Annotated in this window: 416 protein-coding genes, 1 tRNA gene and 16 pseudogenes (1 of these 433 only partly in view); 184 read left to right on the forward strand and 249 right to left on the reverse strand. The window is 62.2% G+C overall.

From position 1 onward, the window contains the following. Positions 1 to 714: 714 nt before the first annotated feature. The 3 genes from BC1002_RS22995 to BC1002_RS23005 all read right to left on the reverse strand — a co-directional run bounded on the left by BC1002_RS22995 (position 715) and on the right by BC1002_RS23005 (position 3520). Entirely contained in the window at positions 715 to 1107 is a 393-nt protein-coding gene (locus tag BC1002_RS22995; protein WP_013092386.1) for a DUF3331 domain-containing protein, read from the reverse strand. A 144-nt stretch (positions 1108 to 1251) separates the two neighbouring features. Further along, a complete protein-coding gene (locus tag BC1002_RS23000; RefSeq protein WP_013092387.1) occupies positions 1252 to 2277 on the reverse strand; it encodes a LysR family transcriptional regulator in 1026 nt (341 codons plus the stop codon). Positions 2278 to 2770: 493 nt separating this feature from the next. Further along, positions 2771 to 3520, reverse strand: a complete 750-nt coding sequence (locus tag BC1002_RS23005) for an SDR family NAD(P)-dependent oxidoreductase (protein ID WP_013092388.1) — start codon at positions 3518 to 3520, stop codon at positions 2771 to 2773. A 110-nt stretch (positions 3521 to 3630) separates the two neighbouring features. Here BC1002_RS23005 and BC1002_RS23010 point away from each other — a divergent pair, with 110 nt between their 5' ends. From BC1002_RS23010 to BC1002_RS23020, 3 genes are all read left to right on the forward strand, one after another. Next, a complete protein-coding gene (locus BC1002_RS23010; RefSeq protein WP_013092389.1) occupies positions 3631 to 4584 on the forward strand; it encodes a LysR family transcriptional regulator in 954 nt (317 codons plus the stop codon). Between the two features lie 146 nt (positions 4585 to 4730). Beyond that, positions 4731 to 10229 carry an ATP-binding sensor histidine kinase gene (locus BC1002_RS23015; protein ID WP_013092390.1) on the forward strand — a complete coding sequence of 1833 codons (5499 nt, stop codon included), beginning with the start codon at positions 4731 to 4733 and terminating at the stop codon, positions 10227 to 10229. 388 nt (positions 10230 to 10617) lie between these two features. Next, positions 10618 to 12102: a catalase gene (locus BC1002_RS23020; protein ID WP_013092391.1), complete on the forward strand. Its 1485-nt coding sequence runs from the start codon at positions 10618 to 10620 to the stop codon at positions 12100 to 12102. A 278-nt stretch (positions 12103 to 12380) separates the two neighbouring features. Here the strand turns inward: BC1002_RS23020 and BC1002_RS23025 are convergent, their stop codons facing one another. The 4 genes from BC1002_RS23025 to BC1002_RS37860 form a co-directional block, all read right to left on the reverse strand. After that, positions 12381 to 13277, reverse strand: coding sequence for a LysR family transcriptional regulator (locus BC1002_RS23025; protein ID WP_013092392.1), 897 nt, complete (start codon positions 13275 to 13277; stop codon positions 12381 to 12383). A 961-nt stretch (positions 13278 to 14238) separates the two neighbouring features. Continuing rightward, positions 14239 to 14658: a cupin domain-containing protein gene (locus tag BC1002_RS23030; protein WP_013092393.1), complete on the reverse strand. Its 420-nt coding sequence runs from the start codon at positions 14656 to 14658 to the stop codon at positions 14239 to 14241. Positions 14659 to 14728: 70 nt separating this feature from the next. Further along, complete coding sequence (locus BC1002_RS23035) at positions 14729 to 15208, reverse strand: carboxymuconolactone decarboxylase family protein (RefSeq protein ID WP_013092394.1); 480 nt, start codon at positions 15206 to 15208, stop codon at positions 14729 to 14731. Between the two features lie 843 nt (positions 15209 to 16051). Then, a complete protein-coding gene (locus tag BC1002_RS37860; protein WP_157874736.1) occupies positions 16052 to 16222 on the reverse strand; it encodes a hypothetical protein in 171 nt (56 codons plus the stop codon). Here BC1002_RS37860 and BC1002_RS36595 point away from each other — a divergent pair. Next, positions 16212 to 16400 (forward strand): annotated as a pseudogene (locus BC1002_RS36595) (ATP-binding protein); the annotation flags it as partial. The gene BC1002_RS37860 and the pseudogene BC1002_RS36595 overlap by 11 nt on opposite strands. A 57-nt stretch (positions 16401 to 16457) precedes the next feature. On the opposite strand, the gene BC1002_RS23040 reads toward BC1002_RS36595, so the two are convergent. From BC1002_RS23040 to BC1002_RS36600, 8 genes are all read right to left on the reverse strand, one after another. After that, positions 16458 to 17264, reverse strand: a complete 807-nt coding sequence (locus BC1002_RS23040) for a c-type cytochrome (RefSeq protein ID WP_013092396.1) — start codon at positions 17262 to 17264, stop codon at positions 16458 to 16460. Then, positions 17261 to 18895, reverse strand: coding sequence for a b(o/a)3-type cytochrome-c oxidase subunit 1 (locus BC1002_RS23045; protein ID WP_013092397.1), 1635 nt, complete (start codon positions 18893 to 18895; stop codon positions 17261 to 17263). Before BC1002_RS23045 ends, BC1002_RS23040 begins: the two co-directional genes overlap by 4 nt. Beyond that, on the reverse strand, positions 18882 to 19457 hold the full coding sequence (locus tag BC1002_RS23050) for a cupredoxin domain-containing protein (protein WP_013092398.1): 576 nt from the start codon (positions 19455 to 19457) through the stop codon (positions 18882 to 18884). The genes BC1002_RS23045 and BC1002_RS23050 overlap by 14 nt, the downstream gene beginning before the upstream one ends. A gap of 2 nt (positions 19458 to 19459) precedes the next feature. Beyond that, positions 19460 to 19636, reverse strand: coding sequence for a hypothetical protein (locus tag BC1002_RS38495; protein WP_013092399.1), 177 nt, complete (start codon positions 19634 to 19636; stop codon positions 19460 to 19462). A gap of 65 nt (positions 19637 to 19701) precedes the next feature. Beyond that, positions 19702 to 21048, reverse strand: a complete 1347-nt coding sequence (locus BC1002_RS23055; protein WP_013092400.1) for a c-type cytochrome — start codon at positions 21046 to 21048, stop codon at positions 19702 to 19704. Beyond that, positions 21045 to 21656 carry a c-type cytochrome gene (locus BC1002_RS23060; RefSeq protein WP_238538022.1) on the reverse strand — a complete coding sequence of 204 codons (612 nt, stop codon included), beginning with the start codon at positions 21654 to 21656 and terminating at the stop codon, positions 21045 to 21047. The genes BC1002_RS23055 and BC1002_RS23060 overlap by 4 nt, the downstream gene beginning before the upstream one ends. A 237-nt stretch (positions 21657 to 21893) precedes the next feature. After that, positions 21894 to 22715, reverse strand: a complete 822-nt coding sequence (locus BC1002_RS23065; RefSeq protein ID WP_013092402.1) for a cysteine hydrolase family protein — start codon at positions 22713 to 22715, stop codon at positions 21894 to 21896. A 259-nt stretch (positions 22716 to 22974) separates the two neighbouring features. Continuing rightward, positions 22975 to 23379 (reverse strand): DUF3331 domain-containing protein, encoded by a 405-nt coding sequence (locus tag BC1002_RS36600; RefSeq protein WP_013092403.1) that lies wholly within the window; start codon positions 23377 to 23379, stop codon positions 22975 to 22977. A gap of 687 nt (positions 23380 to 24066) precedes the next feature. Here BC1002_RS36600 and BC1002_RS23070 point away from each other — a divergent pair. Beyond that, positions 24067 to 25104 carry a LysR family transcriptional regulator gene (locus tag BC1002_RS23070; RefSeq protein ID WP_013092404.1) on the forward strand — a complete coding sequence of 346 codons (1038 nt, stop codon included), beginning with the start codon at positions 24067 to 24069 and terminating at the stop codon, positions 25102 to 25104. A 137-nt stretch (positions 25105 to 25241) separates the two neighbouring features. Here the strand turns inward: BC1002_RS23070 and pdxR (BC1002_RS23075) are convergent, their stop codons facing one another. Further along, the gene (gene pdxR / locus BC1002_RS23075; protein ID WP_013092405.1) at positions 25242 to 26765 is read right to left on the reverse strand and encodes a MocR-like pyridoxine biosynthesis transcription factor PdxR; all 1524 of its coding nucleotides are present in this window, start codon (positions 26763 to 26765) and stop codon (positions 25242 to 25244) included. A gap of 104 nt (positions 26766 to 26869) precedes the next feature. Here pdxR (BC1002_RS23075) and BC1002_RS37865 point away from each other — a divergent pair, with 104 nt between their 5' ends. Then, on the forward strand, positions 26870 to 27328 hold the full coding sequence (locus tag BC1002_RS37865) for a hypothetical protein (protein ID WP_157874737.1): 459 nt from the start codon (positions 26870 to 26872) through the stop codon (positions 27326 to 27328). On the opposite strand, the gene BC1002_RS23080 is transcribed toward BC1002_RS37865, so the two are convergent. Beyond that, a complete protein-coding gene (locus tag BC1002_RS23080) occupies positions 27325 to 28068 on the reverse strand; it encodes an SDR family NAD(P)-dependent oxidoreductase (protein ID WP_013092407.1) in 744 nt (247 codons plus the stop codon). The two genes, BC1002_RS37865 and BC1002_RS23080, sit on opposite strands and share 4 nt — an antisense overlap. Before the next feature lie 650 nt (positions 28069 to 28718). After that, positions 28719 to 29381, reverse strand: coding sequence for a response regulator transcription factor (locus tag BC1002_RS23085; RefSeq protein ID WP_013092408.1), 663 nt, complete (start codon positions 29379 to 29381; stop codon positions 28719 to 28721). Positions 29382 to 29673: 292 nt separating this feature from the next. On the opposite strand from BC1002_RS23085, the gene BC1002_RS23090 reads away from it, so the two are divergent. From BC1002_RS23090 to BC1002_RS23110, 5 genes are all read left to right on the forward strand, one after another. Then, the gene (locus tag BC1002_RS23090) at positions 29674 to 30051 is read left to right on the forward strand and encodes a response regulator (protein WP_013092409.1); all 378 of its coding nucleotides are present in this window, start codon (positions 29674 to 29676) and stop codon (positions 30049 to 30051) included. Between the two features lie 288 nt (positions 30052 to 30339). Then, entirely contained in the window at positions 30340 to 30912 is a 573-nt protein-coding gene (locus tag BC1002_RS23095; protein ID WP_013092410.1) for a YbhB/YbcL family Raf kinase inhibitor-like protein, read from the forward strand. A gap of 617 nt (positions 30913 to 31529) precedes the next feature. Next, on the forward strand, positions 31530 to 32528 hold the full coding sequence (locus tag BC1002_RS23100) for a bestrophin family protein (protein WP_013092411.1): 999 nt from the start codon (positions 31530 to 31532) through the stop codon (positions 32526 to 32528). Positions 32529 to 32858: 330 nt separating this feature from the next. Beyond that, positions 32859 to 33695: an alpha/beta fold hydrolase gene (locus BC1002_RS23105; protein ID WP_013092412.1), complete on the forward strand. Its 837-nt coding sequence runs from the start codon at positions 32859 to 32861 to the stop codon at positions 33693 to 33695. Positions 33696 to 33849: 154 nt separating this feature from the next. Beyond that, the gene (locus tag BC1002_RS23110) at positions 33850 to 34308 is read left to right on the forward strand and encodes an MEKHLA domain-containing protein (RefSeq protein WP_013092413.1); all 459 of its coding nucleotides are present in this window, start codon (positions 33850 to 33852) and stop codon (positions 34306 to 34308) included. Between the two features lie 176 nt (positions 34309 to 34484). On the opposite strand, the gene BC1002_RS23115 is transcribed toward BC1002_RS23110, so the two are convergent. Beyond that, entirely contained in the window at positions 34485 to 35240 is a 756-nt protein-coding gene (locus tag BC1002_RS23115) for an SDR family oxidoreductase (protein ID WP_013092414.1), read from the reverse strand. Positions 35241 to 35631: 391 nt separating this feature from the next. On the opposite strand from BC1002_RS23115, the gene BC1002_RS23120 reads away from it, so the two are divergent. Beyond that, positions 35632 to 36564: an MBL fold metallo-hydrolase gene (locus BC1002_RS23120; protein ID WP_013092415.1), complete on the forward strand. Its 933-nt coding sequence runs from the start codon at positions 35632 to 35634 to the stop codon at positions 36562 to 36564. A 197-nt stretch (positions 36565 to 36761) separates the two neighbouring features. Here BC1002_RS23120 and BC1002_RS23125 read toward each other — a convergent pair whose 3' ends face one another. Continuing rightward, entirely contained in the window at positions 36762 to 37874 is a 1113-nt protein-coding gene (locus BC1002_RS23125) for a hypothetical protein (protein WP_013092416.1), read from the reverse strand. 218 nt (positions 37875 to 38092) lie between these two features. On the opposite strand from BC1002_RS23125, the gene BC1002_RS23130 reads away from it, so the two are divergent. Further along, a complete protein-coding gene (locus BC1002_RS23130) occupies positions 38093 to 39292 on the forward strand; it encodes a GGDEF domain-containing protein (protein WP_013092417.1) in 1200 nt (399 codons plus the stop codon). A gap of 22 nt (positions 39293 to 39314) precedes the next feature. On the opposite strand, the gene BC1002_RS37870 is transcribed toward BC1002_RS23130, so the two are convergent. After that, positions 39315 to 39554, reverse strand: a complete 240-nt coding sequence (locus tag BC1002_RS37870; protein WP_157874738.1) for a hypothetical protein — start codon at positions 39552 to 39554, stop codon at positions 39315 to 39317. 88 nt (positions 39555 to 39642) lie between these two features. On the opposite strand from BC1002_RS37870, the gene BC1002_RS23135 reads away from it, so the two are divergent. Continuing rightward, complete coding sequence (locus BC1002_RS23135; RefSeq protein ID WP_013092418.1) at positions 39643 to 40335, forward strand: cytochrome b/b6 domain-containing protein; 693 nt, start codon at positions 39643 to 39645, stop codon at positions 40333 to 40335. A gap of 44 nt (positions 40336 to 40379) precedes the next feature. On the opposite strand, the gene BC1002_RS23140 is transcribed toward BC1002_RS23135, so the two are convergent. Continuing rightward, the gene (locus BC1002_RS23140) at positions 40380 to 40841 is read right to left on the reverse strand and encodes a CHRD domain-containing protein (RefSeq protein WP_013092419.1); all 462 of its coding nucleotides are present in this window, start codon (positions 40839 to 40841) and stop codon (positions 40380 to 40382) included. A 337-nt stretch (positions 40842 to 41178) separates the two neighbouring features. On the opposite strand from BC1002_RS23140, the gene BC1002_RS23145 reads away from it, so the two are divergent. Continuing rightward, positions 41179 to 42387, forward strand: a complete 1209-nt coding sequence (locus BC1002_RS23145; protein ID WP_013092420.1) for a GGDEF domain-containing protein — start codon at positions 41179 to 41181, stop codon at positions 42385 to 42387. Between the two features lie 121 nt (positions 42388 to 42508). Here the strand turns inward: BC1002_RS23145 and ilvD are convergent, their stop codons facing one another. The 8 genes from ilvD to BC1002_RS23175 form a co-directional block, all read right to left on the reverse strand. Further along, positions 42509 to 44371 carry a dihydroxy-acid dehydratase gene (gene ilvD, locus BC1002_RS23150; RefSeq protein ID WP_013092421.1) on the reverse strand — a complete coding sequence of 621 codons (1863 nt, stop codon included), beginning with the start codon at positions 44369 to 44371 and terminating at the stop codon, positions 42509 to 42511. Positions 44372 to 44680: 309 nt separating this feature from the next. Next, on the reverse strand, positions 44681 to 45826 hold the full coding sequence (locus BC1002_RS23155; protein ID WP_013092422.1) for a branched-chain amino acid ABC transporter substrate-binding protein: 1146 nt from the start codon (positions 45824 to 45826) through the stop codon (positions 44681 to 44683). A 60-nt stretch (positions 45827 to 45886) separates the two neighbouring features. Continuing rightward, a complete protein-coding gene (locus tag BC1002_RS37875; RefSeq protein ID WP_157874739.1) occupies positions 45887 to 46132 on the reverse strand; it encodes a hypothetical protein in 246 nt (81 codons plus the stop codon). Positions 46133 to 46177: 45 nt separating this feature from the next. Further along, a complete protein-coding gene (locus tag BC1002_RS23160) occupies positions 46178 to 46609 on the reverse strand; it encodes an NUDIX hydrolase (protein WP_013092423.1) in 432 nt (143 codons plus the stop codon). Next, positions 46606 to 47280, reverse strand: a complete 675-nt coding sequence (locus tag BC1002_RS23165; RefSeq protein ID WP_013092424.1) for a LysE family translocator — start codon at positions 47278 to 47280, stop codon at positions 46606 to 46608. The genes BC1002_RS23160 and BC1002_RS23165 overlap by 4 nt, the downstream gene beginning before the upstream one ends. Before the next feature lie 148 nt (positions 47281 to 47428). Next, on the reverse strand, positions 47429 to 47590 hold the full coding sequence (locus BC1002_RS39020; RefSeq protein ID WP_238537954.1) for a hypothetical protein: 162 nt from the start codon (positions 47588 to 47590) through the stop codon (positions 47429 to 47431). 206 nt (positions 47591 to 47796) lie between these two features. Further along, positions 47797 to 48777: a substrate-binding domain-containing protein gene (locus BC1002_RS23170; protein WP_013092426.1), complete on the reverse strand. Its 981-nt coding sequence runs from the start codon at positions 48775 to 48777 to the stop codon at positions 47797 to 47799. After that, positions 48774 to 50138: a leucine-rich repeat-containing protein kinase family protein gene (locus tag BC1002_RS23175; protein ID WP_013092427.1), complete on the reverse strand. Its 1365-nt coding sequence runs from the start codon at positions 50136 to 50138 to the stop codon at positions 48774 to 48776. The genes BC1002_RS23170 and BC1002_RS23175 overlap by 4 nt, the downstream gene beginning before the upstream one ends. A gap of 299 nt (positions 50139 to 50437) precedes the next feature. Between BC1002_RS23175 and BC1002_RS23180 the strand changes: the two genes are divergently transcribed. Next, positions 50438 to 51061: a methylated-DNA--[protein]-cysteine S-methyltransferase gene (locus BC1002_RS23180; protein ID WP_013092428.1), complete on the forward strand. Its 624-nt coding sequence runs from the start codon at positions 50438 to 50440 to the stop codon at positions 51059 to 51061. Between the two features lie 134 nt (positions 51062 to 51195). Further along, complete coding sequence (locus BC1002_RS23185) at positions 51196 to 51501, forward strand: hypothetical protein (RefSeq protein WP_013092429.1); 306 nt, start codon at positions 51196 to 51198, stop codon at positions 51499 to 51501. A gap of 6 nt (positions 51502 to 51507) precedes the next feature. On the opposite strand, the gene BC1002_RS23190 is transcribed toward BC1002_RS23185, so the two are convergent. The 7 genes from BC1002_RS23190 to BC1002_RS23215 all read right to left on the reverse strand — a co-directional run bounded on the left by BC1002_RS23190 (position 51508) and on the right by BC1002_RS23215 (position 58728). Next, positions 51508 to 52764, reverse strand: coding sequence for a Zn-dependent hydrolase (locus BC1002_RS23190; protein ID WP_013092430.1), 1257 nt, complete (start codon positions 52762 to 52764; stop codon positions 51508 to 51510). Between the two features lie 4 nt (positions 52765 to 52768). Next, positions 52769 to 53797: a helix-turn-helix domain-containing protein gene (locus tag BC1002_RS23195; RefSeq protein ID WP_013092431.1), complete on the reverse strand. Its 1029-nt coding sequence runs from the start codon at positions 53795 to 53797 to the stop codon at positions 52769 to 52771. A gap of 357 nt (positions 53798 to 54154) precedes the next feature. After that, complete coding sequence (locus BC1002_RS37880; protein ID WP_157874740.1) at positions 54155 to 54331, reverse strand: hypothetical protein; 177 nt, start codon at positions 54329 to 54331, stop codon at positions 54155 to 54157. Next, positions 54328 to 54801: a hypothetical protein gene (locus BC1002_RS23200; RefSeq protein WP_013092432.1), complete on the reverse strand. Its 474-nt coding sequence runs from the start codon at positions 54799 to 54801 to the stop codon at positions 54328 to 54330. Before BC1002_RS23200 ends, BC1002_RS37880 begins: the two co-directional genes overlap by 4 nt. A 111-nt stretch (positions 54802 to 54912) precedes the next feature. Continuing rightward, the gene (locus BC1002_RS23205; protein ID WP_013092433.1) at positions 54913 to 56478 is read right to left on the reverse strand and encodes a methyl-accepting chemotaxis protein; all 1566 of its coding nucleotides are present in this window, start codon (positions 56476 to 56478) and stop codon (positions 54913 to 54915) included. A 304-nt stretch (positions 56479 to 56782) separates the two neighbouring features. After that, on the reverse strand, positions 56783 to 57322 hold the full coding sequence (locus BC1002_RS23210; protein ID WP_013092434.1) for a MarR family winged helix-turn-helix transcriptional regulator: 540 nt from the start codon (positions 57320 to 57322) through the stop codon (positions 56783 to 56785). Between the two features lie 287 nt (positions 57323 to 57609). Beyond that, on the reverse strand, positions 57610 to 58728 hold the full coding sequence (locus tag BC1002_RS23215; RefSeq protein ID WP_238537955.1) for a porin: 1119 nt from the start codon (positions 58726 to 58728) through the stop codon (positions 57610 to 57612). A gap of 968 nt (positions 58729 to 59696) precedes the next feature. Here BC1002_RS23215 and BC1002_RS23220 point away from each other — a divergent pair. Continuing rightward, on the forward strand, positions 59697 to 60671 hold the full coding sequence (locus tag BC1002_RS23220) for a Bug family tripartite tricarboxylate transporter substrate binding protein (RefSeq protein ID WP_013092436.1): 975 nt from the start codon (positions 59697 to 59699) through the stop codon (positions 60669 to 60671). A gap of 598 nt (positions 60672 to 61269) precedes the next feature. On the opposite strand, the gene BC1002_RS23230 is transcribed toward BC1002_RS23220, so the two are convergent. The 5 genes from BC1002_RS23230 to BC1002_RS23250 all read right to left on the reverse strand — a co-directional run bounded on the left by BC1002_RS23230 (position 61270) and on the right by BC1002_RS23250 (position 65655). Continuing rightward, positions 61270 to 62625, reverse strand: a complete 1356-nt coding sequence (locus BC1002_RS23230) for an MFS transporter (protein ID WP_041735124.1) — start codon at positions 62623 to 62625, stop codon at positions 61270 to 61272. Positions 62626 to 62720: 95 nt separating this feature from the next. Further along, positions 62721 to 63701: a TRAP transporter substrate-binding protein gene (locus BC1002_RS23235; protein ID WP_013092438.1), complete on the reverse strand. Its 981-nt coding sequence runs from the start codon at positions 63699 to 63701 to the stop codon at positions 62721 to 62723. Positions 63702 to 63868: 167 nt separating this feature from the next. Then, positions 63869 to 64390 carry a DoxX family membrane protein gene (locus BC1002_RS23240; RefSeq protein ID WP_013092439.1) on the reverse strand — a complete coding sequence of 174 codons (522 nt, stop codon included), beginning with the start codon at positions 64388 to 64390 and terminating at the stop codon, positions 63869 to 63871. A gap of 23 nt (positions 64391 to 64413) precedes the next feature. Further along, a complete protein-coding gene (locus BC1002_RS23245; RefSeq protein ID WP_013092440.1) occupies positions 64414 to 64917 on the reverse strand; it encodes a hypothetical protein in 504 nt (167 codons plus the stop codon). Between the two features lie 474 nt (positions 64918 to 65391). Then, the gene (locus BC1002_RS23250; protein WP_013092441.1) at positions 65392 to 65655 is read right to left on the reverse strand and encodes a DUF4148 domain-containing protein; all 264 of its coding nucleotides are present in this window, start codon (positions 65653 to 65655) and stop codon (positions 65392 to 65394) included. 628 nt (positions 65656 to 66283) lie between these two features. Between BC1002_RS23250 and BC1002_RS23255 the strand changes: the two genes are divergently transcribed. Then, positions 66284 to 67372, forward strand: coding sequence for a porin (locus BC1002_RS23255; protein WP_013092442.1), 1089 nt, complete (start codon positions 66284 to 66286; stop codon positions 67370 to 67372). Positions 67373 to 67883: 511 nt separating this feature from the next. On the opposite strand, the gene BC1002_RS23260 is transcribed toward BC1002_RS23255, so the two are convergent. The 14 genes from BC1002_RS23260 to BC1002_RS23330 all read right to left on the reverse strand — a co-directional run bounded on the left by BC1002_RS23260 (position 67884) and on the right by BC1002_RS23330 (position 81914). Beyond that, positions 67884 to 68072 (reverse strand): hypothetical protein, encoded by a 189-nt coding sequence (locus tag BC1002_RS23260; RefSeq protein ID WP_013092444.1) that lies wholly within the window; start codon positions 68070 to 68072, stop codon positions 67884 to 67886. Between the two features lie 12 nt (positions 68073 to 68084). Beyond that, positions 68085 to 68621 carry a hypothetical protein gene (locus BC1002_RS23265; protein WP_013092445.1) on the reverse strand — a complete coding sequence of 179 codons (537 nt, stop codon included), beginning with the start codon at positions 68619 to 68621 and terminating at the stop codon, positions 68085 to 68087. A gap of 311 nt (positions 68622 to 68932) precedes the next feature. Beyond that, positions 68933 to 69448 carry a hypothetical protein gene (locus BC1002_RS23275; RefSeq protein WP_013092447.1) on the reverse strand — a complete coding sequence of 172 codons (516 nt, stop codon included), beginning with the start codon at positions 69446 to 69448 and terminating at the stop codon, positions 68933 to 68935. A 68-nt stretch (positions 69449 to 69516) separates the two neighbouring features. Beyond that, a complete protein-coding gene (locus BC1002_RS23280) occupies positions 69517 to 70689 on the reverse strand; it encodes a mandelate racemase/muconate lactonizing enzyme family protein (protein WP_013092448.1) in 1173 nt (390 codons plus the stop codon). A 62-nt stretch (positions 70690 to 70751) separates the two neighbouring features. Further along, positions 70752 to 72092 carry an MFS transporter gene (locus tag BC1002_RS23285; protein ID WP_013092449.1) on the reverse strand — a complete coding sequence of 447 codons (1341 nt, stop codon included), beginning with the start codon at positions 72090 to 72092 and terminating at the stop codon, positions 70752 to 70754. A gap of 38 nt (positions 72093 to 72130) precedes the next feature. Continuing rightward, on the reverse strand, positions 72131 to 73711 hold the full coding sequence (locus tag BC1002_RS23290; protein WP_013092450.1) for an FAD-dependent oxidoreductase: 1581 nt from the start codon (positions 73709 to 73711) through the stop codon (positions 72131 to 72133). Positions 73712 to 73746: 35 nt separating this feature from the next. After that, complete coding sequence (locus BC1002_RS23295) at positions 73747 to 74805, reverse strand: aromatic ring-hydroxylating oxygenase subunit alpha (protein WP_013092451.1); 1059 nt, start codon at positions 74803 to 74805, stop codon at positions 73747 to 73749. Between the two features lie 242 nt (positions 74806 to 75047). Further along, entirely contained in the window at positions 75048 to 75893 is an 846-nt protein-coding gene (locus BC1002_RS23300) for an amidohydrolase family protein (RefSeq protein ID WP_013092452.1), read from the reverse strand. Between the two features lie 51 nt (positions 75894 to 75944). Then, positions 75945 to 77048 carry a zinc-dependent alcohol dehydrogenase gene (locus tag BC1002_RS23305; RefSeq protein ID WP_013092453.1) on the reverse strand — a complete coding sequence of 368 codons (1104 nt, stop codon included), beginning with the start codon at positions 77046 to 77048 and terminating at the stop codon, positions 75945 to 75947. A 26-nt stretch (positions 77049 to 77074) separates the two neighbouring features. Further along, complete coding sequence (locus BC1002_RS23310; protein WP_013092454.1) at positions 77075 to 77869, reverse strand: amidohydrolase family protein; 795 nt, start codon at positions 77867 to 77869, stop codon at positions 77075 to 77077. Positions 77870 to 77876: 7 nt separating this feature from the next. Then, a complete protein-coding gene (locus tag BC1002_RS23315; protein ID WP_013092455.1) occupies positions 77877 to 79130 on the reverse strand; it encodes a Rieske 2Fe-2S domain-containing protein in 1254 nt (417 codons plus the stop codon). A 59-nt stretch (positions 79131 to 79189) separates the two neighbouring features. Then, on the reverse strand, positions 79190 to 79495 hold the full coding sequence (locus tag BC1002_RS23320; protein WP_013092456.1) for a hypothetical protein: 306 nt from the start codon (positions 79493 to 79495) through the stop codon (positions 79190 to 79192). A 9-nt stretch (positions 79496 to 79504) separates the two neighbouring features. Further along, positions 79505 to 80689, reverse strand: a complete 1185-nt coding sequence (locus BC1002_RS23325; RefSeq protein ID WP_013092457.1) for an acyl-CoA dehydrogenase family protein — start codon at positions 80687 to 80689, stop codon at positions 79505 to 79507. A gap of 82 nt (positions 80690 to 80771) precedes the next feature. Next, a complete protein-coding gene (locus BC1002_RS23330) occupies positions 80772 to 81914 on the reverse strand; it encodes a WD40/YVTN/BNR-like repeat-containing protein (RefSeq protein WP_013092458.1) in 1143 nt (380 codons plus the stop codon). A 273-nt stretch (positions 81915 to 82187) separates the two neighbouring features. On the opposite strand from BC1002_RS23330, the gene BC1002_RS23335 reads away from it, so the two are divergent. The 7 genes from BC1002_RS23335 (at position 82188) to BC1002_RS23365 (ending at position 87922) form a co-directional block, all read left to right on the forward strand. Continuing rightward, entirely contained in the window at positions 82188 to 83147 is a 960-nt protein-coding gene (locus BC1002_RS23335) for a PDR/VanB family oxidoreductase (RefSeq protein ID WP_013092459.1), read from the forward strand. 58 nt (positions 83148 to 83205) lie between these two features. Next, positions 83206 to 84219, forward strand: coding sequence for an amidohydrolase family protein (locus BC1002_RS23340; RefSeq protein ID WP_013092460.1), 1014 nt, complete (start codon positions 83206 to 83208; stop codon positions 84217 to 84219). Between the two features lie 27 nt (positions 84220 to 84246). Next, entirely contained in the window at positions 84247 to 85251 is a 1005-nt protein-coding gene (locus BC1002_RS23345; RefSeq protein WP_013092461.1) for a DODA-type extradiol aromatic ring-opening family dioxygenase, read from the forward strand. A gap of 14 nt (positions 85252 to 85265) precedes the next feature. Then, the gene (locus BC1002_RS23350; protein ID WP_013092462.1) at positions 85266 to 85928 is read left to right on the forward strand and encodes an RraA family protein; all 663 of its coding nucleotides are present in this window, start codon (positions 85266 to 85268) and stop codon (positions 85926 to 85928) included. A gap of 2 nt (positions 85929 to 85930) precedes the next feature. Continuing rightward, positions 85931 to 86608 carry an RraA family protein gene (locus tag BC1002_RS23355; RefSeq protein WP_013092463.1) on the forward strand — a complete coding sequence of 226 codons (678 nt, stop codon included), beginning with the start codon at positions 85931 to 85933 and terminating at the stop codon, positions 86606 to 86608. Then, positions 86605 to 87276, forward strand: a complete 672-nt coding sequence (locus BC1002_RS23360) for a 4-carboxy-4-hydroxy-2-oxoadipate aldolase/oxaloacetate decarboxylase (protein WP_013092464.1) — start codon at positions 86605 to 86607, stop codon at positions 87274 to 87276. The genes BC1002_RS23355 and BC1002_RS23360 overlap by 4 nt, the downstream gene beginning before the upstream one ends. Before the next feature lie 100 nt (positions 87277 to 87376). Then, entirely contained in the window at positions 87377 to 87922 is a 546-nt protein-coding gene (locus BC1002_RS23365) for a flavin reductase family protein (RefSeq protein ID WP_013092465.1), read from the forward strand. A gap of 105 nt (positions 87923 to 88027) precedes the next feature. Here the strand turns inward: BC1002_RS23365 and BC1002_RS23370 are convergent, their stop codons facing one another. The 3 genes from BC1002_RS23370 to BC1002_RS23380 form a co-directional block, all read right to left on the reverse strand. Further along, positions 88028 to 88729, reverse strand: a complete 702-nt coding sequence (locus BC1002_RS23370) for a GntR family transcriptional regulator (protein ID WP_013092466.1) — start codon at positions 88727 to 88729, stop codon at positions 88028 to 88030. Positions 88730 to 89298: 569 nt separating this feature from the next. Further along, the gene (locus BC1002_RS23375) at positions 89299 to 90006 is read right to left on the reverse strand and encodes a dienelactone hydrolase family protein (protein ID WP_013092467.1); all 708 of its coding nucleotides are present in this window, start codon (positions 90004 to 90006) and stop codon (positions 89299 to 89301) included. A 537-nt stretch (positions 90007 to 90543) separates the two neighbouring features. Next, complete coding sequence (locus tag BC1002_RS23380; protein ID WP_041735128.1) at positions 90544 to 91650, reverse strand: porin; 1107 nt, start codon at positions 91648 to 91650, stop codon at positions 90544 to 90546. 369 nt (positions 91651 to 92019) lie between these two features. Here BC1002_RS23380 and BC1002_RS23385 point away from each other — a divergent pair, with 369 nt between their 5' ends. Continuing rightward, positions 92020 to 93528, forward strand: coding sequence for an MFS transporter (locus BC1002_RS23385; protein WP_018434889.1), 1509 nt, complete (start codon positions 92020 to 92022; stop codon positions 93526 to 93528). Between the two features lie 141 nt (positions 93529 to 93669). Here BC1002_RS23385 and BC1002_RS23390 read toward each other — a convergent pair whose 3' ends face one another. From BC1002_RS23390 to BC1002_RS23405, 4 genes are all read right to left on the reverse strand, one after another. Further along, positions 93670 to 94500: a peptidylprolyl isomerase gene (locus tag BC1002_RS23390; protein ID WP_238537956.1), complete on the reverse strand. Its 831-nt coding sequence runs from the start codon at positions 94498 to 94500 to the stop codon at positions 93670 to 93672. 63 nt (positions 94501 to 94563) lie between these two features. Then, complete coding sequence (locus BC1002_RS23395) at positions 94564 to 96837, reverse strand: beta-glucosidase family protein (RefSeq protein ID WP_238537957.1); 2274 nt, start codon at positions 96835 to 96837, stop codon at positions 94564 to 94566. Positions 96838 to 97398: 561 nt separating this feature from the next. Next, on the reverse strand, positions 97399 to 98748 hold the full coding sequence (gudD, locus tag BC1002_RS23400; RefSeq protein WP_013092472.1) for a glucarate dehydratase: 1350 nt from the start codon (positions 98746 to 98748) through the stop codon (positions 97399 to 97401). A gap of 130 nt (positions 98749 to 98878) precedes the next feature. Then, positions 98879 to 100210, reverse strand: a complete 1332-nt coding sequence (locus BC1002_RS23405) for an MFS transporter (protein ID WP_013092473.1) — start codon at positions 100208 to 100210, stop codon at positions 98879 to 98881. A gap of 416 nt (positions 100211 to 100626) precedes the next feature. Between BC1002_RS23405 and BC1002_RS23410 the strand changes: the two genes are divergently transcribed. Further along, positions 100627 to 101337 (forward strand): FadR/GntR family transcriptional regulator, encoded by a 711-nt coding sequence (locus tag BC1002_RS23410; protein WP_013092474.1) that lies wholly within the window; start codon positions 100627 to 100629, stop codon positions 101335 to 101337. Between the two features lie 516 nt (positions 101338 to 101853). After that, complete coding sequence (locus BC1002_RS23415) at positions 101854 to 102081, forward strand: hypothetical protein (protein WP_013092475.1); 228 nt, start codon at positions 101854 to 101856, stop codon at positions 102079 to 102081. A gap of 188 nt (positions 102082 to 102269) precedes the next feature. On the opposite strand, the gene BC1002_RS23420 is transcribed toward BC1002_RS23415, so the two are convergent. Next, complete coding sequence (locus BC1002_RS23420; protein ID WP_013092476.1) at positions 102270 to 104498, reverse strand: NADP-dependent isocitrate dehydrogenase; 2229 nt, start codon at positions 104496 to 104498, stop codon at positions 102270 to 102272. 328 nt (positions 104499 to 104826) lie between these two features. Continuing rightward, on the reverse strand, positions 104827 to 106140 hold the full coding sequence (locus BC1002_RS23425) for an MFS transporter (RefSeq protein ID WP_049870286.1): 1314 nt from the start codon (positions 106138 to 106140) through the stop codon (positions 104827 to 104829). A 196-nt stretch (positions 106141 to 106336) separates the two neighbouring features. Between BC1002_RS23425 and BC1002_RS23430 the strand changes: the two genes are divergently transcribed. Further along, entirely contained in the window at positions 106337 to 107398 is a 1062-nt protein-coding gene (locus BC1002_RS23430) for a LacI family DNA-binding transcriptional regulator (RefSeq protein ID WP_013092478.1), read from the forward strand. Between the two features lie 47 nt (positions 107399 to 107445). Here the strand turns inward: BC1002_RS23430 and BC1002_RS39025 are convergent. The 8 genes and pseudogenes from BC1002_RS39025 to BC1002_RS23465 all read right to left on the reverse strand — a co-directional run. After that, positions 107446 to 107646: pseudogene (locus BC1002_RS39025) on the reverse strand (type II toxin-antitoxin system PemK/MazF family toxin); the annotation flags it as partial. 4 nt (positions 107647 to 107650) lie between these two features. Beyond that, on the reverse strand, positions 107651 to 108535 hold the full coding sequence (locus tag BC1002_RS23435) for an alpha/beta fold hydrolase (RefSeq protein WP_013092479.1): 885 nt from the start codon (positions 108533 to 108535) through the stop codon (positions 107651 to 107653). Positions 108536 to 108617: 82 nt separating this feature from the next. Beyond that, entirely contained in the window at positions 108618 to 109880 is a 1263-nt protein-coding gene (gene mhpT, locus BC1002_RS23440; protein ID WP_013092480.1) for a 3-(3-hydroxy-phenyl)propionate transporter MhpT, read from the reverse strand. A 99-nt stretch (positions 109881 to 109979) separates the two neighbouring features. Further along, entirely contained in the window at positions 109980 to 111011 is a 1032-nt protein-coding gene (gene mhpE / locus BC1002_RS23445; protein WP_013092481.1) for a 4-hydroxy-2-oxovalerate aldolase, read from the reverse strand. A 22-nt stretch (positions 111012 to 111033) separates the two neighbouring features. Next, positions 111034 to 111984, reverse strand: coding sequence for an acetaldehyde dehydrogenase (acetylating) (locus tag BC1002_RS23450; protein WP_013092482.1), 951 nt, complete (start codon positions 111982 to 111984; stop codon positions 111034 to 111036). A gap of 28 nt (positions 111985 to 112012) precedes the next feature. Next, positions 112013 to 112819, reverse strand: coding sequence for a 2-keto-4-pentenoate hydratase (locus BC1002_RS23455; RefSeq protein ID WP_013092483.1), 807 nt, complete (start codon positions 112817 to 112819; stop codon positions 112013 to 112015). A gap of 17 nt (positions 112820 to 112836) precedes the next feature. Further along, the gene (locus BC1002_RS23460) at positions 112837 to 113787 is read right to left on the reverse strand and encodes a 3-carboxyethylcatechol 2,3-dioxygenase (protein WP_013092484.1); all 951 of its coding nucleotides are present in this window, start codon (positions 113785 to 113787) and stop codon (positions 112837 to 112839) included. 1 nt (position 113788) lies between these two features. Next, a complete protein-coding gene (locus BC1002_RS23465) occupies positions 113789 to 115642 on the reverse strand; it encodes a bifunctional 3-(3-hydroxy-phenyl)propionate/3-hydroxycinnamic acid hydroxylase (protein ID WP_013092485.1) in 1854 nt (617 codons plus the stop codon). 222 nt (positions 115643 to 115864) lie between these two features. On the opposite strand from BC1002_RS23465, the gene BC1002_RS23470 reads away from it, so the two are divergent. Continuing rightward, positions 115865 to 116704, forward strand: coding sequence for a DNA-binding transcriptional regulator (locus tag BC1002_RS23470; RefSeq protein WP_013092486.1), 840 nt, complete (start codon positions 115865 to 115867; stop codon positions 116702 to 116704). A 96-nt stretch (positions 116705 to 116800) separates the two neighbouring features. Here BC1002_RS23470 and BC1002_RS37885 read toward each other — a convergent pair whose 3' ends face one another. The 4 genes from BC1002_RS37885 to BC1002_RS23485 all read right to left on the reverse strand — a co-directional run bounded on the left by BC1002_RS37885 (position 116801) and on the right by BC1002_RS23485 (position 120237). Continuing rightward, entirely contained in the window at positions 116801 to 116956 is a 156-nt protein-coding gene (locus BC1002_RS37885; protein WP_013092487.1) for a Two-component sensor kinase domain-containing protein, read from the reverse strand. A gap of 50 nt (positions 116957 to 117006) precedes the next feature. Next, positions 117007 to 118047 (reverse strand): ABC transporter substrate-binding protein, encoded by a 1041-nt coding sequence (locus tag BC1002_RS23475; RefSeq protein ID WP_013092488.1) that lies wholly within the window; start codon positions 118045 to 118047, stop codon positions 117007 to 117009. A gap of 124 nt (positions 118048 to 118171) precedes the next feature. After that, positions 118172 to 119557, reverse strand: a complete 1386-nt coding sequence (locus BC1002_RS23480; protein WP_013092489.1) for a sensor histidine kinase — start codon at positions 119555 to 119557, stop codon at positions 118172 to 118174. Positions 119558 to 119559: 2 nt separating this feature from the next. Continuing rightward, complete coding sequence (locus tag BC1002_RS23485) at positions 119560 to 120237, reverse strand: response regulator (protein WP_013092490.1); 678 nt, start codon at positions 120235 to 120237, stop codon at positions 119560 to 119562. Positions 120238 to 120516: 279 nt separating this feature from the next. Between BC1002_RS23485 and BC1002_RS23490 the strand changes: the two genes are divergently transcribed. The 8 genes from BC1002_RS23490 (at position 120517) to BC1002_RS23525 (ending at position 128441) form a co-directional block, all read left to right on the forward strand. Next, positions 120517 to 121536 carry an ABC transporter substrate-binding protein gene (locus tag BC1002_RS23490; protein WP_013092491.1) on the forward strand — a complete coding sequence of 340 codons (1020 nt, stop codon included), beginning with the start codon at positions 120517 to 120519 and terminating at the stop codon, positions 121534 to 121536. A 39-nt stretch (positions 121537 to 121575) separates the two neighbouring features. Then, positions 121576 to 122370 (forward strand): ABC transporter ATP-binding protein, encoded by a 795-nt coding sequence (locus BC1002_RS23495; RefSeq protein ID WP_013092492.1) that lies wholly within the window; start codon positions 121576 to 121578, stop codon positions 122368 to 122370. A gap of 16 nt (positions 122371 to 122386) precedes the next feature. Further along, complete coding sequence (locus BC1002_RS23500) at positions 122387 to 123250, forward strand: ABC transporter permease (RefSeq protein WP_013092493.1); 864 nt, start codon at positions 122387 to 122389, stop codon at positions 123248 to 123250. Between the two features lie 285 nt (positions 123251 to 123535). After that, on the forward strand, positions 123536 to 125011 hold the full coding sequence (locus BC1002_RS23505; protein ID WP_013092494.1) for a tetratricopeptide repeat protein: 1476 nt from the start codon (positions 123536 to 123538) through the stop codon (positions 125009 to 125011). Between the two features lie 53 nt (positions 125012 to 125064). Beyond that, complete coding sequence (locus BC1002_RS23510) at positions 125065 to 125547, forward strand: glycoside hydrolase family 108 protein (protein WP_013092495.1); 483 nt, start codon at positions 125065 to 125067, stop codon at positions 125545 to 125547. Further along, positions 125547 to 126239, forward strand: coding sequence for a hypothetical protein (locus tag BC1002_RS23515; protein WP_013092496.1), 693 nt, complete (start codon positions 125547 to 125549; stop codon positions 126237 to 126239). The genes BC1002_RS23510 and BC1002_RS23515 overlap by 1 nt, the downstream gene beginning before the upstream one ends. A gap of 150 nt (positions 126240 to 126389) precedes the next feature. Then, positions 126390 to 127940, forward strand: a complete 1551-nt coding sequence (locus tag BC1002_RS23520) for an alkaline phosphatase family protein (RefSeq protein ID WP_013092497.1) — start codon at positions 126390 to 126392, stop codon at positions 127938 to 127940. Positions 127941 to 128126: 186 nt separating this feature from the next. Continuing rightward, positions 128127 to 128441 (forward strand): DUF4148 domain-containing protein, encoded by a 315-nt coding sequence (locus BC1002_RS23525; RefSeq protein WP_013092498.1) that lies wholly within the window; start codon positions 128127 to 128129, stop codon positions 128439 to 128441. 280 nt (positions 128442 to 128721) lie between these two features. On the opposite strand, the gene BC1002_RS23530 is transcribed toward BC1002_RS23525, so the two are convergent. Together BC1002_RS23530 and BC1002_RS23535 are read right to left on the reverse strand one after the other, a co-directional pair. Next, on the reverse strand, positions 128722 to 128970 hold the full coding sequence (locus tag BC1002_RS23530) for a hypothetical protein (RefSeq protein WP_013092499.1): 249 nt from the start codon (positions 128968 to 128970) through the stop codon (positions 128722 to 128724). A gap of 103 nt (positions 128971 to 129073) precedes the next feature. Continuing rightward, complete coding sequence (locus tag BC1002_RS23535; RefSeq protein WP_193373046.1) at positions 129074 to 130120, reverse strand: phytoene/squalene synthase family protein; 1047 nt, start codon at positions 130118 to 130120, stop codon at positions 129074 to 129076. Positions 130121 to 130335: 215 nt separating this feature from the next. Here BC1002_RS23535 and BC1002_RS23540 point away from each other — a divergent pair, with 215 nt between their 5' ends. The 3 genes from BC1002_RS23540 to tehA all read left to right on the forward strand — a co-directional run bounded on the left by BC1002_RS23540 (position 130336) and on the right by tehA (position 133432). Next, entirely contained in the window at positions 130336 to 131871 is a 1536-nt protein-coding gene (locus BC1002_RS23540) for an ATPase domain-containing protein (protein WP_013092501.1), read from the forward strand. Between the two features lie 5 nt (positions 131872 to 131876). Then, positions 131877 to 132227, forward strand: a complete 351-nt coding sequence (locus tag BC1002_RS23545) for a response regulator (protein WP_013092502.1) — start codon at positions 131877 to 131879, stop codon at positions 132225 to 132227. A 179-nt stretch (positions 132228 to 132406) separates the two neighbouring features. Beyond that, a complete protein-coding gene (gene tehA / locus BC1002_RS23550; RefSeq protein WP_013092503.1) occupies positions 132407 to 133432 on the forward strand; it encodes a dicarboxylate transporter/tellurite-resistance protein TehA in 1026 nt (341 codons plus the stop codon). 75 nt (positions 133433 to 133507) lie between these two features. Here tehA and BC1002_RS23555 read toward each other — a convergent pair whose 3' ends face one another. Next, complete coding sequence (locus BC1002_RS23555) at positions 133508 to 133999, reverse strand: DUF4126 family protein (RefSeq protein WP_013092504.1); 492 nt, start codon at positions 133997 to 133999, stop codon at positions 133508 to 133510. A 340-nt stretch (positions 134000 to 134339) separates the two neighbouring features. Here BC1002_RS23555 and BC1002_RS23560 point away from each other — a divergent pair, with 340 nt between their 5' ends. Beyond that, on the forward strand, positions 134340 to 135218 hold the full coding sequence (locus BC1002_RS23560; RefSeq protein ID WP_013092505.1) for a LysR family transcriptional regulator: 879 nt from the start codon (positions 134340 to 134342) through the stop codon (positions 135216 to 135218). A 4-nt stretch (positions 135219 to 135222) separates the two neighbouring features. Here BC1002_RS23560 and BC1002_RS23565 read toward each other — a convergent pair whose 3' ends face one another. Further along, the gene (locus BC1002_RS23565) at positions 135223 to 135474 is read right to left on the reverse strand and encodes a hypothetical protein (RefSeq protein WP_013092506.1); all 252 of its coding nucleotides are present in this window, start codon (positions 135472 to 135474) and stop codon (positions 135223 to 135225) included. A gap of 40 nt (positions 135475 to 135514) precedes the next feature. Continuing rightward, positions 135515 to 136036, reverse strand: a complete 522-nt coding sequence (locus BC1002_RS23570) for a lecithin retinol acyltransferase family protein (RefSeq protein WP_013092507.1) — start codon at positions 136034 to 136036, stop codon at positions 135515 to 135517. Between the two features lie 451 nt (positions 136037 to 136487). On the opposite strand from BC1002_RS23570, the gene BC1002_RS23575 reads away from it, so the two are divergent. Both BC1002_RS23575 and BC1002_RS23580 read left to right on the forward strand, forming a co-directional pair. Continuing rightward, complete coding sequence (locus tag BC1002_RS23575; protein WP_013092508.1) at positions 136488 to 136775, forward strand: hypothetical protein; 288 nt, start codon at positions 136488 to 136490, stop codon at positions 136773 to 136775. A 5-nt stretch (positions 136776 to 136780) separates the two neighbouring features. Next, entirely contained in the window at positions 136781 to 137551 is a 771-nt protein-coding gene (locus tag BC1002_RS23580; RefSeq protein ID WP_013092509.1) for a PP2C family protein-serine/threonine phosphatase, read from the forward strand. Positions 137552 to 137596: 45 nt separating this feature from the next. On the opposite strand, the gene BC1002_RS23585 is transcribed toward BC1002_RS23580, so the two are convergent. The 9 genes from BC1002_RS23585 to BC1002_RS23625 all read right to left on the reverse strand — a co-directional run bounded on the left by BC1002_RS23585 (position 137597) and on the right by BC1002_RS23625 (position 150289). Then, positions 137597 to 138952: a sigma-54 interaction domain-containing protein gene (locus BC1002_RS23585; RefSeq protein WP_013092510.1), complete on the reverse strand. Its 1356-nt coding sequence runs from the start codon at positions 138950 to 138952 to the stop codon at positions 137597 to 137599. Beyond that, positions 138949 to 142017: a peptidase domain-containing ABC transporter gene (locus BC1002_RS23590; protein ID WP_013092511.1), complete on the reverse strand. Its 3069-nt coding sequence runs from the start codon at positions 142015 to 142017 to the stop codon at positions 138949 to 138951. Before BC1002_RS23590 ends, BC1002_RS23585 begins: the two co-directional genes overlap by 4 nt. A gap of 39 nt (positions 142018 to 142056) precedes the next feature. Next, on the reverse strand, positions 142057 to 142809 hold the full coding sequence (locus BC1002_RS23595) for a peptidylprolyl isomerase (RefSeq protein WP_013092512.1): 753 nt from the start codon (positions 142807 to 142809) through the stop codon (positions 142057 to 142059). Between the two features lie 37 nt (positions 142810 to 142846). Further along, positions 142847 to 144220 carry a beta-barrel domain-containing protein gene (locus tag BC1002_RS23600; RefSeq protein ID WP_013092513.1) on the reverse strand — a complete coding sequence of 458 codons (1374 nt, stop codon included), beginning with the start codon at positions 144218 to 144220 and terminating at the stop codon, positions 142847 to 142849. Continuing rightward, a complete protein-coding gene (locus BC1002_RS23605) occupies positions 144198 to 146807 on the reverse strand; it encodes an FHA domain-containing protein (RefSeq protein WP_013092514.1) in 2610 nt (869 codons plus the stop codon). Before BC1002_RS23605 ends, BC1002_RS23600 begins: the two co-directional genes overlap by 23 nt. A 239-nt stretch (positions 146808 to 147046) precedes the next feature. After that, a complete protein-coding gene (locus BC1002_RS23610; protein ID WP_013092515.1) occupies positions 147047 to 148459 on the reverse strand; it encodes an efflux transporter outer membrane subunit in 1413 nt (470 codons plus the stop codon). 312 nt (positions 148460 to 148771) lie between these two features. Then, complete coding sequence (locus tag BC1002_RS23615) at positions 148772 to 149050, reverse strand: hypothetical protein (RefSeq protein ID WP_013092516.1); 279 nt, start codon at positions 149048 to 149050, stop codon at positions 148772 to 148774. Between the two features lie 251 nt (positions 149051 to 149301). After that, positions 149302 to 149739 carry a DUF4399 domain-containing protein gene (locus tag BC1002_RS23620; RefSeq protein ID WP_013092517.1) on the reverse strand — a complete coding sequence of 146 codons (438 nt, stop codon included), beginning with the start codon at positions 149737 to 149739 and terminating at the stop codon, positions 149302 to 149304. 46 nt (positions 149740 to 149785) lie between these two features. After that, a complete protein-coding gene (locus tag BC1002_RS23625; protein WP_013092518.1) occupies positions 149786 to 150289 on the reverse strand; it encodes a DUF4399 domain-containing protein in 504 nt (167 codons plus the stop codon). Between the two features lie 312 nt (positions 150290 to 150601). Between BC1002_RS23625 and BC1002_RS23630 the strand changes: the two genes are divergently transcribed. Then, complete coding sequence (locus tag BC1002_RS23630) at positions 150602 to 152638, forward strand: SUMF1/EgtB/PvdO family nonheme iron enzyme (protein WP_013092519.1); 2037 nt, start codon at positions 150602 to 150604, stop codon at positions 152636 to 152638. 28 nt (positions 152639 to 152666) lie between these two features. Here BC1002_RS23630 and BC1002_RS23635 read toward each other — a convergent pair whose 3' ends face one another. Next, positions 152667 to 154820 (reverse strand): serine/threonine protein kinase, encoded by a 2154-nt coding sequence (locus BC1002_RS23635; protein ID WP_013092520.1) that lies wholly within the window; start codon positions 154818 to 154820, stop codon positions 152667 to 152669. 628 nt (positions 154821 to 155448) lie between these two features. On the opposite strand from BC1002_RS23635, the gene BC1002_RS23640 reads away from it, so the two are divergent. The 4 genes from BC1002_RS23640 (at position 155449) to BC1002_RS23655 (ending at position 157513) form a co-directional block, all read left to right on the forward strand. Further along, positions 155449 to 155667, forward strand: a complete 219-nt coding sequence (locus tag BC1002_RS23640; RefSeq protein WP_013092521.1) for a hypothetical protein — start codon at positions 155449 to 155451, stop codon at positions 155665 to 155667. 346 nt (positions 155668 to 156013) lie between these two features. Continuing rightward, positions 156014 to 156223, forward strand: a complete 210-nt coding sequence (locus BC1002_RS23645; protein WP_013092522.1) for a hypothetical protein — start codon at positions 156014 to 156016, stop codon at positions 156221 to 156223. A gap of 228 nt (positions 156224 to 156451) precedes the next feature. Then, positions 156452 to 156607, forward strand: coding sequence for a DUF3309 family protein (locus BC1002_RS36615; protein WP_013092523.1), 156 nt, complete (start codon positions 156452 to 156454; stop codon positions 156605 to 156607). Positions 156608 to 156712: 105 nt separating this feature from the next. Next, positions 156713 to 157513 (forward strand): SDR family oxidoreductase, encoded by an 801-nt coding sequence (locus tag BC1002_RS23655; RefSeq protein ID WP_013092524.1) that lies wholly within the window; start codon positions 156713 to 156715, stop codon positions 157511 to 157513. Between the two features lie 265 nt (positions 157514 to 157778). Here the strand turns inward: BC1002_RS23655 and BC1002_RS23660 are convergent, their stop codons facing one another. Beyond that, on the reverse strand, positions 157779 to 158408 hold the full coding sequence (locus tag BC1002_RS23660; protein WP_013092526.1) for a LysE family translocator: 630 nt from the start codon (positions 158406 to 158408) through the stop codon (positions 157779 to 157781). A gap of 336 nt (positions 158409 to 158744) precedes the next feature. On the opposite strand from BC1002_RS23660, the gene BC1002_RS23665 reads away from it, so the two are divergent. Beyond that, entirely contained in the window at positions 158745 to 159218 is a 474-nt protein-coding gene (locus tag BC1002_RS23665) for an Lrp/AsnC family transcriptional regulator (protein WP_013092527.1), read from the forward strand. A 23-nt stretch (positions 159219 to 159241) separates the two neighbouring features. Here the strand turns inward: BC1002_RS23665 and BC1002_RS23670 are convergent, their stop codons facing one another. The 4 genes from BC1002_RS23670 to BC1002_RS23685 all read right to left on the reverse strand — a co-directional run bounded on the left by BC1002_RS23670 (position 159242) and on the right by BC1002_RS23685 (position 162272). Further along, positions 159242 to 160030 (reverse strand): alpha/beta fold hydrolase, encoded by a 789-nt coding sequence (locus BC1002_RS23670; RefSeq protein WP_013092528.1) that lies wholly within the window; start codon positions 160028 to 160030, stop codon positions 159242 to 159244. An 87-nt stretch (positions 160031 to 160117) separates the two neighbouring features. After that, positions 160118 to 160462: a DUF4148 domain-containing protein gene (locus tag BC1002_RS23675; RefSeq protein ID WP_013092529.1), complete on the reverse strand. Its 345-nt coding sequence runs from the start codon at positions 160460 to 160462 to the stop codon at positions 160118 to 160120. A 40-nt stretch (positions 160463 to 160502) separates the two neighbouring features. Further along, positions 160503 to 160850: a DUF4148 domain-containing protein gene (locus BC1002_RS23680; RefSeq protein ID WP_013092530.1), complete on the reverse strand. Its 348-nt coding sequence runs from the start codon at positions 160848 to 160850 to the stop codon at positions 160503 to 160505. A 378-nt stretch (positions 160851 to 161228) separates the two neighbouring features. Continuing rightward, a complete protein-coding gene (locus BC1002_RS23685; protein ID WP_013092531.1) occupies positions 161229 to 162272 on the reverse strand; it encodes an alpha/beta fold hydrolase in 1044 nt (347 codons plus the stop codon). Between the two features lie 224 nt (positions 162273 to 162496). On the opposite strand from BC1002_RS23685, the gene BC1002_RS37890 reads away from it, so the two are divergent. The 5 genes from BC1002_RS37890 (at position 162497) to BC1002_RS23705 (ending at position 166461) form a co-directional block, all read left to right on the forward strand. Further along, positions 162497 to 162652 carry a hypothetical protein gene (locus BC1002_RS37890; RefSeq protein ID WP_193373047.1) on the forward strand — a complete coding sequence of 52 codons (156 nt, stop codon included), beginning with the start codon at positions 162497 to 162499 and terminating at the stop codon, positions 162650 to 162652. Between the two features lie 167 nt (positions 162653 to 162819). Further along, the gene (locus BC1002_RS23690) at positions 162820 to 163536 is read left to right on the forward strand and encodes a cytochrome c biogenesis CcdA family protein (protein ID WP_013092532.1); all 717 of its coding nucleotides are present in this window, start codon (positions 162820 to 162822) and stop codon (positions 163534 to 163536) included. A 1-nt stretch (position 163537) separates the two neighbouring features. Continuing rightward, complete coding sequence (locus tag BC1002_RS23695; RefSeq protein ID WP_013092533.1) at positions 163538 to 164077, forward strand: thioredoxin family protein; 540 nt, start codon at positions 163538 to 163540, stop codon at positions 164075 to 164077. 303 nt (positions 164078 to 164380) lie between these two features. Then, on the forward strand, positions 164381 to 164770 hold the full coding sequence (locus BC1002_RS23700) for a hypothetical protein (RefSeq protein ID WP_013092534.1): 390 nt from the start codon (positions 164381 to 164383) through the stop codon (positions 164768 to 164770). 368 nt (positions 164771 to 165138) lie between these two features. Beyond that, complete coding sequence (locus BC1002_RS23705; protein ID WP_013092535.1) at positions 165139 to 166461, forward strand: metal-dependent hydrolase family protein; 1323 nt, start codon at positions 165139 to 165141, stop codon at positions 166459 to 166461. 58 nt (positions 166462 to 166519) lie between these two features. Here the strand turns inward: BC1002_RS23705 and BC1002_RS23710 are convergent, their stop codons facing one another. Next, a complete protein-coding gene (locus BC1002_RS23710; RefSeq protein WP_013092536.1) occupies positions 166520 to 168736 on the reverse strand; it encodes a beta-glucosidase family protein in 2217 nt (738 codons plus the stop codon). A gap of 685 nt (positions 168737 to 169421) precedes the next feature. Here BC1002_RS23710 and BC1002_RS23715 point away from each other — a divergent pair. From BC1002_RS23715 to BC1002_RS23740, 6 genes are all read left to right on the forward strand, one after another. Next, positions 169422 to 170600, forward strand: a complete 1179-nt coding sequence (locus BC1002_RS23715; protein ID WP_013092537.1) for a M23 family metallopeptidase — start codon at positions 169422 to 169424, stop codon at positions 170598 to 170600. Positions 170601 to 170682: 82 nt separating this feature from the next. Next, positions 170683 to 171270 (forward strand): helix-turn-helix domain-containing protein, encoded by a 588-nt coding sequence (locus tag BC1002_RS23720; protein ID WP_013092538.1) that lies wholly within the window; start codon positions 170683 to 170685, stop codon positions 171268 to 171270. Further along, positions 171267 to 171794, forward strand: a complete 528-nt coding sequence (locus BC1002_RS23725; protein ID WP_013092539.1) for a GNAT family N-acetyltransferase — start codon at positions 171267 to 171269, stop codon at positions 171792 to 171794. Before BC1002_RS23720 ends, BC1002_RS23725 begins: the two co-directional genes overlap by 4 nt. Before the next feature lie 104 nt (positions 171795 to 171898). Further along, positions 171899 to 172354, forward strand: coding sequence for a MarR family winged helix-turn-helix transcriptional regulator (locus BC1002_RS23730; protein ID WP_013092540.1), 456 nt, complete (start codon positions 171899 to 171901; stop codon positions 172352 to 172354). A gap of 59 nt (positions 172355 to 172413) precedes the next feature. After that, a complete protein-coding gene (locus BC1002_RS23735; protein WP_013092541.1) occupies positions 172414 to 172611 on the forward strand; it encodes a hypothetical protein in 198 nt (65 codons plus the stop codon). Further along, the gene (locus BC1002_RS23740) at positions 172608 to 173249 is read left to right on the forward strand and encodes a trimeric intracellular cation channel family protein (RefSeq protein WP_013092542.1); all 642 of its coding nucleotides are present in this window, start codon (positions 172608 to 172610) and stop codon (positions 173247 to 173249) included. Before BC1002_RS23735 ends, BC1002_RS23740 begins: the two co-directional genes overlap by 4 nt. Positions 173250 to 173301: 52 nt before the next feature. Here BC1002_RS23740 and BC1002_RS23745 read toward each other — a convergent pair whose 3' ends face one another. The 11 genes from BC1002_RS23745 to BC1002_RS23795 all read right to left on the reverse strand — a co-directional run bounded on the left by BC1002_RS23745 (position 173302) and on the right by BC1002_RS23795 (position 182467). Then, complete coding sequence (locus BC1002_RS23745) at positions 173302 to 174270, reverse strand: type II secretion system F family protein (RefSeq protein ID WP_013092543.1); 969 nt, start codon at positions 174268 to 174270, stop codon at positions 173302 to 173304. A 28-nt stretch (positions 174271 to 174298) separates the two neighbouring features. Further along, the gene (locus BC1002_RS23750) at positions 174299 to 175276 is read right to left on the reverse strand and encodes a type II secretion system F family protein (protein ID WP_013092544.1); all 978 of its coding nucleotides are present in this window, start codon (positions 175274 to 175276) and stop codon (positions 174299 to 174301) included. 52 nt (positions 175277 to 175328) lie between these two features. Beyond that, the gene (locus BC1002_RS23755; protein ID WP_013092545.1) at positions 175329 to 176690 is read right to left on the reverse strand and encodes a TadA family conjugal transfer-associated ATPase; all 1362 of its coding nucleotides are present in this window, start codon (positions 176688 to 176690) and stop codon (positions 175329 to 175331) included. A gap of 36 nt (positions 176691 to 176726) precedes the next feature. Further along, positions 176727 to 177938 (reverse strand): CpaE/TadZ family protein, encoded by a 1212-nt coding sequence (locus BC1002_RS23760; protein ID WP_013092546.1) that lies wholly within the window; start codon positions 177936 to 177938, stop codon positions 176727 to 176729. Positions 177939 to 177959: 21 nt separating this feature from the next. Further along, positions 177960 to 178274, reverse strand: a complete 315-nt coding sequence (locus BC1002_RS23765; RefSeq protein ID WP_013092547.1) for a hypothetical protein — start codon at positions 178272 to 178274, stop codon at positions 177960 to 177962. A gap of 21 nt (positions 178275 to 178295) precedes the next feature. Next, positions 178296 to 180200 carry a type II and III secretion system protein family protein gene (locus BC1002_RS23770; RefSeq protein WP_013092548.1) on the reverse strand — a complete coding sequence of 635 codons (1905 nt, stop codon included), beginning with the start codon at positions 180198 to 180200 and terminating at the stop codon, positions 178296 to 178298. Between the two features lie 100 nt (positions 180201 to 180300). Next, entirely contained in the window at positions 180301 to 181131 is an 831-nt protein-coding gene (cpaB, locus tag BC1002_RS23775) for a Flp pilus assembly protein CpaB (RefSeq protein ID WP_013092549.1), read from the reverse strand. Between the two features lie 36 nt (positions 181132 to 181167). Further along, complete coding sequence (locus BC1002_RS23780; RefSeq protein ID WP_013092550.1) at positions 181168 to 181710, reverse strand: A24 family peptidase; 543 nt, start codon at positions 181708 to 181710, stop codon at positions 181168 to 181170. 30 nt (positions 181711 to 181740) lie between these two features. Next, positions 181741 to 181911, reverse strand: a complete 171-nt coding sequence (locus BC1002_RS23785) for a Flp family type IVb pilin (protein ID WP_013092551.1) — start codon at positions 181909 to 181911, stop codon at positions 181741 to 181743. A gap of 69 nt (positions 181912 to 181980) precedes the next feature. Beyond that, positions 181981 to 182151 carry a Flp family type IVb pilin gene (locus tag BC1002_RS23790; protein WP_013092552.1) on the reverse strand — a complete coding sequence of 57 codons (171 nt, stop codon included), beginning with the start codon at positions 182149 to 182151 and terminating at the stop codon, positions 181981 to 181983. A gap of 100 nt (positions 182152 to 182251) precedes the next feature. Next, complete coding sequence (locus BC1002_RS23795) at positions 182252 to 182467, reverse strand: hypothetical protein (protein WP_018435758.1); 216 nt, start codon at positions 182465 to 182467, stop codon at positions 182252 to 182254. A 618-nt stretch (positions 182468 to 183085) separates the two neighbouring features. On the opposite strand from BC1002_RS23795, the gene BC1002_RS23800 reads away from it, so the two are divergent. From BC1002_RS23800 to BC1002_RS23815, 4 genes are read left to right on the forward strand one after another with little or no spacing between them, the layout of a single operon-like run. After that, positions 183086 to 184372: a glycosyltransferase family 87 protein gene (locus BC1002_RS23800; RefSeq protein ID WP_013092554.1), complete on the forward strand. Its 1287-nt coding sequence runs from the start codon at positions 183086 to 183088 to the stop codon at positions 184370 to 184372. A gap of 13 nt (positions 184373 to 184385) precedes the next feature. After that, positions 184386 to 185447: a glycosyltransferase family 2 protein gene (locus BC1002_RS23805; RefSeq protein WP_013092555.1), complete on the forward strand. Its 1062-nt coding sequence runs from the start codon at positions 184386 to 184388 to the stop codon at positions 185445 to 185447. A gap of 17 nt (positions 185448 to 185464) precedes the next feature. Next, the gene (locus tag BC1002_RS23810) at positions 185465 to 186214 is read left to right on the forward strand and encodes a class I SAM-dependent methyltransferase (protein ID WP_013092556.1); all 750 of its coding nucleotides are present in this window, start codon (positions 185465 to 185467) and stop codon (positions 186212 to 186214) included. Beyond that, on the forward strand, positions 186211 to 186585 hold the full coding sequence (locus BC1002_RS23815; RefSeq protein WP_013092557.1) for a GtrA family protein: 375 nt from the start codon (positions 186211 to 186213) through the stop codon (positions 186583 to 186585). The genes BC1002_RS23810 and BC1002_RS23815 overlap by 4 nt, the downstream gene beginning before the upstream one ends. Positions 186586 to 186608: 23 nt before the next feature. Here BC1002_RS23815 and BC1002_RS23820 read toward each other — a convergent pair whose 3' ends face one another. From BC1002_RS23820 to BC1002_RS23835, 4 genes are all read right to left on the reverse strand, one after another. Beyond that, positions 186609 to 187844: a YbfB/YjiJ family MFS transporter gene (locus BC1002_RS23820; RefSeq protein ID WP_013092558.1), complete on the reverse strand. Its 1236-nt coding sequence runs from the start codon at positions 187842 to 187844 to the stop codon at positions 186609 to 186611. A 264-nt stretch (positions 187845 to 188108) separates the two neighbouring features. Next, complete coding sequence (locus BC1002_RS23825) at positions 188109 to 188972, reverse strand: MurR/RpiR family transcriptional regulator (RefSeq protein ID WP_013092559.1); 864 nt, start codon at positions 188970 to 188972, stop codon at positions 188109 to 188111. 96 nt (positions 188973 to 189068) lie between these two features. Continuing rightward, positions 189069 to 190151 (reverse strand): ABC transporter ATP-binding protein, encoded by a 1083-nt coding sequence (locus tag BC1002_RS23830; protein WP_013092560.1) that lies wholly within the window; start codon positions 190149 to 190151, stop codon positions 189069 to 189071. Positions 190152 to 190215: 64 nt separating this feature from the next. Next, positions 190216 to 191001 (reverse strand): SDR family oxidoreductase, encoded by a 786-nt coding sequence (locus BC1002_RS23835; protein WP_013092561.1) that lies wholly within the window; start codon positions 190999 to 191001, stop codon positions 190216 to 190218. Positions 191002 to 191320: 319 nt separating this feature from the next. On the opposite strand from BC1002_RS23835, the gene BC1002_RS23840 reads away from it, so the two are divergent. From BC1002_RS23840 to BC1002_RS23850, 3 genes are all read left to right on the forward strand, one after another. Further along, the gene (locus BC1002_RS23840; protein ID WP_013092562.1) at positions 191321 to 192553 is read left to right on the forward strand and encodes an ABC transporter substrate-binding protein; all 1233 of its coding nucleotides are present in this window, start codon (positions 191321 to 191323) and stop codon (positions 192551 to 192553) included. A 174-nt stretch (positions 192554 to 192727) separates the two neighbouring features. Further along, a complete protein-coding gene (locus BC1002_RS23845; RefSeq protein ID WP_013092563.1) occupies positions 192728 to 193618 on the forward strand; it encodes a carbohydrate ABC transporter permease in 891 nt (296 codons plus the stop codon). Next, on the forward strand, positions 193615 to 194466 hold the full coding sequence (locus BC1002_RS23850; RefSeq protein ID WP_013092564.1) for a carbohydrate ABC transporter permease: 852 nt from the start codon (positions 193615 to 193617) through the stop codon (positions 194464 to 194466). The genes BC1002_RS23845 and BC1002_RS23850 overlap by 4 nt, the downstream gene beginning before the upstream one ends. 47 nt (positions 194467 to 194513) lie before the next feature. On the opposite strand, the gene BC1002_RS23855 is transcribed toward BC1002_RS23850, so the two are convergent. Beyond that, a complete protein-coding gene (locus BC1002_RS23855) occupies positions 194514 to 194807 on the reverse strand; it encodes a DUF1330 domain-containing protein (RefSeq protein WP_013092565.1) in 294 nt (97 codons plus the stop codon). Between the two features lie 101 nt (positions 194808 to 194908). Next, positions 194909 to 195940 carry a nitrilase-related carbon-nitrogen hydrolase gene (locus BC1002_RS23860; protein WP_013092566.1) on the reverse strand — a complete coding sequence of 344 codons (1032 nt, stop codon included), beginning with the start codon at positions 195938 to 195940 and terminating at the stop codon, positions 194909 to 194911. A gap of 45 nt (positions 195941 to 195985) precedes the next feature. On the opposite strand from BC1002_RS23860, the gene BC1002_RS23865 reads away from it, so the two are divergent. Together BC1002_RS23865 and BC1002_RS23870 are read left to right on the forward strand one after the other, a co-directional pair. Then, complete coding sequence (locus BC1002_RS23865; RefSeq protein ID WP_013092567.1) at positions 195986 to 196882, forward strand: LysR substrate-binding domain-containing protein; 897 nt, start codon at positions 195986 to 195988, stop codon at positions 196880 to 196882. Positions 196883 to 196996: 114 nt separating this feature from the next. Beyond that, the gene (locus BC1002_RS23870; protein WP_013092568.1) at positions 196997 to 198148 is read left to right on the forward strand and encodes a peptidyl-alpha-hydroxyglycine alpha-amidating lyase family protein; all 1152 of its coding nucleotides are present in this window, start codon (positions 196997 to 196999) and stop codon (positions 198146 to 198148) included. Between the two features lie 66 nt (positions 198149 to 198214). Here BC1002_RS23870 and BC1002_RS23875 read toward each other — a convergent pair whose 3' ends face one another. From BC1002_RS23875 to BC1002_RS23910, 8 genes and pseudogenes are all read right to left on the reverse strand, one after another. Beyond that, positions 198215 to 198655, reverse strand: coding sequence for a hypothetical protein (locus BC1002_RS23875; RefSeq protein ID WP_013092569.1), 441 nt, complete (start codon positions 198653 to 198655; stop codon positions 198215 to 198217). Positions 198656 to 198871: 216 nt separating this feature from the next. Then, positions 198872 to 199291: pseudogene (locus BC1002_RS23880) on the reverse strand (fibronectin type III domain-containing protein); the annotation flags it as partial. A gap of 278 nt (positions 199292 to 199569) precedes the next feature. Beyond that, positions 199570 to 199992, reverse strand: a complete 423-nt coding sequence (locus BC1002_RS23885) for a hypothetical protein (protein WP_013092571.1) — start codon at positions 199990 to 199992, stop codon at positions 199570 to 199572. Positions 199993 to 200021: 29 nt separating this feature from the next. Then, positions 200022 to 201971 (reverse strand): putative bifunctional diguanylate cyclase/phosphodiesterase, encoded by a 1950-nt coding sequence (locus tag BC1002_RS23890; RefSeq protein WP_013092572.1) that lies wholly within the window; start codon positions 201969 to 201971, stop codon positions 200022 to 200024. Positions 201972 to 202220: 249 nt separating this feature from the next. Further along, on the reverse strand, positions 202221 to 203162 hold the full coding sequence (locus BC1002_RS23895; RefSeq protein ID WP_013092573.1) for an ABC transporter substrate-binding protein: 942 nt from the start codon (positions 203160 to 203162) through the stop codon (positions 202221 to 202223). A gap of 115 nt (positions 203163 to 203277) precedes the next feature. Next, positions 203278 to 204306, reverse strand: coding sequence for an ABC transporter permease (locus BC1002_RS23900; protein WP_013092574.1), 1029 nt, complete (start codon positions 204304 to 204306; stop codon positions 203278 to 203280). 13 nt (positions 204307 to 204319) lie between these two features. Continuing rightward, positions 204320 to 205837, reverse strand: coding sequence for a sugar ABC transporter ATP-binding protein (locus BC1002_RS23905; RefSeq protein ID WP_013092575.1), 1518 nt, complete (start codon positions 205835 to 205837; stop codon positions 204320 to 204322). A 90-nt stretch (positions 205838 to 205927) separates the two neighbouring features. Next, the gene (locus BC1002_RS23910) at positions 205928 to 206689 is read right to left on the reverse strand and encodes a GntR family transcriptional regulator (protein WP_013092576.1); all 762 of its coding nucleotides are present in this window, start codon (positions 206687 to 206689) and stop codon (positions 205928 to 205930) included. Between the two features lie 189 nt (positions 206690 to 206878). Here BC1002_RS23910 and BC1002_RS23915 point away from each other — a divergent pair, with 189 nt between their 5' ends. From BC1002_RS23915 to BC1002_RS23935, 5 genes are all read left to right on the forward strand, one after another. After that, positions 206879 to 208174, forward strand: coding sequence for an L-fuconate dehydratase (locus BC1002_RS23915; RefSeq protein WP_013092577.1), 1296 nt, complete (start codon positions 206879 to 206881; stop codon positions 208172 to 208174). 80 nt (positions 208175 to 208254) lie between these two features. Continuing rightward, a complete protein-coding gene (gene gcvA / locus BC1002_RS23920; protein ID WP_013092578.1) occupies positions 208255 to 209166 on the forward strand; it encodes a transcriptional regulator GcvA in 912 nt (303 codons plus the stop codon). 103 nt (positions 209167 to 209269) lie between these two features. Next, the gene (locus tag BC1002_RS23925; protein ID WP_013092579.1) at positions 209270 to 209743 is read left to right on the forward strand and encodes a RidA family protein; all 474 of its coding nucleotides are present in this window, start codon (positions 209270 to 209272) and stop codon (positions 209741 to 209743) included. Positions 209744 to 209770: 27 nt separating this feature from the next. Further along, the gene (locus BC1002_RS23930) at positions 209771 to 210967 is read left to right on the forward strand and encodes an aminotransferase class V-fold PLP-dependent enzyme (RefSeq protein ID WP_013092580.1); all 1197 of its coding nucleotides are present in this window, start codon (positions 209771 to 209773) and stop codon (positions 210965 to 210967) included. Between the two features lie 78 nt (positions 210968 to 211045). Further along, positions 211046 to 212065 carry a D-cysteine desulfhydrase family protein gene (locus BC1002_RS23935; protein WP_013092581.1) on the forward strand — a complete coding sequence of 340 codons (1020 nt, stop codon included), beginning with the start codon at positions 211046 to 211048 and terminating at the stop codon, positions 212063 to 212065. Positions 212066 to 212187: 122 nt separating this feature from the next. On the opposite strand, the gene BC1002_RS23940 is transcribed toward BC1002_RS23935, so the two are convergent. Next, a tRNA-Leu gene (locus BC1002_RS23940) sits at positions 212188 to 212272 on the reverse strand. 149 nt (positions 212273 to 212421) lie between these two features. On the opposite strand from BC1002_RS23940, the gene BC1002_RS39795 reads away from it, so the two are divergent. The 3 genes from BC1002_RS39795 to BC1002_RS23950 all read left to right on the forward strand — a co-directional run bounded on the left by BC1002_RS39795 (position 212422) and on the right by BC1002_RS23950 (position 214335). After that, positions 212422 to 212580, forward strand: a complete 159-nt coding sequence (locus tag BC1002_RS39795; protein WP_375791794.1) for a hypothetical protein — start codon at positions 212422 to 212424, stop codon at positions 212578 to 212580. Positions 212581 to 213157: 577 nt separating this feature from the next. After that, a complete protein-coding gene (locus BC1002_RS23945) occupies positions 213158 to 213826 on the forward strand; it encodes a cytochrome c oxidase assembly protein (RefSeq protein ID WP_238537959.1) in 669 nt (222 codons plus the stop codon). Further along, positions 213823 to 214335, forward strand: a complete 513-nt coding sequence (locus BC1002_RS23950) for a CopD family protein (protein WP_013092584.1) — start codon at positions 213823 to 213825, stop codon at positions 214333 to 214335. Before BC1002_RS23945 ends, BC1002_RS23950 begins: the two co-directional genes overlap by 4 nt. Here the strand turns inward: BC1002_RS23950 and BC1002_RS23955 are convergent. Then, complete coding sequence (locus BC1002_RS23955; RefSeq protein WP_013092585.1) at positions 214299 to 214811, reverse strand: DUF2231 domain-containing protein; 513 nt, start codon at positions 214809 to 214811, stop codon at positions 214299 to 214301. The genes BC1002_RS23950 and BC1002_RS23955 overlap by 37 nt on opposite strands. 108 nt (positions 214812 to 214919) lie before the next feature. Between BC1002_RS23955 and coxB the strand changes: the two genes are divergently transcribed. The 5 genes from coxB (at position 214920) to BC1002_RS23980 (ending at position 220099) form a co-directional block, all read left to right on the forward strand. After that, complete coding sequence (gene coxB / locus BC1002_RS23960; RefSeq protein ID WP_238537960.1) at positions 214920 to 215549, forward strand: cytochrome c oxidase subunit II; 630 nt, start codon at positions 214920 to 214922, stop codon at positions 215547 to 215549. Next, a complete protein-coding gene (gene ctaD, locus BC1002_RS23965) occupies positions 215546 to 218083 on the forward strand; it encodes a cytochrome c oxidase subunit I (protein ID WP_013092587.1) in 2538 nt (845 codons plus the stop codon). Before coxB ends, ctaD begins: the two co-directional genes overlap by 4 nt. Further along, positions 218080 to 218415 carry a hypothetical protein gene (locus tag BC1002_RS23970; protein WP_013092588.1) on the forward strand — a complete coding sequence of 112 codons (336 nt, stop codon included), beginning with the start codon at positions 218080 to 218082 and terminating at the stop codon, positions 218413 to 218415. The genes ctaD and BC1002_RS23970 overlap by 4 nt, the downstream gene beginning before the upstream one ends. 194 nt (positions 218416 to 218609) lie before the next feature. After that, positions 218610 to 219380, forward strand: a complete 771-nt coding sequence (locus BC1002_RS23975) for a tetratricopeptide repeat protein (RefSeq protein WP_013092589.1) — start codon at positions 218610 to 218612, stop codon at positions 219378 to 219380. A gap of 20 nt (positions 219381 to 219400) precedes the next feature. Continuing rightward, a complete protein-coding gene (locus BC1002_RS23980; protein WP_013092590.1) occupies positions 219401 to 220099 on the forward strand; it encodes a hypothetical protein in 699 nt (232 codons plus the stop codon). Positions 220100 to 220332: 233 nt separating this feature from the next. Here BC1002_RS23980 and BC1002_RS23985 read toward each other — a convergent pair whose 3' ends face one another. Beyond that, entirely contained in the window at positions 220333 to 221688 is a 1356-nt protein-coding gene (locus tag BC1002_RS23985) for an MFS transporter (protein ID WP_013092591.1), read from the reverse strand. A gap of 306 nt (positions 221689 to 221994) precedes the next feature. Between BC1002_RS23985 and BC1002_RS23990 the strand changes: the two genes are divergently transcribed. Next, the gene (locus BC1002_RS23990; RefSeq protein WP_049870255.1) at positions 221995 to 223059 is read left to right on the forward strand and encodes an extracellular catalytic domain type 2 short-chain-length polyhydroxyalkanoate depolymerase; all 1065 of its coding nucleotides are present in this window, start codon (positions 221995 to 221997) and stop codon (positions 223057 to 223059) included. A 27-nt stretch (positions 223060 to 223086) separates the two neighbouring features. Here the strand turns inward: BC1002_RS23990 and eutA are convergent, their stop codons facing one another. The 5 genes from eutA to ehuA all read right to left on the reverse strand — a co-directional run bounded on the left by eutA (position 223087) and on the right by ehuA (position 227090). Next, on the reverse strand, positions 223087 to 223860 hold the full coding sequence (gene eutA / locus BC1002_RS23995; RefSeq protein ID WP_013092593.1) for an ectoine utilization protein EutA: 774 nt from the start codon (positions 223858 to 223860) through the stop codon (positions 223087 to 223089). A 3-nt stretch (positions 223861 to 223863) separates the two neighbouring features. Then, positions 223864 to 224523: an ectoine/hydroxyectoine ABC transporter permease subunit EhuD gene (gene ehuD / locus BC1002_RS24000; RefSeq protein WP_013092594.1), complete on the reverse strand. Its 660-nt coding sequence runs from the start codon at positions 224521 to 224523 to the stop codon at positions 223864 to 223866. A gap of 4 nt (positions 224524 to 224527) precedes the next feature. Further along, positions 224528 to 225187 (reverse strand): ectoine/hydroxyectoine ABC transporter permease subunit EhuC, encoded by a 660-nt coding sequence (gene ehuC / locus BC1002_RS24005; RefSeq protein WP_013092595.1) that lies wholly within the window; start codon positions 225185 to 225187, stop codon positions 224528 to 224530. Between the two features lie 74 nt (positions 225188 to 225261). Beyond that, complete coding sequence (gene ehuB / locus BC1002_RS24010) at positions 225262 to 226104, reverse strand: ectoine/hydroxyectoine ABC transporter substrate-binding protein EhuB (protein ID WP_013092596.1); 843 nt, start codon at positions 226102 to 226104, stop codon at positions 225262 to 225264. Between the two features lie 83 nt (positions 226105 to 226187). Then, a complete protein-coding gene (gene ehuA, locus BC1002_RS24015) occupies positions 226188 to 227090 on the reverse strand; it encodes an ectoine/hydroxyectoine ABC transporter ATP-binding protein EhuA (protein ID WP_013092597.1) in 903 nt (300 codons plus the stop codon). Between the two features lie 331 nt (positions 227091 to 227421). Here ehuA and doeA point away from each other — a divergent pair, with 331 nt between their 5' ends. The 8 genes and pseudogenes from doeA (at position 227422) to BC1002_RS37900 (ending at position 233699) form a co-directional block, all read left to right on the forward strand. After that, positions 227422 to 228642: an ectoine hydrolase DoeA gene (gene doeA / locus BC1002_RS24020; RefSeq protein WP_013092598.1), complete on the forward strand. Its 1221-nt coding sequence runs from the start codon at positions 227422 to 227424 to the stop codon at positions 228640 to 228642. 64 nt (positions 228643 to 228706) lie between these two features. Next, positions 228707 to 229798, forward strand: coding sequence for an alcohol dehydrogenase family protein (locus BC1002_RS24025; RefSeq protein WP_013092599.1), 1092 nt, complete (start codon positions 228707 to 228709; stop codon positions 229796 to 229798). Between the two features lie 223 nt (positions 229799 to 230021). Continuing rightward, the gene (locus BC1002_RS24030; RefSeq protein ID WP_013092600.1) at positions 230022 to 230471 is read left to right on the forward strand and encodes a hypothetical protein; all 450 of its coding nucleotides are present in this window, start codon (positions 230022 to 230024) and stop codon (positions 230469 to 230471) included. After that, entirely contained in the window at positions 230464 to 231027 is a 564-nt protein-coding gene (locus tag BC1002_RS24035; RefSeq protein WP_013092601.1) for a lysozyme family protein, read from the forward strand. The genes BC1002_RS24030 and BC1002_RS24035 overlap by 8 nt, the downstream gene beginning before the upstream one ends. Before the next feature lie 1171 nt (positions 231028 to 232198). Beyond that, positions 232199 to 232603 (forward strand): hypothetical protein, encoded by a 405-nt coding sequence (locus tag BC1002_RS24040; protein WP_041735144.1) that lies wholly within the window; start codon positions 232199 to 232201, stop codon positions 232601 to 232603. A 125-nt stretch (positions 232604 to 232728) separates the two neighbouring features. Beyond that, positions 232729 to 232932, forward strand: a pseudogene (locus tag BC1002_RS39035) (hypothetical protein); the annotation flags it as partial. Then, positions 232932 to 233141, forward strand: a complete 210-nt coding sequence (locus tag BC1002_RS37895; RefSeq protein ID WP_157874743.1) for a lysozyme family protein — start codon at positions 232932 to 232934, stop codon at positions 233139 to 233141. The pseudogene BC1002_RS39035 and the gene BC1002_RS37895, both read left to right, overlap by 1 nt. Before the next feature lie 213 nt (positions 233142 to 233354). Next, a complete protein-coding gene (locus BC1002_RS37900) occupies positions 233355 to 233699 on the forward strand; it encodes a hypothetical protein (RefSeq protein ID WP_157874744.1) in 345 nt (114 codons plus the stop codon). Positions 233700 to 233843: 144 nt separating this feature from the next. Here BC1002_RS37900 and BC1002_RS24050 read toward each other — a convergent pair whose 3' ends face one another. The 7 genes from BC1002_RS24050 to ehuR all read right to left on the reverse strand — a co-directional run bounded on the left by BC1002_RS24050 (position 233844) and on the right by ehuR (position 242171). Further along, the gene (locus BC1002_RS24050) at positions 233844 to 235241 is read right to left on the reverse strand and encodes an aspartate aminotransferase family protein (RefSeq protein WP_013092603.1); all 1398 of its coding nucleotides are present in this window, start codon (positions 235239 to 235241) and stop codon (positions 233844 to 233846) included. Between the two features lie 44 nt (positions 235242 to 235285). Further along, positions 235286 to 236809, reverse strand: coding sequence for an NAD-dependent succinate-semialdehyde dehydrogenase (locus BC1002_RS24055; protein ID WP_013092604.1), 1524 nt, complete (start codon positions 236807 to 236809; stop codon positions 235286 to 235288). Between the two features lie 169 nt (positions 236810 to 236978). Then, positions 236979 to 237470, reverse strand: a complete 492-nt coding sequence (locus BC1002_RS24060; protein WP_013092605.1) for an Lrp/AsnC family transcriptional regulator — start codon at positions 237468 to 237470, stop codon at positions 236979 to 236981. A gap of 7 nt (positions 237471 to 237477) precedes the next feature. Continuing rightward, on the reverse strand, positions 237478 to 238503 hold the full coding sequence (doeB, locus tag BC1002_RS24065) for a N(2)-acetyl-L-2,4-diaminobutanoate deacetylase DoeB (RefSeq protein ID WP_013092606.1): 1026 nt from the start codon (positions 238501 to 238503) through the stop codon (positions 237478 to 237480). Between the two features lie 53 nt (positions 238504 to 238556). Further along, positions 238557 to 239561: a cyclodeaminase gene (locus BC1002_RS24070; protein WP_013092607.1), complete on the reverse strand. Its 1005-nt coding sequence runs from the start codon at positions 239559 to 239561 to the stop codon at positions 238557 to 238559. Beyond that, complete coding sequence (gene eutB, locus BC1002_RS24075) at positions 239558 to 240589, reverse strand: hydroxyectoine utilization dehydratase EutB (protein ID WP_013092608.1); 1032 nt, start codon at positions 240587 to 240589, stop codon at positions 239558 to 239560. The genes BC1002_RS24070 and eutB overlap by 4 nt, the downstream gene beginning before the upstream one ends. Before the next feature lie 184 nt (positions 240590 to 240773). Next, positions 240774 to 242171, reverse strand: coding sequence for a MocR-like ectoine utilization transcription factor EhuR (ehuR, locus tag BC1002_RS24080; RefSeq protein WP_013092609.1), 1398 nt, complete (start codon positions 242169 to 242171; stop codon positions 240774 to 240776). Between the two features lie 431 nt (positions 242172 to 242602). On the opposite strand from ehuR, the gene BC1002_RS24085 reads away from it, so the two are divergent. Beyond that, the gene (locus tag BC1002_RS24085; protein WP_420798784.1) at positions 242603 to 243973 is read left to right on the forward strand and encodes a PQQ-dependent sugar dehydrogenase; all 1371 of its coding nucleotides are present in this window, start codon (positions 242603 to 242605) and stop codon (positions 243971 to 243973) included. 46 nt (positions 243974 to 244019) lie between these two features. On the opposite strand, the gene BC1002_RS24090 is transcribed toward BC1002_RS24085, so the two are convergent. Genes BC1002_RS24090 through BC1002_RS24115 form a run of 6 tightly spaced genes read right to left on the reverse strand, consistent with a single transcriptional unit; the run spans position 244020 to position 254598 of the window. Then, positions 244020 to 244556 carry a chromate transporter gene (locus tag BC1002_RS24090; protein WP_013092611.1) on the reverse strand — a complete coding sequence of 179 codons (537 nt, stop codon included), beginning with the start codon at positions 244554 to 244556 and terminating at the stop codon, positions 244020 to 244022. 45 nt (positions 244557 to 244601) lie between these two features. Further along, on the reverse strand, positions 244602 to 245225 hold the full coding sequence (locus BC1002_RS24095; RefSeq protein ID WP_013092612.1) for a chromate transporter: 624 nt from the start codon (positions 245223 to 245225) through the stop codon (positions 244602 to 244604). Between the two features lie 9 nt (positions 245226 to 245234). Continuing rightward, a complete protein-coding gene (locus BC1002_RS24100; protein ID WP_013092613.1) occupies positions 245235 to 246848 on the reverse strand; it encodes an efflux transporter outer membrane subunit in 1614 nt (537 codons plus the stop codon). Next, positions 246845 to 250153, reverse strand: a complete 3309-nt coding sequence (locus BC1002_RS24105) for an efflux RND transporter permease subunit (protein ID WP_013092614.1) — start codon at positions 250151 to 250153, stop codon at positions 246845 to 246847. The genes BC1002_RS24100 and BC1002_RS24105 overlap by 4 nt, the downstream gene beginning before the upstream one ends. Then, positions 250150 to 253290: an efflux RND transporter permease subunit gene (locus BC1002_RS24110; RefSeq protein WP_013092615.1), complete on the reverse strand. Its 3141-nt coding sequence runs from the start codon at positions 253288 to 253290 to the stop codon at positions 250150 to 250152. Before BC1002_RS24110 ends, BC1002_RS24105 begins: the two co-directional genes overlap by 4 nt. Positions 253291 to 253305: 15 nt before the next feature. Continuing rightward, on the reverse strand, positions 253306 to 254598 hold the full coding sequence (locus BC1002_RS24115) for an efflux RND transporter periplasmic adaptor subunit (RefSeq protein WP_013092616.1): 1293 nt from the start codon (positions 254596 to 254598) through the stop codon (positions 253306 to 253308). 441 nt (positions 254599 to 255039) lie between these two features. On the opposite strand from BC1002_RS24115, the gene BC1002_RS24120 reads away from it, so the two are divergent. Beyond that, positions 255040 to 255930: a 2OG-Fe(II) oxygenase gene (locus BC1002_RS24120; RefSeq protein WP_013092617.1), complete on the forward strand. Its 891-nt coding sequence runs from the start codon at positions 255040 to 255042 to the stop codon at positions 255928 to 255930. 131 nt (positions 255931 to 256061) lie between these two features. On the opposite strand, the gene BC1002_RS24125 is transcribed toward BC1002_RS24120, so the two are convergent. From BC1002_RS24125 to BC1002_RS24155, 7 genes are all read right to left on the reverse strand, one after another. Continuing rightward, on the reverse strand, positions 256062 to 257069 hold the full coding sequence (locus BC1002_RS24125; protein ID WP_013092618.1) for a response regulator: 1008 nt from the start codon (positions 257067 to 257069) through the stop codon (positions 256062 to 256064). Beyond that, the gene (locus tag BC1002_RS24130) at positions 257069 to 258193 is read right to left on the reverse strand and encodes a hybrid sensor histidine kinase/response regulator (protein WP_013092619.1); all 1125 of its coding nucleotides are present in this window, start codon (positions 258191 to 258193) and stop codon (positions 257069 to 257071) included. Before BC1002_RS24130 ends, BC1002_RS24125 begins: the two co-directional genes overlap by 1 nt. An 8-nt stretch (positions 258194 to 258201) precedes the next feature. Continuing rightward, positions 258202 to 259557: a sensor histidine kinase gene (locus tag BC1002_RS24135; protein WP_013092620.1), complete on the reverse strand. Its 1356-nt coding sequence runs from the start codon at positions 259555 to 259557 to the stop codon at positions 258202 to 258204. A 22-nt stretch (positions 259558 to 259579) separates the two neighbouring features. Then, positions 259580 to 260971, reverse strand: coding sequence for a class I SAM-dependent methyltransferase (locus BC1002_RS24140; RefSeq protein ID WP_013092621.1), 1392 nt, complete (start codon positions 260969 to 260971; stop codon positions 259580 to 259582). Between the two features lie 615 nt (positions 260972 to 261586). Beyond that, complete coding sequence (locus tag BC1002_RS24145; RefSeq protein WP_013092622.1) at positions 261587 to 261994, reverse strand: DUF2000 domain-containing protein; 408 nt, start codon at positions 261992 to 261994, stop codon at positions 261587 to 261589. A 44-nt stretch (positions 261995 to 262038) separates the two neighbouring features. Then, the gene (locus BC1002_RS24150) at positions 262039 to 262884 is read right to left on the reverse strand and encodes an AraC family transcriptional regulator (protein ID WP_013092623.1); all 846 of its coding nucleotides are present in this window, start codon (positions 262882 to 262884) and stop codon (positions 262039 to 262041) included. A 116-nt stretch (positions 262885 to 263000) separates the two neighbouring features. After that, positions 263001 to 263498, reverse strand: coding sequence for a hypothetical protein (locus BC1002_RS24155; RefSeq protein ID WP_013092624.1), 498 nt, complete (start codon positions 263496 to 263498; stop codon positions 263001 to 263003). A 127-nt stretch (positions 263499 to 263625) separates the two neighbouring features. Here BC1002_RS24155 and BC1002_RS35685 point away from each other — a divergent pair, with 127 nt between their 5' ends. Together BC1002_RS35685 and BC1002_RS39410 are read left to right on the forward strand one after the other, a co-directional pair. Further along, positions 263626 to 264066 (forward strand): hypothetical protein, encoded by a 441-nt coding sequence (locus BC1002_RS35685; protein WP_049870256.1) that lies wholly within the window; start codon positions 263626 to 263628, stop codon positions 264064 to 264066. 87 nt (positions 264067 to 264153) lie between these two features. After that, complete coding sequence (locus tag BC1002_RS39410; RefSeq protein WP_260326604.1) at positions 264154 to 264282, forward strand: hypothetical protein; 129 nt, start codon at positions 264154 to 264156, stop codon at positions 264280 to 264282. Positions 264283 to 264305: 23 nt separating this feature from the next. Here BC1002_RS39410 and BC1002_RS24165 read toward each other — a convergent pair whose 3' ends face one another. Then, a complete protein-coding gene (locus BC1002_RS24165) occupies positions 264306 to 264902 on the reverse strand; it encodes a cysteine hydrolase family protein (RefSeq protein ID WP_013092625.1) in 597 nt (198 codons plus the stop codon). A 233-nt stretch (positions 264903 to 265135) separates the two neighbouring features. Between BC1002_RS24165 and BC1002_RS24170 the strand changes: the two genes are divergently transcribed. Next, complete coding sequence (locus BC1002_RS24170) at positions 265136 to 266131, forward strand: aldo/keto reductase (protein WP_013092626.1); 996 nt, start codon at positions 265136 to 265138, stop codon at positions 266129 to 266131. A 93-nt stretch (positions 266132 to 266224) separates the two neighbouring features. Further along, complete coding sequence (locus BC1002_RS24175) at positions 266225 to 266623, forward strand: hypothetical protein (protein ID WP_013092627.1); 399 nt, start codon at positions 266225 to 266227, stop codon at positions 266621 to 266623. Positions 266624 to 266633: 10 nt separating this feature from the next. On the opposite strand, the gene BC1002_RS24180 is transcribed toward BC1002_RS24175, so the two are convergent. Then, the gene (locus BC1002_RS24180; RefSeq protein WP_013092628.1) at positions 266634 to 268274 is read right to left on the reverse strand and encodes an MFS transporter; all 1641 of its coding nucleotides are present in this window, start codon (positions 268272 to 268274) and stop codon (positions 266634 to 266636) included. 201 nt (positions 268275 to 268475) lie between these two features. On the opposite strand from BC1002_RS24180, the gene BC1002_RS24185 reads away from it, so the two are divergent. Next, the gene (locus BC1002_RS24185) at positions 268476 to 269717 is read left to right on the forward strand and encodes a cystathionine gamma-synthase family protein (RefSeq protein ID WP_013092629.1); all 1242 of its coding nucleotides are present in this window, start codon (positions 268476 to 268478) and stop codon (positions 269715 to 269717) included. Between the two features lie 66 nt (positions 269718 to 269783). Here the strand turns inward: BC1002_RS24185 and BC1002_RS36625 are convergent, their stop codons facing one another. Further along, on the reverse strand, positions 269784 to 270152 hold the full coding sequence (locus BC1002_RS36625; protein ID WP_013092630.1) for an NUDIX hydrolase: 369 nt from the start codon (positions 270150 to 270152) through the stop codon (positions 269784 to 269786). A 245-nt stretch (positions 270153 to 270397) separates the two neighbouring features. On the opposite strand from BC1002_RS36625, the gene BC1002_RS24190 reads away from it, so the two are divergent. Then, the gene (locus BC1002_RS24190) at positions 270398 to 271309 is read left to right on the forward strand and encodes a CHAD domain-containing protein (RefSeq protein ID WP_013092631.1); all 912 of its coding nucleotides are present in this window, start codon (positions 270398 to 270400) and stop codon (positions 271307 to 271309) included. Between the two features lie 67 nt (positions 271310 to 271376). Here BC1002_RS24190 and BC1002_RS24195 read toward each other — a convergent pair whose 3' ends face one another. After that, a complete protein-coding gene (locus tag BC1002_RS24195) occupies positions 271377 to 271730 on the reverse strand; it encodes a helix-turn-helix domain-containing protein (RefSeq protein ID WP_013092632.1) in 354 nt (117 codons plus the stop codon). A 258-nt stretch (positions 271731 to 271988) separates the two neighbouring features. Here BC1002_RS24195 and BC1002_RS37905 point away from each other — a divergent pair, with 258 nt between their 5' ends. Further along, the gene (locus tag BC1002_RS37905; RefSeq protein WP_157874745.1) at positions 271989 to 272411 is read left to right on the forward strand and encodes a hypothetical protein; all 423 of its coding nucleotides are present in this window, start codon (positions 271989 to 271991) and stop codon (positions 272409 to 272411) included. Between the two features lie 255 nt (positions 272412 to 272666). On the opposite strand, the gene BC1002_RS39800 is transcribed toward BC1002_RS37905, so the two are convergent. Next, a complete protein-coding gene (locus BC1002_RS39800; protein ID WP_202945593.1) occupies positions 272667 to 272843 on the reverse strand; it encodes a glutathione S-transferase C-terminal domain-containing protein in 177 nt (58 codons plus the stop codon). A 51-nt stretch (positions 272844 to 272894) separates the two neighbouring features. Here BC1002_RS39800 and BC1002_RS24205 point away from each other — a divergent pair, with 51 nt between their 5' ends. The 3 genes from BC1002_RS24205 to BC1002_RS24210 all read left to right on the forward strand — a co-directional run bounded on the left by BC1002_RS24205 (position 272895) and on the right by BC1002_RS24210 (position 276079). Next, entirely contained in the window at positions 272895 to 273161 is a 267-nt protein-coding gene (locus BC1002_RS24205; RefSeq protein WP_013092634.1) for a hypothetical protein, read from the forward strand. A gap of 250 nt (positions 273162 to 273411) precedes the next feature. Further along, positions 273412 to 273765, forward strand: coding sequence for a hypothetical protein (locus tag BC1002_RS37910; protein ID WP_157874746.1), 354 nt, complete (start codon positions 273412 to 273414; stop codon positions 273763 to 273765). Between the two features lie 205 nt (positions 273766 to 273970). Beyond that, the gene (locus BC1002_RS24210) at positions 273971 to 276079 is read left to right on the forward strand and encodes an acyltransferase family protein (RefSeq protein WP_013092635.1); all 2109 of its coding nucleotides are present in this window, start codon (positions 273971 to 273973) and stop codon (positions 276077 to 276079) included. A gap of 278 nt (positions 276080 to 276357) precedes the next feature. Here BC1002_RS24210 and BC1002_RS24215 read toward each other — a convergent pair. The 5 genes and pseudogenes from BC1002_RS24215 to BC1002_RS24225 form a co-directional block, all read right to left on the reverse strand. Next, positions 276358 to 276582: pseudogene (locus tag BC1002_RS24215) on the reverse strand (IclR family transcriptional regulator domain-containing protein); the annotation flags it as partial. A gap of 105 nt (positions 276583 to 276687) precedes the next feature. Next, a pseudogene (locus tag BC1002_RS39805) lies at positions 276688 to 282192 on the reverse strand (trifunctional serine/threonine-protein kinase/ATP-binding protein/sensor histidine kinase). A gap of 643 nt (positions 282193 to 282835) precedes the next feature. Next, positions 282836 to 283018 (reverse strand): annotated as a pseudogene (locus tag BC1002_RS39600) (LrgB family protein); the annotation flags it as partial. Between the two features lie 340 nt (positions 283019 to 283358). Continuing rightward, positions 283359 to 283637, reverse strand: coding sequence for a hypothetical protein (locus BC1002_RS37915; RefSeq protein WP_013092637.1), 279 nt, complete (start codon positions 283635 to 283637; stop codon positions 283359 to 283361). Positions 283638 to 283947: 310 nt separating this feature from the next. Then, the gene (locus tag BC1002_RS24225; RefSeq protein WP_013092638.1) at positions 283948 to 284484 is read right to left on the reverse strand and encodes a hypothetical protein; all 537 of its coding nucleotides are present in this window, start codon (positions 284482 to 284484) and stop codon (positions 283948 to 283950) included. Between the two features lie 80 nt (positions 284485 to 284564). Between BC1002_RS24225 and BC1002_RS24230 the strand changes: the two genes are divergently transcribed. Then, a complete protein-coding gene (locus BC1002_RS24230) occupies positions 284565 to 285359 on the forward strand; it encodes an SDR family NAD(P)-dependent oxidoreductase (protein ID WP_013092639.1) in 795 nt (264 codons plus the stop codon). Positions 285360 to 285602: 243 nt separating this feature from the next. On the opposite strand, the gene BC1002_RS24235 is transcribed toward BC1002_RS24230, so the two are convergent. The 3 genes from BC1002_RS24235 to BC1002_RS24245 form a co-directional block, all read right to left on the reverse strand. Continuing rightward, positions 285603 to 286103, reverse strand: coding sequence for a DUF302 domain-containing protein (locus BC1002_RS24235; RefSeq protein WP_013092640.1), 501 nt, complete (start codon positions 286101 to 286103; stop codon positions 285603 to 285605). A 42-nt stretch (positions 286104 to 286145) separates the two neighbouring features. Next, positions 286146 to 287027 carry a catalase family peroxidase gene (locus tag BC1002_RS24240; RefSeq protein WP_202945589.1) on the reverse strand — a complete coding sequence of 294 codons (882 nt, stop codon included), beginning with the start codon at positions 287025 to 287027 and terminating at the stop codon, positions 286146 to 286148. A gap of 321 nt (positions 287028 to 287348) precedes the next feature. Then, a complete protein-coding gene (locus BC1002_RS24245; RefSeq protein WP_013092642.1) occupies positions 287349 to 288266 on the reverse strand; it encodes a helix-turn-helix transcriptional regulator in 918 nt (305 codons plus the stop codon). A gap of 398 nt (positions 288267 to 288664) precedes the next feature. On the opposite strand from BC1002_RS24245, the pseudogene BC1002_RS24250 reads away from it, so the two are divergent. From BC1002_RS24250 to BC1002_RS37920, 5 genes and pseudogenes are all read left to right on the forward strand, one after another. Further along, a pseudogene (locus BC1002_RS24250) lies at positions 288665 to 289292 on the forward strand (tyrosine-type recombinase/integrase). A gap of 175 nt (positions 289293 to 289467) precedes the next feature. Next, positions 289468 to 292005 (forward strand): autotransporter family protein, encoded by a 2538-nt coding sequence (locus tag BC1002_RS24255; RefSeq protein WP_013092643.1) that lies wholly within the window; start codon positions 289468 to 289470, stop codon positions 292003 to 292005. A gap of 555 nt (positions 292006 to 292560) precedes the next feature. Continuing rightward, a complete protein-coding gene (locus BC1002_RS24260) occupies positions 292561 to 293124 on the forward strand; it encodes a DUF6387 family protein (RefSeq protein ID WP_013092644.1) in 564 nt (187 codons plus the stop codon). A gap of 118 nt (positions 293125 to 293242) precedes the next feature. Next, complete coding sequence (locus BC1002_RS36650) at positions 293243 to 293473, forward strand: helix-turn-helix transcriptional regulator (protein ID WP_013092645.1); 231 nt, start codon at positions 293243 to 293245, stop codon at positions 293471 to 293473. Positions 293474 to 293477: 4 nt separating this feature from the next. Continuing rightward, positions 293478 to 293753: a hypothetical protein gene (locus BC1002_RS37920; RefSeq protein ID WP_013092646.1), complete on the forward strand. Its 276-nt coding sequence runs from the start codon at positions 293478 to 293480 to the stop codon at positions 293751 to 293753. A 239-nt stretch (positions 293754 to 293992) separates the two neighbouring features. On the opposite strand, the gene BC1002_RS24265 is transcribed toward BC1002_RS37920, so the two are convergent. Further along, a complete protein-coding gene (locus BC1002_RS24265) occupies positions 293993 to 294907 on the reverse strand; it encodes a LysR family transcriptional regulator (RefSeq protein ID WP_013092647.1) in 915 nt (304 codons plus the stop codon). Positions 294908 to 294985: 78 nt separating this feature from the next. Here BC1002_RS24265 and BC1002_RS24270 point away from each other — a divergent pair, with 78 nt between their 5' ends. From BC1002_RS24270 to BC1002_RS24300, 7 genes and pseudogenes are all read left to right on the forward strand, one after another. After that, positions 294986 to 295996 (forward strand): quinone oxidoreductase family protein, encoded by a 1011-nt coding sequence (locus BC1002_RS24270; protein ID WP_013092648.1) that lies wholly within the window; start codon positions 294986 to 294988, stop codon positions 295994 to 295996. Positions 295997 to 296236: 240 nt separating this feature from the next. After that, complete coding sequence (locus BC1002_RS24275) at positions 296237 to 296725, forward strand: GNAT family N-acetyltransferase (RefSeq protein WP_013092649.1); 489 nt, start codon at positions 296237 to 296239, stop codon at positions 296723 to 296725. 730 nt (positions 296726 to 297455) lie between these two features. Next, a complete protein-coding gene (locus BC1002_RS24280; protein WP_013092650.1) occupies positions 297456 to 297776 on the forward strand; it encodes a BON domain-containing protein in 321 nt (106 codons plus the stop codon). 146 nt (positions 297777 to 297922) lie between these two features. Beyond that, positions 297923 to 298156 (forward strand): annotated as a pseudogene (locus tag BC1002_RS24285) (efflux transporter periplasmic adaptor subunit); the annotation flags it as partial. Between the two features lie 341 nt (positions 298157 to 298497). After that, the gene (locus BC1002_RS37925; RefSeq protein ID WP_157874749.1) at positions 298498 to 298650 is read left to right on the forward strand and encodes a hypothetical protein; all 153 of its coding nucleotides are present in this window, start codon (positions 298498 to 298500) and stop codon (positions 298648 to 298650) included. A 263-nt stretch (positions 298651 to 298913) separates the two neighbouring features. After that, entirely contained in the window at positions 298914 to 299930 is a 1017-nt protein-coding gene (locus BC1002_RS24295) for an alpha/beta hydrolase (RefSeq protein WP_013092651.1), read from the forward strand. A 69-nt stretch (positions 299931 to 299999) separates the two neighbouring features. After that, positions 300000 to 301430, forward strand: a complete 1431-nt coding sequence (locus BC1002_RS24300) for an ATP-binding protein (RefSeq protein WP_013092652.1) — start codon at positions 300000 to 300002, stop codon at positions 301428 to 301430. A 119-nt stretch (positions 301431 to 301549) separates the two neighbouring features. On the opposite strand, the gene BC1002_RS24305 is transcribed toward BC1002_RS24300, so the two are convergent. The 7 genes from BC1002_RS24305 to BC1002_RS24335 all read right to left on the reverse strand — a co-directional run bounded on the left by BC1002_RS24305 (position 301550) and on the right by BC1002_RS24335 (position 308190). Continuing rightward, positions 301550 to 303064 (reverse strand): alginate export family protein, encoded by a 1515-nt coding sequence (locus BC1002_RS24305; protein WP_013092653.1) that lies wholly within the window; start codon positions 303062 to 303064, stop codon positions 301550 to 301552. 92 nt (positions 303065 to 303156) lie between these two features. Next, a complete protein-coding gene (locus BC1002_RS24310) occupies positions 303157 to 303852 on the reverse strand; it encodes a YoaK family protein (RefSeq protein WP_013092654.1) in 696 nt (231 codons plus the stop codon). After that, positions 303849 to 304763, reverse strand: a complete 915-nt coding sequence (locus BC1002_RS24315) for a hypothetical protein (RefSeq protein ID WP_013092655.1) — start codon at positions 304761 to 304763, stop codon at positions 303849 to 303851. The genes BC1002_RS24310 and BC1002_RS24315 overlap by 4 nt, the downstream gene beginning before the upstream one ends. Positions 304764 to 304803: 40 nt before the next feature. Beyond that, positions 304804 to 305250: a DoxX family protein gene (locus BC1002_RS24320; protein WP_013092656.1), complete on the reverse strand. Its 447-nt coding sequence runs from the start codon at positions 305248 to 305250 to the stop codon at positions 304804 to 304806. A gap of 1 nt (position 305251) precedes the next feature. Beyond that, positions 305252 to 307141: an amidohydrolase gene (locus BC1002_RS24325; protein ID WP_013092657.1), complete on the reverse strand. Its 1890-nt coding sequence runs from the start codon at positions 307139 to 307141 to the stop codon at positions 305252 to 305254. A 28-nt stretch (positions 307142 to 307169) separates the two neighbouring features. Further along, positions 307170 to 307337, reverse strand: coding sequence for a DUF1427 family protein (locus BC1002_RS24330; protein ID WP_013092658.1), 168 nt, complete (start codon positions 307335 to 307337; stop codon positions 307170 to 307172). 166 nt (positions 307338 to 307503) lie between these two features. Further along, entirely contained in the window at positions 307504 to 308190 is a 687-nt protein-coding gene (locus BC1002_RS24335; RefSeq protein ID WP_013092659.1) for a hydrolase, read from the reverse strand. 285 nt (positions 308191 to 308475) lie between these two features. On the opposite strand from BC1002_RS24335, the gene BC1002_RS24340 reads away from it, so the two are divergent. Continuing rightward, a complete protein-coding gene (locus BC1002_RS24340; RefSeq protein ID WP_013092660.1) occupies positions 308476 to 308757 on the forward strand; it encodes a XapX domain-containing protein in 282 nt (93 codons plus the stop codon). A 117-nt stretch (positions 308758 to 308874) separates the two neighbouring features. Here BC1002_RS24340 and BC1002_RS24345 read toward each other — a convergent pair. The 3 genes and pseudogenes from BC1002_RS24345 to BC1002_RS24355 all read right to left on the reverse strand — a co-directional run. Beyond that, a pseudogene (locus BC1002_RS24345) lies at positions 308875 to 309265 on the reverse strand (catalase/peroxidase HPI); the annotation flags it as partial. A 42-nt stretch (positions 309266 to 309307) separates the two neighbouring features. Further along, complete coding sequence (locus BC1002_RS24350; RefSeq protein ID WP_013092661.1) at positions 309308 to 309634, reverse strand: hypothetical protein; 327 nt, start codon at positions 309632 to 309634, stop codon at positions 309308 to 309310. Between the two features lie 372 nt (positions 309635 to 310006). Further along, positions 310007 to 310237, reverse strand: a pseudogene (locus tag BC1002_RS24355) (alpha/beta fold hydrolase); the annotation flags it as partial. A gap of 462 nt (positions 310238 to 310699) precedes the next feature. Here BC1002_RS24355 and BC1002_RS24360 point away from each other — a divergent pair. Beyond that, entirely contained in the window at positions 310700 to 312280 is a 1581-nt protein-coding gene (locus BC1002_RS24360) for a cation:proton antiporter (RefSeq protein WP_013092662.1), read from the forward strand. A 41-nt stretch (positions 312281 to 312321) separates the two neighbouring features. Then, positions 312322 to 313206 carry a pirin family protein gene (locus BC1002_RS24365; protein ID WP_013092663.1) on the forward strand — a complete coding sequence of 295 codons (885 nt, stop codon included), beginning with the start codon at positions 312322 to 312324 and terminating at the stop codon, positions 313204 to 313206. Between the two features lie 52 nt (positions 313207 to 313258). Here the strand turns inward: BC1002_RS24365 and BC1002_RS24370 are convergent, their stop codons facing one another. Both BC1002_RS24370 and BC1002_RS24375 read right to left on the reverse strand, forming a co-directional pair. Next, complete coding sequence (locus BC1002_RS24370) at positions 313259 to 314965, reverse strand: FAD-dependent oxidoreductase (RefSeq protein ID WP_013092664.1); 1707 nt, start codon at positions 314963 to 314965, stop codon at positions 313259 to 313261. 360 nt (positions 314966 to 315325) lie between these two features. Continuing rightward, a complete protein-coding gene (locus BC1002_RS24375; protein ID WP_013092665.1) occupies positions 315326 to 316228 on the reverse strand; it encodes a LysR family transcriptional regulator in 903 nt (300 codons plus the stop codon). A gap of 255 nt (positions 316229 to 316483) precedes the next feature. Here BC1002_RS24375 and BC1002_RS24380 point away from each other — a divergent pair, with 255 nt between their 5' ends. Then, positions 316484 to 319078: an ATP-binding protein gene (locus BC1002_RS24380; RefSeq protein ID WP_238537962.1), complete on the forward strand. Its 2595-nt coding sequence runs from the start codon at positions 316484 to 316486 to the stop codon at positions 319076 to 319078. A 447-nt stretch (positions 319079 to 319525) separates the two neighbouring features. Here the strand turns inward: BC1002_RS24380 and BC1002_RS24385 are convergent, their stop codons facing one another. After that, positions 319526 to 320008 (reverse strand): cupin domain-containing protein, encoded by a 483-nt coding sequence (locus BC1002_RS24385; RefSeq protein ID WP_013092667.1) that lies wholly within the window; start codon positions 320006 to 320008, stop codon positions 319526 to 319528. A gap of 128 nt (positions 320009 to 320136) precedes the next feature. On the opposite strand from BC1002_RS24385, the pseudogene BC1002_RS24390 reads away from it, so the two are divergent. Next, positions 320137 to 320486 (forward strand): annotated as a pseudogene (locus BC1002_RS24390) (transposase); the annotation flags it as partial. Positions 320487 to 320909: 423 nt separating this feature from the next. Here BC1002_RS24390 and BC1002_RS24395 read toward each other — a convergent pair. Then, positions 320910 to 321827: a LysR family transcriptional regulator gene (locus BC1002_RS24395; protein ID WP_013092669.1), complete on the reverse strand. Its 918-nt coding sequence runs from the start codon at positions 321825 to 321827 to the stop codon at positions 320910 to 320912. Positions 321828 to 321970: 143 nt separating this feature from the next. Between BC1002_RS24395 and BC1002_RS24400 the strand changes: the two genes are divergently transcribed. Further along, the gene (locus BC1002_RS24400; protein ID WP_013092670.1) at positions 321971 to 322735 is read left to right on the forward strand and encodes an SDR family NAD(P)-dependent oxidoreductase; all 765 of its coding nucleotides are present in this window, start codon (positions 321971 to 321973) and stop codon (positions 322733 to 322735) included. 80 nt (positions 322736 to 322815) lie between these two features. Then, entirely contained in the window at positions 322816 to 323523 is a 708-nt protein-coding gene (locus tag BC1002_RS24405) for a pirin family protein (protein WP_013092671.1), read from the forward strand. Between the two features lie 144 nt (positions 323524 to 323667). On the opposite strand, the gene BC1002_RS24410 is transcribed toward BC1002_RS24405, so the two are convergent. The 6 genes from BC1002_RS24410 to BC1002_RS24435 all read right to left on the reverse strand — a co-directional run bounded on the left by BC1002_RS24410 (position 323668) and on the right by BC1002_RS24435 (position 327627). Next, positions 323668 to 324084, reverse strand: coding sequence for a plastocyanin/azurin family copper-binding protein (locus tag BC1002_RS24410; RefSeq protein ID WP_013092672.1), 417 nt, complete (start codon positions 324082 to 324084; stop codon positions 323668 to 323670). A gap of 381 nt (positions 324085 to 324465) precedes the next feature. Next, a complete protein-coding gene (locus tag BC1002_RS24415) occupies positions 324466 to 325344 on the reverse strand; it encodes an ATP-grasp fold amidoligase family protein (RefSeq protein WP_013092673.1) in 879 nt (292 codons plus the stop codon). Between the two features lie 342 nt (positions 325345 to 325686). Next, entirely contained in the window at positions 325687 to 326403 is a 717-nt protein-coding gene (locus BC1002_RS24420) for an O-methyltransferase (protein WP_013092674.1), read from the reverse strand. A gap of 22 nt (positions 326404 to 326425) precedes the next feature. Further along, positions 326426 to 326722, reverse strand: a complete 297-nt coding sequence (locus BC1002_RS24425) for a 4Fe-4S binding protein (RefSeq protein WP_013092675.1) — start codon at positions 326720 to 326722, stop codon at positions 326426 to 326428. A 2-nt stretch (positions 326723 to 326724) separates the two neighbouring features. Continuing rightward, positions 326725 to 327033, reverse strand: coding sequence for a hypothetical protein (locus tag BC1002_RS24430; RefSeq protein WP_013092676.1), 309 nt, complete (start codon positions 327031 to 327033; stop codon positions 326725 to 326727). Between the two features lie 12 nt (positions 327034 to 327045). Continuing rightward, on the reverse strand, positions 327046 to 327627 hold the full coding sequence (locus BC1002_RS24435) for an RNA polymerase sigma factor (protein WP_013092677.1): 582 nt from the start codon (positions 327625 to 327627) through the stop codon (positions 327046 to 327048). Positions 327628 to 327765: 138 nt separating this feature from the next. On the opposite strand from BC1002_RS24435, the gene BC1002_RS24440 reads away from it, so the two are divergent. Then, positions 327766 to 328503 carry a transporter substrate-binding domain-containing protein gene (locus tag BC1002_RS24440; RefSeq protein WP_013092678.1) on the forward strand — a complete coding sequence of 246 codons (738 nt, stop codon included), beginning with the start codon at positions 327766 to 327768 and terminating at the stop codon, positions 328501 to 328503. Positions 328504 to 328557: 54 nt separating this feature from the next. On the opposite strand, the gene BC1002_RS24445 is transcribed toward BC1002_RS24440, so the two are convergent. Continuing rightward, entirely contained in the window at positions 328558 to 329733 is a 1176-nt protein-coding gene (locus BC1002_RS24445; protein WP_013092679.1) for a TIGR03118 family protein, read from the reverse strand. 185 nt (positions 329734 to 329918) lie between these two features. On the opposite strand from BC1002_RS24445, the gene BC1002_RS24450 reads away from it, so the two are divergent. Continuing rightward, the gene (locus tag BC1002_RS24450; RefSeq protein ID WP_013092680.1) at positions 329919 to 330251 is read left to right on the forward strand and encodes a hypothetical protein; all 333 of its coding nucleotides are present in this window, start codon (positions 329919 to 329921) and stop codon (positions 330249 to 330251) included. A gap of 321 nt (positions 330252 to 330572) precedes the next feature. On the opposite strand, the gene BC1002_RS24455 is transcribed toward BC1002_RS24450, so the two are convergent. Further along, positions 330573 to 331790 (reverse strand): FAD-dependent monooxygenase, encoded by a 1218-nt coding sequence (locus BC1002_RS24455; protein ID WP_013092681.1) that lies wholly within the window; start codon positions 331788 to 331790, stop codon positions 330573 to 330575. A 172-nt stretch (positions 331791 to 331962) separates the two neighbouring features. Between BC1002_RS24455 and BC1002_RS24460 the strand changes: the two genes are divergently transcribed. Next, complete coding sequence (locus tag BC1002_RS24460; RefSeq protein ID WP_013092682.1) at positions 331963 to 332907, forward strand: LysR family transcriptional regulator; 945 nt, start codon at positions 331963 to 331965, stop codon at positions 332905 to 332907. Between the two features lie 510 nt (positions 332908 to 333417). Then, the gene (locus BC1002_RS24465; RefSeq protein WP_013092683.1) at positions 333418 to 334422 is read left to right on the forward strand and encodes a DMT family transporter; all 1005 of its coding nucleotides are present in this window, start codon (positions 333418 to 333420) and stop codon (positions 334420 to 334422) included. Positions 334423 to 334453: 31 nt separating this feature from the next. On the opposite strand, the gene BC1002_RS24470 is transcribed toward BC1002_RS24465, so the two are convergent. The 3 genes from BC1002_RS24470 to galU form a co-directional block, all read right to left on the reverse strand. Next, entirely contained in the window at positions 334454 to 335521 is a 1068-nt protein-coding gene (locus BC1002_RS24470) for a rhodanese-like domain-containing protein (protein WP_013092684.1), read from the reverse strand. 57 nt (positions 335522 to 335578) lie between these two features. Next, positions 335579 to 336235 (reverse strand): peroxiredoxin, encoded by a 657-nt coding sequence (locus tag BC1002_RS24475; RefSeq protein ID WP_013092685.1) that lies wholly within the window; start codon positions 336233 to 336235, stop codon positions 335579 to 335581. Positions 336236 to 336604: 369 nt separating this feature from the next. Further along, complete coding sequence (gene galU, locus BC1002_RS24480) at positions 336605 to 337504, reverse strand: UTP--glucose-1-phosphate uridylyltransferase GalU (RefSeq protein WP_013092686.1); 900 nt, start codon at positions 337502 to 337504, stop codon at positions 336605 to 336607. Between the two features lie 558 nt (positions 337505 to 338062). On the opposite strand from galU, the pseudogene BC1002_RS36655 reads away from it, so the two are divergent. Continuing rightward, positions 338063 to 338353: pseudogene (locus BC1002_RS36655) on the forward strand (hypothetical protein); the annotation flags it as partial. A gap of 22 nt (positions 338354 to 338375) precedes the next feature. On the opposite strand, the gene katG reads toward BC1002_RS36655, so the two are convergent. From katG to BC1002_RS24505, 5 genes are all read right to left on the reverse strand, one after another. Further along, positions 338376 to 340634, reverse strand: coding sequence for a catalase/peroxidase HPI (katG, locus tag BC1002_RS24485; RefSeq protein WP_013092688.1), 2259 nt, complete (start codon positions 340632 to 340634; stop codon positions 338376 to 338378). Positions 340635 to 340684: 50 nt separating this feature from the next. Continuing rightward, positions 340685 to 341347, reverse strand: coding sequence for an HD domain-containing protein (locus BC1002_RS24490; RefSeq protein ID WP_013092689.1), 663 nt, complete (start codon positions 341345 to 341347; stop codon positions 340685 to 340687). A gap of 44 nt (positions 341348 to 341391) precedes the next feature. Beyond that, complete coding sequence (locus BC1002_RS24495) at positions 341392 to 343278, reverse strand: amidohydrolase (protein WP_013092690.1); 1887 nt, start codon at positions 343276 to 343278, stop codon at positions 341392 to 341394. A gap of 112 nt (positions 343279 to 343390) precedes the next feature. Beyond that, on the reverse strand, positions 343391 to 344026 hold the full coding sequence (locus BC1002_RS24500; protein ID WP_013092691.1) for a hydrolase: 636 nt from the start codon (positions 344024 to 344026) through the stop codon (positions 343391 to 343393). Between the two features lie 282 nt (positions 344027 to 344308). Continuing rightward, positions 344309 to 347173, reverse strand: a complete 2865-nt coding sequence (locus tag BC1002_RS24505) for an ATP-binding protein (RefSeq protein WP_013092692.1) — start codon at positions 347171 to 347173, stop codon at positions 344309 to 344311. Between the two features lie 425 nt (positions 347174 to 347598). Here BC1002_RS24505 and BC1002_RS24510 point away from each other — a divergent pair, with 425 nt between their 5' ends. From BC1002_RS24510 to BC1002_RS24525, 4 genes are all read left to right on the forward strand, one after another. Further along, positions 347599 to 348507, forward strand: coding sequence for an AraC family transcriptional regulator (locus BC1002_RS24510; RefSeq protein ID WP_013092693.1), 909 nt, complete (start codon positions 347599 to 347601; stop codon positions 348505 to 348507). Between the two features lie 260 nt (positions 348508 to 348767). Next, positions 348768 to 350237: an ATP-binding protein gene (locus BC1002_RS24515; RefSeq protein ID WP_238537963.1), complete on the forward strand. Its 1470-nt coding sequence runs from the start codon at positions 348768 to 348770 to the stop codon at positions 350235 to 350237. A gap of 63 nt (positions 350238 to 350300) precedes the next feature. Continuing rightward, positions 350301 to 350684 (forward strand): response regulator transcription factor, encoded by a 384-nt coding sequence (locus tag BC1002_RS24520; RefSeq protein ID WP_013092695.1) that lies wholly within the window; start codon positions 350301 to 350303, stop codon positions 350682 to 350684. Between the two features lie 53 nt (positions 350685 to 350737). After that, positions 350738 to 351409 (forward strand): response regulator transcription factor, encoded by a 672-nt coding sequence (locus BC1002_RS24525; RefSeq protein WP_013092696.1) that lies wholly within the window; start codon positions 350738 to 350740, stop codon positions 351407 to 351409. A 33-nt stretch (positions 351410 to 351442) separates the two neighbouring features. On the opposite strand, the gene BC1002_RS24530 is transcribed toward BC1002_RS24525, so the two are convergent. Further along, positions 351443 to 356974 carry a trifunctional serine/threonine-protein kinase/ATP-binding protein/sensor histidine kinase gene (locus BC1002_RS24530; protein WP_013092697.1) on the reverse strand — a complete coding sequence of 1844 codons (5532 nt, stop codon included), beginning with the start codon at positions 356972 to 356974 and terminating at the stop codon, positions 351443 to 351445. 284 nt (positions 356975 to 357258) lie between these two features. Here BC1002_RS24530 and BC1002_RS24535 point away from each other — a divergent pair, with 284 nt between their 5' ends. Beyond that, positions 357259 to 358302 carry an MBL fold metallo-hydrolase gene (locus BC1002_RS24535; protein WP_013092698.1) on the forward strand — a complete coding sequence of 348 codons (1044 nt, stop codon included), beginning with the start codon at positions 357259 to 357261 and terminating at the stop codon, positions 358300 to 358302. A gap of 72 nt (positions 358303 to 358374) precedes the next feature. Here the strand turns inward: BC1002_RS24535 and BC1002_RS24540 are convergent, their stop codons facing one another. From BC1002_RS24540 to BC1002_RS24590, 11 genes are all read right to left on the reverse strand, one after another. Then, positions 358375 to 358773 (reverse strand): DUF3331 domain-containing protein, encoded by a 399-nt coding sequence (locus BC1002_RS24540; protein WP_013092699.1) that lies wholly within the window; start codon positions 358771 to 358773, stop codon positions 358375 to 358377. A gap of 65 nt (positions 358774 to 358838) precedes the next feature. Continuing rightward, positions 358839 to 359663, reverse strand: a complete 825-nt coding sequence (locus BC1002_RS24545; protein ID WP_013092700.1) for an alpha/beta fold hydrolase — start codon at positions 359661 to 359663, stop codon at positions 358839 to 358841. Between the two features lie 57 nt (positions 359664 to 359720). Then, positions 359721 to 361199, reverse strand: a complete 1479-nt coding sequence (locus BC1002_RS24550; protein ID WP_013092701.1) for an alginate export family protein — start codon at positions 361197 to 361199, stop codon at positions 359721 to 359723. A gap of 5 nt (positions 361200 to 361204) precedes the next feature. Further along, positions 361205 to 362098 (reverse strand): VOC family protein, encoded by an 894-nt coding sequence (locus tag BC1002_RS24555; RefSeq protein ID WP_049870261.1) that lies wholly within the window; start codon positions 362096 to 362098, stop codon positions 361205 to 361207. 95 nt (positions 362099 to 362193) lie between these two features. Continuing rightward, entirely contained in the window at positions 362194 to 362940 is a 747-nt protein-coding gene (locus BC1002_RS24560) for a YoaK family protein (RefSeq protein WP_013092703.1), read from the reverse strand. Beyond that, entirely contained in the window at positions 362922 to 363170 is a 249-nt protein-coding gene (locus BC1002_RS24565; protein WP_013092704.1) for a DUF1427 family protein, read from the reverse strand. The genes BC1002_RS24560 and BC1002_RS24565 overlap by 19 nt, the downstream gene beginning before the upstream one ends. A 59-nt stretch (positions 363171 to 363229) precedes the next feature. Continuing rightward, the gene (locus tag BC1002_RS24570; protein ID WP_013092705.1) at positions 363230 to 363637 is read right to left on the reverse strand and encodes a BON domain-containing protein; all 408 of its coding nucleotides are present in this window, start codon (positions 363635 to 363637) and stop codon (positions 363230 to 363232) included. Between the two features lie 42 nt (positions 363638 to 363679). Further along, a complete protein-coding gene (locus tag BC1002_RS24575) occupies positions 363680 to 364105 on the reverse strand; it encodes a DoxX family protein (protein ID WP_013092706.1) in 426 nt (141 codons plus the stop codon). Between the two features lie 45 nt (positions 364106 to 364150). Continuing rightward, positions 364151 to 364786, reverse strand: coding sequence for a hydrolase (locus BC1002_RS24580; protein ID WP_013092691.1), 636 nt, complete (start codon positions 364784 to 364786; stop codon positions 364151 to 364153). Between the two features lie 157 nt (positions 364787 to 364943). Next, complete coding sequence (locus BC1002_RS24585) at positions 364944 to 365951, reverse strand: alpha/beta fold hydrolase (RefSeq protein WP_013092707.1); 1008 nt, start codon at positions 365949 to 365951, stop codon at positions 364944 to 364946. Positions 365952 to 366237: 286 nt separating this feature from the next. Then, entirely contained in the window at positions 366238 to 367155 is a 918-nt protein-coding gene (locus tag BC1002_RS24590; RefSeq protein WP_013092708.1) for a LysR family transcriptional regulator, read from the reverse strand. 330 nt (positions 367156 to 367485) lie between these two features. Here BC1002_RS24590 and BC1002_RS24595 point away from each other — a divergent pair, with 330 nt between their 5' ends. After that, entirely contained in the window at positions 367486 to 368700 is a 1215-nt protein-coding gene (locus BC1002_RS24595) for an MFS transporter (protein WP_013092709.1), read from the forward strand. A 134-nt stretch (positions 368701 to 368834) separates the two neighbouring features. Here BC1002_RS24595 and BC1002_RS24600 read toward each other — a convergent pair whose 3' ends face one another. The 3 genes and pseudogenes from BC1002_RS24600 to BC1002_RS24610 form a co-directional block, all read right to left on the reverse strand. Next, the gene (locus BC1002_RS24600; protein WP_013092710.1) at positions 368835 to 369431 is read right to left on the reverse strand and encodes an FMN-dependent NADH-azoreductase; all 597 of its coding nucleotides are present in this window, start codon (positions 369429 to 369431) and stop codon (positions 368835 to 368837) included. Positions 369432 to 369535: 104 nt separating this feature from the next. Continuing rightward, entirely contained in the window at positions 369536 to 371086 is a 1551-nt protein-coding gene (locus tag BC1002_RS24605) for a GAF domain-containing sensor histidine kinase (RefSeq protein WP_013092711.1), read from the reverse strand. A gap of 29 nt (positions 371087 to 371115) precedes the next feature. Next, a pseudogene (locus BC1002_RS24610) lies at positions 371116 to 371694 on the reverse strand (transporter substrate-binding domain-containing protein); the annotation flags it as partial. Between the two features lie 258 nt (positions 371695 to 371952). Between BC1002_RS24610 and BC1002_RS24615 the strand changes: the two are divergent. The 12 genes from BC1002_RS24615 to BC1002_RS24670 all read left to right on the forward strand — a co-directional run bounded on the left by BC1002_RS24615 (position 371953) and on the right by BC1002_RS24670 (position 383823). Further along, positions 371953 to 372534 (forward strand): cytochrome b/b6 domain-containing protein, encoded by a 582-nt coding sequence (locus BC1002_RS24615; protein WP_085954299.1) that lies wholly within the window; start codon positions 371953 to 371955, stop codon positions 372532 to 372534. A gap of 3 nt (positions 372535 to 372537) precedes the next feature. After that, positions 372538 to 373332 carry a molybdopterin-dependent oxidoreductase gene (locus BC1002_RS24620; RefSeq protein ID WP_013092714.1) on the forward strand — a complete coding sequence of 265 codons (795 nt, stop codon included), beginning with the start codon at positions 372538 to 372540 and terminating at the stop codon, positions 373330 to 373332. Positions 373333 to 373381: 49 nt separating this feature from the next. Continuing rightward, complete coding sequence (locus tag BC1002_RS24625; protein ID WP_013092715.1) at positions 373382 to 373996, forward strand: hypothetical protein; 615 nt, start codon at positions 373382 to 373384, stop codon at positions 373994 to 373996. A 282-nt stretch (positions 373997 to 374278) separates the two neighbouring features. After that, positions 374279 to 376663 (forward strand): bifunctional salicylyl-CoA 5-hydroxylase/oxidoreductase, encoded by a 2385-nt coding sequence (locus tag BC1002_RS24630; protein ID WP_013092716.1) that lies wholly within the window; start codon positions 374279 to 374281, stop codon positions 376661 to 376663. Then, entirely contained in the window at positions 376660 to 377433 is a 774-nt protein-coding gene (locus tag BC1002_RS24635) for an SDR family NAD(P)-dependent oxidoreductase (protein WP_013092717.1), read from the forward strand. The genes BC1002_RS24630 and BC1002_RS24635 overlap by 4 nt, the downstream gene beginning before the upstream one ends. Then, the gene (locus BC1002_RS24640) at positions 377430 to 377984 is read left to right on the forward strand and encodes a MarR family winged helix-turn-helix transcriptional regulator (protein WP_013092718.1); all 555 of its coding nucleotides are present in this window, start codon (positions 377430 to 377432) and stop codon (positions 377982 to 377984) included. The genes BC1002_RS24635 and BC1002_RS24640 overlap by 4 nt, the downstream gene beginning before the upstream one ends. Before the next feature lie 19 nt (positions 377985 to 378003). Further along, the gene (locus tag BC1002_RS24645; RefSeq protein WP_013092719.1) at positions 378004 to 378855 is read left to right on the forward strand and encodes an enoyl-CoA hydratase family protein; all 852 of its coding nucleotides are present in this window, start codon (positions 378004 to 378006) and stop codon (positions 378853 to 378855) included. Between the two features lies 1 nt (position 378856). Continuing rightward, positions 378857 to 380068 carry an acyl-CoA dehydrogenase family protein gene (locus BC1002_RS24650; RefSeq protein WP_013092720.1) on the forward strand — a complete coding sequence of 404 codons (1212 nt, stop codon included), beginning with the start codon at positions 378857 to 378859 and terminating at the stop codon, positions 380066 to 380068. Next, on the forward strand, positions 380065 to 380505 hold the full coding sequence (locus BC1002_RS24655) for an acyl-CoA thioesterase (RefSeq protein WP_013092721.1): 441 nt from the start codon (positions 380065 to 380067) through the stop codon (positions 380503 to 380505). Before BC1002_RS24650 ends, BC1002_RS24655 begins: the two co-directional genes overlap by 4 nt. Continuing rightward, complete coding sequence (locus BC1002_RS24660; RefSeq protein ID WP_013092722.1) at positions 380505 to 380900, forward strand: RidA family protein; 396 nt, start codon at positions 380505 to 380507, stop codon at positions 380898 to 380900. The genes BC1002_RS24655 and BC1002_RS24660 overlap by 1 nt, the downstream gene beginning before the upstream one ends. A 26-nt stretch (positions 380901 to 380926) precedes the next feature. Continuing rightward, positions 380927 to 382567: an AMP-binding protein gene (locus tag BC1002_RS24665; protein ID WP_013092723.1), complete on the forward strand. Its 1641-nt coding sequence runs from the start codon at positions 380927 to 380929 to the stop codon at positions 382565 to 382567. Between the two features lie 32 nt (positions 382568 to 382599). After that, complete coding sequence (locus tag BC1002_RS24670; RefSeq protein ID WP_013092724.1) at positions 382600 to 383823, forward strand: dienelactone hydrolase family protein; 1224 nt, start codon at positions 382600 to 382602, stop codon at positions 383821 to 383823. Between the two features lie 89 nt (positions 383824 to 383912). Here the strand turns inward: BC1002_RS24670 and BC1002_RS35700 are convergent, their stop codons facing one another. Beyond that, positions 383913 to 384584 (reverse strand): DUF6402 family protein, encoded by a 672-nt coding sequence (locus tag BC1002_RS35700; protein WP_238537965.1) that lies wholly within the window; start codon positions 384582 to 384584, stop codon positions 383913 to 383915. Here BC1002_RS35700 and BC1002_RS35910 point away from each other — a divergent pair. From BC1002_RS35910 to BC1002_RS24690, 3 genes and pseudogenes are all read left to right on the forward strand, one after another. Next, positions 384483 to 384774: pseudogene (locus BC1002_RS35910) on the forward strand (glutathione S-transferase N-terminal domain-containing protein). The gene BC1002_RS35700 and the pseudogene BC1002_RS35910 sit on opposite strands and share 102 nt — an antisense overlap. Positions 384775 to 384903: 129 nt before the next feature. Continuing rightward, positions 384904 to 386397, forward strand: coding sequence for a DHA2 family efflux MFS transporter permease subunit (locus BC1002_RS24685; protein ID WP_013092726.1), 1494 nt, complete (start codon positions 384904 to 384906; stop codon positions 386395 to 386397). Positions 386398 to 386442: 45 nt separating this feature from the next. Beyond that, entirely contained in the window at positions 386443 to 387276 is an 834-nt protein-coding gene (locus tag BC1002_RS24690; RefSeq protein ID WP_013092727.1) for an AraC family transcriptional regulator, read from the forward strand. Between the two features lie 48 nt (positions 387277 to 387324). On the opposite strand, the gene BC1002_RS24695 is transcribed toward BC1002_RS24690, so the two are convergent. Both BC1002_RS24695 and BC1002_RS24700 read right to left on the reverse strand, forming a co-directional pair. Beyond that, positions 387325 to 388686: an MFS transporter gene (locus tag BC1002_RS24695; protein ID WP_013092728.1), complete on the reverse strand. Its 1362-nt coding sequence runs from the start codon at positions 388684 to 388686 to the stop codon at positions 387325 to 387327. Between the two features lie 373 nt (positions 388687 to 389059). Beyond that, complete coding sequence (locus BC1002_RS24700; RefSeq protein ID WP_013092729.1) at positions 389060 to 389932, reverse strand: AraC family transcriptional regulator; 873 nt, start codon at positions 389930 to 389932, stop codon at positions 389060 to 389062. Between the two features lie 151 nt (positions 389933 to 390083). On the opposite strand from BC1002_RS24700, the gene BC1002_RS24705 reads away from it, so the two are divergent. Further along, entirely contained in the window at positions 390084 to 390467 is a 384-nt protein-coding gene (locus BC1002_RS24705; RefSeq protein WP_013092730.1) for a hypothetical protein, read from the forward strand. A gap of 6 nt (positions 390468 to 390473) precedes the next feature. Here the strand turns inward: BC1002_RS24705 and BC1002_RS36660 are convergent, their stop codons facing one another. Further along, positions 390474 to 390755 carry a His/Gly/Thr/Pro-type tRNA ligase C-terminal domain-containing protein gene (locus BC1002_RS36660; protein WP_083788729.1) on the reverse strand — a complete coding sequence of 94 codons (282 nt, stop codon included), beginning with the start codon at positions 390753 to 390755 and terminating at the stop codon, positions 390474 to 390476. A gap of 254 nt (positions 390756 to 391009) precedes the next feature. Between BC1002_RS36660 and BC1002_RS24715 the strand changes: the two genes are divergently transcribed. Then, positions 391010 to 391507 carry a GNAT family N-acetyltransferase gene (locus BC1002_RS24715; protein ID WP_013092731.1) on the forward strand — a complete coding sequence of 166 codons (498 nt, stop codon included), beginning with the start codon at positions 391010 to 391012 and terminating at the stop codon, positions 391505 to 391507. 6 nt (positions 391508 to 391513) lie between these two features. Here BC1002_RS24715 and BC1002_RS24720 read toward each other — a convergent pair whose 3' ends face one another. From BC1002_RS24720 to pdxR (BC1002_RS24730), 3 genes are all read right to left on the reverse strand, one after another. Further along, positions 391514 to 392095 carry a flavin reductase family protein gene (locus BC1002_RS24720; protein WP_013092732.1) on the reverse strand — a complete coding sequence of 194 codons (582 nt, stop codon included), beginning with the start codon at positions 392093 to 392095 and terminating at the stop codon, positions 391514 to 391516. Between the two features lie 188 nt (positions 392096 to 392283). Further along, entirely contained in the window at positions 392284 to 392616 is a 333-nt protein-coding gene (locus tag BC1002_RS24725) for a hypothetical protein (RefSeq protein WP_013092733.1), read from the reverse strand. Between the two features lie 192 nt (positions 392617 to 392808). Beyond that, positions 392809 to 394401 (reverse strand): MocR-like pyridoxine biosynthesis transcription factor PdxR, encoded by a 1593-nt coding sequence (gene pdxR / locus BC1002_RS24730; RefSeq protein ID WP_013092734.1) that lies wholly within the window; start codon positions 394399 to 394401, stop codon positions 392809 to 392811. Between the two features lie 91 nt (positions 394402 to 394492). On the opposite strand from pdxR (BC1002_RS24730), the gene BC1002_RS24735 reads away from it, so the two are divergent. Both BC1002_RS24735 and BC1002_RS24740 read left to right on the forward strand, forming a co-directional pair. Continuing rightward, a complete protein-coding gene (locus tag BC1002_RS24735; protein ID WP_013092735.1) occupies positions 394493 to 395227 on the forward strand; it encodes a GNAT family N-acetyltransferase in 735 nt (244 codons plus the stop codon). A gap of 208 nt (positions 395228 to 395435) precedes the next feature. Beyond that, a complete protein-coding gene (locus tag BC1002_RS24740; protein WP_013092736.1) occupies positions 395436 to 396098 on the forward strand; it encodes a VC0807 family protein in 663 nt (220 codons plus the stop codon). Between the two features lie 21 nt (positions 396099 to 396119). On the opposite strand, the gene BC1002_RS24745 is transcribed toward BC1002_RS24740, so the two are convergent. Further along, positions 396120 to 396380: a LysR substrate-binding domain-containing protein gene (locus tag BC1002_RS24745; RefSeq protein ID WP_476638950.1), complete on the reverse strand. Its 261-nt coding sequence runs from the start codon at positions 396378 to 396380 to the stop codon at positions 396120 to 396122. Between the two features lie 133 nt (positions 396381 to 396513). Between BC1002_RS24745 and BC1002_RS24750 the strand changes: the two genes are divergently transcribed. The 7 genes from BC1002_RS24750 to BC1002_RS24780 all read left to right on the forward strand — a co-directional run bounded on the left by BC1002_RS24750 (position 396514) and on the right by BC1002_RS24780 (position 405278). Beyond that, positions 396514 to 396744 (forward strand): hypothetical protein, encoded by a 231-nt coding sequence (locus tag BC1002_RS24750; protein ID WP_162094070.1) that lies wholly within the window; start codon positions 396514 to 396516, stop codon positions 396742 to 396744. Positions 396745 to 396994: 250 nt separating this feature from the next. Next, positions 396995 to 398512 carry an efflux transporter outer membrane subunit gene (locus BC1002_RS24755; protein WP_013092737.1) on the forward strand — a complete coding sequence of 506 codons (1518 nt, stop codon included), beginning with the start codon at positions 396995 to 396997 and terminating at the stop codon, positions 398510 to 398512. Between the two features lie 54 nt (positions 398513 to 398566). Further along, the gene (locus BC1002_RS24760; RefSeq protein ID WP_013092738.1) at positions 398567 to 399718 is read left to right on the forward strand and encodes an efflux RND transporter periplasmic adaptor subunit; all 1152 of its coding nucleotides are present in this window, start codon (positions 398567 to 398569) and stop codon (positions 399716 to 399718) included. 16 nt (positions 399719 to 399734) lie between these two features. Further along, positions 399735 to 402803, forward strand: coding sequence for an efflux RND transporter permease subunit (locus tag BC1002_RS24765; protein ID WP_013092739.1), 3069 nt, complete (start codon positions 399735 to 399737; stop codon positions 402801 to 402803). 95 nt (positions 402804 to 402898) lie between these two features. Next, complete coding sequence (locus tag BC1002_RS24770; RefSeq protein WP_013092740.1) at positions 402899 to 403867, forward strand: quinone oxidoreductase family protein; 969 nt, start codon at positions 402899 to 402901, stop codon at positions 403865 to 403867. 150 nt (positions 403868 to 404017) lie between these two features. Next, positions 404018 to 404605, forward strand: coding sequence for a DUF4337 domain-containing protein (locus tag BC1002_RS24775; protein WP_013092741.1), 588 nt, complete (start codon positions 404018 to 404020; stop codon positions 404603 to 404605). A gap of 55 nt (positions 404606 to 404660) precedes the next feature. Continuing rightward, on the forward strand, positions 404661 to 405278 hold the full coding sequence (locus BC1002_RS24780; protein WP_013092742.1) for a LysE family translocator: 618 nt from the start codon (positions 404661 to 404663) through the stop codon (positions 405276 to 405278). Positions 405279 to 405303: 25 nt separating this feature from the next. Here BC1002_RS24780 and BC1002_RS24785 read toward each other — a convergent pair whose 3' ends face one another. The 5 genes from BC1002_RS24785 to BC1002_RS24805 form a co-directional block, all read right to left on the reverse strand. After that, positions 405304 to 406578, reverse strand: coding sequence for an RNA polymerase sigma factor (locus BC1002_RS24785; RefSeq protein WP_013092743.1), 1275 nt, complete (start codon positions 406576 to 406578; stop codon positions 405304 to 405306). 16 nt (positions 406579 to 406594) lie between these two features. Beyond that, positions 406595 to 407008: a YciI family protein gene (locus tag BC1002_RS24790; RefSeq protein WP_013092744.1), complete on the reverse strand. Its 414-nt coding sequence runs from the start codon at positions 407006 to 407008 to the stop codon at positions 406595 to 406597. A 179-nt stretch (positions 407009 to 407187) separates the two neighbouring features. After that, on the reverse strand, positions 407188 to 407541 hold the full coding sequence (locus BC1002_RS24795) for a YciI family protein (protein ID WP_013092745.1): 354 nt from the start codon (positions 407539 to 407541) through the stop codon (positions 407188 to 407190). Between the two features lie 503 nt (positions 407542 to 408044). Then, on the reverse strand, positions 408045 to 408518 hold the full coding sequence (locus BC1002_RS24800; RefSeq protein WP_013092746.1) for a hypothetical protein: 474 nt from the start codon (positions 408516 to 408518) through the stop codon (positions 408045 to 408047). 712 nt (positions 408519 to 409230) lie between these two features. Then, the gene (locus tag BC1002_RS24805; RefSeq protein ID WP_013092747.1) at positions 409231 to 409503 is read right to left on the reverse strand and encodes a DUF1488 family protein; all 273 of its coding nucleotides are present in this window, start codon (positions 409501 to 409503) and stop codon (positions 409231 to 409233) included. Positions 409504 to 409903: 400 nt separating this feature from the next. On the opposite strand from BC1002_RS24805, the gene BC1002_RS24810 reads away from it, so the two are divergent. Next, positions 409904 to 410389, forward strand: coding sequence for a GNAT family N-acetyltransferase (locus BC1002_RS24810; protein ID WP_013092748.1), 486 nt, complete (start codon positions 409904 to 409906; stop codon positions 410387 to 410389). 48 nt (positions 410390 to 410437) lie between these two features. Further along, the gene (locus tag BC1002_RS24815) at positions 410438 to 410788 is read left to right on the forward strand and encodes a DOPA 4,5-dioxygenase family protein (protein WP_018438313.1); all 351 of its coding nucleotides are present in this window, start codon (positions 410438 to 410440) and stop codon (positions 410786 to 410788) included. 26 nt (positions 410789 to 410814) lie between these two features. Here BC1002_RS24815 and BC1002_RS24820 read toward each other — a convergent pair whose 3' ends face one another. From BC1002_RS24820 to BC1002_RS24840, 5 genes are all read right to left on the reverse strand, one after another. Continuing rightward, entirely contained in the window at positions 410815 to 411129 is a 315-nt protein-coding gene (locus tag BC1002_RS24820; RefSeq protein ID WP_013092750.1) for a high-potential iron-sulfur protein, read from the reverse strand. A gap of 36 nt (positions 411130 to 411165) precedes the next feature. Then, entirely contained in the window at positions 411166 to 411855 is a 690-nt protein-coding gene (locus BC1002_RS24825) for a nitroreductase (RefSeq protein WP_013092751.1), read from the reverse strand. A 108-nt stretch (positions 411856 to 411963) separates the two neighbouring features. Then, a complete protein-coding gene (locus BC1002_RS24830) occupies positions 411964 to 412662 on the reverse strand; it encodes a PepSY-associated TM helix domain-containing protein (protein WP_420798785.1) in 699 nt (232 codons plus the stop codon). A 20-nt stretch (positions 412663 to 412682) separates the two neighbouring features. Next, positions 412683 to 413366: a Fe2+-dependent dioxygenase gene (locus BC1002_RS24835; RefSeq protein ID WP_013092753.1), complete on the reverse strand. Its 684-nt coding sequence runs from the start codon at positions 413364 to 413366 to the stop codon at positions 412683 to 412685. A gap of 79 nt (positions 413367 to 413445) precedes the next feature. Next, on the reverse strand, positions 413446 to 415662 hold the full coding sequence (locus tag BC1002_RS24840; protein WP_013092754.1) for a TonB-dependent receptor: 2217 nt from the start codon (positions 415660 to 415662) through the stop codon (positions 413446 to 413448). A gap of 476 nt (positions 415663 to 416138) precedes the next feature. Here BC1002_RS24840 and BC1002_RS24845 point away from each other — a divergent pair, with 476 nt between their 5' ends. Then, positions 416139 to 417134: an aldo/keto reductase gene (locus BC1002_RS24845; protein WP_013092755.1), complete on the forward strand. Its 996-nt coding sequence runs from the start codon at positions 416139 to 416141 to the stop codon at positions 417132 to 417134. A 48-nt stretch (positions 417135 to 417182) separates the two neighbouring features. Here the strand turns inward: BC1002_RS24845 and BC1002_RS24850 are convergent, their stop codons facing one another. Beyond that, entirely contained in the window at positions 417183 to 417749 is a 567-nt protein-coding gene (locus BC1002_RS24850) for a YbhB/YbcL family Raf kinase inhibitor-like protein (RefSeq protein WP_013092756.1), read from the reverse strand. A gap of 176 nt (positions 417750 to 417925) precedes the next feature. Here BC1002_RS24850 and BC1002_RS39045 point away from each other — a divergent pair, with 176 nt between their 5' ends. Both BC1002_RS39045 and BC1002_RS24855 read left to right on the forward strand, forming a co-directional pair. After that, entirely contained in the window at positions 417926 to 418192 is a 267-nt protein-coding gene (locus BC1002_RS39045; protein WP_013092757.1) for a hypothetical protein, read from the forward strand. Positions 418193 to 418420: 228 nt separating this feature from the next. Continuing rightward, positions 418421 to 418882: a type VI secretion system amidase immunity protein Tai4 gene (locus BC1002_RS24855; protein ID WP_013092758.1), complete on the forward strand. Its 462-nt coding sequence runs from the start codon at positions 418421 to 418423 to the stop codon at positions 418880 to 418882. A gap of 58 nt (positions 418883 to 418940) precedes the next feature. Here BC1002_RS24855 and BC1002_RS24860 read toward each other — a convergent pair whose 3' ends face one another. The 7 genes from BC1002_RS24860 to BC1002_RS24890 form a co-directional block, all read right to left on the reverse strand. Beyond that, entirely contained in the window at positions 418941 to 419765 is an 825-nt protein-coding gene (locus BC1002_RS24860) for an ROK family protein (protein ID WP_013092759.1), read from the reverse strand. Between the two features lie 62 nt (positions 419766 to 419827). Then, positions 419828 to 421447 carry a glucose-6-phosphate dehydrogenase gene (gene zwf, locus BC1002_RS24865; RefSeq protein WP_013092760.1) on the reverse strand — a complete coding sequence of 540 codons (1620 nt, stop codon included), beginning with the start codon at positions 421445 to 421447 and terminating at the stop codon, positions 419828 to 419830. Between the two features lie 110 nt (positions 421448 to 421557). Beyond that, positions 421558 to 424329, reverse strand: a complete 2772-nt coding sequence (locus BC1002_RS24870) for an MGH1-like glycoside hydrolase domain-containing protein (protein WP_013092761.1) — start codon at positions 424327 to 424329, stop codon at positions 421558 to 421560. A gap of 52 nt (positions 424330 to 424381) precedes the next feature. Continuing rightward, positions 424382 to 426352, reverse strand: a complete 1971-nt coding sequence (locus tag BC1002_RS24875) for an amylo-alpha-1,6-glucosidase (RefSeq protein ID WP_013092762.1) — start codon at positions 426350 to 426352, stop codon at positions 424382 to 424384. Positions 426353 to 426564: 212 nt separating this feature from the next. Then, positions 426565 to 427482: a dihydrodipicolinate synthase family protein gene (locus BC1002_RS24880; RefSeq protein WP_013092763.1), complete on the reverse strand. Its 918-nt coding sequence runs from the start codon at positions 427480 to 427482 to the stop codon at positions 426565 to 426567. Between the two features lie 324 nt (positions 427483 to 427806). Beyond that, positions 427807 to 428922, reverse strand: coding sequence for a succinylglutamate desuccinylase/aspartoacylase family protein (locus tag BC1002_RS24885; protein WP_013092764.1), 1116 nt, complete (start codon positions 428920 to 428922; stop codon positions 427807 to 427809). A gap of 36 nt (positions 428923 to 428958) precedes the next feature. Beyond that, entirely contained in the window at positions 428959 to 429726 is a 768-nt protein-coding gene (locus BC1002_RS24890) for a transporter substrate-binding domain-containing protein (RefSeq protein WP_013092765.1), read from the reverse strand. Positions 429727 to 429840: 114 nt separating this feature from the next. Between BC1002_RS24890 and BC1002_RS24895 the strand changes: the two genes are divergently transcribed. Next, positions 429841 to 430761 carry a LysR family transcriptional regulator gene (locus BC1002_RS24895; RefSeq protein ID WP_013092766.1) on the forward strand — a complete coding sequence of 307 codons (921 nt, stop codon included), beginning with the start codon at positions 429841 to 429843 and terminating at the stop codon, positions 430759 to 430761. 10 nt (positions 430762 to 430771) lie between these two features. Here BC1002_RS24895 and lysA read toward each other — a convergent pair whose 3' ends face one another. After that, positions 430772 to 432025, reverse strand: a complete 1254-nt coding sequence (lysA, locus tag BC1002_RS24900) for a diaminopimelate decarboxylase (RefSeq protein WP_041735410.1) — start codon at positions 432023 to 432025, stop codon at positions 430772 to 430774. Positions 432026 to 432148: 123 nt separating this feature from the next. Here lysA and BC1002_RS24905 point away from each other — a divergent pair, with 123 nt between their 5' ends. After that, a complete protein-coding gene (locus BC1002_RS24905; protein ID WP_013092768.1) occupies positions 432149 to 433087 on the forward strand; it encodes a LysR family transcriptional regulator in 939 nt (312 codons plus the stop codon). Positions 433088 to 433304: 217 nt separating this feature from the next. After that, complete coding sequence (locus tag BC1002_RS24910) at positions 433305 to 434159, forward strand: oxidoreductase (protein WP_013092769.1); 855 nt, start codon at positions 433305 to 433307, stop codon at positions 434157 to 434159. A gap of 33 nt (positions 434160 to 434192) precedes the next feature. Here the strand turns inward: BC1002_RS24910 and BC1002_RS36670 are convergent, their stop codons facing one another. The 7 genes from BC1002_RS36670 to BC1002_RS24945 form a co-directional block, all read right to left on the reverse strand. Beyond that, positions 434193 to 434627 carry a rubredoxin gene (locus BC1002_RS36670; RefSeq protein ID WP_013092770.1) on the reverse strand — a complete coding sequence of 145 codons (435 nt, stop codon included), beginning with the start codon at positions 434625 to 434627 and terminating at the stop codon, positions 434193 to 434195. A gap of 71 nt (positions 434628 to 434698) precedes the next feature. Further along, entirely contained in the window at positions 434699 to 434824 is a 126-nt protein-coding gene (locus BC1002_RS39415) for a hypothetical protein (RefSeq protein WP_260185321.1), read from the reverse strand. 236 nt (positions 434825 to 435060) lie between these two features. Continuing rightward, positions 435061 to 436251, reverse strand: a complete 1191-nt coding sequence (locus BC1002_RS24925) for an aromatic ring-hydroxylating oxygenase subunit alpha (protein ID WP_013092771.1) — start codon at positions 436249 to 436251, stop codon at positions 435061 to 435063. 216 nt (positions 436252 to 436467) lie between these two features. Then, the gene (locus BC1002_RS24930) at positions 436468 to 437919 is read right to left on the reverse strand and encodes a glycosyltransferase family 2 protein (RefSeq protein ID WP_013092772.1); all 1452 of its coding nucleotides are present in this window, start codon (positions 437917 to 437919) and stop codon (positions 436468 to 436470) included. 30 nt (positions 437920 to 437949) lie between these two features. Further along, positions 437950 to 438549, reverse strand: a complete 600-nt coding sequence (locus tag BC1002_RS24935) for a cytochrome b (protein WP_013092773.1) — start codon at positions 438547 to 438549, stop codon at positions 437950 to 437952. After that, positions 438546 to 438863: a hypothetical protein gene (locus tag BC1002_RS37935; protein ID WP_157874753.1), complete on the reverse strand. Its 318-nt coding sequence runs from the start codon at positions 438861 to 438863 to the stop codon at positions 438546 to 438548. The genes BC1002_RS24935 and BC1002_RS37935 overlap by 4 nt, the downstream gene beginning before the upstream one ends. Positions 438864 to 438884: 21 nt before the next feature. Next, positions 438885 to 439574: a TetR/AcrR family transcriptional regulator gene (locus BC1002_RS24945; RefSeq protein WP_013092774.1), complete on the reverse strand. Its 690-nt coding sequence runs from the start codon at positions 439572 to 439574 to the stop codon at positions 438885 to 438887. A 74-nt stretch (positions 439575 to 439648) separates the two neighbouring features. Here BC1002_RS24945 and BC1002_RS24950 point away from each other — a divergent pair, with 74 nt between their 5' ends. Next, a complete protein-coding gene (locus tag BC1002_RS24950; protein WP_013092775.1) occupies positions 439649 to 440293 on the forward strand; it encodes a glutathione binding-like protein in 645 nt (214 codons plus the stop codon). A gap of 9 nt (positions 440294 to 440302) precedes the next feature. On the opposite strand, the pseudogene BC1002_RS39055 reads toward BC1002_RS24950, so the two are convergent. Beyond that, positions 440303 to 440479, reverse strand: a pseudogene (locus tag BC1002_RS39055) (LysR family transcriptional regulator); the annotation flags it as partial. Between the two features lie 191 nt (positions 440480 to 440670). On the opposite strand from BC1002_RS39055, the gene BC1002_RS24955 reads away from it, so the two are divergent. Together BC1002_RS24955 and BC1002_RS24960 are read left to right on the forward strand one after the other, a co-directional pair. Then, complete coding sequence (locus tag BC1002_RS24955; protein WP_041735191.1) at positions 440671 to 441933, forward strand: multidrug effflux MFS transporter; 1263 nt, start codon at positions 440671 to 440673, stop codon at positions 441931 to 441933. A gap of 55 nt (positions 441934 to 441988) precedes the next feature. Continuing rightward, on the forward strand, positions 441989 to 443389 hold the full coding sequence (locus BC1002_RS24960; RefSeq protein WP_013092777.1) for a DHA2 family efflux MFS transporter permease subunit: 1401 nt from the start codon (positions 441989 to 441991) through the stop codon (positions 443387 to 443389). A gap of 32 nt (positions 443390 to 443421) precedes the next feature. Here the strand turns inward: BC1002_RS24960 and BC1002_RS24965 are convergent, their stop codons facing one another. Further along, complete coding sequence (locus BC1002_RS24965; RefSeq protein WP_013092778.1) at positions 443422 to 444141, reverse strand: SDR family oxidoreductase; 720 nt, start codon at positions 444139 to 444141, stop codon at positions 443422 to 443424. A gap of 82 nt (positions 444142 to 444223) precedes the next feature. Here BC1002_RS24965 and BC1002_RS24970 point away from each other — a divergent pair, with 82 nt between their 5' ends. From BC1002_RS24970 to BC1002_RS24980, 3 genes are all read left to right on the forward strand, one after another. Then, on the forward strand, positions 444224 to 445174 hold the full coding sequence (locus BC1002_RS24970; protein ID WP_013092779.1) for a LysR family transcriptional regulator: 951 nt from the start codon (positions 444224 to 444226) through the stop codon (positions 445172 to 445174). 93 nt (positions 445175 to 445267) lie between these two features. After that, positions 445268 to 445672, forward strand: coding sequence for a DUF3224 domain-containing protein (locus BC1002_RS24975; RefSeq protein ID WP_013092780.1), 405 nt, complete (start codon positions 445268 to 445270; stop codon positions 445670 to 445672). A 27-nt stretch (positions 445673 to 445699) separates the two neighbouring features. Next, positions 445700 to 446290, forward strand: coding sequence for a hypothetical protein (locus tag BC1002_RS24980; protein ID WP_013092781.1), 591 nt, complete (start codon positions 445700 to 445702; stop codon positions 446288 to 446290). Between the two features lies 1 nt (position 446291). Here BC1002_RS24980 and BC1002_RS24985 read toward each other — a convergent pair whose 3' ends face one another. After that, positions 446292 to 447224, reverse strand: coding sequence for a LysR family transcriptional regulator (locus BC1002_RS24985; protein ID WP_013092782.1), 933 nt, complete (start codon positions 447222 to 447224; stop codon positions 446292 to 446294). A gap of 184 nt (positions 447225 to 447408) precedes the next feature. On the opposite strand from BC1002_RS24985, the gene BC1002_RS24990 reads away from it, so the two are divergent. From BC1002_RS24990 to BC1002_RS25005, 4 genes are all read left to right on the forward strand, one after another. Further along, positions 447409 to 448698, forward strand: coding sequence for an MFS transporter (locus BC1002_RS24990; protein WP_013092783.1), 1290 nt, complete (start codon positions 447409 to 447411; stop codon positions 448696 to 448698). 74 nt (positions 448699 to 448772) lie between these two features. Beyond that, complete coding sequence (locus BC1002_RS24995; protein WP_013092784.1) at positions 448773 to 450308, forward strand: M81 family metallopeptidase; 1536 nt, start codon at positions 448773 to 448775, stop codon at positions 450306 to 450308. Positions 450309 to 450525: 217 nt separating this feature from the next. Further along, positions 450526 to 450861: a DUF4148 domain-containing protein gene (locus BC1002_RS25000; RefSeq protein WP_013092785.1), complete on the forward strand. Its 336-nt coding sequence runs from the start codon at positions 450526 to 450528 to the stop codon at positions 450859 to 450861. 551 nt (positions 450862 to 451412) lie between these two features. Continuing rightward, positions 451413 to 452003: a hypothetical protein gene (locus BC1002_RS25005; protein ID WP_013092786.1), complete on the forward strand. Its 591-nt coding sequence runs from the start codon at positions 451413 to 451415 to the stop codon at positions 452001 to 452003. 81 nt (positions 452004 to 452084) lie between these two features. Here the strand turns inward: BC1002_RS25005 and BC1002_RS25010 are convergent, their stop codons facing one another. Beyond that, positions 452085 to 453395: an MFS transporter gene (locus tag BC1002_RS25010; RefSeq protein WP_013092787.1), complete on the reverse strand. Its 1311-nt coding sequence runs from the start codon at positions 453393 to 453395 to the stop codon at positions 452085 to 452087. A 178-nt stretch (positions 453396 to 453573) separates the two neighbouring features. Further along, positions 453574 to 454668: a tartrate dehydrogenase gene (locus tag BC1002_RS25015; RefSeq protein ID WP_013092788.1), complete on the reverse strand. Its 1095-nt coding sequence runs from the start codon at positions 454666 to 454668 to the stop codon at positions 453574 to 453576. Positions 454669 to 454791: 123 nt separating this feature from the next. Here BC1002_RS25015 and BC1002_RS25020 point away from each other — a divergent pair, with 123 nt between their 5' ends. From BC1002_RS25020 to BC1002_RS25030, 4 genes are all read left to right on the forward strand, one after another. Next, positions 454792 to 455718: a LysR substrate-binding domain-containing protein gene (locus BC1002_RS25020; protein ID WP_013092789.1), complete on the forward strand. Its 927-nt coding sequence runs from the start codon at positions 454792 to 454794 to the stop codon at positions 455716 to 455718. 236 nt (positions 455719 to 455954) lie between these two features. After that, positions 455955 to 456299 carry an STY0301 family protein gene (locus BC1002_RS39815; RefSeq protein ID WP_420798786.1) on the forward strand — a complete coding sequence of 115 codons (345 nt, stop codon included), beginning with the start codon at positions 455955 to 455957 and terminating at the stop codon, positions 456297 to 456299. 373 nt (positions 456300 to 456672) lie between these two features. After that, positions 456673 to 457107 carry a hypothetical protein gene (locus BC1002_RS25025; protein ID WP_238537967.1) on the forward strand — a complete coding sequence of 145 codons (435 nt, stop codon included), beginning with the start codon at positions 456673 to 456675 and terminating at the stop codon, positions 457105 to 457107. A 340-nt stretch (positions 457108 to 457447) separates the two neighbouring features. Then, positions 457448 to 458653, forward strand: the 5' portion of a protein-coding gene (locus tag BC1002_RS25030; protein ID WP_013092791.1) for a TAXI family TRAP transporter solute-binding subunit. The gene runs 93 nt beyond the window's last position; the window shows 1206 of its 1299 coding nt (coding positions 1-1206); the start codon lies at positions 457448 to 457450; its stop codon lies beyond the right edge, outside the window.

Genomic DNA, 458653 nt, shown 5'->3' on the forward strand with positions numbered 1-458653 from the left:
CTTCGTGTGGCGCTAGCTGCGCTGCTAGCGGTCACCACAGCCCCCAAAAACATATGGACAGTACCCTGGTCGTATCTGCTCCCTCCGTCTTCAGGCCGTTTTGTGTGACGGGGGAAGCTGGAGATTCGCTGACGGAGATTCCGATAGTCAAGGCCACCCGACTCAAGCCCTCCACGCTAGCCGCTACCTCCAAGGGATGGTCCGGCTTCCAGGAGTGTTGCGTCTGTCCTGACGACTGGAACGTCGACTTTGCAGCCGCTTACTTTTCCCCGTATCAAATTGAAGATGAGCAGATCATCTCAACGCTTACCTTTAACGTGACGATCCAAAATGACGCTCCATACCCGGTACAGGCAACTGGGTATGTCTTTGATGGACTGGACCACCCCGTTGGCAGCCTGGACCTGAGATATTTCGGGCAACGAATGCCCCGTGCACTGCAATTCGACGTTTCTGCATACCGGCTCTCGACGTCGAGTCGTCTCCTTATCGCCTTCCAGATTGCTGGAGGGGGAAGCACAAAGATCCCACGCCCCCCGCTAATCACGAGCGTCACAATCGACGTCGTAGCCTGCGTTCCGACGACCGTGAAGAATTAATTCCTTGGCGCTGGCACGTCAGGGACCAGCGCCAGCGTCATAACCTTCAGAGTCACTGAATAGGCTATCTGACGGCCAATGCGGCATCCGGGGACTATGCGGCGATCAGGGCCGTTCACAAGCGCTTCTCCAATTCATCTCTGAGGATCATCGCATCTGCGTTCACGGCCTGAGGACGCCTACGTTGGGGCCTGTAAACGTACTCGTCGCACTGGATCTGGCGACCACTGACTGCACATACTCCTGAATGACGAGCACGAACCAGATGCCATTCCTGGTTTCCGTATACACATCGCAACGGGTCCAGCCAGGCGAGCGTAACGCTCGTTGTCGTGGCACGCTCCAAAAAGCGTATGGTGGGTCCGTCTGCACGCTTTCCTGGCGAGCTTTCAAACCCTTGCGCCCAATCTGGTGCAACGTTGCTATTCGAGCTCTTCTCACCCGACAGTTGTCCAAGGATGCCGATGGTCATCAGCCACGGATCGAGAATATTCGACTGCGCCTCCATATTCGGGCTCCTCTTCCATTGTTGCGTGTTCTTTACGATCTTCTCCTCCCCCTGCGGGGCCACCGTCAGGTGAAATCCTAGGCGGAATACGCGGGCGGCAGTAGCCCCGAGCACGGCCTCACCGTGTTGTCATCGCATCAACAATCAAGGGCAACCGGCCAGAGGCACGACCTCGGTTGGACATTGCAGATCGAGCGCGCGGATCTGCTCGGTCATGTAATCGATAAATACTCGAATGCGCGATGGCAAGTGCTTGCGGCTCAGATAACACGCGTAATGACCGCGGTCGTCGGGCGCATACTGTACAAGGCACGCGTACAGACGGTTTGCGCGCAGCAGTTCGCTCACCTGGTAGGCTGCGAGCTGGGCAATGCCGTGGCCCGCAAGCACTGCCTGCAACACGAGATCCGCATCGTTGAGAACGTGCACGGCCTTCGGCACGACTTTGCGGCTCGCGCCGCCCACCTTGAATTCCCATTCGGCGATACGGCCCGAAACGAGACGGAGATTGATGCAGCGATGCATCCCGAGGTCCTCGACGGAGCGCGGCAAGCCGTGAGCGCGCGCGTATTCCGGCGAGGCACACACGATCATCTGCATCGGGAACAGTTGTTTTGCGATGACCTGGCTGTCGTCCAGCTTGCCGTCACGAAACGCGACGTCGATACGGTCCGTTGTGAATTCGATCGGGCCGTCCTTGAGCATGAAATCGAGCGCAATGTCGGGGTACGCCGTATAGAAGCCGCTGAGCAGCGGCGCGACGATCCTGCGGCCGAAGCCCGTCGTCGAGCAGATGCGCAACTGGCCGCGCGGCGGACCCTGGCGAAGTTCGCGCATATCCGCGAGCGCGCGGACGATGCGCTCGACACCAGGGTTGCAGTTCTGATAGAAAAGTTCGCCTTCGCGTGTCAATGCCATACTGCGCGTGGTCCTCAGCAGGAGCCGCGCATCGATCTGCGCTTCGAGTTTCTGGACATTGCGGCTCACAGCCGAGCGGCCGATGCCGAGCCGACTGGCAGCCTTGGCGAAGCTGCCTTCGCTCACTACCGCGAGGAAGGAGATCACGCCCACATAGCTGGTGGCGAAACTGGATGCGAGCGAGTCGTCGCTCGAAGCCCGGAGAGAATTCGTCACGCCGGTCGAGACGAGCATGTGCTGTTTGCCGTTCATTTCACGATTCGTTAATAGATCCATGGGTCGCGGCGGCCAGCGTCCGCGGCCGGCGAACCGTGCGAACGGACACTGACGCCGCAAAGACGATACGAGATGTTCTGGCCGGACCACACCGCCCTTGACACTGCGGCAGTGCATTCCGCGTCATTCGCTCCGACGACGGCAATGCCGGGTTCAATGCGGTTGCCAGAAGCGCATGGTCCTGGCGGCGGCACGAATCCAGTGCAGTTGTTCCCAGCCAGCTACCCCGCCTGCTTTAAAGGCGCGCTCAAGGTGATCGCCGTAAAAAAGCGGCTTCGCACACGGCGAGATCACGGTGGGTGCTGCCAGGACGTTTGGACGCGCATCGCCCGCGCGCGTCTCGCTTCATGAAGATGCGCCCGCAGGCAACGGAGTCGTTGCGGCAAGCACCTCCGGTAGCAGGCAATCGTCGACCACCGGGGTCGGTAGTTCGCGCAATCTTTCCCCTGTAGTCAAGCGTAGCGAGAACTCATATCAGCGACATACCGCCATCGACGTTCAGATTGATGCCGCTGATGAAGCTGCTTTCGTCGCTGACAAGGAAGAGCGCGGCGCGCGCCAGTTCTTCGGGCTGACCGAGGCGACCCAGTGGAATGCGGCCTGCAACGGCTGCCTCGAATGCGGGCCGTTCGGCGCTCCCGATGCCGAGCTTGCCGAGGATAGGCGTATCGACCGGTCCGGGACTGATGACATTCACGCGAATGCCACGTGCCTGGAATTCGAGCGCCCAACTCCGCGCAAATGCCTCGATTGCGGCCTTGGTGCCGGCATAGACGGCGTGCCCCTCGAACACCTTCGAACTCGCAATCGAACTGGTCAACAGAATGGCGCCGTGTTCGCGCATCAACGGCGCGATTTTCTGGACGCCAAAAAAGATGGCTTTGGTGTTGGTCGTGAAGTGAAGGTCGTACGATTCGTGGCTCACTTCGCTCGAGGGCGCAATGGTATTGATTCCCGCATTGGCGAAGTAGATATCGAGCCCGCCAAAGCGGCGAGAAACCAGCGAGGCGACCTCGTCGTGCGTTTGAGGGTTCGCGAGGTCGCCCGTCAACCCGATCGCCCTATCTCCAAGTTCGGATACGGTCGCATTGACCGCATCTGCCCGGCGGCCGACCACGATCACATTCGCACCCTCCTCGACCAACAGCCGGGCCGTCGCCAACCCAATTCCGCTATTCGCGCCTGTGACGACAGCGACCTTATTTGCGAGCCGATTCATTTTCTTTCCTCGTCGTATTTCGCCGATCTGGCGTACTGCCGGAATGTAGCAACGGCCGCGAAGGCGCTAAAGTCACACGATGGCCATTTCACTTGTTCCGATCTGTCATCATGTCTGCCGAAAATCTCAATGGTCTTGCCGCATTCGTCCGCGCCGTCGAGACTGGCTCGTTCACGAGTGCAGCCCATTCGTTGGGCACCACCCCTTCCGCGGTGTCCAAAAGCATCGCGAGGCTCGAAAAACGTCTGGGCGTCAGGCTGTTTCAACGGTCGACGCGCGCCTTCCTCCTGAGCGTGGAAGGACAAGCGTACTACGAGCAAGTGGCTCCGCTCGTGCGCGGCCTGGAGCGTGCAGACGAGGTTCTGCGTTCGCCCGCAACTGTCTCGGGAAGATTGCGTGTGAGCCTGCCAGGCGAGCTGGGGCGCCTTTTGCTGGACCCCGTCACGCGGCACCTGATGACGAAACATCCGGAACTCGCGCTCGATGTGAGCGTCAGCGATCGCCATGTCGATCTGATCCGCGATGGCTTCGATATCGCGATCAGAGCAGGATGGCTAGGAGATAGCGGTCTGCATGCGCACACCATTGCAGAGTTGCCGCTGGTGCTGGTGGCTGCGCCGGATTATCTGCGTGAACACGGAACACCGCGGAGGATCGCTGATCTCGCCGCGCATCGACACGTGCGCTATCGGCTTAGCGGGCGCGCGTATCCCGTGATCTTCGCGGATGGAACGACTGTCGCTGTCGATGGCGTGTTTGACGCGGACAGTGGCGACGCAATGCGGGTGGCAGCGTTGAATGGACTGGGTATTGCACAGATCCTGGCGATCGCCGTGCGAGATGACCTCGCTGCCGGACGGTTATGCACCGTGCTGCAGGGCCACGCGATGGCGTCCGTGCCCGTGCACGCGCTTCATGCCTTCGGACGGAACATTCCAATGCGCGCAAGGGTATTCATGGATTTCGTCACGGCACAACTGGTTGGATGGAAGGCCTCGCCTGCCGGGTCCGTCGCTGTCACTGCAACACGTTCGCACCTGAAAGTGAGATCAAAAAGAACCTGATGGCGCTGTCAAAGGTTCACGCATGATGCTGCTACTTGCACCCGCATTGACAATGATCCGCATTACCAACGACGCCGCCATAAGGAACGTGTATTCTTGCGTAGTGCCTGTATCCGCAGGATTTGACCTATCTCGTTGCGACTCCGATGGATCAGAAAAGAAAAATTCTATGGGACGACGGCGAGCGCGTTTTCTCGCGAGAACAGTCCTCGGCGCCAGCCGGCCAGAATGTGCTGCTGGCGCGGCTTGCCCGTGAACAGCCGATGCCCGCCAGTCTCGATCGTCTTGCCCACGAGTTCGCGCTGAAGGACGAGCTTGACAGTGCCTGGGCCGTGCGCCCGCTGAGACTGGTGCGCGAAGGCAGCCAGACCGTGCTGGCACTCGAGGACCCTGGCGGCGAGCCGCTGGCGAGGCTGCTCGGCGCACCAATGGAGATCGGTTATTTTTTGGAACTCGCGATTGGCATTGCCGCCGCGCTCGGCAAGCTTCATCAGCGCGGTCTGGTCCATAAGGATCTGAAGCCCGCGCATGTCCTCGTGCATTGCGCCGACGAACAGGCGCGGCTCACCGGCTTCGGCCTGGCCTCGCGCCTGCCGCGTGAGCGGCAGGCGCCCGAACCTCCCGAAACCATCGCCGGAACGCTCGCCTATATGGCACCCGAGCAGACCGGCCGGATGAATCGTTCGATCGATTCGCGCAGCGATCTGTATGCGCTCGGCGTCACGTTCTACCAGATGTTGACGGGTGTGCTGCCGTTTGCGGCCACGGACGCAATGGAATGGGTGCACTGCCATATCGCCAGAACACCGTTGCCGCCTAACACGCGGGTGGAAGCTGTCCCTGCGGTGATCTCCCGCATCGTCATGAAGCTGCTCGCCAAGACCGCCGAGGAGCGTTACCAGACTGCCGCCGGTGTCGAGCATGATCTGCGGCGGTGCCTCGCGGACTGGCAACGTCGGCGCCGTATCGACGACTTTACGCTGGACGAGCACGGCACCCCCGACCGGCTGATGATCCCCGAGAAGCTTTACGGACGTGAGCGCGAAGTCGAGACCCTGGTCGCCACTTTCGACCGGATTCTGGATAGCGGCGTGCCCGAGCTCGTGCTGGTGTCCGGTTATTCGGGAATCGGCAAATCATCGGTGGTCAATGAACTGCACAAGATCCTCGTGCCGTCACGTGGACTGTTTGCCTCCGGCAAGTTCGACCAGTACAAGCGCGACATCCCCTATGCGACGCTGATCCAGGCATTTCAAAGCCTGGTGCGCATGCTGCTGGGCAAGTCCGACACCGAGCTGGCGGGCTGGCGTGCCGCATTGCTGGACGCGCTCGCGCCCAATGCGGCGCTCATCAGCGACCTGATCCCCGAACTGGAGCTGATCATCGGCGAGCCGCCCCCGGTCCCGCAGCTCGAACCACAACAGGCGAAACAGCGCTTCCTGCAGGTGTTCCGGCGCTTCATCGGCGTATTCGCGCAGGCCGAGCATCCGCTGGCACTGTTTCTCGACGACCTGCAGTGGCTCGATGCAGCGACCCTCGACCTGCTCGCGGATCTGCTGATCCAGCCGGACCTGCGCTACCTGATGGTCATCGGCGCCTATCGCGACAACGAGGTGGATGCCGCCCATCCACTGACCGCCCGGCTCCAGGCTATCCGCAGCGCGGGCGCGACGGTCGGGGAAATCCGGCTCGCGCCGCTGACCGGTACGCACATCGGGAGTCTGATCGCGGACGCGCTGCACTGTGCGCCTGACAACATTGCGCCCCTGGCGCGCCTCGTGCACGACAGGACGGGTGGCAACCCGTTCTTCGTGATCCAGTTCCTGCTGGCACTCGCCGAAGGCAATCTTCTCGCTTTCGATCACGATGCACGGCAGTGGCGCTGGGATACCGAACGCATCCATGCCAGCAGTTACACCGACAACGTCGTGGACCTGATGGCCGGCAAGCTGACCCGCCTGCCGCCCGCGACGCAACACGCGCTGCAGCAGCTTGCCTGTCTCGGGAACGTCGCGAACATCACGACATTATCCGCCGTGCTCGGCACACCCGAAGCCCAGGTTCACGCCGTGCTGTGGGAGGCGGTTCGCCAGGAACTGGCCGTGCGACTGGAGGGCGCTTACGCGTTCGTTCATGACAGGATCCACGAAGCCGCCTATTCACTGATCCTTGAAGCATCGCGCGCCGAGGCTCATCTGCGCATCGGCCGGCTGCTCGTCGCGCAGACCCCTGCGGAAAAGCGCGAAGAAGCGATCTTCGAGATCGTCGGGCAGCTCAATCGCGGTGCCGCACTGATCACCGAGCCGGACGAACGCGAGCAACTGGCCGAACTCAATCTGCACGCCGGCCAGCGCGCCAGGGCGTCGGCAGCCTACACGTCGGCGCTCGCCTATTTCACCACTGGCGCGGGCTTGTTGAGCGACGATTGCTGGCAGCGGCGGCATCAGTTGACCTTTGCACTGGAGCTGAACCGGGCCGAATGCGAACTCCTGACGGGACAGTTGCCGGTCGCCGAAACGCGCCTTGCGGAGTTATCGAAGCGTGCTACGACCACCGTCGAGCGCGCCCGGGTTGCGTGCTTGCAGATGGATGTTTTCCTGATGCTCGGCCAGCGCGAGATTGGGGTCGCTGTGTGCCTCGCCTTCCTTCGTCAGGTGGGCATCGAGTGGTCAGCCCATCCGGACGACGCAACCGTGCGCAGTGAATACGAGCGCATCTGGCCGCTGCTTGGCGAGCGGGCCATCGAGGAACTCATCGATCTGCCGCCGATGCAGGACGCGCTCGCTCTCGCAACCATCGATGCGGTGATCTCGCTAGTCCCGCCTGCCCTCCACAGTGACGGGAACCTCGCTTGCCTGACGATCTGCAAGGCAATCACGCTCAGCTTAGAGCACGGCAATAGCGACGCCTCGTCCGTGGCCTACGCTAATTTTCCGAGGTTCGCCGGACGAGTTTTTGGCGACTATCAGGCCGGATTCCGGTTCGGCGAACTCGGCTGCAAACTCGTCGAGCGACGTGGCCTGGAACGCTACGAGGCCCGCACGTATCTGTCCTACTACATGTATGTCGCGCGCCTGGTTCAACCGATGCGTAATTGCGCAGAGCAGATGCGCCGCGTTTTCGACATGGCCAATCGGACCGGCGATATTCCGTGGGGGGCGTTCTCGCGCAACCACATCGTCTCGACCATGCTGGCAACCGGCGCACCACTATCCGAGGCGCACCGAGAGACAGAATCCGGCATTGCATACTGCGACAGAGTGCGGTTTTCCATGGTCACAGCCTTTAGTGAACTGCAGCTCGCACTGATCCGGACGCTCCGCGGCCTGACACCGGTGTTCGGCAGCCTCGATTGCGCTGAGTTCGACGAGCTTCGCACAGAACGTCACCTGTCTCAAACCTCTGTGTCGTACGTGTGCATGTATTGGATCCGGAAACTGCAGGCACGCTATTTTGCCGGCGACTATGAGGCAGCCACGCGCGCGGCTGCACGGGCGAATGAGCTAAGCTGGGTCATGTACTCGTTTACCGAGGAAGCGGAATATTACTTCTATGCCGCGCTGGCGTGCGCTGGCCGGTGCGACGCCATCCCGGCCGGCGAGCGTACACAGCACCTGGGCACGCTGCGCGCCCATCATAAGCAACTGACTATCTGGGCGGATCTCTGCGCGGAGAACTTCGCAAGCCATACCGCGCTGGTCGGCGCCGAGATCGCCCGCATCGAAGGCCGCGTGGTCGACGCCGAAATGCTCTACGAACAAGCCATCCGCTCGGCGCAGCATAGCGATTTCGCGCACGTCGAGGCACTGGCCAACGAACTCGCGTCCCGTTTTTATGCCGCACGCGATCTTCGAAAGTTTGCGCGTGTTTGCATGAAGGACGCCCACAATGGCTATCTGCGTTGGGGCGCCAATGGAAAGGTGCGGCAACTCGAGGAACAGTATCCTTACTTGAGAACCGACGAGGCGACGGCGCCCGGACCAACGAATACGATCGCAGCGCCAATCGAGCACCTCGACCTGGCGACCGTGATCAAGGTGTCGCAGGCGGCTTCTGGCGAGATCCACCTGGATAAGCTGATCGGGATGGTCATGCGCACGTCGATCGAGCAGGCGGGCGCGGAACGGGGTCTGCTGATCCTGTCGGGTGCGGGCGGCCATCGGATTGCGGCGGAAGCCACCACCGCCGGCGACGCGGTCCACGTGCAGATCTTCGACGCGCCGGTCACCGCAGCGATGTTGCCGGTGTCGATCCTCAACCAGGTCTTGCGGACCCGCGAGACTATCTTTCTGGACGATGCCGCAGCTGACCCCTTGGCTGCCGCGGACCCCTACGTCCGTCAGCATCGCGCCCGTTCCATTCTGTGCCTGCCCTTGATGAACGCAACCAGGCTCATGGGTGCGCTCTACCTCGATAACAATCTCACTGCCCGCGTGTTCAGCCCCGCGCGGATCGCCGTGCTGAAGCTCGTCGCGTCGCAAGCTGAGATTTCGCTCGAAATTGCCCGTTTGTACCGCGATGTCGCGCAAAGCGAAGCAAAGATCCGGCGTCTTGTCGATGCCAACATCATCGGCATCAATGTCTGGGAGGCCGGCGGGAATATCCTCGAAGCCAACGACGTGTTTCTGCGCATGGTGGGCTATGACCGCGACGATCTTTTCTCTGGCCGCGTCCGCTGGCTGGATCTGACGCCACCGGAAAGGCATGACGACGCGATCCGCGCGCGCATCGAGTTAACTGAAACTGGCCGCACCAAGCCGTTCGAAATGGAATACATCAGGAAGGACGGCAGTCGCGTACCGATCATTCTGGGCCTCGCTGCGTTCGACGCAAGCGGCCGGGAAGGCCTGGCGTTCGTGCTCGATCTCACCGAGCAGAAGCAGGCGGAAAAGAAAATTCGCGAGAGCGAGCAGCGCTACCGCGAGGTGCAGACCGATCTGGCGCACGCGAACCGTGTGGCGACCATGGGGCAGCTCGCGGCCTCGATTGCCCACGAAGTCTATCAACCGATTGCCGCGACGGTGACCCATGCCGAAGCCGCATTGCGATGGCTGCACCGCGAGCCCGCCAACCTCACCGAGGTCAGCCTCGCGCTCGACGGTATCCTCAGGGACGGCAATCGCGCCGGCGACGTGCTCGCGCGGCTCCGGCAACTGATCAGGAAGGCGCCACGGAAAAAGGAGCTGGTGAACATCAACGAGGCGATCCGCGAGATCGTCGAACTCGTCCAGGGAGAAGCAAGGAAATGCGGCGCCCTGCTGGCGATGCAGCTCGCAGAGTGTTTGCCGTTCGTCGAAGGCGACCGTGTGGAACTGCAACAGGTCATGCTCAACCTGATCATCAATGCGCTGGAGGCAATGAGCGGCATCGATGGTTTGCGACAGGTGCACGTCAGTACCGGCGAGGCCGACGGCGGCTGCGTGCTCGTGACCGTGCGCGACTCAGGACCGGGCTTTGGTCCTAACGGTGCCGACCACGCGTTCACCGCGTTCTACACCACGAAGTCCACGGGCCTTGGCATGGGACTTTCGATCTGCCGTTCGATCATCGATGCGCACCGTGGCCGACTGTGGGTGAGTGAGTGCTCTCCACGCGGCGCGGCCGTTCAGTTCACGCTACCCCGGCAACGCGCGGTTTTGTCGTGATGCGGTTATAGAACCCTCGACGTATTTCAACGGATCGGCCTTCACGGGTTCTGCTTCATCAAATAGAGCTGACGCGCCAACGTTTGCGCCAGTGCCGCCGCCCGTTGCGCCTTTTATTTCATCTTTCCGACGCTGGTAGAGATCGGGCTGTGATTATCTTCGTTGCATTCTTACGACACAGCTCCAGCGCGTGAACCTCGCTGCTCAAATTATCATGCTCGAGGACGGGCACGTAATAGCCGCGATTCAATTAAATCGTTCGGTTTATGCAGTATTGCGTCGCATGATGCCTGCAATGGCGGACAACGCAATTGCGCTGAATCCAGGCCCTGTTCGCACGCTTAGTTCCTCCTATCCCCACAAATAACCCATCACTGGAGATTTCACAATGGGCAAGCTCACGACGGCATTTGGCGCACCGGTGCCGGATAACCAGAACACGCAGACCGCGGGACCAAGAGGTCCTGCCCTGCTTCAGGATGTCTGGCTCATTGAAAAACTCGCGCATTTTGACCGGGAAGTGATTCCGGAGCGTCGCATGCACGCAAAGGGATCCGGGGCATTCGGTACTTTCACCGTGACGCATGACGTCACGAAATACACACGCGCAAAAATCTTCTCGTCCGTCGGCAAGAAGACTGAAATGTTTGCGCGATTCTCGACCGTTGCGGGCGAACGCGGCGCGGCCGATGCAGAACGCGACATTCGTGGATTTGCCCTGAAGTTCTACACGGAAGAAGGAAACTGGGATCTCGTTGGCAATAACACACCTGTCTTTTTCCTGCGTGATCCGCTTAAATTCCCGGACCTCAACCACGCCGTCAAGCGTGATCCGCGAACCGGCCTTCGCAATGCCGACAGCAACTGGGACTTTTGGACCCAGCTCCCCGAAGCACTGCATCAAGTCACGATTGTGATGAGCGATCGTGGTATTCCGCGCAGCTTCCGGCATATGCATGGATTCGGGAGTCATACATTCAGCCTCCTCAATGCGAATAACGAGCGGTTCTGGGTCAAATTTCATATGTTGACACAGCAAGGCATCGAGAACATAACCGACGAGGAGGCGACCGCACTGGTCGGGGCCGACCGCGAGACGCATCATCGTGATCTTTACGAGGCCATCGAGCGAGGAGAACTTCCGCGCTGGAAGGTGTACTTCCAGATCATGCCGGAAAAGGAGGCTGCCACCTACAAGGTTAATCCGTTCGATCTCACGAAAGTCTGGTCGAAAAAGGATTACCCGCTAATTGAAGTTGGCGAGTTCGAACTCAACCGAAATGCGGAAAACTGGTTCGCGGATGTCGAACAGGCGGCGTTCAATCCCGCAAACGTTGTGCCGGGCATCGGTTTCTCCCCGGATAGGATGTTGCAGGGGCGGTTGTTCTCTTACGGAGATGCGCAGCGATATCGACTAACAGTGAACCATCATCAGATCCCGGTGAATTCTCCGCGCGGTACCAGGCATTACAACAGTTATCATCGAGACGGCTTGCTTCGTGTCGACGGCAATCAAGGCGGAACGACTTCCTATAACCCGAATACGCGCGGAGCCTGGCTCGATCAGCCCGACTATAGCGAACCTCCGCTGTCCATTGAGGGGACGGCCGCCCACTGGAACCATAGAGTCGACGAGGACTACTATTCCCAGCCTGGCGATCTGTTCCGTTTAATGTCGCCAGCACAACAGCAAGTCCTGTTCGAGAACACCGCACGCGCAATGCGCGGCGTTTCACGCCCGATCCGGGAGTTGCACATAGATCACTGCACCAAGGCAGATCCGATGTATGGCGCGGGTGTTCGAAAGGCGCTCGACGTGCTGGATGCATCGGATGAAGCCGCAACCCGATCGAAGCTGCAAATGCACAAGTAATGCGTACTTTTCTGGGTGAATCGAACATCTGAAGTCGTTGATCAAGATGTGAAGCCCCGGTCGGATAGTGCGGGTCTTACCGGACATAACGGAGCGGGTTCGTGAAACCGAACCGCTCCCTCGCAATCGCCTTGAGCGGAAAGTTGGGTGTTTCCGCGAGCTTGCGCCGCTCGATAGCAGTGTCGATGGGAAAGGTTTCCTGAAGGAACCGATCGCCGGTCCCCGCTATTCGCATCTCGCTTGTCGCCTACACCGCGCTAGCATGCCAAGGGCGAGCGTTAGGCTTCGTCGCCCTTTGCCTCGCTGAATAGGTTATTAGCCACGAAGTCCACGAATGCACGTATTTTCGTCGCCATGTGTCGACTGGATGGCCACACTGCCACGCACTGGTAACTACCAGAGACATGGTCTCCCAGCACGCGCCGCATGGAGCCATCCTTCAATTGCCGCTCGATCGCGAATTCCGGCAGGCATGCGATACCGGATCCGCACTCCACCAGGTTAACCAGTGCGCCAAGCATCGAAACCGCCATCGAGACAGGCGGCTCGCCGGCGTCCGATTCGCCGAGCCCGAGTGGCCATCGGATCAGCTTTCCGCCATCTTTCAGATGAAGGCAGACGTGATGCGCGAGGTCTTGCGGTGTCACGGGTGTTCCGCAGCGCTCAAAATAGGACGCCGCACCCGCAATGCAAATCCTCGAGTACCCAAGGTGCTTCGACATTAGTCGAGAGTCTGTGTCGAGGCCGGGACAGATTGCAACATCGAATCCGCTTTCTATCAAACCAGCAGCGCCAGTCCCCCACTCCATATCGAGTTCTATTTCCGGAAACGCAACGATGAACTTACGGAGTACCGGGGCGATATAGGCACTGGGAATCTGCGCAATCACGCGTAGCCTGCCGCTGGGAGCCTTTCCTCGCCTGGTAAAGCGCTCCTCGATCATCTCTACTTCTTCGATGATGCGTCGACAGCTTTCCAGGAGCATTTCGCCCTCGTGGGTAAGCATTACGTTTCTCGTGCTGCGATGAAACAGGCGGATGCCCATCCGGTCTTCGAGACGGGCGATCGATTTTGCTATCGCTGACGCCGAGAGGCCGAGCCGTTGAGCAGTTCGCGTGAAGTTGCGTGTCTCTGCTGCATGTACAAATATGCTGAGAGTACCTAATGTGTCCACCCTACGGTTCCCCGGTTAAGTAGGATCGCGTGCTCAAACACTCATAATCCAGGATTTACGCCCGTGCGCTGTGGGCGACGCGGCAGAGAACGCGGCGGCACCCGCCGTACCCCCGAGTACCGCTAACGACAGGGCGTTCGAACTCATCCCGGACCGGGTCGGGTAACGCGCGACACCGGCAAGCCACGCGTCGACGAAATCCGCCCGGAAAGGTGGCGCATTTTTCCCGCGCCGAATCGGAACCCTTGTTTCAGAAATCGAGCTCGCGCATACCTGAAACTACGACATACAGTCTTTATCGCGGATCGCGTGACTCAAATGACCGTTTGACACCGCCACGATTCGCCTTGAAAAAGATAACTTTATAAATTCGACGGCGAAATCGGAAGGTACAAGAAATGACAATCTGATTAGGTCATGAAGAGCTATTGCGAACGCCGTATGGCGGCGCTGCACTTCGTGGCGTTCGAGCCTTTGTGTGGTTCGGTCGCGGGCCATTGGACGATGCGGCGGCGCTCGAACCCCCGCCTCAATTTTGAACTCCCACTCCCCGATCCGACCGGACGTGGTCTGCAAGTCGAGGCAGCGATGGTCAGGTCATCGACATGACGGGGCGAACCGTGGCTCGCCCAACAGCAGTTCGGGCAGCATCTTGGGATATCGTGTATGAAAGTCGCTCGGCAGCGGCGCTACGACATAACGGCCGAATGCCCGGGTCGAGAGGGATGCAAAGACCATCACGTGGTGGCAGGCTGCTGAGTCCCGACATACTTGGCAGCTTAATTGATGCGGTCAACGGTGTTGATCCGCACTCCATCGATCTGCGGCGTGGGCCAGACAAAGCAGGCCTGCGCCGGCCGCAACCCGGGCCGTATACGACGCAACTGACGAACGGGTGATACGCGTGCGCGGACGCGTATCACCCGTGCGAACGTTTTGGCGGATGCCGCCGTCGCAACAGTCAATGGCCCTGTTTCTCCGGAACCAGAACCGGCGCGCCCTGATTCTTGAGCAGCAGCACGACGAACTTGGCCGGCTGCGTCTGACTGGCGTTGCGCCCCACCGTGTGCACGTCGTTCGGACCTTCGTAGAAGGTTTGGCCGGGCGTCAGCGTCACTTCCTTGCCACCCTTGACCTGCATGATGATTGATCCTTCCTGCACATAAATGAAGCCGTGCGCGTGATGGCGATGCACGGGGTCCGCGGCGCCCGGTGGATATTCGACGGAAATCATCAAGGCTTCTTTGCCCGGATAATCGCCAAGCCGTTGCGTCATCAGTGGAGTGACAATGGCCTCAGCGGGCGTGTCAGCGTGAGCGATGCCCAGCGACGCGCCCACGGCAAGCAACGTCACGAGTGGGGCTTTTTTCAGGCGAAGCATATTCGTGTGCTCCAGTATGAGCCGGCCCGTGCGTGCGGACCGGCGCCAAAGAATCGTGTAGTGGATGCGCTCAGGTCAGATTCGCCTTGTCGAGGCCGTACGCTTTGTCGGCCGAACCCGGAACGGTCCTGAACGCAACGTTCACGCGATTCCACGCGTTGATCGCCATGATGTCGTACGTCAGGTCCGACAGTTCCTTTTCGCTGAACTGCGTGCGCACGCGCTCGTAGATATCGTCAGGCACGCCTTGCTCGGGAAGCTTCGTGAGCACTTCGGTCCAAGCGAGCGCGGCGCGTTCACGCGGAGCGAACAGCGTCGATTCGCGCCAGGCCGGCAGATGATGAATACGCAATTCGCGCTCGTCGTGAATCTTCGCTTCCTTTACGTGCATGTCGAGACAAAACGCACAACCATTGAGTTGCGAAGCGCGAATCGATACGAGATCGCGAACCGATTCTTCGATCGCGCTCTCTTTCAACAGATTGCTGAACTCCAGAAACTTCTTGAATAGTTCCGGCGATTGCTGGATGTAGTTGATACGCTGCGACATGATGCCTCCGGGTTGGAATGAAAAGATTTGGGGCGTGGGGGATGCGTTCGGCAGCATCGGGCCCGCACGAAGGCATCTTATGACCCCATGACACCGGCCGGTAGATCCGGCACCCGGCTCACGATGTTGCTCGGCCAGCACCAATCGGCCTGCGTAACCTTTTCGCGTGAGCCGGTGTGTCGCGCGCTGGCACTCCCGGCGTGAAGTGTTCACGCTGAGCAGATCCGCGTCGCCGCCGGCATTTCGTCTGCACACGCGCGGTTAAGTCTGGACGCACGCGCTCCAGGCTAGTCCCCGAACGCGCTGCTGCTAAAGCGGGTGACCTCGTTATCCATTGGCCCGGTGACAGGCACTTTCATTGTTGCAATACAGGCATCCTCAGCACTTCCGACCTGCCAACAGAGCGCTTAGGATTGATCAGGCGAACGACCGCGAGACTATTTTTTCGAATGCGTGCTTCCACTTTCCTTTCCGCAGATCACGTTACAAATCAAAGCGCTCAATGGGCAGAACGTCACCGTCGACACTCGCGTCGGCTCGGTCACTCCAGTATTGATCGATGGCAAACCATGGTCTCGCCCCCCGAATCCACGCGTGAATATCCCGACACGCCATGAAGTCGCACGTCCAGTCTCGTTACGCGGATTTCAGTTCAGGACGCCGCGCCAAAGCAAGACCTCGGGCCGTCTGTTGCGACGACGCTTCGCGACATCGGCAGTCGGACTGTCGACTGGCTCGCGTTCGGCAACCCTCTTGCAATCAATGGCCACCAATACCGCGTGATCGGTGCGCGTCGTGCCGGTGAACAGGAGGTTGAGTTCGTCAAGTGCCAGACGAGGAAAACTAGCCGACATTCAACCAGCTCACACCCAATGCATTCACAGAACGTTCGATTCGACTGCCCACGCCGAAGCCGCATTGCGATGGCTGCACCGCGAGCCCGCCAACCTCGCCGAGGTCAGCCTCGCGCTCGCTCAACCTGATCATCAACGCGCTGGAAGCGATGAGCGGCATCGATGGTGTGCGACAGGTACACGTCAGTACAGATGAGGCCGACGGCGGCTGCGTGCTCGTGACCGTGCGCGACTCGGGACCGGGCTTTGGTCCTAACGGTGTCGACCACGTGTTCACCGCCTTCTACACCACGAAGTCCACGGGCCTTGGCATGGGACTTTCGATTTGCCGTTCGATCATCGATGCGCACCGTGGCCGACTGTGGGTGAGTGAGTGCTCTCCACGCGGCGCGCATTCACGGCTGAGCCGCGTAATACTTTGCGAGACCGTCGATCTCTTCGGGTCGAAGTTGTCGCGCGACGTTGCGCATTTGCTCGCCGATGTCGTTACGCCGGGTGCCACCGGCAAACGCGCGCATCTGCGTTGCAAGATACGAGGCCGACTGCCCGTCGAGCGAGGGCGCCGCGCCCTTGCGGTCGATCGTGCCGTGGCACGCGGCACAAGGGGCGATGTTGCGGATCGGCGCGCCTTGCATCGCAAGCGCGTGAGCCGCGCCGTCGTCGCGGCTGCCCGCTTCCTGCACCTGCGTAACGCGTGGCTGACTCGAATAGTATCCGGCGACATCGAGCAGATCCTGGTCACCCAGGTTCGCGATGATCGGCTGCATGATCGCGCTCTCCCGCGCCCCGCTCTGAAAGTCGCGCAGTTCCTTGTAGATCGCATCGGCATACTGGCCGGCAAGCGCCGGAGCCGCTATCCCGGCCGGACTCTGTGCGCCGTGGCACATCGAGCAACGCTGCGTGGCGAGCGTGGCACCGCGTCCGCTCGAGACCGCATTGATGCGCACGGTGCGCAGCGGCGGCAGCACGACGACATTGCTCGGCGGTGCGTCAGGCACGTTGTCGCTGCCCCTGGACCCTGTGGACGGCACACCCGCCGCGCTGCAGATCGCGCTCCACAGCTCGTTCGCCGTGAAGCCGCGATGCATCGACGGCAACCAGACGAAGCCAATGAGAATCGCGAGGACAGCGACGAGAAGTGTCCCGCCGGCGCTCATGACAAACCACCGGTTCCGGAGGCTGAACACGCGTTCCTGTTTCATCGCTGTGCTCCCACGGCAACGGCCGGAACCGAAGTGTTCGGCAGACGCAGCAGCTGCGCGATCGGCACCGAGTAGTTGACGACGGTGAGGCCGATCATCAGGGCAATCCACAGCCTGAAGCTGTTGAGCGCTACCGGCACGCGCACGACCGGATGCACACAGGCGCTGAACTCGAACGGCGCGGGCATTTCATCCGTACGGCGCGACGAAGCAAACTGGGCCTTCGCGAGAATGTAGACAAAGAGCGCACCGGAAATCAGCAGCACGACGCCGCCGAAGGCGGAAACTGCCACCCATATTGCCTGCGGCGCGATCGCGGGGTTCGTGTAGTCGTAATACGCCATGCGACGCGGCGCGCCAAGAAGACCGACATAGTGCCAGGGGAACGTCACCACCAGCATGCCAATGAACCACAGCCACAGCTGCTTGCGGATCAAGCCCTCATCGGGCTTGCGTCCCGTGAGTTGCGGCCAGAGGTCGTAGGCGATCGCAAAGTACATGATCACGACCGCGCCACCGAAGATCAGATGGAAGTGGCCAGTAATCCACTGCGTGTTGTGGATCGTCGAATCAAGGTGGTAGCTCATGTTGATGAGCCCGCCGGCGCCGCCGAATCCGAGCATGACGAACGAGAACGCAATCGCGAGCATCATCGGATTGCGCCACGGCAGCGCCGCGAGCCAGCCGAACAGCCCCGTGCCACCGCGCAGGCGACCCGCGATCTCGACCGACGCGCAAATCGTAAACACGGTCAGCAGTGTCGGCACCGAGACCATCGCCGTGAACACCTGATGTATGAACTTGAACCCGGTGCCCACCTGCGGATCGGTATACAGATGGTGAATGCCGATAGGCATCGCGAACACCAGGAACATCACGAACGCGATGCGGGCCATCGAATCGCTGTAGAGCCGCCCGCCGATGGCGCGCGGCACCAGTGTGTAGTACGCGGTGTAGGCCGGGATGAGCCAGAAGTAAACGATGGCGTGCAGTGTCCACGAGAACAGCACGCGCGCGAGACCTACATCGATGGTCGACTTCAGCCCAAGCGCCACAGGCAGGATCTGGAACAGGATTTCAAGTGCCGCACCTACCGCCGTCCACGCCCAGAGATAGGCGCCCGCCACATTGGCGAACATGGCGAGCGGAATCGGCTTGCCGGGATTGACGCGCCTCCATGCACGCAGATTCACGTACATCAGCGCGACCCATATCCACGAGCCGACTACCACCAGCACGATACCGAGGTAGTAGAAAACACTACCGATCATCGGCGGATAGAAGGTGAACAGCAGCGAAGCACGGCCCGTCGCAACGGGCGCGAGTGCCATCAAGGCACCCACTGCGAGCAGGATGAAGGCCGCCCATGCCCATTTGAGTCCGATCAGCCGCTGTCTGAGTGCGAGCTCGCAGATTGCGTAGCCGAACCCCATTGCGACGAGCGTCGGCAGCGCATAGGCCATGACGGTTCCATGCGCCGTCACCGAACGGTAGTAGATCTCGGGATTGCCCACCCATGCGAGCAGTGGACTGCGCACGAGCATCTGCCACGCGCCAAGCACGAGCGCGACAAGGAACGAGACAAAGGCGAGCCAGAAATGCGCGAGAACGAGCCGCTTAGCGAGAAACACAGCTGAGCCTCCTGGAGTGGCGGGCGGCCTCGAAGAACGTGGCCTTGTCGATGACTTTCACGTGAGCCCACATGGTTTGATGGCCGAAGCCACAGTATTCGTGACACGGCATCAGGTGTTCGGCCGGCTTCGGGAAAACGGTGGTGAGCGTCGAGACATAGCCAGGCTCGATCATGGCGTTGACATTGGTTCCCATGATCTCGAGGCCGTGCACGACATCGGCGCTCGTCATGCGCAGCGTCATCGGTGTATCGGCCGGCATCAGCAGGCATTGCGGCGTGAACGAGTATTGCTGGGCAATGAAGCGCACCGTGACGGAGCCATCCGGCTCGACCGCGCTGCCCAGGTTGCTCTCGACGAATTCACCCGACATCTGCAGTCGGCTCGGGTCGATCGTTTCCACGCGCGACGGTGATGTCATCGCCGAGTGCATGCCTATGTAGATCATCACGACCAGGAGCAGCAGGATCAGCCCGCCGGCGAAGATGGCCCCGCGGCGCTCGACGCGCATCGCGAGTGAGTGGCCATCGCGATTGGGTTGGTGCGAGGTTTCGGTCGACATGATCAGCTGATAGGGCCGCGCGGCAGGAATGCGAGGAAATAGAAGGCGAACCAGAGCGCGAACACGATCACGGTGGCCGCACCGGCCAGCGCGATCGCGCCACGCGGTCCGGCAGCGACGATGAGTTCGATCGCCGGGTCCAGCGCCGGACCTTCGCGGTTGTCGTTGATCTCCATCATGGGGTTCTCAGTGAGGAGGTGGTGATACGAAACGATGCCCGGATACCGCGCGTCGTCGCGTTCGTCTAGCGCAATGGCGCCTTCCGCAGTTCGTTGACCTCTTTCGCCGTGACCGGCAGGCCGTGGTTGCCCCACGCGGTCCGGATGTAAGTCACGACCGCGGCTGCGTCGTCGTCGTTCAATTCCTGCGCGAACGGCGGCATACCGTACGGCTCAGGGTTGCGCCGCGTACCCGGCGGGAAGCCGCCATTGAGCACGATGCGAATCGGATTGACCGCCGAATCCATTTCGATCGACTGGTTGCTGGCCAGCGGCGGATACTTCGGCACGTTCCCCTTGCCATCGCTGCCGTGACACACCGCGCATTTGTCGCTGTACACCTGTGCGCCGCGCCCGAATACCTTCGTATCCGTCGCCGCGGAGGGCCCGTTCTTGCGGCCCGTGTTGTCCGGCAGCGCCTTGAGGTAGACCGCCATCGCCTTGACGTCGTCGTCGCTCAGGTACTGGAGGCTGTGGTAGGTCACCTCCGCCATCGGGCCATACACCGCGCCACGCTCCGAGAGGCCCGCCTGCAGCAGATCGACGATGTCCTTGATGCTCCAGTCGCCAAGGCCACCGTCCTTGTCGGAGGTCAGCGACGGGGCATACCACTGCTGCACCGGGATCAGGCCGCCCGCGAACTCTTCGCTGCGCGAGGAACCGCCGAGCATGTTGATCCGCGTATGGCACATCGTGCAGTGGCCGAGGCCTTCGACCAGGTATGCGCCGCGATTCCACTCGACTGACCGCGTCGGATTCGGCTGATAGGCTCCCTCGCGGAAGTAAAGCGTGCGCCACCCGATAAGCAGCTCGCGCTGGTTGAACGGAAATTTCAGTTCATGCGGACGATTCGGCTGCGGTACCGTCAGAATCGATTGCAGGTACGCGTAGATCGCATCCGAGTCCTCACGCGTGACCTTCGTGTACTGCGCGATCGGCATGGCTGGATAGATCAGCTTGCCGTCCGGTGACTTGCCCGTGCGCATCATTCTGAAGAACTCGTCCTTGCTCCAGCGGCCGATTCCGTGCTGCGCATCGGGCGTGATGTTGGGCGAGTAGAGCGTGCCGAACGGTGTTTCCATCGCGAGACCGCCCGCGAAGAGCTTGCCACGCGGCGCGGTATGGCAAGCGATACAGTCGCCTGCGCGCGCGAGATATTCGCCGCGCGCAATGATCACGGACCGTGGACTGCCATTGGCGGACGCTGCCTGCGGAGTTTCCGCGCTCGCAATGCTGCAAACGAACATCGACGCGGCTATACCAGCGGTGAACCTCACCACGGCCGTAGCGCGTGCAAACCCGCGGCGCCAGCTCACGTGCAACGAACGCAGCTCCATGACGCACACCGCGGGAGGGGATATTCGATTCCTCATTGCATTTGGCTCCCGCATGCTAACGGCAGTTTCAAATCGCCTGGCGGCGACGGCCACGGGTCGTCGGGCCGCGGCTGCCGTGCGAGCCAGCTAGAAACCGCATAGATATCGCGATCATTCAGCTTGACGGCAATCTCGTGCATGCAGTCGGGCGCGAGTGCGTGTCGCGTGCCCGAGCGCCACGTCCCCATCTGTCCGGCGATATAGCTCGCATGGAGACCGAGCAGGCCGGGCACGCCGGGCTTCGCGCCGGTCAGCCGGGTTCCGTGACACGCCGCGCACGCGGGCAGCTTGCGTGACGCGTCGCCGATCATCACGAGTTGCTTGCCGTGGTCGAGCACATCGGGCGGTACCGCAGCAGTATCGGCATCCGGATACGGAGGCTGGAAGCCAGCGAAGTACTGGGCGATCCTGCGCAGATCTTCATCGGTCAGGAACGCGAGCAGGTAACTCATCGGCGGATAGGTCCGGCCGCCGTCGCGAAACGCGGACAGTTGGTTAAACAGATAATCAGCAGCCTTGCCAGCAATGCGGGGGAAGTAGTCGTTGCTGCGCCCCTGCCCCTGTACGCCATGGCACGACGTGCAGGCGCGCATACGCTCGTCCATCGCGGACGACGAGGCCGGTGACTGGGCGAAAACGCGCACCGGTGCGAGGCATAGCAACACGAGGAGCGACGCGGTAATAAATGCGCGATGCACGACAAGCCCCACGGAAGAATAAAAAAGGTTCAGAGATCTCTGTGCGCGAGGCGTATGTTGCTTGCATTCACATAGGCAAGTAGCGCATTGCAAAGTACAAAAAACTCACAGGTATTTACCTATTCGGCCGCTCACGACACTTGCTCACACCTTTTGTCGAAGCATGTCGACCGTTTCGTCAGTGGTCCAAAGACCATTTGCCATGTATCTGAAGTTGATCAGCGCGGACAGATACCCATCTCCCTCGGGAATCTTGGGCGCCGCCACCGCATCACGCACGATGGCAACCTCGAAGCCGAGCTCGAGAAATTCCCGCAAATGCGATTCGACGCACATATTGGCAAGCATGCCGGCAAGAATGATCTGATCGACCCGCTGCTTGCGGAGTTGCAACGGCAAGTCGTTGGCCTGCGGACCGTAGAGCTTGTGCGGCGAGCAGATGATGGTATGGCCGTCTTCGATGTACTTTTTGAATTCCGGCATAAAATCGGCGCCGGACCTCTGGAAGCCGTCGAGTGAGAGCGGCCCCTTGCGGTCGAAAATGCCAATCTTGTGTTGAAAAATCTCCAACGGCGCCTGAATCTTCCACGTGTGATCCCAGTGGTAGTAGTAGTGAGGGGAGATTGCTACGGTGATTCCCGCCTTTTTGGATTCTTCGAAGAGGCGCACCAGGTTGGGCACGACCTTGTGTTCGGTGACACTCTCGCCGACCACTGGCCATGCCAGACCCTTTGGACTCATGAAGTCGACCTGCGGGTCGATGACGACTAGGGCCGCCCGTGAAACGTCCAGCTTCATGTTCCCTTTTGTGAGCGCCGGATTGGCTGGATCAGCGTAAGGGTCCAACGTCGGCGCAGCCTGGGCTTGACGCATACCCACTGCGGATGCAGCGGTGGCAGCAGTGACGCCGGCGAGTTTGGTCATAAAGGAACGTCTTCTCAGGGTATCGGATTCGTCGTTGGGCACTTTTATCTCCGTGGTTTGAGTTGAAAACGACGACCGAGTCGTCCGCGTGCATACTGCCGTGCTGCCGGCACAGCGCCGCGTTTAACCGAACCATCTACTGGGCGGATCGGATCTGACCACCATCATATGAATGCTTTGTCCCCGATAGAAGACCAGCAGCGAATGCTTCTGAGTTTCCAGTAAGACAACAATCGCAGCATGCTTTGCATCAGCGCCAACGTATGGGTCGTGATGGAGATCTTTTCCCATACCGATCACTTCACTGATCGCCCTGTAACGCAATAGGATGGATCATCGCATCCGCGTTGAGCGGCATCCTCGGGCGCGTTGCGCGAGGGCGATAAACGACCTCTCCCCGGCGGATTTTCATTCCACTGATCGCGCAAACTCCCGAGTGGCGTGCGCGGGTCAGCTGCCACTCCTGGTCATGGTATGCACAACGTGATGGATCACTCCAGGCGAGCGTCACTCGTGTGGCAGTCGAACGCTCTAGCAGCCGTACCGTGACGCCCGCGACCGGTGCCGTTGATAAGTTGTGCATTTCCGGCTTGAACAACGGAGTAACGCTCGTGTCGCCGTTCACGGGTAGCTCGCCCGACAATTGCCCCAGCAATCCGACGGTCCTCGCCCATGGATCGCAAATATCTGGTTGTTCCAATATCATCTGGATTCCTCCGATTACGAATGATTGCTGCTCGTCAGGCGGCACCGTGCGGCAAATGCATGCATGTGTGTCCGGCTATGTCGTCCAGTTCGGCCGAACCGCCAGGTTCTGTGAGAGGCGAAACGACGAATTCGATTACGCCACTCGGCTTTTTCGGAAGCGGTGCCGCCCCTGCGAAGCAGCTCGGCATCGAGCAGGTGGATTCGTCATGGTCAACGGTATCCCTGAAAGACCCGCGTCGCCACCCTACTTTGAATTGGCAGAAGTTACTTACCAGATTGTGACACTCATACCTTCGTATAGTGGAGACCACCGTGCTCCTATCTCATCGTACGTATCGAGAACGGTCCATTGTCGTTCGCAGCATTACGGCGCCTTCGCCGGCACCTCGATATAGCTGCAGGATGGCCACCAGGCCAATGCGCAACGCAGCGTTTTATCGAATGCGGCTCCGGATTTCTGCCTCGCTCATTCTTTCGAGAATTAATTAGTGACGGTCGATTTTGAATCGAAAAGCTTGACTAAACAAAGGTATGCGAGGTTCGTACGATCGTAGACTGGTATGAGGAACGCGTGCGAAGTAACTTGACTTGGTGAAACGATCGCTGTGCCGCTGTCTCCCGTTCGCAAGGGAGGATATGCCCACGCGTCTCAACGTCTGCAAGTCGAATAGCTTTGGAGCGTCTAATGAATCAATTGAACATATCGCAGCCCGCCTTTCCCACCGATTTTCTAAATCATGCCGATCCTTTCTTAAACTGCTTTGCGAGCAGCTATGCAGGCATCGTTACGTTCATGGCGGTCGCCAAAGAAGGGAGTTTTGCCAAAGCGGGCGAGCGACTTGGAGTCGGGCGATCGAGCGTCTCGCGCAGTGTCCAGCGGCTCGAGAAGCAGCTCAGTACACGCCTTTTCCTTCGAACGACGAGAACCACGCGCCTGACGCGCGAGGGGGAGCGCTTCTTCGAGCACTGCAATCTTGGCGTGGCTCATATCGTCGGGGCGGTCAACGACATGCTTGACCTCCGCCACGGTCCGCCTCGTGGCTTGCTGCGGGTCTCATCGGGCATCGGATTCGGGCGCAATGTAGTCGCGCCGTTGTTGTTGAAGTTCTCCGAGCTCTACCCGGACATCTCAGTCGAACTTCTCCTCGATGACAAGCCGGTGGATTTTGCAGGTGGCCAGATCGATGTTGCGTTTCGCGATGGACATCTCGCAGACTCCCGCATCGTCGCGAAGCGGCTGATTCCGATGCAACTCATCGTTTGCGCGTCGCGGAGCTATGCCGAGAGGCACGGACTTCCTTCCAGCCTCGGCGAGCTTGGACAGCACGAGTGCATCAACATGAGACATTCAACAGGACGAGTCCTCGAGTGGGAGTTCATGGTGGATGGCCGGACTCAAAAACTCCTGCCGCCCTCCAAGTTGACGTTCAATGACGCGGATCTCGTACGCGAGGCCGTCCTCCGTGGTCGCGGCATTGCGCAGATGCCGGCACATCAGATCTGGGATTACGCGAGACGCCGGGAGCTTGTGATGACGTTGAACCAGCATGTGTCGAACGAGCGCAGCTACTACATTTGCTACCTTTGCCGTGAACACTTGCCGATCCGGGTCCGCGTCTTTATCGATTTCATGACCGAGCAGATCCGGGCACTCGATCTGAATGGCCTGAACCGCGTCAATGCGGTCGAGGCTATGACTCGCATTGCGACGATGCCCGCGTAGTGTCCGACCGGCGATAGGGTTGCTCGCTATCTGGGGCCAGCGACCCGCAGATCCAACGCGGAACTACTCGCCTTCTTCCAACGTGTCCACGTAACTCTTCGATAGAGATCGCTTACCGCGACCGCGAGCCCGGAAAGTCAGCCGTCCAAACAGGCTCGCAACAATTGCGCGAGACGCTCCGCCTCCTGCGCATCGGCAATGTTCGCAAACCCCATCACCAGACCGCGCGGAGTGTGTGGTGCGCGGCTATCCGCGTACCAACTCGAAAGTGGCAGAACCGCAAGTCCGGCCTCGCGAGCACGGGTGGCTACTGCGACATCGTCGATTGCGCCATTGGGGCCTTCGGCGAATCGCGTCGCGAATTGGACTCCGCCCGATGGCGGATCAACAATCAGTCGTTCTCCGAACGCCCGCTGCAACGCGTGCACGATCAGCATGCGACGCTCCCCGTACAACGCGCGCATCCGCTTCAGATGGCGCGCGAAATGGCCCTGCCCGATGAAATCCGAAGCAACCGCCTGCAGCAGTGTCGAAGCGCCTGCGTTCATGCTGTGCGTCACTCGCTCAACGCTCTCGATCGCCCGTTCCGACACGACCACGTACGCGAGCCGTAAGCCTGGAAAAATCACCTTGCTGAAGGTGCCGCAATAGATCACGCGACCGTGCCGGTCGATGCTCTTCAAGGCCGGCAAGGGCCGACCCGTGTAACGGAACTCGCTGTCGTAGTCGTCTTCCACGATCCAGCTGGAGGCGTTCTCCGCCCAGTCAAGCAGAGCGATCCGCCTCTCGAGTGACAGAGTGTGTCCGAGCGGACTCTGATGCGACGGGGTAACGAGTGCAAAGCGTGCGTGGGCGTCCAGCTGTATGCCACGCTCGACGTCGATCCCTTCGCCATCGACCGGCACCGGCACGAGCCGCACGCCGGCATCGGCCAGAAAGCTGCGTGCGAGCAGATAGCCGGGGTCCTCGAACCACATGCGATCGCCCGCGGATGCGAGACTCCGTATCACAAGTTCGAGCGACGCGCGGTAACTCCCCGTCACGAAAACCTGTTCGGGCAGGCAGGTAACGCCGCGCGACAGCCCGACATGGGTAGCGATGTGTTCGCGCAGCGGCTGGTAGCCGGCCGGCGCTGGATAAGCGAGTGCCGCACGTTCGCCGCTGCGTACGCGAAACGAGAAGAGCCGATTCCAGACCTTGCGCGGAAAGGCGTCGAGCGCAGGCAGGCCGGGTTGTAACGGCCGTGGTTCGCCGCTGAACGGGACGATCGGTCGATGCAACGTCGCTTGACTGCCGCGCGGCGCGACCGGCTCAGTCGGCACTCCGCCTGCAACCGCGCGAGGCCCGTCGAGCGAGTGCCGAATGGTTTGCAGCCTTGACGATAGGATCGCCGCCGCCGGAAGCTCTGGCGAGACGAACGTGCCCGCCGCACCGCGCACCTGCAGGTAGCCCTCGTCGACGAGGGTCGCGTATGCCCGTTCAACCGTGCCGAGTGCGGTATTCAGCTGTGTGGCCAGACCGCGTAATGCCGGCACTCTGTCTCCCGGGCGCAGATTCCCCGCGGCGATCGCAGTTCGGAAGCGCTCGCAAATTTGCAGATAGATCGGCAACTCATGTTGCGGGTCAACTTCGATAGACAGTGCCGGTAACGGTGCAGTCATTACGGTCTCTCGTGCGAATGAAGCAGAGGTGGAGCGTAGCCTAACGGGTGGAGGGCGACGCATGGGCAGGCGTCGGAGTATCGAGCGCAGGCTCGACGGCCCACATGTCGATCGGCTGGTTATTGTCTGCGTGCGACCGCCCGTTCTCTGAAGACGCAGCTTCCACGCCTGGCCGAGACAATATCGGAGTTCCGACCACACTAGCGCAAGTAACAGACATGCATCGAGGTTACTGCTTCGCGCTCACGCTCGCCACAGGTTTGAAGCACCCTGGAAAGGCCGCTGCCGCAGTTCACTTCACGAAAGAGATCAAGAAACGGAGGTTCGCTACGAAGACGTTGACGCATGGATGGCAATACGTCCGTACACCTTGTGGTGTGCGAGACGAAGGCGGAGGGCTGGTGCGTCGGGATATGTTCAATCGATTCTCGGCGCGCTCGAACAAGCCGACCGATAGAAAGCAACCCAACATCGCGTTCAGTTTGAATGCGATGTTGGGCCTCAAGTACTTCGGCGAAACAGCCGTCAGACTACAGACGCGCGGCGAAAGACAAATGTGCTAGCTCAACGTATACCCATGATCGACTATCAAGTCCTGACCATATAGCCCGCGAGACGCCGGCGACAGCAAGAACATGATCGTGTCGGCTACCGCATCGGCCTCAAGGAAGCGTCCAGGAAGCAAACGCCGATTGACACGTTCCGCTATCGCGGAAAGCTGATCTTCGGGCAAGCCCAACGAGGACCAGATTGCTGTAGCCGTTGGTCCTGGCGAGACCAGATTGATTCGAATGCCCTCTGCTGCCAGTTCCACTGCGAGTGTCCTCGCATGCGCCTTGACCGCCGCCTTTGATGCTATATACGCGCCGAGACCCGGAAATGTTGTCTGCGACAGAAACGTCCCGATGAACACAACCGACGCAGGCTTCGCCAACTGTTCTCGCACCACTGAAAGCGTGTTCAGCGCACCCGCCCCGTTCACTGCCCATTGACGCTCGAAGGCCGCGGCCTCGGTATCGCCGTCCAATAAAGCGATGCCCGCATTCGGCACCAGAAAGTCAATCGGACCGAGCCGCTGGGCCTCCGAAGAAAGCAACTCGAGATCGTCACTTCGTGTGACGTCCCCTTTGATCCATATGAGCCTCTCGTCGAATGTCGACTGCAATGCGACCAAACCCCCTTTCGTACGACTCATCGCCAGCACGCGCGCCCCATTCTTTAGTAAGCGGCGGGTAGTAGCAAGCCCAATTCCGGAACTCGCTCCCGTGACGACAGCAAGACGACCTTCAAAATCCTTAAGCATCGTTCTTCCCTTCCTGGCGGCAGTTTTTCTGTAGGACAAATTGCTCCTCTAGAAAACCATGGCAATAGCGGTAAAGCACCAAATCTAAATTCAACGCATGATGATCGAGATCACACAATTCCTACGAATATGAATTATTTTACTTCCTCCACAAGATCGGCTAGTTAGATACCCATATCAAACGTGATGAAAAATACAGAGCGACAGAAATGAAATACTAAATCGATCAGGACGATCTGTTTGATGAAAAACTGGATCAACTGTTTGTACGCGATGTCATAAATACGAGGAAGGCGATTCACTAGAATTCGTCATGCGAAACCGATCGCCGCCAGCGGATGACAGCGCCCCGCGCTCCGGCGAGCCGAAAGGGCAAGTCGGACAACTCACTCTCACGAGGTTGCTGCCGAGCATCGACGAGGTGTTTCGATGGACGTGATCCTGCCTGGCGTGCGCTGGTATGTCGAAGATCCGTGCTCGGGGTTGAGCGCGTGCTTGCTGTCGTCAAGCACTTGTGGGCTTCACGAGCGTGCGCTATCGAGCTTTGCCGAAGAACGCCAACCGTGCCCTGGTCGCGCTGTTCGCCGTGCCGATGAATACAACGGCTTGGTCAGCGTTGCCTTGAGTAATCCCGCTGCTTCGTGGCTTGCTCACCATTCCTGTTTTGTCGAGACACAACCCTTGATTATGTCCGTCTTTCTGATCAGATCGGGAAGCGATAGCGCTTCAAGCTTCTTCATCGCGGAGCCCCGGTACATCTTGATGGTGATTTCGCTCAGGTTCATTTCAGCGGCGATCTGCTTGTTCAAAAATCCCTTCACGACGTACCAGATCACTTCGCGCTCCCGCACCGTCAGCGTGTCATAACGCGCCATAAGCGAAACCCTGGTCAGAGATTTCTCTAGTTGCTCAGCATGACGACCGATCGCTGATGAAACAGCGTCGATAACACGTTGCTCTCGAACAGGTTTGGTCAGGAAATCAATGGCGCCAGCTTTCATGGTCTCCACCGACATTTCAATATCACCATGGGCAGTCATGACGATAATTGGCATGTCGACCTGATGCCTTCTCGCACTCAACTGGAACGTCAAGCCACTCTCCCCCTGCAGGCGAACGTCCAGTAGCAGGCAGCTTGGAACACCTGGTTTTTCAGCCGAAATGAAATCCCGGGTCCCCTCAAACGTTCGCACCGAATATCCGCACGAACGCAGCAAACTCGACAGCGACGAGCGAAGCGACGCATCGTCGTCGATTACATAGACAATTGCTCCGTCGGTGTTAGCCACGGCTGGAAAGGTATTTTTCTCCATTCGCGTTCCTTTCCTGTACTGGTGTGCACAACGCATCGTCGCGCACCAAGATTTAGACTATCTCCCAAAGTGTAATGTAAATGTATGACTCTGGCGAGGCCAGGCCGACATCGCCGCCGCCGACTGAAGCACAAACCTTACTCGCCTCCGACATTTCAACGACGACCCGCACGAACCCCTCCATATACCTGCGTATGCTTTCAACCGGGCTCTACGTTGGGTATTCTTCGTTTACGCAGACACGACAGGGCGGCCAAACCGCCGCAGCCGGCGCGGACTGGGAGAAAGATAATTGCGCTCGCCACAGGTAATTTGGGTCGTTGATGACGATCCCTCGTTTCGTTCGGGACTCTCAAGCTTGCTCAGATCGCTCGATTACGTTGTCTTGACCTTCGAGTGTGGAGCAGATCTGATGGCCCGCACCGGAGAAACGGAGCCCGACTGCATCGTTTCGGACGTACAGATGCCGGGAATGTCGGGCTTCGAATTGACTCTGCGCCTGATCGAAACCGGACGGCGCATACCCACGGTGTTCATCTCCGCCTACCCGAAGCCTGAACTGCAGCAGGAAGCGCTAGTCACCGGCGCTTGGGCGTTTCTGACCAAGCCTTTGAGTGCCAAAGACCTGACAGCTGCCATCGAAGCGGTGACGAGCAAGCGTTCCAGTTAGCGATACGAACGTCAGATAACCGAACATCGTTCCTTCAAGCCGCGCACAGCTTGCGTGATCGCGCGCATACGCACACATTCAACGAAATCGGCCCTCGCCCCGTGGCCTCGTTGACCAGATCCCGCACTGAGCGGGCACCCTCTCGAATTGCACCACACCCACGGAATAGTGCTTGTTGCGTACGAGGCAACACAGTGGTTTCCGTGGACGGGCTTCCGCCGTGCACCGGCGCGCGATACCGTCTGGCAGCAAAGTCACTGGACTTTCCTCAACTCACAGGAGGCTGACATGGGACTCTTTGTCCTGCCACGAAAAGCTGTTTGCGTTTGCGCGCTACTCGCAACGCTGCCCGCGGTCGCCGCCGCTGAACCATTTTCCCTCAGAGTCGCCGACCTCGATCATGGCCGCTTCACGAATGAACAGGTGTACAGCGGATTCGGTTGTCACGGCGAGAACGTGTCGCCTCGTGTGTCCTGGGCGAACCTGCCGGCCGGAGCCCGCAGCGTCGTCGTGACCATCCACGATCCCGATGCGCCAACGGGCGGTCTGGGCTGGACTCACTGGGCGGTTGCCAACATACCGCCCTCGCAGACGTCGCTTCAGAAAGGCGCCTCCGGAAACGCACAGTTGCTGCCGGCTGGCGCCATCGAAACGCTGACTGACTTTGGCATATCAAAGTACGGTGGGCCCTGTCCGCCGCAAGGCAAGCCGCATCGCTACGTGGTCACTGCCTACGCACTTGACGTGCCACATATCGACGTCAGTGCTGCGTCGAGTCCGGCGCTCGTTGCGTTTCAGATGCACGGCAAGATCGTCGCACAGGCGCGCTACGTCGCAACGTACCAGAGTGCCCCGAACTGAACTCCGTGCCGCGCGGATTCACGTCAGCGACATGCGGCCGTCGATACGCAAATCGATGCCGCTGACGAAGTTACTTCGTCGCCCACGAGAATGAGCGCGGCGTGCGAGTTCCGCCTCGCGTCCGAGGCAACTCCACGGGTCGTCAGGTGATGGATGCACAGTTCGTGCTCTCCATGCATGCTTGCATCTCTCACGCGCACGTCGAAAAGCTTCCTCCGGTGGTCGGTGAAGCGCGAATCTAGAGAAGGTCGGGAATCGACGCATCGAACCTGCTCGCCGTCGGTCGACTGCTGGATGTAGTTGAAACGCTGCGTCATACGCTTATTTTGGCGTAGATGAATGTCGGTCAGCGACTGCTTGAGGCCTCAAGCGACTGTCCACGCATGAGTCAATCGCAGACGAACGCGGCGCATCGCGGTAGGCCATGCGCGGCTCCATTCGGTGCTGTCATTTTTGCGCCAGTGGTGGTCGCGCATTCCGCCAACAGGAAACTGCAAGTGCGATGTCGCAACACGCACGCGTGCGACCTGATGAAGGCACAAGTTCGTGCATCGGGAATGCGTCAAGCGGCTTAGTCACGAACCTACCCCCTCACCGCGTCACGAGGTATTCACGCCATGCACCTCGGCAAATCCTATAAGTTATCGGAATTCCTGTTCTGGACGAGAAGGCAAATCTATGCCCTCATAATCTGGGGCACGTTGCCCGTCATCCTCTTCAAATTTTGCAACATGACGTGGCTATCAGTGCCGCTCACGATCGTCGTGCTGCTTGGCACCGCCACGTCGTTCATTGTCGGCTTCAAGAATGTTCAAACCTATAACAGGGCGATGGATGCTCAGGAGATCTGGACAGGCATTGTGAGTGCGAGCCGACGTTGGGGCCAGCTTGCCCGCGATTTTCTGGACGACGAAAGCACCAGCCGGCAGTTGATCGACCGTCATCTCGCCTGGCTCACCGCATTGCGTTATTCGCTGCGCCGCCCGCGCGTGTGGGAAAGCATGAGCAAGCGGTTCAATACCGAATACCGTCGTTACTATCGGGTGCCCGAATGGGAAAGGAGTCTCGAAGAAGCGCTGCGCAAATATTTGACTGTGCTGGAGACCGAGCACACGCTCGACTCCCCGAGCGCCCCGACAAGCTTGCTAAGCACCCAGGGCGCATGTCTGCAGAAGCTTCACGCGGCGGGAAAACTGCATGCGTCGTTCTATCTGGAACTTCAACGCGCCTTGGGCGATTTCATTGAGTTGCAAGCAAAGGCAGAACAGTTGAAGGACTTTCCCTATCCGCGTCAATACGCAACGGTGTGCGCGCTATTCATCCGCTTCTTTTGCCTGCTTTTTCCGTTTGGCTTGCTGCGAGAATTCGACAGGCTCAACGACAGTGTGAGCGGCTTTATGCACGGAAACATGATATGGCTCGTCGTGCCGTTCAGCGTGGCCGTGTCGTGGATGTACACATCGCTCGAACAAGTGGGCGACAGCACGGAAAATCCGTTTGAAGGAAGCGCGAACGACGTGCCGATTTCGACGCTGTGCGCGCACATCGAGCGCGATCTTCGGTCTATGCTAGGCGAGCGGACGGAGGATCTCGAACAGGAGACGATTGCCATGTAGCTCGAGGACGGCGAGGTGTGCAGGCTCCGTCCGTGTCTTGCACAACGTCGCGCCATGAAAGTACATCGGATAGCCCGCGGCGAACTGGCAAGCCCGGTGCATAGCTCACCGTGTTGCATATCCGGCAACACTAACCATGGTTCGCTTACCCTTTCGACTGCTACGATGTTTCAGACGGTACGTTTCGTTCCGTCCCAATGCCTGTCTTCTCATCGCTTTGTTTCGTCCGCGTTTTGCGAGCGTTCGTGCCGAAGCGGTGACTTCTGTTGCGCGGACGCCGGATCATGATGATCCGTCTCTTTGCGCGGATAACGTCAAAGGAGCATGACCATGCCGTACGTCAGGACTAAGGACAATGTCGAGATCTTCTACAAAGACTGGGGTCCAAAGGACGCCCAGCCCATCGTCTTCCATCACGGTTGGCCGTTATCTTCCGACGATTGGGATACGCAGATGCTTTTCTTCGTCCGGAAAGGCTACCGCGTAGTCGCGCATGATCGACGCGGCCATGGTCGTTCGTCGCAGGTTTCGGACGGTCATGACATGGACCATTACGCTGCCGATGCCTTTGCTGTTGTTGAAGCACTCGATCTGCATCACGCGGTGCATATCGGCCATTCGACGGGCGGCGGCGAGGCAACCCGGTATGTAGCGAAACACGGGCAGCCGGCGGGACGAGTAGCCAAAGCGGTCCTGGTCAGCGCCGTGCCTCCGCTCATGCTGAAGACCGAGGCAAATCCAGAAGGCTTGCCGATCGAAGTCTTCGACGGTTTCCGGAAAGCGCTTGCAGACAATCGAGCCCAGTTCTTCCTCGACGTCGCAGCCGGCCCGTTCTACGGCTTCAACCGTCCCGGCGCGACCGTGTACCAAGGCGTGATCCAGAACTGGTGGCGGCAGGCAATGATGGGTAGTGCGGAAGCGCACTATGAGGGCATCAAAGCCTTCTCTGAAACTGACCAGACGGAAGATCTCAAGGCGATTACCGTCCCGACGCTGGTACTGCATGGAGACGACGACCAGATCGTACCGATCGCCGATGCCGCGCTGAAGTCGATCAAGCTGTTAAAAAACGGGACTCTGAAGACGTACCCTGCTTTTCCGCATGGCATGTTGACAGTGAACGCAGAGGTCCTCAACGAGGATCTGCTCGCGTTCGTGCGCATGTAGCGTTTAGCACAGGCCCGCTTCGGCGGGATTTCCGTTGAGGCAATGGTTTCGACCGGCCAGTTGCCAGTTGTTCGACTCGGATGCACCAATCATGGACAATCTGGATCAGGATTCCGCCATCCAGTGCCCCAATGTTCTACGTCGAGATAAGCCGATGATTCCACTCCACCGTAATCCGTCTTTTTACCAACTTCTTTCCGACAGCTACGCCCGGCTGGTCGGCCAGCGCCTGGTTCCGCACGTCATGCCCGTTGCTGAAGCGACCGAATGGCTGTATGAGAGTGCCCCGTTCGCGGTACTCGCGCACAATACCGATCCCGACCCGGTCTTTATCTACGGCAACAAAGCCGCACAGCGCCGCTTCGGATATAGCTGGAGTGAAATCACCACGCTGCCGTCCCGGCTTTCCGCCGAGGCCCCGAATCGGGAGGAACGACAGCAATTCCTCGAACGCGTGCAGCGGCTCGGCTACGAGACGGACTACAAGGGCGTGCGTGTTACCAAGTCTGGCGAGCGATTCATCATCGAGCAAGCCACACTATGGCAGTTACTCGACGCGGACGGCACACTGCACGGCCAGGCGGTGGTTATTCCACGCACGCGCGACATCTGATCGTGCGTATCAATTCTCATAGGCTAATGCTCCGAAGTTGCGAAGCAATTGGGCACTACGGATATGAACAAAAAAAAAAGCCCGCCTTATTAGACGGGAAAAGAGGGGGGCTAATCGACGAGTGGGATAGCTCGACGCAAAGGCCTCTGATAACGCGGCGCCTTCTTGGGTCGCGGTTACTTCGCCGCCTGGATCTGCCGGAACCACGCATCGAAATCGACTCCGCCCAGCCGCGCATGCGGGCCTGGCACAAGCGTATCGTCCTGTAGTTGCGCGCCGAAGTAACGCGCGTCGGCATCTTCGATGACCGTACGGTTGTCTTTCGTTGCCTGTAGGTAGCGTCGCACCATTACCGCAAGGCGCACGCGCTCCGGTCCGGCAATTTCCACGATGCCATTGCGTGGCTCGCCAATCGCGAAGTCCGTCACGGACGCCGCCACGTCGTCGGACGAAATTGGCTGGAAGAAAGCGGGCGAGAGCCGGACGCTGTCGCCCTCGGTACCCGATTGCGCAATGCCACCAAGGAACTCGAAGAACTGTGTGGAATGCACGATCGTGTATGGCACGCCCGAATCGCGAATGAGCTTTTCCTGCGCGATTTTCGCGCGGAAATAGCCGCTTTGCGCGAGCCGGTCGGTACCAACGACGGAAAGCGCGACGTGATGCCGGACACCTGCCTCGATTTCCGCGGCGAACAGATTGCGGCCCGACGTTTCGAAGAAGGCCAACACTGCGTTGTCCTCGAACGAAGGAGAATTGGCGAGATCAACTACGACGTCGGCTCCTGCGAGCGCCTCGCGCAGTCCTTCGTTCGTGAGCGTGTTCACGCCCGTGGCCGGCGAAGCCGCGACGGCAATATGACCGCGCTCACGCAGGTTCTTCACCACCTTGCTGCCGATTAGTCCCGTACCGCCAATGACGATGATCTTCATGATGTTTCTCCGTGCGATCGATATTGCCTTTACAGGTTGCCGCCGGGTGTGACGCCAGTTTCGGCGCGCGCGGCAACGGCGGTCCATCCACGAGCGATCGTACGTAAGCGCTGTTTGCTGCGGTAGGTGGTTGCCCGGACTCACAGTGTTGCGTGTTGAACATCAATCAACAGACGCGTCGACGGGTTCGCTGGAACCGCGTCGACTGTTGCCGTTAAGACAACACGCTGAATGCATTGGCGATACTACCGACGTTCGCCCGCCTAACTAAAATCGGTCCCACGATCAGTCGAAACGCGAGCACAACGAAGCGCGCGAAACTCATGGTCGTGCTCGTGCACCCGCGCCGCCCAATGCGGCTTACCCCACTTAATTAACAGGACTATTGAAGATGAGCGCAACTACCCGCAATGTGCAGCCGGTTATCGCCAGCCTTGGCAAAGAAGGTTCAGGCGAACTCGTGCCTTCCCGCTACGCCGTGCGCGTGGGTGACGTCGACGTCGTGCTGATCAGCGACGGTATTCTTCCGCTGCCTACCTCTACCATGTCCACTAACGTGAGCGAATCGGACCGCAACGAATGGTTCGATGGTCGTTTCCTGCAACGTGACATGTTCGACTGGGCGCTGAATATCGCGCTCGTGCGCAGCGGCAACCGCCTGATCCTGATCGACTCGGGCGTGGGCGACGGTTTCGAATACTTCTCGCGCGCTGGTCGGTCGGTGATGCGCCTGGAATCGGCCGGCATCGACCTGGCTGCGATTACCGACATCGTGATTACGCATATGCACATGGATCATGTCGGCGGGTTGAACGTTGCCGGCGTCAAGGCCAAGCTGCGCCCCGACGTGCGTATTCACGTGTCGGCCAAGGAAGTGGAGTTCTGGAAAAATCCGGACTTCAGCAAGACGGTGATGCCGGAAGCAGTTCCTCCCGCGCTTCGCAAGGCCGCTGCGAAGTTCGTGGAACTCTACAGCGAAAACATCGTGCGGTTCGATCAGACCGTGGAAGTCGCAGCAGGCGTGTCGGCACGCGTGACGGGTGGACACACGCCGGGCCACTGCGTCGTGGACGTCGCATCGAATGGCGAGAAGCTGACGTTCGTAGGCGACGCGATTTTCGAAGTCGGCTTCGACAATCCCGCTTGGCAAAACGGCTTCGAGCACGAACCCGAAGTGGCTGTAGACGTGCGTGTCGCGCTGCTCAACGAAGCCGCTGAAACCGGCGCTCTGCTGGCCGCAACGCATGTCGCGTTCCCGTCTATCGGTCACATTGCAAAGCACGGTGACGGTTTCCGTTTCGTGCCGGTGCAGTGGGACTACTGATTGGTGTCTCGACTTTGAATCATCGTCGTATCGCGTGGTGATGGTCAGAAAACCGCCACGAGTTCACAAGACTCGTGGCGGTTTTTTTAAACCACTGCCATGCATATATGGGCGGCTCCCATCGATCAAGTACCGATGGATGTCCTTATGTGTGGCTCGTTTTCGACACGGTGAGGTATGCGCCGTTTCGCGATCTGTCATTGCGCCAAGTGCCAGCGCAGCACCGGATGCGTCGCGCCCGCAGGCATTGCCCACACGCCCGTCGGACTGAAGTCATACCCCACGAACGATGCCGGCGTGCTCATCTGAGCGGTGCTCAGCCCGTTCGCCGCGGGCATCGGCGTGCCGAATACGACGCCGACTGTGGCGGTCGTAGTATCGGCGTTCCAGTACACATCGTTCCCGATCGTGCCTGTATTGGCCCTCGCGACACCGATCGCCCCATAGGCCGGCTGAGTCACGAGACCCGTTGCGAATGACTGGGTGATCGTTCCCGAGTTACTGACGACGAGGCCCGCGCCGCCGCATGGCGTACCGGCACCGCCTCGGCAAAATCCCTCAAACGTGGTCGGGCCGGTCGCATAAGACTGGTTGATCGTGCCGCTGTTACCACCGACGAGACCGCCACCGCCCTCAGCGATATAACCCGACGATACGACCGGACCCGTGGCGAAGGACTGGTTGATCAGGCCGCTATTCACGCCCCCCAGACCGCCGAGCGCGCCGCCCGAGGTCACGGCTGCGCTGCTCGAAGAACGCAGGATCGAGCCGGTATTGTTGCCCACGAGCCCACCGGCAACCGAAAAGTCGAGCATAGCGAATGATCCACCGCTAAGAACCGTGCCGGACGTGTTCACCCGCAAGACCGTGCCGTTGTTCGTGCCGGCCAGCAAGCCCATATAGGCGACAGCCATCTGGCTCGGAGCCGCGCTGGCCGTGCCCGAAATGTCGACGTTGCGCACGATGCCCCGGGCGCCGATCACGCCGAATATACCCATCAGCCTCAAGAACTGGCCAGCCGCCACCTGCTGGAGCGTCAGCGAACTGATCGTATCGCCCTGTGCGTCGAACTGCCCAGTGAATGGTGTATCGGAGTTACCGATCGGAACGAAGGGCGTGTTGCCCGTCGCGCTCGCATCGATATTCCTGCCGAGTGCATAGTTACCGCCGAGATCGCTGGCGACGTTCGCCAGATTGGTCAGCGAGTTCACCAGCCTGTACGCGGTGATCTGCGTCATCAGGCCGCTGAATGCCGGGGGCGTCCACGCCGGGTTGCTCAGCTGGGTACCGGCGACGTACGTGCCGTTCATGTCGTAGAAAGCGCTCAGCGCGCCCGTGCTTTTCGACCAGTTGAGCGTGCCGTGATTGACGACGCTGCCGCCGTTGTCGCAGGCCCGCCTCCCCGGCTTCGAGTCTCCCTGCGACCCATTCCGTTATCATTTCGCAAACTTGCTCGGCATTTGCCGTTATCCCGTATGTGGTCTCTAACCTTTCCCCGTCATTGCGGGGACGCGCTCTGAAGTCAGCGATGAAAGTCGATCTAGCAACCCTTTACCTACTCGTGATCGGAACCTTATTGGCCAGTTCCGCGATGATGTATTGGGAACACCTGTCTCATCCGAAGCGCAGCAAGGAATTGCGAATGCTGGCGATCGGCTATGCCACCCTCGGACTGGGTTGCGCGGCGGCCTCGTTTCGGGTTCAGCTGCTCGGCGCCGCTGGCCCCGCAGTGAGCAATCTCGTGATTCTCACCGGCTATCTGCTCGTGCTCGACGGTGTGGCGATGTTCAACGGCCGGCGCTATCTCGCGAGTTCGATCGGTTTGCTTGTGCTGATGGCGCTCACGTGGGCGGTCGCCGGCGTGCGTTGGCAGGCTGCCGTCTGGATGTATGTCAGCGCTATCCCGATCGCGTTGGCCTCCACCATGACGTCGCTCGAACTGTTGCGAGGCGACGGCATGCCGGCGGTTCAATCCCGCCGCGTAGCCGTGGTCTTAACGGGCATCCACGCGCTGTTTTATATCGCCCGGGCTTTCGTGCTGCCATGGATGGCGTCGATCTTCGGGCCGCGCGTGCTGGCCGTCTCCAGCGAAATCACGATGTACGAAGGGGTTCTCTACTCGGTCATTTTGCCGATGACCTTGCTGCGGATGACCCGGGAAGAAATTCATGGCGAGCTTTTGCGGGAGTCCCGCACCGATTACCTGACTCGCCTCGGCAATCGAAAGTTGTTTTTCGAACAGGGAGAGCAGGTTATCAGCGAGCACCAGATGCATCGACGGCCTGTCGCGCTCCTCGCTTTCGACCTCGACCACTTCAAGAGAATCAACGACCGCTATGGGCACAAGACCGGCGACGAGGTCTTGAGATCATTTGCCGAAACCGTTCGAGCCGAGACGGGCACTGATGCGATTCTTGCCCGCATCGGCGGCGAAGAATTTGCCGCCCTACTGCCGGGCCACGACACCGAACGCGCAAAAAAAGTGGGCGAGACCGTCGCCAGCCGGTTCGCTGCGATGTCCCATGGCGCAGACGGCGACCGGATTCGCGCCACCGTCAGCATTGGACTCGCCGAGTCGAATCGCGAAACGACTTCCCTCACCGACCTGCTCTCAGCCGCCGACCAGGCGTTGTATCGAGCCAAGTCGCTAGGCGGCAATCGGCTCGAACAGACGTCAAGGGCTGCGCTCGCCGCCGACAGCTGCTCCGCGGATCGAAATCAGATTTGATCGCTCAGGAATGCGGCATGCTTTACGGCTGTTCCGCGTTCACGCCGCTGCCGGGCCGGCAGCCAGACTTCTGCATACGAAAAGCGCACGTGACCCGGTCGGTGTGGCGCGCCGCGTTGTCCATCAGGTTCGAAAGGACGCTTGCCAGAGCCGATCGATTCACGTCGACTTGAACGCTGCTGTCGACGCCGATCATCGTTTCAACACGGTTGGCATCAAAGCGGGCGGGAAGTTCAGCTCGAGCGCATTCGGAGCGCGGCACGTTAAGATCAGCGAGAGATATGCTTAGTCGCCCGCTACTGCCAGACCACGCCTCGCCAAACCGCCGATTGCGCACGTAGGCCCAACACATGGATGCACACAAACCCGTCACGCGGCCGACACAGCCAGTGCCTCGCCCGGTGCTGGTCTGGGACGCGCCGGTGCGACTATTTCACTGGCTGGTGGTCGTACTGGTCACTGCGGCTTATATCACTCTGAAGCTGAACTGGATCGACTGGCACGTGCGCGTCGGCGAGACGCTGCTCGCCCTGGTTATTTTCCGGCTGCTATGGGGCTGCTTTGGCAGCGAGACCGCGCGCTTTCGCAGTTTCGTGGCTTCGCCCGCGGCTGCGCTTCGTCATTTGCGCCGCCTGTTTCATCGCGAACCGGATGTGCAGGTCGGCCACAATGCGGCCGGCGGCTGGATGGTTCTGTTTCTGCTCGCCTTGCTGCTGATCGAGACGCTGAGCGGCCTCTACGTCAACAACGACATCGCCGACGAAGGACCGTTGAGCGAACTGGTGCCCGCGTGGCTCGCCAACGCAATCTCGGCGTTGCATGGGCTCGTGTGGGACGTGCTGCTCGCCGCGGTGGCGCTGCACGTGCTCGTCATCGCCGTCTACGCGGTAGCGAAGGGACACAACCTGTTGCGCCCGATGCTGACCGGCTACAAACTGCTGCCCTCGTCCGTGCACGCGCCGCGGCAGGAGCCAGCGCTGCTGGCGCTGCTGCCACTCGGCGTCGGCGTTGCCGTCGTGATGCTGCTCGCGGCCTATCTGTGAGCAAGCCGCGCACCCGATCGCGGCGCGCGGCTGCCGTGCCTGCTTCAGCCGCCCTTCGGCGGTGTCACCTGGCCGCGAATCTCGCCGTTCGGATTGTTCTTCGTGTGAACGTTGATATACATGTCGCCCGCTTCGAACATCTTGGCTTCGTCCGGAGATAGCGTGGCCTGACCGGTGATCGGGCTCGTCACCTCCGTGGAGCCTTTCTGCGAGATCCAGACCTTTACGCCGGCGTTTTTACCGGCCGGCGCGGGTCCGTGGAAATGCGCCATCGTGGTCGGACTCGTCAATCCGCTGAAGGTGATGTTCCAAGTGACGACCCGTGTGCTGGAGTCGTACGTGAGCTTGGCGTTGCCGCTGCCTGGAGTCTGCACCGGCGGAACCTGTTGAGCGCCCGTCAAAGGCACCTCGAACGAGACGGGCGCCGCTTGCGCCAGGCTCAGCGTACCCGCTAAGGCCAAACCACCGAACACCATGAAAGCGCGCCGCGTGATGGATTGTGACATCTGGTTTTCTCCTGTTGGGTTTGCCCTTGCTGAACGGGCGATTATTGAAGACTGCAGAAGACCTCGTCGGCGTTGTCGACAGCCAAACAAGTGAGTCAAGCATAGACGCAAGCCGGCCGTTACGCGAAGTTCGCGTAGGCCAGAACTCCGGCCCGGGCATGCGACTGCCCCCACTGCGTCAACGTCCGATGAGTGTGGTCAGCAATTCGAAAGGAAAACGCCGGGCGAAAATCGTTGAAAAATCGGTCTGAAGCGAAAAATTCTTCCGGTACGATATGCGCTTTGCACGAAGGCAGCGGATGTAACCGGCGCGACCCGTATTGCGCCAGGCGCCTTCATGGATCACACCCATTGTGACGCTGCCATGTCCATCCCAAACGCTCTAATCGGCATTGCGATTCTGTCCTGCGTGATGAGCGTCGCCGTTCTAGGCTCGTTGTTTCGCACTCAGGTTCCGGGCATACGTCGTTGGTGTGTGGCAAGTGGTCTGCTGGCCGTCACGGCCACGCTCCTGCTGTTCCGTAGGTCGGATCTCGTCGTACTGGGCGCGAGCGTCTTGCTGATCGTCGCCTCGCTCCTCGCGATCCACGGTTTTCGCCAATTCTTTCATCGGCCGCCATCGGTAGTCTGGGAATACGGCGCGCTGTGCGCGATCCTGGCCGGACTCGTTTATTGGACTTACGTGTCGCCTGACGTCAGTGCCCGGGGCGCGATGATCTCGGGATTTCTCGCCTACATCCGCTTTGTCATCGCGTGGGTCGTGCAGCGGTACCGGCCGGCGGGCAGACCGAAATACGCCTACCACTTCGTGGCAATTGCCGCAGTGTTGGGGGCGGTCGTCCACGCAGTCCGTTGTGTCGTATATGGGTCGGGGCTAGCACATGAATCGGTCTTTCTGGAGGAAACGCCGCTAAACGTCGCGTTTCTCGGCATGGCCATACTGACTTTGCCATGCCTGTCGGTCGGCATGGTGATGCTGACTCATGACCGGCTGGCGGAGCGGATGGAGCGCCTCGCCACCATCGACGATCTGACGGGCGCGCTCGGGAGGCGCGCTTTCATCGCGCGGACAGAGGCGCTGTTCGAGCTGGCGAAGGTGGCGAAGTCGAAGCTGTCCATCGCGATCCTGGACATCGATAACTTCAAGAGCATCAATGACAGATTCGGGCATGCAGCCGGCGACCAGGCCCTTGCGCATGTTGCCTTGACGATATCGCGCGAACTACGGCAAACCGACGTCCTTGGCCGCATCGGCGGTGAGGAATTTGCGCTGCTGATGCCACTGACCGGCAAAGAGGAAGCGGCCCGTCTCACCAACCGGTTGCGCACACTCGTCGCGGCGTCTGTTGCGCGCGCTCCGACCGGCGACGTCGCATGCACACTCAGCGCTGGCGTCGACGAATTCGGTGATGGCGATACCGTTGCCTCGGTGATGGCAAGAGCCGACACGGCGCTCTATGCGGCGAAAGCCAACGGCAGAAACTGCGTGATGACGGCGGGGTCTTCGCAGCCCGCCGATGCCCTCGTTTCCAGCTTTCCGGCTTAAGGAAGGCTTAGCGGTGGGCCCTGCCACTGCAAAAAAGAAACCGGCATGCAGTCGCCCGCATGCCGGTCTCTGTTCGGCCCGTCGCGTCACCGCGAACAGGGCCGCCGCGCTGATCCGCGCTTTACTTGCGCTTCAACTGCGAAATATCCCGCACCGCGCCGCGATCGGCCGAGGTTGCGAGCGCCGCATACGCCTGCAATGCCTGCGACACCACGCGCTCGCGATTGGTCGGCTGCCATGCGTCGGCGCCGCGCGCTTCCATTGCCGCGCGACGGCGTGCGAGCTCTTCATTCGACACCGCCAGATGCATCTTGCGCTGCGGAATGTCGATCTCGATCACGTCACCGTCTTCGACCAGACCGATCGTGCCGCCTTCCGCCGCTTCCGGCGACGCATGGCCGATCACGAGACCCGACGAGCCGCCCGAGAAACGGCCATCGGTAAACAGCGCGCAGCTCTTGCCGAGGCCCTTCGACTTCAGATACGAAGTCGGGTACAGCATTTCCTGCATGCCCGGACCGCCCTTCGGACCTTCATAGCGGATCACCACAACGTCGCCCGGCACGACCTTGTCACCGAGAATCGCCTCGACCGCGTCGTCCTGGCTTTCGAACACGCGCGCGCGGCCCGAGAACAGCCACTGCGATTCGTCGACACCCGCGGTCTTCACGATGCAGCCTTTCTCCGCGAGGTTGCCGTACAGCACCGCGAGGCCACCGTCCTTCGAATACGCGTTTTCCTTGCTGCGGATACAGCCGCTCTTGCGATCCGTGTCGAGCGTCGCGTAGGTGGCTTCCTGGCTGAACGCGACCGTGGTCGGAATGCCGCCCGGCGCCGCGCGGAAGAACTTCTGGGCTTCCTCGCCCGCGCCGCCGGCGATGTCCCACTTCGCGATCGCGTTGCCGAGCGTGCCGCTATGCACGTTGCCGCACGACAGATCGAGCAGGTCCGCACGTGCGAGCTCGCCGAGAATACCGATGATGCCGCCCGCGCGGTGCACGTCCTCGATGTGGTACTTGTCGGTCATGGGCGCGGCCTTGCACAGGCACGGCACCTTGCGCGAGATGCGGTCGATGTCCGACATCGTGAAATCGACGCCCGCTTCCTGGGCGGCAGCCAGCAGGTGCAGCACGGTGTTGGTCGAGCCGCCCATCGCGACGTCGAGCGTCATCGCGTTTTCGAACGCCTGCTTGGTGGCTATGCTGCGCGGCAGGACCGAGACGTCCTCTTCCTGATAGTAGCGGCGGCACAGATCGACGACCAGGCTGCCCGCCTGCTCGAACAGGCCCTTGCGCCATGCGTGCGTCGCGACGACCGTACCGTTGCCCGGCAGCGCGAGGCCGATGGCCTCGGTCAGGCAGTTCATCGAATTCGCGGTGAACATGCCCGAGCACGAACCGCAGGTCGGGCACGCGCTGCGCTCGACTTCGGCGACTTCGGCGTCGCTGATCTTCGGATCGGCGGCCTTGATCATCGCGTCGATCAGGTCGATCTTCGCGATCACCTGGCCATCGGTCGGCGACTTCACCTTGCCCGCTTCCATCGGACCGCCCGACACGAACACGACCGGGATGTTCAGGCGCATCGCGGCCATCAGCATGCCCGGGGTGATCTTGTCGCAGTTCGAGATGCAGACCATCGCGTCCGCGCAATGCGCGTTGACCATGTACTCGACCGAGTCCGCGATCAGTTCGCGCGACGGCAGCGAATACAGCATGCCGCCGTGACCCATCGCGATGCCGTCGTCGACGGCGATCGTGTTGAATTCCTTCGCCACGCCGCCGGCCGCTTCGATCTGCTTCGCGACCAGCGCGCCCAGGTCGCGCAGATGCACGTGGCCCGGTACGAACTGCGTGAACGAGTTCACGACCGCGATAATCGGCTTGCCGAAATCGTCGTCCTTCATGCCGGTGGCGCGCCACAGCGCGCGGGCGCCGGCCATGTTGCGGCCATGAGTCGAAGTGCGTGAGCGATAGTTAGGCATCTGTATCCTCAGGTATTGCTGTTATCGGTTTTGATGAGCGCCCGCGCGGGCGTGGGGATCGCAGCGCAGTGTGGGCGCTGGGAACGAATAGTGCAAGAACGCCAGTAAGACGTCCAATATATTTTTTCGGCACGATTAGGTCGCAAAAGATATTAACCGGTGCCGCGACCGTTCAGCCGCTTTGCGCCGCTCGTGCCGCAACTGCAATGGCCTGAGTCGAACGGGGCCACTACCGTCAAAGCAAAGGGCCGGTGAAGCGATGCTTCATCGGCCCTTCGTGCTTGCAACGCTTTGGGCGCGTCTGCGCTCTTACATCTTCACGACGTCTAGCAGCGTCTTCTTGCCGTCCTTGTAGTCGTACAGCGAGATCACGCCGTGCTGAAGGTCGCCTTTCGCGTCGAACGTCGTTTCACCGGTCACGCCCTTGTAGTTGGTCCCCGACACCTTGGCCAGCACCTTCGCCGGGTCGGTCGAGTTCGCGCGCTTCATTGCGTCGACGACGATATACACCGCGTCGTACGTGAACGGTGCGTCGAATTCGATCGGATGACCGAAGCGCTTCGTGTACTTCGCCGCGAATTGCGCGCCGCCGTTCATGCGCTCGACAGCCATGCCGGCCTGCGAGCACACCACGTTGCCCGCCGCCGGACCGGCGAGGTCCGCGAGGCTTTCGGTGCACACGCCGTCGCCCGACAGCATCTTCGCGCGCAAGCCCAGCTGACGCGCCTGCTTCGCGAACGGACCGCCGGTCGCGTCCATGCCGCCGTACATGATCGCGTCGGGATTCTCGCCCTTGATCTTGGTCAGGATCGCGCGGAAATCGACGGCCTTGTCGTTGGTCGCGTCGTGCGAGACGACCTTCAGGCCGAGCGACTTCGCGGTCTTTTCGAATTCATTCGCGAGACCCTGGCCATAGGCGGTCGAATCGTCGACCACGGCCACGGTCTTCACGTTCAGGGTCTTCGCGGCGTAGGCGGCAAGTGCCGGACCTTGCTGTGCATCGGTCGCGACGACGCGGTAGGTCGTCTTGAAGCCCTGCTGCGTGTAGGCCGGGTTCGTCGACGACGGCGAAATTTGCACGATGCCCGCGTCGCTATAGATCTTCGATGCCGGAATCGACGCGCCCGAGTTCAGGTGGCCGACCACCGCGACGACCTTGTCGTCGACGAGTTTCTGCGCGACCTGGGTCGCCTGGCGCGGGTCGCCCGCGTCGTCTTGCGCGTCGAGCACGAGCGTGACCTTCTGGCCATCGATCGTCAGACCCTTCGCGTTGATTTCCTCGATCGCGAGGCGTGCGCCGTTTTCATTGTCCTTGCCGAGGTGGGCGGAGCCGCCCGTCAACGGACCCACGTGACCGATCTTGACGACCTGATCCGCATTGGCCGTGCCGGCAATGCCCGCGAATGCGACGACTGCCGCGCTAAGCGGCAGCAGTTTGTGAAGCTTGAACGACATACAACACATCTCCTCTTTACTTACCTTGCCAACCGGATGGTTGGGGATTCCTGCCACTGATCAGACATTGCCATTCATCCATTCAGGATGAGTTGAAATACGGCCAAGCCAGCAATTCGCCAGCTCCGCATTTTTGGTGCAGCACGATAACGCAAAACCGGCGCAAGCGACAAATTCCCGGGCAATGGGGATTGGCGCGGCGTCAATTAGCGGCCGTTTCGCCGCTGCATTAATCGGCATTTCACGCGATTGATTCGCTGAGGGAATCGTCAGCAAAAGTGACGAAATATGCAGCAACTCAGCCAATAAAGTTGAATACCGCGCTTATTCTTCGGAAACGGAACGGCGCAATCAAGGCTTGAAATCGGCCAGCATCTCGCCCGCGCGGATATGCGCGAGGGCGGCCGCCACGTAGTCGACGATCGGCGCCGGAGGATGGTCCGGCTTCGCCCACACGAAGCCTGAGCACTTGTGCGGCTCCATGTTCACCGGTTCGCCTTGCCATGAATGACACGCGAAAAAGAAGCTGATGCGGTTCGTGTCCGAGTCGCGCCGCATCACGAGCGTGAATTCGAGTTCGCCAGGCGCAATCGTCACGCCTGCTTCTTCTTTCGATTCGCGAATCGCGCACTCTTCGATCGATTCGCCCGGTTCGAGATGGCCTGCAATCAGCGCGTACTGGCCGTCCCTGAAACCGGTATTCGCTCGCTGCATGAAAAGGCACTCGCCCTGTTCATTCAGAAACAGCACGTTCACATCGACGACGCTTTGCATTCGGCTCATTTTCTTGCAGTCATCGCGACGGACCAGGCGCGTTGCACGGTCAGCAGCTTGATGCCGAGCGCGACGAAGACGAGCCCGCTGCCGCGTTTGAGAGCCGCGATCCAACGGCTGGCGCCGACGCGCCTATGGATACCGCGCACGCCGAACGAATAAATGGTGTGCACGAGCGCGACAGTGACCGCGATCGTCAGATACATCACGATGAACTGCTCCGGCAGGCCGCGCTCGTGATCGATGAATTGCGGCATGAACGCCGAAAGAAAGATCATCGTCTTCGGATTGCTGCCGGACACGAGCAAGGCTTCGCGGAATACTTTGTTGCGCTCGAACGTATGAGCGGGCGATGCGACGCCCGTGGGCTGCGCGGGCTGCGATACCTGCCTGTTGCCGCCGCCGCACAGTTGCCTGATGCCGAGATACATCAAATAACCCGCGCCGAGCACTTTCATCGCGACGAAGAGCGGCGGCAGCGTCGTCAATACCGCCCCGACACCGAGCGCCACGAGCGCGACGACGACTCCTTGCGCGAGCAAATTACCGGCAACGCTCGCCGCCGCGCCGCGGCTTCCATAGCGAACCGAGTTGCGGATCACTAGCAGAACGTTCGGTCCCGGCGAAATGGTGGTGAGCAGATAGGCAGCGGCGAAAAGCAACCAGGTATGGAAGGACATGGCAGGTCCGGGAGTTCGTTGTGATTGGATTCCAGCAGACCAGACATGATGCCACGGAAAAAAACCGCCGCGACCGACCTCATCGCGCGGACCTCCTGAAGCGGCGTTCGATACGCGACTGGATCACTTCGAGCACCATCGACAGCAGCTAGGAGATCACCGACGCGCTGATCAGCATCTCCATGTGACGAAATTCGCGCTGCCCTTCGGTGGTCGCGACATAGGTCAGTTCCCACACGCCGACGACGGACACCAGCGAGCTATCCTTCAGCATCGCGATGAACTGGTTGCCGGTCGGCGGAATGATCACGCGCAGCCGTTCGATGAAAGCTTCGCCAGTGCGCCAATTAGCGCGAGGACGAATGCGAGCGCAATCGAGATCGCCGAGATATAGAGCGTGGTGGTCGCGCCTTGCAGCATTCCGAAAGCGCATCAAGTCGCGGCGCGGACCGCGCACGCGATCTGCTGTCGTTGTTCGACGCACGGCGGCGGCCGGGCGCAATCGCGCGCCCCGCCTCAACGTTTCGACGCCGTCACCAGTTGCAGCGGCGTCTCGATCACCCTCGACAACTCGCGCTGCTTGCGCCGCTCGGTCACCGCCTTCAACGCGAAGTCGATGCCGAACACGGCCTGGCGGTCGGCGAACTGGTTCATCGTCGCGAGCACGCGGCCGTCGGCGAGCAGCGGCTTGATCGCCTCGATCGCGTTGTAGCCGGTGACGTAGACGCCGCCGCCGCGGCCCGCGTCGCGAATCGCGTCGACCGCGCCCATCGCCATGTTGTCGTTGCCGCATAACAGCGCGCGAAGCTGCGGATGCTCGGCCAGCATCTTCGCGGCAACGTCGCGGCCCTTGCCGTACTCCCAGTTACCCGACTCGACCGCGACGACCCGCACGTTCGCGGCATCCATCGCGTCACGGCTGCCGGCCGTGCGCTGCTGCGCATTGCTGCTCACGGAAATGCCTTCGATGATGCCAACTTGATCGCCGGGCTTCAGCCGCGTGGCCAGATATTGGCCGACCTGCTTCGCGCCGCTGCGATTGTTCGGCCCGACGAACGGCACCGAGATGCCGGCGGCCGCTTGCGCGGCGTCGTCGAGCGGGTTGTCGATCGTGATCGTGATGATGCCGGCCTTGATCGCGCGCGCGACCACCGGGATCAGTGCCTTCGAATCGGTCGGCGCAATCACGATCGCGTTCGTCTTCGCCCTGATCATTTCTTCGACCATGCGGATCTGCGCGGCGGTGTCGGTCTGCTTGGCCGTGCCGCGAATCGTCAGGCTGAATTGCGACGAGAAGTGCTGCTGGTAATTGCGTGCGGCGTCTACCATCGCGACCGTGAACGGGTCCGACATCGATTTGAGCACGAGCGCGATCTTCGGTTTCGTGCCGGGCGGTACCTGGGCACGGGCATCGGCCGCGAACCGCGCGACGCCGCTGAGCCCGGTTGCGGCCAGCGCGCCCGCGAGCAGCACGCGGCGGCGCATGTTCTGCGTCATGGCTTGACTCCTTCGCGGACGTGCTTGTTGCGGCGGGGCTGATTGAACGACGAGACGCTCGCGGTGATTTCGTCGAACAACGGCCGGCTGTCGATGTCTTCGCCCAGACAACGCGTCTTCAACGCGGCGAGTTGCCCGGCGATGTCCGCTTGCGCGTCGCAACGCTCCAGCAGTTCTTCGAGCAGACAACCGTACGCCCTGACTTCGAGCCGCTGCAACGCGATAGCGAGCTCGCGATCGCTGGCATCGAAAAACGACGCCGCGCCGAAATCGCCGAGCAGCGCGCGCCCTACGCCGCCGTGCAGGATATTGTGCGCGTACAGATCGCCATGCATCACGCCACGCCGATGCAGATGACTTGCGACCTTCGCGATGCCGCTCGCGATACCGAGCACCGTCTCAAGGTCGAAGCGCGCGTCGTCGCGATAGATATCGCGCGTGCACGATGCGAGGCTCGGCGGACCGGCCAGGTTGGCGAAGCGTGGATCGATCAATCCCATCACGAGACCATGCGTGTCCGACGGATGCCCGATCACCTTGCCGAGCACGGGGATCAGGTTCGCATGTTCGCCGCCGCGAATGCAAGCAGCCATTTCGCAGTCGGGCGAACCGTCGTTCGTCACAGCGCCCTTGAACAGCTTGACGGCGACCGCACGCGGCGCGGGTTCGTGGTCCGCGTGCAGCGCCGCGCGATAGATGACGCCCGACGCGCCCTCGCCCAACGGCCGTTCGAGCCGCAACGCATCCCAGCGAATGCCGCTGATCGGTGTGTCGATGAGCGCTGCCTGTTCGAGCGCCGCGTTGAACGGATTGCCCCCATACGCGAGCCACGCAAGCCGCGGCAGACGCAGCAACCAGCGCGGCAATGCGTCGAAACGATTAGCCGCGAGCCGCAGCAGTTCGAGCCGCGTGCATGCGGCCAGTTCCTCGGGCAGCGCGCGCAGCCGGTTTCCGGCGAGCATCAGCTTCTGCAGTTGCGCGCAGCGGCCGAGCTCCGCAGGCAAACTTTCGATGTCGTTGTCGGTCAGAATCAGCCAACGCAACAGCGGCGGCAGCGCGCTCGCCGGCACCTCGCGGATGCGATTCGACTTGAAGCCGATCATGCTCAGTTGCGCGCATTCGCCGAGCACGCCGGGCAGTTCGGTGAACGGGTTGTTGGACGCGAACAGGATGCGCAGTTTGCGCAGACGCGGCAGATCGTCGGGCAGCGTCGTCAGTGCATTGTTCGACAGGTCGAGCACTTCGAGCGTATCGGCGAGATCGAAAATCTCGCGCGGAAATTCGCTCAGGCCGCATGCGAGTTTGAGTTCGCGCGCGCCCGCCAGTTGCCCGGCCCGCAGTTGTTCTAAAGTCGTGGTCACAGTCGTGGGAAAGAAGATCGGGTAGCGCGCGCAGCGCGTCGTACCGAAGCTATCGATTTTACTGAGTCAAAGGCCATCCGGGGTTCTCTGCGGTACAGTGGCGTGATCGCCGCAATGGTCACGATCGTCGCGGTCATGTCGAATGCGAATGAGACAGCAATATCTGGAGGGCGTTCAGGCGACGCCAGCGGGACACTACCGAGTATCGGCGCAGCCTTCATACAGCTTTCCGCGTCCGGTCGTTCAAGCACTTCCGCGTCGCGAACCTTGCGCCTCCACCCTGTCAGGAGCCCGTGAAAGTGACGTACGCATACAAGTTGATCGATTCGCCGGTCGGTCAGTTGAAGCTCGTGGCGAAAGGCGAATGCCTTGCCGCGATTCTATGGGAACACGACAAGCCGAACCGCGTGCGACTCGGCGAAATGAGCGAAGCGAACGAGCTGGCGGTGCTCGTCGAAACCGAGCGGCAATTGCGCGAGTACTTCGCGGGCACGCGCCAGGCCTTCGATCTGCCGCTGGATTTTCACGGCACCGAGTTCCAGAAGCAGGTCTGGCGCGCGCTTCTGACCATTCCATTCGGCCAGACGCGCAGCTACTCCGAGATCGCACAGCAGATCGGCAAGCTCAATGCAGTGCGCGCGGTGGGCGCGGCAAACGGCCGGAATCCGATTTCGATCGTCGCGCCGTGTCATCGCGTGATTGGCGCGTCGGGTGAGCTGACGGGGTTCGCAGGCGGCCTCGCCAACAAGATGCTGCTGCTTTCGCTGGAGGCGGGGCAGACCTCGCTCGAAGCAGCCGCGGATGACGCGCAACGCCCCGCGCCGGAGGGAAAAGCGGTGCGACGGGCCAAGGACGAGGCCCCCTTGAAACCAGCGCATCACCCACCCGGCCGGGGAACGCAGGGTTCGCTGTTCGGTAGCTGAAGCAGCGCACATTCGGCACAACGCGCCACCCATCGGCCGTAATCGCCGATGCTTCGTCCGCGATCAACGCCATCGGCCGCGCATGCAACACCTATCCTTAAGATGCCCGTTGAGGTATCGAACAGGAGGATGACATGCGCATGCTTCTCAACATACAAATACCGAACGAACCGTTCGGCACACTCGTGCGCGACGGCCGAATCGGCGAGCTGATGCAAAAGATCCTCGAGGACATGAAGCCGGAGGCCATCTACTTCACCGAACAGCAGGGCAAACGCGGCGCGGTGGCGGTCGTCGATGTCGCCGATGCATCGGCGATTCCCGCGCTCGCCGAACCGTGGTTCCTGAAGCTCGACGCCGAGTGCGAGCTGCGCATCGCGATGCTGCCCGAGGATCTGATGAAAGCTGGCCTCGACGCGCTCGGCGACAAGTGGAAGTAGCGGTCCTCAGGAATGCCCGGCCGATAGCTGCAGCAGCATCGAAGCCGCGGCCGTCGCGGCGACCTGGCAACCGAGCACGATATGCTCCTCGGCCGTGTCCTCGATGAAGTCGTGACTCACGCCGCCGATGCTCGGCACGAACATCATGCAGGCCGGCATGCAACGCGCGATCACCTGCGCGTCGTGCGCGGCACCGCTCGGCATGCGCAGCCACTGGCCCGGCGCGATCGCTTCGGCGGCTCTCGCGATGTGCTCCGCGAGCGCGGCGTCCATGCTGACGGGCTCGATCGGCTCGTCGATCGACTGCAATTCGACGCTCACCGCGTTGTGCGCGCTGAAGTCGCGCACCAGTTCCGCGAGCGCGTGATCCATTGCCTGGAGCCGCGCGGGGTTCGCGTCGCGGAATTGCAGGTACATGTCGGCCGCGCCGGGTACGACGCTCATCGAGCCCGGATCGAGATCGATGCGGCCCACGGTCCAGACGGTGTCCGCATCGGCCAGTTGTGTGAACGCATCGTTCATCCGCGCGATGAATGCGACGAGCGCCGCGCCCGCGTCGCGGCGGATCGCCATTGGCGTCGTGCCCGCATGGTTGCGCTGACCCGTGAAGCGCAGGCGCGATTCGCGCAGCCCGACGATCGTCGTGACGACCCCGATCGATTTGCCGATCGCTTCGAGCCGTCCGCCCTGCTCGATATGCGGCTCCAGATACGCGACCTGGCGCCCTGCTTCGAAACGCGCACGCGGCCGGCCCGCAAGGCCCGCGGCGTCGAGCACGTCGGTGAGACGTTCGCCCTGCCGGTTGGTCGCGCCGCGAATCGATTCGTCGACTGCCTCGCCGACGAAGCTGCGGCTACCGAGCAGGCCCGAGAACGTGCCCTCCTCGTCGATCCACGACGCGACGTCGACGGCGAGGTGCCGCGTCGCGTCGTTCTCCGCGAGCGCACGGGCGATTTCGAGCCCGTAGATCACGCCCATTGCGCCGTCGAGCCAGCCGCCGGTCGGCTGCGTATCCGTGTGCGAACCGATCACGAGCGCGGGACCGCTATTGCGCGAGCGTCCGAACACGGTGCCCACGCCGTCGATACGCGCGTCGAGCCCCGCGTCCGTCATCCTGCCGACCAGCCATTCGCGTGCCGCCAGATCGACCGGCGACAGCGCGAGCCGGACCACGCCGGGACCGCTCGCGCCCGGGCCGGCCGCGCCGAATCCGCGCAGCCGTTTGAGGTCGGCCATCAGCCGGTCCGGATCGATCTTTACCACGTTGTCATCTCCATGAATTGATTGCGGATGCCGCCGCGCGAAAATCGCCCGGCGACATATCGTACGCACGTCTGAACGCGCGATTGAAGTCCGACGCGCTATTGAAGCCCCAGCCGTACGCGACGTCGATCACCGGCCTGCGCGGGTGGCGATGCAGTTCGTCGGCCGCTTCGCGCAGGCGCCGGTTGCGAATATACGCGTGGAGCCCGCCCTCCGGCTCGAACAATCGATACAGCGTGGGCCGCGACAGCTGCGACATGGCCAGCACGCTGTCGACGGTCAGATCAGGTTGGCCGAGATTCGCGTCGATATAGCGGCGCGCCGCCGCAAACATCGCGGTGCGTGCCACCGCGCGCGCACCGCCGGTCAAGCCCGTCTCCTTGCCGAACGCCGCCGCCATCAACAGCCCGCAGGTGTGGAGCGCTTCCTGAGCTGCGCGCGCGTCCATCGTGGGCAACCTGCGGCATAGATCGTCCAGATGCGCGGGAATCAGCCGCGCAAGCGGCGTTTGATATTCGATCATGCGGCCATGTATCGACTCCGCTTCCGGCAGCACCGGATCGATCAGATGGCGCGGCAAAAACAGCGCGACCAGGCGGCACGGCCCCAGCGTCATCTGCATCGGCTGATTCATGTCGAGCGCGAGGACGCTCGGCCGCGTTTGCAGCGCGACGCGCTTCGGATAGAGGCCGGTGGTGGTTTCGAAGGTGCCTTCGACAGCTACATGAAACACGATCTGGCGCACGTTGTCGGTCGAAATGCGCGCAACCGAGCGCGTTTGCGCGACCGGATCGGTGCGGCAATCCGTGAAGGCCATGCCGCCGGCGCGATAGGTATCGATGCTGCCGCGAAAGCCGTCGGCGAGTTGCCGGCGCGAGATCGGCACGTCGAGAAAATGGCTGACGCGCTCGCGCCACATAGGTAATTGCCCGCGCGGCGCCATGGAATAGGTGTCGAAGTGGGTGTAGTCGAAAGCCGCCGGCATTGCTGCGGCCGCGGTCGCGGTGCGGTTGGCTGCCTGATCGGTCGTCAAGGTCTCCCCGCCGGTTTTGTAGTGTGCGCGGCATGATGGCCGCGGTTGGCGAAAACGTCATGAGCCTGTTGCTAGTGCGTCGATGCCACGGCCGTCGAAGCTCATGCGCCTCCGCTCCGGCCATCCCTGACAGGCATGAACACGAGCCTACAAAGTCTTTTTTCTTTGCGCAAGGCCTCGAGCCACCGCTCGAGCTCGCCTTCGTTGAGGTCCGAGGCGCTCGCCCAGTCCCGCCCGGCGGCACCGGCCCCCTCAACATCGAAACAGCATAAAAAATGGCCTCTAGACAGAGGCCATTCTATTTTTAACGAATCGATTCGAAACGTAAATCGTTTCAGATAAAAGCGCACCCAGCGGCTATCGTTTCGTCATGGCGGCTCGAAGCATTGCTGCCAACGTAATTAGCCCCGCCCCCAAAGGAGGTCCGTAGTCGTAAAAACGCACGTGCCGCGCAAAGAAAATGGTGGAAGTCGAAATCACTATCAAAACTACAGCGGCAATAAGGAAAAAAACCACCAGAAAATCTTTATTCACGATTGGCTCCTTTGCGTCGAATTTTCCCGCTTCCGCATTCCGTCCCAAAACCAAAAAGGCTCTGCTTTGACGCGACAAAAATTTGCATAGTACCCTCCGTACGCCAGCAACAGCCCTCCGGTCAACAGCAACTCCTGGAAGCCGGTGAACAGCTCGCGCGGATCGGGCGAAACGAAAAGGTTGAGGAAGACAATCGTGACGCTGATGCCAGCCATTATGATCAATGCGAGCGGCACCCCGATGTTTAGCAGCAGCATAGATCCAAGTACAACTTCCAGATACTTGACCATTTGGTAGAAGCCGACATCCGCCATAGCCCCTATGTAGGAGCCCACTTTTCCTGCGTGACTGAAATCCGGAATGTATCTGAAAACCACAAAATTCAGACCGGAAGAGAGATAGTGGAAAGCGAAATATAGCCTCATCCACATGACCACGAACTTCCAAGGTGATTCATTTGCCATTTTCATCGCTTTTTATCCTTTTTGCGGATTAGAAATTCTGCCATCGGCCTTTTACTCACTCGACGATCGGGGGTCTCAGGGGAGAGACTCCCCCTCGATCAGTCCGGAGACCGTGATTTAAATGGCGCGTGCGATCTTGAAGTTAGTAACCAGTGTCTGCAGGCGTTCAGCTTCTGCATGAACTCCACGGGCAGCCGCAGCTGCCTCTTCGACCAAGGCTGCGTTGTGCTGGGTCACCGTATCGATTTCGCCGATCGCCTTGTTTATCTCCATGATGCCCCGGTGACCGTCATCGGATGCATGGGTGATCTCCTCCATCAGGGTCGATACGTGGGCGAACTCATTCACCACCTCGTTGATCTTGGACCCGGCATCGTTCACCAGCTGAGACCCCTGGTCGACGCGGGTGACCGAATTGCTGACCAATTCCTTGATTTCTTTGGCGGCCGACGCCGAACGTTGAGCCAGCGTGCGGACCTCTTGCGCAACGACGGCGAAGCCACGACCTTCGTTGCCAGCACGGGCGGCTTCAACCGCCGCGTTAAGGGCCAGGATATTGGTCTGAAAAGCGATACCCTCGATCGTCGCAATGATGTCGGCGACTTTCCTGGATTGATCGGCAATGCCTGTCATGGTGGTCACGACCACTTTCATGACCTCTCCACCGCCGTTTGCCAGATCGGAAGTAGTCTGCGCGAGTTTGAGGCCCTGTCTGGCATTCGCCGCGTTGTTCTCCACGGTCGCCGTCAACTGCTGGATCGAAGCTACCGTCTGTTCGAGAGACGCCGCCTGTTCCTCAGTGCGCTGGCTCAGGTTCTCGTTACCTGCGGCGATTTCGGATGCGCCGGTCAATACGGCCTCGCTGCCGGACCGAACCTGCTTCACGATATCCACGAGACTCTCATTCATGCTGCGAAGCGCACGCATCAATTGGCCGAGTTCAGTATCGGAATGCACCCTGACCTGTGACGTCAAATCGCCCGACGCAACTGCCTCCGCAATTCTGACGGCGTCATTTAACGGGAAGACGATTGACGTGGCAACCGTGTTGCAGACATATATCGTCGCAATGATAGCGATACAGATCACGGTAAATGTCAGCATCAGAGCGATCTCATAGTCATGAATGGCCTTTTCCGCAGCTTGATCCGCCTGCTTCTGAATGAAGTTCATATGGGCGGTGAGCGTGTTTTCCGTGGACTTGAAAACAGCAAAGATCTTGGAGTTGGCAAGCGCCTGCTCGGTAGCAAAATCTGGATTATCAGACATTGCGAGCGTGTAGAGTTCCTTGTTGATCACCGCGTACTCGCCGATTGCTTTCTTATCGTTCTCGAAATATTGACGATCTTCGCCCGGCAACGCATTTTTCTCGTAGCGATTGACACCCATTCTCAGCTGATCCAAGGCTTGGGCCCGGATCGCAGCATTGGTATCTTTGGCTTGTTTGGAATCAGACAGGACCAGACCCAGCGTGGCGCGGCGGTCTGTACTGAGGGCCAGACGAAGGTCAGCAATCGTTTTGATCGACTCCATCCAATTCTGTTTGATATCCAGTAGATGCGATTCAATCCGATGCGCCTGGAACAGCGCAAAACCCACTGCACTGCATAGCAGCAGGACAACGATTGCGAAGCTAACAAACAGCCGGTTGCGTACTTTGAGATTGCGAAGAAGCGTTAGCATGTTCTTTTGCCTACATTTATTGTATAACCTTTGATTTCGGCACAAACCCCCTGACTATGGATAGGGGGCAAGCATGATTGCGAAATCCGGATTTGTGTGTTAGTGCCGGGCCTCGCGAGATCTATCGATGGCCGCGGTGCACGCCTTTCCTGCCCGTCGATGCGGCCCCCGGACAGCGGCATCGACCGCGACGATCATCGGACGCACGCGCGTGAAGGCGATCGACGATAAGGGCGAAGACAAGGACGCGCGGGATAGAAAATGCGCCGGCCACGTTGTAGTGCGAAAGAGGGAGCGGTTTCGTTCACGCCGGTGCGCCCATGGCGCAGGAGAATCTTGGGCTCCCCGTCAGGGCGACGGCCGACACATCGGCTGGTCCATCAGTTGCGGAATTGACGAGTAAGCGCTTGAGCAACACAATGAAAACATCCGCTTCGTCCTCCGTTAGGAGGCTAATCAATTTCTTGTCGGTTGCCCCGAGAAACGCTGTAATTTTCGCGACCATTGCCACGCCGCTTCCCGTAAGCTGAACAGACCAGCAGCGACAGTCGTCTGGATGCCGAGACCTCATTACAATTCCCGCGTCGATGAGGCGCGGAATGATTCTGGATAGCGACCCCATGTCGTAATTCAGCCGGCGGGCGAGTTGAACCTGCGTCATGAATTGCCGTCCAGCGAGGCATGCGACGACCTTAGCCTGTGCAAATGAAATCCCAAGCGATGACTTCAGATGTCGATCAGCAGACTCGGAGATCGCCTTGTCGATTTCAACAAAACGAATTTGCCAATCCAAAGCTAGCGCTTCAGCCGCATGGCTCAGAGGTAGACCCTCTTCGCTCCTCATATCTGCTGCTCCTCAAATGTGATCGGAACCAGTAGTTCGTATGCGCCTATCGTCTGAACACCTCCTCGTACTATGGGTGATCATCCGGTCCGACGCCGCTACCGCGCGCCCAGCGCACCAAATTGCTCTCAGCTTGCGGGTCCCGAATCTCGCCGACGTCGCTTGACTTCACTATCTAATTCTAAATTGTATACTATCGGCGTGGTGATTTTACTGCTGCATTCCCGTGGCGACCACGGCAGCGATGACGAAAAACATACTCATCGCTGCCGTTTCTCAACCAGGCATCAGAATCGATGCATCATGCCAAGCTGAAAAACTGACTGGATATTGCCGCTTGCCACGATGTTGCCGATTTCCGCGGCATATGCGCCATTGGTGCGTTGATATACGCCAGCGGCATAGAGCGAGGTGCGTCTCGACAACGTGTATGTCAACTGCAATGCGGCCTGGTTGATCGTCACGTTCTTCAGCAACTCGTTACCATTTTGGTAGGTGTAGGCGCCGCCGAGATTCCAGGCCGGTGAGAAGTCGTACCCGACACCACCTGCTAGCGCGTAAATCCTGGCACCCGTATGGGTGTTGCGCGCCTGGCTGTACATGCCCGAGACCGTGAAATGGGCGTACTTCGTCCTTGCGCCGGCAAGCAGGTTGGCGATGCCGCTATGTCCGTTGTTGACCGGCGCGTAGTTCTGCTCAGTGTAAACAACGGCGGCACGCGTTTCCCCGTTCCTGTAGTTGATCGCGGCGCTCTTTCCGGCCCCGTTGTTGAAGTCCCCCGCCGTGCCGCCGAAGCTATACATCAAGCCAACCGACAGCCCCGCATATTCCTCAGAGACGACCTTGACGGCATTCGACATCCGTTTGCCGCCGACACGATCCCAGTTGATGGCCGCCAACCCAGTAATCTGGCCGTTCGTCGTGATAGGTGCGAACGGCCCGCCTGCAACGGCACCGGCAATCTGGGCTGGACCCGAAACGCCGAGCAGGTCGGCACCGAAACTACCGGTACGGAAATTGAGCATACCGCCAGCGATGCCCGTTGCCGGATCGATACCGCCGAGCAGGTAGTAATCAAAGGCGAAGTCGTTCTGCCGCCCGAGGCGGAAGCTGCCAATTCCTGCTTGACTGAGTCCGACCCAAGACGAGTTCTCGAACATCGCGCCGCGCGACTGCGGATCAAGAGCCCCTGTGCTCAGGCTGATCATCGAGTCGAGGCTGAAGTTGGCACGCAGGCCGCCCCCCATGTCCTCGCTCCCGCGGAAGAAGAACTTGGTGGGAAAAATAGCGGAATCCTGCATTTGAAACAAACGTGACCCATGTGAATCACGATAGGTAGCGACACCCTCGTCAAGGAATCCTCCAAGTGTGACGCTACTTTGCGCATGCGCGGCCGTCATGCTCATGCAAACTGATGCACATGCCAACGGTACCGTGGCCCATCGGTGCTTCCTCCCGGCCCCCTGGTGATTCATACATTCTCCTGATTGTTATATGTGATCTCTGAACCTGACTGCTGGTGAGTTTGAAAACACGACTACCTGAATTTGTTTCGCTGGTCGGTTGTCCTCCTGAAGCCGTGCAGCATCCGATGCGGGCGTCGGGATCCCAGTTGGACACCCGAAGCAACTCGTGAATCGTGCGAGCCGTGGCTGGCGCCAGCTGTCCGGAGGCACCGGCCGAATAGAGAAGGAAGCCGATCTCGGCCTGACGGACGAGCGAGCTCACTACGTTGGCGATCAAGCTGCTGTGCTCACGCCGGCTTCGATGACTTGCCCTATCTGGCATTCAAACGTTGCGAAGGCGTTGGCGAAAGACTGGCAGCCCGGTCTCGCCCACCTTGCCAGCCGCCCTTCGCGAATTTCTCCTCCAGCGGTATCGGGCCGGCGAATCGATTGGTCAGATCGGGCGCTGCCCCACTGCGATACATTTGCGGTGAACTGCCGGGCCGCTCAAATCTTGGCGCGGGCCGCGCTAGCAATACCCCACCAAATTCGAGCTGCGCGACAAACCCCAACCGGATTCGCACTACACCCCTGTACCATCGTGCCATGGTTAGCATTCTTTATAATCAGTCAAAATAGTATTTACGTCAGCCTACAATGTCAACGAACCATACTCCGGTGAAAACCCTATGCTTATCAGAGCGCCTCTATTGAGTCGAGCGTTATGAATTCGCAAGACCGGCGACCGCAGCGCGGCAGCCCATCCGAACAAACCAGCACGAGAAGAACTTGGCCTCATGCTGTTTGGCAAGAAAGACCAATGATGATCGCGTCCGGAAGGTTCGCGTTTGCCCTGGTACAATGGTAGTCTTTTTTGCATACAAAATTGCGACCATCGCATCTTTAACCCAGCACAAAGGAGACGCTACTTGAACACGAATCGAAAAATCTTCGTTGGTGCGGCACTCGCTTTCGCCACAGTCGCCGGTATCACGATGTCGAGTCGTGGGTTCGCGGCACAGACGGCACCCGCCAAAGCATCGGTCGCCAAAGCACCGGTGAAGTCGGCCCCGGTCAAACTGATCGCCGCCGGACCGAACCAGAATTCGGACATGGTTGCCCGCGCATTGGCGCCGGCATTGAGCAAGGCGCTGGGTACCGACGTTGTCGTCGAAAACCAGGGGGATGCAGCTGCGGTGTCGGTTGCAAAAGCAGCGCCGGCTGACGGGCTGACGCTTCTCGTCGGCGATACCGACCAAGTGGACGCCGCACGCCAGGATTTGACTCCCGTGGCACAAGTCACCGGTCACCCGGGTCTCCTTTTGGTCGCCGGCAACGGCGCCGGTTTGAGCGGCACCGACATCAAGGACTACGCCGATCTAATCAGCCGTCTGAAGGACAATCCGAACTGCTATATGTTTGGATCGACAGGCACCACGTCGCGTGAATACCTGGCGATGGTGGCGTTCCAGAAGCGTGCGGGCGTCAAATTGATTCATACCGCCTACAAGAGCGACGCTGAACAGACTCAGGCGCTCTTGAGCGGCAAGGTGCAAATGATTGAGATTCCGTACGAAATGGCTGTGCCGCAGATCAAGGCCGGGAAGATGCGTGCGCTAGCGGTTCTGGGTTCGCGCCGTATTCCCGAGATTCAGAACGTTCCCGCACTCGGCGAAATGTTCCCAGGCTTCAATTTCGCGTCGCACACGGGCGTGTTGGCGCCGAAGGATCTGCCGGCGCCGGTCCGCGATAAGATCGCGGATGCTGTGAAGACCGCAGTGCAGGACCCCAACGTCCAAAAAGCGCTGAACGTCAACGGTCACCAGGCTGCCTATCTCGCATCCGCTGACTATGCGAAGATTATCGCCACTGACCACGACAAGCTGAGCCAGCCCGCAAAGTAACGTTGTTCGGTTGCGTCGGTAACGACAGGAACTCGATGTTCTGAAAAGGCATCGAGTTTTTTTCTTCTGTCGCTCATCAATCGCTTGTGGCAACTGGGGCGCTCCGCAGCCAACGGTTACGCGTTGGCTTTGCGGTCTCGAAAGTGATCAAGGCCTGATTTTATTGATCGCTCGCCCACCGGTATGATGCCCATTCTCGACTGTGGTATAGCGGCCCTTCTCACGCTACCCGCAACTACGCTCATGGAATATCGACGCTGTCGTGGTGATGCAGCCCGCGTGCCGCTCTATTCGACGTCAAATTCGAACTTTACTCCCCTCGCGGACTCTCCTGCGCTTCATCTCGCAGCATTTCCTGCCGTTCGGCTGCTTGATCGGTCACGCGCCGGTCGTAAAATTCTGCATCGAAAGCACCGAAGTGATCCGCCAGGTCTCGACCGTAGTCACTTGGGCCCGGATGTGTGTTTGCGTGGGACTTGAAGGAATAGCTCATATCGTTTATCGCAATTTAGCCAGTCGAGCGAATGCCATGATCGACGGGCAAGTTGGTGCAACGGCGGCCCAGATTCGCTCGCTATAACGTTACTTTCCCTTTTATCTATCGCAGTTCCTGGCCTTCCTCCTTGGGAAGACCGGCGAATGCCACGACAGACAGCAGGGTAAAGGTCCCGACGACGAAAAATGTCATCGGGAAGTCATCGATTACCAGATGATCTGCGCCGTGCCCATGAACCTGCGCTGTGATCGTCAGGCATGACGCGCAGACTGCGACACCAAAGCTGATCGACGTTTGCTGCATCATCGTCGAAAGTGCCGTGGCCTTACTCATCAGGGTCTTGGGAATGCCAGAATAGCCGACCGTATTCATGGTTATCATCGCCAGAGAATTGACGATACCCGCAACGAAAAGCACGAAGCACATAAGACCAATCGACGTGGTTGGTCTGAACAATCCATAGCAAGCGAATGTCGCGCCGGTCATCGCGGCGCCCAGCATCATGATCGGCCTGAATCCGAACTTCCTGATTGCACGATCCATGATGGGACGTACACCGAATGCGCCGACAGAGAGCCAGGCGCTCATCAAGCCAGATTGAACGGGCGTTAATCCCAAACCGACCTGCAAGAGCAGCGGTACAAAGATTGGAGCCGAGCCCACCGCGAGTCTGAGCGGCATGCCGCCAATCGTCGTGATGCTAAAAGCTTTATATCCAAAAATCTTGAGAGGGATGATGACATCGAGACGTCCCCGGCTATAAAGTCCGTATGCGATCATTGCCAGTACTCCAATGGCCGTGATTCCGATCGTTACGTTCACTGGGACGAAATTACGACCGACGGTTTCCAGACCACACACGATGCCGGAAAGCCCTATCGCCATCAGGATGAATCCCGTCATGTCGAACCGCGCAGATTTCTCCGGGCGCGAATCCGGCACAAACTTTAACGACAGCAGGATGCCCAACACACCGAATGGAATGTTGAGCAGAAAGATCCATCGCCAGGAGCCCATCGTGACGATCAGTCCTCCGAGAAGCGGCCCAATCACACGCCCAATGGTACCTGGAACGGTAAACCAAACCATCGCGGCCACCAGCTGCGCTGCCGGAATACTTCGCAGCAGAATCAGCCGCCCTACCGGCACCATCATGGCGCCGCCCAGACCTTGCAAGACCCGGAATAGAACGATTTGAGTGATCGAAGTGGCTACGCCGCATAGCGCCGATGCCAGCGAGAAGATGGCAACTGCCGAACAGAAAACGCGTCGCGTTCCGAACCTGTCGGTGAGCCACCCACTTGCCGGAAGGAACAGTGCGAGGCTCAACAGATATGCGGTAATCGCGAAGTTGAGATGAAGTATCTCGACATCCAGGGAAGTGGCAATCGACTGGAGAGCCGTGCCCAATATCGAGGTATCGAGACTCTGCAAGAACATCGGCACCGCGACGATCATCGGGATCAGTCGCGTACGCCTGGATGCAGAACGAGACTCCGAAGTGCGGTCTCGCACTTCTTCGACAGTTAAGTTTTTCTCAATCACCGGATTGGCTAGCGCTTTGCGATTTCACGTCGATAGGTGTCGACAATCGTGGGATCGTAGTTGAGGAAAAATTGCTGTCTGACGGGATCCGTCAGGCTGACCAGTTTTGCGATCTCGTCGGTGGTGAAGGTATAAACCGTCATTCCGTGACGCTCAAGCTCAGCACGATTGGTCTTCACCTGTTCTCGAATCAGGTCGCGCTCAAAGCGCCCAGCTTCCAGCGCAGCGTGTTGTAAAACGTTTCTATCCTGAACCGTCAACTTCTGCCAGACCGCCGAATTGGCGACCACTGCAATTGCGCTGTATGAGTGATTCGTGACCGAGACGGCCGATTGAACATCATAAAGGTGGCCGGCAAGGATTTGGGAATAGAAGTTATCTTCTGCAACGATACGCCCACTCTTCAACGCTTCGTATAGTTCAGAATAAGGGAGTCCGACGACGTCAGCGCCCAAGACTTTGAACGTCTCCACAAACGCGGGTTCCGGGATCACACGAACCGGCCGGTTCGCCAGGTCCAGCGCGTGCCGGAACGGCTGGCCCGACGTCGTGATCTGTCGGAAGCCGTTCTCCCACCAGGCGAGACCCGTCAGGCCGTGACCCTCGAGGCGCGACAACAGAGCTCGTCCGAACGGACCATCGAGCAGCGCGTGTGCCTGACGTTCACCGCGGACAACAAACGGCAGATCCATGATTTCGAATTCGGATTCGAGATGACGCAGTGCAGGCGTCACCAGCAGCATCAAATCCGGCGCGCCTGGGCCTCCTGCCTGGAATGTCTTGATCTGCTCACCCGGCGAACCCGGAACTGTATCCGCGCTCACGCTCACCACCAGACGACCGTGCGAGTCCCGGTTCACGATATCCGCGAACCTGGCCATGCCGCGCATTGTCGGCTGGTCCGGCGACATATGCGATCGATACTCTACGATCGTAAGCGTTTGAACGGGCTGCCCATGCCCGACCAACGGCTGCACGATCAACAGCATGCCAAATACCACACCCCTGATATCGCTACAAACCCGGCTCAATGACCAACCCGATTTAAGACTTGAAAATCTTTTTGTCATGTTTTCGGAAAAATCGCCAAATGCCTAAACAAAAAAAGCTACGTTACCGAAGCAACGTAGCCAAATCCCTCACTTCACATCCGAAGTCAGATCAAATCAACGGTGTCCGATTTGAAAATTCTGGGCAACTTCTTCCAGTCGCTGATGCGGCCGATCGTCGTTTTGAACGTCATCATCGGCAGGTAATACTTGATGTACCAAACCATCAGGATCAGGTTCATATACAGGCAACCGACGCCCATGTATGGCGTGAACATCTTGTCAAAGCGATGGTTCAATATGATCGCGTTGTACCAAACGACGAACGACACCGGCAAAAGCATAAGCAGGCCAACCGGGACGAAGATACCGAGAATGAGCGAAAGGCCACCCAGAATTTCGCACGTCTTCACGATATGGAAAAACTGCGTGTGAACCATCGTGACCAGCAGCTCATTCGACGCGGGTAGCGTGCCGAACGGTTGCGGGAAGATCGGCGACATGCCGAGAGCCGTGCGCCAGTAGCTGGTACCGCTGACGACCATCCAGCCGCCGAGATACAGCCGGCAGAACGTCAGGATGACTTTGCCGATGAGTTGCGGCATCGTTTTGCGATCATCGTTGTCCATAGTGTGCTTTCATCCTTTGCTGTTTAGTTCCCAGCCTGCACCGGCGCAGCCTTCTGTTGCGTAATGCGATCATGGCGAATGATCCAGCCAGATCCGCTGATCTCGTAGACATCGACGACGTCTTGCGCCGGTTGGCCGCGGGTGGCGCCGATGGTCTGATAAACCGCGACGTCCATGCCTTGGACGATGACCTTCTTCACTTGGTGGGGAATGGGTTCGCCATCCTGATGATCGATCGTGTTCGGCGCGTTATCGACAGCCTTTTCCGAAAAGTAAGTTTTGTACGCCTCGGCGCCCTTGCCCTCCGTATACGCCAGGTCCATGAACTCCTGAACGATGTCATGCGGCAGTTTTCCGGTGCCTGCATGCCAGTGCCAACGCGGATCCGAATGCAGACCGTGAGCGATCTGCGCGATGAACAGGAAGCCCACGAGTGCCGTGACCACACGTCCAGTCATACTGTCCATCCACACGTTGATGCGTGTGGCCATACCCCCCGAGGAGAGAACTCCTTGGTTATTCGACATCCTGCCTCCTTGAAAGCATTGTGAAGAGTGAAACGCTTCGGCTTGAGATGGTTCGGTCCGGCGTTTTTGTATTTAATTTAGCCTACGGAATCGTATAGGCCGACAGATCGTATGTAAACGTCGGGGTTTCCCTATTTCCGTTGTTGGCGGATAGGTGCTATTTGATGTTTGCGACATTTCCTTCGCGCGGAATGTAATCCGCGCGAAGCGAAGGCGCTGGGCCGGCGGCAAGGTTGGTTTAGGCGCTGACGGACGCGCCAGCAGTGAGTCGGTCAGAGACGAGGAACCCGTAGGCCGGGATACTTAACCCGGCATGGTGGCAGAAGCCTTTGCCATGCTAGGCCGCCCGCAATGCCCCAGTCCTCACCCGAAGGGTAGACAGGAATATTCAATCCGTCAGCGAACACGATCCACCACCGGCAGTTGGCCCTTGCGGCGCCCGATGCCGGATGGTTGGGGTGTTGCGGTTCGTTATTACTGGGGCATCTGACCGCTTGGAGTGCCGGCAGCCGCACGCCATTGCGCGACGATCGCGCCTGCACGTATCGCGCTATCGGGGTAGTCGAACCAGTCGTCGGACTGATCGTAGCCCGCCTTCCGCCATTCAATCAGATCGGCGCGCACTTTGGCTCGTGTGAGCGGCACCGTCGAATCGTACGGTTGGGCCAGCGCCGCAACCGGCGCGAAGCAGCACGCCGCGGCAAGGACGCCGAGCGCTATACGCGGAAGGGAGTTCATGGCAAGGCCTTTCTTATCGGGGTTATCGCTGAAAGTATAGGCGCTGTCTTGACAAACGAAAGGCAAATCGAAACATATTCACTTCTCGCGTACTGCACAGACAAGGGGGCGGAGGAATTTCGAGGACACGGCCATCGCCAGACGAAGCGTTCGATAGATCGCGCAGCATCGAGGTGCGCCGCAATTTTCGATAAAAAGGCGCCGGAAGCCTCTGGCTGCGAGCGCCTTCTGTTCCGCCGAAAATGTTCGCCCCGCGGCCATTCACAACGCCGGCATAAGACGCCTTGAACCAGTTGCGCAGCGGTTGCCTGGACATGTCCAGTTTGCGCGCCATGGCTCCCGCGCGTGACAGCAGGTAAGTCGATTAACCAATGGTGCTTTATTCTTTTTTGGAGAATCGATCCGCACCATCGCTCTTTCCTTTGCAATCCCAAGCAATGAACACAATGGAGAAGAACGGGCATCAGATGTCATCCAGGGAATACCCTCGAACACAACACCTTTGAAATCCCTATCAGTCATATTCAACATAGTATATTCTTTTGCATTCGTACTGTTGTGCATCGCTTCTCTCGTGCGCAACGTCGGCCACTCTACGAATTAACACCACATGTAGGAGACACTGGAATTGCGTAAACTGCTCGTTAGCTGCGCCGTTGCGGCAGCAATCGCGCCTGTGATGGCACAGGCACAGACCAGCGTGACGCTGTATGGCGTTGCCGATGCGTTCGTCGGCTACTTCGGAAACTCCGAAGGCCAACACGTCGTCAGCATGAACAGCGGCGGCGCCGGTGGGTCGCGTTGGGGCATTCGCGCGAAGGAAGACCTCGGCGGCGGTTTGTCAGCGATCGCCGTGCTCGAAAGCGGCTTCAACATCAACAACGGTACGTCCGGCCAGAGTGGCCGTTTGTTCGGTCGTCGCGCCTACGTTGGCATCGACAGTCGCGACTTCGGCCAGATCATTGCAGGTCGCCTGCAAACGGCCGGCTACGAGTGGGGCGGCACCTTCGACCCGATGCTGCTGGCTGCAGCGTCGCCGCTCGGCTCGATCGGTGGCGAGGAACCGCGTCCATGGATTTTCAACATGCTGCAGGATCCGGCTCGCCAAGATAATACGATCCAGTACTCGTCGCCGACGTGGCATGGTCTGAACGGCACGGCGGCCTATTCGTGGGGCAACAATCAAGGTCTGCAGAACGCGACCCACTACCAACTCGCGACGCTCACCTACGCCAACGGCCCGTTGCTCACGAGCTACGGCTTCGGCCACAGCCTGCAACCGTCAGCGACCATTGCACGCAACACGTACGAACACGTGCTGGGTGTCAGATACGACCTCAGCTTTGTAGCGCTCTACGGTTCGTACCAGGTGCGTCTGAACGATCCGGGCCGTAGCGATAAGGGCTGGCAAGCCGGTGTCACGATTCCGACCAGCCCGTTCGGCACCATTCGTGCTTCTTACGGTGGACTGAGCGACCAGAACATTACCTACCTCGGCACAACCGGTCCGCAAACGGGTAACTGGGCGATTCGCTCGGCTGCTATCGGTTATACGTATCAACTCTCGAAGGCGACGATGCTGTACGGCTTCTTCAAGAAGCTCTGGAACAGCGGCATCGCTCACCAGACGATCTACCCGCCCGGTGGGCTCCCGGCCCCGACTGGCAACCACGCCAACGTCACGGCAATCGGTCTGGGTCTGGCAACGCGCTTCTAAGCCTACCTATTTTGAAGAAGAGCCCGCCCCGCGCGGGCTTTTTCTATTCATAGTCCTCTGCATATCAAAACATCGATGGTCTCCGTGTTCATAGACTCCCCCCATCGATCAATACATGCATGCTCTCTTCTCGGTCCAGTCGGTCCAACGTGGTCATCACCCTGTTCTCGAGCTGAGCCTTCTCGCCCCCTGAAAGCGGGTGCCATCCAGCCAAAAATGACAGGTGCCTCTCCGTCAGTCCAACCAGACCCCGTCCGTCTGTCTCACGACTTTCGGATGCACTCGGGGACAAAGCGAGATCGGTATAAGCGTCGATGTTCCATCGTTCGACAGTTCAGACACGAAGAGCCTATGACTAGGATCGTGCGTAAATGGCACCCTACGCCACCAGCAGATTGCTCATGCTGAACCCCAAATTAGATGAAAACTCCAAGCCCGTATACAAGCAAAAAGTCCGGAGAGAGAATTCTCCCCGGACTTTCTTGAATCTACAACTGCGATGGCCGAAGCCTTATGCTTCGCCCTTGATCTTGTCGCGCACGAGCACGAAGATGAAGAGCAGCCAGGAGACGCCGAGGCCGAAGTAGTCGAAATTACGTAGCGGACGGTATTCCGTCCAGCCCCAACCCGTCGAGCCGTCGACGGCCGCCAGCGTCAGGACGATACAGATGGCGATTGCGATCCAGGTATTCTTTTTCATCGCGTGTGCTCCTTAAGCCAATTCTTTTTGCCGCTGTTCGAAGCCGGCCACATTTTGCTGCTGTTCGACGGCGGGTACACCCACGAGGCTCCCACCTTTGCCCTTCAGGCTGAAACCCTTCCAGCCGTGCCACAACCACATCGGGTTGAGCGTCGGACGGAAGCAAACCGCCATGTAGCCGCTGTACGCCAAAAGCAGGATGCCGTTCATCAAGAGTTCTTGCGGACCAGAGAACAATTGACGTGGCGTCGCCGAGATGAAAGTGTTCAGCCAGAAAATCGTGACCGTCGTCGGCATCTCGAGAATCAGCGTCAGGAACACGAAACGGTTCATCAGCAGCAATGCGCCGTAAACAGCTTCCATGTACTTAACCCAGTGATACATACCGATCGCATCGGCACCCGCCACATACTGGCCGGCGAGACCTGGAATCATTGGCACATAGCCGTCGATTACGAATCGGATACCTGAGAAGAAAAGGTGAGCGCCAAAATACAGACGCAACCACGTAATTACATACTTCCACGGGGAAGAATTTGCGCTTTTCATGGGAGGGGCATTTCCGTAAAGGTTCTTGCAGTACAACGTTGAAATATGGTGCCGCACAAATTTCAATACGACAGGATATCTCGAAGGTGATGGGATCTTCCCCATCACCTAAGAGCCGTTTTATACGATGCCTTTACGGCGATCGCGAATCAGCACAGTAATGACGCAGATCCACGGAATTGCGAGGCCAAACATGTCACGCGCACGCAGAGGACGGTATTCCGTGTAACCCAATCCGGTCGATCCGAAGAAGACCCAGCACGTCATGACAAGACAAACGGCGAGACCGATATAAAGGTTTCGGTTGCTCTTCATCGCAGTTCTCCCGATTCGACGATGCCCCTTCGCATTTCAGGTGTCTTCTTCAACTTGACAGACTCTTTCCAGACATCGACCTTGAACCCCTCCCACAATGCCAGAGGCGTGAGTTTTGGCTTAAATACCGAAGCCATGTAACCACTGTAGGCCAAAATCAATAGACCATTCATCAGCAGCTGATTCGGGCCCGAGAACAATTGGCGCGGAGTCGCAACGATGAAGGTATTAATCCAGAAAATCGAAACCGAAGTCGGAAACTCGAAAATCGCCGCAAGCAGCACGAAACGGTTGCTCAGCATCAGGATACCGAGCACGCATTCCATATACTTGACTACCGGAAACATGTGAATCGCATCCAGCGCTTGCACGTATGCACCTGCAGTGCCCGGAATGAATGGAACCCACCCGGTGGAGATATAACGGAAGCCCGACCACAGCAAATCTGCGCCGAAATAAATCCGGAGCCAAAGGACAGCGTACTTCCACGGCGGCGAATTAATACCTTGCATCAGATGTCTCCGTTGTTGGTTTCTGTTTTCGCAACGCGGCGGAATCGAGTCAGCCGCTGAGTGCCCGTTTACGCCTGGACGACCCGATGGGCGGCGCCCGGCGTGATGATCTTGTTCAGGAGCTTTTCATCGACCTCGAATCCGAAGCCCGGGCCTTCGCTCGGATATGCGTGACCCTGAGCAAACCGCTGACCGCCGATTGCCAGATCTTCGCCTGCCGGAATCTGGTCGCTGTTGAATACCGAATGCACCGCGAGAGGCCCCATGCTTTCGCTCATGAACTGGCACGCCCAATGATCCGAGACCATCAAATGCGTGCTCGGGCCCGACTCGATACCGCCGCCAATCAAGGTGGAGCAGAACACGGGGATATCGTAGATCCGACATGCGGCCAGGAATCGTTGCGCCTTGAGTAGACCGCCTACTTTTTGAATCTTCAGAATCACGCCGTCAGCCGAGCGGCGTTCGGCGATTTCGCGCAGGTCGCCCAGTTCCTGCGCGCCCTCGTCTGCGTAAATCGGCGTGTTCACGCGCTCGCGGAGTTTGGACATGCTGTCGCGGTATTGATGCGCCAGCGGCTGCTCCATGAAAGCGAGGTTGTATTGATCCAGACGACGCACCGTTTTCAGGGCCTGCTCGTAATTCCACGACCCATTCGCGTCGAGCGTGATCATCGCGTCCGGGCCGAGGGCTTTACGCACTTCACGGGCCGTCGCCACATCGTTGTCGAATGTGTGACGTCCAACCTTGAGTTTGAAGGCCGAGAAACCTGCCTCCCGAACCTGGACTGCTGCCTCAGCCACTTTTTCCGGATCGCCGGCTGATAGAACCCAACCCAGGGGAACTGACTCGCGTGTACGGCCGCCCAGAAGATCGTAAACCGGGCGACCTAGTGCTTTACCCTTCAGGTCATGCAACGCGCAATCGACGAGCGCTTTCGCCTGATTGTTGTCGCGCGCGAGCTGATCCATCATGCCGACGATTTTTTCGATATTGCACGGATCTTCGCCGAGCAGGATTCGCGGAGCGAAAATATCGGAAATCATCGCCGTCATCGAGGCCTGGCTTTCGCCGCGATACCACGACGAAGTGTCGCCGGATTCAGCGACGCCCACCAAACCGTTATCGGCGTAAATACGCACCACGAGTGTATTCAGACAGGTGATCGTGACGTTCGGAAGCTTCAGGGGCTTCTTAAGCGGCATCGAAACCGGAACGCACTCAACGCGGGTAATTTTCACTGGATTGAACCTATAGGAACTCGAGAGAGGAGTGCCGACATCGGACACTCCCGAAGCGGATATCAGCTATTCGCCGCCGCACGACGCAGCGCACCACAGACACGGATCAACAGAACGACTGCCAGTGCAACCGAGATCACATAGCAAACGACGAAGGAAGCGCCGAGTGCATTCGGCCCCGAGAACAGTTTGGCAACGAGCGCGACCACCGTGGGCCCGAGTGCCAGGCCGAGCAGGTTGGTGATCAGGTAGTAGACCGCCGTCAGTTTGCCCATCATGTTGCCCGGCGTGAAGTTGGCCATCGTTGCGCCGCCAGCTACCGCAAACATCGAGAACATGAACGTCTGCACGAAATAAGCGATCAACCCGACATTCATCGAGTGAATCAGCGGGAAGCACGCAGTAACGATTGCAGCGATTGCCGTCGTGACAGCCGCCACGCGAACCGGTGCGTCGATCATGCCGCGTTCACGCAGCCAGTCGGCGATACGGCCCAGGATCAACAGGCCCGCAGGCGACGCCAACAGTGCCACGCCGCCCAACGCCTTACCGATCTCCGGACGCGGGACGTTCAGCGTGCGCGCGATGATTTCCGGGAGCCAGGCCATCTGCGAACCAACCGCAATGCCATACAAGCAGATCGCAATCCAGAGTTGAACGTAGACGGCCTTGTTGGTCCACGCGAAACAAAGCGCTTCACGATACGTGACCCCACCGCCTGCGTTGACGTCGCGGCGTGCCGGTTCACGTACGAGCCACAGAAGCACGGCGAACGGAATACCGATAAGACCCGGCACCAGCAGCACGAAATGCCATGGTTTGAGCCCGCCAACCAGCGGCAGGCCCGCAAATGCACCTGCCGATGCCGCTTTCAGAAGAAAACCACCGAGCCCGAGAGCCAGACCGGTACCGAGAAGCGGCCCGATGTTATAGATCCCGAACGCGAGGCTGCGGCGTTGCGGCGGAAACGCATCGCGAATCATCGACGCGGCGCCAGGCGACAGAGCGGACTCACCAACACCGAGACCCACACGCGTCAGGAACAACTGGACGTACGTCTGACTCAGACCGCACAAAACCTGAACAGCGGACCATGCCATGATCGCGCCACCGAGCAGGCGCCGGCGCTCGTACTTATCGACCAGCGCACCCATGGGGACGCCAAGCACGCTGTACAGAAGCATGAATGAGAGCCCGAGAAGCCAACTGACTTCGAGATCGGAAATCCCGAGGTCTTCCTTGATCGGTCCGACGACGAGGGAAATCGCACCCCGGTCGATGAAGGAGATCACGTATGTCGCCGTCAAAATGACGAGCATCCACCATGCTCCCTTCGACGTTTTCGAATCCGAAGCGGCTTCGACGGGTGCGAACGTCGCCCGCACCTCTGCGGTCTCACTCATTGCTTTCTGTCTCCTGGTTTAGTTATACGTGTAGTCAATCAGCGAATCTTCCGATCCTCGCTATCGGAAAGTGCCGTCTTCGCCGCTGTTATGCCTGATACGATGAACTCCGCAATATCGCCCATCGAGTTATAAAACGGACCCCACAAAGATCCACACTCCCCAACTGCATAGAGACCGGGAATCGGCTTGTCCTGATGATCGAGAACACGCTGTCCCGCATCATGTTTCGGTCCACCGTGGGTATTGAGGTACGTCGGCAGCATGGGTCCGATCGCGTAGTACGGTCCCTCGTCGTCAAGCGGCACCAGGAACGTCTCGCGTCCGAACTCGGGATCGGCATTCAGACGGCACTGCTCGTTATAGCGCTCGACCGTCTCACGAAGTGCCTGGGGATCGAGGTGACCCGACCTGGTCACGCCCGGGATTTCCGGCCACTGGCATTTCAATGCCAGCTCTTCGAGCGTATCGGCCTTGATGATCAGACCTTCTTCGAGTTCCTTGAGATTGTCCTGGCTCCACGGCGGCACGCGCGAATTCAGCGTGGTCATCGCCGCACCACCGGCCCGAACCTTTTCGTCGAAGATGTGGAATGCCGGCACGTTGGTGAATTCCGGAATGCCCGGCGTCGTCGCTAGCCACGTGTCGCGATTCGCCAACCCGTGTTGAACGACCGACGTGTCAACCGTCTCGTTGTGAAAGCGCTTCGCCTGCCGGTTCACCCACAGCAGACTGCCGCCGTCCTTGAACGCGCCCGACTTGTAACCGAAGCCTGCAACCTTGTTAAGGTCGTAGGTGACGTAAACGTAGCCTTCCTTAGTCTTGATGCCCATGTTCAGCGGGCCTGCCACGGCGTTCATGTGCCACAGCTGGGCACCGACTTCCTGTGCCATGCGGATGCCGTCGCCGGTCAGATTCGGGCTTCCCAGGAAATAGATCGGGCATGCGGTGAGGAACTGCTTACACATGGCCGCGTTCGCTTCGAAACCACCGCTGGCGAGCACCGTCGCCTTGCGACCGCGAATCGTGATCGTCGTACCATCTTCGCGTTCGGCTTCGACACCGAGAATCGCACGCGTCACCGGATGCTGAATCAGACGCGTGACTCGCGTGCTGTACTTGACACGCGCACCCGCCTTCTCTGCTTGAGCCGAGATCGCGTTATAGAGACCTGCACCGCCCGGTGCGGCCACCACGCTCATGCCCTTGATGCTCTCTGCACCCGGCGCGCCCGCGAACTCGGGGAAGAAACCCGGGGCCGAGAACGGTTGCGGGTTGTCTTTGAGCGGCAATTCCAGTTTGTGCTGGAACGCAGGTATGTCTTTGAGACTTGCAACGAAATGACGAAGAACGCTCTCTTCGGTCTGACCTGCACACAACCAGTTCAGATACTTGAAGGACTCTTCTTCATCGACGGAGGTCATGATCAGACCACCCGCCACACAGACCGAGTTACCGCCACCCTGCGCACCCTTTTCGAGGATGAGCACGTCAGCGCCCTGTTCGGCGGCAGCAAACGCGAACGTTGCACCCGCACCACCATAGCCGACCACAACCATATCGGCATGTTCATCCCATCGGGGCTCGGTCCAGTTCACTTCCATCTTTTCGTTATCCATCGTGTCTCTAAACATACCTGCGCGGTTTGAGCTACTTAGGCTGCGGGAGCTGCTGCCTGCTCGGCTTCTTCCTTCGTGCGAAGGCCGTCATAGATCTCGTTGTAACGCAGCACCGGCTGATCCATCGCCAGCATGATCATCTTGCGGCCCGGTACCTTCTTGATCATTGCCTGCTGCGCTTCGATGATTGCCTTGTCTTCGGCGAATGCCGCGTCGGCGATTCCGAACGCGTGTTCCTTCAGATCGGCGTGCTCATGATCCGGACCGAAGTTGTAGAAGAACATCGATTGCGTATCGTTGATCGGCGTAATCATCTGGCACGTGCAGCGACGGAAGATCGGTTCCTCGTTAGGCTTACCGTCGACGAAACGATGTTGAACGCCCGGTGCGAAGGAGTTGATCTTCAGAATGAAGACGCCCGGCACCAGGAAGGTGCTGACCACGTTATCGTCGGAAGGAAGATCGAAATAGGGGTTCGTCGGACGGCCCATGTGCCAACGATCGGCGACGACGCCACGTTCGAGAACCGTCGTGCCGCGCCTGGTCTCGCCATCCTTCTGAACTTTCAGCGAGACCTTGTTGTTCGCACCGAACGTCGATTCGTGAATGAACGGTGCGTGCGACAGATCGAGCAGGTTGTCGGCCACGAGTTCTGCATTGCCGTTCATCACGAACTTCGAGCAGACCATCGAGTACGTGTCGCTATCCGGACCTTCGATCGGCGGAATCAGCGCGACGTCGGCCTTTGCCGGGTCGCCCATCCAAACCCACGCGGCACCGTGCTTTTCTTCGATCGGATAGCTGCGCACGCAGACCTTCGACGAAATGCGCTCCTGGCCCGGGATTTCGGTGCAGCGACCATCGGCAGCGAACTTCAGGCCGTGATACATGCAGCGCAGTTCGTCGCCTTCCTTGCGACCAACCGTCAGCGGCGCCAAACGATGCGGGCACAGGTCTTCCAGCGCGACGAGCGTGCCGTCGTCCTTGCGATAGAGCGCCAGCGGTTCGTCCATCACGGTGAACGGGACGATGTCAGTCGCCGAGAACTCGCTCGACCAGCCAACCATGTACCAACAGTTCCGAAGGAATTTCATTTGATGTCTCCTCAGAGAGAATCGAGAACGGACAAATCGAGCGGATTGCCTGACACGTGCGGTACAGCCGCCCCCCCGTTGTCCCGGATCGGATCTACCCCGCCCGTTCCTCGAAAGTATTCAATTGGGTATTCTTTATCTTATCTTGTAGCACCGCTCGACAAGACTCGGGGATACCCTTAAAGGCGAAAAGCGGCGTCCCGCTTTTTCTGATTGGAACGCCGCATTTACGGATGCGGATATCAGCTGAAGTACACGCGTTTAGCAGTCGTGTGCAGGACCTTCCGCTGATCTGCTTCGGAGAGGGAAGACACTGAGTCCTTGGCCAACTGGACCATGTCCTTGTACTCGCCCTTCGACTGCGCGATGTCCGAACCCCACATCACGCGGTCGGCGCCGAACGACCGGACGACACGCTCGACGACTGGCGCTGCCGGCAGCTCGAGCGCCTTCAGTTTGCCGAGGTTGATCATCGAATACAGCAGGTAGACGTTCGACGAATCAACGAACTTGAGCAGCGCTTCGTCCACGCCGTAGTCCGGCGCACCCGATTCGCCGACGATGTTCGAGAAGTGGTCGAGAACGACCGGCGTGTTCGGGAATTGCTTGACGACGTCTTGAAGCGCTTCGAGGGCGGCGACGCGATTCCAGCGATAGAAGTGCAGACGCACCGACCCTCCGAGCTCCGACACGGCCGACCATGCGCGCAGCGCTTGCTTCGACGCGAACCAGCTCGAGTCCGCGCCCTTGTTCGGCTCCGTCAAACGAATGCCGACCGAGCCACGCTGGCCGACCCAGTAGCGCACGGTTTCTTCCACGTTGTCGGCCAGTGCATCGATCATGCACAGCGAACGCAGACGCTCGGGATATTGCTCTGCGGAGTCCACGACATAGTCGTTGTGGAAGCCGTAGAGGTGAGCGCGCTGGACCGCGAGCGCCTTCTCGACACCATCAGCGTCGAGCAGGTCGATCAGGCGTTCGGCCGTCACCGGGTTGTCGAATGCGTTGGCTTCGAGCGTGCCGCTCAACGGCGACGGCGGATACTTCTCCACGTTCGTGGAAATCAGGTGGGCGTGACTGTCGATCATGACGTTCCCTTCTCTGTAAAATTCGATATCAACAAACGGTAGGCCGTTACTTCACTTCCACGGATCAACACAGACGTGGATAGCGCCTTCGACGCCACGCCCGGCCGTCGCGAGGATCGCTTCGTGCGTCTGTGCGAGTCCGAACGTGTGCGAGCACACCTCGTCGATCGGATAGCGGCCGGAACCGATATAGCGCAGCGCCAGTTCGACAGCAGCGTAGCTACGGCCACGCGGTGCCCGCACCGTCAGATAGCGCTTCTTGATCTCGCCGATGGGGACGTGCTGTTCCAGGCCGTTCAGGCTCAGGTAGGCGCCCTTCGCTGCCAGCGCGATCGCCTGCTTGACGATTTCGCCTTTAGGATCGCCCGTCGTATCGACGACGACGTCCACGCCACGACCCTTCGTGATGCGCATTACTTCGGCTTCGAGGCCTTGCGTCTCCACATTGATCGCGTAGTCGGCGCCCAGGCGCAGCGACAGATCGAGACGAGTCTGATCACGTGTCATACCCGCGAGAATGACCGTGTACGAGCCCGCGGCCTTTGCTGCCAGCACGCAGCCCAAACCCTGCTGGCCAGGACCGAAGACGAGCACGACCTTGCCGGGGCCTGCGCCACCGTCCAGACACGCCCACTGCACGCCGTTGCCGAACGGCACGGCCAGCGTCGCGTGGGTCGCCCGCATGTCTTGCGGAATCTTATGCATCACCGTGTTGAGTGGCATGTGCATGTATTGCGCGTAACCACCCCACAAATGCGGCGCCTTGTTGGCGGTGGACATACCGAATCGATCGGTGTTCAGACGATCCTTCACGTTGAAGAAATCGACTTCCATGCACAGGCGGAAATCGCCCTTCATGCACCACTCGCAATTCCAGCACGGCAGGTATTCGTGCAGAGCAACGCGGTCGCCGGGCTTGACGCCCCACCGTTTGGCCGCAATCTCGCCAACTTCTTCAATCGTGCCGACGTTCTCGTGGCCCATGATCACGGGAACGTGACCCGCCTTGCGATACAACTCGGGATCGCTGCCACCGACGCCGCTGGCTTCGATGCGCAGAATGCCGGTCTCAGGGCGCACTTGCGGATAGTCGAATTCACGTAATTCGGTGGTCTCGACATCCGTCTTGACTGCGGCCAATACCTTCTTCGTCATGTCTGTCTCCTGCTAGTTTTTCAATCTCAGGCTTTCGAAAATACGCGCAGGGCGTTGCCGCCAAAGATCGCGTCGAGATCGTGATTCGTCAGTCCAGCGAGCGCCTGACGCGTGAGTTTCAACGCCAGACCATATCCCTCGCGTGAACTCACGACAGGGAAGTCAGAGCCCCACATCAAACGATCAGCGCCAAACGCGTCAACTGCCTCGTGTAGGAGCGTAGGATGGGCATCACCAAACGGCCGGCCCTGGTGCCATGTTTTCGAATCGCGAGGCAATAGTTCGCCAAGACCCGGCACTTTCATCATCACATTGGGAAACGCCGCAAGTTTGAACACCTGGCGGCGCAGGGCCAGCGCTTCATCCGTTACAGCCGGCGCGCTGGTGCCGCCAAGATGCTCGAGGACAATCGTCGTACCCGGCAATTTGGCGATCAATTCGATAAAGCCCGGTGCGTTGAACGTTTCGGCAGATCCAACGCAGCTCACTGGCAATCCCGAGGCCTGAACACCGCGCCAGGCCTCGGGAAGGCGATTGTCGTCGAGACATGCCGATGGTCTCAATCGAATACCGCCGGCACCAGCGCGTGCCAGCGATTCGATCGTCTTCGCAACGTCCGGGTCCTCGGCATCGACCCAGGCCACGCTCGACAGACGGCCCGGAAATCGTGTAACGCATTCCTGCTGATACCGGTTATCCGTCTGTCCAATCATCTGCGTGAGCACGGCATGACCAACACCGTATTCATTCATCTGATCGAGCAGCATCTCGACGGGCTCATACCAATGAGGCGATACGTGAGCGTGGCTATCAACGATCATGCGAGCCTCAGGCCTTCAGAGCGACGTCCGGATTGAGGGGCACTTCCTCCTTCCACGTGCGGTCGTTCGGGAAGATCACCGTCGAAGCGTGAATCTGATTCCACGGGATCGTGTTCGTCAGCACGCTCGGCAGTTCGCCGCTTTGCGCATACGCGCGTGCCGAACGAATCATCTGGCGACGCCATGCGACGACCGCGACGTCCGATGTGCCGAGGTGTTCCTTCGTGCGATCGAGGATGCGGCCCTGCGTTTCGCTGACCGCGTGGTCTTGCGTCAGGATGCCCTTGATGCCGGACATCGACGACGTCTTCATCGCTTCCCGGTCCTGCTTGTACCAGTTGTCGATGTTGAGTTCCTTGCGGAAGTTTTCATCGACCCAGTGACCGCCTTCCTGAATGCGATATTCGATATCGACCGGCTGCGTTTCGTCGAAGAACCACTGGATGTGCCACGTCGATTCGTCGTCGCGCGGAACGAACGCGTTGGCCATGCGACGGTTCTTGCGGACGCCGAAGCCATCGGGCGGGATCAGCGTGAAGAACGGCAGAATCACTTCCGTGACGCGGGCGTGCAGCTTGCCTTCTTCACGGAAATTGCGGACGCCGGCGTAGCGCAGACCGTACAGCGTGTATTCGACTTCGATCTTCGGACGCAGATCACGCTCGTGCTCGTACTTCGCCGGCGCCGACCACGGCTGCTCGCGGTGAAGGACACCCGCGTGTGCCGAGTCGATCGTGCCTTCGACGGCTTGAGCGTAGTTACAGTCTTCGAGAACCTTGAACGCTGCGACCTTTTCTGCCGGGTACGACAGGAAATCGAAGTCGGGGAACTGCGGAACCTTTGCCGGGTCGCCCATGTACGTCCAGATCACGCCAGCGACTTCGCGCACCGGATAGGCGACCGCCTTGATGCGCGAGCACAGCTTCGAATCTTCCGGCTCGGTCGGGGTGTCCATGCACTGGCCATCGACGGCGAACTTCCAGCCGTGGTACAGACAACGCAGACCGCCTTCCGAGTTGTCGCCCAGCGCGAGCGACGCACGACGGTGCGGGCACTGTTCTTCGAGCAGGCCGACCTTGCCGTCGCTGTCGCGGAACGCCACGAGATCTTCGCCCAGCAGACGCACACGCTTGGGCGCACCACCCGGCTCCTGAATTTCCGATGAGAGCAGCGCCGGAATCCAGAATTGACGGATCATGTCGCCGTTCGGGGTGCCTTTTCCTACTTGAGTCAGAACGTCGTTGTCTTCGCGGGAAAGCATGTTTGCTCCTAATCTCTTATATGTGAATTTGCGTGGGAGACCGAAATCCCCCGTCGGCCTTAAACGAGTGCGACGGCTCTCAGCAGTCGTTCGCGAGCGTCTACGGTGTTACTTTCGTTACCGATCAAGTCGTGCGCCTCGATGATCAGATTGCGCAGTGCCACGAGGTTCTGCCCTTCGGCCGAGTTCGCGGCATTCCGTGCAGCTACGGCGATATCGTTGTCGAGCAGCCGCCAGACTTCGTCCAGTTCGGACTCGCGATAAATCATCTGTTCGAACGTGCGCGAGTTCTCCACCCGTTCGATAATCTGACGCAGCGTTTCCGGCGAGTAATCCTCGATTGAATGAAGATCATCCACGTTCATTGCTAACTCCTATTTCTTAGGACCAGGGCCGAAGTTCGAAGGCGGCAGATCGAGTGCCTGACGTCCGTAACTCGTCAGTGCGCTGTCCCACGTGAATGCGAAGTGCTGCGCGGCCGAATTGACGTCGCGCCAGATGCGCTGAAGGTCCGACGCGTTATAGATGCTGGTGCCGCCCGCGGCTTCGAACAGACTGTTGGCCGCACGACGAGCCGTTTGCGCCGAATATGCCCAATCGCGGGAGATGCGCGACCACTCGAGCGGCGTCAACGACTTTGCGCTTTCTGCTGTGTCGATGCGGCGTGTGTCTTCGAGAATCAACGCATAGGCAGCGTCGAGATCCGCCGTCGCGTGTGCAAGACGTTCGATCGTTGCCGACTGCTCTGCCATCTGGTCGGCCGGCATTGCCTTCAAACGTGGCGCCAGACCTTCGGTGAACGATTTGATTGCCGCCCGTGCCATGCCCAAGGGCGCACCGATCAGCGAGAACGGCGTGACGTTGTGGAACGGCATGCGGTAGATCGGAGCGCGCAGGGCATCGGCGCCTTCGACGTTGCCCGTCATCATTTCCTTCACGGACACCGAGCGGTGTGCCGGGATGAACGCTTCGGCGACCTTGATCGTGCGGCTACCGGTGCCACGCAAGCCTGCGGTATACCAGTCATCGACGATCTGGATATCCGAGCGCGGGATCACGAAGAAACGCGGTTCGGGCGGCCCGTCTTCGCGCTGCACGGCATTACCGACGATGACCCACTCCACGTGATCGATACCGGAGCAGAAACGGCCTTCACCGTTCACGAGCTTGTAGCCACCTTCGACTTCGGTAATCGTGCCGCCGAGGCGGAACACCGTGGCCGTCAGAGCGTGGCCTTTGCCCAGCACATCTTGCTGTGCTTTCAACGGGAACAGGTTCAGCATCCAGCTGTGGCCGGCGAGCACGCCGAACACCCAACCGGTCGAACCGCAAGCCGACGCGATTTCCGCCGTGACTTCGACGAGCGTCGTGAAGCCCAACTCGGAACCACCAAACGACTTCGGCGTGATGATGTTGAAAAGACCCGACTCACGTAGTGCGTCGATGGTTTCTTTCGGCACCACGCGATCGCTTTCGGTCTGTTTGACACGTGAACGAATCACGTCGTGCAAACCGCGAGCGATAGCGAGGGCGTCCTCGTGACTAGCAATACGACTCAAGGCGTTCTCCTGTTAGGGCTTGCTGCGCCGCGCTCGAGGAACCGGCGCGCAGAATAGTTTTTGTTTAGCTGCTGTGGCCGGGTCAGTGTTCGTTGCGGCCGTAACGACCTTCGACGTTCATGCGTTCCTTCGCATCGAGGAACCAGCGATAGTGGCCACCCTTCGAGATCGGCGGCACGTCTGCCGAGATGACGTACCAGCTTTCGCCGTCGTTCTCGGTCGCGTAAATCTCGCCCGTCGCGGTACCGGCGATGAGCATGATCTTGTCGTCCCAGTGATACAGACCCATGCCCTCGATGTTGCCGATGATTTCCTCGGGCATACCATTACGCATATGGTCCCAGGTGACGCCACCATCGGCGCTCTTGAGAACCGTGGCATTCGCCGACTTCCGTGCACCCCAGTCACGCGGCGCGTTGCCCGGGCCACCGAGATACAGCACGTTTTCGTTGCGGGGATCGATGAACATCGCGTCGGGATAACCGATGAGGTCTTGGCGCGTCATCAGGTGAACCCACGTCTCGCCTGCGTCTGCGCTGTAGTGCAGGCCTTCGCCGCCGCACATGAACATCTGTTTGGGATTGGACGGACGAACCAGCACACGGTGGTTGTCGTGGTAGAACTTGTCGTTTTCCGATTCGTAGCTACGCGGCTCGGTCCACGTCTTGCCGTCATCGACCGTCTTGAGCAGCGCGCCCTGTTCGATACAGATATAGAGCGTCTCCGGTTCGGCCGGATGGAACGCGATGTTCTTCACGTGCGCGACGTGCGGAGGCGGCGGGAACGTCCACTTGTCCTGGTCCGGCACCGTCATCATCTCGGGGATTTCGACCCAGGTGGCACCCAGATCGTCGCTGCGATAAAGCGCGGACGGCTCCGTGCCCAGGAACAGAACGGTACGGCCATCGCGCTCCTGTTGCGCCATCGTGTAGATATGCGTGCTGTTCAGCCCGTTGTTGGCCGGTTCCCACGTCAGCCCGAGGTCCTTGCTGACCGAGAGGCTGCCTTGGCCGTGTGCGCCCGCGAACAACAGACCCGCTTTCGGCACATAGAGCAGCGCGCTCACGTGACGATCTTCCAGCGCCTTGCGCGTGAGATTCCACGGCGCATTGGCGTCAGCACGCTCGAACACGAGCATGCCGCGAATAGTGGCGACCAACAGCGTCGTTGCCGCACCCTCACCGTGCGTGACGGTTCCACCGTTGGTGGTCAGAACTGCGATCATTTCTCCTCCCTAGGGGAATACCCCGTGTGATGTCGCCTGTTTTCCTCAGAAACGTAGCCGCTACAGCTTCCGCCAGACCTTGCGCCGAAGAAGCTTTGACTTTTTTCTGGTCAGGCCAAATAATATGCAAAAAAGAATTACGCGTCAAACGGCCCACGGAACTTTCGGTGCCCCGTGATTCTGACGTTAGAAGTTTTTAAACAAGGAAGCGTGATGTGTAATTCTTGCGCGCCGTTTGCGCGGTTCCCCGCGTTCTACGATTTTGGAGGTGACATGAGTGAACAACTGAATGAAGTGATGACCCTGCGTTTGACGGCGATCAACTACCTGGCCCGAAACACGCTGGCCTTCACGTTCGAAGACCCTGAGGGCAACCTGCTGCCCGGGGCGGAACCGGGCGCTCACGTCGGAGTCATTTTGCCGAACGGCCTGACCCGTCAGTACTCGCTATTGGAATACAGCAACAGCCTGACACAGCGCTCGTACGTGGTCGGCGTCAAGCTCGATCCTCAATCGCGCGGCGGTTCGCGCTATATGCACGAAACGATGCGGGTTGGCGATCTGATCCAGATCGAAGCGCCCCGCAACAATTTCCCGCTCAACGAAGATGCCGGGCACACCGTCCTGGTGGCGGGCGGCATCGGGATTACACCTATTCTGTGTATGGCGCGTCGTCTGAAAGAGCTCGGACAATCGCCGCGTATCTATTACTCGTGTCGTGAACGGGTTGACGTCGCATTCGCCGACGAATTGAAAACCTTCGAAGGCGCGCTCGTTCACGTCGATGCCGAGGCCGGCACCTTCCTCAACATCGCGGACGTCGTCAAGAACGAACCGTCTACCGCTCACTTCTACTGCTGCGGCCCCGGCCCGATGCTCGAAGCATTCGAAGCCGCGTGCGCATCGCTGCCCCAGCAACAAGTTCACGTCGAATACTTCTCCGCCAAGCAGGAAGCCGCGCTCGATGGGAACTTCGTTATCGAATTGCGCAAGAGCGGAAAAACCCTGACGGTCCCGCAAGGCAAGACGATTCTCAACGTCGTGCGCGACGCGGGAATCCCCATTTCCTATTCCTGTGAAGAAGGCGTGTGCGGCGCGTGTGAAGTCCGCGTGCTCGAAGGCCAGCCCGATCACCGCGATGCCATTCTGTCCGAGCCCGAAAAGGCTGCGAACAACACGATGATCATCTGCTGTTCTGGCTGTAAGGGCGACCGTCTCGTCCTCGATCTGTAAGTAGAACAACGGGCGACGAAGTCGCCCTCATCTCACGTTAAGTCAAGGAGACAAGTAAGTGATTATCGATTGCCACGGTCACGTCAGCGCGCCCGCCGAACTCTGGGTCTACAAGGCACACATCCTCTCGCATCGCGGCGAGCATGGTCGCAAGATGCCGGAAGTGACGGACGAAGAGATCCTGCACTACGCGAACAAGAAGGAAATGGCGCCGGTCGGCCACATCGACATGCTCGATCGCGTGGGCACGAACGTCCAGCTGCTGTCGCCGCGTCCGTTCCAGATGATGCACAGCCAGAAGCCGGGCAAACTCGTGCACTGGTTCACCGAAGAAACGAACAACATCATCTCGCGCACGGTCAAGCTGCTGCCGAAGCGCTTCATCGGTGTCGGCGGCCTGCCGCAAGTCGCGGGTGACCCGATCGAAACCGTGCTGCCGGAACTCGAACGCGGCGTGAAGGAACTCGGCTTCAAGGGCGTGCTGCTCAACCCCGATCCGTTCGAAAACAGCGGCAGCGAAGCTCCGGGGCTGGGTGACCGCTACTGGTACCCGCTGTACGAGAAGCTGTGCGAACTGGACATCCCGGCGCATATCCACGCTACGGGTTCACACTCGGCTCGCTCGCCCTACACCGTTCACTTCATCAATGAAGAAACGATCGCGGTGTTCAACCTCGTCAATTCGAACGTGTTCAAGGACTTCCCGAAGCTGAAGATCATGATCTCGCACGGCGGCGGCTCGATCCCGTATCAGATCGGTCGCTTCCAGTCGGGTGCGGCTCGCGCGGGCCGCAACTTCCTCGAGGGTATGCGTAACCTCTATTACGACACCGTGCTCTACTCGGAAGAGTCGCTGCGCCTGCTGATCAAGACCGTGGGTGCCGATCGCTGCCTGTTCGGCGCCGAGTGCCCGGGTGTCGGCTCGGCTATCAATCCGGATACGGGTCGCACGTTCGACGACATCAAACCGTTTATCCAGGGCTTCGACTGGCTGTCGCAGGAAGAGAAAGACAAGATCTTCTTCGGCAACGCTCGCGACTTCTTCAAGCTCGACCTCGCGGATTACAAATAATCCCGGGCGCTCACAGGACTCGAAATCATGGCAAAAATCGTACTGGGAATGGGGACATCACACGGTCCCATGCTCGTGACGCCGCCTGAAACCTGGGGCGCTCGTGTACCCGATGATCGACTGAGTAAGCATCACTTCGAGGGCCGTGAGTGGTCCTTCGACGAACTCGTCGATTATCGGCGTGCCGAGAACCTCGGGGAACAGATCACGCTCGACGTATGGAAAACCCGGCACGCCCAATGTCTCGCGGCTATCGAGGAGATGGCGCGGGTTCTCGCTGAGGCGAAGCCGGACGTCGTTGTGATCGTCGGCAACGATCAGATGGAAATCTTCGATACCGACTGCATCCCCGCACTCAGCGTCATGTGTGGCCCGACGATCGTGAACAACATGATCAGCCACGAGAAGCTTCAGACGATGCCCCCGGGTGTGCGTCACGCGATGCCTGGCTATATGCCGGATACCGCGACTTACTCCGCCGTACCCGAACTCGCGAAGCACATCATCAAGACCGCGATGAACGATCAGTTCGACGTCGCAGCCCTTCAGTGTCTGTCGGAAACGGAAACGCCGCATGCGTTCGGCTTTGTGTTCCGTCAGTTGATGAAGGATCAGGTGATCCCGACCGTGCCGGTGCTCGTCAACACGTTCTACCCGCCGAATCAACCGACCGTTGCCCGCTGCCACGCGTTCGGCCGCTCGATTGGTCGTGCTATCCAGTCGTGGGACACGGATGCACGCGTCGCCGTCATCGCCTCGGGTGGTCTGACGCACTTCGTGATCGACGAGCGCGTTGACCAATTGGTCCTCAGCGCGATGAAGAACCATGATTTTTCGCCGGTCTTCGAACTTGACGAAGCGATCTTCCAGGCAGGCACGTCGGAAATCAAGAACTGGATTCCGGTCGCTGGCGTGATGGACGAAATCGGCTTCGACATGACGGTGGTCGATTACGTGCCGTGCTATCGCAGTGAAGCCGGTACCGGCAACGCGATGGGTTTCGTCTACTGGAAGTCGCCAGACCAGGAATAAGGATTAGCAAAGATATGAAGAGCAAAGACGAATACGTCCACCGCCTTCGGCGACTGGACTGCTGTGCCGTCTCGGATGCGCTGGACAAACTCGGTTTGACCGGCGTCGTCAGCGGTGTGCAGCAGGCTTCGGGCACCAAGCGTATCGCGGGTCGCGTGATCACGATGAAACTCGGTGTCGGTGATCCGCCGCCGGGCCCGCCGCGGCACCTCGGCACCACCGCTATCGAACTCGGCGGCACCGACGACGTGATCGTTGTCGAGCAGCGCACTGGCATCGAAGCCGGTTCGTGGGGCGGCATCCTGTCGTTGGGCGCCAAGGTTCGCGGCATCGCTGGCGTGATCGCCGACGGTCCTGTCCGTGATATCGACGAATCCCGCGAGATGGATCTGCCGGTCTTCGCCAATGCGTTCACCGCCCGCACTGCCCGAGGTCGCATCGTCGAGAAGGGCGTCAACGTTCCAGTCGAAGTCTTCGGCACCGCCGTCGAAGCCGGTGATTATGTGATCGCCGACAGCAGCGCCGTGATCTTCATCAGCGCCGCCAATGTTGCGCGCGTGGTCGAGACCGCCGAGTCGATCGTGGCTCGTGAAGCCCTGATGGCGAAGGCTGTACTGGCAGGGACCCCCATCCACGAAGTGATGGGCGGCAACTACGAATTCATGCTTAAGGATTAGTCATGTCCGAAATAGAACAAGACAAGAACGTCGCACGTGCAGCGAAACTCGAAACGGCGACGCTGAGCGACGCTCTCGATCGTCTGGGCCTCAACGGTCAGTGCAGCCGTATCAAGCCCCGTGATCCGTCCTTCCGGATGGCCGGCCGTGCATTCACGATCCTCTACGGCCCGGCGGCTTCTCCCGCAGGCACGGTCGGCGACTTCATCGACGACGTGCCGCCCGGCAGCGTGATTGTTCTCGACAACGGCGGTCGCACCGATGCAACCGTTTGGGGCGACATCCTGACCGAAATCGCACACCGTCGTGGCATCGCAGGCACGGTGATCGACGGCATCAACCGCGACGTCCATCTCTGCCTGTCGCTCGGTTATCCGGTATTCTCCAGGGACAACTGGATGCGCACGGGCAAGGATCGCGTGCAAGTCGAAGCCACGAACGTGCCGGTCAACATCGGCGACGTACGTGTTGCTCCGGGTGACCTGCTACGCGGTGATGCCGACGGCGTTATTTCGATTCCTAAAGAACACGAAGAACGTGTGCTCGCCGCTGCGGAAGAAATCGACGCAGCAGAAAGAGCCATTCGTGCAGCAGTCGCGTCCGGCATGCGCCTCGACGAAGCGCGCAAACAGTTCAAGTACCATCAATTGCAAACGCGCGCCACTGGGAGCAAAGCATGACCGGCCCGCGCTTCAACCCGGCAGAGACGACCCGCCTCGATATTCAGCGTCCGGACACCGCACTGATCAAGGCGGCTGGCAAACTACCCTCTGCCACGCTGCATGAAGCGGCCGGAAAGATCGGTGCGCTGCCGGCAGCGATCCAGCCTGTGGCACCCGGTTTCCAGGTATGCGGCCCTGCTGTGACCGTCCATTCACCGGGTGGTGACAACCTGTGGTTGCATCGGGCGATCTACGCCGCACAGCCGGGCGACGTGCTGGTCGTCTCTGTAAGCGAAGCGTATGAGCATGGGTACTGGGGCGAGATCATGTCAACGGCCTCGAAGGTTCGCGGGCTCGCAGGTCTCGTCATTAACGGGTGTGTTCGTGATCAGCGACTGCTGTCCGAGATCGGGTTCCCGGTTTTCGCACGCGGGCTTTGTATCCGCGGCACTGGAAAGGATTTTGGCGCCCGTGGCTGGATCAACGCACCGATCCGCCTCGACGACGTGACTGTTAATGCAGGTGACCTGATCGTTGGCGACGAAGATGGTGTCGTCTGCATTCCGCGCGAGCAAGTCGCAACTGCTATCGCAGCGTCGGAAACACGTGAGGCAGCAGAAGCACAGCAGTTGAAACGGCTCGAGGCAGGCGAAAGCACGCTCAGTATCTTCGGCTGGGATCAGTAACTGGCGGAGACGTTCGAGTCTCTCTCACGGGGCGGCCGTCTTTGGGACGCCACCCGTGTTTCTTTTGGTGTCACCAAATTTTCATAACCTGGGGGCGCAATTGAGCATCGAAGAATCTGAATTTAGGCGCGCCATGCGCAGTCTCACCGGGCACGTTTGTTTGATCACCACCGGTTCCGACGCCAATGGTCCACTTGCTGGCATGACGGCAACCGCCGTGACCTCCGTGAGTGCCGCGCCCCCTATCCTGCTCGTCTGCATCAATCGCGCGAATTCCTCGTTGGCACACGTGCAGGCGACCGGTCATTTCGTCGTCAATGTGCTGGCGCGCAGCGAGCAGGAATTGGCACAACGGTTTTCTCGCCCTATCGCGCCTGAGGAGAAATTCCAGGCCGGCACGTGGAATCGCATTAAGACCGGCGCCCCGGCGCTGGCCACAGCCATGGTGAATTTCGATTGCAGCGTCGAACGTATCGTCGAAATCAGCACGCATGCCGTAATTTTTGGCCACGTGGAGGCAACCGCTATTAATACGGACGCGAAGACTCCGCTATTGTATTCGCAGGGTTCCTACGGTGAATTTCAAACCAATAAGGCCGTCGATTTCCACGACATGCTTTGGATTTCGAACTGGGGGTCCGACTAATTAGCGCATTGGCAGGAGTATTCGCGTGGGCGTCAAATGACAAACAGGTTGCGCGATACCGACTGTTGATGTGAAAAAGGGGCACCGTGGGTGCCCCTCTGTTGATCAGGTCTCTCTGGCCGCAAGCACCGCCATCAAGCCGCTCAAAACGATTGAGCGCCCCTTTTCGTAAGTTGCGAGCAGCAAGTCTTTATCCTTACTCTGCAGCGCCTTCACCAATCGCGCCTCGATATTCGCACTGCGGTGTTCAGGGTTCGCTGAGATATCTGCGGCCAATGCACGATAGCGATCGGTCAATCGCATCAATCGCAGCACTTCGCGCTTAAGCACCTTGTTCGGCGACAGATCGAAAATCATGTCGTGGAACGCGCGGTGTTGCTCGATCCAGCCTTCGCGATTACCCGCACCGAGCAAATGCTCCAGATCCGTGAGCATTGCCTTGAGTTGCTTCATCTGCGCGGGCGTCGGCCACTCGATGGTCATCAGCAATTCCGCTTCAAGCAGTTGCCGCATCCGATAGAGTTGCCGTGCCTCGTCGCTCGACAGTTGGGCGACAAAGAACCCACGATTTGGATCGTGCTCAATGATGCCTTCAGCGGCCAGCAGTTTCAGCGCCTCACGCACGGGCACTCGGCTAATCCCGAAGCGCTCGGCAAGATCTGACTGTCGTAGTTGGAAGCCGGGTGCAAGCACTCCCCGGTTGATCAGTTTGCGTGTCTCTGCCGCCACCTGAGCCGGGAAATCACTGCCGTCCAGTTCCAGAAGTTCGCCGGAAGTCACTCGGCCTGGGATCGCAATCATATTCATTTTCGTATTATATCTCAGAATATTCCGACGCAAACGTCAACATCAACGTCAACGACACGCCGTGGCCCGGCCCTTGGGCCCCCGACGCTCGCCGCCCTGCGTATTGCCTCGGGCTCGCGAATTTCATTTGGGGTATTAGGTTGATACTTAACTGTATTACTCGACCGGTCAGACAATGTCTGCGGAGATGTCGCCCCGTTCACCTTGGGGAATGAAGCGTTCAAGTCGAGAACAACGAAATGAACCGACACCGTCTGCCGAGTTAAGTGCTGCTGTCTACAACTTAACCGAGGATTCCAATACCGTTTAGCATTTTATGTTGGCTTTGCTTTCAAATGCAATTCATGAGAGACGCATCCGATAAGGAAAGCTACGTTTGCGCCAAATCAAGTAGTTCACATCCGCAACGCCATTGAATACGCAGGGTTGCAAGCGCACCTCGAAAATTCGGAACAGGCTGCATAACAAAACGGCCGCGCTGCAAAAACAGCGCGGCCACATCACGAAAGGCCACGACCGCCGGCACTCTTAACAAGCGGACGAGCCGTCCGCTTCCGCCATTCACCGGTTCAGTTCCACAGCGTGCGGCCAAAGAACGTCAGCGTGCGGTCCCACGCCTGTTGCGCCCAGACCGGATCGTATTGTGTCCTCGCGATGCGGCCCGACCCAACCGCCGTTTCGTTCGCAAACGCGTGACGCGCCAGATAACGATGAAACTCGATGTCGACCTTCGCGTCGGTGAGTTTCTTTTCGAGCGCGTCGACGGTGTCGGCGGCGAAGAACTCGTCTTGCAGACCCCAGTGGCCCATCACCGGAACCTTGATTTTCGACGCGTCGATATAGTCGAGCGGCGGGAAGCCGTACCAGACGACGCCGGCCGCCACTTCGGGCACGTTGCACAGCGCGAGGAACGTCAGCGCGCCGCCCATGCAATAGCCGGTCACGCCGACCTTCGCCGCGTGCTGCTGCAAATACTGGACCGCGCCTCGCACGTCCTGCGTTGCGGCATCGCCGAAATCGAGGCCGCTCATCAGATGGTGCGCCTCGTCCTCTTCGACCGTCGACTTGCCGCGATACAGATCGGGCATGAGTGCAAAGTAGCCGGCTTTCGCGAGGCGATCGGCGACGCCGCGAATCTGGTCGTTCAAGCCCCACCATTCCTGGATCACGACGACTGCGGGCGCGCCCGCGGTTTTTTCCGGCTTCGCGAGATAGCCTTGTAGCTGCTTGCCGTCGGGACGGTTGAACGTGATCATCGAACCTGCATGTTGGGTCATCGGTCGCTCCTCGAGTAGACGAAACCGCTAGCATAGCGCTACTACCCCGTTTCCTGTTCTATCGGAACCGTGTCGGCGCGGTCGTGCTCCGGTTGAATCTGCGCATTATGTAAATCCAACCATACGACGTTAAACATCGGGAAAAACTCATTAACCCATTCGCCGAAGTGTGGTTCCACAAAGTCGATTGACGACGCTATACTCCACGCCATGCTTTCTGGATCGGCATTCGAACGGAGAGCAATCAGCGGAACGCGCTCTCAATCTTCTCGCGCTGAAAGCTAACGTTAAAGTACGACGCAGATCGACCCGCGTCGCGGCGGCCCGAAATACCGCACTGGGGCTGCTCTGCGGGTCCATGTCTCTCAGGTTCTGGCCATCATCCTCGGATGCCAGAATCTTTAGGCCGACACACTGTGTCGGCTTTTTTTTATTCGCGACGCTTTTGCGATTCCGACTCGCGCGACTCTCGTCAATTCACAGCCGCATCAAAAGTGCTTTCGACATATACCAATTAATCACGTATTGCGATGCGCGCTAGAAACGCTCGATCACACCGAATTGAACACCCGCCACAGGCGCACCCGGATAGGCGACCGGCAGCCCGGTCACGTTGACACCGCGCAGAGTGAAGCTCGAGTCGTCGTGGTTCGCGAGATACGCGGCGCTGAAGTACAGCAGCAGCGTGGGCGACATGCTGTATTCGAGTGCCGCGCTGAACTGGTCCGCGCTGCCGCCGGGCGTCGTGTAGTCGCGCACGTGCGCATAGCCGAGCGACGCACGCGCGTTGGTCGAAAAACTGTACTGCGCCGACAGCGAACCGCCCGCGCCGTGATAGACCGGCGCGCCGCCGTCGCCATTGAAAAAAGACAGCCATACGCGCAGCTTGCCGAAGGCGTAGTTCGCGCCGCCCAGATTCGCGCGCAGTGCGCCCGCACCGTGGGTCTGCTGGCGCGCGTACAGCAGATGCAAGCGGTCGAGCCGATACGACGCGGTCACGTAGTAGCCGTCGATGCCGTTGCCGTCCTTCCCGGACGGATCGCGCATCGCCATCATCAACGTCGCGCTAAAGCCGGCGATGCGCGGCGACAGATATGCAACCGCGTTGTTCGCGTATGGCGTGATCTTCGACAGGTTGTTGAGCCCCGAAGCGATCGTGCCGGCGCCGAACGCGTCGAGATCGCCCTTGAACGGGATATAGATCGGCGAATACTGACGGCCGAAGCGCAGTTCACCCCAGCCCCCGCTCGCGCCGATCCATGCCTGGCGATTGAAAATCGAGCCGGGCACCTGCAGGCTGCCATCGGTCGAGCTGAAGCCGTTTTCCAACGTGAACACGATCGCGTTGCCGCCGCCGAGCGGCTCCGCGCCATGCAGCCCGACGCGCGAGCCGCGATATGCCCCGGAATCCATGCGCGCGACCCAGCCCGAACCGGGGTCGGTGATTTCGACGCTCGTATCGATCACGCCATACAGCGAGACGAAGCCTGTGTGGATTCCGGAGGCGGCGCCGGCGCCGGTATCGATGTCGGTGACGGCGGCCGCGCCGTGCGCATAGAACAGCAGCGCGCCACCTATCCAAGCCGCTGTCACGCCGACGCTGATCGTCAAGGCTTCGCGGACGGTGTTCAGCAGGCAAGCCATGACGTGACGCAGGATGAGGTCCCCCAAAACGCATCGATCGGATATTCCGCGAGCGAACTTACCACGTTCGAGCGAGCCCATGCGGGCCGTCCAGTACGCTGGCGCACATCCCAACCATGGTGCATGCGCGCGGCAGCGTCGGTCGCCGTGTGGCCTTTCGCGCGAAAAATAGTTTTACCTAGGGAAAACCCGTATAATCCGCAAGACGTCAGACAACTTGCGTACAATCGCCGGGTCCCTGACCGCGATACGCCGTGCAGCGTCCAACCCGAACCGCCTTCTGCCCGATCCGTGAATTCCACCGCCCCTGCCGCCAGTTCGACCGCCGCCCCCGCCCCCGCGCTGCCGTTTCGCCACGCGCTTTATGCGATGCTCGGCATCGGCCTCGTCAATATGCTGGTCGCGCTAGACCAGACCGTCGTCAGCACCGCGCTGCCGTCGATCGTCGCCGAGTTGCACGGCTTCGAATTTTTCGCATGGATCGCGAGCGCGTACCTGCTCGCGTCGGTCGTCACGGTGCCGGTGTTCGGGCGGCTCGGCGACTACTTCGGCCGCAAGCGCTTCGTGATCGCCGCGGTGATCACGTTCACGGTCGCGTCGGTGTTGTGCGGCCTTGCCAACAGCATGCTGTTTCTCGCGATCGCGCGCGGACTGCAAGGCGTCGGCGGCGGCATGATGGTCGGCACCGCGTTCGCGTCGATCCCCGATCTGTTCCCCGATCCGCGCACCCGCGTGCGCTGGCAGGTCGTGCTGGCCGCAACCTACGGCATCGGCACGGCGACGGGTCCGTCGCTCGGCGGCTGGATGAGCGAGCACCTCGGCTGGCGCTCGACGTTTCTCATCAATCTGCCGGTCGGCGCGGCCGCGCTCTATTTCGTCTGGATGCATCTGCCGAACTTCCGCCGTCCGCACGAAGGCGAAGTAAAGATCGACTGGCTCGGCGCGGCACTCGTCGCGGGCGTGCTCGGCGGCTTGCAGGCGTTCATCGAAGCAGTGCCGAAGAGTGGCCTCACGGTGGGTAACCTCGTGCTCGGCGCGTGCGTGATCATCGGCGCTGTCGCGCTCTTCAAGTGCGAAAAACGCGCCACGCATCCGATCATTCCGCTCGATCTGTTCAAGGACGCGCAGCTCGTCACGCTATTCACGCTCGGCATGCTGTCCGGCTTCGTGATGTTCTCGCTGATCTTCTTCGCGCCTTTGCTGCTGCAAGGCGGCTTCGGTCTGTCGCCGCAGCAGGCCGGCTTGCTCGCGACGCCGATCGCCGCGTGCATCGCGCTCGGCAGTCTGCTGAACACGCGCATCGTGATTCACATGAAGAAGCCCACGCGCATTCTGACGATCGGTTTCGGCCTGCTGATGTTCGCGTCGATCGCGCTCGCATTCGCGAATCCCGACACACCGCACTTGCGCATCGTGCTACCGATGGGCGCGGTCGGCATCGGCCTCGGCTTCATCCTGAACAATTTGAACGTGTTCGGCCAGGAAATCGCCGGACGGGAGCGCTTCGGCATCACGACCGCGCTGCTTCAATCGACCCGCATGGTCGGCGGCATGCTCGGCACCAGCATCGTCGCGACTGTCGTGCAGCATCACTATCGCGACGTCGTCACGCGCACGATGAGCGTGCTCGGCGAGCCGGCCTCATCGCAATGGCGGCCGCGTTTCGTCGATCTGCGCATCCTGATCGACGATGCGTCGCGCACCCAGTTAATTGCGGATATGAAGTCGTCGGGACTCGATACGCTCGCGCTGATCGATAGCGCACGCGACGCGCTCGTGCAGTCGATTCATATGGGCGTGTGGCTGACGGCGGTGGCATCGCTCGCGGCCGCGCTGCTCGTGCAGCGGATCTCGCACGTGGTATTTCGCAAGAGCTGAGTGCGAGAAAAAGAGCGGCAAATAAAAAAGCTCCCCGATCCGGATGGAAGACCGGGGAGCAAATGGGTGGACGTAGAGACCCAATGCCATCACATCAGGCTCTCAATCGCATCCCAAGGATGACGAACGTGATTCGGCAGCTTATTGAATGGTGGCTTTCGCTCTGAGATTTTTCACCATCCTGTCGACGAGTTCCGCTTGGGCCTGCTGGTACAGCATCGGCTTCATGTCTTCGAACGACGGAACCTGCAAAGGGCGAGTGTCATCGACTTCGATCACATGAAAACCGTATCCGGTCTTGACCGGCATCCGCGTGTATTCGCCCTTGTGCAAATGCGAAACCGCGTCGGCAAACGGTTTGACCACCTTACTGGAAGTTATCCAGCCCAGATCTCCGCCGTTATATCGAGTGTCGGCATCGATCGATTCCTTCGCGAGGTCGCCGAATGACGCACCCTTGTTCAGCTTCGCAATGATGTCTTTCGCCTCGCCCTGATCCTTGACGAGGATATGGCGGACTTTATATTGCGTGCTTCCGCCTTTCGCTTTCATGTCGTTGTACATCGCCTTCAATTGATCGTCGCTGACAGGATTCTTTTTCAGAAAGTCCTGCATGTACGCTCTGACGATCTCGATCTCCCACGTCGCCTGCGCCTGCGCGAGAATCTTTTGCCGCGCCGCTTCGGCGCGTGCCGCGACTTCGGGGTTGCGGTCGAAGCCAGTTTTCTGCGCCTGCTGGAACAGAACTTCGCGCCGAATCAGTTCGTCGCGGACATGGTCCGTCAATTGTGGGGAATCGGAAAATCCTTGCGCATGCGCCTGTCCGATGTACAAATCGGCGTCGGCCTGAGAAACCGGTTTGCCGTTGACCGTGACGAAGGGCTTCTCTGTCGCACTCGTCGCCAGCGAGAGCGTTGCACCGATAACAAGTGCCAGCATCCGTCGTGATAGTACTTTCATTAAGCGGACCACTTTCGTTGATGTGTGTGTAACGCCGGGTCGGATCCTGATCCGACTCTGGCGCATTACTCGACTTTATTTAGTGATAGTTCCCGCGAGAGTCAGGCTGCGTGACGAGTTCCCGATATACACCGAGTAGGAACCGGTCGGCGTCGTCCACTGCTGCGCATCTTTACTCCAGGTGCTGAGCGGATGATTCGGCGCGGCGGGATCGATCGTGATCGACACCGTCTGCGTTGCGCCTGCATTCAGACTGACCTTCTGGAATCCCACCAGACGCCTGGGCGGCTCTCCCGCCGAGGTAGGCAACGCAACGTACACCTGCGGAACTTCCGCGCCCGCGACGGAACCCGTGTTTTTCACCACCGCGCTAACCGTGTAAGTCCCGTTTGCTCCGGTACTGACGGTCGGATTGGTAATCGTGAAGGTCGTGTACGAAAGACCATGACCGAACGGGAATGCCGGAGTTTTGCCCATTGCGTCATACCAGCGGTAGCCGACATTCAGCGCTTCGGAGTAGGTGACCGTCGCGCTTCCGTTGATCGACACGCCCGGGTATTGGTAGGGCGTAATCGAGTCCATGAAGCCCTGGCCGACCTGCGGGAACGTCACAGGTAGCTTGCCGGACGGATTCGCGACACCCCACAGCAGATCCGCCACGATGTGCCCGTCTTCCTGGCCGGGGAACCACGTCTCGAGAATCGCGCTCGCGGCGGATGTCCCTCCGGTGAGGATCGACGGATCGAGCGCTTCGGCGGCGCTGTCCTTCAGTACGAGCACGGTGTTGCTGTTTGCCGCGACGATGGTCTGCAGCAACGCGAGCGTGTTGCTGTTCCTGGCGGTACTCGAGGTGGTGATCGAGCTCGCCTTCGGCGAATACCAGTCGAGCGTATTCAAGTATTTGCCAGTGTCGAGCGTCAGGCCCGTCGAGTCGGTAAAGGTCGCCTGGTCCGCGCCTTCCTCCGACATGGAGCCGGCCATGAAGATCACGGCGTCGGCGCCGGTCGCAGCTGTCTTGACGTCGGAGATGGTGGCGGCCGCGCCGTCGATCGTGCCGGTCGAATTGTTATCGTCGACGAGCGCCAGATGGACCTGAGCACCGGTATTGCCGAGGTTGGATAGCGTGTCCTTGATGCCCTGCACTGGCGTAACGGTGTACAAGGCGACGACGTCGGAGCTGCCGCCGCCCGAACCCATCGGGTGGCCGACCGAGCTGCCGCCAGCAACAGCTTGCTGCGCATAGACCTGGGTCGTCTTGCCGACCACGAGGACATTTCGAACCGTCTTTTTCAGCGGCAAAGTCCCGTTGTTCTGCAGCAGCACGGCCGACTGTTCGCCGATCTGTTTCGCGACCGTGCCGTCAGCCGTTGCGTTGATGGCAGTCTGAGCGATGGGTCGATCGAAGATGCCCGCGCGGAACATCTGCGTGTATCGGCGCAGCAGCGCATTGTCGATATCCGAGGTCTGAATCTGTCCCGAGGCCAAAGCCGCATTCAGGTTCGCCGGCGACCAGTTCTGCGGCAGCGGCATTTCGTTATCCATGCCTGCGAGAAGGGTCGGCGCGGTACTGTGCGCCGCAAAGAAGTCCGACTGCACGTAGCCCTTGAAGCCCCATTGTCCGCGAAGCACATCGGACAGGATGTGCTTTTGCTCGCACATCGAAAAACCGTTCACCGAGTTGTACGAACACATGACGGCGCCGACGTTGCCTGCCTTCACCGTCATTTCGAACGGCAGCATATAGAGTTCGTGCAATGTCTGATCGTCGATGCTCTCCTGAATCGTCATGCGATTCGTTTCCTGCTCATTCGCCACCAGGTGCTTCGCCATCGCGATCATGCCGTGGGCTTGCACCGCCTGAATTTCAGCGACCCCCATCGTGCCGGTGAGATACGGGTCCTCGCCCATGTACTCGAAGTTGCGTCCGCCCACGGGCAATCTTGCCAGGTTCATACCCGGCGCTTCGAATACGTGCAGAGCCAGATTTCCTCCTTCGATGCCCACCACGTTGCCAAACTGGGTTGCAACGGAAGGATCGAACGACGCCGCCATCGCGATGGCTGAAGGTAGAGCAGTCGCCTTGGCGGAGCTGGAATCCGTATAAGCGGCAAAGCCTGATACGGACGGAGAAACGCAGTCGTTCTGGCCGATACCCACGGGCCCGTTGGTGATCCGCAATGTCGGAATAGCGTACTTCGTCAGGCCGAGAATGTGCCGCGCCCCGTAGCACTGCGGCAATTCAGGCAGGATGCCGGGATTTGAACCGGCCAATTGCTCTTCCTTGTCGGCAAGCGCCATCGCGGGGACCAGCAGTGCCGCGCGTGCTTCGGGAGAAAGTGACGTATTCATCCATGGCATGGTGGACGTCTGCGTCGGGGCTGGGGTCGAAGCCGCCGTTGTGTTCGGACTATCGCTGCCACCGCACGCCGCCAGAATGAATACGAAACTTGCGGCAGCGGCCGTTCTCCTCTGAGTGAATTTCACAGACATGTCTTTCCTCAATTGTTATATGCACAAATGCGAGACGCGCATCGGTCGTTTTAATGTGAAGGATTGCAATTCGATCTATTGCTGGTTTTCCGCTTGCTGCTACTCCGAGGCCCGAATCAAGCAGACATGCAGGCCTGGCTGGAAACTTCTCGCGCCCGACGCTCACATCAAGGCCAGAAGTGCGTTGGCCATCGATACGGGCACGATCTGCTCGCCAGTGAAGCCATCGTAATGATTTAACCGTCATCAGACGACTATGGTTTACGTTATATCCATAAAAACAATGACTTAGTTGCCATGCACGGACGTCTGATGAGTAGTAAGAGGCGAGCGAGACTGTCAGCGGCCGGACAACAAAAAAGCCTGGTGGGCCGCACCGTTCGTGCAGCCCGCCAGGCTTTTGATTGAGTTAAAGCTTCTTTAACGCACGAGACACGGGCGCTTGTTATCGAACTTCCAGTTCGGAATCAGATATTGCATGGCAACGCCGTCGTCGCGTGCACCGAGGCCGTGCTGCTGATACAGCGCGTGCGCCTTCTCGAGCTCATCCATATCGAGCTCGATGCCGAGGCCCGGCTTCTGCGGCACCTTGACCTTGCCGCCGACGATCTGCAGCGGATCGCGCGTCAGGAACTGACCGTCCTGCCAGATCCAGTGCGTATCGATCGCGGTGATCTTGCCAGGCGCCGCGGCCGCGACGTGCGTGAACATCGCGAGCGAAATGTCGAAGTGGTTGTTCGAATGCGAACCCCACGTGAGGCCCCAGTCATTGCACATCTGCGCGACGCGCACCGAGCCCTGCATGGTCCAGAAATGCGGATCGGCGAGCGGAATATCGACCGATTGCAGCTGGATGGCGTGACCCATCTGACGCCAGTCGGTCGCGATCATGTTGGTCGCCGTCGGCAGGCCGGTCGCGCGGCGGAATTCGGCCATCACTTCGCGGCCCGAATAGCCGTTTTCCGCGCCGCACGGATCTTCCGCGTAGGCGAGCACGTCGTGCTTGTCACGGCACAGGCGCACCGCTTCGGCGAGCGACCACGCGCCGTTCGGGTCGAGCGTCACGCGCGCTTCAGGGAAGCGCTCGGCCAGCGCAGTCACCGCTTCGATTTCCGCGTCGCCTTGCAGCACGCCGCCCTTCAGCTTGAAGTCGTTGAAGCCGTAGCGCGCCTTCGCGGCCTCGGCGAGACGCACGACCGTTTCCGGCGTCATCGCTTCTTCGGTGCGCACGCGCTCCCAGTCGTCACGCGCGCCGGCGTTGTTCGCGTACGGCAGATCCGTCTTGTTGCGATCGCCGATATAGAACAGGTAGCCGAGCATTTCCACTTCGTCGCGCTGCTGGCCTTCGCCGAGCAGTGCCGCGACGGGCACGCCGAGATGCTGACCGAGCAGGTCGAGCAGAGCCGCTTCCAGCGCGGTGACCGCATGAATCGTCGTGCGTAAATCGAAAGTCTGCAGGCCGCGGCCGCCCGCATCGCGATCGGCGAACTGCGTGCGCACCTTGTTCAGGATCGACTGCAGATTGCCGATCGACTGACCGACCACGAACGGCCGCGCGTCGTCGATCGTCTTGCGGATGTTCTCGCCGCCCGGCACTTCGCCGACACCGGTATGGCCCGCGCTGTCGCGCAAGATCACGATGTTGCGCGTGAAGAACGGACCATGCGCGCCGCTCAGATTCATCAGCATGCTGTCGCGGCCAGCGACGGGCACGACGCGCAGTTCGGTGACGACCGGCGTGGCGTTCGATTCGGTAGGTTTGGTGGACATGGGAAAAGCACCTGTGTGATGAAGTAAGCCGGCCGGCGGAAGCCGCCGCGCGCTGCGTGCGCGTTCGACCGGCCCGGATGAAAACTCGAATACAGAAAAACTGACGGCCGCATACGAGCCGTCAGTGTAGTCAATGCGCGTTGCCGCGCAACGACTCGGGCGAAGGCTCGCGATTGCCGGGCTTGTTGCGCGTCAGGAAGCCGGCCGCCGCCGCGAGCAGCGACGCGACGCCGAGGCCGTACAAACCGCCCGTGATCGAGCCCGTGTGCTGTTGCAGATAGCCGAACGTGGCCGGAGCGAAGAAGCCGCCGAGATTGCCGAGCGAGTTGATCAACGCGAGCACGCCGGCGGCGACGCGCGCATCGAGGTAGCCCTGCGGAATCGGCCAGAACAGCGACGACGCGGCCTTGAAGCCGATCGCCGAGAAACAGATCGCGACGAACGAGAACACCGGGTTGCCCGACGTCGACGCGAACAGGCCAACCGCGGCGATGACGAGCGCGACCGCGAGCCAGCCCTGCTGATGACGCCATTTCGCCGACACAACCGCGAAGCCATACATCGCGACCATCGCGATCAGCCACGGAATCGCGTTGAACATGCCGACCTCGAAGTCGGACAGGCCGCCCATCTTGCGGATGATCGTCGGCAGCCAGAAAGTGGCCGCGTAGATCGTCAGCTGGATCGCGAAGTACAGGAAGCAGAACAGCGCGATCTGCGGGTCCTTCAGCAGCTTCATCGTCGGTAGATGCGCGCCGCCCTGCGCTTCGCGCTCGGCCTGTTCGGCCGCGATCGATCGTTCGAGCACGCGCTGTTCTTCGGCGGTGAGCCAGTGCGCGTCGCGGATGTGCGACTTCAGCAGCAACCAGCTGACCACGCACAGCACGATCGAGAACCCGCCTTCGATCAGGAACATCCACTGCCAGCCTTGCAGGCCGAGGCCGCGAATCGACAGCAGCGAACCGGTGATCGGACCGGACAGCACCGACGCGAGCGCCGAACCCGACAGAAAGATCGCCATCGCCTTGCCGCGCTCTTTTTGCGGCAGCCACTGCGTGAAGTAAAAGACGACGCCGGGAAAGAAGCCCGCCTCGGCGACGCCGAGCAGGAACCGCAGCACGTAAAACGACGTATCGTTCCACACGAACGCCATCGCGCCCGCCACCAGCCCCCACGTGCCCATGATGCGCGTGAGCCACGCGCGTGCGCCGAACTTCTGCATCAGCACGTTCGACGGCACTTCGAACAGCGCGTAGCCGATGAAGAACAGCCCGCTGCCGAGCCCGTAGGCGGCCGCGCCGATGCCGAGATCGGTCTTCATGTGCGCGTTGACGAAGCCGATGTTCACGCGGTCGATATAGTTCGCGATGAACATGATCAGGAAAAGCGGCAACACGTTGCGCTTCACCTTTGCGACCGCCGATTCCAGCGGGTCGAGCGCGGTAGTCAGAACTGATGTCAAGATTTGTCTCCCCTGTCGGCGCTGTGGCCTGGTGGAACGCAGTACGACGCGACAATTGGATGCGAGACCCGCCGATGCGTCTGATACGTTGTCTGACGACAGTCTACCGCGTTATTTTTTTCAAAGCCAGTTGGGTGTTTACCCTGCCGGTATTAGACAGCTCCCTTGAAGTAACGGGAGACTCAAGCTTCGCAGGTAATAGTCCTGTTCCGGGATCTCAGTCGAACTAAGACGTCTGATGTCTTAATTGCCCGCTCGCTAGCAGTAGCTCATGCGCTTGCGCAAACGCCCCGCCTCATCCTCGCTCCATCGCGCGGCCGCACGGAAAAAATAGCCCGCGACGATGCCGCCGAACCCGGCAGATTCGAGTACAGTCCTGTGCGATACTTTGTTGGATCAGTCAACCAGCCACAAAAATGAGCAGCCTAACTGAAAAGGTGGTGGCCACCCTTTCCGATGAAATTCGCCGCGGGGCGCTAAGGCCAGGCGATCGCATCCCCACCGAAGTCGCGATGATGAAGCAGTTGTCCGTGAGCCGCTCCGTGGTCCGCGAGGCGATCTCGCGTCTGCAGGCAGCGAGGATCGTCGAGACGCGTCACGGTATCGGCACGTTCGTGCTCGCGCCCGCCGCGGAAAAGCCGATGCAGCTTCCCGCCGCCGATCTCACCAGCATGCTCGACGTGATGGCGATCATCGAATTCCGGATCGACGTCGAAGCGGCCGCGGCCGCGCTCGCGGCATCGCGGCGCACCGAACAGAACCTGAAGCAGATTCGCACCGCGCTCGACCGCTTCGAGGCTGAACTCGAGCGCGGCAGCACCGACACGCTCGCACACGACATCGAGTTCCATCTGCAGATCGCACGCGCGAGCGGCAACCGCTATTTCTTCGACGTGCTGAGCCAGCTCGGCCGCTCGGTCAGTCCGCGCACGCGGCTCGGTTCGGCCGAGATCGCGGAGCTCGACCATATCGAGGTATTGCGTAGCGTGCTCGGCGAGCACTTGATGATCTATCGCGCGATCGAGCGTCAGGACGCCGACGACGCGCGCGCCGCGATGCGCATGCATCTGAGCAACAGCCGCGAGCGTCTGCGTCGCGCGCATGACTTGACCAAGGCTGGCGTGTGACGCTATGCGGGGCTGATCGTCCGCCCCGCGACTCGCCACATAGCCAGCAACACCCACTCACTCCCCACTTCTAGATCGCCACCGCGCATCACATCGCGCAGTTATGCGTTGACGCGCTCGGGCATCAGCACACCGCGCAGTCAAGCGCACGTAGCGCCATCACGGCCGTTTTGCACCCGGGCGCACGCAGCCCCTAATTTTCACGATACGAAACGATGCCGCGCGTCGTAAAAAACCATGGTGCGTGGCACAAACGAGCCGTTTCACGATGTCCGGCGTCGTTGCACATCGCAAAATGAAACCCGCAACCCATTGTTTTTACGAAAATATTTTTAAGATAAAGAACGGTTGGACGCCCGCTTGCCAGCCGACTCGCTGACGTAGACTCTTTCACAAGAGCACGCGCTTCACGCAGTCGGATTCGAGAGGCCTCGCGACATGGCCACCAAAATCCCAGAGATTGCGCAGAAGCCATCACGAATCGCGGCTTTTTTATTGGTAACTGGGAGACTAAAAATGAAAGGCTTTCGCTTTGGTTCGACGCAGGGAGCGTTCTACATTCTGCCGGGTCAGGACGGCTGGGAAGCCACCTACGGCAACGAAACGCTCGGAGAATTCTCGAGCCCGCAACAGGCCGCCGACGACCTCGCGCGCGGCCTGAGCTGCGAGCATCTGTCCGAGCTCGACACGTCGACGCTCGAAATTCCGGAGAAGCTCGCCGACTGGGAAATCGTTCACGTATAAGGACGGATATGACCGACGGCGACGTAGCAGTGAAAGCAGAAACGACAATGGCGCCCGAAGGCGCCATTGTCGTATTTGCGGTCCTGCATGCGGCTTTGACCGCGGTTGCGCTGCGTGCTTACCGCGTGGCTTTTCCGGCCAAGCGCAGTTGCGGCCGCAACGCTACCGCATCAATCGCCCGCGCGGCCTCAAGCCACCGAATCGACGATCGCGTTCAGCGTCGCGCTCGGGCGCATCGCCTTGCTGGTCAGCTCGACGTTCGGACGGTAGTAGCCGCCGATATCCACCGGCTTGCCCTGCGCCGCGCCGAGTTCCGCGACGATCTTCGCCTCGTTGTCGGCCATCGCCTTCGCGACGCCCGCGAACTGCGCTTGCAGCGCCGCGTCGTCGGTTTGCGCGGCCAGTGCTTCGGCCCAGTACATCGCGAGGTAGAAGTGGCTGCCGCGATTGTCGATGCCGCCGACCTTGCGCGCCGGCGACTTGTCGTTGTCGAGGAACTTGCCGGTCGCCTGATCGAGCGTCTTCGCAAGAACCTGCGCCTTCGGGTTGTGATACGCGCTGCTCAGATGTTCGAGCGATGCCGCCAGCGCCAGGAACTCACCGAGCGAATCCCAGCGCAGGAAGCCTTCCTCGACCAGCTGCTGCACGTGCTTCGGCGCCGAACCGCCCGCGCCGGTTTCGAACATGCCGCCACCGGCCATCAGCGGAACGATAGACAGCATCTTCGCGCTGGTGCCCAGTTCCATGATCGGGAACAGGTCGGTCAGGTAGTCGCGCAGCACGTTGCCGGTGACCGAGATCGTGTCCTTGCCCGCGCGGATACGCTCGATCGAGAACTTCGTCGCGTCGACCGGGGTCATCACGCGGATGTCGAGACCGTTGGTGTCGTGATCCTTCAGGTACTGCTCGACCTTCTTGATGATCTGCGCATCGTGGGCGCGCACCGGGTCGAGCCAGAACACGGCCGGCGTGTTGGTCGCGCGGGCACGGTTCACCGCCAGCTTGACCCAGTCGCGGATCGGCGCGTCCTTGGTCTGGCACATACGGAAGATGTCGCCTTCTTCGACCGGCTGCTCCAGCAGCACCGCGCCGGCTTCGTCGGTCACGCGGACCACGCCGTTCGCCGCGATCTGGAACGTCTTGTCGTGTGAACCGTATTCTTCTGCGGCTTGCGCCATCAGGCCGACGTTCGGCACCGTGCCCATCGTGACCGGATCGAACGCGCCGTGCTTCTTGCAATCTTCGATCACAGCCTGGTACACACCGGCGTAGCAACGGTCCGGAATCACCGCCTTCGCGTCGTGCAGCGCGCCGTCGGCGCCCCACATCTTGCCCGACTCGCGGATCATCGCCGGCATCGACGCGTCGACGATCACGTCGCTCGGCACGTGCAGGCTCGTGATGCCCTTGTCCGAGTTGACCATCGCGAGCGGCGGACGCTGTTCGTACTGCGCCTTGATGTCGGCTTCGATCGCCGCTGCCGTTTCAGCCGGCAGATCCTTCAGACGCGCGTACAGGTCGCCGATACCGTTGTTCGGGTTGAAGCCGACCTTGGCGAGCGCGTCAGCGTGCTTCGCGAGCACGTCCTTGTAAAACACCGACACCACGTGGCCGAAGATGATCGGGTCCGAGACCTTCATCATCGTGGCCTTCAGGTGCACCGAGAACAGCACGCCGTTCGACTTCGCGTCGGCGATCTGCGCTTCGATGAAGCTGCGCAGCGCGTTCTTGCTCAGCACCGACGCGTCGATGATTTCGCCTGCCAGCACCGGCGTCTTCGCCTTCAGGACCGTGGTCGTGCCGTCAGCGGCGGCCAGCTCGATCTTCACGCTACCGGCTTGCGCGATCAGCGCCGACTTCTCGCTGCCGTAGAAATCGCCGCCGCTCATGTGCGAGACGTGCGACTTCGAGTCCGCGCTCCATGCGCCCATCTTGTGCGGATGCTTGCGCGCGTAGTTCTTCACCGACAGCGGCGCGCGGCGGTCCGAGTTGCCTTCGCGCAGCACCGGGTTCACCGCGCTGCCCTTGATCTTGTCGTAGCGGGCCTTGACGTCCTTCTCGGCGTCGGTCGTCGCGACGTCCGGGTACGACGGCAGCTTGTAGCCCTGGTCGCGCAGTTCGGCGATCGCGGCCTTCAGCTGCGGCACCGACGCGCTGATGTTCGGCAGCTTGATGATGTTCGCTTCCGGGCGCGTGGTGAGTCCACCGAGCTCCGCCAGATCGTCGGAAGCCTTCTGTTCCGCGCTCAGGTAGTCGGGAAATGCGGCAATGATCCGGCCGGCGAGCGAGATGTCACGCGTTTCGACGAGCACGTCGGACGAGCGCGTGAACGCCTTGACGATCGGCAGCAGCGAGTACGTCGCCAGTGCGGGCGCTTCGTCGGTCAGGGTGTAGATGATCTTCGGCGGTGTGGACATGATTAATGCTTTGCTAGGAAGTGATAGACAGAGCGTTGGCATTCGAGGCCAGCGCAAATCCGCGCGACGGCGACGGCGTCGGTCCGGCACGACGCAACCCCGCGACCTTCGTTTTGCGATACGACCGAGAGTATATGCGCGTTTTCCACTAAATGTGGGTAAACAAACAGGTCGAGGGACCCTGCCGAAAAGGCTCGATCCCCGACTGACAAGGGTTTGCGGCCGATTACCTAGGTCTTAAGACAGATATCTTATAGATGACTTGCGGCATATTATTTTTGGCTAAATGCGAATGGATCGCATTGAGGAGCCGCAAATCACGCTCGCTTCAGCGGCCGCCGTTCCCGCAGGTCCGCGCTTCGTGCGCTCCGACGTCCCGTGCCGGCGCCGTCGACGGACGGCGCACCAGCGTCCACAGCAGCGTCGCGCCGATCAGATCGCCGAAACCGAGCGCGACGAAAAACGGCGTATAGCCGACGCGACTCACGAACCAGCCCATCGTCATCGTGAACGCGAAGTTGCCGAGCCCCGCGACGAGCGCGGCGAGTCCGGTCACCGTGCCGACTTCGCGGCGCGGGAACAGATCGGCCGACATCGAGATCACGGTGATCGACAGCGCCTGATGCGCGAAGCCGCCGAGGCACAGCAGAAACACCGCCATCCCCGGATCGTGGACGAAGCCGACGCCGGCCATGCCGATCATCAGGACCGCGGCCAACGAGAATGCGATGCGCTTGCCGTTGACGATCGGCACGTCGAAGCGGCGCTTCAGCCACGCCGACAGCGGACCACCGACCATGCAGCCGAGGTCGGCCGCGACGAACGGCAGCCACGCGGTCAGCGCGATCGCCTTCAGATCGAAGCCGCGCGCCTGGTACAGGTAGAGCGGCATCCAGTAGACGAGCGTGCCCCACACCGGATCGGCGCAGAAACGCGGCAGCGCGATGCCCCAGAAATTGCGCTGTTTCAGGATCTCGAACACCCTCGGGCCCGCACTTTTCGCGGCGCGCGAACCGGCTTCCTGCGTCACGCCGATGTAGCCCGCCTCCTCGCGCGACAGCGCCGGATGACGGTCCGGATGCCGATAGAGCCACAGCCACAGCACGGCCCACGCGAGTCCCAGCCCGCCGACGATCATGAACCCCACGTTCCAGCTGTAGTGCAGGATCGACCACGCGATCAGCGGGGGCGCGAGAATCGCGCCGGTGGAGGTGCCGAGGTTGAACACGCCGGCGGCGGTGCCGCGCTCGTGCGACGGAAACCAGGACGCGGCCGCGCGCATGCCGCCCGGAATGAACGCCGCTTCTACAAGACCGAGCATGCCGCGCAGCACGAAGAGCCCGATCCAGCCCGAGGCGAAACCATGCGCGGCGCAGATCAGCGACCACGCGACGCCGCACAGCGCAAAGCCCATGCGCAAGCCGACCCGATCCATCAGATAGCCGGTCAGCGGCGCGCCGATCGGATACATGACGAGAAACGCGCCCGTGATCCAGCCGTATTCGTGCGTCGAAATGTTCAGATGCTGCAGCACCGTCGGCGCCGCGACGCTCAGCGAGCTGCGCGCGAGATAGTTGGTGATCGTGCCGAGCGTCAGCAGCCCGATCATCCACCAGCGCAGGCCTTTAACCTTGATAGTCATCGGTGCCTTGTCTCCTCCGTGCGTCGTGCGTCTGCCGTCGAAGCGCGCCGTGCCGCGCACGAATTCTTCGTGCGGCAGTTTGCCAGCCGCATACGGTTCCAGCCAGTGCAACGCGGCACTGCAAGGCGTTCGTCTTTACGCGTTTTGCGATAGCCGATACTATTAAAAAATCATAGGAAAACGTTATCCTCTACCGATGAAGAAGGGTGCCACCATCCGCGACGTCGCGGCCGCCGCGGGCGTGTCGGTCGCGACCGTATCGAAGTACATGAATGGGACCCAGCGCTTTACCCCCGCGGTCGAGGCGCGCCTGAAGGAGGCGATCGAGCAGCTCGGCTACCGTTCGAATCCGCTCGCGCGTTCGATGATCACCGGGCGCACGCGCACCATCGGTCTCGCGATTCTCGATATCCGCAATCCGCATTTCACCAACATCGTGAAGGGCGCCAATCGGGTCGCGCTTCAGCACGACTACACGCTGCTGCTAGTCGATACCGAAGAGAGCCAGGAGCGCGAACAGACGCTGATCGAGTCGCTCGCGCAACGCGTCGACGGCATGATCGTCAGCTCACGGATGCCCGACGATTCGGTGCAATGGCTGCTCGATCTCGGCAAGCCGGTCGTGCTGTTCGGGCGCAGCTCGCGCTTTCAGATTTCGAGCGTCGGCACCGACAGCAATCTCGCCGGCTATATGCTCGCGAACCATCTGCTCAAGCTCGGTCACAAGCGCATTGCGTATCTCGGCTTTGGCCGCTCGCGCTGGAACGACGAGCGCATTCGCGGCATTCGCAATTGTCTCGACGAATACGGGCTGTCGCTCGACGTTTACGATGCGCAAAGTCCGTCGGCCGCGGCCGGCGAGCGCGCGTGTTCGGGCCTGATGCTCGGCCCGAAACGACCGGATGCCGTGATCTGCTACAACGATCTGATCGCGCTCGGCTTTATCAAGGAAGCGCGCGAGCTGGGCTTCTCGTTGCCGCGCGATGTTTCGATCGCCGGGTTCGATAACGTGCCGTATGGCGAGTACGCGTCGCCGGCGCTGACCTCGGTGGACTTTCAGAGCGAGAGGATGGGTGAGCTGGCGATGATGAAGCTGCTCGACGAACTGCACGGCAAGAGCGAAGCAAACGCCGGTTATTCGATGCTCGATCCGCATCTGGTGGTGCGGGAGTCGACGGTTAGGCGGCAGGTGGGGGAGGCAGTGGACGAGGATGCTCGCACGCGAAAGAGTATGAGTGGGATGCGGGCGGCGGAGTGATTGGGTCACTCGCCGCGCACGCGGCCTGGGTCATATCGTCTTTGCCGTCATTCCAGAATCGTTTGAAGGCGAGCAAGCGCGTGCTCGACCACCTCGGCGGGAGCGCGCTCGACTTTGCGTGCGCCGCATTGCTCGAGGTCCAGAGTGCGAACCATGTTCGCCAGAGCGACCCCCTGAGTTTCTGTTCCTGAACCCGAGAGCGGTACTGCGAACCCGGCGTATCGAGCGAACTCACCGCCTTGCGTGATCGCCTTACCCCTCGCGTCCCAGGAACTCAACCACCATCCGGTTGAACTTGTCCGCATGCTCCCACTGCGCCCAATGCCCGCAGCGGCCGAACACATGCAGATCGGCGTTGGGCATCCCGGCGACGAGCCGCAGGCCGACGTCCATCGGCACGAAGCGATCGTCGCGACCCCAGATCACGAGCGTCGGCGCGGCCACTTCGCCAAGGCGCGGCCCGTAGTCGTTGAACTGCTTCGGATTCGCGGCGAGGCTCGCGACGAAATTTTCGAGGTGGTCGCGCCGCGCCAACATATTCGCGAGACGCGCCTGCATCAGGTCTTCGGTCAACGCTTTGGTGTCGAACACGAAGACGCTCATCATCCGCTGCAGATTCTCGATAGTCGGGTTGCGGTACAGCCCCTGCAGAAGCTTGATGCCTTCGGTCGGCATCGGCACGAACTGGCTCGGGCCGCCGGTGCCGCCGCCCATCAGCACGAGCTTGCCGACGCGCTTAGGTTCCAGCAGTGCGAACGCGACCGCGCTATGCCCGCCCATCGAGTTGCCGATGAGATGCGCGCGTTCGATATCGAGCGCATCGAGCAACGCTTTCAGGCAGCGCGCGTTGAGTTCCGAGCGAGAACCCTTGCAGACGATCGGGTCGCTCTTGCCCCAACCGAGGCAGTCCATCAGGATCACGCGATAGCCCGCCGCGACGAGCGGCTCGACGTTGCGATTGAAGTTGGCCCAGCCGGTCGCGCCCGCTCCGGAGCCGTGCAGCATCACGACCGTCTCCTTGCCCTGCCCCACGTCGTTGTAGTGCAGTTGCATCTCGCGGCCATCTTCCGTGATCCGGACGAATCTGCTGGTCGCTTCTTCACTGATCGCCACGGCTTGCGTGTTGGTATTGCTCATGTCGAATTCCTTTCTTTCACGAGTTAAGTGACTGCGGGCCGCGGCCGACGGCAGACCCGCCCGGTATTTCACGCCGCAAAAACTACTGCGCGGCCGCCGCGGTATATCGAAGCGTCGAGCGATTCACGACGAGCCATGCGCCAATCGCGGCAAGCGCGATCAGCGGAATGCTCGCGCCGAGCAGCACGCTCGCGCCCTGACCGATCGCGAGCAGTTGCCCCGCGATCAAAGGTCCGAGGATCGAGCCGAGACGGCCCACCGCCACGGCCGCGCCGACACCGGTGCCACGCACTTCGGTCGGATACAGGCTGCTTGCCAGCGCGTACAACACCGACTGGCCGCCGACCAGGAACAGCCCCGCGAGCAGACCGCCCCACGCCATCGACGTGCCGCCGTTCGCGCTCAGCAACGCGCCAAGCGCAACCACGATGCCGACATACATGCCCGCGACCGTGCGGCGCCGGCCCATCCGGTCCATCATGCCGGCGATCACGATTGCGCCGATGCCGCCGCCGATGTTGAACATCATCTGCACGACCCCCGACTGCACGCGCGTCAGACCGCGCGTCAACACGAGCGACGGCAGCCAGTTGATCAGGAAATACAGCACGATCAGCGTGCCGAGATAGCTGATCCACAACGCGATCGTCGTGCTCGCGCGTCCTTCCTGCCACAGTGCGCGCGTCACGCTAGCGGCTGCATCGCGCCGCGCGTCCGTGGTTGCACGCGCCGCGACGAACTGCGCCGACTCGCGCAGGAACAGCGCAAGCAACGGCAGCACCAGCAACGGCCCGAACCCGCCGACGTAGAAGATATGCCGCCAGCCCTCATCGCCCGGGCTGATGATCCCGACCACCGCCGCGAGCGCCGCGCCGAACGGCATGCCGCAGTACATCGCACCGACCGCGGTGTTGCGCTGATGCGGCGGCGCCGCTTCCGAACACAGCGCGATCAGATTCGGCATCGCCGCGCCCAGACCGAGCCCGGTCAGAAAGCGCGCCGCGAGCAGACTGTTCAGGTCCCACACCTGCGCGGTCGCGAGCGAGAAGAGACCGAACAGCGCGACCGACCACATCAGCACGCGCTTGCGCCCGAGCCGGTCGGCGAGACGTCCGCCGATCGCGGCTCCGGGCAGCAGCCCGAATGCGCCGATGCTGAACGCCCAGCCCATCTGCGCGACCGCGAGATGGAATTCGCGCGCCATGCGCGGTGCAGCGAGGCCGGTCGCTTGCAGGTCCACGCCTTCGAGCAGCGCGACGATCAGGCAGAGCCCGATCGTCAGCGCGCCGTTGGCGAACGGTTTCGTCGACTGCGATGTTTGCGTTGCTTGTGTTGACTGCCGCATGAATGTCTCCAATGTTGAATCAGCGTCGCTCTTGCGGCGACCTTGCTGGATGAAATGAACGCCGCGGGCGGCATGCGGCGCCGCCGCGCAGCGTCTGAGTCATGAAGCCGCTGCGTCGGTTGCGCGTGCGCGCTTCAGATCCAGTGCGACGTCGACGATCATGTCTTCCTGGCCGCCGACCATACGGCGCTTGCCCAGCTCGACCAGAATGTCGACGGTCTTCAGGCCGTACTTCTTCGCGGCCACTTCCGAATGACGCAGGAAGCTCGAATACACACCCGCATAACCGAGCGCGAGCGTTTCGCGGTCCACGCGCACCGGCCGGTCCTGCAGCGGACGCACGATGTCGTCGGCGGCGTCCATCAGCGTGTAGAGGTCGGTGCCGTGATTCCAGCCCATGCGCTCGGCGGCCGCGATGAACACTTCGAGCGGCGCATTGCCCGCGCCCGCGCCCATGCCCGCGAGCGATGCATCGATGCGATCGCAGCCTTCTTCCACCGCGACGATGGAATTGGCCACACCCAGCGACAGGTTGTGGTGCGCGTGCATGCCCGTTTGCGTTTCGGGTTTCAGCACGGCCTTCACCGCGCGGAAGCGGTCGCGCACGTCGTTCATCGTCAGCGCGCCGCCTGAATCGACCACATAGATGCAGGTCGCGCCGTAGCTCTCCATCTTCTTCGCTTCGATGGCGAGGTTCTCCGGCGTGGTCATGTGGCTCATCATCAGGAAGCCGACGGTGTCCATGCCGAGTTCGCGTGCGTATTCGATGTGCTGCCTGGAAATGTCCGCTTCCGTGCAGTGCGTCGCCACGCGGACCACGCGTGCGCCCGCGTTATACGCAGCCTTCAGATCGTGGATCGTGCCGATGCCGGGCAGCAGCAGTGTCGCGATCTTCGCGTGCTTGACCACGTCGGCGACCGCTTCGATCCATTCGAGGTCGCTATGCGCGCCGAAGCCGTAGTTGAAGCTTGAACCTTGCAGGCCATCGCCGTGCGCGACTTCAATCGAATCGACTTTCGCCTTGTCCAATGCGCGCGCGATGTCCTGCACGTTCTGGATCGAGTACTGGTGGCGAATGGCGTGGCTGCCATCGCGCAGCGTCACGTCGGAGATATACAGTTTCTTGTCCATGCGGGAAGTCTCCTTGATCCTCTTATGCCTCTGATGCCTGCACGAGCGCCTGCGCCATGCGCTCGGCGGTCGCGAGCGCGGCCGAAGTCATGATGTCGAGATTGCCGGCATAGGCGGGCAGGTAGTGCGCGGCGCCTTCCACTTCGAGGAACACCGAAGTCTTCAGACCACTGAACTTGCCGAGGCCCGGAATATTGAGCGGCGCGTTAGCGGGGATTTCGTCGAACTGCACCTTCTGCTTCAGGCGATAGCCGGGCACATAGGCGTGAACCTTCGCGACCATCGCCTGGATCGACTGCTCGACCTTGTCGAGGTCGGCCATCTCCGACAGCGTGTAGACGGTGTCGCGCATCATCACCGGCGGTTCGGCCGGGTTGAGTACGATGATCGCCTTGCCTTTTGCCGCGCCGCCGACCACTTCGATCGCCTTCGAAGTCGTCTCGGTGAACTCGTCGATATTCGCGCGCGTGCCTGGGCCCGCCGACTTGCTGCTGATCGACGCGACGATCTCCCCGTAATGCACGTTCGCGACGCGAGACACGGCTGCGACCATCGGGATCGTTGCCTGACCGCCGCAGGTGACCATGTTCACGTTCGGCGCGGCGAGGTGTGTGTCGAGATTGACGACCGGCACGCAGTACGGCCCGATCGCCGCGGGCGTCAAGTCGATCAGGCGAATGCCAGGCTTGCAAGCGCGCAGGAACGCATCGTTCTTCACGTGTGCGCCGGCCGAGGTCGCGTCGAACACGAAATCGATGTCTTCGAACACGGGCAGACGCGTCAGACCTTCGACGCCTTCATGCGTGGTAGCAACGCCAAGCCGCGCGGCGCGCGCGAGACCGTCGGAGTTCGGATCGATGCCGACCATCGCCGCGACTTCGAGATGCTTGCCGTGACGCAGGATCTTGATCATCAGATCGGTGCCGATGTTGCCCGAGCCGATGATCGCGGCCTTGAGTTTTTCGGATGCCATATGTGTCCCCAATCGAGTGCTTGCTGTATTACGCGAAAGTCGCGCGGACGCTGCCGAGGCCGTCGATCTGCGCGCTGAAGGTGCCCGGCTGCGCGACCGCGACCATCGGGCCTAAAGCGCCCGTCATCAGCACGTCGCCGGCACGCAGCGGCGTGCCGAGCCGGACCATGCGATCCGCGAGCCAGGCAGCGGCGTTCAGCGGATTGCCGAGACACGCGGCGCCATTGCCGCGCGACAGGACTTCGGCATCCTTTGACAGCGTCATCGCGCAGGCCGCGAGATCGATATCGCGCAGCAGCACCGGGCGGCCGCCGAGCACGAAGCGCGCGCTCGACGCGTTGTCCGCGACCGTGTCGACGAAACGGATGTTCCAGCCCTCGATGCGGCTGTCCACCACTTCGATCGCCGCGACCGCATACGCGGTTGCGCGCATCAGATCGGCATACGTGTGGCGCTCGTGCAGCAGATCGTGTTCGAGCACGAGCGCGATCTCCGCCTCGACCTTCGGCTGGATCAGCTCGCCAAGCGGAATCGGCTGGCTATCGCCATACGCCATCGATGCGAACAGCGCGCCAAAATCGGGCTGATCGACACCGAGTTGACGCTGCACCGCCGGCGACGTGAGTCCGATCTTGCGGCCGACGATGCGTTCGCCCGCCGCGACGCGCGCGGCCACGTTGGCCTGCTGCACCGCGTACGCGAGCTGCTCGGCATCGGCGGGGTTCGACAGTTCGACGAAACGCGCGTCCTCGCGCAGTGGCGCGATGGTCACGCGCGTACGTTCCGATTCGCGCAGGCGCAGGGCCAGCGCGTCGAGATTGCTTTGAGTGCTCATAGCGGTTCCTGATTGAGTTAGACGTGGGCAGTCACGGGTTGCGCGTGCATCGCGCCGAAGCCCGCGATCCATTCGGGGATCGGACGGTAGTAATCGAGCGACGCGCGATACGGGCCGCTCGCGTTCAGCGCGCCGAACGCGGCGATCCACGTGCGGATTTCGTGCGCCGATTTACCGCCATCGCGCGTGATCGCGTTGTTGGTCAGGCCGTCGAGCGCGGTGAGTTCACCGTCTTCAAGCAGCTTCAGGAACGCGCGGTCCCATTCGGGATTGAGCAGATGCAGACGGCTGTCGCCCGCGGTGAACGCGCGCGCCGCCGCGATCGTGCGTGCCTGCCGCGCCGCGCGCGACTCGGCCGACGGATTGCGGCCCGCGATCAGACGCTCGGCGACTTCCTCGCTCGCGCCCGCAAGTTCCGGCACTGGGGGCTCGTGTGAGATGCCGCCCGAGCCGATCACGAGCACGCGTCGATCCGAGCGTGCGAGCGCGCGGCCCAACGCATCGCCGAGCAGACGCGCGCGGCGGCAGGAAGCCATCGGCGCGGCCACCGAGTTGATGAACACCGGCACGACCGGATATCGATCGAGTCCGCCGGTCAGAATCTCCAGCGCTTGCGCGCAACCGTGATCAACCTGCATGCGGTAGGAGACCGCGACGTCGACGTCGCTCGCGAGCACCGCTTCGGCCAGTTCGAGCGCGGTATCGGCGGGCACGTTCAGCGGACCGGCGAGGCTCTTGAAGTCGCCGATCGCGCTCGCCGATGCGCCGATGCAGAACGGCGGCATCACGTCATAGAAAAAGCCGTTGTAATGATCGGGCGCGAACACGACGACCAGTTGGGGATCGAACTCGACGACGCGCGCACGCGCCGCCGCATGCACACGCTCGACTTCGGCGACGACTTCGGGCGCGGGATCGTAATAGCCGTGCAACGGCGTGTGCGACAGGCATTCGAGCAGCATCGGCATATCAGGCTCCGGCGGTTGCGAAAGCGGCAACGGCATCGCGCGCGAACGCTGCTGCGTTGCTGGCATCCGCCACCTCAGCACGCATTGCCGCGTCGAGATGCAGCTTCTGCGCGAGTTCGACGACCAGTTGCGACACCTGCTGCGGCGAGCCCATGCCCGCGACGAAACGATCGGGACGCAACAGCACGACCGATTCCGGCACTCGCGTGAACCAGTCCTTCAGCCGCGTGTTCACATCGCCGATGGCAATCACGTCCTCCGGCACGTCGTCATGAAAAGACAGTTGCGTGTCCGGCTTCGCGACCACGAAGCAGCCGCCGAGCCGCTGCCAGATCGCGCGCGCTTCCTCCGACAAACCGAAGGTCGGTTCCGCGCCCCAGCCGACGATCGCGAAGCGGTTGCCGAGCACATCGTCGAGCCGCACGACCTCGCCGCTCGCCGTCCGTACGCGCGGCTGAATGAACATGCGGCCGACCGGCGAATGACAATGCGGGTCGCGCCCATACACGAGACGTCCGAGGCGCGATTCGCGCTTCTCGCTCATCAAACCTAGCAGGCGGCCCGGCGCCGAATGGCCCGAGCGTTCGAGCACTCGCGCGAGCCGGCCACGCTTGCGCGGCGTGTGCGCGAGCAGCACGACGCCGCTTTCATAGCGCGGCATCGGCTTGAAACGCATTTCGACGAAGTAGCGCTTGACCGCCGGAAACCAGTTGAACGTACGCACGAACGCGTCGCGGAACTTGATGCCGAAGCGGCTCGTCGGCGCGAAGATGTCGCCCGCCACTTCGGACAGGTGAATCATCGAGCGCGCATGCGAACGGCGCTCGGCGGTGTAGGTATCGAGCAGCGCATCGCCGGCGACACCCTTGACCACCATCGCGAGTTTCCAGCTGAGGTTGCTCGCGTCGCGAATGCCGCTGTTGTAGCCCTGCCCCTGCCACACCGGCATGATGTGCGCGGCGTCGCCGGCGAGCAGCACGCGGTTCACGCGGAAGCTGCTCGCGAGGCGTGCGTTGTGCGTGTAGACGCGCTTGCGGATGTAGTCGACCTTGTCCGGCTCGGCGACGACCTTGCGGATCAGCGCGGCCATGTTCTCCGGCTTCGACAGCTCTTCCTCGGTCTCGCCCGGCATCACCATGAATTCGAATCGGCGAATGCCGTGCGGCAGCGCGGCCGACACATACGGTCGCCGCGGATCGCAGTGCATGTACACGTGCGGTGAGCCGATCGGATCGTTGCGCACATCGACGACGATCCACTGATTCGGCTTCGTACGGCCCTCGAACGGCACGTCGAGCGTGCGGCGCACGAAGCTGTTACCGCCGTCCGCACCGACCATGTACGACGCGCGGATCGTGCGGCGGCCGCTCTGCGCATGTTCCGCTTCGATCGTGACGCCGCTGCCGTCCTGGGTGAACGAGTTGACGGTGTGGCCGAACAGCACCTCGACGTGCGGGAAGCGTTGCAGGCCGTCGTACAGCACGCGATCGGCCAGCGGCTGAATGAATGCATTGCGGCGCGACCAGCCGAATTCGTCGGTGCGCGGTTCGATCGATGCGAAGCAGTGACCGTTGCTGGTGACGAAGCGCATCCAGTGATCGGGAGTTGTGTGCGGCAGTAATGCATCGGCAAGGCCGACGGTCTGGAACACGCGCAGTGCTTCGTCATCGAGGCCAATGGCGCGCGGATAGTCGATGATCTTGTCGAGCTTTTCGATCAGCACGACGCGTACGCCCTGCAGGCCGAGATAGTTGGCGATCATCAAACCGACCGGGCCGGCGCCGATGATCGCGACGTCGGTGGTGACGGTTACGCTGTGGCCTTGCGCGGCCACCGGGTCGAGCGATTGGGGCATGGTGTCTCCGTATGTCGACCAGGGTGACCGGGTCGAGCTATTCACGGAGCGCGGCAGGCGGGAACCAGCGGTGCCCACAGCGAAAAAATCGCCTGCGGGCAACGGCTCGCGTCTCCATGAAATCGTTGATTTGTTGGCAGTCTAGGACCGCCCACCTGCCCGCTCAACAAAATGTGGAAAATGTGCATAGAATGCACACAGTTGATTTGATTGAGGTTTTAAGTGACCAGGTACACGAATGTGCGAGGTCTGTCGCGTGGCTTGCAGGTGCTGCAAGCACTCAACTCGATGGACAGCGGCCGCGCGACGAGCCAGCAGATCAGCGAGCTGACCGGCCTGCATCGCACCACCGCGCGGCGGCTGCTCGAGACGTTGATGGAGGATGGCTTCGTGCGGCGCAGCGCGTCGGACGACAGCTTTCGGCTCACGCTGAAAGTGCGCGCCCTGAGCGAAGGCTTCACGGACGACGAACGCATCGCGACGATCGCGCCGCCGGTCATGGGGCGTCTGCTGCAACGCGTCGCGTGGCCGTCCGATCTGACCACGCCCGACGGCGACGCGATGATCATCCGCGAGACCACCCACCGCTTCAGTACGCTGTCGTTTCATCGCGCGATGGTCGGCCGCCGTTTGCCGATGCTGCTCACCGCGGCGGGCCGCGCGTACTTCGCGATGTGCCCCGATGAAGAGCGCGAGGACATTCTCGATCTGCTGCGCGCGGGCGCCGGTGGCGAGGAGCAGAAGGCGCTCGCGTCGAACGACGCGTTGATCCGCAGTCTGGTGAGACGCGTGCGCTCGGATGGGTTTGGCTCGAATCACGGCGACTGGGCGGACCAGGGGAAGATCGGCGCGGTGGCCGTCGCGATCGTGTTCGAGGAGCGGGTGCTAGCGAGCTTGAACGTGGTGTTTCTGTCGCGCGCGGTGTCGCTCGCGGAAGCGAAGCGGCGCTATGTGCCCGAGTTGCAGACGGCCGCGCGTGAGATGGTCGAGGAACTCGCGGTGCAGACCAACGCGAAGAGCGGAGCGGGTAAAACGCGCGCGGCGCGCGAGCGGAAGTCGTGAGGCCGCTTTCGAAACCTTATCGAGATGTTAAGAGATCGATCCGATAAAGGTATTCGTAAGCCGTCTGGCATCTTGGAACCGCGTGCGAATGCGCTTTTATCGCGCGGTCATCTCAGGCAGCGCATTGTCCTGCACCAGGTCCGCGGTGTTCTGCGCGAAACGGTACGAAATGACGACGGAAATGGAGACGAACGCGGCCAGCGGCAACAACAGCCACCACAACAAGCGTCCGCGCAAACTGCCTGAAAACACGATGTGCCGATCCTCTTGTGCTCGATGCGACCCACCCGGTCAGCCCGCTTTCAAGGCTTCACGTCAGAGACGAACTGATTGGTAAACGTGCGCGACAGATCGATGTACCGCCCCTTCACCGCCGGATTGAAACTCGACAGTACCTTCAGCACCGTCTGCGGACCGTCGGCGGGCATCTTGCCGTCGACGGTGTACATCGGCAGCGAAGCCTGCAACGCGCTGATATACAGCGCCCTGTCGTTGCCGACGTCTTCTTTTGGCATCAGCGCGGCGATCTGTTCCGCGCTGTGGGTATGCATATAGCGCAGTGTCTTGACGAATGCGCGCGCGAGTTTCGCAGCTTCGTCGGGATGCGCGTCGAGCCACGTGCTTTGCACGTAGAGGCTCGACGCCGGATACATGCCGCCGAGCGCGGCGCGCGTGCCGTCGACATTGCGCATATCGACGAGTACTTTGGCGTCGCCCGCTTTCAATAGCTGAGTGACGGTCGGCTCGGTCGTCATTCCCGCGTGAATACGTCCTTGCCGCATCGCGTCGATGAAACTGCTGTCCGCGCCGACCGGCAGCAGTGTGTATTGCGTGGACGGCACGCCCGCGCGCTGCGCCAGGTATTGCGTCAGAAAACTCGTCGAGGAGCCGAGCCCTGTCACGCCGAGCGTTTTGCCGCGCACGTCGGCCATGCTCCGGATCGAAGCGACCGACTTCGCCGCGACCAGTTGCACTTCGCCGGGCACCTGACTGAACACGACGATCGTCTTCACTTCCTTGCCGCGTGTTTGCAGATCGATCGTGTGATCGTAAAAGCCGACCACGCCCTGCACCGCGCCGGCGAGCATTTCGTTCTCGCCTTCTATTCCAGTCGGCTGCGACAGCAGTTCGACGTCGAGCCCTTCCGCCTTGAAATAGCCGAGCTGTTCGGCAAGACGCGCCGGCAGATAGATGAGCTTGTTGGTGCCGCCCACCATGATCGCGAGTTTCTCCGGCGCGGCGGCTTGCGCAGGCGTCGCAACCCTCGCGAGCGCGCAAAATGCGAGCGACGCCGCGACCGCGGCATAGGCCGCGCGCGAGAAACGCGTCGAGGAAAGCTTCATTGCGGGTGTCTCCGTTATCTTGCATCCGGGCGCCGCGCGGATCGCCTGCCCGTGATTCTGAAGGGACGAACCCTTCCCGATGCTTTCAGGGCGGTACCTGTTGCGCGAACCTCGGGTGTCCCGATCACTTCGGCGTCGCGCGCGGAAAGGTCACGGCGATATCCACGCCCTTGCCGCCCTCGCCCGTCTTCAGCACGATCTCGCCGTGATGCGCGTCCGCGATTTCGCGCACGATCGCCAGACCGAGGCCCGTGCCTTCCGTATCCGTCGACGCGCGAAAGAACGGCTCGAACACGCGGCTGCGCGCTTCGGCCGGAATGCCGGGGCCGTTGTCGGTCACGCCGACCGTCACCGTATTGGCCTCCGTATCCGCGCTCACGGCGACCGTCACGTGACCGCCGCTGCCCGTATAGCGAATCGCGTTCTCGGCGAGGTTCGCGATCAGTGCCTGCAACAGGCCGCGATGTCCGAGCACTGGCGCCGCGCCGTGCAATTCCGCGCCCAGATCGATTTCGCGCGCCTGCGCGAGCAGCCCGAGATCTTCGACGACCTCCATCGCGAGCGGCACCAGATCGACGCGTTCCATTGCGAGTTGCGAGTTGTCGGCGGCCTCGGCCTGCGCGAGCAACAGCAGCTTGTTGGTCAGACCGACCATCGAGCGATTGCTTCGATGCATCGCGGCAAGCGCTTCGTCGAGCGCGGGATTGAGGCCTTCCTGCTGCCGCGCGAACTGCAGTTGCGTGCCGAGCAGCGTGAGCGGCGTGCGCAACTGATGCGCGGCGTCCGCGATGAAGCGCCGCTGCGCCGCCACCTGCACGCCGAGCCGCGCGATGCACTGATTGATCGCGTCGACGATCGGCCGCAGTTCCGAATGCAGACGCTCGACGCGGATCGGTTCGAGCTGCATCGGATCGCGGTCGGCCACCTCGTCTTTCACCTTCATCAACGGGCGCAGCTCGAACGTGAGCCCGATGCAAACGAGTGCGACCGCCAGCGCGATCATTTCGAGCTGGCGCACGAGTTGCGGCCGCCACAGCTGTTGCGTCATCGCGTCGCGCGAGCGCACGGTCTTGCCGACCGTCACGCGCACAGGGCGCGTCGCGCCGTTGTCGTACATGAACCGCACGATGTCGACCGCGCGCACCTGCTGGCCGTGCAACTCGGTGTAGTACGAATCGGGCACGTCGGGCGCGCGCAGCGGACGCGGCGGAAAATCAGGCGTACCCGCGAGCAGCCGCCCATCGTCGACACGCACGCTGTAGAACACCTGGTCGCGATATGGCGACGCGAAGATCTCGAGCGCGGCGGGCGGTACATCGACGCGCAGAAAGCCGTCGCTCCATTCGACCTCGCCCGCGATCATCCGCGCCGACGCGACCAGCTGGTTGTCCTGCACCAGATTCGCGGTGTGCCGCGCGTTGTCGTACTCGGTTTTGCCGGTCACGAACACATAGAGCGCGAGCGGCACCAGCAGCCACCACAGCAGGCGTATGCGCAGACTATTGGACATCGTTACTGGTCGTCTTCCCGCTTGCGCAGCAGATAGCCGAGCCCGCGCAGCGTGACGATCGCAGCCGAGCTGCCATCGAGCTTCTTGCGCAGACGCGAAATGTAGATCTCGACCGCGTCTTCGCTCGGCTCGTCGGCGAGCGTGAAGATCGCATCGACGAGCGCGGGCTTCGTCACCGTCTTGCCGAGGCGCAGGATCAGCGCTTCGAGCACCGAACGCTCGCGCGGCGTCACGTTCAGTGGCGCGCCCTTCAGCGTGAACTGACGGGTGTCGATGTCGAACGACAGGTCGCCGCACACCACCTCGCTCGCTTTCGACGGCGACTGCCGCCGGATCGCCACCTTGATGCGCGCGATCAGCTCGCGCACCTCGAACGGCTTCACCAGGTAGTCGTCGGCGCCGGCGCCGAGCAGTTCCACCTTCTCGTCGATCGAGCCGCTCGCGGTCAGGATCAGCACCGGCGTCGCGTCGCCACGCTGACGCAGCCGGCGCAGCACGTTCTTGCCTGACAGCTTCGGCAGGTTCAGGTCGAGCAGGATCACGTCGTAGTGATTGGTGCGCAGCAGGCGGTCGGCTTCATCGCCGTCCTGCACGGCGTCGAGCGCGAAGGCTTCCTGCTCCAGCATCTTCGCGAGCCAGTGCGCAAGCGTGGGGTTGTCTTCGATCAGCAGCAGCTTCATGGCGGGAACGGCAAAAGTCAGGTCGTCGATTGTGCCTTAAAACAAGGGGTCTGCGCGCGTGCAGTGTGGTCTACAGCATACGTCCAGTGGCTGCCGCGAGCGCGGCGGCGATTCGCTGGCAATTTCGGCGCGGCGTCGGCCCATCGTCGGGTTAACACCCATGTTTTGCGCCAAACCCCGAAAGCTGCCAGAAGGTTTCGCGTTTCTATAATCGCTGCCATTCACCCAGAAAAACGCCGCGCACGACCATCGCGGCGACCCACCTAAGGAGACTGCTTCATGCGTACCTTGCGCCAGCTTGCCGTTGTGTCAGGAGTTGCGTTCGCCGTTGCCGCCGCTTCGGCCGCAGCACATGCCGAGAAGATCACGATCATGGTCGGCGGCGCCACCAAGATCATCTATCTGCCGGCCAAGCTCACCGAGCAGCTCGGCTACTTCAAGGACGAAGGCCTCGACGTCGAAATCCTGTCGCAACCGGCCGGTGTCGACGCGGAGAACGAACTGCTCGCGGGTGCGGTGCAAGGCGTGGTCGGCTTCTACGATCACACGATCGATCTGCAGAGCAAGGGCAAGGAAGTGCAGGCGCTGGTCGTCTTCGGCCAGGTGCCGGGCGAAGTCGAAATGGTCTCGACCAAGGCGGCCGATTCGCTGAAGAGCATGGCCGACGTCAAGGGCAAGACGCTCGGCGTGACCGGCCTCGGTTCGTCGACGAGCTTCCTCACGCAGTATCTCGCGCAGCGCGCGGGTGTGCCGTCGACGCAATACACGATGTTGCCGGTCGGCGCGGACAACAGCTTCATCGCCGCCGTCAAGCAAAGCCGCATCGACGCCGGCATGACCACGGAGCCGACCGTTTCGCAACTGCTGAAGACCGGCGACGCGAAGGTGCTGGTCGATATGCGCACGGTGGACGGCACGCGCGCCGCGCTCGGCGGCACCTACCCCGCGTCGAGCTTCTACGTGCAGCGCGCGTGGGCCGAATCGCACAAGGACGACGCCGCGAAGCTGTCGCACGCGTTCGCGAAGACGCTGAACTTCATCGCGACGCATAGCGCCGAGGACATCGCCGCGAAGATGCCGAAGGACTACTACGGCAACAACAAAGACCTGTACGTGAATGCGCTGAAGGCGTCGCTGCCGATGTTCACGAAGGACGGCAAGATGCCCGCCGACGGCCCCGACACGGTGCTGAAGGTGCTGTCCGCATTCAATCCGTCGGTGAAGGGCAAGCATATCGATCTCGCCAAGACCTACACCAACGACTTCCTGTCGGCGCCGGTCAAGACCGCGTCGAAGTAACGCTTCATTCATCTTCACAGAACTGCGAGGCACCCGCCGATGAATCAACCTATGTCACGCGAGACGCCAGCGATCGAAATGCGCAACGTGTCGTGCCGTTTCATTTCCCCGGACGGCAAGGCCACGATCGCGCTGCGCGACTTCAGCATGTCGGTGGCACGCGGCGAATTCGTCGCGGTGGTCGGTCCGACCGGCTGCGGCAAGTCCACCACGCTCAGCATGATCACCGGCTTGCTGAAGCCGACCACCGGCGAAGTGCGCGTGATGGGCGCGCCGGTGGACGGTATCGATCCGCGCATCGGTTTCGTGTTCCAGGCCGATGCGGTGTTTCCGTGGCGCTCGGTGCTCGACAACGTCGCGGCGGGTCCGCTCTATCGCGGCCGTTCGAAATCGGCCGCCTACGACGAAGCGAACGAATGGCTGCGCCGCGTGGGCCTCGACAAGTTCGGCAAGCACTATCCGCATCAACTGTCCGGCGGCATGCGCAAGCGCGTCGCGCTTGCGCAGACCTTCATCAACAAGCCGGAAATCCTGCTGATGGACGAGCCGTTCTCGGCGCTCGACATGCAGACGCGCACGCTGATGCAGGACGAGCTGCTGCAATTGTGGGGCGGCGTCGGCTCGGTCGTGTTCGTCACGCACGACCTCGAAGAAGCGATTGCGCTCGCCGACCGCGTGTTCGTGCTGACCGCACGCCCCGCCACGCTGAAGAAAGTCTACGAAATCGATCTGCCGCGACCGCGTATTACGTCGGAGATTCGCTACGACTCACGTTTCATCGAGATTTCGCGCGATATCTGGCATGACCTGCGCGAAGAAGTGCAGATCGGTTAATCAAGGAACGGCAAACATGTCTACACCCTCTCAACAGATGATGCCCGCGGGCATCGACGCCGCGTCGCTCGCTCACGTCGAGCGTGTCGCGCAGAAGAAGATCCGCCAGCGCCAGGTTCTGGTGATTTCGCTGCGCATTCTGGTGCTCGTGGTCGTGCTCGGCGGCTGGGAACTGTCCGCGCGCCTGAAGTGGATCGACCCGTTCTTCTTCTCGATGCCGAGCGCGATCTTCGAACAGATCGTCGACTGGTTCGTGAACGGCACGTCGCAAGGTCCGCTGCTCACGCAGGTGTGGGTCACGCTCGAAGAGACAGGCCTCGGCTTCATCATCGGTTCGGTCGCGGGCATCGTCTGCGGCATCGTGCTCGGCCGCAACAAGCTGCTCTCCGATGTGTTCAGCCTGTACATCAAGATCGCTAACTCGATTCCGCGCGTCGTGCTCGGCTCGGTGTTCGTGATCGCGCTCGGGCTCGGCATGGCGTCGAAAGTCGCGCTCGCGGTCGTGATGGTGTTCTTCGTGGTGTTCGCCAACGCATTCCAGGGCGTGCGCGAAGCGGACCGCTACATGATCGCGAATGCGCAGATCCTCGGCGCGTCGCGCCGCCAGGTGACGACCTCGGTCGTGATTCCGTCGGCGCTGAGCTGGATTCTCGCGAGCCTGCACGTGAGCTTCGGCTTCGCGCTGGTCGGCGCGGTGGTCGGCGAGTTTCTCGGCTCGAAGCAGGGTATTGGTCTGCTGATCTCCACCGCGCAGGGCGCATTCAATGCGAGCGGCGTGTTCGCGGCGATGATCGTGCTGGCGGTGGTCGCGCTTGCGGCCGACTACCTGTTGACCGCGGTGGAGCATCGATTGTTGAAGTGGCGGCCGAGTTCGGTTTAAGCCACCGCAGCGCAAATCCTCAAACAGTAGTTCGCTTCACCGATGCCGCTCGGTCTTCTGGACTGAGCGGCATTTTTATTCGCTAACTCCCATCCTGTCTCCCGCCAGCAAACTGTTTTTCCTGATACGTTGGCCGGTCCGCAACACTTCTTTCTTTCAATCCCCTCACCTGAAGTCAACAGCCGCCTGCCCGGCCGCTTCCCGCGCCATGGCACGCTCGATGCATACCCACCGCGCAAGTCAGGCGATCGCCAACATTGATCGCCGATCGAAGCGAGGTGGGTCATGTCGAGTGCACAGGGTCAACGTCGGTCGATGAACGGGTTCAGCGGTGCGGTCATACGCGCCAACGCCGCGAATCGCCGCCGTCGTCATCATTCCAGCGGATTCGTGCTGTTCGGCTTGCATACCGCCGGTGTGATCGGTCGCGGGCCGAAGCGGCTCTGGCCGTATGTGTTGCCGTGGTTGGTCATCTTGCTGACGATCGGTTCCATCTGCCTCGTCGCGCGCGGCGTGCTCACGCGTCAATTGCTGGTGCCGCCGGTGGAGACGCCGCAATCGTTGACCGAGCGCGGCTATACGTCGAACTTTGTCGCCGAGCGGATCATGTCGGCGATGAAGGAGATCGGGCGGGACGCCCAATCGATTCCGCACGACACGATGACTAGCAACGACGCGCAGCAGGACATCCAGATCCCGGGTCAGGAGTTGTCGTATGCAACGACGGTGCGCTTCATCAAAGGCCTGCTCCACCGCGAAGATGTCGCCGTGCACGTCGGCATCACGAAGACGAACAACAGCGCGGATTCGTATGTGGCTCACGTGCAGATAGAACATGGCCCGTTCAACGGCCGCGAACGCACGGTGCCGTTCGAAGGGCGCGACCTCGAAAAGTTCGTGCACGACATCGCAACCATGGCGATGCGCCTCGCCGAACCTAACATCCTCGCCAGTCATCTGTTCACGCAGGTGCAGAAGACCAAATGTTCGCTCGCGCAATGCGACTATCGCGACATCGTCGGGATCTATGACGAAGTCCTGGCGCTGCCCTCATCCGAGCAGGCCCAATGGGCAGTCGCGGGCAAGGCGTGGTTGCTCGACAGTCAGCAGCGTTCGAAAGAGGCCGAGCAGCAGATCCGCGAAGCCTTGACTCAGTACAAGGACTCGGCGGTGCTACGTGCGAGTCTCGGCATCGCGCTCGAACAGCAGAACCGCATCGACGATGCGCTCACGGAACTGCGTGCCGGCGCGAACGAAAAGTCGCGCACCGCTGAAAACCTTCGGCTGCTCGGCGATGTGCTGTTGCATACGGACCAGCACGATCGCGAAGCACTCGAAGCATTCAGGCAGGCCGCCGACATGAACCCCGAATCCGTCGACACGCTGCACGACTGGGCCGAGGCGCTCGTCAAAACCGGCCACGAAGACGAAGCGATCGAAAAGCTCTCGCGCGCCGTTGCGTTGCGTCCCGACCTCGCGCCATCCTATGCGGAATGGGGCCGCGCGCTGGAACACAAAGGCGCTTTGCGCGAGGCCGCGCGCAAGTACGCACAGGCATTGCAACTCGACGCCGGCACGCTGTCGGCGCGCGAACGCGATCTGGCGCTCTCGACGGACGCATCGCCCGACGAAGCCGACACCCAAACATCGAGGCCTGACCCGCGCGTCAAGCCCGTTTCGAATCCGATGACGTCGTATCCGCTGCGGGCCTCGCTCGACACGGTACGCGACGCCGTAGGACAGGCGATGCGAGCGGCCTGAGCCGCGCGCATCGCCATTTGAGTTGGCAACACAGCCGAACAGGAGACAGTTCGATGGACAGTTTCGAAGATGCATTCAAAGCCTTGATCGGAAACGAAGGCGGGTACAGCTTCAATCCCGCCGATCCGGGCGGCGAAACGATGTGGGGTGTGACGGCGCGCGTCGCGCGCAGTGAGGGCTATAACGGCGCGATGAAAGACCTGCCGCTCGAAACCGCCCATCAGATCGCCAAGCGCAGGTACTGGGACCCGTTGCATCTCGACGAACTCGATCCGCGTGTGGCCTTCCAGATTTTCGATGCGAACTACAACGGCGGCCTCGTCGTGCTGTGGATGCAGAAAGCGTCGGGCGCCAAGGAAGATGGCAAGTTCGGCCCCGACACGCTCGATGCGGTCAAGAACGCCGATCCGATGAAGTTCGTGATGCGCTTCGCCGCCTATCGTCTGCGGTACCTTCGCAACCTGCACTCGTGGCCGAGTTTCAGCCGCGGCTGGACCGAACGCATGGCAGCGAATCTTCTCCTGGGAGCAGCATGATGGACTGGACTAAAGTAGCGACGAACATCAGCAGCACCGCCCCGCTTCTCGCCGGGCTCGTGGGCGGTCCGGTCGGCCTCGGCGTGACCGCCGCGGCCGCGATCATCTCGCACGCGCTCGGCACGCCGAGCGACCCGGCCTTCGTGGAACCCGCGTTGAACGACCCCGGCGCGCTCGAAAAACTTCGCCAGGCCGAAACCGCGAATTCGCTGCAATTGCAGCAGCTGATGGTGACGGCCGCGCAGTCGAGCCTCGCGCACGACGCCGACATGGCCCGCATCGCGACGAGCGACACCGCGAATGCGCGCGCGATGGGTGTCGCCAATCGCGACTGGGTCCCGAAGGTGCTCGCGATGGCCGTCACCACCGGCTTCTTCGGCATCTTGCTGCTGATGGCGTTCCAGCCTCTGCCGGGCACCAACAAGGATCTCGTCAACGTGATCGTCGGCGCGTTGGGAACTGCGTGGATCAGCATCATCGGCTATTACTTCGGCACGTCGGTCGGCTCGATGCGCAAGACCGAGCTGCTCGCGAAGCCAAGTGTACCGATCACGGCCGATAGCGCCTTGACGTTGCGCGAACCGGCGTCGCAGTCGGGACCGCACGCACCGGCGGCGGCCGCGCCGTCCGGCGACCACTTTCCGTCGTTCGCGCCGGGCGGGCAAGGTCCGATCTTCTCTGGCGGCAGTTGAGTCGATGCCAGGTTGAGCGAATCATGCACGCGACGAGATACGCCGAGCGTCGCGTGCAGGTCCGTTTCAAAGTAGCGCTCTTTCGCCAGCACGCGTTTTGCGCTAAGTTGGCAACGCGAAGTCCGTCCCGTCCCAAGTGGAGCGATAAAGATGAGTGACGTCGAGCCGAACGCGCAGAACGATCCGATCGAACACGTCGTGCTGCTGCTGATGGAGAATCACTCGTTCGACCAGATGCTCGGCTGCCTCGACGCCGTGCACGACAATCTGGACGGCGTGCGCAACGCGGCCGGCAAATCGAACGCCGACGGTCAAGGCCACACCTTCTATCCACGTGCGACGCGCGAGCGGCAGATGAAGCAGGATCCGAATCACGAGCACAAGGCCGTGATGGATCAGATCGCCGCCGACAACGGCGGCTTCGTGCGTTCGTTCGTGAACGACTACCCGAAGAGCAGCCTCGCCGCGCGGCAAGACGTGATGGGCTATTACCCGCTCGGCTTTCTGCCCGCGCTGCACACGCTCGGCTCGCAATTCACCGTGTGCGACCGGTGGTTCTCTTCATTGCCGGGGCCGACATGGCCGAACCGTTTTTTTGCGCTGACGGGTACATCGAAAGGCGAGATCGACATGCCTTCGGGACTCGACGGGCTCAATCCACGCTGGTACACCGAGCAGGATCAAGACACGATTTTCGATCGGTTGAACGCCGCGCGCAAAACATGGAGTGTCTATTTCTACGACTTCCCCGCGTCACTGCTGCTGAAGAACCAGCGACGCGCGGAAAACCTAGCGAATTACCGCTCTTTCGACAAGTTCTTCGAGGACGCAGCGGGACCCGCCAGCCAGTTCCCGCAATTCGTGCTGATCGAGCCGAAGTACTTCGGCGAAGCGCAGAACGACGATCATCCGCCGCACAACATCATGAAGGCGGAAAAGCTGATCGCGGATACCTACAATGCGCTGCGCTCGAATCCGGCGCTGTGGGAGCGCACGTTATTGGTGGTCCTCTACGATGAGCACGGCGGCTTCTACGACCATGTATCGCCGCCTGCCGACGCAGTCGCACCCGACGACCACACCACGAGCTTCGATTTCAAACGTCTCGGCGTACGCGTTCCCGCGATCCTCGTGTCGCCGTGGTGCGAAGCCGGCGCATGCAACGAACGATTCGATCATTGCAGCCTGTTGAAGTACCTGTGCGACAAGTGGCAAATGCCACCGCTCGGCAAGCGCACCGCGGCGTCCGCGAACCTCGGTGTGGCGATTCGCCGTGACGGCGTCGCGCGCTCCGATACCCCGCCGTTTATTCGCGTGCCCAACCAATCGCTGATTGCCGAGCACGTGGAACTGGAGCGCAAATCGTCGAATGGCAATCAGCATGGCCTGCATCATTTCGCCGACTTTCTGCACGCGGAACTGGACCGGCTCGCCGCCGAGGCGGTCGAGGGGGCCGCGCAACTGGCGCGCACCGGCAATGCGTGGGTGCGCTTCAAGAGCGCGTTGGGCTCGCTGATGATGAGTCTCGGCCAGTGGCTCAGCAAGGACTTCTACGACGCACGCGACCAGCGCGATGCGCGCACGAGCCAGGCGTTCACGCGCTTGCGGCAATCGGTGCGTGACGCGACGCCGGGCATCGCGCGCAGCGACGCGCCGGCGACGGCAACGCCCTCGCCGGTCAGTCCGGTAGCGGAGAAGTAGCACTCGGCACCGCGGCGGCAGCGATACGTGTTAACCCCGAAGATTTCGGGACTTTGTATCAATTTTGGCAACAAACATTACCTGAATCTCCACTTACTCTGCCGAACTCACCAAATTACAATGCAATCACTGACTACGAACAAGCAAGTTCGCAGCAAGATAAAACCTGAACTGGAGGTAAGTATCATGAAATCGCTGATTCAAGCCGTTGTCATCGCCGTCGCTGTCGCCGCTCCCGTCGCTGCTTTCGCGCAAACCAACCAGCCCGTAACCCGCGCTCAAGTGCGCGCCGAGCTGGTCCAACTGGAAAAGGCTGGTTATCAACCTGGTCTCGCCGACCCGCACTACCCGGCTGACATCCAGGCTGCGCAAGCCCGCGTCGACGCGCAAAACGGCGTCGGCCAAGCCGCTACCGGCTTCGGTGGTGTGGTGAGCGGTACGACCCAAACGAGCCGTGCGGCTCCGACGAGTGGCCCGAAGTCGGTCTACTTCGGTCAGTAAGCGGTAAGCGGTAGGCACCAGGCGGTTCGTCGAGCTCAGCTGTGTGGCTGCGAAGCCCTAAGGCGAAACGAACCGCGAGCACGTCCGAAAGGCGCGTCCTTGCGACGCGCACCCTGATTCAAATGAACTGGCCCGCTGCTCGGGTATCTCCGAGCGCGGGCCAGTTCATATGTGTTACCTCCGTCATCGGGCTCCCGGTGACTTCGCCCGGGCCTTCACGGTCTGGGCGCTTTTTCGCGGCGCTGTGCGTGCGCCGCGACGAATCCTCAGCTGCCGGCGCTCACTCGCGCGCGATCAGATCGCCGACCTGGCCACGCCCGGTCACGAGGCAACCCGACAGAAAGCTCTCGCTCTGCGCGCTCGCGCCAGCGTCACCGAAGCCCTTTTTCAACGCGTCCGATTTAACGAGCGCCGCGCCCTGGTGACACGTAATCGTGCCGACCTCGCCCGCCTGCGCACGCATCAACGCCCGATCCGCCATCAAATAGCCAAGCAAAAGCACCAACGCAATATTGAACGCTTGCCGCATGGGTCGTCTCCTTTTCGAAAAGACTAACGCGAAGCGCGAATGCAGTGGCTTAGGGCTTTCCCGATTGTTGACGTTTCAATGATCCAGAATAAATCGTTTGCGCCTACAGCCGAGCCTCGATTCGCGCGATGCGGCTATTGATCGCGTTGCGCACCAGCGCATTCGACGGCACCAGCAGCAGCGACGACGCGATGATCCGATACACGTCACCGCGCGTCACCTTCGATACGTTCGCCGGATCGAGCCACGCGTCGTTATCCGCGAGCAGCAGCAAGGTGTCGAGGCCGATCAGGATCGGCCATAGGCAGGCGAGCCGCAAGCGTACCGCGCTCGCCGGAATCGCGAGCGTGTAGTCGAGCGCCGCGCGGAAATGATCGAGCGTCTTGCACAGAAGCTCGATGAGCAACGGCCGCGCGCGGATCGAAATGGCCGGTTGCAGCAGATCGCGCGCGCTCAAAGCGTGGCGCTCGAGCATGCTCTGCGGCAGGTAGCAGCGACCAATGCGCAAGTCTTTTCCGCAATCGCGCAGCACGTTGGTCATCTGCAATGCCTTGCCGAAACGCACGCCGCGTTGCTTCATCGTATCGGGCTGTTCCTTCAGCGTTCCGGGCATGTGCGCGTAAGTCATCGTGGTCCAGAACTCGCCGACGCAGCCCGCGACCAGATACGTATAGCGATCGAGTTCGTCATATTCGCGCAGCGCCGCGATCTGGCCGGAGCGTTCGTCGGGGAACGTGCGCAAATCGAATTCCATGCCCTCGGTCAGCGTCGTGACGATCGCGCGTACCGCGTGCCGGTCGGACTCGCTCAGTTGCGCGAGCACGTCGAGCGCGGGGTTCAACGATTCGAGCAGCAGCTTTTCATCCGATTGCGCCTGCTGACCCGCGACTTCGGCGGCGATGCGCTGGAACGGCGCACTTTCGACGGCCACGCCATTGACCTGATCGCGCAACGCAAGCAGCAATTCGAGGCGTTGGCCCGGCGCGATCAGCGAGGTGTCGGCAATCGTATCCGCGGCGCGCGCGAGCAGATACGCAAGGCCGATCGGATCGCGCATGCCGATGGGCAGCACGCGCAGCGTCAGATAGAAAGAGCGTGAAACGCCTTTTAGGAGCGGGCCGAGAAGAAAGGCCCGGGTGGGATTCGGCATGGGTTGGATTGATTGACAAATAGGCGGGTGAAAGCCCGCGAGGATCAGGCGCTGCCGAATTGTATACGTGCTGTCCCCCATGTCGCGTGCGACGGGCTCCCGCGCCGCGAGACAGCGCCACTCGCGATCGGGAACGGTGATTGCTACGACGTCGAGGTTGAGCACAGGACGGTCATGACCAGACCGTCGCTTGCACTTTGAAAGACATATCGACAATGGCTACCGACGCATCCAGCAACTCCCGCCAGTCCGACGCGGCCCGACCTGACGCGCCCCGGCCTGACGCGGCCCGGCCCGACGCCGCGCGACGCAATGTCGAAACAGGCGTGCCCGGTTTCGACGAGATCCTCGGTGGCGGTCTGGTGAGCGGCGGTGTCTATCTACTGGAGGGCATGGCCGGCGCCGGCAAGACGATCCTGTCGAGCCAGATCGGTTTTCACCGGGTACGGCAAGGCGAAAAAGTGCTGTACATGACGCTGATCGCCGAATCGCACGACAAGCTGCTCGGTCACCTGAAAGGCCTGAGCTTTTTCGACGAAACCGCGGTCGCGCAGCAGATGCTGTTCGTGTCCGGCTATCACGAGCTGATGCAGGACGGCCTCGACGGTTTCCTGAAGCTGATCGCGTCGAGCATCTACGACTACCGGCCGAGCCTGATGATCATCGACGGCTTTCGCAGCGCGCGCGAATTCAGCGAAACCGAGCTGTCGCTGTCGAAGTTCATCCACGAGCTGAACGCGCTAGTCGCCGCGATGGACTGCACGACGCTGCTGCTCGCGCCGCTGTCGGGCAACGAGCCGCATCCCGAGCACACGCTAGTGGATGGTCTGATCGAGCTGAACCGCTATCACGACGGCATGCGCCGCGCGCGCGAGATCGAAGTGCACAAGATGCGCGCGCGCGATCATCAGATGGGCAAGCACTTCTTCCGCATCGCCGGCAGCGGGCTGTTGATGTTCCCGCGCCTCGAAGCGCATTGCGCGCAGCAACCGGGCCCCGTCGATCTGAAAGCACGGCTCGGCTTCGGCTTGCCGCACCTGGACAATCTGCTCGGCGGCGGCTTCGCGCAAGGCTCGACGACCACGCTGATCGGCCCGTCGGGCGTCGGCAAGACGCTGCTGTGCCTGCAGTTCCTCGCGGCCGGCCTCGCGCGCAGCGAACGCTGCGTGTATCTCGGCTTCTACGAGGGTCCGCAGCGCCTGATCGGCAAAGCCGAAGCGGTGTCGATCCCGCTTGCCGATGCGTGGCAGGACGGCCGTCTGGTCGTGCTTTGGCAGCCGGCGATCGAACTCGCCATCGACGAAATCGCGGCGAAAGCGCTCGTCACCGTCAAGCAGACCGGCGCGACGCGCATCGTGATCGACGGCGTCGAAGGCTTTCGCGATTCGGCGCTGCGCACCGAGCGCTTCGGCCTGTTCCTCAATGCACTGCTGCATCAGTTGCGCGAAGCGGCCATCACGACGCTCATCACTGAGGAACTGCCGCTGTACAGCGAGCCGGGCCACGCGAAGGCCGTACGCGTGTCGGCGTTGACCGAGAACCTCGTGCTGCTGCGCTACGCCGAGACCGAAGGAGGACTGCGACGCATGATCTCGGTGGTCAAGCAACGCGAAAGCGCGCACGACACGTCACTGCACGAACTGTCGATTTCGTCGCAAGGACTCGACGTGATCGAGGGCTCGCCCGGCGCCGCCGGCATCCAATCGACGCCGGGCCTATCGGCCACGCTGCAATCGCGGCGAAAAACCTAGCCGCCATGAAAACCATTCTGGTGGTGGACGACGAGTTCGACATCCTCACAGTGTGGCGGCTGCTGCTGGAACGACACGGCTATGCGGTGCGGACCGCGTCGAACGGCGCCGTTGCGCTCGAACTGGTCCGCTCGAGCCGGCCGGGCATCATCGTGTCCGATTGCATGATGCCGGTCATGTCGGGCATCCAGTTGTGCGCGGCGCTGTACGAGGACCCCGAACTGCGCGACATTCCGATCATCCTGTGCAGTGCCGCATCGGACATTCCGACGCAGCCCAATCCGCATATCGCGTACGCGCGCAAGCCGCTGTCATTCGACCAGCTGCTGGCGATGCTGGTGCGCATGGGCGGTTGACGGCTGCCTTCCCTCGCCGCGCTTTCTCCCTCTTTTCCCCGCTAAAAACGCAGCTTGAGACGCTCGCGCCATTTGTCGAGCGTTTGCAGCGTTCTACGATTCTCCGCGGCCTTTTACAGTACGCCATCGATCGCGCAAAGCCAGCAACCCGCCGCGCGATGCAACTTTCGGAGGTCGTCATGAGCAGCAATCGTGGTGCAGTTCCCGCTGGGTTCTTCAGTATCGCGGTGGGCTCGTTGGCGCTTGCCAACCTGTGGCGCGTGGCAATCCGCCTGTGGCATTTGCCGGCCGTCGCGGGCAGCGTGGTGACGGTCGCGGCGCTCGCCGTCTGGGTCGTGATTCTGTTCGCCTACGCGCACAAGTGGTTCGCGCAGACCGCCGACGCACGCGCCGAACTGGACCACCCGGTGCAGTCGTCGTTCGTCGCGCTCGCGCCGATCTCGACGCTGCTCGCCGCGCAACTGTTGCAGCCGTACGCGCACACCGTCGCGCTGACGCTATACGGCATCGCGGCGGTCGCGCAACTTGGGCTCGGCGTCTATCTACATGGCCGGCTGTGGCAAGGCGGCCGCAAGCCCGAACTGACCACGCCGGCGATCTATCTGCCGACGGTCGGAGCGGGTTTCGTCGCGGCGACGAGCTCGGCCGCATTCGGCTTCCATCAACTGGGCGAGCTGTTTTTCGGCGGCGGCATGCTGGCCTGGCTCGCGCTCGAATCGATGATCCTGCATCGCGCCGCCGTGCATGAACCGCTGCCCGAAGCGCTGCGCCCGACCCTCGGCGTGCAGCTCGCGCCGCCGGTCGTCGGTGGTGTCGCGTATCTGAGCCTCACGAGCGGCACGCCCGATCTGTTCGCCTTCGCGCTGCTCGGCTACGGTCTGTTTCAGGCGCTGATGCTGCTGCGTTTGCTGCGGTGGATTCGCCAACAGGCGTTCGTGCCCGGCTACTGGGCGTTCAGCTTCGGCATAGCGGCATTGCCGACGATGGCGCTGCGTCTGGTCGAACGCGGCGCGACGGGTCCGATCGAATACGCGGCACCGGTTCTGTTCGTGGTGGCGAACGCGATCATCGCGATTCTGGTCGTGAAGACGCTTCAGTTGCTCGTGCAAGGCAAGCTGGTCCCGCCCGTGGCGGCGAGTTCGACGGCGGCTGCTGCGCCGGTCAAGCAAATCACGACCGCCGCGCGAATCGCCCGGGTTCAATGAGCGGCAGCTAGCGATCGAACGCGGCGGCGACGCGCAAAGCGTCCCGCCGCGTTCGCGTTTGTGTTTGCGTTCGTGTCAGAAGCCGTGCATCGACACGACGATCAACGCGGCCGCGACGATCGCCACCACGTCCTCGATCAGCGCCGCGGGCGCATCGCGTCCGAACATGTTCGCGAGCGAACTGCGCACCTTCGCGCCGCCGAGCGTGCCGATCACCGCGCCAACCGCGCCAACCACGGCGCCCAGCACCCCGACGATCACGCCGCCCGCAAGACCGCCATGCGCGCCGCTGATCGCCGCGCCGCTCAGCGCACCGAGCACGACGCGCGCGCCGAACTGCAGCGGCACCTTGCGGCTCGGCGTTTCGGGCAATTGATCCGTGATCAGTTCGATGACCGCCAGCACGGTGAAGATATACGGCGTGGCCGCGGCGCCGAGGAACGCGAGCGACGTGCCTTGCAGCGGCAGCCATCCCAGACGCGCTGCCCAGCTGACGGCGGTTGGTGCGATCATCGCGCGAAGGCCGGCGACGACGCCGATGAGCAAGGCCAGAACATACACGGACATAGCGGACTCCCGATCGAGGGCAATGATGCAAGGTTGCACGAGCCGACGGCTTACCTGGACGAACGTCGGCAGAACATGTCGAGCATTCCATCTGGACAGTCAACTTCTCACTACCTACATCGAGGCAATCCGCAGCGGCCGTTCACCGTTGCTCACAATTTTCGGCCCTTGATTGCCGACTCGCCGCCGCGCGTCGGGCGCGGCGGCGGGCGTGCGATTGCCCCCGTCGATGTGGCCCTAGTGTCGCACAATTCGACTGGCGAATAACAGACAGGGAGTCGGCGAAGCGGGCGGATGGTGATAAGTTAGCCCACTCACAAGAAAATCTTGTATCTGCGCCATGAGACCGTATCTCCCGCTGAACGCGCTGCGCGCGTTCGAATCGTCCGCGCGGCATCTGAGCTTCACGCGCGCCGCGCAAGAGCTGAACGTGACCCAGGCCGCGGTCAGCCAGCAGGTCCGCTCGCTGGAGGAGCGGCTCGGCACCGCGCTATTCAAGCGTTTGCCGCGCGGCCTCGCGATGACCGACGAAGGGCTCGCGCTGCGGCCGGTGCTGTCCGAGGCGTTCGATCGTATCGAGGCGGTGCTCAAGCAGTTCGACGGCGGGCATTTCCACGAGGTGCTGACGGTCGGTGTGGTCGGCACGTTCGCGGTCGGCTGGCTGATGCCGCGCCTGAAGTCGTTTCGCGAAGCGCATCCGTTCGTCGAACTGCGGCTCCTGACCAACAACAACCTCGTCGACCTCGCGACCGAAGGCCTCGATTTCGCGATCCGTTTCGGCGACGGCACGTGGCCCGGCTCGCTCGCCACCAGGCTGCTCGACGCGCCGCTCGCGCTGCTCTGCACGCCCGAGACCGCCGCGCGCCTCACGCGGCCCGACGATCTCGCCAACGAAACGCTGCTGCGCTCATACCGCATGGACGACTGGATGAACTGGTTCGCGGCCGCGGGCATCGCGCCGCGGCCGGTGCGCGGGCCGGTGTTCGATTCGTCGCGGCTGATGGTGGAGGCGGCGATACAGGGTGCGGGCATCGCGCTCGCGCCTGCGTTGATGTTCGAACGTGAGATCAATACCGGGCGGCTGGTGCGCCCGTTCGACGTCGAGGTGAAGGCGGGCAGCTACTGGCTGACATGCCTGAAGGGCAAGCCGATGACGCCGGCGATGTTGCTGTTCAGCCAGTGGCTCGCCAAGGAAGCGGCCACCGCGGGTCACGCCTGAGTTGCTACGCGGCCGTACGGCCGTACCCGTTCATCGCGGGCCGTTCGGCCTGCGGCGGGAACACGTTCCACGAACCGTCACCGTGGCGGAAGAAGAAAATCGACAGCAATCCTTCCGGCCTCGACGCCTGCACACACACATAGCGTTGCTGTTGCGACGCGCGATGGCAGAACCGCACGACACGCGCGGGCATCGACGGCGTGGGCGCGAGCCATTTATCGACGGCCCAGTGCAAGCTCTTTTCTGCGGCAACCATGATGTTCTCCTCGAATCGTCCCGTTCCCGGCGCGCTGCATTCACGCAACTTGCGCGAGTTGCGCCACGCGGTGATCGTTCCTCGCTCCACTCTCGACAAACGCCTTCACGAGGCACAGCAGTGCGCGCACGCCAGTGCTCGGATGGCGCAGGCAGCAATCCACCTGTTCGCTGCGGCTTTCGCCGAGCAGGCACCACGCGCAGAAGTGTTCGCAGTTGTTGGTCAGCAGGCGATAACGGTTTTCGCCGAGGCGGGAGCGCGCGCGGCGCACCGCTTCGGCGCCGACGTAGAGCGCGCTCGGAGTCGCGCGAACCGACATCGCATGGCCGGCGGCGAAGCGCGCCAGTTCAACTTCTTCGACCGGGCCGGGATGCGCGGAGCCCGCAAAGCCCGAGTAGTGCACGACCCGGCCGTTGCCGACATAGATGCCGTGATGTTCGTAGCCATTGCGTTGCGTAACCAGATGCGCGCCGATCGGCAGATCGATCGTCGATGATGTGGTGTCGCAAGCGGCTGCGGATTGCGGTTCGTCGTCGCGGGTATCGAGCGTTTGGGTGTTCATGGCTGGCCTCGTTCGCATTTCCAACACTGTTGCGACAGCTTTTGCATCATCCGGGCCAGCCGCCGGAAAGCCCGTGTTTACGGGCCTGACGGCTGATCGATCGGCTTCCCGAAGAGGCAGATGTCAGTACGGGACCAACAGAAATCGGGCTGATCTGTTGGCGTGCGACGCTCATTTGCGAGCCGTGCCGCGCGCCGATTCACATGAATGGAGAACGTAAGCGGACCCACCCGAATGTGTTGGGTCCTACGCCTGTTCGAAGGCGAGCTTGTTGGCCGCGAGCCGACCGATTGCGTCGGCCGGGTTCGTGGTAAAGCCCGCGAAACGCACGCCAGTCAAAGCGCTGCGGGCTTCGCGGCGAATCCGCCCCCGATTGGCATGGCCTTTGCACCATCTGGTGCAGCATCCATTCAGCCGCGCACATTGCACACGCGGCCAACCGGAGAACGACATGTCCTGCATCAAATTGAACGACCTCTCGCTGAATCTCGCGCTCGATCGCAAAGCGATGGCGGCGATTCGCGGCGGCGGCGGCGCGCCGTGGATCTATGGCTGGATTCAGCCGTACGTGCCGCAAACACCTAGCATTGGGCCGGTGGTCAATCTGTACGAGGTCTCCAACAACTTCTATGCTAACCAGATGATCAACCAGTTCCAGTCGGTCGACGTACGCAACACCGGCGCGAACGCGACCCTCACCGTGTCTCCGGACGCACGCAACCGAAACGAGATGGTGTAGCCGTTGTGACCTGCGAGAGCCAATTTCGCTGGACGTCGTCCGCGCGTTCCGACACGGGACGGGTCCGCGAAATCAACGAAGATGCCTGCCTCAACGAGCCCGAGGCGGGACGCTGGGCTGTCGCCGATGGGATGGGCGGTCACGCGGTCGGTGACGTTGCCAGCCGCACCGTGATCGACGCGTTGACTCAACTGGCGGCGCCGCACGGCCTCAGAATGCTGATCGCCGATGTACGCGCGCGTCTGCAATTCGCGAACCGTCAATTGCGCGACGAGGCCGCGCGCCGCCAGGTGCAGCGCATCGGCAGCACCGTGGTCGTGCTGCTTGCCTGCGATCGCTTCTGCGGCTATGTGTGGGCCGGCGACAGCCGCATCTACCTGTACCGCGACGGACAGCTGCGGCAACTGACGCGCGATCACAGCCAGGTCGAGGAGCTGCGCTCGCTCGGCGTCATCACCGACGAAGAAGCGCGCAATCATCCGGCGCAACACATGATCACGCGCGCGGTTGGGGCAACAGATCTGCTCGAACTCGACGACGACGCGATAGAAGTCGCCGACGGCGACGTGTTCCTGTTGTGCAGCGACGGTCTGAGCAACGAACTGAGCGACGACGAGATCGCCGGCGTGCTGACCTCGGCGGAGCGCGAAAACGCATGTGGCGAACTCGTCGATCTCGCGCTCGCGCGCGGCGGACGCGACAACATCACGGCGGTGGTCGTCGAAGCGCAAGACCCGAATGCGGCGGACAAGACCTTGCTGAATCCGGCGCCTTGATGACCTTCAGGCGCGCGTTTCAGCGAGCCTTCCGTGGTTCTTCACTCAGCCTTCTTCGTCTTCCTCATCGCGCTCGTTCGTGCCGTTTTTCGTGGGCGGCGCGTTGCGATTGCGGAAATCCTTCGAGTGCAGGCCGTGCTTTTTCAGCAGCATCTGCAAGTGTGAGCGATTCATATCGATGCGCCGCGCCAGTTCGGCGACCGTCCCGCTGACTTCACGCAGTCCGCGTTCGAGAAACGCTTTCTCGGCGTCGTCGCTGGCCGCCCGCTTCGCGTCGCTCAACGACATCAGATTCGCCACGCTGATCGGCTGCTCGCCGCTCGCCTGCCCCCCCTCCGCCTGCACCGCCGCTGAACCGGGTGCGGCCGGTCGCATATCGAGCGGCAAATGCTCGATGTCCGCCATGTCTGCCGCCAGACATGAGATGCGGTACATCACGTTGCGCAATTCGCGGATATTGCCCGGATACGCATAGCTCAACAGAAAGTCGCGCAAACGCGGCGTCAATCTGACCGGCCGGCGTTTCAGCGTGCCCGCCGCTTCGTCGCCGAACCACGCAATCAGCAACGGAATTTCGTCGCGCCGTTCGCGCAGCGGCGGCAGCGTCACGTGAATCACGCTGAGCCGGTAGAACAGATCCTCGCGAAACCGGCCTTCCTCGCTGAGCTTGCGCAGATTGCGATTGGTCGCCGCGACGATGCGCGTATCGACCGCGATCGTTTCGTCGGAGCCGACGCGTTGAATCTCGTGCGCTTCGAGCACACGCAGCAACTTGACCTGGCCCGCTAGCGGCAACTCGCCGATTTCGTCGAGAAAGATCGTGCCCGTATGCGCGCTTTCGAATTTCCCCTTGCGGTCGTTCGACGCGCCGGTGAATGCACCCTTGCGATGCCCGAATAGTTCCGACTCCAGCAGATTGTCCGGAATCGCGCCGCAGTTCACCGAAATGAACGGCTTGTCCGCGCGCGCGCCATTCGCGTGAATCACTTTCGCCATCAGTTCCTTGCCGGTGCCGCTCTCTCCATCGATTAACACCGGCAAATCGGTCGGCGCCGCTTTCTCCGCTATTTCGAGCGATTCGAGCAGCCGCGGATTGTCGCCGAACGTGCCCTCGAAAATAAAGCTGCGCTCGAGCAGCGCCTTGCGGCGCGCGCCACGCGATTGCTCCGCGCTCGTCTGCGGCTCGCCCGCGCTGGCAGCCTGCACGAAGCGCTCCTTGTGCGAAAGCTGCATCACTTCATCGCGCAACGACGTGGCCTGCCTGAGCAGCTTGTCGATATCGGCGCGTTCGAGCCGCGACGACCAGCGCAACGTGGAGCGCAGAATCTCGATCCGCTCGATCAGTCCCGCGTACGATATCGCGGGACTCGCCTCTTCAATCTGGTCGAGTATCTTCATCATGATGCACTCAACTGTTTCTGCACGAGCTGATAGTACATCCCGCCGCGCTGGATCAGCTCCTCGTGACGGCCCTGTTCGACGATCGCGCCTTCATACAGGACCAGAATCTTGTCCGCGCGCATGATCGTGCTGAGCCGATGCGCGATGATCACCGCCGTGCGGCCCTTCAGGATGTCGTGCATGTTGCCGAGAATATTGCTTTCCGATTGCGAGTCGAGCGCCGATGTCGCCTCGTCGAATACGAGCAGACGCGGATCGTGATACAACGCGCGCGCAATGCACAAACGCTGGATTTGACCGCCCGACAAGCCGATGCCGCGCTCGCCGACGACCTGCTCATAGCCGAGCGGCATCTTGCTGATGAAGCCATGCGCGTCGGCCGTTTTCGCGACCTCCTCGATGCGCCGGCGGTCCGGCGCGTCGTCGCCGCTCGCGATGTTCTCGGCAATCGTGCCCGAAAACAGCAGATTGCTTTGCATCACGTAGCCGATTTGCGCGCGGAAATAAGCCTTGTCGATCACGCCGGAGTCATAGCCGTCAATCGTCATTTTTCCTTCGCTCGGTTGATAGAACCCGACCAGCAGCTTCGCGAGCGTGGTTTTGCCCGAGCCGCTGCGCCCGACGATCGCGACCAGCTCACCGGGCTTGATATCGAAGCTGATGTTCTCGAGCACATAACCGGAATCCTCTTCGCCATAGCGGAAATACACGCCTTGCAGGCTGATTTCGCCTTGCAGCTCCGGCAGCATCACGCGGGAAGGTAAATCCTGCGGCCTCTGCTCGGGCTCGATATCGAGCACATCGCCGAGCCGTTCCATCGCGACACCCGCATCGTTGAGCATGCTCCACAAACCAACGAGACCCATCAGCGGACTCAATACGCTGCCCATGAATGCATTGAACGCTATCAACTGACCGATCGTCAATTCGCGTGCGAGTACCAGATTCGCGCCGACCCAAAGGATCGCGATCGTCGTGGCCGCATTCAGCAATTGACTGCCAAAGCTGACCAGAATGTTGAATGCGTGCGCACGATACTGCAATTCGAGCGCCTTCGCATATTTCTTTTCCCAGCGCAAGCGCACCGGCCGCTCGATGCCCATGCCCTTGACGGTCTCGACGCCAGCGAGCGCCTCCATCAGGAACGACTTCGCGTTGGTCGACGCCGTGAACACCTCGCGGGCATAGCCCTTGATCTTCGGCGTCGCGATCACCGTGAGTCCCATGATCGGAATCACGAACGCGATCAACACCAGCGTCATCTTCACGTTGTACACGAACATAATCGTGAAGTAGATGAAGATCATCAGCAGGTTCAGCGCGGTCGTCACCGTGGATTCGGTCAGGAACGCGCGGATCGTCTGGTTCTCCTGAAAGCGCGCGAAGATATCGCCGGTCTTGCGCTTCGCGAAGAACGAGAACGGCAGCGACAACGTGTGCTTGAAGAACTGCGACATCATCGCAAAGTCCATGTTGCGCACCATGAAGTTCGCCAGATACGCGCGTATCGTCGACATCAACTGCGTAAAGAGGTTGGAGATGATGAGCCCGCCGATCAGCAAATGCAGCAGACTGACGTTCTGATGCACGATCACGCCGTCGAGAATGTTCTGAATGATCAGCGGTGGAATCACGCCGAGCACCTGGATCACGAAGGTCGCCAGAAACAGATAGCCGAGTATCTTGCGGTACGGCTTCAGGTATCCGACAAAACGAATCCACGGCGAGCGCTCGGCCGACATCTGCAGCAGTTGCGATCCGCCGGTAAACAATAGGCAAGTGCCGCTCCAGCCGCGTTCGAAATCTTCGACGCTCAGTTTTCTGAAACCGAGTGCCGGGTCCGCCACCCAGACATACTCTTTCGACAGCCCATACACGATCACATAGTGGTAGCCCTCCCAATGCACGATGAACGGCAGATCGAAGCCGCGCAGCGAATCGAACGTGCATTGCACGCCGCGCGTCGTGAAGCCGAGCGACTCGCCCGCGCGCGCGAGGCTGTCGAGCGTCGCGCCTTGCGTCGTCACGTTCGCGAGTTCGCGCAATTTGCCGAGCGTCATCGGAATGCCGTAATGGCGGCAGATCATCGCGAGACACGCGGCGCCGCAATCCATTTCCTCGGCCTGCTCGACGAGCGCGAAACGCCGGATGATCTTCTCGCCGAGTTCCGGCTTGCTCTGCAGGTCGAGCATCAACGGCAGCTTGCGCCGCTGTTCGAGCCGCTTTTGGCGCTGCAATTCGCGGTCGCCGTAGCGGATGCGCTCGTCGAGTACTTCGCGCAGTTTCGGATTGCGTTCGAGAATGAAATGAACGGTGCGCTCGGGGATCACCAGTAGCCGCGTGTCGGTGGTCGCAACCACCGATGCCATCTGTTCCTGGCGCATCAGGCACGCCTTCTCGCCGAAGATCTCGCCTTCGCCGAGCGTCGCGAGCGTGTAGTCGTGACCCTCCTCGTGCCGCACGATGCGCACCTGGCCTTGCCGCACCACATAAAGCCGCCGGTCCTCGCGGCCGTCCTGTTTCAGAATCTCTTTGCCGGCAGCCACCCGTTTTGCGCCGACGCTGCGCACGTACTCTTCGAGTTCCGCCTTGTTCAGCTTGCCGCGCAGATCGAACAGTTGCGCGACGAAGCCGCCGGCCGAATTGATCGCGACATAGCTGGCGACGAACGCCAGCGCGGCGGCGTTGCCCGCCATCACCGGTTCGATCGCGCTGCGCGGAATGAACAGCACTTCGGTCTTGCCCGACGACCGTACCGACGCTTCGTGAACGTACGAGCGCAACATCGCAATGTCGGCAAAGAACTCGCCCGACTTGCGCACGCCCATGCTGGTTTCCTTGCCGTGCTCCTCGGTAAAGATACGCACCGTGCCCGAGCGGATTACATAGAGACCATCGGCCACTTCACCAGCCGAGCACACCGTTTCGCCGAACGAATAGAACTTTGCCTGCGCGTATTCGGCAAGCCGTTCCAATTCGTCGCGCGAGAATGGCGACAGGATCTCCACCGAGGCCAGAAATTCGGCGGTGGAAGGCGCGGATGGCGCGGTCTGGGGAGCGTCCATGTATCGGTGAGCCTCGCTTTATCGGGCGCTAGTCGGGTACTAGCGCGCTTCGATCACGTGTTCCTGGGCGCGGGCAATCAGCCAGCTCTCGCGCAGCAAACGGCGGATTTCGGTGGCCACGTCGGCATCGAGCGTGGCCGGATATTTGGCCGTCACCGCGAAGATCTCGAAACACGAACGGTCGGCCGACGGAAACGGCCCAAGCAGATCGCCGACCGCCGCATTGAAGATCTTCGCCTCGATATCGGGCTTCAGCGAACCCCGCAGTACCTTGCCGATCACGCCGCCGGACTCGCGCGTGTCGGCAATCGAATGCTCCCGCGCCATGTCGGCGAACGCGTCGGGGTCATCGTGCAGGTACGAGATCATTTCCTTCGCCTTGCCTTCGCTATCGAGCACGATATGGCTGACTTCGATCGCGTCGAACTTTGGTGAATTCAACGCGAAGTAATCACGGATCGCCGCGTCGTTACCGATGTCATCGAGCATCTTCTCCTGATAGAGCCCGTCGGTAATGAACACCTCGAATTCGTCGAGGCTCACGTGCAGCGCGTCGAGATAATGATTCATGTCCGCCGCGCGATGCAGCCCGCGCACGCGGCGAAACTGGTCGGCGCGCTGCTGGATCTCGTCGGCGCTGACGGTGACGCCCTGCTTTTTCGCCGCATGGACGGTAAGCTTGTCGCGCACGATCTGCTCGATCAGGCTCTCGAACTGGCCGGTCAGTTTCAGAAGACGAATGAACTCGTCGACGTCCACGACTTCGTCATCGATACGCACTATCGCGGTCATTTGTTCTGCTCCTTCCTTGGATGTTTGATTCGCGCGCTCAACCCGCCACCTCTCTGAACGGATCGAGACCGAGGTCGATCAGGCGCCGCTCGCGCACGACGATTTCCGCACTGGCCGTCATGCCGTAACGCAGTGGATAGCGCGTGCCGGCCACCTGGTAGTAATCCTTGTCGAGCGTGACGCGGCCTTCGTAGACCGGTTGCTTGTCCTGCGCGGACGGCTTCGTGGCCGGCGAGATATACGCGAGCGTGCCGCTGATCAATCCGTAGCGCTGGTAAGGAAACGCATTGAACTTCAGTTTGACCGGCAACCCCACGTGCAGAAAGGCGCGGTCGTGTTCGGAGATTTCGATCTTCAGCACGGGCCGCGCGTCTTTAGGCGCAATCCCGCCTAGCGGTGCATTCGCCTGAATCTTGTCGCCGCGCTGCGTCGACGTGACGTCGGTAATCACGCCAGAAACCGGCGCCAGAATCAGCAGAAAGTTGTCTTTGTCGATGTTCTCGAAGCGCACGCGCGCGGCCGCATCGGCTTCGAGACGCGCGCTTTGCAATTGCACGCGCAGTTTGTCTTCCGCATCGGTGACATCGCGCACCGCCTGATCGTATTGCAGTTGCAGATCGGTGCTTTGCTGGCCGCTCGTCGCGAGTTGCGCATTCGCCTGCGCGTATTCGTGGCTCAGGCGAAAGTCCAGCTCGGCCAGCTTCGACTGCGCGACACGGTAAGCGTTATCCGCTTCGAGCGCGGCCGTGCGCTTCTGCTCGACCTGCAATTCGGCAATGCCGCCGCCGCCCGGCTGCGCGAACAGCCGCGAATAGCGATCCAGTTCCTGATTCGCCGCTTCGCGCGCGCGGCGCGCGTTGTCGAGCGAGCTGCGTGCTTCGTCGAGTTCGGCCTTCTGCCCTTCGGCAAGCTTCGTCGTGCCTTCTGAAACGCGATTCTCGTGCAGGCGCTCTTCGACTTCGAGTTGCGCCTTCAACGACGCAGCCTTGCGTTCCATCAACGCCTTCTTCTCCGGAAACTGCTTCCATTCCCGCTCGGCGTCTTCGAGTTTCAGTTGCGCCTGTAACGCGTTGCTCGCAGCCTCGATCGCGCCGCGCGCATTGAGCCGCGCGAGCACGTCGCCTTTCGACACCGGTTGACCCTCGGCGATATACAGATCCGCGAGTTCGCCGTCGATCGGCGCATAGATGCGCCGCACTTCCGATTCCGGCGACAACGTGCCGGGCGCACTGACGATCACATCCGCGCGGCCGACGAACGACCACAACAAGCCCGACACGACCAGTGCAACCATCGCCCAGATCAGCGCACGGGCAATCCGCACCGGCTCGGAAGTCAGTATCGCGATGCCTTCGACGCTATGATCTTCGAGCGCCTCCGACAACGGTCTAGGGTGCGGATCGCGTTTCACTCTGATCGCCTCCAATCAACGCGAGCTTCGCTTTCAGGAGCCCGGGGTCCAGCACCATGCGCAACTCGGTCAACGAGCGGCGCTGCAAACTCGCCTCGGCGTCGATATCCGCGAGCAGGCGATCGAAGTCGGCGGGATGATCGGCCTTCAGCTGCGTATAGATGCGCATGCCCTGCCGTGCCGCCGTTTGCGCGTCGCTAAGCAGACGCGCCTCGCTGCGAAAGCCCGGCGAGATGCCGGCTTCGAGCCGCTGCGTGCCGCCGATCGGGCCGTTCGCGCGGTACTCTTTCCACAGGCTTTGCGCGCGCAGCAACAGATCCTGCGCATGCGCGAGTGCGTTGTCATGCAACGCGGCGACGTCTTTCTGGATCGCCTGCACGAACCATGCGTCGGTCCGCGGATCGAGGCTTGCGTAGAACGACAGCAGACGCTGGTCGTAATCTTTCCCGCCACGCGTTTTCTGCAGATCGTTGTATTGATCGGATAGCGCCTTCTTGTGCGCCGCTTCCGCCGCGAGCACGTCGGACCATGGGCTCGCCGGCATCAATTGCAAATCGCTCAGCGCCTGCTGCGCGTCGCCGCGCTGCCACGCGGCATCGACCGCGTCCTGACGTTGAACGATGTCCGCCGACGGCAAACGCGTGGCTGCAAGCTGCTGGTATTGCGCCTGGAAAGGCGGCGTGCTGAAGCGCGCCGTTTTCATCATCGCGAGCAATGACGTCAATTGACGGCTCAACGCGGCATTCAGCAATGCGGTGTATTGGCGCAAATCGTCGCGCACCCTATCGAGCCCCGCGAGCCGTGGGTAACGCTGTGCGTAATCGTCGAATACCGGCGGCAGCGCGTCGGGTTTGTCGCGCGAGAGTTCGGTTTGGATCACGCCATTGAGCCGCTCTATCGCAGCGACGTACACCGAATCGTCGCTTTCGAGCTTGCGCAGATGGCTGAGCGTGTGCGCGTAGGGTTCCGCGAAGGCCGGCACGTAGCTCGCGATCCGGTCGAGCGCGCGCTGATGGCTCGTCGCGTCGTCGTCCCAGCGGTGCAGCAGGCCGTTGATGGTCGCTTCGTCCGTATACATGCGGATCGGCGCGTCGACGCCGCCGCGCGCCGCGACGAAGCGTTCGAGATCGCCGACCCACTGCAATTCGCCGACCAGCGACGCGGCATCGGAGCCCGTCGCGCTCAACGCCCTCATGTTCTTCAGCAGCGCGTCGGCCTGATCGAACCGCGCTTTTTGCACCGCTTCGATCCAGCCCGGCAAGTTCGCTTTCAGCAACGCCTCGCTGGCAAGCGCGCCGATCCTGGTGTCCGCCGGGTGCGTGGCCAGATAGCCACGCGCCACCGTCAGGGCGCTCGAGTAATCACCGTTCGCGAGCAGGCTCTTCAACTCGCGTTCCGATGAACCGTGCAGATAGAGGCCCACCCCAAGCGCAACCACGAGCGCGACACCCGCACCGCCCCATGCCGCCGCGCGGCGCACATTGGTGCGCTCGCCGTCCGCTAACGCCTTGTGGAGTTCGCCGGCGACCATCTTCCAGCGACGCGGCTTACTTTTTGCCGCGCTTCTGCCCTTGCCGCTTCTTTCATTGGCACCGTCTTTCGTCTCGGCCGGATGCGCCCCCTGCGCGCTCTTCGCGCCTTGCGCGCCTGCGGTGCCTGCTCCGTCACGCTTCATGCGCGCGGAGCCCGGCTGCGCCGCCTCATTGACTTCGTCTTCGCGTTGCAGCGCCGGATCGACGCAAAAGATGTCGAGAAACGAGTGCGCCGCGCCGACGAAGGTCGTCTTGTCGGCATCGGCGGCATTGTCGGCAGCGGGACGAAGAGAAAGCTGGGTCACGGTGGGTTCGGCGTCGGCGGAGTTCTGTAGCGACACCCGGTAGACGAAGTGGTCGCCGCCAAATGCAACGACGTCGCCATCCACCAGCGCAAGCGCCGATTCACCGATCCGCTGCCCATTCACGAACGTGCCGTTGGTGCTGCCGAGATCCTCGACATAGAGCTGGCCGCCCTTCAGAAACAGGTGCGCATGGCGCCGCGAGATGTAATTGACCTGGTGCGGATAACGGTCTTTGTACCGCGAGAAGATCTCGTCCGTTTTGCTGACCAGGAACGGAAATGCCAGCACGTCGACCGGTTGCAGACCCAGATCGTCGCGCTGCGGCACCAGCAATAGATGAGCGAGGTGAGAAGCGCTTCCACCCGTGACGACACGCGCGCGCGGTTCGACGCCGACGCGATAGCACAGTTCGCCGCCAAAGCAGAGTTCATCGCCGGCGCGCACGCGAGCGGGAGTTTGCCGCACCGCAATGCCGTTGACCGTCGTGCCGTTCTTGCTGCCGAGATCGGCGACATAAATCGCGCCATGCTCGATGAAGACGCGCGCATGCCGGCGCGACAGACCGGCGGTCCATTGCGCGGGATAGTCGCTGAACGGCGCTTCGCTGCGGCCGATCGCGAACAGGCTGTCGACGATGCGAATGGCGTCGAGCGCGGGGCGCTGCGCGCACGCAACCGGCGACAACACCACGTCGAAGGCAGCGTCCGGTGTCGTGCGCATTTCAGCAATCGGAGCTTCGCCGGTGGCCATTTTCTCTGGAACGCTAAGCGTTTACCTGCCGCGGCGGGAACGCGGGGCGAACTGGACAAAGAACGACGGCCCAACGAAATTGTCGCGAAGAGCCACGCAAACGCTGACCCCTAAAGGATTTTAAGTCACGCATCGAGAGTGTCAATTTGGATATCGCCGGATGAGAAGACAGCGGCTAAGTCGTCAACCGACGAAATACCCGCGTGGTACGCCAACTCGTGGATTAGCTCAATGCTTCGTTACTTCTCTTTGGCCTGCGCCTGCACGTCGACACCCGGCCATCCACCGCCGAGCGCCTTATAAAGCGTTACCGTGTCGGACAGAATCAATTGGTGGTTTTCCAGCAACGCCTGTTGCGCCTGCAGCAGGGTCCGCTCGTCTTCGAACACCTCGAGTTGCGACACGACGCCAAGGTGCAGTTGCGACTGGATCTGATCCGCGACGATCTGCAAGCGCGCCACCTGCTGCTGCAATTCTTCGTGCTGCGCCTTATGCGCACTCAGATTGACGAGCGCGTTCTCCACTTCCTCGAACGCCCCCATCACGGCCACCCGATATTGCTGTTCGGCGACTTTCGATTGCGCCTCGCTCACCTTTACATGTGCGCGCACGCCCGGATCGAACAGCGGAAAGTTGATGCTCGGCATCAGGCCGAACGTGAACGACTTCAGCAACTGGTTAAGCGCGACGCTTGCGGTGCCGCCCTGCGCGGTCAGGCCGATGCTCGGCAATTGCGCGAGCTTCGACTGACCGACGAGGTCATAGGCTTCGAGCACCCTGAATTCGGCCGCCACCACGTCGGGGCGACGCGACAGCAACTGCGCGGGCAAGCCATCGGGCACGCCTGGCAATTTCACGCGCTCCTGCAAATGGCCCTGCGGCACATGGAATTCGCCGGCCGGCACGCCGAGCAACGTGCACAATGCGTTGTCGGAAACCGCCCGCGAGCGGCGCAGATCGTACAGATCGTTGGTGAGGCGGTTGATCTCCGCCTGCTGACGCAACACCTGCGTTTGCGGCACGATCCCGTTGCGCGCCTGGCCTTCGTAGATCGTCAGGATTTGCTTGTTCGTGGCGATGGTCTTTTGCTGCTGTGCGATCTGGTCGTCGAATTGCAGGATCTGGAAATAGGTACTGGCCACATTCGCGACGAGTTCGAGATACCCCGCGCGCCAATCCGCCTCGGTCGCGTGGAATTCGGCCTTTTGCGCCTGGACGCCTTTTTCGACCTTGCCCCAGATGTCGATGTCCCAGTTCACCTGCAGCGCGACGTTGTAGGTCCTCGTCAAAGGCTGGCCTGTCGTCTTCGTGAAGTCGGCGCCGGCACCCAGGTCCACCGTCGGCAATGCGGCCGCGCCCGCCTCGCTGATCTGCGTGTGCGCGACTTCGATACGCGCGGCTAGCACCCGGATATCGAAGTTGCCGTCGATCGCCTTGTCGATCAGCGTATCCAGATACGGGTCCTGAAAGCCCTTCCACCAGTCGCGCTCGATCGTCTCCGCAGCCGATACCGGCGCGCCCTGCCGATCGGACCACGATGTCTTGACCGGCGTGTCGGGGCGTTGATAAGCCGGCATCCTGACGTCGACGCAGGCACTCAACGCCAACGCGCACATCGCAGTGGCGCCGAGGCCGCGCAGCACACGGCCCATGCGGCGCGGCGCCGCGATTGCGGCGCAATCCCGCTGAAGGTCCGGCGAATCACACGACAAACCGAACGACGATTCTGGTGATGCTGACACGGTTGTCTCCAGTTGCACCCGCCCGTTTCGCGCGAGATGCCGGCTTTTCGGGCCGAGCCGCTTCCGCGCTGCTTCAGCGATGAAGCGGCGGAAATATCGATGCGGGGAGCGGCGGATACGCGAAGGTTGCGTGGAAAGGACGATCGAATGAGCGGTCGTTTTGAGCGACGCACCTGCTGGGGACGCACACGCGGCCGCTCGGGGCGCGCGTACGCGCGCCACTCACTTCGCGTTGTTCACGTTGTACACGGTCGGTGCAATGTAGGTCGTCGTACCGCTGACCAGCGCCGAGCCGTTGCCGTTGTCGCTTTGGATGTACATTTCCGTGTTGATCGACTGCGTCGGGCAGATGTTCTTGATGCTGGTCGGCGCATAGACGGGCGGAATACTGAGGTACGACGGCATCGGGCAGTAGTAGCTGTTGCCGCCGCGCACGGCGCTCATCGCCTTGCTGTCGAGTCGTTCGGTGCTGGACAGGTCCTTGATCATCAGCGATTTCATGGCAAAACTCCTGGGAAAGGGAAAGCGCATCGTTGTGCGTCGGCTTCGAGCAACTTGTCTGCTCGGGCGCTACTGATGCATGGGATATGCCAAGAGTGCTTTGCTTTCGTCATTCGCGTCCTGAAGGCCTTGCAGCAAAGGCCTGGAAGAACGCACCCGCAGTGCCGTCGCTAGCGACCGACGGAGCGAGGCTCGCAAATGGTGGATCGCAGCCAACAGCGCGTGCGGCATTGTTGGCTGCGTGATGACAGTCAGCGCGCGATCACCGTGATCTTCTTCGAATACACCGGCGGGTTGTGCGGTATATGCATGTCGTCGCCCATCAACAGCTGCAATGTATGCCGGCCCGGCGGCAATGAAATCATCGTTTCCGTTTCGCCCGCGCCGAAATGCAGATGATGGCGATCCGAGGGTATCTCCTGATCCATCGGCGGCAGCTCGCTATCGATCAGAAGATGGTGGTGACCGGTGTTCGGGTACTTCACGCCTTTCGGCGCGACGCCCATGAAGCGCAGGCCGAACCACACGCGAAACGGCTTATTGGCGGGCACCACCTGGCCATCGTTCGGATAGCCGATGTATGCGTATGCGCTGGGCGGCGACGGTGTGTCTGCCCACCCACCCTGCGGCGCTGTCGATGCCGCCAGCGCCGCTGCGACGAATGCCGCGGCCGCAATGATCTTGTTCATCAGGACTCTCCGTTCCGGCTTGGCCAGTTCGAACCAACGGATCGCGTTAGTCTTTCACCACAGTGATGGTGATCTTCTTCGAATACACCGGCGGGTTGTGCGGCACGTGATGATGGTCGCCGAGAATCAGCTGCAGCGTGTGCTTGCCGGGCGGCAGCTCGATGCGCGCGTCGGTTTCGCCCGCGCCGAAATGCAGGTGTTGGCGATCCGATGGAATCTCCTGGTCGAGCGCGGGCAAATCCGTGTCGATCAGCAGATGATGGTGGCCGGTATTCGGAAACGCGATGCCCTTCGGACACACGCCCATATTGCGCAGCCCCATGCGCACCCACAGCTTGCCGCCGTGAATCACCGCGCCATCCGACGGCCAGATGATGTACTCCTCCGCCCCCGGCGGTGACGCCGTCTGCTCGGCGCGCGCGACACCGCCAGCTCCTATACCGAGGCACACCGCGACGAGCGTCGCGCACACCGCCGCGCGCAATCCGCCGCAATGCGCATGCGCCGGATCACGTCTGCCGAAAAGAGAGGAAACACGGGTTCTTCGCATAGCGCACTCTCCCGAACAGGAGTCATGGCTGGGCCCGGCTTATCGATGGCCATCCGGGTGTTCGAGCGGCTTGTCGCGGATTGAAACCAGCAGACAGCCACCTAGTTAAAACGGCCGTCTGAGGTGACTTTGTGAATCAGCTTAGAACGTAACTTGCCAAAAAGATACGCAATGCTCGTTAACCGTATGACGCGTTCAGGACTCCCGGACAGTGATGACGCGAAGCGCGTGCTATCGTTAATAATGCGCGCAGACAGCGCGATCGTGGTGCACGAATGCCTGAATTCTGTCCGGTACAAACAGGATAAAACGATGTGGCGACGATTCCTGCTGGTGTGCGTGGTTGGGGCAATCCAGGCGCAGTGGGACAGTGCCGGTGCCGCGACGCAACGTCAATTGATCGAGCAGAGCGCGGCGGCTTCGGTGACGAGTGCGCCGGGGCTGCCGGCGGATACCGCTTGGCTGCGTTCACCCTTTGTTTCGTCACGCGACGACACCCATTCGCGGCGTATCGCGCTCGTGATCGGAAATGGCGAGTACGGTGGCGCCCCTACCCCGATTCGCGCTAACGCGCCGCGCGACGCCGAATCGATCGGCGCAGCACTTCGTGCGCGAGGCTTCGAAGTCATCACGCGTACGAATGCGGCGCCGCCGCAAATGCGCGCGGCGATCGACGAATTTCAACGGCGTTTGAAAACAGGCGATATCGGGCTGTTCTATTTCGCCGGACACGGCATGCAGGTGGCCGGACAAACGCTGCTTGTGCCGGCCGGACTCGATGCTCGAGCCGATAACCGCGCACCGGTGTCGCTACTGAATAACGGCGTCGAACTGAATACCGTCTTGCATGCGATGCAATCCGCTCGCGCTGGCGGGCTCAATCTGGTGATTCTCGATACGTGCCTCGACAATCCATTTACGCCCGCCGAGATTGGGATCGACAAATCGAAGGTCGCATCCAACACCGTGATTGCCTACGCAACCGCGCCGGGCGGCTTCGCGGCGGATGGTCCGCGGCATGGCGTCTACACCGGTGCCTTGCTGCAGGCGCTCAATGATGCCGACGCATCGTCTGAATCGCTCGCCGCGCTGTTCCGGCACGTCGCCGCCGAAGTGCGCGCCGCCACACGCGGCGCGCAGCAACCGTGGCTCTCCGTGGCGCGTTCTTCCATTCCGGCTAGTGGCGAACGCGCTGTCGCGTCGTCGATTACGTCGGACGATCGCTCCATCACGCCGCGCAGTCGCGGCATCATGCCGAAGGAAAGCGGCGAACAATACGAAATCACGTTCTGGGAGTCGATCAAGGACAGCAACTACCCAGCCGATTACGAGGCTTATCTGAAGGCCTATCCGAATGGCCGCTTCGCCACACTCGCGCATGCGCGTATCGATCGATTGCGCGCGGCGGCATCGGCTCCCGCGGTGAATGCTGCGCCGCCAGCCGCGCCCGCGGCGCAGAGCGGTCACATCGCGCCACCCGCGCCACCTGCGCAGGTCGCGCATCCCGCGGCGCAAGCCAGCGCAGCCGCGCCGCCACCGCGCGCCGCTGCGGCGCCAGTGCCAGCGCCAGCGCCGACGCCGCCCGCCGCCGCCGCGCCATTCGCCGAAAAGACCGTCGCGCATCCGCCGACCGCCGGTGAAATCCGCGACTGCGCCGCCTGTCCGATCATGGTCGCGGTACCTGCAGGCTCGTTCGCAATGGGCAGCAATACCGACGACCCGTCGGAAAAGCCCGTGCATCACGTGAGCATTGGCGCACCCTTCGCGATCGGCAAATTCCCCGTGACGGTCGAGCAATGGAATGTCTGCGTCGCCGCCGGCGCATGCCAGAAGCTGACGCCGGAGAGCAATAGCATCAAGACCGCACCCGCGCGCGATCTGAGTTGGGACGACGCGCAGCAGTACGTCAAATGGCTCAGCAAGACGACCGGCAAACCGTACCGTCTGCCGACCGAAGCCGAATGGGAATATGCGGATCGCGCCGGCACCACGACCGCGTACTGGTGGGGCGAGCAGATGCGCAAGGGCAACGCCAATTGCAAGGACTGCGGCGACCCGTGGCACAAGGAAGGGCCGGAAAACGTCGGCACGTTCGCCGCGAATCCGCTCGGCTTGTACGACATGAACGGCGGCGTCTGGGAATGGACCGCCGACTGCTGGCACAACTCCTACCAGGGCGCACCGGTCGACGGCCATGCGTGGGACACGCCCGGCTGCGAGATGCGCGCGATTCGCGGCGGCTCATGGCGCGAGGGGGGCGACTACATGCTCAGCGCGACGCGCTTCAAGTACAGCGCGGGCGTGCGTCAATCGCAGAACGGTTTTCGCGTCGTCAAAGATCTGCGCTGAGGGCCGTTTCCATTGGCCCTCTGACGGATCATGGCTTGGCGGGTTTGGTCGTAATCGGCGCGAAATCCGCCAATAGACGATCCTGCCCGTATTGGCCGCCGATCTGCTTGAGCCGCGTCTCCAGCGCGCGCAGATAATCGGCGCGCGCTTCGCTTTCCGGGCGCAGCTTGTCGAACAGCGGCACCGGCGTCACCACCAGCACCACCATCTCCGAGCCGAACGGCTTCGATACGGTCCAATCGCCCGCAGTGCTGCCGATCGTGTACGGACCGCCATTCGCCTGCATCTGATTGTCCGGCCACAGACGGCTCGGCACCATGTGCACGACGTGGCCGTCCAGCTGGTAGTAGTCGACGGTCGCGAAGGAATCGAACGGGGGCGCTTTCAGGTCCACCACCAGCGAGTCGTTCTCGGTCAGCAAACCGCTTGGCGGTCGCATGTGCAGCGACGCCGCCCGTCCCGTCTGCCAGTTGCGCACCAGAAACGGCGCAAGCGTTTTGACGAAATCGCATTTATCGTCGGCGAGCGGCCGCACGTCGAGCGAAACGGTATCGACGCCGGGCAGCGTCGCCAAGGTCTCCTTCAGACGCGCGGCGCCGTACCGCTGCGACAGGAAACCGCGCACCGTCAATGCGTGGTCCTGCACCGCGCCCGATAAAGCCGAACACGGTACCTGGGCAAGCGTGGGCGCGATCGCGGCAAGCGTCAACGCGGGCTTCGGCGCGGGCGCCGGAGTTGCGGTTGCGGCCGCGCCGCCCGTTGTTGTACTTCCTTCATTCGCGCCAGCGGAAGGAGGCGCTGTCTGTGCGGCATTCGTTGCAGGCGCGACCGCGGACGCCGCAGCCGCCCGATCGACCTGATCGCCTAGCGGTCCCGCCGCCTCGGATCGCGCGGCCTGCAGCCGGCTGGACCCCGAGCGAAAAGCGAACACGCCCACCGTGACCGCGCACACGACGGCCAGAGTAGCGAGCCCGGTCCACGCGAGCGTCCCGGACTTCTCCGCGCGAGCTTCATTGTCGAACTCGGCGATAAAGCGCACGACGCTCGGCATCCGCGTATCGCGATCGAACGACAACGCCGCACGCAACGCGCGCCATTGGCGCGCGTCGAGATTCGGCGGACGCTGCGGCTTGAAGTCGGCATTGCGCGCCTGGGTGGCCGACAGGCGATCGAACGGATGATGTCCGGTCAGCAGCTCGTATGTGATGCAGCCAAGCGCGTAGATATCGTCGCGCGGGTCAGGCTCGCGATGCTCGATCATCTCCGGGCTCGCATACGCCGGCGTCAACGCGCCGAGACTGCCGGGATCGAACACCGTCGCGTCGCTCTCCTCTTCCGGCCGCTGGAATACACGCGCGATGCCGAAGTCGATCACCTTTACTTCGGCATTCGTGGTCAGAAATACGTTCGCGGGTTTGAAATCGCAATGGACGAAGCCGCGCTCGTGCGCGTATGCGAGCGCCGCGCACATGCCGCGCACGATCGGCAGCGCGGCCCGCACCGGCATGCCCTGATATCCAGGCGTGCGCAGCAGCTGGCTCAGCGGTTTGCCGCTCAGGTACTCCATCGTCAGATAGACGATTGGCCCGTCGCGGTCGAAGTCGTAGACGGTGATGATGTTGCGATGCGCGAGCACCTGCGCCTTGCGTGCCTCGCGCTGCAACGCGACCAGCGAATTCGGATTGCCGCGAAACTGGACGTTCAGCACCTTGATCGCGAGATAAGGCTTGCGGTCCGACGCTTCGAGCTTGCGCAGATCGAGCGCCTTGTACACGGTGCCCATGCCGCCCACGCCGAGACACTCCTCGAGCACGAAGCGGTTGTTCAGCGTATCGCCGATGCCTTTGATGGTCTCTTGGGCGGTGCTTCCGGCAGAACTCGCGGTGCCCGCGCTGCCAGCGCTAGACGACCGTAGCGACGGCAGATCGACTGTGGTCTGTATGCCGGTTTCCTCGCCACCCGCCGCAACGTTCGACACGCGCAGCAGCTCGATGCGCCGCCGCACTTCCAGATAGAGATCGTCGGGCAACGGCGACTGATGATGCGCGGCGTACAGCGTCTCCAGCAGCCGCGTCGGACCGAGTTGCTCGGTCGACAACGCGCTGTCGAGCTGCGCGACGAACTCGTCACGCGACAGCTCGCCGCTCTGGAAGTCGAGAATCACACGCGCAAGGCTAGCCATTTTTGCGAAGCACCGCCGTTGCCGCTAGACCGTGTCGCATGCGACCGACACGACGCGGGTCGATAGAAAAGCTGTCGTATCCAGTTACATGTGCCGTTTCGATACTAGCTCCCGGTCCGCGCTTTCGCAAACCAGGCAAACCAGGCATGAGCCGCGCGCCGCGCAGCGTGCCGGTTCGCGCAATGTCGTGCGCCATCCAACAGGGGTCGCCGCGATGTCGGACGGCCCCCACCGCCTGGAGCGAATCAACGTGGTTCGACCTGAGCGGCACGGCGGCCGAACCACGCGCAAAGCCCTTAAATGACAAGGTTTCGTCGCTTTCCTCAGGATACTTCATTAAGACTGGCAAAGCCTGTACGTTAGTGATGTCCGAGCAAACGAATTGCTCGAAACCACTCGCAACACGGCGAAAACTTCCTTCAGGCGACTCACCGTGAAAATGCTGATCATCAAAGACCCGTCCGTTACCGAACAACTCGACAGCAAGGCCAGGAAAGCCGCGAACGGATTTCCTATACTGATAGTGCGTTGCGACCTCAGTACAGCGAATAGCGCACTGAACACATTCCGAGCACGGCGGCCGGAACCCGAACGGGTCTGGCCGCCGGCGCGTTTTTCTGGAGCCGTCATGGCCAAGCTGAGCATCAAGGATCTGACCGAAAGCGTCCAACTGGACCGTGAGGCGATGGCTGCAATCGTCGGCGGCGCCCGGGTCGGCGCGCGCTCGAGTCTCGCCGCACCGCTGGTGCCGGCCGCAACGCGCGTCGTCGAATATCCGCCGGGCTTCCCGGCCGCGCATCTGCGTATCGCGGAAGCCGCCTCGCCGCGCAAAGGGCGACGTCGGTAGCCTTGCTCGCGACGGCGTTTCACCATCACGGCACGCGCACATGGCGCGTGCCGTTTCCGTTTGTGCTTGCGATTGACTGTTGGACGCCTGTGTTCGCGACGCGCAACGCTGCGCTGCGTCCCAACCATTCGCATACGACCCGTGCGATGCGCGCAAACACTTCGACTCGCAATCGCGGTCGTGTCCAGTGCGATTCAATGCGGCTATCGCGCGGATCCTTGCCAGGCTTCGCATCGCGGCCCCCGCTGCCGTTTCCGGCTCACTTCCCACAACATTGGCATAGGCCTTGCAGAAATCGGCGCGGGCGCCGCACTGCGCTCGCCTTTCCACGTCAAGGAGCAATGCCATGAAAGCCACTGTGATCATCAAAGACCTGCCGCCCGGCGCGGGCGAGCCATCCAACGACAAAACGCTGAGCGCCGAACAGATGAAGACGCTGCGCGGCGGCCGTTCGGCAGTCGTCAAGGTGGACGGTGGCGGCACGGGTACCGTCGACGATTGGGACATCAACACCGCGATCTTCGAAGGCCGCATCAACGGACCCTACCTTCTATAGGACGCGCGACGTGTCCGCAATTAGAAAAACGGCACCCTGCTCACGTTTCTGAGCGCGAAGGGTGCCGTTTTGGTTGACTCGCGAATCTCCGCACGCGGCGTGCGCTGCCACTGTGATCCTCTTAAAAGATCGGCCGTGGGCACATGGCTTGCTCTCTAGGGATTACCCTGCGGCCTCTTGGCCAACCTAGGTACAGCAGGTCCCCTTCAACCAGGCGGAGGTCATAACATGCTAGGAACCATTCTTCTCATCGTGCTGATTCTGCTGCTGATCGGTGCTTTTCCGGCGTGGCCACACAGCCGGGCGTGGGGCTATGGTCCGACCGGCGGACTTGGCATCGTACTGATCGTGGTAATCGTTCTGCTGGTTGCCGGCGTGATATAGGCCACGCGTCGTGGACTGGAACACCAGGCGGGCCGCCGTCTATCCGCGCGATCTCGTGTGCCGGTAGGTGGCGGCTGCGCCTTTTCGTCGTTGCCGGAGCACTCAATGGAAAAGTTACTAGCCAATCAGGTCGCGCTGATTACCGGCGCGAGTTCGGGAATCGGCTATGGCGTCGCCAAAGCACTCGCGGATGCTGGCGCGGCGGTCGTGCTCAACTATCATTCGCACGCGGAACCTGATGAAAAGCTCGCCGACGAAATAGAAAAAGCCGGCGGATCGGCAATCGCGATTCACGCCGACGTGTCGAATCCCGCTCAGGTCGCGAACCTCTTCGAGGCGAGTCGCGCGCGCTTTGGCGGCATCGATATCGTGGTCGCGAATGCCGGACTGCAAAAGGACAGCGCATTCGCCGACATGACGCTCGACGATTGGCAACTCGTGCTGTCGACGAATCTGACCGGCCAGTTTCTAACCTGCCAGGCCGCGGTAAAAGAATTCCGCCGACGCGGCCCGACGACGGTATCGAAAGCACTCGGCAAGATCATTTGCATGAGTTCCGTTCACGAGGTCATTCCGTGGGCGGGGCACGTCAATTACGCCGCGTCGAAAGGCGGCATTCAGATGTTCATGAAATCGTTGGCGCAGGAAGTCGCGCCCGAGCGCATTCGCGTCAATTCGATTGCGCCGGGCGCGATCCGCACGCGGATCAATCAGGACGCGTGGGATTCCCAAGCGGTACTCGACAAGCTACTGCAGTTGATCCCCTACGGGCGCGTCGGTGCCGTGGAAGATATCGGCAAGGCGGCGGTGTGGCTTGCGTCCGATGAAAGCGACTACGTCGTCGGCACGACGCTTTTCGTCGATGGCGGAATGACGCTGTATCCGGGCTTTTCGAATAACGGCTAAAGAACCATATGGTCATGAAATACGACCGTCTCCATGCGTCGCAGCGTAGTGCGTTCCGACTCAGGCACGCCGCCTGCTGAAAGTCCTGCGTATTCGAACTTTAATACGAAAGGAGATGACATCATGCCTTACCTGATTGGCTGGCTACTCGGCGTTCCGTTGATCGTACTGATCATCCTGTACTTGATTTTCCATTGATATCGGGCGGTACAGACGATAAGGGTGACGTTGTTCCCGCGGCGGCGGTATGCGACTAGTTGCGTAGTCAGCGTACCGCCGCCATCAGCGCGCCCATCCCTACCAGCAAGCTACCCATCAGACGGTTCACGATGCGCAGCCGCGTCGGCCGCTGCAGAACCGTGCGCAGACGATGCGAGAAGATTGCCGTCGATGCGACGCCCAACGCGAATATCAGCGCAAAAGTACTGGCCAGCAAAAGGTACTGATGGTTGGCCGACCAATGCGCTTCATTCGACGAAGTACTGATGAACTGCGGAAAGAAAGACGGAAAGAACAGTAGCGTTTTCGGATTCAGGCCCGACGTCGCGAAGCCGCGCCAAAACAAACCGCGTTGTCCGGCGCTATCGGACCAAAGCGGCGAAGCCGCGAATGTGCCGCTTCGCCATTGTTTGAAGCCCAGATAAAGCAGATAAATCGCGCCGGCCCAGCGCAACACGATTAGCGCGCGCTCATCGATCAGCAATAGCGAGTTCAGACACAACGCGGTAAAAGCGAGTTGCAGCAATACCGCGCAGGTGCCACCCCATACACAGGGCAATGCGGCGCGCCATCCGGCGCTGAGCGCCTGACTCATCGTAAGAACATTGACCGGGCCGGGCGAATAAACGAGTACGGCGGACGCGAGAAGAAACGAAACATACAACTGGATCGGCATCGGCGAATCAGCGGGCAAAAGAGAGTTGCGATAGACACATGCGGCGACATGCGTCCATGCCCGGCGAGCGCGCCTTCCGGCGTGGGTAACGCCGGAATTCGCCCGCGTGCCGCCTTACCGTGATGGCGGCGAGACACCGAAAAAGTGGCTTGTGGCCACGGAGGATCGCCGGCGCGAGGCCTGCGATCCAGGCGGTTGTCCCGGGCATGAATGCATGCGGAAAATATACTGTGAGCCCCGCTGGATAGGCTTCTTAAACTCATCAGCCGATGTCGCCAATTCGGAACGATCTTCACTTACAATATCGTTTTGCAAAATATTCTTCCCAGATCGTTGATGAACACCCGAAACCGCCCGCTCGACGCCCTCGATCGCAAAATCATGCGCGAGCTTCAGAAGAACGCCCGGCTCAGTAATGCGGATCTTGCCGAACTGGTCGGCATGTCGACCACCGCGTGCTGGAATCGCACGCGGCAGCTCGAAAACGAAGGGTATATCCGCGGCTATGTCGCCTTGCTCGACCAGCAAAAGCTCGGTTTCGCGGACGTCGTGCTGCTCGAAGTCACGCTGGACCGCCACGACGAAGACGCGCTCGCGCGCTTCGGCGCCGAGCTCGCCACGCTCAGCGAAGTGCTCGAAGCGTACCTGGTGTCCGGCGATTACGACTACCTGGTCAAGGTCGCGGTAGACGGCACCGCTGGCTACGAACGCTTCCTGCGAGAAAAGCTCTACAAGATCGCAGGCATTCGCCATAGCCGCTCGATGTTCGCGCTGCGCTGCATGAAGAGCATTCCGTCGATTGCAATCTGATTGGCAATCAGGCTGCGCGCGCTTCAATGCGCGGCCCGCGACGCGGCGATGATCGCGTCGGCCACCGCTTGCGGCTGGCTCAGCATCGCAACATGGCTCGTGTCGACACGCGTGATCTTCGCGTCGATGTGCTTCGCCATCTCCAGTTGCAAGGCAGGATCGATCATGCGGTCGCGGCCTGACACCACGAAGTACGACGGCTTGTCATGCCACGCGGCGTTCGTCACCTTGTCGTCGATACAGCCGGCGGCCCACGGCTGCTGGGTCGCCGCGATCAGGCGCTTCTGCGGCAGCGGCAGGTCCTGCGCGAAGTCGTCGAGCACCGCGTGGGTCGATAGCGTCAGATAGCCGGCCGAGTCCTTGCGCAACTCGCTAGCCCAGACCGGGGCGGGTTTGTCTTTCGTGATGTCGGCGATGGACTGACTGTTGTCCGGCGCAAATGCCGCGACGTATACGAGGCTCTTCACCCTGTCGTCGTTGCCGGCCTCGCTGACCACTACGCCGCCCCATGAATGGCCGACGAGAATCACAGGCCCGTTCTGCTGCGCGATCACGCGCCGGGTTGCCGCCACGTCGTCGGCGAGCGAACTCAGTGGATTCTGCACGGCCACGACATGCAGGCCGCGCGCTTCGAGCAACGGGATCACTTTGTCCCAGCTGGACCCGTCAGCGAAAGCGCCATGTACGAGCACGACGTTCTTGCCTTTCAGGTCATCGGACGGCGCAGCCTGCGCGAATTCCGTGGCCTGCAATGCGAACAGTCCGCCCAGCAACAGAACGGAACCGAGAATTTTTTTCAGCAGCGTGGTCATCGTTTTTATCTCGTCAGGTGGGTTAAACAAGGCGTCCGCGCGTCGACGTGAATCGGTGCGCGCGGACGCCTTGCTCGTTTGCATCGATCACGAATGCGCGTAGATGGGACCGAGGCCGACGACGTTGGAGCCGTCATACACGCCATCCGACGCATGCTTCATCGGCACGTGCGAGCCCGAAGCCGAACTGCCGTTCGCGACGCCACCGTAGGCGGCTGCGTCATGGCCCGCGTTGATGCGCGCCTCGGCCGCCTCGATGTTCTGCGGGTACTGGGTGTTATCGCTGGCCGGGTTGTAGCCGGCCTTTTTCAATTGAACCAGCTCCGCGCGGACTTCAGCACGAGTGAGCGCGTGTTGCGGTTGCGATTGCGCAAACGAAACAACGGGAACAGCAACGAGTGCGGCGACGAGCAGCGATTGAACGAGTTTCATGAGTCTTCTCCGGGTATCAGAACATTCAGGGATCAACGAATCAGGAGTGCGCGTAGAGCGAGCCAAGGCCGACGACGTTCGAGCCGTCGTTAGCGCGGTGCGCGGCCGCATGCTTCATCGGCACATGCGAGCTGGAAGCCGAGCTTCCATTCTCGACACCGCCGTAAGCGGTAGCGTCGTTGCCCGCGCTGACACGCGCTTCTGCTGCCTCGATGTTCTGCGGGTATTGCGCGTTGTCACTAGCCGGGCTATAGCCGGCCTTCTGCAACTGGACCACCTGCGCGCGAACTTCAGCACGAGTGAGCGCCTGTTGCGGTTGCGATTGTGCGAACGAAACGACAGGAGCAGCGACGAGTGCAGCGACGATCAGCGATTGAACGAGTTTCATGAGTCTTCTCCGGGTATCAAACCATCAGGGATAAGGATTGAGCGGGACACAAAGGCATCAACGAGATTCACTGTGATGCCCCGCCTGATTCACACGCAACGTTGTGAATCAACCTTGCGTGAAGACATTAGAACGCCCCAACGTATCTGCAATGTTTTCGTCACCCCCCATTTCTGCAAGCGTGTTTGTCTGCGTACGCCGTTGATACATTGCGATACAAAACCCGCTTCCGAACATGCGGCGCAGGACCGGCGTCGCATGCGTCGTGCGAGTTACAGGTGTGCTGCAAATGGTCCGCCCATGAAAAAACCCCAGCAGCCGTGCGTTCGGCTGCTGGGGTTCCGTTCAGAAGAGAGAAGCCGGCGAACGCGAGCTCGATCAAAGGCGCGTGACGTCGAGAATCGCATCCGCGAAAGCTTTCGGCGCTTCCTGCGGCAAGTTGTGCCCGATGCCGCCGCTGATGTTGCGGTGCTGATACTTGCCGGTAAACTTCTTCGCGTATGCAGCGGGCTCGGGATGCGCGGCGCCGTTCGCATCGCCTTCGAGCGTGATGGTGGGCACCGCGATCGTCGGTCCGGTGGCAAGGCGCTTTTCGAGTTCGTCGTATTGCGACTCGCCCTGCGCGAGTCCCAGACGCCAGCGGTAGTTGTGAATCACTACGGCAACATGGTCCGGGTTATTGAACGATTCGGCGGAGCGTTCGAACGTGGCGTCGTCGAAATTCCATTTCGGCGAGGCGGTATGCCATATCAGCTTGTTAAAGTCATGACGGTTCGCTTCATAACCGGCACGGCCACGCTCGGTGGCGAAATAGAATTGGTACCACCATGTGAGCTCGGCCTTCGGCGGCAACGGCGCGCGGTTAGCCTCCTGGCTGCCGATCAGATAGCCGCTCACCGAAACCATCGCCTTCACGCGTTGCGGCCACAACGCGGCGACGATGTTCACCGTGCGCGCGCCCCAGTCGAAGCCACCGAGCACGGCCTTGTCGATTTTCAGCGCGTCCATCAGGTTGATGATGTCGACCGCGACCACTGCCTGTTGACCGTTGCGCGGCGTATCCGCCGACAGAAAACGCGTACCGCCGTAGCCGCGCAGATAAGGCACGATCACGCGATAACCGGCCGCCGTCAGCAACGGTGTTACTTCGGCGAAGCTGTGGATGTCGTAAGGCCAGCCGTGCAGAAGAATGACCACCGGTCCGTTCTGCGGGCCCGCTTCCGCGTAGCTGATGCTCAGCGTGCCAGCATTGATCGAGCGAATGTTTTCGAACGACGCCACGCGCGCGCCTGCCTTCGCATTGCCGGCCGTGTCGGCCGATTGCGCATGCGCGAGCCCGCTCAGTCCCAATTCGAGCAGGCTGATACCCGCAACCGCCGTTCCGAGAAAGCGGCGGCGACGGCTATTGATCTGATCCGACATGGTTGTTCTCCTTCAGGCAAGGCTTTGATACGGAATTGATCGGGTCCGCTTGCGCGCGATGTCGCGCAGCCGCATGCGAACACAGCGGACTTCATTGGCAATGGGATGAAACGAATCGAACACCGCTTGAGATGAATAGTGGCAGCACACGCTGTCACCGGCAAGAGCAACTAAGTTCACATATCGTTGCTTTGTGGGCAACACACGAACCATCGACTGGTCACATGCCCGAGATCCACCAGCAACGCCTTCCCCATTCAACGAAGCCGGTCGTGTTGTTGCTGAGAAGCGAGGAGCGTATGCCGATGTTCTCCACGTCCGGCGCGAATAGAATCGCTGCCGTCACGGGAACCGCGCTGCGCAAGCGCAGGACGCGCTGATCACGCGCTCCTGCACCGCCGCGCGCATCGGGTCGCAGCCGATTTGTGTCGCAATGTATCTGCGCCGTGCGCAGACACACAACATTGCAAGCGCGCCTGATCCGCGACATAAACCAGATACGCCCGGGCGTTCCAATACGGTCACACCAGCCAACGGAACGCCCATCATGCACAGTACCCTCGAAACTCCGCTCGCCCTGCTCGCCGGGCTGCTGACGATTGCCTCTCCCTGCGTGCTGCCGGTGATGCCGATCCTGCTCGGCACGTCCGTCGAACGACCGAGCCGCACGCGGCCACTGTTCATCGTTGCCGGCTTCATTCTGACTTTCGCGTCTTTCGCGCTGCTATTGGGCGCGGTGTCGAGCACCGTACACGTCGCGCAACAGGTGCTGCGCAATACCGGCATCGCGTTGCTCGCACTGTCCGGACTTCTGCGTATCTGGCCGCGCCCCTATGACTGGCTCGTCGCGCAACTGCAAGGTCCGCTCGATCGGATCGGCGCGGCCATGGCGCCGGGCACGCAGCCGGGCAGCGGCAACGCGGGCGGCTTCGTGCTCGGCATGTCGCTCGGCGCGGTATGGACGCCCTGCGCCGGCCCCGTGCTCGCGTCGATTCTCGTGCTCGTCGTGAAGGCCCAGGATCTCGGCTGGTCGGCCCTGCTGCTCACGCTGTATGCGATCGGCGCGGCGATTCCAATGCTCGCGATCATCTACGGCGGACATTACGTAACGCGTCATGTACGTGTCGTCTCACGTCATGCAGAGCGCCTGCAACAGGTATTCGGCGTACTGGTGATGCTGACCGCACTCGCCATCTATTTGCAGTACGACGTGCTGCTGTACGCGCGGCTCGCCGGCCTTTTTCCCTCACTCAAAGGACTTTGACATGACTACCCGATTGAAAACCTTCGCACTGTCCACCGCGTTTGCCGCCTGCGCGTTGATCACGGCGAGTACGGCCGCCATCGCCGCACCGCAGGAAAGCGGGCCGCCCGCACCCGAGCTCACAGGCATCGCGCAATGGCTCAATAGCGAGCCGCTCAAATTGCAGCAATTGCGCGGCAAGGTGGTACTGGTCGACTTCTGGACCTATAGTTGCATCAATTGCGCCAACACGCTGCCTTACGTGAAAAGCTGGAATCAGAAGTACAAGGATCAGGGTCTCACCGTGATCGGCGTGCATACGCCCGAATATCCGTTCGAACGCGACACCGGCAATGTGAAGACTGCGATCAAACGGCTCGGCATCACCTATCCGGTTGCGCAGGACAATCAGTACGCGACCTGGAATGCTTATAACAACCAGTACTGGCCGGCGTTCTATCTGATCGACAAGCAAGGTCATATCGTCTACACGCACTTTGGAGAAGGCGACTACGCGCAGACCGAAGCCAGGATTCAGGCGTTGCTCGCGCAGAAGAACTGACCACGCATTCCATCGCGATGACGCTGATCTCCAACGATCAGACCGTATCGAGCGACGCTAGATGTGATCGCGCAAGCCCGCCTGACCCGAACCGTTCGGATCAGGCGGGCTTCTCTTCGACCGCGAAAACCTGCTCCAGATTCGCTGCTGGCGACTCTTTCAAGGTGTAAAGGGACCTTTCGCGCCCGGGCCGCACGAGCGCATTCGTGAAGACTTTTCAAGTGGTACTATCGGCTGTCATTGCCGTTATTGTCCTTCCGGCCCATCAATCTCCGCATGATCTCTTCTCGGGAGAACCAACCCATGTCAGTACCGTCGCGGCTGTACAAAGTGGTTATTGGTAGCTTTCTCGTACTGGGAACAATGGGCGCTCACGCGGCCATCAACCTTGGATTCCTGAGCGATACGCCGATCAGTCTCATGCGGCAAGCGGACATTGAATCGATCCAGTCCGCGGTGAACCAGGCACTCGATACGAAGCAGGATGGAGAGACACTCAACTGGACAAACGACGCTACGCGCAACAGACCCCGGGTCCACGCGACGATCACGCCTTCCCACACGGTCAAGGAAGAGGCGCGAACGTGCCGCGTCGCGGCGATCGACCTCAGTGCGAGAGGGCAAACGATGCATCTCACTCCGCGATTCTGTCGGTCCGGTTCGGACAATTGGGAATTTCAGCGCCGGCACTGATGCTCGAAGAATGCCTATCCACCCGTTAGGCGGGCCGGCCACGCCACGCCCGCTCGTCGCATCGCGGTCTTAGTTCGACCGATCATTTCCGCACACCGCGCCTGCATTTGCCATCCTCGTTCGCAGCGGATACTCTGTGCTGGCTTGACTCTCACGTCGCCAATTGTGAACTGTAGTCAGACGGCGGCTTTCGATGCACAGTGATCCACGTAACGGGGTGAGCTATGCCTTCAGGAAAGTACCTTGGCAATAGAACAGTCAGTCCATCTTCGTCATGTCTTTGTGACAAGTCTCAAGTGCAATTTGCGAACCGCCGTATTAGTGCCGACCTGTCGCGCCGCGGCTTTGTCACTGGTCTCGCCGCCTCGATGCTGAGTCTGGTACTGCCCGGACTCAGCAATGCCCAAACCACCGTGCCGCCAGCACCGCCCGCGAAACCGGTGCTGTTCACCAACTTCCGTTTGTTCGACGGCAAATCGTCGACGTTGCGTGACGGCCTCTATATGGTTGTCGAGGGTGACAGCATCAGCCAGGTGGGTCGAGGGCAACCGGCTTCGAGCGACGGCAAAACGCTCATCGATTGCGGTGGCAAGGTGATGATGCCCGGCATGATCGACATGCACTGGCATGCACTGCTCGCGGCGGTGCCGGTTCAGGTCATCCTTCAATCCGACATTGCATTCGTCCATCTTGCGGCAAGCGCTGAAGCCGAACGCACGCTACTGCGCGGCTTCACGACGATACGCGACGCGGGCGGTCCGTCATTCGCGCTGAAGCAGGCGATCGATAGCGGCATGATTTCCGGACCGCGCATCTATCCGTCTGGCGCGATGATCACGACCACCGGCGGTCACGGCGATTTTCGCGCACTGAGCGAAATGCCGCGCACCAGCAGCCAGGTCACCCAAATGGAACGGGACGGTGGCTTCGCGATCGCCGACACTGAAGACGAAATCCGCTTGCGCGTGCGCGAGCAGTTCATCCAGGGCGCAACGCAGATCAAGCTGGTCGGCTCCGGTGGCGTATCGACGCCGCGCAGTCCGCTCGACATGCTCACCTTTACCGAAAAGCAGTTGCGCGCGGCCGTCGAAACAGCGGCCGACTGGGGTACCTATGTCCTCTCGCATGCGTACACGCCCGAAGCGGTTCAGCGCTCCGTTACGGCAGGCGTGCAGTGCATCGAGCACGGTCATCTGATGGACGACAAGACCGCGGCGTTGATGGCGAAGAACGGCACGTGGTTGAGCACGCAGCCGTTCGTCAACGAAGACGACGTGGGCCCGCTCGCCCCACAGAGTCGCGAGAAATTTCTTGAGGTGATCGCGGGCACCGATCGCGCTTTCAAACTCGCGCGCAAGCACGGCATCAAGGTCGCATTCGGTACTGACCTGATCTTTTCGCAGACCGTGGCCGCGGGCCAAGGCAGGATGCTCACGCATATGAAGCGTTGGTACAGCGGAGCCGAGGCGTTGACGATGGCAACGGGTACCAATGGCCAACTACTGACGCTGTCCGGGCACCGCAATCCGTATCGGCGCAAGCTCGGCGTACTCGAAGAAGGTGCATACGCCGATCTGCTGCTCGTCGATGGCAATCCGCTCGAGAACCTCGACCTGATCGCGAACCCGGAGCAGAACCTGCGAATCGTGATGAAGGATGGAAAGTTCTACAAGAACACGCTGAAAGCGTAATCGGTAATACAAGCGGGCGCGCAACTTCGCGCCCGCGCTCGCTACACCGTCACACGATTTAGCCGTGCCCCTGCAGACGGATGTCGCGCGACGATGCACCGACGTACACCGAGCTGCCCGGCACATAGCGCCAACGGTTGCTCGTGGTATCCCACACGCTCTGCATCCGCTGCGTCACGACCACGTGCACGCGACGCGATTCGCCCGGGTTCAGACCAACCTTGTCCCAACCGACGAGACGACGCGGCGGCTCACCCTGATACGGCACACCGAGGTACACCTGCGGCACTTCCGCACCGGCGACGCGACCATCGTTGCGCACGTTGAACGACACGTCGATCAGACCGCCCGGCAGATGCTGAACCGATAGACCCGAGTATGCGAAGTGCGTGTACGACAGGCCATAGCCGAACTCGAACATCGGCGTGATGTTCTGCGAGTCGTACCAGCGATAGCCCATATCGAGCTTCTCGGAATACACCGGGTTCGCCGCAAACGCGCCATTCGTGCCCCACGTCGGCGTATCCTGGTCGCGCACCGGGAACGTGACGGGCAGCTTGCCGGAAGGATTGACCTTGCCGAACAGCACGTTCGCAATCGCGTTGCCGCCGCCTTCACCCGGATACCATGCTTCGACGATCGCCGACACGCTGTCCTTCCACGGCATCAGCACCGGGTTGCCGCTTTCGACGACGACGATCGTATGCGGATTGGCTGCCGCAACCGCTTCGACCAGTGCATCCTGGTTGGTCGGATTCGCGAGGCCCAGGCTCGGCAGATCGCCGATGTCCTCGCCGGCCGGTTGCGCGACCACGACGATCGCAACATCGGAATTGGCCGCCAGCGTTGCAGCCTGGGAGATCTGCTGCTGCGTATAGGCGGCAAACGGCGACTGCTGATCGCTGTTGCCGGCGAAGGTCACCGTAGCCTGCGGCGCCAGCGCCTTGATCGCCGACACGAGCGGCGTGTTCAGCTTCAGCCACGGGTTGGTCCACCAACTGCAGCCCGTCGACGTGCCGAACGTCAAGCCGCCGCAACCGGCGAACGCGCCCGTCACCGGATCGCGCGTGTTGCCGGAACCGCCGCCCGTCAGCACCGCCGCGTCGGCGTGACCGCCGATCACCGCGATCCGCGACAGCGAACCGGCGGAGAGCGGCAGCTGGTTGCTGGCGTTCTTCAGCAATACCATCGACTGCTCTTCGACCGACTGGGTGAAGGCTCTCGCGGCCGAGAAGTCGATGGTCGCGCCACCCTTCGGCGGATCGTCCATCACGCCCGTGCGGATCATCACGTACAGCTTGCGCTCGACCATGTCGTCGAGGCGCGCGGTCGACACCGAGCCGTTCGCAATCGCCTGCTTGACCAGCGTGGGCGTCAGATAGACGGTCGAACCGACGTCTTCTTCCTCGTCGAGACCGGCATTGATCGCCGGTGCCGTGCTATGCGCCGCGCCCCAGTCCGACTGCACCTGACCTTCGAAGTGCCAGTCGTTCTTCAGCACGTCGTTGAGAATGTGCGAGTTCTCGCAGGCATAGGTGCCATTCACCTCGTTGTAGCTGCACATGACGCTGCCGGGCTGCGCGCGGCGCGCGGCGATTTCGAACGGCAGCAGATAGAGTTCGCGCATCGTGCGCTCGTCGATCTGGCTGTTGCCGCCGCCGCGGTTGTGTTCCTGCTCGTTGCCCATGTAGTGCTTGATCGTCGCGATGACCTTCTGGCTTTGCGTGCCGTCGGTGCGCTCGGCGAGCATCTCGCCGGCAAGCACCGGATCTTCACCGAGATACTCGAAGAGCCGGCCACCGCGCGGCTCACGCGCGAGGTTGGTGCCACCGCCGAGCCCCATGCCGAAGCCCTGATGACGCAACTGGATCGCGATCTGCTTGCCGAAGTTCCACGACAGCGCGCGGTCCCAGCTCGCCGCCACCGCGAGGGTCGCAGGGAAGGTCGTCGATGGCTGGTTGGTGCTGCCCGAACCGGTGGCGGAGTCGACCATGTTCAGGTCGGGAATGCCGAGCCGCGGCACACCCTGAATGTAGCCCGCGCCGCCGCCCGGCACGGCGGACATCGCGTACTCCGAATGAATGAACTGCAGCTTTTCGTCGATCGTCATCTTGTTGACGAGCGTTTCCGCGCGCCGATGCGCGGCTGCCGACGCGAACGCATTCAGCACTGTCGACATGGGCGCGAAGTCGAGACCAGGAGGGGGCATTTCCGCGTGCGCAGCAGCGCTCACGGCCGCCGCTATCGCGACGGCCGGCCATAGTTTCTTCTGCATAGGTGTCTCTCCGAAATTGTGCTCTTCTGGGACAACGGAGCGCGTCGAGTGGGTGGAAAGCGGACGCGAAAACAGGCATGCAGTGATGACTGCAAACGTTTGCCTGCTGGAAGAAGAATCGGCGCAACTGGATGGGTTGTAGCGACTCTCCGTGGTGAGTAATGTATGAATGTAGTCTGACTACAGCATCGGTAATTCTACTGATATGCGTGATTTTATGCGTAATGGCGTGCAAGGCTTTTCTTACATTATCTAATTGAAAGTTATCGAATCAAATTGAATAAAAAAACGGAAATTGTTATCGATGTTTGAGTGGCATTTCATGAATGCGGAAAACACGGGAACATCGAGGGCCTTCGCGGTCAGGCAGGCGCAGGTCTGCACCAACCAAAAGGGTCGAGAACCCGGCATACCCGGCGCAGAAACCATCCCCGAACACGCTCGATTGGCCTTGCGCTGCAAAATGGTGGGACTACGTTCATGCAATTGCCCGTGTCCACACCGAGCTAATCTCAAAAATCAGATTCTCCCGATACTGGCAACTACCCGCCCTCCGTAGACTAAAGGCTCCTCCCACCGGGTTGTAAAGCGCGAAAGAGAACCATCTGTCGATTTATCGGGTTTTCGCTGCGTTTGAAGCGATGTCATTCATCCTTGCAGCCCTTTTTTTACTGCGAGTTTTTAAATGATGCGCTTTCGCTATTTGCGTCCCGCCTGTTTCTGCGCTCAGACCACTTCCACCAAGCTGAGTCATTCGGGGTATTGCCGATTCAAGTATCCAGCGGCTGCCGTATTGCTGTGCGGCATGATTGCGATGCTGGGTACGTCGGATGGGATTTCGGAACTGGAGATCGTCGGGCGCATGAACGAATCAAGCGCAAGCGAACCCTCTTTGGCCCAGGCAGCGACTGCGCCGGCTGTCAATGCATCTGTTAGCGGAACCAGTCACGGTCGGCTATCTGACGCTGCACCACTTGTCATGTCGGAGACCAACAACGGTTCATCCGCGGGGCGGATCGAAGGCACGTTGCGCGACACCCTGGTCAGGGCTAGCGTGCCGGTGGATGTACGGGAGCAGATCGAGCATCTTTTTGCTCCGCGCCTTGACCTCGCCGCGCCTGCACGCAAGGGCGACACTTATCATGTTCTCTATGGACGCGACGCTACAGACGCACGGCGCAAGCGTCTAACGGCCGTCGAAATCCGATCGGGCGGCGAGTTCTATCAGGCCGTGTGGTTTATCGCCCCGGGGCGCACCGATGGACACTACTATTCATTCGACGGGGGTAGGCTTGCGGCCAAGCCATTTTCCATGCCTCTCGACTACGTTAGGCTCAGTTCGCCATTCGGTTACCGGACCCATCCGGTCAAGGGCAAACATCTGATGCACACTGGCGTGGACTTTGCCGCACCGAAGGGAACACCTGTCGTCGCGGCCGCCTCAGGAACCGTGCGGTTCATTGGCTTCAAACCCGGATACGGCAAAATCGTCGTACTCAGACATCCGCGAGGCTTCACGACGCACTATGCGCACCTGTCCGCCTTTGCCCGCGACTTGCGCATCGGCAAACCGGTGACCGAAGGACAACCACTCGGCGCGGTAGGCAGTACTGGCACGGCTACGGGGCATCATCTGCATTTTGAGGTGCGTGAATATGATCAACCGATCGATCCGCTCACATTGACACGCCGAACCGACACTGCGCAACTCACGACCAGTCAGCGGATCGCGTTCGACAGCATGACGGGCGCTCTGCGCGAACAACTAGCGGCATTGCCTCTCGATACTCCGGCGAACCGGATGGCGTCGAATGCTGAAAGCACGCCGAATCCTGCTGAAAGGCAGAAGAGCTCGTTGACTTGAAGTACGACGTCATGGCCCGGTATTGACAACAAAGATGGCGTTCTCTAGTTTACTAGACGCGTGATCTCTTAAACTGGACGACATGGACATCAACGCTCTGATCGCACGGCGAGTCAAAGCGCTACGCGACGCTCAGAACTGGTCGCTGGACGCACTGGCCGAACGCAGCAAGGTCAGCCGCTCGAACATCTCGCTGATCGAGCGCGGGCAGAGCAGCCCCACCGCGACCGTGCTCGACAAACTTGCAACCGCGTTGAACGTGCCGCTCGCGTCGCTATTCGAGCGGGAAGGCACACCCGCCGCCGAGCCATCGCCGGTCAGTCGCGCGGCCGAGCAGCCGGTATGGACCGACCCGAGCTCCGGTTATGTGCGGCGTCATCTGTCGCCCACCGCGCGCTCGGCGATCCAGTTGGTCGAGGTCAACTTCCCCGCGGGTCAGCGGGTCAGTTACGAAACCGGCGCGCGCGACGCAGACATCCATCAACAGGTATGGATGCTCGAAGGGTCGATGGAAATCACGATCGGCGACACCAGTTGGCGGCTCAATACAGGCGACTGCCTGGCGATGCGGCTCGACAGTCCGATCGTGTTCCGCAACTCCACTCGCAAACGCGCGCGCTATCTCGTCGCGCTGAGCACATCGCCAGTCAACGATCGGAGAAACGAATGAGCGATAACGTGACCATACGGCGCGTCGGCCCCAACGAAGCGGCGGCGTGCGTCGATGCGCTCGCCGACGTGCTGATCGACTGCGTCGAAGGCGGAGCATCGGTCAGTTTCATGCTGCCGATCTCGCGCGACACCGCGCTCGCGTTCTGGCGCAACGTCGCGGAGGGCGTCGCGCGCGGAGAACGCGCATTGTTGATCGCCGAAGACCGAGACGGCAGCATCGTCGGCACCGTGCAGTTGATCACCGCGCAACCCGAAAATCAGCCGCATCGCGCCGACGTCGCGAAGATGCTCGTGCACAGGAAAGCACGCCGCCGCGGCGTCGCGCACGCTCTGATGAGCGAACTCGATCGAGTCGCGCGGGACGAGAAAAAATCGGTTCTCGTGCTCGACACCGTAACCGGCGGCGACGCCGAGCGACTCTATCAGCGCGCCGGCTGGCAACTCGTCGGCAGCGTGCCGAACTACGCGCTGATGCCCGACGGCGCCTTCTGCGCCACCACGTTCTATTGCAAACAGCTCTGACTGCGCACGCGGTCCGCTCCGGGCAAGTATTTGAAAATTTCAACTACTTACCTATAATGCCAGCACTGCGCACTGCGCACGACGGCCGACAGCGGAGCAAATTCTTGTATTCGGACTTCCTGACTTTCAGGCTCGATCTGACCAGCGCGTTGCTGACCAACCGCGCGAACATGGTCTATCGCGCGCGCTGGGATCTCGACGTGCGTGCGCTGCGCGTGCTGCGCCTCGTCTGCGCGGAGCCGGACATCACGCCCAAGGCTGTTTCGCAGCGCGCGCTGATCGAGAAAACGCTGCTTTCCAAAGTCCTCGCCGAGTTGGAAACGCGCGGCCTGATCGAGCGCAACATGCATGCGTCGGACCGCCGTAGCATCGCGTTACGCGCCACCGATCATGGCCTCGAAGTTGCGCAGGCATCCGAGGCGGTAGGCACCGAGCTCGAAGTCGAACTCGCGAAGGCGCTGAGCGCGAACGAACGTAAAACGCTCGAACGTCTGCTCGGCAAGCTTTCGCACAGCCTGCTCGAAAGCGAGTCCGCAAGCGCACCGCCCGCGAGATCCTGACCGGCGGTGCCCACTTCGCCGCGCCTTCCCTGGCGTTCACGCCAACAAGGAGACCTCCAATGTCGAAGCTGATCGAAACGATGTCGAGCGCGATCGGCGCGCTGCGCGAGGCGCTCGCCGTGAAAAAACTCAACGAAATCCCGAGCAATCACTCGCCGAATTTCGCACCGGTGCTCGACCCGGCCTTGCGCACGGGTCTCGAAGCCATACTGTGCCCGGCCGGCGCCTCGCTCGACCAACACGAAACCACTCAGTGAATTCACACGCCGTCTATACCATTCTCGATCTGATCGGCACCTTCGTATTCGCGATCAGCGGCGCGGTCGCCGCGCGTCAACGCCGGCTCGACCTGTTCGGCATCGTCGTGATCGCCTTTATGGTCGCGTGCGGCGGCGGCATCGTGCGCGACGTGTGCATCGGCGCGATCCCACCGGCGGGGCTGTCGAACTGGCGCTATCTGGCCACCACGCTCGCCGCGTCCGCGGTGACGATTCTCGCGTATCCGCAGGTGCGCCGGCTGCGTCAGCCGGTGCTGTTCTTCGATGCGATCGGGCTCGGTCTGTTCGCGGTGTCGGGCGCGCAGAAAGCGCTCACGTATGGCCACAATGCCGAACTCGCGATTCTGCTTGGCGTGGTCAGCGCGGTGGGGGGCGGTGTGATGCGCGATGTCGTGCTCTCTCGCGTGCCCGCGATTCTCGAGCGCGAGATCTATGCGTCTGCCGCGCTGTTCGGCGCGGCGGTGCAGGTCGGCTTTGCGTATGCCGGCTGGACGGACTGGTGGACGCCGTGGTTCGCGACATTGGCTTGCGTGTTGGTGCGGCTCGCGTCGCTGCGCTACGGCTGGCGGCTACCGGTCTTCCAGGGCAGACGCGCGGCCGAGACGCGCGACAATTGATCACGGGCTCTCCGCGCTTCAGCTTGCGGTTCGAGGTTTGCGGAATCAGCGGTCATGCGCCGCCCGCCATGCTCGGCAGCAGATCGCGATAGATATGAATCATCGCGGGCCCCATCAGCACGACGAGCAGCGCCGGAAAAATGCAGAACATCAACGGAAACAGCAGCTTCAGCGCAATCTTCGCGGCCCGCTCCTCGGCGCGCATCCGGCGGCGCGTGCGCAGCGTATCGGACAGCACGCGCAACGACGCGCCGATGCTGGTGCCGAAGCGCTCGGCCTGGATCAGCATCGCGCTGAACGAGTCGATGTCTTCCACGCCGGTGCGCAGCGAAAAATTGCGCAGTGCCTTTTCCTTCGAGAAACCCGAGCGCATTTCGAGCAGCATCAGTTCGAGCTCGCTCGCCACCACCGCGCTGCGCAGGCGGATTTCCTCACCGACTTTCATCAGCGACGCATCGAGGCCCAGACCCGCTTCGACACACACGGTCAGCAGATCGAGCGCATCGGGAAAGTCCTCGACGAGGCTGCGCTGGCGCGCTGCGGTGCGGCGCGACAGCACGACGTTCGGCAGGTAGTAGCCGAACGCGGCCAGCACGACGAGCACGATCGCGCGTTCGAGCAGCGAGCTCGCGAACGACGAGCCGTACAGCGCGAGCATCGCCAGCAGCGGCAACGTCAGCGCGAGCGCGGTCTTCGCGGCTAGATAGACCGGCACGGCGTTGGCCGAGCGCCAGCCGGCGTTCATCAACTGCACGCGCAGCGCGGATTGCTCCCAGCCGTCCTTCGGCACCGACAGCTTCGAGATCGGCTGCGAGATTTCGACGAGCTTTTCGTACCACGGCGTCTGCGCGGCGGCGTCGAGTTGCTCCGGCGCCGGCACGGCGTTCGCACCGCCCGCCTGCTCGATGCGGCGGCTCATGTCGCGCGGCGTGCTCAGATGCATCGCGCCGAACACGGCCGCGAAAACGATCGCGAATACGCCGGCGAGCAACAGAATCTGCGTGATGTTCAGTGTTTGCATGGTCCTTCTCCGATGACCTCAAGCCCGCTCAAACGCGAATCTTCACGATGTGCCGCATCCACAGAATGCCGAACAGCATGGCGACGCTCGCCGCCGCGATCATTCTGACGCCCGCCGGGTCCCGCCACAGCACGTTCAGGAACCCGGGGTTGATCGCCATCATCGCGCCGCCGACGCCGAATGGCAGCAGGCCGAGCACCCAGGCGGACATCCTGCCTTCGGCGGAAAGCACGCGAACCTTGTCGAACAGCTTGAAGCGGTCGCGGATCAGCGCGGTGATGCCGTCGAGCACTTCGGCGAGATTTCCGCCCGTCTCTCGCTGGATCACGACGGCGATCACGAAGTAGCGCAGATCGCGAATCGGCACACGAGTCGCGAGATTCGTCAGCGCCTCGCTGATCGACACGCCGTAGTTGATCTCGTCGAACACGATGCGGAACTCGCCGCTCATCGGCTCGGTGAACTCGGCGCCGACCATATCGATCGCGCCGGTGAACGCATGGCCCGAGCGCAATGCTCGCGACAGCATGTCGCAAACGTCCGGCAGTTGCCGTTCGAGCTGACGAATCCGCCGGTGGCGACGCCGCTGCACGTAGACGATCGGCAGCAACGTGCATAAAGCGGCGGCGCCAGCCGTGAAGACCCAAGGCACCCTCAGGCTTGCACCCACGATCAGCACAAACGGCGGCAACACCGCGCAGGTGCCGAAGAATCGACCGACCGACCACGACAGCCCCGACTGCTGCAGAAACAGATCGAGCGCATGCACGCGCGGAATACGCAGCAGCAGCCGCGCGAGCACTGCCGACTCGGCCATCGTGCGCGTCTTCAGAATCGACAGACGCTGCCGGCTCATCGGGCCGCCGGCCGATACCGCGCGAATCCGCGAATCGACGCGGCGCGCGACCGGGCCGTGCCGGCTGTTCCAATACTCGTAGACGCCGCCCGTCGCGAGCACCACGGCCGCGAACAACAGAATGATCGACGCGTAGAAAATCGGGCTCATGCAAGTCTCCTGAAACACCGGGCAAGGGGTCTGTGCGCGTTGCCCTTGCACGTCATGTCGTCTCGAAGCGCCGCGCCGGATCGTAGATCTGTTCCGACGGCGCCACGCCGAATGCCTGCAAACGCTCCGCGAATTTCGGCCGCACGCCGGTCGCGCAGAAATGGCCGCGCACGTTGCCCTTCGTATCGACGCCTGAGCGGCGGAACACGAAGATCTCCTGCATGTTGATCATGTCGCCCTCCATGCCGGTCAGCTCCGAAATGCTGACGATCTTGCGGCGCCCGTCGGTCAAACGCGTGGCTTGCACGACCACCGAAATCGCCGACGAAATCTGCTGGCGCATCGTGCGCGTCGGCAGCGACAGGCCGCCGAGCGTCATCATGTTTTCGAGCCGCGTCAGCGCGTCGCGCGGTGTGTTGGCGTGGATCGTCGACAGCGAGCCTTCGTGGCCGGTGTTCATCGCGTTCAGCATGTCGAGCGCTTCGGCGCCGCGCACCTCGCCGAGAATGATGCGGTCGGGGCGCATCCGCAGCGCGTTGCGCACCAGCGTGCGCTGCGTGATCTCGCCGCGTCCCTCGATGTTCGGTGAACGCGTCTCCAGCCGCAGCACGTGTTGCTGGCGCAGCTGCAGTTCGGCCGCGTCCTCGATCGTGACGATGCGCTCGTCGCCCGGAATGAATCCCGATAGCACGTTCAGCAGCGTGGTCTTGCCGCTGCCCGTGCCGCCCGACACGAGGATGTTCACCTTCGCGCGCGCGAGCGCGTCGAGCACTTCGGCCATCGGCGGCGTCAGGCTCTGCAATTCGATCAGGTCGGCAACCTGCAACGGATTGGCGGCGAAACGGCGAATCGACAGCAACGGACCATCGATCGCGCAGGGCCGGATGATCGCGTTCACGCGCGAGCCGTCCGGCAAACGCGCGTCGACCATCGGGCTCGATTCGTCGATATGGCGGCCGACGCCGGAGACGATCTTCTCGATCACCTTCATCAGATGCGCGTCGTCGTAGAAGGTCACGTCGGTCGGCTCCAGCCGGCCACGCCGCTCGACGTAGGTATGACGATGCGTGTTCACCAGAATGTCGGACACGGTCGGGTCGCGCAGCAGCACTTCGAGCGGACCGAAGCCGAACATTTCGTCGTGCACGTCGCCGACGAGTTGCCGGCGTTCGAGATCGTTGGCGGGCGCCTTCTGGTCTTCGAGAATGCGGCCGATCAGCGTCGCGATCTCCTGGCGGACCTGCTCGGGCGGCAACCTCGACAGCCGTTCGAGCTCGACGCGTTCGAGCACGGCCTGATGAATTTCGCGTTTCAGTTTCTGGTAAGCGCCGCGCAACATGCCGGCGCCCGCCGGGTCCTGACGTTCGCCCAGCGGCTGCACGCGTTGCGCGGAAATCTGCTCACGAAGCGACATGACGTTCCCCTGTTCTGATCGTGTGGCGTTGGAGCGTTAAAGCGTTTCGAGTTTCGGCGACGGCTGACGGCCGAGCAGCCGCCCGAACAGCGACTCGCCCTTCGCGCGCGAACGGCCCGGTTGGGTCGCGCGTGCCGCGATGTTTTCGGCGAGCGTCTGCAGGCTGCGCGCAACCCCGCTGCCGCGCGCGGTCTTCGACACCGGCAGTCCCTGGTTCATCGCATCGGTCACCGTTTCGGCATCCTCGGGGATCACCTGAAACGCGCTCATGCCGAGCACCGATTCGAGCGCCGCGCGCGGCCGCTCGCCATGCCGCGTATAGCGGTTCAGGATCAGCCGCATCTGCTCCTGTGCGTAGCCGAGCGAGCACAGAATCTCCTGCAGCCGGCGGCCGGCGCGCACGTGCGGCATGCTCGCCTGCAGCACGAGATGAATCTGGTCGCTGCGATCTAGCGCGAGCATCGATAGCCGGTTCAGCGTCTGGCCGAGATCGAACAGCACGAAGTCGTAATGCGGTGCGGCGACACCGAGCAGCCACTCGAGACGGTCTTCCTTGACCTCGGCCGCCTTCACCGGGTCGCCCGCGCCGGCGAGGATATGGAAGCTGTCGCTCACGTGCACGAGGCTCGTGTCGAAGAACGCTGCATCCATGCGTTCGATCTGCGCGCAGATTTGCGGCAGCGTCGACGGCGGCGTCTGGTCGGAGACCAGGAAAGCGGCATCGGCGAACTGCTGGTTCAGATCGATCAGCAAGACGCGCTTTTTCTGCGGCAGAGTCGCGATCGCATGGGCGACGTTCGCGGCGACGAAGCTGGTGCCCGCGCCGCCCTTGCACGACACGAACGACAGAATCCGCGTGTCGCGCGCGCCGCCTTGCAGGCACTGCGCCTGTGCGCGCTGCAACGCGTCGCCGAACTGGCGCGAATCGAGCGGCCAGTTCAACACATCGCGAAAGCCCGCGCGCATCGCGGCGATCAGCGTCTGCGGCGACGCGTCGGGAATCAGCAGGATGCAGGTGAGCCGCCCATGCTCGCGATGCAGCCGCTCCACCACCGCGAGTTCCGCGTCCTTCAGCGACGCGGCGTCGACGATCAGCACGTCGAACGCATCGAGCGTGTCGCCGCGTTCGCCGAGCAGCGACGGCGTGCCCATCGCGCGCGTGATCCGGTAGTCGCCGGCTTCGCCGCTCAGATGCGCGATCTGAGCGAGCCGTGCGCCGTCTTCAGAGAGAGCCAGGATGTTGATCATGATGTTCCCCCGCGTCCGCCATCACTGACTGCCGCCGCTGCTGCCGATGCCGATCACGAACGGATTGAACGTCGTGGCCGGCGTCTGGAACGACTTGTCGTACTGCTGCTGCGCGGCGACCGCGGCCTTGCCGTCGACGCCTGGCGTCGACGGCGTGTGCTCGCCCGCATGCGGATCGATGATCTGCATCTGCGTTACGGTGCGCACGGCGTCGCCGACGTGCGCGTCCCAGATCGGCGAGCTCGACATGCAGCCGCTCAACGAACCGCTCAGCGTGGCGCACACCGTCAGCAGCAACGCCGCGCGGCGCGTGATCAGAAGATGTTCGAGTTTCATGAGAGTCTCCTTCGCGGCGCGTTACGGGTTGAGCCGGGTGGCCTTGAGCGTCGGGTTGCCTGGGCTCGCGGCATCGACTTTGGCGAGCGTGGGTTCGGCGTTGGTTTGCGCTTGCGTTGCCGTTGCTGCCGGGGTTGCCGCGGTTGTCGTCTTGTCGGTCGGTGGCATCGCCGCCGACGGTGCCGGCCGGTCCGCCTGGGTGTCGCGCGGCAGCAGCGCGGCGGGTGCGGCCGAGCCTTCCGCCGGTGCCGGCGTCGGAGCCGGTGCGGGCGCCGCCGGTTGCGTTTGCGGTTGCGCGGGCATCTGCGGCGCGTTCGGGCTCGCAGTGGGCCGGCGGCCTTCCATGTTGCCGGTCGCGTAGACCGTGCCGTCCGACACGCCGGTGAAGCTATCGGTCGGCAGCGGATAGTCGCCCGGCGGCAGCGGCTTCACCAGATGCACGGTGACGATGAAGATCAGCTCGGTGCGATCCTGCTGGAACGACGTGCTGCGAAACAGCGCCCCGAGCACCGGCACTTCGCCGATGCCGGGCAGCGCCTTCAACGCGCCGGTGATGTTGTTCTGGATCAACCCGCCGATCGCGAAGCTCTCGCCGTCGTTCATCTGCACCGTCGTCGACGCGCGCCGTGTCGTGATCAGCGGCAGGATCGCGGTGCTGCTCGTGCCGGTCGCCTGCACGGTGACGCCGGTCGGCGACAACTCCGACACTTCCGGCGCGACCTTCAGATTCACGCGGCTACCGGCGAGCACGGTCGGCGTGAACTTGAGGCCGACGCCGAACTCTTCTTCCTGCAGGGTGATCGTCGAGCCACCCGTGCCGTTGCTTTGCGGCACCGGAATGAAGACCCGGCCGCCCGCGAGGAACGACGCCTCCTGGCCGCTCAGCGTGACGAGGTTCGGCTCCGCGAGAATCTTGCCGAGGCTGTCGCTCTTCTGCGCGTCCACGGCGATATTGAACGGCCGGTTGTTCGCCTTGCTCACCGCGACCCCGCTGCTGACACCGGCGAGCAGGCTGCTCACCAGCGCGCCGGTCCACGAACCGAAACCGCCCTGGATGTTGACCGCCGCGCCCAACTGATTGAGCAGCGTCTTCGATACCTCGGCGACCTTCACTTCGAGCATCACCTGTTGCGGCGAATCGACCGTCATCATGTTGATGACTTCGGAGCCCTTGCTAACACTCGAGCTTTGCTGCGAGATCGAGCCGCCGTTACCAAAGCTCGCGGTGCTCGACTGATCTTGCTGCGTCGGTTGCGCACCCGCGTAAGCGCCGGCGATGCTCATCGCCTGCTGCGCGGCTTGCCCGCTCGATACGCGGCCCGCGAGCACGAGGTTGCCGGCCGCGCTCGACACGCGGATGCCGCGCTCGTTCGGCAACAATTGCGCGAGTGTGCGTTGCAGCCCTTCGGCATCGACGCCGACGCTCACGTCGATGATCTGGCAAGCGCCGCTGCGGCCCTGCACGATCATGTTGGTGGTGCCGACGCTCATGCCGACCACGTACAGCGTGCGTTGCGACACGAGCGTCGCCTGCGCGACGACCGGATTGCCGAGCGTGCGGTTGCGCGCGGGCTCGACGAGCGGAACCAGGATCGACTTGCCGACCGCCACCGACACGTTCGACTCGTCGCGAATCTCGCCGGTGCAGTTCGGCCCGGTCAGCTGCGCGGGGGCGACCATCCGGCCGCTCGTCGCGCCGGTCGGCATTGGCGTGTTGCTGACCAGCATCGGCACGGCGCCCCGGCCGACCGGTAGCGGCGCGGCCTGCGCGCCCCAGCCCGGCGGCATTTGCGCGGCGGCCATCGTTTGTGCCGCGCTGTCGTGCGCAGCCGTCAATCCGGCGCATAGCGCCGCGGCGAGCACCGTGCCGCCAAGCGAGCGGCAATGCTTGCCGCCACCGGATGAGAACCGTTGTTGTGTTTTCATGTTGCTGCCCCCGTCGCTCGATAGGTGAACCGAGACGTCTCTTGATTGACTTCTGATTCAGATCGCGGCGTCACTCAAAAACCGGCACGCCGCGACCGCGCTAGAAACATTCGACGCTGCCCGTCACCCCTGACAGCACGCCGACGCAATCGCGCTTGGGCGCCGGACGTGCTGCATAGTGCGTGCGCACTGGATGCACTTCGGGTGCAGCCGGAGCCGAAGCCGGCACCGGCACGTCGAGCAAGGTCAGCTTGGTCGCGCCGCCGGTGCTCGGGGTCTGCTTGTCGACCTGGTTGCGCAGCACCAGCGACAGCGTGCCGACGCTGCGCGCGAGGTCGAGCTTCTCGGCCTGCTCGGGCGTCACTTCGAGCGTCACCGCGTTGACCACTTTCGGCGCGGTGTCGTCGCGGCTCACCCGCTGCGCGACCGCAAGCACGAGGATCTTTTCGAGCACGATCTTCGAGATGCTTTGCGACGCGTCGGTCTTGTTCGCCTGCTGCGTGTTGACGATCACGTCGACGTAGTTGCCCGGCAACGCGAAGCCCGCGACGCCGACCACGTCATTGACGCGCACCGTGATCGCGCGATGGCCTTCGCCGATCACCGCGGACAGGCCACCCTTGGTGCCCTGCGGCGCAAGCTTCGATTCGAGCACCGGCTCGCCGGGCGCGAGACTCGTCAGCAGCACGCGTCCTTCGAGCGCCTTGCTGTCGGCGAACGCACCGGGCGGCACGCTCGAAGTCGGCCAGCTGACCATGTGGATCAGGTTCTGGTTCAGCGGCTGGCCGAGACTGATGTCCGACGACGCCACCGCAACCGATGTCACCGCGGCCGACGATGTCTGCAGCAACCAGCGCGAGGCGAAACTCACGGCCGCGAGGCCCGCCAGCACGGCGATCGTCAGCATCACTAAAGCCCGACTGTTTTTCATGGCAACACTCCCGCATCGTTCAGTGGAAACGTCCGGCTACGGCGCGGCCGCGAACAGCATTCCGAGGGTGCCGGCCGCAATCGCAACGCCGTAGGGAATCGACCCGACCGATCCGGACCGCGCATCGATCAGGCTCGGTCGTCTGAGCGGCGCGACGGCGAGCCCGCCGATCAGTTGCCGCAGATTCGCGAGCAAGCGCGCGAATCTGCCGCGGCACAGCACGATCAGCAGCGACCAGAGTCCGCCGATCAGAAAAGTAGCGAGCGCGATCCGCCAGGTCAGCGCGGGCCCAACCCATGCGCCGATCATCATCAGCAGCTTCACGTCGCCGGCAGCCATGCCGCGCAGCAGATAGAACGGCATCAGCAAAGCGAAGCCGCAGGCGGCGCCGCTCAGCCAGTCGAGCGCGCCGGCGAGCGGCCCGTGAATCGACATCTGCACGGCAAGCGCGACGGAGAGTCCGAGTACGATCAGGCGATTCGGAATGCGCCGCGCGGTGAGGTCCGTGCTCGCTGCCACGATCGCCAGCACGATCACGCACAGCGGTACAGGATGTGGCGGCAGAAGTGGCAGCGTCATGATGACCTCGTGATGGATGATCGAGCCGCGTCAGACCGAGTCGGCGAGATTGTTGAAAATCGCGCTGAGGTTGGTGCCGAGCGTGGTCACGCCGCCGATGATCAGCAGTGCAATCAGGCCGGCGAGCAGACCGTATTCGATGGCGGTCACGCCGTCTTCGTCGTGCATGAAAAGTGCCGCGCGAGCCAACAGGTTCTTCATGTCAGATCTCCTTTTTCGAGTGGGAAAGGCGACGGACGAAGCGCCAGGCCCGTCCGTCGGCACCGCGACTCAGACCGAGTCCGCGAGGTTGTTGAATATCGTCTGCAGATGCTGGCCGAGCAGCGTGACGCCACCGATGATCAACAGCGCGATCAGGCCGGCGAGCAGCCCATATTCGATGGCGGTCACGCCGTCTTCGTCACGAACGAAACGGGCTGCGGTGGCGATGATGTTCTTCATGATTCGACTCCTGTGGAAGACTAACTAATGGAACCCGTTACCAGGATTGGCGTGGGCGATGGCACTACGGGCACTGCAGGGAACTGCGGAAAACTGCTGGTTAGTCTCGCCGCACGGTCGGCGTTGCGCGGTGTTTGGCCCGCGTGGTCGCAACGCTGTTTGGCGACACGAACTGGAGGAAACGCGGGAAGTGAAGGGGCAGCTGCCGGGCAAGCCGCAGCATGGCGGCCGCGTGCCGCTGACGCAGCATGGCCGCACGATGTACGCCGCTGATGGGCTTGTTATCGCCGCGCAGTCGCGTGAACTTGTTGTGCATACATCCCCCGTCTTTCGTGATTTTTTTCTTGGCGCCGATGCTGTCTGTTCAGGTCCGCAGCATCGTGTCGTCGACTTCCGCGCACTCCCCATTGCAAGGACGAGACCAGCTTGGCGAAAACAGCGTAACGACGCGAGTTCGAGCCGACTGGCCTCCAGCCTCGCGCCCTCTTCGCGTCCGGAATGTCCGAATCCGCAACGTTTTGTATGGCCCGTCGAACACTTCGCGGAACGCGTAAAGTCCCGCCCGGCAAGGCTCGGCATTTTTTGGCCAGGACTTTCCCTGAGCCGGTAAAAACGAAATATCGCTGAGAAATCGGCCTTGCCGAATGGCGCTCTGGTCCAAAGCGTCTCATCGCTGAGACGGCTTGGTGCGTTGGCGCACATAAAGCTGACCGTTTGGCCCGCTATTTGGGTGAATCGGCAGGGCACGACTCGCGGCGAGGAAAACGCGAGCTTGAAAGTCGCATAAATTTCCGCCAACAATGAGCTGACCGGTTCAGCGCAACGACACAGATTTTGATTCGATGTCACGCGCAGACACATACAAGACGGAATCGATAAACAGAACGAACGGAGGGTCGACAGACCCGATCCGGACCACACGGGGGCGGGGATCATGTACGCATCACAGCTACGCATGCGCAGCGGCGACAGCGAGATTCACGGCTGGCTCACGCATGAGCGCATCGTCTTCTACTGCAGCGGGATGTGCGTGTTGTACGTGGTGATCATCGGGTTGTGGGCCTATGCGAGTCACGGCTTCACCGACCAGCGCCTCACGCGTCCCGGTGAGGACTTTTCGATTTTCTGGTCGGCCTCGTATGGACTGCTGCACGGTTCGGCGATGCAGGTCTACGACCATGCATCGTTCGACAAGCTTCAGCGGCTGCTCTTCACGAACGTCAGCCACGACAGCGTGATGCCGTGGCTCTATCCACCGACGTTCCTCGTGTTGATCTCGCCGCTCGCGCTCTTGCCGCGGCTCGTGATGTACTTCGTGTTCGTCGGCGGCGGCATCGCGCTGCTCAGTGCGGGCACGTTGCGTGTGTCGGGCCTTGCCGACAGCTTCAGAGGATCGCGCTTCGCATGGTTCGTCGTCGCGGTCTCGCCGTGCGTGTTCGTGACAGCCCTCTTCGGCCAGAACTCGCTGCTGACCGCGGGCATCGCCGCGCTGACACTGCATTGGCTGCGTCGCCATCCGGTACGCGCGGGGCTGTGCCTCGGCCTGCTCGCGATCAAGCCGCAGATGGCCGTGCTATTTCCGCTCGTGCTGATTGCCGCGCGTGCATGGCGCACGCTGGCGGCCGCCGCGTTCAGCGCGGCGCTGTTCGGCGTGGTCAGCGTGCTGGTCTGCGGCGTGCAATCGGTGCGGCTCTTCTTCGTCAACACCGGCATTGCGCGCGAGACGCTGCTCGAACAATGCCGCGGCTACTGGCTCGCGTCGCCGACCGTGTTCGCTGTGCTGCGCGAGGGCGGCGCGCCGATCGTCGCGGCCTTTGCGGCCCAGGCCTGCGTTGGACTCATAGCCGCGGCGGCCGCATGGCACGTGTGGCGAAACACGCGCGACACGCGGCTGCGCGCGTCGAGCCTCGTCGTCGCTACGTTGCTGACGAACCCATACGTGTGGCACTACGAACTCGCGTGGCTCGGCATCGCGACGGCCAGCCTGATCGCGCTCGGCCTCGACAAAGGCTGGCTGCGCGGTGAGCAGAGCGTGATTGCACTCGCGTGGCTGTTGCCGGTCTACGAACTTTTCAACCGCACGGCCGAGTTGCCGCAGATCGGCCCGATCGTTCTGCTGCTGGTGCTGCTGATCGTCGTGCGCCGCGTGCGCGTAAAGGACGAAGAACGCGACGAGCGCGCCGCCCTCGCCTATTCGCACGCGGCTCGAATCATTCGATAAACGGGGAAGCGTGATGCCAACTCATACAACTACGCCACTGATCTCGCTCGTCGTGCCGTTCTACAACGAGCAGGACGCGGTCGAACGCTTCTTCGCGGCAGTCGTGCCGGTGCTCGAATCGATCGACGGCACGCGCTTCGAGATCGTCTGCATCAACGACGGCAGCAGCGACGCGACGCTCGATCGGCTGATCGCGCAGAGCAGCCGCGACCGGCGCATTCGCGTGATCGACCTGACGCGCAACTTCGGCAAGGAAGCGGCGCTGACCGCCGGCATTGACGAAGCATTCGGCGATGCGGTGATTCCAATCGACGCGGACCTTCAGGACCCGCCGAGCCTGATCCCGGTGATGGTCGAGCATTGGCGCGCTGGCGCCGAAGTGGTCGCCGCCAAACGCACGAACCGGCTGTGCGATACGTTCGCCAAACGCACGGCGGCCGCGCTCTACTATCGCGTGCACAACGCGCTGTCCGAAGTGAAGCTGCCGGAGAATGTCGGCGACTTCCGGCTGATCGATCGTCAGGTGGTCAATGCGCTGCGCAGCCTGCCAGAGCGCCGCCGCTTCATGAAGGGCCTGTTCGCGTGGGTCGGCTATCGCACTGTGATCGTCGAATACGAACGCGAACCGCGCAGCGCCGGTCACTCGAAGTTCTCCGGCTGGCGGCTGTGGAACTTCGCGCTCGAAGGCATCACGAGCTTCAGCACGGTGCCGTTGCGCAGCTGGACTTATATCGGACTGTCCATCGCGACGCTTGCGTTCGTCTACGGTGGGTTCGTCATCGGCCGCACGCTGTGGTCGGGCAATCCGGTGCCCGGTTACGCGTCGACGATCTCGGTGATGCTGTTCATGGGCGGCATCGAGCTGATCGGCATCGGCGTGATCGGCGAATACGTCGGCCGCATTTACTACGAGTCGAAGGAACGGCCCGTTTATCTGGTACGGCGTCGCTATCAGGCGAAGAGCAAGGTCAGCATGTTGCCGGGCGTGCGCCAGGATGCGCGCGCGGCCCATGTGGGGCGCGTCGAGCTGACACGCAGGCGTGCCGCGCCGCGGTTTCGCGTAGTCGGCCACTGAAAGCGGAGGACTTCATCATGTCTCCCGATGCATATCTCGAAATGGCCGAGACCGAAGCCGGGCACTGGTGGTTTCGCGCGCGGCGCGACGTGCTGCGCACGCTGCTCGAACGGCTCGCGTTACCGCGCCGCGCACGCGTGCTCGAAGTGGGCTCCGGCACCGGCGGCAACCTCGACATGCTCGCCGGCTTCGGCACCGTCAGCGGCCTCGAGATGGACCCGACCGCTCGGGCGCTGAGCGCGCGCAAGACCGGCAAGCAGTTCGACATCCGCGCCGGCCACTGCCCCGACGACGTGCCGTTCAACGGCGAACGCTTCGACCTGATCTGCTTCTTCGACTGCCTCGAACATATCGCCGACGACGCCGGCTCGCTCGCGCGCATGCGCGACCTGCTGACGCCTGGAGGCCGCATCGTCGTGACGGTGCCGGCCGGACAACATCTGTGGAGTGCGCACGATGTTTTCCTGCACCACTATCGCCGCTATAGCCGCGTCTCGCTGATGCGCTGCGCGGCTGCGGCGGGCTACGAAGTCGAACGCATCAGCTATTTCAACACGTTGCTGTATCCGATCGCGGTGGTCGCGCGTTGGGCCGATCGGCTGCTGCATCGCAAGCATTCGAGCGGCGACGCGATCCCACCGTGGCCGCTCAACGCGGCGCTGTACCGCGTTTTCAGCGCCGAGCGCCACTGGCTCGCGCATGCGCCGCTGCCTTATGGCGTATCGCTGTTCGCGGTCCTACGCAAGCGCGAGGGAGCGTCGCGATGATGCCGGTGGAACGGGTCAAGCTGATGCGCTTTGGCGCGAGCGGCGTCATCGCGACCGGCCTGCACGTGTGCATTGCGCTGACGCTGATCGCGGACGCGGGCATGTCGCCGGCGTGGGCCAACGCGATCGCGTTTACATGGGCGACGGCGGCCTCGTATCTGTTGAACACGTTCTGGAGTTTTTCGGCGCTGCCCGCGTTGATGAACGCTGGGCGGTTCATGCTCGTATCGCTGGGCGGCCTGACGTTGACCGCGCTCGTATCGCGGCTGACGCAGCTCGCGGGCGGCCCGCCCATGCTCGGTATCGCGCTCGTCGTGTGCGTGGTGCCGCCGCTCACGTTCATTGCGCATCGGTGCTGGACGTATCGCTGAATACGAAGCACACGTAACGCGGCTCACGCCGTGCGCAACGCCTTCTGACACGCCGCGAGTACCGCGCCGCCCCCCAGCAGCAACGCCGAATACACGAGCCCGCGCGCGAGCCCGGCGCCATCCGATACCCAGCCGATCACGACCGGCCCGACGATCTGTCCGAACGCGAACACGATCGTGAAGGCGCTGATGCCCTTCGCCCAGTGGCTCGCGGGCAGATTGTGGCGCACGAACGCGGTCGTCGATGCGACCGCCGACAGGAACGTCGCGCCGAACAGCGTGCCCGAAACGAACGCGACCCACGGCTGGGTGAAGAGCGCAGGCAGCAGTGTCGCGATCGCTAGCAGCGCGTTGAGCACGGCGAGCGCCTGGCCGCCGCGCATGCGATCGAGCAGCGTCGACCAGATCCGCGCCGACACTACGGTCGCCGCGCCGAGCAGCAGATAAAAGCCGGTGACGACCGCCGCGCTCATGCCGGCGTTGCGCAGCAGCGCGACGATGAAGGTCATGTAGCCGATATAGCCGACGCCGAACAGTCCGTAGCCCGCGAGCGCGGCCGCGTAATGCGGCCAACCCGGCGCGGAGGTGGCGCCGGCTGCATGCGCGGCAGCCGCCGCGCTCATATGTGCACGCTCGATTCTGCGCGACGCGCCGATCGCGACCGCGGCGAACAACGCGCAGGCCGCCGCGAGCGCGAACCACGCGAACTGCCAGCCGTGGACGGCATCAAGGATCGTCACCGGCACCAGCACCGACGACGCGACGATCCCCCAGCCGGTGCCGCCGTAATACAGGCCCAGCACGAGCCCCGCGTCGCGCGGACGCGCCGACGCGAGCCGCGCCGCGAGCACGCCGCCGCCGATGAAGATCGCCGCGCTGCTCGCGCCGGTGATCACGCGCAGTGTCAGCAGCGCATCCGTGCTGGCGGTGAGGCCGCTGCCCGCCATCAACAGCGCGGTCAGCACGCAACCGGCCGCGAACAGCGCCCCCGCCGACCAACGGCGCGCGAGGCGCGGAAACACCAGCGCGCCGAGCAGATAGCCGAGGGCGTTCGCGGTATTCATCGCGCCGGCCTGCGCGAAGCTCCAGCCGAGGTCCAGCTTCATCGCCGGCAACAGTAGCGCGTAGGCGAAGCGCGCGAAACCGAGCGCTGCCGCGCTGCCGAGCGATAGCGCGGCGGCCAGCAGCAGTGTCGGCAGACGTTGGGCGGGTATCGTGGTTGGAGCGTGCGATGCGGTGTCGGCGGAACGGGAGGACATGGGCGGACGGACCTGAACGAGAACGCTGCGAGCCGGTTCTGATCGGACGATGAGTTGGACGTATGCGGCAGATTGCCATGATAGCCGGGAGAGACGTTTCGCCGCGAGCTTCTCGCTCGAACCCGCGAGGCACGGCACGTGGCAGTTGATCGATCTGCCGATGGGGGGCAAGGTTCGCGCGGCGGCAACGGTCGCGCATCGGTGGACAAGGTATCGATGATCGGCTGACCGAAAAGGACTGCACACTAGCGCTTCCAGCGCGCTCTACCCGCCCGCCCCTTCCGGCTCATGCGGCACGAGCCGCGCTTTCGCGTGGCGCATCTTTTCCAGTGTCTCGGGCCCGGCCTTCAGCGCGACGCCGATCGCGAGCGCATCCATGATGCACAGATGCACGAGCCGCGACACGCCCGGCGTATTCGGATCGATCGGAGCCGCCACGCGCAGCAGCAGCGGAATATCGACCAGCCATGCGAGCCGCGAGCCGACGTTGGTCAGCGCGATCGTCGTCGCGCCGCGCTCCTTCGCGATCTGGATGCTTTCGTTGACTTCGACGCTGCGCCCCGAATGCGAGATCGCAAACGCGACGTCGCCGGGCTCCATCAGGCCCGCGTAAAGCCGCTGCAAATGACCATCGGTGAACGCGGCCGCCGCGATGTCGATGCGCAAAAACCGCAGCGCCGCATCCTGCGCGACGAGCCCCGAACCTGAACCCACACCGAAGAAAAACACGCGCCGGGCGCTCACAAGCGCCGCGATCGCGCTTTCGACCACCGCGGGATCGAGCGCGCCGCGCGCATGCGTAATGCCGTCGATCGCCGCTTCGCCGACCTTGTCCATTAAGGTCTGCACGTCGTCGTCGCGCGCAACCGCGGTCGACGCATACGGCAATCCGCCGGCCACACTCTGCGCGAGCTGCATCTTGAAGTCGCGCAGACCGTGCGCACCGATCGCGCGGCAAAAACGCGTGACGGAAGGCTCGGACACTTCGGCGCGCTGCGCGAGATCGGTGATGCTCGCGCGCATCGCGAAGTCGACGTCGGCGAGCACCATGTCGGCGACCTTGCGCTCGGCGGGCCGCAGACTCGCGAGTGCGTTGCGGATATGGGGAATCAAGTTCGGTGCGGACACCCGGTGTTCCTTAGGGGCTGTTTCATATGGATCCGCGTCGCTCGCAGCTTCTTCGGCTTCAATCGGCCTGATCGAACCGGGTTCGAATCACGCGGTTCAGACCAGCCTGCGCCCACTCTCCGTATCGAACAGATGAATATGTTCGGCCGGCAGACGCAACGCAACGCGCTGACCGGGCTCGATCTTCGAGCGTTCGCGCGTCGTCACGCACCACGCGGAGCCGCCTATTTTCCCGTACAAGTGCGTCTCGGCGCCAGTTGGCTCGATCACTTCGACGTCGAGCGCGGCATCCGGTATCTGCGTCGTGATCTCGATGTGCTCGGGCCGCACGCCGAGCGTGGCCTGCGCACCGACCACGGCCGACGCGGGCGTGCGTTCGAGCGCGACCTCGCTGCCGTCCGCGAGTTTCAACGCGAGGCCCTCACCCGGGGTGCGATTGACGATCACGCCCTCGACGAAATTCATCGACGGCGAGCCGAGGAAGCTCGCGACGAACAGATTCGCCGGCCGGTCATAGAGTTCGAGCGGACGGCCGATCTGCTCGATCCGTCCCGCGTTCATCACGACGATGCGATCGGCCATCGTCATCGCTTCGATCTGATCGTGCGTGACGTAGATCACCGTGTTCTTCAGGCGCTGATGCAGCGCCTTGATTTCGGTGCGCATCTGCACGCGCAGCTTCGCGTCGAGATTCGACAGCGGCTCGTCGAACAGGAACAGCGACGGCTCGCGCACCACCGCGCGGCCCATCGCGACGCGTTGCCGCTGACCGCCCGACAGCGCGCGCGGCAAACGGTCCAGATAGCCGCTGAGGTTCAGCATCTTCGCGGCGGCATCGATGCGCGGCTTGAATTTCTCCGCGGATTCCTTGCGGATTCTCGGACCGAACGCGATGTTTTCATACACCGACAGATGCGGATACAGCGCGTAGCTCTGGAACACCATCGAGATATTGCGCTGCTGCGGCGCGAGCGTATTCGCGCGCGTGCCGCCGATCATCAGATCGCCGCCGCTGATTTCCTCCAGCCCGGCCACCATCCGCATCAGCGTGCTCTTGCCGCAGCCCGACGGACCGACCAGCACGACGAACTCGCCGTCGTCGATGTCGAGATCGATGCCGTGCACGACCTGGGTATCGCCATAGCGTTTGAAGATGCCGCTCAGTTGCACTGCTGCCATGCTGTCCTCATTGTCTTGCTGCGTGTTGTATTGCGGGTGTCGTAGTGCGCGCGCGGCGCGCGGCTCAGAACGATTCGAGCGTCAACTCCTGCGCCATTAGCCGGTTGCCCGCCATCAAGCCGCCATCGACCGGCAACGCGACTCCGGTGATCACGCGCGCTTGCGGCGACGCGAGAAACAGCACCGCGTCGGCGATGTCGTCGGGCGTCGCGAAGTCGCGCAACGGGTACCACTTCTTAAGGTCCTCGAACACCTGCGGATTCTTGTCGACCCGCGCCTGCCACGCCTGCGTCTTCACGGTACCCGGACACACGATGTTCGCGCGAATGCCGTGGCGGCCCAGCTCGATCGCGAGCGCCTTCGTATAGCTGATCAAGCCGGCCTTCGCGGCGCTATACGCGGGATGACCGAGCGCGGCGAGACCGTTCACCGAGCCGATCAGCACGAGCGCGCCGCGCTGCCGTTCGATCATCGACGCGCGCACCGCCTCGACCGTGTGATACGTGCCGTTCAGATTCAGATGGATGTCGCGCTGCCAGCTCGCGGCGTCGGTGGTTGCGAGCGACGCGCCGAGCGCCGCGCCCGCGTTCGCGACCAGCACGTCGACCGGTCCGCGCTGCGCGACCGCCGCGGCCACCGCTTGCTGCACCGCGGCGGCGTCGCCGAGATCGACCGCGACCGGCACGATCCTGTCTGCGCCCTGGCGTGCGCCGAGACGCGCGCTCAGCGCTTGCAGCGCGGCCGCGTCGATGTCGAGCGCGAGCACGGTGTCGCCCGCCTCGACGAAGCGCTCGCACAACACGCTGCCGATACCGCCGCATGCGCCCGTTACCAATACGACACGATCCATGTGTTCCTCGCTCGTTCGCCCGGCCGATTCGGCCGTCTTGCCGTCGCCTTGCGCCACCCGGCTTGCGTAGCGCGCAACGCTGTAAATTTCTTACAAAAGCGTTTTTCGGCGACTGCCCGGTCATCCCGAAGAGTGGGTTTTCAAACCATCGCGCAATGCAGAATACCCCATGCTTTCCAGCATCTTATGCACAAAATCACCGAGGAAAAAATATCGCAGACCCTACGTGACAAGCTATTTTGCGTCATGTAGGATTTTTTCAAACAATTTACCCAAGGCGGCCGGCGACGGCAGCAAACCACCCACAGGAGAGAGAAAAATGTCGTTGCATGCCCGTGCTTCCCTCGCGCTAGGCAAAGTCGCCGTGGCGCTCGCGTTTGCAGGTATCGCCGTGTCGGCCCGTGCCGAAACGGTCCGCGTGACGGTCGCTCACTACAGCGACGCGACCGCGCCGTACTTCGAGAAAATGGCCCGCAACTTCGAGAAGGCAAACCCCGGCACGACCATCAAGATCGAAGACGTGAACTGGGACACGCTGCAACAGAAGCTGCAAACAGACATCTCCGGCGGCGCCAACGCGGACCTCGCGATCGTCGGCACGCGGTGGCTGCTCGACTTCGTGAAGGACGACGTCGCCGAGCCGCTCGACGGCTATATGGACGCGAACTTCAAGGCCCGCTTCATCGGCCCCTTCCTTGCACCTGGCCAGATCAACGGCAAGACCTACGGGCTGCCGATCGCCGCTTCCGCGCGCGCGCTGTACTACAACAAGGACATGCTCGCGAAGGTCGGCTACCCCGACGGCCCGAAGACCTGGAACGACGTGATCGATGCATCGAAGAAGCTGAAGGCGCAAGGCATCGCCGGCTTCGGTCTGCAAGGCAAGGAAATCGAAACCGACGTCTACTATTACTACGCGCTGTGGACGGCGGGCGGCGACGTGGTCGGCAAGGACGGCAAGGCCGCGTTCAATTCGCCGGCGGGCGTGAAGGCCGCGACGATGTACAAGCAGATGATCGACCAGGGTCTCACGCAACCGGGCGTCACCGGCTATAGCCGCGAAGACGTGCAGAACCTGTTCAAGCAGGGTCGTGTCGCGATGGTGATCTCCGCGCCGTTTCTCGCGAAGCAGATCAAGAAGGAAGCACCGAACCTGAAGTACGGCATCGATCCGGTACCGATGGGCACGACGCACGCCACCTACGCGGTCACCGACTCGATCGTGATGTTCAAGAACTCGAAGGCGAAGAAGACCGCGTGGAAGTTCCTCGACTATCTGTTCACGAAGGAACCGCGCGTCGAGTTCACGACGACCGAAGGCTTCCTGCCGACCACAAAGGCCGAAGCGGCGGACCCGGCGTTCAACGATCCGGACATCAAGGCGTTCGTCGCGTTGCTGCCCACGGCTCACTTCGCGCCGACCGTGACAGGCTGGGAAGACACCGCGAAGGCCGTGACCGACTCGATGCAAGCGATCTATCTGAACAAGGCGCAACCGGCTGACGCGTTGAACACGGCGGCTGCGCAGGCGAACAAGTCGCTCGGTCATTGATACTCGGCTTGCGGCAGTAACGAGACGAACAGGGGACGCGCGGCGCCGTAGCTAAAGCGCCGCGCGTTGCGCCACGCCCCCCCACCATTCGAGCCTATGCAGCACGACGCACCCACCGGCCCATTCCGTCGCGCCCGCCGCCAGAAAGCGGGCGCGTCTTACGATCGAGCAAGCATGAGCCGTTCCGTTTCTCCGCGCGCGCATGCGCCCTGGTTGCTGATTGCGCCGAGCCTCGTTCTGGCGCTGTTCATCATCAGCTATCCGATTTTCAACATCGTGTGGCAATCGCTGCACGAGGTGTCGCGCTTCGGCGCGATTCGCGACTTCACCGGCGCGCAGAATTTCATCAACGTATTCGAGGACCCGGTGTTTCTCGCTTCGGTACGCCGCACGATCATCTGGACCGTGTGCGTGGTGGGCGGCACGGTGCTGATCTCGGTACCTGTCGCGCTGATTCTGAATCAGGACTTTCACGGCCGCGGTGTGGCGCGCACGATCGTGATGCTGCCGTGGTCCGTGTCGCTGACGATGACCGCCGTCGTCTGGCGCTGGGCCTTCAACGACGACTACGGCATGGTCAACGTCACGCTGCAGCGGCTCGGCCTGATCAGCGGCCCGATTCACTGGCTCGCGACGCCCGAATTCGCATTTCCCGTCGAAATCGCGGTTGGCATTCTGGTGTCGATTCCGTTCACGGTGACGATTTTTCTTGGCGGCCTGTCTTCGGTTCCAGGCGATATCTACGAAGCCGCGCGTATCGACGGCGCGAGCGCCTGGCAGCAGTTCCGTCAATTGACGATGCCGCTGCTGCGCCCGTTCATCAACATGGCGATCCTGCTGAACGTGATCTACGTGTTCAACTCGTTTCCGATCATCTGGGTGATGACGCAAGGCGGGCCCGACAACAGCACGCACATCCTCGTCACCTATCTGTACGAACTCGGCTTTCGGCTCGGACGTCCCGGTGAAGCGGCCGCCGTTTCGCTGATCATGCTCGTGATGCTGTTCGTGTTCTCGATCGCTTATCTGCGTCTGCAACGCACGAAAGAAGGAGTGCCGTCATGAGTCTGAGCGCGAAGACCAAACGCTCGCTGTGGTGCTGGATCGCGCTGACGCCGCTCGTGATCGTCATACTGTTTCCGTTCGCGGTGATGTTCTTCACATCGGTCAAGCCCGCGTCGGAGATCTTCGTCTATCCGGCGCGCTGGCTGCCGGTGCAGTGGCAGTGGCGCAATTTCGTCGACATGTGGGACGCGGCCAACTTCGGCGTCGCGCTGCGCAACAGCACGATCATCAGTTGCCTGTCCACCGCGCTCGCACTCGCGGTGAGCCTGCCCGCCGCTTACGCGCTCGCGCGCTTCCCGTTTCGCGGACGCGGTCTGTATCGGCAGTTCCTGCTCGTCACGCAGATGCTGTCGCCGATCCTGCTGGTGGTCGGCCTGTTCCGGCTCGCGGCGATGATTCCATGGGGCGACGGCAACCTGGTCGATTCGAGAATCGGCGTGATCGTGTCGTACGCGGCGTTCAATATCGCGTTCGCGGTGTGGATGCTGTCGTCGTACTTTCAGACCGTGCCGCAGGATCTCGAGGAATCCGCGTGGCTCGAAGGCTGCAGCCGTACGCGCGCGGTATTCAAGGTGTTTCTGCCGCTCGCGGTGCCGGCGATCGTCGTGACCGCGATCTTCACGTTCATCAATGCGTGGAACGAGTTCGCGGTCGTCTATACGTTGATCCGCTCGCCGGAAAACAAGACGCTGACCGTGCAGGTGACCGATATGGTGGCGGGCAAGTACGTGGTCGAATGGCATCTGGTGATGGCCGCGACTTTGGGTGCGACGTTGCCGGTTTCGATTGTGTTTGCGTGGTTGCAGCGTTATATGGTGAAGGGGCTCGCGCTCGGCGCGGTGAAATAAGCAGCTGCGCGGCGCGTGCCGCGCAGCGTGGGAATGCGGCTCGCGCGTCAGTCGGCGCCGCGCACGATGCGCAGATCGCGCTCGACACCATCGCCCAATGCGGCCAGCGCCTTCTTGTACTGCTCGCTTTCGTAAGCGGCGACGGCTGCTTCGTAGGTCGGGAATTCGATCACGACCGTGCGCTCCTTGAGGCCCTGCTCGCGCGCCTCGTCCGCCACGCCCCGCACGAGAAATTTGCCACCCGCCGCCGCTACCGCGGCCGGGGCGAGTTGCGCGTACGCGGCCAGTTTCTGCGGATCGTTCGTCTTGCGGTACGACGTCACCCAATAACCTTTGCTCATTCGAATCTCCTTGTGTGATGGAACAACGCGGAACGAAAGCGGACCATATCGGTCGCTGTCCTGCATGGTAACAAAGCGGGCTGGCTCGCGATGCCCTGCCGTCACCGCACATTCCATCTGACTGTCACCCGGTCGCGGCCCACCACGGCGACGCTCAGTGGCACCGCGCCGCCGCGGGCCACGACTTCGGTATGCTGCATCGCCCGCGCCGCGCCCCCCGTTCGCGCCAGCGGACCGTAGAGTTCCGGGCGGCGCCTTGCGAGCCACCGGCGCCCGACGCTCTCAGCGATCAACGCCGTATCGAGTTCGGCGGACACGAATGCGCTTTCACCGCCGGCGCTGTCGGCTAGAACGCGGCCGCACGGGTCGACAATCAATGCGGAGTCCATTTCGCCGGCGTGCGCGTTGCCTTTCTCGCTGCCGCCCTCGGTCGCTGCGCTGAATGCGACGAACATGCCGTTATCGGCCGCGCGTGCTGGCAACCAGCGGCTCAGCGCGCCAATCGGGTCGCGCTTGGCGCATTGACTCGCGCTCAGATAGCGCCGGTGCGGTGCGACCAGCAGCGTTGCACCCATCAGCGCGGTGATGCGAACGTTTTCGATCAGATAGTTGTCGGCGCCGATCAGCACGCCGATGCGAACGCCCCACGCCGTGTCGAAGACGGTGAAGCGGTCGCCGCATTCGATGCGCCGATGCTCGAACGCATACAGCTTGCGATGACAATGACGGATGCCGCCAGGCATGCAAATCACGTAGCTGTTGAAGATACGCCCGTCCGGGGCACGCTCGAACAGGCCGACACCGGCGCCGACACCCGTCGCTTCGACCGCGTCGGCGATCGCGCTGACCGACGGTCCATCGAGCGGCTCGGGCAGCGCCTGGAACTCGCGCCGACCCAGCTTCGCCACACTCGCGCACTCGACCAGACACGCTTCGGGAAACACCGCGAGCCCGATCCCATCGTGCGCGGCACGCGCAAGCCGCTCCGCGATAAGCGAAACGCGATTGACCGGTGGCGAGATCCCCGCGCCCGATAATTCCAGCGGAACGGCGGCAACCCGCAGCATCGAAGTAGACACGGCAAACACCTCATAAACGGCGATTCGGATAGCCTCATTGGACCCGCCGTGCATCGATAAGTAAAATGAATATTTCGATCCGTTCGATAGGCTAAGAGAATGGAACTGAAGTTGTTGCGTGCTTTCGTGACCGTGGCCGAACAGCGCCACTTCGGTCACGCCGCCGACCACCTGTGCGTGAGCCAGCCCGCACTGAGCAAGCAGATCGTTGCGCTCGAGTCGAGTCTCGGCGCGCGCCTGTTCGTGCGCGGCCGGCATGGCGCCGAACTGACCGCGTTCGGCGAAGCGTTTCTGGCCGATGCCATCGCGCTGATCCGGGATGCCGATGAGGTTCTCGCGCGCGCACGCGAGGCGGGCAGCGGCAAACGCGGTGCATTGCGCATCGGTCTCGGGCTCTCCGCCCTCGACTTCGCGCCACCGCTGATCGCCCAATTCCGGCGGCTCAATCCGAACGTATCCGTCACGCTCAACGATCTGTCGTCGGCCGAGCAAAGCAGACGCTTGCTTGCCGGCAAGCTCGACGTCGGTTTTCTACGCTTGCCCGCGGAGGCCGGACTGGCATCGTTCGCCGTGCTCGATGAACAACTGGCGCTCGCGTTGCCGCGAAACGCGAGCGTCAAGCGCCTGCCTGCCAATCTGGACCGGCTGAACGAGACGGGATTCATTGCGCTCGCGCGCGGACGCGGGCCGGGACTGGCCGCGCAGATCGATCGGTGGTGTGGCGCGCATGGTTTCGTGCCGCGCGTGATCCAGCAAGCCGACGACATCCAGACGGTGCTCGCGACCGTCGCCGCTGGCGTCGGCGCGGCGTTCGTGCCGTCGCGGGTGCAATCCCTGCTTCGCGATGCGACCGTCATACCGCTACGCGATGTCGCGGCGCGCTGGCGCGTCGGACTCGCATGGGAGCCTGCGCGCGACGATCCGGTGACCGCGCGTTTCGTCGAGTTCGTACGTGGCGCGGCGAAATCGACGGGACGCGCCCCAAAGAGCATCTGACGCGCATAACGGGAACTGTCTCTTCCAGCATCGCAAAACGACTTAGCTATTAAGCGTTTTGTGCACTAGGCTTGCCTTTGCACACTTCAAGCGATGGATCAAAGGAGACAACGAATGAGCGAGCGATACGAGCCGTTTTGTGCGTGCTGCGGCAGCCCCGATCACCGGGCGATGAGCCGTCGGACTTTCATGAGCCTGCTTGCGGGCAGCGCCGCCGGACTCGCGATGCCGTCCGCGTTCGCCGCGGACACACCCGACGTGCCCACGATCGCTTTTGACTCGATTGCCAACCCCGTACGTTTGCCGAACGACACGTACTTCGGCGAATGCTCGGGCGTCGCACTCAATTCGCGTGGCCATATCTTCGTGCTGTCGCGCGGCAACACCACCGGCCCCGCGTATGGCGCGGCCGCCGCGCAATTGCTCGAGTTCGCGCCGGATGGACGTTTCGTGCGTGAGATCGGCCACAACCTGTATGCGTGGTCGTTCGCGCACACGGTGAAGGTGGACCGGCACGACAACATCTGGGTCACCGACAAGGGCTCGGACATGGTGATCAAGTTCACGCCGGAAGGACGCGTCGCGATGGTGTTCGGCCGCAAGCAGGAAGCCTCGGACGAAGAAACCGCGCCGCTCAAGCATCCGAATCCGCCGCTGCCGTCCGAACCCGGACGCTTTCGCCAGGTGACCGACGTCGCGTGGGACAAGGCGGGCAACACCTACATCAGCGACGGATACATCAACTCGCGCGTCGCGAAGGTCGATCGCGACGGCAACTGGCTGAAGTCATGGGGCGATCGTGGCACGGGACCGGGGCAGTTCCATACGCCGCATAGCATCGCGGTCGATGCGCACGACCACGTGTACGTGGCCGATCGCAGCAACCGGCGCATCCAGGTGTTCGATACCGAGGGCACGTTCCTGCGCCAGTTCACGATCGACGTGCCGGTGCCGCCGGACGCGCGCCCCGCGATCGGCAATATGCCGAGCGAAGCGGAGCTCGCCGCGGGCACGTTCGCGCCGGGCTCACCCTGGGCGATCTGTATTTCGCCGGGACCGAATCAGGTGCTCTATAGCGCCGACGCGTTTCCGGGCCGCATCTACAAGATGACGCTCGATGGCAAAGTGCTCGGCGTACTCGGCAAAGCGGGCAAACAGCCGAAACAGTTCGGCTGGATTCACGAGATGGCGTGCCCTTCGGAAAACGTCTTATTCGTGGCCGAGTTGCTGAACTGGCGTGTTCAGAAACTGGTCTTGCATGCGTGATGGACGAGGGCCGGCGCGTTCGCTTTTGATGCGGACGCGGACCGGTCCCGTCGATGTCAAGCCATCTCAGTCGTAATGGCGATGCTTGTGATGGCGCTTGCCCGAATGGTAGCCGCGCGAGTAGTCGTCGGCGTACGAGTTCGAGCGCGAGATGTTGCCGCCGAGCGCCGAACCCGCGCCGCCGCCGAGCGCCGCGCCGACGAGGCCGCCAGTACGGCCGCCCATCGCATTGCCGGCCGCGGTGCCCGCGCCGCCACCGAGCGCGCCGCCGATGATCGCGCCGGTACGTTCGCGACGATTCGACGTGACCGCGCCGCCCGCACCACCGCCCACCGCGCCACCGATCACCGCGCCGGTGCTGCCGCCCACCGCGCCGCCGACTGCCGCGCCGGCCACACCACCGAGCGCGCCGCCGAGCATGTTGTTCATATCACCGGCGAGGGCCGGCAACGACGCCGCAGCGCTCAATGCAGCCACGGCAACCATCTGGACGATCTTCTTGGACATATCGGGTCTTTGTTTTAGTGAGACGGCGCCGAGTATAGCGGGGCTTTCGAAAGGCCTTTGTAACTGCGACAGTCGATCACGGTAAGACGTGTAACAAAATGAATGGGGTATTGTTTTTTGCGGTGACCGTGAAAAACAAGGGCCGCTCTTGGTGAGCGGCCCCCTGGAGTGAATGCCGATTAGCGGTCTGAATCTACTCTTCTACCCACGCGTTGTTGCCGAAGCTTCGTATTGATAGATCGTGTCGGCCTTCAGGTCGCGCACGCGCGCGTGATAGTTGAACACGATCTCGCCGTTGATGCCGTCGGTATAAGTGCTTTGCACCGCGTGCACCGTATGTTTCGCGTGGTCGCCGTGATTGATGCCGCTGATGCGCACCTGCGGATTGACCGCAGGTGCGAGCGACGACCACGACACGGTAACTTCGCTAGTCGGGTCGCTGCCCCAGGTCAGGTGGATCTGCTCGGGCGTGCCATCGGGTGCGCCGCTATTGGCGGCGCGCGCGGTCGATGCGAGCGCGCCCGCCGCCGTTGCGAGACTCGATGCGCCGGCGAACTTCAGAAAGCCACGGCGCGAGACGATCGATGCGCCTTGCTCATCGGCAGGCGTTGTCTTGACGATTTTTCTGGTCGACATGTCCGGTACGGTTGTTCAGGTGGAAGAATGCCAGCGCAAAACAACGCCCCGCGGGGCGAGCGCGGACGGAAAGTGATGGATGATCGTAGCCGGACGGCGATGACAGACCGATGAAAACATCGGAAGAACAGCGGACGGTGCGGATTGAGATTGAAAAGCGCATAAAAACGAATTGCCGGTGCGGCGCGCGATTCGATTACGCGCATGCAACCGGCAATCGGCAATCCGCCTGAGCGCCGCTCAGGTTTGCTTTCAAGAGTGAAATCTAAACAGTCGCGTCACGTGCGCGCGGGCGGCTGCGGATTGGTTGCGGGATTTGTGTCGAACCTCGACACACGAACAATGCCATTCGCGTCGATCAGCTTCGACAAGCCGACTTCGAGCGCATCGGCGATATCCTTGTCATACACTTCGTCGCCATTCACATATAGCGTGAACGATTGCAGGTATTTCGCTTTCTTCTCCGGATTCTCGATGGTCTGCCGTGTCCATTGATAAAGCGGGTAGTTCTCGGCGCCCATTCTTTCCGCTTCGCTCACGTAGTCAGCGAATGCATCGAATTGGCATTTGAGCGTGGCGTGATGCGTTTGCAAAAGAGTACGAAGTGCTGGATGCGCGGCGCACGAAGGGTCCGCGCGCAGCGAGTTGGCGAGTTCCGCCGATGCGGTGATTCGTAGCTGGAATTGCAAGGGAGACGACATCACGACCTCGATCGCGTCGGTAACGGTTGTCAAAAGTCCGCGGGCGCGGCCTTGTCGGCAATACGCGCGTCGAGCACCGCTTCACACTGCTCGATTTCATCGTTGCTCATCGGCTTGCCAAGCAGATAACCCTGCGCATGCGTGCAACCGCATACGCGTACGAAATTGAGCTGCTCCTGGGTTTCGATGCCCTCGGCCGTGGTCGGCATGCCGATCTCGCGCGCAAGCGCGACGATGCCGCGCACCACGGCCGCCGATTCGCGACCATGCACGGCCTCGCGCACGAACGAGCTGTCGATCTTCAGCTTGTCGAACGAGAAGCGCACCAACGTCGACATCGTCGAAAAGCCGGTGCCGAAGTCGTCGAGCGCCAGCGCGATACCCAATGCGCGCAACCGGGTGATATTGCGGCGAGTCACTTCATCGTCGTTCAGCAGTGCCGTTTCCGTAACCTCGAGATTGAGCCGCGTGGGCGGCAGCCTCGTCTTCCGAAGTATGGCCGTCACCGTCGATGCGAACGATTCCTCGCGCAACTGCACCGGCGATACATTGACCGCGACGATCACCTTGTCGCGCCACGTCGACGCCGCCATGCACGATTGCAGCAGCACCCATTCGCCCAACAGGAGAATCAGGCCGGTGCGCTCGGCGGTCGGAATGAACGCCGACGGCGACAACTCGCCGCGCGTCGGATGAGCCCAGCGAAGCAGCGCCTCGCGGCCCGCTACCGCGCCGGTGTGCAGATCGATGATCGGCTGATACTCCATACGCAAACCATCGAACGATTTCAGCGCGCCTTCGAGGTCGCTGCGCAGCAGGCTCAGGCTTTCGTCGGATACGTGCTTCTCGGCATCGAAAATCGCAAACGCGCTTTTACCGCTGCGCTTGACCCCATACAGCGCGCGGTCGGCGCAGATCAGCAATTGCGGACCCGTTTTCGCATGTTCAGGGTACAGCGCGATGCCGACGCTCGCGCCGATATGCACGAGCGCTTCGCTCAGCACGAACGGCCGCGCCAGCGTTCTGACGATGCGATCGGCCAGCACGCGCACGTCGCGAAGCTGCCCGGTGTCGTCCGAAATCGCCACGAACTCGTCGCCGGCGAGGCGGCCAACCTGGTCGCCGCTTGGCAGCAGGTCGCGCAAACGCGTCGCGGCTTCCTGCAGAATCTGGTCGCCGGCCGCATGGCCGAGACTGTCGTTGATCGCCTTAAAGCCATCGAGGTCGATCAGCAGCACCGCGAACGCACCGCCCTGCCCGGTCGAACTCTCGCCGGTGCGCTCGAGCAGCAGTTCGCTGATGCGCGCGCGATTCGGCAGACCGGTCAGGCTGTCCTGGCGAGCGAGGCGATGACTGTTTTCGCGCGCGAGCAGCAACGCGACGGTATCGCGATTGCTGCGCAGCGCAACCGTGAAGAAGCCGGCCGCGCAAAACGGTACCTGAAATAGCAACACGAGCTTGCCATTGCCCGGCGACATTGCCGCGCCGATACTCAGAAAGCTCAGAATGAAAACGATCTGCAATAACGCAAGCCGCGGCGTGCCCGCATTACGTCCCGCCAATCCGCCAATCACACCGACCGCGCAAACGTTTCCAAGCAGAAAAAGCGTGGGACTCCCGCTGATATTGCACAGAAATGTGCCGAAACCGAATAGCGCGCTCCACAACAGACTCGCGAAAATAAACGCGGAAGTCGGTGTGGGCAGCCCTTTCGCGGCGCGCGCGCGGCATAGCCAGATCAACAGGAGCCGCACGATCAGCAATGCGACGACCGCAATCCCCCATGCGGCATACAGCGGAATCGGATAAAGATAATACGCAGTCGCGCAAACGCTGATTTCGCAAATCGATGCGAATATGATCGAAGCGGTTCGCGTAAACAGGTTGGCCAGCAGAATCTGCCGGTTGTCCGGACTCAGGTTCTGAGCAGAGGACACGAGCCATTTGAAAAATGGAGACCTTGGTTCGGTAAAAGCCATGACCTGCGCATTCGACGGTTAGTGGGTCCGAATCGGCATGCGAATGGACGGCTCGTGCAACGATTACATAAACATAAAATATCAGATTAATGCGGGCAATGGCGTGAAATGACTATTAGCCGCGCTTCTGCTCGGCGCGGCGTCTTTCCGATGTTTGCTCAAAGGCAATAAAAAAGAGGAAGAGCGTGGCTCTTCCTCCTTGATGATTTCCGCGTTCCCGGCTTCCCGAGTCGCGATCGCCGGCCTTGCTTAGTCGTACAGCACGGCTACGATCTTCGGATCGTTTATGTTGGTCTTATCGTACCAGTAGAAACCGGTATCGATCTTCTTCGGCAGCTTCTCGCCATGCAGCGCCTTGACCGCCGAGTCGACCGTGCACTTGCCGATACCGACCGGGTTCTGCGTAATCGCGCCGGCCATCAAGCCCGACATGATGTTGTCCTTCTGCTCCTTGCCGGAGTCGAAGCCGATCAGCACGAGTTTCTTGCCCGACTCCTTGATGCCAATCGCTGCGCCATCCGCGGAACCTTCGTTCGCGCCGAAGATGCCCTTCAGGTTCGGATTCGCCTGGATCATGGCCTTGGCGATTTCCGCCGACTTCAGGTGGTCGCCGGCGCCGTATTGCACGGATACGATCTTGATGTTCGGATGCTTCGACTTGATCTGATTGACGAAACCGTCGCGACGATCGACACCGGTGCGGCTGGTCTGGTCGTGCACGATCACGCCGACTTCGCCGGAATTGCCGATGAACCCGGCCATCTTGTCGGCGGCGAGCGCGGCGGCGGCGACGTTGTCCGTTGCGCAGGTCGTCAACGGAATATCGCTGTCGACGCCAGAGTCGAATGCGATCACCGCAATCTTGTCGTTCTGGGCGCGCTTGAGCAAGGGGATGGCCGCTTTGCTGTCGAGCGCCGCGATACCGAGCGCCTGCGGCTTCTTCGCGAGCGCGGCTGACAGCATGTCGATCTGCTTGTCGACCATCGCTTCCGTTTCCGGTCCCTCGAACGTGATCCTGACGTTGTTCGCTTTCGCGGACTGCTCGGCACCCGATTTGACGGCTTGCCAGAACTGATGCTGGAAGCCTTTCGAAATAAGCGGAATATACGGCTCATCCGCATACGCGAGACTGCTTCCGCCAACGAGCGCACCGACACCGACCACGATACCTATTAGTCTTCTCTTCAACATGGGGCCTCCTCCAATGGTTGGGCTATCAAGCCGCTATCGAGCTTTCGAGGGAGCCTTCACGTGCCCTCTGCTGCTCCTGCGTTCCCTGCTTATTTGCTGCTTCCTTGCACCTACATCAACTTCCCCGGCTGCGCCGCAGGATGTCCGCGTACACCGCCAGAATGATGATCAAACCCGTCACGACGATCTGCCACTCCTGCGCGACCGACATGATGCGCAGTCCGTTGGTCAGCACGCTCATGATGAAAGCGCCGATGATGGTTCCGAGTATCGTGCCCGAACCGCCGCTCAACGACGTGCCGCCGATCACGACTGCCGCGATCGCATCGAGCTCGTAGCCCTGACCGAGCGCCGGCTGCGCGGAATTGAGCCGCGATGCGATCAACAGACCCGCGATGCCGCAGATCGCGCCGCCCACGCCGTAAATCGCGATCTTCCAGCGATCGACATTGACGCCCGAGAGCCGCACCGCCTCTTCATTGCTGCCGAGTGCGAACGTATAGCGGCCGAGCGCGGTGCGATTGAGCGTAATGGAACTGACGATCGCGAGAAAGAACAGGATCAGTACCGCATTCGGAATCGGCACGCTCGGCAGAAAATAGCCGATCAGCGAGTCCTGGGAAATACGGTAGAAGTTCTCGGTATCGGTGAAATAGATCGGCTTGTCGGCCGACACGACGAGCGAAAGTCCTTTGAGCAGCATCATCATGCCGAGCGTCGCGATGAACGGCGGGATCTTCATTTTCGCGGTCAGCGTGCCCGATATCGTGCCGCATACCGCGCCAGTCGCCAATGCCGCGAGTACGCCCATCCACATCGGTAGATGCCAGTAAGTGAGAAACACCCCGCAAATCACGGCGGTGAACGTCATCAACGTACCGACCGACAGATCGATACCGCCGGTGATGATCACGAACGTGGCCGCGATCGCCAGCACGCCGTTCACGGCAGTCGCCTGCAAAATGCCGAGGATGTTGTCCATCTGCATGAAGGCCGGTGACGCGAAGCTGAAGAACACCAGCAGCAGAATGAGGCTCGCGAACGCGAGCATCTTTTGCACGGCGGTCGGCGCAAAAATTCGGGCTTTCAGCCCGGAAGTGCGCCGTTCGTTGTCCAGCGCCGCGGTATCCGTTTGCATTGTCATGTCATAGACCTCTTCAGGCTTGTGCCGTTTTCAGGGATTCGCGCTGCGTCGCGAGATGCATGATTCGCTCCTGCGTCGCTTCGCTGGCGGACAGTTCGCCGGTAATGCGCCCTTCGCACATCACGACGATGCGGTCGCTCATGCGCAGAACTTCGGGCAGCTCGGAGGAGATCATCACGATCGCCTTGCCTTGCGCCGCCAGCGCGCGCAGCAGCTTGTAGATTTCGCTTTTCGCGCCGACGTCGATGCCGCGCGTCGGTTCGTCGAAGAACAGTACATCGCAATCGCGCTCGAGCCATTTCGCAATCACGATCTTCTGCTGATTGCCGCCCGACAGGAGCCGAACCTGCTGCGTCGCCGAAGGCGTGCGAATCGCAAGCAGCTTGATGAAGTGCTGCGCTCTTTTGCGAATCTGTCCGCCGCGCAGGAACATATTGAGCGACAGGAACTTGCCGAGATCGGACATCACGATGTTCGATTCGACATCCATTCCCGTAGCCAGACCGAAGCGCTTGCGATCTTCCGACAAGTAGCCGATGCCGCGCTTGACCGCATCACTGGGCCTTTTGATCGACGCCTTAACGCCCTTCACAAAAATCTCGCCCGATTCGATCGGATCGGCGCCGAACACCGCACGCGCGACTTCCGTGCGGCCCGCGCCCATCAAGCCGGCAAAGCCGAGTATTTCGCCCTTGCGCAATTCGAAACTGACGTCGCGCACGAGCGGACCCGCGACGAGATTTTTCACTTCGAGCGCGACTTCGCCTTTTACCGGCGCGCTCTCGGCCGGCGTCATGTCGCCCAACGTGCGTCCGACCATCATGCCGATGATCGTCTGGACGCTGGTGCCCTCGGTCGGCACGGTGGCCACATACTCGCCGTCGCGCATCACGGTGACGCGATCGGTGATCTGCTTCAGCTCGTCCATCTTGTGCGAGATATAGACGACGCCGACGCCGCGCGCTCTCAATTGACGGATGATCCGGAACAGCTCGGCGATCTCGGCATCGTTGAGCGCGGAGGTGGGTTCGTCCATGATCAGCACGCGCGAATCGAAAGACAGGGCTTTCGCGATCTCGACCATCTGCTGACTCGCGACGGTCAATGTGCCGACTATCGTGCGCGGATCGAGCTTCACGTGCATGCGAGCCAGGATCTCGCGTGCCTGCGCATTCAGTTTGTCTTCGTCGAGAAAGAGACCGAGACCCTTGCGCGGCTCACGGCCGATAAAGATGTTCTGCGCGATGCTCAGATGATTCATCAGTTGCAGTTCCTGATGAATGATGCCGATGCCGACCGCTTGCGCGTCGCGCGGACCTTGAAAGTCGACCGGCTTGCCGTCGAAGAGAATGTCGCCGGAATCGCGTGTATAGACGCCGGCAAGAATCTTCATCAGCGTCGACTTGCCCGCGCCGTTCTCGCCCATCAGCGCATGGACCTCACCGGCCATGAGTTCGAAGCGGACGTCATGAAGTGCTCTAACGCCCGGAAAGCTCTTGCAAAGCTTGTTGACGGAAATGAGTGGGTTCATGTGCTGATCTGTCGACGGCTGCCTATATCACCAACGCTTTTACGATGGAGCTTTTTACGACTCGACAACGGCTTTCATTGCAGCTTTCATTCAAGGCGCAAACAGGTCGGGGCGCTCTTTCGCGGACCGGTGCAATTCGGCGACCACCTGGTCGAGATGGTCATGCATCGCTTTCGCGGCCGCATCGCCGTCTCCCGCGCAAAGAGCCTTGAAAATGCTCTCGTGCTCTTCCAGCGTATGCACGAGCCGTTCCGGACTTGCGAGCAATTGCCGCGCGCGGTCCAGCGCATTGCGCGACACCGCGACGATTTCCTTCACGCGCGGCAGCTTCACCGCGTCGAGCAGGATTTCATGGAAAGCCAGATCGAGCGCATGAAACGCCAGACGTTCACCACTTCCAGCCAGACTGCGCTGCTGGTCGAGATTGCTCGCCAACGCGTCGAGCGTCGCCCGGTCGTGCATTCGCGCCACGCCACGCACCGTCTCGACCTCCAGTGCGCTGCGGATGAACAAATGCTGGCGGATGTCGTCGAGCGCGATCGGTTTGACGCGCGTGCCGCGCTGCGGCAATACCTCGACGAGACCCGCATGCGCAAGCCTTGCCAACGCGGACGACACCGGAAAGCGCGACACGCCCATCCGTTCGCACACGGCCATCTTGTCGATCATCATGCCGGGTTCCAACGCCAACGTAACAATCGCTTCTCGCAACGCTGCCTCAACCGCGTCGGTCAAACTGCCGCGCTCGCCGCCGCGAACTTTTTGCAGTGCGACATAAGGATTACCAGCGGCATTCTCCAGTTCGGCTGAGGAATTCACGGAGGCCTTGATTTCGAGAGAACATGCTAGCATGCTAGAAAGCGAATGCCGTGTTGTCAACGCGTACAAATGCCTGGAAATCCCTAGGTATGCCTGGTATGAAAACTACGGGCTTACCCGTACGCGCAGCAGATCCGCGCACACAGAGAGCGTGCGCACGAAACCGTTCCGTCTGCGTCCGCAGACGACAAGCCGATAGCCATAGCCCCGGAGGGTGCGCAGATGACGACGATCACAAGGCTGTCCGTACGGGACATCCGGTTCCCCACTTCACGTTCGCTGGACGGCTCCGACGCGATGAATGCCGCGCCGGACTACTCCGCCACCTACGTCACGCTCGAAACCGACACGCCGAATCTAACCGGCCACGGCCTCACGTTCACGATTGGCCGCGGCAATGAAATCTGCGTGACTGCCGTGAATGCACTCACGCCGTTGATCGTCGGCAAGAAGCTCGAAGATATCGCCGCGAATATGGGCGGTTTCTGGCGCGCCTTTACTTCGGATAGCCAACTGCGCTGGATCGGCCCGGACAAAGGCGCGATTCATCTTGCCACCGCGGCGGTCGTCAACGCGGTGTGGGACCTGTGGGCGAAATCCGTCGGCAAGCCGGTCTGGAAGCTGCTGGCCGACATGAGTCCGGAAGAACTCGTGCGCTGCCTCGACTTTCGCTATGTAACCGATGCGATCACGCCGCACGAAGCACTCGCGATGCTGCATCGTCATGCGAAAACCAAAGGCGAGCGTGAAAAGGAAATGCTCGAGCACGGCTATCCGGCCTACACCACCTCGGCAGGCTGGCTCGGTTACGACGACGACAAGATTCGCCGTCTCGCGCGCGAAGGGGTCGCGCAGGGATGGACGCACTTCAAGCAGAAGGTCGGCGGCGACCTGGAAGAAGACGTGCGGCGTGCGCGCATTCTGCGCGAAGAGATCGGCGAGAACCTGAAGCTGATGATGGACGCGAACCAGGTGTGGGACGTCGATGAGGCGATCGCAAACATGCGTCGTCTCGCCGAGTTCGACCCGTGGTGGATCGAGGAGCCCACCAGTCCCGACGACATCCTCGGTCATGCGGCGATTCGCCGGCGGCTCGGTTCGATCGGCGTCGCAACCGGCGAGCATTGCCACAATCGCGTGATGTTCAAGCAACTGCTGCAAGCACAAGCGATCGACTTCTGCCAGATCGACAGTTGCCGGCTCGGCGGACTCAACGAAGTGATCGTCGTACTGCTGATGGCTGCAAAGTTCGGTGTACCGGTGTGCCCGCATGCTGGTGGTGTCGGATTGTGCGAGTACGTGCAGCATATTTCGCTGTTCGACTATATCTGCGTGTCGGGGTCGCTCGAGAACCGGGTGCTCGAGTATGTCGATCATCTGCACGAGCATTTCGTGGACCCCGTGGTGATCCGCAACGGGCACTACATGCCGCCGCAACGGCCGGGCTATAGCATCGAGATGCTGGAAGGTACGTTGGACAAGTACTGGTATCCGGAAGGAGCTGCGTGGCAGGAATGAAGCTGAACGGTAAGCGTTCTATATGCGTCGCATCAGGCGTATAACGGCAGACTTCGCTCACGCTCTTACCGCCCGATTCGATGCGCACCGCCCGCCCCTTACCGCCTCTGCTTTCGCTGCGCGCCTTCGAAGCCGCCGCGCGCCACCTGAGTTTCAGCCGCGCGGCGCAAGAACTGTTCGTCACGCAAGGCGCGGTCAGCCACCATATCCAGAAGCTCGAAGCCGATCTGGGCATCGCGCTATTCGAGCGCCAAACGCGCGCCATTGAACTCACCGAGACGGGCCGCGCGTACTATGCGAAAGTCCACGCGGCTTTCGAACTGCTGCGGCTCGGCACCAGCGAAGTGCGCGCATTCTCCACCAAGCGCAAAACGCTGAACGTTGGCCTGCTGTCTTCATTCGCGAGTCGCTGGCTCGCATCGCGTCTGCATACGTTCCCGCTCGCGCATCCGGATATCGAACTGCAATTGCGGCCCGACATCGCACTCGCCGATGTGCCCGGCGGCGAAGTCGACGTGGCGATTCGCTATGGACGCGGCGGCTGGCCGGGTGTCGCTTCGCAAAGGCTGATGTCCGAGCGTCTTTCGCCGGTGTGCAGTCCGTCGCTGCTTGCCGGCAGAAAGCGTCCGCGCAAAGCACTGGATCTGCTGCGTTTCCCGTTGCTGATTTCCTATTCGACGCATTCGTTCGAATGGGAAGCATGGTCGCGTCATGCCGGTCTCGATCTCGGCGAGGCGCAACGCTTGCAATTGCACGACTACAACATCGTCGTAGAAGCGGCGCTCGCCGGACAGGGCATCGCAATGGGCCGTCATCGGCTGATCGCGCAGCAGCTCGCGCAAGGTTCGCTGGTGCCGGCGTTGCCCGACGCGGTGCTCGACGATGCGCGCATCGGCTGGTGGCTCGTCACGCGCAAGGGCAAGCTCGACGCCGCAGCAAACGCATTCCGCTCGTGGATCATGCAAACGGCACAGCAGGACCGGCTCGGCTGAACGCATTAGTCTGGCTCATGCGTCGGGCTACGATAATTCGTTGGTCGTGTGCAGCGCGAATCAATAGCATCGAAGCTTTCCCGTCACCAAAACGGTACCTCCGATGACCTCTTCGATCACCTCCCGCGCCGCCGGCCTTGGCCTTACACTCGAAACCGCGTCAGCGGCCGCCGCCAATTACGTGCCCTTCGTACAAGAAGCCGGTCTGCTCTATGTTTCCGGTCAGATTTCACGCAACCACGGACAGCCTGCATATCTCGGGCGTCTCGGCGACAATATCAGCGACGCCGAAGGCACGCAGGCCGCGCGGCTGTCGGCGCTAGGCGTGGTTGCGCAGATCGTCGCGGCGACAGGCGACCGGCTCGAGCGCGTGGCACGCGTCGTGCGCCTGAACGTGTTCATCGCGAGCACGCCGGCATTCAGTGCGCACAGCACGGTTGCCAATGGCGCGTCGGACGTGATGGTGCAGATCTTCGGCGACGCCGGCCGTCACGCGCGCAGCGCGGTCGGCGTCGCGTCGCTTCCGGCGGGAGTCGCCGTCGAAGTCGAAGCGGTTGTCGCATTGAAAAACGCCTGAATTCCACTCATACACTCGGAGCCGCCAATGTCTTCTCCGCTGTCGCCCGCAGTCATCGACGCAATACGCGCCCGCACACCCGGTGTTCTCAGTACCACGCATTTCAATCATGCGGGCGCGTCGCTGCCGTCGGCCGCCACGCTCGAAGCGATTCACGCGCATCTGTTGCGCGAAGCGTCGATGGGGCCCATGGAAGCGGGCGCGGCTGCCGGCGAACAGACCGAGCGAGCGCGCACGCTCGCCGCGCGACTGCTGAACGCTCAGCCCGCCGAGATCGCGCTGACGACCGGCAACTCGCCGGGATGGGGCGCAGCTTTCGCGGCATTGGGTCCGTGGCGCGAGGGGCAACGCATCCTCGTTGCGCGGCACGAATGGGGCGGCAATCTCGCGACGATGCGCCTTCTGGCGCAGCGCGCGGGCGCATCGATCGAGACGATTCCTTCCGATGCCAGCGGCAGGGTCGATCCTCGCGCGCTCGAAGCGATGCTCGACGATCGGGTTCGACTGATTGCGCTCACCTGGCTGCCGGCCAATGGCGGACTGATCAATCCGGCCGCCGCGATTGGGCAGATAGCGCGCCGTCACGGCATCCCGTATTTCATCGATGCGGCGCAGGCCATCGGACAACTGCCGATCGACGTCGTCGAAGTCGGCTGCGATGTGCTGGCGGGCGTGGGCCGCAAGGCACTGCGAGGACCGCGCGGCACCGGGCTGTTATACGTGCGGCGGGATTTTCTGCCCCGTTTGACGCCGGCCTTCGTCGACACCTATTCCGCGCCGCTCGACCCCAATGGCGATCCGGCACTGCGCGACGATGCCGCACGTCTCGAATCATCGGAAGCGTCGATTGCACTGCATTGCGGATTGGCGAATGCATTGGACGAAGCGCTGGAAATCGGCATCGACACTATCCGCGCACAGATCGATCGGACCGCGCAGACATTGCGCGAGCGGTTGGCCGCGATGCCGGGCGTGTCCGTACTCGACCAGGGTGTCGAACGATCCGGTCTGGTGTCGTTCAACGTCGCCGGACTCGACGCCATGTCGGTGCGACGCGCCTTGGCGGCACAGGGCATCACGATCAGCTCGAATGGCGTCGCATATACACCGTTCGATATGACGGTCAGAGGGCTGACGCAAATCGCCCGCGCATCGGTCAGCTATCTGACCACCGACGCCGAAGTTGATAAATTGCTGACCGGGATACGGACGTTGACGCATTGAGTACTCGTGTCAAAGCGAATTTTGCGTCAGTCAATTGAATACAAGCGTCTCTTTCAACTCAATCGCCTGCACACGACCATGAATTCCGCCTCATCGCACCACTTCGATTTATCAAAGTTTCCGCGCCACGCGCTGCTCGAAGGCCCGACGCCAATTCAGCACCTTGCGCGTCTGAGCGCCCGCCTCGGCGGCGCGGACATCTACGTCAAACGAGAAGATCTGACGGGACTGGGTGGCGGCGGCAACAAGTTGCGCAAGCTCGAATTCCTGATTGGCGAAGCGCTCGAGCGTGGCGCGGACACCATCATTACCGTCGGCGCACGTCAATCGAATCATGCGCGCCTGACGGCGGCCGCGGCGGCTCGCGTCGGACTTCAATGCGAGTTGGTGCTGACGAGAACCGTGCCCCGTTCCGACCACGACTACATGGAGAACGGCAACGTGCTGCTCGATGCGCTATTCGATGCGCGCGTGCATGATCTTCCCGGCACGGCCAACGCACTGCAATTCGCCGAGGAACGCGCGAACGAGTTGCGAGCGCAGGGCCGTAACGTGTATGTGTGTCCGTTGGGCGGTTCGAGCCCGGTCGGCTGCCTGGGCTATGCGGACTGTGCCGCTGAAATCGTCGCGCAATCGCAAGCGCAAAACGTCGCTTTCGATCGCATCGTGGTGCCGAACGGAAGCGGCGGCATGCATGCGGGACTGGTTGCGGGTTTGGTTGCGCTGGGCCTCGATCCGTCACGTATTGCCGCATTCACGGTGTATGGGAATGCCGGCCACGCGCGCACGGTTACTTTGGATAAAGCGAATCAAACGGTTCGACTGATCGACCCTGGCCTAAGCGTGAGCGATGACGACATCTCGATCGACGAAGCTCAGCTTGGTCCCGGCTATGGCATTCCGACCGATAACATGCGCACTGCGGTTCGGCTGATGGCATCGACTGAAGGTTTGCTGCTCGATCCCGTGTATAGCGGCAAAGCATTTGCGGGTCTCGTCGAAAACGTGAGTACCGGCAAGTATTCCGCGGGACAGAAGATTCTATTCGTGATGAGCGGCGGGCTTCCGGGGCTATTTGCCTATCGGAACGAGTTCTGAGCGATGAAGCGCGGGCGAAAGTGAGCCGCAGAAGAAGCAGAGACAACGCGATGGTCTGATACGGGCCGCCGTTGTCTGAAGAAAGCGCGAAGCGCTTGAAGATTCGAATCGACAATTCGAAATGGTGCCCAGGGCGGGATTTGAACCCACACGCCTTTCGGCGCTACCCCCTCAAGATAGTGCGTCTACCAATTTCGCCACCTGGGCAGAGGGGCGCCATTGTATCAGCTAAATTTTTTTTTTGAAGCCCCTCGCGTGATTTTGTTTGGCGGCTGAGATACCGGTCGAAGAAACGATGAGGCGTCGACGCACTATCGCTCTCCGGCGGCCGATTCAAGAGCAGCGATCTGCTGCCGATTCGCGAAGACCGTTCAGGAAGCGGCTCAAAACTCTTCGCCGCCACCGATGCATTGCTTCCACCCAATTCGTCGACTCTGTTCGGCGAGTGGTGTATCGCCGATACGGACCTCGCATTGATCGTCAATAGAACTGGCAACGACGAGCAACATATCTGATTAGAGAAGCATTAAAAGATGCAGTAAAAGCGAATATTACATTCCCGTTTTATCAGACCGTCGCTTCTCCGTCAGTGCCCGATTTCGCGCCCGCTCTCTTTGCTGCCTCACGCGTAGGATGCTGACAACAATCAGCACGATTGCAAGCACCGACAATTCGATAATTGCGGGAATTCGAATGGGATCATGAAACATGGCGGGCCTCCGTCACATGATTTCATCATAGTATGCCGGGTAAGCTGCGCCTGAAGTATTGCGCCGCACCATCGCAGTCTTATCGCCGCCATTACAACAGCCTTTATCCTGCCGGCAAAAAAAGCGCGAGTGACGAAATGAAAACATTCTGTCACGCAAAAAAGTTTCATGATTCGGATAGCCGTCCCTAAACAGATTATTTGCGCTAGAGTACACAAGCGATCAGTTGGATCGTGAGCCGTCCCGACAATTCAAAGGTGCTATCCGTCACGCTATTGCTCTCGTGTACTAAAGAGGCACCTGGACTCGTTGAAGACATCGCGCCATGCCATATTTTCCTGTCGCTTACTGTGGTCCCGCGGCTGTCCCTGAAAGCTTGTGGTTGCGCTGGAATACGGATCCGCCATTGCTGGTCGCGCTCGCGGCGCTCGCATGGGTCGTGGCGAGCGGCCGCTCGGCGAATCCACGGGCGGGATGGGGCGCCGTCGCGTTGATTGCCGTCGTGTTCGTGTCGCCGCTCTGCGCGTTGTCCTCTGCATTGTTCTCCGCGCGCGTCACTCATCACGTCATGCTGATCGCTGCAGTGGCTCCCCTGCTCGCCCTTGCGTTTCCGCTGACGCGCCTCGCACGTCCGCCGCTTGCGCCGGTGGTCGCAGCGCATGCGGTGATCATCTGGCTGTGGCATGCGCCCGGGCCCTATGCGTGGGGACTCGCGACGCTGCCCGGCTACTGGCTGATGCAGATCACTTTGCTTGGCAGTGCATGGCTCATGTGGCGCAGCATCTTCTCACCGTCGCTGCCGACCGGCCCCGCGCTGATGGCGCTCGTCGCGACGATCGGGCATATGGGTATGCTCGGCGCGTTGATCGTGTTCGCGCCGGTGCCGCTCTACGTCGCGCACTTCGCGACCACCGCCGCGTGGGGGCTCACGCCGCTCGCCGACCAGCAACTCGCCGGACTGTTGATGTGGGTACTGGCGATGATCCCTTATCTCGCGGCAGGACTTTCGCTCGTCTGGTCGAGCCTGCGCATCAGAGAGCCCGCGCTGTGACAACCCTTCTGAAGTTCATTCATCTGGCCGCGATCGCGATCTGGTCTGGCGGTTTGCTCGTGCTGCCGTATCTGTTCTGGCAGCGTCGCGGGCTGGCGGCCGGCACCGAGCTCGACCGTCTTCACCGCATCACGCGTCTCGTGTTCGTGGAACTGACTTCGCCCGCCGCTTTCGTCGCGATTGCGACCGGCACCGCGCTGATTTTTCTGCAGGCCACCTTCGTCGAATGGTTCACGGCGAAAATGGTGTTCGTCGGCATCATGGCGATGCTGCACGTGCTGGCCGGCCTCGTACTGCACGATCTGTATCTGCCCGACGGCCGCTTCAGCCGTGCCTCGGCGATCGCGCTGACCATCGCTTATCTGATCGTGATCGTCGCGATCATCTGGATCGTGCTGGCCAAGCCCCACATCGACTCGAACCTGCTGGCCCCGCATCTGTTCGAGCCCGGCGGACTTGGCCGCTGGCTGCATCACTCCTTCGGCGAAACGAGAATCCCCACGCCATGATCGAACACGAGCTTGCCCCCATGCCAGCCGGCGAAGCCCGTCATCACCGAGCTGAGCACCGACAGCACGAGCCCATGCGGCAGGATCTCATCGAGGTAATAGAGGCGCACACCCCAGTTCGCGCCCGCGAGCGCGACGAGCGTCATCGCGGCGACCGCATGCGACCAGCTCGCTTCCTTCAGGCGGATGCCGCGCACCAGCAGCAGTTCGGCGGTACCGACCACGCTCGCGGCCACGCCGCTCCAGAATGCAAAGCCGGCGGCCCACAAGCCGGCGCGAATCCAGAACGGGTCGCCCGTCCACCAGTAGATCACGTCGACGCCCAACGTCGCGACGACGAACGCGATCGGGAAATGCACCATCATCACGTGAATCGGATGACCGACGAGCGCCACCACCGAGCCCTTGTCGAGCCGCAACAGCTCGAGCATCACTTCGCTTCGCGTCTCGCTTCCAGCATTGCCTTTGTTTGCCATGGTGGTGTGCCCTCGCATCGAACGCCCGGTGGTGCAAACCATCATAGCTGCTTGTGTCTGGCGGTCCAAGCCGGATCGCTCGCCGCGCTGTCCGGCTGCACTGGGCCATTGTCGACGCTCGAGCCATCGGGTCCGGCCGCCGCATCGATCGCCGGGCTGTGGTGGGTGATGCTCGCGGGCGCGGCGATCCTGTTCGCGATGGTGCTCGTACTGTTTCTGCTGACGGTGTTCCGGCCCGGCTGGGGCTCGCATGTGTCGCCCGCGCGCTGGATCGTGTTCGGTGGCCTCGTGCTGCCTGCGGTGATCCTGATTCCGTTGATCTGCTACGCACTGTACGCGGGCGAGTTGCTGCTGCCGCTCCGCGCGCATGCGCCCGCACGCATCGAGGCGATCGCGCAGCAATGGCGCTGGACCTTCCGCTATCCGGAACTCGGCAACGTCGAAACCGACAACGTGCTGCATCTGCCGGCGCGCACGCCGGTCGACATCTCCGTGACCAGCATGGACGTCGTGCACGCGTTCTGGATTCCGCGCTTCGCGGGCAAGATCGACGCCGTGCCGGGCCATCAGAACCTGCTGCGCATCGAAGCCGACGTGCCGGGCCAGTACGCCGGACAATGCAACGAGTTTTGCGGCATCGGTCATGCGGGGATGCGCTTCACCGTGATCGTCGATCGTCCGGAAGATTTCCCGGCTGCCGTCAAAAGTGCCGCCGCCAACGGGGAGGTGAAGAAATGAGTGTGCCCGTCGAGCCGCCATCACAGGCCATCACTGCGTTGCGACTGCATCGCCAGCTTGCCGCGATCTGGGGCACCGGGCCTGGTATGCAGAAGCTCGCCGCGGTCAACCATACGGTCCTCGGCATGCGCATGATGATCACGTCGTTCGTGTTCTTCGCGATCGCCGGGATTCTCGGCATGCTCACGCGCGTACAACTCGCCACACCGCATGCGGCCTTCATGGACGTCGAGACCTATAACCAGGTCTTCACGATGCATGGATCGATGATGCTGTTCCTGTTCGCGATCCCGATGGTAGAAAGCTTCGCGGTCTATTTGACGCCGAAGATTCTCGGCACGCGCGACTTCGCGTTTCCGCGCCTGACCGCTTACGGCTACTGGTGCTATCTGTTCGGCGGCACGATCCTGACCGTGTCGCTGATTCTGCGCAGCGCGCCCGACGGCGGCTGGTTCATGTACACGCCGCTCAGCTCCAACGTGTACACGCCCGGACTGAACGCCGACGTCTGGCTGCTCGGCATCACGTTCGTCGAGATTTCGGCGCTGTCGCTCGCGATGGAAATCGTCGTGTCGATCCTGAAGATGCGCGCGCCGGGCATGTCGCTCGATCGCATGCCGATCTTCGCGTGGTACATCCTCGTTACCGCGATGATGATGATCGTCGCGTTTCCGCCGCTGATTCTCGGCTCGATCCTGCTCGAGGTGGAGCGCGCGTTCAACCTGCCGTTCTTCGATCCGACGCGCGGCGGCGATCCGCTGCTGTGGCAGCACCTTTTCTGGCTGTTCGGCCACCCCGACGTGTACGTCATCTTCCTGCCGATGGCCGGCGTGCTGTCGACGATGATCCCCGTGTTCGCACGACGCCGCCTGATCGGCTATCGCGCGATCGTCGTCGCGATCATCGCGCTCGCGTTCCTGAGCTTCGGCATCTGGGTGCACCACATGTTCACGGTGGGCATTCCGCATCTGGCGCTCGCGTTCTTCTCGGCGGGCTCGGCGATCGTGGCGGTGCCCACCGCGATCCAGTTCTTCGCGTGGCTCGCCACGCTGTCGCACGGCCGCCCGCGCTGGGATGTGCCGATGCTGTACATCTTCGGCTTCTTTTTCGTGTTCACGTGCGGCGGGCTGACCGGCGTGATGCTCGCGATCGTGCCGTTCGACTGGCAAGCACACGACACCTACTTCGTCGTCGCGCACATGCACTACGTGGTGGCCGGCGCGCTCGCGTTTCCGATGCTCGCCGCGTTCTATTACTGGCTGCCGCTGCTGACCGGGCGCACCGCCGTGCATAAGCTTTCCGTGCCGGCGTTCTGGCTCGTGTTCATCGGCTTCAACATGACGTTCTTCATGATGCACGTGACCGGCCTGCTCGGCATGCCGCGGCGAGTCTTCACGTACAGCGGCGACGAAGGCTGGAACTGGCTCAATCTGCTGTCGTCGGTGGGCAGTTTCGTGATGACGATCGGCTTTGCGCTCGTCGTGATCGACATCATCGTGCAATTGCGTTTCGGCCAACGCGTGCGGCGTAACCCGTGGCAATCGACCACGCTCGAATGGGCGATGCCGATTCCGCCCGCGCCGTACGCATTCGCGTCGATCCCGCACATCGACGCCGAAACCGAAAAAGTGCCACCGGGCCAGCTCGCGACCTCGCTCGCACGCGGCGAAGGTTACCTCGGCTTCACGCGCAACGGCTGGCAGGAGGCGCTAGGCGTGCACATGACCTCGGGCGAGCCCGAACAGCTGATCGTGCTGCCGAATTCGACGTATCTGCCGCTTGTCACCGCGCTCGCGACCGGCGCGGCGGTGCTCGCGATGCTGTTCAAGTTCTATCTGCTATCGGCCGCATTCGCGTTCGTGACGTTTGGCCTCTTCATCTACGCGGGCCAGAGCGCGGGCCACGCGCGCGATTACGGCGCGCTGCCGATCGGCCGCGGCGTCAGCGTGCCGCCGCATACCGAGGTAGCCGGTGCGCCGTCATGGCTTTCGATGATCTGTGCGCTGGTCGCGGACGGCACGCTGTTCACGTCGCTGGTCTTCGGTACGTTCTATCTGTGGATCGCCGCGCCGAACTGGCCGGCCGCGGCCGCGCCGCATCCGAACCGTCTGCTGGCGCTCGTTGCGGTCGTCGCACTCGCGGTGGCCACAGCCGCCACGCGTGGCTCGTTGCGCGCGGCCGCCGCCGGGCGCAAACCGCACGGCGCGATCGGGCTTTCCGCGGTCGCGCTGATCGTCGCGCTCGGCGCCTCTGTGATGCTGATCGACGGCGTGACGCCGAATCCGCGCGAGCATGCGCTCGGCGCGACGGCCGCGGCGCTGCTCACGTATATCGCCGTTCACGCGGGCGTCGGGCTGCTGTTGCTGATCAGCAACGTGCTGCGTGTCGGCGCGGGCTTCGTTTCCGCGCGACGCCTGACCGATCTGCGCCTGACGCGCCTGTGGGTCGATTACACGCTGGCGACGGGCGTCATCGCGCTCGGACTGGTACTCGCGCTGCCGAGCCTCGTCGCCATGCTGGGAGCCCGACCATGAATGCGCGTCCGCTTTCGCCACGGCGGTTGTGGTGGCTCGCCGTCGGCTTCACGATCTGGTGTCTCGCGTTCGTGATCCTGTATGCGCTGCATGCGATCGGCTGCGCGTTCGCGTGGCCGGCCGGCCCGCTGCGCGTGAGTCTAGCGATCATTCTGCTGCTGCATTTAGTCGCACTCGGCTGGCTATGGCGCTATCGCGCCGCGACCCGCGACCCCGGACCCGAACGTATCAGTTCGTTCATGCATACCGTCGTCGTCTGGACTCTGATCGCGGCGCTGGTCGCGAGCGTGATCACATTCGGGCCCGCGCTGCTGCTCACCACCTGCGTCTGAACGTGGACTGAAAAGCCCGACCGCGGCCACGGAACCCGGTATGGACAAGCACCGATGCAGTCCGCTCGTGCTACTGTACGGCGGCAAGACCTGGGACTCGTTGACGCTCGGCGAACTGAAGGTGCCGCGCATCCGCTACCATTCCGAGCGCTACAGTTTCGTCGCTTTTTCTCATGCTCGAAGGTTGACTCGATATGCCCTACTTCTTTGGAATTGGTCTTCACGTTTTTATTGCGATCTTCTTCGCCATCCACGCGATGCGCAATAACCAGGGCATCTACTGGCTATTCATTCTGTTTGCCTTTCCGCTGCTCGGCAGCGTCGTGTACTTCTTCGCGATCTATCTGCCGGGTCTGCGCCATACGCGCGGCGCGCGAGTGGCCACGCAGGCCATCACGCAATTCGTCGATCCGAATCGCGCGCTGCGTGAAGCACGCGCCGCTTTCGAGCGCTCGCCGACCGTGCAGCATCGGATGCGGCTCGGCGAGGCCTTGCTCGCGGCCGGCAATCCGCGTGAAGCACTCGAACATTTCCAGGCCGCGGCGAACGGCCCATTTGCGAACGATCCCGCGCTACTGCTAGGTCTCGCGCGCTCGCAGTTCGCGCTCGGCAACTACACGGCCGCCGATACGACGTTGGCGAATCTGTTCTCGATCAATCCGCACGCGCGCAATCAGGGCGAGCCGGCGCTGCTGTACGCGCGCACGCTGGCCGCGCTGAACGCGCCGGGTGCGCGCGCGGCATTCGAACACTCGCTGACCTGCGCAACCGATGTCGCGCCGCGCTGCCTGTTCGCCGACTGGCTCGCCGCGCAACCGGAAGACGCGGACCGCCGCCGCGCCGGCGCCCTCTACGCGGAAATCGTGCAGGATGCCAAGCATTGGCCGCGTCACGCGCGTGAACACAATCGCGAGTGGCTGCAGCGGGCGCAGGCCGCGTTGGCGGCCGGCGCGGCTCGAACGTGAGCATGCCGAGGAGAACATCCATGCGACGCGCAACCCGGTCTTTCGCTTTGGCGCTATATGCCGCGATTGCGGCGATGGCTTTCGGTAGCGGCGGGGCCTCGACTTCCGCGCAGGCCGCTGGCACGCAGAAGCCGTTCAAATGGCCCGCGTCGTTCGTCGTGCTCGGCGATGGTTATCCGCACTCGGGCGATGTCTGCCGGCGGCTCGGCGAGTCGGCCGCGACCGCGAACTATTTGGACCATATGGCGATGCTGGTGGGCTGCCCTGGTCCGCGCGACGGCGCCGCCGTCCGCGCGATCGTCGGGCATCAGCGGCGCGCGCGCGTGGTCGGCGAAGCGGACGGCGTGACGCTGATTTCCATATCGACGGAAAGCGCTCAGACCAGCTCGCCGAATGGTCACGCGCCCGTGAAGGAATCCCCGATCGCCGCGAGCGGCACGCTGCCTTGCGAGCGCGGCAACGGACAGACCAGAACGATGTGCAAGTTCGGCGTCGCGCATCACAGCGATCGATCCACAACGGTCGTGGTCTACTGGCCCGACGGCACGACGCGGGCGATTCTCTTCGGCGTCAACGGCCGTGTGATGGGCACGGCGGCGTCCGCGGACGATCAGCCGATGCCCGGCGATACGCTGACGCGCAAACATGCCGGCATCAATCTGATTTCAGTCGGCAATGAACGCTATGAAATCGAAGACAGGGTTCTGTCCGGTGGTTGAATTGCGTTGAAGCATATCGGCGCAGTTGACGCCTCCCGCGCTCGAAGGCAGTTCGCCGAGCCGATTCCATTCGACGATACGCGTTCGAGTCGTGAGGCGGCGTTCGCGGATACGTCGCGGCAGAAATATGAACTGCTGAAGTCGAGGCTCGCGGAAAGCCGGTTGAAGTAAGCGTCCAATCAAACACGCGTGGCCAAACCGCATCGATACTCGGCCGGCCACGCTAGCCGACTTCAACCAACCACTTCCTGCTTCCCCGGAATGCCCTGCCCGCGCAACGAACACCCGCGCGTTTCAGGCACGAAGACCAGCGCAATCGCACCAACGACGCACGCGGCCATCATGTAATAAGCGGGCACCAGCGCATTGCCCGTGTGCGCGACCAGCCATTCGTTAGCCATCGGCGCGGTGCCGCCGAAAATCGACGTCGACACGTTATACGCAATCGCCATCCCCGCGTAACGGACCTGAGTCGGGAACATTGCGGGGAACATCGCCGAGATGCTCGCGAGTTGCGGCACGTACAACAGCCCGAGCACCGCAAAGCCGATGAACGCACCGGTCACGCTGAGCTTCATCAGCAGGAACATCGGAATCGCCGCGACGAACAGGCCGATCAGCGAAAACCACCACACGTTCTTGCGGCCGACGCGATCCGAGAACGTGCCCGCAAACGGCAGAAACACCATCATCGCGAGCATGCCGATCAGCGGCACGAGCAGGGACATGTTGTCGCTCATGCCAAGCTGCTTCTGCATGAACGTCGGCATATAGGCGAGCAGCACGTAGTTGACGACATTCAAAGCAACCACGAGTCCGCCGAGCTGGATCAGCGGCTTCCAATAGTCGCCCAGCAATGCCTTCAGCGTGACGCAGCTATGCTGCTCCTTGTGCATCGTTTCTTCGAGCTCGCGAAAGACCGGCGTGTCTTCGAGCTTGGAGCGCAGATAGAAACCGATCAGGCCGAGCGGTGCCGCAATCAGAAACGGCAAACGCCATCCCCATGCATGCATCGCCGTATTGCCGAGCGCGACCGAGCAACCGAGCATTAGAAACGCGCCGAGCGAGAATCCCGACAGCGTCGCGAATTCGAGGAAGCTGCCGCAAAAGCCGCGCTTCTTGTCGGGCGCGTATTCGGCCATGAAAGTCGCCGCGCCGCCATATTCGCCGCCCGTCGAAAAGCCCTGGATCATTCGCAGCACGACGAGGATCGTCGGCGCCCACCAGCCAATGCTTGCGTAAGTCGGCACGAGTCCGACCAGCAGCGTCGCGACCGACATCAGGATGATCGTCAACGCCAGCACGTGCTTGCGGACGAGGCGATCGCCGAGCGGCCCCCAGAACAGGCCGCCTAACGGACGCACGAGAAACGAAATGGCGAACGTCGCGAGTGCGAATAACGTAGCCTGCGAAGTGCTGCCGGGGAACAGCGCGGCCGATATGTAGCTGAGGCCATAGGCGTAGATACCGTAGTCGAACCACTCGGTTGCGTTGCCGAGCGCCGATGCGGCGATCGCGCGTCGCAGCAAGCTGCGCGCTTGCGCTTGCGGTTGCGCGCTCTGCGCGGTCCATGAATGTGCGTAATGCATGTCTCCTCCTGGGATGTCTCTATGCGACACAGGCAACGTCGCCCGGATCCAAGATACCGGCGGCGCGCTTCTGCAACGATGTTCTAGGACGATGCAGGCATCGGGGTTTTCCATAAAGCCGGCAACCGATGCGGTAATCCGTACGCGTGCGTCGGCGACGCGTCGCGCGCGATCGGGAAAAACAACACGATTTGGGTGCACCGCACGCTGTAAAATTTCAAGCCGTCGTCCGTTCTACCGATAAGCATTCGAGTGCGAGGCCAACCGGTGAAAGCAGCGCTCTGCATATGTGTCACCGCTTTGTCGATGCTGTCGGCAGACTGTTGCGCCGAAGCAGCCAGCTATCCGCCATTGCCGGCGCTCAACATCGATATCTCGCAGACCTCCGTCTCCGGCCTCTCGGCCGGAGGGTTCATGGCAGTGCAACTGGCTGTCGCGTACTCGTCGATCATCAAGGGCGTGGGCGTCGTTGCGGCCGGTCCGTACTATTGCTCGCGAAACAGCCTTCTGATCGCCACGACCCGATGCTCATGCACGATCCGACCTGCGAGCGCCTGCCGGGTCTCGCCTGACAGTACCAATGTGCCGCGGCTCGTTTCGATGGCCAGGACGTTTTCGGCCAATCGCCTGATCGACGATATCGCCAGAATCCCGGGCCAACGCATCGTCACGATCTCGGGGGCGAAAGATGCGACCGTGCCTACGCCCATCGTCGCTCAGTTGCAGGCGTTCTATGCGGCACTCGGCGTGCCGGCACGGAACATGACTCAAACCGGCATCGCCGATGCGGGCCACACGATGCCCACCATCGACTATGGCGTGGCCTGCGCAAAAAGCGAATCGCCTTTCATCGGCAAGTGCAATGTCGATGGCGCGAAGCAGATGCTGGGCTGGATCTACGGACCTGCTCCGCTCGCGCCGCCTGCCCCGGCAACGCCACCGGGGCGCTTCGTCCGCTTCGATCAGAGCCGTTATCTACCGGCCAGCCGGCTAGCGAGCTTTTTGCGGACGACGGGCATGGACACCAGCGGATGGCTGTATGTACCGAACACATGCGATTCGGGTGCACCATGCCGGCTGCACATTGCGCTGCACGGCTGCCGGCAGGGACAGGCGTATGTCCCGCCCGACTCACCGACTGGTCTCCCCTACGGCACCACGTTCGTCCGACATGCTGGCTATACGCAGTGGGCGGACAACAACCGGATCGTCGTGTTATATCCGCAAGCGGTATCGATTCCAGCAATCAACCCGAACGGATGCTGGGACTGGTGGGGATATACCGGCCGTCATTTCGCCGATCGGCAAGGCGTTCAGATGCGCGCGATCCGCAACATGATCGGACAGTTGACGTCGGGCGCAAGCCATTGAATGGCTGAAAGCCAAACGTCATTCGCATCAGCGCATCAGCAACGGCAGCGTCATCAAACGTCCCTGTTCCGGCCTCGGCTCATTCTCGCCGCACAGCCGCAAACACATCCATGCGGTCGCGAGATTGCTGCTGACCACCGGCTTGCCGGTGGCCTCTTCGATTCGCGCGATGATCCGCGCGGCTCGCACCGCGGTGCACGAGATAAACAGCGCATCGGAGTCCCGCGCCGTCGCCTCGCGCGCAAAGGCTACGATATCGTCGTGCGAAATCCGTGCCATCTCCCGGTCGTCGGTCAGACCCAGGCATGAGAAGCGATCTATCGCGAATCCTTGCGCGGCAAAGTACTCGGCCATCGGCCGACTCGTTTCGGCGGTGTACGGCGTCAGCACGCTGATACGCCGCGCGCCGAGCGTGTTGAGCGCAGTGACCGCGGCAGCCGTTGGAGCGACCACTCTGGCCGATGGCTTCGCCGCATGAATAGCCCGCTCGATCTGCGCATCACCGATCATCACGGATGCCGACGTGCACGAATACATCACGACGTCGAGCGTTTCGTCGGGCAATATCAGTGCAGCACCCGCGGTCAGTGACGGTTGCATCGCGCGCAGATTGTCGGGCGTGACAGGGTTCGCATACGGCACGCGATTCACGTAAATGCCGATACGCTCGTTCGCAACGAGTGCCGCGAAATCCGGCTCGGTGGTGTGATCGGTCGCGAGAATCACGAGGCCGATACGTTTGTCGAAAGCGCGTTCGATCAGATGCGGCGCGCGCTCGAACTGCCGAATAGTTATTTGCATCGTTCAATGCCCCGGAGCCGGAAAACGCTTCTCAAGGAGGCGCACACAGGCCACCGCGATCAGGCTGATGATCAGGAACAGCACGCCGACCAACGTCATCGGCTCCAGATAGCGGTAGTCCGTATTCGCGATGATCTTCGCCTGATTCATCAATTCGAGGACCGTGATCGCCGATAGCAATGGCGTTTCCTTGAACATCGAGATCAGGTAATTGGCGAGCGCGGGCACCATCGGCGGCACCGCTTCGGGCAGGATCACGTGCTGCCAGGCTTGCGCGGGGCTCAGATTGCAGGCCTTCGCGGCTTCCCATTGCCCGCGCGGAATGCTTTCGATGCCGGCGCGATAAACCTCGGCCGCATATGTCGCGTAATGCACGCCGATCGCGAGCACACCCGCCGCGAGCGCAGGCATCCTGATGCCGATGTCGGGCAGCACGTAAAACACGAAATACAACTGCACGAGCAGCGGCGTGCCACGAATAAAACCCGCGACCGCCGACGTGCCATGCGACACCACGCGATTCGGCGCCAGCCGCAAAATGGCAATCACCATGCCGACCACGGCCGCCACCACCGCGCCGAGCAATGTAGCGAGCACGGTGATCTCCAAGCCTTGCAGCAGGATTGGCAGAATCTCGCGCACGAAGCTCCAGTCCCATTCCATTCGTCTATCTCCTGATGCGGTCGAGACCGAAGCTCATCCGGCTTTCCAGTTTGCGCATACCGAACGAGATCAGACAGGCCATGCCGAAGTACAGCGCGAGAATCGTCGCGAACGGGATCAACGTATTGCCGGTTTGCGAGCGCACCACTTGCGCCTGGAAGGTCATGTCGCCGAGTGATATCAGCGACACGACGGCCGTGCCCTTCAGCAGCTCGATCGCATTGTTGCCGAAGGTGGGCAGCATCAGCGGCAAGGCCTGGGGCAGGATCACGTGCCGCATGCGCTGATAGCGGGAAAGATTCAACGCGATGCAGGCGCTGCGCTGTTCGTGGCCGATCGCGGCAACCGCGCCCCGCACCACTTCAGCGCCATACGCGCCGACGTTCAAACCGAGCGCGAGCACGCCGGCCTGCAGCGGCGTCAGCGTGAGGCCGGCCATCGGCAACACGAAGTACGCCCAGAACAGCTGCACGAATATCGACGTGCCCCGAAAGAACTCGATATACGACGTGGCCAACGCGCGCACCACGAAGAAGCGCGACAGACGCCCGAGCCCCGCGACGAACGCCATTACGAGCGCGAGTACCGCGCCCATCAGCGTCAGTTCGACGGTTGTCCGCGCCCCCTGCAAAATCAGCTCCAAATAACCGGACCAGTGGTTCATCGACGCACCTCACGCGCAATGTATCGGGGGCCATGCGCGCGACCGTGCCGCGCGCATGGCGTGCTATCGCGGCCTCAGTTCTTCGCCGCGCACAGTTGTTCGCGGCTCGCCGACATCGCCGCCTTCGCCGAGAAGCCATAGGGCTCGACGAGCTTCGCGAACTCGCCGGAATCCTTCATCTTCTTCAGCTCGACATCGAACGCATCGCGCAGCGCGGTGTCCTGCTTGCGAAACGCGACGCCGTCGCATTGCACCGGCGTGTTCTGCACCGGCGCGATCGAATCGAGGTTCGGGTCTTTCGCCTTTGAAAGCAGATCGGTGATCGAAAGAAGCGGCAACGCGAATACGTCGATGCGGCCGTCCTGCAGCATCTTCAGACCGCTTTGCCCGTCCGGCACGATGACCACGCGGTCGGTCGGAATATTCGCGGCGGTCGCGAGCTTCTGCTCGGTCGTGCCGCCTTCCACACCGATCACCGCTTTCGGATCTTTCGCGATTTCCTCGTAGGTCTTGATGCTCTTCGTATTGCCTTTCTTGACCGCGAACGCTTCGACCGCGCACAGCACCGGCTGCGAATAGGCGACGGCCGCGCAACGCTGCGGCGTCATGAAGAGCCCCGCCGCAATCGCGTCATGCCGTCCGGCCGCGAGGCCCGGAATCATCGCGCCATACTCGGAGACCGACGCGACGACGTCGTTGACGCCCAGCTTCTTGAACCCGGCGCGCGCGACATCGGGCGCCGCGCCCGTCACTTTGCCGTCGGCGCCGACTGCGGTGAACGGCGGTTCGTTCGCGATCGCGATGCGAGCGAAACCTTGCTGGCGCATCTGCGTGAGCTTATCGTCGGCGGCGTATGCGAGGCTCGCGAGCGTCAGCAGCGACAACCCTCCTGCAATCAGAATCCCCTTCAGCTTCATGATCTCTGGCTCCTATGGCGTAGTGGTATGACGTAGTAGTGGGTGATGTTCAGCGTCGGAAAAACAACCTCTTGCGGGCCGCCTCAGATTCGATGACCCGCGGCGAGGATCTTGCGCAGGAAGGTCTGGGTTCGCTCGTGGGTCGGATGCGTGAAGATGTCCTCGGGCTTGCCTTCCTCGACGATCCTGCCGCGATCGAAGAACAACACGCGGTCCGCGAAGTCGTGCGCGAAGCCCATTTCATGCGTGACGAGCAGCATCGTCATATCGGTTTCGCGCGCGAGCCGCTGCATCACGTTCAGGACTTCTTCCACGAGTTCAGGATCGAGCGCGGACGTTACTTCATCGAACAGCATGATTCGCGGCGCGAGCGCGAGCGCCCGCGCGATCGCCACGCGCTGCTTCTGCCCGCCCGACAGTTGCGCGGGACGGCTCTTTGCCTTATCGGCCATGCCGACCATGTCGAGCAGTTCCAGCGCGCGCTTCTCCGCCGACTCGCGACTCTCGCCCTTGGTCAGCATCGGCGCGAGCGTCACGTTGTCGAGCACGCTCTTGTGCGGAAACAGATTGAAGTGCTGAAACACCATGCCGATCTTCTCGCGCATCTTCTGCAGATGCCTTTCGTTCGCGGGCACCATCTGGCCACCGCGCGGCATATGAAACAGTTGTTCGCCGTCCACCTCGATATGGCCGCCGTCGATCGTCTCGAGCGTCATCAGGATGCGCAGGATCGTCGTCTTGCCCGATCCCGACGGACCGATCAGCGCCAGCTTCTCGCCGGGCATCACATCGAGCGATAGTTCGTCGAGCACGGTCAGCGCGCCGTATCGTTTCGTGATCCGGTCGAGTCGGATCAATGGCGTGTTCGCCGGGCCTTCGTCGCGGCGCGCCCGAGTGCTTGCAGGCGCGGCAGTGCGCTCGGAGGAAAGACTTGCCGGGGCGATGCCTGAAGCGCTCAATAGATCGGTAACTCGCGCAGTGTTCATATCGATTCGATCCCGTTCGTCGTACGTGACTTGAGTCAATGGAATGCGGCTGCGGCGCCGGAAACGCCGGTAATGCGAACCAGAATACGCAGCCATATTTGCAAACCAGATTGCTCTAGAACAATTCTTTTTTCCGCACGGGCAAAGGTAGGCGAAGGGTGCACTGCAACAAGCACACCGCATCCGTCGATAACGTCACCAACATTGAACTAGCACATTCGGAGGCGTTTTTTCGCGGCATTAGACTGCGGCGAGAAATACCCGTGGCGCCGCATTCACGTGCACCGCGCGCCACTTCCCGCAACGACGTCACGCTCAGAGAGAGGGGAAGATGTCAGATACGACGCAACAGGAATCGCGAATTGAGGTGCCCGTCGTGCGCCTGCCGTTCGAACGCGACGAATACGCCGCGCGTCTTGCCAAGACGCGCAAGGCGATGCAGGCGGCCGGCATCGAGCTATTGATCGTGTCGGACCCGACCAATATGGCTTGGCTCACCGGCTACGACGGCTGGTCGTTTTACGTGCATCAGTGCGTGCTGCTCGCGCTCGATGGCGAGCCGGTCTGGTTCGGCCGCGGTCAGGACGCGAATGGTGCAAAACGCACCGTCTTTATGCAGCACGATCAGATCGTCGGCTATCCGGATCACTACGTGCAATCCACCGCGCGTCATCCGATGGACTATCTCGCGCGCGACGTGATCGCGGCGCGCGGTTGGGCCAACGCGAAGATCGGCGTCGAAATGGATAACTACTATTTCAGCGCCGCCGCTTATCGCTCGCTCGTCGCGCATCTGCCGGACGCGAAATGGCAGGACGCGACTGGCCTCGTCAACTGGCAGCGCGCGGTCAAATCGCTACGCGAGATCGAGTACATGCGCGTGGCCGCGCGCATCGTCGAGAAGATGCACGCGCATATCGTCGAGCGAATCGAGCCGGGCATGCGCAAGAACGACCTCGTCGCGGAGATCTACTCGGCAGGCATTACCGGCATCGACGGTCATGGCGGCGACTATCCGGCGATCGTGCCGCTGCTGCCGACCGGCGCCGACGCGGCCGCGCCGCATCTGACCTGGGACGACACGCCGTTCGCGAAGGACGCCGGCACGTTCTTCGAAATCGCCGGCTGCTTCAAGCGCTATCACTGCCCGCAGTCGCGCACCGTGTATCTGGGCAAGCCGCCGAAGCATTTCATCGAGGGCGAGCGCGCGGTGGTCGAAGGGATCGAGGCGGGACTTGCCGCGGCGAAACCTGGCAATACCTGCGAGGACATCGCCAATGCGTTCTTCGCGGTGCTGCATAAATACGGCATCGAGAAGAACAGCCGCTGTGGCTATCCGATCGGCGCGAGCTATCCGCCTGACTGGGGCGAGCGCACGATGAGTCTGCGTCCCGGGGACAAGACCGTCCTCGAACCCGGCATGACGTTCCACTTCATGCCGGGCCTGTGGCTCGACGACTGGGGCCTCGAAATCACCGAGAGCATCCTGATTACCAAGACCGGTGTCGAGACCTTCTGCCGCACGCCACGCAAGCTGTTCGTCAAACCGTAATCGCACGGGCGTCGTGCCCGCATCCACTCGCGAAGCACGATGCCCGCTCCAACAAGAGGGAAACATGCTTCCGAAAACGATGAAGGCCGTCGTGCTGACCGGGCACGGCGGCCTCGACAACCTGGTCTATCGCGACGACGTGCCGGTGCCGGCCTGTGCGGCCGGCGAGGTACTGATCGATGTGACCGCATGCGGTCTCAACAATACCGACGTGTGGGTCCGCCAGGGCGCCTACGGCACCGACGACGACCCGCAAGCGGTATCGACGTGGCGACGCGGCCGCTCGACGCTGACGTTTCCGCGCATTCAGGGCGCGGATATCGTCGGACGTGTGGTTGCGGTGGGTCGCGGCGTCAGCGATGCGCGTATCGGCGAGCGCGTGATCGTCGACGCGTCGATCTACAACCGCGACGACGACAGCCTCGCCGATATCGATTACATCGGCCATGGCCGCGACGGCGGGTACGCTGAATATACGGCCGTGCCATCCGAAAACGCGCATCGTGTCGACTCCACCTATTCCGACGCCGAGCTCGCCACGTTCTGGTGCGCTTATCACACCGGCGAGCAGATGATCGAACGCGCAGGCGTCAAGCGCGGCGAAGCAGTGCTGATTACCGGTGCGTCCGGCGGCGTCGGCTCGGCCATCATCCAGCTATGCCGCGCACGCGGCGCAATTCCGTATGCGGTGGTCAGCAAAGGCAAGGAAGAAGCCGTGCTCGCGCTCGGCGCGCAAGGCGTGATGCTGCGCGACAGCGGCGATTTCATCGCGGACGTCGAACGGATGACCGGTGGCCGGCCCGTCGATGTGGTTGCCGATCTCGTTGGCGGGGCGCTGTTCGGCAAGCTGTTGAACGTGCTGAGGCCCGAGGGGCGATATACGACCGCGGGCGCGATCGCCGGGCCGGTCGTGCAACTCGACTTGCGCACGATGTATTTGAAGCAGTTGCAGTTGAATGGATCGTCGCAGGGCACGCGCGGCGCGTTCAAACGTGTGCTCGACTATATTCAGAGCGGTACGATTCGACCGGTTCTCGCGGCGACTTATCCGCTTTCGAAGTTTCATGATGCGCAGACGCGGTTTATGGAGAAGCGCTTCGTGGGGAATATCGTTGTTATTCCGGATCGGCATTACGGAGACGAAGTTTCGCAATAACTCTCATTGCGATTAAAACACTGGCCGATGCATTACGGCCCATCTCAGCCCTGGTTGCGCACACGTCACCTTGCAAGCCCGCCCCTCATGGCGGGCTTTTTTTCGCGCGTAGTAGTCGTCGTCAATGTTTTTCAAGACGGTCTTATCTCGATTTAAAGCTGTTGACGTGGTTCCTTTCGATGGTTAAGTATCCGACATCGCCTGAAAGTTCATGAGGAATCCAATGGAGAAACGGAATCAGGATGGCACTGGAAAGAAGACGCCGGACGAGGACGTCTGCGACCTTTGTCGCATTACCTATTCGATCTACGCCAACTTCCCGCCGATGCCGTCGGCACAGGCTATGAATGCGGAAACCGGAGAGTTCTTTCCTTTTGATCGCCTGCGTTCGCTAGCAACCGGATACGACATGATCAAAGCGCTAGGTTACGCGTGGGCGTGTGATTGTCGCGGACGCTCCCCGGTGACCAGGCGTATCAACTACAACGAGCAATTCCAACTTTTCGACACTCACACGGGTAAGCCATTAGTCAACGTTGAATATGCCGTCGAACGGGCAAGCGGCGATATAGAACATGGAATGACTGACGCGAGCGGCTATACACACCGTCTTTCCATGACCAGTTCGGCTGAAGAAATCAATATCTATTGCAACGGGGCGAAACATGCCTAAGACAGTAACATCCCCTTCGGGCAAGCATCTCGCCCATGCCGCGCGAAGAACGACGACGACTACCGCCGACAGCGCCGCGAAACAGGTTCGCATTGCGTCACGACAGAAGACGCGCCTCGAAGAGAACGAGGATTATTTCAAGAATACCAATGTCAAGGCGTTCCTCTATATGATTGGAAAATCTGAAGGCGGCGACTATCACGCGAAGTACGGTTGGTATCCCGGAAATACGACGTGGACCTTTGCTGACGAGTCAACTCACCCGGGGCCGGGTAAAGATGGGCACACTACCGCTGCCGGTCTGTACCAGATTAACAGAGCCGCGTGGACCGAACATGGCAAGAAGGCGATGGGTCTCGACGATTTTTCCCCGCACACTCAGGACCTTATCGCGGTTGAAGACGTTCGCGTCCACAATGTAATTGACTCGGTGATAGCCGGGGACATTAAGCATGCCATTGAGAAGCTAAAGCCTCATGAATGGGTGTCCTTTCAGGTTCATGAATTTGCGACTCTAAAGGCGTGGTTTATTGCGGGCGGTGGGACACCAAAATGAAAAATACTGCTATCGCGCTACTACTCGCAGGCCTTACGACTGGTCATGCAGTTGCCTCAGAAATCGTGTTCGAGAATCGAACTGAAGACTCAACGAGCGGATGGGATCACGTCACTCATGCGTTCGCAAGCGCATTGATGAAACACGAAGAGCGAGCGCAGGATTTAACTGGCTATGCACAAGCGGGCGAGATACCGAAGGACCCAAGCACAAGGCTCGTATGGAAGACCGTCCCAATTAGCCTTAGGGGGCGGGAAATCCGATTCGTGCGGCCCACCTTGGACCCATATTTCGCACCTTTCTATGGCGCCCATCAATTCCAGCACTGGCTTGTTTCTAACGGGCGCATCCTGCATGAAGGAAACGCTGATGTTTTTCAGATCTTGCAAGTGGAGCATGGTGGAATGCGAGACATCGCAGAGACGGCTTGTACGGCGATAACGTGTTACACAACCCAGTTTCGCTTCAATCAGAGAAGCGGTCGCTACGAAGCAGCATCTTGCCGAGCAAGCACAATTTCCAGCGGTTCTGATGCGGGTCCATGTACCTATAGCCGTCAGTGACAAGGCGGCGCGAAGCCGCCGCCATCCGAGGAGGAGCGTGCCAATGCATCGTCACAACGCTATCGGCTCTCGCCGGGTCAAATTTTCTGGGCTATGAAATGAAAAGACTGCTTCCGCTCTTGTCGTGTCTCCCGCTTACCGCTTTCGCACTAGATGGTACGGGCTCAGTCGATTTCGATTCATCTATCATGCCGCTATTAAATCAGAACGCAGACTTAAGAGAACTCGTTCTCTGCAACTTCGATATCGTCAGCGATCCAATGGGAACGCGAATTGGAGACGTCCAATCGAAAGCTTTAGGGGGTTCCAGAATCGGGCCTTACTCGATGTGGGCAAACTGGCGCGGGAATTCAGGTTCAAAACCAGTAGTTCTGACGATAAACACGCGTATAGATTTCATCGACTCGCGCGGCAGGAAGGTCAATGGAAATTTGCCTACGGCAGTCCGCATTGAAGAGCATATCGATAGTGTGACGATACGACCTGCGGAACAAGGGCAACCGGAGTCCGTTCCGGGAGGACTAAAGCACGGCATAGATTTAAAGGCATGCTCGTCCAGATCTTCTGGATCTTGAATCGTGAATAAAAGGATCTGTGCTCAAAGATATATGGCTACGCTCGTCGGAGCGCTATTGATTCCGACCGCTCATGCGGATGGATCGGTCAGTTTTCACGGCGACATTGTTCCAATGCTCAAGGCGCGCGCTCAATTTGAACAGTTCATAACTGAAAACTTTTCAGTTACGGATACGGGATGGGGAGACAGGATAGATAGCGCGACAATGCCGCATATGGGCGGCGCTCGGATCGGACCGTATAAATTTCAAGCCGTGTGGCATAGCTCCCACGGCGACGTCCCGGTTACGTTGATAATCGACACGAAGATCCGATTTCTCGACAGACACCAGCACGAAATCGTGGGCGGTGATCTGCGCGAAACACGATCGGTCAGCGAAACCTTGGATTCTATCGAAATTGAACCGCCTCACACCAATTCCGCCCGAAGTAAATGAAAGGTTCTTCGTAGCAGTCGCCGTCAATGTTTTTCAAGACTGGCTTATCTCGATTTAAGGCTGTTGACGTGGTTCCTCTCGATGGTTAAGTATCCGACATCGCCTGAAAGTTCATGAGGAATCCAATGGAGAAACGGAATCAGGATGGCACTGGAAAGAAGACGCCGGACGAGGAGGTCTGCGACCTTTGTCGCATTACCTATTCGATCTACGCCAACTTCCCGCCGATGCCGTCGGCACAGGCTATGAATGCGGAAACCGGAGAGTTCTTTCCTTTTGATCGGCGGCGTTCGCTAGCAACCGGGTACGACATAATCAAAGCGCTAGGGTGAAAGCTTTTATTTACTCAATTGGTGACGCCGAAGGTGGCGACTACCACCTGAAGTACGGCGGAATCAAAGGGAAGGTGCATGAAAAATGGACTTTTAGCGATTATTCGACACACCCCGGAGCAGGATACGACGGTCACACAACCGCCGCGAGTCGATATCAAATAAACATTGATACGTGGCGCGAAATGAGCGAAAAAATGGGCTAAAGGATTTCAGCCCTCATATCCAAGACATTTTCGCGATCGAGATTCTTCGTTCAATTGGAGTAATTGGCTCGGTCAAATCGGGGGATATCAACACTGCGTTGTCAGCCGCGTCGCGCAGATAGGCGGCTTTACCGCAGGGTAAAGAGTTGCCGGGCCGTTATAAGCAGCCCTACGTTACCTATGAGGTTTTTTCATGGTCATACAAAAATTACGGTGGCGCAATTGACTAGACTTTCGATTGCAGCAGGGCTATTGGTTGTGTTTTCCGTGATCGCTCATGCCGATCAGGTAAAAGTCGCCATGAATTTTTTGAACGCCAGGAAACTTCTAATCCAAAAGGGTTGGCATCCTGTTCAATCAAAAACGCCCGGCGAACATATCGGTGTAGGAAATATTTTAATACGCAATGGCATCAAAGAAGTGGAAAGCTGTGCGATAGATCGGCCAATATGTATTTTCAACTATGCGAAGAAAGGTAAGTGTCTGAGGCTTGTTACTACCGGGGAACGCGTTCCTACGATGCAGATTACCGATATTTCTTCCTCTTGCTCATCGTAGGCGATGGTCGCGATGAATCCTATCGCGGCGGCTCTAGCGCCGTGGGCGATCATGAAGCAATAGCGCCACCACCACCCGAAGCAAACAAAAGCCCCGACCACCTACCGCATAACAGCAGCCGGGGCTTTCTCACACCTCAGTTCATCAAAGCGAGGCAGCCGGCGCAAACACCTGCGACGCCACCTCATCCACCGCCTCGCGCGTCAACTTGACGATCTCGTCGACATCACTGCGCGACGTCACCAGCGGAGGCGCAAAGCCAAGAATGTCGCCATGCGGCATCGCCCGCGCGATCAATCCACGCTGCATCGCCGCAGCCGACACCCGCGGCCCGACCTTCAGCGCCGCATCGAACGGCGTGCGAAGATCCTTGTCGGCCATGAACTCCAGCGCGGCCAGCATGCCCTCGCCGCGCACTTCGCCGACGAGCGGATGAGAGTCGAACGCCGCATGCAATTGCTGGAGCAGATAAGCACCGGTTTGCGCCGCGTTCTGCGTCAGGTTCTCGCGCTCCAGAATGTCGAGGTTGGCGAGCGCCGCGGCCGCACAGATCGGATGGCCCGAATACGTCCAGCCATGTCCCAACGCGCCTGATTCCTGCGATGCCTTATCGATCACATCCCACACGCCTTCGCTGACGATCACGCCCGACAGCGGCGCATACGCACTCGTCAAACCCTTCGCGACGGTGATCAGATCCGGCTGAATGCCGTAGTGCTGCGCGCCCATCTTCGAGCCCAGCCGGCCGAAACCGCACACCACCTCGTCGCAGATCAGCAGGATGTCGTGCTTCTTCAGCACCTGCTGGATCGCGGGCCAGTAACCGGCCGGCGGCGGTACGATGCCGCCCGTGCCCATCACCGGTTCGCCGATAAAGGCCGCGATCGTATCGGCGCCTTCCCGCGCGATCAGCTTTTCGAGCTCGTCGACGCAGTACGCGACGAACTGCGTTTCGTTCATGCCCGCCGGCGCGCGACGATACCAGTGCGGACACACGGTGTGCTTGACGCGCTCGACCGGCAGATCGAAGAACTGATGGAAGCTCGGCAAGCCCGTGAGACTGCCGGTGACGATACCCGAGCCGTGATAGCCGCGGTCGCGCGAAATGATCTTCTTCTTGTTCGGGCGGCCCTTCACGTTGTTGTAGTACCAGACGAGCTTGATCTGCGTTTCGTTCGCGTCCGAACCCGATAAGCCGTAGTACACCTTCTTCATGCCCTTCGGCGACCAGTCGATGATGCGCGACGACAACTCGATGATCGTATCGGTCGAGTGGCCGACATACGTGTGGTAATACGCGAGCTTCTTCGCCTGCTCGTAAATCGCGTCTGCCACTTCGGCGCGGCCGTAGCCGATGTTCACGCAGTAAAGGCCGGCAAATGCATCGATAAACGACTTGCCTTGATGGTCCTCGATACGGATGCCTTTCGCGCCGGTCACGATCCGTCCCGGTAGCGCGCCGCTCGCGTGATCGTGCGCGTGCGTCGACGGATGCATGAAGTGCGCGCGATCGGCGCTCAGCAGTTGATCGAATATAGTCATGGGTCGCTCCTTCGTGTGATGTCTGGATGAATGAATCAATAGATTCAGGCCGTTGCGTCCGTCGCCATCGCGTGTGCCGCGGCACGAGCGGGGGCGCTGTCGCTGACCGGCAAGCCAAGCTGGCCAAGGCAGAAATAACGTGTCTCGACGAACGGCTCGAACCCTTCGACGCCGCCTTCACGTCCAAGCCCCGACGACTTGATGCCGCCGAACGGAATCGGCGCGCCGGTAAACTTCGCGCCGTTGATGGACACCATTGCAAAGTCGAGCCGGCGGATCAGTTGAAACACGGTGTTCAGATCTTTCGCGCACACGTAGGCGGCAAGTCCATATTCGGTATCGTTCGCGCGTTCGACCACTTCGTCGAGTGAGTCGAACGGCGTTACCGCCGAGATCGGCGCGAAGTTCTCTTCGTCGTAGATGCGCATGCCGGGCGCTGCATCGGCCACCACGGTCGGCTCGAAGAACCAGCCGCCGCGCTCGTGCGCCGCGCCACCTACCGTGATACGCGCGCCTTTCTCACGCGCGTCGGCGACGCGCTGCACGGTCGAGTCGAATGCGGCCTGGTGCATCAGCGGGCCCACGTCCACGTGCGGGTCGAATGCGCTGCCCACTTTCAACGCCTTCACGGCATCGCTGTATCGCGCGACGAATGCTTCATACAACGGACGCGCGACGAAGATCCGGTTCGCCGCGCAGCAGTCCTGGCCCGAAGTCTGGAACTTCGCAGCAACCGCCACGCGCACGGCCTGTGCGAGGTCCGCATCTTCGGTCACGATGAAAGGCGCGTTGCCGCCCAGTTCGAGCGCGGTCTTCTTGATGCCTGCCTGCGCCGCCGTTTGCATCACCAGCGCACCGACGCGCGTCGATCCGGTGAAGCTGACCGAGCGTACGCGGCTATCCGAGACCAGCGTTTCCATCGCCATTTGCGGCTCGCCGAGCACCACGTTGAACACGCCTGCCGGAAAGCCGGCTTCTTCGGCGAGTTGCGCGAGCGCGAGCGCGGAGAACGGCGTCTCGTGCGCGGGCTTTGCGACCACCGTGCAACCTGCGGCGAGCGCGGCAGCGGCCTTGCGCGTGAGCATCGCGCACGGGAAATTCCACGGCGTGATCAGTGCGGCCACGCCGACCGGCTCGATGATCGTGCCAAGATGCGCACCATCGATATGCGTCGGAATCGTGCGCCCATTCAAACGCCGCACTTCATGCGCGAACCATTCGACGAAGCTCGCGCCATACGCGATTTCGCCGTGCGCTTCGGCAAGCGGCTTGCCCTGTTCGAGCGACAGAATCGCACCGAGATCCTGCTGATGACGCAGGATCAGCTCATGCCAGCGCAATAGCAGCGCCGAACGTTTGGCGACCGGCACCCAACGCCACGTGTCGAACGCGCGCTGAGCGGCATCGACCGCGGCAGTGATCTGCGCCGCGTCGAGCATCGGCACATGGCCGAGTACTTCCTGATTCGCGGGGTTCTGCACTGCGACGCTGGCGGCGCTCGCGCTATGAACCCAGCGTCCATCCACGTAGCACAGCGATTTGAATAGGACCGGATGACCCAGCAACATGACGACCTCCTGTGTGCGATGTCTCTGCTATCACTGTAGGTCCTCAGGCACTGCGGATTTTTTTGTTGTCGCGGTTGGAAGACTGCGTTTTTTCTGCAATTCGCCGCGTGATTGATGTTTTTTTCGGGCGGGACTTTTGACCGTATTTGGACCGCACTTATCGCGCCATTCAACCGTTCTCGCCAATCGATTGTTCCGCCCAATCAGGCAGTCCTTCGGCGCCGCTTTTCACCACTTTCGTGACGATATAGGTGAAGTACTTTTCGATACCCAATTCGTCGGTGAGCAACGTATCGATGAAGCGCTGATAGTGGTCGATATCGCGCGACAGCACGTGCATCACATAGTCGACGCCGCCGCCCGTCGCGAGGCATTGCACGACTTCGGGCGCCGCCGCGATGCGCTCCTCGAAGCGCCGCATGTCCGGGGCGGTATGACGCGCGAGCGTGACCTCGACCACCACGCGGCTGCCTTTGAACGCGCGCACCCAATCGATATCCGCGCGATACCCGCGAATTACGCCCTCTTCTTCGAGGCGCTTCACGCGCTCCCATGCCGGCGAGATCGACAGATTGATTTCTTCGGCGAGGCGCGACTTCGTGATGCGTCCGTCGCGCGCGAGGATGCGCAGAATCGCGAGATCGTAGCGGTCGAATTTCATCGTGCGTTCAGACCGTTACCGGTATGCCACGTTCGAGCACGTCGGCGACTACCGCAACCGTGTCGCCGATCCGCACGAGCCCCGGGAAATGCCGCGCGGCGAGCATGCCCGCGCGTCGCGCGCGATATTCGATCGGCGCCGCGCCGGTGCGCTTCGCATCGTAAATCCGCGCGATCACCTCGCCGCTGTCGACCATCTCGCCGAGGTCCTTGCACAATTCGAGCAGGCCATCGTGCTCGCTCGTCGTGTAGCAGGTGCCGTCGGGCATATCGAGCAGCGTGGTCGTGCGCGGTGCGTTACGACTCGACTCCTCGTGCTCGATGATGCGCGCATGCTGCAGAAAGCCGCGCACACCACGCTCGGTAATCGCCACGCTCTGCACCGTTGCCGTGCCACCGCCGCCAAGCTCGGTCGACACGAACACCTTGCCCGCTTCCTCGACGGCCGTGTCGTACAGGCCGACGCTATCGAGTTCGAGCATCCGCATCGAGTACGGCGCGCCGAACGCGCGCATCGCCGCTTCGCAGCGCGCCTGCTGCGTCGCATCGGGCAGCACGTGAATCGCCGCGAACGGCACGAAGTCGAGCGTGCGGCCGCCCGCGTGCAGATCGAGCACATAGTCGGCGAGCGGCAGCAGATAACGCTGAAAATAATCGGCGATCTTTTCGGTCACGGTGCCGTCCGGCTTGCCCGGAAAGCTGCGATTCAGATTGCCGCGATCGATCGGCGACGTGCGCGTGCCCGCGCGAAACGCCGGAAAGTTCATGAACGGCACGATGATCACGCGCCCGCTTATGTCACTCGCCTTCAAGGTGGCGGCAAGCTTCGACAGCGCGATCGGTCCTTCGTATTCGTCACCGTGATTGCCGCCCGTTAGCAGCGCGGTAGGTCCCTCGCCGTTACGGATCACGGTGATGGGGATCATCTCCGCGCCCCATGCGGAGACGTCGTGAGAATGAGGCAGCTTCAGGAAACCATGCTGTTCGCCGTCGGCGTTGAAATCGACCGTCGGTTGAATCGGGGATGCCCGCATCTGTGCTACTCCTTCGTGAGCCGCTTGTGCGGCGTTTTACCGTTGATCGCGCGTCATTTCAGCGGCGCGCCGTTGCCGAATATCGTTCCCGCCTTCGCGGCACGCGCCCGCTGCAGCGCGAGCGCGGCAATCGCGGTGTCCTGCGCGCCGGTTCCGGTCAGATCGCAGATCGTCACTTCGGCGTCGCTCGTGCGGCCCGCCGCCTGTTTTGCGATCACCTGCCCCAATTCGACGATCGCGGCATCGTCACGCATCGTGCCCGCGGCAATCGCGTGATGCAGTTCGCCGAGCACCCGCGTTTGCTGCGCGCGGTCGCACACGTAGCGCGCCGCCGCGAGTGCGGCCGGCGCGATTTCGTTCTTGTGCTCGGCGTCCGAACCCATCGCGGTGATGTGCAGGCCCGGATGCAGATCGGCGGCTTCGATGAGCGGCGTGCGGCTCGGCGTCGTCGTGATCGCGACGTCGGCTTCGGCGAGCGCGTCGTGAACGCTGGCCGCGACATCGCATCGCACGCCGAGCGTGTTGTTCACGTCCGCGGAGAAACGTAGCGCGCTTGCCGCGTCGCGTGCCCACACGCGCACGTATTCGACGCGGCGCACCAGCATCAGGGCGCGCAGTTGCAGGCGCGCCTGCTCGCCCGCGCCGATCACCGCGACGTGCCGCGTGTGCGCTTTCGCGAGCCAGCGCGCCGCGACCGCGCCGGCGGCCGCCGTGCGTATCGCGGTCAGATAGCCGTTGTCGAGCAGCACCGCTTCAGTTAGCCCGGTCTTCGCCGACAGCACCAGCATCAGGCCGTTCAGGCTCGGCAAACCGAGCGACGGGTTATCGAAAAAGCCAGGACTGACCTTGATTGCGAAGCTGTCGAGGCGCGGCAGCCAGGCCGTCTTCACGTCGACTTCGCCGTTATGCGCGGGCAGATCGAGCCGCAGGATCGGCGGCATCGCAACCGCTTCGGTCGCGAGCGCGACGAAGGCGGCTTCGATCTGGTCGATGGCCGCGAGATCGAGCGGCACGAGTTTGCGAAGCTCGGCTTCGCCAAGTAGCGTGATCGAGGTCATGATGCGATGTGTGAGTTCAGTGACGGCGCGGCTTGCGTCGTTTCGTTGCCGACGATCCGCCGATGCAGATCCATATCGATGTTCGCGCCCGTCACGACGAGCACGAGCGGCCCGCGCGCGATGCGCTCAGCGGGCAGCGCGCGATCGAGCACCGCCGCAATCCCCACCGCCGCCGCGCCTTCGACGACGAGCCGTTCCTGCCGGTACGCATGCGCGATGCCGCGCGCGATCGACGCCTCATCGAGCAGCACGGTTTCGTCGATCAGATCGCGCGTCAGCGCATACGTGTAGCGGTTTTCGAGTCCGATGCCGCCGCCGAGCGAATCGGCGAGCGTATCGACTTCCTCGACCAGCACCGGCTGACCGACCGCGAGACTCGCGTGCATCGCGGCGCCACGCGCCATCGTCACGCCGGTCAAGCCGATCGTGGGACTCGTGCTTTTCGCGGCCAGCGCGATGCCGGCGAACAGCCCGCCGCCCGACAACGGCACGACGATGTTCGCGACATCGGGCAAGGCCTCGACGATTTCGAGCCCGATCGTTCCCTGTCCGGCGATCACGCGCGGATCGTCGAATGGCGGCACGTAGGCATAACCTTCTTCGCTTGCGAGCCGCAATGCTTCGTGCTCGGCCTCGTCCTGGCTTTGGCCGGCTATCCGCACGTGCGCGCCGAGTGCGCGCACCGCATCGACCTTGTTAGCGGGCACGAGGCGCGACAGACACACGGTCGCGTCGATGCCGAGCGCGCGCGCCGCATGCGCGACCGCGCGGCCATGATTACCGGTCGATGCGGTCACCACGCGAGTGCAGCCTTGCTCGGCCAGTTGCGCGAGCGCATTGGTCGCGCCGCGCAGCTTGAAGCTGCCGGTCGGCTGCACGGTTTCGAGCTTCAGATAGACCGGCGTGCCGGTGTGTGCCGACAGGCTCGGTGATTCGACGAGCGGCGTACGGCACACGCGACCGTCGATTCGGCTGCGCGCGCGGTAAATGTCGGCTAACGACAGATCGGCTGACGATGGAACGGACATGCATGAGGCCCTGCATCAAAGAGGTCGATTCGCTATTCGATGCGGGCACGGCTGTCGCAGATAAACGCAGTGATTCGCGGCCGCATCGCTTTCCATGCAGCCCAGTCTAGTGTTCTAAAAAAGGATTTTTATTGTCCTAGTTCATTTCGGTCCGGCGCGCTGCGCAATCTGCGCACCTTCCTGATCAGGTGAAATCGTGCACCTGCGGGTACTGCTCGAACACATCGCGCATCGTTTCGAGCGCGCCTTTATAGGTGTCCTCGCTGACTTCCGCGCCGACGCAAACCCGCACTGCATTAGGCCGATCCGCGTCGCGCACGAGAAACGGATCGGGCGACGTCACCGCGATGTCGCGGTTGCGCAGTTCGCGCACCAGCCGGTCGGTGCGCCAGTGGTCGGGCACCCGCAGCCATGCCGATAGTGCCTGCGGATGCGCGCCCAGGACATATTTACCGAGCGTCTGCTGCAATTGCGCCTGACGCCGCCCGAGCCGTTCGCGCTGAATTTCGACGAGCCGCGCCGCGGTGCCGTCTACGATCCAACGCGTGGCGACCTCCGCCATCGGCGGCGTCGCCATCCAGCTGCTCACGCGCAGCACGCTCTCGGCGCGCAGCGCGAGCCGGCGCGGCGTCGTCATATAGCCGATGCGCAAACCGGCCATCACCGACTTCGTAAAGCTCGTGCAGTAGAACGACAGATCGGGAATCAGGCTCGAAATCGGCGTGGAATGTTTGGCGGGCAAGGGCCCGTACACGTCGTCCTCGATCACGTAGACGCCATAGCGCTCGGCGATTTTCGCAATTGCGCGACGCCGCGAATCAGGCATCAACGCGACGGTCGGATTGTTCAGCGTCGGCGTGCAGACGAGCGCGGAGATGCGCTCGCTGTCGCACATCTCCTCGAAGTGTTCGGGGTGAATGCCGTACTCGTCGATTTCGAGGCCCTTCAGCGTGAAGCCGAGCACGTTGGCCGAACCTATCACGCCGTGATCCGTCAGGCTCTCGCACAGCACGGTATCGCCCGGTCCTACCAGCGAAGCGAGCGCGAGAAAGATGCCGTGCGCGGCGCCGTTGGTGACGAGCAGCGTATCGGCCGAAGCCGGCATGCCGAGCGACGCGAGCCACGCAATGCCTGCCTGGCGATGATGCTCGAAGCCGGCGATCGGCCGGAACGCGCGAATCCACGGCTGATCGTCGAGCGTCGACAGCGTCGCGCAGATCTTGCGCCACATCGCATCGTGTTCCGAGGTGTGAATGATGCGCGCGATCGAAAAATCGACCACCGAGCGCTCGGCCGTATCGAGCATGTAGCTCGACATCGTTTCGGTGACGCGCGCCGCGACGAAGCTGCCGCGCCCCACCTCGCAGCGGATCAGCCCTTGCCGCTCCAATTCCTTGTACGCGTTGGTCACGGTCTGCACGCTGATCGCGAGTTCGGCCGCGACGTCGCGCTGCGGCGGCAGGCGCGCGCCCGGCGGCAGCGACGTGCTCTCGATGTCGCCGGCAATCGCCTTGACCAGCCGCTTGTATTTCGATTCCACGCCGTGCACCGCGCGCACGGCCTCGCGCCACTCGTCGATCACCGCTACTCCTCCGTTTATGGTGACGCCGGCTCCGTTCGAAGTCGTGTCGTGTTGCCTGATCTTCCATAGTGAGGCAAAAACGGGGCGAAAAATAATTGTCCTAGAGCAATTGGGGCGAAAAAATCGGAGGCGGGATAGGAAGTTCCATCGTGTAAGGAGGGCAGGAATATTGCTCAATCGCGGCGAAAAGTTCGTCTCAGCTTCTGCGGTCGGGTATGTCGCGCGGTTTCCGCGAGGTGGCGTGCGGTGGCAGAGAATTGGCCGCCATCGCAAGGCGTCAGTCCTATCATTCAACCATTCACAATTCGCGAATCGCGATGCGCTTACAACGGTCACTGGTTGTACGTCCGCCGGTGTCTTCGTATTCAACTCGCGAACTGGAGGACAAGGTGACGCCTCGCATTATTTGGCGGGCAACTCAGACCCGCGTGATGGTCGTACTTGCAGCTCTGCTGGTGGTGGTGCGTTTCTCCGATGCGGCGCACGCCCGCGCTCCGGAGCCCCCCGCTGTACCGGGCTCCGTCGCCGTTGGGCAGTCGATCACCTGTCAGCCCACTTCCACGCCCCGGCCGCAGCCGATCTTGCCCAAGGGCTTTACGGAGCGGGTTATGTACAGCGGTTGTCTCAATCAGCCAACAGCAATTAGTTTCAACTCAAGGCAGACCCGGGTCTTCGTCGCCGAAAAAGGTGGCAGGATTTGGAATTGTGATTTGTCGACACCTACATGTACGCTCATTACCGACCTCAGCAGTGAGGTCTGCAACGATGGCGACCGGGGACTTCTCGGAATAGCGGTCGATCCTCTGAACGACGGCAAAATTTACGTGCTTTACACGACGCCTCCGGCTACCGGCGCTTGCAGCGGTAACGTTGTGACCCATGGCCAGCTTTCGCTGTTGACAGCGTCCGGAGCGGGCACGGGCGAAACGAAAATCCTGCCGCCAGCAGGGTCCGGCAATCAGACATGGTGTTTCTTTTACGGGTCTCACAGTATTGGCGGACTCGTCTTCGGATCTGACAATAGAACGCTTTACGTTAGCGCTGGCGACGGCGCGAGCTTCGACCAGGTGGACTACGGACAGTTGGATACCGCGTGCGGTGATCGCACGAATTTGCCGCAGGGCGCATTTCGCAGTCAGGGCGTTTCACCCTATAGCGACGGCGCTATTCTCCGGATAACGAACCCGGGTACGACAACTCAAAGCGTTGCCGTGGTTGCACAAGGGTTGCGCAATCCGTTCCGGTTCGCTCGCCTGCCAGGTACGGACGAGCTGTATATCGGCAATGTGGGATGGAACAGTTGGGAGGCTATCGATCATGTCACTGTCGCCGGCCAGGACTTCGGCTGGCCGTGCTACGAAGGGTGGAGCCCCAGTAATAACTTCGCTGCGGCGCCCGAGCCCGACTATCGAAACACGGGCTACTGCGGAAAGTTCGTGGGCGCCACGGCGCCGTTCTTCGCGTATGCTCACACGAGCTACGTTTCGGTCGATGACAGTCACGGAAAAACTTGCGGCGCGAAGCCGTCCGGCGGAGGACCTGACCAGAACGGCAGTGTCATCTCTGCAATCGGGTTTACCGACGATACGAGCACAACCTATCCTGCCCAATTCAAAAACGCACTGTACTTTGGGGATCTTCTGCGCCAATGCATCTGGACCATGCAACCTCCGAACAACGTGCCTCAGACCTTTGCAAAAGGTCTGCCGGGGGGACCGGTGGATCTGAAGGCAGGCCAGGACGGCGATCTGTTCTACGTGGACCTCGTGACTAGTACGATCAGGCGAATTACACATAAGTAGAAAAATTCTGGTGGAATGCGCCATTTCACCGTCCCCACTCCGCGCGCTACAGCAACCCCGCAAAGTGCACCAGCACGAACACGATCGCCCCGCCCGCGATCAGCACCAATGCATTGATACGCGTCCGCATCACGAGCACGGTCGCGATGGCCGCGGTGAGCCACGCAATCCACCCGCCTTCGAGCTCCTTGATCAGCACATAGACCGCCGCGAGAATCAGCCCGGCGGCCACGGGGCGCAGACCAGCCTGCAACGCATTCAGCCAGCGCGCGCCTTCGTGCCGATTCCAGACGTGCACGACGCCATACATCAGAAACGCGGTCGGCCCGAATAGCGCGACGGTCGCGACGAGCGCGCCGCCGACGCCGCCGACCTGATAGCCAATCAGCGTCGCGAGCAATGAGCCGGGACCGGGCGCGAGCCGCGCGATCGCGAAGTCGCTGAGAAATTGCGCATGGGTCATCCAGTGATGCACGTCGACGACCTGGCGCTGAACTTCGGGGATGATCCCCTGCCCGCCACCGACGGTGACGATGGACAGCGGCGCGAAAACCGAAAACAGCGCGATAAGAGTTCTGAGCACGGCAGAAGCTTTTTGTGGAGTTTGACTTGCGGCGGTAAAAGCCGATCAGGGCTGGCGCGCCTCGCGCACGTATTCATAGCCAACGCTCAACGCACCGGCGATCAGCACGGTCCACACCAGCGACACGCGAAACACCGCGGCGGCCGCGAACGTCGCGAGCAGCACCAGATACGGAAACACGCGGCGCGGCAGGCGGCGCGCGGCGGTGATCGCCATCGACAGCGACAACCCGATCGCACCGGCCGCGGCGCCAGCGAGCCCGATATGCGTGAGCGGAAACGACGCGATCGCCGAGAAGAACGCGCCGAGCAGAATGATCACGACGGCCGCCGGAAAAATGATGCCGCAGAATCCCGCGACGGCGCCGCGCCAGCCGAGCAGCCGGTAGCCGATCCAGATCGCCAGATTCTTCACGTTGACGCCGGGCAGCGCCTGCGACAACGCGAGGCCGTTGAGAAATTCGTCTTCGCTCATCCAGTGCCGGTCGTGCACGAACTCACGCATGAACCAGCCGCTCAGGCCGCCGCCGAAACTCGTCAGACCGATGCGCGCGAAGATCAGAAAGAGGCCCAGCGAGGTCACTTCGCGAGGCGGCGTGGGGTGTGGCGCGTCGTCTTCGGGTGTCGATACCGGGTCGCCGACGTGGTGCCCGTGGATGCCTTTGGCCAATGCTCGTCCTTAGTCGTTTTGATCGTGCCGCGCTTGCCGCGCGCCCGGCATGATAGCCGCAGACGTCGCGGGTGACGTAGCCGATGGAGCAGACGCAGCCGAAGGCGAGGAAGCCGCAGAAGCAGCCGCCGGATGCCGCGGATCATGCAGATCATCGGTCGACCACCCGCCGCCCAGATCGCCAAACAGCGACGCCGCATGTAGCAAGCGCGATTCCTGCACGTTCAGCGCGGTCTGTCGCGTGGTCAGCTGCGTCGCTTGCGAAGTCGCAACCGTCGTGTAATCGACGGTGCCCGCCTGATACTCGTTGAACGCGATCTCCACGCCTCGGTCCGCGTCGCGCACCGCCGTTTCGAGCACGACCGCCTGCTCGGCGAGAATGCGCAGGCCGGACAGATCGTCCTCGACGTTCTGGAACGCGCCCAGCACCGTGCCGCGATAGTTGGCGACGGCCGAGTCGTAGGCCGCCTTTGCCGCGTCGACGTCGGCGCTGCGCAGGCCGCCGTCGAACAGCGTCTGGGTCGCGCTGCCTCCCAGCGACCACACGTAGTTCGCGACCTTCAGCAGACCGGACAGCGGCGACTGCGTGAAACCGGCTGCGGCCGACAGCGAGATGTCTGGGTAATACGCGGCCACCTCGACGCCGATCGCCGCATTCTGCGCGGCCATCTTGCGCTCGGCGGCGGCGATGTCGGGCCGCCGTTCGAGCAGCGTCGACGGCACGCCGACCGGCACCGACGGCAGCGCCGGCATCGCGGTGCTATGCGTGACTGACAGCTCCTCCGGGTTCTTGCCGACCAGCACCGCGATCGCATGCGCTTGCTGAGCGCGCGCGACGCCGAGCGCGATCAGATCGGACTTCGCGGTATTCAACTGGCTGCGCGCGGTGATCACGTCGCTCGGCGGAATCGTGCCCGCACGATCCTGCTCGGTGACGACGTCGAGAAAATGCTGATACGCGACGACCGTCTGCTGCAGCAGGTCGATGTTCGCGTCGCTGGTGCGCAGCTCGATGATCGCCGTCGCGAGCGCGACCTGCTCGGAGAGCGTCGCGTTCGCGAGCGTCGCTTCGCTCGACTGCGCGCTGGCGGCGTTTTCCTCGACGGTGCGGCGTACCTGGCCCCACAGGTCCGGCGCCCAGCTCACGCTGCCTTCCAGCGAACCCGAATTGACGATGCGCGTCGACGTACCATTGACGAAGCTTCCCGATGCACTGACCGAACCGCTGCCCGCTCGTTCGCGCGTCGCCGAACCGGTCGCGCCGATCGTCGGGAACAACGCCGAATGCGCGGCGCGCACTTCGGCGAGTGCCTGCTGGTAGTTCGCGTAGTCCGCGCGCACGGTCTGGTTCGACACCGCGACGAGCGGTTCGAGTTCGTCGATCAGCGGATCGTTGAACGCAGTCCACCACGTGCCCTTCGGGCCGGTCGCATTCGGCTCGGCCTGGGTCCAGCCGGGCAGCTCCGAGTAACTGGCTGGCACGCGAACCTGCGGCCGGTGATAGTCCGGGCCGACCATGCAGCCGGCGTTGAATAGCGCGAGCAGCGCGACGGCGAGCGGCGCGGCGCTGGGCAAGCCGGCGCGCGGCCCCGTCATTCGTTCAGTGGAAATTTTCATCGTCATGCCTTCGTATCCGGTTGTCCCGGCGTCGCGTCGCGGTTCCAGCGCAGCCCCGCGGACCATCTGACGAGCCGTGAGCGCAGACGGTCGAGATACAGATAAATCACCGGCGTCGTATAGAGCGTGAACATCTGGCTCAGAATCAGCCCGCCCATCACCGTGATACCGAGCGGCTGGCGCAGCGAGCCGCCCTGGCCGATGCCGATCGCAAGCGGCACCGCGCCGAGCACGGCCGCGAACGTCGTCATCATGATCGGCCGCAGACGGATCAGCGCGGCCGCGTGGATCGCGTCGCGCGCGGGCATCTGTTCCTGGCGCTGCAACTGGATCGCGACGTCGACCATCATGATGCCGTTCTTCTTGACGATGCCGATCAGCAGGATGATGCCGATCATCGCGATCACCGAGAACGGCGTGCCGAAGATCAGCAGCGCGAGCGTCGCGCCGATGCCCGCGGACGGCAGCGTCGACAGGATCGTCAGCGGGTGGATCGAGCTTTCGTACAGCACGCCGAGCACGATGTAGACGACGCCGAGCGCCGCGAGAATCAGCAGCGGCACCACGCCCATCGATTGCGAATAGGCCGCCGCCGCGCCCGCGAACGAACCGTGGATGCTCGCGGGCATGCCGATCTCGCGAATCGTCTCGTTGATCGCCGCGCCGGCCTGGCTCAGCGACCCGCCGGCCGGCAGGTTAAACGAGATCGTCGCGGCGACGAGCCCGCTCTGGTGGTTCACCTGCGTCGACGTATGGCTGTTCTTGTACGACGTCAGCACCGAAAGCGGCACCATCGTTTCGGCGGCCGTACTATCCGCGCTGCCGGTCGAGCTGCCGCCCTTGCTGTTGGCGATGCTGTTGTTGGTCGCGTTCGACTGCGCGTCCGAGTTGCGCGAGTTCGTGTTCGACGCGCTGGCCGTGGTCGGGCTAGTCGCCGACACCGTGCCGTGCGGCATCTGCGTCGCGGCCGTGCCGGTCGGATTCCCCGCGGACGTGCTCAGATAAATCTGGCTCAGCGTCTCTGGATACTGCCAGTACTCGGGCGCGACCTCCATCACGACGAAGTACTGGTTCAGCGGGTTGTAGATCGTCGACACGGTGCGCTGGCCGAACGCGTCGTACAGCACATTGTCGATCTGGTTCGGCGCGAAGCCAAAGCGCGCGGCGGTCGCGCGATTGATCGTCAGGTAGGTCTGCAGGCCGTTCTGCTGCAAGTCGGAGTTCACGTCGAGCAACTGTCCGCGCTCCTTCGACAATGCGGCGACGAGCTTCGGCGTCCACGCGAACAGTGCGGCGGAATCGTCGCTCGTCAGCGTGTACTGATACTCGGCCGCCGATTGCCGGCCGCCGATGCGCAAGTCCTGCTGCGCTTGCAGAAAGAGCCGCGCGCCCGACACTTCGTCGAGCTTTGGACGCAACCGGTTCACGACCTGGGTGGCCGTTGCGTGCCGCTGCGACAGCGGCTTCAATTCGATGAACACGTTCGCGGTATTGAGCGCGCGCCCGCCGGTAAAGCCCGCGACCGACTGCACCGCCGGGTCTCTCTGCACGATCGACTGCAACTGCACGAGCTTCTTCTGCATCGCCGTAAACGAAATGCTCTGGTCGGCGATGATCTGCCCGATCACGATGCCGGTGTCCTGCTCGGGAAAGAAGGTGGCGGGCACCAGCTTCAGCATGAACACGTTGCCGACCAGCAGCGCGAACAGCAGCAGGATCACCAGCAGCGAATGATCGAGCACGGCCGTCAGCGAGCGCGCGTAGGCATCCTTGAAGCGATCGAACTGCCGCTCGACCCACTGCGCCCAGCGCGCTTTCGAATGACCTGCGTTGTTCCGGCTCAGCACGTATGCGCACATCGCGGGGGTGACCGTCAGCGAGATCACCAGCGAGATCAGGATCGCGATCGACAGCGTGATCGCGAACTCATGAAACATCAGTCCGACGATGCCCGGAAACAGGATGATCGGCAGAAACACCGCGATCAGCGACAGGCTCATCGAAATCACCGTGAAGCCGACTTCGCCGGCGCCCTTCACCGCGGCCTCTTTCGGACTCAAGCCCAGCTCCATGTGCCGCACGACATTTTCGAGCACGACGACCGCGTCGTCGACGACGAAGCCGGTGCCAATGGTCAGCGCCATCAGCGACAGGTTGTCGATGCTATAGCCGAGCAGATACATCGGCCCGAAGGTACCGACGATCGACAGCGGCAACGCGACCGCCGGAATCAGCGTCGCGCGCGGCGACTGCAGGAAGATGAACACGACGCCGACCACCAGCAGCACCGCGATGAACAGCGTGCGCTCGGTATCGCTGACCGACGACGTGACCGACTGCGAGCGATCGATCGCGACGTCCACGTGCACGCTGCTCGGCAACGTCGCTTCGATCGCCGGCAGCACGTTGCGTATCTGCGCCACGGTGCTGACCACGTTGCTGCCCGGCATCGGATAGACGATCACCAGAATCGCCGACTTGCCGTTGAAGAGCCCCGCATTGCGGATGTTTTCGTTCGAGTCGCGCACCTGCGCGACATCGCGCAACTTGACCGGCGCGCCGTCTCGATACGCGACCACCAGATCGCGATACGGCGCCGCGTGCGTGATCTGATCGTTCGAGGTGACCACATAGCGCTGATCATCGACGTCGATGTGCCCTTTCGCGCTGTCGGCATTGGCCGCGCTGATCGCCGCGCGCACGTCTTCCATGCCGATGCCGTAGCTATTGAGCTTGCCCGGCTGCAACTCGACGCGCACGCTCGGCAACGCGCCGCCGCCGAGCGTGATCTGGCCGACGCCCTGCACCTGCGACAGCTGCTGCTGGATCACCGAATCGGCGGAGTCATAGAGCTGCGCCTTGGTCAGCGTGTCCGAGGTCAGCGACAGCACCATGATCGGCGCGTCGGCCGGGTTGTACTGGCGGTAGCTCGGATTGCTGCGCAGCGTGGTGGGCAGATCGGCGCGGGCGGCCTGGATCGCCGCCTCGACGTCGCGCGCGGCGCCGTTGATGTCGCGCTTCAGACCGAACTCGACGATGATCATCGACGAGCCGACGTAGCTGATCGAGGTCAGCTCCTCGACATCGGCGATCGTACCGAGCCGGCGCTCCAGCGGCTCGGCCACCGTCGACGCCATGATGTTCGGGCTCGCGCCGGCCATATTGGCCTGCACGACGATCACCGGAAACGCGATGTTCGGCAGCGGCGCGACCGGCATGCGGAAATACGCGAGCGTGCCGGAGATCAGGATCGCGATCGCGAGCAGCGTCGTCGCGACCGGCCGCCGGATGAAGATCGCCGGGATGTTCACCGCGTGCCCTCCGCGCCGCCCTCCGGCGGGTGCCCGCCGTTGCTCTTAGCGCGCTCGGCGCGCCAGCGGTTCACGCGCGTCGCCATCCGGTCGAAGAACAGATAGATCACCGGCGTCGTGAACAGCGTCAGCACCTGGCTCAGCGTCAGACCGCCGATGATCGCGAGACCGAGCGGGCGGCGCAGTTCCGAGCCGGTGCCGGTGCCGAGCAGCATCGGCAGTGCGCCGAGCATCGCCGCGAGCGTCGTCATCAGGATCGGCCGGAAACGCAGCAGCGACGCCTCGAAGATCGCCTCGCGCGGCGCCTTGCCGTGATTGCGTTCGGCGTCGAGCGCGAAGTCGACCATCATGATCGCGTTCTTCTTGACGATGCCGATCAGCAGCACGATGCCGATGATGCCGATCACGTCGAGATCCATCCCCGCGAGCATCAGCGACAGCAATGCGCCGATGCCGGCCGACGGCAGCGTCGACAGGATCGTGACCGGATGGATGAAGCTCTCGTACAGCACGCCGAGCACGATATACACGGCGACGAGCGCGGCGATCAGCAGATACACCTCGCTCGACAGCGAATCCTCGAACGCCGCGGTCGCGCCTTGCAGCGACGACGTGATCGACGGCGGCAGGTCGATCGCCTGCTCGGCCTGGTGAATATCCTTGACCGCGGTGCTCAGCGACGCGCCCTTCGCGAGATTGAACGACACCGTCACCGACGGAAACTGCGCGAGGTGACTGATCACGAGCGGCGCCTTCCTGATCTCGATCTTCGCGATGCCGGACAGTGGCACTTGACCCGAACTGCTGGTCTGGCTCGGCAGATACAGATTGCCGATCGATTGCACGGTCGGCATAGACTCCGGCTTCGCGACCAGAATCACGCGGTACTGGCTCGACTGCTCGAAGATCGTCGACACGATGCGCTGGCCGAGCGCGTCGTACAGCGCGTTGTCGATCGTCGCGGGCGTAATGCCGAAGCGCGCGGCCAAATGCCGGTTCACTTCGACGTTCACGCTGAGGCCGTCGGTGTTGAGATCGCTCTGCACGTCGGACAATGACGGAATCTGCTTCAGACGCGCGACGAGTTCCGGCACGTACTTCTGGAACGCCTGCTGACTCGGTCCGCGCAACACGAAGCTGTACTGGTTCGGCGACACGGTCGTGTCGAGCGTCAGGTCCTGTTCGGGCTGCATGAAAAGCTTCACGCCCGGCACGTGTGCGACTTCCTGCGCGAGCCGGCGGGCGATTTCCTGCGCGGTGTCGGAACGCTTGTCGCGGTCGCGCAGATTGATCAGGAAGCGGCCGTTGTTCAGCGTCGCGTTGGTGCCGTCGATGCCCACGTACGATGTCAGCGACACCACGTCGGGGTCCTTCAGAACCGCATCGGCGAGCGCGCTCTGCCGCTTCACCATCGCCGCGTACGACACCGAGTTGTCGGCCACGCTGATGCCCTGGATCACACCGACGTCCTGCACCGGAAACAGGCCCTTCGGAATCACCACATACAGGATGCCGGTCAGCACGACGGTGGCGAGCGCGACCATCAGCGTCAGCGTCTGATGGTCGAGCACCCAGCGCAGGCCACGCTCGTAGGCGGCCAGCGTCTTGTCGAACAGGCGCTCGCTGATGCGCTCGAAGCGGCTCGGATGCCGCTCGGCCTGCGCGCGCAGCATCCGCGCGCACAGCATCGGCACCACGGTCAGCGACACGACCGCCGAAATCACGATCGTGACCGCGAGCGTCACCGCGAACTCGCTGAACAGGCGCCCGATCACGCCGCCCATGAACAGCAGCGGAATCAGCACCGCGATCAGCGAAATGGTCAGCGACAGAATCGTGAAGCCGATCTGCCCCGCGCCTTCGAGCGCGGCTTCGAGCGGCGACATGCCCTCTTCCAGATAGCGCACGATGTTCTCGATCATCACGATCGAGTCGTCGACCACGAATCCGGTCGCGATGATCAACGCCATCAGTGACAGGTTGTCGATCGAGTAGTTGAGCTGGTACATCACCGCGAGCGTGCCGATCAGCGAGACCGGCACCGAGATACTCGGTATCACCGTGGCGGGCACGTTGCGCAGGAACACGAAGATCACCGCGACGACCAGCACGATCGCGAGGATCAGCTCGAACGCGGCATCCGCGACCGACGCACGGATCACACCCGTGCTGTCCGACACCACCGTCACTTTCATGCCGGCCGGCAGCGTAGATTCGAGCTGCGGCAGCACCTTCATGATCTGGTTGACCGTCTGGATCACGTTCGCGCCCGGCTGGCGCTGCACGTTCAGCACGATCGCGGGCGAGCCGTTGTACCAGGCGCCGCGCTCGACGTCCTGCGCGGCCTGGCTCACGCGCGCGACGTCGCGCATGTAGACCGGCGAGCCGTTCTGATACGCGATCACCGTGTCCAGATAGTCCTTCGGGTCGGTGATCTGGTCGTTGCCGTTGATCGTGTAGTCGAGATCGGGGCCGTCGAAATTGCCCTTCGGCTGGCTCACATTCACATAGCTGAGCAGCGTGCGCAGATCGTCGATATTGAGGCCGTAGGCGGCGAGCTTGTGCGGGTCGGCCTCGACGCGGATCGCGGGCACGTTGCCGCCGCTCGTCGTCACGACGCCGACGCCTGACACCTCCGAAATCTTCGTGCCGAGGCGGTTGTTGGCGACGTCTTCGAGCTGCGTCAGCGACATCGACTTCGACGTGACCGCGAGCGTCAGAATGGGCTGATCGGCGGGATTGACTTTCGCGTAGGTCGGCGGCGCCGGCAGGCCAGATGGCAAGTAGCTGTTCGCCGCGTTGATCGCCTGCTGCACGTTCTGCTCGGCGATGTCGAGGTTCAGCGACAGATCGAACTGCAGCGTGATCACCGACGCGCCGTCCGAGCTGTACGAGGTCATCTGCTGCAGGCCCGGAATCTCGCCGAGCTGCACCTCGAGCGGCGCGGTGACGGTGGTCGCCATCACCGTCGGGCTCGCGCCCGGGTAGAACGTCTGCACCTGAATCGTCGGATAGTCGACGTTCGGCAGCGACGACACCGGCAGCACGCGCATCGCGATCAGACCGACGAGCACGAGCGCGATCATCAACAGCAGCGTCGCGACCGGGCGAAGAATGAACAGGCGGGAAATGTTCATCGGCGCGGCGGTCCGTTACGACGAAGCGGCTTCTGACGCGGCCGGCACAGGCGCGGCCGGCACAGGTGCGGCCGGCGCAGGCGCGCTCGACGCCGGCGCTGCTTCGGACGCCGCCGCGGGCGCCTTCGGGCCGGTGGCGGCCGCGCCGCTTGCCGCGGCGGCGGACTTCGGATGCGCCGGCTGGATTTTCGCGCCGTCGTTCAGACGATCCGTGCCGTCCGTCACGACCTGGTTGCCGGCCGCGAGACCCGACTCGATCACCGTATTCCTGCCGTCGCTTGGGCCCAGCTTGACCTTGTGCACGGACACCGTGCTATCCGGATTGACCAGATAGACGAAGTCGCCCGGCGCGCCGGACTGCACCGCGGCGGTCGGCACGAGCACCGCATTCTGCATCGTGTCGACCAGCAGCTTCACGTTGACGAACTCGTTGGGGAACAGCGCTTCGTCGTCGTTCGCGAAGGTCGCGCGCAACGTGACGGTGCCGGTCGCGGTCGCCATCTGGTTGCTGACCGCGTACAGCGTGCCGGTCGCGATCTCGCGCGAGTTGTCGCTCGAATAGGCGGTAACCGGCAGCTTCGCACCGGTGGACAGACGCTGCACGATCGACGCGAGCGAATCCTGCGGCACTGTGAACTGCACCGTGGTCGGCTTCACGGTCGTGATGACGACGATGCCGGTCGTCGACGACGCGGTCACGTAGTTGCCCGGATCGACGAGCCGCAAGCCGACCTTGCCCGCGATCGGCGCGGTGATGCGGCAATACGCGAGGTCGAGATCGAATTGGGCGATGTTGGCGAGATCGACCTTCACCGCCGCTTCGTCTTGCTGCACGAGGAACTGCTGATCCGCGTAGGTCTGCTGCGCGATCGACTTGCGCTCGTTCAGCTGCGTATAGCGCTCGAGATCGGCGCGGGCCTGCGCGAGCGACGCGCGGTCTTTCGCGAGCGTCGCCTCCGCCTGCTGCTTGCTGATCTGATACTGGCGCGGATCGATCTGCGCGAGGAACTGGCCTTTTTGCACCTCCTGGCCTTCGTGATAGCCGACCTCGGTCAGATAGCCGCTCAGCTGCGGCAGCACGGTCACGGTCGCGATCGGAATGACGGTGCCGAGTTCGCTCAATGTGACCGGCATCGAACCGAGCGTTGCCTGCGCGACGGTGACGACGATCGCCGCGTTCTCGCGCGCCGGCTTCTTGCGCGTCAGCAGATGAACCACGACGAGCGCCACCAGCACGAGCAGGACAACCGCGAAGATGATGAGCCCGCGTCGGGAGCGCTTTGGCGGCGGGGACACGGTTTCGCTCATGTTGATCTCCGGGATCGGATATTGGTGTCGAGATTCGGCTGGAAGCTCGTCCTCTGACGGGACTGCGCAAAAGTGACACGGTTCGCGCGCGTTGTCATCAGTCGAAGCCCTCGGGTCCTGTTGTTATGAAGACGTAAGAAAGCGGGACGCGACTTCGATGTGGGGCATGCGTGAATGTAGCCGGCTTGCGTCGGGCCTGAGTTCCAGGGGTGCAACATGTTGGCGGGTGGAAGGATCGGGGTGTCGATCAGGCGGCACGTGGGCGGCGGACATCCGCATGGGCCGAGTTTTGAGCGCGCCGAGACATCGCAACATGCGGTAACAGACGACAGCCAAATGAAAACCGGACCGTCCGCCCAGAATCGTCACAATCGTCCGATATGATCGCGAGCCAGCGTTGCGCGCGCCGCGACTGTCACGTCACCCCACAACCTCGCCCCGATGTCCATCACAGTCAATTTCCCCGCCGAAGTCCGCGACTGGATCGCCTCCAACCTTTCGCGCGGTGTCGCGCCGCAAGCGATCGTCAACGAACTGGTGAGCCGCAACAACGCGCCCGAACTCGCCGCGGCGATGGTCGAGGCGGTCGCGTCGGCGTTCGTGCACGGCATGGCGCTGCCCGGCGACAAGCTCGAAGTCGGCGGCGCGCCGCTCAGCTACCAGCCGGAGCCGCTGCGCGTGCCCGACGGTCCGCTGATCCAGCTCGGCGAGCGCAAGGTGCGCGTGCTGTCGCGGCTGCAGCGGCCGGCCGCCGTGCACCTTGCCAACTTCCTGAGTGCCGATGAATGCGAGCAGCTGATCGCACTGGCACAGCCGCGGCTCGACCGCTCGGCCGTCGTCGATCCGGTGACCGGCCGCGACGTGATCGCCACTCATCGCAGCAGTCACGGGATGTTTTTCCGTTTGGGCGAGACGCCGTTGATCGCGCGCATCGAGGCACGCATCGCGGAACTGACGGCAACGCCGGTCGAGAACGGCGAGGGCTTGCAGATGCTGCACTATGAGGAAGGCGCCGAGTCGACGCCGCACGTCGACTATCTGATGACGGGCAACGAAGCGAATCGCGAGTCGATCGCCCGCAGCGGCCAGCGCATGGGCACGCTGCTGATGTATCTGAAAGACGTGGAAGGCGGCGGTGAGACGGTGTTTCCGCAGGTCGGGTGGTCGATCGTGCCGCAGCGTGGGCATGCGCTCTACTTCGAATACGGCAATCGCTACGGAATGTGCGATCCGAGCTCGCTGCACGCGAGCACGCCGCTGCGCACGGGCGACAAGTGGGTGGCGACCAAATGGATTCGCACGCGGCGGTTTGTGCCGCGCGTTCAGGCTTGAGAAGGATCGACCGAAGTCGGGACGGCTCGCGCGAGCCTTGGTCAGCTTCGCGCTGCTAGCCGAGGCGGGCTGCGGCGCGAAGCCAGCGCGAGTAGAGGCGCGTCAGACGCCGCGCCCTCGAAGCAAGGTGATCAGAACTGCTCGATCCACGTGGCGAGGCGGTCAGCGGCGAACTCGCTACCGCGCTGCGCCGGCCGGAACGCGATCGCATTGCCTTCGCGTGCCGGCTGCAATGCACCGTCAGTGCCGTCGAGCCACAGCAGGCTCGCCAGCCACGCCGCGTGTCCGCCCGACACCGCGTTGTTGCCCGGCTCCGCGAGAAACTCCGCGAGCGTGGCCGGCTGGTCGCACACGAGACCATCGCCTGCGCGGCGCACATTGATGCCCGCCTCCGAAAGCGCCGCGGCCAGCACCGTCAGCGCGTCGCTCGCGGTCACGCTCGCGCCGCCGTGGCGGTTACGCAGCGTGGCGAGATGCGCCGCCACGGCATGACCGAACGCGCCGCTGCGGGCACTCTCGGCCGCGATCAGATCGGAGTAGTCCTGCAGCAGCCAGTCCGGCTCGGAGTTCGGCACTTCGGCGAGCACCGCCGCGGCGAGATACGTCTCGACCGGCTGGAAGCGCTCGGGCCCGATCAGCGTAGCCGACAGCGAACGCACCAGACCAATCCGCGTGGCGACCACCTGCTTTTGCAGCACGCCGAGCTTCTCGCGCACCAGCGTGTCGCGCTCCTTGCGCAGCTCGGCCAGTTCGAGCGCCTGCTTCAGCTCCATGCGCAGCGCCGTGATGTCCCACGGCTTCTTGATGTAGCGATGGATATGACCGAGGTTGACGGCCGCGACGGTCTGATCGATTTCCGAATACGCGGTGGTCAGAATCCGCACGACATGCGGAAAGCGCTCGCTCGCATAGCGCAGCAGCTCGTTGCCGAACTCGCCCGGCATGCGCTGGTCGGAGACGAGGACTCCGACCCTGTCGCCGTGCTCGTCGAGCAACGCCTTGCCCTCTTCCACCGAGCCGCCAGTCAGGACCGGCGCCAGGCTTCCGATGGCACGCTGGAAGTACTTTACGGCGGTAGCTTCGTCATCGACGAAGATGATCGCCGGCGCCAACTCCTCTGTGGCTTTTGCTTCGTTCATCAACAACTCCTGTGCGTTTGACCTTTGATATGGGGGAAATCCAGCACTACGGTGGTGCCTCCCCCCGACGTGGACTCGATCCTGAGTCCGCCGCCACAGGACTGCATGACACGGTTGCATAGAATCAGGCCCAAGCCGTTCCCACCGGATTTCGCGTGCGTTGTAATTGGGTCCGTCAACAGGCGGTCTTTGATCTCGGGCGGAATTCCAGGCCCGTTGTCGCAGATGCCGATGCTCGGGTGGGGTTCCGTTGTTACGGTAAAGCGTACCGACGGCGACGGCACATCCGCGAGCGCGCGCAACGCGTTGGACAACAGCGACGACAGCACGAGCGCCACGCAATTCGGCTGCGTGAGCACGGCAAAGTCGCTTTCGACGTCGACCTGCACCCACGAGCGCTGCGCGGTCGTAAACGGATACGTATCGAGCAACGCCGAGATCAGCCCATGCGCGGTGCTCTCGATGCGCGCCTCGTCGCCCTCCTGTTGCCGGCGACGACCGTTGTGGACCGAGCGCCAGAACGACGACACTACCGCCATGCAGTACTGCGCGCTTTCGCGCATCGATTTCGCGGCGCCGAGAATTTCGCCTTCGGCATCGCGCTCCGCGTCGGTGCGATCTTCGATGCTGTGCGCGTTCAACGCGATCGCAGCGAGCGGCGTGTTCAGTTCGTGCGCAATGAACGCGAGGGTTTCGTCGATCGCGATCAGACGCTGATTCTGCATCGCGCGTTCGTGGTAGCGGTCAAATGCCAGTTGCAGCGTATCGCGCACCGCCGCCGGCTTCAGCGGCTTTTCGAGGATGCGGAACACCTCGCCGGTGTTGACCGTCTGCAACAGCATCTCGACGTCTGCGTAAGCAGTGACCAGAATCCGCACGATGTGCGGATACTCCAGCGCCACCTGGCGCAGCAGGTCGCCACCGTCGCGCCCCGGCATGCGGAAGTCCGTGACCAGCACTGCGATACGGGCACTGTCCTGCTCGAGAATAGCGATGGCCTCGTCGCTGCTCGTCGCGAGCAGGACCTCGTAATCGGCACCGACGGTGCGCGCGAAATATTTGCACGCCAACTCTTCGTCATCGACGTAGAGAAGAGTGGGCTGCGTCTGTCGGATGTCATTCATGGTGTTTGTCAGGGCGCGGGCGACAGATCGAAACTGAATGCCGCCCAACTTCCCAGCTCGCTCTCAGCAAACAGCAGGCCGCCATGGCGCTCGATCACCGCATAGCTGATCGACAGTCCGAGGCCCAGGCCCTGTCCCACTTCGCGGGTGGTAAAGAACGGCTCGAACACGCGCGCGATGTTCTCCGGCGCGATGCCCGGCCCGTTGTCTTTTACCGTCACATGCAGGCGCTCTTCCGTCCATCTGACGTTGACGTGAATCGCCGGCGCGGGCGTGCCCGCCTTGCGCATCGCCAGCACCGCGTTCGACAGCAGGTTGATCAGCACGCCGATGATGGCCGCCTCGTCGCCCTGCACCAGCGTATCCGCGGGCAGCTCGCGCGTCACCGTGACGCCGCGCAATTCATGCCCGACGAGCCGGATCGCCGAATCGAGCGCCTTTTCGAACAGGAACGGCGTGCCCAGTTCCGCCTCGGCGCCGGGCTTGCGATACGCGAACGTCTTCAGGTCCGACACGATGTGCTGGATGCGCTGCATGCCCTGCCGTGCATCGACCAGACACTCTTGCAGCGTCGGCTCCTTCTTCGAGATCGGCTCTTCCAGCGCAACCTCGATCGCCATCAGGCAGAAGTTCACCGGGTTGTTCACTTCATGCAGCAGGCCCGCCGCGAGCGTACCGATCGCGGCCATTTTTTCCTGCTGCAGCAGTTGGCCCTTGATGTCGAGCAACTGCCGATTGATCACTTCGAGCTCGGCGTTCTTCGCGGAGACCTCCGCGTTTTTCTCGGACACCTCGGCCTTCAGGCGAAACAGCATGAAGCGCACGCGTTCATTGAAGAACGTGTAGACCGCGCTCGCGGCCGCGGCGAACAGAAGCAGCAGAACATTGACGGTCATCGTGCCGAGCGGCACACCGCCATGCGGAGGCAACAGGCAGGCCAGCAGATACAGAAAGCAGGACAGCACGCCGAACACGAGGTTTTGCCACAAGCCGAACGGCAACGCAATCCCGGACGCGAAGATGGCCAGATTCAGGCCCATGTAGTAGGGCGACAGAACACCGTCGGTGCGCCAGATCATCCATGAAATCATCGCCTGCGGCAGCAGCAGCCAGGACAGCGTCAGCCATGGAGTGAGCCGTCGCCCCATGTCGGTGTCGAGCAAGGCGACGATACCGCCGATCATCAACGACACGAGCAGACGCGCGAGCGCGAACGACGTCTGATACTGCGGATACTGCGCGTAATCCAGCCCCACGCCGAGCAGCACGAGCGCAATCGCGGTGCACGCGCCGCCCCGGCTGAACGTGACGCGAAAGTCGGCCAGCTCGGTTTGATAGCCGCTCTGCAGGGGACTGGTAGTCATGGACAGGGATGTCGACACGGTTTCAGAGGATCGTTGCTTCCGCGAACACATTCACCCCGGTCTCGTCGACGTAGAGCTTCTGGTCAGTGGAGTTGGGGGGAAGCAGCGAGCTCATGCCGCTCTCGTTCCGATAAATCAGGTACCACTCGAGCAGATGCTCCATCCCATACTTCTCCGGATTCGCGGAATGGACGTTGGTGACCAGCAACTGGCCGCCGGGTCGCGTGCGAGCGGCGAAGTAACTGAGCAGACGTGCGCAGACCTTGTCCGACAGATAGTCGAACAGACCGGCGCAGTACACCGCGTCGAATTCGCGCGCGGACGGGTCGGTTGAAATCTTACGCTTGAGCAGGTCGTGCACCGACTGATGCACCATTTGCACCGAGACTCTATGGCCCGCGGCGTGCGCCGAACTCTCGATCGCGTCCTTCGTGAACGCCAGCGTTTCCTCGCTGAAGTCCACCAGTTCGAACGACAGCAACTCCGGATGCGGATATTCACGCACGAAGCGCTGGATCTCGAAAGCGGGCCCGCAACCGACGTTGAGGATGCGGAACGGCCTGCCGGCCGCGCGCGCCGCCTCGGCCTGCCGCTTCAGGAAGTCGATCAGCAGCGTAATGCGGTTGCGGTGCGCGGTCGCGACCGCCGCCTGCAGGAATGCGGTATTGACGATCTGGAAGTAAGTGGTCGGCCCCTGCTGCGGATCGCTGAGGATCTGGTTGACCATTTCGTAGTCGCCGGCATAGCCGAGCGGCTTGGTGAACGTGCGGTAGACGAACGGCGCGCGCAGCAGCAACGGATGCAGTGCCGATTGCGCATACGTGCGATGCACGGGTGCGATCTCCGCGTCGACGCGCTCGGCCTCTTCCTCGAGACGGTCGAGGAAGAACTTGATCTTGAGCATGATCGGCGTGGCGAGCTCGTAGAACAGGTCCTCGCGCAGCCTGCCGCCTTCGGTCTTCGGCAAGCTCTCGGTCAGGTCGACCTGCTCCACCCAGCGCGACACTTCCGACAGGAACGCGCGCATCTCGTTCACGACGATCTGATAATCGCGGCGGATATTGAAGCGCGCGTCCCAGTCGCTAATAAAGAGTTCTGCTTCCCGCCCGACCGACTTCGCCTCATTAGGCAGAACGCTAAGTTCGCGCCATTCGTCGATAAGTGCCAGTGAAACCACCGCGGTCAGACCGGTGTTCACCAGACTCACCACCACCGCCTTGCCGAGATAGGCATTCTTGGTGCCCATGCGCACGCTCAGCTCGCTTAACACCTCGCTGACCTGCACGATGGAATAGGGGTTATAGACCTCCATGACCAAAGACTTTCTCTGGAGGTTAATGATCGTCCCACGCACATGCTCGCGCTGCGAGTTGCGGAAGCTGACCACCGGGTCGATTTGCGTTTGAGAGTACACGGTATTAGTACCTGAGGAATCCGGGAACGCAGCAGGGTGTTGGAGAAGTCCAGTGAATGGCTGCCGCACGCACGACACCAGCGACAAGTCGTGGACGCGTTTCAGACCAAAATTGAGCTGGAAACACCAAAGCCCTTTGCCAGAATGGCTCCAGCGGCTTGCAGTGTAACATCAACAGATTCAATTCTCACTGAGGTTAAATTCAGGTTGAAACGTGTACGCAAGGTTTTCTTGCGAGCATGTCCATGCTATAGAAAACCATTTTTGCAAAGAATAGTTTGGAACGAGTTGGCGACCGCGCGGGCGCAATCGCCGACAATTCGTTTCTCGACAAAGACTTGCAATCGCATTACCACGGCGGCGACACGATCCGCTATAGAGGGGGTGCGTTACTTGTGCGTTTCTGATCTATGCCCTTTGGGTAGACTGACGCTTTGACGCAATACCGTTTCGAGACTCGAAACGATGTGAAATGAAACCGCAATTGATGCCTCGTGCATTCGCCGAATAAGCTTTTTTTGTTTTAACGCAATTCGCGTCCGGCGCGGCAAACGTTTCTCTTTCAACTTCGACGCGAGTGCCGCCGACCATCGAGCGGCGCTCGTACTCGTTGAGTCATTCGTGCAAGGCCAAACCTTTCACGGCCTTGTCGACGGCTTTCTTCGGTCCGTGCAGTGCGAGTCCGACGAGGTCGAGATTCGCCGCGTCCTCGGCGCGAAACACTGCGCGGTTCGCCGCGTCATGCCCCGTCGAAAACATCGCGTGCACATACGGCACGATTCTGAGCTCGCGCGACAGCGCCTGCCGATGCGCGCCCTGCAGACCGGACCGGTCGGCGGCGAACACCATCATCGGCTGGCCAAGCATGCGGCCGTAGCGGTGCCCGGCGGCATCTTCGTACGGCTCGCCCAGCGCATCGGGCGCCGCGGCCGCCACGCCGGTCGCGAGAAACGCGACCACATTGAGCTTCTGCCAGACCGCGAGATCGCTGCGCACGATCAGCGCCACTTTGGTATCGAACATGATGACTCCTCGTTGAGCCGCTCATGATCGACGATGCCGCGCGATCAGTCTGGAACGTTTGTGCACATCTGCCGATACGCGGCTGGCGTCATCCGGTACGCGCGACGAAACCAGCGGCCGAGATGGCTTTGGTCGGCGAAGCCGACTTCGGCGGCGACCTGCGCGGGCGTGCGGCCGGTTGCGAGCAGGCGCCGCGCGGCACGCAGGCGCAAGCGCACCAGATACGCGTGCGGCGACGTGCCAAACGCGCGCTGAAACAGACGCGTCAACCTGAACCGGTCGATGCCGGCAACTTCGGCGAGCTCGTCGAGCCCGAGATTGCCGTCCATGTGTTCGTGCAACAGATCGCGCACCCGCGCGATCGCGGGGGACGCGGCGGGGTCGCCGGTGAGCGGCGCGTCGCGCAACTGCGCGCCGAGTCGCAGCAGCAGACGATCGAGCATCTGATCGCGCGCGAGCCGGCCCTCGTTGCCGTGAATCGCGATGAAGGCCCGGCGGATCGTCTCGACGAGCGCACGGTCATCGACGAGCGTATGGCCGAACACCGCTTCGACGCCGGCCAGCCCCGGCAGCTCGAGCCGGCGCGCCGCGCGCTCGACCCAGGCTTGCGGCAGATACAGCATCGCGTACGTGAAGCCGCCCGCCTCGGGCGCGTGGCCGTCGTGCAGCGCGCCGGGCTCGATCAGGATCGCGCGGCCCGGCACGCTCGTGTGCAACGACCGATGGCACTGGAAGCGTTGCACGCCCTGCTCCGTGTAGCCGATCAACATGTCGTCGTGATCGTGCGGATCGTACGCGTGGCCGCTGAAATGCGCGCGCAGGCTCTCGATGCCGGTTTCGGCATCGCGGCGGGCGGTTAGCCAGTTGGCGGGATTGAGTGGAGTGGGCATGAATTGGAGCTGACCGCCGCGGGCGATGCGGCCAGCGGATAGTGTACGGCAGCGTCGGAAGCGGGACCGGCGGAGTTGCCAGCGTCAGGCGCTTGCGAAGCGAGCCGCGACCGGGTTCACGGCTTCTTCGAGCGCGGGGGCTGGGCGTTGACGAACGGGTTGTAGCCGTGCGGGCTCGCCGGCCGATCCGATTGCTGATTCGCGCGGCGGCGCTTGCCGGGTCGTTCGTTGCCGGACAATTGCGCAAGCAGTTCTTGCGATTCCGCTTGCGATTCCGCGTCGTCCACCGGCGGTACGGCTTTTCTGCCGCGTCTCGTGGGCTTTGGTTCGGCGTGCGAGGCGACGTCCGCGATATGTTCGATCACGGACATGAAGGATGCCGATGCCGATCGAACCGGCTGTCCGGGCAGCATCGTCAGCGTGACGATCTCGTGCAGTGAACGGCCATCGACGGAACGGCCCTGCACGGTGCCATGCCAGTCGACATTCGCCTGCGCGAAACCGCCGACGACACGTTCGAGCACAGCAGGCGACAGCACCCCACCGTCGTACAAGCGGATGACGACGCTCTCGAAAATCTGAAACGAGGTGATGTGCGTTGCTTTCGGCGCCATGGTTTGTCGCCTGGTGGGTTTGTCTTCCGGTTCTAGTCAGCAAATCACATGCCGAGGCGACCGCCCGTTATCACGCATTAGAGCGAACCGTCGGTCGGGCCGCGGGACGTCATCACGTCCCTGTCATATGGCATCGGGATCAGGCATCGATGCCGATGCTCAATCCCAACGAGATGGCCAACCACAGCGCGGCCGAAGTCGTCGCGAAGCTGCAGCACAGCGCCTATGCCGACACAACCCCGACAAGGGCAATTGCGCGAAGTGCCATCTGGACGCGCCGGGGCCCGGCGGACGGCCGGCGCAGTTCGCCGACTTTTCGTTCATCGCGCTGGGCGTGCCGCGCAATCCCGAAATTCCGGCCAATCGCGATCCGAAGTATTTCGACCTCGGGCTGTGCGGCCCCTATCGCTCGGATCTGGCGAAGGAAACCGGCTTCTGCGGCATGTTCAAGTCACCGACGCTGCGCAACGTCGCGACGCGCTCGGTGTTTTTTCACAACGGCCGCTTTCATAAGCTGGAGGACGTGCTGCGCTTCTATGTCGAGCGCGATACCAAGCCGGGAAAGTAGTATCCGAACGGAGCCCACGGCAAGGTCGACAAATTCGACGATCTGCCGCCGCGCTATCGCGACAACGTCGACCTCGCGGACGCGCCGATGGATCGGAAGCTCGGCGGCAAGCCCGCGCCGAACGACACGCAGATTCGCGACGTCATCGCATTCCTGCAGACGCTGAACGACGGCTATTCGGTCACGTCAGGCGGGCCGAAAGCGCCGGTGCGATAACGAGTCGAGTCGTTGATATCGGTCTATGCGAGCAGTCGTAACGCATCCGCGAGCGACAGCACCGTTGTGCGTGAATCGAATGCCGTAGCAAACAGATGTTCATGAACCACCTGGTCCGGGTCGTAACAGCAATCCTTGACCGAGTACAAGCGGAAGTCCGCGTCGCTCGCGTACGCGACCGAGGAGAGCACGACTCCGGTCGACGCGATGCCGACCATGATCAGCGAATCGATACCTTGCGCGGAGAGTCGCGCCTCCAGATCGGTGCCGAAGAACACGCTCGCACGATGCGCGATGACGAGCGGTTCGTTGGCCTGCTGGCCCAACTCCGGCGCGGTCCGGTCTTCGAGGAACAGGCCGAGGCTTTTGATTCCCTGCCCATTCCTGTTCAACGGGCTGACTTCCGGATAGCCCGGACTGAACCGGAGATTGGCGAAATAGACGCTGACGCCTTTGGCCCTCGCCGCGTCGCACAACCTGCGCGTATTGGCGAGCAACGCCGGCGCGACCGATGGAAACAGTCCGAGAATGTCGGTCTGGTAGTGCATCACGATAAGCGCGGTTCGCGATGGTGCGATGGTCTCGTTCGCGATGCCGTCAGAACCTGTGCTGGTTGTCATACGCCACCTTTGTCCCGGTTCCACGTCCTGTTGTCAAAGCGGCCGTTTCGATGCCGTGGAAATCATACTTCATCGCATCGCGGGAGCGAGCATCGGCTCCGCCCAATGCCTATTCCACCTACTTCAACGGCGCCGCCCGCTTGCTACACTACGAACCGAGGTCGCCGGCACTCCCGCAAGGGTAATGAAGCACCTGCGACGTAACTTCGCAAAAACAGAGGATGAGCATCCAAATGACGCTTTCGACGAGAAAATTTGGTCGTACCGGCTGGAATGTGTCGGAAATCGGTTTCGGGGCATGGGCGATCGGCGGCTCGTGGGGCAGCGTTGCGGAAGAGGACGCCAAGGCCGCGCTGAACGCCGCGCTCGATAACGGTGTCACGTTCCTCGACACCGCCGATGTCTACGGCGACGGCCGCTCGGAACGGATCATCCGCGACGTGCTGCGGCAACGAGGCGGCGAACGTCCCATCGTCGCCACGAAGCTCGGGCGCCGACTCGATCCGCATGTGACCAGCGGCTATCTGAACAAGCGCGAGCTCGAGGCCTTCATCGACCGGAGCCGCTCGAACCTCGGCGTCGACACGCTCGACCTGGTGCAGCTGCATTGCCCGCCCACCGAGGTCTATTACCGTCCCGAAGTGTTCGACGCAATGGACGACTTCGTCGCCGCCGGCAAGATCCGCTACTACGGCGTGTCGGTCGAAAAAGTCGAAGAAGCGCTGAAGGCGATCGAATACCCGAACGTGGTTTCGGTGCAGATCATCTACAACATGTTCCGTCAGCGCCCCGCCGATCTGTTCTTCAGGCAGGCGCAACAGAAAGACGTTGCGGTCATCGCGCGCGTGCCTCTGGCTAGCGGCATGCTCACGGGCAAGATGTCCGCGGAATCGGTTTTCGCGTCGGACGATCATCGTGCATTCAATCGGCATGGCGAGGCGTTCGACGTCGGCGAAACGTTCTCCGGCGTGCCCTACGACGTCGCGTTGAAAGCGGTCGACGAACTGCGCGGCCTCGTCCCCGTGGACGCCTCCATGGCGCAGCTGGCCCTGCGCTGGATCCTGATGGAGGAGGCCGTCTCCGTCATCATCCCTGGCAGTAAAAACGCGGCCCAGGCGGCGTCGAACGTGTCGGCCGCAAACCTCGCGCCGCTGTCCGACGAGGTCATGCAACGGGTCCGGGACGTCTATCAGCACCATATCGCGCCCCACGTCCACCAGCGCTGGTAACGGCAACGCGGTGGCGGCTTCGCCGCCCGCGCATTCGACATGCAGCGAGCACTCGGAGTAAATTGTGTTGGCATCTCGACTCTGGAGAACCTCATGACAGACATCGCACTTGCACGCAAAGATGCTTGCCTCGCAGTGGTTCATGCGGTATTGACGGACTTGAGCGACGACAGCAATCTGATCGGCGCGGCGCTGCGTGTTGCGGATTACCTCGTCGATGATCTCGAAGGCAAGATCACCGAGACCGACGCCATCCTGCTCGCGGTCACCTCGCTAACCAAGGTCAATCGCGCGATTCGCGAGTGGAACGACGTGGACGGCAACACGATGGATGCGATGAGAGTCGCGGACTTCGTCATCGATGAGCAACTGCACGGGTACGACAGCGCCACCATTCCGCATCAACCGATTTCGTCCGCGGAAAGAATCGAGGCGCGAGAGGCTGCGGTGATCCGGCCGACGGGCTCGCCGGTGCGTCCCGTTCACCACTGAGTTTCGTAGCTCACTGCGGGCGCGCTACCGCCGGACGTTTCAGCGGCTGCAGCGTGGCCATCGCAAGCCCCGCTCCAGCGAACGCACACGCGGCGCAGACGAGCGCGACGGCGCGCAGCGCGTCGGTCATCGACTCGGCTTGCGCGCGCGCCACGGCTGCCTCTCGCGGCGTAGGCGAGGCGCCCGCTGCCGCTCCCGCTTGCTCGACCGGCGCCAGCAGTTGCCCGCGCTGGCGTACATCTTGCGGTACATGCAGTTCGTCGAGGCGGGCCGATAGCGCCGCGTGATGCGACCACACGAAGACGATGCCGAGCACCGCAATCGCCAGCAGGCCCGCCACGCGCGCAACGGCGTTGTTGATGCCGGACGCCACACCTGTACGGTCGCTCGGCACTGCGCCCATCACAGTCGTGGTGAGCGGCGCGACGGTGATCGTCATGCCGAGCCCGAGCACGACGAGCGCGGGGAAAAATCCAGTCAGGTAGCTGCCGCGCACGAACGGCAGCGCCAGCAGCGCGAACCCGATTCCGGCAACGCCCGGGCCAACGGTCAGCAGCGCGCGCGAACCGAAGCGGCTCGTCAGACCGCCGGTGAAGCGCGATAGCAATCCGATGATGACCGGCACCGGCAACAGCGCCGCGCCCGCTTGGGTCGCGGTGTAGTCATGCGCGCGGATCAGCGTGAACGGCAGGAAGAAGAACGCGCCGCCAAGGCCGAAGTAAAGCAGCAGTGTGACGAGGTTGGCACCCGTGAAGTCGCGCGAGCGAAACAGGTCGAGCGGCACCATCGGGTTCGGGCTGCGCGCCTCGATGATCACGAATACCGCGAGCATCAGTACGCCGGCGCCAATCGCACAGAATACGAGCGGATGCCCGAAGCCACGCGCCGACGCCTCGGTCAGGCCGAACGTCAGCGCCGCAAGTCCGGTGGCCGCGCTCAGTGCCCCGGGCCAGTCGAGCTGTCGAGGCGCATCGGCCCTGTGGCTGTTGGGCACCGCCAGAATGGCGAGCGCGATCGTCAGCGCCGCAAGCGGGACGTTCAGGAAGAAGATCGCACGCCACGACCACGCGTCGACGAGCCAGCCGCCGGCCACCGGCCCCACGGCCGACGTGATCGCGCCGACGCCCGCCCAGGTGCCAATCGCCCGTCCGCGCGCGGTGTCGTCGAACACCGCGCCGATAATCGCGAGACTGCTGGGTACCAGCAGTGACGCGCCGATGCCTTGAACCGCTCGCGCGGCGACCAGCGCCGGCGCATTCGGTGCAAACCCGCAAGCAGCCGACGCCAGCGTGAACAGCGCGACGCCCGCCACGAACACCGTGCGCCGGCCGAGTTTGTCGCCCATCGATCCGCCGACCAGCACGAGCGAGCCGAGAAACAGCAGATACGCGTTGACGACCCACTGCATCGCCGCGACGCTCGCGCCGAGTTCACTCTGAATGGACGGCAGCGCGACGTTGACGACGGAGCCATCGATGAACGCCATGCTCGAACCAGCGACGGTCGCGGCGAGCGCGAGCCGCTTGCGCGGGCACGGGCGGTCAATCGTGAGGGGCTGGGTGCGGATGACGAGTTCGTCGCACGGACTCGCCTGCGCGGCAATGATGCGCGCCGTATTCGGCTTGCTGCCTGGATGATCCGGCTTGGCCACGCTCCCTCCCGTAGTGGTCGATGGAGACTTAGAGCCTGTGCGTGCCACCGAGGCTAGTCAACCCCCAGCGCAACATCGCGGAGCGCGTTTTGCCCATTCGGAGTGTCCGGTGCCGGCGGGCGGGACGCTAAAGACTTCGCCGGCGGACGGTTACAGGCGATAATCGGTCGCAAGCAATCGATCTGAAAAGGCGGAGAAGGAATGGACAAGCAAGGTTTCACCACTGGCATCGTTCACGGCGACAGAACCGCGGGCACTGAGCACGGCGCCTTGCGTCAGCCAGTTCATACGTCCGTGCAATATGGTTTCGAGCGCGTCGAGGACCTGATCGGCGTGTTCCAGGGCACGAAGAAAGGCGGCTTCAATTACGCACGGCAGGGCACCCCCACCACCGCCGCGCTCGAGCGCAAGATCACCAGCCTCGAAGAAGGCGTCGGCACGGTCTGCTTCAGCACCGGCATGGCCGGCATCACCGCGACGTTCCTCACGCTGCTGCGCGCGGGCGATCATCTCGTGTCGAGCCGCTATGTGTTCGGCAACACCAATAGTCTGTTCGGCACATTGCGGGCGCTCGGCGTCGAAGTCACGACCGTCGACGCGTGCAGGCTCGACGACGTGAAGAACGCAATCCGGCCGAATACGCGCATGGTGTTCGTCGAAACCATCGCGAATCCGGGTACGCAGATTCCGGACCTCCAAGGTATCGGTGACGTGTGCCGCGAGCGCGGCATCGCGTACGTCGTCGACAATACGATCACCTCGCCTGCATTGTTCAAGCCGAAGGCGGTCGGCGCGAGCCTCGTCATCAACTCGCTGACGAAGACTATCGCGGGTCATGGCGCCGCGCTCGGCGGCGCGGTCACGGATACGGGCCTGTTCGACTGGAGCGCGTATCCGAATATCGCCGACGACTATCGGCGCTCGGGGGCGAAAGACCAAGGGCTTCTGCAGATCCGCAAGAAGGGCCTGCGAGACATGGGAGCGTCATTGTCGTCCGAGCAGGCGCACTCGATCGCGATGGGCGCGGAAACGCTCGCATTGCGCGTCAGGCAAAGCAGCGACAATGCGCTCGCGCTCGCACAGTTTCTCGAAGGGCATGAAGCGATCGGCAAAGTGTTCTATCCTGGCCTGAAGAGCCATCCGCAATACGACATCGCTCAGACGCTGTTCAAGGGCGCGTCGTGGCTGTTGTCGTTCGAATTGCTCAACGTGGATCGCATGATCGAAGTCGTCAACGCGCTGAAGCTGCCGGTCAAGGCGACCGGTCTCGGCGACACGCGCACGCTGATCATTCCCGTCGCGCCGACGATCTTTTTCGAAGCCGGGCCGGAAACGCGCAAGGCGATGGGGATTTCGGACGGCATGCTGCGGCTTTCGGCGGGCATCGAGGATATCGACGATCTGATAGCCGATTTTGCGCAGGCGCTGAAGTTGGCGGCATAGTTTGCGGGACTTTGAAGCTGGAGCGAGGCTGGTGCGCCGGTCTCGCTCGCGTGGCTGCGGGCAGGGCTACTTCCTGCGCCGCTGATTCATCAGTTTCACGATATCGGTCGTCGGCCCGCTGGTCACGAGGCGAGGGATATCATCCAGATGAAACCAGCGACACCTGGATATTTCGTTACTCGGACGAGCTTTTGCGCGATTCGATATTTCGCAGGAAAACACGTGGTGGTGTTTCTGCTTGCCACGGAAGTCGAACAGGTGCTTGGCTGACTTCCCGGAGAGTTGTGTTTCTTCCTTGAGCTCCCGAAGTGCGGCGTCCGTTCGGTGTTCGCCGCGCTTGAGAATTCCGCCCGGCAAAGCCCACTTTGATGCACTACGTGCGACCAGAAGGATTCGCTTACCTCTGCGACAGATCACGGTGGCGCGTTTCTTCAAACCGAACTCCCACTTATGCCCTGGATGCTCTCAAGACGTGCACGACGCGGCGGCGTATCGGGCGGTATCAGACATAGTTGAGCATGCTAATACAGAACCGCAGAATGCGGTGATGTTTTCGAAGCGAGGACGGTAAGCGCGCGCGGAATCTTAAAGCGTGTCATCGGCGCGTCACAATCTCGGCGGCCGAAGCTCCCTATGGTAAGGTCTGGGCAGTGCGTATTTTTACCCGACTTGAGGCTGCAATGGATATGGATGGTGACTGGTCCTTGCCACGGCCAAATTCGCTCTTCAAGGTCAACCGCCGGACGGCCGGTCCATCGCTGTCAAAATCGAGTTCCATTGCCAGTACCTTCTCGTCACTCGCGGCGCCAGTGGTGGCCGAAGCCGTGCAAAGGGCGAAAGAGCTATCTACGAAGAGCGATGCAGAAGGTTTTCATCAGCTTCGCGTCGCTTTCAGAAAGCTTCGTGCTTTGTACTGGGCGTACTCCCCATACCTCGGCGACGAGTCGACCGCGCACGCCACCGAGGAATTCAAGCGTCTTGCGGCCGTCGCGGGCGGAACGCGTGACTGGGACATAGCAGGCGATCTGCTGAAAGCCGCGCAGCAGTCCGGTGTCTCGATCGAACCGCTGATGGCCGCGGCGCGCGAGAAGCGCGCGCAGGCGGTGGTGCATAGCCAGACGATGATCAAAAGCGACGATGTCGAGGCGTTCCTGAACGACGCCCTGCTTCGCGCGCAAACCACACTGCTGTCGCGCTGCGACGGTCTACCGATTCGGGCGTTCGCCGAGAAGCGTGTCCGTCTGGCGCAGCGTGCGCTTCAAAAGCGCAGCAGACGCGCCGCACGCAGCGAGCCCCCCCACGAAGAGCATCTCCACGATGTCAGAAAGGCAGGCAAAAAGCTCAGGTACCTGCTGGAGTTTTTTCAATCCGTGATTAAAGGCGGACACGGTCGCACCATCAAGGAACTGACATCCGTGCAGAACAAGCTGGGGCAGTTCAACGACATTGCCGCAAGCGAGGCGCTAATTCGCAACGCGTCCTTCAATGAAGTTCCGCCCGAGGTCGTGCAGGAATCGCTGCAATGGTTGGTAAAAGAGAAGTCCCAACGGATGCAGGCGGCATCGCGACAGGTTCGGGCTATCTCTAACTGAGACGGGCGCGAATCCGCTCATTGATTGGCCGCGCAGGCGAAACGCGCGGGGCATTGATCGCTTTGCGTCATCTGCCGAATAGCTTCGTTTTGCGCCAGGTTGCAAATGCGTCTTTGATGTACACATTGCCGGGTTTGTCGGCGAGCGCATATGCCTGCTGTTCGGTCATCCAGTACCGCTGTCTAGCCCCGTCGTACTGGAGATAGCCAGCAGCAGCGAGGTCGGCCAACCACTCGCGCACGCAGCGGACTTCTGTTTCGGTTATGTCTGCAAGCTGTTCTGCCGACGACGGATTTTCAGCCAGCGCTGCAAAGAGTGCCAATCTATTGCTGGCATCTATCGTGGGTGCGTAGATGACCGGTTCACGACGATGATGAATTGCACCATAGAACCTGGCAAACTTCCCGGTATAGATAGCCATGACTGCCTCCTCACTTTGCATCGTGCAAAGACGGGCCGACGGGATGGCCCACTGGATCACATTGAATTGCGACGTCGGATCGGGGACATGAAGAGTCCGATGGCGCAAGTGTGCGGCCAACAGTGAAACGAGAAAAGCTAATTTAGCTAAGTTGAAATAAGAAACGCTAACGTGTCGGGCCGCTTGCTGCGGCGTTGCTTGACCCTACTATCGTAGTCACATTCACGATCGAGATCATGTTCAACAGACATCCTTTCGATGCAGATGGACACTACCCGCGACTTCACCGACGACATCTTCCTCGAAGCCTTCCTCGCCTGCCGGCTGCCACCGTCTGCATTCGATCACCGCAACCATCTGCGCGTGGCCTGGATTCATTTGCAGCGCTTCCCACTGGACGAGGCCATTGAGCGGACCTGTGCCGGCATCGCGCGATACGCTGCACACCTCGGCGTACCAGATCGATACCACCGTACAATGACAGAAGCGCTGATCCGGCTCATGGAACGCGCTGGGGCTTCGGATCAATCGCGATCGTTTGACGACTTTCTCGCGTACGCACCGGCTTTTTCAGGCGATTGCCGCACCCTGATCGCCGCGCACTATTCGCCCGGTTTGCTGGACCGCGCAGATGCGCGCTCTCGCTTTCTGCCACCCGATCGACTTCCGTTGCCGTCATGACACCACTGACTCTCGGACGACTGGCTCGCGAGGTAGGGCTCGCGCGCTCCTACACCGGAAGAGGCAAACGTAATCCGCCGACGCACGAGACTGGCTGGCAAGAGCCCCGCCTGATGACGACCTTAACTTTGCGCTCGCTGCCGCGAACGGTATCGTCCTGTCAAGATGTCCCGACCGGGGGCAGTTCAGGCGCGTCGAGCCCGGCGAATGGGTCCTTCCAGGCGGGGATCTCCATGAGCGGCGCGTGCCACGCTGCTATGCGCGAAAATCGGCAAGCGGCAGGCCGGCGAGTTCGGCGAACGGAAGCACGCACGCGAGACGAAAATCGGCATAGGTGACCTCGTCGCCGACGAGCCAATCCCGGCCCGCGAGATGCTGCTCCAGAATCGGTTCGGCCAGGAGCGCGCGTTCGACATCTATTGCTGCTGGAATGGACTATGATCTTTGCATGTTCGCAAGGCGAGCATTGGAGGTCCCAACACCATGGCTCAATATCGTTCAGTCGGCGGGCTTTTCACTTTGGAGCCGGAGCAAACGGTCACCTGGACCACGACAATCGGCAGTGGGCTCGACGGAGGCGTCGTTGTTCAGGCTCCAAACATCATCGACGATGTGATCGGCAGCGACGTGCTTGTGACCGTCAATCAGGGTGTGATCGCGACTAATAACGGTCTGAATTACACGATTACGATCACCAATCCCGGTCCTCGTCCGGTTCCGCACAATTTGAATATCCAGGACTGGAACTGAAATGTCGAAAATCTCGGTCATCAGTCAAAATGGCAGATTGGTAGGAACCTGGATACCGCCGCAAAGCGCAATATCCGGGGTGCCGATTTCAGCCCCCGTAGCCGGACCCAATCAAACACTTCACGAAATCGATATAGAGGACCCGGAATCCTTCATACGCCAGAAAGCGCTTCCTGAGTTGCATAGGTTGGTCAGACAGCGTTTGGGGCTCAAATAGACCGGCACCTCAACGGCGGTCTTCCGCGGGCGTTTGTGTGATTTCGAACAGAGCAGTCATGCCATAGCAAGTGGTGTCGCGCTATCAGAAAGCCGTACGGTGGTGTTTCGAAAGCATCGCTTTGGAGTTTTGAAAGCTGCTGCGCGCGAGGGCGAGATTCGATTTCGCGATTACAGATGTTGCCTGCGCAAAACTGGTGAGCGCGGCTACCGCCGTTGCCAGCAACCATCTCTCTGCGAGGGCCTTGACCCCCAGCTATTAAGCCAGTTGCAGCTCGCGCTGGCACTCGCATTTGCATTCATCAGCCTTGGCCTCGCGTTCAGCGAGGAATCCATAGCGCCGATGAAGTTCCTCGACGATGAAGTCGACATTTCTTATCGCTTCTGAGGGGCAGCGCACGAAACACGTCGCGGGCCTATACATTTCCCCAAACTTTTTACGTCACACTCGTACGTAAAAGCAAACGAGAGAAATGGCAACAGCTTGACTGTCTGTCTCCCGCGGTTTTCATGCAGCGTTTCTACTTGAGCAGGATCGCTGCGAAACCCGTTGGCGTCCACGGATTCCGACCGACCTCATTAACTCTCATGCCATGAATCCACGCCATAGCGCGACTACTGCGCCGCAACTCGCCCGTCCTGCGCACGCGGCATACATCGACGGTTTGCGTGCGGTCGCAGTATTGTCGGTCATCGTCTATCACCTGTCCGCGCGGTGGTTACCTGGCGGGCTTGCAGGGGTCGACATCTTTTTCGTGGTTTCCGGCTTTGTTGTAAGTGCATCCGTTGGAAACCTCGAATCGATGCAGTTTTCGCGCTTCGTGTTCTATTTCTATTCGCGTCGAGTGCAGCGGATCGTGCCAGCGCTCGTGGTGTGCCTGCTGGTGACCGGCCTGTTTTCAGCACTGTTCATTCCAAACGCGTGGCTGAGCGATACCAACAAATACACCGGCTTCTTTGCTTTCTTTGGGTTGAGCAATGTGGTGCTCGCGTTCATCGGCGATGACTATTTTTCGCCACGCGCCGAATTCAACCCGTACCTGCATACCTGGTCGCTTGGCGTAGAAGAGCAGTTTTATCTGATCTTTCCGTTGCTTTTCTTCATGTGGGTGAGCAAACGTCCGAGAAAGACGCTTTGCGTTGTTCTGTTCGCCGGCGCTCTCGCTCTGTCCGTGTTGAGCGCATGGTGGCTTTCGAGGCGAAATGACGGGCTCAACTTTTACCTGATTCCAGGGCGTTTCTGGGAATTGGCATCCGGCATCCTGCTATACCAGTTGCTCGCGCTCGCGAAGCGCCCGCTCGGCGTGACCGACCGCAATGGTACGCTGGGTTCGATGGCATTACTCGGTGGTTCGCTGGTGCTGCTTGCGGCCGGTTTCATAGTCTTGCGCGCGCAACTGCTTCCTTTTCCGGGAGCTCTGCTGCCGGTTGCCGGCACGCTTGGCGTACTGTACGCGCTGCACGGAAGAGCGCCGCGGGATTGGCTGCACAGGCTGCTCATTTCACCAGCGATGGTTTTCGTCGGCAAGATTTCATATTCGCTTTATCTCTGGCACTGGTCTGTGATCGTGCTGCTGCGGTGGACGACGGGGATCGATGCGCCTGTCTGGCGCGTGCTTGCGGCCGTACTGAGCTTTGCGCTGGCGACAGCGTCCTGGTACTACGTCGAGAATCCTGTGCGGCGCTCGGCGGTCCTGAAAGGCATGCGGCGTCCGGCTCTCGTAGGCGCGGGCGTAGCTACGTTGACGTGCGGAGCGCTATTGTGGGTAGGCATTCAGGTAGCCCAGCTGAATCTGTCGCTGAGCGTGGTGTCACAACGTGCCGACGACTGGTATCCGAGCCGCCCCCTCGAGGCCCGCAATGACGGATGTCTGGACACGTGGGATAGGACGAAGCTCAACGGGGGGCGCGTATGGACATATTCACGTTCGGGATGTTCGCTTCCGGCGACCTATCGCGGGCGCCTGTACGTGATCGGCGATTCGCACGCGATGGCCTACAACAGGATGTTGCGCGAATTCGCCCGGGATACTGGCGTGAAGGTCTTCGCGTACAACAATGGTGGCTGTCCGTTCATGGTTTTGCTGCCCCGCAAACAAGATGAGGTGGCGAGCTGTGCACCGGGGACGGATGCGGCAATCGCTCAGATCGAGGCGCAGATCAGGCCCGGTGACGTGATCTTCCTGCCTTCGCTGCGGCTGCCGCGTTTCTCCGACGAGTGGGCCCGCTTCGACGACTCGAGCGCCAGGGACTATATGTTTGGTCCAGAGGCCGTGCAAAGCCGGGTAGACGGCGTGCGAGAGGCCATTCCAATCTTGCAGAAACTGGCAGCCAAAGGGGCGAAGGTCATCCTGGAGGGGCCGACACCCGAGTTCCGGAGCCAGCCGTTCCGATGTTCGGACTGGTTCAATCGCGACAATCCCATCTGTTCCGGCGGCGACAGCATCGCCCGGGCGGATCTGGAAACGTTGCGGGCGCCGGTGCTCGAATCCTATGCGCACATCGTGCAGGCGGTCCCCGCAGTTAGCGTATGGGACCCGTTGCCACCACTGTGCCCAGATTCGGTCTGCTTAACGCACACCGCCGACGGCCGGCCGCTCGTCTTCGATGGCGATCACCTCAGCGGCTATGCGAACAGGCTTCTGTTGCCAAGCTTTAAGCAGCGCGTCAGCGAGCTTATGGGAGCGGGGTCCGCGAGCTGATGCGGGGAAGTATCCAAACTCGCACAGCCGGTACTCGATCTTCGGACTAACTCCGTCCTGTGCCGACACGGGTTTGAGGCCGATAAGTCGGAACGCAAGCCGAAAATTGCCCACTGATTTTTAAGGCATTTTCAAACTTCGTTCCCACGATTCAGACGTGAAACTCTGGACTGGATAGGACGGACGATGCAGATCGGCCGGTTCAGTTCGGCCAAAAACCGCCGCTCACATGGGTCGTCGGTCAGACGTTCAGGCGTCGGCTCCGCCCCGGTGACCGGTCATCGGATTGTCGAAGATGAACGCTCCTTCTTCGGCCGATGCTCAGCCGAATAAAGCTGTGCGTTGCCGCTGATGTTCATCGCAGCGATCACCCGGCCATGACGATCGTGAATCTGCGTGGACAGCGGAAACAATCCGCCTTCGAGCTCCTGGTCGACGATCGCCCAACCTTGGCGGCGCACCTGCGCGATCGGTTTTTTCAATTCTTCCTTTGGTTGCGCGGTCAATATGTTTGCCCGAGAGCACCCTGTCGGCAACCGGACCGTTATCAAATTAAATTAATCTGCGTCTATCGCATCAGTTGATTGAACACAGCGCAATCCCGACCATCAAGACGAAACAGCGGCATGCCGAGGCACCGTAAACTGAACGACCGCGCCGCGCGGCGATGAGTCAATCGCCCACAACCGTCCGCCATGAGCGTCGATGATCGAACGGCAGATCGAAAGTCCCATCCCCAGGCCGGTCGCCTTCGTGGTGTAGAACGCCGTGAATGCGTGTTCGGTACCGTTCGGGCCAAAACCTGGCCCTGAGTCGCGCACGGTCACGAGCACGCAGGCGCCTTCGGCTTCCGCTGTGCTGAGGTGCACCTGCCGTACCCCATCGATGCCTCTCAATGCCTCCAGCGCATTGATGATCAGATTGAGTAGCACCTGCTGCATTTCCACCCGGTCGCCTTCAATGAGCGGCAAGCCATCCGCGAGTTGCATCTCCAGCCGGGCCCCGCTCTTTCTTGCTTCGCCCTGGACCAGTTCGGCAACCTCGTGGATCGCCTCGTTGAGGTCCACCGGCTCCTTCCTACGTGGCGCCTTCCTGACCAGTTGCCGGATGCGGCCGAGCACGTCCGCGGCGCGATTGGCGCCGCTGACGATACTGCCGAGCGCACGGCTGGCCTCGTCGACATTGGCGGGCTCGCGGTCGAGCCACCGCAACGCGGCCCGAGCGTCGATCACCGTCGAAGCGATGGGCTGACTGAGTTCATGAGCAATCGAGGCGGCGAGTTGCCCCATGGTCGCGACGCGGTTCGCATGCGCCAATTCGGCCTGCACGTCGCGATAGCGCTTTTCGCTCTCCCGGATTCTCTTTTCCGCCTGCTTTTGCTGGGTCAGATCGAGAATGTAAGCCACCCCCTGGCTCGGCTGATCTTCGAATGCCGCGCCGCCGATCAGGACAGGTATCCGGCTGCCGTCTTTCCTGAAGAACTCCTTTTCGCAGGCTTGCATGGCGCCGGTCGCCTCGAGCTCTTCGAACTCGCGCGGGACGCGTTCTTGCCATTCGGGAGGCATCATGTCATACCATCGAAGCCCGGCCTTCAAATCCTCACGCTCGTACTGGAGCATGTGAAGAAATGAATCGTTGGCGTCGATGAGTCGTCCGTCCCGGCCCCAGATGACGATCCCAATGAGATTAGCGTCGACGAGGCGTCGGATTCTTGCTTCGCGTTGCGCGACGTCGCGATACAAACGGGCATTTTCTAGCGAAATTGCAGCCTGCGAGGCCACCAGCTTCAGCACGGCGATCCGCGCGGGGCTGAACACGCGGGCGGCGAGATTGTTTTCGAGGTAGAGCACGCCCATCAGTTTGGCGCCATTCATCAGCGGCAGGCACAGAATGGAACGTGCGCGATGCTGACGGACGTAGGGATCCGTGTCGGCCATAGGGTCCGTTGCGGCGTCGTCGAGGAAAATGTTCTCGCGCGTACGCAGGACCTGGTTGAGGACCGACTCCGGCAACATTGCGCCATTGAGCGGTGTGTCGGATAGCTGCACGTGGAGCCCGTCGCCGGCGGTGGTGGCTCTCGCGGCGATCCGCAGGTCGCCCGCATCCGACAGGATCAGCAGGCCCCGTTCGGCGCCCGCCTGTTCGATGGCCGTGCGCATGACCATCCCGATCAGCTTTTCCAGGTGGATCTCGCCTGACGCCGCCTGCGACACCTTGATCACGGTTGCCAGCTCGAGGTGCTCGATGGGCGCTGCCATCGTATTGGTTGGTCCGGGCACCGTCTCTTCGGTCCTCAGATACGGGTACTGTTCCTCGAGTTGACGCACCTTGCCGGTGGCGCCCCAACGCAGATAGCCATAGCGGGCGTCCTGCATATACGTACGCGCAATTCTTCGAAGACCGCGAGCCGCATAAAAGCGGGACGCGAGTTCGCTGGCCAGCGCCTCGACGTGGACGAATCCGCTATCCTGCGCCGAATCGATGGCCTGCTCGTAGAGCATCTCGGCCTCGACCACTCGGCCTTCGATGCGCGCGATCTCGGCGCCGACCAGTGCAGTATGACTTGCAAAGTTCTCTGCGCAGAGATCCGTCCAGATGCGCAGCTGGTTGTGGCGGGCAATCAGCGCTTCGAGGTGCTGCTGGAGATCGCCGGCGGCGACGGAGTCGCACAGCGCAGCCCGCGCCAGCGCCGCATAGAAGTGATATTCGGCCTCGTCGAGAAACGAGTGCGAGGTCCAGAGCAGCCGTTGTGCCTCCGAGGCAGCAGTCATGGCCGCCTCGTGGTCGCCCGCGAGATAGCGCACCTGGAGTTTCCGGATCCAGTACCAGCATGCAGCGGCCGACAGGGACGGCTTTGCCCGATATTGCTGTTCGGTGCGAGCTTCGTTGAACTGCGCGTCGTCGAGGCAGCCGAATAGCGGCGTCAAGCCGCGCAGCGTCCGGATGACCGCAAGCTGGTCTTCGATAAAGTGAATGGCCAGCGCGAATTGCAATTTTGTGGCATACGCCAGGCCGGTTTCACCCTCTCGTTGCACCTCAACCAGTGGCTCGCCGATGAAAAGCAGGTTCGAGACCAGGTGGCTGGACGCGAACGCGCCGAATGGAAGATCGCCGGTGCGTTCCAAAGCGTCGAAAATGCGGCGGAAGTGGTCGCCGCAAGTCTGCCGCGCAGGGTGCACCCAGCGGGCGACATAAACGGAGAACGCAAGATGCGTGCGGGCTTCGAAGCGTACGAGGCCGCGTCGTTCGACGAGCTTGCAGCCGAGCCGGCCGAATTCGAATCCGGGCTGGTAGTCGCCGAAAAGTCGTCCGGCGAATCAGGGGAACTGGGCATAGGCCACGCACGACGCATCGGCATTGCCTTGCTCGAGGCTGAGACTGATTGCCTTGCAGATCGTCAGGCAATTGAGGTTCCCATCGGTAAACAAGGCCGGCCCGAAAAGCCTGGTCAGAACCTCGACGGTTGCCAGCGCGATGGGATTGTCCATCGGCGGCAGATCGATGAGTTCCTCGATTCTGCGGTCGCCAAGCAGTGACCAGATGCGCTCGTATTCGCGGCGCACCGTCTCGTCATCCGGGTGGGGTGACCAGTCGATGCCCACATGCCGAAGGAAGGCGAGGCCAACGGCGATCGCGTTTTCACTCTGGTCGAGCATCAGGTAGGCATCCATCTGCCAGCATGTGACCTGGGCGCGTTCGAGCGTGGTCGTGGCACGCCTCGATAGCGCCGCAAGTCGCGTCTCGGCGGCGAGCAGTTGTCCCGTCAGGAATTCGCATTCGGCCCGATTCTGCTCCAGTGCAAAGGTCAACTGATGCCGACGCTGCCAGCAATCATCACTCAATAGCCCCGCGCCAGTGGTGAAATAGGCTAGCGCCGAGGTGTGGGCCATCGACGCCTTGGCGCGCTGGCCAGCGAGCAGATTGAGTTCGGCCAGTTGCTCGCGTTCGTCCGGCTCGGTGATCAGCGCGGCACCGCGATTGAGCTGCCCGACGATCTCGAAGATCGCTTCTTCGCGCTTTTCCGCAGGGGTCTGCGCGACGAGCAGCCGGCCGATGCGCAGATGGGCCTCGGCGCGCGAAGATTCAGGAATCAGGGAATAGGCGGCCTGATGAACCCGGTCGTGAACGAACGCGTAAGCGCCGTCCAGCCGCAGGGCCAGTTCCTGGCGAACCGCTTCCCACAGCACGGCGTGAACCTGGGCTTCGGGTGTGCCGAGCACGGCGGATAATGTCGCGATGGTCGCTACGTTCCCGAGGCAGGCAAGCTGCTGCAGCGCGTGCTGTGTCGCGGGCGGCAGCCGCGTCAGCTTGCCGGCCATCAGGTCCACGACGTTGTCGGTGTAACTGCTGGCATGGATGCGTTCGGTATCCCAGCGCCACTGCCGTGCATCGTGATCGAAAACGAGAAGATTGCCTTCGGCGAGTGCCAGCAGGAACTGGATCACGAAGAACGGGTTGCCACCCGTCCTGTCGTGCACGAGGCGCGCCAGGGGCGCAATGTTGTCAGGCGCACAGTGCAGCGCGTCCGCGATCAGACTCCCGATGTGCGTACCGGTCAGCGGCGCGAGCCGGATTTCCCCGACCGTCGCGCCCGCGCTGCGGATAGCCTGGAGCCGGGCGGTCAGTGGATGGGCGGCATCCACCTCGTTGTCGCGATAGGCGCCGATGACCATCAGGTAGCGCAGGTCCGGCTGGATCAGCAGATCCGCGAGCAGGTCCAGGGTCGCTGCATCGAGCCACTGCAGGTCGTCGAGAAACAGTGCCAGCGGATGCCCGGCCTGCGCGAATACGCCGATGAAGCGCCGGAACACCTGCAGGAAGCGCTGTTTCGCCTGTTGTGGTTCGAGTTCCGGGACCGGGGACGGCTCGCCGATGATCAGCTCCAGTTCGGGGATCAGGTCGCTGATGAGCGCTGCATTGGGCGAGAGCGCCTCGACCAGTCTTGTGCGCCAGCCTGCCAGTTCCGTGTCGGATTTGCCCAGCAGCATGCGCACCAGGCTTTGAAATGCCTGGATCAGCGTCGCATAGGGGATGTCGCGTTTGTACTGGTCGAACTTGCCGGATGCAAACAGTCCACGTGGCGGCACCAGGACCTTGTGCAGTTCATTGACCACCGACGATTTGCCGATGCCCGAATAACCGGACACCAGCACGAGCTCGGGCACGCCGCTATCCAGAATCCGGTCGAAAGCGGCGACCAGGGTCTCGATTTCGCGCTCACGTCCGTAAAGCTTCTCGGGGATCATCAGCCGGTCGGGGGTGCCGTGCCCGTCCAGCGGAAAGTCGTCGATATGGCGCTGACGCTGCCAGTCCGCGAGGCACCGCCGCAGATCATGCTCGACACCGGCGGCAGTCTGGTAACGCTCCTCGGCTGTCTTGGCGAGCAGCTTCATGACGATGCGGGAGATGACGGCGGGGATGGCTTCCACCCGCGCGTTGGGTGCCAATGGCGTTCTGGCGATATGGCAGTGCACCCATTCCATCGCGTCCGTGGCGGCAAACGGCAGGACACCCGTCAGCATCTGGTAGAAAGTGACGCCGAGCGCATACAGGTCGCTGCGCGAATCGATCGAGCGATTCATCCGGCCGGTCTGCTCGGGCGCCATGTAGGCGAGCGTTCCGGCGATGGTTTCGGGGGCTTCAGGCGCCTGCCGCTCGCGGGGCAGGCGCGAGGCCAGGCCGAAGCCGGTCAGTCGCGGCTGTCCATCGGCGCAATGCACGAGGACATGCGCGGGCTTCAGATCCTTATGGACCAGACCGCGCTGATGAAGCTTACCGAGCGCGGCCGCAATGCCACTGGCGATTTCGAGGAAGTACCCGATCTGCAATGGCATGCCGAGCAGACGCGCGAGCGATTCACCACCAGGGTCCTCGAATGCCAGTGAGACCTGTCCGTTCTCACGCACCAGTCTCAGCGGGCGCACGGCCCACGCACTGTCAAGCTCGTCCTTCAGCGCGAACTCGTGGGCAAGCCGATCGAGACTGGCGGGCATGGGTTGTTCAGCGGCAAGCCGCGCGAACAGCACATTCTGGCCGGCTGCTGCCGAGGACCGTTCTCGCCACAGGACGCGATCGCCACCGTCCCACAAAACATTTTTTTCTTTGTTATCCATCGGTGCTGCGAAGAAATCGACGACTCCCGCGGATGCAGGTTATCCGTGAGTATACAGGTGCGCTCCGTCGCGACGTCATCATTTGTGTACATAGATGCACGTACAACTTGACGTGGCAGGACAGGCAGGAAGCCGACCACTAGCGGCCGGTCAAGCGTTCGATCGGCGAGGACGAAGGCCGCTTCATCTGCGGATGAAACGGCCGTTGTTGCCTGGAAGCCGTCGTTAACGGTCCGAGGGATCGAAGGACGATTGCGGGTCGCTTTACGCCTTTTGCATCGCGCGCCCGACGAGGCGGTCGCCGCGCTCGGTCGTGGGACGCTGGTCGGCCAACTACGGACGGTGGCCTGCACTTCCATGTGGACGCTCGAACGTCCCATCCACTCAGATAACCGACCGTCGTGCATGAGCGTGTCAGTATGCATCTCACTGCTTTCACTGCGCCGCACATGACGAGTCAACCGCGGAATACGGATACCCCATTTATCGTAACTCTCGCAACCCAACCTGGCATCCCCGAGTCTCTTCTGATGCACCTGTACACGAGGTTATCGGGGGGGCGGATCCGCGCGGAGGGATTCCAAGCAGGTCCGCGTGGATTTTTGTACCGTACGTTCCTCGTATAGTCGCGGTTGAGCATCTGCCAGGCGCCGGCTTCTTCACTGACCTGAAAAGCCTTGGCGGTACCTATGCCGTGGGAAGCAACACCCATCGCAAAGCCACGCACGTCGTCACGCCGCACGCCAACGGTATCCAGGATCGCGCTACTCAGGGTCGCGCCGGTAATGCCGGTCAGGATGACGATTGCCGCGGTGAGCGAAGGCAATCGGCGCGAATCGCAGCCGCAAGCCCTACTGCTCTATCCGGCACTGCGGCGATACGGGTGCCCATGTACGATGACCAGAAAGTCAAGAACGTCCTTTATCAGGACAGGCCCCGGCTCAGCGTTACGGACGAAAATCGGGTCTGGCGGCCAGTTGTGTGCCGGACTGACGTAATTCGCCAGACAGCCTCCCAGCAGCACTGCGACGAGTGTGAGGGCAACTACGGGTTTGAACCTGTGCATACGACCTCCTCACGAAAGCACGATCACCGTTCCCGGCCGTAGCGTGCTTCGGAAAGATCTGATCCGTGTGCCGGTTTTCTCGGGTGCTGCCTCGCGCACATCAACCTCCTCGATACATAGGATCGATGGAGTCGCCCCCCGGGATGCGTTTGCCGGACTGCGACGGGGTCGGCACGCCGCCGTTGACGCCGCCATTGTTCTTGTGAACCACGCTGGCGTGGTGCAACGGCATCGTTTTACCGCTTTGCGTTGCTGTCGCTGCGCTGCCCGAGCGACAAGGTACGTAGGCGCCTGCGAAAGCAGGTGCAGCCAGCAATGCTGAGCATACGACCAAAAGGTAAGCGACAGTTTTCGCAAATGCCTGCTTAGTCGACTTCATGACGACCCCCTCATAGTGGTCTATCCGGCACTGCGGCAATACGAGTGCCCATGGACGTTAGACGGCAGACGATGCCAAAAAATGAACAACGCGTTCAAACGCCGCCACTGGTCGCCAAGGGACGACCTCATGACAACGCTGCGGTGCTCTCACTGGACACCGCGCAAGTGCGCAAGACGCGACGCGGTTTCTTGGATAGCTAGGCATTTCTTATTGCGGCAGAGCCTACAAAGGCCGCTCCGTGTTGAAAATCAATCCTTCCCGGGCTGCCGGCTGGCCCCGAGACGCATCGGGTCGTCCATCAGCTTGATCACTGGCCCCGTGCCGCTTGCTCGGCGGCGTTGTATTCGAAACGCACGACGACGAGCACGTCTTTGCGGATTTGGGCGTAAAATCCGAGCCGCCGCCTGATGCCGACTCGGTGCCTTGAACCTGAAGTTCTACTGGCTAATGTAGCGCGTAGTTGTGCGTCTGATTTTCCCTGCACCTTGTACAGGTGGCTGGAGAGATCGGCCCGCTGGTCGACGAATAGGTCGAAAAGCAGTCGCGTCGGCCGAACGCATTGGTGCAAGGCAGGTGATGGGTGTGCCAATGTGAAGCTCAAGAACCCTGGACGTGCGGCCTCGACGACCAAGTCCAGCTTCACCAGGCCATCGTGGCCATCGTCCCGGAACTGGTCAAGCGTGGCCCACTTCCCGTTCGACAGCGCCTCCGAAATGTCGCCCAGATCATCGGCGGCAGAAAAGAACGCCGCCGTGCCATCGAGCGCGACGTCGCACGGCGGTGCATCGAAGACAACGTGACCGATCTGCTTAACATCGAGGCGTTCTGTCAGTACCTCGTCCACCGCATGATCCTGCCCGCGGCGGTGCTGCTCGATCGATTAAAAAAATCGCTGTGTACGCGATTCATCAATACGGAAAGTAAATGGCAACTTCTATCGAAAAATCTTCTGGACAAGCACGTTACGCGAGCTATCCCAGCCTGGTCGACCGGGTCGTGCTCATCACGGGCGGCGCGAGTGGCATTGGCGCTTCGTTCGTCGAGCACTTCGTTGCGCAAGGCGCACGTGTGGGCTTTCTCGACATCGACATGAACGCTGGAACAGCTCTTGCCCAATCGCTCGGTGACGCGCACCATAAACCGCTGTTCGTTGCCTGCGACGTCACCGACATTGCCGCGTTGCACGCGGCCATCGCCGAGGTGCGGGCTGCATTCGGACCGATCGAGGTGCTCGTGAACAACGCGGCGAACGATCGCCGCCATGCGCTCGCCGACGTTACGCCCGAGTCGTTCGATGCAGGCGTTGCAGTCAATGTGCGGCATCAGTTGTTCGCAGTGCAGGCCGTGGTCGAGGATATGAAGGCCGCGCGCGCGGGGTCGATCATTAATCTCGGCTCGCATTGCTGGATGCTCAAGAGCAGCCAGTTCCCGGTTTACGCGATGAGCAAGGCGGCCGTACAGGGTCTGACGCGCGGGTTCGCCAAGGAGCTCGGCGCGTATGGCATCCGCGTGAACACTCTCGTGCCGGGCTGGGTGTTGACCGAGAAACAGCGCAACCTGTGGCTCACCGACGAAGGCCGCGAAGAGATACGGCGCGGCCAGTGTATCGACGAGGAAATGCAGCCCGGCGATCTCGCGCGCATGGCGCTCTTCCTCGCGGCCGACGACAGCCGCATGATCACGTCGGAGGATGTCATGGTGACGGGTGGCTGGTCTTAAGGCCGATTCTTGCCCGGCGGTTTCGCCCATTCTCATCTGACTTCGATCCCGGGAACGAATCGATGCCAATAGCCGGTACTGGCTTGCCGATGAAGAGCTTACTGACAAAGGTGAGTTGCTCCTCATTCTCCACGCTCATCGAGCAAGTTGTCGCCAGCCGACGAGTCATATCGGTTTATTCGATACCTGCTATCGCCGTGCATTTGAATCTCCGCGTGGCTAGACGTCGAGCAGACTCAGACATCAGTTGACGGCGACCGTCGCGAGCTTGTCGAGCACAACGTCGATCGCCCCTGCAACCTGGTTGAGCGCTGCATCTCCGAACGTCGCCATGATCGGCAGGAACTTGTCATAGGACACGTGGGTCGCTCCTTCCGCATCCTCGAACACCAGCATTTTCGTGGGCAGATACAGCCCCACCTGCGCACCTCCGGCCGACAAGAGCTTCTGAGCCGTCAATGGATTGCCGACGATGAAACATGCCGCTTTCATCGGTGTTCCTGACAGCGATAAAACCCCGCCCCAGTTGAGGTAGCCCACTTCGATGAGGCTACTTCTTCCTGCAATTTCCCTGCATTCGTTGGCGTAGTCGTCCCAGGTGCGGCTCGAGTAAAGTCTGTCCATCAGCTTTTCGGTGCTGACTTTCCCGAGTTCGGCGGTGAGATCCTTGACGGTCTCGTCAAAATCCTTGCTCGAAAGCAGGTCGACGTGCTCGGTGCCGATGGTAGTGATGGTGGGTCGCATACAATGCTCCTCGATTGACGTTGATGTCGCTTGCACGATGCTCTACTGTCTTTGGCCCAACGAAATCGGATACGCGGTGTTCCGCAGAACAAGCATGGGATCGGCGGCCTCCACCCCCGGGTGCGGCTGCCCCGGCTGGAACAACAGCAAGCGCTGCGCCGTCTCGGGATCGACTGGCGGCCGCGACAATGTGAACGTACCCAGCTTCACCAGTTTTCGGCTGTCTGGCCAGGCGATGGAAGGATCGTCGATTTTGTCGCCCTTGCCAGCGATCTGCGCATACCAGTCGAATACGACTGGCTCGTTGGCGATGCGTTGTGCGAGCTCGTCCTGCAGATACGTTCCGCTCTTCGCCTTGCGCTCCGCCGGCGTCAGATAGCGTTCTTCCGCGTGCGGCACCATCCGGTAGCGCACATACAACGACTCTCCCCGGGCATTGGTGAACCTGAGCGCGTTGATCCCAAAGTATGTTGCCTCGGCATACGAGGCGGGATAAGTACGACTTTCGAGAAAAGCCTTCACCTGTGGATGCGCGCCGACGTACTTCTCCACCGGCGTGGGATGGGGTACGTCGGGTCCGCTCGCACCAAGCGCGCGAAGGAACACGGCGAATTCGTCGAAGGTGGCCGTGATGAAGCCGTTGTGCTGATTGCACTCGATGTCGAAGTCATCACCGTCAGGCGCCTTGATCTTCACCGCGAAACCGGCCGGTGAAGCACCATCCGCGTTATCAGGAAGATCGGGCACACCGGCAAAGAGCGAAAACCGCGCTACCACTGGCAACGTACCGCCGGTAAAAATGGGCTCTTTGGTCAGCGCTCGCGCTTCGGGCGCCGGCTCGAATGTTCCTTCCAGCATGACGCCCTTCGTATGCACCGCTCGCGCATGATGTTCGCCAAACGCCGTGTGAAGGGCATTGACCATGCTCAGCGGCGTTTCCTTCGCAGGTCCACCCGGAGGTGCCGATTCCTGCGCGACGACAGGACCCATGAGTGCCAGCGCGAGGCCCAGTGCCAGACACGGCCGAGTCAAGCGATGGACTGATGCCCGACGGCGCGGCATCCCAGACGATGAAGAATCTTGTGACATGACGTGTTCGCTCCGTTGTTGGTCTGCGGAGCATTGTCAAGTCTTCGGGCTAGGTGGTCTTGAATGATCGAGGCGGGCATTGTTCAAACGTGCTATTGCTTTGGGCGAGCACGCTGGGTTGCAACGCTCGCACCCTTCAGCATGCGTGTGCACGCGCTAGGGCTGCGACTTCGGCAGGTTGGCGCGATAGACGCCCGGCCGAACGCCCAGGCGAGCGGTGAACACGCGCGTAAAGTGGCTCTGATCCGCGAAACCGCAGAGCAGCGCGATATCGGCCAACGAGCGGGAATGGTCGCCCATCAACGCCACCGCGCTATCGATCCGTCGCGCCATCAGCCATTGGTGCGGCGACATGCCCGTGCTTCGCCGGAACGCGCGGACGAAAGTGCTGGTCGACAGATTACATTCGCGAGCCAGCTCAATGAGCGGGACGCCGTCAGCCAGGCGTGTGCGCATCAACTCCTTGACGCGACGCTCCTGCCACGGCGCGAGCCCACCTTGAGACCGGATCGCCGTGGCTGCCCTGAACCCGCCATAGGTAGTAACCAGATGGCTGCGCAATGCAAGCAGCACATGATCGACAAACGTCTGATTGGTGTGCTGTTGCGCATGCAGTGCTGGCAGCAGCGCGTAACCGATGTGGCGTATCACCTCGTCGCCGAGGAAAGCGCCGCGAGGCCAATGCAGGTCACGCGGCGCAGACTTGCCGTCATCCCCGCCCAATTCCGCAAGGGCTTCGCGCGGCACGTAGAAAAACAGATCGTGAAACGGTTCATTGGTGTAACAGACCGGATTGCATTCCAGGTCGAACAGGTGCGTGGTATTCGGGGCGATCGGGCTCACCGGAATTGAGCGGCCATCCACCCATAATTCGTGGTGAGTAATGCCACGCAGTTGAAGGCCTAGGAGATAGGCGCTTTCGGGTGCAATGGGCTCAGTAAACCCGAAACCCGGCTTGTCGCGCAGGAGCTCGGTCACGATCAGGTGTCCGCGCTCGGTCCGACTGCCGAGCGTGGGGGGTGTTTCAAGATTAAAACTGCGGCCCAGCCGTTCGCCGTAAGCTCCTTGAGCCATGCTGTATGTCTCCGGACGGATGCGTTAGCACTGCCTTGAACTCAGATGCGACCTTTCGCATGACAAGACGAATCATCACCATCACAGCCAGAACAAGGCCGTCGCTCGTGGGCTGCAACGGCGTGTGCCCGGGCGCTTCTTTGAGTGCACGCAACCTGCGTCCAATGTCGGGCTGGGTCTGGCCCACGTGCTTCGCTTCAGCCCCGAGCGTGCCACATCGGGCAATCGTCAGCAAGGTCGGGGCATCGCCCCAATCCCGGCAGGCGGCATTCATTCTTGCGTGGCTTACCGCAATTCGAATGGCTGTTATCTGGCAGCGGAGTCGTCCGCTCGGGGTCGTGCAGCGCCCATTACTTCGGACACAGACTGGATCTGCCTTCAACTGAAAGGAGATTGTTATGAGCAGGCAAGCCAACACCGGTTCGTCGCGAGTCCCGCGGAACAAAGGGAGATTGGACCGGCCAGAAGCCCCCGCTGAAGCTCAAGGAGATTTGGGCGATCCGCGTGCGCCTCCAGCTTTCGTCCCGCGTGCGGGATCTGGCCATGTTCAATCTCGCCATCGACAGCAAGCTTCGGGCGTGCGACCTGACGAAGCTGCGCGTGCGGGACGTCTGTCACGGGGAGCACATTGCCAGCCGCGCGACGATCATGCAGCAGAAGACGCAACGGCCCGTACAGTTCGAAATTGCGGAGCAGACCCGCGACAGCCTGGCGGCATGGATAAGGCATGCGGGATTGCATGCAACCGACTTCCTGTTCCCGAGCCGAATTCACGGCTCTCCGCACTTGTCGACGCGACAATATGCTCGGCTGGTTCATCGGTGGATCGCCTCAATCGGCCTGGACGACAGCGCCTACGGTACTCACAGGATGCGCCGGACCAAGGCATCGTTGATCTATCGCCGCACGAAGAACCTGCGGGCCGTCCAGTTGCTGCTTGGCCACACGAAGCTCGAAAGCACAGTCCGGTATCTCGGCATCGAGGTAGATGACGCGCTTGAAATGGCCGAACAGACCGAGGTGTAGGATGGGTTGGCCGGTTAGCGACGGGACGCTGATCGGCCAGTCGCGGACATTCGCCCGAGGTGCACGGTCGTCAACAATCGAGCCGCCGCGTTTGATCTAACATTAACCAGTCGTCTAGCCGTCAGCATGTCCCACCCCTGTCGCATTCATGCAATACGTCAAAGGGAGACAACCGATGAAGATGAGGGCAATCGTACGCGGAGCGCAACGGCAACAACACGAGGTATCAGGACCCGAACCGGGACGACACTTCCGCTGTAGGCTGACGTGGCCGGGTTTGGCCTCGTCCCAACTGCCAGGATGGCATCCCTTCTTGATAGTGCTGATGTCCGTTTTTCTGGCGCCAGAGTCCGCCCGTTCGCTAACCATCAACGGGCCGAGCGCGTTTACCTCCACCATCGTCGTCGGCACCAGCACCAGCACTTACATTTTCAATCCTGGTAATGCGCAGATTACCGTCACTACGAGCGCCAACAATACCCCCGGTGTTGTGGTCCAAGGCAATGGACAATTCACGGTCCTCCCCCCTTCACCAGGTTCTTCCAACCACTTTGGAACCGTCATTACCACTACAGGCATCGGATCCTACGGCATCAGCGACCAAGCTGCCGGACATACCGTTGAACTGAATGGCGTTCTCGTCACGACCTCTGGTCAGAATGCTCATGGAATAATTTTCCAGAATCCGAACACCCGTATGGCCGCGACGAATGTGACGGTGACGACCGGGGGATCGGGTGCCAGTGCCGTTTACATGGGCGCGAGCGGATCGATGGCGAGCTTCACAGACAGTACTCTCGAGAGCGAGGGAGGTGCGGTCATCAGTGCCCTCGGCGGCACGATTGGTCTGACCGGGACCACCGTTCTCGCGGGCACCGACGGACGCTGGCTGAATGTGCTGAGCGGCTCGGCTGTCACCATCAACGCATCAGCGGCGACGTTAGACGGTGCGGCTATCACCAACAGCGGCGGACTTTCAGCTCTCACGCTGACGAATGGCACCACCTGGAACATGACTGGCAGTTCCAACGTCACCACGCTTACCAACAATGCCAGCCAGATTGTTTTTGCCCCTGGCGGCGCGTTCAAAGCGCTGATGATGGGGACCTACACTGGCGTTAACGGCACCATCCGGCTAAACACATTTCTTGGTGCCGACGGTTCGCCGTCGGACCAGCTTGTCATCAACGGGGGAACCGCGACCGGAAACACTCTGCTGCACGTCGCCAATGCCGGAGGACCTGGTGCAAGGACTATGGGCAACGGTATCGCGGTGGTTACTACGATTGGCAGCGGCACAGCGACGGCGAGTGGCGCGTTCGCGCTCGCAGGCGAAGTGCGCGGTGGCGCGTTCACCTATTTTCTGTTTCGCGGCGGTTTGAACGGCAGCAATCCACAGGACTGGTTCCTTCGTACATCGTTCGAAGTACCGTCGGAGAACGGCAATGGGAATGGCAACGGCGGCAATGGGAACGGCAACGGCAACGGCGGCAACGGCAACGGCAACGGCAACGGCAACGGCGGCAACGGCGGCAACGGCAACGGCGGCAACGGCAACGGCGGAAACGGCAACGGCGGCAACGGCAACGGCGGAATCGGCAACGGCGGCAACGGAAACGGAAACGGAAACGGGACAGGAACGGAGGTTGAAGAGCAGATCATCGGCCTTGAGCCACCGCCCGACCACCTGCCACCAGGCCAATGGCCCATCATTGGCCCGGAACTCGCGACCTATGGAGTCGTGCAGCCGATGGCGCGGCAACTGGGCCTCGAGATGCTCGGCACGATGCACGAGCGCATCGGCGACACGCTCACCGATGCGGGTGGCGGCAACAGCGCGAACGCGAACGGGCTCTCTCGGTCAGCTTGGGCGCGCGTGTTCGGCCAGCAGGTCGACAATCGCTACCAGACCTTCACCGATGCGCGCGCGGCCGGCTCCGTGGTCGGCGTGCAGGCCGGCCTCGACCTCTGGCGCGGCAGTTTCCTGCCGGGCCATCATGACGCCAGCGGTGTCTATTTCGCATACGGCAACGCCAACGTCGACGTGGACGGACTTGTCACCAATGGGCAGGCGACTGGCTATGTGTTGAACCATACCGGCTCGGTGAACCTGAACGCGTATTCGGGCGGTGCGTACTGGACCCATTACGGACCGAGCGGATGGTATGTCGACGCGATATTGCAGGGCACCTACTACGACGGCGAGGCGACGACCCAGTTTGCGCGCCTACCAGTCTCGGGTTCGGGGATCGTCACGTCACTCGAGGCGGGCTATCCGTTTCACCTTCCGCTCGGGCCGAACTTCGTGCTCGAACCTCAGGCGCAGCTCATCTGGCAGCACGTCGGGATCAACGACGCCAATGACGGGCTGGGTCCGGTCGATCCGGGCTCGACGTCAGGTGTGACCGGGCGACTCGGCGTGCGCGGTCAGTGGACTATCGAGCGTGGCAACGGGCAAGTGTGGCAGCCGTACGTGCGGGCAAACATCTGGCGCGACTGGGGTGCACGTGCAACGACGACCTATGCCGGGACCGAACAGGTCCTGCTCGCACAGCAATTCACGCGCATGGATGTCGCGGCCGGGGTGACGGCTAAGCTTGACACGCGTTGGAGCCTGTATGGCCAGTTCGGCTACCAGTTCTCGATCAATGCCTCGGCGACCGGCAGCCAGAAGGGCGTCTGGGGCGACGTCGGGTTTCGCTACAAGTGGTAAGGGACGGGGCGCCCTGTCTCATTCACGTGTGGCATTTCAAATGACTGCGATCGCGCGAATTGAACGTCAGTTGTGGGTCGACTCCTGCCTGCCGACCGCATCGGACAGCGGTCCGCCAACAACGGTCAGTCGACGACCCGGTTGAAATCGTCGACGATTTTTTGGACACTGCTTTGCTGTACGCGGCCGTGAACCGGTATTGGTTGTCGTCTATTGACACCTAAAACCAAACTGATAAGCAAGAAAATGAAAAAGCAGACTCTCCCCCGTCCTTCCCTGACTGGTTCGATCTAAAGAAGTACGCTGCAGTGGCGGAATTCGATATCTTCGATTGATTCTATAACATTAACATTCGAATAATGTTACGGTCTGGCGTGGACAATGGGGAAGTTGAAAGACTCCGCTCACTGATGGAGGAAAGGGGATTGCAAGTGGCGTCGGTAGACGATCACTTTTATTCGTCGATGTTTGAGAGGGTTGTTGGAAAACCCGGCAAGGAAAACGCCGCCCGATCGCAAGCGGACATACGATAACAAAACCGCGAGGGGAATTGTAATGGACCTTTCGGTGGTGCAGGTGATGTCCATGGCGGAGGAATTTCATAAGGATGAGAAATACGTGGCCGCCTGGGAGGCATTCAACTGGGGTATGACTACCTCAAATGAATGGATCCAAGAGCGCCTCAAAGGGAAAGAAGACGAAGCTCTCCAGGACGCCGCGGCGGACTATATGAACTTGAAATTCCCTGCCACAGGCAATTTTGTCTACGCTGAGATAGACATTCACGCGCCATTAGATGATCTCGTGGAGTCATTTCGCGACTGGGTACAGAAGATCAAGTCAGACCGTGGAATCCCTTTTCACGAAAAATCACGCTTCTCGGATCTGGACTTCAAGCGATGGCACAAATATGCGGTTCTTCCGTATTTCGACCTCAAGCTATGGGCTGCGTCGAAGGACGTGCGCATCCCTGACTATCTTTACGTCAAAGCCCTATTCGGGGATTTGCAGGGGGACATAGATGGCATGTTCCGCAAGAACACGAAGCCGCTGGAGAAGGTGGTCATGACACAAGGCTGCCTAGATCAGCTTCGCAATCAGGGCAACATACACTACTAGCGGAGAGTTTTTTGCCAAATTTCTTTCCGGAAAGAAAACGGCCCAAATTTATGACTTCAGTTTGATTCCCAGATAACAATAATAAGAAGCCATATCAACGTTCACCAAGGAACGAAGTATGGCAACCAACAACCCCGATGATCCTCGCCCACAGGCGCTCCCACGAAACGGGTGCTCGCGCTGGGCGGATCTGAAACCCTTCATCCCGGTGCGCCGTGAGACGTGGCGGAAGCTGTGCCTCAACGGCCGCGCCCCCAAAGCCGCCAAACTGAGCCTGCGCTGCACCGTCCGGAACAACGCAGACGTTCATCGCTGGCTGGCGGACCCCGTCGGCTACCGCGCGGAGTAGGCCGATGTCGACGCCAGCTCAGATCGCGCGTCATTTCGACGCCTTCGCCGGCCTCATCGGACTTCATGTCAATGGTCTGAATGGCCTTGCGATCTATTCAGACAGTCAATTCCGCCTCGGGTGGAAGCGATCAGAGTTCCCCGATTCGCTGCAGCCTGCCGCGCGCAAGGCCTTTCTCCAAGCTATCCACCGTCGTGTCGTCGACGAATTCCCTAACCATCCTCTGACCCGCTTCTCCCGTGACTACCTCGCAAAAGCAGACGACAAGATCTCAGCTTAAGCTTCTGAAGCTCGGAGATGTCACGCTGGCAAGCGAACCTGAGTGATGACACATTGCTGCGTGCGAATGTCTCATATCGGTGAGCCAGCAGACTGGCTTGGATGCTAACTGGGTGACTCAATGGGTTCCGATTTCGGGCAACCGCATCAGGAAGTGGTCAGCCAGGAAGAGACAATGGCGGCCTCATCAGACCGCTCGAAAGCAGATTGTTGCACCATGCGGCGCTTGAGCGATCACGGTCAATTTTCTCTCATCGATAACCCCGGGGTTGTGCCGACCAGCTTGACAAGCAGATCGGCGACCAGCCGAACACGTGGCGAGCGTTTGACGTCCGGATGCATCACGAGCCACAACTGCCGAACCGTCGAGCAAGGGTGATCCGACAGCAGGCATAGCGCTGGATCATGCGCGGCAAGAAAGCGGGGAAGTGCTGCTATCCCTAGTCCTGCTCGGGCGGCATGGAGCAATGCGGCCAGATCATTGCTTCGAAAAACAAAGCGACGGGCGCCCGCGATCTGGTTGAGCCAATGCTGCTGAGGCACCTGACTGAGATTCTCGTCATACCCCACGAATTCCCATTCGGGCCGAGGTCGATCCGCATACCCGTTGGCAGCATAGAGGCCATACCCCATCTCGCCTATGCGTCGCGCGACAAGGCCTTGCGCGGTTGGCCTCGACATGCGTATCGCCAGATCGGCCTCGCCACGACTTAGATTTGCGTCACGTGATTCCCCAATCACTTCAAGGTCGATGTTCATCCACTGGGATCGAATCTCAGCCAGGCGAGGCACCAGCAGATGACTGGCCAGCACGGGCGGAGCGGAGATGCGAACGGTACCGTTCAAGGACGATACGCCCACAGCCGCTCGGGAAAAGGCCTGCGCTTCGTCATCAAGACGGCTCGCCTGCCTCGCCAATGTTTCACCTTCCAGCGTGAGCGACCAGCCCTTCGGCAAGCGGTCAAACAGTTTGACCTCCAGTGACTGCTCCAGCGCTTCGACCCGCCGGGCGACAGTGGAATGCTCGACAGACAGACTGCGTGCAGCCCCCGAAAGGCTTCCAACCCGCGCCAGTTCGAGGAAATACCGAATGTCGTCCCATTGCAGACGCTGGCTTTCCAACGGCATCTTCCCTGTGTTTTTTTGCACACTCATTGACGATTTATCCGGAATTGTTTGGTGAATTTGCCCAGTGCAACATGAGCTTGCCAGATCAGCTACCAGGAGAACAGCATGAGTTTCAGTTCCGCGTCCGATACTCCGTCGCTTCAAGCAGTCCAGATCGCAATCGAGCAATACGGCGACGCTTCGACGTTGAGACTGCGCGAGGCTACGCTTCCCGCTCCCGCGGCCGGGGAGGTTCGGATTCGCCACACGGCTATCGGCGTGAATTTCGTCGACATCTATCACCGTACCGGCGTTTATCACCTGCAGGCGTTGCCCGCAGTCCTAGGCGTGGAGGCCGCCGGCGTCATTGATGCGGTTGGCGCCGGCGCCGAATCACTGCACCTGGGTCAGCGCGTCGCCTACGCTGGCCCACCTGTCGGCAGTTACGCCAGTGCCCGGAATATTTCCGCCGACCGCGTCCTTCCTCTTCCCGACGACGTCGCCGACGACACAGCCGCCAGCGTGCTGCTGCGCGGCATCACGGCCCATATGCTTTGCTCTTATGTCTACCGCGTCAAAGCCTGCGACACGGTATTGGTCCATGCGGCTGCCGGTGGTCTTGGCCTCGTCGTGACGCAATGGGCGAAAGCGCTGGGCGCCCGCGTTATCGGCACGGTTGGTTCGGTCTCGAAGGCGGAACTGGCGAAAGAGCACGGCCTGGACGAAGCGATTCTTTATCGCGAACATGACCTCGTCACGGAGATAAAGGCACTGACAAAAGGTCAGGGAGTCGACTACGCAATTGACGGTATCGGAGGCAAGACACTCATTGAGACGCTCGGTACTGTGCGTCCCTTCGGAATGGTCGCCAGCATTGGACAGGTCAGTGGAGATCTCGAGCCGATCGACCTGTCTCTGCTTGGGCCGGCTCGCTCGATTGCGATTTCTCGCCCCAGCGTATTTCGCTTCATGGCCGATCCGGTGCGCTACCGGGAAGGAGCATTGGCCACGTTCCAGCAATTGCGGAGCGGCTTGAGAGCGAAGGTTGGAGCAGTAATTCCTCTGGCACAGGCGGCTGTTGCACATCGCCGACTGGAAACCGGCGAAACAAGTGGCTCAATACTATTGCGGCCCTGAGCGGGCCGGATGACGAAAGGGAGCGACGCGTCAACATAAGCTCGGAGTCTTACTTGAGAGGCCGCTTTCGCAGAAGCCTAAAGACCGCTGTGGGTCGGTTTGGTGTGTTCGCCGGCGCGACGGCGTCGGCCGGGCGCCAGCGCTCGCCAGCAGGCAGGACCCGGCCACAAGCGGTCCGTCGACAGCTTGGCCAAGATCGTTAACAATTGCTCTCCGCAGAGCACATCGAGCCAATCCCACATGCTGAATACCACACCAAGGCGGGGCTCTGACGATCCCAGCGCAGTTCGATTGATCCCAATGTCTGAAGGCGGAGTTGACAGGCAAGCGATATTCGCGCTCTACAAACTCTCGCTGCACGAATACATCGATCAGACATTCGGTTGGGACGAGAACTTCCAACAAGAGCGTTTCAACACGTCGTATCACGATCCAGAATTCACTTCGATCACCCTCGGATCGGTAACGGTGGGGTATGTTGCGCTAAGGAATGAGGTAGAGGCAGTCCACCTGTCGCTGTTGCTTCTGCAGCCAGAATTTCGAAATCTAGGGATCGGTCGAAGGGTGGTGCAAACGTTGATGTCACGCGCTGCCGGGTCGAACCTCTCATTGACCCTGTCATGTTTTTTGTGCAATCAAGGCGCGATGAGGTTCTATCAGAAGCTCGGCTTCTGCGTTGTGACAAAAGATGAACACTTTGTAACGTTTCGCTCTCGCGACCTTAGGTGAGCGACCGGAGCGTCCGCTTTGGAGAAAGATGAGGGACCGAACCGGGTCGACTGCTGCCCGACGCGGCCGATCTATGGCCGACCAGCCCCGCCGGTCTACGTCAGACCGGGTTCGGCCACTTTCTGCCGCTCGCCTGAGTCATGCGGCGGTCGTTTGAACGACCGGTCCACTCCGAAACCCGCCCCATGCTCAATGCGCAGTTGTCGGCCGTTGCGGACGTTGGAGTGCCGGCTACTCAGAGGCAGCTGGGAGGCGCTTTGCCGCCGTTCGCTCCGTCGTAGCCTCGAATGTCAGGTAGGAGCGTACAAAGCAGCGTTGAGAAATCCACTACACAGACGACCGGAAAAACATCAGCGCGCGCCCGCTCGTCCTCACGGCGACGGACCAGATCGTACCGATCGACGGTTCCGCCAAGCTAGCCACGAAGATCGTCAAAGACGCCGCTGAACGGCTAAGCTGGGCCCCCACATGGCATGTCAGGCACGTATGTCGACGAAGCCAACGCAGATCTGCTTACCCCCTTCGGCACTGCTGTGCATTCCAGCGTACTCGCATTGGGATGATCTGAGCTATTCATAACACTTCAGGTTTTATCAAGGACGTTAAGGTGCGCGATCCATGAGCTGCAAGAGTTCGATTACCGCTCTGACGCGGCATCATTCGCGCGGACGCGCGAGCTTCAAATTTTTAACGGCGGACAAAAGGTCCGCCAAACAAGGAGATCGACCCGATGAAACTGCATTCGAAGCTCAAACCGGTCGCAGCACTCGCTGCCATCGTTCTGTTGACGGGCTACGCTGGCAGCGTGTTCGCCGACGACGCGGCGGTCTCATACTTGCCGCCCGTTCAGGCGCATCCCGCCGTGCCGAAGGATCCGATCAAGGCGCAGCGTAAGACAGAGCAGAAGGCCGAGCGTGCTGCCGACCGTCATTTCGCCACCAACGTTCGTAAAGCAATCATCAAGGCAGGCGGGGTGGACGCTTCGCATATGTCGGTCGTCGCCAAGTCGGGCGCCATCACGCTGGAAGGCTCCGTGCCCGCAGCGGCGTAGATCGATCTCGCGCAGCAACACGCGCAGCAAGTCGCGGGCGTCACCGGCGTGACGAACCGGCTGAGCCTGGCAACTGCGGGACATTAAGCCGCCATCTGCATAGCGTGTGACGCGAAGCGCGAGATGTATGGCTACTCGAGGAGACGAAGCTTTCCACAGTCCGCTTGGGCGACCACGCGAAGGCGCGGCTCCTCTCGATCGGCACGCTGATCGAAGTGCGTGAAGAACGTCTCGCCAGCAGCAGTGCCGATCCCGACAAGCCCCGGAGCCGCCGCGAGCTGCTCGCCGGCGGCAACCCGATTTTCGCGTGCGTGCGCCTGGGGCAGCGCATGCCCGTTCGGATTCGCCGCGAACGTGTTCCACGCTCGCTACGGACATGATCTGCACGGTGACGGTCCTTCCGTCGCCGTGCCACTTACCGGTCCAGAACCGACAGCGTGCGAATCCGAAAATGGGCCCACCAGCCGCAAGTCACCGGCTTTCCGGCACGCGCACACACCGCCCGAGACCCTCATTCCATTGCGATTTCTGCAACGTGGGGTTGCGTGGCGTCCGGCTTCCGGAGGGCAGGCGCCTCTTCTAACCTTCCGATCTGACAAGTGTCGCCCTTCATCCGCGCCAGTGTTCGGCGGCCGCGAATACGAGGTGACCGGACCCCGCCTCGCCAAACCATGAGGCCTTCCCGACGGGGATCCGCAACCAGATCGAAGGCGTCGGCCGGTTGCTGGAAGTGCTGGCCGACACGCCGCCTCGGCCGGTTTCCGTGGTGTCTCCGCCCATTCACCATATGCCGCCCAAACTGAAGGTGTTCATCGAATGGCTCTCGGCGCTCTGCGCGGGCATTCCGGCGTTGCAGGGGCAGCGTCTTTCATGAGCGGGTGCGCGCTCAAGCGTGCAGTGGCCTGCTGCTTACGCTGGTGTGGCTCCCGGCGGCGCCTGATGCGGGTGTGCTGCCGGGTTTTGCACCTGCGGCTAACGCTTCTTAGCAAACTTTAACTGAGCAGTCCGGCCCCATCGCCTGGACAATAGCTGTTATTGGGACTCGGCATCGTTTCAGGCTCAGCAGGTGCGCTCGGCACTGTGTGTGGCACGAGCGAGAGTCCCCGCCAACCGCTCAACTCTCCTACGTCGGCTTTTATGGACCACGTTCAGCCTGCAAGTACCCCCGATTCCGCGTCACCGCGTCTCGCGACGCCGTGGTCGTCCCACCCGGTGCTGGACCCCGACACGCAGCAGTTTCTCGATCTGGTCTCCGAAGCCGGCATGCATCCGGATTCGCTGCTCGCCCAACAGCCATCATTCCCCGGCTGCGCCGACAGTGACGACAGTTGCGCAGACGAGTATGCCGTCACTACCGAAGCGCTGACCTTCAAGACCGGACCGACGGGCGCCATTGACGTGCACATCGTGCGACCGGCCGGCGCGCCGGGCTCGCTGCCCGTCGTGGTCTACTATCCGGGCGGCGGCTGGCGCATGGCGAGCTTCGCAACCCACCGCAGGCTCGTCTCACGCCTTTCCGCTGAAGCAGAGGTGGCGGTTGTCTTCGTTCGTTGTTCGCCCGCGCCTCAGGCCGTGTTCCCGACACAGAACGAAGAGGCATACGCCGCGCTGCAATACGTCGTTGCACATGCCGAAGTGCTGCAGCTCGATGGTCGCGCGGTCGCGGTGGCCGGCGATGGTGCAGGCGGAAACATCGCTGCAGTCGTGGCGCGATGGGCGAGAGACCGGCATGGCCCGAGTCTGCACCTGCAAGCGCTGTTTTGCCCCATCCTGTCGGCAGACGCCACCACGCAGTCATATCGTCAGTTTGCGACGGGGCCCGGTATGACGGCCAGGGCGCTGGAGCGCTTCATCGAGTCACAGTTTCCTGAGAGATCGCGGTCACTCGCGGCGGCGATGCCGATAAAGTCGAAACCTTTCGAACTCGAAGACCTGCCCGCCGCACTCGTCATCACGGCAGAGAACGACATTACGCGAGACGACGCCGAAGAATATGCCCGCAAGCTCCTGCGCGCAGGCGTCAGAGTGAACGCTGCTCGCTATATCGGCACGATTCATGACTTCATGGTTTTCGATGGGTTGGCTGACACCTGCCCGACAGACGCTGCGTTCAGACACGCCAGCAGCGTTATAAAGCGCGCACTCCGTCGGTAGCCGGCATATCTTCACCACTGACCGCTGGCGAAGACACGCGCGTCTATTTCCCTTGCTGGAGGCGACCTTATGAAAATCGGCCGGATCGAACTCGACATGAACGCGCGATGCGTGCGGCGCGATGGCCAGGACCTGCGGCTGGGCTCGCGCGCCTTCGACCTGCTGGCGACGCTCGCCTCCGCAAACGGTCGAGTGGTGTCGAGGTCCGAGCTGATGCAGACGGTCTGGCCCGGCACCGTCGTCGAAGACTGCAATATCGACGTCAACATCTCTGCGCTGCGCAAGGCGCTGGGTGATGACCGGGACCTCATAGTCACGGTCGCACGCCGTGGCTACCAGTTGGCCCCGTCTCGGCACATACAGCCGAAACTCCGTACTGCCGCCAGTCCGCGGCCGCTCCCGCGCCGCGTAGGGAATCTCGTCGGGACAGACGTGGCGGTGGCCAAGGCAGCCGAGGCATTGGTCGGCTCCCAGGTGCTTACCTTGACGGGCACAGGTGGTGTCGGAAAATCGAGTCTTGCACTTGAACTCGCCTATCGGATAGCGCCGTCATGCCCGGCGACGGTGGCCTTTGTCGATCTTTCATCCGCAGCCACGATCGACGAGGTGCTGAGTGCGATTGAGTACGGTTGCGGTGTCGACATGCCGGAGGACGTCGTCTGTTCCGAGCGTCTGGGCGCAGCGCTGTCGAATGCGCCGTGGTTGTTGATACTCGATGGTGCGGAGCACGTCATCTCAGTGGTTGCACAAATCGTGGAAGCATTGTTGGCGGCAAGCCTGAATATCCAGTTCCTGGTGACGAGCCGGGAGCCGCTGAAGATTCGCGCCGAGACGGTTTTCCGGGTGAACCCGCTTGGCGTTCCCAAACTTACGGACCGTTGCGACGAGATGTTGGACAGCCCCGCTGTCCAGCTCTTTGTCCGCCGTGCGCAGCAGATGCATCCGAGGTTTGTCCCTCGCATCGGCGAGATAGCGAGCATCGCAAAGATTTGTCAGCGCCTGGATGGTATTCCACTCGCAATCGAATTGGCCGCCGGCAGGGCGGAATTGTTGGGCGTCGAAGGCGTGCGACGCCTGCTGAGCGATGGACTGTCGTTCCTATCCGGGGGATACCGCACTGCGACGGCGCGGCATCGCTGTCTACGGGCAGCCCTCGATGTCAGCTTCGACCTGTTGAGCGACCCGGCCCAGTCCTTGCTCGTTCAACTTTCCCGGTTCGTCGGACCGTTTAGCTTCGATTCGGTGCGTGGAGTCGTCAACGACATGGCAGTGACGACAGACAGCTTGATTGAAAACATCGATGAGCTTGTCTCGAAGTCGCTTGTCAACGTCTGTATCGACGGGCCGGAGGCGATGTATAGCCTGTTCGAATGCACCCGGACGTACGTCGCGGAGAAGTTCCAATGCGCGTCGGATGAGCACGCCGCCAGGCGGGCAGTCCAAAGACCTCTCGAAGGCGATGTTCGCTTTCTCGGCGAGTTGTTAGCCTTGAGCGCTTGAACAACGACCCCTTTCGTCCATCTGGCAAGCAGTGGTCAAAGCCTGAACGACGTAGACCAATGGCGCGATCCCGTCAACGCTCCTGACGCCACCGGGATCGGCACGATAGCCGACAAGTCCTACCACCCGTACTTGAGTTCGACGCCCGCGTAATCGGCATTGCGGCCGCCCGCCTCACGAATCGAGTTTCCCACCTGGAAGTGCACCGCTTCGACCGAACCTACCAGGTTTGCCGCAATCGTCCAGTCCGCGCGCAATTGCACGTACATGCCTGTCCATAGACTGCCCTTGCCCGCCGTGCCCGGCACGGGCTGATTCGGCTGCTGGTAAACGGCGTCGGCTGTCGTCTCGCGCCACTGGAAGCCCAGGGCGCCAAGCAGTGTGAGACTGGCCGAAGGCTTGAGCGTGATCGACGGTTTGATATGGATAAGGTTCGCGTAGCCCGTGTAGCCTGCTAGCGTGAAGTAATAGCCGTTCGGAAATAGCGGATTGAAGGTCTCGAGCCGACCATCATGCGAGTGCCGGTCGCCAGACGCCGCGTCTAGTTGCAGTGCGATACGCGGCGTCCACGGCAAATCGAATTTGTACCCCGCGATCGAGCCGACCGCCCACGCGAGAACCGTACTATTACCGACCGTTCCCGTCTGCAACATCGCCTCGGCGTCCCAATCGACACCGCCGCGCGTACCGAAATAATGCAGGTCCCACACGTCGCGGTGCTCGGAACCCTGAGCGTCGAGATATCGCGCGTTGGTATTGTTATAGCGGGACCAGTAGCCGGACATGTCACCCGGCCCGACAGATTGGCGCTCGAAACGCACGCCGCTGAAAGTGAGATTGCGGTTCGACACATCGTCGAACACGGTCGCGTTGCGGTACTGCACGGGCTGCGTTGCGTAGGCGATAAAGCGCCACTTCTGGTATTCGTAGTCCGCCCAGATGGCGTCGAACGCCTGTCGTACGTTCGGGCCATCGCGCACGGCAATGAAGCGCTGCAAGTCGAATGCCATTTCCTGGCGGCCAACGCGAAACTTGAACGTACCGCCGCCGACCGCTCCGGTGTAGGCCGCGAACGCCTGCTCGAGATCGAGCGGATTCTTGTCCACCGGTGTCACCACGTTCTTGCCAAACGCCCGCGCATCCACCAGTTGCACGAAAAATTGCCAGTGCTCGGCGAGACGCGCATCGGCATGCACTTCGATTCGCTGAATCAGATAGGTATCCGAGCGCGCGGTGCCGATACCGAACAGCGGTGCGTCATTGGTTTCGATACGCTCACGCAGGTTCGCGCCAAGCGACAGATAGGAGGCCGGGTCGCCGCCGAGCGGAATGTACTTGAGGCCGTCGAGCGGCTTGCGCGGAACGCAGGGGTTCGCAAGCACCGACCAGTCCTCCTGCCAGCGGTTGAACATCACGGCAGGACGTTTGACGTTACACGCGCCGCTGGATGTGGCGCCGTTCACCGCAGTGCCAGCGGTCGCACCGGCCGAGCCAGCAGCGAGGCTCGCATCTGCAAGCGGTTGCGCAGCCGCTAGCGCGAACGCTGCGTCGGCGCCCGCCAGCAACAGCCCGGCGATGACCGTCATCCGTGCGGCCTTCGCGCATCGGCGCGCCCGCATCGTACTCGATACCATGGATTTCCTTGCCTTTGTCGGCTTGTGTTTATGTTTGCCCGTCCCGCTCACGCGCCGAGCCTGAGCGGGATGATTCCCTGCGCCGCCTGGATTCACGAGTGCCCCGGTGCAATCGCGCGCTCGTGTTCTCCCGTGGTCACCGCGAGCCCGGCGAGAGCACACGCCGGCGCAAGCAGCGCCCAGAAGCCCATATAGACCACCCCTAGTGCGCCGGCTACCGCGCCAACCGCAAACGCGACAATCGCCGGCATCATCGAGCCGAAGCGCGAGCGCGCCGCGGCGCGCTCGCTGTCGAGCGTGCCCGGCGACAGCATGTTGATCACGTCCAGAACGGCTTGCGTGACATTGCCCGTCATCACGGTATTCGGCACGCCAGGATGCTGGATCAGGCGCGGATGCGCATTCTGCACACCCATCGCGAACGCACCCACGACGCCAGCCAGGATGACGGGCAAGCTGTCGGGCCGGCTGACCGGCGTCGCCCATACGCCGACGAGGCAAAAGCCGACTGTCAGCACAGCCTGCACCGCATAGAGCAAGCGTGCGCCCTGACGCGCATGTTCCTGCGGGAGCCAACGCACGAGCAGGCTGCTGAGAACGACCCCGCCGATAAACGCGGGGAACACGATCAGCTTGAGCAGAACGCCCTGACCGGAGCCGGCGATGCCGGCACCGATCAACACGAAGTTGCCCGTCACGTGCGCGGTAAACAAACCGAACAGAGCAACGAAGCTCAGCGTGTCGACGAAGCCGGCGATCGCGGCAAGGATCGTGTCCTCGGATTTCATTGCGCCGCGCCCGTGTGAATTTCGGCGATATAGCCGCCCGGGAACTGCACGATCGCGGCATCACGGCCGGCCGAGGTGAATGGCGGCACGAGCACATTGACGCCAGCGGCCTTCGCCTTTTGAAGCGTATCGGTCAGATTCGCTACTTCGTAGCCGGTCACTTCGCGCCCGAACGGGTAAGGCAGATGACCGTCCGTCACGAGCACGGTCATCTTGCCGAACGGCGATTCGATTCGAATGCGGCGATAGCTGTCTTGAGGCCTGCCGATCTCGACACCCGGCGCCTTCAGGTCATCGGACACCACCTTGCCGTGCGAGAATTTGACGAAATCGTGAACCAGCTTGTGCACGCTTTGCGGTGACACGTACACCCGATTCTCGGGAATGGTCTGCAGCTTGTCGTAATGCGGGGCCTCGGTGTGCCAGTAAAGCTGCATGTTGGTGCCGCCCGGCCATGCGATGATCGCGTCGCGGCCGATCGGGTCGGGGAACGTATCGACGATCACATCCGCACCGAGTGCACGCGCCGACTTCACCGCCGCGTCCATGTCCGTCACGAGGTAGCCCGTGCGCTCCGCGCCGAACGGATACGGCATGGGCGTCTTGAAGCCGAACACGGAGATCGTGCCTGCGGGGGTAAATACGAGTTGGGACATCGTCTGGCTCGGTGTCGGCGTGACCTGGAACACGCCCTGCTTCGACTTGCTGCCGCCGAACGTCGCCACGAAGCTGTCGGTGAAGCGGTCGAAGTCCTCCGGTGCCACGTATACGTGTGTCGTGTCGTACTGCGGACCGACGGCGACCGACGGCGATTCAGTCGGCATGACGGGCGGCTTCGCTAAAGCAACGGGTGCGGCGGCGAGACCGCCCGCGATCATCAGGGCAACTAAAGCAGTGCGAATGGCTTTCATAGCGGAATTTCCTTGATATTTCATCGTACTGGTTAATCTGTCAGGCGCGGCTCTCGCCGACCGGATGCTGTGTATCGTCGAGCAGGGTCGCGAGCACGAGCCCCGCGATCAGTCCCAGATGCTCGAAGAAACTGTTGAGCGCCATGAAGCGCTCGACACCGGCATGGTTCCAGAAGTCGTTGGCAACCAGCATCGCAACGACGGTAAGCATGCCGAGGCCGCCTGCGCCGATCCACGTGAAGCGGCGCAATACCACGCACAGCGAGCCGACGATCTCGACCGCCACCGCGAGAACTGCCCACAGCGCGGCCGGGTGCAGGCCGAAATGCGCCTGCTCCGCAATCGCGCCCTCGAAGTTCAGCGCTTTGCTGACACCGCCGATAAGGTAGGCGGACACGAGCGCAAGACGCACGAGCGGCCCAACCCAAGGCCGCGATAGCGCCGCGCGAACCCATGCGGGGTTGCCGCGGCCGTTCCATATCGTCATGTCAGATCGCCCAGCATGAGCAGCCGAATGCGCCCCAGAAGCCCTTTGCATCCGAAGTCGGCAATGCACTGGCCCACGCGCTCGCGTGCGCATGGCCGTGCAAGCCGCAGGCGCTCGCGCAGGCGCACATCGCGGCGGCGGCGGCATCTGCGAGCGGCGCGCCGTCGGGCTGCGTCGCGCCCCAGCCGCCATAGCCGCCGTATTGGCGCACCGGCGACCAGTCCGGCATCGCAGGCGGGATCGGCCGATCGTGTTGCGAGAATGGGCCCGCGCCCCAGACGATCTTGCCGCCGACCACCGTCAGCAATGCGGTGGTGCCGGCAATGTCGTCCTCGGCGCACGAGAAGAAGTCACGGTCCGGAACCATCAGGTCGGCGAGTTGCCCGGCCACGATGCGCCCCTTCTTGCCCTCTTCGTTCGAGAACCAGGTGACGTACTCCGTCCACATGCGAAGCGCCGTATCGCGATCGAGCAGGTTACGTTGCGGATACATCCGCAGACCGCCAACCGTCTTGCCGCTCACGAGCCATGCGAGCGACACCCACGGGTTGTACGACGCGACGCGCGTCGCATCGGTGCCGGCCGAAACCTTGATACCCTTTTCAAGCATTGTCGCGACCGGCGGCGTGGCTTGTGCCGCCTGCGCGCCGTAGCGCTCGACGAAATACTCGCCCTGGTAGGCCATCCGATGCTGAACCGCGATGCCGCCACCGAGCGCTGCGATACGATCCATCGAGCGCTCCGAAACGGTTTCCGCGTGGTCGAAGAACCAGTTGATGCCGTCGAGCGGAATGTCCTCGTTGACCTTCTCGAACACATCGAGCGCACGGCTGATGGTTTCGTCGTAGGTCGCATGCAGGCGCCACGGCCAGCGGTTCTGTGCGAGCACGCGCACCACGCCTTCGAGTTCGCCTTCCATTCCGGGCGGCAGTTCCGGGCGCGCGACACGGAAGTCCTCGAAGTCGGCCGCCGAAAACACCAGCATTTCACCCGCGCCGTTGTGGCGGAAATAGTCCGAACCATCGTGATACTTGACCGAGCCGGTCCACTTCACGAAGTCTTCCTTTTCGGCCTGCGGCTTTTGCGTGAACAGGTTGTACGCGATGCGCACCGTCATTTCGCCGGCATCATGGAGCTTGCGGATGACTTCGTAGTCGTCGGGATAGTTTTGCGAGCCGCCGCCGGCATCGATCGCGCCGGTCACGCCAAGGCGGTTGAGTTCGCGCATGAAATGGCGCGTCGAATTGTATTGATACTCCAGCGGCAGCTTCGGGCCTTTCGCGAGTGTCGCGTAGAGGATCGACGCATTGGGGTTCGCCAGCAGCAGCCCGGTGGGGTTGCCCGCGCTGTCGCGCATGATCGTGCCGCCCGGCGGCTCCGGCGTGTCCTTCGTATAGCCGACGACGCGCAATGCGGCGGCATTGAGCAGCGCCCGGTCGTACAGATGCAGGATGAACACGGGCGTATCGGGCGCGACGGCGTTCAGCTCGTCGAGCGTCGGCAGCCGCTTCTCTTCGAATTGGTGCTCGGTGAAGCCGCCGACCACGCGCACCCATTGCGGCGCCGGCGTGACCGCAACCTGCTGCTTGAGCATCTCCATCGCAACGGCGAGCGAACGCACGCCGTCCCAGCGCAGCTCCATGTTGTAGTTCAGACCGCCGCGGATCAGATGCAGGTGATTGTCGATGAGGCCAGGCAGCACCGGCCGGCCACCGAGATCGATAACTTTGGTCGCGCGGCCCGCGAGCGGCATGACCTCCGCATCGCTGCCGACCGCGACGAAGCGGCCGTCGGCAATCGCCACGGCATTGGCGACCGGGTTCGAACGATCCAGTGTCGTGAACCGTCCGTTATGCAAAATCAGATCGGGATGGGTAGCGGTTGCGCCCATTTGCGTTTCCTCGTTTCTATCAGTTCGATTAAAAGCCCAACAACTGCCTCAGGGATGGCACGGCCTGCGCGCCGATCAACATGCCAAGCAGGCCGATGAGGGCAACGAGCGGAGGCGCGGGTGAGCGGACCTTGATCACGCTGTAGATCACGCCTATCAGCATCCCTGCAGCGAGGGACAGCAGATAAGATTCCATACGATCAGTCTCTCTGTGAGGTTGGAATGCTGATGCGAGACCTCGCGGTTCCAACCGAGTACCTCGCGGGAGATGCACTGCAGCGCAGAGATCGGTAGATCGCATGCGCTGCCGCCGCCTTCACGCGGAGCGCATCGCCCCGGTTTCGACGATTGCGACGAGGCGATCAGCGTGCCGGTGCAGCCGGCAGCACCTCGTGCGGCGTAGCCGTGCGCTGTGCTGCCTTGTGGACCATCGTGTAGGCGTAGTCGACGCCCATGCCGTACGCGCCCGAGTGTTCCTTCGCGATCGCCATCACCGCGTCGTAGGTCGCGCGGTGAGCCCAGTCGCGCTGCCATTCGAGCAGGACCTGCTGCCACGTGACCGGCACGGCGCCCGCCTGGACCATGCGCTGCATCGCGAAATCGTGCGCGTCTTTCGACGTGCCGCCCGATGCGTCGGCCACCATGTAAATCTCGTAGTCGCCTTCGAGCATCGCGCACAGCGCGAACGTGGTGTTGCAGACCTCGGTCCACAGACCCGCCACGACCACCTTCTTGCGGCGGTTCGCCGCGAGCGCGTCGCGCACCTTCTGGTCGTCCCACGAATTCATCGACGTGCGTTCGAGCACCTTATGCTCCGGGAACACGTCGAGCAGTTCCGGATACGTGTAACCCGAAAAGCTTTGCGACTCGACCGTGGTGATCGTGGTCGGAATGTCGAACACCTTGGCCGCCTTGGCCAGACCGACGACGTTATTCTTCAACACCTGGCGGTCAATCGACTGCACGCCGAACGCCATTTGCGGTTGGTGATCGATGATGATCAGTTGGCTGTTCTGCGGGGTGAGAACTTCAAGCTTCGAATTGTTCATGACGGGTAGGTCCTTTGAATCGGAGTGAGGAGGAAGTCGCCATGCCGGCACGGCCGGCGGGCGTCCGATGTGCATTGGCGCTGGGCAATCCGGCATCCAGCTGCGGTTATTTGACACGCGCAGACGGGGGAGCAACAACTAAAAAGGGATCAAATTTTATTCCCCAAATAATTAATCTTAAAAACGCTTAATTGGGATTTTCTTAATGCAGAGTAGCCGGTAGTCTTTTCACGAATTCGCTGGGTAAATCCTGTAATGGAACAGGTCTTTAATGAGACTCGCACTATGAAACCGTATATCTTTTCCATGTTGGCCGGCATCCTTGCCGGGGTCGTCTACGGTGTGATCGGCGTGCAGTCGCCGGCGCCGCCTACCATTGCGCTGATGGGCCTGCTAGGCATGCTTGCCGGTGAGCAGATACTTCCGCTCGCGCGCAGGGTGCTGTCTGGTTCCAGGTTGGGTGCCGCATGGCGCGAGGCGAAATGCAGCCAACACATGTTCGGCTCGCTGCCGGGTGCTCACGGCTCCAACGCAGCCGCCAAGGACCCGCAGTCATCCTCACTCTGATCGGCATCTCTCGGGCGTCGGCCTCGAATGCGCGAGAGAACACGTGGGTTACCTCGCCCGATCCCTCGAGTCACCCGCTGACGACATACGTCTTTCGTCGCGTGACCCGTGCCTCCTTCACGCGAGCTCGAAACGGTCGAGGTTCATCACCTTGACCCACGCGGCCACGAAGTCGCGCACCAACTTCTGCTCGCCGTCCGCGCTTGCATAGACCTCGCTCTGCGCGCGCAACACCGAGTGCGCACCGAAGATCAGGTCGACGCGCGTGCCCGTCCACTTGAGCTTGCCGGTGTTGCGGTCGCGGCCCTCGAACACGTCCTTCGCCGCCGAGACCGGCTGCCATCCGGTGCTCATGTCGAGGATGTTGCGAAAGAAGTCGTCGGTGAGCGTTTCGGGACGGCTCTGTGAAGACACCGTGCGCGTCCCGGCCCTTGTGGACGTTGAGCACGCGCAGGCCGCCAATCAACGCCGTCATCTCCGGCGCGCTCAGCGTGAGCAACCATGCCCTGGACTCCCGCCGTGCATGCGGCATGCACCCTGCCTCGCCGCTTCACCTAAGCTGCGGCAAACTCGAGCCGATCGTCTTCACAGCGGTCTTGCCGCGGCGGAGCAGCTTAACCTGAGACTGCGCGATATCACTCCATGTCTGCTCCGCTCGACGCACGGCGCAATCGAACGACTCATCTTCCACCGTGCAGCGACCGTCTACGGTGATCAGCCATCCCTTGCGCGTACGCGTGCAACTCACGCGCCCGTCTTCCATGAGGTCGGCGTACCAGCGCCAGACGCGCGCATCGTCAGCATTCGCGCGAACGGCGGCAGCCAGACGCGTGATCTCGAGGCTATGCGGGTGCGAGCCTTGCAGTTTCAAACCCATTTCATTCCCTTTTCGAAGCCATTCAAAACCGGGCGCCAGGCGCAAAAGGCCTATTTCGCGTTCGTTCCAAACGCGAAGCGGCTACTGCCGGGAGCGCCCCATCCAACCGTTCAGGTCCGACGCAGGCACGTTGCTGCGCCATGCCAAGCCGTGCGCGTGCCGGCGTATGCCCGACAGGGTCGCGCGCTGCAGTGCGCGCATGAACCGCAGCGGGGCGAACTCATGTATGCCCCGCCGCACGGCGGGGCATGGTGGCGCGATTGGCATCGAGCTAAGGCGGCGCGCGGCTGAAGGTCCTTGTGACAGGCCGAAGAGTTCCTAACCGACGCGCGTTGCCTCGCAAGCGAGTCGCGCAGATTTGGTCGTAGCGCCTCAGGACTTGAGGAACTCGGGCAGGTCGGCATTGACCTGATCGACGTGCGTGCTGCACATGCCGTGCGGCGCGCCTTTGTAGACCTTGAGCGTCGCGTACCTGACGATCTTCACCGAGAGCTTCGCCGAATCGTCGATCGGCACGATCTGGTCATCGTCGCCGTGCAGGATCAGAGTGGACACACTGATCTTCTTGAGGTCGTCGGTGTAGTCGACTTCAGAGAACTGCTGGCGACGACCTTGCGTGTTGAGTTGGACAGCGATGCGGCGACGAGCGAGAACTCGCTGAATAGCGCCACATGCCGGCTGGCACTCTAATAACGCAAGCGGCCAAAGTCCTTGGCGCAAACTAAAAAGTCCTGAAATGAAGCCGTCATTCCTTTTGCGCCCAGAGAGACCTAAAAGCTTTGCGCTACGATTCGGCGCCGTCGTCGCGCTTACGCACGTCCCCAAGCTCGATCGAACGGATATGCGGCATGTGCCAGAGATTAAATGTTCTTAATCCGACTCTTGCTGATCCAGACAAACCTATACTTTTTCCGCGAGCCTTTTCGCGTAGTTGCTGCTCCTGTCTTGCCACGCTCACCAACCAAAACCCGCATCATGAGACCGTCCATCCTTTCGCTGTTTGCCGGTGTTCTCGGCGGCGTCGTCCACGGTGTGATCGACCTGCCATCCCCGGGGCTCTAGCGGATGAACAACGTCGAGTTTTTTCACTACCTGCTGCTGTTGATCTGCGGCGCGGGCGCCCTGACCTGGCTCGCGGAGCGTATCGCGATTCCGCCTGCCGTCGTTCTGCTGCTCGGCGGCTGTGTGATCGCAGTCGCCGGCAGGCGCGTACCCGATGTGGACCCGAACCTGCTGCTCGCGGCCGTGCTGCCGCCGCTGCTGATGTCGAGTTCGTTCTATACGACGTGGAAGGAATTTCAACGTGGCATCGGCACGATCGTTTCGCTCGTGCTCGGGGCCGTGACGTTCACCACCGTCGCGGTCGCTGTCGCCGTGCATGCCTTCAATACGAACCTGCCGTGGGCGGCATGCTTCACGCTCGGTGCGATCGTCTCGCCGCCCGACGCGGTCGCCGCCAAGGCGATCCTTCAGCGCCACCCGCTACCCGCCAGGCTCGTGGCCGTGCTGGAAGGCGAAAGCCTCGTGAACGACGCGTCGGGCCTGCTGCTCTATCAGATCGCGGTCTCGGCGGCGCTAGCCGCGACGATTACCGTCACGAACGGAACCGCGCTGTTCTTCACGCTTACCGTCATCGGCGTCGCGGTCGGCATCGTGTGCGGCCAGGCCATGTGTTGGGTGTTGCCACGTCTGCGCGATCCGATGCTCGGCATCGTCGTGACCTTCGTGATGGCATGGGCCAGCTACGGTATCGCGGAGGCCGTCGGCGGATCGGGTGTGCTGTCTGTCGTGACCTGCGGTCTCGTGCTCGGCATCCGCCAGCATCGGGTATTCGACGCCGATATGCGCATAAAGGCCAAGGCGACCTGGGAAGCGGTCGTGTTCGTGCTCGAGGCGCTGGTGTTCATCCTGATCGGTCTCACACTGCACGCGCTCCTCTCACGGGTGAATCACGAATCGGCCGTGTTGACGGCCGGGCTGCGTGTCGCGTTGCCGGCAACCGCCGCAGCGATCGTTGCGCGCCTCGCATGGGTGTTCGCCGCGATCTGGCTGCCCGACCAGTTGCGCGCCAGACGCTCGGGTCTCCAGCCGTGGACCTTCAAGGAAGCGGTCGTCCTCGGCTGGGCGGGTATGCGCGGCGTCGTCAGTCTGGCGGCCGCGATCGCGCTGCCCGCCAGTTTTCCCGGCCGCGACCTCATCGTCTTCAGCACATTTCTGGTGATCATCGCGACGCTCGTCGTGCAGGGCGGCAGTCTCGGGCCTCTGATCCGGCTGCTGAAACTGCGCCCGACCGCCCGTCACACCATGTCCGAACATGAGGCGCGTGCCCATACGTTCGGCGCCTCGCTCGCCGCGCTCGAGGAACTCGACGAGCGCTCGTCCGGCATCGAACGCGCGACCTTCGAACGGCTACTCGCCGAATACCGGATTCGCGTTACCGCGAACGAAAGCGCATACCAGTTGGGTGCGGAGCGAATCGAACACCGTGCGCACTTCCTGCGGATCGAACTCGGACTCGTCGGCGTATCGCGCGAGGCATTGCTCGGCCTGCACCGCGACGGCAAGGTGGACGACGCGGTCCTGCATCGCATCGAATCAGAGCTTGATTTCGAGGAACTGCGGCTGTTGCGGCTGCTCGAACCGTAACGGCTTGCAGCCAGATCGGCCCTTAACAAAAGGTATTCATCATGCACACTACGATCAAAGCTCTGCTCACGCCGCGTGAAAGCGACATCGGCAACCTGATCGTGCGTCGCGTGCTTCCCGCACGTGCCGCGCGACTCATCGGACCATTCATTTTCTTCGACCAGATGGGCCCGGCAGTGCTGCCCGCTGGCAGCGGCGTGGATGTGCTTCCGCATCCGCATATCGGCCTCGCGACCGTCACGTACCTGTTCGAAGGCTCGTTCATGCATCACGACAGCCTCGGCTACCGGCAGAAAATCGTACCCGGCGATGTGAACTGGATGACGGCCGGGCGCGGCATCGTCCATTCAGAACGCACGCCGCTCGAGGACCGGCCGGTTGCTCAGGCCATCCACGGCATTCAGACCTGGGTCGCGCTGCCGCTCGAACACGAAGACGTCGCGCCCGCGTTCATTCATCACCCGGCCAATACGCTGCCGACGTTCACGCGCGACGGGGCCACCGTACACGTGATCGCAGGCACGGCTTTCGGCAAGACCTCGCCGGTCGAAGTCTTTTCACCCATGCTCTACGTCCACGCCGAATTCGCGGCTGCCGGCCGCCTCGCACTCGATGCCGAGCACGAGGAGCGCGGCGTCTATCTCGTCGATGGAGATCTGAGCATCGACGGGACGCCATTGCCGCCAACCACGATGGCCGTGCTGGAGCCGCGTGCAACGGCCGAACTCGCCAGCGCGCATGGCGCGCGCGTAATGCTCGTCGGCGGCGCGCACCTGCCGGGCGAACGCTTCATCGAGTGGAATTTCGTGTCCGCTTCGCGCGAGAAGATTGTGGCTGCGAGGCAAGCTTGGGCTGCGCAGACCTTCGGCAAAGTGCCGGGCGAAGAGAATGAGTGGACGCCCCAGCCCGAGCGTGGCGCACATTGAGCAGGGGCTGGGAAGCGACCGCGTTTTCCGCGTAACGCCACTCGTTGCGGCCTCAAGCAGCCTTGACGCGCGCCTGTTCTCGGCTGAGCCACTGATGAATCTGGCTGACAACCGCTGCGCCGTCCCCTACCGCCGCGGCCACCCGCTTCGGCGCGCCTGAACGGACGTCACCGATCGCGAAGAGCCCCGGCACATTTGTCTCGAGCGGGAGGCCCCGAGTGTCTGCGCTCGCATCGGACGATCCCGTTTCGACAAAGCCGCGCTCGTCCAGCCGAACGCCCAACGATGTCAACCAGTCCGTTTTTGGATCCGCGCCGATGAACAGGAAAAGATGCCGCGCCTCTATGAGCTCGCTGCCCTTGTCGTGATGAAAGACGCGAATTCGCTCAAGACCACCGTCGCTCGCTTCCAGTGATTCGAGCGTGCATCTTGCGCAAATCGACACGTTTGGCAGAGCGCTGAGCCGGTCTATAAGGTAACGGGACATGGTCGCTCCGAGACCGTCTCCACGTATCAGAACGCGTATGCTTTTCGCAAAGTTGGCGAGAAAGACGACAGCCTGCCCAGCCGAGTTACCGCCACCGATCAGCACAACGTCTTTCCCGCTGACGAGCCGCGCCTCGATGGGCGACGCCCAATAGTAGATCCCTCTGCCCTCGAAGCGTTCAAAGCCCGTCACGGAAGGCTTTCGATACACCGCTCCGCTCGCGACCACGACCGTCCGCGCACGAACGCACTGTCGATCGGACAGCGCGAGCATGAAGTTGCCCGCCGCGCCCTGGACCTGATCGACCGCAGTGGGAATGGCCACGTGAACACCAAATTTCAATGCCTGCTGAAACGCGCGTGCTGCAAGGGCTTGCCCCGATATGCCGGTCGGAAAGCCGAGATAGTTTTCGATACGTGCGCTCGCACCAGCCTGACCACCCGGCGCGCGCCGATCGAAAACGACGACCGAAAGCCCTTCCGAGGCAGCGTAAACGGCCGCCGCGAGGCCCGCCGGACCCGCGCCGATGATTGCGATGTCGTAACGCTGCGACGCACTGAACGTCGGCACGAGGCCGAGCCGGGTGGCGAGTTCCGCTTCGTCGGGCGCCCTCAGGACCGACCCATCCGGGCAGAAAACAAGCGGAAAGTCCTCAGCCTTCGAGGTGAGGCCGGCAAGCAGTTGCACGGCGTCCGAATCCTTGTGTGCGTCGATCACCGCAGCCGGATAGGCATTGCGCCGCAAAAAGCCTTGCAGGCGGACCACCCTCGCGTCGTCACCCTTGCCGACGATAATCGGACCGAGCCCCTGCTCGATGAGCCCGAGACGCCTCAGGATCAACGCGCGCATGATGTGCTCGCCCAACTGGGCGTCCGCGATGATCAGCGCCCGCAACCGCTCCGAGTTCAGGACGAGCGTCTCGCAGTCAGTCAGCGCAATTGCGTCCACCAGCGACGGTTTGCCGGTGAGTTGCGCCATTTCGGCCATGAAATGGCCGTCATGATGGTCTGTCACGACCGTGGTGCGTCCTTGCGGATCGCACGAATAGACCCGGACACTCCCGTGCAGCAAGATGAATAGCCCTTCGGCAACGCGCCCCGTCCGGAAAATCGAATCGCCAGCCTTGAACGCCTTGGGGCGGCCATAGCGGCTCGCACTACGGATCTCCGCATCAGAAAGGCGCGGAAACATTTGGTGCTGCCGATACTCAAGGGACGAAAATGGAGGTTCAGCGTCGACTGGGCCTGCGTCCGAATTACCTGCGTCGATCATATTTGCCTCGCCTGTCGACCACGTTGACTTAGAGTCAGAATGTTAGCGATAGAGAGCCTAAAAGTTCTTGTCGCGACGCTGAATAGTTCTGAAGAGAGCAGCAACCGTTTGGTCAGCGACGCGAGCGTTTGGGAAATCGCAATGAAGTCAGGAATCGGGAAGCTGGACGCAAATGTGAACGAGCTAGTCCGCCCGCATGGAAGAAGCCGGCTTTCGCGACTTCCCCGTGACGGCGGCGCACGCTGCGGCAGTTCGCGATCTGGCCAATATTCACCGCGATCCGTTTGAGCGGTTACTGGCTGCGCAGGCCATTACCGAGCCATTGCGGCTGCTAACCGCCTCAAGGTCACGCGGGCCTCGCTAGCATTCGAATTCCGAACCACGCACTGACTCCACCAGATAATCGACGAACGACCCGATGCGCGACGAAGTCGCAGTATTGCGGTAGTACACCGCGTTGATCGGCTGCCGGAGATCCAGCGTCTGGCGAAGCAGAATCTGCACCAACGTCCCTTCGCGACGGTCGCGCGCCGTCATGAAGTCGGATAGACACACAATGCCGGCACCCGCAAGGGCCAACTGCCGAAGTGTCTCGCCACTCGAGGAGTGAACGGCGGGCGAGATGCGGTAAGGCTCATTGTCGGGCCCGAGGATGGGCCAGACATTCAACCCTTCTGGTTTAGTGAACCCCAGCAGTGAATGTTTCCTTAGATCCTCCGCCTGCCTCGGCTGGCCATGCGCGTCCAGGTATGCCGGGCTCGCGAGAATGCGCATACGGCTGCGGCCCACCAGTCTGCTGTGCAGGGTCGAGTCCTTCAACTGGCCGATCCGGATGGCAACATCGGTGCGATGCTCGAGCAGATCGATGATCCCTTCATTGCTATTGAGCTCCAATTCCACTTGCGGAAAGCGAGCTCGATAACCCGGCACGTTCGGCACGATGACGTGCAGCATGAATGGCGTCGCTGCGTCGACACGCAAGCGCCCCGACGGTCGCTCGCGGCGGATTGCCATCTGCTCCTCCGCATTCTCCAGAAGCGAAATAATCGCCCTCGCGTCGCGGAGAAACGCTTGTCCTTCTTCCGTCAATTCCAGCCGGCGTGTCGTCCGGCGCAACAAAGTCGTCCCGAGCTTGTCTTCGAGCCGCCCCAACGTTCGGCTCGTTGCCGAAATGGTTAGATTTAGCTGATTCGCGGCTGCCGTGATGGATCCCGTGTCGACCACGGAAACGAATGCCTCTAACTCATCGAACGTACTCTTCATACTTGTTTTCGGAATAAAATCGAGCCGTTTTTTGAACGGGTTTAGGGCTGAGATTCTGACACGCCGACCGCCAATATTTGATCTTTTTTCAAATATCTTTCTCGCTAGCCGCAGTTTTTCGCCAGGATATGAATGGGCAGAATCGCGCCGTCGATCCAGGACGCCAGTCCACGACCGAAGCCACGGGGATAGAACGATTCTGATCACCCGCGTGTATCCGACTTTGCAGGGATCGGATTTGCCGGACGGCTTATTTTGACCGCAACGGATAATCGTATCGTTGACCCGCATGGTGCTTTGATGGTAACCCGGTATAGCCTGACTTTCGGCCCGTTCCGCATCGATTTCCCGCAGCGTGTCCTCACCAGAAATGGTGACGAAGTCCGCATCGGCAGCCGTGCGCTTGATATTCTTATCGTGCTAGCCGAGCGCGGTGGCGAACTGGTCTCGACTCGTCAACTGCGCGACCAGGTCTGGAAAGAAAGCGTGGTCGACGATGGCGCGCTTCGTGTGCACGTGTCCACCCTTCGGAAAGCGCTGAGCGATGGACAATCGGAAAGCCGGTACATCGTGAACGACAATGGACGCGGCTATCGGCTCGCGGCACCGGTCCATTCCACGAGGGCTACGCAAGTCACCGCCCCCGCGCCGACTGCGCCGACCAGTACCCCCGATGAAAGTGCGCGAGCGTTGCCCGTGACCCTCACCCGGGTCATCGGCCGGGAGGATGTCATTGACGGCCTGACCGACCAGCTTCCCGAACGCAGGCTATTGACCATCGCCGGTCCCGGCGGCATTGGCAAAACCACGGTCGCCGTGGCTATCGCGCATCGATTTTGCGGGCGTACCGGTATCCGCGCACTATTCGTCAACTTCGCCCCCGTTTCCGACAAGGCGAGCGTCGCCAGTACCGTGGCGTCGACGCTCGGCGTCGCCGTATTCAGCGGCAATCCAGTCCCCGATCTGATTGCCTCACTGGGCGACACCCCAATACTACTGGTCCTCGACAATTGTGAGCATGTCGTCGAGGCGGTTGCGCAGGTCGCGGAACAATTGCTGCAAGGCGCGTCAGGCGTGCACCTTTTGGTAACAAGTCGGGAGCCGTTGCGCGCGGATGGCGAGTCGGTTCATCGGCTTTCGGCCCTGCCGTTTCCCGACGTCGGTGCGCGGGTCGGCATCGAGGCGGCCGGAAGCTATCCAGCCATCTCGTTGTTTCACGACCGGGCAAAGGCTGCCGACGACGCTTTTCAGTTCACGGTTTCGAACATCGGCGCCGTGGCCGACATTTGCCGACGCCTGGACGGAATTCCTTTGGCAATCGAATTTGCCGCGGCGCGCGTCGCGCACATGGACGTGCGTGCGCTCGCCGCGCGCCTGGACGACCGCTTTGCGCTGCTCACACAAGGGCGCCGAACCGCACTGCCGCGGCATCAGACGTTGAAAGCTACGCTTGACTGGAGCTACGAGCTGTTGGACCCGCGTGAGCAGCACGTCCTGCGCCGGCTGTCGGTGATGCGCTCTTCGTTTGGCATGCGTGAAGCCGTTGCGGTGGCACGCTCCGGGCAGATCGACGAAATGGCGGTATTCGACGCAATCAGCGGCCTTGTCGCCAAGTCGCTTGTAGCACGTGATATGGGTGACGCCGACAACCCTTATCGGCTTCTCGATACGACGCGCCAATACGCACACCTTCGATTGCTGGAAGCCGGCGAAGCGAACGCGACCAGGCGCCTCCATACCATACATTGCTGCGAGACTTTCGCGGACCTGGGCGCCGCCTGGGACGGCAAGGCAAAACCCCAATGGCTGGCCCAGCTCAGCAAGCGAATTGACGATATCCGCGCGGCGTTCGAGTGGGCCTCCGATCAGGAGGGGGATCCGGAGCTCGAAATCGACCTCGTTATCGCCACGGCGCCGCTTTGGCTCCATCTGTCGCTGCCACACGAGTTCCTCAGCATGGCCGAGCATGCCATTGCAGCGGTTGGGCGCTCCGAGCAGGCCGGCAGCACGCGGCACGCCGAACTGCTGGTGGCCTACGGACACTCGCTCTGGCATACGCGTGGGCCAACCATCGAAATGGCACGCGCTTTTGAACGTGCCTACGCGCTGAGCCGCCGACTGGGTGACGAGGCGCTAGAGTTCCGCATTCTGTGGGGTGTATTTGCACATCGGCTTGTGACAGGTCGATACCTGGAAGGTGTCGCACTGGCCGAGGCGATGCAGGCGTTCGCGGATCGTTCCGCAGACTTGACGCTCAGTCAGATGTCGGGCCGCAATCTCGCCTATGCGCACCATTACCTGGGTGACCAGGCGAAAGCGCGTACGCTGATCGAGAGGGTCATCGCCCTCGAAGCTGGTCCCACGCGGGAAAATCTTGCAAAGGCGAACGACGCGCAGATGGATGGCCGGATCGCGAGCATGACGGTGTACATGCGAATTCTCTGGCTGCAAGGTGAGACTGAGCGCGCTGTCAGGTTGGCAAGGGACTGTGCCGAACTCGTCGCTTCGATCGGGCACGACCTGTCGATCGTCTACGGCCTCGCCCTCGGTTCGATACCCATCATGATCTGGGCCGGCGAGCATGACTCCGCCCGGCAGTTCACGCGCATGCTTCGCGAGTGCACGAGCCGGCGCGGATTGGCGCATTGGGACGTCTACGGCGAAGGATTCGAGAACATCCTTGGCGGCAAGCCGATAGCCCTTTCCCGAGCAACCGTTCCGCAACTGGAAGCGTTTGCCAGCGCCGGGTGCAAAGCCTCCATGAATGCGCTGATTCTGGCGGATCGGGTTGCAGAGCCGTGCTGGGTGAGCGAGACGCTTCGTGAACACGCGCGCTCAAGCGTGCAATGACCCGCACCTTGCACGGATGGGACTCGCGGCGGCGCCTGAGGCGGGCGCGCTGCCGGGTTTGCACCTGCGGCTAACGCTTCTTAGCAAACTTTGACTGAACGGTCCGGACGCGTCGCTTACGACTGCGGAGGTGCGAACGGCCGGAAGTGCCGTCAAGCCGACCGATCAGAGCCATCACTTGAACGTCTGCAATGGCCGACGACTTGCCGGCCGATATGCCGCGCGAATGGCCGTTCCAATTTGCAACCGGCCATAGGCCTCGCGTCGGGTCGAAAGGCAGTTGTGGGTCGACCTGAGCCGGACGCTGTCGGACTGAGTGCGGCCATGAAGCGTCATTCGCCCGCACCGTTGCGCGGACGGTCAGAAGTCGGATCCACCCAGCAAGCGGCCATTCAATTCGCGTGGACGAATCATGCTTAATCGCCATTGGGGTCATCCGCGTAAGCCTCAGTCCGGCATCCCGTTATGGTCGCCGAGTGGTCTAGCGGGCCAGTCCACCCAGCGGTCCTCGCGGGTAAGTTCGTACGCTTCGTTGAGCGGGTAACGAATACGGTTGTCGTCGCGCGGACGTTCGCCGATCACCATCAGCCTGACTTCGTCGTTCGTATTGTTGATGAAGGTGTGGCAGATTCCGGTGCCTGCCGGAAACGCGACGCAATCGCCTTCAGCAATGGGATGCAGCACGCCGTCGATCCAGACGTCGGGCTTGCCCTCGAGCACGTACACAAACTCCTGCTCGGTACTTTCGGCGTGCGGATATGACGTTCGCCGGCCGGGCAGAAGCCTCACATGATGAATGCCAATACGCGTAATGCCGAGTGCGGCGGAAAGCGGCGCGTCTAGCGCCATTGGCTCGGTATCGCCGCGATAGGAATGCGCATCCGGTTCTTCGAGTTCAGTCCAGTGTTTGATGAAATCTGGTCGGCTCATCGGTTGTTCTCCTTTTGGGCGAACATCGATGATAGCGGTTTAGAAACGGTTTCAAAAAGGCTTGGTAGGGGCTGTTACGCATAAAACAACCTGTTAACCTCAATCGTCGTGACAACAGGATCGAGGAGTTGGGCAAACCAATCATCGACGACGAACTGTGGGTGCTGATCGAGCCACTGCGACCACCAGCGAAGCCACGCCGCTTCAAGTATCCGTGCCGCAAGCCTGTCCGGATTGCGCTGCGCTGACCGGCACGGTGGCGAGATTTGCCGGCAGAGATGGGATGCGGCTCGGGCGTCAGTTGCTGGCGAAGGCTACGCGATTGGCAACAAGCCGGCGTGTGGGATCGATTGCACGCAACGCTTCTGGCAAGGTTGCGAGCGATGGACAAAATCGACTTCTCGCGCGTGATCGTGTATTCGACCTCGATTCGCGCGGTTGGGGCGGGCGAAAAACTGGTCCGAACCCCACCGATCGCGTCGCGCTGACATTCACGAAGCGTTCCTCAAACTCGGCTGTTGCCTGATCTGCTGGACATGCTTCAGCGCGTTCAGCGGTCTTATGGAACCGTCTCTTAGGAGCGGACGTTAGCCGTGACTCGCGGTCAATCTCGGCCATGGCCACTTCGGCCGATGACCCGCCGAGCGACTGGCAGGAGTGAATGGACGCTGTAGTTTGGAAGCCGCCGAATATGTGCTGCTGGGTCCAACGTCGGTTCAGGGCCGCTAGTACGCATTCGTTGAACTCGGCAGCGGTCATTCGCCTCGAATTGCTGGCGAGCGACGGGTTGAATCCGGCGGCCATGAGCGGCCATTCCCACGAAAGATCGTCAGGCCGCTTCGATCGACAAAGCGGCCTTTCATCCATGCACAATCAAGCGGTGCGCGTCACGTCGAACGCATTACTTCGGCCATCGCCATGACGGCTCGGACAGATGCTCCGCAAAATAATCGGACAGCGCAGCCACCTTCGCAGGACGCGCGCGCGCCGACGGCGTGACGAAGTAAAGACCGCCCTTCGTCAGCGACCAGTCGGTGAGGATCGCTTCGAGGCGGCCATCGGCCAGATATTCGCCAGCGATGAATTCGGGCAGCTCGGCAATCGCGAGGCCGTCGAGCAGCGTGGGCAGCAGCGCATCGGAATTCGTCACGCGCAGCGGGCCGGTCGGCATGACCGGCTCCTCCTCGCCCGCGGCGTTCGTGAAGCGCCACACATCGCTGCGCGCGCGGTACGCGTATGAAAGGCACGGCCGCCCCACCAGTTCGCGCGGGTGCGCAGGCCGCCGTTCGCGCTTCAGATACGCCGGCGACGCGACCACGAACTGTGTGACCGCGCACAGCCGTCGCGCGACCAGCGACGAATCCGGCAGCGCAGCGATACGCAGCGCGGCGTCGAAGCCATCGGCGACCAGATCGACCGACGCATCCGAAAGATGCAGGTCGATCGACACCTCCGGGTACGCGCGAAAGAATCCGGGCAGCAGCGGCGCGACCCAGCGCAGCCCGAACGACATCGGCACGGCCAGACGCACCAGTCCGCGCGGCTGCACCGACATCTCGCGCGCCGCGCTTTCTGCTTCTTCGGCCTGACGGTAGATCTCCCCGGCCTTCTCGCAGATGGTCCGGCCGAACTCGGTAAGCGAAAGCTGGCGCGATGTACGGTTGAAAAGCCGTGCGCCCAGCCGGTCTTCCAGACGAGCGACGCCACGCGAGACCGTAGCCACCGACACCCCCATCGCGCGCGCAGCGGCCGCGAACGACCCTTCCTCGGCGACCTTCGCGAACATCGCGAGTCCTTCGAAATCAGGCAGCTTCGCCATTTCCCCTCATCTTTTCATTTTTGCAACGTTAGATTGCAACCAATTCTATTTCGAAAAGCCCGGGTCGTCGATATTCTCCTCACATCGCAGCACGCAACACCGAACCTCAACTTCCACTGAACGACAACGAAAGGAGCAACACCATGGCACGCAAACTCGACAACAAGATCGCACTCGTTACCGGCGCAACCAGCGGCATCGGCCTTGCCACCGCCCAGCGCTTCGCAGCCGAAGGCGCGCACGTCTACCTCACGGGCCGCCGTCAGGCCGAACTCGATGCCGCCGTGAAGGGCATCCGCGAAGCGGGCGGCAAGGCAACCGGCGCCCGCGTCGACTCCACCAAGCTTGCCGAGCTCGACGCGCTGTATGCGCAGATCAAGGAAGAACAGGGGCATCTCGACGTGCTGTTCGCGAATGCCGGTGGCGGTTCGATGCTGCCGTTTGGCAACATCACCGAAGAGCACTTCGACGACACCTTCAATCGCAACGTGAAAGGCGTGCTGTTCACGGTGCAAAAGGCGCTACCGCTGCTGGCCAAGGGAGCGTCGGTGATTCTCACGGGTTCGACCGCAGGTAGCGCGGGCACGGCGGCATTCAGCGTGTATTCGGCTTCGAAGGCTGCGGTGCGCTCGTTCGCACGCAACTGGATTCTGGACCTCAAGGAGCGCCAGATCCGGGTGAACACGATCAGCCCGGGCGCAACGCGCACGCCTGGCCTGCTCGATCTGGCCGGTGACGACGCCGCCCAGCGCCAGGGTCTTGCCAATTACCTGGCCGCGCAGATCCCGATGGGACGTCTTGGCGAGCCCGCCGAAATCGCGAGCGCTGCGCTGTTCCTTGCCTCGGATGATGCCAGCTTCGTGAATGGCATCGAGTTGTTCGTCGATGGCGGCCAGCAGCAGATCTAAACGTAGCCCGGGCGCGTGGATGCGGTCTTCGACGATCGCACTCGCGCCCGGCGCATACGGCATTCGAGCGCAAGCACATCATGATCGCACATCGTCTTTACCTTGCGTGTGGCGCAGTCAGGCGGGACTGGCTCAACACGCGAGCGCATATCCGGGTCGGCCAATGCGGACGAACCGACCATGCGCCGCTCGGCGCGCTCTACGTGTGGAACGACGATGAGTTCGCGCCGCGCTCGGGCTTCGATCTGCATGCTCACCGCGACGTCGAGATCGTCACATGGGTGCGCTCGGGCGCGATCACGTACGAAGACGACGCGGGCAATCGCGCGCGACTGGTCGCCGATTCCGTACAGGCGATGAGTGCGGGCACCGCGCTCCACCATTCCGAGCGTAACGAAGAAGATGTGCCTGCGCGGCTATTCCAGATCTGGCTGCACCCGCGCAAGCCGGGCGGCACGCCCCGTTGGGCGACGCGTATCTGTTCGCGCGGATGTCGCGAAGGCCGCTTCGTCACGCTGGCGAGCGGCGATCCCGACGATGTGTGCGCGGGCGCGCTGCCCATCCATGCGGACGCGCGCGTGCGTATCGCGACGTTACGCGAAGGCACGACGCTGGACCACGTGCTACCGCCGTCACGCCGGGCGTATCTGGTTGCCGATCATGGTCGCCTCGATGTCGGCAAAGTCCGGCTCGCGCCACGCGATGGAGTTGCCGTACGCGATCAATCGCAGCTTACGTTGGTGGCGCGAGACGACACCGATGTCGTGATAGTCGAGCTATTGCGCTAGGGAAAATGTGCCGTTGGGCTCGAGCGTGATGACGACGTTGATTCCGCGTGACCGGATGTCTGTGATGGAGTCGGACAGCTACATCCGCATTCGGCAGTGATCGGCGAACCTCAAGCGGAATTTTCGGGGCGCCGCGCCGAGAGATTACGGCGTGACGACGAGCACCGTGTGCATTCCCGCTGCATAGTGTCCCGCCTTGTTGCAGATTAGCGCGTAGTGGCCAGGCGCGAGCTTGAACGACACGCGCTTGCTCTTGCCCGGCGCGATGTCTTCGACTTCGCCGATTTTGTTCAGCCTGCGCTCCAGCACCTGCCCTTTGCTGACCGGAAGTGCATCGTCCGAGAGATCTGTCTTGAGCACGACGAGTTCGTGTTCCATGTTGTTGTCCGCGGCATTCTTGACTTCAAGTGTGATGCGGCCCGCCTTGACGGTGTGCGTGCCGAGCTGGATCGAGTCCGATAGCAATGTCGCGTTATCGGTTTGCTCCGCCCAGCTTGCCTGCGATGTCATCCCGAGCGCGATCACACCGGCGAGGATGGTGATTCTGTAAGTGGCATACATGATGGCCTCCTTTGCATCGACCTATCGCGCGTGCCCTACGTCGAGCGATTGCCGCGGCCAATTCATCGGACAAGCAAACACCCCTGCCTGTGCAACGGCATGAGCGCTTCGTGCATTGCGCGATACATGCAGTAAACGTGTGCGGCGGAAGGCTTATTCCAGAAGTCCGCTGGCCTGGGAAGATCCGTCACCGACACTGTTATCGATCGGATTGACGAGGCGTGTCTCTGAGTCTTTTGACGTGGGCGGCGAGCCCCACGTGTCAGCACTTTGGGGAACGCATACACATGCCGTCGGCGTCGATGCCGCGAAACACCACACTACTTCCCGTTGAAGAACGTTGACGCAGATCAGGGAGCGGTTCCAGCTATCCCAGATACCTCATGTCAGAAGACGTCCCCATTCATAATCGACACGATCGGGTAGCATGGGACTTACGCCGGCCCCGGGCGTAAAAGTGAGTTCGCCGAAGAACACCCGGTTAGATGGTGCGTATAGGTCGACGCGAACATAATCGAAACCCTCGGACAGCAGTGCCGCGGTATCAAGCAACAGATCCAGATTGTTCGGCCGCGGTGGCGGCTTCGTGCTGCGAAGGTAGGGAGCAAACTCGAGGTCGATAGGGTTCCATTGTGCGTCGTATGTGTCGCCGCGAGTGTTACTTCCAAAACGGTCTGAAATTACGAAGATAAACATCACAGGTCGCCCCGACCCGTTCGCAAAGCAGTGAATCTTGTAGTCAGCTGGAATCATGCCGTGTTCGTCGAGAAGCAGACTCTCGAAGTAAATGCGTGGTTGAATTCCTCGGTAGTGCCGTTCCCGCGCATTTCGGTAGAAATTGGTGGATAACCATTGGCTGGCAAGAAATTGGAGATGTTCGAAACTCTGCTGCGACTTGTCCCGGACGATTTCCACAAAATTGTTTCCATGATTTGCCTTCATGACAAAGGAATTCGGCAACATGTCGAATTCCTTTTGCGTAAAGTCCGAGGGCGCGGAGATCATGGGAATAAGGTACTTCTCACCGATTTTTTCTCTGACGTAATCGCGCACGGTCAGTTTGTCGGTCAACGCGCTGTATCGAGAGTCTGGCCGCAAGCAACGTAGCAGGATCTTCTCGTTGTAGGTTGTGGGGTGAAAGAGGTTGGGGAAGCGCCCGATTCGCTTCCGATGTAGCAAGCTGAGGAAAACCGCATCAGGAAGAAGCTGCTTCGCGCTGTCTTTCGTCCATTGAACAACGGCTTGGGACGGATGGTGCATTGCACGTCTCCCAACAATGACTACGCACGGGTATCAACATTCCTGAAGCTGCGACTGACAGAACTTCGATGCCTGCATCACGGGTTATGATGCATTCGGCAAGAAGCCAACGTCAAGAGCGGTCGCGCGACACATGCCGCATCATCGGGTCCGCCTCCATGTCTTCGGCAAACGGCACGACTCTGCGCGCCGGACAACGGCTATAGCAAATCCGCCAAGTGCCAATAATCAGAAGTAATGGGCCGCTGACTTTGAGCCGCGCACCGAGGACGAAAAGAAGCGTAAAGGCGATCCAGTCATCCGACGCCGAGACGCATTGCGAGCCTGCGCGTGGCCGCTTCGCTAAGACACGACGACTGTAAATTCGACCCCTGATTCGAAGTTCAGCGTCGTGGTCGAAAAACGCGGATCGTCGTCGAGGTAGTGCTTGTATGGCCGAACGGCGTCTTCGGCTGTGTACATATTGTCGGCGAGAACGATCGACCCTGGCCGCAGCAGGCGCTCGATCTGCTTGAACAGATTTAGATAGCTGTCGGCCCATACGTCGATGAACACCATGTCGAAAGTGCCGTCCAGTCCGGCAACGGTCTCGAACACATCGCCCTCCCGCACGTCGACATAAGCGTGTACGCCCGCCATTTCGACGTGGGCCCGAAGTTGCGCGCACTTGCCAGCATCGAGTTCAGTCGCGACAACCGAGCCACTGCCCAAAATGCGAAGAGCCTCGGCGAAATACAGCGTGGACACCCCGCAGGAACTGCCGAGTTCGAGGATTCGAGCTGGTTTGTGCGAAAGCACCATGTTGCGCAAAAACCTTCCCGTTTCCGCCGACACGGCTAACGATAACGGCGTGCCTTGCGACGATTCGAAATCTTCGCTGGATAGTCCGAGCGTTTCGAGAAACCGTCCACGAAGTCGCGGTGCGAGAGTTTCGTAATCTTCCGACAGAGTCAGAAACTCCTCACTCGATCCCTGGAATTGCGCACGTGCGCGGGCTATCACTTCCGTCTGACTCTGTTCGTGAAGCCGTCGCAGAAGATCTGTGCTTGATGAAACCATGTGCGCTCCTTGCCGAATACCGCTATGCCGTTTTGACGAGCTTGATCGCGCCTTCAGGGCACGCCGCCACACAAAGACCGCACGACCGGCAGGCGTGCGCGTTCGGTGTGTAGGCGACTTTCATTCCATGCACGCTTAGCTTGAGGCGATGCATCCAATCGAGGCCGCGATAGTCGACGGCATCGATGCGCCGGATCTCGAACACATTCTCTGGGCAGACCTCCAGGCAATCGCCCTTGCCTTCGCAACGCTTCATGTCGATAACCGGCGCAATCGCGCCCGGCTGCTGTTTGCAGTCGTCCGTCGATTTCTCGCGCATGTTCAATCTCCCGCGCGCCGGTCGCGACCCGATCGCCATGCCGCCTGAAAATGCTCGCGTTCTTCAGGCGTCATTGCCTCCCATTTTCGCCAGTGACGCCGTCCGCGCCAGCCGCCGTGTCCGCGGAATCCGCCAAACAGGATGCGGCTCAAAACCAGCAAGCCCAACGCATGCGCGAAGTCGATCGCGCGGGCGCCAACGAATAGCGCCGGAACTACCCAATTCCATAGCATCATGACCACCAACCCGAGCACGGCTATGGCGACCACCACGAGCAGCGCTTTGCCCACGCATCTGATTCGAAACTTCATCCGTCGACTCCTCTAAATATCCAGTTCGTCATAAATGGCCTGCAGTCGGGCGCGCAGATGCAAGACCGCATAGCGCTTGCGCGCGAGCAGCGTATTGAGCGCGACGCCGCTTTCCGCCACCATGTCTTTGAAGGACCGCCCCTCCAGTTCGTGCGCGATAAATACCTCACGTTGATTCGGCGGCAACTCGTCGAGCGCGTCCTGCAGAGCCTTGAGCAATACAGCGCGAGCGTAGAGGGCTTCAGGACCTGCTTCGTGCGCCGGTAGCGCGAGGTCGAGGCGGTACTCACTGCTGGCATCTTCGTCGGCCTCAAACAGATCTGTCAGCGGTTGCTCTTTCTTCTTGCGAAAGCGATCGATGATGCGATTGCGCGCCGCGCGAAAAAGCCACGCGCTCGCCTGTTCGATCGGAGCGGGAAGCCGGTAAGCCTGCACGAACTCGTGGAACACATCCTGCAGAATGTCCTCGGCATCGTCCGGGTCGCGTATTCGACGCCGGATAAAATTGACGAGCCTCGTGCGCTCGCGCACCACGGTCGCGGCGATGTCGCTGTCTCGGTCGGTCATCGGCTGCGAGGTGGGTGGCGGTTCCATGCACCTGAAGACGTTTCAGAAGCGCGAATATTGTGGCGAGCGCGAAAATCTTTTCGCTGAGAAACTGCCGATTCGCGCGATGCAGTGCGTAACAGGTTTGTGACCATTACGTAACAGCAAGAAATGGGAGACCCAGCGATGAAGGTCACGATTGCGTACATCGAAGAGCCTCCGTTCGGTTGGACGGAAACAAATGGTACTGCCACAGGTGCTGACATCGCTCTGGCCGACACGGTGCTTCGGGCGATCGGTGTCACCCGGATCGAACATCATCTGACATCGTTTAGTGAACTCCTGCCCGGCGTCGAAGCAGGCAGGTGGGATATGAACGTTCCGCTGTTCGTCACGCGCGAACGTGCCGATAGAGTCGCGTTCAGCGTCCCGGTATGGGGAATCGCCGACGGCTTTCTGGTTCGGACTGGAAACCCGAAAGCGCTCGACAGCTACGCGTCACTCGCCAAACGCGCCGATGCGCGCCTCGGCATCATGGCCGGACAGGTTCAGCACGACTCAGCGAGAGCATCTGGCGTAAGCGAGGATCAGATCACCGTCTTCGAGCATCAGGCCGACGCTATCCAAGCAGTTCTCTGTGGCGCCATCGATGCATATGCGAGCACGGCCTTGGGAAATCGGATAGTGGCGAGCCGGACCGGAGGTTCGATGCTCGAGGCCGTCGAGCACGAACGGGGAACGAAGGGCCCGCAGCAGAAACCGCCGCTCGGAGCATTCTCGTTCAATAGAAGTAACAGCGATCTGATTCAGGCGGTAAACCTGGCGCTTCGTTCATATCTGGGCTCGCCGGACCATCGTGCGTGCGTGGCGGCATTAGGCCTGACACGCAACGAGATTGATCCCGCTCTCGCGGGTCGAGGATAAGGAATACCGCCGCTCTCGCATCAAGAGCGGCGCTAGTCTTCTGCGCGTTTGGCGCTACATTCCAACGCTCACCCCTCCGCCCGCGCTTGTGCCCGTGCCCGTGCCCGAACTCGACGTTGTTGTATTCAGATCGATTCTTCCGTAGACGCCATCGGCTTCGTCATTCGGACCCGCGGCGAAGAAGAGCGTGCTGGAAGGCTGATTGCTGAGGTCGTTGCCGAACGCGATGCCCCATACGCCGTGCTCCACGATCGGGCTGTTGTTCGGTCCGCTGATCGGTCCCATCGACTGACCGCTCGATGCGTTGAACGCATTGATCATGCCATCGCCGAAATTGCCGATTATGATTGCGCCGCTCATCGAGCCGAAACTCGCGGGCGCCTGCGCAATGCCCCACGGCGCGTTCAACGGACCGCCTGTCGCAAAGCGTTGCTTCAGGTTGCCCGCGGTATCGTACACATCGACCATGCCGAGCCCCGCGCCCGCGACATCGTCGTGTTTGTCCGCGTCTTGCATCGCGTAGGTGACGAACAGATTCGAGCCGATCGCCTGAATGCCGAACGGCGCGAAGCCGGCTGGCATCGCCGGGTCCGTGAAGGCGCCTGGCATCGACACCTTCGTGAACGTGGTATCGAAGACGTCGATCTTGTTGTTATGGAAGTCCGTCGCGTAGAGGAAGTTGCCGTTGTTCATTGCCGCGAGCGCGAGGCCCTTATAGACGGCGCCACCGGCACCATCGTCGTACATGACGAACGCATTGGTCGGCCCGACGGCGGGGGCCCATGCGGTGATGGTGCCGCCTTCGCCCGTGAAGATGAAAGCAGCGACTCCCGACTTGCCGTTTTCCGTGACGAGGAAGCTCTGCGTTCCGTTGAAGACGATGCCCGTCGGCGATGCCGAGCCGTTCTTGCCATCGGGTATCGTGACGACCAGCGATTGCGGCACGCCATTGCCGTCATAGAGCGTCGCGACATTGGTGCCGTTGTCCGCGACCCAGGCGAAACCTTTGGGATTGAAGGCGACGCCCCAAGGGTTTTTCAGATTTGCGTCGGTGTGTGCGGCCGGCACCGCGCCATCGGATACGAGCGCCGTCGCTGCGAACGACGACTGCACGGGCGGGCTCGTGCTGCTCGAATTCGAGCTACCGCCGCCCCCGCCGCCGCATGAGACCAGAGTCGCGACGGCCGCGACGCATGCAACGACGCTGAATATAGCGAGTAGAGACTTCATGACCGCACTCCTTGTTCTGCCCAAAAGGACCTAACAGTCAATGAACGACAACCGCATAGGGTTTATTCCGGCGGAGGGGCTTATTTCGCGGCAGAAAGCACGCGGCACGCTGATTGCGACATTCCTATAGCGCGGGCGACAACTGTCTGCGTCTATCTTCCAGTCCAATCAAGGAGGGGCGGATCATGAACAAGGCAACCATCACACTAGTCGCGGCCGTCGCCGCACTCTCGCTTTCGGGCGGCGCTTTTGCGCAGATGGCCGGAGGTCAGAGCGGCGGCGGTTCGACCGGCACCGCGGGCAGCACGGCTAGTCCGTCGAATCAGATGAACGGCACACCGTCGGGCGGCTACGGCATGCCGGGCAACACCAACTCGGACAGCGGCATGGGCGCCAAGGCGCCAAACTCCGGCCTGCCGAGCAACAACACCGGCTCGACGTCCGACACCCCCGCGCCCAAGAGCAATAACACGCTAGCGACCCCGAGCGTGGTGTCGCCAGCCGCTCCTAGCCATTGACGGCTGGCAAAAATGACCGTCAAGTGCGAACCGGTGCAGAACAAACGCTCCAGTCGCAGCGGCATAGGTGTAATTGCGACCGGCGCCCAGTTTCTCGAATAGCAAAGGCGAGCTAATACGACCGATCTACGCGGTTCAATGCTGTCGCTATTCTCTATTGGGAATTACGCCGGGTTTCGAGGCAACGCGTGAACTCCGGATTTACGGCTCGCATCCAAAAGCCGCGGAGCCGATAGGTCGCGCGTTGCCTGATACTCGATGCCGGGCGTATGTCCGTCACACGCGGCCAACCGCGTCGCTACCGCAGCCTAAAGGACAGACTCAAAGCCACGTACCCCCTTGCCGCTCACTCGGCTCTTGCGCGAGCGCATCGAAGTCGTGAATCCAGTCGAGGTGATGCAGCATGCTATCGCGCACCCCGAGCCGCGCGTTGCGTTCCTGCGCGGCGGGGCCGTCCGGCAGATGCAGCACGTCCGCAGTGCTGATCGACGCGTACTGCACCTTGCGCGTGCGGCCCCGGCGCAGACGCTCGTAGGCTTCCTGCGCTTCCCGCCAATTGCCTGGGCCCGCTTTGGCCAGTTGCGCGGCCAGCACCACGGCATCTTCGATCGACTGATTTGCGCCCTGGCCGTGATGCGGCACGAGCGCATGCGCGGCATCGCCGATCAGCGTCACGCGACCCTTGCTCCAGCGGCCGAGCGGCGGACGATGAAACAGGCCCCAGCGCTGACTGATCGGCACCGCCGTGATCATCTGCACGACGGCTGGATGCCAGTCCTTGAACAGGCGCAGTTGCTCGCCTTCGGTCGACGGCATGACCCAGTCGCGCGACGGCCACGGCGATGGATGACGCTCGACCAGCAGGAAATTCTGATCGCCCTTGTCGCCGATCGGATAATGCAGCAGATGGCCGCCGGGCCCGACCCAGAACTGGATCGTCTCCGGATCGGGCAACAGGTCCATGCGCTCGGCCGGCACGATGCCACGAAAGCCCGAGCAACCGGAATACAGCACGTCGTCGTAGCCGAGCATCCAGCGTCGCGTGATCGAGCGTGCGCCGTCAGCGCCGATCACCAGATCGGCATCGATGCGCCGACCGTTGTCGAACGCGAGGCTAACGCGATCGGCATGCTGCACGAGATCGACCAGCCGATGGCTGAGCTTGATGTGCTCGAGACCGACCGCCTTCGACAGCACCGCCTGCAGATCGGCGCGATGAACGCCCCAATACGAGCCGCCGAACTGCTCGCGATAGCTGGGCAGGCCGCGATGATGACCAATCACGCTGCCGCTGCGGCCGTCACGATAGATGAGCCCGGGCACTTCGGCGCATACGTCGTCGAACGCGGAGCGTAGTCCCATGCGCTCGTAAAAGCGCGTCGCGTTGGCCGACAGCGCAACGGCCGCGCCCACTTCGCGCAACTCGTCGGTCTGTTCGTAAAGTTGCGCATCGATGCCATGCTCGCGTAGCGCGAGCGCCAGCGTAAGGCCGCCGACGCCGGCGCCGACGATCGCGATGCTCAGATCCGTCCGGGTCATGATTGTGTCTCCGATATGCGGGTTTATCGATTCGGTCGCTCTGGACGCGCGCTCGGCGCGTCGCATGCGGATGCCGTGTCGGTATTTTCAGCACTAGACCTTCATTGCTCAATAAGATGAAATGAATCTTCTTCATCACCAGAATGAATGAGCCTTACGTCATGCCGAAGTCATGGAACTGAGCGATATCGACCTCAACCTGCTGCTGCTATTCCAGCGGCTGATGCAGGAGCGCCGCGTGGCGAGCGTCGCCGAGCAGATGAACATGAGCCAGCCGGGCGTCAGCAACGCGCTCGCGAAGCTGCGCCGCCTGCTGGGTGATCCGCTGTTCGTGCGTGCGCCGGGCGGTGTGGTGCCTACCCCGTTCGCGCTGCGTCTCGCGGAACCGGTCTCGCAGGCGCTGGCCACCTTGCACGCCGCGCTCAATCCGGTGACGGGCTTCGATCCGCTGCGCGCAATGCGAACGATGACGATCGGTATGACCGACATCGGCGAAGTCGTGTTTTTGCCCGCATTGCTGGAACGATTGTCGCGCGTCGCGCCCGGCGTCGCGATGAATACGGTCCGCAATACGAGCGTCAATCTGAGCAACGAGATGGCCGATGGCCGCGTCGATCTGGCGATCGGACTGTTGCCGCAGTTGAAGGGTGGCTTCTATCAGCGGCGTCTGTTCGATCAGCGCTATGTCTGTCTGTTCAGACGCGGTCACCCACTCGAGGACGCGCCGCTCACGCTTTCCGCGTGGCGCGAAGCCGAGCATCTGGTGGTGGTGTCGGCCGGCACCGGCCACGGTCAGGTCGACGAGTGGTTGAAACGGCGCGGCGTGCGGCGTCAGGTGCGACTGACAGTGCCGCACTTCATGAGCGTGGGCTACATCCTGCAACGTACCGACCTGATCGCCACGGTGCCCGAGCGCCTCGCTCTGGAGTTGGCCACGCCGTTCTCGCTCAGCCTGCGCGCGCTGCCGATGACGCTGCCCGCCGCGCCGATCCATTTGTTGTGGCACGAACGGGTCCATCAGGACGAAGGCAATCGCTGGCTGCGCGAGGTCGTAATCGACCTGTTCGCGGATACGGCGACGAGTGGCAGGCGAGCGCGGGACGTGAAGAAGAAATAGGCATTGTTCGGACGCGTTGTTCGGAAGCTTCGCGCTTACTCGAACACCGATGAACCTGTTCGGTTTATCTCTACGACGAGCGACTCGCACGCGGAGCGACAATCGGCGCGCGGACTGCGTGAAGCCGCGCAAGCGAGCATCGCGCGATCGGCGCAGAATGACTGGACCCACGGGTGCCTGCGCCGCAGGTGTGAAGGTGCGCACCACTCGCCAGCGTATGGTCGGAAGATCGCCCGACACAGTGATGCGGACATAGCAGCCGGCGTAACGTCCGGTCGCCCGTGGCCTTTCGTGCGATGGCCGATGGGTATTAGCGGCCCTCATTCGCGTTGACGTGCGACGCATGGCGAGACGCGACGCAGTCGCTCGTTCCTGACATTACAATTGCATTTGCGTATAATTTCGCGAAGCCTTCATACGGTATTACTGAAAAGCAAATAATCGATACCGCAATAAAAAGCACTGCTGTGGCCTGCCCACATAGTGCACAAAGACAACATCACTTGAAATATGTCCGTGCCTTCAGCCACAACCGGATCGCGCGATTCCGCGCGGTTTTTCACCCAACCGAAAGTGCAGATCATCGTGGCGACGCTATGCTGCCTGCTTTGGGGCAGCTCATACCCGGCAATTAAAATCGGCTACGCGGTGCTCGGAATCACACAAAACGATATTCCCTCGAAGCTGATCTTCGCAGGCTACCGGTTCGTGCTCGCCGGATTGTTATTATTGATTCTCGCGGCCTTTTCTAAAAAGCCTGTTTTCGAATTAAATCGACGCAATAGCGGACAGCTGATGCTATTGGGCTTCACGCAAACCGCCATTCAATACGTTTTCTTCTATATCGGTCTCGCCTACACGACCGGCGTGCGCGGTTCGATCCTGAACTCGACGACGACCTTCTTCAGCGTGCTGCTTGCCCATTTCATCTACAAGAACGATAAGGTCTCGCCACGCAAAGCGCTTGGATGCCTGCTGGGATTCGTCGGCGTAATGGTCGTCAATTTCGGCGACGGGCTGTTTGAATTTGCGTTCACCTTGCTCGGCGAAGGTTTTATCGTGATTGCCGCATTCGTGCTGTCCGCCGCATCGATTTACGGAAAGCGTATTTCGCAGAGCATGGACGTCATGGTCATGACGGGTTATCAGCTAGGGTTTGGCGGCGTCGTTCTGCTCGCGGCGGGGTACGCGACCGGTGGTTCGTTGCACGCGTTCACACTGGGATCGACGGCATTGCTGGCCTATCTGGCGTTGCTGTCCGCGGCGGCCTTCACGTTATGGAGTCTTCTGCTCAAATATAACCAGGTCGGCAAAGTTACCGTTTTCAATTTCCTGGTGCCGGTGTTCGGCACCGTGCTGTCCGCGATTTGTCTGAACGAGAACATCATGGAATTGAAGAATCTCGTCGCGCTGGTGCTGGTATGTGGGGGGATCTGGCTGGTTACGCGGTCGGCGCAACGGAGCGCCGGTTATTCGAAGGGTGGTGTCGCTGTGCGCCCTCAGGGTCGAGGCTGAGTTTGCGGGGTTCGGTCGCGTCGGCTTCCTGTCAAACGCTGTCCGACGCAACCGGCAACCCCTCTGTCCGCCACCGCAGCATGCCCCCGGCAAGATTCGCCACCTTGCCGAACCCCGCCTTCGTCAGCAACACGCTCGCCTGCGCCGAGCGCACGCCGGACCGGCACACCGTGACTACCGGCCGCTCGCGATCCAGTTCTTCGAGCCGCCCTGTCAATTGCGACAGCGGCACCAGCTTCGCGTCCGGCAGATGACCCAAGCGATCGATGAACTCGGGCGCCTCGCGTACATCGACGATCTGAAACTTAGCGCCATGCTCGAGCAGCGCCATCGGCTCGATTTCCCACACGCCGCTAAAGCGCAGCGTCAACGGTGCCCAATCCGGCGTTTCGGTCGCGAGTTCGGCGCCGCCTTCCGGCTGCCCGCAACGCATGTTTGCGGGCACCGCGATTGCCATCTGCTTCGGATGCGGCAAATTCAGGTTGTTCATGTACCCGGCAAAATCGCCGACGTCGACGTCGCCGCCCAGACGCGGATTGAAGCGCCGCTCCTCGGTCACGCTCGTCACCGTGATGCCGCGATAATCGTGCGCGGGATACAGGAGGCAGCCGTCCGGCAGCGACAGGATCTGCTCGCGCACGGACGCGAACAACTGCTGCGGACTACCCTGCTGGAAATCGGTGCGGCCACAGCCGCGAATCAGCAGGCTGTCGCCGGTAAAGGCCATGCTCTGATCGTCGAGCACATAGGTCAGGCAGCCATTCGTATGGCCAGGCGTCGCGCGCACGGTCAGATGACGCGTGCCGAAGTCGATCCGATCGCCATGCGCGAGCGGCCGCGTCACGCCTTTCGCCTCGACGACCGCGGCAAGCGCGATCTCGCTGCCGCAACGCAAACGCATGCGCCATGCGCCGGTTACGTGATCGGCATGCACGTGGGTATCGAGCGTAGTGAGCAGCCATAGGCCCAGTTCGCGCAGCAGTGCCTGATCGCGCGGCACCTGCTCGTAGACGGGGTCGATCAGCACCGCCTCGCCGCTGTCGCCGAGCAGGTACGTGTAGGTCGACGAAACAGGATCGAACAACTGGCGAAAAATCATCTGTATCTCTTATGAAGATCGGCGCGGCGGCCGCGAACGGCCGCCGCGCCACACCGATCAGCCCGGTTGCCTGGTGGTGCGCAGATACGGTTTGATGGTCTTGAAACCAGGGAACAGCTGCTGCGCCTCTTCGTTGCTGACCGCGGACGTGATGATCACGTCTTCGCCCTGCTTCCAGTTGACCGGCGTCGCAACCCTATGTTTGGCGGTCAGTTGGATCGAATCGAGCACGCGCAGGATTTCGTCGAAGTTGCGCCCGGTGCTCATCGGGTAGGTCAGCGTCAGCTTGATCTTCTTGTCGGGACCGATGATGAAAACCGAGCGCACGGTCGCGTTGGTCGCGGCGGTGCGGCCCTCGCTGGTATCGCCCGCGTCAGCCGGCAGCATGTTGTACAGCTTGGCGATCGAGAGATCAGTGTCGCCGATCATCGGGTACTTGACGGCGGCGCCCTGCGTTTCCTCGATGTCCTTGGCCCATTTTTCATGGTCTTCGACCGGATCGACCGACAGCCCGATCAGCTTCGCGTTGCGCTTTGTGAACTCCGGCTCGATCTTCGCCATGTAGCCCAGTTCAGTCGTGCAAACCGGCGTGAAGTCTTTCGGATGAGAGAACAGGACCGCCCATTGGTCGCCGATCCAGTCGTGGAAATCGATGGTGCCCTGCGTGGTCCGCGCGGTGAAGTTGGGCGCGGTGTCATTGATACGAAGTGACATATTGCCGTCCTGTGAAGTCGTGGTTAAGCGGAAGACCCGAGCGAGGCCTGTCTGCAACGGTCCAACACGAGCCCGGTTAATCTCGGGGATTGGAAAATCACCAAGGCTCACAACGATAGATGAAGCTTTCGCGGCGCATACTCGCGCGGCAAGTAGCGCATCGCCGCATCGCGCAGTGAGAATTCAAATATAGCGCGTTACGCGCAAGCCCATAGTGACACCCATCGGAACCAGCCCGGTTGGCCACTCCCCGGGACGGCTGCCAGGAATGACGTTTATCGGTAAATCATGGACATTCGATGCGCCGGCGTGGGTGCGATTTACCGGGCGCTGGTTTGACCAGACCGTTCCATCGTCCAATTCGCGGCGCTAACGCGCGGTGCCCGGCGCGGCCGCCTCGCCGTGTACGCGCTTGCGCAACCAGGCACCGAATGCATCGTGTACTTCGTTATGCCGCAGGGCGAAGTCGACGGTCGCCTGCAGGTAACCGAGTTTGGTCCCGCAGTCATAGCGTTTGCCGATGAATTCATACGCAAGCACTTGCTCCTCCTCGAGCATCGAATGAATGGCGGGTGTCAGTTGAATTTCGCCGTGCGGGCCTGGCTGCAGCGCGCGCAAATGATCGAACACCGCTGGCATCAACACATAGCGCCCCGCGACACCGAAGCATGAAGGCGCTTTTTCCGGCGCGGGCTTTTCGACGATGCTCGACACGTTGATCACGCGCTCGTCCCAATGTCGTCCACCGACCACACCATGCGAGCAAGCGCCGTCCGCTTCGAATTCCTCGACCCCGATCACCGACGAATCGTAATGACTGAAGATGTGCACCATCTGCTCGAGAACGGGCGGCTCGCCCTCGAGCAGATCGTCGGCGAGAACGACCGCGAACGGGTCGTCGCCGATCAGCTTTTGCGCGCACAACACTGCGTGCCCGAGTCCGAGCGGCTCGGCTTGCCGAACATAGATGCAGTTGACGTTGGGCGGTTTGATGCTTTGCACGAGTTCGGCGAGGCTCTGCAGCCCGCGCGCCCGCAGCACGTGTTCGACTTCGTAGGATTTGTCGAAATGATCTTCGATCACGCGTTTACCGCGACCCGTGATGAAGATCAGCTCGGTGATACCCGCGGCAACAGCTTCTTCGACCGCGTATTGAATCAGCGGTTTGTCGATGACCGGCAGCATCTCCTTCGGACTCGCCTTCGTGGCCGGCAGAAAGCGCGTGTCGATTCCCGCCACCGGAAACACCGCCTTGTGAACTGCGAGCATGATGACCTCCTCGTCCGGCTGGTAGACGGAGCAGCACGGCTGTATGACATGGCCGGATGCCGCCGGCTGGGCGTCCCGCTTCGGCTGGCCAGTGCTGCGCGTCGGAGCGTGCGGCACTGATGAAGCGCTTGCAACAAACGCGGCTTCCGTCCGCTCGCAAACATCTGCTGAATGCTCGCCATGATGGCACGGTTTGCCGGCCGGTGCGGAACTCGCCATTGCGGCGCGTCAGTCCGCAGTGCCGGCGCGACCGGGGCGAACCCGGGTCGTCGAGGGAACCGACTTCGAACACGGGATAAGCGGCTTTTAAGCTTGCAGGGCGTAACTTCATACACACGCTGATTGCCGGGCGCCCCGTCGGTCCTTACTCCCTAGTCACACGCGGACGTCGCACGTCCGATCCAACTTTGATATGAAAATGCTAGTGCGCTCGCTTGACTTCATTCTGTTGACCGCCGCGTCGGTGGGCCTCGTCGTGTTTGTCGTCTGGCGAGTGGCGACGGTAAAGGGTTGGCTTTAGGGGTTGGCTTTCTCTCTGTCCGCGCTCAGACGTCTGCAATGCATGTCCCCTTGCCTGCAAAAAAAGGGCGCAACACGACGGCAACCGCGACGGCCTCGATCCCGGCGCCCTCAGCCGACCCCGGTTATATCGACAACGCCGCAATCCCCGACGTGCCCGCGTTCGTCGACACGATTGCGACAAACCAGCGCGGCGATGCGCGATATGCGACGCTCGCCACGAATGCGGGCGTGCGTGTCGTCTCGCGATTCCTCGATATCTGGCAACCGTTGACCGAGATCGTGGATGCGGGTGTATCCGCCCCCGCCAATGGTTCCTTTCCGGCTGTGAGGGTCCGACAGCGCTCCATCGTCAAACGAGATCGAACCGATCCAGATTCATCACCTTGACCCAGGCAGCGACGAAGTCGCGCACGAACTTCTGCTGGCCATCCTCGCTCGCGTAGACTTCACTCAGCGCGCGCAGAACGGAGTTCGCGCCGAACACCAGGTCCACGCGCGTGCCGATCCATTTCAGCTTGCCGGTCTTGCGTTCACTCCCCTCGAACACGTCGCCGGCAACCGTCAGCGGCTTCCACTGCGTGCCCATGTCGAGCAGGTTGCGGAAAAAATCGTTCGTCAGCGCGCCCGGGCGATCGGTGAGAACGCCGCGTGGTTCATCGCCTGCCTGTACGCCCAGCACGCGCAGGCCACCCACCAGTACCGTCATTTCGGGTGCCGTAAGCGTGAGCTGTTGCGCCTTATCGACGAGCAGTACCTCGGCCGGCACACGATAGCTGCCTTTCACGAAGTTGCGGAAACCATCGGCGAGCGGTTCGAGCATACCGACGGATTCGACGTCGGTCTGCTCCTGCGACGCGTCCATGCGACCCGCCGAAAACGGCACCGTGACTTCGTGACCCGCTTTTTTCGCGGCCTCCTCGATGCCGGCACCGCCCGCGAGCACGATCAGGTCAGCGAGCGAAATCTTCTTTCCGTTCGACTGTGAACGATTGAATTCGGCCTGAATGCCTTCGAGCGTATCGAGCACCTTCGCGAGTTTCGCGGGCTCGTTCACCGCCCACTCCTTTTGCGGAGCGAGGCGGATGCGGGCACCGTTCGCACCACCGCGCTTGTCCGAACCACGGAACGTCGATGCCGAAGCCCACGCAGTCTGCACGAGTTCAGCGATCGACAGCCCCGAGTCGAGAATCCTTTGCTTCAGCGAGACGACGTCCTGTTCTGTCACGAGCGGGTGATCGACGGCCGGAATCGGGTCTTGCCAGATCAGCTCCTCGGCAGGCACTTCGGGACCGAGGTAGCGGGCGCGCGGCCCCATATCGCGGTGCGTCAGCTTGAACCAGGCACGCGCGAATGCATCGGCAAACTCATCGGGATGCTCCATGAAGCGCCGGGAGATCTTCTCGTAGGCCGGGTCGAAGCGAAGCGACAGATCGGTCGTCAGCATCGTCGGCTTGAGCTTCTTCGTGGCGTCGTGCGCGTGAGGAATGGTTTCCGCCGCGTTTTTTGCAGTCCATTGGTGCGCGCCAGCCGGACTCTTCGTCAGTTCCCATTCGTAAGCGAAAAGGTTGTGGAAGAAGCCTGTGCCCCATTGGGTCGGCGTGCTGGTCCAGGTGACTTCGAGGCCGCTCGAGATCGCGTCCGCGCCCGCGCCGGTTCCGAAGCTGCTGTTCCAGCCGAGCCCCATGTTCTCCAGACCGGCGGCTTCGGGCTCGGGCCCGACGTTGCCGGCAGGGCCCGCGCCGTGCGTCTTACCGAACGTATGGCCACCCGCGATCAACGCGACGGTTTCCTCGTCGTTCATGGCCATTCGGGCGAAGGTTTCCCGAATGTCGCGCGCGGCTGCGACAGGATCGGGGTTGCCATCCGGACCTTCCGGGTTCACGTAGATGAGACCCATCTGCACCGCGGCGAGCGGATTCTCGAGATCGCGGTCGTTGTCGGTACGGCTCGTTTCCTGGTCGCGCGACGCCGTGGCGGCCACGACCACGCCTTCAGCGTCATTGGCCAGCGCGCCCTTGCCATAGCGCACGTCGCCATTCAGCCACGTCTTTTCGTTGCCCCAGTACACGTCCTGATCGGGTTCCCACGTGTCCTCGCGGCCGCCGGCGAAACCGAAGGTCTTGAAGCCCATGGTCTCCAGCGCGACGTTACCGGTAAGGATCAGCAGATCGGCCCACGAAATTTTCTGGCCGTACTTCTGCTTGACTGGCCAAAGGAGGCGCCGGGCCTTGTCGAGGCTTACGTTGTCGGGCCAGCTGTTCAGCGGCGCGAAGCGTTGCTGTCCGCGGCCGCCACCGCCGCGACCGTCGTTCGTGCGATACGTGCCCGCGCTATGCCATGCCATGCGGACGAACAGCGGTCCGTAGTGACCAAAGTCAGCCGGCCACCAGTCCTGCGAGTCGGTCATCAGCGCGGCGAGGTCCTTCTTGAGCGCCGCGAGATCGAGCGTCTTGAATGCTTCGGCGTAGTTGAAGCCGGGGTCGAGAGGATTGGATTTGTGCGAATGCTGGCTCAGTAGGTCGAGCCGAAGCTGCTTGGGCCACCAGTCACGGTTGGTCGTACCACCGCCGGCGGAGTGATTGAACGGACACTTGCCTTTGTTCGACATGAATCTTCCTGCTTTGGTTGATTAGTTTTTAGACGGCCGCGCAGTGTCTGCTAGTCCTGCCACCGTGAGCCGAGAATCTGCCCGCAGTAATTTCCCCTGCAATATTCCGGATCGAGGCGATCGAGAATGTCTGCGCTCCGCGTACCGAAGGTCGTCTCCGGACGGTGAGCAACGCCACGCCCGATCGCACCGATGATCTCGTGCCTGAAGTGCTTGCCGCGCGGATAAGCGGCCAGCACCCCCGCGCGCTCTCCATCCGTATGGGTTTCGAAATGCGCTGCGACGAGATCCGTACACACTGCGGCTGCCAGCACTTTCGCGAGTGGCGACACGCGCTCCGGGATGCCCGGCGATGTGTGCAACGCGATGGCGTTCCACGCATCGTCCTGCGCCTGAACGCTCGCACCGTAATAACGCAGAAGCCCACGCGCCGCATCGGCGCCGTCCAATTCATAACGCGCGCTAGAATGGGCATACGCCGCACTCAGTCCCATGTTCGCGTACATCGAGCTCACGTAGAGCGAGTCCATATCGCACACGATGCCGCCTCGGCGGGCGTTCAGCGCCGCGAAGACGAACACACGGTGCGCATGGCCGAGCAATACGGCCGGCAACGCTGCATGAGCGCTCTCGGCAGCGGCGATCGCGACCGATGTGCGCGGAATGCGGATGCCCACGATATCTGCGTCCGCTCCGAATGAGCCTGGTCGCATGTCCATTTCCTTTGCGTCGATATGAGGTGTCGCGCGCTGCCCGCTCAGAACGCGAAGCAGCTACAGCCGAGCGCGCCCCAGAATGTGTTGGCGTCGCTGGCGGGCACATTGCTGCGCCATGCCCAACCGTGCGCATGGTTGTGCACGCCGCAAAGGTTCACGCAGGCGTCGTTGCACGACTGCGCGAGAACGGCGTTCGTCACGACGGGCTTGTAGCGCGCATAGCCACCGAACTCTGCGACCGGCGACCACACGGGGCTCACCGGCAGCGCCGGCGGGTTCAGCGAGTCGAATTCCGCGTCGGCATACACGACGCGGCCGTTCACGACCGTCAGCACCGACTCGAGATGTTTGATCGACTCTTCGTCGATCGTGAAGAAGTCGTCGCTCAGGACCGCAAAGTCGGCGTACTGGCCGGGCACCAGCGCGCCCTTCTTCGTTTCGTCGCTGGAGAACCACGCGCTGCCCACCGTGTAGCGGCGCAACGCTTCCATGCGTTCGAGACGGTCACGCTGCGCGTACATCGGCGTGCCGCCCACGGTGCGCCCGGACACGAGCCAGTACAGCGACACAAAGGGGTTGAAGCTCGCCACCCGGGTGGCGTCGGTGCCCGCGCCGACAGGCAACCCGGCTTCGAGCATCTTGCGCACGGGCGGCGTGCGCGCCGCGGCCTCGGCACCGTAACGCGCGATGAAGTATTCGCCCTGATACGCCATCCGATGCTGGATCGCGATGCCGCCTCCGAGCGCCGCGATGCGCTCGATGTTGCGCTCCGAAATCGTCTCACAGTGGTCGAAGAACCAGCGCAGGCCGTCGAACGGCGTGTCGGCGTTCACGCGCTCGAACACGTTCAGGAAGCGCTCGATCGACTCGTCGTAGGTCGCGTGCAGACGCCACGGCCAGCGGTTGCGCACCAGCAGGCGCACGACGTCTTCGAGTTCCTTCTCCATGCCTTCCGGCAGGTCGGGACGCGGCTCGAGAAAGTCTTCGAAGTCCGCCGCCGAGAACACCAGCATTTCGCCCGCGCCGTTGACCTTCAGGAAGTCGTCACCGTCGCCGGGACGGGTGGCTTTCACCCACTTCGCGAAGTCCTCGATCTCGCGCTTCGCGTTCTGAGTGAAAAGGTTGTAGGCGATGCGCACGGTGAGCTGATCGCGCTTCGCGAGTTCCATGATCACCGCGTAGTCGTCGGGATAGGCCTGATAGCCGCCGCCCGCGTCGATCGCGCTCGTCACGCCGAGGCGGTTCAGTTCGCGCATGAACTGGCGCGACGAATTCATCTGATCGTCGAAAGGCAGCTTCGGCCCCTTCGCGAGCGTCGCGTAGAGCAAGCCCGCATTCGGGCGCGCGATCAGCATGCCGGTGGGATTGCCGCGCCGGTCGCGCTGGATCTCGCCGCCGGGAGGATTCGGCGTGTCACGCGTGTAGCCGACCGCACGCAACGCCGCCGCGTTGAGCAGCGCGCTGTCATACAGATGCAAAATGAAAACCGGCGTGTCAGGTGCGATCGCGTTGATTTCATCGAGCGTGGGCCCGCGCTTTTCCGCGAACTGAAATTCGTTCCAGCCGCCGACCACGCGCACCCATTGCGGCGCCGGCGTGCGCGCGACTTGCGCGCGCAACATCTCGAGCGCGTCGGCAAGCGACGGAACCCCGTCCCAGCGCAATTCCATGTTGAAGTTCAGGCCGCCGCGGATCACGTGCAGATGCGAGTCGTTCAGACCGGGAATCACGGTGCGGCCGTTCAGATCGATACGGCGCGCATCGTCACGCGTCCATTGCATGACGTCGCGCTCACTGCCGGTCGCTACGATTTTGCCGTCAGCGACGGCCAGCGCCGTGACGAACGAACGACGCTCGTCCTGGGTCGCAATCTTGCCGTTGTAGATCACCAGGTCGGCGATGCGGACAGGTTGATTGGGTGCGCTCATCGACGCCCTCCTATGTGCTCTATTCGATTTGCCCTTTGCGCCTGACGACGGCGCAAAGAGTGTGAGATGCGGGCTAGCGCGCGATTTGCGCACCTGCGGCCCAGATTCAACGTCAGGCCGCTTCGCTCGCGTGTTCGCCGAGGATCTGCTTCGCGTAACGCACGCCGATGCCGTACGCGCTGTGCGCCTTGAAGATGTCCATGCAGCCTTCGTAGGTCTCGCCGCGGGCCCAGTCGCGTTGCAGTTCACACATGAACTGCAGCGAGGTCATCGGCACCGCGCCGGCCTGGATCACGCGTTGAATCGCGCGCTCGTGCGCTTCTTCGGTGATGTCGCCGCACGCGTCGGTCGGCACGTAGATCTCAAAGCCTTCCGCGAGCATCTGAACGGTCGGGAATGCCACGCACACTTCCGTCCACAGACCGGCGATCACGATCTTCTTGCGGCCCGTGGCCTTGATCGCCGCGCGGAAACCCGCGTCTTCCCACGAGTTCATCGAGGTGCGATCGACCGGCTTGATCTGCGGGAACACCTGCTGCACTTCGGGCAGCAGGTGGCCGCTGAACGAGTCCGCGGCGATCGTCGTGAGGACCGTCGGCACCTTGAACAGCCTGGCGGCCTTCGCGAGGATCTGCACGTTGTGCAGCACGGTGGTGCGCTCGTGCGAGTGCGTGCCGAAGAACATCTGCGGCTGGTGGTCGATCAGCGCGAGCGCGCAGTTCTCGGGGGTCAGCAGTTCAAAAGCCATGGTTGCTCCAGTGAGGTACGGGTGTGGACACGCGATGCCGCGCGCAGCGGTCATCGAACGCGTGCAGATTACGGATCGCGCGCCTTAAAGTCCTTGGGAAAACCTGAAGCGTTATGAACGGCTCAGCTCGCCTGAAGCGAGCGCGCAAGAGTGGACGTCAGTCCGGGAGGAAGGGGAGCAGGTCGGCGTTGATCTTGCCGACGTGCGTGCTGCACGATTTCGCTGAGTAGCAAACTACCGGGTCAGCCCGCGACTGAGCCTGAGTCACGAGCGATGCGCCGATCAGGCCGCGTACCCCTGAAGACGTTCGGCCAGACTCACGAGACGCTGAAAATCAGGCGCCTTCGATGCAACGTCGATCTGCTTGATCCGTTCATTAAGCAGATTTCTGGCAGCGGCAACTTCTCCCCGATCGAGCAGGTGTTCCGCAAGCTGATATTCGGCGCGCATTGCCCAAAGCGGTGCGCCGTCGGAATCCGCCTGCTCGATCGCAGCTCTGAGCAGGCGTTCACCTTTCTGTTGGCGTTGGGCGATTTCGGCTGCGGGAGCTTCGCCGAGTGCTGCACACTGCAATTCGAGCCAGCCCCGAACACGCGACAATTCAGGCACGTTAAAGCGATTGCCATTCGCCTTGGCAAATGCGAGCGCCTCATCCAGCCGCACCCGCGCCTCTTCTATGCGCCCAACCCGGCCCAGCGCTTCCGCATATAGCACATAGATTGGCATGACCACCCGCTGGAATCCGCGAGAAACGAGCCGCTGCAGTACGGGCTCCAACCGTTCGAGCACGTTGTCTTCTCGCCCTGCCATCACGTCTGCCTTGACGGCGAGATACTCCGCATAATCTCGCCAGTTATCGAGTCGATGACTTGCCGCTTGCGAGCGCAACAACGCCAGATAGTTCGACGCCGCCTGTTGCTCTCCAGATTCGAGCGCGACGGGTACGGCAATGAGTGCGAGTACGTGATTGAGCGACGGCTCGAGCATATCGCCGCGAATCCGGTCCAGCGAGCGTTCAACGAGTCGCATCGCGCGCTCGGGCTTGCACTGCAGCAAGGCGATCCGTGCCGCGGTGCCGGTCGCCCAGATCAGCGGGTCGATGGTCAGCCATGTTCCCGCCGAGATCGGCAGGCTCAGTCCGGCGATAGCTTCGATTGCCTGCTCCAATCGCTCACCGGCCTGTTCCTGCTCGCCCAGGTAGTGCAACGAAATTGCAATCATCTGCTCCGCGAGGGACTGCCGCCAGCGTGAGTCACCGCCCGAGACCGCATGCTGATAGCGCAATGCGTAGCGCATCGAGGTGTGGATGTCGCCGGTCGTGAGCATGGTATTCCACAGGCCCCAAAGCGCATCGATGGCAAATTCGTCATTGCCGGTCGCGCGTGCGAGCCGCAATACACGCTCCCACAACAATGGCGCCCGAGCGACGTCCTCGTCGGTGTGGATCAACGACGCCGCGTAGGCCGCGCACAATTTCATCTCGCACTCCGCATCGACGGAGCCGGCAGGCAGTCCATCCAGTACCGTCAACGCGCGTCGCGCCCGCTCGCAGCACTCTCTGACGTGCGACGCCCCGAGCAACCGGCCGACAAGTGCGCCAGCGAGCGCCACGCCGAGCGCCGGGTCGCCTTCCGCGGAAAAGGCCCAGTCGTATGCGCTGCGTGCGTCATCTAGTGAAAATCGTGGGCTCGCGCCAGGCCCCTCGTCGTCGCCGCCCGCAACGAACGGCCCGCTCCCTTCGATATAGCTGCGCATATAGCGCACGTGACGCGCTGCAATGATCTGGGACTCGCCTTCGTCACGCAGCTTCTCGAGCGCATAGGCGCGGGTACTTTCGGTGAGCCGATAAAATGCGATGGCCCCTCGAAACTCGACGTTCAGCAAAGACTTGGCTGCCAGCTCCGACAGGCTCGAGATGATCACCGCAACCGACATATCAGGTTCAGCCGCGACTGCACATACCGCCTCGAAACTGAACGTGCTGAAAAAGCAACCGGTTCTGCGAAACAGCGCCTGCGACGCGCTGTCGAGCATCATGTAGCTCCAATCGAAGGTTGCCCGCAAGGTCTGATGGCGCGGCAAACCGGATCGCAACCCGCCGGTGAGCAGGTTCAATCGGTCATCGAGCCGAGAGGCGACACCTTCGAGGCCGAGCGTCGCCACCCGGGCTGCAGCGAGTTCGATTGCGAGCGGCAGCCCGCCAAGCCGGCGGCAAATCTCGGCGACGAGCGCAATGCTCGCCTCGTCGTGCGCGCACTCGGGTGCGAGGCTGAACGCGCGACGCAGAAACAGTACGACGGCCGAGTAACCGAGTATCGCATCGGTCATTTCTCCGCTCGCTGGGACGGCAAGCGGCTCGAGGCGCAGCACGGTTTCACCCCAGATATGCAGAGGCTCGCGACTGGTCACCACAAAACGCGCCATTGGGTTGCGCGCTACCAGCGCATCGACGAGGCTCGCGACCACATCGATTACGTGCTCCGCGTTGTCCAGGATGACAAGGCAATTGGACGCCGCGATGGCGGTCGCGATGGCATCGTCGTAGGTATCGTCCGGGCCCATGATTACGCCAAGCGCTTCGGCCAGCGTCGCGAGCACCGTATCGCGCGATGATGCCTTCCACAGCTCGACGAAACATACATGACGTCCGTATCGGCTTTCCATCTCACTCGCCACGCAGCGGGCGAGGCAGGTCTTGCCAATACCGCCCGCACCCACCACGGTGATGACGGCCGTCGAGCCGACCTGTTCGATTATTCGTGCAACCTCGCCTTCACGCCCGATGGGAAATTCACCGCGCGCTGGCGCCGCCTTCCCAGCGACCGCAAGACTGTCCGTGCCGCGGGCCGGAATAACCTCGGTCGGCCGAACAAGCACATAGCCGCGGCCGGGTACCGTTTTGATCAGATCGCGATCGGCACCCAGCAGCTTGCGCAGCGCAGCCATATGAACCTGAAGGCGATTCTCCTCGACGATGACGCCTGGCCAGACGGCGTCCATGATTTCATCCTTGGAGAGGACCGCGCCGCGGGCCCGGTACAACTCTTCGAGAATCGCAAACGCGCGTGCGCCCAACCGTACAGGCTGCCCGTTCTGTCTGATTTCGCGCTGGTCGAAATCGACACTCAAAGTGCCGATCTCAATCATGGTCATCTCCAGGCAGTATTGTCGTGGCTAAGCGCTGGATGACTCGCATCAGGTTGAATTTCCATTCCGGGGAACAACAAACACATAGGCTTCGAAACCAGTCCGTACCCGTGCTCTCTGCATTTTCGCCAATAAATTGTAATCAATCGTCATGCATACGTATTGAACAATAATCCACTCCGATCCCTGTCTTTTGAGCGCTTAGATCTCGACGAATCGTCTGCGCGCCGATCGGAACGGGTACTCCGGCCGCCGCCAAAACACCGGTCGACGCAGCGAATCCCCCCAAAGCCGCCGATCCGATGTGCATTGCCGGCGCGTTTTGTCATGGTATAAATGTCACCCTTTTGATGGATTCGACGGAACCCGATTGGCGTTTTCACGGATCATCTTGCCCAGGTTCTATTGCTATCTACTCGCCTCCTATGATTTCGCGCGAATCGCCCGCCAGCGTTCCGAAACTGCCAAAGGACAATCTGGGTTGCGTCGCGGGTAAACTCAGCAAAGACTTCGAAGCAGTCGGCAACGATATCTCCTTCTACCGCAAGTGCATGGCCGAGCCTGACTTGAGCCGCATCGCCATGCCGGCAAGCGAGCGAGGCTTTCTGGTAGGGGTGTCGCTCGGCAACGGTCATCAGAGAAGGATTCTTCGAGGCGCACGCTCGTTCGTCAGACGGTTTGAAATCGACTCCATATATATCCGGGATTTTTCTGAAGACTATCAAGCGGATATGTATGGCAATTTCGATTTCGTGCTCGTCGAATTGTCACGCTCGTTTTTTACTCGACTCGAAGATGAGCATCACGCGCCGGGTATCTCGGGCTTAATCTGCGCCAATGGGCAGAAAGATCCCGTATTAGGGCATCTTTCGCGCGCACTCACGGCAAGTCTCGAAGCGAACGACCCGCTCAGCCGACTTTTCGTCGAGCAGGTGGGGCTTGGCCTCGGCACGCATATCGCGAGGCGGTACGGAAACTTTGCGTCAGCTGACGTGCGCGTCAGCCGCGGGCTATCCAGCGCCATCGAGGCTCGTGCCAAGGAGCTTTTGCTCGACAGCAACCGCGGCGAAATCTCCATTGCCGACATTGCGCGTGAATGCAACCTGTCGCGCGGCTATTTCATCCGGGCGTTTGCCAAGTCCACGGGCCGCACGCCACACCAGTGGTTGCTGGAACAACGCACGGAGCAGGCGCGCCAACTGCTGGAAGAGACCGATATGACGCTATCGGAAATCGCCGCGATTTGCGGGTTTGCAGATCAAAGCCATCTGAGCCGTGTGTTCGTCAAGCTAGTCGGCACAACGCCCGGAGCGTGGCGTAATCGCGCCGTCTAGGAAACCATCGGCGCCACTAACCGGATAGCCCGGGCGCGCTATCAGAGAGAATTCAACCAGGCTTCAGAACAACGCCGAGCGGCCGCGACGGCCTGTCGCCGATCGTTTATACCTATAGATAATGGCGTCTTTCCCGGTGCCGCCCTACGATTCGGTGCGACGTTCGAGAGCAGCGTGATTTCCACGATCACGCGCAAATCTGTAGTTCACCGCGGTTTGGCCAGATGCGCCATCCGGGCTTGCTGGAGGGGAGACGCATCATGTACGTTTTTGATCGAGTTGCGGTCTCCCTCGATGGACGCCAGGTGTTTCGCGACGGCCAGGCTCAGCCGATCGGCGCGCGAGCGTTCGATATCCTCGAACTGCTGATCCGGTCCGCCGGGAAGCTGGTCACGAAAGACGAGATCATGCGTCTCGTCTGGCCGACCACGTTCGTTGTCGAGAACAACATACAGGTTCATATTTCGGCGCTACGCAAGCTCTTTGGCGACGGTTGGATTCGCACTGTACCGGGACGGGGCTACCAGCTCCGCACGCCGTCCCAGATGACTGCGCCCCATGCACCGAGCCAGGAGCTTGCAGCAGCAAAAGCGGTCGCCAGTGTCGTCACGCAGCGGTCGTGGCCGCTCGTTGGCCGCGATGACGACGCCAACACGCTGTACGAGATGCTGCAGCGCGGATCGCTCGTGACGGTAAGCGGCCCGGGCGGCGTTGGAAAAACGCGGCTCGCGTTGAGTGTCGCGAGAGCATGGGCCGACAGCAACCATTTCCAGGTATGCCACGTCGACTTCGCCGGTCACAGCACCCAGCACTCGTGTCTTCTCGCGGTACTCGAGAAACTTGGCGGCGCTCCGGGCAGTAATGCGCCGACGATCGCCGATGTCGTGCAGACGGTGGGCGACCGGCAAATCGTACTCGTATTCGACAACTGCGAAAGAGTCCTTCAGGCTGTAGCCTCGCTATGCGAATGCATCGCGGCATCGAACGGCCATGCCGTCGTTCTGACGACGAGCCGCGAACCGTTGCGCGCAATGGGCGAACGTGTCCACTCGATCTCGCCATTGACACTGCCCGAGGAAAACGCCGGCGAAGCGGAGACGCTCGCGAGCGGCGCTATCAGCATGTTCTTCGAACATGCGCAGGCCTCCGGAATCCGCTTTCCCGCCGACCCGGGAACGCTCAATGTGATCGCCGACATTTGCCGGCGTCTCGGCGGCTTGCCGCTCGCGATCGAGCTGGCCGTCGCGCGGGCCGCGCTGCTGGGCGTGCAAGGACTCCTTCGCGAACTCGAGAAATCGATACTGTGGCTCTCGGGCGGACTCAGGACCGCGCATCCGCGTCAAAAGACGCTACGCGCAACGGTCGAGTGGAGCTACTCGCTGCTCAGCGAGCCCGAGTGCGCGGTGTTGCGCCGGCTCGCCGTATTCCCTCGCACCTTCAATCTCGCGGGTGCCTGCGACGTCATTTCCTGTGCGGACATTGGACGGGACGCCGCACTGACCAGCGTCCTTAGCCTCGCGAAAAAATCATTGCTGACGTTGCATACCGAGGGTCCGGTCAAGAGTTACTCGCTGTTGCCGGTCGAGAGGGCCTATGCGATCGAGCGGCTGATGGAATCCGGCGAATGGCCCTGCTTCCGTTCCCGCTACGTGTCCTCGAAAGACAACGCACCCGCCAATTTCGCTTCCCGAGCCGCCGGAACACAAGAACACAACCAAACCATAGGATAATGGCGCCGAAGTGAAATCCGCTGTTTTTTCCGCCTATTAAATGGGCTCGAACCTCTATAATTCATGGCCATTGTGTACCTCGTCGACGACGATGCGTTGATACGTAGAAGTCTGGCGGGCTTGCTGAAGTCCGCCGGTCATACGGCAACGTGTTTCGAGTCGGGAGAAGCCTTCCTCGCGTCGGAGACCGTCGCGCAGGCCTGCTGCATTCTTCTCGACCTCAAGCTCGGCGGCATGAACGGCCTCGACGTGCAACGGGCGCTGATCGAGCGTGGAACGGCGATCCCTGTCATTTTTATATCGTCGCACGGCGAAGAGGAAGTGGTCGACAAAGCGCTCCGGCAAGGGGCAATCGCCTTCTTCCACAAGCCGTTTTCGGTCGACAGGATATTGGCGTTGATTGATGAAATCGGAACGCGCCAACGCTCCGCTGCGAGCCCATCGTGAGCGGATGTCTGGCGCACTGTGATAACCGGTCCGTCCTCTCGGGCAATACGACTATGGGCGTTTCCGAATCTGCCGCGCGAACTGACCACGTGAAGCAAAGCGCCGAATCCATCGTTTATGTTATCGACGACGACGCAATCCTGCGGCGCTCGCTGAGTTCGCTATTGCGCTCGTACGACCTTCGCGTCGAAACTTTCGCGACGTCCCGCGAGTTCCTCGAATTTCCCCGCCCCGCTGTGCAGAGCTGCCTGATCCTGGACATGCAACTCGAAGACGAGGACGGACTGACGGTGCAGCAGAAGATCGGCAACGCGGGGCTCGGAATTCCCGTGGTCTTCATTACCGGCTACGGCGACGTGGCAAGCTCGGTGACCGCGATGAAAGGCGGAGCGTTGGACTTCCTGACCAAGCCGTTCGAGGACCACGAACTACTGGATGCGATCCAGCGCGCGTTCGCGATCGACAAACAACGCCTCGAACGCGAGCGCTCGCTCGCGGAGGTATCGCGTGCTCATGAGTCGCTGACGCCAAGAGAGCGCGAAGTGATGACTCTCGTCATTTCCGGCCTGATGAACAAACAGATCGCCGCAACCCTGAACCTTCAGGAAATTACGGTGAAGGTTCATCGCAGCCAGGTCATGAAGAAGATGAAGGCGAGAACATTGCCGGATCTCGTTCGCATGGCCGAAGCGCTTGGCATCGAGCCTGCGGAAAAGACTTTCTGACGGCCGGGCGCGTTCAGCGCCGCATCGGCCGGATCATGCTCCGGCCGTGACGGGATGGCATATCTCCGCGGGCAGAGAGAACTGGAACAACGCACCGCCTCGCTGATCGGTACTCGCCCACAACCGTCCGTGATGCGCGCCGATGATCAACCGGCAAATCGCGAGCCCCATGCCGAGACCTTCGGCCTTGCTGGTGTAAAAAGGCTCGAATACCCGCTCGCTAATTTCAGGTGACAGACCCGGTCCCGAATCCCGCACCGCGATCAGCACCGAACCGGCACTGTCGGTTCGGGATCGAATCCACAGTTGGCGCGGCGTATACATCATGTCCTTCATCGCCTCGATTCCGTTCATCAGCAGATTGATCAGCACCTGCTGCAGTTGCACCCGGTCTCCTGTTACCAACGGCATCGACGGTTGCAGCTCGATACGAAGCTGAACGTGGTGTCGGACTATTTCGCCTTGAAGCAGTACCAGCGATTGCTCGATCAGATCATTCAGATCCACCAGCGTGGCGTCCGGCGAGCTCTTCTTCAGCAGCGCGCGCACGCCGGCGATCACCGCACTGGCGCGGTGACCGCCCTCGACGATCCGCTCCACCGTCTCCTTCAATTCGCCGAGATCGGGCGGCGTGCGGGCCAGCCAGCGCAGCGCCGCCTTCGCGTCCGTGATGATCGACGCAAGCGGCTGATTGACGTCGTGCGCGATGGAGGCGGTGAGCGCATTCAGCGTGGTCACGCGCGTGACGTGCGCCAGATCCGCCTGCACCTGCTGCAGGTCTTCCTGAGCGCGCTTGCGCTCCGTCAGATCCAGCACGAAGGACACGCCTTGCTCGCCGCTCTCATCGAAATTGGCCGAGCCTAGAAGAACCGGTACATGGCTGCCATCGCGGTGAAGGAACTCGGTCTCGAACGGAGGCACGGTACCGTTCAGCTTGAACGCCTCCGCGATGCGCGTGTCGCCGTTCAGCCACCCCGGCGCGGTCAGGTCGGTCCAGCGCAGACGCTGCGACAGCAGATCGTCGCGCTCGTAGCCCACCATGCGCAGAAACAGGTCGTTGGCTTCGAGAATCCGGCCGTCCAGATGCCAGATCCAGATGCCGATGATGTTCGCCTCGACAAGGCGATGAATCCGCGCTTCGCGTTGCCCCAGATCCCGGTATAGCCGGGTATTTTCGACTGCGATCGCGGCCTGTGAAGCAAGCAGCTTCAGCACGGCCGTCCTCGCTGGTACGAAAAGCCGCGCCGCGAGATTGTTCTCGAGGTAGAGCACGCCGATCAGCTTGGCTTGCGTCAGAAGCGGCAGGCACAGCACGGATCGGGCACGATGCCGGCGGATGTACGGATCGCCGACGAACAGGCCTTCGACCGACGCGTCGTCGAGGATGATGTTCTCGTCGGTCCGCACCACGTAGTTGAGAATAGCCACGGGTACCGTATCGGGTTCGATCGGGCCGTCGCGCAAGGACACGATCACGGCATCGCCGGCCGTGGTCGCCTCGGCCGCGACGCGCGGCTCGCCGTCGCGGATCAGAAGCAGCAGCCCGCGCTGTGCGCCGGCCTGCTCGATCGCGGTACGCATCAGCGTATTGAGCAGGTTTTCGAGGATCACCTCTTTAGATACCGCCTGCGAGACGGCAATGACCGTCGCCAGATCGAGATGTTCGACCGGCGCGCCGATCGTGCCGCCCGCGGTGCCGATCCGCTCGGTCTCCCGCAGATAGGGGTAGCGGGCTTCCAGCTGCTGGACTTTCCCGAGCGCTCCCCAGCATAGATACCCCTGCCGGGCATCCCGCATATAGACGCGGGCGATCTTTTCGAAGCCGCGCTCGGCATAGAACAGCGCCGCGAGTTCATTGGCAAGCGCCTGATGATGGATCAGGTCATGGTCGCGCGCGAGACCGATTGCCTCTTCGTAGAGCTGCATCGCGTCGGCGGAACGCTGCTCGAGGCGAGCGATCTCCGCGCCGACCAGCGCGGCCTGGCTGCCGAAGTTCGGCTTGCAATGTTCCGCCCACAAACACAATTGCTGATGATGGGCCGCCAGAATCCGCAGGTTGTCGGACCCGGGCTGCTGAAGTTCGGCGTGGCAAAAGGCTGCACGCGCGAGTGCCGCATAGAACTGATACTCGGCCTGCTCGTAAAACGACGGTGACGTCCAAAGCAGAGCCTCGGCGCGTTCGGCCGCGTCGCGAGCCGAAATCGCATCGCCCGCGAAGTATCGCGCCTGCAACTTGCGAATCCAGTACCAGCAGAACGCAAAAGACAGACTCGGATTGCTGCCGACCCGGCTCTCGAACTCCGCCTCGCTGAAACTCGCGTCGTCGAACACACCGAATGTCGGCGTGAGGCCCGCCAGCGTCCGCACCAGTTGGAGTTGCGGAATCATTCGATCGACGCCGAGACCGAAAGCCGTCTGACGCGCGAATTCGACGCTCGCCTCCGCTTCGCGTTGCACCTCTCGGAGCGGCTCGCCGCTTGCCAGCGAATGAGTCAGCAAGTTGTTGCGTATGAAGCACGCAAAGGTTCGGTCCGCGAGCTTCTCGGCCACATCGATCGCACGCTGCAGGATGTCACGGGCGTTTCGGATCGGCTCGGTCCATTGCATCACGTGCCCGCCGAACACCTGATAGACACGCGCGCGGATACGATCCTCGCCGTCCCGCTCGGCGAGCTGGAAACCGAGCCGGCCGAACCGGAAACCCGCCTCGCTGTGCTCGCGTTGCGGGACCAGAATCATGCTCAGCCAGGCGTACCCGAGGCATGACGCCTCGCCATTGCCGTATTCCAGACTGAGGTTGACCATCCGCCCAATGACCAGCGCGCGCAGTGATGCGTCCGTGTACCAGGCGGGCGGCATCAGCGCGGTCAAGACCGCCATGGTGCCGGCGGCAACGGGATCGGTCATCTTCGGCAAATCGAGCAGAGACTCGATCGGCCGCTCGCCGAGCCGGCTCCAGATACTGTCGTACTCTCGTTGCACTTCGCCCGCGGACGGCTGCGAATCCCATGCAACGCCGGCACGCCGCAGATATTCGAGGCCCACCTCGACCGCGCGCTCGCGCCGCCCCAACGCCATCAACAGTTCGAGTCGCAACTGCGTGACCGCGGCGAGATCGGGTAGCCCGATTGCCCTCTGGGAAAGCGCGTGAAGCCGCCCTTCCGCCGCGTCGGAAGCACCCGTCAGGAACTCACTCTCCGCGCGCCGCAACTCCAGCATGAAGACGAGTTCAGGGCGGGTTTCCCACGCGTTTTCCCGCAACAGCGCGCTGCCGGTGGTGAAATGCGTCAACGCCGCGAGGTAAGCCGCGGATGCCATTGCGCGGCTGCCAGCGAGAAGATTCAGTTCGGCGAGCCGTTCCCGCTCACCGACCTCGGTGATCAATGCTGCGCCCCGGTTCAACTGGCCCACGATATCGAACACCAGCTCCCGCGCGTGGTCGGGCGACAACTCCGTCACGAGGCGCCGGCCGATCGCGAGATGCGCCTCGGCGCGCGCCCATGGCGCAATCAATGCGTAGGCCGCCTCGTGCACGCGGTCGTGCAGGAATCGATAGGACGCGTCTTTGCGCAACACGAGCCCCGCGGTAACCGCCGGTCGCAGCGCCTCATCGAGATCCGCGAGCGTCCCGTGACGCGCGATGACGAGAACGTCGACCGGCACTTCGTTGCCAACGCACGCCATCAGCTTCAACACGTCCTGGGTTTGCTCGGGAAGACGTCCCAACCGGGTCAGCATCAGGTCGACGACGTTGTCGGTGAATCCCTTCGCGCGGATCTGGTCGAGATCCCATGACCAGCGGGCGGTCCGGTGATCGAACACGAGCATGTCCTCGTCCAGCAGCGTGTTCAGAAAATGAATCGCAAAGAACGGATTACCGGCCGTCTTTTGCTGCATCAATTCCGTCAGCGCCGCGCTGCTTTGCAGGTCGCAACGAAGAACATCCGCGACAATCTGGCTCATCTGATCGCTGCGAAGGCCTTCGAGCGCGATGGCGCTGACTCGGGTTCCAGCCCGGCGAATCGAGGCCAGGCATCGTGGCAAAGGATGGCCCGCTGCAATTTCGTTGTCACGGTATGCGCAAACGAACAGCACGTGCCTCAGTTCCGGATGCGTCGCAAGGTGCTCGATAAGATCGAGGGTCGCCGCGTCGAGCCACTGCACATCGTCGAGAAAGAGAACCAGCGGAGACTCGGCACGCGCGAACGCGCCAATCAGGCTGCGGAACGCAAGCTGAAAACGATGGCGGGCGTCCTGCAAAGGCAGATCGTTGACGACCGGCTGTTGCCCGAGGATCAGTCCGATTTCGGGGATCAGCGTGGCCAGCAGACTCGCGTTGGGTCCCAGCGCGTCGTCGAGCCCGGCGCGCCACGGAGCCAGTTCGGTTTCGCTGCGCGCGAGCAGCGGGCGGATCAGCGTCTGCAGCGCTAACGCGAGCGTCGAATAGGGTATTTCACTGCGGTACTGGTCCACTTTCCCGCTGGCAAACCGCACGCGTTGCATGCCGATCTGCCGTTGAAATTCGGTCACCACCGCCGTCTTGCCGACTCCCGCATAGCCCGAAATCAGAACGAGTTCCGGCTTGCCTTGCTGCTCGACGCGTTCGAAAGCCGTGAGCAGCGCTGCGATTTCCGACTCGCGTCCATAAAGGCGCGTGGGAGCCATCAGGCGATGCGCGAAATCCTGTTGTCCGAGCGCAAAGGTTTCGATGCCTCCATCGGCGCTCTGGCTCGCGCGGCAGCGGCGCAGATCGGCTTCAAGACCCGCCGCGCTTTGATAGCGTTCATCGGGCGTCTTGGCGAGAAGCTTCAGCACGATGTCCGACAGAGCGACGGGAATCGTCGGCAGACGTTCGACTGGCGAGACCGGCTGTCGGGCGAGATGGCTGTGCACCCAATCCGCCGTATCGCCGGCGCTGAAGGGCAATACGCCCGTCAGCATCTCGTAGAACATCACGCCGAGCGCGTACAGATCACTGCGAGCGTCCACCGGCCGGTTCATGCGCCCCGTTTGCTCCGGCGCCATGTAAGCGAGGTTGCCCGTGACCGCACTGACCTGTGAATGCGCTTCGACACCGCGGGAAATCCGCGACGCGACGCCAAAGCCGGTGATGGCTGTCGTCCCCGCCGACGCGTCCGTGAAGATATGTGCGGGCTTCAGATCCCTGTGGATGAGCCCGCGCTGATGAATCTGGCTCAGCGCCGAAGCGATGCCGATCGCACGGTCCAGAAACCGGTCTGTTTCCATGGCGGCGCCCAGCAGCGCCGTGAGCGGCTGACCACCCGGGTCCTTCAGCAGCAGCACGGTGTGGCCCTGTTCTCGCAGCAGCTTCAGTGGCGTGGCGGCCCAAGCGCCGACCAGTTCGTCCCTGAGTTTGTACTCGTGCGTCAGGCGCGCGGCGCTCGCAGGATCGGCGCGCGATGCGGAAATCCACACGGCCAGCACCGCTTCGCGGCGACCGTCGGGCGCGAGATGCCAGCCGCGGCCAAGCGCGCGATCGCCCTCTTCGAGCACGAACTGCAAATACACCTTGTCGCCGGAATTGAAAAAAAAGGACGGGCTCATCAACGGACTCTCGCACCTTACCGAGGGAAGCTCACGCACTCGATCGGGTGCGATCGGGAAAGTGTCGTGCCGAATGGTCTTCGGGAATGTCGACGGCATTATGCCAGTCGGGTTCAATTCCGAAGCGCAGTCCAGTCCAAAACCTGAAGAGTTCTGAACGGCAGCTTAAACGTCCTGCCCGCGACGAAACTTTAAGAACGCTTCATTAGGCATCGAGCCGGTTCGAATTCGAGAATGAGTGAGGCGCACGTTGCGCAACCTTCCAACCACCCGAAGCAACCACTATGCATACCCAATCTTCAGTCTTCCCTGCTGTTCCACACCGCGAGCGTTCGTGCACGGCGCTGACCTTCTTCGCAGGGCTCGCCGCACTGCTGGTTTCCCTTCACGCCGCGCTCGCACATGCGGCCGCACCGCAGGTCGGCACGCAAGGCCCCGGCTTCTATCGCATGATGCTGGGCTCCTACGAAATCACGGCGCTGCTCGACGGCACACATCCGTTTCCCGTCGACACCGTGATGACGGACGTGCCGCGCCGAGTGATCGACCAGGATCTCGCGGAAGATGATCTCGCGTTGCCGCTACAAGGTTCGATCAACGCGTTTCTGATCAACACCGGCAGCCAGCTGATCCTGATCGATACCGGCGCGGGCGTGCTTTACGGCGATTGCTGCGGCCATCTGCTCGCGAACCTGCGAGCCGCCGGCTATCAGCCTGAACAGGTGGACCAGGTGCTGCTCACGCATATGCACAAGGACCACGTTGGCGGCGTGATTCGCGCCGGCCAGATGGCATTTCCCAACGCGGTGCTGCGCGTGTCGCAACGGGAGGCCGATTACTGGCTCGACGCCGGCAACAAGAAAACCGCGCCGTCGTTTCTGAGTTCGTTCTTCGATTCGGCGGCGCAATCGGTGGCCCCCTATATCGCGGCGGGACGTTTCCGGCCGTTCGACGGCGACGCCACGATCGCGCCCGGTGTCAGCGCACTCGCCACGCCGGGTCACACGCCGGCACATACGGGCTATGTCGTGAAAAGCGGGCAGCAGACGCTGATCGTCTGGGGTGACATCATCCACGTCGCGGCCATCCAGTTGCGCGACCCGAGGGCTTCCGTCGAGTACGACTCGGACGCCGCCGCGGCCAGGCAGTCCCGCCTCGCGTTGCTCGACCGTGCGGCGCGCGAACATGACGTGATCGCGGCCGCGCATATTTCGTTTCCGGGTCTCGGGCATGTGCGCAAGGAGGGCGGCAGCTACGTGTGGATTCCGCTGAATTACGATGCGGACCCGGCAAGCCACGCCGCGACCGCCGTCAAGGCGGCGCCCTGAAGTAGACGCGCGAGCGCGCGTCAGAGAAAGCGCCGGGGACGCTGGCAACAGCGCCCGGCGCGCGGCGCTCAGCTATTGCGCCGGGCAAGCACGCATCGCGGAGGTGCGGATCATCGCGTCCGCATTGACCGCGCCGGTGCGACCGCACGGTTTGAAGATTTCGTCGCCACGGCTGATCGGCTCGCCGCTCAGCGCGCAAACGCCCGACTTGCGGGCGCGCACCAGACGCCACAGCTGTGCGCCGTAATAACAATTCGTCGAATCGCGCCACTCGATCGTGGCGCTCGTCCTGGTGGGCCGTTCGACAACGATGATGGTCGCGTGACCGCCCCCGGCTCGCGTGGCCGAGCGATCGGCATGGCGAAGCTTCTTTGAGAGAGACATCTGCTGTTCATCGTCGGTCTGCTCGGCTCTCGCCAGCGATCCTACGATTCGAGCCCACGTGTCCTGTACTTCCATTTCTACGAACATCGTCGTCACTCCGTCTCTGAACGTCTACCGGGGGATGAAATGCGCGGCTGAACCAGGCCGCCAGCTCAGGCGGTCGCCGCAAATGCGAGCAGATCGCGGTTCAGGCGTTCCGCATGGGTCAGCATCAACGCATGCGGAGCGCCATCATAGACGTCGAGCGTGGCGCCTTTGACGAGCCGCGCCGCCGCGCGCGAAGTCAGATCGAGTGGCGCGGTCTGATCGTCGCCGCCATGAACGAACCACGTGGGAATATCGATTCGCGCGAGATCGGCGTGGAAATCCGTGGCCGAAAATGCCGTCACGCAGTCGATCGTCGCCTTCAGAGAAGCCTGCATCGCCATGTTCGAGAGCCAGTCGTGCACCGGCTTCGTTACCGCCGAATCAGGCCGGTTGGCGCCCGTGACGAGCGGGTTGAAGGCATCGACGAAACTCGCGCGGTCGCGGCGCAGCGCGTCGCGCATGCCTTCGAATACCGCAGGGTCGACGCCCTCCGGGTTGTTCTCGCCACGCTGCAGGCCCGGCGTCACCGATCCGATGAACACCGCTCGCGAGACGCGGCGGGTCCCATGTCTTGCGATGTAACGCGCCACTTCGCCACCGCCCATCGAAAATCCGACCAGCACCGCATCCTCGAGCGCGAGCGTCTCCAGCACAGCGTGAAGATCGTCGGCGAGCGTGTCGTAGTCATACCCTGTCCACGGCTGAGCCGAGCGGCCGAAGCCGCGGCGGTCGTAAGCCACGGCACGAAACCCGTGCGCGGCGAGATGCAGCATTTGCGGGTCCCACATGTCGGCATTGATCGGCCAGCCGTGAATGAACACCACGGGACGTCCCACGCCCCAATCCTTGTAGTAGAGCGACGTGCCGTCGGGCGTGTCGATGAATTTCATATGCGTTTCCTCATTCGTTTGAACGTGCTCGCGGCAAGCTGCGCGCGAGCCGTGCGCTTACCAGCCAAACTTTGCTTCGACGCCGACGTAGTCCGCGTTGCGCGCGCCGAGCGCGCGGATCGAATCGCCGACTTCGAAGTGCACGGCTTCGAGCGCGAGCGCGACGTTGTCGTTGACGCTCCAGTCCGCTCGCACCTGTGCGTACATGCCGGTCCAGAGATTGCCCTTGCCTGCCGTGCCTGGCACCGTCGCCATGCCCTGGCCGTAAATCGCGTCGGCCGTGGTATCGCGCCACTGGAAACCGAGCGCGGTGAGCAGCGTCACCTTCGGCGCCAGCCTGAAGGTGACCGACGGCTTCACGTGGATCAGGTTGCTGTATCCGGTGTAGCCCGCCAGCGTGAAGTAGTAGCCGTTGGGAAAGAGCGGATTGAAGGTCTCGACGCGGCCGTCGCCGGGATGCCGGTCGCCCGACGCGCCGTCGACCTGCAGGCCGATGCGCGGCTTGCCCGGCAACGCGGCGAACGTGTAGCCGCCCAGCGCGCCGAATGCCCACGCGCCGATCGTGTCGGTGCCCACGTGGCCGGTTTGCAGCATCGCTTCCACGTCCCAGTCGAGCGACGCGTTTTTGCCCGTGTAGCGCGCATCGAACACATCGCGCCGCTCGGTGCCGGCCGCGTCGAGAAACCGTGCGTTGTCGCGCGTGTAAAGCGACCAGTAAGCGGACAGATCGCCCGGCCCCACGCTCGCGCGCTCAACCCGCACGCCACTGAAGGTCAGGTGACCGTTCGACACGTCGTCGAAAACCCGCTCGTCGCGATACTGGACCGGTTGCGTCAGATAACCGATGAAGCGCCACTTGCCGAGCTCGTAGTCGGCCCACAGCGCATCGAACGCCTGGCGCACGTTCGGACCGTCGCGCACCGAAACGAAACGCTGCAAGTCGAACGCCATTTCCTGACGACCGACGCGCGCCTTGAAGGTACCGGGCCCCACTCCACCGACGAACGCGATGAACGCCTGCTCGGTGTCGAGCGGATTGCGGTCGACGGGCGTGACCGAATCCTTGCCGAACGGCCGCGCATCGACGAGCTGGAAGAAGGCCTGCACGTGCGAGCCGAAGCGCGCGTCCGCATGCACCTCGGCACGCTGGATCACCCAACTGTCCGGCGTCTGGCTCCCGAGGCCGAACAACGGCGTGTTGTTCAACTCGAAGCGCTCGCGCAGATTGGCGCCGAGCGACAGATACCAGCTGGGGTCGCTCGACAGCGGAATGTACTTCAACGCATCGAGCGGCTTGCGCGGCACGCACGGATTCGCGAGCGCACCCCAGTCCTCCTGCCAGCGATTGAACGAGGGAACCGGGCGTTGCGCATTGCAGGCGACGGACGATGCGGCCACCGCCTGCGCGGTCTGCGCATGCGCCGCGCCCGCCTGCAAGCCTGCGCACGTGGCGAACGCGGCGAACATGACGTTCGCGCGGACCGCACGCGCGAGCGCCGTGCTGCGTTTGGCGCGTGATAACTCGCGAGTCCTCATGCCACTCACTTCGCGCGCTGATGCAGTTCCGCGACATAGCCGCCCGGAAACTCGACCATCGCCGTGCGGCCTTCGACGTTTTGTGCCGACGCCTGTAGCACCTTCACGTTGGCTGCCTGCGCCTTTGCGAGCGTGGCGTCGAGATCGTCCACCTCGTAGCCGGTGGTTTCTCGGCCATACGGGTACGGCAACTTGCCGTCGGTCACGAACACCAGCATGTTGCCGAAGCCTGACCGGATTCGCGCCCGGCGGATCGTCTCGCCCGGCTTGCCGATCTCCGCGCCATCCGCATGGCGGTTATCGGAAACGATCTTGCCGTGCGAGAAGCGCACGAAGCGCTTGATGAAGTCCTGCGCCTGGTACTTCGACACATAGACGCGATTGTCCGGCACGTGTTCGAGCGGCGCATACGATGGCGCCTTGGTGTGCCAGTACAGCTGCATCGTCAGACCGCCCGGCCACTGAATGATCGCGTCCTTGCCGATCGGATCGTCGAACGGTTCGACGACCACGTCCGCGCCAGCTGCGTGCGCGGCACGCACGGCCTTGTCGATATCGGTCACGAGGTAGCCCGTGCGTTCGTTGCCGAACGGGTAAGGAACCGCCGTCTGGAACGCGAATACCGACAGCATGCCCACCGGCGTCTGCACGTATTGCGAAGCGGTTTTGCTCGGCGTGGGCGTGACCGTGAACACCGCGCGCGGCGAGGCCTTGCCGCCGAAGGTCGCGACGAAGCTGCTGACGAATGCGTCGATGTCTTCGTTCGACACATAGACGTGCGTGGTGTCGTATTGCGGACCGACCGACACCACCGGCGCAACCGCCGTCGCCGGTGAAGCGAGCGGATACTGGCCGTCATCGGCGAAAGCCGGCGCACCGGGCAGCGCTGCGCCGAGCATCGCGAGCGCAATGGTTAGGGATCTCAAGGGACGATCGAGACGAATGAGTTTCACGTGAGGTTCCTGTTGAAAAAGAATGCGATCAGCCCGCGGGCTCAGAGCGTGTCTTTCGAATCGGCCTTGCGGCATGCCAGCGCCGCGACCAGAGCAAGCAGCGCGAGCGGCAGCAACAGCGCCCAGAACGACGCGGCGAGCCAGCCCGCCGCCCCTGCGCCCGCACCGGCCGCGAAGGCGAGCACCGGCGGCAGCGTGGTCGCGAGGCGGCCCCGCGCGATCGCGCGTTCGGCCTGACTGGTGCCCGGCGCGAACAGATCGAACACGTCGATCACGGCCTGCGTGACATTGCCGGTCATCACGGTATTGGCGACCACGCTGCGCGCGGTCAGCCGGCCGTGCGCGTTCTGCACGCCCATCGAGGCCGCGCCGAGCAGGCCGCAGGCGATCGTCAGCGGCGCGTCTGCGTTGACGATGGGTACGGCAAAGAGACCCGCGCCCATGAACGCCGCGAGCAAGACGATTTGCAGAAAATAAAGCACGCCCACGCGCACGCCATGCGTGCGCTGACGCAGCCTGTCATCGAGCAGGCGCGCGCCGACGATGCCCGCCACGAAGGCGGGAAACGCGAGCCACTTGATCAGCAGTCCGCTGCCCGCGCCCGCGAGCCCCGAACCAATCAGAATGAAATTGCCGGTGACGTGCGCCGTGAACAGCCCGAACAGCGCGACGAATCCGAGCGTGTCGACATATCCGGCTACGAAAGCGAGCACGGCGTTTTCGCCGCGCAGCGGCTCGAGCGCCGCCTTCGCGGACGCCGAGCCCGCCTCTATGGCTGCTTGCTGCATGACGAGTCGACCTTGTTGGCACACGTGGCGGCAGCCTCGTGCGGCGCGCTCGAAGTTTGCGCCTGCGGTGCGCGCCATTGCGCCTGTACGAATGGAATCGCGTGTTCACCGATCACGATGCCGAGCAGGCCGGCCAGCGCGATCAGCGGCGGTGCGGGCGACTGCACGCGCGCGAAGTAATAGAGCAGACCGACCACGAGGCCCGCTCCCAGCGAGATCAGATATGTCATGTTGCGTTCCTCGTGCTTCGCGTCCGCGCGAGGCGGACGCATGCTATACAGCCGTCGGCTCAATGACCCGCGGTCGCGATGCTCAGACGGTTCGTCACGCCGGTGACGCCCGCGACCTGCTGCGCCTGCTGCTGCGCGAGGTCGATCTGCGCCGCCTCAGGCACCGAACCTTCCAGCGTGATGGCGCCGGACTTCGCGACAACCGTCATGTGCGAAGCGTCCACGCCGCCTGCCTTGACGATCGCCTTGCGCACGTTGGTGGCGAGATGGCGGTCGGCGGCACGCTCGGCCTTCTTTTCGGCCTTGCGCTGTGCCTTGGCCGGATCTTTCGGCGCGGCGGGATGCGCCTGAACAGGCGGTACGTAGGCGATTCCCGCATCGTCGGCGAACACGCTGCCCGCGTAGCCCGCGAACAGAACGATGGCGGCGAGCGCCGCGGCCGGCTTGAGTTTCGAATGCAGTTTCATCGAGTCGATCTCCTTGTTGTTTGGCGAACCCGTGGTCCGCCGCTAAAAGTTTGACGTGCGCGCGTCCGCGGGAACGTCCCGGTTCAACGTGATCCGGTAGCGCCCCGGTCCGCCGATCGCGACCGTGGCGAACAGGATCAGCAGCATCCACGCGAACTGAGCCTGCTCGAGACTCCAATCCGGATGTACGAGCGTGAGCGCCACCACGGTGACGACCAGAACCGGCAGTGCGGCGAGCCGCGTGAAAAGGCCGACGATCATCAGCACCGGACACACGACCTCCGCGAAGATCGCGAAGGCCAGCGTGAAGGCGCTGCCCAGGTGCAGCGGGTCCTCGATCACGCCGAGCTGCGCCCTGATGTGCAACATCTTTGGCAAGCCGTGCACGATCAGCAGAAGCACGCTCGCGCTAACGCGCAAAAACAGCAGCGCGACATCGGCGGCGTTGGAAGTATCAGGACGTTTCATCGTAGTTTTCATCGCAGGTCTGCGCGGCCCGGAACGCGAAGCAGCTCAAGCCGCTTCGCTCGCGTGTTCGCCGAGGATCTGCTTCGCGTAACGCACGCCGATGCCGTACGCGCTGTGCGCCTTGAAGATGTCCATGCAGCCTTCGTAGGTCTCGCCGCGGGCCCAGTCGCGTTGCAGTTCGCACATGAACTGCAGCGAGGTCATCGGCACCGCGCCGGCCTGGATCACGCGTTGAATCGCGCGCTCGTGCGCTTCTTCGGTGATGTCGCCGCAAGCGTCGGTCGGCACGTAGATCTCAAAGCCTTCCGCGAGCATCTGAACGGTCGGGAATGCCACGCACACTTCCGTCCACAGACCGGCGATCACGATCTTCTTGCGGCCCGTGGCCTTGATCGCCGCGCGGAAACCCGCGTCTTCCCACGAGTTCATCGAGGTGCGATCGACCGGCTTGATCTGCGGGAACACCTGCTGCACTTCGGGCAGCAGGTGGCCGCTGAACGAGTCCGCGGCGATCGTCGTGAGGACCGTCGGCACCTTGAACAGCCTGGCGGCCTTCGCGAGGATCTGCACGTTGTGCAGCACGGTGGTGCGCTCGTGCGAGTGCGTGCCGAAGAACATCTGCGGCTGGTGGTCGATCAGCGCGAGCGCGCAGTTCTCGGGGGTCAGCAGTTCAAAAGCCATGGTTGCTCCAGTGAGGTACGGGTATGGACACGCGATGCCGCGCGCAGCGGTCATCGAACGCGTGCAGATTACGGATCGCGCGCCTTAAAGTCCTTGGGAAAACCTGAAGCGTTATGAACGCTTCAGGTCAGCCGAGGCGAGCGCGCGAGAGTGGGCTTCAGCCCTTGAGGAAGGCGAGCAGGTCGGCGTTGACCTGGTCGACGTGCGTGCTGCACATGCCGTGCGGAGCGCCCGCATAGACCTTCAGCGTGGCGTTCTTGACGATCTTCGCGGAGAGCTTCGCGGAATCGTCGATCGGCACGATCTGGTCGTCATCGCCGTGCAGGATCAGCGTGGGCACGCTGATCTTCTTCAGGTCTTCGGTGTAGTCGACTTCCGAGAACTGCTTGATGCACTCGTACTGGCCTTTGATCGAACCGGCCATGCCCTGGCGCCAGAAGTCCTGCACGAGGCCTTGCGAGACCTTTGCGTTGGGACGGTTAAAGCCGTAGAACGGCGTGGCCAGGTCCAGATAGAACTGCGAGCGGTTCGCGGCCACGCCCGCGCGGATGCCGTCGAACACCGACATCGGCAGACCGTTCGGGTTGTTCGCGGACTTCACCATCTGCGGCGGCACCGCGCCGATCAGCACAGCTTTGGCAACACGCTTCTCGCCATGGCGACCGATGTAGTGCGCCACTTCGCCGCCGCCCGTGGAGTGACCGACCAGCATCGCGCCCTTCACATCGAGCGCGTCGAGCACGGCGGCCAGATCATCGGCGTAGGTGTCCATGTCGTTGCCCTCGGAGGGCTGGCCCGAGCGGCCATGGCCGCGGCGGTCGTGCGCGATCACGCGGTAGCCCTGATTCACCAGGAACAGCATCTGGGCGTCCCACGCGTCGGCGCTCAGCGGCCAGCCGTGCGAGAAGACCACCGGCGTACCGGTGCCCCAGTCCTTGAAGTAGATCGGCGTGCCGTCCTTGGCATTCACATAGCCGCCGCCATGATGATGGCCCGTGCCATGAGCGTGCGATGCGCCCGCCGCACCCGCGTTGCTTGCCGCGCCAGCCGCGTTGGCGGAAAAGCTGGCCATGGCCGCCGCGGCACCCGCCATGCCGGCGCCGGCGGAAAGCAGGCGGCGGCGTGTGGCCGAAGGAATGGACTGTTCGATGTTCTGCGTATTCATGGTGCTTCTCCGTCGTTGCATCGCTAGGCGTGTGGTTAGCGATGAGGTTCGCATTTGCGTGGAAAGCGACGCGGCGCGGACCTGACTGGGTCGAGGAGCGCCGCATGCAGGACGAAGCTTAAGAACGCGACTCTTCAAAGTCCTTGTGGCGATCTGAAGAGTTCTGAAAATGCGAAGACGCGCGGAGAATGCATCGAAGGTGCGACGACTCTAACTTTTGTCATCGCATGGAAATATTTTTGCGGGTGAGAGCCGACTGGCGGCTGTGAACTCACCACCGGTGCGGCTAGACGGGGTGCTGCCCGATGCGCGCTTCAAGAAACTGCAACAAGGCCCGCACTTTCGTCGAATGCCTGCGATTGGGCAGGTATGCCGCATGGACCACGACATCGCCGCTCTGCGGCGTCACCTTCCAGTCAGCGAAGCATCGCATCAGGCGGCCGGAATCGATGTGTTCGTTCACCAGCCAGTCGGGCAATAGTGCGAACCCCTGCTCCGCCAGGACTGCTTGAAGGAGCATATCGAGACTGTTCGATATCAGTCGCCCGCGCACGTTGACCTTTTCAATTTCCTCCCCGCGCGTGAACGTCCAGATCTGGCGTGCCCGATAGCTTCCGCCATAGGCGATGCGCAGACATTCGTGTTCGGCGAGGTCGGCTGGCTCCTCGGGCATTCCCGCCTTTTTCAGGTACTCGTGGGCCGCAACCACGAAGCGCGGGTTGTCGGCCATCTTCCTGACGATGAGATTCGGATCGCCGCTGGGCAGCCCGATCCGCACAGCCACGTCGATGCGATCGAGCGCGAGATCCACGAAATGATCCGCAACCACGACGTCCAGCGCAACGCGAGGATATTCACGCAGGAAAGCGGCGAGATGCGGCGCAAGCACGATGCGGTTGTACGTGGACGGCACCGTTACGCGCAATGCGCCAACCGGCGCCGCGCCGCTGTCCAGCACGCTTTCGTCGGCCTCGGCAAGCTCGTCGAGCAGCCTGGAAATCTGTTCGACATACGTCGCGCCAGCATCGGTCAGGCTGACACGCCGCGGTGTTCGCGTCAGCAGCGCGGTGCCGAGCGAGTCTTCGAGTGCGTCCATCAAACGCGTGACCGACGAGGTTGCCACGCCCAGACGCTGGGCGGCTTTCGCGAAGCCGCCGGCATCAGCCACTTCGAGCAGGGTGTTGAGGGCGAGCAATTTGTCCATGCGGGGGATTATGCCAGCGGGAATCGGGCAGTTCGCACTCTGCGCGCCTTCATAAAGCACAAGGCTTAATGGCGGGCTCAGGACTTTTCAGGTGCGTGATGGCAGCCTACCGTCATCACGACCTTGGCTGTCGAGCGCCGCTCCTCGCGTTGCGTGGCGCGCAACGGGGGATTGCGCGCCGATCGTATTCCGCATGCACCGGCTCGCGCCTAACCTTGGTGCAGTCGCGAACACCAGTTTCGCTGTCGCACAACCGGACGCCAATTCGCGGACTGCATAGCAAGTTGAAAAACCCAGTCGTTAAATACTTTCCTCGCTCAAGGAGCCATCATGTCCACTCCCTCGCGCACGCTCGGCGGCAACGAGCGGCCCGTCAAGCTCACCCAGGGACTCATTGCACTATTCGCATTCAGTTGCGGCGCGATCGTTGCAAACCTGTACTACGCGCAGCCGATTACCGAGCTGATCGGTCCGGCGCTGCACATGTCCGGTGGCACGGCGAGCCTGATCGTTTCGCTCACGCAGATCGGCTACGCACTTGGTCTGTTTTTCATCGTGCCCTTGGGCGACCTGCTCGAGAACCGCAAGCTGATGATTACGACTGCAGTCGTGTCGATCGCGAGTCTCGCCGCCGCATCGCTGATGAACACGCCCAGCTGGTTTCTGCTAATGTCGCTGCTGATCGGCTTCAGTTCCGTGGCCGTGCAGATCCTGATCCCGCTCGCGGCACACCTTGCCCCTGATCATTCCCGCGGCCGTATCGTCGGTACGATCATGGGCGGTCTGCTTCTCGGCATCCTGCTGTCCCGACCGCTGTCGAGCATCGTCGCGGATCACTTCGGCTGGCGCGTCGTGTTTGCCGCGGCCGCAGTCGTGATGGCGCTCGTGACGACCGTGCTCGCGCTGACGATTCCGCGCCGGCAACCGGACCATAGCGCCACGTATTTCGAGCTGATCGGCTCGCTGCTGGTGCTGGTGCGAACCATGCCTGTACTGCGCCATCGTGCGCTCTATCAAGGTTTGATGTTCGCGTCGTTCAGCCTTTTCTGGACTGCGGTTCCGGTTGAGCTCACGCGCCAGTACGGCCTGTCACAGACGGCGATCGCGCTGTTCTCACTGGTTGGCGCAATCGGTGCGACATCGGCACCCGTCGCAGGCCGCCTCGCGGACGCGGGACACTCCATTCGCGCTACTTCTGTGGCGCTGATCGTGGCCGCGTTGTGTTATCTGCCGGCACTCGTTCATCCCGCGTCCGGAGTTTTCGGCCTCGTGGTTACCGGGATTGCACTCGACTTCGCTGTGCAGATGAACATGGTGCTCGGCCAGCGAGAGATCTACGCGCTGCACGCGGCAAGCCGCAACCGCCTCAACGCGCTGTACATGACGAGCATCTTCGTTGGCGGCGCGATCGGGTCCGCGCTTGCGAGCACGCTCTACGAGCGCGGTGGGTGGCCGCTGGTCGCTGGCGTTGCCCTTGCATTCCCGCTGGTTGCGTTCGTCCACTTCCTGCTGATCGGACGGCCGTACGCTCTCAACAAGCGCTAGACCCACGCGCGCTTCGCCAGGGCCGCCCTGGCAGCGCACCAATGACAAAACGCCACGGAAATCGCTTTTCGTGGCGTTTCTCTTTGTACCTTGTGCGCGTTGCCCTACCGGGGCGACGACGCATCGAGTGAGACTTACACTGCCGCAATCGCCTCACGTGCGCTCGCGAGCGCGGCGCCGGCCGCATCCGGACCCATCGCCAGGCCTTCGGCATAGATGAAGCTCACGTCGGTCATGCCGAGGAAGCCGAGAAACGACTTCAGATACGGCGTCTGGGTATCGTTCGGCGTGCCTTGATACTTGCCGCCACGCGCCGAAACCACGAACACTTTCTTGCCCTTCACCAGACCTTCCGGACCGTTCTCGGTGTAGCGGAACGTGATGCCGGCGCGAGCGATCCAGTCGAAGTAAGTCTTCAACTGCGACGAGATGCCAAAGTTATACAGCGGTGCACCGATCACGATGATATCCGCGGCCTGCAGTTCCGCGATCAGCCCTTCGCTGCGCGCGTTGATCGCCTCCTGCTCGGGGTTACGCTGGTCGGCCGGCGTGAAGAACGTACCGAGGATGGCGTCGTCCAGGTGCGGCAGCGGCTCCGCTTGCAGGTTGCGCGTGACGACGGTCGCGCCTGCGTTCGACTGTTGCAGACGCGCCGTCAGTTCGTTGACGAGCAGCGTCGACTGGGCGCCTTGCGAGCGGGCGGCGGAATTGATTTGGAGGATCGTGGCCATGTTGGCTCCTTCGGGTTTCGGTTTTATCGGTTACGCAAGCTTGCGCGGTGAAGAATGTTTGCCCGAATGCACCCTGTCGGCAACTGAAGCGTTATTAATTAAATTTAATCTGCGTCTGTCGCATCAGTCGATTGAGCCTCCCGCGACGAAACGGCAGGTCGCTGGGGCACCGTAAACTGAATGACCGCGCCGCGCGGCGAAGATTCAGTAGCCCACAACCGCCCGCCATGGGCGTCGATGATCGAACGGCAGATCGAAAGTCCCATCCCCAAGCCGGTCGCCTTCGTGGTGTAGAACGCCGTGAACGCGTGTTCGGTACCGTTCGGGCCAAAGCCCGGTCCCGAGTCGCGCACGGTCACGAGCACGCAGGCGCCTTCGGTCTCGGTCGTGCTGATGCAAACCTGCCGTACCCCATCGATACCGTTCAATGCTTCCAGCGCATTGATAATCAGATTGAGCAAGACCTGCTGCAATTCCACCCGGTCGCCTTCAACGAACGGCAACCCCTCCGCGAGTTGCGTCTCCAGCTGGGCACCACTCTTTCTTGCTTCGCCCTGGACCAGGTCGGCGATCTCACGGATGACCTCGTTGATATCCACCGGCTCCTTTCTCCGTGGCGCCTTCCTCACCAGCTGTCGGATTCGGCCGAGCACGTCCGCGGCGCGATTGGCGCCGCCGACGATACTGTCGAGCGCGCGGCTGGCCTCGTCGATGTCGGCGGGCTCGCGGTCGAGCCATCGCAACGCGGCCTCGGCGCTGATCACCGTCGAGGCGATCGGCTGACTGAGTTCATGAGCAATCGAGGCCGCGAGTTGCCCCATGGTCGCAACGCGGTTCGCATGCGCCAGTTCGGCCTGCACCTCGCGATAGCGCTCTTCGCTCTCGCGGACTTTCTTTTCCGCCTGCTTCTGCTCGGTCAGGTCGAGCACAAAGGCGACGCCTTTCCGGCCGTTTGCGTCGGAGGCGGCAAAGCCGACGATGACGGGTACGCGGCCGCCGTCCTTCCTGACGTATTCCATCTCGAATGGCTTGGTGCGACCGGTTTCTGCCAATTCGATCCGCGCGCGGATGGCGTCGTCATGCTTTTCCGGCGCCGTCAGATCCACACAGCGCACGCGGCCCGCGACGAGATCGTCGCGCCCGTAGCCCACCATGCGCAGAAACACGTCATTGGCTTCGAGGATGTTCCCATCGGCATCCCAGACATTGAATCCGATGATGTTGGCATCGACCAGACGCCGCATCTTTGCCTCGCTCTCCGCGACGTCGCGATACAAACGGGCATTTTCGAGCGAAACTGCAGCCTGCGAGGCCATGATCTTCAGCACAGCGATCCCGCCGGGACTGAACCCGCGGGCAATGCGATTGTTCTCGAGGTAGAGCGCACCCATCGGCTTTGCGCCATTCCTCAGGGGCAGGCACAGAATGGAACGCGCGCGATGTTCGCCGACATAGGGGTCTGTGGCAGACATCGGCTCGGCTGAAGCGTCGTCGAGAATCGTAGTCTCGCCCGTACGCAACACGTGGTACAGGACCGACTCCGGCAACATCGTCGCGTTGACCGGCGCGTCGGATAGCTGCAGACGGACCGCATCGCCGGCCGTGGTGGCTTCCGCAGCAACCCGATGCGTACGCCCATCCGACAGGATCAGCAACCCCCTTTCGGCGCCCGCCTGCGAGCGCGCTGAACTGCCGCAAGCCGTGCATGATCTCGATCTTCTGCATGAATGCGCTCCCGTGAGCGCGCATCATCGTGCATCGCCGCATCGACGCGTCCTGTCTGCAACTCCAGATACGCGTTGTCGATGGTCGGGAACTGGCGCAGACCGGTGCCCGCGAAGTGTGCCTTCGCGTAATCCGCCGCCGACGTCCCCGTCTTGATTGCGAGCGACTTGCCCTTCAGGTCGTCCTGGCCCCTGATCGCGCTGGTGGCCGGGACCATCAGCGTGAAGCCGCTGTCGTAGCAGCCATCGGGGAAATCGATCACTTTCTTGCGCTCGTCCTTGATCGTGATGCCCGCGAGCGCGACGTCGACGTTATGGGTTTGCAGCGCCGGCAGGATGCTGCTGAAGTCCATCGGCTGCAGCTTGTAGTCGAGCTTCAGGTCCTTCGCGATGGGCACGAAGGCCGTGTCGCAGGCGACCAGCAAGGTCTCGGCCCGCGCGGCATGACCGAGGACGGAAACGGCGACGAGTGCAGCCGCGGCGAATTTTGTATACCCCGATAGGAGACGTCGGACGGAAGGCGCGGGGAGCCGAAGCATGTCTTTGCGCCGAAGCGCATTTGCCCGACGCAATAGGGCATGCGGGATGCTGCGAATGCTCTGGGGCTGGACGGTTTTCGCGCGCGGCGGGTGTCGCCATTGAAAGTGGATTGCAAGGGAAAAATCTTCAGGCGCGACGGAATAAAGGTCGATCAATCGCGTTAGCCCTTGTGTTGCAGTGGCAGCCTGACGATCGGTGCGCGATTCGGCGCTACTGGAATGAATGCCACCGAAGCTGGAGTGATTTTGAGTCACAACATGGTTCAACCCGGCTGGGTACGGATCACACACTGGATCAATGCTGTCGCGGTCGTGCTGATGGTCATGAGCGGCTGGCAGATTTACGATGCGTCGCCAATCTTTCCAGCCATTCAGTTTCCACCTTCGATCACACTTGGCGGTTGGCTCGCCGGAGCGCTGCTATGGCATTTCGCCGTGATGTGGCTGCTGGTCGCCAATTTCCTGATCTATCTCGCGCTGAATCTGGCGTCCGGACGCTTTCGACGCAAGCTGCTGCCCGTCAGGCCGAAAGAGCTGGCCGCCGATCTGGTCGCCGCGCTGCGCGGGCGCCTGAAACACGACGACCTCGCGCACTACAACTCGGTGCAGAAGCTCGCTTATCTCGTCGTGATCGCCGACATCGTGCTGATCGTGTTGTCGGGGCTCGTCATATGGAAGTCGGTGCAGTTCCCGCTGCTGCGCACGCTGATGGGCGGATATGACAATGCGCGCGTCGTGCACTTCGTATGCATGAGCGTACTGGTGGCGTTTTTCATCGTTCACGTCGCGATGGTCGCGCTCGTGCCGCGCTCGCTGCTGCTGATGATACGGGGACGGTAAATCATGACGATCCGAAAACGCACCGCGCAACCAGTCACTTTTCTCGCGACGCATGGCGAATCGATCATCCATGACGCACAGCGCGAACTCAAATCGCCCGCGCGCCGCCTGTTCGGCCGGCGGCTGCTGACGCTGGGCGGCATCGCGATGCTGTCCGGATGCGATCTGACCAACGACAAATCGGTGGACACCGCGCTGCGCCGCATCTCGTTCTTCAACGACCGCGTGCAGGCGCTGCTGTTCGATCCGAACAAGCTGGCGCCCACGTATCCCGAGTCGATGATCACGCGGCCGTTTCCGTTCAACGCGTTCTATGAGATCGACGATGTACCCGAGATCGATGCCGCGACCTACCGTCTGCAGGTCAACGGTCTCGCGCACCGCAAGCGCACCTGGTCGCTCGACGAACTGCACGCGCTGCCGCAGGAAAGCCAGATCACGCGTCTTGTCTGCGTCGAAGGATGGAGCGCGATCGGCCGCTGGGGCGGCGTGCGCTTTTCCGAATTCCTGCGTCGCGCGGGGGCGGACACGAGCGCGAAGTACGTGTCGCTGCATTGCGCGGACTACAACTACTGGACCAGCATCGACATGCCCACAGCGCTCCACCCGCAGACGCTGCTCACGCTGACTTACGACGGTGACGTGCTGCCTCCGAAGTATGGCTTTCCGATGAAGCTGCGCGTGCCGACCAAGCTCGGCTTCAAGAATCCCAAGCATGTCGTCGCTATCGAAATCACGAACCGGTATCCGGGCGGCTATTGGGAGAACCAGGGCTACAACTGGTTCAGCGGCTCGTGAGGCAATGATGTCTTCCCCCCGTCCTTCAACCATCTAGTTGGGAGGTTCTATGACACTCCGCATCAAACTTGGCGCAGCCTTTATGGCTGCAGCGTTCGCGAGCGCTGCTTTCGCACAGGCGCCCGCCACGACGCCCACGCGCATCCGTGGCGAAATCGTGTCGCAAAACGGTGACACGCTCAAGGTCCATCGTCGCAGCGGCGATACCGTGTCGGTCGATGTGAAGCCGGATGTGCGCGTTTCGGCTGTGAAAACGATGCAGCTATCGGATATCAAGCCGGGTACGTTCATTGGCACGGCTGCAACTACCGGCAACGACGGCAAGCTGACAGCAACGGAAGTGGTGGTGTTCCCCGAGTCCGCGCGCGGCACGGGTGAAGGGCATTACGCGTGGGACCTGGGCCCGAAGAGTTCGATGACCAACGCGAACGTCGACTCCGTCGTGCAGAGCACTAACGGCCGCGACCTGAAGCTGTCGTACAAAGGCGGCAGCAATGTGGTGACGGTGCCGCCAAACGTGCCCATCGTCACGTTCACGCCCGCGGAGCGCAGCGATCTTACGACCGGCAAGAAGGTGTTCATTGTCGCAACGCCCGCGTCGCAGGGAAGTTACGTTGCGCAACGTGTCGTGGTCGAAAAGGACGGCGTGGTACCGCCGATGTGAACGCTGATCTTCGGCTCGGAGAGCGCCACGCTCGGCTCATATGTTGACGTGGCGCGTGCCGACTGCGTTCGCATACCCAACCAGAATGATCTCACTGGCGTGGCGCAGATAGGCGACGGCCTTCACCGTCCGGCAAGATCCTGGCTCGCCCGAAGCCGCCACGCGCCGATGAGCGACCGATCTCCGAATTATTTTCCCCACTCCATTCCCGATATTTACTTGACATCTAAACTATCAAAACCTAAATTAATCTGACCGCGGAGTTCATTTTGGGGAACCAGCATGCGCATAGTCTGTATCGGGGGCGGTCCGGCCGGTTTGTACTTCGGTCTGTTGATGAAAAAACGCAACCCCGGCCATGACGTCACGGTGATCGAGCGCAATCGCCCCTACGACACCTTCGGCTGGGGCGTCGTGTTCTCCGACCAGACGCTCGGCAATCTGCGCGCCGCCGACGCCCCGAGCGCCGACGCGATTCTCGACGCGTTCAATCACTGGGACGACATCGAGATCCACTTCCGCGGCCGCAGCGTGCGCTCGTCGGGCCACGGCTTTTGCGGCATCGGTCGCAAACGCCTGCTGAATATCCTGCAGGCGCGTTGCGAAGAACTCGGCGTGAAGCTCGTGTTCGAAACCCAAGTCGTCGACGACAGCGCATACGACGCGGACCTGATCATCGCGAGCGACGGCCTGAACAGCGCCGTGCGCCAGAAATACGCGCATACCTATCAGCCCGACATCGACGTGCGCGACTGCCGCTTCGTGTGGCTCGGCACGAAGAAGCTGTTCGACGCGTTCACGTTCGCGTTCGAGGAAACCGAATTCGGCTGGTTCCAGGCGCACGCCTACCGCTTCGACGATCAAACCTCGACGTTCATCGTCGAAACCCCGGAACGCGTATGGCGGGCCGCCGGTCTCGACGAAATGAGCAAGGAAGACAGCATCGCGTTCTGCGAAAAGCTGTTCGCCAAGTACCTCGACGGCCATGGGCTGATGTCGAACGCGGCGCATCTGCGAGGCTCGTCGCAATGGATCCGTTTTCCGCGCGTCGTCAACAAGGAGTGGGTGCATTGGCGCAACAACGCCAACGGAACGCGAACGCCGATCGTGCTGATGGGCGACGCCGCGCATACCGCGCACTTCTCGATCGGCTCGGGCACCAAGCTCGCGCTCGAAGACGCGATCGAACTCGCGAACAGCATCAGCGCGCATCCGGGTTCGCATCCGGACGATCTGGCCGCAGCGTTGAAGCATTACACCGAAGTGCGCAGCGTCGACGTGCTGCGCATCCAGAACGCCGCGCGCAATTCGACCGAATGGTTCGAGCACGTCGATCGCTATACGTCGTTCGAGCCGGAACAGTTCGCGTATTCGCTGCTCACGCGCTCGCAGCGCATCTCGCACGAGAACCTGCGCGAGCGCGATGCGCGGTATCTGTCCGGCTTCGAAGACTGGCTCGCGAAGCGCGCGGGCGTGGAGCGCGCGGCGGACAAACATTCGATTCCGCCGATGTTCACGCCCTTCAAGGTGCGCGGCGTCACGCTGAAAAATCGCGTGATGGTGTCGCCGATGGCGCAGTACTCGGCGGTAGACGGCGTGGCCGGCGACTATCACCTGATGCATCTCGGCTCGCGCGCAATGGGCGGCGCCGCGCTCGTGATGACGGAGATGACCTGCGTGTCGCCCGAAGCGCGCATCACGCCGGGATGCCCGGGCATGTACGTGCCCGAGCATCTGGCCGCGTGGAAACGCATCGTCGATCTGGTGCATCTGCAATCGGATGCGAAGATCGGCATCCAGCTCGGCCACTCGGGCGCGAAGGGTTCGACGCGCGTCGCGTGGGAAGGCATCGACCAGCCCCTCGACGAAGGCAACTGGCCACTCGTTTCGGCGTCGCCGCAGCAGTATCTGCAAGGTATCAGCCAGCATTCGCGCGAAGCCACGCATGACGAGCTGCGCGCAATCGAGCAGCAGTTCGTGAAGGCGACGCGCATGTCGATCGAAGCAGGTTTCGATTGGCTCGAATTGCACTGCGCGCACGGCTACTTCCTGTCGAGCTTCCTGTCGCCGCTGACGAATCACCGTACCGACGAATACGGCGGCTCGCTCGAAAACCGTCTGCGTTATCCGCTGCAGGTATTCAGCGCGATCCGCGCGGTGTGGCCGCAAGACAAGCCGATCTCGGTACGGATTTCCGCGCACGACTGGGTCGAAGGCGGCAACACGCCCGACGACGCCGTGAAGATCGCGCAAGCGCTCAAGGCGGCCGGCGCGGACATGATCGACGTATCGTCGGGCCAGGTCAGCAAGGAAGAAAAGCCCGTGTTCGGCCGCATGTTCCAGACGCCGTTCGCCGATCGCGTGCGCAACGAAGCCGGCATCGCGACGATCGCAGTCGGCGCGATTTCCGAAGCGGACCACGTGAACAGCATCATCGCGGCGGGTCGCGCGGACCTGTGCGCGATCGCGCGTCCGCATCTGGCGAATCCGTCGTGGACCTTGAATGAAGCGGCGAAGATCGGCTACCTCGACATCGCGTGGCCGAAGCCCTACACCGCCGCGAAGATGCAGCTCGAACGCAATCTCGAACGCGAGCGCGCGCAAGCCATCGCCAACGCCGGCCTGACGGCGCAACAACGCGCGCAACGCGCCGAAGGAACTGTGTGAACACGTCAGACACCTCTCTCGCCGGACAACACGCTGCCGTCACCGGCGGCGGCAGCGGCATCGGCGCGGCCATCGCGCAGGCGCTGCTGCGCGCCGGCGCGCGCGTCACGCTGATGGGCCGCAACGCACAACGCCTCGAAACGCAGCGCGAACAATGCGCGGCGCTCGGCGATGTCGCGTGCATCAGTGTGGACGTCACGCGAGAAGATTCGGTCGCGCGCGCATTCGACCAGGCGGGCGCCGTCGATATCCTCGTCAACAACGCGGGCCAGGCGCAGGCCGCGCCGTTCACACACACCGATATCGCACTGTGGCAACGCATGCTCGACGTGAATCTGACCGGCGCGTTTCTCGGCACCCGCGCCGTACTGCCGGGCATGCTCGAGCGTGGCTATGGCCGCATCGTCAACGTCGCGAGCACCGCGGGGCAGATCGGCTATGCGTACGTCGCCGCGTATTGCGCCGCGAAGCATGGCGTGATCGGTCTCACGCGTTCGCTCGCGCTCGAAACCGCGACGCGCGGCATCACCGTCAACGCGGTGTGCCCCGGCTACACCGAAACCGAGCTACTGCATGCGTCGCTCGAACAGATCACGAACAAGACGTCGCGCACCGAAGCTGACGCGCGCGAAACGCTGCTGCGCTCGAATCCGCAGCGACGCTTCGTGAGTCCGGAACAGGTCGCTAACGCGGTGTTGTGGCTGTGTCGCCCCGGCTCGGATGCGATCACCGGGCAATCCATTTCCATTTCGGGTGGGGAAGTAACGTGAGCAAATCAACGCAAGCAAAAAAGTCGGCGCTGGATGCAAAGCCGTCGCGCAAAGGCGTCGCCCAACCCGCGGAGAACGTCGTGGACCTCGAAATGAGCACCGGTGCGGACAGCCACATGGGCCTGCGTCTGTGGTTGCGCATGCTGACCACCACCAACCTCGTGCAGGCCGAATTGCGCAAACGTCTGCGCGCCGAATTCGACACCACGTTGCCGCGTTTCGATCTGATGGCGCAACTCGAACGACATCCGGAAGGCCTGAAGATGACCGAGCTGTCGCGTCGTTTGATGGTGACGGGCGGCAACGTCACCGGTATCACCGATCAGCTCGAAAAAGAGGGGCTCGTCACGCGCGATACCGATCCGAACGACCGCCGCTCGATCAGCGTGTGCCTGACGCCCGCTGGCCGCAAGGCGTTCGACAAAATGGCCGTCGCCCACGAGCAATGGGTCGTCGAAATGTTCGGCGGCCTGAGCATCGACGAAAAGATGAAGACCCATCAGGACCTCGGCAAACTCAAGCGGCATCTGCTCGACAGCCTGAAAAGCTGACTTCGCACCGGAGGAATACATGACACGATCCAACACCGACGCACTGTTGGCCGGCAACCGCCTGACCCTGGCAGGCTATGAGGCGAAGCACTTCGGCTGGTCGGTGACCAACAAGGTTGCGACGATCACGCTGAACCGCCCCGAACGCAAGAACCCGCTGACCTTCGAATCGTATGCGGAGTTGCGCGACCTGTTTCGCGACCTCGCGTACGCGACCGACGTGAAGACCGTCGTGCTGCACGGCGCGGGCGAAAACTTCTGCTCGGGCGGCGACGTGCACGACATCATCGCGCCGCTGATCGATCTGCCGATGCCCGAGCTATTGCTGTTCACGCGCATGACAGGCGATCTCGTGAAGGCCATGCGCCATTGCCCGCAGCCGATCATCGCGGCCGTCGACGGCGTTTGCGCGGGCGCCGGCGCAATCCTCGCGATGGCTTCCGATCTGCGCCTCGGCACCGCGCGCAGCAAGCTCGCGTTTCTGTTCACGCGCGTCGGCCTTGCCGGTTGTGACATGGGCGCGTGCGCGATGCTGCCACGCATCATCGGCCAGGGACGCGCCGCCGAGCTGCTGTTCACCGGCCGTTCGGCAAGCGGCGATGAAGCTCACGCATGGGGCTTTTACAACCGCCTGTGCGACCCGGCCGCGCTCATCGAAGAAGCGCAGAAGCTCGCCGCCGATCTCGCGTCCGGCCCGACCTTCGCGCACGGCATGACGAAGAAGATGCTGCACCAGGAATGGAGCATGAGCATCGACGAAGCGATCGAATCCGAAGCGCAGGCGCAGGCAATCTGCATGGGCACGCGCGATTTCGAGCGCGCGTACGACGCGTTCGCGGCGAAGACGCGTCCGGTGTTCGAAGGAGACTGAGTTGAGCGCCGACCATCACAACACGTCGATCGATTTGCACAGTCCGCTCGCGTGGCCGTTTTTCGAACCGCGTCATCGCGAACTCGCGGCCGGCATCGACGCGTGGTGCCGCGCGAATCTCAAGCATCAAGAACATGGCGACACCGATGCGATCTGCCGCCTGCTGGTGCGCGAACTCGGCCAGGCCGGCTGGCTGAAATACGGCGTCGGCGGTGTCGCTTATGGCGGCCACGGCGACACGATCGACACGCGCGCGGTGTGCCTGCTGCGCGAAACGCTCGCGCGCTATTCGGGCCTCGCCGACTTCGCACTGGCAATGCAAGGCCTCGGCTCGGGCGCGATCTCGCTCGCTGGCACGCATGAGCAGAAATCGCGCTATCTGCCGCGCGTTGCGAGCGGCACGGCGATCGCCGCGTTCGCGCTGTCGGAGCCGCAAGCAGGCTCGGACGTCGCGGCGATGGCGCTGGCGGCTCGCGAAGAAGGCGACCACTACGTGCTCGACGGCGAAAAGACGTGGATATCCAATGGCGGCATCGCGGACTTCTATGTGGTGTTCGCGCGCACCGGCGAGGCACCAGGCGCGCGCGGCATCAGCGCGTTCATCGTGGATGCAGAAACGCCGGGCCTCGACATCGCCGAGCGCATCGACGTGATCGCGCCGCATCCGCTCGCTCGTCTGCGCTTCACGAACGCGCGCGTGCCGAAGAGCCGGATGCTCGGCGTGCCCGGCGAAGGCTTCAAGATCGCAATGCGCACGCTCGATGTTTTCCGCACGTCGGTGGCGGCCGCATCGCTCGGCTTTGCGCGTCATGCGATGGCCGAAGGTCTCGCGCGCGCGGCGTCGCGCAAGATGTTCGGCCAGACGCTCGGCGATTTCCAGTTGACACAGGCGAAGCTCGCGCAGATGGCGCTGACGATCGACAGCAGCGCGCTGCTCGTCTATCGCGCCGCGTGGCTGCGCGACCAGGGCGAAAGCGTCACACGTGAAGCCGCGATGGCGAAGTGGCACGCGAGCGAAGGCGCGCAGCAGGTGATCGACGCAGCCGTGCAGCTTTATGGCGGCATGGGCGTGCAAAGCGGCAGCGCGGTCGAGATGCTGTACCGCGAGATTCGCGCACTGCGTATCTACGAAGGCGCGACCGAGGTGCAGCAGCTGATCGTCGGCCGCGATCTGTTGAAGGCGCATGCGGCCGCGAACGGGAACGCACAATGAGCGCATCGTTCGAGCGGCCCGTACGCGTCCGTTTCTCGCACTGCGATCCCGCGGGCATCGTGTATTTTCCGCAGTACCTCGTGATGACCAACGTGCTCGTCGAAGACTGGTTCAACGAGGGCCTGCGCATCGACTATGCGCACATGATCGCGCGGCGCCGCATCGGCCTGCCGATCGTGAAACTCGACTGCGAGTTCTCGCGGCCGAGCCAGATGGGCGAAACGATCCTGCTCACGCTCGAAGTCCGCACCATCGGCCGCAGTTCTGTCGGCATCGAGATTCACGGGCATTGCAACGGCGAAACGCGATTCCGCTCGGAACAGGTGCTCGTGTTCATGTCGTTCGACAGCGGCCAATCGATCGACATTCCCGGCGACATCGCGAGCGCGCTCGCGGCGTACGCGCCATCGCCCTCCTCCATCGAGGCTCATCGCTGATGAAAAAAGCTCTCCTTCCCGCCGGCTGGGTCAAGCCGCGCGGCTATGCGAACGGCGTCGCGGCGAGCGGCACGCAGGTGTTCATCGCCGGCCAGATCGGCTGGGACGAACAGGCGCAGTTTCATTCCGACGACTTCGCGCAGCAGTCCGAGCAGGCACTGAAGAATCTGCTCGCCGTGCTGCGCGAAGCGGGCGGCAAGCCCGAACATCTGGTGCGCCTCACGTGGTACGTGACCGACAAGCGCGAGTACCTCGCGTCGCTGAAGGACATCGGCCGCGTGTTCCGCGAACTGATCGGCGACTACGACATCGCGATGAGCGCGGTGCAGGTCGTCGCGCTGATGGAAGACCGCGCGAAGGTCGAGATCGAAGCCACCGCGGTGATTCCGCACTGAACGGCTCAACGCCCCGGGAGACCACGATGGAACCGTCAGCACACGTCGATACTTTCGCGCGCGACAATCTTCCGCCGCAGGATCAATGGCCCGTCTTTCTCCTCGACAATCGGGACGTCGCCTATCCGCCGCGACTGAACTGCGCGACCGAACTGCTGGAGCGGACCATCGAGGCGGGACATCGCGACCGGCCGGCGATCTGGTCCGACGTGGATGGCAAGCCTCAAGCGACCACGTATGGCGAACTGCTCGCAATGGTCAACCGCAGCGCGCATGTGCTCGTCGATGAAATGGGCTTACGGCCCGGCAACCGCGTGCTGCTGCGTGGACCGAACACGTTGCAGATGGCCGTCGCCACGCTCGCGGCGCTGAAGGCCGGGCTCGTCATCGTGCCGACCATGCCGCTGCTGCGCGCGAAGGAGCTCAAGCAGATCATCGAGAAAGCGCAGGTCAGCGCAGCGCTTTGCGATGCGCGCCTGACCACGGAACTCGAGCGCTGCACGAATCCGCGCGACGAGTTCTACTGCGCGCTGCTGAAGCAGACGCGCCGCTTTCACGACGATTCCGCCGATTCGCTCGAGACGCTCGCCGTCAACAAGCCCGAGCACTTCACCGCATGCGACACCGCCGCCGACGACGTCTGCCTGATCGCGTTCACGAGCGGCACGACCGGCGCGCCGAAAGGCTGCATGCATTTCCATCGCGACATGATCGCGATGTGCGATCTGTTCCCGCGTCATGTGCTGAAGCCATCATCGAGCGACATCTTCTGCGGCACGCCACCGCTCGCGTTCACGTTCGGGCTCGGCGGCCTGCTGTGCTTTCCGCTGCGCGTCGGTGCGTCGACGGTGCTCGTCGAAAAGCTCACGCCGCAGACCTTGCTCGACGTAGTCGAACGTTTTCACGCGACCGTGATGTTCACCGCGCCGACGTTCTATCGGCAGATGGCGCCGCTCGTCGCGCAACATGACGTGTCGTCGCTGAAGAAGACCGTGTCGGCCGGCGAGGCGCTGCCCGATTCGACGCGGAGTCTGTGGCGCGCGGCGACCGGCATCGACATGATCGACGGCATCGGCGGCACCGAGCTGATCCACATCTTCGTTTCGTCGCAAGGCGCGGAGATCCGGCCGCACGCGATCGGCCGCGCGGTGCCGGGCTACGTGGTGCAAGCCGTCGACGACGACATGCAACCCGTGCCGCCCGGCACGATCGGCAAGCTCGCGGTGCGCGGCCCGACCGGCTGCCGTTATCTGGCCGACGAACGACAACTGCGCTTCGTGCGCGACGGCTGGAACCTGCCGGGCGATTCGATCTATCTGGACGCGGACGGCTACGTGTTCTATCAGGCGCGCGCCGACGACATGATCGTGTCGGCCGGCTATAACATCTCCGGTCCCGAAGTGGAAAGCGTGCTGATGCAGCACGAGGCGGTGGCCGAATGCGGCGTGATCGGCGTGCCCGACGAAACGCGCGGGCAGATCGTGCGGGCCTTCGTCGTGGTGAACCCCGGCTACACGGCCGACGATAAACTGGTCGCGCAACTGCAGGATTTCGTTAAGAATAACGTCGCGCCGTATAAATACCCCCGCGTCATCACGTTCATCGGCGCGCTGCCGCGCACCGAAACCGGCAAGCTCAAACGTTTCGAGTTGCGCATGATGACGTAACCCATACCAACACGAGACTGGAGACAGACTGCATGGCCGGCTCTTTCATCGAAGTCGTCGCCCACGATGGCGGCCGTTTCAACGCTTACGTCGCGCGCCCCGCGCAGGGCTCGGGCCCGGGGCTCGTGCTGCTGCAGGAAATCTTCGGCGTCAATGACACGATGAAGGAGACCGCCGATCGCTACGCCGAAGAAGGCTACGTCGTGCTCGTGCCCGATCTGTTCTGGCGCATCAGGCCGGGCATTTCGCTTGGCTACGGCGACGCCGATATGAACGAGGCGCTCGGCTATCTGGGGCAGTTCGATGCGGATGTCGCCGTGAAAGACATCGCCGCCACGATCGCCACGTTGCGCGAACTGCCCGAGCAGGCCGGCAAGGTAGGCGTGGTGGGCTACTGCCTCGGCGGCAAGCTCGCGTTTCTGAGCGCGGCGCGCACCGACGTCGATTGCGCGGTCAGCTACTACGGCGTGGGGCTTGACGCGCATCTCGGCGAAGTATCGGCAATCAACTGTCCGATGGTGTTTCACTTCCCTGAAAACGACGCGCACTGCCCGCCGGAAATGCGCGAACGCATCGGCGCCGCACTGCGCACGCGGCCGCAGATCGAGCAATACGTGTACCCCGGTTGCGATCACGCGTTCGCCGCGCCGCAGCGCAAGCAGTACGACAAGCCGGCCGCGATGATGGCGTACTCGCGCACGCTGGCGCTGCTGCGCAAGGTGCTCGGTCCGGTCTACGATCTGAACGCGCTGTGGGAAGCGCATTGCTATCACGAGTTCGCGACCCGTGACGTCGATGCGGTGATGCCGACGATGGTCGCCGAGCCCTATGTCAATCACGTGCCGACGATGACAGGCGGTGTCGGGCACGACAATCTGAAGCGCTTTTACACGCATCATTTCGTCAACTCGAATCCGCCCGACACGAAGCTGATTCCGATTTCGCGCACGATCGGTTCGGATCGCGTCGTCGATGAATTTATTTTCAGCTGCACGCATAGCTGCGAGATCGACTGGCTGCTGCCGGGCGTCGCGCCGACCGGCAAGTACTTCGAGGTGCCGATGCTCGCCGTGGTGTGCTTCCGCGGTGACAAGCTTTATAACGAGCACATCTATTGGGATCAGGCTTCAGTGCTCGTGCAGGTGGGGCTGCTCGATCCGAAGGGCTTGCCGGTGGCGGGGATTGAGAGTGCGAGGAAGTTGCTGGATGAGACGTTGCCGTCGAATGGGTTGATGGGGGGTAAGTCGAAGGTTTGAGGATGTGGTGCTGCCGTCGCTGAGTATCATCCGAATGACTCGCGCCGGCAGCGCGTATTAATGGCGGCGTGCGAGGCTGAAATAGCTCATCATTCCCTTAGTGAAAATCTGGCGATCATCCGGTCATAGAATGACGGCGGCAGTTTTATGAACGACGCGTCGTCGCCGCCACGGGAAAATGAAACGCCTTCGTCGGTTAGCCAAATCAATTCAGGAACAGGTGTGCTGAAGGTTCTGCGCACCAGCAGTTTGCCTGACGCGGCGTCGTAGACCTGACCGCGATAGTTCGGGTCGTTGCCGCCTCGCCATTGGAGCAGACACCGCTCCGCAATGTAGCGGCCGTTCTTTGACGTGCTTTTGATGCATTCGCTCGCATTCCTGGTATCGGTGTGCGTCGCGACGAGAAGTACGAAAAACATCATTGCAAGCACTACTGCGGCCGACCCGATCCATCGCCCGTGTTTCAAGTACACCTTGATCGGTGGGTCGATTCGAACAAACTTTCGATCTGAATAGATCACGAAGTCACCTCCTCGTTGGTGTTTTATTGCCCACTCTCTGAAGTCCTTATTGTGAACCGGGTAGTACACGTTGCCAACCATCACCGCGCGCCATTCATGCTCACCGTCCATCATCTGAACAACTCCCGCTCGCAACGCGTGCTGTGGCTGCTCGAAGAACTCGGCGTTCCGTACGAGATCAAGCGCTACGAGCGCGATCCAAAGACGATGCTCGCGCCGCCCGAACTGCGTGCGGTCCATCCGCTCGGCAAGTCGCCCGTCATTACCGACGCTGGTGCAAATGAGCTTCCCGCTCGAAGCCGCCACCGCGCGCGGCATCACTGCTCAGTTGCCCGCGATAAGCGCGTTTTTGCAGCGCATTCACGCGCGGCCCGCGTATCAGCGCGCGCTCGAACGCGGCGGCAAATACGAAATTCTCACCGGCAATTGAAGCGGAACCGCGCGCCGGTTCGCGCGGCGCCGCCGCCCAGGATTTCGTAGTTGGACGCGAAATGCGCGGGTGCTAGACTCGAAAGCCCATCGTCGGTGATCGACAGAATCCGCGTAAAGGGGCACCCGCATGACCCACTCCCTCCACGGCAAACAACGTTGGCTCGCACTGATCGTGCTCTGCCTCGGCGTGCTGATGATCGTGCTCGACACCACCATCGTGAACGTCGCGCTGCCGTCCATCGCCGCCGATCTCGGCTTTAGCGAAACTTCGCTCGTATGGGTCGTCAACGCCTACATGCTGACGTTCGGTGGCTGTCTGCTGCTGGGGGGACGGCTTGGCGATCTGTACGGACACCGCAAGCTGTTCCTGTCCGGCATTACGCTCTTCACGCTCGCTTCGCTCGCCTGCGGCCTCGCGAATTCGCAAGTGCTGCTGGTCGCCGCGCGTGCGGTCCAAGGCCTGGGTGGTGCGATCGTCTCGGCGGTCTCGTTGTCGCTGATCATGAATCTGTTCACCGAACCCGGCGAACGCGCGAAAGCGATGGGCGTGTATGGCTTCGTCTGCGCGGGCGGCGGCAGCATCGGCGTGCTGCTCGGCGGACTGCTCACCAATCTTCTGAGCTGGCACTGGATCTTCCTGGTCAATCTGCCGATCGGCATTGCGGTGTACGCGCTGTGCCTCGCGCTACTGCCCGCCGCGCGCGGCCACGCGCATGGCGAACGGCTCGACGTGGCCGGTGCGCTCAGCGTGACCGCATCGCTGATGCTGGCGGTCTATGCGATCGTCAACGGCAACGAAGCGGGCTGGACTTCGGCGCAGACGCTCGGCCTGCTGTGCGTCGCGCTCGCGCTGCTTGCCGTGTTCCTGGCAATCGAGGCCAGAGTCGAACATCCGTTGATGCCGCTCGGTCTGCTGCGTTTGCGCAATGTCGCGACCGCCAACGTGGTCGGCGTGTTGTGGGCAGCCGCGATGTTCGCGTGGTTCTTTATTTCGGCGCTTTATTTGCAGCGCGTGCTCGGCTATCGGCCGTTGCAGGTCGGGCTCGCGTTTCTGCCCGCGAACCTGATCATGGGACTCTTTTCGCTGGGATTGTCGGCGCGTGTGGTGATGCGCTTCGGGCTGCGCCGGCCGCTCGCGGCGGGCCTGCTGATCGCGGCATGCGGGCTCGCGCTGTTCGCGCGTGCGCCCGTCGACGGCAGCTTCGTGCCCGACGTGTTGCCCGGCATGTTGCTGCTCGGCTTTGGCGCGGGCATCGCGTTCAATCCGCTGCTGCTCGCCGCGATGAGCGACGTCGATCCCGCCGATTCGGGCCTCGCGTCGGGCATCGTCAACACGTCGTTCATGATGGGCGGGGCGCTCGGGCTCGCGGTGCTCGCGAGTCTTGCCGCGGCGCGTAGCGAGGCAATGCAGGCGTCGTCGGGCGCGGCGGCCGTGCTGAACAGCGGGTATCACGTCGCGTTTCTGTTTGGGGCGGTTTTTGCGGCGGCGGCCGGCGTGCTGGGTGGACTGTTGCTGAGGCCGGGGCAAGCGGGTCGGGCTACGGGCGAGCATAGTGACGTGTCGCAGTCGGCTCCGCCCTCCGCCGCGACTGCAAAACCGCAAGCGCGATCAAATGCGTGAGTGCGCCGCTGACTATGCTGGCTTCATGCTGACATGAGAGCTGAGATGAACCCGGTCGGAAAAGCGCTCTGGTATATCGAAAGCCACTTCGCGGGCGAATTGACGCTCGACGACATCGCCCGCTGTGGCTGCGTATCGCGCTTTCACCTCGCCCGCGCGTTCGAAGCGGCCACCGGGATGCCGGTGATGCGCTATGTTCGCGCACGGCGTTTGAGCGAGGCTGCACGGCGTCTCGCTGATGGCGCGCCCGACATTCTCGCGGTCGCCCTCGACGCGGGTTACGGCTCTCACGAAGCATTCACGCGCGCGTTTCGCGAACAGTTCGGGCTCACGCCTGATGCGTTGCGCGCGCGGGGTCATCTCGACAACCTGAGCATCGTGGAGCCGATCAAAATGGACGAAACCCTTCTGACTCATCTGGAGCCGCCGCGCTTCGAAGACGGCGAGCCGTTTCTCATCGCTGGACTGAGCGAGCGCTATACGTGCGAGACCAGCAAGGCGATTCCATCCCAATGGCAGCGCTTTGGCGCCTGGTACGGCAGGGTGCCGGGACAGGTCGGCAAGGTGGCTTATGGCGTTGGCTATAACGCCGATGAACTGGGTAACTTCGACTATATGTGCGGCGTCGAAGTCAGCGATTTCTCCGCATTGCCGCCGGAGTTGAGTCGTGTGCGCATCGCCGCGCAACGCTACGCGGTATTCAGTCATCGCGAGCATATCTCGGCAATTCGTCGCACCATGAATACGATCTGGAATCATTGGTTGCCCGCATCAGGGCACGTGCCTGCCGATGCACCGCATTTCGAACGGTATGGCGAGCAATTCGATCCGGTGACGGGAATGGGTGGAGTGGAAGTCTGGTTGCCGTTGAAAAGCTGATGGTTGATTCGGCGGATGGCCGCTGCGGCCGGCCATCCGCCTGATCGATCACGTGGCATGTCCGTGGTCATGCAATGCATGCACGTCGTCGTATTCGCGCGAAATGTCCTTATTCGTGTAATCGCCCAGTCGCATAGCGGCGGCCACGCTAATCACCGCACACGCGAAGACATACCACGCCACCGCGAATCCAGAATGGAAGTAGGCATAAAGCGCGGTTGCAATCAACGGTGCCGGACCGCCAGCGATGACGGAAGCCAACTGGTATCCCATCGACGCGCCGCTGTAGCGCAAGCGCCCCGTGAACGATTCGGCGATCAACGCGGCTTGGGGACCGTACATCATTGCGTGCGGCACCAGCGAAAGCACGATGGCCGCGAAGATCCATCCGGGGTTATGAGTTCCGACCATGAAGAAGTACAGGAAACCGAATAGCCCGACAGCAGCGGCACCGATCACATACATGCGTCGACGTCCGATCAGATCGGACACGTGACCAAACAGCGGAATCGTGAAGAATTCCAGCACCGACGCGGCCAGCACCGCCGTGAGTAACAGATCACGTGTGACGCCCAGACTCATCACACCATAGGTGAAGATAAAGGCCGTGAAAATATAGAAAGGCGCCTGTTCGGCCATACGCGCAAGAGCCGATAGGAGAATGTCTTTCGGCTGCCGGCGTAGCACTTCACGCATCGGCGCCTTTTCGATCCTGCGCTCAGCGAGGAGCTTCGCGAAGACCGGCGTCTCGAGAATACTCAAGCGGATATAAAGGCCGATCCCGACCAGCGCAATACTGAGGAAAAACGGTACCCGCCAGCCCCACGTGAGAAATGCGCTGCCGGAGATCTGACTCGTGGCCAGCACCACCAGATTCGCGACGAACAATCCCGCCGGTACGCCGAACTGCGGCCACGACGCGACGAAACCGCGATGCTTGTTGGTGCGCGCCCATTCCATCGACATCAGCACCGAACCGCCCCACTCGCCGCCAACGCCCACACCCTGAATGAAGCGCAGCGCCGTGAGCGCAATGGCCCCCCAGATGCCGATCGACGCGTAGGTCGGAACAAAGCCGACGGCGAATGTCGCGAGTCCCATCAGCAATAGCGTGACAATCAACGTTGCTTTACGTCCGATGCGATCGCCATAGTGACCAAAAATCGCCGCACCCACCGGCCGCGCGACAAAGCCGACGGCGTAAATCAGAAAAGCCTGGAGTGTGCCGACGAGCGGGTCCGATTCAGGAAAAAACAGCTTCGCGAATACCAGACCAGTGACCGTGCTATACAGGAAGAAGTCATACCATTCGATCGTGGTACCAATCGTGCTGGCGATGACAGCGCGGCGCAACTGGCGCCGTGCCTCCTCTTCGGAGAGGGGCATAGCCCCAGATTGCGTGGCAGCCATTTGATATCTCCCCAAAATGGACGGGTGACATCCTGAGTTGACACTGCGGATATTGGGTGGTTCCGGCGATCACGCGGGATGCCGAAAGCGGAGCCGCCTTTCGCGCTACTGTCTTGGCGGGAAGCCGGAATCGATAAAAACCCGTAGCTGAAGCACTATTCGCAGAGATTGGCGCTTTATTCCAAGGATACATTTCGCAATTGCATTTTTTCCCGAATGAACGATCCGGCAATCATCGCTTCAATGCAATTGATGCCGATGTCAAAATGGATCGGAGCCGCGACTTCGGACATTGAGATTTCGCGGAGAATGGGAGCGACTCGTTTTGCCCTGGCAGGCATTCCATATGCTCAGCGTCCCCCATTCCCTCCAATCACACCAACGGAATGTAGATATCCGTCTGCCACTGATCGAGCGGCGTCTCAGGATAAACGCTCAGGTAGTGGAAAAATAGCGGTTGATTCCGCAACTCTTCCCCACTCGAAGGCAGCCAGTCGCGAAAGATTGGGTAGATCGTCTCGCCGATGTGGTCGGTTGATCCCGTGTGCCGCACCACCGCGAATCGCCCTCCCGGCATTACGAGTTCGCGCACACCATATTGATTCGGCGCGACCGGCTCATCGATCTCTCCGCAGATATCGAAGCGGAATTCCCCCGCTGGCACCGTGTCCGGATTGCCGCGCGGGATACCGAAGGTCCTGCTCGACTCTACCGGCGATTGTCCGCTTTGAATGCGCCAATCGATGAATTTGCGCGCACTCTCGTTGACAAGTCCAGGTGAACCACAATGCTCCAGCGCGGCAACCCGGGTTTCCGCAAAATCGACGATTTTCACTTGCATGGTCAGTTTCCTCGAAAGATAGGGAACAATAAAACTCGCACTCCAGAATTGCCATGTTGGATGCCGTCGAAACGCGCTCGGCGCCATGCCGAACGCACGCTTGAACGCGCGGCTGAAGGCTTCGGGACTGTCGAAGCCAGCGTCGAGCGCGGCATCGAGAACCGAGCACGACTCCTGCGACGCGAGGCGGTGAGCCGCGCGGCGCAAGCGCATCAACTGCACGTAGCGTGCGACGGGCACGCCGACATACGCGACAAACTGTCGATGGAAATGGAACATCGAGAAGTTTGCGATACGGCTTAGCGCGTCGACCGACAGATCGCCTTCGAGGTTTGCGTCGATATAGGCGAGAACGGCTTCGAAGCGTTTAGCGTAAGCGGCGGTGGCGTCTGTGTGAGTTAGCATGGTCTGGAATCGTGCGAGTCCCGATATGGTCGCCGAGGTTGGACACATCTTACCTAGCCGGACTTGCTCTCTCTTCTATCGGCTCGCTGCCGAGCCTGGAGAATGTGCGTAAGCTTATTCACTCGCCCTCGCTTCGTGAGAATTTCCGCCGATGCCCTCTTCGATCAGCAATTCGCTCCTCTGGATCTTCGACGCGTTCGAACGCGATCCGACTTACCTGCGCCGGCGAATGTTTGGTAGCGATGCCGCGTATATCGACGGCCTATTGTGTCTGGTTGCCGCCGATCGCGACAAGCCGTGGAATGGGCTGCTCGTCTGTACATCGCAGGAACGCCATGCTGCTCTGATTACCGATCTGCCCGCGTTGCGGCCTCACCCGGTACTCGGAAAGTGGCTCTATGTGCCGCAGGAGGACCCTGCGTTTGAAGACACCGTCGAGCAGTTGACGGCGCTCGTACTGGAGCGAGACCCGCGAGTAGGGGTGGAGCCTAAGCCGAAAAAGCGGCGCGGAAAGTCGGTATTGCCGCACGGTTGAAGCGGGTCAGACTCTCGTCGGCGAACCCGGCAAGGCTCCTTTGCCTTTCAGGTGCCCCACTCCCTCCGCGAGATCAAACTCCCGCTGTGCGCCATCCTTCGACCATCGCACACTAACCGTCCTGTCCGCCGCCTCCCTCTTCCCCACGACAAGGAGAAAAGGCACCCGCTTTTCCCTCGCATCGACGATCTTCTGTCGCGAATGGCGTGGTCTTCGGATGCAATCTCGACTACACGAAAGGCACGATGTACGCGCTCGATTCTTCCAACGGAAAAGTACGGTGGTCATTCGATGGCGGCGGCGCGTGCAATGCCGGACTGGCCGTTGCGGACGGCGTGGTGTTCTGGGGCCCTGGCCCAACGAACGGCCCGGGGCGGCAAAAATTGTTCGCGTTCGGTCTGTAGGAAACGCCCGAGGCCTCGCCCTCTCACGGCGGTGCCTTCGGCACTTTGCTACGATGTGAGTCTGTTCCGAAGCCGGCGCATTTGACGCATACCGTCAGCCGGACCGGAATCACCACCGAACTCACCGAGCACCAGACCTTGACGATCCACATCCGCCCCGCCACCGCATCCGACGCTCCCCTGATCCTGCGCTTCATCACCGAACTCGCGATCTACGAGAAAGCCGAGCACGAAGTCGTCGCCGGCGTCAAAGACATCGAGAAGAGCCTGTTTTCCGAGGGCGTGCCCGCGAAAGCGCTGATCTGCGAAATGAACGGCGAGCCCGTCGGCTTTTGCGTGTACTTCTTTTCGTATTCGACGTGGCTCGGCAAGCAGGGGCTTTATCTGGAAGACCTATACGTGTCGCCTGCATCGCGTGGCAGCGGCGCAGGCAAACAGATGCTGCGCCATCTCGCGCAAATCGCCTGCGAAACGGGCTGCGGCCGCTTCGAATGGAGCGTGCTCGACTGGAACGAGCCGGCCATCGGCTTCTACAAATCGATCGGCGCGAATCCGCAAAGCGAATGGGTGCGTTACCGTCTCGCCGGCGACGCGCTCAAAGCATTCGCCGAAGGCGAAACCGAACCGAACACCTAAGCGCGGTCATTGCGCGGAGGCCGCGACGGGCGCCACCTCGAATGCATCGCCCGTCGCGAAGAAAGTGCCGCCTGCCACGTAATGGCATGTGCGCAGGTCCGGATCGTCACCGAAATGCCAGCGGTTGTGCGAATACACGCGGCTATCCGCATACGCGGCGACCACCTCGCCGATGATCAGATCGTGGCGCTGGCTGTCGTCCGGAATCACCTTGCATTCCATCCACGTAATGCAGCCGGCCAGCATCGGCACGTCGATTTTTTGCGCGCGGAAGGTCTCGAGATCGAACGCGGAGAACTTGTCGAGTTCGACGCCCGCGTGAGTGCCGACCGCGAGCGTTTGCGTGGCGAAACCGCGGCTCGGCAGTTGCAGCCCGAACACGCCGCTCGCTTCGATCAGGCTACGCGTCAACGTGCGGCTATCGACGACCACCACCACCTTCGGCGGATTGAAGTCGAGCGGCATCGCCCATGAGGCGGCCATCACGTTCGATCGACCTGCGTGCGCGCTAGTGATCAGCGTGACGGGCCCGTGATTGAGCAGTTGAGTCGCGCGCGACAATTCCACGGGTTCTCGGGTGGCGTTCATAGCATCGTGATGGCGTCGAAGGATGACGCTGATTGTAGCGGCGCGGGAGAAACGCGGTGCGTGCAGTGCGGGCCGCGGTGCGCGGCGATGGGCGGGCGATTCGAACCACGCGGCGGGCGAATCGAGCTGCCGGGCGGCAGCAAGCGAGCCGCCGCCCGAGCAGGCTTCAAGCGAATTTCAATGGACCCTCAATGCGGCGCCTTGCCGTTCGGCACCACATTGAGCGGCTTATGCTGCTCTTCGCCGAGTCCCGGGAAGAACGCGTTCCAGGCGGCGCGCACGCCCTGCGCCGCGGTGGCTTCGGCGCTGACCGAGTCGGCCGCGCCGTCCGCGGCTTTCGACGGATCGGCGGACAGTCCGCGCCAATGCGTGAATACGAGCAACGGCTTTTCGGTCCACACGCCGTCGCCAAATTTCGCAAACGCCGTGTCCCCGCTCGCCAACTGCACCTCGTACCAGCCTTCGCGTACAGGCGTATGGATGGCCAGGTCAAACCACGGGGTCGGTTCGATTTCCTTCATATCGTCTCCGGTCGGATAAATCGTCATCGATAACCACAGTCAATGCATTGTTCGTGCCCATCGCCGGCGCCGCGCCCGCGGCACGGCGGGCCGGGCAACGGCGGCACATGCGGGCAGACCGGCATTTCGGAGCGAAGTCGCCGCGCATACGACACGATAGCGCGACATGGGCCGGGCGGACAAACGTAAAACTTACATGTCCGGGGTAGCGAGTGTGCGGCGTTGCGCGGTCGGCGTTTTGCCGGGCCGGACGGCGGATTTTCCGGCCGGTTTTGGCGCGCCCTTCGCAGCCGGGCGCGCCGCGCTCTCCATCTCCCGCACCAACTCCGCCAGCAATTTCACCGCCGGCCCCAAGCGCTGCGCCTCCGTATTGCCATACCCGATCACAAGGCCGTTGGTCTGCTCCGACGCCTCGATCGCAAACCCCGACAGCGCGCGCGGACTGAGCCCCAAGGTCTGCGCCCGCGCCGTCAGCGCGCGATCGTCGAGCGACGCGGGCAGCCGCAACGTCAGATGCATGCCGCAATCGCCGCCAAGAATCGTCGCCGCCGGAAAATGTTCGGCCAGCGCGTCGCGCAGCGCCTGCTGGCGCTCACGGTACAGCCGCCGCATCCGCCCGAGATGCCGCCCGAACTCGCCGCTTTCGAGGAAATGCGCGAGCGCCAACTGCTCCAGCCGATGCCCGCCGCGCAGCATCTCTTGCAGCGCAACAGCGGCATGCGCGGCGATCGCCCGAGGCAGCACGACGAAGCCGATGCGCAGCGCCGGAAACATCGTCTTGCTGAACGAGCCGACGTACAGCACGGGCGCCTCGTCGACGAGGCCCTGCATGCTCGCGATCGGCTCGCCGGTGTGGCGCACCTCGCCGTCGTAATCGTCCTCGATCAGCCACGCGCCGCAGCGCCGCGCCTTTGCAATCAGCTGGAGCCGCCGCGCCACCGACAGCACCGCGCCGGTCGGATACTGATGCGCGGGCGACGTGTAGATCAGCTTCGGCGGATGCGTGCGCCACGCGTCAGCCGGCACGGCCACGCCTTCGGCGTCGACGGGAATCGGCAGCATGCGCAAATCGCCCGCGTTGAAGGCGGCCTTCGCGCCGCGGTAGCCGGGGTCCTCGATCCATGCGATATCGCCGGGATTGGTCAGCAGCCGCACGCACAGGTTCAGCGCCTCCTGCGCGCCCTCGGTGATCACGACCTGCGAGCCGTCGCAGCGCACTCCGCGCGCCATCCGCAGATGCGCGGCAATCGCGTCGCGCAGCGCCGGCTCGCCGGCCGGCGTGCCGTAGCCGAGCGCGTGCGGTAAGGCGCGCTCCATCGCACGTTCGAGCGCGCGCCGCCATGCGGCCAGCGGGAAGCGATCGAGCGCGGGCGTGCCGGGGGTCAGCGCGTACGCGTTGTCGGCGTGCTGGTGCGACGCCGCGAACTGCTCGACGCGCGTCGCGTACACGACTTCCGGCGCGGCCGACGCCGCTACCCGCTCGGCGCGCGCGGCGGGGCTCGACAGTGAGCTCACGCGCGTGCCCTGGCGATCGGCGACGACGTAGCCGACCGCGGCGAGATGTTCGTAAGCGATCACGACCGTGTTGCGCGACACGCCCATCTCGGCGGCGAGCAGCCGCGACGACGGCAGCAACGACCCGGCCGGCAGACGGCCCGCGAGAATCGCCTGCTGCAGACGTTCGATCAGCTGCTTTTGCAGAGGCGCAGGCCGTGTGGCCCCGCTGGCAACGCTCGCGGTGAACACGTCGTCAGCATGGACGAGCGGTCCGATAATTTCGATCATGGAGCTGGACCTATCGAATAAGCGTGTCTTGGATCTTTTGAACATACCACGTTTGCCGTATCGTTCCTGCATCGACGACAGGAGAACAGACATGGAACCCACACGTAACGCCTACGGCCAGCCGATCGGCAAGCCCGTGCCCGGCTGGCACGGCGCACTGCCGCCGGGCCGCGAGCCGTTGAGCGGCCGCTATTGCCGGCTCGAAGCGGTCGACGTCGAACGCCACGCGGCCGAGCTGTTCGACGCGTACCGCTCGGCCACCGACGGCCGCGACTGGACCTATCTGGCGGTCGGCCCCTTCGACAGCCTCGCGGCCTATCGCGAACACCTGACGCGGATGGCGGCATCGAAAGATCCGCTGCACTACGCGGTGATCGACCTCGCGACGGGCAAGCCGGTCGGCACGCTGTCGCTGATGCGGATCGATCCGGCCAACGGCGTGATCGAAGTCGGCCACGTCACGTATTCGCCGCGGCTCAAGCGCACGCGCATCGCGACCGATGCGATGTACCTGCTGCTCGGCGAAGTGTTCGACAAGCTCGGCTACCGCCGTTTCGAATGGAAATGCGATTCGCTGAACGAGCCGTCGCGCAAGGCCGCGCTGCGCTACGGATTCACGTTCGAAGGGATCTTCCGGCAGGCGATCGTCTACCGCGAGCGCAATCGCGACACGGCGTGGTATTCGATCATCGACAGCGAATGGCCGGCACTGCGCTCGTGCTATCAGCGGTGGCTCGACGCGGGCAATTTCGATGCGCAAGGGCAGCAGGTCGAACGGCTCGCCGATCTGATCGCGCAGCAGCGAGCGGCGGACGAGTCCCGGTAAAACCAGACGATCGCATCAGCGCGCCGCCGATACACCCGCACGCGGCGCGCTTCCGCCAGCCCTTCGCTGCGGGCCGCCAAGCTCGGCAACCGAAGCAGCTTCGCCTACACTGCCTCCATAAGTTTGTGCGCCGCTGTTGAAGCGCGATTGTCACAGCAGCACCAGCACGTGCCACGCGTACCTCGCTCCAGCCGTTACAGCCCAGCCGATGAAATCCCGCCTGCGCTACCTGAGCGCATTGCTCGTCAATCTCGCGCTGCCCTTGCTTGCCTACCGGCTCGCGTATCCGCACTGGGGGCAGGCGGGCGCGCTCGCCGCGTCGGCGTTGCCGCTGATCGCATGGATGACGGTCGATCTGCTGCGTTACCGGCATTTCGACGCGCTGACCGCACTCGTGCTCGCGGGCGTGCTGCCAGCGCTCGCGACGAGCCTCGTTTTCAGCGACGCGCGTCTGCTATTGATCGAAGATCCGATGGTGTCGGGCTTTATCGGCATCGCGTTCCTCGCGTCGCTCACGCTGCGCAAGCCGATGGTGTTCTATCTGGCGCGCTCGACGATGTCGCGCGAAGACCATCGCAGCGTGGAATTGTTCGAGCGACATTGGCGTGATCGTCCGATGCTCGCCACCTATATCCGCCTGATGACGCTCGTGTGGGGGATCGGCATGATCGGCGAGAACATCGTGCGCAGTGCGATCGTGCTGCATTGGCCGAACGACCCGCGCTCGGCGCTCGCATCTACCGTGCTGCGTTATGGTGTGTACGTGATGCTGACGCTGTGGACGATCCTGATTCGCCGGCGCATCAAGCGGGACGCGCAGCGCTATCCGGCCGACGAGCCGGCGGCGGAGAGTTCGACGGCTGGTGCGTGATCGACTGCGCCGGCGGTCCGTTCACGCCAGCTCCAGAAACCTCGCAAAACAAGGATTCCGGTTCGCCGGCGACCAGGCGAGCACCTGCTCGATCAGCGGCGCGTCGGCAAGCGGGCGGAACACCACGCCCGCCAACTGCGCCTTGCGCATCGACGACGGCACCTGCGCGACGCCCACGCCTTCGTCGACGAGACTCAGCGCCGTCTGTTGCAACTGCACCTCGAAGCGGATGTCGGGCTCGAAACCGCCCGAGCGGCAGTGTTCGAGGATCGTCGCGCGCAGGCTCGGCGCGACTTCTTCCGATGCGGCTTCGCATGCCGCCGTCGCGGCGTCCTCGGACCGAACGCCGCGTCCGAACTGAATCGCTTCGTCGTGTGGCTCGCGCTGCCCGCACTGCTGTTCGACACGATGGCACATGCCCATGCTCGCCGAGTTTTATCAACGCGAAGCGCACATTGCGTCGCGCACGATCCTGTTGTCGACGGTGGGGTCGATAGTGACGCTGTCGGTGCTGCTGATGGTGATGGGCATCGAAGCTGAGGGCCATACAGTATGCGGGCTGCGTATCGATCCGCGACATGCCGCCGACCAGCGCGCGCCAATCAGATTTATCACACCAGACAAGACGGCCGCCGGCGTCGGTTAGAGCGAATGCCCCATCCGTGAAATTTGCATGAATGCCGCGCCGGCCGTGACAGCCAGCGGGTAACGCCGCACGCTGTCATCGCCCTCCTACGTGATCTCGTATCCGCCTTTGTCGGCCAACGAACGCGAGGCCAAGCGCGTTTCGCGCCGTGCGTGGTAAATTCCAGCGTCGGCAAGACAACTCCAAGAACGTTCGGGTGCCCTGAACATCTTCGTCCGGTCCACCCGCCACTGGCGTACAAGGTAGATCGATGATCGACGTGAGTCAGCGTATTGTCTGGCGGCGCCTCTTCGTTGCGCTGTGCAGCTACGTCGCGCTGGCCGGCTGCATGGTCGGCCCCGACTACCACCCGCCGCCCGCGCCGGCTACCGACATCTTCACCGCCAGGCCGCTGCCCGATCAGACCGCCTCCGCACCCGGCCCCGCCGGCCTGCCGCAGCGCTTCGCGCCGGCCCAGGACATTCCCGCGGCGTGGTGGACGCTGTTTCATTGCGAGCCGCTCGACGCGCTGATCCGCGAGGCCATCGCCAATAGTCCGAACATGACCGCGGCCCAGGCCGCGCTACGCCAGGCCCGCGAGAATTACACCGCGCAGGCGGGCGGCACCTTGCTGCCAAGCGTCGACGCGCAACTGAGCGCCACGCGCGAAAAGATCAACGGCATCGCGTTCGGCGAGCCCGGCCTCGTCGAAGAATTCAATCTCTACAACGCGTCGGTCAATGTCTCGTACAAGCTCGACGTGTTCGGCGGCGCGCGGCGCGAACTCGAAGCGCTGCATGCGCAGATCGACTATCAGCGCTTCCAGCTACAGGCCGCCTATCTGACCATATCGGCCAACATCGTGACCGCGGCGGTCAAGGAAGCGTCGGTGCGCGCGCAGATCGACGCGACCGAGCGGATCGCCACCGAGGAAGAGCAGCAGCTGAACGTGCTCGACCAGCAACTCTCACTCGGCGGCGTGAGCCGCGCGGCAGTGCTCGCGCAGGAAACGCTGCTCGCGCAAACCCGCGCGACGCTGCCGCCGCTCTATCAGCAGCTCGATCAGGCGCGCCACCAGCTTGCGGTGCTCGCCGGCAAGCTGCCGAGCGACACGGGCGTGCCCGAATTCACGCTCGACATGTTCTCGCTGCCCGACACGCTGCCCGTGAGTCTGCCGTCGTCGCTGGTGCGCCAGCGCCCTGACATCCTCGCCGCCGACGCCACGCTGCATCAGGCGAGCGCGCAGGTCGGCGTCGCGACCGCGGCGATGTATCCGCAGATCACGCTGTCCGCGAGCTACGGCGCCGAGGCGCTGACGCCCGCGCAAGTGCTCCGGGCCGGCAGCACGATCTGGAGCATCGGCGCGGGCTTGCTGCAACCGGTCTTTCACGGTGGCCAGTTGAGCGCGCAGAAGCGCGCCGCCGAGGCCGCCTACGAGCAGGCCGGCGCGCAATACCGCGAGACGGTGCTGCTCGCGTTCCAGAACGTCGCAGACACGCTACGCGCGCTCGAACACGACGCGACCGGCCTCAAGGCGCAAACCGACGCGTCGCGCGCCGCGAGCGATTCGCTCGAACTGACGCGCGGGCAGTATCGCGTCGGCGGCGTGAGCTACCTCGCGCTGCTCGACGCGCAACGCCAGTATCAGCAGACAGTGGTGAGTCTCGCGCAGGCGCAGGCCGCGCGTTACGCCGACACGGCCGCGCTGTTCCAGGCGCTCGGCGGCGGCTGGTGGAACGCCGGCGCGCCCGAGTCCGCGGCCGCGCCGGCCGCTGCAACGCCACATTGACCATGCACTGACGCAACCTTCAGCCCTCGCCCCAAGCCGAGCAAGGACATCACGATGGCCGAAAGAAAACCGATGAAGAAGCGGATGGTGATCATGTTGATCTGCGTCGGCCTGCTGCTCGCCGCGCTGGTCGGCTTCAACCTGTTCCGCGCGCACATGTTCGCGAAGTTCATGGCGGCCAACACCACGCCGCCGGCGACGGTGTCGGCGGTGGTGGTCCACTATCAGTCGTGGCAGCCGCAGCTCGCGGCGGTCGGCAGCCTGCGCGCGGTGCGCGGCGTCGATGTGACGACCGAAGTCGCCGGCCTCGTGCGCCAGGTTGCGTTCGTGTCGGGGCAGGAAGCGAAAGCCGGACAGATCCTCGTACGACTCAACGACGACAGCGACGTCGCGCTGCTGCAATCGCTGCAGGCGGCGGCCCAACTCGCGCAGACCGTCTACGAGCGCGATCGCGCGCAGTACGACATCAAGGCAATCGCGAAGGCGCAGCTCGACGCCGACGCGGCCGACCTGAAGGGCAAGAAGGCGCAGGTCGCGCAACAGCAGGCGCTGGTCGACAAGAAGACGATTCGCGCGCCGTTCGCGGGGCGCCTCGGCATCACGACGATCAATCCGGGGCAATACCTGAATCCCGGCGATACGATCGTCACGCTGCAAGCCATCGATCCGATCTACGCCGACTTCTCCGTGCCGCAACAGCAGCTCGGCCAGCTCGCGATCGGCGCGACCGTCAGCGTCGATACCAACGCGTACAGCGGACAAAGCTTCACCGGCAAGATCCAGTCGATGAGCCCGAAAGTCGACAGCGCGACGCGCAACGTGCAGATCGAGGCGAGCGTCGACAATCGCGAGCGCAAGCTGCTGCCCGGCATGTACGCGAACGTGAAGATCGACTCGGGCGCCGAGGAGCGCCACCTGACGCTGCCGCAAACGGCGATCACCTACAACCCGTATGGCGCGACCGTGTTCATCGTGAAGCCGGGCACGAAGCCCAACGCGCAGGGCAAGACGCTGCCCGTCGCGCAGCAGGTGTTCGTGACACCGGGCCCGACGCGCGGCGACCAGGTGGCGATCCTGAAGGGCGTCGACGACGGCACGCAGGTCGTGACGAGCGGCCAGCTCAAGCTGAAAAATGGCACGCCGCTGATCATCGATAACCGCGTCCAGCCGTCGGACAGTCCGAATCCGACGCCGCAGGAACAATAAGCGAGGCCGCCCGATCATGTTCACGGACATCTTCATCCGCCGGCCGGTACTCGCTTCGGTCGTGAGCCTGCTGATCCTCGTGCTCGGGTTGCGCGCGCTCGCGGTGCTGAAGGTCAGCCAGTATCCGCAGACCGAGAACGCGGTCGTCACGATCACGACGGCCTACTATGGCGCGAACCCGGACACCATCGCCGGCTTCATCACGCAGCCGCTGGAAGCCGCGATCGCGCAGGCGCAGGGCATCGACTACATGTCGTCGACGAGCATCACGGGCGTGTCGACGATCGTCGCGACGCTGCGCCTGAACTACGACGCGAACCGCGCGCTGACGGAGATCAACACGCAGATCGGCTCGGTGCGCAACCAGTTGCCGCCGCAGGCGCAGCAGCCGGTGCTGACGGTGCAGACCGGGCAGACCACCGACGCGATGTACATGGGCTTCTACAGCAGCGTGCTGCCGAGCAACAACGTCACTGACTACCTGTTGCGCGTAGTCAAGCCGAAGCTCGATTCGATCCAGGGCGTGCAGACCGCCGAAGTGCTCGGCGGCCGGCAGTTCGCGATGCGCGCGTGGCTGGATTCGGCGCAGCTCGCTGCGCACGGTGTCAGCGCGAGCGACGTGTTCACGGCGCTCGGCAACAACAACTATCTCGCGACGCTCGGTACGACGAAGGGGCAGATGGTCAGCGTCGACCTCGAAGCGGGCACGGACCTGCATACCGTCGACGATTTCAAGCAACTCGTCGTCAAGCAGAAGAACGGCTCGATCGTGCGTCTCGAGGATGTCGCGAACGTCGTGCTCGGCGCTGACAGCTACGACTTCAACGTCGCGTTCAGCGGCAAGCGCTCGGTGTTCATCGGTATCAAGGTCGCGCCGGACGCGAACATTCTCGATGTGGCCAGCCGCGTGAAGACCGTGTTTCCGGATCTGCAGAAGCAGTTCCCGACCGGCATGACGGGCGACATCGTGTATGACGCGACCGACTTCGTAAACACCGCGATCAGGGAAGTGATCAAGACGCTCGTCGAAGCGCTCGTGATCGTCACGATCGTGATCTTCCTGTTTCTCGGCAGTTTCCGCGCGGTGATCGTGCCGTTGATCGCGATGCCGCTGTCGCTGATCGGCACGTTCTTCGTGATGCAGGCGCTCGGCTATTCAATCAATCTGCTGACGCTGCTCGCGCTCGTGCTCGCGATCGGGCTCGTCGTGGACGACGCGATTATCGTCGTCGAGAACGTCGACCGGCACATGAAGCACGAAGGCAAGACGCCGTTCGACGCCGCGCTGATCGCCGCGCGCGAACTCGGCGGTCCGATCGTCGCGATGACCGTCGTGCTGATCGCCGTGTACGCGCCGATCGGCTTCCAGGGCGGACTGACGGGTGCGCTCTTCACCGAGTTCGCGTTCACGCTCGCGGGCGCGGTGACCGTATCGGGCGTGATCGCCCTCACGTTGTCGCCGATGATGTGCTCGCGCTTCTTCCGCGCCGAGCAGGAGTCGGGACGTTTCGCGCGTTTCGTCGACCGCCAGTTCGAGCGTGTGCATCGCGGCTACGGCCGCCTGTTGCATGCGACGCTCGATACCTGGCCCGTGTTCGTGATCATGGGCGCGCTGTTGCTGTGCGGCACCGTGTATCTGTTCATGACCTCGCAGTCGGAACTCGCGCCGCAGGAAGACCAGGGCGTCGTGCTGTCGCAGATCATCGGGCCGCCCAACGCGACGATCCAGCAGATGCAGACCTACGCGGACCAGGTGTTCGATGCATCGAAGTCGCTGCCCGAGTACTCGCAGATGTTCCAGCTGACGGGTTCGCCGACCATCAACCAGGGCATCGGCGGCGTGCTGTTCAAGACCTGGGACCAGCGCGGCAAGAACGCGACGGTACTGCAGCAGGAGTTGCAGCAGAAGTGGAATCAGATCGCGGGCGCACGCGTCGCGGCGTTCCAGTTTCCGCCGCTGCCGGGCTCGCAGGGCTTGCCGGTGCAGTTCGTGATCAGCACGACCGAGCCGTTCGAAAATCTCAACGAGGTGTCGCAAGCGGTGCTCGAAAAAGCGCGCGAGAGCGGCATGTTCTTCTTCGTCGATAGCGACCTGAAAATCGACAAGCCGGAAGCGGTGCTGGTGGTCGATCGCGACAAGGTGGCCTCGCTCGGGCTGTCGCAAAGCGACGTCGGACAGGCGCTCGGTTCGGCGCTGGGCGGCGGCTACGTCAACTACTTCTCGATTGCGGGGCGCTCGTACAAGGTGATTCCGCAGGTGCTGCAGACCGACCGGCTCAATCCGTCGCAGGTGCTCGACTACTATCTGCGCACGCCGGACGGCAGCGTGATTCCGGCGTCGACGGTCGCGCATCTGCGGCACAGCGTCGTGCCCGAATCGATCAACCACTTCCAGCAGTTGAACTCGGCGACGATCTCCGGCGTGATCGTGCCGGGCGTGTCGCAAGGCCAGGTGCTCGATTTCCTTCGCAAGGCGACCGCACAGGTCGCGCCGGCCGGCTATTCGGCCGATTACTCGGGCGAGTCGCGCCAATTCGTGCAGGAGTCGGGCGGCTTCGTCATTACGCTGCTGCTCGCGACGATCATCGTGTTCCTCGCGCTCGCGGCGCAGTTCGAGAGCTTCCGCGATCCGATCGTGATTCTGATCTCGGTACCGATGGCGCTGTTCGGCGCGCTGATCTTCATCAACATCGGTCTGACGACGCTGAACATCTACACGCAGGTCGGCCTCGTCACGCTGATGGGGCTCGTCAGCAAGCACGGCATTCTGATCGTGCAGTTCGCCAACGAATTGCAGCGCGCGGGCCGCGGCAAGCGCGAAGCGGTCGAGGAAGCCGCCGGCGTGCGGCTGCGTCCGATCCTGATGACGACCGCGGCGATGGTGCTCGGCGTGGTGCCGCTCGTGATAGCGTCGGGCGCGGGCGCGGCGGGCCGCAACGCGATGGGGCTCGTGATCTTCACGGGGATGTCGATCGGCACGCTGTTCACGTTGTTCGTGGTGCCGGCGATGTACATGTTTCTTGCCGCCGATCATCAGCGGCGTGCTCAGGCGCCGAAGGCCGATGAGGCGGGTCAGGCGGGTTAGGGCCTGGGTGTTCGCGTACCCGGCGCGTGTCCATCATCTAGACTACGGTGCATTCGCTGCGCAACGCGGCGCAAGACCAACCGGAGCCATGCACGATGAAAGCGATCCAGTTCAGATCTTTTGGCAACCCCGAAGTGCTCGAATACGTCGATCTACCGACGCCGCAGGCCGACGCGGAGCATGCGCTCGTGCGGGTCATGGCGGCCTCGGTCAATCCGAGCGACGTGAAGAACGTGGCCGGCCGTTTCGAACATACGGTGCTGCCGCGCATACCGGGCCGCGACTTCAGCGGCGTGGTGGTGGATGGCCCGGCCGCGTGGCGTGACGCCGAAGTGTGGGGCACCGGCGGCGACATCGGCTTCACGCGCGACGGCACGCACGCCGAGTACCTCAGCATTCCGGTCGCGGCGCTGTCGCGCAAGCCAGTTGCGTTGAGCCATGTCGAGGCGGCGGCAATCGGCGTGAACTTCGTGGTCGCGTGGCTCGGCACCGTCGAATACGCAAGCTTGCAGGCCGGCGAGACCGTCGCGGTGCTTGGCGCGGGCGGCGGTGTCGGCGGCGCGGTCGCGCAGATCGCGAAGGCGCGCGGCGCGCGCGTGATCGCCGTCGACCGCCGGCCGCTCGATCCGGCCACGCCCGCGGGCCGTCTGATCGACGCCTACGTGCCGTTCGACGAACACGCGGCCGAACGCGTGCGCGAGCTGACCGGCGGCGCGGGCGCGGAAGTCGTCTACGACACGGTCGGCGGTGTCGCGTTCGAGACCGCGCTGAGTCTCGCGAAGCGGCGCGGCCGCGTACTCGAAATCAGCGCGACCGGCAAGCGTCGGGTCGAGTTCGATCTGATCGATTTCTATCACAACGAGACGCAGTTGCTCGGTGTCGACAGCGCGAAGCTCGGCGTCGCGCAATCGGCGCCGCTGATGACGGCGCTAGTCGATGGCTTCGACAGCGGCAAGCTGAGCGGCCCCGCGATCGCGCAGGAATTTCCGCTCGCCCGCGCGCGCGAAGCCTACGAGGCGGTCGCCGCCGGTACGCGCGGGCGCGTCGTGATTCGCATGCAATGACCGTCGTCTGACACAGGTCTCCGCAACCGGCCCGCTTCGGCGTCGCGTTGAAGCCGCGGCCTCAGGCCGCCCGCAACACGCTAAGATTGAGGCCGCCGGGCGCCCCCGCCGTCCGGCGAGAACGACAAAAGCATTGCCTCGGAGAATCTGATGTCTGAAGAATATGAAGTGCACGGTCCGCACGACCACGCCGTCGAACACGCCGGCCACGCCGGGCATCGCGACGCCGACCCGTTCGCGAGCCGGATGGCCGTGATGACCGCGATCCTCGCGACGATCGGCGCGCTGTGCGCGTACCAGAGCGGCAACGCCGAAAACCTCGCGCTGTTCTTCAAGAACGAAGCCGCGATCAAGAAGACCGAAGCGTCGAACCAGTGGAGCTACTACCAGGCGAAGGGCGAGAAGGAAAACCTCGCCGAACTCGGCGCGGCGCTGTCGGCGCCCAATAGCGACGCGCACGCGAAATTCGCGGCCGACGTCGAGAAATACAAGAAGCAGAAGGAGCCGATCCGCGCGAACGCCGAAGCGATCGAAAAACAGGTCGTCGCCGCCGACACGCGCAGCGAAACGCTGCTGCATGGCCATCATCGCTGGGCTCAGGCGACGCTGCTGATTCAGGTCGCGATTGCGCTGTGCGCGATCACGCTGCTCACGCGCAAAAACTGGCTGCGCAATGTGTCGTACTTCGTCGCGGGAGCGGGCGTCCTGACCGCGGGCGCCGCGTTTTTCGGGCTATGAGCGGGATGCATCGGTTGCCTTCTTCGAGCCAGAGCTTTTCCACAGGGAGTGTGTCGTGATCGATGCGTCCGCTGTGGTCGGCGTGTTTTCCGTGTATATCGCGGGCGTGGTGAGTCCGGGGCCTAACTTCGTCGCTGTCGCGCACAAGGCCGCTTCGGCGACGCGCATCGAAGCGCTCGCGATGGTCGCCGGCATCGTGCTCGTCAATCTGTTCTGGGCAAGCTGCGCGATTCTCGGCGTCGGCATCGTGTTCGCCGCGTTCCCGTGGCTCGCGCTCGTGGTCAGGATCGTCGGCGCGTGTTATCTGCTGTGGTTCGGCGGACGGCTGATCTTCAATGCGTCGGCGGCAAGGCAAGCGGTGCTCGTCAAGGCACCCGCGGGTGGCTTCAGGCAGGCGTTCGCGCAGGGCTTCGCGACCAACATCGCGAATCCGAAGTCGATGGCGTTCTTTGCCGCGGTGTTTTCGTCGGCCGCGCCCGCGCATGTGAGCACCGGCACCTTTGCCGCGATGCTCGGTATGGTGTTCGTCGTCGCGAGCAGCCGGTATGGGTTTGTCGCGCTGGCGTTGTCGCATGCTCGAATCGCATCGGCGTATCGGCGCGGCAAGAGGTGGGTCGATCGCGTGTGCGGCGGGTTGATCGTTGCGTTAGGGGTGCGGCAGTTGATTCGTTGAGGTAGCACTCGGAAGCGCGCGCAATTCAATGCGCAAGCCCGCGCACACGCTCCAGCAACAACTCGCGCTCGCGCGTATTGCGTGTCATCGCCGCGGCGCGCTCGAACTCCGCGCGCGCTTCGTCGACACGTCCAAGCTTGACCAGCAGATCGCCGCGCACGCTCGGCAGCCAGTGATAATTCTCGAGCGCCGATCCGGCGGCAAGCGCGTCGACGATCTCGAGTCCGGCCGCCGGCCCGAACGCCATCCCCACCGCCACCGCGCGATTCAACTCCACGACCGGCGACGGCGCGACCTGCGCCAACGCATCGTAGAGCGCGACGATCTGCGCCCAGTCGGTGTCCTCGGCGCGGCGTGCGCGCGCATGACAGGCGGCGAGCGCCGCCTGCAACGCATAGGGCCCGCTCGCGCCGCCGAGCGCGTGCGCGCTGTCCAACGCCGCGAGGCCGCGGCGAATCAGCAGCGGGTCCCAGCGGCTGCGATCCTGATCGAGCAGCAGCACCGGACGCCCCTGCGCATCGGTGCGCGCGTGCGTACGCGACGCCTGAATCTCCATCAGCGCGACCAGACCGTAGACCTCGCTTTCGTCGGCGACGAGTCCGCTCAACACGCGCCCGAGCCGCAACGCCTCCTCGCATAGCGCCGGGCGCATCCAGTCGTCGCCGGCGGTGGCCGAATAACCTTCGTTGAAAATCAGGTAGATCACCTGCAGCACCGACGCGAGCCGCGCCGCACGTTCGTCCGCCTGCGGCACCTCGAACGGCACCCGCGCCGCCGACAGCGTGCGCTTCGCGCGCACGATCCGCTGCGCGATGGTCGGCTCCGCCAAGAGAAACGCGCGGGCGATTTCGTCGGTGGTGAGGCCGCCGAGCAGGCGCAGCGTCAGCGCGACTCGCGCGTCGGTCGACAGCACCGGATGGCACGCGGTGAAGATCAGCCGCAGCAGATCGTCGCCGATGTCGTCGGCGCGCGCGGCATCGAGCGCATCGACGAAATCGGGCACCACGTGCGCTTCGATCGCGTCGAGATCGTGGCCGAGTTCCTCGCGCTTGCGCGCATGCAGCGCCTCCTGGCGCAGGCGATCGAGCGCGCGGTTTTTGGCGGCCGTCATCAGCCAGGCTCCGGGGTTGTCGGGCACGCCCGCCTCCGGCCAATGCTCGAGCGCGGCCACCAGCGCGTCCTGCGCGAGTTCCTCGGCGAGCCCCACGTCGCGCACGACCCGCGCGACGTGGGCGATGACTTTCGCGGATTCGATCCGCCAGACAGCGTCGATCGCACGATGGGTGGCCTGTATCGTCACGGTGTCAGCCTTCACCTCAGCGGTGATCTTCTTCGAGCTTGCGAAAGCGCTCGACTTCCGGCCACGGCTCGAAGTCGTCGAGTTCGAACAGCTGCCGCACTTCGATTTCGCCATCGGCGTGCTCACCGAACGGCGCCGGGAAACGCCGCGCCCATTCCATCGCTTCGTCGCGCGAGCGCACCTGGATCAACGTGTAGCCCGCGATCAGCTCCTTGGTCTCCGCGAACGGCCCGTCTACGACGCTCCGTTTGCCACCGCTACAACGCACGCGCCAGCCTTTCGAGCTCGGCTGCAGGCCGGTTGCGTCGAGCAGCACGCCGGCCTTCGCGAGTTCTTCGTGGTAAGCGCCCATCGCGGCGATCAGCGACGGTTCGGGCATCTCGCCGGCTTCGCTCGCGGCCGTGGCTTTGACGATGATCATGAATCGCATGTCGTTGCTCCTTGTTTTTAGTGGTTCGTCGTGAGTGGATTCGCGTGAATCGCTTGAAGGGGCCACGCCGGCTAGCCCCTTACTCACACGACGCGCGATGCGCGGTTCGATCGACACGCGCCGCAGTCCCCGTATCCCAGGGAAAACACCGAAGCGAACGAGGTGAGAGCCACGCGTGGCTAGATGAAGCACGGCCCGAGCTTGCGCACCTCGACCGTGCACCACGCCGCCGCCGGGCAGGTTTGCGCGATCTCCACGGCCTCTTCGCGGCTGTCGCAGTTCAGCAGAAAGAAGCCGCCGATCATCTCCTTCGCCTCGGCGAACGGCCCGTCGACGAGCTTGCGCTGGCCATTGCGGACCTGCACGCGCACAGCGTCCTTCTGCGAAGTCAGCGATTCGACCGCGAGCAGCTTGCCACGCGCTTTCAGGTTCGCGGAGAACCGCACCATCTGGTCATAGAGGTCGCGACCGGCGGCTTCGCCGCGCTCCTCGCGTTGCTCCGTGGGTTCGACGATTAGCAGCATGTAGGACATGGTGTCTCCGATAGGGCTCGGTTTGTATGCGCGGGTGGGCATCGCAACGACGCCAGCGACGCCTGGCCTCGACGGCATCGCAGGTAGGCAGGCAGGTAGGTGGCAATCAGGCGCAGCCAGTCTAGCAAGCGGCAATCTGAGCGGCAAACGCGCCCGGCGGGACTTCTACGGACACTCGTAGCGAGCCACGCCGCTTGAATCAGCCGGCCGCGCGCGACGCATCGATGCCGCTTTCAAGGATTCTGTCGTATCGGCGGTGCCACGAAGGTTCCATTCGGGCAGCGGGTGAATGCGGGCGTCGATTCGGCCGGCGCGCAAAGTTGCACGAACCGCCCGTCCCCTGCGCTGACGACCGGAGGTCGCGGTTCACTCAGTTGGGCGGAGCACGCAACGGGACCATCAAGCTTGATATCAGCGTTTGCCGCGCGCGCTTTCTTTCCAAATGCGCGGCGCCAGATGCGAAAAACGCCCCGGTATGGGGCGTTTCGCTCGTTGCGGGCCGCTCAAACTGGCGCTTCCGCCAGCGCCCGCAGCCGCGCAGAGCGCATCAAACCTCCGATCATTTTCGCTTCCGCGCGCGCCAGCTCGCTCAGCGACGCCGCCGACAACTGTCCGTCGAAGATCGCGAGCGCCCCGCAAAGATCTGCGTAGTCGTCGTCTTCGAGTATCCAGCGGCCAGTTTCGCGCTCGCGCACGTCGAGCCGCACCATCGCCGCATGCGCGCTTTCGATGTCCGCGCGCGCATCGGCGCCCAGTCCGGCGCGCGTCAGTTCCTGCGACACCAGCAGATGCCGGCTCAGCGTCGTATGCAGCATGCGTGCGCCGTGGCCGCGGCGGAATGCATCGAGCGCGGCGTAGGACTGCAACAGCATGGTCTGCGTGACCGGCGCGTGCGCGGTGCGGCTCTGCGTCAAGGAACGCAACAACGGGGACATGGCCGTGCGGCCGGGCTTGCGAACTCGCGATTTGCTGGACATCGATTCAACCTCCTTCTTTCGGCAGCGCGCCCGGACTTCGGCACGCGACGGCGGCGAACGCCGCGCTCAAACGTCCGACGCATTTCGCGCCCGACAGTTCACGCTATGCGACGCGCCGGTTCTTCGAATGCATCGAAGAACGCACTGTCCCCATATCGGCTCGAACCCGCCAGAAACAAGAAGTCCGCATCGTTGCGACGAAAAAAAGCCCTGTTCCGCGACGGAACAGGGCTGACAGGATGGAACAGTCGAGCGGGCGCGTGGAGTGCCTGCCAACCTATAACCACCTAACCTGCAATGCTATTGGATACATGTACTAGCCCGCAATTTCTACCGCTCGACAGCCAGTTTCAAACTGCCGATTCAAACCACTTCTAATGCCACTGCATGTGGGCCGGTCCTCGTTACTTCCTGGTGCTGGCCGCTACCCCTTTTGCTTCGCGCGCGTGTTCGATGCATTGCGCGCTTTGTATTGCGTCAACTGCGAACTGCGAACTGCGAACTGCAGACTACTTCATCAACGGTACGGTTCAAATCCGACACGAGGGGAAGATCGCATCGATGGAGTTCGGAGATTCGTCGCTCCATGGAAAAGAGTGTAGGCGCGCACGCGCGAATGCAATTGCGCGAAGCGAGGGGCTTTGGCGGGTTAATTTGGCGAATCGATGTAACAACGGGGGCTTTATGGCCCGTCGCGCCGCCGCGCCGCGCGTCAACCGCGTGTGGAGAAATCGTCGATGGTCAGCAACACCTTCTCACCGGGACGCGCGAGCATTTTTCGTTCGGCGATCGCGGTAATGCGTTTGCGCCCATCCGCGAACGTCTTCAGAACGCGCGCCTCACCCGCGCCGCGTTGCAGCCAGAAGTGCTGTTCGAGCGCCTCGCGCGTGACCGCGCATTCAAGGTCTCGTCCCCGCGACGAAAGCTGGAAAATCACCGCCCGTCCATCTGCCGAGACGCTGGGTACCGCCTCGATCATCGTCATAGCCCACCTCGCAACGTTGATTACGACGTTCGCCGTGTGACGCGAACGTCCCCGGAAAATCATCTGGCGCTCGCCGCATCGGCTGACGCGTGAAGTGGACGTTCACGCACCAAACGACGGAGGCTTCGTTTTGTCTTTCGTACGGTGGCGCGGATAGCGCGGCCGCGATGGGTCGACGACCGCGCCCGCGAAAAGCGAATCAAGCCCGGGCTTGAGCAAAGCGCATGCCAGACATAGCGGAAAGCGCCGCCTCGCCGATCAATCGGCGCCCCAACGCAACCCCAGGCACTCGCGGCACCGCGTGGTAAAAAAGCGCAGCGGACGCGACAATCGACGACAATTCTTACTCGCGCTTCGCACGATCATCGCGTGCGCCATCGCGCGCCACCATCTTGCCGACATGTCCGCCCAACTGCCCGACCACCAATCCGGGTTGACCTTGCGCCCCGCGCAACCCGACGACGAACCCTTCCTGCTCGAACTGCGCAAGGCGACGATGACCGAACACCTGGCGCGCGCCGGCGAGCCGACCGACGAAGACGCCCATCGCGCGCGCCTGCGGCATCGCTACGACGCCGCGCAGGTGATCTGCATCGACGGTGCGCCCGCGGGCCTGTTGAAGGCACATCGCAACGACGACGAATGGTTCGTCGTGCAGTTGCAGATCGCGCCGGCGCTACAAGGCCGCGGTATCGGCGAGCAGGTGCTGCGCACGATCCTGCGCGCCGCCGCGGCCGAAGCGCTGCCGGTCAGCTTGCAGGTGCTCAAGGGCAATCCCGCCAAACGGCTGTACGATCGTCTTGGCTTCGAGATCGTCGGCGAGGATCAGATACAGTTTCACATGCGCCTTGCAGCGCGCGCGCCGGCGGAAAACGAAGCAGAATGAATGTCGGATAAAGACTGATACGGAACGAGCCTGGCAATGAACTCTGATATGACCTTTCGCGATGCTTCAGCAATACAAAGCTGGCACGCGCACATCTATTTCGACGCGGCGAGCCGCGACGCCGCCTGGGCGTTTCGCGAGCAGATCGGCGCGCATTGGGGCGACAAACTGCAGATCGGGCGCTTCCACGAACGGCCGGTCGGCCCGCATCCGATGTGGTCGTATCAGCTCGCGTTCGCGCACGCGCTATTCGCCGACGTGGTCGGCTGGCTCACGCTGAATCACGGCGCGCTCGATGTCTTTCTGCATCCGAATACCGGCGACGCGCTGCGCGATCATCGCGACGCCGCCGTGTGGATCGGGCACTCGCACGAGCTCGTGCTAAAGGCGCTGCTGTAGCAGCCGCGAACGATGCGCCGGCGTGCTCACATATTCGTGTACGCGCTGCACCAGCCTCGCGATGCGACCTGTTTGGCGCCGAACAACGTGCAGCCGCCGTACTCATCCGACGCCTTGCCCTGGAACAGCGAGCAGTTCGCGCACGATTGCCCGGCCGCGAAGTTCGGGAATTTGGCCTTGTCGACCTTCGACGCATCTTCGGTATAGCCGACCTTCTGCGCCTGCGGATCGCTCTCGCTCAGCGCATTGGGAGCGGTCGCGGCGAACGCGACGCGAGACAGCGCGAGCGACGAGCCGACGCCCGCGCTGACCAGCAGGAAATGGCGGCGCGATGTTTTCATTTTCGTTTGCCTTTGGGTGGGGACTGAGGTCTGCGATCAATCGAGAAAGCGCGTGAAGCGCTCGACCGGCTCGCGCTCGGGACGCAGCGTATTGACCAGCGCGTTGGGGTCGGCGAAGCCGAGCGACATGCCGCACACGAACTGCTCGTTCTCGGGCAGGCCGAGATGTTCGGCAATCAGCCGATGAAACTGCATGAACGCGGCCTGCGGACAGGTGTCGAGGCCGCGTCCGCGCGCGGCCGTCATGATCGCTTGCAGGAACATGCCGTAGTCGAGCCAGCTGCCGCGCTCGAGGCTGCGATCGATCGTGAACAGAAGGCCGACGGGTGCGCCGAAAAAACGGAAATTGCGCGAGTGCTGTTCGTGCATGCGCGCCTTGTCGCCCTTCCCGATGCCGAGCAGGCCATACATATCCCAGCCGATCTTGCGGCGCCGGTCGATGTACGGCGACTGCCATTGGCGCGGGTAGTACGCGTACTCTTCCTGGTACAGCTCGTCGCGTTGCGGATCGTCGTAGGCCGCAAGCAGATCGCGCGACAGACGCGCGAGCGAATCGCCCGTCAGCACGTACACCTTCCACGGCTGCGTGTTGGTGCCCGACGGCGCGTAGCTGGCGGCTTCGAGAATGGCTTCGATGTCGGCGCGCTGTACCGGTGTCGGCAGGAAGGCGCGCACCGCTCGTCGCGTGGTCAGCGCGGCGTCGACGGGGTTCGCGGGAGAAGTCATCGGCAGATGGCGGCAGAGCCGGCGGAGTAAATCTGCGACGATTCTAGCGCGTACTGCTGCAAGCCTGCCCGCCAGCGCGCAGGCTTCGTCCAACGTTGCGCTACGCCCTTACATCGTCCCCAACGCCACCGCCGCCGCAATCGAACCCGCCACGAGCACGAGCCCCACCGTCTTGCGCTTGTTCAACTCGGTCCACAACAGCACGCCCGTCAGCGACAGCAGGATCAGACTGCCCGCGAGCGTATCGATCAGCAGCACCCAGCCGACGCTCAGGCCCACGCCCTTGTGCATGTTCGTCAGCATCGCGAGAAAGGTGTTCGCGTTGCGCTTGACCGTCACCGTGTGATTGCCGACCCAGTATTCGGCCGAGGTATTTTCTTTCGGCGACGCGAAATTCAGCTGCCAGTGCTCGGGCTGCACGACGCTGCGATCGCCCCATGCCACCGGATGCTCGGGTTCCTTCTGCACACGCCCCGGATTGCCGGCGATCTTCAGTTCTTGCTTGAGCCACTTTGCGAGTTCGCGCGGTGTTTCCGGTGCAGGTTGCGGCAGTGGCACCTGCATCATCGACACCTGCGGCTCGCCGGTCGACACGCGCAGCGGACCGCCGCGATGATTCAGGAAGAAACCCGTCGTGCCGAACAGCAGACCGAGGGCCGCGCCCCACAGTCCGACCCAGCCATGCACCTTGCGCAGCCACTTGATGAAGGTCGCGCGACGCGAGCGCTGCTGGCGCGCCTTCAGTTCGTCGCCATCGAGCCGGCGCAGTTCGTGCGCGCCAGCTTCGCCGGCCGCCGGCGGTTGCATGTCGAGGGTGTCCGATTCGCTCACGTTTCACTCCAGGTACGCAGCAGATTGTGATAGCAACCAACGAGACTGCGTCGCGCAGCCTCGTCGGCATGGGTGGCATTGAGCCGTTGAATCGCGGTGTCCATGTCGAACAGCAGCGCGCGATGCGTGTCGCTGCGCACGAGGCTCTGCACCCAGAAGAAGCTCGCCACGCGCGCGCCGCGCGTAACGGGCGTCACCTGATGCAGACTCGTCGCCGGATAGACGATCATGTCGCCGGCCGGCAGTTTCACCTGCTGCACGCCGTAGGTGTCTTCGATCACGAGTTCGCCGCCGTCGTATTCGTCGGGCGCGCTGAGAAACAGCGTCACCGACACGTCGGTGCGCAGCTTCACGCCGTTCGGCAGTACGCGCACCGCGCCGTCGACGTGGCTGCCGAACTGCATGCCGCCCTCGTAGCGGTTGAACAGCGGCGGATACACCTGGTTCGGCAGCACCGCGCTGATGAACAGCGGATGGCGCTCGATCGCCGCGACAATCACGTCGCCGAGTTCCCGCGCGATCGCGGAGTGCTCGGCGATCTGCTGATTGCGCTTGACCGGCGCGCCCTGATAGCCCGCGGTCGCGCGGCCATCCACCCACGCGTCGCCGGCTTGATCGAGCCGCTCGCGCACGAAGCGCAGTTGCTCGGCGTCCAGTACGTTCGGAATGTGCAGCAGCATAATGTGTCCTTGGAGTCGGCTTGCCGTTTGCAAAGCGGCAAGCCTAACGGATGCGCTTAGTGCGTCGCAAAAGCGCCCATCAAAAGCGGTAATCGAACGTCGCGAGCAACGTACGGCCGATGCCCGGCACCGAACGGCCGCCGTCCGACGGAATCAACGCGTCGTAGTAGTACTTGTTGGTCAGGTTCAGCAGGTTCAGGCGCACGTCGTACTTCTTCGCGTGATAGGCCGCGGTCGCGTCCCAACGCGTGTAGCCCGGCACTTTCACGAAGTTCGTATTCGATGCATAACGCGACGACATATAGATCGGACCGCCGCCGATTTCCCAGTGCGGCGTGATCGCGTACGTGGTCCAGAACGTCAGCGTGTTGCGCGGCGTGTTGGCCGGCGTGTGACCCTGCGTGCCGTCGGCCGCTTTCAGGATCGTCGCGTCCATGTATGTGTAGCCGCCGAAAATCTGCCACTTGTCGGTGATGTGGCCCACCACGCTCGCCTGGAAGCCGTCGACGCGAATGTCACCGGCCAGCTCGTATTCAGTCGGCGAAACCTGGGTGCGCGCGTTGTCCTTCTCCTGGCGGAACAACGCCGAGGTCAGCGAGATGTTGCCGCCGAACAGATCCCACTTGCCGCCGACTTCATACGACTTCGTCGACTCAGGCGCGAGGTTCTGCGTGCGATTCGTGACCGTCAGGTTTTCGAGCGACGGGTTGAACGACGTGCCGTACGACACGTAGTACGACTGCCAGTCGGTCGGTTGATAAATGACGCCCGCGCGCACGCTCGTGAAGTAGTTGGTCTGGCTCGCGTACGCCGGCGCGCTGACGGTGTTGTGGATACTGGCCGAGAAGCGATCCCAGCGCAGACCGCCGATCAGCTTCCAGTGCGGCGTCAGCGTGACCGTATCGTTCAGGTAGGCGGCGATTTCGTTGGCGCTCGAATCGGCGTAGTTGCCGACCGCCGTCGTCACGTTCGACGGCGTGCCCATGATCGGCGGATTGAGCATCGGCACGATCGGCAGGTTGTTGCGTGTGTACGCCTGGTTCGTATAGCTGTCGTGGCCCACTTCGACACCGGCGATCACGTCGTGCTTGATCGGCCCTGTGTCGAATTTGTATTCGACCATCGTGTCGTTGTAGACCGCGTGATTCTGGATCACGCGGTCATGACTCTGCAGCTTGATGAACAGCTGCGACGGCGACAGCGTCGTGAAGTTGCCGTTGCTGAGCGCCGGGCTCGACGCCAACGGACCTGTCAGCACCGCTTGCGGCGCGGTTTCGCGCGCATCGGTCATCGAGTGCGAGATCTGCGTCTGGTTCGTCAGCGTAAGGTCGTCGGAGAACTTGTGCTTGATCGCCCCGGTGAAGATCTGCACGTTCTGGATCGTGCGGTCGCTGGTCAAACCGTAGAACGTGTTTTTCGGCACCGGCGACGGGCGGCCGTTCAGCGCCTGGATGCCGTAGTCGGGCATGTCGTTGTTGCGCTGGATCAGCGCCGACAGCGTGATCTCGGTCGGCGTGCCGATACCGAAGCGCAGCTCCGGCGCGACGCCGAAGTCCTTGTTCTTCATCACATCGCGCGTCGAGCCGAGGCTTTGACCGAATGCGTTCAGGCGGATCGCCGAGGTGTCGGTGAGCTTGTGGTTCACGTCGACGGTGGAGCGATAGCGGTCATTGGTGCCGATCATGCCGGAAACTTCCGCCGAGTCCGTCAGGTTCGCCTTCTTGCTGACCTGGTTGATCACGCCGCCAGTCGAGCCGCGGCCGAACAGCATCGACGACGGACCATATAGCACTTCGAGCGCTTCGAGGTCGAACGTGTCGCGGTAGTACTGGTTGCGGTCGCGAAAGCCGTCCAGATAGATGTCGTTCTGCGCGGTGAAGCCGCGCAGGTTGATGTTGTTGCCGATCTGGCCGCCCTCGGCCGCGCCGATCGTCACGCCGGGTGCGTTGCGCAGCGCGTCCGTAAACGACGTCGCGCCCTGCGACGCGAGCAGATCGCGATTGATCACGGTGACGGTCTGGGGAATGTCGCGCAGCGCGGTCGGGGTCTTCGCGCCGACGGTCGCGCGCTCGGCCTGGAAGTCCTGCTGAACGGCCTGAGCCTGCACGCCGATGGTCGGCAGCGTCTGCGCGGCGGCCGGTGCGTTGTTCTGTGCGTTGGATTGTGCGTTCTGCGGCGCGCTGGAGGCGGCCGGTTGCGACGCGCTTTGCGGTGCGCTTTGCGCGAGCGCAGGCGTCGCGACAGGAATGGCAAAAGCGAGCGCTAGCGCTGTCGCCAGCGGCGTGTGATTGAGCATGGAAATCCCGTCAGAAATGCGTTTGTCGAATTCGCATCAATGACGTCGAATTCATGACAAAACCGCAAATGGCTGGCTGCCGCTCTCCGTTGTGTGAGATGGAGATGACGGGATGGCTGGCTAGGTTTAAATGAGAATCGCTATCATTTCACACGGATACGAAGGCATCAATCGCGACGTGCCTTACTTCGCGCAAGGGATTTGTTTTTATTTTTTACTATCGAAAGCTAGCCGTAAACACAGGGCCGTTATTCACGCAGATTTATTACTACTTGTAATTCTTTTCCTGCCAAAGGCTTATAAGTGAAGCGCTCAAGAGCCCATTCAGCCTTACGTGATTTCTTTCATTTAGATAACGTCTTATAGCGGCGGTCGCGCACATCGAACCGCAAGTACGTTTATCCTTTTTACAACACCGCACAACATTAAAGTCCCGCCCTTCCGGCAAACGCTTTCGTCCCCTCTGGAGTCGACTTATGCAATATCGCCAATTCGGCCGCACCGGCCTGACCGTTTCGCGCCTGTGTCTCGGCACCATGACTTTCGGCCTGCAAACCGACGAAGCCGCATCGCACCGCATCCTCGACATGGCCGCGGACGCGGGCGTCAATTTCATCGATACCGCAAACGTCTACCCGCTCGGCGCCGGCGAAGACCTGGCCGGACGCACCGAGGAAATCGTCGGACGCTGGCTGAAGGGCAAGCGCGAGCGCTTCATCGTCGCGACGAAGGCGGTCGGCAAGATGGGGCCCGCCGCGTGGGATCAGGGCGCATCGCGCAAACACCTGCTCGATGCGATCGATGCGTCCTTGCAGCGCCTCGGCACCGACTACGTCGACCTGTACCAGCTCCATTCCGACGACGCGAAAACCCCGCTCGACGAAACGCTCGAAGCACTCGATACGATCGTGCGCTCGGGCAAGGCCCGCTATATCGGCGTGTCGAACTTTCTTGCGTACCGGCTCGCGCGAGCTTTGGGACGCGCGGACGTGCTGCGCGTCGCGCGCTTCGTGTCGATTCAGCCGCGCTACAACCTGCTGTTTCGTCAGATCGAGCGTGAGCTGCTGCCGCTGGCCGCCGAGGAGCAGCTAGCCGTGATGCCGTATAACCCGCTTGCGGGCGGACTGCTGACGGGCAAGCACCAGCTCGATGCGAAGCCCGCCGAAGGGCGCTTCACCGAAAGCGTCGGCAAGGCTGGCGCGATGTATCAAGAGCGCTACTGGCACGAGCGCGAGTTCGACACGATCGAACGACTGAAGGCGATCGCCGCGCCGACCGGCGAGTCGTTGGCGAAGGTATCGCTTGCGTGGGTGCTCGCGAATCCGCTGATCACGTCTGCGATCATTGGGGCGAGCCGCGCGGAGCAGTTGAGCGATACGCTCGCGGCGGCCGGGTTCACGCTCGACGACGCCATCAAGACTCAGCTCGATGAAGCGAGCGTGCAGTATCGCTGGGGGGATGCGGCGCGCTGAGCACCCGCCCGGCAGATCAAGCGCGGCCTGGCGTTCGGCCGCACGTTTTCATCGTCCGTAGCGCAGCACGGTGCTCGTCGCGGCGAGCACGTGATCCTTGATCGCGGCGAGGAACGCGTCGCGCGTCAAGCCGGCCGACAACGCGTCGGGCGGCAGATCGAGCGCATAGACCTGCGCGACGTAGTGATGCGGCACATCGCCGACTGGCGGACACGGGCCGTAATAGCCGGGGCCGCCGGTGCGATTCGTGCCGGCGACGCTGCCCGCCGGCGCGGCTTCGCCCTCGGCGAGTCCGGTCGTACCCGGTGCGATGCCGTACACGATCCAGTGCACGATGCCGAGGCCTTTCGCGCCGTCGGGATCGAAGATCGTCACCGCGAAACTCTTCGTGCCGGCCGGCGCGTTATGCCATTGCAATGCTGGCGACACGTTGCCGCCGCCGCAGTTGTTCGCGCTCGCCGCGTGGCTCGCGTTGAGCGTGCCGCCGTCTGCCAGTCCTGGTGACGACACTGCGAAGGCCGGTGCCGCGTAGGCATGTGCGCTCGCGTAAGCGAGCAGCGCGCACGCGACAGTGGAGAGGAGGCGTGGCGCGAGGGCCAGGTGGATGCGACTCAAGGGGAGTCTCCGTTGAAGATCAATGCATCAACTATAGCGAGAATGTTGTTTTGAGATGGAAGAGGCGGCATATTGCGCATGGAGTTGCGCGAATCAAACAGATAGCTCGTAGGCTGAAACGGTCATCGGCAACCGCGCAACGACGATCTTACTGAAGCCGAAATCAAGGATAGTAAATGACTCGACCTCATTTCTCTGCTGCCTGGGCCGCTTCGCAGCGAATCTTCGAGCCTGCAAATTCAGGCGCCAAGGTTGCAAAAGTAATTGGCGGGTACGTTGAGAAGAACATCAATAACCCTGATCCAAATCAACGCTGGAACAATACCTGCGCAGTACGGATGAGTTACATCCTGAACCAAGCGGGTTTGGTTATTCCGAATCTTCCAGGACAGACAGTATCCGGAGCAGACAAGCGGCAGTATTTTTCCGCGTCAAAGATTTGAGTGCCTTCCTTCGGCAGCGGTGGGGAAAACTGAAGTTGTTAAGTATCCGCCATCCGGGGGCGGGATGCTTGCTGGTAGGAAGGGACTGATTCTTTTCGAGGTCTCAGGTTGGTCGGACGCTCAAGGACATGCGACACTGTTCGACGGCAGAACCTGTTACGACCACTGCTATTTCAATCAACCTGAGGCGAAGTATCACACTGACCGTGCGAACTTCTGGAGTTTGCCGTGAAGAAGGTTTTGGTTGGCATCCTAACGGCTTCTTCCCTCATCTTCGGTACGTCAGCTTGCTATGCGAAAGCGGACCAACGTGCGACTCCACAAGCTGGAGCGCGTTCTTATGCACAGAATTACAAAGACATGGTTCTGGCTACTTGTATCGCGAACGCCTACAAGAACGACAAAGATGCCGCTATAGATGCCGGAAGCAGCGTCAATGTATTGCGAGACTGGACTTACTATGACTTGGAGAAGGCTCCAGACGCGATCAAAGCCTTGGTGGACAGTTATTTGGCGCGAGATTATCAAAACCCGCTGGTCGAATCGGAAATTGAAGGTGTCCGATTCGACTTCCTGAAGTGCCTGGACCTGTATCACAGTAAGGAATTGGACGCACAGGTAAAGCGTTTGGTCATTAAGCCCAAGCGCACCTACAGGCAAGATAATCCGTTGCCAGCAAAACCGAAGTAACTATGAGCACTGTCCAGCGCCTAAGCGCTGGACATAGCAATGGCAGCAACCGCCCCCCTCACTTCGGCTCAAACCGCCCCGTCTTCTCCGTCGCCTCCGGATACTGCCGCGTCTCGCGCACCGACAGCGGATGCCACAATTTCGCGCCGCCTTCGATCCCCGCGTCGTTCGAAACGGTCGCCACGTTCGCCGGCAGCGCAAACTTGATGCGTGCCGCGTTGCCGCCGCCGATCCACAGCTTGTCGTAATTGACCAGCGACTCGAGAATGCCGATCACTTTCTCGACACGCCGGTTCCAACGCTTGTTGCCGACCTGCTCGCGCGCGGCCTCGCCGATGTATTCGTCGTACGCGACGCCCTTCTTGCTGACCGGATGATGCGCGAGCTCCAGGTGCGGCATCAACTCGCCATCGCGAAACATCGCAGTGCCGGCGCCGGTGCCGAGCGTCAGCACGAATTCGAGGCCGCGGCCTTCGATTGCCGCGAAGCCCTGCATCTCGGCGTCGTTGATCATCCGCACCGGCAGACCGCCCAGGCGCCGCGCGAGCGAATCCGCGAGCGCAATGTCGTGCCAGCCTTCGATGCCGAAATGCGGCGCGGTCAGAATGCGGTTATTGCGCACGACACCCGGAAAGCCGATCGAGATACAAACAGGCTGCACCTGCTCGATGAGCGGAGCCACGAGTTGCGCGAGCGCGTCCACCAATTGATCGGGCGTGCACGGATGCGGCGTCGCAACGCGCACGCGCTCGGTCTTCATCTGCCCGTTGGCGTCGATGATCGCGGCCTTCAGGCCGGTGCCGCCGACGTCGATCGCGAGGATATGCTCGCTGCCGCTTTTCGGCGCATTCCGTTTCACTGCGTTCTTGTTGCGTGTTGGCACGATGTGTCCCGATTGTGTGAGGCGGTTGTGATACGTGTCTGCGGGTTGGTTCAAAGCTGGCGCTACGCGTTGCGACTGGGCCCTTTCTGCTGCAACGGCCGCCATGCGTGGCCATCGCGCGCGAGCAGCGCGTCGGCTTCGGCCGGCCCGTCGCTGCCGGCCGCATAACCGTGCGCGCGCAGAGCGCCGCCGCTCTTCGGATGCAGCACGTCGTCGACCGCACACCAGGCCGTCTCGATGCCGTCGGCGCGCTGGAACAACGTCGCGTCGCCAAGCATGCAGTCGTACAGCAGCGTCTCGTACCCGACGTTCGCGCGCTCGTCGAAGAAGTCGCCATAGTTGAATGACGACTGCACCGCACCGACCTGCATCACCGGTCCCGGCGCCTTCACGTTGAAATCGAAACTCGAGCCGTGCTCGGGATCGATGCGCAACGTCAGCACGTTCGGCGTCAATGCGTCGACCGGCGTGTCGCGGAACAGGCGGAACGGCACCGGCTTCAACTGCACCGAAATTTCGGTGCGGCGCACCGAGAGCCGCTTGCCGGTACGCAGATAGAACGGCACGCCCGCCCAACGCCAGTTCTCGACGAACACACGCGCCGCCGCGTAGGTTTCCGTCGCGCTGCCGGGCGCAACGTCGGGCTCCTCGCGATAGCCAACACCGGCCGGCCCCTTTTCGTACTGGCCGAATACGACGTCGTCGGGCGTCAGCGGCTGGATTGCGTCGAACAGCTCGACCTTCTTGTCGCGCACGGCTTCGGCGTCGAATGAATTCGGCGGCTCCATCGCCACGATGCCGAGCAGTTGGAACAGATGGTTCGGCACCATGTCGCGAAACGCGCCGGTCTGCTCGTAGAATCTGCCGCGCCCTTCGACGCCGATCGTTTCCGCCGCCGTGATCTGCACGCAGTCGATGTACTCGCGCCGCCAGACCGGCTCGAACATCGCATTCGCGAAGCGCACCGCGAGGATGCTCTGCACGGTGTCCTTGCCGAGAAAATGATCGATGCGGTACACCTGCGATTCCCGCGCATACGACAGGATGTGCGCGTTCAGATCGCGCGCCGATGCGAGATCGGTGCCGAACGGCTTCTCGATCACCAGACGCCGAAAGCCGCCGTTCGCGCCGTCGTCTTCTTTCAGCAGGCCGGCTTTGCCGAGCCGCTCGGCGATCGGTTTGAAAAAGCGCGCGCCGACCGCGAGGTAGAAGATCACGTTGCCGCCCTTCGACTGATCGAGCTTCTGCTTCAGCTTCGCGAACGTGTCGTCGGATTCGAACTCGCCCGCCATGTATTCGAGGCGCTGCGCGACCCAGTTCCACGCGTTGTCGTCGAGCTTGCCGGCGTGGAAGGTGCTCGCCTTGTCGGCGGCGAATTTCTGCAGCGACGTATGCAGTTCGTCGCACCATTCGCGCGTTTCGCGCTCGCCGTGATTGACGCCGATGATCTTCATGCTGTCATCGAGCAGGCCATCGACCGAGAGGTTGTACAGGGCCGGCATCAACAGACGTTTGGTCAGATCGCCCCCCGCACCGAAAATCACGAGCGTGCACGGCGGCGCGGGCTTCTTGCCGGCCGGCGACGACAGCGTGCCGTATCGGTTCGAGCTGAGCTTGCAGCTCAAGGCGGACGTTGCGTTGGGTTGATCGGAAGAGGCGGAAGCGTTCGGTGTAGTCGACATGGGATTCACCCGGAACTTGGTAAGCCGATAGAACGAACGTGGCGATAGATGAAAGACCACGGGCGCTGCCGCACAGTTCAATCGCCTTCGCGCGCGAGCGCGCGGCGTGCTTACTTCGTCGTCGCGGCCGCGAGCGACGGCACCGGTTCTTTCACCGGAATCGGCGCGGGCGCCGGCGCCGGTTCCCCGGCAAGCGGCACGTTGCCCGAGGCCGCCATCGCGCGCGGCTGCAACAGCAACGCGACGAGCCCGGTCCAGCCGGTCTGATGCGAAGCCCCAACGCCACGACCGTTGTCGCCATGAAAATACTCGTGGAACAGGATCAGATCGTGCGAACGCGGGTCCGCCTGCAACAGCGGATAAGCGCCCATCACTGGCCGCTCGCCGTTCTTGTCCTTCAGGAACAGCGTGGTCGCGCGGCGCGCGAGTTCGTCGCCGATTTCGCTCAACGAGAACTTCTGGCCCGACCCGGTCGGATACTCAACGCGGAATTCATCGCCGTAATAGCGATGAAACTCGTACAGCGATTCGATCAGCAGATAGTTGACCGGCATCCACACCGGCCCGCGCCAGTTCGAATTGCCGCCGAACACACGGGTATCGGATTCGGCCGGCAGATACTTCACACAGAAGCTGTTGCCGTTGTGCTCGAACACGAACGGATGCTCGCGATGACAACGCGACAACGCCCGCACGCCGTGATCGGAAAGAAATTCGCTTTCGTCGAGCGCGCGCCGCAACAGCGCCTTCATCCGATGTCCGCGCAGCAGCGACAGTAGCAGCGCGTTGCCCTTGCCGGGCTCGTTCCAGCGCGACACCAGCTTCGCGAGATCGGGCCGATGCTCGAGGAACCATACGAGGCGCTCGCGCAAGCCCGGCAAGCCGCCATGCAAACGCTCTTCGAGCACATGCACAGCGAACAGCGGTATCAGTCCGACGATCGAGCGAACGCGCATCGGCATGTTGCTGCCATCGGGCAAGCGCAGCTTGTCGTAGAAGAATTCGTCCGCGCTGTCCCACAGGCCCGTGTCGCAGCCGTCGTCGCAACTGACCGCTTCCGCGATGTACAGGAAGTGCTCGAAGAACTTCACGCCGATATCGACGAACACGTGGTTCGCGTACGCGAGTTCGAGCGCGATCCGCATCAGGTCGAGCGCATACGCGGCCATCCAGGCGGTGCCGTCGGCCTGATCGATATGGCCGCCGGTCGGCAGCGGCGACGAGCGGTCGAAGATGCCGACGTTGTCGAGCCCGAGAAAACCGCCCTGAAAAATATTGTGGCCGTCGGCGTCCTTGCGGTTCACCCACCACGAGAAATTCAGCAGCAGCTTGTGAAACACGAGTTCCAGAAAATCGCGGTCCGCCTTGCCGGTCAGCGCGCGATCGATCTCGTACACGCGCCATGCGGCCCATGCATGGACAGGCGGGTTCGCGTCGCTCAACGCCCATTCGTAAGCGGGCAACTGGCCGTTCGGATGCTGATAGCGGTCCTTCACGAGCAACAGCAATTGCTTTTTCGCGAACGCCGGATCGATCAGCGCGAACGCGGCCGCATGAAATGCGAGGTCCCACGACGCGTACCACGGGTACTCCCACTTATCCGGCATCGATACGATGTCCGCATTGCACAGATGTCGCCAGTCCCTGTTGCGGCCCTGCTTGCGCGCGGCGGGCGGACTCGGCTGCAGCGGATCGCCGTCGAGCCAGCGTTGCACGTCGTACTGGTAGTACTGCTTCGACCACAGCATGCCGGCGAGCGCCTGACGTTGCACGAGGCGCGCATCGGGGTCGGTGATCTCATGCTGCAACGCGCCATAGAATTCGTCGGCTTCGGCGAGGCGGCGGGCGATCAACGCGTCGGCATCGAATGGCGCTTCATCGGTCGCCGATTGCGGGTGCCAGCGCAGATACACGACCGCGCGTCCGTGCGGTCCGAGTTCCAGCGGTGCATGCGCGGCGGCCTTGGTGCCCGCGTCGCGGCGGATCGCGTTCGCGTCGCCGTGCACGAGGTAATCGTTGAAGCCGTCCTTGAACGGGCCCGCGCCGTCCATGCCGAACAGCCGCTTCACGTTGGTGTCGTTCTCGCAGAACAGCCACGCGAGTTGCGGCGCGTCCTTCGACCACGCGGTCACGACGATCGGCTCATGCACATGATGATGGCCAAGCAGACGCACCGCGCCGTCATGGTCGGTACCGGCGACGAGCTTCGGTTTGTCCTTGTTCTCCTTCCACGACCACGAGTTGCGCGCCCAGATCTGCGGCAGCACATCGAGCGACGCCGCCTCGTCCGCGCGATTCTCGATCGTCACGCGCATCACGATGTCGTCGGGCGTGTGCTTCGCGTATTCGACGTGCACGTCGAAATAACGCAGATCGTCGAACACGCCGGTATCGAGCACTTCGTACTCCGGCATGTCGCCGCCGCGGCGCGCGTTTTCTTCGATCAGGTCCTGGTACGGATAGGCAGCATGCGGGTACTTGTACAGCATGCGCATGTAGGAGTGCGTGGGCGTGCCGTCGAGATAGAAGTACAACTCCTTCACGTCCTCGCCGTGATTGCCCTGCGAGTTCGTCAGGCCGAACAGGCGCTCCTTGATGATCGGGTCCTTGCGGTTCCACAGCGCAAGCGACACGCACCAGCTGAGCCGGTCGTCGCCGAACCCGGCGATGCCGTCTTCGCCCCAGCGGTAGGCGCGGCTGCGCGCATGGTCGTGCGGAAAGGAGTCCCACGCGGTGCCGTTCGCGCTGTAGTCCTCGCGCACCGTGCCCCACTGGCGCTCGCTCAGATACGGCCCCCAGCGCTGCCAGTGGCCGCATTCGGGCGAATGCAGCCGGGAACCTTCGATCGTGGCAAGCAGATTGGCAGCGCGCAGCGGTGGCATGAGGACGTCCTTGCAACAAGCCTGGCGGTAGGACCCAACATCGTAGCGCGGTTTACGCGCCGTCGCGCTCGAATCGGGCAAGCAGACTTTCAATACGCAGCAATTCGCCGAGCGACCATGCCTGGAACGGCGTGCCGGCGGGCGCGTGCGGCGCGTCGCCGTCGGCGATCTCGGACAGGTGGTCGAGGCCCGCGTGATCGAGATGCACGTACAGCGGGGCGAGAAAACGCGTCCTCACCTGCGCGAGATTCGTGGCGCTTGCGCCATTCACTCGCAGCCACGCTTCGACGAACGGGCCGATCAGCCACACCCACACGGTCCCCTGATGATAGGCGCCGTCGCGTTCGAGCTGCGCGCCGCCGTAGTGGCCGCGATAGGCCGGATCGGACGGCGCGAGCGAGCGCAGGCCGAGCGGCGTCAGCAATTGCGCTTCGACCTGAGCCACCACCGCGCCCGCCGCCGCGCCTTCCAGCAGCGGAAACGGCAGGCCACCGACCGCGAAGATCTGGTTCGGCCGGATCGAGCGGTCGATCGTGCCCGGCGCATGATCGACGTCGACGTTATCGAACAGCGTCTGCGTATCCGGATCGACGAAACGCCGGCGAAATGCGAGCGCCGCGCGCTCGGCAGCCTGCCGCCACTGCGGGTTCCATGCCGATGCGATTCGCAGCGCGTTGATCCAGAGCGCCTGCACTTCGACCGGCTTGCCGATGCGCGGTGTGACGATCCAGTCGCCGACTTTCGCGTCCATCCACGTCAGTTGCACGCCGGGGATGCCGGCGCGCAGCAGACCGTCGTCGGGACAGCAGCCGATGTTGAAGCGCGTGCCGTTCGTGTAGCCGGTCAGGATCGTTTCCGCGGCTTGCTGCAGGTGCTCGCGCGTCTGCGCGCTTGCATGCGGCGTCGCCAGATAGTCGTGAACCGCGACGATGAACCATAGCGACGCATCGACCGAGTTGTATTCGGGCAAGTCGCCGTAGTCGGGAAAGCGGTTCGGCAGCATGCCGTCGGACAGCGCGCCCGACCATTCGAGCAGGATCGCTTCGGCGTCGTCGAGACGGTTCGATGCGATCAGCAGGCCGCGCATCGCGATGAAGGTGTCGCGGCCCCAGTCGGTGAACCACGGAAAGCCCGCGAGAATCGTGCGGCCCTCGTTGCGCGTGACGACGTAGGCGTCGGCCGAGCGTTGCAGGCGCGAGCCGAGTGCGGCGCGGCGTTGTTGTTCGCTGTCGGCGAGTTGGGCGGCGTGGGCGGTGGTTTGGGGATTGTCGTTGGTGCTTGGGGTGACGGCCGCGCTCGATGCACTCAGAATCATCACCGCTTCGCCCTGGGCGAGATCGAAGCTGAACACGCCGGGCGCCGCGAGGTCTTCGTTGCAATCGAGACCGCGCTCCTGCTCGCGCACGTAGCAGAAGTTGCGATACCAATCGGGCGCATGCGAATAGGTGCCGTTGGTCGCCGCCCGCACGACCGGCAGTCCGCCATATGGTTGCCAGCTCGCGCACGATTGATCGGCGCTGACCTGCGCGCCGAAGTTGAAAGCCGGATTCTCGTGATGCAGCGCGTGATAATCGCGGCCCGACAACAGCGGTCTGACCTTCAGCACCGGCGCATCGAGTTCGCCGCCTTCGAGCCGCCAGCGCAAAACCGTTTCGAACTTCGCTTTGCTGACGAACACGTCGGCGATCATCGCAGTACGCGTATCGAGTTGAACGCGCCAGGTCGGCCACGGCGCGGTATCGAAACAGAGCAGGTTGCCGCGCAGATCCGGATAGATCACGTCAGGCCCATAGCGTTGCATGGTCAACGGGAAGCGCTCGCCGCCCGCCTCGACCCACGCCTCGATGCCGTTGACCAGCACCATGCGCCCGCCCGGCGCGCGCGTCGCGGCAAGCAGCAGCGCATGGTAGCGGCGCGTGCGCAACATACCGACCGTGCCCGACGCAAAGCCGCCGAAGCCGTCGGCTTCGAGCCATTCGTCTTCGAGCTGCGAGATGTCGATGGGTGAATCGATGCGAGTCATTGAATCGTGCTCACGCGCGAACCGTAATGCAGCAAACATAGCGCAGATGGCAGTGCCATGAGCATCGAGCTTCCCACTACTTTCCATTTTCCTTCGATCAACCGACGATTAGCTCGCAACTGATCGGCAAGAGCAACGTGTCACCGACAACGAAACACACCAACGTCGCGTCAGCCTACCAGGCGGACAAGATGCCGATGCCTTTCAGGCGGTCAAAGACCAACATCCGGCAGCATCGGACGCGTAGCGAGCGCCTTCGCGACGATATCTTTGACTTCGGCAAGCGTATCGCCTTGCAATGCAAGGCGCGGCGGACGCGTAACGGCGCTGCCGCGGCCGAGCAATTCCTCGCACAGCTTGATGCATTGCACGAGGTCGGGGCGCGCGTCGAGGTGCAACAGCGGCATGAACCAGCTATACAGCGCGAGCGCCTCGTCGAAACGCTTCTGGGTGGCGAGGCGAAACAGCGTCTCGCCTTCCTTCGGGAACGCGTTGGACATCCCCGACACCCACCCTTCCGCACCGACCGCGATGCTTTCGACCACCACGTCGTCGAGGCCGGCGAACAGCACGAAGCGGTCGCCCACCGCGTTGCGCAGATCGATGAAGCGCCGCGTATCGCCCGACGAATCCTTGAAGCAGACGATGTTCTCGCAGTCCTGCAGCGCGATCAGCACGTCCGGCGTCACGTCGTTCTTGTAGATCGGCGGGTTGTTGTAGATCATCACCGGCAGGTCGGTGCTGGTCGCGACCGAGCGGAAATGCGCGGCGGTTTCGTGCGGCTTCGCGGAATAGACGAGCGCCGGCATCACCATCACGCCGTCCACGCCGACTCGCGCCGCTTCACGCACCGTCTGCCGCGCGAACTCGGTCGTGAACTCGGCGACGCCCGCGACGACGGGCACCTGGCCACCGGACGCGTCGCGCGCGGCCTCGATCACCTGCAGCTTTTCCGACGTGCTCAGCGAAGTGTTTTCGCCGACCGTGCCGCAGACCACCATACCCGACACGCCGTCCTTGACGAGATTGCTGACCACGCGGTGCGTCCCGTCGATGTCGAGCGAGAAATCCGGCTTGAACTGGGTGCTGACGGCGGGAAACACCCCGCTCCATTGGATAGCCTTGCTCACTTTGTCCGTCTCCTTCAAAAAGCCGGCCGCGCCGACACACGTAGAGTATGACGACGAGTATCGGCCTTTGTCCGCAAGCGGGCTTGGGCTTTTTCGCGGCTGAAAGAGATTAAATCCGCACAATCGGCGAGACGGGGAATGGCCGCGTCGGGTCGCGCCATTCAACTTCACGGCAACGCGGCAGCGGCGCATGAGAGGGCCGTCGCGCGAGGCATTGACTCGGACCTGGGTGCCGAGTCCGGCATAGCGGCACCCGATGCGTCGTGGCTCGTGCCACCGGCGCGGAGGCGGTGCGACGAAGAGCGCGGGCCCTCCGTCAATCGATCAGGCGCCCAGCAACACGCCAGTTCTGATCGGCCGCGTGCCGGTCACGCGTCCGAGCGGCGCACCGGTCGTCACGAAGCGGATCGCGCGCCGCATATAAAGCACCCCTTCGGTCTGACTGACGATCGTGGTCGTCTCGTCGGTCAGCGGATCGACGATATCGAACAGCGGCTGGCCGACGCGGATCGTGTCGCCGATCTTCGCGCGGTGCACGAGAATCCCGCTTACCGGCGCATAGAACTGCTCGCTGCCCGCGAGCGGCGTCGCCGGCGACAGCAGCGGCGGCAACGGCCTGGCCTCACCGCGAATCGCACCGCGCCACACCAGATAGTCGACGAGCGCGTCGGCATCCCGCTGCGCGACTTCGTACGACACGTCGCGCTGGCCGCGGCATTCGACCGTCACCGCGATCGTGCCGGTCGGCACCGGCTTGCTCGCCGGCAGCTGCTGCTGCAACGTCCACCACAGCAAGCTATGCGTTTCGTCGAACGCGCCGCCGCCCGAATCCGTCGCGAGCAACGAGGCCTCGGCGCCGAGGTAGCGCGACAGCGGCTCGAACTCGGCCCACGCAGCCTCGCTCGTGTACACATGCATCGCCGCTTCGAGCGAGCAATGCAGATCGATCACGATGTCCGCGTCGTATGACAGTTTCAGCAGCGCCAGTTGCAGCGAATCGAATTCGGTCAGCGGCTTCTGTTGCGCGAGTTCGGCCGCGAGCAGTGCGCGCACGATGCGGCGGTTCTCGTTCGCGTCGGCGCCGAGCGCCTCTTTCGCATCCGCGACGAGCTTCGTGAACTGCACGAAATGCCGGTTGAAGTTCTTGCCGCTGCCGAGATCGAAGCGGCCGACGAACTGACCGAGCACGTATTGACTAAGCCCGACCGGATTCGACACCGGCACGAGCACGATTTCCGCATTCAGTGCGCCGGCCTGCTCGAGTTCCAGCAAACGCCGTTTCAGCAGCACCGTGGTCAGCATCGACGGCGTTTCGTCGGCATGCAGCGACGCCTGGATATAAATCTTCTGCCCGCTGTTGGCCGGGCCGAAATGAAACGACACCAGCTCGCGGTGCGTGCCGATAGCCGGCGACAGAAGCGGAATCGATTGCCTGTTCATGAATGGAAAGCCGTGAAGATAAGTGGGAAATCCGGATCAATTGCCGTACGGATCGAAGTCGAAGTACTTCTTCGCAATCTGCGCATACGTACCGTCCTCGCGCATCGACGCGATCGCCGCGTTGATCGATGCCTGCACCCCGGTTTCATCCTTGCGCAAGCCGATGCCGACGCCGCGATCGCCCATCGAAAGCGGCTCGCCGACAAACGCGAAGCCCTTGCCCGCGGGCGTGCGCAGGAAGCCGTAGTCGGCCTCGACGGTGCCGAGCAGCGCGCCGTCGAGCCGCCCGTTCCGCAGATCGGCGAACACCTCGTCCTGGCTCTTGTAGGCGACCACGTTCGCACCGAGCGGCGTCCAGTTCTTCAGCGCGTAACCCTCGAACTGCGTGCCCGACTGCACGCCGATCTGCTTGCCTGCCAGTCCGCTCGCCGTAGGCGCGAGCGATGAGCCTCGCCGCGCGATCAGCCGCGACTTGAACTGGAACAGCTTCGACGAAAACAGAATCTGCTGTTCACGCTTTTCGGTGATCGCCATCGACGACAGCACCGCGTCAATCTTGCGTGCCTGCAGCGCCGGAATCATGCCCGAAAACTCGAGTTCGACCCACTGGCAATGCGCGTGGATGCGCCGGCAAATCTCGTTGCCGAGATCGACGTCGAAGCCCTTCAGGCTGCCGTCGGGCGCCTTCGAGTCCATCGGTGGATAGGTCGGGTCGATGCCGAGGCGCAACGTATTGGCGTCGGCGGCGAACGCGCCGCTGCTGAAAGCCAGCGCGGCGCAGAGAATCATCAGCGGAGTTTTCATGGACGGCGACGGGGAGTGGATCAGGACAGCGTGATCGTAAGCTGCCGCCGCGCCTCAAAGAAGTCCCGTTCGGACTATCATGATCACTTTTCCCGATCACCAGACTCTGACGCCATGGCATTGACGATTTCGCAGCTGCGCGCGTTCACGGCGGTCGCCGAGCATGGCAGCATCCGCGCCGCGTCGCGCGCGCTCGGCATCGCGCAAAGCGGCATCACGCAGCAGTTGCAGAACCTCGAATCGATGCTCGGCGCGACGTTGTTCACGCGCACGAATCGCGGCATTGCGCTGACCGCGCTGGGCCAGCGGCTGCTGCAGCGGGCCGGCGCGATCCTCGGTGAATGCGAGCGTGCCGAGGATGACGTGCGGCAACTGCGCGGCGACTACGTCGGCGAGGTCACGTTCGGCATGACGACCGAGCCGCTCGTCGACGCGTTCGCGCCGGTGCTGATGGAATTTCGTGCGCGCTTCGGGCGCGTCGCCGTGCATCTGCGCACCGGCACTTCACGCATGATGATTTCGTGGATCCGCGAAGGCACGTTGGATTTCGCGGTCGCGCTCGTCTCGAAGCAGACCGATACCGCCGATCTGTCGGTCACACCGCTGTATCCGTCCGATCCGGTGATCGTGTGCCGGCGCGGTCATCCGAAGGCGCGCGCGAAGTCGCTCGCTGAGCTGTTCGATTGCACGTGGGTGACGACGCGCTCGCCGAATCTGACCGAGGAGCCGCACGTCAACCGCTTGAGCCATCTGTTCGACAGCCACGGGTTGCCGCCACCGAAGATCGTCGCGACCGTCGAGGGCCTTTACGAGACGCTGCATCTGGTGGGCGCGACAGATTGCCTGTCGCTCGAATCGTCGGTCATCACGAAGCGTGGGCCGTTCGCGGACGTGCTGACGACGATTCCGGTGCGCGAGCGCGCTTTGCAGCAGCACGTCTGTCTGCTGCAACGCGCGGCGATACCGCTGACGCCAGCCGCGCAGGAGTTCGCGACGATGATCGCGTCGTACACGCGCACGGTGCGGGCGCGTTGAGCGTTGAACGTCAATCCGCCGTTGCTTCGAGCGCGATCAATTCTTCGATGCGCTGCCTGCGCCGGATCAGCCGCGCATTGCCGCGCTCGATCAGCACCTCGGGAGCAAGCGGCCGGCTGTTGTAGTTAGATGACATCGACGCGCCGTACGCGCCCGCATCATGAAACACCAGCAGGTCGCCCACTTGAGGCGCGGGCATCGATCGGCTCGTCACGACACCGCCTTCCACCTGCGTGAACACGTCGCCGGCCTCGCACAATGGCCCCGCCACGCTGAACGAGCCGATCGGTGCATCGCTCGGCGTGCCGTCGCGCCTAAGCACGCTGATCTCGTGATGACTGCCGTAGAACGACGGCCGCACCAGGTCGTTGAAGCCCGCGTCGAGCAGCGCGAATTGCCGCGACGGCCGCCGGTTAAGCGCATGCACTTCGGCGATCAGCACGCCTGCCTGCGCGACCAGAAAGCGCCCCGGTTCGATTTCGAGCCGCACACGATGCCCGACCTGCGCCTCGATGCGCCGCCGCGCGTCGTCCCACAGCCGGAAATAATGCGCGGTATCGACGCTCGGCTCGCCATCGCGATACGGCACCGACAAACCACCGCCCGCGGAAATCGCCTCGATGTCCTGATCGAGTTGCGACACTGCATCGACCATCGCATCGCAAACTTTCGCGAGATGCGCGTAGTCGACACCGGAGCCGATATGCATGTGCAGACCGACGAGCTTCAGCCGATAGCGCCGCACCAGTTCGAGCGCGCGCGGCAGGTCATCGCGCCAGATACCGTGCTTGCTGTGCTCGCCGCCGGTGTTGGTCTTGCTGCTGTGGCCGTGACCGAAGCCGGGGTTGATCCGCAGCCACACGCGATGGCCTTCGCTCGCATGTCGTCCGAGCCGGTCGAGCATGTCGAGCGAGCCGGCGTTGACGGTGATCCGCTCTTCGAGCACGGTGGCCAGCGTCGCGTGGTCGAGCACGTCGGCGGTGAATACCACGCCTTCGGCTGCGTCGTGCGACGCAGGTTGCGCCGTGAACCCCGCCGCAAAACTGCGCGCGAGTTCGCCCAACGAGACAGCGTCGACCATCACGCCTTCGTCGCGCATCAGCTTCAGGATGTGCACGTTCGAGCAGGCCTTATGCGCGTAGCGGATCGTGTCGAAGCTGCGCAACTGTGCGATGCGCTGGCGGATCGTGTCGGCGTCATAGACCCATAGCGGCGTGCCGTGCTGGCGCGCGAGGTCGGCGAGTTGATGGGGGTTGAATGGCATCATGAACGGTTGCATGTCGAGGCATTGTGAAAGCATTAGCCGACATGATGAGCCGCGGCGAGCATTCAGTAAAATACCAATCTATCGCCGATCTATTCACTTCTGATATAGCCCCGACCCACCATGGCGCTCACGCACCGACACATCGAAATCTTCCGCGCACTGATGACGGCCGGCAGCGTCACCAGGGCAGCCGAGTTGCTGTTCACGTCGCAGCCCACCGTGAGCCGCGAATTGGCGCGCATGGAACAGAGCATCGGCTTCGCGTTGTTCGAGCGCGTGCAGGGCCGGCTGCGTCCCACGCAATCCGCGCTGACGCTGTTCGACGAGATTCAGCGCGCGTATGTCGGGCTCGAACGCGTCGCGTCGACAGCGGCCGCGCTGCGCGAATTCAAGGGCGGCCAGTTGTCTGTCATCGCGCTGCCGGTGTTTTCGCATTCGATCCTGCCGGGCGCCGTCAAACGCTTTCACGATGCGCAGCCGGGCGTCAACGTATCGATCGCAACGCAGGAGTCGCCGTTTCTCGAAGAATGGCTGACCGCGCAGCGCTACGACCTCGGCCTCACCGAACACGACGCGCCGCCGCCCGGCACGCGGCTCACGCCGCTGATCGCCGTCGATGAAGTGTGCGTGCTGCCCGATGCTCACCCGCTGCTCGCGAAACGTGTGATCGCATTGAAAGACTTCGCGGATCAGGCGTGCATCAGCCTGTCCGCGAACGATCCCTACCGGCTGCAGATCGACGAAGCATTCGCGCGGGCTGGCATTGCGCGCCGCCTGTTGTTCGAAACGCCGACTGCGGTATCCGTGTGCAGCTTCGTGCGGCAGGGGCTCGGCATCGCGATCGTCAATCCGCTGACTGCGCTCGATTTCGCGGGTCGCAATCTGCATATCCGGCCGCTCGCGTTATCGCTGCCGTTTCGCGTCAGCGTGATCCGCCCCGAGCACCGGCCCGCGCATCCGCTCGCGGACGCATTCGTCGGCGCGCTGCAAAGCGAAGCCGCCGCGCTGCGACTACAATTGAAGCGCCACACCAGCCCCGCGCGGTCATCGCAGTCATAGCAGTCACGGCGGCGCCCGTCCTCATCACCCGGCGAATCCGCGCAGCAGCACGCGCGCTCGCGCGGGGCCACCGCCCGAACCGTCCGCCGCGCGTACCGGGCACGCTTCAAGCTGACATCACCCCGCATACCGATTACCGACGCGCCGCGCATTCGCGCCGCACCGGCGCGCCGTTTTCGAGTCTTCACGTCATAGACCCTCAACAGGAGTGTTCCCCATGATGAATCGAGACAATCCCGTCTGGCTGATCACAGGCTGTTCCACCGGCTTCGGCCGCGAGCTCGCGAAGCTCGTGCTCGGACGCGGCTGGCGCGCGGTCGTCACCGCGCGCGATGCATCGAAAGTGAAGGACATCGCCGAGGGGCACGGCGAGCGCGCGCTGGTGCTGCCGCTCGACGTGACCAATCGCGCGCAGATCGAAACCGTGGTCGCGCAGGCGAAGCGCCATTTCGGCCGCATCGACGCGCTCGTCAACAACGCGGGCTACGGCTATCTGGCCGCGATCGAGGAAGGCGACGACAGCGAAGTCCGCGCGATGTTCGAGACCAACGTGTTCGGTCTCATCGACATCACGAAGGCCGTGCTACCGATCATGCGCGAGCAGCGCAGCGGTTTGATCGTCAACGTGTCGTCGATCGGCGGCATTACGAGTTTCGCGGCGACCGGCTTTTATCATGCGACCAAGTACGCGGTCGAGGGACTGTCGGAGTCGCTCGCGCTGGAAGTGAAGCCGCTCGGCATCGGCGTGCTGATCGTCGAGCCGGGGCCGTTCCGCACCAACTGGGCGGGTCCGTCGATCAAGCAGTCGGCGACGCTGATCGACGACTACGCGTCGACCGCCGGCGCACGCCGCAAGCAGACCGAAGCGCGCAGCGGCAACCAGGCCGGCGACCCGGTGCGCGCCGCGCAGGCGATCATCGATGCGGCGTTGTCGGACACGCCGCCGCTGCGTTTGCTGCTCGGCAAGGCCGCGCTCGATCTCGCGTACAAGAAGCTCGACTTCATGCGCGGCGATTTCGATAGCTGGCGAGCGACGACCGAGGGCGCGGACTATCCCGAAGGAACGGCGTAGCGCAGGTTGATCAGGCGAGCCTCGGCCCGCCCGTTAAAACTCCACCAGCGCAAAATCGTCCTTGCCCACATCGCACAGCGGGCAGCGCCAGTCGGCCGGCACATCGGCCCAGCGCGTGCCCGGCGCGATGCCCTCTTCCGGCACGCCGGCGGCTTCGTCGTAGACCCAGCCGCAGATCACGCAGACCCATTGCTTGAACTCGACGGCCGCGGCGGCGTTCGCGGCCGACGGCGCATCGGGCGTAGCGGTCGAGGCGGCATCCGCCGCGGTCGTGCGCGCCGTCGCATCGAGGCTCACGACGAGCGGCGCGACCGTGCCGCTGCCGGTTCCCGCGAGCCGCGCCTGCAGGCTGTCGAGCAGGCGTTGCGCTTCGTCGTGGGTCAGATCGATCCAGTACGGATCGCCGGCGCCGTCGTTGAGCCGCTCGGGGGAAAACTGGATTTCTACGGCTACGCCCTTCTTGTACATGGCAATCGGAATCTCGAGAAAGCCGGCGACGCGCGCCGGCGTAAGGGTGCCCGCGCGACGCGGGCGCTGCTTCAGTGCGTCTGTACCAGCAGATTCAGCGCGTACGAGGCGATCACACCAGCGGCGCCGATCAGGCCAAGCAGTTGCAGCAGAGTGAGGGATTTACGGGAAGTGGTGGGGGTTTGTTGCGTGGTCACGAGCGAGTCTTGAAGTTCGGAAAAAGCGCAATGGTACACGGGTGCGGGTGCGACGAATGTCGATTGGCGCAAACTCGCGAGCAATAACAGTACCGTGCGACATTATCGCCGCTTGCGCGCCGCGCATTGTCTACCGAGGGGAGATGGATTAATTCCCAGCGAGGCAGAAAGCCGTGGCGGGACGACTTGCGCGGGGCCGGCGAACCCACCCGCACCCGCACCGCGCCGCGCTGCGCTCAGGTCTTCGCGAGCGGATTGCCGTGACGTGAATCCCAGAAGCGGATTACCGACGTGTCGCCAGTGCCCGCGCCTACCACCCGGTCCGGCGCGCCGCACTCGCGCAGCAGCGCGCGCAAATCGTTGATGACCGGGAACACCTCGTGGTTCCAGTCGGCTCCCTGCGAATCGTGGGCACGCTGCTCCGCCTCGACGATCTCGCGATCCTCCTTGAAAATGCGCTCGGTGAACCACACCAGCAACGGCCATGCGAGATTCATCACGCCCGGAATGCCGGGCTTGCGGATCGACAGCAGCCCGAACGTACGATTGGTGCGCTGCTCGCGATCGAGCGGCACGTAGACGATCCACAGGTCCATCACCAGCGTCTTCTCGTTGTTGCGGATTTGCAGGGTCTGGTACGGGTATTCGGTGCGGATCGTCATCACGTCTTTGTGGTTGAAGCCACCGGTCTTACGCCTCTCGCCGAACACCATCGCCTCGCCCAGTGGCTGCTGGCCCGCCATCCGCGCGAACGTATAGTCGATCTCGACCCAGCCTTCGCCGCGCCGCCGCCCGAGCGACCGCGCGCGCATTTGCCCCATCTGGCGTCGATGCAGGAACTGATGATTCATGTCCATCAGGTTCTCGTGCATGAACGAATAGTGACATTTGACCGGACGGCCGAAGCGGCGCGTCTTGTACTTCGGGTCGGATACCGAGCGAAAGCCCGGCAGCGGCCGTTCCTCGGCGAGCGCGGCATCGCCGGGAAACACGAAGACCAGTCCCTCCACTTCCTGACACGGATACGAGCGCACGCCGTTCGGCAGACGCTCGCGGCCCAGGTACGGCACGTCGATGCAGGTGCCCGAGCAGTCGTAGGTCCAGCCGTGATAGCCGCAGCGAATCGATTCACCGTCGACCACGCCCTGATGCAGCGGCACCTGCCGATGCGCGCAGCGATCTTCCAACGCGAAGACCTTGCCGCTCTCGGTGCGCGCGAGCACGATCGGATCGCCGGCGAAGGTGACGCCGAGCGTCTTGCCGCGCTTCACTTCATGCGACCACGCGAGCGGGTACCAGTAATCGGGATGAATGGCGACGCGGCGCAGATCACGCACCGGCGCGTCGCGAGTGGCTTGAGCAGGCGCGGCGGCAAGCGCGGCGCCGGCGATTTCCTGTTCCTGTTCTAGCGGGGGAACTGCATGCATAGGTCAAGCCTCCGTGCACGAGCGGATAGAAGGTAGCCGCGCTGCATGGCAGTGCGGCATCTTCATCAGTCTACTTGATGCAGCCGCCGCATGGCACTGTCGCGGGCATGCTCGATGCGTCGCAGCACACATGGCGCATCAGCGTGAAGGATCTACCTTTACCACACCCGCCCTTCGGAAACATTGACTTAGGTTATGCGCTGTCCATCCACCTGCTCACTCCTCGTCGCCGGCGACGAGCCCGGAGCGCCGTTGCACGCCCCATGCGCGGCCACCGCGCAAAAAGTGCAGCCAGCCGAGCGCGGCGCCCAGATGACGCGCGAGCTGGAACGTGAACGGCTCGGCGACGGCCGCGAGCATCGCCATGCCGAGGCTGTTGCCGCTGCGCTCGCCGGTCCAGCGCCGGTACAGATGAATGCTCCATAGGTAAAACGCCAGATCGATCGCCGTTTTCAGACCGATCACGCTGAAGATCGACACGACGATCGCGCTATGTCCGCCGAATAGAAACCCGAGTAGCAATGCGAATGCCGTGAGGCCGTAGATCGGCTGCATCGTGTCGACCGCCTTGACCGGCAGCATCAGCATGCCGAGCGTGCCGTAGCGCGGATTGCCGGTCATGTCGCGGTTCCAGTACTGCGTCTGCAGGAAGCCCGCGAACCAGCGGCGGCGCTGGCGCAGAAAGCTTGCGAGGGTGTCGGGCGCATCGGTGCGCGCATGCGCTTCGCCGACCACGCGCACGTCCCAGCCGAGTTCGTGATCGACCGAATAGCGGCGCAGCCGGTGAATCAGCTCGTAGTCCTCGACCAGACATTCCGGATCGAAGCCGCCGACCGCGATCAGCGCATCGCGCCGGAACGACGCGAATGCGCCCGAGATCAGCAGCAGGCTGTCCGCGCGCATCCACGCGAAACGCGCGATGAAGTTGCGCATGTACTCATAGGTCTGGAACCACTGGAACACGCGGCCCGACAACGACTTGCCGCAGACTGGCACGAGAATGCCCGCTGCCGCGACGAGCGACGGTTCGCTCGCGAACGCGGCGCGCATCGCGTAGGTGGCGTCGTCGTCGAGCAGCGTGTCGGCGTCGACCGTCATCACGGTGTCGGTCGTCATCACGGTGATCGCGGCGTTCAGCGCGCGTGCCTTGCCCCCGTGCGGCACGCGCAGCCAGAACAGGTTCGGGTGCAGCGAGCTCGGCGCGCTCAGCACGCCTTCGGCTGCGGGCGTGAGGCCGAAGCGTTGCGTGAGCAGGTCGGCGGTGGCGTCGGTGGAGCCGTCGTCGGCGATCACGATCTGCGCCGGGCCGTGCGTTTGCCGCAGCAGCGCGGCGAGCGTGACCGGCAACACGGCCGCCTCGTTATGCGACGCGACGATGACACCCATGCCCGGCAATTCGCGCCGTTCGTAGTCGGCTTCGAGCGGCGCTGCGCGGCGCGTGAGCGGCAACGATTTCCACGTGACGAACGCGAGCAGCAACGTGTCGTAGACGACATATGCAATCCCGGTCGACCACGCGAGCGCACCGCGCAGAAAGAACGCGCGCGCGAACAGCAGTGCCCACAGCACGACGACGCCGGAATGGATCAGCGCGCTCCATAGCGTGGCGCGACGCGGCAGGATGCGTGGTGACGCGACCGCGAGTGCCTGTTCGAGGGTCTTCTTCAAAGCGAATATTTCAGATTGGGGCTGGTAGCGTCACGGCTTCATGCGTTTCAACACCGATTTGCGATCGAGCCATTCGTGCTTGAGCGCGCCGCCGATATGCATCGCGAGCAACGCATAAAGCGTATAGCCGAGCCACGTGTGCAGCGCGCCGAAGCGATCGTGCAACGTCTCTTTCAGTGTCGGGTCGAGGTGCATCACATAGCCGATGCGCGGCCACTGGAACAGGCCGAACCACTGCATCGGATGCGTGGCCGCGTCTTTCCACGCGGAATCGTGCAGCCATCCGGACAGCGGCAACGCAATCATCAGCAAATACAGCGCGAAGTGCGCGAGGTGCGCGGCAATCTTTTCCCACGACGGAAACTCGCGCGGCAACGGCGGCGGCTTGTGCGACACGCGCCACAGAATGCGCAGCACCGCGAGCCCGAGCACCGTGATGCCGATCGATTTGTGCGTGTCGATCACCGGACGCACCCAGTCGTCGGGCAGAGAATCCGCGGACAAAGCGAGCACGACGTTGACGATCATCAGCAACGCGATCAACCAGTGCAATGTCATCGCGGTGCGCGTGTAACGCGGCGCGTGAGTTGCATCGGTCGAATCGGTCAGGGAATTCGCGTGGGTGTTCATAGGGTTCCGTTCACGAAGGCGATGGATGCTGCGAAAGCTGTTTTAAAAATCGACGCTACCGGTATCAAGCAAACGCCCAAGTTTGCCGTCTTATTCCGCAAAGCGCTTAACGTGCATGTTTCAGTTTGTTTCGGGCCGAGCCACGACTCGCGTGGCTCGGCACCACGAAGATGCCGCGCCGCGCGGAGAACGTCGGCACCGCCCGTGTCGTGCTGACGCTGGCGGATCTCGCTGGCATCGAGACGGCGCTCGAGCAGATCAAGGTGGCGGGCGATCGCTATTCGGCGCAGCGCCAGCGGTTCATCAACCGCCAAGCGGTGTGCCGTCGCGGTGCTTCAGCTTTTGAACTTGTGCCGAGTCTTGTTCGGCGTTTTGCTTGATGGTTTGCCTGGCTTTTTGCCCGGCGCCCCGCAGATCAGCGCGACGCCAGCCTGCGCGGTCGCGCGCAGCGACTCGCGCGAGTCGCCCGCGCGCGAGCGAAGCGCGAGAGTATGCAGAATCGCCGATGCGACTTTGGCGAGCAGCGCGGGACTCGCGGTCGCATCCAGTTCGCCTTGGGCTTGCGCGCGTTCGAACCGTCGCTCGAACTCGGCATCGAACGTGGCAAGACCGTGCGCGAGCTTGTCACGTACTTGCGCATCCGCTCTCGACTCCACCGCCGCCGTGCCGATCAGAAAGCACCCGCGCGCCACCTCGCCCTGTGGAAAGTAGAGCGCGAGCGAGCCTTCGTACACGGCCAGCAACGCCTCGGCGAGCGGCCGGTCACCATGCAGCGCGGCTTGCATCGCATCGCGGCCAAACGCGATGTAGCGATCGAGCGTATCGAGATACAGCGCATGCTTATCGCCGAAAGCGCCGTACAGACTCGGCCGGTTCATGCCGGTCGCCTCACTCAACGCGTCGAGCGACGTGCCCGAGTAGCCGCCATGCCAGAACGCGTCGCGCGCATCGTTCAGGGCCTGCTGCGAATCGTAGTTGCGCGGCCGTCCTCGCGAGCGTTTTCCAGATTTTGTACCGGTATGCATAAAATTCTCTGGCGTCATCGATTTTTGTTCACTATAGTACAAAAATACCTTCACCGACGACTGGAGACATCAGCATGGAGCTTTATTTTTCGCCGCTCGCGTGTTCGCTCGCCACGCGCATTTCGCTCTACGAGGCGGGCGCCGATGCGCGCTTCATCGAAGTCGACACGAAATCGAAGCGGCTGCGCGACGGCTCCGATTTCTATCCGATCAATCCGCTAGGCCAGGTCCCCGTGCTTCGCACCAACGACGGTTGGCTGCTGCGGGAAAACACCGCGATCCTGCCTTACGTCGCCGACGCCTTTCCGGCAGCCGCGCTGGCGCCGCTGCCCGGCACGGCGGAACGCGCGAAACTGCAGGAGTGGCTTGGGTTCATCAGCACGGAACTGCATAAGGGGGTGTTCGTGCCGCTGCTCGATCCGCACGCGCCCGCCGACGTTCTTAGCTATACACACAAGAGGGTGGCGTTGCGACTGGATCTGCTGGAGCAGCATTTGCACGGACGCGAGTTTTTGCTGGAACGGTTTTCCGTCGCGGATGCTTATCTGGTCACTGTGTTGAACTGGGCGCGCTACAGCGGCGTCGAGCTTTCGCAGTGGCCATCCGTGCAGCAGTACTTCGAACGCATCGCGCGTAGGGCATCCGTTGCAAAGGCGATGGCGGAGGAGTACGTGCTGTATGGCGAGGAGCAGGACAGACGCAACGCCGCGGCAACGTAGGCTTGCTCACTAGCTCAACCGCAAACTCCGCAATACGTCGAGCACATACTGAGTCGGACGCTCCACCGGACCCGCGCGATAGGCCAAACCCAGCTGCCGCCATAACGCCGGGCGCAGCGGACGTGTGACGATGCGCGCGTCGGCCGTTGAGCGGCCCGCTTCCTGCAGCAGCAGCGCGGCGCCGTATCATGGTTCAGCGCGGTAGGGCAGCATCCCACGCCAAGCCGCGCCATCCCACACCCCCGCCAGGGAATATCCCACTTCCTGCCATACCACGGGCACAATACGCGGCGATAATGCCGGGGCGTCACGTCCTTTCCGTTCGACATTCGAACGCGCCGATGCCCGCGCCGCCAGAGTTCCCTTTCGATGCACCCATGAGCCACGCTACCGCCGACCACCCCACCTCCGCCGACTCCGCCCCGAACTCGCCGCGCTTCCTGTTATTCCTGATCTGCCTGTTCGCATCCGCCGGACAGCTCGCCATCGACATCTACGTGCCCGCGCTGCCCGCGATGGCGCACTACTTCGGCACTTCGCCGCAAGCGATCCAGACCAGCGTCACCGGCTACATGGCCGCCTACGCGTTCGGCCAGCTGGTCTTCGGTCCGATCGCCGACGCGTATGGCCGCAAGCGCGTGCTCGCGTTCGGCCTGACCGTCTACACGGTCGGCTGTCTGCTGTCGCTCGCGGCGCCGAATCTCGAGACGTTCATCCTCGCCCGTGCGTTGCAGGGCTTCGGCATCGCAAGCACGAACCTGCTCGCGAAGGCGATCATCACCGATTCGTTCGCGGGTCAGGCGTTGCTGCATGCGTTCACGTACATGTCGATCGCGTGGGGGCTGGCGCCGATCGTCGCGCCTGTGATCGGCGCGCATCTGCAGACGGCGTTCGGCTGGCGCGCGTGCCTCGTGTTCCTGCTGATCTATTCGCTGGTGATGTGGGCGCTGTTGTGGCGCTATCGCGAGACCTTGCCCAAGCCCGTGCATCTCGAACCGCGCACGCTGACCGCGAACGCGCGCAAGGTACTCGCGAGCCCCGTGTTCCAAAGCTGCTTTCTCGCGCAGGGTCTGTGCTACAGCATCCTGCTCGTGTTCAACATCGTCGGGCCGTTCATGGTGCAGACCACGCTGCACAAGCCGCCGACTTTCTTCGGCTATCTCGCGCTCGGCATCGGCATGATGTACTTTCTCGGCGGCCTGTCGAATCGGCTGCACGGTCCGCGTCTGCCGAGCGCCGAGCAGCGGCTGCGCATCGGCGCGCGGCTGATGGCCGCCGCTTCGGTTGTGATGCTGCTGCTCGCGCTGACGGTCGGTCTGCGCGTGTGGACGCTCGCGACGCCCGTGCTCGTGATGGGCTTCTGCGCCGGCGCGATGTATCCGACGCTGATGGCGAAGGGCAACTCGCTGTTCCCGCACATAGCGGGTCTGACGAGCGCGATTCTCGGCTGCGCGCTGCTGCTGGTGTCGTCGGCGATGATGGGGCTGGCCGGCTTCGTGTCGGTGCAGGTGCTCACGCCGCTCGCGCTGTTCTTCGTGGTCCTCGCGTTCGTCGTCGTCGCGATGGTGACGAAGCTGCTCCGCCATCTCGAGCAGTCACAGCTTGCGGCCGCGACGACCGCGCGCGGCAACGCAGCGTGAGCCGGTACATGAGCTTGATCCAGCGCCACACCAATACCTGCACACGCGAGGACCGATGAGCGGCATGCGCGAGCACGTCTCCGCGTCCGCTTCCGAGCGGATCGATCCGACCGTGTGGAAGGTCGCCGCGGTCGTGTCGATCGGTTCGTTCATGTCGCAGATGGACTCGACGCTGGTCAACGTGTCGCTGTCGACGATCGGCCATACGCTCGATACGTCGATCGCCACCGCGCAGTGGATCGTCAGCGGCTACCTGCTCGCGATGGCGTTGATGTTGCCGCTCAACGGCTGGCTGGTCGACCGCATCGGCGCGAAGCGGCTGTACCTGTTCTGCTTTTCGACGTTCACGATAGCGTCGATGCTGTGCGGGGCGGCGCAGACGATCGGCGAGCTGATCGGCGCGCGCATCTTCCAGGGCCTCGTTGCCGGTGTGCTCGTGCCGATGGCGCAGATGATGATCGGACGAGTGGCCGGCAGGAACCTCGAGCGCGTGATGGGCTTCGCCGCGCTACCCATTCTGCTCGGGCCGATTCTCGGCCCGGTGTTGGCCGGGCTCGTCCTCGCGCACGCGAGTTGGCCATGGCTGTTCTTCATCAATGTTCCGGTGGGCGCTGTCGGCATCGCGATGGCGGTGTTGCTGCTGCCGCGCGATGCCCCTGCGTCGCAGAAGCGGCCGTTCGATTTCACCGGCTTTGCGTTGATCTCCCCCGGGCTCGTCGCACTGGTCTATGGACTTCAGAACACGTCGCGCGCGGCGGGCCTCGCGTGGCTGCTTGCGGGCGTCGTGTTTCTCGCCGGGTTCGTGCTGTACGCGTTGCGCAAAGGCAATGCCGTGTTGATCGACGTGCACATGTTTGCAACACGTACGTTCTCAGTCGCGGCACTCGCGCAGTTCTCCGCGAACGGGATCATGTATGGGCGACAGCTTGCCGTGCCGCTTTTTCTGATCGCGGGCTGCGGTTTGTCGGCTGCGCACGCGGGCGGTCTGCTCGCGGCTACCGGCATCGGCATGATGTGCTCGTTCCCGCCGATCGGCTGGTTGACCGAGCGGCTCGGTTGCCGCGCGCTCGCGGCGGGCGGCGCATTGCTGGCGTTTCTGAGCACGCTCGTGTTTCTATGGATGAGCATTGCTTCGTTCTCCGCCGGATGGGCCGCTGTCAGTCTGTTCCTTGCGGGTGTCGGTCAGGGGACGATCAGCGTGCCGTCGATCTCGGCCGCGTATTCGTCGATCGCGAAAGAACGGCTCGCGGTCGCGAATACGGCGTTGAACATCGCGCAGAGAGTGGGTGGTCCGTTCGCCACGACGCTGCTCTCGATGGCGATCGCGCTGACACAGCACGGTGCTTCGGATGTACAGCCCAGCCGATTTTTGCCGATGTTCGTGCTGCTGGCCGGGCTGCATTTGCTGTGCTTCACAGCGACGATGTTTCTGCCGGTTCGGGTTCGGAGGGTGTAGAACGCCTGAGCGCACATTCTTGCACCCGGACTTCACAGTAGTCGCAAGCCCCCATCACACTCGATCACCGCCCCCGTCATAAACGTGTTTTCCAGCAGAAACTGCAGCGCGTGCGCGACATCGTCGGCCCGGCCGACGCGCCGCACCGGTAACGTTTCGCTTTGCTGCCGGAATACCTCGCTTTTCACGCTTGCAGGAAATCTGTCCCACCACGGCGTATCGATCACACCCGGCGACACCGCGTTCACCCGCAGCGGCGCCAACTCGCGTGCCAGCGTGCCGATCATGCTTTCGAGTGCGCCGTTGATCGCGCCCAGACCCGCCGTGCCCGGATTCGCGATGCGCGCCGAAATCGCGGTCAGAAACGTCAAGCTGCCGTCGCGACGCAGCGTGGGCAGTGCGGTTTGCGCCGCTTCGAGCTGCGGCCAGAACTTGGCCTCGAAGCCGCGCCGCAGCGCGGCCAGATCAAGCTCGGCAAAGGGACCCGCGCCTTCGCCGCCCGACAGCGTGATCACCAGGTGATCGATGCGGCCGAGGCCGCCGAAGAAGCTTTGCAGCGCCGCGCGATCGGTGCAGTCGAGCGCCTCGCCCGTTACCTGTCCACCGATGCCGCTCAGTGCATCGTCCAGCCTGGCGCGGTCGCGCCCCACCGCGACGACGCTCGCGCCGGTCGCCGCGAGCCGCTTCACCGTCGCGAGCCCAACGCCCGACGACCCACCCAGCACCACGACCTTCTGATTTTGCCAGTCCATTTCATTGCTCCTGAGAGTGAACGGAAGACCCCGTGGAAGTAGAATGCGCGGTGCGTGCCCATCAATCAAATCGTTTAATGTCATGGCCAACATCATTGAAAATGATTTTCGGCGCTTCGACCTGAACCTGCTGGTGACCTTCCGCGCGCTGCTGGAAGAGCGCAGCGTCACGCGTGCGGCGCAGCGGCTGTTGCTCGGGCAACCGGCCGTCAGCGGCGCGCTGAAGCGCCTGCGCGAGACCTTCGGCGACGAGCTGTTCGTGCGCACGCCGCAAGGCATGACGCCGACGCCGCGCGCGCTCGAACTCGCGCGGCAGATCGAGCCATTCCTGCAATCGCTGCATCAGGCGCTCACGCAGCCATCCGTGTTCGATCCGGCCAGCGCGCAGCGGGTGTTTCGCATCGGCCTCAGCGACTCGCTGGAACTGCTGCTGATGCCCGAGATCATGGCGCGCCTCGCCGCAGCAGCACCTGGCGTCAAGCTGATCGCGCGCTCCACCGATTCGACGCGCGCCGCCGCGATGCTCGACGATGGCGCGATCGAACTCGCGGTTGGCGTGTTCCGCGAGTGCGTGCCGTGGCAGCGACTCATGCCGCTGTTTTCATGGCGCTTCGTGAGCGTCTACAACCCGCAGCTCGTCAGGACGCGCCGCAAGCATTTGTCGATGGACGAGTTTCTGCGCCACCGCCATGTGCTGACTTCGTTCAGCGCCGAGCTGCGCGGCTTTATCGATGAACGACTCGAGTTGCAGGGACTCAACCGCGAAGTCGTGTTTTCGAGTTCGAACTTCGCGACCAGTCCATTCATCGTGCAACGCACGGCGGCGATCGCGACGGTGCCGGAGTTCATCGGCCGAGTCTGGCGCGATACGCTCGGTCTCGCGCTCAGTCCATTGCCATTCGAGGTGCCGGGCTACGAAGTTTCGTTGATGTGGGCCGCGGCGCACGATCAGGACCCGGCGCTCGCGTGGTTAAAGCGCGAGTTCGCGGATGCGTTCGGCACGGCTGACAGCACTGCGCGTGCGGCGCGCTGACAGCGACGTGTGCTACGGTTCATAAGCGTCACATTGCGTTGCGTTTCGCTTCACCGCTTCGCGGTCGCCCGTTCAAGCCAGGAGGAAATCCCGATGACTCACCACATCGCAAAAGGCACCTTCATCGTCTCCCTTCAACCGATGCCGTTCGAAAACGCGGAGGCCGAATCGAAGCTCGGCCGCATGTCGATCGACAAGCAGATCTCCGGCGATCTCGCCGCGACCACCCAAGGGCAAATGCTGAGCGCGATGACGAGCGTTAAAGGCTCGGCCGGCTATGTCGCGCTCGAACAGGTCACGGGCACGCTGGCGGGCAAGCAGGGCACGTTCGTGCTGCAGCATATCGGCGTGATGAATCGCGGCGCTGCGTCGCTGAAGGTGACGGTCGTGCCCGATTCGGGCACGGGCGAGCTGAGCGGCATTGAAGGCGAGTTCAAGATCGACTTCGTCGATGGCGCGCATTCGTACGAGTTCGCTTATCGTCTGCCCGGCGATTGAGATGCCGAACATGATTCGCGAGCAGGCATGACCCGACTGTTCGGCGTCCTGGGGGCGATCGTTTCGCTGGTCGCGTTTCTGCCTTATGGACTTGCGATCTGGCGCGGCACCGTACGTCCTCATCTGTTCACGTGGCTGGTCTGGTCGGTCGTCACGGCGATCGCGGCCGTCGGGCAATTCGTCGCCGGTGCAGGCCCCTCGGCGTGGACTACGGCGGCGATCGCGGCTACCTGCTTCTTTGTCCTCGTGGCGAGCGTCTTCAGGGGTGAACGGCAGCGGACCGCTTTTGATTGGCTTTGCCTGATCGCTGCGTTGTCGGCCATTCCGCACTGGATACTCACCAATGATCCGACCTTGTCGATCTGTGTTGTCACGCTGATCGAACTCGTCGGCCTCGGGCCGACGGTGCGCAAAACTATTCTTGATCCGTGGAGCGAGAGTCTTTTGTATTTTGCGCTGTGCGTTCTCAAATACGCGCTCGCGATTCTCGCGCTGCCGAAATGGAGTGTGGCCGTGGCGTTTTATCCGGCGGTGAATATCGTGGCGTCCATCGGGGTCTGTCTGTTGATGGTGGTGCGCAGGCGTCAGGTGGGGGCGTATTCCGCGCGATCGCAGTGAATCACCCAGATTCACCTTGCCGCGCCGCCCCGAACATCGTCATGCGCTGCAAAATCCACGCGAGCAGTTCGTGCGCGGCCGCGACGAGTGGCCGCCCGGACTTCACCAGCACGCGCGCCTTCGTGCCCAGAAACAGCGCGTGGTCGATCGGCACGGTCACCAGCTCGCCAGCCTGAATCTCGCGCGAGGCCGCGAACTCTCCGATCAGCGTCGCGAAATTTTCGTCGGCGACAAAACGCTTGAGTGCCGTTAGGGAATTGGTGGTGAGCGTCGCGCGGATCTCAACGTGTTCGACGAACGCGAGCATCGTTGCGAGATGCCCGATGCCGAACGTGCTCGGCATCAACGCGAGCGGCCACGCGAGCAGATCGTCGATCGTGGCGGGCTTGCCGCGCCGCGCGAGCGGATGGTCGCGGCGCACCAGCAACACCACGGGCTGCGCGGAACTCGCGCGATATTCGACGCGCGGATGCGGCGGCGGATTGAACGCGAGCCCGATATGCGCGCGGCTTTCCGCAACGGCGTCCAGCACGTCGTCGACCGGCAGCACGGTGAGGCCGATATCGACCTTCGGGTATTGCACACAGAACGGCGTGATGACCTCGGCAATCAGCGCATCCACGTAACCCTCGCTGACGGCCAGATCGACGCGGCCTTGCTGCAAGCCGCGCAACGCGTGCAGCTGATCCTCGAACTTCTCCTGCTGCGCGCGATAGCCGCGCCAGAACTCCAGCAAATGCGCCGCGGCCTCGGTTGGCCGGACGCCGCGCGCCTGGCGCTCGAACAGCTGCACCCCCAGTTCGTCTTCGAGCAGCTTGATCTGCCGCGTGATCACCGAGGGCGACGTGTTCAGGCTGTCCGCCGCACCGCGGATCGTGCCGTGCGCGAGCACCTGGTGGAAATAGCGCAGCCGCTGCTGATTGATTTCGCGCATCGCACCCCCGTTTGCCTATCGCTCCGTTGCCCTGGGAGGAACAATACGTGAACTTTGTTGCTCTTGCTAGCAAGGATTGCCCTGGTCAGGATGGTGTTGCGCACGATGCGCATCACATCTATTGCATGCGACCAGAGCAGGCGCCAAAGCGCCGCCACCGGTCGACACACATTCGGAGACAGACATGGCGGCCATTCTTCCCACCGCGCGAAGCGGCGACGCTTCGGCGCTCTACAGCAAGATCAACGCGCACTTGCTGCCGTTTCTTCTGATCTGCTATCTGTTTGCTTACCTCGATCGCGTAAACGTCGGCTTCGCGAAGCTGCAAATGCAAACCGATCTGGGCTTTTCCGATGCCGCTTACGGTGTGGGCGCTGGCATCTTCTTCATCGGCTATGTGCTGTTCGAGCTGCCGAGCAACCTGCTGCTGCCGCGCATTGGCGCGCGCAAGACCTTCGGCCGCATTCTCGTTCTTTGGGGCATTACATCGGCCTGCATGCTGTTCGTGCGCAGCGTGCCGGCGTTCTACGCGATGCGCTTCCTGCTGGGCGTATTCGAGGCCGGTTTCGCGCCCGGCATGATCTTCTATCTGTCACGCTGGTACGGCCCCTCGCGCATGGCGCGGGCGATTGCGATGGTGTTTCTGGCCGGGCCGATCGGTGGGATCGTCGGAGGGCCGGTTTCGGCGGCGATCATGAGCACGCTCGCGGGCAAGGCGGGCCTCGCCGGCTGGCAATGGATGTTTCTAGTCGAAGGCCTGCCGTGCATCGTGCTGGGCATCGCGACCTTCCTCTATCTGCCTGACCGTCCGGCCGACGCCTCGTGGCTCAGCGACGCCGACAAGCGCCAGCTGGAGGCCGAAGTCGGCGCGGCGCAGGCTCATGCCACTTCGTTTCGACACGTGTTGCGCGATCGCAAGGTCTATGTGCTGGCATTCGCCTACTTCTGCATCATTGCCTCGATCTATGCGATCAGCTTCTGGCTTCCCGCCATCCTGAAGGCTCAGGGCGTGAGCGACCTGATCACGCTCGGCTGGTTCACGTCGATTCCGTACGTTGCTGCGGCGGTGGGCATGCTCTATATGGGCTCGCGTTCGGACCGGCTCGGCGAGCGGCGCCTGCATTGCGCGGCGCCGGCGGCGGCCGCCGCGTTGCTGCTGGCCGCCTGTGCGGCTGCGGGCAGTCATGTCGCGCTCACGCTGACGCTGCTCACGCTCGTGACGATGGCGCTGTGGATGGCCTACACGGTCTTCTGGGCCATTCCGCCCGAGTACGTCAAGGGGCCGGCCGCCGCGGGCGGTATCGCACTCATCAACACCATCGGACTGTCTGGCGGCTTCTGGGGGCCCGCGGCCATCGGCTGGATCAAGACGGCGGCCGGCAGCCTGCAACCGGCGCTGCTCGCAATGGCTGGCGTGTCGCTGCTTGCCGCGCTGCTGATCCTTCCGCTCCGGCTCGCTGCCACCAGGCCCTGACCTTGTGCCGCGCTTTCAGGGCGCGCCACGCAGTCCATTCGATTAGCCATCCTTTTTCAACGAGGTAACGGGAAATGAAGATTCTCATCGCAGGCTTCCAGCACGAAACCAACACGTTCGCCCCGACCAAAGCAAGCTGGCAGAGCTTCGTTCAGGGCGAAGGCTTTCCGCCGCTCGCGCGCGGCTCCGGCGTGCTCGCGCTGCGTGACGTGAACGTCCCCGCCGGCGGCTTCATTCAGGCGGTGGAAGCGGCGGGCCATACGCTCGTGCCGGTGATCTGGGCCGGCGCGAGCGCCTCCGCGCACGTGACAGAAGACGCCTATGAGCGCATCGCAGGCGAAATCGTCGAGGCCGTGCAGCGCGGCGGCTTCGACGCCATCTATCTCGACCTGCACGGCGCGATGGTCGCCGAGCATCTTGACGACGGCGAAGGCGAACTGCTCGCGCGCGTGCGGGCGATCGTCGGCCGCGCAATCCCGCTGGTGGTCTCCCTGGATCTGCACGCAAACGTGACCGAGCAGATGTTCGCGCACGCGGATGCGATGGTCGCCTACCGCACCTATCCGCATGTCGACATGGCCGAGACCGGCGCTCGCGCCGCGCAAATCCTGATGCTCCTCGCGAAAGAGCCGGAGCGCGGCCTCACGCGCGTGGTGCGCCGCATTCCGTTCCTGATCCCCGTCAACGGCATGTGCACGCTCGCCGAACCGGCACGCGGCACGTACGATCGTCTCGCGGCGCTGGAACGCGACGGCGTCGTCTCGCTGTCGTTCGCGCCTGGATTTCCGGCGTCCGATTTCCCCGAATGCGGCGCGGTGGTGTGGGGCTACGGCTTCGACAAGGCCGCCGTGACGGCCGCCGTCGATGCACTGGCCTCGACCATCGTCGCGCAGGAGCGCGACTGGGAAGTGCGCTTCCTCGACCCGGACGCCGCCGTGCGCGAAGCGATGCGGCTTGCCGAACGCGCGACTCAGCCCGTCGTGATCGCCGATACGCAGGACAACCCGGGGGTGGGCGGCGATTCGAACACGATGGGCCTCGTGCGCGCGCTGCTGCGTCATGGGGCGAGCGACGCCGCCGTCGGCCTGATCTGGGACCCACGCGCGGCAGCGAAGGCGCACGAAGCGGGGCTCGGTGCGACGATCGAGTTAAAGCTCGCGGGCGGCTCGGGCGTACCAGGGGACGCGCCGCTCGCCGGGCGCTTCGTGGTCGAACATCTGTCCCACGGGCGGGTGCGCTTCGATGGCCCGATGATGAACGGCATGTGGACCGACATCGGGCCGGTGGCATGCCTGCGCATCGATGGCGTCCGGATCGCGGTCAGCTCGGTCAAGATGCAGATCTTCGACCGCAATCTCTATCGCGCGGCCGGCATCGAACCCGAACGCATGAAGATTCTCGTCAACAAGAGTTCGGTTCACTATCGCGCCGACTTCGACGCGATCGCCGCCGCCCATCTGGTGGCGAAAGCGCCCGGCCCGATGGCCGCCGATCCCGCCGATCTGCCGTGGCAGCGGCTCGATCCGCGCCTGCGACTGCGGCCGAACGGCGCGTCGTTGGGAGAGATGCGCGGTAGTGCCGAGCGCGCGAGCAGTCACGCCGCGCGGTGATTTCGAGGCGTTTCGTATCGTTGTGTATCCACCGGGCGATTCGACAAACACGGTTGCAAAAGCCGGGGTTCGTGGAAACAGGCGGGATACATGAGGGGGTTCAAATACGTCCATGCCAGTCGGCGGTGCCGCAAAGCAGAGCGGACGTCGACGCGACTGGATGCACGTGCCACGCAACCGTGGTCTGAACCAACTCAATTGCTCTCAGGTGGATACCATGAAACTCGTCAAGTCGCTGATCGTTGCCGCTGTTGTCGCTGTCCCCGTCGTTTCGTTCGCGCAGACCAACGCGCCGCTCACGCGTGCCCAGGTTCGCGCGGAACTGGTCCAACTCGAAAAGGCGGGTTACAACCCGGCTGCGGATTACAACACCTATCCGCAGAATATCCAGGCCGCCGAGGCACGCGTGAGCGCGCTGAACGGCGCGGCGGCTTCGGCATATGGCGGGTCGGCGGACGGCTCGTCGGCGGCCGGAGCCGGCGCGGTCAAGGTCCCGGCTCTGTCACAGCAACAGGACGTTGCCGGCCTCGCCACGGTCTACGCGCATCATTGATGTTTGGCGAGCGCTGCCCGTGCGGGCGGCGGCAACAGAAGACGGCCCGCTTCGAGCGGGCCGTCGTGCATGCACAATCGGGTCGCTTCGAGGATGCTCACCTCGCCGCAAACCTTTCTACACTTTTCACTTGCTTCAGCATAGACGGCACGCGGCGTCACCGCGATTCGCAGCGGGCGATCTGATTGTGCCTTCCTTTTGTCCGATATTCATCAGGTCACCGCAAATAGCGTGGATTACACTGGTTTTCGCTATGCGACCTTAAAGCGTGGCCGACCCACGAAGTCACCATTGCGCGGACTTTCGTGCATCCCTTCCGCACGTATCCGCCGACACCGGGCGAAACATGACTGCTCGGTGGAAGCCTTTCGCAATTCACCACTTTGGCCCACACCTGGTCCTTCAAACGACAGCGACCACGCATCACTGCGGCCATTTGTTAATCGACTATTTTCGTTTGATTCAATCAGGCGCCTGTGATCCAGGCCGCTCGTAGGCCCTTGCACGCCAGGATTTCACACGTCTGATTCGTCGTTGACAAGGAGATGACGATGAATACCCGGCATTTAAGCATTTGGTCAGCTATGGCCGTTGTACTTCTCTCGCTGAGCGGCACCGCGCAGGCCGGTGGCGACAATCGTGGCGGTGGCGGGCTTTGCTCGAACGCTACGCTGAGAGGACCCTATGGGTTCATCGGTCACGGAGTCATCCTCGGGTTGCTGGATTCGAACAACGTGCTGCATCCGTTCGCCACCCAGTCGATCCTCGATGACGTCGCCCTCGTGACATTCGACGGCAACGGCAAATTTACCCGCACCGATTTCGGCAGCATCAACGGCGTGCCGAAAGGCGGGCAGACAACCTTCAATCCGTTCCAGAAAGGCACTTATAAGGTGAACTCCGATTGCACCGGCACGATGTCGATCGTCTATATCGCCGGAGGAGCCGTGCCTGCCGGCGTCGAGACCGATCTGAACATCGTGGTCACTTCGGACGGAACGCAGGTCGAATCCGTCGTCTATCGGGCTAGCATCCCGTCAGCAGCGTCGACCCCGGACGGCTTCAGCTGTTCGATGGATTGCGTGCAAGGGGTGCAGGAAGCGTTTGAAGGCAAGAAGGTTCTGGTCTACGGCTTCCGCTAGTCGGGTACTGATGGATCGGATCAATTCAAGCATGCCGCCGGCCTTTCAACCGGCGGCGTATTCGCTTTGTCGATGCTTCGCTCAGTGCCCTTGCCGCTCGCCCACCGCGGCGGGCGCATGCCTGGTCTGGCGGCTCAACATCAGCGTCACGACCGCCGACACCGCCAACGTCGCGCCGACCACATAAAGCCCCGCCGTATAGCCGCCCGTCACGTTCTTGAGCCAGCCAATCGCAAACGGCCCGACGAAGCCGCCGAGGTTGCCTATCGAGTTGATCATCGCGATCCCAGCCGCCGCCCCGGCGCCCGACAGGAACATGCTCGGCATCGCCCACAGCGGCGCTTTCGCGGCGCTGATGCCGACGTTCACGACGACCAGCGCAAGCACGATCATCAACGCGGTACTCGCATTGCCGGCGAACACGAAGCCGACGCACGCAAGCGCGCACGGAATCACGACGTGCCACGTGCGTTCGTCGGTGCGGTCCGAGTGCTTCGCCCATAGCACCATCGCGATCACCGCGAGCACGCTCGGCACACCGGCAAGCAGCCCCGTTTCGAACGTGCCGAAACCGTATTGGCGGATGATCAGCGGCGCCCACAAGCCGAGCGTATAAAGTCCCGCCGAGGTGCCGAAGTAGATCAGCGCGAGCGCGAGCACGCGCGGATCGCGCATCGCGCTGAGCGCGCCGGCCGTGTGTCCCGCATGCGCGTGTCGCGCGTCGGCTTCGAGCTTCAGCTTCGCGATCAGCCAGTCGCGCTCTTCGGGCTGCAGCCACTCGGCTTGCGCGGGCTTGTCGGTCAGATACTTGAGCACGCAGAAGCCGAGGATGATCGCGGGCAATGCTTCGAGTATGTAGAGCATTTGCCAGTCGGCGAGTCCGGCAATCGGCGGCAGTTTCATGATCGCGCCGGAAATCGGCGAGCCGATCGCAGTCGAAATCGGCGCGGCGGCCATGAACCACGCCGCCGCGACAGCGCGCTGCCGCGTCGGAAACCACAGGCTCAGATACAGGATGATGCCGGGAAAGAAGCCCGCTTCCGCGACGCCGAGAATGAATCGCAGCGCGTAAAAACTGTTCGGCCCGACGACGAACGCCGACGCGAGCGACACCAGCCCCCAAGACACCATTACGCGAGCAATCCAGCGCCGCGCGCCGACCTTGTGCAGGATCAGGTTCGACGGCACTTCGAACAGAAAGTAGCCGATAAAGAAGAGCCCGCCGCCGAGGCCGAACGCGGTCGGAGAAAGACCGATCGCCTTGTTCATCGATAACGCGGCGAAACCCACATTCACGCGATCGAGAAAGCTCACGAAGTACAACAGCATGACGAACGGGATGATCCGCAGCATCAGCTTGCGGGACACCCGGCTTTCGAGTTCAGAAGTCATTGTCTCCTCCTCCTGCGCGCGGCAGTGGACCGCGCGCGAGCCTCGCGCCGGCCGACGTCGGGCCGAGCTAGTCGAGTCAGGGTTGGGTGCCGGCCACGTGGTGGCCGGGGCGTAGACCGCGCGCCGGGTTTGCGCGCGGTTCGCGCTTGGTACGGGTCAATTCAAGCGAAGGCAGCGCTCAGGCCGCGTTCGCCGCGGGCGTCGCCGCCTGCTCGATGAACGCGCATACCGCCGCCGTCACCTGCGCGGTCGTGGCCGTGCCGCCAAGGTCGCGGGTATGAAGCGCGTTGTTCGCGGTGACCGCTTCGACGGCCTGCATCACGCGCGTGGCCGCGTCGAATTCGCCGAGGTGTTCGAGCAGCATCACGACCGACCAGAACGTGCCGACCGGATTCGCGAGCCCCTTGCCCATGATGTCGAACGCGGAGCCGTGGATCGGCTCGAACATCGACGGATAGCGGCGCTCCGGATCGATGTTGCCGGTCGGCGCGATGCCGAGGCTGCCCGCGAGCGCGGCCGCGAGGTCGCTGAGAATATCGGCGTGCAGGTTGGTGGCGACGATCGTGTCGAGCGTGGCGGGACGATTGACCATGCGCGCGGTCGCCGCATCGACGAGTTCCTTGTCCCACGTGACGTCCGGAAACTCCTTCGAGATTTCGAGCGCGATCTCGTCCCACATCACCATCGCGTGGCGCTGCGCGTTGCTCTTCGTGATCACGGTCAACAGCTTGCGCGGACGCGACTGCGCGAGGCGGAACGCGAAGCGCATGATGCGCTCGACGCCGGCGCGCGTCATCATCGACACATCGGTCGCGGCTTCGATCGGATGGCCCTGGTGCACGCGGCCACCGACGCCCGAGTATTCACCCTCCGAATTTTCGCGAACGATGACCCAGTTCAGGTCCTCGGGCTTGCAGTACTTCAGCGGTGCGTCGATGCCGGGCAGGATGCGTGTCGGGCGCACGTTCGCATATTGATCGAAGCCCTGGCAGATCTTCAGGCGCAGACCCCACAGCGTGATGTGATCGGGAATGTCCTTGTCGCCCGCCGAACCGAACAGGATCGCATCCTTGTTGCGGATTTCGTCGAGCCCGTTGGCCGGCATCATCACGCCGTGCTGGCGATAGTAGTCGCCGCCCCAGTCGAAGTTCTCGAACTCGAACGTGAAGGCGCGCGTGGTCTTCGCGAGCGCTTCGAGCACCTGCGCGCCGGCCGGCACGACCTCCTTGCCGATGCCGTCGCCGGGGATGGTTGCGATGCGATAGGTCTTCATGTCTCCGTCCTGTGCTTGGTGAATGGCGTGAGTGGACTCTAGCGCGATCGAACGGGAAAAAACCGGTGCTAAACTCAAAGCATCTTTAACTTGCATTCACAAATGCGAAGGCGTGCAAAGACGATGCGCGACACCGTGCAGCCAGCGGATCTGAGCTTTTTCTCGACGCTCGCCGCGAGCGGCAGCCTGAGCGCGGCCGCGCGCGAACTGGGGCTGACGGCGGCTGCTGTCAGCAAGCGCCTCACGCAGATGGAGCAGCGCGCCGGCGTCGCGCTCGTGAACCGCACGACGCGCCGCATGATGCTGACGCCCGAAGGCGAGCTATACCTCGAACGCGCGCGGCGGATTCTCGATGAGATCGACGAACTGGCGGAACTGCTGGGCTCGGCGAAGAAGACGCCGAAGGGTTTGCTGCGCGTGAACGCGACGCTCGGCTTCGGGCGCAGCCATATCGGACCGGCGATCTCGCGCTTTGTCGCGCGGTATCCGCAGGTGTCGGTTCAACTGCAGTTGTCGGTTACGCCCCCGCCGCTCACCGACGACAGCTTCGACGTCTGTATCCGCTTCGGCGAACCGCCGGATACGCGCGTGGTCGCGCGCCGGCTTGCGCCGAACCGGCGTCTGCTGTGCGCGGCGCCGTCGTATCTCGCGGCGCACGGCACGCCGCTCACGGCGCACGATCTGACGCGCCACAACTGCATCGGCATCCGGCAGGGCGACGAAGCGTATGGCGTGTGGCGGCTGACGTCGGGACGCGGCGCCGCGCGCAAGACCGAGGCGGTGCGCATCAAGGGCACGCTGACCACCAACGACGGTGAGATCGCCGTCAAATGGGCGCTCGAAGGACACGGCATCCTGATGCGCGCGGAATGGGACATCCGGCAGTATCTGGCGGAGGGTTCGCTCGTTCAGTTGCTGCCTGATCACGACACACCGAATGCGGATATCTTCGCGGTGTATTCACCACGGCATCAGATGTCGAATCGTATTCGAGCGTTTGTCGAGTTTATTGCGCGGGAGTTGGGGGGTGAGGTGGGGGTGGTTGTGTAGTGCTGCGCAGCAGTTGACTCGAGGTGGAGCTACCCCGACACATTGCGACACATTGAGCGGGAGGGTGTTTCTCGCTCGCGAGAAGCTGAATCACAATCTGAAGGCCCTTATTAGCGAATCGCCATTATCTGAAAATTCGATTCCTCCTTGTTTTGATGGGCTGGGCTCGCTAGGGTGTGCGGAACTATCCGTTTTCGTCGCGTCATTGGCACGCGCTAATGACGGTACCCGAATCTATGTTGTCGAATAAGAAGCTTTTCCTGGCGGTTTGCCTCGTGGCAACAAGCGCCGTGTGCGCTTCGCCAACACAGGTCCAGTTTGAATGTTCAAGCGTGCTTTCTGCTGGAGGGCAACGTCATGTTCTGGATAACGCGTCTTTGTTTGATGGCCCTCCACAGCAAGAGGCGGATCTTTTTCCTGTGTCAGGCAAAACATCTGACCAGTGGGATTTGACAGGCGTTGACCCCTATCAGGTGTGCCGCTACCACGGCACTAAAAGCACCCTCGTGATTCATGCTGTTGGGGCTCGGACCTGCGAGGCCACGCGCAAGCCTATTGCTGTTCACTGCAACTCTCGTTAGGTGGAATGGAAGTGGAAATGGAGTATGCCCGACAGATTGCGCCGACTAGAGCTAACTTCCTCTAGAAGCCAGCCCCACATTCACATGCCGCACCAGCGAATGGGCCATATTGGATGCACGGCATCATTCGCTTTAACATGCCTGGCCACCCTGGAATTGGCGTGCATTCGAGGCGAGCTAACGCCCGACATTTGCCGGGCCCCCAAGCATCCCACGATGGGCTGTATCCGCACGTCGGACGACGCAATGAGTGCAATAAGCGACCTGATGCGCCGAGACGCTTTGACAACGGTCGAAGTTGCCAACAACAACTTGGGTACGGCTCACGCTGCGTCTCAACGAAACCGTGGCATAAATCTGCGGGGGCGTCCGCATGGATAAGCGCAAAATGGCGATGACCTGGCTTATAGCTGCTGCGGCTGCTGCGTGGATGCCATTAGCCCACGGCAAAGCTTGCACGGAAAATGACGCTGTTGAGGCGGACGCGATGGTGGACCACCTCGACAGCTGGCCTCAGATAAATACCGCATTTAGCAAGTACAGTCACTGCGACGATGGTGAGATTGCTGAAGGCTATTCTGAGGCAATCGAGCGATTGCTGACTGACCACTGGAAAGCGTCACCAGAACTCGATGCACAAATTAAGCTCAATCCGTCATTAGAGTCGTTCGTGCTACGTCACATTAACTCAACCCTCGATACTGACGACCTTGCAAAGATCGTTACGCTCGCTACGAAGTCTTGTCCAGAAGGCATGATTCCTTTGTGTAAAGCATTGGTTAATGCCGCGTCCCAGGCTGAACGATAACCGCTGCGACGGATAGGGCTGCTTGCATACTTGCTGCGCTCCGTCGATGGGCGGGCCCATGATGGTGTCCCGCTATCTGGCTGTGTGGTTCCATCCCGCGACATCTGGCGTGCGTGAGCGGTGCCGCTTGCGTTGTGTATTGCCGCGACGGTAGTCGGCAGCAGCACCCGCCGCAGCGTTTCACTGCACATCACCGGCTATCGAATAAATCTCCCTGATATCGTAAAGTTGAGGAACCAAACCCCGATCCCACTCCTTTACTCACCAAGTCCGGACCTGACCAAACCGGGTAACGATGCCGAGACCAGACTCCGCGCCGTACCGCAGCCCGAGAACCCCGATGACACGGCGGCGCCGGCGTCTTCTGATCATCGGCGCGATCGTGCTCGTCGCCGCGTTCGGCTGGATGCTCGCGCTGATTCTCGAGCCCGCGTTCCAGCGCACGATCGTCATCACCACCGGCGCCGACGGCGGCATTTACCGTGGCTTCGCCGATCGCTACGCGCCGCTGCTCAAGCGCGAAGGCATCAAGCTCGACATCCGCAGCTCGTCGGGCTCGGTCGAAAACTACCAGCGCCTCGCCGACCCGGACAGCGCCTATCAAGTCGGCTTCATCCAGTCGGGCACGACCCGTCCGAAAGACACGGACAACCTGCAAACCATCGCCGCTGTGTCGTACGAGCCGATCTGGGTGTTCTATCGCGGCGACGCGACGATCGACCGGCTTTCGCAACTGCGCGGCAAGCGCATTTCGATAGGCGTGCCGGGCAGCGGGCTGCTCAACGTCTCGCAGGTGCTGCTCGGCTACAGCGGCGTCACGAGCCAGAACTCGACGCTGCTGCAGATGGACGCGACCGCCGCGTACCAGGGGCTCGAAAGCGGTCAGATCGACGCGGCGTTCTTCATCGGCCGGCCCGACGCCGACATGCAGCACACGCTGCTGACCAGCAACCTGAAGCTGATGAGCTTCGCGCAGGCCGATGCACTGGCGCAAAAATTCCCGTCGCTGTCGAAGATCGTATTGCCGCGCGCCTCGACGAGCGTCGCCGACGATCTGCCGCGCAACGATGTCACGCTGCTCGCGGCGACGGCGCTGCTGGTGTCGAAGGACACGCTGCATCCGGCGCTCGTCTATCTGCTGCTCGACGCGGCGCGCACGGTGCATGGCGGCGAGGACTACTTCACGCCGCTCGGCACGTTCCCGAACCTGAACACCGAAGAATTCCCGATCTCCGACGAAAGCGTGCGCTACTTCAAATCGGGCCGGCCGTTTCTGTATCGCTACCTGCCGTTCTGGCTCGCGAGTCTGATCGAACGACGGCTGCTGATTCTGGTGCCGTTCCTCGCGCTGCTGATCGGCCTCGCGCAAGCGCTGCCGGGCATGCTCGAAGCGCGTATGAAGAAACGTCTGTTCGTGTGGTATCGCGCGATCAAGGCGCTCGAGGACGAAGTGTGGAAGAACACCGAGCCGTCTCGCGCACAGATCGCGCAATGGAGTGAGGAGATTGAAAACATCGACGCAAACGCTAACCAGATCCGGATTCCG

Source organism: Paraburkholderia atlantica (assembly GCF_000092885.1).
Lineage (GTDB): Bacteria > Pseudomonadota > Gammaproteobacteria > Burkholderiales > Burkholderiaceae > Paraburkholderia > Paraburkholderia atlantica.

Bases quoted from the DNA above. Each gene is read 5' to 3' on its own strand.
- BC1002_RS24925 (WP_013092771.1), bottom strand. From the start codon at position 436,251: ATGCATGCAGTTCCCCCGCTAGAACAGGAACAGGAAATCGCCGGCGCC.
- BC1002_RS23725 (WP_013092539.1), top strand. From the start codon at position 171,267: ATGAGCGATAACGTGACCATACGGCGCGTCGGCCCCAACGAAGCGGCG.
- BC1002_RS24275 (WP_013092649.1), top strand. From the start codon at position 296,237: ATGCTGAATACCACACCAAGGCGGGGCTCTGACGATCCCAGCGCAGTT.
- zwf (WP_013092760.1), bottom strand. From the start codon at position 421,447: ATGTCGACTACACCGAACGCTTCCGCCTCTTCCGATCAACCCAACGCA.
- BC1002_RS24530 (WP_013092697.1), bottom strand. From the start codon at position 356,974: ATGAGCCCGTCCTTTTTTTTCAATTCCGGCGACAAGGTGTATTTGCAG.
- BC1002_RS24360 (WP_013092662.1), top strand. From the start codon at position 310,700: ATGAACAACGTCGAGTTTTTTCACTACCTGCTGCTGTTGATCTGCGGC.
- ehuB (WP_013092596.1), bottom strand. From the start codon at position 226,104: ATGAAGCTGAAGGGGATTCTGATTGCAGGAGGGTTGTCGCTGCTGACG.
- BC1002_RS24495 (WP_013092690.1), bottom strand. From the start codon at position 343,278: ATGAGCGCACCCAATCAACCTGTCCGCATCGCCGACCTGGTGATCTAC.
- BC1002_RS24965 (WP_013092778.1), bottom strand. From the start codon at position 444,141: ATGGACTGGCAAAATCAGAAGGTCGTGGTGCTGGGTGGGTCGTCGGGC.
- BC1002_RS23635 (WP_013092520.1), bottom strand. From the start codon at position 154,820: ATGGCTAGCCTTGCGCGTGTGATTCTCGACTTCCAGAGCGGCGAGCTG.
- BC1002_RS23910 (WP_013092576.1), bottom strand. From the start codon at position 206,689: ATGCTAGCATGTTCTCTCGAAATCAAGGCCTCCGTGAATTCCTCAGCC.
- BC1002_RS23095 (WP_013092410.1), top strand. From the start codon at position 30,340: ATGGGACTCTTTGTCCTGCCACGAAAAGCTGTTTGCGTTTGCGCGCTA.
- BC1002_RS24165 (WP_013092625.1), bottom strand. From the start codon at position 264,902: ATGACAACCAGCACAGGTTCTGACGGCATCGCGAACGAGACCATCGCA.
- BC1002_RS23955 (WP_013092585.1), bottom strand. From the start codon at position 214,811: ATGGCAAACAAAGGCAATGCTGGAAGCGAGACGCGAAGCGAAGTGATG.
- BC1002_RS23895 (WP_013092573.1), bottom strand. From the start codon at position 203,162: ATGTTGAAGAGAAGACTAATAGGTATCGTGGTCGGTGTCGGTGCGCTC.
- BC1002_RS24755 (WP_013092737.1), top strand. From the start codon at position 396,995: ATGATCGACGTGAGTCAGCGTATTGTCTGGCGGCGCCTCTTCGTTGCG.
- BC1002_RS23290 (WP_013092450.1), bottom strand. From the start codon at position 73,711: ATGGATAACGAAAAGATGGAAGTGAACTGGACCGAGCCCCGATGGGAT.
- BC1002_RS23515 (WP_013092496.1), top strand. From the start codon at position 125,547: ATGGACTGGACTAAAGTAGCGACGAACATCAGCAGCACCGCCCCGCTT.
- BC1002_RS23315 (WP_013092455.1), bottom strand. From the start codon at position 79,130: ATGCTTTCCCGCGAAGACAACGACGTTCTGACTCAAGTAGGAAAAGGC.
- BC1002_RS23975 (WP_013092589.1), top strand. From the start codon at position 218,610: ATGCCCTACTTCTTTGGAATTGGTCTTCACGTTTTTATTGCGATCTTC.
- BC1002_RS25005 (WP_013092786.1), top strand. From the start codon at position 451,413: ATGAATACCCGGCATTTAAGCATTTGGTCAGCTATGGCCGTTGTACTT.
- BC1002_RS23135 (WP_013092418.1), top strand. From the start codon at position 39,643: ATGGATGCACACAAACCCGTCACGCGGCCGACACAGCCAGTGCCTCGC.
- BC1002_RS24800 (WP_013092746.1), bottom strand. From the start codon at position 408,518: ATGTCCAGCAAATCGCGAGTTCGCAAGCCCGGCCGCACGGCCATGTCC.
- ehuA (WP_013092597.1), bottom strand. From the start codon at position 227,090: ATGAACACTGCGCGAGTTACCGATCTATTGAGCGCTTCAGGCATCGCC.
- BC1002_RS23790 (WP_013092552.1), bottom strand. From the start codon at position 182,151: ATGAAGAACATCATCGCCACCGCAGCCCGTTTCGTTCGTGACGAAGAC.
- BC1002_RS24400 (WP_013092670.1), top strand. From the start codon at position 321,971: ATGGCACGCAAACTCGACAACAAGATCGCACTCGTTACCGGCGCAACC.
- BC1002_RS24805 (WP_013092747.1), bottom strand. From the start codon at position 409,503: ATGACGATGATCGAGGCGGTACCCAGCGTCTCGGCAGATGGACGGGCG.
- BC1002_RS23055 (WP_013092400.1), bottom strand. From the start codon at position 21,048: ATGAGGAATCGAATATCCCCTCCCGCGGTGTGCGTCATGGAGCTGCGT.
- BC1002_RS36670 (WP_013092770.1), bottom strand. From the start codon at position 434,627: ATGTACAAGAAGGGCGTAGCCGTAGAAATCCAGTTTTCCCCCGAGCGG.
- BC1002_RS24590 (WP_013092708.1), bottom strand. From the start codon at position 367,155: ATGGACAAATTGCTCGCCCTCAACACCCTGCTCGAAGTGGCTGATGCC.
- BC1002_RS23685 (WP_013092531.1), bottom strand. From the start codon at position 162,272: ATGTCGGATCAGATCAATAGCCGTCGCCGCCGCTTTCTCGGAACGGCG.
- BC1002_RS24110 (WP_013092615.1), bottom strand. From the start codon at position 253,290: ATGAACATTTCCCGCCTGTTCATTCTTCGCCCGGTCGCGACGCTGCTG.
- BC1002_RS39815 (WP_420798786.1), top strand. From the start codon at position 455,955: ATGTTGTCGAATAAGAAGCTTTTCCTGGCGGTTTGCCTCGTGGCAACA.
- BC1002_RS23865 (WP_013092567.1), top strand. From the start codon at position 195,986: ATGGAACTGAAGTTGTTGCGTGCTTTCGTGACCGTGGCCGAACAGCGC.
- BC1002_RS24655 (WP_013092721.1), top strand. From the start codon at position 380,065: ATGAGCGCATCGTTCGAGCGGCCCGTACGCGTCCGTTTCTCGCACTGC.
- BC1002_RS23125 (WP_013092416.1), bottom strand. From the start codon at position 37,874: ATGAACGGCACGTACGTCGCCGGTACCCAGCTGAGCAACCCGGCGTGG.
- BC1002_RS24895 (WP_013092766.1), top strand. From the start codon at position 429,841: ATGGCATTGACGATTTCGCAGCTGCGCGCGTTCACGGCGGTCGCCGAG.
- BC1002_RS24055 (WP_013092604.1), bottom strand. From the start codon at position 236,809: ATGTTGCTGGGTCATCCGGTCCTATTCAAATCGCTGTGCTACGTGGAT.
- BC1002_RS24555 (WP_049870261.1), bottom strand. From the start codon at position 362,098: ATGCTCGGCGCAGCGCTGCCCGGTGCGCCGGCTTTCGCCGATGACGGC.
- BC1002_RS24320 (WP_013092656.1), bottom strand. From the start codon at position 305,250: ATGACGATATGGAACGGCCGCGGCAACCCCGCATGGGTTCGCGCGGCG.
- BC1002_RS24690 (WP_013092727.1), top strand. From the start codon at position 386,443: ATGAACCCGGTCGGAAAAGCGCTCTGGTATATCGAAAGCCACTTCGCG.
- BC1002_RS23605 (WP_013092514.1), bottom strand. From the start codon at position 146,807: ATGGCCACCGGCGAAGCTCCGATTGCTGAAATGCGCACGACACCGGAC.
- BC1002_RS23760 (WP_013092546.1), bottom strand. From the start codon at position 177,938: ATGATCAACATCCTGGCTCTCTCTGAAGACGGCGCACGGCTCGCTCAG.
- BC1002_RS23640 (WP_013092521.1), top strand. From the start codon at position 155,449: ATGGCCAAGCTGAGCATCAAGGATCTGACCGAAAGCGTCCAACTGGAC.
- BC1002_RS23235 (WP_013092438.1), bottom strand. From the start codon at position 63,701: ATGCTGTTGATCGTGCAGCCGTTGGTCGGGCATGGGCAGCCCGTTCAA.
- BC1002_RS23165 (WP_013092424.1), bottom strand. From the start codon at position 47,280: ATGTCCTTCCATACCTGGTTGCTTTTCGCCGCTGCCTATCTGCTCACC.
- BC1002_RS23845 (WP_013092563.1), top strand. From the start codon at position 192,728: ATGAGCCGTTCCGTTTCTCCGCGCGCGCATGCGCCCTGGTTGCTGATT.
- BC1002_RS24050 (WP_013092603.1), bottom strand. From the start codon at position 235,241: ATGACTATATTCGATCAACTGCTGAGCGCCGATCGCGCGCACTTCATG.
- BC1002_RS23480 (WP_013092489.1), bottom strand. From the start codon at position 119,557: ATGTCCAATAGTCTGCGCATACGCCTGCTGTGGTGGCTGCTGGTGCCG.
- BC1002_RS23040 (WP_013092396.1), bottom strand. From the start codon at position 17,264: ATGAAACAGGAACGCGTGTTCAGCCTCCGGAACCGGTGGTTTGTCATG.
- BC1002_RS23475 (WP_013092488.1), bottom strand. From the start codon at position 118,047: ATGAAGCTTTCCTCGACGCGTTTCTCGCGCGCGGCCTATGCCGCGGTC.
- BC1002_RS24775 (WP_013092741.1), top strand. From the start codon at position 404,018: ATGTCTGAAGAATATGAAGTGCACGGTCCGCACGACCACGCCGTCGAA.
- BC1002_RS25000 (WP_013092785.1), top strand. From the start codon at position 450,526: ATGAAACTCGTCAAGTCGCTGATCGTTGCCGCTGTTGTCGCTGTCCCC.
- BC1002_RS24430 (WP_013092676.1), bottom strand. From the start codon at position 327,033: ATGAAGTTTCGAATCAGATGCGTGGGCAAAGCGCTGCTCGTGGTGGTC.
- BC1002_RS24375 (WP_013092665.1), bottom strand. From the start codon at position 316,228: ATGAAGAGTACGTTCGATGAGTTAGAGGCATTCGTTTCCGTGGTCGAC.
- BC1002_RS24425 (WP_013092675.1), bottom strand. From the start codon at position 326,722: ATGCGCGAGAAATCGACGGACGACTGCAAACAGCAGCCGGGCGCGATT.
- BC1002_RS24340 (WP_013092660.1), top strand. From the start codon at position 308,476: ATGAAACCGTATATCTTTTCCATGTTGGCCGGCATCCTTGCCGGGGTC.
- BC1002_RS23830 (WP_013092560.1), bottom strand. From the start codon at position 190,151: ATGGCAGCAGTGCAACTGAGCGGCATCTTCAAACGCTATGGCGATACC.
- BC1002_RS23450 (WP_013092482.1), bottom strand. From the start codon at position 111,984: ATGGCATCCGAAAAACTCAAGGCCGCGATCATCGGCTCGGGCAACATC.
- BC1002_RS23300 (WP_013092452.1), bottom strand. From the start codon at position 75,893: ATGATCGACAGTCACGCCCACCTGATTTCCACGAACGTGGAGAAGTAT.
- BC1002_RS23250 (WP_013092441.1), bottom strand. From the start codon at position 65,655: ATGAACTCCCTTCCGCGTATAGCGCTCGGCGTCCTTGCCGCGGCGTGC.
- BC1002_RS24210 (WP_013092635.1), top strand. From the start codon at position 273,971: ATGAATCCACGCCATAGCGCGACTACTGCGCCGCAACTCGCCCGTCCT.
- BC1002_RS23540 (WP_013092501.1), top strand. From the start codon at position 130,336: ATGGCTACCGACGCATCCAGCAACTCCCGCCAGTCCGACGCGGCCCGA.
- BC1002_RS23130 (WP_013092417.1), top strand. From the start codon at position 38,093: ATGAAAGTCGATCTAGCAACCCTTTACCTACTCGTGATCGGAACCTTA.
- BC1002_RS23035 (WP_013092394.1), bottom strand. From the start codon at position 15,208: ATGTCGCAGCGTATCAACTACATCCAGCAATCGCCGGAACTATTCAAG.
- BC1002_RS24670 (WP_013092724.1), top strand. From the start codon at position 382,600: ATGGCCGGCTCTTTCATCGAAGTCGTCGCCCACGATGGCGGCCGTTTC.
- BC1002_RS24040 (WP_041735144.1), top strand. From the start codon at position 232,199: ATGGCTACGCTCGTCGGAGCGCTATTGATTCCGACCGCTCATGCGGAT.
- BC1002_RS24185 (WP_013092629.1), top strand. From the start codon at position 268,476: ATGGACAAGCAAGGTTTCACCACTGGCATCGTTCACGGCGACAGAACC.
- BC1002_RS23520 (WP_013092497.1), top strand. From the start codon at position 126,390: ATGAGTGACGTCGAGCCGAACGCGCAGAACGATCCGATCGAACACGTC.
- BC1002_RS23465 (WP_013092485.1), bottom strand. From the start codon at position 115,642: ATGCCCCAATCGCTCGACCCGGTGGCCGCGCAAGGCCACAGCGTAACC.
- BC1002_RS37920 (WP_013092646.1), top strand. From the start codon at position 293,478: ATGTCGACGCCAGCTCAGATCGCGCGTCATTTCGACGCCTTCGCCGGC.
- BC1002_RS24420 (WP_013092674.1), bottom strand. From the start codon at position 326,403: ATGGTTTCATCAAGCACAGATCTTCTGCGACGGCTTCACGAACAGAGT.
- lysA (WP_041735410.1), bottom strand. From the start codon at position 432,025: ATGCCATTCAACCCCCATCAACTCGCCGACCTCGCGCGCCAGCACGGC.
- BC1002_RS24455 (WP_013092681.1), bottom strand. From the start codon at position 331,790: ATGACCCGGACGGATCTGAGCATCGCGATCGTCGGCGCCGGCGTCGGC.
- BC1002_RS23370 (WP_013092466.1), bottom strand. From the start codon at position 88,729: ATGAATATGATTGCGATCCCAGGCCGAGTGACTTCCGGCGAACTTCTG.
- BC1002_RS35700 (WP_238537965.1), bottom strand. From the start codon at position 384,584: ATGGACCGCACGCAGTTCGGGCGGCGCGAGCATCGTCTTTGGATCGCG.
- BC1002_RS24695 (WP_013092728.1), bottom strand. From the start codon at position 388,686: ATGGCTGCCACGCAATCTGGGGCTATGCCCCTCTCCGAAGAGGAGGCA.
- BC1002_RS23335 (WP_013092459.1), top strand. From the start codon at position 82,188: ATGAGTGAACAACTGAATGAAGTGATGACCCTGCGTTTGACGGCGATC.
- BC1002_RS23795 (WP_018435758.1), bottom strand. From the start codon at position 182,467: ATGCACAACAAGTTCACGCGACTGCGCGGCGATAACAAGCCCATCAGC.
- BC1002_RS23205 (WP_013092433.1), bottom strand. From the start codon at position 56,478: ATGCTAACGCTTCTTCGCAATCTCAAAGTACGCAACCGGCTGTTTGTT.
- eutB (WP_013092608.1), bottom strand. From the start codon at position 240,589: ATGTCCGTTCCATCGTCAGCCGATCTGTCGTTAGCCGACATTTACCGC.
- BC1002_RS23115 (WP_013092414.1), bottom strand. From the start codon at position 35,240: ATGAAGATCATCGTCATTGGCGGTACGGGACTAATCGGCAGCAAGGTG.
- BC1002_RS24270 (WP_013092648.1), top strand. From the start codon at position 294,986: ATGAGTTTCAGTTCCGCGTCCGATACTCCGTCGCTTCAAGCAGTCCAG.
- BC1002_RS24025 (WP_013092599.1), top strand. From the start codon at position 228,707: ATGCTTCCGAAAACGATGAAGGCCGTCGTGCTGACCGGGCACGGCGGC.
- BC1002_RS24985 (WP_013092782.1), bottom strand. From the start codon at position 447,224: ATGCGCGAAATCAATCAGCAGCGGCTGCGCTATTTCCACCAGGTGCTC.
- BC1002_RS24840 (WP_013092754.1), bottom strand. From the start codon at position 415,662: ATGCTCAATCACACGCCGCTGGCGACAGCGCTAGCGCTCGCTTTTGCC.
- BC1002_RS24330 (WP_013092658.1), bottom strand. From the start codon at position 307,337: ATGGAATCTTATCTGCTGTCCCTCGCTGCAGGGATGCTGATAGGCGTG.
- BC1002_RS23085 (WP_013092408.1), bottom strand. From the start codon at position 29,381: ATGGAGAAAAATACCTTTCCAGCCGTGGCTAACACCGACGGAGCAATT.
- BC1002_RS36660 (WP_083788729.1), bottom strand. From the start codon at position 390,755: ATGACCACCGTACTTTTCCGTTGGAAGAATCGAGCGCGTACATCGTGC.
- BC1002_RS23155 (WP_013092422.1), bottom strand. From the start codon at position 45,826: ATGTCGTTCAAGCTTCACAAACTGCTGCCGCTTAGCGCGGCAGTCGTC.
- BC1002_RS23330 (WP_013092458.1), bottom strand. From the start codon at position 81,914: ATGATCGCAGTTCTGACCACCAACGGTGGAACCGTCACGCACGGTGAG.
- BC1002_RS24240 (WP_202945589.1), bottom strand. From the start codon at position 287,027: ATGGTCAATGCCCTTCACACGGCGTTTGGCGAACATCATGCGCGAGCG.
- BC1002_RS24170 (WP_013092626.1), top strand. From the start codon at position 265,136: ATGACGCTTTCGACGAGAAAATTTGGTCGTACCGGCTGGAATGTGTCG.
- BC1002_RS24825 (WP_013092751.1), bottom strand. From the start codon at position 411,855: ATGACTTCTCCCGCGAACCCCGTCGACGCCGCGCTGACCACGCGACGA.
- BC1002_RS23670 (WP_013092528.1), bottom strand. From the start codon at position 160,030: ATGACCACGCTGCTGAAAAAAATTCTCGGTTCCGTTCTGTTGCTGGGC.
- BC1002_RS23005 (WP_013092388.1), bottom strand. From the start codon at position 3,520: ATGAATCGGCTCGCAAATAAGGTCGCTGTCGTCACAGGCGCGAATAGC.
- BC1002_RS24385 (WP_013092667.1), bottom strand. From the start codon at position 320,008: ATGAGCCGACCAGATTTCATCAAACACTGGACTGAACTCGAAGAACCG.
- BC1002_RS24685 (WP_013092726.1), top strand. From the start codon at position 384,904: ATGACCCACTCCCTCCACGGCAAACAACGTTGGCTCGCACTGATCGTG.
- BC1002_RS23815 (WP_013092557.1), top strand. From the start codon at position 186,211: ATGATGCCGGTGGAACGGGTCAAGCTGATGCGCTTTGGCGCGAGCGGC.
- ctaD (WP_013092587.1), top strand. From the start codon at position 215,546: ATGAGTGTGCCCGTCGAGCCGCCATCACAGGCCATCACTGCGTTGCGA.
- BC1002_RS23310 (WP_013092454.1), bottom strand. From the start codon at position 77,869: ATGATCGTTGATAGCCACGCTCACGTATCGCCTCATTGGTATGAGCCC.
- BC1002_RS24060 (WP_013092605.1), bottom strand. From the start codon at position 237,470: ATGAAATTCGACCGCTACGATCTCGCGATTCTGCGCATCCTCGCGCGC.
- BC1002_RS23525 (WP_013092498.1), top strand. From the start codon at position 128,127: ATGAAATCGCTGATTCAAGCCGTTGTCATCGCCGTCGCTGTCGCCGCT.
- BC1002_RS23925 (WP_013092579.1), top strand. From the start codon at position 209,270: ATGACCTCTTCGATCACCTCCCGCGCCGCCGGCCTTGGCCTTACACTC.
- BC1002_RS23240 (WP_013092439.1), bottom strand. From the start codon at position 64,390: ATGGACAACGATGATCGCAAAACGATGCCGCAACTCATCGGCAAAGTC.
- BC1002_RS23490 (WP_013092491.1), top strand. From the start codon at position 120,517: ATGCGTACCTTGCGCCAGCTTGCCGTTGTGTCAGGAGTTGCGTTCGCC.
- BC1002_RS23885 (WP_013092571.1), bottom strand. From the start codon at position 199,992: ATGTCGTCTCCCTTGCAATTCCAGCTACGAATCACCGCATCGGCGGAA.
- BC1002_RS24760 (WP_013092738.1), top strand. From the start codon at position 398,567: ATGGCCGAAAGAAAACCGATGAAGAAGCGGATGGTGATCATGTTGATC.
- BC1002_RS37915 (WP_013092637.1), bottom strand. From the start codon at position 283,637: ATGAAGTCGACTAAGCAGGCATTTGCGAAAACTGTCGCTTACCTTTTG.
- BC1002_RS23980 (WP_013092590.1), top strand. From the start codon at position 219,401: ATGCGACGCGCAACCCGGTCTTTCGCTTTGGCGCTATATGCCGCGATT.
- BC1002_RS23455 (WP_013092483.1), bottom strand. From the start codon at position 112,819: ATGAGCACTCAAAGCAATCTCGACGCGCTGGCCCTGCGCCTGCGCGAA.
- BC1002_RS23765 (WP_013092547.1), bottom strand. From the start codon at position 178,274: ATGAAACTCGAACATCTTCTGATCACGCGCCGCGCGGCGTTGCTGCTG.
- BC1002_RS23015 (WP_013092390.1), top strand. From the start codon at position 4,731: ATGGATCAGAAAAGAAAAATTCTATGGGACGACGGCGAGCGCGTTTTC.
- BC1002_RS24145 (WP_013092622.1), bottom strand. From the start codon at position 261,994: ATGTTCGATACCAAAGTGGCGCTGATCGTGCGCAGCGATCTCGCGGTC.
- BC1002_RS24410 (WP_013092672.1), bottom strand. From the start codon at position 324,084: ATGTATGCCACTTACAGAATCACCATCCTCGCCGGTGTGATCGCGCTC.
- BC1002_RS24395 (WP_013092669.1), bottom strand. From the start codon at position 321,827: ATGGCGAAGCTGCCTGATTTCGAAGGACTCGCGATGTTCGCGAAGGTC.
- BC1002_RS23105 (WP_013092412.1), top strand. From the start codon at position 32,859: ATGCCGTACGTCAGGACTAAGGACAATGTCGAGATCTTCTACAAAGAC.
- BC1002_RS23505 (WP_013092494.1), top strand. From the start codon at position 123,536: ATGTCGAGTGCACAGGGTCAACGTCGGTCGATGAACGGGTTCAGCGGT.
- BC1002_RS23020 (WP_013092391.1), top strand. From the start codon at position 10,618: ATGGGCAAGCTCACGACGGCATTTGGCGCACCGGTGCCGGATAACCAG.
- BC1002_RS24115 (WP_013092616.1), bottom strand. From the start codon at position 254,598: ATGAGCGAAACCGTGTCCCCGCCGCCAAAGCGCTCCCGACGCGGGCTC.
- BC1002_RS23875 (WP_013092569.1), bottom strand. From the start codon at position 198,655: ATGTCCAAGAAGATCGTCCAGATGGTTGCCGTGGCTGCATTGAGCGCT.
- BC1002_RS23395 (WP_238537957.1), bottom strand. From the start codon at position 96,837: ATGAATACGTCACTTTCTCCCGAAGCACGCGCGGCACTGCTGGTCCCC.
- BC1002_RS36600 (WP_013092403.1), bottom strand. From the start codon at position 23,379: ATGATATTGGAACAACCAGATATTTGCGATCCATGGGCGAGGACCGTC.
- BC1002_RS23010 (WP_013092389.1), top strand. From the start codon at position 3,631: ATGTCTGCCGAAAATCTCAATGGTCTTGCCGCATTCGTCCGCGCCGTC.
- BC1002_RS24960 (WP_013092777.1), top strand. From the start codon at position 441,989: ATGAGCGGCATGCGCGAGCACGTCTCCGCGTCCGCTTCCGAGCGGATC.
- BC1002_RS24945 (WP_013092774.1), bottom strand. From the start codon at position 439,574: ATGCATACCGGTACAAAATCTGGAAAACGCTCGCGAGGACGGCCGCGC.
- BC1002_RS24350 (WP_013092661.1), bottom strand. From the start codon at position 309,634: ATGGGTTTGAAACTGCAAGGCTCGCACCCGCATAGCCTCGAGATCACG.
- BC1002_RS24810 (WP_013092748.1), top strand. From the start codon at position 409,904: ATGTCCGCCCAACTGCCCGACCACCAATCCGGGTTGACCTTGCGCCCC.
- BC1002_RS36615 (WP_013092523.1), top strand. From the start codon at position 156,452: ATGCTAGGAACCATTCTTCTCATCGTGCTGATTCTGCTGCTGATCGGT.
- BC1002_RS23915 (WP_013092577.1), top strand. From the start codon at position 206,879: ATGACGACGATCACAAGGCTGTCCGTACGGGACATCCGGTTCCCCACT.
- BC1002_RS23930 (WP_013092580.1), top strand. From the start codon at position 209,771: ATGTCTTCTCCGCTGTCGCCCGCAGTCATCGACGCAATACGCGCCCGC.
- BC1002_RS23700 (WP_013092534.1), top strand. From the start codon at position 164,381: ATGTCAGTACCGTCGCGGCTGTACAAAGTGGTTATTGGTAGCTTTCTC.
- BC1002_RS23420 (WP_013092476.1), bottom strand. From the start codon at position 104,498: ATGTCCACACCGCCGAAGATCATCTACACCCTGACCGACGAAGCGCCC.
- BC1002_RS23900 (WP_013092574.1), bottom strand. From the start codon at position 204,306: ATGACAATGCAAACGGATACCGCGGCGCTGGACAACGAACGGCGCACT.
- BC1002_RS24500 (WP_013092691.1), bottom strand. From the start codon at position 344,026: ATGGCTTTTGAACTGCTGACCCCCGAGAACTGCGCGCTCGCGCTGATC.
- BC1002_RS24625 (WP_013092715.1), top strand. From the start codon at position 373,382: ATGACACTCCGCATCAAACTTGGCGCAGCCTTTATGGCTGCAGCGTTC.
- BC1002_RS23415 (WP_013092475.1), top strand. From the start codon at position 101,854: ATGAAAGGCTTTCGCTTTGGTTCGACGCAGGGAGCGTTCTACATTCTG.
- BC1002_RS24905 (WP_013092768.1), top strand. From the start codon at position 432,149: ATGGCGCTCACGCACCGACACATCGAAATCTTCCGCGCACTGATGACG.
- BC1002_RS24085 (WP_420798784.1), top strand. From the start codon at position 242,603: ATGGTCGTACTTGCAGCTCTGCTGGTGGTGGTGCGTTTCTCCGATGCG.
- BC1002_RS37890 (WP_193373047.1), top strand. From the start codon at position 162,497: ATGCCCGAGATCCACCAGCAACGCCTTCCCCATTCAACGAAGCCGGTC.
- BC1002_RS23305 (WP_013092453.1), bottom strand. From the start codon at position 77,048: ATGACGAAGAAGGTATTGGCCGCAGTCAAGACGGATGTCGAGACCACC.
- BC1002_RS24975 (WP_013092780.1), top strand. From the start codon at position 445,268: ATGACTCACCACATCGCAAAAGGCACCTTCATCGTCTCCCTTCAACCG.
- BC1002_RS23770 (WP_013092548.1), bottom strand. From the start codon at position 180,200: ATGAAAACACAACAACGGTTCTCATCCGGTGGCGGCAAGCATTGCCGC.
- BC1002_RS24980 (WP_013092781.1), top strand. From the start codon at position 445,700: ATGACCCGACTGTTCGGCGTCCTGGGGGCGATCGTTTCGCTGGTCGCG.
- BC1002_RS23245 (WP_013092440.1), bottom strand. From the start codon at position 64,917: ATGTCGAATAACCAAGGAGTTCTCTCCTCGGGGGGTATGGCCACACGC.
- BC1002_RS37865 (WP_157874737.1), top strand. From the start codon at position 26,870: ATGTCGATCGGCTGGTTATTGTCTGCGTGCGACCGCCCGTTCTCTGAA.
- BC1002_RS23645 (WP_013092522.1), top strand. From the start codon at position 156,014: ATGAAAGCCACTGTGATCATCAAAGACCTGCCGCCCGGCGCGGGCGAG.
- BC1002_RS23100 (WP_013092411.1), top strand. From the start codon at position 31,530: ATGCACCTCGGCAAATCCTATAAGTTATCGGAATTCCTGTTCTGGACG.
- BC1002_RS24600 (WP_013092710.1), bottom strand. From the start codon at position 369,431: ATGGCCACGATCCTCCAAATCAATTCCGCCGCCCGCTCGCAAGGCGCC.
- BC1002_RS23620 (WP_013092517.1), bottom strand. From the start codon at position 149,739: ATGAACAAGATCATTGCGGCCGCGGCATTCGTCGCAGCGGCGCTGGCG.
- BC1002_RS23385 (WP_018434889.1), top strand. From the start codon at position 92,020: ATGCTCGGCATCGGCCTCGTCAATATGCTGGTCGCGCTAGACCAGACC.
- BC1002_RS23200 (WP_013092432.1), bottom strand. From the start codon at position 54,801: ATGAAAATGGCAAATGAATCACCTTGGAAGTTCGTGGTCATGTGGATG.
- BC1002_RS24490 (WP_013092689.1), bottom strand. From the start codon at position 341,347: ATGCGACCAGGCTCATTCGGAGCGGACGCAGATATCGTGGGCATCCGC.
- BC1002_RS23870 (WP_013092568.1), top strand. From the start codon at position 196,997: ATGAGCGAGCGATACGAGCCGTTTTGTGCGTGCTGCGGCAGCCCCGAT.
- BC1002_RS24725 (WP_013092733.1), bottom strand. From the start codon at position 392,616: ATGAAGGAAATCGAACCGACCCCGTGGTTTGACCTGGCCATCCATACG.
- BC1002_RS23260 (WP_013092444.1), bottom strand. From the start codon at position 68,072: ATGAAAAAGAATACCTGGATCGCAATCGCCATCTGTATCGTCCTGACG.
- BC1002_RS24910 (WP_013092769.1), top strand. From the start codon at position 433,305: ATGATGAATCGAGACAATCCCGTCTGGCTGATCACAGGCTGTTCCACC.
- BC1002_RS24205 (WP_013092634.1), top strand. From the start codon at position 272,895: ATGGCTCAATATCGTTCAGTCGGCGGGCTTTTCACTTTGGAGCCGGAG.
- BC1002_RS23590 (WP_013092511.1), bottom strand. From the start codon at position 142,017: ATGGACGCTCCCCAGACCGCGCCATCCGCGCCTTCCACCGCCGAATTT.
- BC1002_RS24885 (WP_013092764.1), bottom strand. From the start codon at position 428,922: ATGAACAGGCAATCGATTCCGCTTCTGTCGCCGGCTATCGGCACGCAC.
- BC1002_RS23000 (WP_013092387.1), bottom strand. From the start codon at position 2,277: ATGAACGGCAAACAGCACATGCTCGTCTCGACCGGCGTGACGAATTCT.
- BC1002_RS23530 (WP_013092499.1), bottom strand. From the start codon at position 128,970: ATGCGGCAAGCGTTCAATATTGCGTTGGTGCTTTTGCTTGGCTATTTG.
- BC1002_RS39045 (WP_013092757.1), top strand. From the start codon at position 417,926: ATGACTCGACCTCATTTCTCTGCTGCCTGGGCCGCTTCGCAGCGAATC.
- pdxR (WP_013092734.1), bottom strand. From the start codon at position 394,401: ATGATCGAAATTATCGGACCGCTCGTCCATGCTGACGACGTGTTCACC.
- doeA (WP_013092598.1), top strand. From the start codon at position 227,422: ATGTCAGATACGACGCAACAGGAATCGCGAATTGAGGTGCCCGTCGTG.
- BC1002_RS24035 (WP_013092601.1), top strand. From the start codon at position 230,464: ATGCCTAAGACAGTAACATCCCCTTCGGGCAAGCATCTCGCCCATGCC.
- BC1002_RS23890 (WP_013092572.1), bottom strand. From the start codon at position 201,971: ATGGCTTTTACCGAACCAAGGTCTCCATTTTTCAAATGGCTCGTGTCC.
- BC1002_RS39410 (WP_260326604.1), top strand. From the start codon at position 264,154: ATGGATCGGAAGCTCGGCGGCAAGCCCGCGCCGAACGACACGCAGATT.
- BC1002_RS23215 (WP_238537955.1), bottom strand. From the start codon at position 58,728: ATGAGCATGACGGCCGCGCATGCGCAAAGTAGCGTCACACTTGGAGGA.
- BC1002_RS23780 (WP_013092550.1), bottom strand. From the start codon at position 181,710: ATGACGCTGCCACTTCTGCCGCCACATCCTGTACCGCTGTGCGTGATC.
- BC1002_RS23660 (WP_013092526.1), bottom strand. From the start codon at position 158,408: ATGCCGATCCAGTTGTATGTTTCGTTTCTTCTCGCGTCCGCCGTACTC.
- BC1002_RS23690 (WP_013092532.1), top strand. From the start codon at position 162,820: ATGCACAGTACCCTCGAAACTCCGCTCGCCCTGCTCGCCGGGCTGCTG.
- BC1002_RS23675 (WP_013092529.1), bottom strand. From the start codon at position 160,462: ATGAAACTCGTTCAATCGCTGCTCGTCGCCGCACTCGTTGCTGTTCCC.
- BC1002_RS24230 (WP_013092639.1), top strand. From the start codon at position 284,565: ATGGCAACTTCTATCGAAAAATCTTCTGGACAAGCACGTTACGCGAGC.
- BC1002_RS23345 (WP_013092461.1), top strand. From the start codon at position 84,247: ATGGCAAAAATCGTACTGGGAATGGGGACATCACACGGTCCCATGCTC.
- BC1002_RS23170 (WP_013092426.1), bottom strand. From the start codon at position 48,777: ATGACGCAGAACATGCGCCGCCGCGTGCTGCTCGCGGGCGCGCTGGCC.
- BC1002_RS23750 (WP_013092544.1), bottom strand. From the start codon at position 175,276: ATGAGCCCGATTTTCTACGCGTCGATCATTCTGTTGTTCGCGGCCGTG.
- BC1002_RS24630 (WP_013092716.1), top strand. From the start codon at position 374,279: ATGCGCATAGTCTGTATCGGGGGCGGTCCGGCCGGTTTGTACTTCGGT.
- BC1002_RS24545 (WP_013092700.1), bottom strand. From the start codon at position 359,663: ATGAAATTCATCGACACGCCCGACGGCACGTCGCTCTACTACAAGGAT.
- BC1002_RS23820 (WP_013092558.1), bottom strand. From the start codon at position 187,844: ATGTCCTCCCGTTCCGCCGACACCGCATCGCACGCTCCAACCACGATA.
- BC1002_RS23665 (WP_013092527.1), top strand. From the start codon at position 158,745: ATGAACACCCGAAACCGCCCGCTCGACGCCCTCGATCGCAAAATCATG.
- BC1002_RS23595 (WP_013092512.1), bottom strand. From the start codon at position 142,809: ATGACCGCGATAGTGCGTATCGATGACGAAGTCGTGGACGTCGACGAG.
- pdxR (WP_013092405.1), bottom strand. From the start codon at position 26,765: ATGACTGCACCGTTACCGGCACTGTCTATCGAAGTTGACCCGCAACAT.
- BC1002_RS23185 (WP_013092429.1), top strand. From the start codon at position 51,196: ATGCGCATGCTTCTCAACATACAAATACCGAACGAACCGTTCGGCACA.
- BC1002_RS24955 (WP_041735191.1), top strand. From the start codon at position 440,671: ATGAGCCACGCTACCGCCGACCACCCCACCTCCGCCGACTCCGCCCCG.
- BC1002_RS24615 (WP_085954299.1), top strand. From the start codon at position 371,953: ATGGTTCAACCCGGCTGGGTACGGATCACACACTGGATCAATGCTGTC.
- BC1002_RS23745 (WP_013092543.1), bottom strand. From the start codon at position 174,270: ATGCAAACACTGAACATCACGCAGATTCTGTTGCTCGCCGGCGTATTC.
- BC1002_RS23630 (WP_013092519.1), top strand. From the start codon at position 150,602: ATGTGGCGACGATTCCTGCTGGTGTGCGTGGTTGGGGCAATCCAGGCG.
- BC1002_RS23705 (WP_013092535.1), top strand. From the start codon at position 165,139: ATGCTGAGTCTGGTACTGCCCGGACTCAGCAATGCCCAAACCACCGTG.
- BC1002_RS24535 (WP_013092698.1), top strand. From the start codon at position 357,259: ATGCATACCCAATCTTCAGTCTTCCCTGCTGTTCCACACCGCGAGCGT.
- BC1002_RS24820 (WP_013092750.1), bottom strand. From the start codon at position 411,129: ATGAAAACATCGCGCCGCCATTTCCTGCTGGTCAGCGCGGGCGTCGGC.
- BC1002_RS24265 (WP_013092647.1), bottom strand. From the start codon at position 294,907: ATGAGTGTGCAAAAAAACACAGGGAAGATGCCGTTGGAAAGCCAGCGT.
- BC1002_RS23810 (WP_013092556.1), top strand. From the start codon at position 185,465: ATGTCTCCCGATGCATATCTCGAAATGGCCGAGACCGAAGCCGGGCAC.
- BC1002_RS24315 (WP_013092655.1), bottom strand. From the start codon at position 304,763: ATGAAAGCCATTCGCACTGCTTTAGTTGCCCTGATGATCGCGGGCGGT.
- BC1002_RS23070 (WP_013092404.1), top strand. From the start codon at position 24,067: ATGAATCAATTGAACATATCGCAGCCCGCCTTTCCCACCGATTTTCTA.
- BC1002_RS23855 (WP_013092565.1), bottom strand. From the start codon at position 194,807: ATGAGCAAAGGTTATTGGGTGACGTCGTACCGCAAGACGAACGATCCG.
- ehuD (WP_013092594.1), bottom strand. From the start codon at position 224,523: ATGGAATGGGACTGGAGCTTCGTGCGCGAGATTCTGCCAATCCTGCTG.
- BC1002_RS23355 (WP_013092463.1), top strand. From the start codon at position 85,931: ATGTCCGAAATAGAACAAGACAAGAACGTCGCACGTGCAGCGAAACTC.
- BC1002_RS23050 (WP_013092398.1), bottom strand. From the start codon at position 19,457: ATGTCGACCGAAACCTCGCACCAACCCAATCGCGATGGCCACTCACTC.
- BC1002_RS24295 (WP_013092651.1), top strand. From the start codon at position 298,914: ATGGACCACGTTCAGCCTGCAAGTACCCCCGATTCCGCGTCACCGCGT.
- BC1002_RS24575 (WP_013092706.1), bottom strand. From the start codon at position 364,105: ATGAAACGTCCTGATACTTCCAACGCCGCCGATGTCGCGCTGCTGTTT.
- BC1002_RS24870 (WP_013092761.1), bottom strand. From the start codon at position 424,329: ATGCCACCGCTGCGCGCTGCCAATCTGCTTGCCACGATCGAAGGTTCC.
- BC1002_RS23610 (WP_013092515.1), bottom strand. From the start codon at position 148,459: ATGGGCCGTGTGCTGCGCGGCCTCGGCGCCACTGCGATGTGCGCGTTG.
- BC1002_RS24665 (WP_013092723.1), top strand. From the start codon at position 380,927: ATGGAACCGTCAGCACACGTCGATACTTTCGCGCGCGACAATCTTCCG.
- BC1002_RS24565 (WP_013092704.1), bottom strand. From the start codon at position 363,170: ATGACATATCTGATCTCGCTGGGAGCGGGCCTCGTGGTCGGTCTGCTC.
- BC1002_RS24580 (WP_013092691.1), bottom strand. From the start codon at position 364,786: ATGGCTTTTGAACTGCTGACCCCCGAGAACTGCGCGCTCGCGCTGATC.
- BC1002_RS24460 (WP_013092682.1), top strand. From the start codon at position 331,963: ATGGAACTGAGCGATATCGACCTCAACCTGCTGCTGCTATTCCAGCGG.
- BC1002_RS23360 (WP_013092464.1), top strand. From the start codon at position 86,605: ATGACCGGCCCGCGCTTCAACCCGGCAGAGACGACCCGCCTCGATATT.
- BC1002_RS23350 (WP_013092462.1), top strand. From the start codon at position 85,266: ATGAAGAGCAAAGACGAATACGTCCACCGCCTTCGGCGACTGGACTGC.
- BC1002_RS24720 (WP_013092732.1), bottom strand. From the start codon at position 392,095: ATGAACGCCACCCGAGAACCCGTGGAATTGTCGCGCGCGACTCAACTG.
- doeB (WP_013092606.1), bottom strand. From the start codon at position 238,503: ATGCGGGCATCCCCGATTCAACCGACGGTCGATTTCAACGCCGACGGC.
- tehA (WP_013092503.1), top strand. From the start codon at position 132,407: ATGAGCAGCAATCGTGGTGCAGTTCCCGCTGGGTTCTTCAGTATCGCG.
- BC1002_RS24770 (WP_013092740.1), top strand. From the start codon at position 402,899: ATGAAAGCGATCCAGTTCAGATCTTTTGGCAACCCCGAAGTGCTCGAA.
- BC1002_RS23110 (WP_013092413.1), top strand. From the start codon at position 33,850: ATGATTCCACTCCACCGTAATCCGTCTTTTTACCAACTTCTTTCCGAC.
- BC1002_RS23430 (WP_013092478.1), top strand. From the start codon at position 106,337: ATGAAGAAGGGTGCCACCATCCGCGACGTCGCGGCCGCCGCGGGCGTG.
- BC1002_RS23060 (WP_238538022.1), bottom strand. From the start codon at position 21,656: ATGGACGAGCGTATGCGCGCCTGCACGTCGTGCCATGGCGTACAGGGG.
- BC1002_RS23210 (WP_013092434.1), bottom strand. From the start codon at position 57,322: ATGAGGAGCGAAGAGGGTCTACCTCTGAGCCATGCGGCTGAAGCGCTA.
- BC1002_RS24845 (WP_013092755.1), top strand. From the start codon at position 416,139: ATGCAATATCGCCAATTCGGCCGCACCGGCCTGACCGTTTCGCGCCTG.
- BC1002_RS24405 (WP_013092671.1), top strand. From the start codon at position 322,816: ATGATCGCACATCGTCTTTACCTTGCGTGTGGCGCAGTCAGGCGGGAC.
- BC1002_RS23840 (WP_013092562.1), top strand. From the start codon at position 191,321: ATGTCGTTGCATGCCCGTGCTTCCCTCGCGCTAGGCAAAGTCGCCGTG.
- BC1002_RS24595 (WP_013092709.1), top strand. From the start codon at position 367,486: ATGTCCACTCCCTCGCGCACGCTCGGCGGCAACGAGCGGCCCGTCAAG.
- BC1002_RS23510 (WP_013092495.1), top strand. From the start codon at position 125,065: ATGGACAGTTTCGAAGATGCATTCAAAGCCTTGATCGGAAACGAAGGC.
- BC1002_RS23985 (WP_013092591.1), bottom strand. From the start codon at position 221,688: ATGCATTACGCACATTCATGGACCGCGCAGAGCGCGCAACCGCAAGCG.
- BC1002_RS23800 (WP_013092554.1), top strand. From the start codon at position 183,086: ATGTACGCATCACAGCTACGCATGCGCAGCGGCGACAGCGAGATTCAC.
- BC1002_RS24155 (WP_013092624.1), bottom strand. From the start codon at position 263,498: ATGGCGCCGAAAGCAACGCACATCACCTCGTTTCAGATTTTCGAGAGC.
- BC1002_RS24585 (WP_013092707.1), bottom strand. From the start codon at position 365,951: ATGAATACGCAGAACATCGAACAGTCCATTCCTTCGGCCACACGCCGC.
- BC1002_RS23625 (WP_013092518.1), bottom strand. From the start codon at position 150,289: ATGCGAAGAACCCGTGTTTCCTCTCTTTTCGGCAGACGTGATCCGGCG.
- BC1002_RS24255 (WP_013092643.1), top strand. From the start codon at position 289,468: ATGAAGATGAGGGCAATCGTACGCGGAGCGCAACGGCAACAACACGAG.
- BC1002_RS23755 (WP_013092545.1), bottom strand. From the start codon at position 176,690: ATGTCGCTTCGTGAGCAGATTTCCGCGCAACGCGTGCAGCCGCTGGGC.
- BC1002_RS23275 (WP_013092447.1), bottom strand. From the start codon at position 69,448: ATGCAAGGTATTAATTCGCCGCCGTGGAAGTACGCTGTCCTTTGGCTC.
- BC1002_RS24740 (WP_013092736.1), top strand. From the start codon at position 395,436: ATGAAATCCCGCCTGCGCTACCTGAGCGCATTGCTCGTCAATCTCGCG.
- BC1002_RS23575 (WP_013092508.1), top strand. From the start codon at position 136,488: ATGTCCTGCATCAAATTGAACGACCTCTCGCTGAATCTCGCGCTCGAT.
- BC1002_RS24030 (WP_013092600.1), top strand. From the start codon at position 230,022: ATGGAGAAACGGAATCAGGATGGCACTGGAAAGAAGACGCCGGACGAG.
- BC1002_RS24235 (WP_013092640.1), bottom strand. From the start codon at position 286,103: ATGCGACCCACCATCACTACCATCGGCACCGAGCACGTCGACCTGCTT.
- BC1002_RS24540 (WP_013092699.1), bottom strand. From the start codon at position 358,773: ATGTTCGTAGAAATGGAAGTACAGGACACGTGGGCTCGAATCGTAGGA.
- BC1002_RS24445 (WP_013092679.1), bottom strand. From the start codon at position 329,733: ATGAAGTCTCTACTCGCTATATTCAGCGTCGTTGCATGCGTCGCGGCC.
- BC1002_RS24620 (WP_013092714.1), top strand. From the start codon at position 372,538: ATGACGATCCGAAAACGCACCGCGCAACCAGTCACTTTTCTCGCGACG.
- BC1002_RS23145 (WP_013092420.1), top strand. From the start codon at position 41,179: ATGGATCACACCCATTGTGACGCTGCCATGTCCATCCCAAACGCTCTA.
- BC1002_RS23720 (WP_013092538.1), top strand. From the start codon at position 170,683: ATGGACATCAACGCTCTGATCGCACGGCGAGTCAAAGCGCTACGCGAC.
- BC1002_RS24280 (WP_013092650.1), top strand. From the start codon at position 297,456: ATGAAACTGCATTCGAAGCTCAAACCGGTCGCAGCACTCGCTGCCATC.
- BC1002_RS24440 (WP_013092678.1), top strand. From the start codon at position 327,766: ATGAAGGTCACGATTGCGTACATCGAAGAGCCTCCGTTCGGTTGGACG.
- BC1002_RS24475 (WP_013092685.1), bottom strand. From the start codon at position 336,235: ATGTCACTTCGTATCAATGACACCGCGCCCAACTTCACCGCGCGGACC.
- BC1002_RS24335 (WP_013092659.1), bottom strand. From the start codon at position 308,190: ATGAACAATTCGAAGCTTGAAGTTCTCACCCCGCAGAACAGCCAACTG.
- BC1002_RS23990 (WP_049870255.1), top strand. From the start codon at position 221,995: ATGCTGTCGGCAGACTGTTGCGCCGAAGCAGCCAGCTATCCGCCATTG.
- gcvA (WP_013092578.1), top strand. From the start codon at position 208,255: ATGCGCACCGCCCGCCCCTTACCGCCTCTGCTTTCGCTGCGCGCCTTC.
- BC1002_RS23555 (WP_013092504.1), bottom strand. From the start codon at position 133,999: ATGTCCGTGTATGTTCTGGCCTTGCTCATCGGCGTCGTCGCCGGCCTT.
- BC1002_RS23850 (WP_013092564.1), top strand. From the start codon at position 193,615: ATGAGTCTGAGCGCGAAGACCAAACGCTCGCTGTGGTGCTGGATCGCG.
- eutA (WP_013092593.1), bottom strand. From the start codon at position 223,860: ATGCAAATAACTATTCGGCAGTTCGAGCGCGCGCCGCATCTGATCGAA.
- BC1002_RS23905 (WP_013092575.1), bottom strand. From the start codon at position 205,837: ATGAACCCACTCATTTCCGTCAACAAGCTTTGCAAGAGCTTTCCGGGC.
- BC1002_RS23935 (WP_013092581.1), top strand. From the start codon at position 211,046: ATGAATTCCGCCTCATCGCACCACTTCGATTTATCAAAGTTTCCGCGC.
- katG (WP_013092688.1), bottom strand. From the start codon at position 340,634: ATGTCGAACAAAGGCAAGTGTCCGTTCAATCACTCCGCCGGCGGTGGT.
- BC1002_RS24970 (WP_013092779.1), top strand. From the start codon at position 444,224: ATGGCCAACATCATTGAAAATGATTTTCGGCGCTTCGACCTGAACCTG.
- BC1002_RS24195 (WP_013092632.1), bottom strand. From the start codon at position 271,730: ATGGCTATCTATACCGGGAAGTTTGCCAGGTTCTATGGTGCAATTCAT.
- BC1002_RS24450 (WP_013092680.1), top strand. From the start codon at position 329,919: ATGAACAAGGCAACCATCACACTAGTCGCGGCCGTCGCCGCACTCTCG.
- BC1002_RS25020 (WP_013092789.1), top strand. From the start codon at position 454,792: ATGCGCGACACCGTGCAGCCAGCGGATCTGAGCTTTTTCTCGACGCTC.
- BC1002_RS23140 (WP_013092419.1), bottom strand. From the start codon at position 40,841: ATGTCACAATCCATCACGCGGCGCGCTTTCATGGTGTTCGGTGGTTTG.
- BC1002_RS24935 (WP_013092773.1), bottom strand. From the start codon at position 438,549: ATGAACACCCACGCGAATTCCCTGACCGATTCGACCGATGCAACTCAC.
- BC1002_RS23380 (WP_041735128.1), bottom strand. From the start codon at position 91,650: ATGGCTTGCCTGCTGAACACCGTCCGCGAAGCCTTGACGATCAGCGTC.
- BC1002_RS24190 (WP_013092631.1), top strand. From the start codon at position 270,398: ATGGATATGGATGGTGACTGGTCCTTGCCACGGCCAAATTCGCTCTTC.
- BC1002_RS24415 (WP_013092673.1), bottom strand. From the start codon at position 325,344: ATGCACCATCCGTCCCAAGCCGTTGTTCAATGGACGAAAGACAGCGCG.
- BC1002_RS37860 (WP_157874736.1), bottom strand. From the start codon at position 16,222: ATGCCGCTCATCGCTTCCAGCGCGTTGATGATCAGGTTGAGCGAGCGC.
- BC1002_RS23535 (WP_193373046.1), bottom strand. From the start codon at position 130,120: ATGCCGAATCCCACCCGGGCCTTTCTTCTCGGCCCGCTCCTAAAAGGC.
- BC1002_RS24570 (WP_013092705.1), bottom strand. From the start codon at position 363,637: ATGAAACTGCATTCGAAACTCAAGCCGGCCGCGGCGCTCGCCGCCATC.
- BC1002_RS24120 (WP_013092617.1), top strand. From the start codon at position 255,040: ATGTCCATCACAGTCAATTTCCCCGCCGAAGTCCGCGACTGGATCGCC.
- BC1002_RS23695 (WP_013092533.1), top strand. From the start codon at position 163,538: ATGACTACCCGATTGAAAACCTTCGCACTGTCCACCGCGTTTGCCGCC.
- BC1002_RS24305 (WP_013092653.1), bottom strand. From the start codon at position 303,064: ATGGTATCGAGTACGATGCGGGCGCGCCGATGCGCGAAGGCCGCACGG.
- BC1002_RS24990 (WP_013092783.1), top strand. From the start codon at position 447,409: ATGGCGGCCATTCTTCCCACCGCGCGAAGCGGCGACGCTTCGGCGCTC.
- BC1002_RS24520 (WP_013092695.1), top strand. From the start codon at position 350,301: ATGGCCATTGTGTACCTCGTCGACGACGATGCGTTGATACGTAGAAGT.
- BC1002_RS24705 (WP_013092730.1), top strand. From the start codon at position 390,084: ATGCCCTCTTCGATCAGCAATTCGCTCCTCTGGATCTTCGACGCGTTC.
- BC1002_RS24135 (WP_013092620.1), bottom strand. From the start codon at position 259,557: ATGACTACCAGTCCCCTGCAGAGCGGCTATCAAACCGAGCTGGCCGAC.
- cpaB (WP_013092549.1), bottom strand. From the start codon at position 181,131: ATGAAAAACAGTCGGGCTTTAGTGATGCTGACGATCGCCGTGCTGGCG.
- BC1002_RS24875 (WP_013092762.1), bottom strand. From the start codon at position 426,352: ATGACTCGCATCGATTCACCCATCGACATCTCGCAGCTCGAAGACGAA.
- BC1002_RS23265 (WP_013092445.1), bottom strand. From the start codon at position 68,621: ATGAAAAGCGCAAATTCTTCCCCGTGGAAGTATGTAATTACGTGGTTG.
- BC1002_RS23715 (WP_013092537.1), top strand. From the start codon at position 169,422: ATGATGCGCTTTCGCTATTTGCGTCCCGCCTGTTTCTGCGCTCAGACC.
- BC1002_RS24550 (WP_013092701.1), bottom strand. From the start codon at position 361,199: ATGAGGACTCGCGAGTTATCACGCGCCAAACGCAGCACGGCGCTCGCG.
- BC1002_RS23375 (WP_013092467.1), bottom strand. From the start codon at position 90,006: ATGACCCAACATGCAGGTTCGATGATCACGTTCAACCGTCCCGACGGC.
- BC1002_RS23860 (WP_013092566.1), bottom strand. From the start codon at position 195,940: ATGCACGGCGGGTCCAATGAGGCTATCCGAATCGCCGTTTATGAGGTG.
- BC1002_RS23160 (WP_013092423.1), bottom strand. From the start codon at position 46,609: ATGAGCCGAATGCAAAGCGTCGTCGATGTGAACGTGCTGTTTCTGAAT.
- BC1002_RS24100 (WP_013092613.1), bottom strand. From the start codon at position 246,848: ATGACGATGAAAATTTCCACTGAACGAATGACGGGGCCGCGCGCCGGC.
- BC1002_RS23030 (WP_013092393.1), bottom strand. From the start codon at position 14,658: ATGCTTCGCCTGAAAAAAGCCCCACTCGTGACGTTGCTTGCCGTGGGC.
- BC1002_RS23710 (WP_013092536.1), bottom strand. From the start codon at position 168,736: ATGCAGAAGAAACTATGGCCGGCCGTCGCGATAGCGGCGGCCGTGAGC.
- BC1002_RS24465 (WP_013092683.1), top strand. From the start codon at position 333,418: ATGTCCGTGCCTTCAGCCACAACCGGATCGCGCGATTCCGCGCGGTTT.
- BC1002_RS23410 (WP_013092474.1), top strand. From the start codon at position 100,627: ATGAGCAGCCTAACTGAAAAGGTGGTGGCCACCCTTTCCGATGAAATT.
- BC1002_RS24245 (WP_013092642.1), bottom strand. From the start codon at position 288,266: ATGGCTCAAGGAGCTTACGGCGAACGGCTGGGCCGCAGTTTTAATCTT.
- BC1002_RS24765 (WP_013092739.1), top strand. From the start codon at position 399,735: ATGTTCACGGACATCTTCATCCGCCGGCCGGTACTCGCTTCGGTCGTG.
- BC1002_RS24750 (WP_162094070.1), top strand. From the start codon at position 396,514: ATGCCCATGCTCGCCGAGTTTTATCAACGCGAAGCGCACATTGCGTCG.
- BC1002_RS24125 (WP_013092618.1), bottom strand. From the start codon at position 257,069: ATGAACGAAGCAAAAGCCACAGAGGAGTTGGCGCCGGCGATCATCTTC.
- BC1002_RS23285 (WP_013092449.1), bottom strand. From the start codon at position 72,092: ATGAGTGAGACCGCAGAGGTGCGGGCGACGTTCGCACCCGTCGAAGCC.
- BC1002_RS23120 (WP_013092415.1), top strand. From the start codon at position 35,632: ATGAGCGCAACTACCCGCAATGTGCAGCCGGTTATCGCCAGCCTTGGC.
- BC1002_RS23560 (WP_013092505.1), top strand. From the start codon at position 134,340: ATGAGACCGTATCTCCCGCTGAACGCGCTGCGCGCGTTCGAATCGTCC.
- BC1002_RS24795 (WP_013092745.1), bottom strand. From the start codon at position 407,541: ATGTCCTACATGCTGCTAATCGTCGAACCCACGGAGCAACGCGAGGAG.
- BC1002_RS24070 (WP_013092607.1), bottom strand. From the start codon at position 239,561: ATGACCTCGATCACGCTACTTGGCGAAGCCGAGCTTCGCAAACTCGTG.
- BC1002_RS23295 (WP_013092451.1), bottom strand. From the start codon at position 74,805: ATGAAATTCCTTCGGAACTGTTGGTACATGGTTGGCTGGTCGAGCGAG.
- BC1002_RS24470 (WP_013092684.1), bottom strand. From the start codon at position 335,521: ATGATTTTTCGCCAGTTGTTCGATCCTGTTTCGTCGACCTACACGTAC.
- BC1002_RS23495 (WP_013092492.1), top strand. From the start codon at position 121,576: ATGAATCAACCTATGTCACGCGAGACGCCAGCGATCGAAATGCGCAAC.
- BC1002_RS37905 (WP_157874745.1), top strand. From the start codon at position 271,989: ATGCAGATGGACACTACCCGCGACTTCACCGACGACATCTTCCTCGAA.
- BC1002_RS23585 (WP_013092510.1), bottom strand. From the start codon at position 138,952: ATGATGAAGATACTCGACCAGATTGAAGAGGCGAGTCCCGCGATATCG.
- BC1002_RS23500 (WP_013092493.1), top strand. From the start codon at position 122,387: ATGTCTACACCCTCTCAACAGATGATGCCCGCGGGCATCGACGCCGCG.
- ehuC (WP_013092595.1), bottom strand. From the start codon at position 225,187: ATGAACCACTGGTCCGGTTATTTGGAGCTGATTTTGCAGGGGGCGCGG.
- BC1002_RS24175 (WP_013092627.1), top strand. From the start codon at position 266,225: ATGACAGACATCGCACTTGCACGCAAAGATGCTTGCCTCGCAGTGGTT.
- BC1002_RS24130 (WP_013092619.1), bottom strand. From the start codon at position 258,193: ATGAATGACATCCGACAGACGCAGCCCACTCTTCTCTACGTCGATGAC.
- BC1002_RS23080 (WP_013092407.1), bottom strand. From the start codon at position 28,068: ATGCTTAAGGATTTTGAAGGTCGTCTTGCTGTCGTCACGGGAGCGAGT.
- BC1002_RS24890 (WP_013092765.1), bottom strand. From the start codon at position 429,726: ATGAAAACTCCGCTGATGATTCTCTGCGCCGCGCTGGCTTTCAGCAGC.
- BC1002_RS24370 (WP_013092664.1), bottom strand. From the start codon at position 314,965: ATGATCGACGCAGGTAATTCGGACGCAGGCCCAGTCGACGCTGAACCT.
- BC1002_RS24260 (WP_013092644.1), top strand. From the start codon at position 292,561: ATGGACCTTTCGGTGGTGCAGGTGATGTCCATGGCGGAGGAATTTCAT.
- BC1002_RS35685 (WP_049870256.1), top strand. From the start codon at position 263,626: ATGGCATCGGGATCAGGCATCGATGCCGATGCTCAATCCCAACGAGAT.
- BC1002_RS23785 (WP_013092551.1), bottom strand. From the start codon at position 181,911: ATGAAGAACCTGTTGGCTCGCGCGGCACTTTTCATGCACGACGAAGAC.
- BC1002_RS24660 (WP_013092722.1), top strand. From the start codon at position 380,505: ATGAAAAAAGCTCTCCTTCCCGCCGGCTGGGTCAAGCCGCGCGGCTAT.
- BC1002_RS24505 (WP_013092692.1), bottom strand. From the start codon at position 347,173: ATGATTGAGATCGGCACTTTGAGTGTCGATTTCGACCAGCGCGAAATC.
- BC1002_RS23835 (WP_013092561.1), bottom strand. From the start codon at position 191,001: ATGGATCGTGTCGTATTGGTAACGGGCGCATGCGGCGGTATCGGCAGC.
- BC1002_RS23320 (WP_013092456.1), bottom strand. From the start codon at position 79,495: ATGAACGTGGATGATCTTCATTCAATCGAGGATTACTCGCCGGAAACG.
- gudD (WP_013092472.1), bottom strand. From the start codon at position 98,748: ATGTCCACCAAACCTACCGAATCGAACGCCACGCCGGTCGTCACCGAA.
- BC1002_RS24560 (WP_013092703.1), bottom strand. From the start codon at position 362,940: ATGCAGCAAGCAGCCATAGAGGCGGGCTCGGCGTCCGCGAAGGCGGCG.
- BC1002_RS24525 (WP_013092696.1), top strand. From the start codon at position 350,738: ATGGGCGTTTCCGAATCTGCCGCGCGAACTGACCACGTGAAGCAAAGC.
- BC1002_RS24325 (WP_013092657.1), bottom strand. From the start codon at position 307,141: ATGGGCGCAACCGCTACCCATCCCGATCTGATTTTGCATAACGGACGG.
- BC1002_RS25010 (WP_013092787.1), bottom strand. From the start codon at position 453,395: ATGACTTCTGAACTCGAAAGCCGGGTGTCCCGCAAGCTGATGCTGCGG.
- BC1002_RS24515 (WP_238537963.1), top strand. From the start codon at position 348,768: ATGTACGTTTTTGATCGAGTTGCGGTCTCCCTCGATGGACGCCAGGTG.
- BC1002_RS22995 (WP_013092386.1), bottom strand. From the start codon at position 1,107: ATGGAGGCGCAGTCGAATATTCTCGATCCGTGGCTGATGACCATCGGC.
- mhpT (WP_013092480.1), bottom strand. From the start codon at position 109,880: ATGCGGCAGTCAACACAAGCAACGCAAACATCGCAGTCGACGAAACCG.
- BC1002_RS25025 (WP_238537967.1), top strand. From the start codon at position 456,673: ATGGATAAGCGCAAAATGGCGATGACCTGGCTTATAGCTGCTGCGGCT.
- BC1002_RS24645 (WP_013092719.1), top strand. From the start codon at position 378,004: ATGACACGATCCAACACCGACGCACTGTTGGCCGGCAACCGCCTGACC.
- BC1002_RS23485 (WP_013092490.1), bottom strand. From the start codon at position 120,237: ATGAAGCTGCTGCTGATCGAAGACAACCCCACGCTTGCGCACTGGCTC.
- BC1002_RS23435 (WP_013092479.1), bottom strand. From the start codon at position 108,535: ATGAGCAATACCAACACGCAAGCCGTGGCGATCAGTGAAGAAGCGACC.
- BC1002_RS23615 (WP_013092516.1), bottom strand. From the start codon at position 149,050: ATGAAATCGCTGATGATCAAGGACCTGTCCAGCACCGAACGACTCGAC.
- BC1002_RS36650 (WP_013092645.1), top strand. From the start codon at position 293,243: ATGGCAACCAACAACCCCGATGATCCTCGCCCACAGGCGCTCCCACGA.
- BC1002_RS24830 (WP_420798785.1), bottom strand. From the start codon at position 412,662: ATGCAACCGCCGGCGGCCGGCGAAGCTGGCGCGCACGAACTGCGCCGG.
- BC1002_RS24310 (WP_013092654.1), bottom strand. From the start codon at position 303,852: ATGAAATCCGAGGACACGATCCTTGCCGCGATCGCCGGCTTCGTCGAC.
- BC1002_RS23230 (WP_041735124.1), bottom strand. From the start codon at position 62,625: ATGATCGTCGCGGTGCCGATGTTCTTGCAGAGTCTCGATACCTCGATA.
- BC1002_RS23545 (WP_013092502.1), top strand. From the start codon at position 131,877: ATGAAAACCATTCTGGTGGTGGACGACGAGTTCGACATCCTCACAGTG.
- BC1002_RS23655 (WP_013092524.1), top strand. From the start codon at position 156,713: ATGGAAAAGTTACTAGCCAATCAGGTCGCGCTGATTACCGGCGCGAGT.
- BC1002_RS24435 (WP_013092677.1), bottom strand. From the start codon at position 327,627: ATGGAACCGCCACCCACCTCGCAGCCGATGACCGACCGAGACAGCGAC.
- BC1002_RS24790 (WP_013092744.1), bottom strand. From the start codon at position 407,008: ATGCGATTCATGATCATCGTCAAAGCCACGGCCGCGAGCGAAGCCGGC.
- BC1002_RS24365 (WP_013092663.1), top strand. From the start codon at position 312,322: ATGCACACTACGATCAAAGCTCTGCTCACGCCGCGTGAAAGCGACATC.
- BC1002_RS23680 (WP_013092530.1), bottom strand. From the start codon at position 160,850: ATGAAACTCGTTCAATCGCTGATCGTCGCTGCACTCGTCGCTGCTCCT.
- BC1002_RS24815 (WP_018438313.1), top strand. From the start codon at position 410,438: ATGACCTTTCGCGATGCTTCAGCAATACAAAGCTGGCACGCGCACATC.
- BC1002_RS38495 (WP_013092399.1), bottom strand. From the start codon at position 19,636: ATGATGGAGATCAACGACAACCGCGAAGGTCCGGCGCTGGACCCGGCG.
- BC1002_RS23570 (WP_013092507.1), bottom strand. From the start codon at position 136,036: ATGAACACCCAAACGCTCGATACCCGCGACGACGAACCGCAATCCGCA.
- BC1002_RS25015 (WP_013092788.1), bottom strand. From the start codon at position 454,668: ATGAAGACCTATCGCATCGCAACCATCCCCGGCGACGGCATCGGCAAG.
- mhpE (WP_013092481.1), bottom strand. From the start codon at position 111,011: ATGGACAAGAAACTGTATATCTCCGACGTGACGCTGCGCGATGGCAGC.
- BC1002_RS23735 (WP_013092541.1), top strand. From the start codon at position 172,414: ATGTCGAAGCTGATCGAAACGATGTCGAGCGCGATCGGCGCGCTGCGC.
- BC1002_RS23460 (WP_013092484.1), bottom strand. From the start codon at position 113,787: ATGCCGATGCTGCTCGAATGCCTGTCGCACACGCCGTTGCACGGCTAT.
- BC1002_RS24835 (WP_013092753.1), bottom strand. From the start codon at position 413,366: ATGCTGCTGCACATTCCGAACGTACTGGACGCCGAGCAACTGCGCTTC.
- BC1002_RS24950 (WP_013092775.1), top strand. From the start codon at position 439,649: ATGGAGCTTTATTTTTCGCCGCTCGCGTGTTCGCTCGCCACGCGCATT.
- BC1002_RS23425 (WP_049870286.1), bottom strand. From the start codon at position 106,140: ATGACTATCAAGGTTAAAGGCCTGCGCTGGTGGATGATCGGGCTGCTG.
- galU (WP_013092686.1), bottom strand. From the start codon at position 337,504: ATGCTCGCAGTTCACAAGGCGGTGTTTCCGGTGGCGGGAATCGACACG.
- BC1002_RS24735 (WP_013092735.1), top strand. From the start codon at position 394,493: ATGGAACCCACACGTAACGCCTACGGCCAGCCGATCGGCAAGCCCGTG.
- BC1002_RS24510 (WP_013092693.1), top strand. From the start codon at position 347,599: ATGATTTCGCGCGAATCGCCCGCCAGCGTTCCGAAACTGCCAAAGGAC.
- BC1002_RS23970 (WP_013092588.1), top strand. From the start codon at position 218,080: ATGAATGCGCGTCCGCTTTCGCCACGGCGGTTGTGGTGGCTCGCCGTC.
- BC1002_RS24300 (WP_013092652.1), top strand. From the start codon at position 300,000: ATGAAAATCGGCCGGATCGAACTCGACATGAACGCGCGATGCGTGCGG.
- BC1002_RS24700 (WP_013092729.1), bottom strand. From the start codon at position 389,932: ATGCTAACTCACACAGACGCCACCGCCGCTTACGCTAAACGCTTCGAA.
- BC1002_RS24995 (WP_013092784.1), top strand. From the start codon at position 448,773: ATGAAGATTCTCATCGCAGGCTTCCAGCACGAAACCAACACGTTCGCC.
- ilvD (WP_013092421.1), bottom strand. From the start codon at position 44,371: ATGCCTAACTATCGCTCACGCACTTCGACTCATGGCCGCAACATGGCC.
- BC1002_RS24150 (WP_013092623.1), bottom strand. From the start codon at position 262,884: ATGCCCACTCCACTCAATCCCGCCAACTGGCTAACCGCCCGCCGCGAT.
- BC1002_RS23805 (WP_013092555.1), top strand. From the start codon at position 184,386: ATGCCAACTCATACAACTACGCCACTGATCTCGCTCGTCGTGCCGTTC.
- BC1002_RS23565 (WP_013092506.1), bottom strand. From the start codon at position 135,474: ATGGTTGCCGCAGAAAAGAGCTTGCACTGGGCCGTCGATAAATGGCTC.